General features: G+C 66.5%; 324 protein-coding genes, 4 tRNA genes and 1 pseudogene (1 of these 329 running past the window's edge). 150 read left to right on the forward strand and 179 right to left on the reverse strand.

The genetic code is table 11. From position 1 onward, the window contains the following. The 6 genes in view from ABCN56_RS17055 to ABCN56_RS17080 are tightly spaced (at most 19 nt apart) and all read right to left on the reverse strand, a layout consistent with a single transcriptional unit that may run on beyond the window. On the reverse strand, positions 1–460 hold the 5' end (the start) of the coding sequence (locus ABCN56_RS17055) for an acetyl/propionyl/methylcrotonyl-CoA carboxylase subunit alpha (protein WP_343082037.1). 1,481 nt of this gene lie to the left of the window's left edge; only the first 460 of its 1,941 coding nucleotides appear in the window; its start codon is at positions 458–460; its stop codon lies beyond the left edge, outside the window. Next, positions 442–993, reverse strand: a complete 552-nt coding sequence (locus ABCN56_RS17060) for an O-acetyl-ADP-ribose deacetylase (protein WP_343082038.1) — start codon at positions 991–993, stop codon at positions 442–444. The genes ABCN56_RS17055 and ABCN56_RS17060 overlap by 19 nt, the downstream gene beginning before the upstream one ends. A 19-nt stretch (positions 994–1,012) precedes the next feature. Then, a complete protein-coding gene (locus ABCN56_RS17065) occupies positions 1,013–1,570 on the reverse strand; it encodes a thermonuclease family protein (RefSeq protein ID WP_343082039.1) in 558 nt (185 codons plus the stop codon). Between the two features lie 3 nt (positions 1,571–1,573). Next, positions 1,574–3,178, reverse strand: coding sequence for a carboxyl transferase domain-containing protein (locus tag ABCN56_RS17070; protein WP_343082040.1), 1,605 nt, complete (start codon positions 3,176–3,178; stop codon positions 1,574–1,576). An 11-nt stretch (positions 3,179–3,189) separates the two neighbouring features. Next, positions 3,190–3,630, reverse strand: coding sequence for a lysozyme inhibitor LprI family protein (locus ABCN56_RS17075; RefSeq protein ID WP_343082041.1), 441 nt, complete (start codon positions 3,628–3,630; stop codon positions 3,190–3,192). Further along, positions 3,627–4,790 carry an isovaleryl-CoA dehydrogenase gene (locus ABCN56_RS17080; RefSeq protein ID WP_343082042.1) on the reverse strand — a complete coding sequence of 388 codons (1,164 nt, stop codon included), beginning with the start codon at positions 4,788–4,790 and terminating at the stop codon, positions 3,627–3,629. The genes ABCN56_RS17075 and ABCN56_RS17080 overlap by 4 nt, the downstream gene beginning before the upstream one ends. Positions 4,791–5,069: 279 nt before the next feature. On the opposite strand from ABCN56_RS17080, the gene ABCN56_RS17085 reads away from it, so the two are divergent. Then, a complete protein-coding gene (locus tag ABCN56_RS17085) occupies positions 5,070–5,813 on the forward strand; it encodes a DsbA family protein (RefSeq protein ID WP_343082043.1) in 744 nt (247 codons plus the stop codon). 73 nt (positions 5,814–5,886) lie between these two features. Then, positions 5,887–6,633, forward strand: coding sequence for an SDR family NAD(P)-dependent oxidoreductase (locus ABCN56_RS17090; protein WP_343082044.1), 747 nt, complete (start codon positions 5,887–5,889; stop codon positions 6,631–6,633). A gap of 4 nt (positions 6,634–6,637) precedes the next feature. On the opposite strand, the gene ABCN56_RS17095 is transcribed toward ABCN56_RS17090, so the two are convergent. From ABCN56_RS17095 to ABCN56_RS17110, 4 genes are all read right to left on the reverse strand, one after another. Further along, positions 6,638–7,723, reverse strand: coding sequence for a CaiB/BaiF CoA transferase family protein (locus tag ABCN56_RS17095; protein WP_343082045.1), 1,086 nt, complete (start codon positions 7,721–7,723; stop codon positions 6,638–6,640). Further along, on the reverse strand, positions 7,720–9,534 hold the full coding sequence (locus tag ABCN56_RS17100; RefSeq protein WP_343082046.1) for an ABC-F family ATP-binding cassette domain-containing protein: 1,815 nt from the start codon (positions 9,532–9,534) through the stop codon (positions 7,720–7,722). The genes ABCN56_RS17095 and ABCN56_RS17100 overlap by 4 nt, the downstream gene beginning before the upstream one ends. Before the next feature lie 113 nt (positions 9,535–9,647). Continuing rightward, entirely contained in the window at positions 9,648–10,439 is a 792-nt protein-coding gene (locus tag ABCN56_RS17105; protein ID WP_343082352.1) for a GNAT family N-acetyltransferase, read from the reverse strand. Between the two features lie 43 nt (positions 10,440–10,482). After that, positions 10,483–10,938, reverse strand: a complete 456-nt coding sequence (locus ABCN56_RS17110) for an outer membrane protein assembly factor BamE (protein WP_343082047.1) — start codon at positions 10,936–10,938, stop codon at positions 10,483–10,485. A 108-nt stretch (positions 10,939–11,046) separates the two neighbouring features. On the opposite strand from ABCN56_RS17110, the gene ABCN56_RS17115 reads away from it, so the two are divergent. The 9 genes from ABCN56_RS17115 to ABCN56_RS17155 all read left to right on the forward strand — a co-directional run bounded on the left by ABCN56_RS17115 (position 11,047) and on the right by ABCN56_RS17155 (position 17,397). Beyond that, positions 11,047–11,595 carry a YceD family protein gene (locus ABCN56_RS17115; RefSeq protein ID WP_343082048.1) on the forward strand — a complete coding sequence of 183 codons (549 nt, stop codon included), beginning with the start codon at positions 11,047–11,049 and terminating at the stop codon, positions 11,593–11,595. Positions 11,596–11,762: 167 nt separating this feature from the next. Next, entirely contained in the window at positions 11,763–11,969 is a 207-nt protein-coding gene (gene rpmF / locus ABCN56_RS17120) for a 50S ribosomal protein L32 (protein WP_343082049.1), read from the forward strand. 68 nt (positions 11,970–12,037) lie between these two features. Beyond that, positions 12,038–13,114: a phosphate acyltransferase PlsX gene (gene plsX / locus ABCN56_RS17125; RefSeq protein WP_343082050.1), complete on the forward strand. Its 1,077-nt coding sequence runs from the start codon at positions 12,038–12,040 to the stop codon at positions 13,112–13,114. After that, positions 13,111–14,085, forward strand: coding sequence for a beta-ketoacyl-ACP synthase III (locus ABCN56_RS17130; protein WP_343082051.1), 975 nt, complete (start codon positions 13,111–13,113; stop codon positions 14,083–14,085). The genes plsX and ABCN56_RS17130 overlap by 4 nt, the downstream gene beginning before the upstream one ends. Before the next feature lie 126 nt (positions 14,086–14,211). Continuing rightward, positions 14,212–14,514 (forward strand): integration host factor subunit alpha, encoded by a 303-nt coding sequence (gene ihfA, locus ABCN56_RS17135; protein ID WP_343082052.1) that lies wholly within the window; start codon positions 14,212–14,214, stop codon positions 14,512–14,514. Positions 14,515–14,525: 11 nt separating this feature from the next. Continuing rightward, entirely contained in the window at positions 14,526–15,218 is a 693-nt protein-coding gene (locus ABCN56_RS17140) for a MerR family transcriptional regulator (RefSeq protein WP_343082053.1), read from the forward strand. A 67-nt stretch (positions 15,219–15,285) separates the two neighbouring features. Then, positions 15,286–15,363, forward strand: a tRNA-Pro gene (locus ABCN56_RS17145). Positions 15,364–15,425: 62 nt separating this feature from the next. Beyond that, positions 15,426–16,502, forward strand: a complete 1,077-nt coding sequence (locus tag ABCN56_RS17150) for a 2'-deoxycytidine 5'-triphosphate deaminase (protein ID WP_343082054.1) — start codon at positions 15,426–15,428, stop codon at positions 16,500–16,502. An 85-nt stretch (positions 16,503–16,587) separates the two neighbouring features. Beyond that, positions 16,588–17,397 carry a GNAT family N-acetyltransferase gene (locus ABCN56_RS17155; protein WP_343082055.1) on the forward strand — a complete coding sequence of 270 codons (810 nt, stop codon included), beginning with the start codon at positions 16,588–16,590 and terminating at the stop codon, positions 17,395–17,397. Between the two features lie 9 nt (positions 17,398–17,406). Here ABCN56_RS17155 and ABCN56_RS17160 read toward each other — a convergent pair whose 3' ends face one another. The 8 genes from ABCN56_RS17160 to ABCN56_RS17195 all read right to left on the reverse strand — a co-directional run bounded on the left by ABCN56_RS17160 (position 17,407) and on the right by ABCN56_RS17195 (position 26,135). After that, positions 17,407–17,628 (reverse strand): hypothetical protein, encoded by a 222-nt coding sequence (locus tag ABCN56_RS17160; protein WP_343082056.1) that lies wholly within the window; start codon positions 17,626–17,628, stop codon positions 17,407–17,409. A gap of 25 nt (positions 17,629–17,653) precedes the next feature. Next, positions 17,654–18,253, reverse strand: coding sequence for an SMC-Scp complex subunit ScpB (gene scpB, locus ABCN56_RS17165; RefSeq protein ID WP_343082353.1), 600 nt, complete (start codon positions 18,251–18,253; stop codon positions 17,654–17,656). Positions 18,254–18,291: 38 nt separating this feature from the next. Then, positions 18,292–19,080 carry a segregation and condensation protein A gene (locus tag ABCN56_RS17170; RefSeq protein ID WP_343082057.1) on the reverse strand — a complete coding sequence of 263 codons (789 nt, stop codon included), beginning with the start codon at positions 19,078–19,080 and terminating at the stop codon, positions 18,292–18,294. Beyond that, positions 19,073–20,101, reverse strand: coding sequence for a glycoside hydrolase family 3 N-terminal domain-containing protein (locus ABCN56_RS17175; RefSeq protein ID WP_343082058.1), 1,029 nt, complete (start codon positions 20,099–20,101; stop codon positions 19,073–19,075). The genes ABCN56_RS17170 and ABCN56_RS17175 overlap by 8 nt, the downstream gene beginning before the upstream one ends. Continuing rightward, a complete protein-coding gene (locus tag ABCN56_RS17180) occupies positions 20,101–21,126 on the reverse strand; it encodes an SPOR domain-containing protein (RefSeq protein ID WP_343082059.1) in 1,026 nt (341 codons plus the stop codon). The genes ABCN56_RS17175 and ABCN56_RS17180 overlap by 1 nt, the downstream gene beginning before the upstream one ends. 79 nt (positions 21,127–21,205) lie before the next feature. Next, positions 21,206–22,951 (reverse strand): arginine--tRNA ligase, encoded by a 1,746-nt coding sequence (argS, locus tag ABCN56_RS17185; RefSeq protein WP_343082060.1) that lies wholly within the window; start codon positions 22,949–22,951, stop codon positions 21,206–21,208. Between the two features lie 50 nt (positions 22,952–23,001). Then, positions 23,002–24,855, reverse strand: coding sequence for a cation:proton antiporter (locus ABCN56_RS17190; protein WP_343082061.1), 1,854 nt, complete (start codon positions 24,853–24,855; stop codon positions 23,002–23,004). A 128-nt stretch (positions 24,856–24,983) separates the two neighbouring features. Beyond that, the gene (locus ABCN56_RS17195) at positions 24,984–26,135 is read right to left on the reverse strand and encodes a deoxyguanosinetriphosphate triphosphohydrolase (protein ID WP_343082062.1); all 1,152 of its coding nucleotides are present in this window, start codon (positions 26,133–26,135) and stop codon (positions 24,984–24,986) included. An 83-nt stretch (positions 26,136–26,218) separates the two neighbouring features. Here ABCN56_RS17195 and ABCN56_RS17200 point away from each other — a divergent pair, with 83 nt between their 5' ends. Together ABCN56_RS17200 and xth are read left to right on the forward strand one after the other, a co-directional pair. Continuing rightward, positions 26,219–26,545 carry a HesB/IscA family protein gene (locus ABCN56_RS17200; RefSeq protein ID WP_343082354.1) on the forward strand — a complete coding sequence of 109 codons (327 nt, stop codon included), beginning with the start codon at positions 26,219–26,221 and terminating at the stop codon, positions 26,543–26,545. Between the two features lie 423 nt (positions 26,546–26,968). Continuing rightward, positions 26,969–27,748 carry an exodeoxyribonuclease III gene (gene xth / locus ABCN56_RS17205; RefSeq protein WP_343082063.1) on the forward strand — a complete coding sequence of 260 codons (780 nt, stop codon included), beginning with the start codon at positions 26,969–26,971 and terminating at the stop codon, positions 27,746–27,748. Between the two features lie 47 nt (positions 27,749–27,795). On the opposite strand, the gene ABCN56_RS17210 is transcribed toward xth, so the two are convergent. After that, positions 27,796–28,965 (reverse strand): FAD-dependent monooxygenase, encoded by a 1,170-nt coding sequence (locus tag ABCN56_RS17210; protein ID WP_343082064.1) that lies wholly within the window; start codon positions 28,963–28,965, stop codon positions 27,796–27,798. Between the two features lie 78 nt (positions 28,966–29,043). Then, positions 29,044–29,466, reverse strand: coding sequence for an RNA polymerase-binding protein DksA (gene dksA / locus ABCN56_RS17215; RefSeq protein WP_343082065.1), 423 nt, complete (start codon positions 29,464–29,466; stop codon positions 29,044–29,046). Between the two features lie 181 nt (positions 29,467–29,647). Between dksA and ABCN56_RS17220 the strand changes: the two genes are divergently transcribed. The 8 genes from ABCN56_RS17220 (at position 29,648) to ABCN56_RS17255 (ending at position 35,509) form a co-directional block, all read left to right on the forward strand. Next, positions 29,648–30,487, forward strand: coding sequence for an AAA family ATPase (locus tag ABCN56_RS17220; RefSeq protein ID WP_343082066.1), 840 nt, complete (start codon positions 29,648–29,650; stop codon positions 30,485–30,487). A 72-nt stretch (positions 30,488–30,559) separates the two neighbouring features. After that, entirely contained in the window at positions 30,560–31,015 is a 456-nt protein-coding gene (locus ABCN56_RS17225; protein WP_343082067.1) for a GNAT family N-acetyltransferase, read from the forward strand. Continuing rightward, positions 31,015–32,397: a DUF2927 domain-containing protein gene (locus ABCN56_RS17230; protein ID WP_425466126.1), complete on the forward strand. Its 1,383-nt coding sequence runs from the start codon at positions 31,015–31,017 to the stop codon at positions 32,395–32,397. The genes ABCN56_RS17225 and ABCN56_RS17230 overlap by 1 nt, the downstream gene beginning before the upstream one ends. Beyond that, on the forward strand, positions 32,394–32,558 hold the full coding sequence (locus tag ABCN56_RS17235) for a hypothetical protein (protein ID WP_343082069.1): 165 nt from the start codon (positions 32,394–32,396) through the stop codon (positions 32,556–32,558). The genes ABCN56_RS17230 and ABCN56_RS17235 overlap by 4 nt, the downstream gene beginning before the upstream one ends. A gap of 4 nt (positions 32,559–32,562) precedes the next feature. After that, positions 32,563–33,744, forward strand: a complete 1,182-nt coding sequence (locus tag ABCN56_RS17240; protein WP_343082070.1) for a vWA domain-containing protein — start codon at positions 32,563–32,565, stop codon at positions 33,742–33,744. Next, positions 33,741–34,097: a hypothetical protein gene (locus tag ABCN56_RS17245; protein ID WP_343082071.1), complete on the forward strand. Its 357-nt coding sequence runs from the start codon at positions 33,741–33,743 to the stop codon at positions 34,095–34,097. The genes ABCN56_RS17240 and ABCN56_RS17245 overlap by 4 nt, the downstream gene beginning before the upstream one ends. Continuing rightward, complete coding sequence (locus tag ABCN56_RS17250) at positions 34,094–34,708, forward strand: DedA family protein (RefSeq protein ID WP_343082072.1); 615 nt, start codon at positions 34,094–34,096, stop codon at positions 34,706–34,708. The genes ABCN56_RS17245 and ABCN56_RS17250 overlap by 4 nt, the downstream gene beginning before the upstream one ends. Before the next feature lie 111 nt (positions 34,709–34,819). After that, entirely contained in the window at positions 34,820–35,509 is a 690-nt protein-coding gene (locus tag ABCN56_RS17255) for a M48 family metallopeptidase (protein ID WP_343082073.1), read from the forward strand. Between the two features lie 19 nt (positions 35,510–35,528). On the opposite strand, the gene ABCN56_RS17260 is transcribed toward ABCN56_RS17255, so the two are convergent. The 3 genes from ABCN56_RS17260 to ABCN56_RS17270 form a co-directional block, all read right to left on the reverse strand. Continuing rightward, the gene (locus ABCN56_RS17260; RefSeq protein ID WP_343082074.1) at positions 35,529–36,071 is read right to left on the reverse strand and encodes an RSP_2648 family PIN domain-containing protein; all 543 of its coding nucleotides are present in this window, start codon (positions 36,069–36,071) and stop codon (positions 35,529–35,531) included. Beyond that, positions 36,071–37,270 carry an RSP_2647 family RNA methyltransferase gene (locus ABCN56_RS17265; protein WP_343082075.1) on the reverse strand — a complete coding sequence of 400 codons (1,200 nt, stop codon included), beginning with the start codon at positions 37,268–37,270 and terminating at the stop codon, positions 36,071–36,073. Before ABCN56_RS17265 ends, ABCN56_RS17260 begins: the two co-directional genes overlap by 1 nt. A gap of 104 nt (positions 37,271–37,374) precedes the next feature. Next, on the reverse strand, positions 37,375–37,554 hold the full coding sequence (locus ABCN56_RS17270; protein WP_343082076.1) for an RSP_7527 family protein: 180 nt from the start codon (positions 37,552–37,554) through the stop codon (positions 37,375–37,377). A 189-nt stretch (positions 37,555–37,743) separates the two neighbouring features. Between ABCN56_RS17270 and edd the strand changes: the two genes are divergently transcribed. Then, positions 37,744–39,549, forward strand: coding sequence for a phosphogluconate dehydratase (edd, locus tag ABCN56_RS17275; RefSeq protein ID WP_343082077.1), 1,806 nt, complete (start codon positions 37,744–37,746; stop codon positions 39,547–39,549). Between the two features lie 102 nt (positions 39,550–39,651). Further along, positions 39,652–40,290: a bifunctional 4-hydroxy-2-oxoglutarate aldolase/2-dehydro-3-deoxy-phosphogluconate aldolase gene (gene eda / locus ABCN56_RS17280; protein ID WP_343082078.1), complete on the forward strand. Its 639-nt coding sequence runs from the start codon at positions 39,652–39,654 to the stop codon at positions 40,288–40,290. 9 nt (positions 40,291–40,299) lie between these two features. Here the strand turns inward: eda and ABCN56_RS17285 are convergent, their stop codons facing one another. Further along, a complete protein-coding gene (locus ABCN56_RS17285) occupies positions 40,300–40,575 on the reverse strand; it encodes a hypothetical protein (protein ID WP_343082079.1) in 276 nt (91 codons plus the stop codon). A 34-nt stretch (positions 40,576–40,609) separates the two neighbouring features. Continuing rightward, a complete protein-coding gene (locus tag ABCN56_RS17290) occupies positions 40,610–43,402 on the reverse strand; it encodes a bifunctional [glutamate--ammonia ligase]-adenylyl-L-tyrosine phosphorylase/[glutamate--ammonia-ligase] adenylyltransferase (protein ID WP_343082080.1) in 2,793 nt (930 codons plus the stop codon). A gap of 147 nt (positions 43,403–43,549) precedes the next feature. On the opposite strand from ABCN56_RS17290, the gene ABCN56_RS17295 reads away from it, so the two are divergent. The 6 genes from ABCN56_RS17295 to ABCN56_RS17320 all read left to right on the forward strand — a co-directional run bounded on the left by ABCN56_RS17295 (position 43,550) and on the right by ABCN56_RS17320 (position 47,383). Further along, positions 43,550–44,020 carry a YbaK/EbsC family protein gene (locus ABCN56_RS17295; RefSeq protein WP_343082081.1) on the forward strand — a complete coding sequence of 157 codons (471 nt, stop codon included), beginning with the start codon at positions 43,550–43,552 and terminating at the stop codon, positions 44,018–44,020. Positions 44,021–44,164: 144 nt separating this feature from the next. Further along, on the forward strand, positions 44,165–44,587 hold the full coding sequence (locus ABCN56_RS17300) for a DUF2852 domain-containing protein (protein ID WP_343082082.1): 423 nt from the start codon (positions 44,165–44,167) through the stop codon (positions 44,585–44,587). A gap of 65 nt (positions 44,588–44,652) precedes the next feature. Continuing rightward, positions 44,653–45,105, forward strand: a complete 453-nt coding sequence (locus tag ABCN56_RS17305; RefSeq protein WP_343082083.1) for an RDD family protein — start codon at positions 44,653–44,655, stop codon at positions 45,103–45,105. Positions 45,106–45,201: 96 nt separating this feature from the next. Continuing rightward, positions 45,202–46,038, forward strand: coding sequence for an arginyltransferase (locus ABCN56_RS17310; RefSeq protein ID WP_343082084.1), 837 nt, complete (start codon positions 45,202–45,204; stop codon positions 46,036–46,038). Between the two features lie 75 nt (positions 46,039–46,113). Beyond that, the gene (locus tag ABCN56_RS17315; protein ID WP_343082085.1) at positions 46,114–46,791 is read left to right on the forward strand and encodes an SDR family oxidoreductase; all 678 of its coding nucleotides are present in this window, start codon (positions 46,114–46,116) and stop codon (positions 46,789–46,791) included. A 148-nt stretch (positions 46,792–46,939) separates the two neighbouring features. Continuing rightward, positions 46,940–47,383, forward strand: coding sequence for a hypothetical protein (locus ABCN56_RS17320; protein ID WP_343082086.1), 444 nt, complete (start codon positions 46,940–46,942; stop codon positions 47,381–47,383). A gap of 383 nt (positions 47,384–47,766) precedes the next feature. On the opposite strand, the gene ABCN56_RS17325 is transcribed toward ABCN56_RS17320, so the two are convergent. The 3 genes from ABCN56_RS17325 to ABCN56_RS17335 all read right to left on the reverse strand — a co-directional run bounded on the left by ABCN56_RS17325 (position 47,767) and on the right by ABCN56_RS17335 (position 52,247). Beyond that, entirely contained in the window at positions 47,767–50,124 is a 2,358-nt protein-coding gene (locus ABCN56_RS17325; RefSeq protein WP_343082087.1) for a TRAP transporter large permease, read from the reverse strand. Between the two features lie 14 nt (positions 50,125–50,138). Further along, positions 50,139–51,059: a TRAP transporter small permease subunit gene (locus ABCN56_RS17330; protein WP_343082088.1), complete on the reverse strand. Its 921-nt coding sequence runs from the start codon at positions 51,057–51,059 to the stop codon at positions 50,139–50,141. 102 nt (positions 51,060–51,161) lie between these two features. Then, positions 51,162–52,247 carry a TRAP transporter substrate-binding protein gene (locus ABCN56_RS17335; RefSeq protein ID WP_343082089.1) on the reverse strand — a complete coding sequence of 362 codons (1,086 nt, stop codon included), beginning with the start codon at positions 52,245–52,247 and terminating at the stop codon, positions 51,162–51,164. Positions 52,248–52,535: 288 nt separating this feature from the next. Here ABCN56_RS17335 and ABCN56_RS17340 point away from each other — a divergent pair, with 288 nt between their 5' ends. Next, positions 52,536–53,444, forward strand: a complete 909-nt coding sequence (locus tag ABCN56_RS17340; protein WP_343082090.1) for a calcium/sodium antiporter — start codon at positions 52,536–52,538, stop codon at positions 53,442–53,444. 19 nt (positions 53,445–53,463) lie between these two features. On the opposite strand, the gene ABCN56_RS17345 is transcribed toward ABCN56_RS17340, so the two are convergent. After that, positions 53,464–54,048 carry a hypothetical protein gene (locus ABCN56_RS17345; protein ID WP_343082091.1) on the reverse strand — a complete coding sequence of 195 codons (585 nt, stop codon included), beginning with the start codon at positions 54,046–54,048 and terminating at the stop codon, positions 53,464–53,466. Between the two features lie 557 nt (positions 54,049–54,605). Here ABCN56_RS17345 and ABCN56_RS17350 point away from each other — a divergent pair. Next, the gene (locus tag ABCN56_RS17350) at positions 54,606–56,351 is read left to right on the forward strand and encodes an acetolactate synthase 3 large subunit (RefSeq protein ID WP_343082092.1); all 1,746 of its coding nucleotides are present in this window, start codon (positions 54,606–54,608) and stop codon (positions 56,349–56,351) included. A 60-nt stretch (positions 56,352–56,411) separates the two neighbouring features. Beyond that, a complete protein-coding gene (gene ilvN, locus ABCN56_RS17355; protein WP_343082093.1) occupies positions 56,412–56,972 on the forward strand; it encodes an acetolactate synthase small subunit in 561 nt (186 codons plus the stop codon). Between the two features lie 60 nt (positions 56,973–57,032). Here the strand turns inward: ilvN and ABCN56_RS17360 are convergent, their stop codons facing one another. The 8 genes from ABCN56_RS17360 to pdxH form a co-directional block, all read right to left on the reverse strand. After that, entirely contained in the window at positions 57,033–57,269 is a 237-nt protein-coding gene (locus ABCN56_RS17360; protein ID WP_343082094.1) for an EF-hand domain-containing protein, read from the reverse strand. A 262-nt stretch (positions 57,270–57,531) separates the two neighbouring features. Beyond that, complete coding sequence (locus ABCN56_RS17365) at positions 57,532–57,768, reverse strand: EF-hand domain-containing protein (RefSeq protein ID WP_343082095.1); 237 nt, start codon at positions 57,766–57,768, stop codon at positions 57,532–57,534. A gap of 218 nt (positions 57,769–57,986) precedes the next feature. Beyond that, a complete protein-coding gene (locus ABCN56_RS17370) occupies positions 57,987–58,223 on the reverse strand; it encodes an EF-hand domain-containing protein (RefSeq protein ID WP_343082096.1) in 237 nt (78 codons plus the stop codon). Between the two features lie 324 nt (positions 58,224–58,547). Next, positions 58,548–62,237, reverse strand: a complete 3,690-nt coding sequence (locus ABCN56_RS17375; protein ID WP_343082097.1) for a vitamin B12-dependent ribonucleotide reductase — start codon at positions 62,235–62,237, stop codon at positions 58,548–58,550. A gap of 654 nt (positions 62,238–62,891) precedes the next feature. Further along, a tRNA-Pro gene (locus tag ABCN56_RS17380) sits at positions 62,892–62,968 on the reverse strand. Positions 62,969–63,010: 42 nt separating this feature from the next. After that, a complete protein-coding gene (locus ABCN56_RS17385) occupies positions 63,011–63,472 on the reverse strand; it encodes a DUF192 domain-containing protein (protein ID WP_343082098.1) in 462 nt (153 codons plus the stop codon). Continuing rightward, complete coding sequence (locus tag ABCN56_RS17390) at positions 63,472–64,005, reverse strand: cold-shock protein (RefSeq protein WP_343082099.1); 534 nt, start codon at positions 64,003–64,005, stop codon at positions 63,472–63,474. Before ABCN56_RS17390 ends, ABCN56_RS17385 begins: the two co-directional genes overlap by 1 nt. Before the next feature lie 125 nt (positions 64,006–64,130). Continuing rightward, a complete protein-coding gene (gene pdxH / locus ABCN56_RS17395; protein WP_343082100.1) occupies positions 64,131–64,736 on the reverse strand; it encodes a pyridoxamine 5'-phosphate oxidase in 606 nt (201 codons plus the stop codon). A gap of 136 nt (positions 64,737–64,872) precedes the next feature. Here pdxH and fabI point away from each other — a divergent pair, with 136 nt between their 5' ends. The 6 genes from fabI (at position 64,873) to trpE (ending at position 71,389) form a co-directional block, all read left to right on the forward strand. Continuing rightward, a complete protein-coding gene (fabI, locus tag ABCN56_RS17400; RefSeq protein ID WP_343082101.1) occupies positions 64,873–65,712 on the forward strand; it encodes an enoyl-ACP reductase FabI in 840 nt (279 codons plus the stop codon). Continuing rightward, positions 65,709–66,212: a xanthine phosphoribosyltransferase gene (gene gpt, locus ABCN56_RS17405; RefSeq protein WP_343082102.1), complete on the forward strand. Its 504-nt coding sequence runs from the start codon at positions 65,709–65,711 to the stop codon at positions 66,210–66,212. Before fabI ends, gpt begins: the two co-directional genes overlap by 4 nt. Continuing rightward, positions 66,184–66,723: a DUF2127 domain-containing protein gene (locus tag ABCN56_RS17410; protein ID WP_343082103.1), complete on the forward strand. Its 540-nt coding sequence runs from the start codon at positions 66,184–66,186 to the stop codon at positions 66,721–66,723. The genes gpt and ABCN56_RS17410 overlap by 29 nt, the downstream gene beginning before the upstream one ends. A gap of 62 nt (positions 66,724–66,785) precedes the next feature. Continuing rightward, entirely contained in the window at positions 66,786–67,964 is a 1,179-nt protein-coding gene (locus ABCN56_RS17415; RefSeq protein WP_343082104.1) for an aminotransferase, read from the forward strand. A gap of 63 nt (positions 67,965–68,027) precedes the next feature. Continuing rightward, positions 68,028–69,869, forward strand: coding sequence for a peptidylprolyl isomerase (locus tag ABCN56_RS17420; protein WP_343082105.1), 1,842 nt, complete (start codon positions 68,028–68,030; stop codon positions 69,867–69,869). Positions 69,870–69,877: 8 nt separating this feature from the next. Continuing rightward, positions 69,878–71,389 carry an anthranilate synthase component I gene (trpE, locus tag ABCN56_RS17425; RefSeq protein ID WP_343082106.1) on the forward strand — a complete coding sequence of 504 codons (1,512 nt, stop codon included), beginning with the start codon at positions 69,878–69,880 and terminating at the stop codon, positions 71,387–71,389. Between the two features lie 85 nt (positions 71,390–71,474). On the opposite strand, the gene ABCN56_RS17430 is transcribed toward trpE, so the two are convergent. Then, positions 71,475–73,169: a divergent polysaccharide deacetylase family protein gene (locus tag ABCN56_RS17430; protein ID WP_343082107.1), complete on the reverse strand. Its 1,695-nt coding sequence runs from the start codon at positions 73,167–73,169 to the stop codon at positions 71,475–71,477. A 156-nt stretch (positions 73,170–73,325) separates the two neighbouring features. Between ABCN56_RS17430 and ABCN56_RS17435 the strand changes: the two genes are divergently transcribed. The 6 genes from ABCN56_RS17435 to lexA all read left to right on the forward strand — a co-directional run bounded on the left by ABCN56_RS17435 (position 73,326) and on the right by lexA (position 78,305). Then, positions 73,326–73,919, forward strand: coding sequence for an aminodeoxychorismate/anthranilate synthase component II (locus ABCN56_RS17435; protein ID WP_343082108.1), 594 nt, complete (start codon positions 73,326–73,328; stop codon positions 73,917–73,919). Continuing rightward, on the forward strand, positions 73,916–74,932 hold the full coding sequence (gene trpD, locus ABCN56_RS17440) for an anthranilate phosphoribosyltransferase (RefSeq protein ID WP_343082109.1): 1,017 nt from the start codon (positions 73,916–73,918) through the stop codon (positions 74,930–74,932). The genes ABCN56_RS17435 and trpD overlap by 4 nt, the downstream gene beginning before the upstream one ends. Positions 74,933–75,047: 115 nt before the next feature. Then, positions 75,048–75,854 (forward strand): indole-3-glycerol phosphate synthase TrpC, encoded by an 807-nt coding sequence (gene trpC, locus ABCN56_RS17445; RefSeq protein ID WP_343082110.1) that lies wholly within the window; start codon positions 75,048–75,050, stop codon positions 75,852–75,854. Then, complete coding sequence (gene moaC / locus ABCN56_RS17450) at positions 75,854–76,327, forward strand: cyclic pyranopterin monophosphate synthase MoaC (protein ID WP_343082111.1); 474 nt, start codon at positions 75,854–75,856, stop codon at positions 76,325–76,327. The genes trpC and moaC overlap by 1 nt, the downstream gene beginning before the upstream one ends. Before the next feature lie 10 nt (positions 76,328–76,337). After that, positions 76,338–77,522, forward strand: coding sequence for a molybdopterin molybdotransferase MoeA (locus ABCN56_RS17455; protein WP_343082112.1), 1,185 nt, complete (start codon positions 76,338–76,340; stop codon positions 77,520–77,522). A gap of 96 nt (positions 77,523–77,618) precedes the next feature. Continuing rightward, a complete protein-coding gene (gene lexA, locus ABCN56_RS17460; RefSeq protein ID WP_343082113.1) occupies positions 77,619–78,305 on the forward strand; it encodes a transcriptional repressor LexA in 687 nt (228 codons plus the stop codon). A 66-nt stretch (positions 78,306–78,371) separates the two neighbouring features. On the opposite strand, the gene ABCN56_RS17465 is transcribed toward lexA, so the two are convergent. Then, positions 78,372–80,474 carry a ComEC/Rec2 family competence protein gene (locus ABCN56_RS17465; protein WP_343082114.1) on the reverse strand — a complete coding sequence of 701 codons (2,103 nt, stop codon included), beginning with the start codon at positions 80,472–80,474 and terminating at the stop codon, positions 78,372–78,374. Between the two features lie 79 nt (positions 80,475–80,553). Here ABCN56_RS17465 and gltX point away from each other — a divergent pair, with 79 nt between their 5' ends. Then, complete coding sequence (gene gltX, locus ABCN56_RS17470) at positions 80,554–81,954, forward strand: glutamate--tRNA ligase (RefSeq protein ID WP_343082115.1); 1,401 nt, start codon at positions 80,554–80,556, stop codon at positions 81,952–81,954. Positions 81,955–82,031: 77 nt separating this feature from the next. Further along, the gene (gene gltA, locus ABCN56_RS17475; RefSeq protein ID WP_343082116.1) at positions 82,032–83,336 is read left to right on the forward strand and encodes a citrate synthase; all 1,305 of its coding nucleotides are present in this window, start codon (positions 82,032–82,034) and stop codon (positions 83,334–83,336) included. 120 nt (positions 83,337–83,456) lie between these two features. Here gltA and ABCN56_RS17480 read toward each other — a convergent pair whose 3' ends face one another. From ABCN56_RS17480 to epmA, 13 genes are all read right to left on the reverse strand, one after another. Continuing rightward, positions 83,457–84,233 (reverse strand): enoyl-CoA hydratase-related protein, encoded by a 777-nt coding sequence (locus ABCN56_RS17480; RefSeq protein WP_343082117.1) that lies wholly within the window; start codon positions 84,231–84,233, stop codon positions 83,457–83,459. Positions 84,234–84,303: 70 nt separating this feature from the next. Then, the gene (locus ABCN56_RS17485) at positions 84,304–84,756 is read right to left on the reverse strand and encodes a cytochrome c-type biogenesis protein (RefSeq protein WP_343082118.1); all 453 of its coding nucleotides are present in this window, start codon (positions 84,754–84,756) and stop codon (positions 84,304–84,306) included. A 5-nt stretch (positions 84,757–84,761) separates the two neighbouring features. After that, positions 84,762–86,720 carry a heme lyase CcmF/NrfE family subunit gene (locus ABCN56_RS17490; protein WP_343082119.1) on the reverse strand — a complete coding sequence of 653 codons (1,959 nt, stop codon included), beginning with the start codon at positions 86,718–86,720 and terminating at the stop codon, positions 84,762–84,764. Between the two features lie 168 nt (positions 86,721–86,888). Further along, positions 86,889–87,377 carry a holin family protein gene (locus ABCN56_RS17495; protein ID WP_343082120.1) on the reverse strand — a complete coding sequence of 163 codons (489 nt, stop codon included), beginning with the start codon at positions 87,375–87,377 and terminating at the stop codon, positions 86,889–86,891. After that, positions 87,368–87,979, reverse strand: coding sequence for a holin-associated N-acetylmuramidase (locus ABCN56_RS17500; RefSeq protein WP_343082121.1), 612 nt, complete (start codon positions 87,977–87,979; stop codon positions 87,368–87,370). The genes ABCN56_RS17495 and ABCN56_RS17500 overlap by 10 nt, the downstream gene beginning before the upstream one ends. Positions 87,980–88,025: 46 nt before the next feature. After that, a complete protein-coding gene (gene ccmE, locus ABCN56_RS17505) occupies positions 88,026–88,484 on the reverse strand; it encodes a cytochrome c maturation protein CcmE (protein WP_343082122.1) in 459 nt (152 codons plus the stop codon). A gap of 7 nt (positions 88,485–88,491) precedes the next feature. Then, positions 88,492–89,520, reverse strand: a complete 1,029-nt coding sequence (gene argC / locus ABCN56_RS17510) for an N-acetyl-gamma-glutamyl-phosphate reductase (protein WP_343082123.1) — start codon at positions 89,518–89,520, stop codon at positions 88,492–88,494. Positions 89,521–89,772: 252 nt separating this feature from the next. Then, positions 89,773–91,149, reverse strand: a complete 1,377-nt coding sequence (locus tag ABCN56_RS17515) for a TRAP transporter large permease (protein ID WP_343082124.1) — start codon at positions 91,147–91,149, stop codon at positions 89,773–89,775. A 3-nt stretch (positions 91,150–91,152) separates the two neighbouring features. Continuing rightward, positions 91,153–91,779, reverse strand: coding sequence for a TRAP transporter small permease (locus ABCN56_RS17520; protein WP_343082125.1), 627 nt, complete (start codon positions 91,777–91,779; stop codon positions 91,153–91,155). A gap of 87 nt (positions 91,780–91,866) precedes the next feature. Beyond that, entirely contained in the window at positions 91,867–92,871 is a 1,005-nt protein-coding gene (locus ABCN56_RS17525) for a DctP family TRAP transporter solute-binding subunit (protein WP_343082126.1), read from the reverse strand. Between the two features lie 211 nt (positions 92,872–93,082). Further along, positions 93,083–94,414 carry a sigma-54-dependent transcriptional regulator gene (locus tag ABCN56_RS17530; RefSeq protein WP_343082127.1) on the reverse strand — a complete coding sequence of 444 codons (1,332 nt, stop codon included), beginning with the start codon at positions 94,412–94,414 and terminating at the stop codon, positions 93,083–93,085. After that, the gene (locus ABCN56_RS17535) at positions 94,411–96,279 is read right to left on the reverse strand and encodes an ATP-binding protein (RefSeq protein ID WP_343082128.1); all 1,869 of its coding nucleotides are present in this window, start codon (positions 96,277–96,279) and stop codon (positions 94,411–94,413) included. Before ABCN56_RS17535 ends, ABCN56_RS17530 begins: the two co-directional genes overlap by 4 nt. A gap of 93 nt (positions 96,280–96,372) precedes the next feature. Next, positions 96,373–97,422, reverse strand: coding sequence for an EF-P lysine aminoacylase EpmA (gene epmA / locus ABCN56_RS17540; RefSeq protein WP_343082129.1), 1,050 nt, complete (start codon positions 97,420–97,422; stop codon positions 96,373–96,375). A 105-nt stretch (positions 97,423–97,527) separates the two neighbouring features. Here epmA and efp point away from each other — a divergent pair, with 105 nt between their 5' ends. Continuing rightward, a complete protein-coding gene (gene efp / locus ABCN56_RS17545; RefSeq protein ID WP_343082130.1) occupies positions 97,528–98,094 on the forward strand; it encodes an elongation factor P in 567 nt (188 codons plus the stop codon). 132 nt (positions 98,095–98,226) lie between these two features. Here efp and ABCN56_RS17550 read toward each other — a convergent pair whose 3' ends face one another. The 5 genes from ABCN56_RS17550 to ABCN56_RS17570 all read right to left on the reverse strand — a co-directional run bounded on the left by ABCN56_RS17550 (position 98,227) and on the right by ABCN56_RS17570 (position 104,776). Then, complete coding sequence (locus ABCN56_RS17550; protein ID WP_343082131.1) at positions 98,227–98,439, reverse strand: hypothetical protein; 213 nt, start codon at positions 98,437–98,439, stop codon at positions 98,227–98,229. 349 nt (positions 98,440–98,788) lie between these two features. After that, the gene (locus ABCN56_RS17555) at positions 98,789–99,571 is read right to left on the reverse strand and encodes a DUF1684 domain-containing protein (RefSeq protein WP_343082132.1); all 783 of its coding nucleotides are present in this window, start codon (positions 99,569–99,571) and stop codon (positions 98,789–98,791) included. A gap of 12 nt (positions 99,572–99,583) precedes the next feature. Beyond that, a complete protein-coding gene (gene murI, locus ABCN56_RS17560) occupies positions 99,584–100,396 on the reverse strand; it encodes a glutamate racemase (protein ID WP_343082133.1) in 813 nt (270 codons plus the stop codon). A gap of 20 nt (positions 100,397–100,416) precedes the next feature. Beyond that, positions 100,417–101,289, reverse strand: a complete 873-nt coding sequence (locus ABCN56_RS17565) for a lysophospholipid acyltransferase family protein (RefSeq protein WP_343082134.1) — start codon at positions 101,287–101,289, stop codon at positions 100,417–100,419. 91 nt (positions 101,290–101,380) lie between these two features. Next, positions 101,381–104,776, reverse strand: a complete 3,396-nt coding sequence (locus tag ABCN56_RS17570) for an indolepyruvate ferredoxin oxidoreductase family protein (RefSeq protein ID WP_343082135.1) — start codon at positions 104,774–104,776, stop codon at positions 101,381–101,383. A 156-nt stretch (positions 104,777–104,932) separates the two neighbouring features. Between ABCN56_RS17570 and ABCN56_RS17575 the strand changes: the two genes are divergently transcribed. The 4 genes from ABCN56_RS17575 to grxD all read left to right on the forward strand — a co-directional run bounded on the left by ABCN56_RS17575 (position 104,933) and on the right by grxD (position 109,025). Then, complete coding sequence (locus ABCN56_RS17575) at positions 104,933–105,844, forward strand: LysR family transcriptional regulator (RefSeq protein WP_343082136.1); 912 nt, start codon at positions 104,933–104,935, stop codon at positions 105,842–105,844. 250 nt (positions 105,845–106,094) lie between these two features. Beyond that, complete coding sequence (purL, locus tag ABCN56_RS17580) at positions 106,095–108,254, forward strand: phosphoribosylformylglycinamidine synthase subunit PurL (protein WP_343082137.1); 2,160 nt, start codon at positions 106,095–106,097, stop codon at positions 108,252–108,254. A 140-nt stretch (positions 108,255–108,394) separates the two neighbouring features. Continuing rightward, positions 108,395–108,637: a BolA family protein gene (locus ABCN56_RS17585; protein ID WP_343082138.1), complete on the forward strand. Its 243-nt coding sequence runs from the start codon at positions 108,395–108,397 to the stop codon at positions 108,635–108,637. A 28-nt stretch (positions 108,638–108,665) separates the two neighbouring features. Further along, a complete protein-coding gene (gene grxD / locus ABCN56_RS17590) occupies positions 108,666–109,025 on the forward strand; it encodes a Grx4 family monothiol glutaredoxin (RefSeq protein WP_343082139.1) in 360 nt (119 codons plus the stop codon). Positions 109,026–109,119: 94 nt separating this feature from the next. On the opposite strand, the gene ABCN56_RS17595 is transcribed toward grxD, so the two are convergent. Both ABCN56_RS17595 and ABCN56_RS17600 read right to left on the reverse strand, forming a co-directional pair. Then, positions 109,120–109,494, reverse strand: a complete 375-nt coding sequence (locus ABCN56_RS17595; protein WP_343082140.1) for a cell division protein ZapA — start codon at positions 109,492–109,494, stop codon at positions 109,120–109,122. Beyond that, a complete protein-coding gene (locus ABCN56_RS17600) occupies positions 109,487–110,014 on the reverse strand; it encodes a hypothetical protein (RefSeq protein WP_343082141.1) in 528 nt (175 codons plus the stop codon). Before ABCN56_RS17600 ends, ABCN56_RS17595 begins: the two co-directional genes overlap by 8 nt. A gap of 238 nt (positions 110,015–110,252) precedes the next feature. Between ABCN56_RS17600 and tkt the strand changes: the two genes are divergently transcribed. Beyond that, on the forward strand, positions 110,253–112,271 hold the full coding sequence (gene tkt, locus ABCN56_RS17605) for a transketolase (protein WP_343082355.1): 2,019 nt from the start codon (positions 110,253–110,255) through the stop codon (positions 112,269–112,271). 9 nt (positions 112,272–112,280) lie between these two features. Here tkt and ABCN56_RS17610 read toward each other — a convergent pair whose 3' ends face one another. After that, positions 112,281–113,240, reverse strand: coding sequence for a DUF808 domain-containing protein (locus ABCN56_RS17610; RefSeq protein ID WP_343082142.1), 960 nt, complete (start codon positions 113,238–113,240; stop codon positions 112,281–112,283). Positions 113,241–113,334: 94 nt separating this feature from the next. Then, positions 113,335–113,763, reverse strand: a complete 429-nt coding sequence (locus ABCN56_RS17615; protein ID WP_343082143.1) for a DUF2267 domain-containing protein — start codon at positions 113,761–113,763, stop codon at positions 113,335–113,337. Between the two features lie 157 nt (positions 113,764–113,920). On the opposite strand from ABCN56_RS17615, the gene ABCN56_RS17620 reads away from it, so the two are divergent. From ABCN56_RS17620 to gap (ABCN56_RS17635), 4 genes are all read left to right on the forward strand, one after another. Continuing rightward, positions 113,921–114,472, forward strand: a complete 552-nt coding sequence (locus ABCN56_RS17620) for an HPF/RaiA family ribosome-associated protein (RefSeq protein ID WP_343082144.1) — start codon at positions 113,921–113,923, stop codon at positions 114,470–114,472. 175 nt (positions 114,473–114,647) lie between these two features. Next, positions 114,648–115,652 carry a type I glyceraldehyde-3-phosphate dehydrogenase gene (gene gap / locus ABCN56_RS17625; protein ID WP_343082145.1) on the forward strand — a complete coding sequence of 335 codons (1,005 nt, stop codon included), beginning with the start codon at positions 114,648–114,650 and terminating at the stop codon, positions 115,650–115,652. Between the two features lie 30 nt (positions 115,653–115,682). Further along, entirely contained in the window at positions 115,683–115,826 is a 144-nt protein-coding gene (locus ABCN56_RS17630; RefSeq protein WP_343082146.1) for a hypothetical protein, read from the forward strand. A gap of 102 nt (positions 115,827–115,928) precedes the next feature. Then, positions 115,929–116,930 carry a type I glyceraldehyde-3-phosphate dehydrogenase gene (gap, locus tag ABCN56_RS17635; RefSeq protein ID WP_343082147.1) on the forward strand — a complete coding sequence of 334 codons (1,002 nt, stop codon included), beginning with the start codon at positions 115,929–115,931 and terminating at the stop codon, positions 116,928–116,930. Positions 116,931–117,045: 115 nt separating this feature from the next. Here the strand turns inward: gap (ABCN56_RS17635) and coaD are convergent, their stop codons facing one another. From coaD to ABCN56_RS17650, 3 genes are all read right to left on the reverse strand, one after another. Continuing rightward, positions 117,046–117,546: a pantetheine-phosphate adenylyltransferase gene (coaD, locus tag ABCN56_RS17640; RefSeq protein ID WP_343082148.1), complete on the reverse strand. Its 501-nt coding sequence runs from the start codon at positions 117,544–117,546 to the stop codon at positions 117,046–117,048. Positions 117,547–117,617: 71 nt separating this feature from the next. Then, the gene (locus tag ABCN56_RS17645) at positions 117,618–118,052 is read right to left on the reverse strand and encodes a CBS domain-containing protein (protein WP_343082149.1); all 435 of its coding nucleotides are present in this window, start codon (positions 118,050–118,052) and stop codon (positions 117,618–117,620) included. A 57-nt stretch (positions 118,053–118,109) separates the two neighbouring features. Next, positions 118,110–119,006 (reverse strand): LysR family transcriptional regulator, encoded by an 897-nt coding sequence (locus tag ABCN56_RS17650; protein WP_343082150.1) that lies wholly within the window; start codon positions 119,004–119,006, stop codon positions 118,110–118,112. Between the two features lie 102 nt (positions 119,007–119,108). On the opposite strand from ABCN56_RS17650, the gene ABCN56_RS17655 reads away from it, so the two are divergent. Further along, the gene (locus ABCN56_RS17655) at positions 119,109–120,608 is read left to right on the forward strand and encodes a CoA-acylating methylmalonate-semialdehyde dehydrogenase (RefSeq protein ID WP_343082151.1); all 1,500 of its coding nucleotides are present in this window, start codon (positions 119,109–119,111) and stop codon (positions 120,606–120,608) included. A 12-nt stretch (positions 120,609–120,620) separates the two neighbouring features. Here the strand turns inward: ABCN56_RS17655 and ABCN56_RS17660 are convergent, their stop codons facing one another. Next, positions 120,621–121,076, reverse strand: coding sequence for a YkgJ family cysteine cluster protein (locus ABCN56_RS17660; RefSeq protein WP_343082152.1), 456 nt, complete (start codon positions 121,074–121,076; stop codon positions 120,621–120,623). 162 nt (positions 121,077–121,238) lie between these two features. Between ABCN56_RS17660 and ABCN56_RS17665 the strand changes: the two genes are divergently transcribed. The 7 genes from ABCN56_RS17665 (at position 121,239) to ABCN56_RS17695 (ending at position 127,045) form a co-directional block, all read left to right on the forward strand. Continuing rightward, on the forward strand, positions 121,239–122,372 hold the full coding sequence (locus ABCN56_RS17665) for a carboxylate-amine ligase (RefSeq protein ID WP_343082153.1): 1,134 nt from the start codon (positions 121,239–121,241) through the stop codon (positions 122,370–122,372). Between the two features lie 69 nt (positions 122,373–122,441). Further along, entirely contained in the window at positions 122,442–123,587 is a 1,146-nt protein-coding gene (locus tag ABCN56_RS17670; RefSeq protein ID WP_343082154.1) for an acyl-CoA dehydrogenase family protein, read from the forward strand. Then, positions 123,587–124,633, forward strand: a complete 1,047-nt coding sequence (locus ABCN56_RS17675) for an enoyl-CoA hydratase/isomerase family protein (protein WP_343082155.1) — start codon at positions 123,587–123,589, stop codon at positions 124,631–124,633. Before ABCN56_RS17670 ends, ABCN56_RS17675 begins: the two co-directional genes overlap by 1 nt. Continuing rightward, a complete protein-coding gene (mmsB, locus tag ABCN56_RS17680; protein WP_343082156.1) occupies positions 124,630–125,502 on the forward strand; it encodes a 3-hydroxyisobutyrate dehydrogenase in 873 nt (290 codons plus the stop codon). Before ABCN56_RS17675 ends, mmsB begins: the two co-directional genes overlap by 4 nt. 80 nt (positions 125,503–125,582) lie before the next feature. Beyond that, positions 125,583–126,044 (forward strand): excinuclease ABC subunit A, encoded by a 462-nt coding sequence (locus tag ABCN56_RS17685; protein ID WP_343082157.1) that lies wholly within the window; start codon positions 125,583–125,585, stop codon positions 126,042–126,044. A 29-nt stretch (positions 126,045–126,073) separates the two neighbouring features. After that, positions 126,074–126,745 carry a Crp/Fnr family transcriptional regulator gene (locus tag ABCN56_RS17690; RefSeq protein WP_343082356.1) on the forward strand — a complete coding sequence of 224 codons (672 nt, stop codon included), beginning with the start codon at positions 126,074–126,076 and terminating at the stop codon, positions 126,743–126,745. Between the two features lie 90 nt (positions 126,746–126,835). Next, entirely contained in the window at positions 126,836–127,045 is a 210-nt protein-coding gene (locus ABCN56_RS17695; protein ID WP_343082158.1) for a YgaP family membrane protein, read from the forward strand. A gap of 82 nt (positions 127,046–127,127) precedes the next feature. Here ABCN56_RS17695 and ABCN56_RS17700 read toward each other — a convergent pair whose 3' ends face one another. Next, positions 127,128–128,057 (reverse strand): patatin-like phospholipase family protein, encoded by a 930-nt coding sequence (locus tag ABCN56_RS17700; protein ID WP_343082159.1) that lies wholly within the window; start codon positions 128,055–128,057, stop codon positions 127,128–127,130. After that, a complete protein-coding gene (gene uvrA, locus ABCN56_RS17705; protein ID WP_343082160.1) occupies positions 128,054–130,912 on the reverse strand; it encodes an excinuclease ABC subunit UvrA in 2,859 nt (952 codons plus the stop codon). Before uvrA ends, ABCN56_RS17700 begins: the two co-directional genes overlap by 4 nt. A 619-nt stretch (positions 130,913–131,531) precedes the next feature. On the opposite strand from uvrA, the gene ABCN56_RS17710 reads away from it, so the two are divergent. Continuing rightward, positions 131,532–131,924 (forward strand): rhodanese-like domain-containing protein, encoded by a 393-nt coding sequence (locus ABCN56_RS17710; RefSeq protein ID WP_343082161.1) that lies wholly within the window; start codon positions 131,532–131,534, stop codon positions 131,922–131,924. A gap of 73 nt (positions 131,925–131,997) precedes the next feature. Here ABCN56_RS17710 and lpdA read toward each other — a convergent pair whose 3' ends face one another. From lpdA to ABCN56_RS17735, 5 genes are all read right to left on the reverse strand, one after another. Continuing rightward, positions 131,998–133,392 carry a dihydrolipoyl dehydrogenase gene (lpdA, locus tag ABCN56_RS17715; protein WP_343082162.1) on the reverse strand — a complete coding sequence of 465 codons (1,395 nt, stop codon included), beginning with the start codon at positions 133,390–133,392 and terminating at the stop codon, positions 131,998–132,000. Positions 133,393–133,493: 101 nt separating this feature from the next. Further along, complete coding sequence (locus tag ABCN56_RS17720) at positions 133,494–134,078, reverse strand: DUF924 family protein (RefSeq protein WP_343082163.1); 585 nt, start codon at positions 134,076–134,078, stop codon at positions 133,494–133,496. 66 nt (positions 134,079–134,144) lie between these two features. Next, a complete protein-coding gene (locus ABCN56_RS17725) occupies positions 134,145–135,428 on the reverse strand; it encodes an MFS transporter (protein WP_343082164.1) in 1,284 nt (427 codons plus the stop codon). Positions 135,429–135,519: 91 nt separating this feature from the next. Then, entirely contained in the window at positions 135,520–136,569 is a 1,050-nt protein-coding gene (gene queA, locus ABCN56_RS17730; RefSeq protein ID WP_343082165.1) for a tRNA preQ1(34) S-adenosylmethionine ribosyltransferase-isomerase QueA, read from the reverse strand. Further along, the gene (locus tag ABCN56_RS17735; protein WP_343082166.1) at positions 136,566–139,844 is read right to left on the reverse strand and encodes an AsmA-like C-terminal region-containing protein; all 3,279 of its coding nucleotides are present in this window, start codon (positions 139,842–139,844) and stop codon (positions 136,566–136,568) included. The genes queA and ABCN56_RS17735 overlap by 4 nt, the downstream gene beginning before the upstream one ends. A gap of 101 nt (positions 139,845–139,945) precedes the next feature. On the opposite strand from ABCN56_RS17735, the gene ABCN56_RS17740 reads away from it, so the two are divergent. The 4 genes from ABCN56_RS17740 (at position 139,946) to ABCN56_RS17755 (ending at position 143,246) form a co-directional block, all read left to right on the forward strand. After that, a complete protein-coding gene (locus tag ABCN56_RS17740) occupies positions 139,946–140,407 on the forward strand; it encodes a peroxiredoxin (RefSeq protein WP_343082167.1) in 462 nt (153 codons plus the stop codon). Continuing rightward, positions 140,404–141,228, forward strand: coding sequence for a ferritin-like domain-containing protein (locus ABCN56_RS17745; protein WP_343082168.1), 825 nt, complete (start codon positions 140,404–140,406; stop codon positions 141,226–141,228). The genes ABCN56_RS17740 and ABCN56_RS17745 overlap by 4 nt, the downstream gene beginning before the upstream one ends. Before the next feature lie 187 nt (positions 141,229–141,415). Further along, a complete protein-coding gene (locus ABCN56_RS17750) occupies positions 141,416–142,744 on the forward strand; it encodes a DUF5930 domain-containing protein (protein ID WP_343082357.1) in 1,329 nt (442 codons plus the stop codon). After that, positions 142,734–143,246 carry a bactofilin family protein gene (locus tag ABCN56_RS17755; RefSeq protein WP_343082169.1) on the forward strand — a complete coding sequence of 171 codons (513 nt, stop codon included), beginning with the start codon at positions 142,734–142,736 and terminating at the stop codon, positions 143,244–143,246. The genes ABCN56_RS17750 and ABCN56_RS17755 overlap by 11 nt, the downstream gene beginning before the upstream one ends. Positions 143,247–143,326: 80 nt before the next feature. On the opposite strand, the gene ABCN56_RS17760 is transcribed toward ABCN56_RS17755, so the two are convergent. The 6 genes from ABCN56_RS17760 to ABCN56_RS17785 form a co-directional block, all read right to left on the reverse strand. Continuing rightward, positions 143,327–144,112, reverse strand: coding sequence for a DUF2189 domain-containing protein (locus ABCN56_RS17760; protein WP_343082170.1), 786 nt, complete (start codon positions 144,110–144,112; stop codon positions 143,327–143,329). 77 nt (positions 144,113–144,189) lie between these two features. After that, a complete protein-coding gene (gene prfB, locus ABCN56_RS17765; protein ID WP_343082171.1) occupies positions 144,190–145,317 on the reverse strand; it encodes a peptide chain release factor 2 in 1,128 nt (375 codons plus the stop codon). 140 nt (positions 145,318–145,457) lie between these two features. Continuing rightward, the gene (locus tag ABCN56_RS17770) at positions 145,458–148,007 is read right to left on the reverse strand and encodes a penicillin-binding protein 1A (protein WP_343082172.1); all 2,550 of its coding nucleotides are present in this window, start codon (positions 148,005–148,007) and stop codon (positions 145,458–145,460) included. A 96-nt stretch (positions 148,008–148,103) separates the two neighbouring features. Then, on the reverse strand, positions 148,104–149,315 hold the full coding sequence (locus ABCN56_RS17775; RefSeq protein WP_343082173.1) for an N-acetylmuramoyl-L-alanine amidase: 1,212 nt from the start codon (positions 149,313–149,315) through the stop codon (positions 148,104–148,106). A 60-nt stretch (positions 149,316–149,375) separates the two neighbouring features. Next, complete coding sequence (locus ABCN56_RS17780; RefSeq protein ID WP_343082174.1) at positions 149,376–150,581, reverse strand: DegT/DnrJ/EryC1/StrS family aminotransferase; 1,206 nt, start codon at positions 150,579–150,581, stop codon at positions 149,376–149,378. Positions 150,582–150,630: 49 nt separating this feature from the next. Continuing rightward, positions 150,631–151,299: an HAD-IA family hydrolase gene (locus ABCN56_RS17785; protein ID WP_343082175.1), complete on the reverse strand. Its 669-nt coding sequence runs from the start codon at positions 151,297–151,299 to the stop codon at positions 150,631–150,633. Between the two features lie 127 nt (positions 151,300–151,426). Between ABCN56_RS17785 and glmU the strand changes: the two genes are divergently transcribed. From glmU to ABCN56_RS17800, 3 genes are read left to right on the forward strand one after another with little or no spacing between them, the layout of a single operon-like run. After that, the gene (gene glmU, locus ABCN56_RS17790; RefSeq protein ID WP_343082176.1) at positions 151,427–152,776 is read left to right on the forward strand and encodes a bifunctional UDP-N-acetylglucosamine diphosphorylase/glucosamine-1-phosphate N-acetyltransferase GlmU; all 1,350 of its coding nucleotides are present in this window, start codon (positions 151,427–151,429) and stop codon (positions 152,774–152,776) included. Then, positions 152,777–154,591, forward strand: coding sequence for a glutamine--fructose-6-phosphate transaminase (isomerizing) (glmS, locus tag ABCN56_RS17795; RefSeq protein ID WP_343082177.1), 1,815 nt, complete (start codon positions 152,777–152,779; stop codon positions 154,589–154,591). After that, complete coding sequence (locus ABCN56_RS17800; protein ID WP_343082178.1) at positions 154,588–155,265, forward strand: DNA alkylation repair protein; 678 nt, start codon at positions 154,588–154,590, stop codon at positions 155,263–155,265. The genes glmS and ABCN56_RS17800 overlap by 4 nt, the downstream gene beginning before the upstream one ends. Before the next feature lie 5 nt (positions 155,266–155,270). Here ABCN56_RS17800 and ABCN56_RS17805 read toward each other — a convergent pair whose 3' ends face one another. Beyond that, entirely contained in the window at positions 155,271–156,884 is a 1,614-nt protein-coding gene (locus ABCN56_RS17805) for an AMP-binding protein (RefSeq protein WP_343082179.1), read from the reverse strand. A gap of 98 nt (positions 156,885–156,982) precedes the next feature. Here ABCN56_RS17805 and moaA point away from each other — a divergent pair, with 98 nt between their 5' ends. Continuing rightward, entirely contained in the window at positions 156,983–157,984 is a 1,002-nt protein-coding gene (gene moaA / locus ABCN56_RS17810) for a GTP 3',8-cyclase MoaA (protein ID WP_343082180.1), read from the forward strand. Between the two features lie 13 nt (positions 157,985–157,997). On the opposite strand, the gene ABCN56_RS17815 is transcribed toward moaA, so the two are convergent. The 4 genes from ABCN56_RS17815 to argE form a co-directional block, all read right to left on the reverse strand. Further along, positions 157,998–158,738, reverse strand: coding sequence for a glutamine amidotransferase (locus ABCN56_RS17815; RefSeq protein WP_343082181.1), 741 nt, complete (start codon positions 158,736–158,738; stop codon positions 157,998–158,000). Positions 158,739–158,751: 13 nt separating this feature from the next. Beyond that, positions 158,752–159,918, reverse strand: coding sequence for a M20 aminoacylase family protein (locus ABCN56_RS17820; protein WP_343082182.1), 1,167 nt, complete (start codon positions 159,916–159,918; stop codon positions 158,752–158,754). A gap of 91 nt (positions 159,919–160,009) precedes the next feature. Beyond that, positions 160,010–161,350 carry an NAD(P)/FAD-dependent oxidoreductase gene (locus ABCN56_RS17825; RefSeq protein WP_343082183.1) on the reverse strand — a complete coding sequence of 447 codons (1,341 nt, stop codon included), beginning with the start codon at positions 161,348–161,350 and terminating at the stop codon, positions 160,010–160,012. 43 nt (positions 161,351–161,393) lie between these two features. Further along, a complete protein-coding gene (gene argE / locus ABCN56_RS17830; protein ID WP_343082184.1) occupies positions 161,394–162,557 on the reverse strand; it encodes an acetylornithine deacetylase in 1,164 nt (387 codons plus the stop codon). A gap of 212 nt (positions 162,558–162,769) precedes the next feature. Here argE and ABCN56_RS17835 point away from each other — a divergent pair, with 212 nt between their 5' ends. The 6 genes from ABCN56_RS17835 (at position 162,770) to ABCN56_RS17860 (ending at position 169,902) form a co-directional block, all read left to right on the forward strand. After that, on the forward strand, positions 162,770–163,774 hold the full coding sequence (locus ABCN56_RS17835) for an ABC transporter ATP-binding protein (protein WP_343082185.1): 1,005 nt from the start codon (positions 162,770–162,772) through the stop codon (positions 163,772–163,774). Then, positions 163,767–164,837, forward strand: coding sequence for an ABC transporter ATP-binding protein (locus tag ABCN56_RS17840; protein ID WP_343082186.1), 1,071 nt, complete (start codon positions 163,767–163,769; stop codon positions 164,835–164,837). The genes ABCN56_RS17835 and ABCN56_RS17840 overlap by 8 nt, the downstream gene beginning before the upstream one ends. A 1-nt stretch (position 164,838) precedes the next feature. Further along, positions 164,839–166,539 (forward strand): peptide ABC transporter substrate-binding protein, encoded by a 1,701-nt coding sequence (locus tag ABCN56_RS17845; protein ID WP_343082187.1) that lies wholly within the window; start codon positions 164,839–164,841, stop codon positions 166,537–166,539. Positions 166,540–166,613: 74 nt separating this feature from the next. Then, positions 166,614–167,621 (forward strand): ABC transporter permease, encoded by a 1,008-nt coding sequence (locus ABCN56_RS17850; RefSeq protein WP_343082188.1) that lies wholly within the window; start codon positions 166,614–166,616, stop codon positions 167,619–167,621. Beyond that, positions 167,614–168,534 (forward strand): ABC transporter permease, encoded by a 921-nt coding sequence (locus tag ABCN56_RS17855; RefSeq protein ID WP_343082189.1) that lies wholly within the window; start codon positions 167,614–167,616, stop codon positions 168,532–168,534. Before ABCN56_RS17850 ends, ABCN56_RS17855 begins: the two co-directional genes overlap by 8 nt. Positions 168,535–168,834: 300 nt before the next feature. Next, complete coding sequence (locus tag ABCN56_RS17860) at positions 168,835–169,902, forward strand: YeeE/YedE family protein (protein ID WP_343082190.1); 1,068 nt, start codon at positions 168,835–168,837, stop codon at positions 169,900–169,902. On the opposite strand, the gene ABCN56_RS17865 is transcribed toward ABCN56_RS17860, so the two are convergent. The 5 genes from ABCN56_RS17865 to ABCN56_RS17885 all read right to left on the reverse strand — a co-directional run bounded on the left by ABCN56_RS17865 (position 169,850) and on the right by ABCN56_RS17885 (position 176,037). After that, a complete protein-coding gene (locus ABCN56_RS17865) occupies positions 169,850–171,133 on the reverse strand; it encodes a DUF3422 family protein (RefSeq protein WP_343082191.1) in 1,284 nt (427 codons plus the stop codon). The genes ABCN56_RS17860 and ABCN56_RS17865 overlap by 53 nt on opposite strands. A gap of 110 nt (positions 171,134–171,243) precedes the next feature. Continuing rightward, positions 171,244–172,407: an MFS transporter gene (locus ABCN56_RS17870; RefSeq protein ID WP_343082192.1), complete on the reverse strand. Its 1,164-nt coding sequence runs from the start codon at positions 172,405–172,407 to the stop codon at positions 171,244–171,246. 61 nt (positions 172,408–172,468) lie between these two features. Beyond that, the gene (locus ABCN56_RS17875; RefSeq protein ID WP_343082193.1) at positions 172,469–173,902 is read right to left on the reverse strand and encodes an NAD(P)(+) transhydrogenase (Re/Si-specific) subunit beta; all 1,434 of its coding nucleotides are present in this window, start codon (positions 173,900–173,902) and stop codon (positions 172,469–172,471) included. A gap of 13 nt (positions 173,903–173,915) precedes the next feature. Next, positions 173,916–175,490 carry a Re/Si-specific NAD(P)(+) transhydrogenase subunit alpha gene (locus tag ABCN56_RS17880; protein WP_343082194.1) on the reverse strand — a complete coding sequence of 525 codons (1,575 nt, stop codon included), beginning with the start codon at positions 175,488–175,490 and terminating at the stop codon, positions 173,916–173,918. Between the two features lie 109 nt (positions 175,491–175,599). Further along, a complete protein-coding gene (locus tag ABCN56_RS17885) occupies positions 175,600–176,037 on the reverse strand; it encodes a methyltransferase family protein (protein ID WP_343082195.1) in 438 nt (145 codons plus the stop codon). Between the two features lie 142 nt (positions 176,038–176,179). On the opposite strand from ABCN56_RS17885, the gene kynU reads away from it, so the two are divergent. Then, complete coding sequence (kynU, locus tag ABCN56_RS17890; RefSeq protein ID WP_343082196.1) at positions 176,180–177,373, forward strand: kynureninase; 1,194 nt, start codon at positions 176,180–176,182, stop codon at positions 177,371–177,373. Positions 177,374–177,383: 10 nt separating this feature from the next. Here kynU and ABCN56_RS17895 read toward each other — a convergent pair whose 3' ends face one another. The 8 genes from ABCN56_RS17895 to ABCN56_RS17930 all read right to left on the reverse strand — a co-directional run bounded on the left by ABCN56_RS17895 (position 177,384) and on the right by ABCN56_RS17930 (position 184,526). Then, positions 177,384–178,904, reverse strand: a complete 1,521-nt coding sequence (locus ABCN56_RS17895) for a trimethylamine methyltransferase family protein (RefSeq protein WP_343082197.1) — start codon at positions 178,902–178,904, stop codon at positions 177,384–177,386. Positions 178,905–178,977: 73 nt separating this feature from the next. Next, entirely contained in the window at positions 178,978–179,664 is a 687-nt protein-coding gene (locus tag ABCN56_RS17900) for a D-lyxose/D-mannose family sugar isomerase (RefSeq protein ID WP_343082198.1), read from the reverse strand. Between the two features lie 30 nt (positions 179,665–179,694). After that, entirely contained in the window at positions 179,695–180,234 is a 540-nt protein-coding gene (locus tag ABCN56_RS17905; protein ID WP_343082199.1) for a flavodoxin domain-containing protein, read from the reverse strand. Between the two features lie 100 nt (positions 180,235–180,334). After that, positions 180,335–180,754: a c-type cytochrome gene (locus ABCN56_RS17910; RefSeq protein WP_343082200.1), complete on the reverse strand. Its 420-nt coding sequence runs from the start codon at positions 180,752–180,754 to the stop codon at positions 180,335–180,337. A 25-nt stretch (positions 180,755–180,779) separates the two neighbouring features. After that, a complete protein-coding gene (locus ABCN56_RS17915; protein ID WP_343082201.1) occupies positions 180,780–181,556 on the reverse strand; it encodes a gamma-glutamyl-gamma-aminobutyrate hydrolase family protein in 777 nt (258 codons plus the stop codon). 96 nt (positions 181,557–181,652) lie between these two features. Next, a complete protein-coding gene (locus tag ABCN56_RS17920; protein ID WP_343082202.1) occupies positions 181,653–182,081 on the reverse strand; it encodes a GlcG/HbpS family heme-binding protein in 429 nt (142 codons plus the stop codon). 31 nt (positions 182,082–182,112) lie between these two features. Further along, entirely contained in the window at positions 182,113–184,275 is a 2,163-nt protein-coding gene (locus ABCN56_RS17925) for a malate synthase G (protein WP_343082203.1), read from the reverse strand. A gap of 77 nt (positions 184,276–184,352) precedes the next feature. Further along, positions 184,353–184,526: a DUF2256 domain-containing protein gene (locus ABCN56_RS17930; RefSeq protein ID WP_343082204.1), complete on the reverse strand. Its 174-nt coding sequence runs from the start codon at positions 184,524–184,526 to the stop codon at positions 184,353–184,355. 102 nt (positions 184,527–184,628) lie between these two features. Here ABCN56_RS17930 and pepN point away from each other — a divergent pair, with 102 nt between their 5' ends. The 3 genes from pepN to ABCN56_RS17945 all read left to right on the forward strand — a co-directional run bounded on the left by pepN (position 184,629) and on the right by ABCN56_RS17945 (position 189,454). Next, positions 184,629–187,205 carry an aminopeptidase N gene (gene pepN / locus ABCN56_RS17935; protein ID WP_343082205.1) on the forward strand — a complete coding sequence of 859 codons (2,577 nt, stop codon included), beginning with the start codon at positions 184,629–184,631 and terminating at the stop codon, positions 187,203–187,205. 189 nt (positions 187,206–187,394) lie between these two features. Next, on the forward strand, positions 187,395–187,643 hold the full coding sequence (locus tag ABCN56_RS17940; protein WP_343082206.1) for a hypothetical protein: 249 nt from the start codon (positions 187,395–187,397) through the stop codon (positions 187,641–187,643). Positions 187,644–187,645: 2 nt separating this feature from the next. After that, a complete protein-coding gene (locus ABCN56_RS17945; RefSeq protein WP_343082207.1) occupies positions 187,646–189,454 on the forward strand; it encodes a methyl-accepting chemotaxis protein in 1,809 nt (602 codons plus the stop codon). Between the two features lie 39 nt (positions 189,455–189,493). Here ABCN56_RS17945 and ABCN56_RS17950 read toward each other — a convergent pair whose 3' ends face one another. After that, positions 189,494–190,105, reverse strand: coding sequence for a transglycosylase SLT domain-containing protein (locus ABCN56_RS17950; protein WP_343082208.1), 612 nt, complete (start codon positions 190,103–190,105; stop codon positions 189,494–189,496). A 206-nt stretch (positions 190,106–190,311) separates the two neighbouring features. Between ABCN56_RS17950 and gatB the strand changes: the two genes are divergently transcribed. Together gatB and ABCN56_RS17960 are read left to right on the forward strand one after the other, a co-directional pair. Next, positions 190,312–191,826: an Asp-tRNA(Asn)/Glu-tRNA(Gln) amidotransferase subunit GatB gene (gene gatB / locus ABCN56_RS17955; RefSeq protein ID WP_343082209.1), complete on the forward strand. Its 1,515-nt coding sequence runs from the start codon at positions 190,312–190,314 to the stop codon at positions 191,824–191,826. Between the two features lie 153 nt (positions 191,827–191,979). Beyond that, positions 191,980–192,372, forward strand: a complete 393-nt coding sequence (locus ABCN56_RS17960) for a DUF4177 domain-containing protein (RefSeq protein WP_343082210.1) — start codon at positions 191,980–191,982, stop codon at positions 192,370–192,372. 2 nt (positions 192,373–192,374) lie between these two features. Here ABCN56_RS17960 and ABCN56_RS17965 read toward each other — a convergent pair whose 3' ends face one another. Continuing rightward, positions 192,375–192,629: a BolA family protein gene (locus tag ABCN56_RS17965; protein WP_343082211.1), complete on the reverse strand. Its 255-nt coding sequence runs from the start codon at positions 192,627–192,629 to the stop codon at positions 192,375–192,377. A gap of 84 nt (positions 192,630–192,713) precedes the next feature. Between ABCN56_RS17965 and ABCN56_RS17970 the strand changes: the two genes are divergently transcribed. The 5 genes from ABCN56_RS17970 to ABCN56_RS17990 all read left to right on the forward strand — a co-directional run bounded on the left by ABCN56_RS17970 (position 192,714) and on the right by ABCN56_RS17990 (position 198,722). Further along, positions 192,714–193,346, forward strand: a complete 633-nt coding sequence (locus ABCN56_RS17970) for a DnaJ domain-containing protein (protein ID WP_343082212.1) — start codon at positions 192,714–192,716, stop codon at positions 193,344–193,346. A gap of 151 nt (positions 193,347–193,497) precedes the next feature. Then, positions 193,498–194,484 carry a cobaltochelatase subunit CobS gene (cobS, locus tag ABCN56_RS17975; RefSeq protein ID WP_343082213.1) on the forward strand — a complete coding sequence of 329 codons (987 nt, stop codon included), beginning with the start codon at positions 193,498–193,500 and terminating at the stop codon, positions 194,482–194,484. A 70-nt stretch (positions 194,485–194,554) separates the two neighbouring features. Continuing rightward, positions 194,555–196,426: a cobaltochelatase subunit CobT gene (cobT, locus tag ABCN56_RS17980; RefSeq protein ID WP_343082214.1), complete on the forward strand. Its 1,872-nt coding sequence runs from the start codon at positions 194,555–194,557 to the stop codon at positions 196,424–196,426. Between the two features lie 106 nt (positions 196,427–196,532). After that, positions 196,533–198,341, forward strand: coding sequence for an aminopeptidase P family protein (locus ABCN56_RS17985; RefSeq protein WP_343082215.1), 1,809 nt, complete (start codon positions 196,533–196,535; stop codon positions 198,339–198,341). 39 nt (positions 198,342–198,380) lie between these two features. Beyond that, a complete protein-coding gene (locus ABCN56_RS17990) occupies positions 198,381–198,722 on the forward strand; it encodes a DUF427 domain-containing protein (protein ID WP_343082216.1) in 342 nt (113 codons plus the stop codon). A 21-nt stretch (positions 198,723–198,743) separates the two neighbouring features. Here the strand turns inward: ABCN56_RS17990 and ABCN56_RS17995 are convergent, their stop codons facing one another. Continuing rightward, complete coding sequence (locus ABCN56_RS17995; RefSeq protein ID WP_425466119.1) at positions 198,744–200,429, reverse strand: chloride channel protein; 1,686 nt, start codon at positions 200,427–200,429, stop codon at positions 198,744–198,746. A gap of 91 nt (positions 200,430–200,520) precedes the next feature. On the opposite strand from ABCN56_RS17995, the gene ABCN56_RS18000 reads away from it, so the two are divergent. Then, positions 200,521–201,894, forward strand: coding sequence for an FAD-binding oxidoreductase (locus ABCN56_RS18000; RefSeq protein ID WP_343082217.1), 1,374 nt, complete (start codon positions 200,521–200,523; stop codon positions 201,892–201,894). Then, entirely contained in the window at positions 201,894–202,280 is a 387-nt protein-coding gene (locus ABCN56_RS18005) for an SgcJ/EcaC family oxidoreductase (RefSeq protein WP_343082218.1), read from the forward strand. The genes ABCN56_RS18000 and ABCN56_RS18005 overlap by 1 nt, the downstream gene beginning before the upstream one ends. 7 nt (positions 202,281–202,287) lie before the next feature. Here the strand turns inward: ABCN56_RS18005 and recN are convergent, their stop codons facing one another. From recN to ftsW, 14 genes are all read right to left on the reverse strand, one after another. After that, entirely contained in the window at positions 202,288–203,937 is a 1,650-nt protein-coding gene (gene recN, locus ABCN56_RS18010; RefSeq protein WP_343082219.1) for a DNA repair protein RecN, read from the reverse strand. A 16-nt stretch (positions 203,938–203,953) separates the two neighbouring features. Continuing rightward, a complete protein-coding gene (locus ABCN56_RS18015; RefSeq protein ID WP_343082220.1) occupies positions 203,954–204,796 on the reverse strand; it encodes an outer membrane protein assembly factor BamD in 843 nt (280 codons plus the stop codon). Between the two features lie 113 nt (positions 204,797–204,909). Next, a complete protein-coding gene (gene lpxC / locus ABCN56_RS18020; protein ID WP_343082221.1) occupies positions 204,910–205,830 on the reverse strand; it encodes a UDP-3-O-acyl-N-acetylglucosamine deacetylase in 921 nt (306 codons plus the stop codon). Positions 205,831–206,069: 239 nt separating this feature from the next. After that, complete coding sequence (gene ftsZ / locus ABCN56_RS18025; protein ID WP_343082222.1) at positions 206,070–207,662, reverse strand: cell division protein FtsZ; 1,593 nt, start codon at positions 207,660–207,662, stop codon at positions 206,070–206,072. Positions 207,663–207,856: 194 nt separating this feature from the next. Next, the gene (gene ftsA / locus ABCN56_RS18030; protein WP_343082223.1) at positions 207,857–209,188 is read right to left on the reverse strand and encodes a cell division protein FtsA; all 1,332 of its coding nucleotides are present in this window, start codon (positions 209,186–209,188) and stop codon (positions 207,857–207,859) included. After that, positions 209,185–210,153, reverse strand: coding sequence for a cell division protein FtsQ/DivIB (locus ABCN56_RS18035; RefSeq protein WP_343082224.1), 969 nt, complete (start codon positions 210,151–210,153; stop codon positions 209,185–209,187). The genes ftsA and ABCN56_RS18035 overlap by 4 nt, the downstream gene beginning before the upstream one ends. Next, positions 210,141–211,031 carry a D-alanine--D-alanine ligase gene (locus tag ABCN56_RS18040; protein WP_425466120.1) on the reverse strand — a complete coding sequence of 297 codons (891 nt, stop codon included), beginning with the start codon at positions 211,029–211,031 and terminating at the stop codon, positions 210,141–210,143. Before ABCN56_RS18040 ends, ABCN56_RS18035 begins: the two co-directional genes overlap by 13 nt. A gap of 72 nt (positions 211,032–211,103) precedes the next feature. Then, positions 211,104–212,027, reverse strand: a complete 924-nt coding sequence (gene murB, locus ABCN56_RS18045) for a UDP-N-acetylmuramate dehydrogenase (RefSeq protein ID WP_343082226.1) — start codon at positions 212,025–212,027, stop codon at positions 211,104–211,106. Next, positions 212,024–212,293 carry a DUF2484 family protein gene (locus ABCN56_RS18050; protein ID WP_343082227.1) on the reverse strand — a complete coding sequence of 90 codons (270 nt, stop codon included), beginning with the start codon at positions 212,291–212,293 and terminating at the stop codon, positions 212,024–212,026. Before ABCN56_RS18050 ends, murB begins: the two co-directional genes overlap by 4 nt. Next, on the reverse strand, positions 212,290–212,559 hold the full coding sequence (locus ABCN56_RS18055) for a DUF2484 family protein (protein WP_343082228.1): 270 nt from the start codon (positions 212,557–212,559) through the stop codon (positions 212,290–212,292). Before ABCN56_RS18055 ends, ABCN56_RS18050 begins: the two co-directional genes overlap by 4 nt. Further along, on the reverse strand, positions 212,556–213,746 hold the full coding sequence (locus ABCN56_RS18060; protein ID WP_343082229.1) for an APC family permease: 1,191 nt from the start codon (positions 213,744–213,746) through the stop codon (positions 212,556–212,558). The genes ABCN56_RS18055 and ABCN56_RS18060 overlap by 4 nt, the downstream gene beginning before the upstream one ends. A gap of 4 nt (positions 213,747–213,750) precedes the next feature. After that, positions 213,751–215,160: a UDP-N-acetylmuramate--L-alanine ligase gene (murC, locus tag ABCN56_RS18065; RefSeq protein ID WP_343082230.1), complete on the reverse strand. Its 1,410-nt coding sequence runs from the start codon at positions 215,158–215,160 to the stop codon at positions 213,751–213,753. Next, entirely contained in the window at positions 215,157–216,260 is a 1,104-nt protein-coding gene (locus ABCN56_RS18070; protein ID WP_343082231.1) for a UDP-N-acetylglucosamine--N-acetylmuramyl-(pentapeptide) pyrophosphoryl-undecaprenol N-acetylglucosamine transferase, read from the reverse strand. Before ABCN56_RS18070 ends, murC begins: the two co-directional genes overlap by 4 nt. After that, positions 216,260–217,426, reverse strand: coding sequence for a putative lipid II flippase FtsW (ftsW, locus tag ABCN56_RS18075; protein WP_343082232.1), 1,167 nt, complete (start codon positions 217,424–217,426; stop codon positions 216,260–216,262). The genes ABCN56_RS18070 and ftsW overlap by 1 nt, the downstream gene beginning before the upstream one ends. A 257-nt stretch (positions 217,427–217,683) precedes the next feature. Between ftsW and ABCN56_RS18080 the strand changes: the two genes are divergently transcribed. Beyond that, entirely contained in the window at positions 217,684–218,874 is a 1,191-nt protein-coding gene (locus ABCN56_RS18080) for a serine hydrolase domain-containing protein (RefSeq protein ID WP_343082233.1), read from the forward strand. Positions 218,875–218,903: 29 nt separating this feature from the next. On the opposite strand, the gene ABCN56_RS18085 is transcribed toward ABCN56_RS18080, so the two are convergent. The 10 genes from ABCN56_RS18085 to ABCN56_RS18130 all read right to left on the reverse strand — a co-directional run bounded on the left by ABCN56_RS18085 (position 218,904) and on the right by ABCN56_RS18130 (position 230,735). Then, complete coding sequence (locus ABCN56_RS18085; protein WP_343082234.1) at positions 218,904–219,749, reverse strand: DUF6544 family protein; 846 nt, start codon at positions 219,747–219,749, stop codon at positions 218,904–218,906. 94 nt (positions 219,750–219,843) lie between these two features. Beyond that, entirely contained in the window at positions 219,844–221,256 is a 1,413-nt protein-coding gene (murD, locus tag ABCN56_RS18090; RefSeq protein WP_343082235.1) for a UDP-N-acetylmuramoyl-L-alanine--D-glutamate ligase, read from the reverse strand. Between the two features lie 60 nt (positions 221,257–221,316). Further along, a complete protein-coding gene (gene mraY, locus ABCN56_RS18095) occupies positions 221,317–222,399 on the reverse strand; it encodes a phospho-N-acetylmuramoyl-pentapeptide-transferase (RefSeq protein ID WP_343082236.1) in 1,083 nt (360 codons plus the stop codon). Beyond that, positions 222,400–223,863 (reverse strand): UDP-N-acetylmuramoyl-tripeptide--D-alanyl-D-alanine ligase, encoded by a 1,464-nt coding sequence (locus tag ABCN56_RS18100; RefSeq protein ID WP_343082237.1) that lies wholly within the window; start codon positions 223,861–223,863, stop codon positions 222,400–222,402. Next, complete coding sequence (locus ABCN56_RS18105; RefSeq protein ID WP_343082238.1) at positions 223,860–225,365, reverse strand: UDP-N-acetylmuramoyl-L-alanyl-D-glutamate--2,6-diaminopimelate ligase; 1,506 nt, start codon at positions 225,363–225,365, stop codon at positions 223,860–223,862. Before ABCN56_RS18105 ends, ABCN56_RS18100 begins: the two co-directional genes overlap by 4 nt. Positions 225,366–225,408: 43 nt before the next feature. Next, entirely contained in the window at positions 225,409–227,193 is a 1,785-nt protein-coding gene (locus ABCN56_RS18110; RefSeq protein ID WP_343082239.1) for a peptidoglycan D,D-transpeptidase FtsI family protein, read from the reverse strand. After that, complete coding sequence (gene ftsL / locus ABCN56_RS18115) at positions 227,190–227,534, reverse strand: cell division protein FtsL (RefSeq protein ID WP_343082240.1); 345 nt, start codon at positions 227,532–227,534, stop codon at positions 227,190–227,192. The genes ABCN56_RS18110 and ftsL overlap by 4 nt, the downstream gene beginning before the upstream one ends. A gap of 4 nt (positions 227,535–227,538) precedes the next feature. After that, positions 227,539–228,540, reverse strand: coding sequence for a 16S rRNA (cytosine(1402)-N(4))-methyltransferase RsmH (gene rsmH, locus ABCN56_RS18120; protein WP_343082241.1), 1,002 nt, complete (start codon positions 228,538–228,540; stop codon positions 227,539–227,541). Between the two features lie 3 nt (positions 228,541–228,543). Then, the gene (gene mraZ / locus ABCN56_RS18125) at positions 228,544–229,047 is read right to left on the reverse strand and encodes a division/cell wall cluster transcriptional repressor MraZ (protein ID WP_425466121.1); all 504 of its coding nucleotides are present in this window, start codon (positions 229,045–229,047) and stop codon (positions 228,544–228,546) included. A gap of 617 nt (positions 229,048–229,664) precedes the next feature. Beyond that, positions 229,665–230,735, reverse strand: coding sequence for an Mrp/NBP35 family ATP-binding protein (locus ABCN56_RS18130; protein WP_343082243.1), 1,071 nt, complete (start codon positions 230,733–230,735; stop codon positions 229,665–229,667). Between the two features lie 245 nt (positions 230,736–230,980). On the opposite strand from ABCN56_RS18130, the gene ABCN56_RS18135 reads away from it, so the two are divergent. Continuing rightward, positions 230,981–231,196, forward strand: coding sequence for a DUF1127 domain-containing protein (locus tag ABCN56_RS18135; protein WP_343082244.1), 216 nt, complete (start codon positions 230,981–230,983; stop codon positions 231,194–231,196). 492 nt (positions 231,197–231,688) lie between these two features. On the opposite strand, the gene ABCN56_RS18140 is transcribed toward ABCN56_RS18135, so the two are convergent. Next, entirely contained in the window at positions 231,689–234,055 is a 2,367-nt protein-coding gene (locus ABCN56_RS18140) for an ATP-dependent helicase (RefSeq protein WP_343082245.1), read from the reverse strand. 235 nt (positions 234,056–234,290) lie between these two features. Between ABCN56_RS18140 and ABCN56_RS18145 the strand changes: the two genes are divergently transcribed. From ABCN56_RS18145 to ABCN56_RS18180, 8 genes are all read left to right on the forward strand, one after another. Next, complete coding sequence (locus ABCN56_RS18145) at positions 234,291–237,731, forward strand: pyruvate carboxylase (protein ID WP_343082246.1); 3,441 nt, start codon at positions 234,291–234,293, stop codon at positions 237,729–237,731. A 563-nt stretch (positions 237,732–238,294) separates the two neighbouring features. Continuing rightward, positions 238,295–238,369 (forward strand) — tRNA-Gly (locus ABCN56_RS18150). Positions 238,370–238,676: 307 nt separating this feature from the next. Further along, complete coding sequence (gene hisB, locus ABCN56_RS18155; RefSeq protein WP_343082247.1) at positions 238,677–239,264, forward strand: imidazoleglycerol-phosphate dehydratase HisB; 588 nt, start codon at positions 238,677–238,679, stop codon at positions 239,262–239,264. Beyond that, positions 239,261–239,905: an imidazole glycerol phosphate synthase subunit HisH gene (gene hisH, locus ABCN56_RS18160; protein WP_343082248.1), complete on the forward strand. Its 645-nt coding sequence runs from the start codon at positions 239,261–239,263 to the stop codon at positions 239,903–239,905. Before hisB ends, hisH begins: the two co-directional genes overlap by 4 nt. Then, on the forward strand, positions 239,902–240,579 hold the full coding sequence (locus tag ABCN56_RS18165; protein ID WP_343082249.1) for a Dph6-related ATP pyrophosphatase: 678 nt from the start codon (positions 239,902–239,904) through the stop codon (positions 240,577–240,579). Before hisH ends, ABCN56_RS18165 begins: the two co-directional genes overlap by 4 nt. Before the next feature lie 174 nt (positions 240,580–240,753). Continuing rightward, positions 240,754–241,473 carry a 1-(5-phosphoribosyl)-5-[(5-phosphoribosylamino)methylideneamino]imidazole-4-carboxamide isomerase gene (hisA, locus tag ABCN56_RS18170; RefSeq protein ID WP_343082250.1) on the forward strand — a complete coding sequence of 240 codons (720 nt, stop codon included), beginning with the start codon at positions 240,754–240,756 and terminating at the stop codon, positions 241,471–241,473. A gap of 3 nt (positions 241,474–241,476) precedes the next feature. Next, the gene (gene hisF / locus ABCN56_RS18175; RefSeq protein ID WP_343082251.1) at positions 241,477–242,238 is read left to right on the forward strand and encodes an imidazole glycerol phosphate synthase subunit HisF; all 762 of its coding nucleotides are present in this window, start codon (positions 241,477–241,479) and stop codon (positions 242,236–242,238) included. Then, positions 242,235–242,552, forward strand: coding sequence for a phosphoribosyl-ATP diphosphatase (locus ABCN56_RS18180; RefSeq protein ID WP_343082252.1), 318 nt, complete (start codon positions 242,235–242,237; stop codon positions 242,550–242,552). The genes hisF and ABCN56_RS18180 overlap by 4 nt, the downstream gene beginning before the upstream one ends. 24 nt (positions 242,553–242,576) lie before the next feature. Here ABCN56_RS18180 and ABCN56_RS18185 read toward each other — a convergent pair whose 3' ends face one another. The 3 genes from ABCN56_RS18185 to rlmB form a co-directional block, all read right to left on the reverse strand. Then, positions 242,577–243,053: a CoA-binding protein gene (locus ABCN56_RS18185; protein ID WP_343082253.1), complete on the reverse strand. Its 477-nt coding sequence runs from the start codon at positions 243,051–243,053 to the stop codon at positions 242,577–242,579. 169 nt (positions 243,054–243,222) lie between these two features. Next, positions 243,223–243,684, reverse strand: a complete 462-nt coding sequence (locus ABCN56_RS18190) for a YHS domain-containing (seleno)protein (RefSeq protein ID WP_343082254.1) — start codon at positions 243,682–243,684, stop codon at positions 243,223–243,225. A gap of 94 nt (positions 243,685–243,778) precedes the next feature. Further along, on the reverse strand, positions 243,779–244,561 hold the full coding sequence (rlmB, locus tag ABCN56_RS18195; protein WP_343082255.1) for a 23S rRNA (guanosine(2251)-2'-O)-methyltransferase RlmB: 783 nt from the start codon (positions 244,559–244,561) through the stop codon (positions 243,779–243,781). 136 nt (positions 244,562–244,697) lie between these two features. Between rlmB and ABCN56_RS18200 the strand changes: the two genes are divergently transcribed. The 5 genes from ABCN56_RS18200 to ABCN56_RS18220 all read left to right on the forward strand — a co-directional run bounded on the left by ABCN56_RS18200 (position 244,698) and on the right by ABCN56_RS18220 (position 249,861). Then, positions 244,698–244,781 (forward strand) — tRNA-Tyr (locus tag ABCN56_RS18200). 91 nt (positions 244,782–244,872) lie between these two features. Beyond that, entirely contained in the window at positions 244,873–245,742 is an 870-nt protein-coding gene (locus ABCN56_RS18205; protein ID WP_343082256.1) for a tellurite resistance TerB family protein, read from the forward strand. A 61-nt stretch (positions 245,743–245,803) separates the two neighbouring features. Beyond that, complete coding sequence (locus ABCN56_RS18210) at positions 245,804–246,805, forward strand: hypothetical protein (RefSeq protein ID WP_343082257.1); 1,002 nt, start codon at positions 245,804–245,806, stop codon at positions 246,803–246,805. Further along, positions 246,793–248,394, forward strand: coding sequence for a hypothetical protein (locus ABCN56_RS18215; protein WP_343082258.1), 1,602 nt, complete (start codon positions 246,793–246,795; stop codon positions 248,392–248,394). Before ABCN56_RS18210 ends, ABCN56_RS18215 begins: the two co-directional genes overlap by 13 nt. A 90-nt stretch (positions 248,395–248,484) precedes the next feature. Next, the gene (locus ABCN56_RS18220; RefSeq protein WP_343082259.1) at positions 248,485–249,861 is read left to right on the forward strand and encodes a trypsin-like peptidase domain-containing protein; all 1,377 of its coding nucleotides are present in this window, start codon (positions 248,485–248,487) and stop codon (positions 249,859–249,861) included. Between the two features lie 7 nt (positions 249,862–249,868). Here ABCN56_RS18220 and ABCN56_RS18225 read toward each other — a convergent pair whose 3' ends face one another. Next, the gene (locus tag ABCN56_RS18225; RefSeq protein ID WP_425466122.1) at positions 249,869–252,064 is read right to left on the reverse strand and encodes a primosomal protein N'; all 2,196 of its coding nucleotides are present in this window, start codon (positions 252,062–252,064) and stop codon (positions 249,869–249,871) included. An 84-nt stretch (positions 252,065–252,148) separates the two neighbouring features. Between ABCN56_RS18225 and fsa the strand changes: the two genes are divergently transcribed. The 4 genes from fsa to ABCN56_RS18245 are packed head-to-tail and all read left to right on the forward strand — an operon-like array spanning position 252,149 to position 255,217. Further along, positions 252,149–252,802: a fructose-6-phosphate aldolase gene (gene fsa, locus ABCN56_RS18230; RefSeq protein WP_343082260.1), complete on the forward strand. Its 654-nt coding sequence runs from the start codon at positions 252,149–252,151 to the stop codon at positions 252,800–252,802. A 52-nt stretch (positions 252,803–252,854) separates the two neighbouring features. Continuing rightward, on the forward strand, positions 252,855–253,553 hold the full coding sequence (locus tag ABCN56_RS18235; RefSeq protein ID WP_343082261.1) for a DUF484 family protein: 699 nt from the start codon (positions 252,855–252,857) through the stop codon (positions 253,551–253,553). Next, complete coding sequence (locus tag ABCN56_RS18240) at positions 253,550–254,479, forward strand: tyrosine recombinase XerC (protein WP_343082262.1); 930 nt, start codon at positions 253,550–253,552, stop codon at positions 254,477–254,479. The genes ABCN56_RS18235 and ABCN56_RS18240 overlap by 4 nt, the downstream gene beginning before the upstream one ends. A 39-nt stretch (positions 254,480–254,518) precedes the next feature. Next, positions 254,519–255,217 (forward strand): CDP-alcohol phosphatidyltransferase family protein, encoded by a 699-nt coding sequence (locus tag ABCN56_RS18245; protein WP_343082263.1) that lies wholly within the window; start codon positions 254,519–254,521, stop codon positions 255,215–255,217. Here ABCN56_RS18245 and ABCN56_RS18250 read toward each other — a convergent pair. From ABCN56_RS18250 to ileS, 3 genes are all read right to left on the reverse strand, one after another. Beyond that, positions 255,214–256,050: an EamA family transporter gene (locus ABCN56_RS18250; RefSeq protein WP_343082264.1), complete on the reverse strand. Its 837-nt coding sequence runs from the start codon at positions 256,048–256,050 to the stop codon at positions 255,214–255,216. The genes ABCN56_RS18245 and ABCN56_RS18250 overlap by 4 nt on opposite strands. A 115-nt stretch (positions 256,051–256,165) precedes the next feature. Further along, positions 256,166–256,621 carry a methylated-DNA--[protein]-cysteine S-methyltransferase gene (locus ABCN56_RS18255; RefSeq protein WP_343082265.1) on the reverse strand — a complete coding sequence of 152 codons (456 nt, stop codon included), beginning with the start codon at positions 256,619–256,621 and terminating at the stop codon, positions 256,166–256,168. Continuing rightward, positions 256,618–259,521: an isoleucine--tRNA ligase gene (gene ileS / locus ABCN56_RS18260; RefSeq protein WP_343082266.1), complete on the reverse strand. Its 2,904-nt coding sequence runs from the start codon at positions 259,519–259,521 to the stop codon at positions 256,618–256,620. Before ileS ends, ABCN56_RS18255 begins: the two co-directional genes overlap by 4 nt. Positions 259,522–259,772: 251 nt before the next feature. Between ileS and ABCN56_RS18265 the strand changes: the two genes are divergently transcribed. Next, on the forward strand, positions 259,773–260,177 hold the full coding sequence (locus ABCN56_RS18265; protein ID WP_343082267.1) for a group III truncated hemoglobin: 405 nt from the start codon (positions 259,773–259,775) through the stop codon (positions 260,175–260,177). A gap of 9 nt (positions 260,178–260,186) precedes the next feature. On the opposite strand, the gene ABCN56_RS18270 is transcribed toward ABCN56_RS18265, so the two are convergent. The 3 genes from ABCN56_RS18270 to ABCN56_RS18280 form a co-directional block, all read right to left on the reverse strand. After that, on the reverse strand, positions 260,187–262,937 hold the full coding sequence (locus tag ABCN56_RS18270) for a DUF2339 domain-containing protein (protein ID WP_343082268.1): 2,751 nt from the start codon (positions 262,935–262,937) through the stop codon (positions 260,187–260,189). A gap of 79 nt (positions 262,938–263,016) precedes the next feature. Next, entirely contained in the window at positions 263,017–264,015 is a 999-nt protein-coding gene (locus ABCN56_RS18275) for a YcjF family protein (RefSeq protein WP_343082269.1), read from the reverse strand. Positions 264,016–264,068: 53 nt separating this feature from the next. Next, entirely contained in the window at positions 264,069–265,481 is a 1,413-nt protein-coding gene (locus tag ABCN56_RS18280) for a YcjX family GTP-binding protein (RefSeq protein ID WP_343082270.1), read from the reverse strand. A 94-nt stretch (positions 265,482–265,575) separates the two neighbouring features. On the opposite strand from ABCN56_RS18280, the gene truA reads away from it, so the two are divergent. Continuing rightward, on the forward strand, positions 265,576–266,343 hold the full coding sequence (gene truA / locus ABCN56_RS18285) for a tRNA pseudouridine(38-40) synthase TruA (protein WP_343082271.1): 768 nt from the start codon (positions 265,576–265,578) through the stop codon (positions 266,341–266,343). Positions 266,344–266,348: 5 nt separating this feature from the next. Here truA and ABCN56_RS18290 read toward each other — a convergent pair whose 3' ends face one another. The 9 genes from ABCN56_RS18290 to ABCN56_RS18330 form a co-directional block, all read right to left on the reverse strand. After that, the gene (locus ABCN56_RS18290) at positions 266,349–268,427 is read right to left on the reverse strand and encodes a 3'-5' exonuclease (protein ID WP_343082272.1); all 2,079 of its coding nucleotides are present in this window, start codon (positions 268,425–268,427) and stop codon (positions 266,349–266,351) included. Beyond that, positions 268,427–268,840 carry a response regulator transcription factor gene (locus ABCN56_RS18295; RefSeq protein ID WP_343082273.1) on the reverse strand — a complete coding sequence of 138 codons (414 nt, stop codon included), beginning with the start codon at positions 268,838–268,840 and terminating at the stop codon, positions 268,427–268,429. The genes ABCN56_RS18290 and ABCN56_RS18295 overlap by 1 nt, the downstream gene beginning before the upstream one ends. Positions 268,841–268,843: 3 nt before the next feature. Further along, complete coding sequence (locus tag ABCN56_RS18300; RefSeq protein ID WP_343082274.1) at positions 268,844–269,365, reverse strand: hypothetical protein; 522 nt, start codon at positions 269,363–269,365, stop codon at positions 268,844–268,846. 13 nt (positions 269,366–269,378) lie between these two features. Beyond that, entirely contained in the window at positions 269,379–271,202 is a 1,824-nt protein-coding gene (locus ABCN56_RS18305; protein ID WP_343082275.1) for a DUF294 nucleotidyltransferase-like domain-containing protein, read from the reverse strand. A 68-nt stretch (positions 271,203–271,270) separates the two neighbouring features. Next, the gene (locus tag ABCN56_RS18310; protein ID WP_343082276.1) at positions 271,271–273,055 is read right to left on the reverse strand and encodes a sodium:solute symporter family protein; all 1,785 of its coding nucleotides are present in this window, start codon (positions 273,053–273,055) and stop codon (positions 271,271–271,273) included. An 18-nt stretch (positions 273,056–273,073) separates the two neighbouring features. Further along, positions 273,074–273,331 carry a DUF4212 domain-containing protein gene (locus ABCN56_RS18315; protein WP_343082277.1) on the reverse strand — a complete coding sequence of 86 codons (258 nt, stop codon included), beginning with the start codon at positions 273,329–273,331 and terminating at the stop codon, positions 273,074–273,076. 69 nt (positions 273,332–273,400) lie between these two features. Beyond that, positions 273,401–274,084 (reverse strand): adenylate kinase, encoded by a 684-nt coding sequence (locus ABCN56_RS18320; protein ID WP_343082278.1) that lies wholly within the window; start codon positions 274,082–274,084, stop codon positions 273,401–273,403. A gap of 5 nt (positions 274,085–274,089) precedes the next feature. Next, positions 274,090–276,063 carry an acetate--CoA ligase gene (acs, locus tag ABCN56_RS18325; protein WP_425466123.1) on the reverse strand — a complete coding sequence of 658 codons (1,974 nt, stop codon included), beginning with the start codon at positions 276,061–276,063 and terminating at the stop codon, positions 274,090–274,092. 359 nt (positions 276,064–276,422) lie between these two features. Beyond that, positions 276,423–278,093 (reverse strand): SulP family inorganic anion transporter, encoded by a 1,671-nt coding sequence (locus tag ABCN56_RS18330; protein WP_343082279.1) that lies wholly within the window; start codon positions 278,091–278,093, stop codon positions 276,423–276,425. Positions 278,094–278,167: 74 nt separating this feature from the next. Here ABCN56_RS18330 and ABCN56_RS18335 point away from each other — a divergent pair, with 74 nt between their 5' ends. Then, a complete protein-coding gene (locus ABCN56_RS18335) occupies positions 278,168–278,659 on the forward strand; it encodes a HugZ family pyridoxamine 5'-phosphate oxidase (protein WP_343082280.1) in 492 nt (163 codons plus the stop codon). A gap of 57 nt (positions 278,660–278,716) precedes the next feature. Here ABCN56_RS18335 and ABCN56_RS18340 read toward each other — a convergent pair whose 3' ends face one another. Together ABCN56_RS18340 and ABCN56_RS18345 are read right to left on the reverse strand one after the other, a co-directional pair. Next, positions 278,717–281,014 (reverse strand): glycosyl hydrolase family 28-related protein, encoded by a 2,298-nt coding sequence (locus ABCN56_RS18340; RefSeq protein ID WP_343082281.1) that lies wholly within the window; start codon positions 281,012–281,014, stop codon positions 278,717–278,719. 185 nt (positions 281,015–281,199) lie between these two features. Further along, the gene (locus ABCN56_RS18345) at positions 281,200–281,583 is read right to left on the reverse strand and encodes a DUF4864 domain-containing protein (protein WP_343082282.1); all 384 of its coding nucleotides are present in this window, start codon (positions 281,581–281,583) and stop codon (positions 281,200–281,202) included. Between the two features lie 126 nt (positions 281,584–281,709). Here ABCN56_RS18345 and ABCN56_RS18350 point away from each other — a divergent pair, with 126 nt between their 5' ends. Beyond that, the gene (locus tag ABCN56_RS18350) at positions 281,710–282,573 is read left to right on the forward strand and encodes a CHAD domain-containing protein (RefSeq protein WP_343082283.1); all 864 of its coding nucleotides are present in this window, start codon (positions 281,710–281,712) and stop codon (positions 282,571–282,573) included. A 129-nt stretch (positions 282,574–282,702) separates the two neighbouring features. After that, complete coding sequence (gene lgt / locus ABCN56_RS18355) at positions 282,703–283,623, forward strand: prolipoprotein diacylglyceryl transferase (RefSeq protein ID WP_343082284.1); 921 nt, start codon at positions 282,703–282,705, stop codon at positions 283,621–283,623. Between the two features lie 8 nt (positions 283,624–283,631). Here the strand turns inward: lgt and ABCN56_RS18360 are convergent, their stop codons facing one another. Then, complete coding sequence (locus tag ABCN56_RS18360) at positions 283,632–285,215, reverse strand: lysine--tRNA ligase (protein ID WP_343082285.1); 1,584 nt, start codon at positions 285,213–285,215, stop codon at positions 283,632–283,634. A 117-nt stretch (positions 285,216–285,332) separates the two neighbouring features. Between ABCN56_RS18360 and ABCN56_RS18365 the strand changes: the two genes are divergently transcribed. Continuing rightward, positions 285,333–285,755: a tellurite resistance TerB family protein gene (locus ABCN56_RS18365; RefSeq protein ID WP_343082286.1), complete on the forward strand. Its 423-nt coding sequence runs from the start codon at positions 285,333–285,335 to the stop codon at positions 285,753–285,755. 45 nt (positions 285,756–285,800) lie between these two features. On the opposite strand, the gene dacB is transcribed toward ABCN56_RS18365, so the two are convergent. Next, positions 285,801–287,285 (reverse strand): D-alanyl-D-alanine carboxypeptidase/D-alanyl-D-alanine endopeptidase, encoded by a 1,485-nt coding sequence (dacB, locus tag ABCN56_RS18370; RefSeq protein ID WP_343082287.1) that lies wholly within the window; start codon positions 287,283–287,285, stop codon positions 285,801–285,803. Between the two features lie 47 nt (positions 287,286–287,332). After that, positions 287,333–287,944 (reverse strand): nicotinate-nucleotide adenylyltransferase, encoded by a 612-nt coding sequence (locus ABCN56_RS18375; RefSeq protein WP_343082288.1) that lies wholly within the window; start codon positions 287,942–287,944, stop codon positions 287,333–287,335. A 128-nt stretch (positions 287,945–288,072) separates the two neighbouring features. Here ABCN56_RS18375 and ettA point away from each other — a divergent pair, with 128 nt between their 5' ends. Beyond that, a complete protein-coding gene (gene ettA / locus ABCN56_RS18380; protein WP_343082289.1) occupies positions 288,073–289,728 on the forward strand; it encodes an energy-dependent translational throttle protein EttA in 1,656 nt (551 codons plus the stop codon). Between the two features lie 908 nt (positions 289,729–290,636). Continuing rightward, a complete protein-coding gene (locus ABCN56_RS18385; protein ID WP_343082290.1) occupies positions 290,637–290,972 on the forward strand; it encodes a DUF4342 domain-containing protein in 336 nt (111 codons plus the stop codon). A gap of 86 nt (positions 290,973–291,058) precedes the next feature. Here ABCN56_RS18385 and ABCN56_RS18390 read toward each other — a convergent pair whose 3' ends face one another. Beyond that, complete coding sequence (locus ABCN56_RS18390; protein ID WP_343082291.1) at positions 291,059–291,349, reverse strand: hypothetical protein; 291 nt, start codon at positions 291,347–291,349, stop codon at positions 291,059–291,061. Positions 291,350–291,499: 150 nt separating this feature from the next. Between ABCN56_RS18390 and ABCN56_RS18395 the strand changes: the two genes are divergently transcribed. After that, positions 291,500–291,886 carry a DUF302 domain-containing protein gene (locus ABCN56_RS18395; protein ID WP_343082292.1) on the forward strand — a complete coding sequence of 129 codons (387 nt, stop codon included), beginning with the start codon at positions 291,500–291,502 and terminating at the stop codon, positions 291,884–291,886. 102 nt (positions 291,887–291,988) lie between these two features. Here ABCN56_RS18395 and ABCN56_RS18400 read toward each other — a convergent pair whose 3' ends face one another. Next, positions 291,989–293,512 (reverse strand): UxaA family hydrolase, encoded by a 1,524-nt coding sequence (locus tag ABCN56_RS18400; protein ID WP_343082293.1) that lies wholly within the window; start codon positions 293,510–293,512, stop codon positions 291,989–291,991. 226 nt (positions 293,513–293,738) lie between these two features. Here ABCN56_RS18400 and ABCN56_RS18405 point away from each other — a divergent pair, with 226 nt between their 5' ends. Next, positions 293,739–294,635 carry a sugar kinase gene (locus ABCN56_RS18405; RefSeq protein ID WP_343082294.1) on the forward strand — a complete coding sequence of 299 codons (897 nt, stop codon included), beginning with the start codon at positions 293,739–293,741 and terminating at the stop codon, positions 294,633–294,635. A gap of 99 nt (positions 294,636–294,734) precedes the next feature. Here ABCN56_RS18405 and ABCN56_RS18410 read toward each other — a convergent pair whose 3' ends face one another. The 5 genes from ABCN56_RS18410 to ABCN56_RS18430 form a co-directional block, all read right to left on the reverse strand. Further along, positions 294,735–295,856 carry a fumarylacetoacetate hydrolase family protein gene (locus ABCN56_RS18410; protein ID WP_343082295.1) on the reverse strand — a complete coding sequence of 374 codons (1,122 nt, stop codon included), beginning with the start codon at positions 295,854–295,856 and terminating at the stop codon, positions 294,735–294,737. Between the two features lie 133 nt (positions 295,857–295,989). Continuing rightward, positions 295,990–296,916, reverse strand: a complete 927-nt coding sequence (locus ABCN56_RS18415; RefSeq protein ID WP_343082296.1) for a ribokinase — start codon at positions 296,914–296,916, stop codon at positions 295,990–295,992. Positions 296,917–296,925: 9 nt separating this feature from the next. Continuing rightward, entirely contained in the window at positions 296,926–297,378 is a 453-nt protein-coding gene (locus ABCN56_RS18420; protein ID WP_343082297.1) for an RbsD/FucU family protein, read from the reverse strand. A gap of 11 nt (positions 297,379–297,389) precedes the next feature. Beyond that, a complete protein-coding gene (locus ABCN56_RS18425; protein ID WP_343082298.1) occupies positions 297,390–298,031 on the reverse strand; it encodes an SGNH/GDSL hydrolase family protein in 642 nt (213 codons plus the stop codon). 9 nt (positions 298,032–298,040) lie between these two features. After that, positions 298,041–299,105, reverse strand: a complete 1,065-nt coding sequence (locus ABCN56_RS18430; protein WP_343082299.1) for an ABC transporter ATP-binding protein — start codon at positions 299,103–299,105, stop codon at positions 298,041–298,043. A gap of 206 nt (positions 299,106–299,311) precedes the next feature. Between ABCN56_RS18430 and ABCN56_RS18435 the strand changes: the two genes are divergently transcribed. From ABCN56_RS18435 to ABCN56_RS18445, 3 genes are all read left to right on the forward strand, one after another. Then, positions 299,312–300,955: an extracellular solute-binding protein gene (locus tag ABCN56_RS18435; protein ID WP_343082300.1), complete on the forward strand. Its 1,644-nt coding sequence runs from the start codon at positions 299,312–299,314 to the stop codon at positions 300,953–300,955. A 91-nt stretch (positions 300,956–301,046) separates the two neighbouring features. Next, on the forward strand, positions 301,047–302,153 hold the full coding sequence (locus ABCN56_RS18440; protein WP_343082301.1) for a carbohydrate ABC transporter permease: 1,107 nt from the start codon (positions 301,047–301,049) through the stop codon (positions 302,151–302,153). Between the two features lies 1 nt (position 302,154). Continuing rightward, on the forward strand, positions 302,155–303,087 hold the full coding sequence (locus ABCN56_RS18445) for a carbohydrate ABC transporter permease (RefSeq protein ID WP_343082302.1): 933 nt from the start codon (positions 302,155–302,157) through the stop codon (positions 303,085–303,087). Positions 303,088–303,115: 28 nt separating this feature from the next. On the opposite strand, the gene ABCN56_RS18450 is transcribed toward ABCN56_RS18445, so the two are convergent. Genes ABCN56_RS18450 through ABCN56_RS18465 form a run of 4 tightly spaced genes read right to left on the reverse strand, consistent with a single transcriptional unit; the run spans position 303,116 to position 307,051 of the window. Next, a complete protein-coding gene (locus tag ABCN56_RS18450) occupies positions 303,116–303,670 on the reverse strand; it encodes a phosphoheptose isomerase family protein (protein WP_343082303.1) in 555 nt (184 codons plus the stop codon). Then, entirely contained in the window at positions 303,667–305,163 is a 1,497-nt protein-coding gene (locus ABCN56_RS18455) for an FGGY-family carbohydrate kinase (RefSeq protein WP_343082304.1), read from the reverse strand. The genes ABCN56_RS18450 and ABCN56_RS18455 overlap by 4 nt, the downstream gene beginning before the upstream one ends. After that, positions 305,160–306,245, reverse strand: coding sequence for a M42 family metallopeptidase (locus tag ABCN56_RS18460; RefSeq protein ID WP_343082305.1), 1,086 nt, complete (start codon positions 306,243–306,245; stop codon positions 305,160–305,162). Before ABCN56_RS18460 ends, ABCN56_RS18455 begins: the two co-directional genes overlap by 4 nt. Then, positions 306,242–307,051, reverse strand: a complete 810-nt coding sequence (locus tag ABCN56_RS18465; protein WP_343082306.1) for a BtpA/SgcQ family protein — start codon at positions 307,049–307,051, stop codon at positions 306,242–306,244. Before ABCN56_RS18465 ends, ABCN56_RS18460 begins: the two co-directional genes overlap by 4 nt. Positions 307,052–307,153: 102 nt before the next feature. Here ABCN56_RS18465 and ABCN56_RS18470 point away from each other — a divergent pair, with 102 nt between their 5' ends. Both ABCN56_RS18470 and ABCN56_RS18475 read left to right on the forward strand, forming a co-directional pair. Further along, on the forward strand, positions 307,154–308,182 hold the full coding sequence (locus tag ABCN56_RS18470; RefSeq protein WP_343082307.1) for an aldo/keto reductase: 1,029 nt from the start codon (positions 307,154–307,156) through the stop codon (positions 308,180–308,182). Positions 308,183–308,191: 9 nt separating this feature from the next. Next, positions 308,192–309,028, forward strand: coding sequence for an amidohydrolase family protein (locus tag ABCN56_RS18475; protein ID WP_343082308.1), 837 nt, complete (start codon positions 308,192–308,194; stop codon positions 309,026–309,028). Between the two features lie 65 nt (positions 309,029–309,093). On the opposite strand, the gene ABCN56_RS18480 is transcribed toward ABCN56_RS18475, so the two are convergent. From ABCN56_RS18480 to ABCN56_RS18540, 13 genes are all read right to left on the reverse strand, one after another. Further along, positions 309,094–309,993 carry a PfkB family carbohydrate kinase gene (locus ABCN56_RS18480; RefSeq protein WP_343082309.1) on the reverse strand — a complete coding sequence of 300 codons (900 nt, stop codon included), beginning with the start codon at positions 309,991–309,993 and terminating at the stop codon, positions 309,094–309,096. Positions 309,994–310,037: 44 nt separating this feature from the next. Next, the gene (locus ABCN56_RS18485; RefSeq protein WP_343082310.1) at positions 310,038–311,030 is read right to left on the reverse strand and encodes a TIM barrel protein; all 993 of its coding nucleotides are present in this window, start codon (positions 311,028–311,030) and stop codon (positions 310,038–310,040) included. A gap of 22 nt (positions 311,031–311,052) precedes the next feature. Then, on the reverse strand, positions 311,053–311,787 hold the full coding sequence (locus ABCN56_RS18490; RefSeq protein ID WP_343082311.1) for a GntR family transcriptional regulator: 735 nt from the start codon (positions 311,785–311,787) through the stop codon (positions 311,053–311,055). 123 nt (positions 311,788–311,910) lie between these two features. Continuing rightward, the gene (locus ABCN56_RS18495; RefSeq protein WP_343082312.1) at positions 311,911–312,066 is read right to left on the reverse strand and encodes a hypothetical protein; all 156 of its coding nucleotides are present in this window, start codon (positions 312,064–312,066) and stop codon (positions 311,911–311,913) included. A 2-nt stretch (positions 312,067–312,068) separates the two neighbouring features. Then, the gene (locus ABCN56_RS18500) at positions 312,069–313,421 is read right to left on the reverse strand and encodes an amidase (protein WP_343082313.1); all 1,353 of its coding nucleotides are present in this window, start codon (positions 313,419–313,421) and stop codon (positions 312,069–312,071) included. 4 nt (positions 313,422–313,425) lie between these two features. Continuing rightward, positions 313,426–314,844, reverse strand: coding sequence for a TRAP transporter large permease (locus ABCN56_RS18505; protein ID WP_343082314.1), 1,419 nt, complete (start codon positions 314,842–314,844; stop codon positions 313,426–313,428). Positions 314,845–314,889: 45 nt separating this feature from the next. Continuing rightward, positions 314,890–315,462 (reverse strand): TRAP transporter small permease subunit, encoded by a 573-nt coding sequence (locus ABCN56_RS18510; protein WP_343082315.1) that lies wholly within the window; start codon positions 315,460–315,462, stop codon positions 314,890–314,892. 75 nt (positions 315,463–315,537) lie between these two features. Further along, positions 315,538–316,677 carry a TRAP transporter substrate-binding protein gene (locus ABCN56_RS18515; protein ID WP_343082316.1) on the reverse strand — a complete coding sequence of 380 codons (1,140 nt, stop codon included), beginning with the start codon at positions 316,675–316,677 and terminating at the stop codon, positions 315,538–315,540. Positions 316,678–316,873: 196 nt separating this feature from the next. Further along, complete coding sequence (locus ABCN56_RS18520) at positions 316,874–317,941, reverse strand: SH3 domain-containing protein (RefSeq protein ID WP_343082317.1); 1,068 nt, start codon at positions 317,939–317,941, stop codon at positions 316,874–316,876. A gap of 145 nt (positions 317,942–318,086) precedes the next feature. Further along, a complete protein-coding gene (locus tag ABCN56_RS18525; protein ID WP_343082318.1) occupies positions 318,087–319,160 on the reverse strand; it encodes a saccharopine dehydrogenase family protein in 1,074 nt (357 codons plus the stop codon). Between the two features lie 188 nt (positions 319,161–319,348). Continuing rightward, on the reverse strand, positions 319,349–320,854 hold the full coding sequence (gene amaB, locus ABCN56_RS18530; protein WP_343082319.1) for an L-piperidine-6-carboxylate dehydrogenase: 1,506 nt from the start codon (positions 320,852–320,854) through the stop codon (positions 319,349–319,351). 169 nt (positions 320,855–321,023) lie between these two features. Next, positions 321,024–321,569, reverse strand: a complete 546-nt coding sequence (gene thpR, locus ABCN56_RS18535; protein WP_343082320.1) for an RNA 2',3'-cyclic phosphodiesterase — start codon at positions 321,567–321,569, stop codon at positions 321,024–321,026. A gap of 156 nt (positions 321,570–321,725) precedes the next feature. Further along, positions 321,726–322,244, reverse strand: a complete 519-nt coding sequence (locus ABCN56_RS18540) for a DUF2478 domain-containing protein (protein ID WP_343082321.1) — start codon at positions 322,242–322,244, stop codon at positions 321,726–321,728. Positions 322,245–322,317: 73 nt separating this feature from the next. Here ABCN56_RS18540 and ABCN56_RS18545 point away from each other — a divergent pair, with 73 nt between their 5' ends. The 5 genes from ABCN56_RS18545 to ABCN56_RS18565 are packed head-to-tail and all read left to right on the forward strand — an operon-like array spanning position 322,318 to position 326,464. Continuing rightward, the gene (locus ABCN56_RS18545) at positions 322,318–323,190 is read left to right on the forward strand and encodes a formate dehydrogenase accessory sulfurtransferase FdhD (protein WP_343082322.1); all 873 of its coding nucleotides are present in this window, start codon (positions 322,318–322,320) and stop codon (positions 323,188–323,190) included. Further along, the gene (gene mobA, locus ABCN56_RS18550; protein ID WP_343082323.1) at positions 323,183–323,812 is read left to right on the forward strand and encodes a molybdenum cofactor guanylyltransferase MobA; all 630 of its coding nucleotides are present in this window, start codon (positions 323,183–323,185) and stop codon (positions 323,810–323,812) included. Before ABCN56_RS18545 ends, mobA begins: the two co-directional genes overlap by 8 nt. After that, the gene (gene mobB, locus ABCN56_RS18555) at positions 323,809–324,300 is read left to right on the forward strand and encodes a molybdopterin-guanine dinucleotide biosynthesis protein B (protein ID WP_343082324.1); all 492 of its coding nucleotides are present in this window, start codon (positions 323,809–323,811) and stop codon (positions 324,298–324,300) included. The genes mobA and mobB overlap by 4 nt, the downstream gene beginning before the upstream one ends. Continuing rightward, positions 324,297–325,208, forward strand: a complete 912-nt coding sequence (locus tag ABCN56_RS18560) for a molybdopterin guanine dinucleotide synthesis (protein ID WP_343082325.1) — start codon at positions 324,297–324,299, stop codon at positions 325,206–325,208. The genes mobB and ABCN56_RS18560 overlap by 4 nt, the downstream gene beginning before the upstream one ends. After that, entirely contained in the window at positions 325,202–326,464 is a 1,263-nt protein-coding gene (locus ABCN56_RS18565) for a molybdopterin-binding protein (RefSeq protein ID WP_343082326.1), read from the forward strand. The genes ABCN56_RS18560 and ABCN56_RS18565 overlap by 7 nt, the downstream gene beginning before the upstream one ends. A 4-nt stretch (positions 326,465–326,468) precedes the next feature. Here the strand turns inward: ABCN56_RS18565 and ABCN56_RS18570 are convergent, their stop codons facing one another. Then, the gene (locus ABCN56_RS18570) at positions 326,469–326,696 is read right to left on the reverse strand and encodes a sulfurtransferase TusA family protein (protein WP_343082327.1); all 228 of its coding nucleotides are present in this window, start codon (positions 326,694–326,696) and stop codon (positions 326,469–326,471) included. 185 nt (positions 326,697–326,881) lie between these two features. Here ABCN56_RS18570 and ABCN56_RS18575 point away from each other — a divergent pair, with 185 nt between their 5' ends. From ABCN56_RS18575 to iolE, 3 genes are all read left to right on the forward strand, one after another. Beyond that, positions 326,882–328,567 carry an NAD(P)H-dependent oxidoreductase subunit E gene (locus ABCN56_RS18575; RefSeq protein WP_343082328.1) on the forward strand — a complete coding sequence of 562 codons (1,686 nt, stop codon included), beginning with the start codon at positions 326,882–326,884 and terminating at the stop codon, positions 328,565–328,567. A gap of 1 nt (position 328,568) precedes the next feature. Continuing rightward, a complete protein-coding gene (fdhF, locus tag ABCN56_RS18580; protein WP_343082329.1) occupies positions 328,569–331,352 on the forward strand; it encodes a formate dehydrogenase subunit alpha in 2,784 nt (927 codons plus the stop codon). 450 nt (positions 331,353–331,802) lie between these two features. Beyond that, positions 331,803–332,705, forward strand: coding sequence for a myo-inosose-2 dehydratase (gene iolE / locus ABCN56_RS18585; protein ID WP_343082330.1), 903 nt, complete (start codon positions 331,803–331,805; stop codon positions 332,703–332,705). A gap of 78 nt (positions 332,706–332,783) precedes the next feature. Here iolE and ABCN56_RS18590 read toward each other — a convergent pair whose 3' ends face one another. Further along, complete coding sequence (locus tag ABCN56_RS18590; protein WP_343082331.1) at positions 332,784–333,680, reverse strand: MurR/RpiR family transcriptional regulator; 897 nt, start codon at positions 333,678–333,680, stop codon at positions 332,784–332,786. Between the two features lie 321 nt (positions 333,681–334,001). Here ABCN56_RS18590 and xylB point away from each other — a divergent pair, with 321 nt between their 5' ends. From xylB to ABCN56_RS18610, 5 genes are all read left to right on the forward strand, one after another. After that, positions 334,002–335,438, forward strand: coding sequence for a xylulokinase (gene xylB, locus ABCN56_RS18595; protein WP_343082332.1), 1,437 nt, complete (start codon positions 334,002–334,004; stop codon positions 335,436–335,438). After that, positions 335,435–336,739 carry a xylose isomerase gene (gene xylA, locus ABCN56_RS18600; protein WP_343082333.1) on the forward strand — a complete coding sequence of 435 codons (1,305 nt, stop codon included), beginning with the start codon at positions 335,435–335,437 and terminating at the stop codon, positions 336,737–336,739. Before xylB ends, xylA begins: the two co-directional genes overlap by 4 nt. 279 nt (positions 336,740–337,018) lie before the next feature. Next, the gene (locus tag ABCN56_RS18605; protein ID WP_343082334.1) at positions 337,019–338,032 is read left to right on the forward strand and encodes an acyltransferase family protein; all 1,014 of its coding nucleotides are present in this window, start codon (positions 337,019–337,021) and stop codon (positions 338,030–338,032) included. Between the two features lie 160 nt (positions 338,033–338,192). Beyond that, entirely contained in the window at positions 338,193–338,375 is a 183-nt protein-coding gene (locus tag ABCN56_RS19705) for an FAD-linked oxidase C-terminal domain-containing protein (protein WP_425466124.1), read from the forward strand. Continuing rightward, positions 338,372–339,163, forward strand: coding sequence for an HpcH/HpaI aldolase family protein (locus tag ABCN56_RS18610; RefSeq protein WP_343082335.1), 792 nt, complete (start codon positions 338,372–338,374; stop codon positions 339,161–339,163). The genes ABCN56_RS19705 and ABCN56_RS18610 overlap by 4 nt, the downstream gene beginning before the upstream one ends. 114 nt (positions 339,164–339,277) lie before the next feature. Here the strand turns inward: ABCN56_RS18610 and ABCN56_RS18615 are convergent, their stop codons facing one another. The 5 genes from ABCN56_RS18615 to ABCN56_RS18635 form a co-directional block, all read right to left on the reverse strand. Continuing rightward, complete coding sequence (locus ABCN56_RS18615) at positions 339,278–339,907, reverse strand: ABC-type transport auxiliary lipoprotein family protein (protein ID WP_343082336.1); 630 nt, start codon at positions 339,905–339,907, stop codon at positions 339,278–339,280. A gap of 8 nt (positions 339,908–339,915) precedes the next feature. Beyond that, positions 339,916–341,655, reverse strand: a complete 1,740-nt coding sequence (locus ABCN56_RS18620) for an MlaD family protein (RefSeq protein ID WP_343082337.1) — start codon at positions 341,653–341,655, stop codon at positions 339,916–339,918. A gap of 9 nt (positions 341,656–341,664) precedes the next feature. After that, positions 341,665–342,450 carry an ABC transporter ATP-binding protein gene (locus tag ABCN56_RS18625; RefSeq protein ID WP_343082338.1) on the reverse strand — a complete coding sequence of 262 codons (786 nt, stop codon included), beginning with the start codon at positions 342,448–342,450 and terminating at the stop codon, positions 341,665–341,667. Between the two features lie 2 nt (positions 342,451–342,452). Then, positions 342,453–343,586 carry an MlaE family lipid ABC transporter permease subunit gene (locus tag ABCN56_RS18630; protein ID WP_425466127.1) on the reverse strand — a complete coding sequence of 378 codons (1,134 nt, stop codon included), beginning with the start codon at positions 343,584–343,586 and terminating at the stop codon, positions 342,453–342,455. A gap of 417 nt (positions 343,587–344,003) precedes the next feature. Beyond that, positions 344,004–347,561 carry an amino acid adenylation domain-containing protein gene (locus tag ABCN56_RS18635; protein WP_343082340.1) on the reverse strand — a complete coding sequence of 1,186 codons (3,558 nt, stop codon included), beginning with the start codon at positions 347,559–347,561 and terminating at the stop codon, positions 344,004–344,006. Between the two features lie 466 nt (positions 347,562–348,027). Here ABCN56_RS18635 and rpoN point away from each other — a divergent pair, with 466 nt between their 5' ends. From rpoN to ABCN56_RS18690, 11 genes and pseudogenes are all read left to right on the forward strand, one after another. Beyond that, positions 348,028–349,311 (forward strand): RNA polymerase factor sigma-54, encoded by a 1,284-nt coding sequence (rpoN, locus tag ABCN56_RS18640; protein WP_343082361.1) that lies wholly within the window; start codon positions 348,028–348,030, stop codon positions 349,309–349,311. Between the two features lie 250 nt (positions 349,312–349,561). Then, complete coding sequence (locus ABCN56_RS18645) at positions 349,562–351,100, forward strand: ABC transporter substrate-binding protein (protein ID WP_343082341.1); 1,539 nt, start codon at positions 349,562–349,564, stop codon at positions 351,098–351,100. 28 nt (positions 351,101–351,128) lie between these two features. Further along, positions 351,129–352,136 carry an ABC transporter permease gene (locus ABCN56_RS18650; RefSeq protein WP_343082342.1) on the forward strand — a complete coding sequence of 336 codons (1,008 nt, stop codon included), beginning with the start codon at positions 351,129–351,131 and terminating at the stop codon, positions 352,134–352,136. Then, positions 352,133–353,023, forward strand: a complete 891-nt coding sequence (locus ABCN56_RS18655) for an ABC transporter permease (protein WP_343082343.1) — start codon at positions 352,133–352,135, stop codon at positions 353,021–353,023. The genes ABCN56_RS18650 and ABCN56_RS18655 overlap by 4 nt, the downstream gene beginning before the upstream one ends. After that, positions 353,020–354,015 (forward strand): ABC transporter ATP-binding protein, encoded by a 996-nt coding sequence (locus tag ABCN56_RS18660; RefSeq protein WP_343082344.1) that lies wholly within the window; start codon positions 353,020–353,022, stop codon positions 354,013–354,015. Before ABCN56_RS18655 ends, ABCN56_RS18660 begins: the two co-directional genes overlap by 4 nt. After that, a complete protein-coding gene (locus tag ABCN56_RS18665) occupies positions 354,012–355,031 on the forward strand; it encodes an ABC transporter ATP-binding protein (protein ID WP_343082345.1) in 1,020 nt (339 codons plus the stop codon). Before ABCN56_RS18660 ends, ABCN56_RS18665 begins: the two co-directional genes overlap by 4 nt. Beyond that, the gene (locus ABCN56_RS18670) at positions 355,028–356,119 is read left to right on the forward strand and encodes a C45 family autoproteolytic acyltransferase/hydrolase (RefSeq protein WP_343082346.1); all 1,092 of its coding nucleotides are present in this window, start codon (positions 355,028–355,030) and stop codon (positions 356,117–356,119) included. The genes ABCN56_RS18665 and ABCN56_RS18670 overlap by 4 nt, the downstream gene beginning before the upstream one ends. A 26-nt stretch (positions 356,120–356,145) precedes the next feature. Continuing rightward, on the forward strand, positions 356,146–357,117 hold the full coding sequence (locus tag ABCN56_RS18675) for a sigma-54 interaction domain-containing protein (protein ID WP_343082347.1): 972 nt from the start codon (positions 356,146–356,148) through the stop codon (positions 357,115–357,117). Positions 357,118–357,285: 168 nt separating this feature from the next. Then, positions 357,286–358,644, forward strand: a complete 1,359-nt coding sequence (locus ABCN56_RS18680; RefSeq protein ID WP_343082348.1) for an acyclic terpene utilization AtuA family protein — start codon at positions 357,286–357,288, stop codon at positions 358,642–358,644. Between the two features lie 7 nt (positions 358,645–358,651). Next, positions 358,652–358,981 carry a DUF4387 domain-containing protein gene (locus ABCN56_RS18685; protein WP_343082349.1) on the forward strand — a complete coding sequence of 110 codons (330 nt, stop codon included), beginning with the start codon at positions 358,652–358,654 and terminating at the stop codon, positions 358,979–358,981. A 9-nt stretch (positions 358,982–358,990) separates the two neighbouring features. Next, a pseudogene (locus ABCN56_RS18690) lies at positions 358,991–359,120 on the forward strand (acyl-CoA dehydrogenase); the annotation flags it as partial.

Consider the following 359,120-nt stretch of genomic DNA (forward strand, 5'->3'; position numbering starts at 1 on the left):
GGTAGCCGATCGCGTCCGCCGCCCCGGAAAGGTGCTCCGGGTCCTGGTTCGCGCCGTGATAGCCCGGCACGACTGGGACGCCCGCCTTCTCCATCAGGGCCTTGGCCGCGTCCTTGAGGCCCATCGCCCGGATCGCCGGAGCCGATGGCCCGATGAACACGAGCCCCGCCGCCTCGACCGCCTCGACGAACTCCGGGTTCTCCGACAGGAAGCCATAGCCCGGATGGATCGCCTCGGCCCCCGTTTCACGCGCCGCCGCGATGATGGCGTCGGCCTTCAGATAGCTGTCGGCCGGTGCCGCGCCGCCGATATGCACCGCCTCGTCGGCCTCCGCCACGTGCCGCGCCGCGCGGTCCGCGTCGGAATAGACGGCCACGGTCGCCACACCCATCCGGCGGGCGGTGTCGATCACCCGGCAGGCGATCTCGCCCCGGTTCGCGATCAGGATCTTGTGGAACATGCTACGCCCAGTTTCTTCGCTGCATCGAGGATGTGGCGCACAGCCGCGTCGCTGAACGCCACGAGGATCACTTCAGAGACGTCGGACCTGGACGCGAGAGCCTTCGACACGGTCCGGACCGCGATCTCAGCAGCCCGGTCGGCCGGAAAGCCGTAGACTCCGGTCGAGATCGCGGGGAAGGCGATCGTCCGGCAGCCGAGGTCTTCGGCAAGCGCGAGAGAATTCCGGTAGCAGGAGGCGAGAAGCGCCTCCTCGCCCCTGCCGCCCCCGTGCCAGACCGGTCCGACCGTGTGGATGACGTGCCGCGCCGGAAGGTCGTAGCCCTTCGTCGCCTTGGCCTCCCCCGTCTCGCAGCCGCCAAGCGTCCGGCATTCCGCCAGAAGCTCCGGCCCCGCCGCGCGGTGGATCGCGCCGTCCACGCCACCCCCGCCAAGAAGGGTCTTGTTCGCCGCGTTGACGATGGCGTCGACGTCGAGCGTCGTGATGTCGCCCTTCCAGACGGCGATGCCCTTTGCCGCTTCCGTTTCGCTCATGCCTCCGCCTCCCCTCCCGTCACGCGCACCATGACGACCGCCGCCCGCCGCCATAGGCACGGGCGTTCCCGCCGTCTATCATGGTCTGGCGCACATCCCGGCCATCGACGTAGAGGCCCACCAGTGCCCGCCCGTAGCGGTCGGTTCCCGTCCGCACTGTGCGCACCTCATCCGCGGTCCAGAGAGCCCAGCGCAGCTGCCATTTCGCCTGCCAGGCCCGCCAGAGTTCCGACGGGCAGGACGGGCTGAAGAGTTCAGGCGTATCGAATCCGGTAAGACGCGCGCGCTCCGCGCCCCTCGTCGGGCACCAGAGGCTCACCGTGTCGCCGTCGATCACCTGGACGACGCGGCAATTGTCAGCGTCATCGACGGACGGACGCGCAATGCCCCTGACGGCGTCCGCCAGCGACGGAAGCGCCACGAGCCCAGCTGCGGCAGCGACAATGACGAGCCGGAGACGCGCCGCCGGGTCCGCGATCCTCCGACGGCTGCGCATCGGCGGAAGCCCCAAGTTCCTGCGCTGCGGGCGCCGGTAGTCACGGCCGAAACGCACCACGCTGTTCCTGCGACGCACCATCGCTCACATCCTGAAGACGCCGAAACGCGTCTCGGCTATGGGCGCGTTCAGCGCCGCGCTCAGGGACAGCGCCAGCACCTCGCGGGTCCTCCTCGGGTCGATGATCCCGTCGTCCCAAAGCCGCGCGGAGGCATAGAGCGGATCGGACTGGCGCTCGAACATCTCGATCGTCGGGCGCTTGAACTCGGCCTCCTCCTCGGCGCTCCAGCTGCCGCCCGCGCGTTCGATGCCCTCGCGCTTCACGGTCGCGAGCACGCCTGCCGCCTGCTCGCCGCCCATGACGGAGATCCGGGAATTGGGCCAGGTCCAGAGGAAGCGCGGCGAGTAGGCCCGCCCCGCCATGCCGTAGTTCCCCGCTCCGAACGAGCCGCCGACGATCATCGTGACCTTCGGCACCGAGGTCGTGGCGACGGCCGTCACCATTTTCGCCCCGTGCCGCGCGATGCCCTCGTTCTCGTATTTCCGGCCGACCATGAAGCCCGTGATGTTCTGCAGGAACACCAGGGGAATGCCGCGCTGAGAGCACAGCTCGACGAAATGCGCCCCCTTCACGGCGGCCTCGGAGAACAGGACCCCATTGTTGGCGACGATCCCCACCGGGCACCCCATCACATGGGCGAAGCCCGTCACCAGCGTTTCGCCGAAGCGCGGCTTGAACTCGTCGAAGCGCGAACCGTCCACGACGCGCGCGATCACCTCGCGGATGTCGTAAGGCGTGCGCAGGTCGGCCGGGACGACGCCGAGAATCTCCTCGGGGTCATAGGCCGGGTCCTCCGGGCTCGCCCAGACCACCGTCTCGGGCTTCCGGCGGTTCAGCGACCCGACCGCGCGCCGTGCCAGCGCCAGCGCATGCGCGTCGTCCTCGGCAAGGTAATCCGCAACGCCCGACAGCCGCGTATGCACGTCCCCGCCGCCGAGATCCTCGGCCGAAACGACCTCCCCCGTCGCGGCCTTCACCAAGGGCGGGCCGGCGAGGAAGATGGTGCCCTGTTCCTTCACGATGATCGTGACGTCCGACATGGCAGGCACGTAGGCCCCGCCCGCCGTGCAAGAGCCCATCACCACCGCGATCTGGGGGATTCCCTTCGCGCTCATCCGCGCCTGATTGTAGAAGATGCGCCCGAAATGGTCGCGGTCGGGGAAGACCTCATCCTGGTTCGGCAGGTTCGCGCCCCCCGAGTCCACCAGATAGACGCAGGGCAAATGGCATTCTTCCGCGATCTCCTGCGCGCGGAGATGCTTCTTCACCGTCATCGGGTAGTAGGTCCCGCCCTTCACGGTCGCGTCATTGCAGACGACCATGACCTCCTGCCCCATCACGCGGCCGACCCCGGCGATCAGCCCCGCGCAGGGGGCCGCGTGGTCGTACATCGCGTGCGCCGCCGTCGCGCCCACCTCGAGGAACGGCGAACCGGGATCGAGGAGGTTTGCCACACGCTCCCGCGGCGGCATCTTCCCGCGTGCGACGTGCCGCGCGAGGGCCTTCTCGCCCCCTCCGGCCGACGCGAGCGCCGCGGCCTCGGCCACGCGCGCAAGGGCCGCCTCGTGCGCGGCGCGGTTGGCACGAAAGGCATCCGACGTCGGAAGCGCCTGGGAAATCAGTTTCATCGCCGCCCTCCTCAGGACAGGGTCAGGAACAAGTCGACCGCGCGCCCCGCGGTCAGGTCGCGCCGGCAGCGCCACAGGATCGCGTTCCGCAGCTCGGGATCGACCCGAAGCCGCGCGGGCGCTGCGCATTCCTCCTCGCGCCGCGCAAGCCAGTCCCGCTGCTCCGCCTCCGCTTCGGGGGTGCGTTCGACATCGGTCCAGAGCCGGTCCACCAGTTCCTGCCAGCCGTGATATTCCCCCTCCAGGCACGCCGGCACTGCAATCGCCGGTGCAGCGTCGGTCGCGGCAAGACAGGCCCGCGTTTCCCGGCCGAGGCAACGGGCGAGCATCTCGGCCCGGCCAAAGCCCTTCGATACCTGCAGACAGATCTCCACCCGGTCGGCCATCCCGGCCGCCAGCGCCGGGGGCGCAGCAATGAGCGCGGCGGCGGCCAGATGCAGCCCTCGCCTCACCCCATGGCCCCCATGAGCTCACGCCCCACGAGCATGCGCCGGATCTCGGAGGTGCCCGCGCCGATCTCCATGAGCTTGGCGTCCCGGAAGAGGCGCGAGACCGTGGAGTCGTTCAGGAATCCGGCGCCGCCCAGCGCCTGCACCGCCTGGTGCGCCTGCACCATCGCCTGTTCCGAACAATACAGCACGCAGGCCGCCGCGTCCTGGCGCGTCACCTCGCCCCGGTCGCAGGCCTTCGCCACCTCGTAGACATAGGCCCGCGCGGTGTTCATCGCCGTGTACATGTCGGCGATCTTGCCCTGCATCAGCTGGAAATTCCCGATCGGCTGCCCGAACTGCCTGCGTTCGGCCACGTATGGCATCACCTCGTCGAGACAGGCCGCCATGATCCCCGTGCCGATCCCCGACAGCACCACGCGTTCATAGTCGAGCCCCGACATCAGGACCCGGACACCCCGGCCTTCTTCTCCCAGGACGTTTTCGAACGGAACCTCGCAGTCCTCGAAGATCAGCTCGCCCGTGTTCGATCCCCGCATCCCGAGCTTGTCGAAATGCGGCCCCTGCCGGAACCCCTTGAAGCCCTTCTCGACCAGGAAGGCGGTGATCCCCTTCGATCCCGCCTCCGGGTCGGTCTTGGCATAGACCACCAGCGTGTCGGCATCCGGCCCGTTGGTGATCCAGTATTTCGAGCCGTTCAGAACGTAGTACCCGTTCCGCTTCTCGGCCCGCAGCCTCATCCCCACGACGTCCGATCCGGCGCCCGTCTCGGACATGGCCAACGCACCGACATGTTCGCCGGAAATCAGCTTCGGCAGGTACTTCGCCTTCTGTGCGTCGTTGCCGTTTAGCTTGATCTGGTTCACGCAGAGGTTCGAGTGCGCACCGTAGGACAGCGAGACCGAGGCCGAGGCCCGCGCGATCTCCTCCGTCGCGACGACATGGGCAAGATAGCCCATGCCCGCGCCGCCCAGCCCCTCCGGCACGGTGATGCCCAGAAGCCCGAGATCCCCCATCTCGCGCCACAGTTCGTGCGGGAAGACGTTGTCCCGGTCGATCCCGGCGGCAAGCGGTTTCAGCCGCTCCTGCGCCCAGCGGTGCACGTGGTCGCGCAGCGCCTCGACATCCTCGCCCAGATCGAACCTCATCGATGCGGTGAACATCTCCGTCTCCGATTTATTGAACGTTTGTTCATTTAATGCGGCAGGAAACGAGTCGCGTCAAGCGAAACGCGCGCCAGGGCCCGGAGTTCACAATCCGGGGATCGGCACCGCACTGCCTTGAAGGCGATCCGGACGCTTCCCTATTCTCCCGACCGATACTGACTGGGTGAATATCCCCGAGGCAGGCGGGCCTTGCACCTGCCCCGCCGCTCGGCGATGGTCGCCCGTCATCCGAACACCCAAGGCGCGTGCGCCAATAGCCACAGGACCGATCAACGCATGAAACCCGCAGCCCTCGGCCTCGCCGCCCTCCTCCTCGCCACGCCGGCGCTGGCCTTCGACCCCGCCGCGATGAGCGAATCCGAACGCGAGGCGTTCCGCGCGGAGGTCCGCGCCTACCTGCTCGAGAACCCGGAGGTTCTGATGGAGGCGATTTCCGCGCTCGAGGCGAAGCAGGCCGAGGCGCAAATCGCAGAGGATGCGAACCTCATTCTCGCCAATGCCGCCGATATCTACGACGACGGCTGGAGCTGGGTCGGCGGCAACCCGGAGGGCAACATCACGATCGTCGAGTTCGTCGACTACCGCTGCGGCTACTGCAGGAAGGCGCACCCGGACGTACAGGCGCTGGTCGATGGCGACGACGACATCCGCTACGTCATCAAGGAATTCCCGATCCTCGGCGACCAGTCCGTGATCGCGTCCCGTTTCGCGATCGCGACGCTCCGCGTTGCGGGCGAGGATGCCTACAAGAAGGTCCACGACGGCTTTTACGAAGACTTCCGCGGCGACGTCACCGTCGACACGCTTAGTGCCTTCGCCGAAGACCTCGGCCTCGACACGGATGCGATCCTTGCCGCGATGGACGCGCCCGAAGTGACTAAGATCATCGAAGAAAACCACCTCCTCGCGCAGCGGCTGAAGATCTCGGGCACGCCCACCTTCGTCCTCGGCGACCAGATGGTGCGCGGCTACGTGCCGCTCGACGCGATGCAGTCCATCGTCGCCGAGGTTCGTGGCTGACGCCTGAGAAGGCTGGACAGCGGCCTCCCCTAAGGGCTAGCTCAGCGCGTGCAGTACGCGAGGGGAGGCGCATATGGACCTGAACGAAACGGCCGCGATCGTCACCGGCGGCGCCTCCGGACTGGGCGCCGCGACGGCCCGCGCGCTGCGCGACGCGGGCGCTCTTGTCACCATCTTCGACCGGGACGAGGTGCGGGGCACCGCCTACGCGGCCAAGATCGGCGCCGATTTCGCCCAGGTCGACGTGACCAACGAAACCTCCGTCGCGTCCGCCATCTCGGCCGCCGTCGCGCGGATGGGCCGCATCAACGCGCTCGTGAACTGCGCCGGCATCGCCACGGCGGAACGCACGCTCGGCCGCCACGGGCCGCACACGCTCGAAACCTTCCGCCGCACGATCGACGTGAACCTCGTCGGCAGCTTCAACGTGATCCGCCTCGCCGCCGCCGAGATGGCGAAGAACGAGGGGGAGGAGAAAGGCGTGATCGTCAACACGGCCTCCGTCGCCGCGTTCGATGGCCAGAAGGGTCAGGCTGCCTATGCCGCCTCCAAGGCCGGGATCGCCGGGATGACGCTTCCGTTGGCGCGCGACCTCGCCAGCATGGGGATCCGCGTCTGCGCGATCGCGCCGGGGATCTTCCGGACGCCGATGCTCGAAAGCCTTTCGGATGAGGTCCAGGCGGCCCTGGCCGCTGACGTGACATTCCCGCACCGTCTCGGCGACCCTTCCGAATACGCGGCACTCGCCCGCTTCATCCTCGAATGCGGCTATCTGAATGGCGAGGTGATCCGCCTCGACGGCGCGCTCCGGATGCGCTGAGCCGTCACGCGCCCCAGCGGGCGAGAACTTCCGCCGGGTCCAGCGGCTCGACTTGCGAGGCCCCGGCGATCGTGCCGGGCGTCCGCGACAGGCGCGGCGCGGGGGCTGGCTGGACCATACCCTGGTGCTCCACATAGGTCCCGCGCGCCGCGTTGTGCGGATGCGTCGGCGCCTCGGCGATGGTCAGGACCGGCGCCGCGCAGGCGTCGCTCCCGTCGAAGACCGCCGTCCATTCATCCCGTGTCCGCACGGCGAAGCGTTGTGCCAACATGTCCCGCAGTGCCGGCCAGTTCGCCCGGTCAGCGCGGTCAGGCAATGCCGCCGGATCCAGACCGAGGCGTGACAGGAGTTCCGCCCAGAACTGCTGCTCGATCGCGCCGACGGCCATGTGCCCCCCGCACTTGCAGCGATAGACCGCGTAATAGGGTGCCGCTCCGTCGAGGATGTTGGACTCGCGCCGGTCCTGCCACTGCCCGGCCGCCGCCATCCCCCGGATCATCGCCATCAGGTGCGCGACCCCGTCGGTGATCGCGGCATCGACCACCTGCCCCTTCCCCGACCGCTGCGCCTCCAGCATGCCGCAGACGATGCCGAAGGCGAGGAATATGCCCCCGCCACCGAAATCGCCGAGAAGGTTCAGGGGCGCGACCGGCGTCTCCTCCGGCCCGATGGCGTGGAGCGCGCCTGTCAGCGCGATATAGCCGATGTCATGCCCTGCGGTCTTCGCCAGCGGCCCCTCCTGCCCCCAGCCAGTCATCCGGCCGTAGACAAGTCGCGGGTTCCCGGGGAAATCCTCGGGGCCGAACCCCAACCGCTCCATCGCGCCGGGCCGCATCCCCTCGATCAGCGCGTCGGCCTTCAGGATCAGCCGGCGCGCGACCTCGCGTCCTTCCGGCGCCTTCAGGTCCAGTTCGATGAAGCCTCGCCCCCGGTTCAGGATGTCGTAGTCGAGGCCCAGGAGGTGCCGCGCGCCGGGCCTCGCGATGCGGATGACCTCGGCCCCCATGTCCGCAAGCGTCATCGCCGCGAACGGTGTGGGGCCGAGCCCCGCGATTTCGACGACCCTGAGCCCCGCCAGCGGCCCGTTCATACGGCCGACTTCTCTTCGAGCGTCAGCCATTCCTCCTCCGCCGAGGCCAGAGCCGTCTGCCGCTCCGCGAGCGCCTCCGACGCCTTGCGGAACTTCTCCGGCGCCTTGGCGTAAAGCTCCGGATCGGACAGGAATTCTCCGAGCTTCGCGATCTCGGCCTCCAGTCTTTCGATCACACCGGGCAACGCCTCAAGGCGATGTTTCTCCGTGAACGTAAGCCCTTGTGCCGGTTTCTTCACATCGCGCGCGAACTCCGGCTTCGCTGCCGGCGCAGGCTTCGATGGCTTCTCCGGTTCCGCCCGCTCGCCCCGCTGCGCCCGGTAGTCGCTCCAGCCGCCGGCGTAGACGACTGCGCGCCCATCGCCTTCCATCGCAACCGTCGTCGTCGCAACTCGGTCGATGAAGTCCCGGTCGTGGCTGACCAGAAGCACGGTGCCTTCGTATTCGCCGAGGAGGTCCTGAAGGAGGTCCAGCGTCTCCACGTCCAGGTCGTTCGTCGGTTCGTCGAGAACAAGGAGGTTCGACTGCCGCGCCATGATCCGCGCGAGAAGCAGCCGCGCCCGCTCCCCGCCCGACAGCGATCCGACCGGCGCCCGCGCCTGCGCCTCGTCGAAGAGGAAATCCTTGAGGTAGGCCACGACGTGGCGTGGCTGGCCGCGCACCATGACCTGGTCCGACCGCCCCGAAACTCGCATCGAGGGGTCGTTCACGAGCCCGTCCCACAATGTCACTTCCGGGTTGAGCGTGGCACGCGCCTGATCGAAGACCGCGATCTCCAGGTTGGTGCCATGCCGCACCGTTCCAGTATCCGGCTCGATCTCTCCGGTCAGCATCTTCAGAAGCGTCGTCTTGCCGACGCCGTTCGGCCCGACGAAGGCCACGCGGTCACCGCGAAGCACCCGGAAGGAGAAGTCCTTCAGGATCAGCTTACCGTCGTAAGTCTTTGAAATACCGTTTGCTTCGATAACAAGCTTGCCGGAGGCCGGCCCCGCGTCCAGCGCCATTTCCGCCGTGCCCTGACGGCGGATCATCGCCGCGCGCTCGGCCCTGAGGGCCTGCAAAGCCCGTACACGCCCCTGGTTCCGCTTCCGCCGCGCGCTGATCCCTTCGACGGCCCAGCGGGCCTCGGCCTTGATCTTGCGCTCAAGCTTGTGGCGCGCGTCGTCCTCCTCGGCCCAGACCGTTTCGCGCCAGTCCTCGAAGCTCTCGAATCCCCTCTCCTGCCGCCGCACGACGCCCCGGTCGATCCAGAGCGTCGCCCGCGTCAGCGCGCGCAGGAAGGCGCGGTCGTGGCTGATGATGACATAGGCCGCCCGCGTGGACTTGAGCTGCTCCTCCAGCCAGCCGATCGCCTCGACGTCGAGGTGGTTCGTTGGCTCGTCGAGGAGCATCAGCTCCGGCGCCTCCGCGAGGAGCTTGGCCAGGGCCGCACGCCGCCTTTCGCCGCCCGAGGCCGTGGAGATCGGGGCCGAGGGGTCGAATTTCAGCCCTTCGGCCACCTGCGCGACACGGAACTCCTGCCCCTGCGGCAGGCCGGACGCGGCATAGTCGCCGAGCGTCTCGAACCGGCCCATGTCGGGCTCCTGCTCCATGTAGCCCACCGTCACGCCCGGCGGCACGACGCGCGTTCCCGCGTCGGGTTCGACGAGCCCCGCCATCACCTTCATCAGGGTGGACTTGCCGGAACCGTTCCGCCCCACCAGGGCGACACGGTCACCGCCCTGGATCACGAGGTCCAGACCCTCGAAAACGGGATTGCCCCCGAAGGTCAGGAAAAGTCCGGAAAGCTGAAGAAGTGGTGCGCGGGCCATGTGCGCGGAGCTACAGGGGCCAGCGCGGGCGGTCAATGGGGAGCCGCCGTCCGGTCGGGCTTCGAAGGAGCCCGACACCGTTGCCCTCACAAGCGAGCGCGACGCCAGCGGAATCAGGCGCGAATGCCGCCGCCCCGTGCCATCGCGGGCCCCGTCCCCGCTATTGCCCGCAACGCCCGCGCGCGCCCCGAAGGCACGGCCCTGATCTCAAGCCCCGTGAAGACATGCAGGGTCGCCATTTCCGTGTCCACCACCGCGTGGTCCGATACCCAGCCGCCCATCGTCAGGTATGTCCTGAGGAGCGGCGGCATGGCCTTCAGGGCGCGCTTGAGGTCCGGCCGGCGCCCACTCAGGTTGCGCGCGAAACGCACGACGTCCGGCGCCTTGACGCGCGGCAGCCAGCGCCTCGGCCCAAGATGGCGTTCCTTCAGCATCGCGAAGGCATCGACATAGACTTCGGCCTCCGTCCCGGCGAAGGACGAGCAGCCGAACAGCATCTCAATCCCCTCCTCGTCCACGAATCGCGTCGTAGCCGCCCAGGCCACACGAAGGATGTCGGGGTCGTGCCAATCGGGATGCAGGCAGAAGCGCCCCATCTCCGCCATCGGTCCGTCGAAGTCCAGAAGGCCGGAGAGATCGTAATATTGCGCCGCGTAGCTCCGCCCGATCTCCGCCCCGCGGGCCAGCGGCAGGAGCCGGAAGCAGGCGACCAGGGCGCCGGAGCGCGTCTCCTCGATCAGGACATGTCGGCAGAGCGGATCGAACGCGTCGGCATCCAAGCCGTCACGCCCGGCGGCCCCGTTGCCGGCCCGGAATGCGAGCCACCGCAAACGCTGGGCGCGCGCGATGTCCTCAGCGCCTTCCGCGAAGCGCGCGCCGAAACGGCAATTGTCGTATTCTCGCACCACCTGCACCCTTCGGCCGAAACCGCGACCCGCGCGGACGCCATCAGTCCAGGAACTGGCCGGCCGTGAAGTTGCCGATGTTGCCAAGCAGCTGACGGATGAAGCTGACGCCCTTGACGTTGCTGTCCGTCACCCGGCGCGACAGGACGACGACCTGCCCGGCCTCGAGACCGAAGCGCTCCACGTTCTCGACGACGCCCTCTTCGTCGAAGCTGATCGCGACGACCTCGCGGGTGATCTCCTCCGGCGGACGCCAGCCCGAGTGCTTCCAGCGGCTGCCGACGTAATACCATCCGGAAGTGTTCAGCACACCGGCCGAAGACGGCCGTCCGACCTTCTGGGCGACGCTTTCTCGATTGTCCTCGCCGACGACGACCAGCGCGAGGTCATCGTCCAGCGGTACGTATCCATGATTCCGGTAGGTCGCCGAGCACGCGGCCAGCAGGCCGAGCAGAAGCGCGATAGCGCCGAGGCGAATCCCGGAGAAGTACCTGCCCATGTCGTCCTCTTGCCTTGCTGGCTTTAGCCTCTTATCCGGCTTACAACATGCGCGTGCCATGCTTCAAGGAAGTAAACGCGCGGCACCATCGGCCGAAGGAGGACAGAATTGAGCCCCGGCACGCCCTACACCCATCCGATACGGACCTCTGAACTCTCTGGAAGAAAGCCGCAGAGGTTCTCGCTTTCTCCGGGCGCGGACGCCCGGCAGACCATTGCCGCCGAACTCGGCATCGATGCCGTCCGCAAGCTGACGTTCACGGGCGAACTCCGCCCGATGGGCCGGCACGACTGGGTTCTCGAAGCCGACCTCGGCGCGACGGTAGTGCAGCCCTGCGTCGTCACGCTTGCCCCCGTCACCACGCGGATCGACGACCGGGTGACCCGTCGCTACCTGTCCGAGATGCCCGAGCCCACGGGCGACGAGGTGGAGATGCCGGAGGACGAAACATCCGAGCAGCTTCCCGCGGTGATCGACCTCGGCGAGGTCATGGTAGAGGCTTTGGCACTCGCACTGCCGCTTTACCCGCGCGCGGAGGGGGCGGAGCTTTCCCAGACCGAGGCCGCCCCGCCGGGTGCCGAACCGATCGACGAATCCGCGCGCCGGCCCTTCGCGGGGCTCGCCGACCTCATGAAGAAGCAGCGCGACGAGGACTGAAAACCAAGAGCTTGGGAAGTGGCACAAAAGGACTTGCGCCCGCAAAGAATATGGCTATGTTCCCGGCCTCATTCACGCGGTGGCTTCGCACCCGGTGCCTTCTGGGCATGAGCGGCGAAACCCCAGGAAATTCAGGGCCTTGGCCCTCATAACCCCGAGGTTGAGACATGGCTGTCCCTCAGAACCGAGTCACGCGGTCCCGCCGCAACATGCGCCGTGCGCACGACGCTCTCGTCGCTTCGAACCCGGCAGAATGCCCGAATTGCGGCGAGCTGAAGCGCCCGCACCACGTCTGTGGCGCGTGCGGCCACTATGACGACCGTGAAGTCGTCGCGCAGGCCGCCGAGATCGACCTGGACGAAGACGCGGCATAACGCCCGTCTGCCCGGCCCGCGGCATGTCCTCTACGCTTGCTCAAGGCAGCAGGGACGACACCTCGCGGATGCAGGGGCCGATAACTCTTTCGATCGACGCCATGGGTGGCGATCGCGGGCCGGCGGCTGTTGCCGCCGGCATTATTGCGTCCGCAGCCGAGCTTCCTGATCTCCGGTTCGTCGTTCACGGGCCGGAAGCCGAGTTGTCGCGCCTTCTCGGGCGTCGAGGCGATATCGGCTCGCGCTGCGAGATCCGGCATTGCGACCGCGTCGTGACCATGGACGACAAGCCAAGCCAGGTCATGCGCCATGGCGAAGGCACCTCGATGTGGTCCGCGATCGAAAGCGTCCGGAACGGCGAGGCGCAGGCCGTGGTTTCCTGTGGAAACACGGGCGCGCTCATGGCGCTGTCGATGATCCGGCTCAGGAAACTTCCCGGCGTCAACCGTCCGGCGATCGCCTGCCTCTGGCCGTCGCGCAATCCCGCGGGCTTCAACGTGATGCTTGACGTGGGCGCCGACATCAAGGCCGACCCGAGGGACCTTTTGACCTACGCCATGATGGGGGCTTCCTATGCCCGCAACGGGCTCGGGCTGAACCGCCCCCGCATCGGCCTCCTGAACGTCGGGACCGAAGAGCACAAGGGCCGGTCGGAACTGCGCGAGGCGCAGGAGCTGATCGCCGCCGCGACGGAAGCCGGACAGTTCGACTACGTCGGCTTCGTGGAGGGCAGCGACCTCCCCTCCGCCCGCGTGGACGTGATCGTGACCGACGGGTTCACCGGCAACATCGCGCTCAAGACCGGGGAAGGCACGGCGAAGCTGATCGGGGATTTCCTCAAGGAAGCCTTTGCCGCCACCCCCCTGTCGCGCATCGCGTCGCTTCTTGCGCTGACCTCGCTGAAGCGTCTTCAGCGCCGTATCGATCCGCGCCGGGTCAACGGGGGCGTGTTCCTCGGCCTGAACGGCACGGTGGTCAAATCGCATGGCTCCGCCGACGCCACCGGCGTCGCGGCAGCCATCAAACTGGGATATCAACTCGCGCAGTCGAACTTCGGCGAACGTCTTGCCGCGCGGGTTGCCTCTGCCGGTCTCGCGGGGCAGGATGCCGCCGAGGGTGGAGCGAACAACGGGACTTCCGAATGACTATCCGTGCCGTGGTCCGGGGCGTCGGGCATTATCTGCCTGAACGCGTGGTGCCGAATGCCTGGTTCGAGGAGCGAGTGGACACCACCGACGAATGGATCGTGACCCGCACCGGCATCGAGCGGCGCCACTTCGCCGCGGAAAACGAAGCGACCTCCGATCTCGCCGTGAAGGCGGCTGAGGCGGCGCTGAAGGACGCGGGTATCGGGGCAGAGGGCGTTGACGCCATCATCGTCGCTACCTCGACTCCGGATTTCACCTTCCCCTCGGTCGCGACGATGGTTCAGGGCCGACTCGGACTGACCCACGGGTTCGCTTTCGACATGCAGGCCGTCTGCGCGGGCTTCGTCTATGCGCTGGCCAACGCGAACGCATTGATCGTTTCGGGCCAGGCTGGGCGCGTGCTGGTGATCGGGGCCGAAACCTTCAGCCGGATCCTCGACTTCGAGGATCGTGGGACCTGCGTGCTCTTCGGCGACGGCGCGGGCGCGGTGGTTCTGGAAGCGGATGAGGCGGCCGGCACGACCTCCGACCGCGGGATCCTCGCCACCGACCTGCATTCGGACGGGCGCCACCGGGAACTTCTCTATGTTGACGGCGGCGTTTCGACGACGGGCACGTCCGGGCGCCTGCGCATGCAGGGCAACGCGGTGTTCCGTCACGCGGTCGAGAAGCTCGCGAACACTGCGCACACGGCGCTGGACAAGGCGGGGCTGTCGGGCGCGGACGTGGACTGGATCGTCCCGCACCAGGCCAATCTCCGGATCATCACCGCCACGGCGCAGCGCATGCAGGTGCCGATGGAGAAGGTCGTCGTCACGGTTCAGGACCATGGCAACACCTCGGCGGCCTCCATCCCGCTGGCCCTTTCGGTCGGCAAGGAACGCGGCCAGATCAAGACCGGCGACCTGATCGTGACGGAGGCGATCGGCGGCGGTCTCGCATGGGGTTCCGTCGTTCTTCGCTGGTAACGCGCGCCGCTTGGCCGGACCCTTCAGCGCGCCGGCGCGGGTCCGCCTTCAAGAACCGGTTCCAAGCCGTTGATATTGACTCGGAAATTCAAACGCCTCATCCTTCCTGCAACAGTGGGGGTAAAGATGAGCGAGAAGACTCTGACGCGTATGGACCTGAGCGAGGCCGTCTTCCGCGAGGTAGGCCTGTCCCGGAACGAATCCGCGCAACTCGTGGAAAGGGTGCTCCAGCACATGTCGGATGCGCTGGCCGAGGGAGAAACCGTCAAGATCTCGTCCTTCGGCACGTTCTCGGTTCGCGAAAAGGCCGCGCGTGTGGGTCGCAACCCGAAGACGGGTGAGGAAGTGCCGATCAGCCCGCGGCGTGTGCTGACGTTCCGGCCATCGCATCTGATGAAGGATCGCGTCGCAGCGGGCAACAAATCCTGAGGCTCGCCGACGTGGTGCAAAAGGACGGAGCCCAGAAATCCGCGGAAGCGTTCCGGACGATCAGCGAGGTCTCGGAACTCATCGACACCCCGGCACATGTCCTCCGTTTCTGGGAGAGCCGGTTTCCCCAGGTGAAGCCGATCAAGCGCGCGGGTGGCCGTCGCTACTACCGCCCCGCGGATATCTCGCTACTCGATGGCATTCGCAAACTCCTGCACGAGGATGGAATCACCATCCGTGGCGTGCAGAAGATCCTTAAGGAAAAGGGCGCCCGGTACGTCGCCGACCTTTCCCAGATAGAAGAGACGCTCGCAGCCGAGGCCGAAGAGGCGCCCGAGCGCGAACCCGCCGAAGCGGCGGTGGAGGCCCGCGCCAGCGCGCCTGAGGCCCCTGCGGAAGCGGCCTCTCCTTCCGAACTTTCTCCGCCGGTGGAGGAAGAATCCTTGGCGCCGGAACCGGCCGTGGCGGAACCGGCCGGAGTGTCATCTGCGGCCCCCACGAAGGAACCCGAAACGGCTGCGGACGTGCCCGCCCCCGTGCCAGAATCGGTCACCGCCAGTCCGGAGGCGCCGCTTTCGGTCCGCCTGCGCGCGATCCCGGTGCCCGTGCTCATGACCCGGCAATCGGATCTGGAGCCGCTGCACAAGCGGTTGAACGCCCTACATGCAAGGCTTGTCGCGGCTCAGTCGCGCGCCGGGGACTGACAGGCCGCGACGCCATGCGTTTTGTCGCTTGCCCCCGCCGGTCCAATCGCTCTATATGCCCCCGTGTCGGGCCGTGGCGCAGCCTGGTTAGCGCGTCCGTCTGGGGGGCGGAAGGTCGCGAGTTCGAATCTCGCCGGCCCGACCATCACCGAAACGCCCGCCCCTTTTCCGGGGCGGGCGTTCGTCTTTGAGGGGGCGGTTCAGACCATGACAGGGGTTCTTCCCGACAGCGCGCTGAAAGCGATGATCGCGGGCGGGGCCATCGCGTCCGACGAACCCGTGACGTCTGAACAGATCCAGCCCGCAAGCCTCGACCTTCGCCTCGGCACGACGGCGATCCGCGTCCGCGCCTCCTTCCTTGCGGGCCAGGGCCGCAGCGTGCGCGATCGGCTTTCGGAATTCGAGATGCATCGCGTGGACCTGACCCGGGGCGCCGTCCTGGAAAAGGGCTGCGTCTATGTCGTGCCCCTGATGGAGAGCCTCGCCCTTCCGAAGGGCGTGAGCGCCGTCGCGAACGCCAAGAGCTCGACCGGGCGGCTCGACCTCCTGACTCGGACCATCACCGATGGCGGCGTGGAGTTCGACCGCATCCCCGAGAGCTACCAGGGCCCGCTCTACGCCGAGATCTGCCCGCGCTCCTTCTCGGTCCTCGTCCGCCCCGGGATGCGGCTCAACCAGATCCGGTTCCGGCAGGGTCAGGCCGTGCTGTCCGATTCCGCGCTCGCCGCTCTCCATGCGGAGGAACGGCTTGTATCGGGCGATGCACTGATTTCCGAGGGGCTCGGGTTTTCCGTGGACCTCAAGCCCGAGGGCACCGACCTCGTCGGCTACCGCGCGAAGCCGCACACCGGCGTGATCGACCTCGACCGGATCGGGCAATACGACCCGACCGAGTTCTGGGAGGAAATCCGCACCCACGAGGGGCGCATCATCCTGGACCCGGGAGCCTTCTACATCCTCGTCTCGCGCGAGGCGGTGACGATCCCCCCCGACTACGCGGCGGAGATGGCGCCCTACCTCGCGATGGTCGGTGAATTCCGTGTCCATTACGCGGGTTTCTTCGACCCGGGCTTCGGGCACAGCACGGCGGGTGGCGCAGGCTCGCGCGGGGTGCTGGAGGTCCGCTGCCACGAGGCTCCGTTCGTCCTGGAACACGGGCAGGTCGTCGGGCGGCTCGTCTACGAACGGATGTCCTCGCGCCCCGACCGGCTTTACGGCGCGGGGATCGCGTCCAACTACCAGGGCCAGGGCCTCAAGCTGTCGAAGCACTTCCGGTCGTTCTGACCGCAGCACTCCATTCCGAATCGAATTGTGTCTCCGGGCGGCGAGAATCGTCGTATCATTCCGGTCCGGACCCGGGGAGGACACCATGGTGTTGGGCGGCGATGCGGACGGGCTTGGTGCGGACATGGTCGCCGCGATGGATTCGAACATGTCGGCCTACTGGTCAGCCTACGGCAGGTCCGGCGGCTGCACGCTGCTCGAGGCGCCGGGCATCGTGGCCTATGCCACTTCGGTGCCGCACCCGCTTTTCAACGGCGCGATCGTAAGCCGGGAACCCGGCCCGGAACTCGACGCGGCACGGACGCAGCTTGGGGAGAAGATCGCCCGCGATGGAACGCCGGCGCTGTGGTGGATCGGACCGGCTGCGCAAGAGGAAGGAACTGGCGAGAGGCTCGCGTCGAAGGGCCTCGCCGAAGCCGGAACGGTACCGGCGATGACCGCCCGTATCGACGACCTGCCAGCTGCGGCCGTTCCGGAAAGACTCCGGATCGACGCCGCGTCGACCCCACCGCAGCGGGCCCTGTGGGGCCGGATCGCCGCGGTCGGCACCGGCTTTCCGGGTGCGGCCGCAGAGGCGCTCGCCGATGTCGAAGAGGGGATCCCGGACACCGCGCTGGCGGGACAGACACGGTTCACCGGCTACCTGGACGGCAAGCCCGTGGCGACATCGTCGCTGGTGCTTTCTCACGGGCTCGCGGGGGTCTACGCGGTTGCGACCCTGCCGGAGGCGCGTCGCCGCGGCATCGGCGCGGCGATGACGCTTCACGCCCTGCAAGCCGCGAAGGCCGCGGGCGCGCAGGTCGCCGTGCTTCAGTCTTCCTCGATGGGTCGGCCGATCTACGAACGGATGGGCTTCACCCGGCGTTTCGACTACCGGATCTTCCAGCAGACCTGAGCCCGGCCATCACCGGCCCAGGCGTCGGGTGATCTTTGCCGCCTGGCGCGCGCGTTTGGCCGTCTCGCGAGCGGCGCGGGAGGCGTTGGTGCCCTGCTTGGCGGCCTGCCCGCCACTGGACCTGCCCTTTCCGGACCCGGCCACCTTTGCCATCCCCGCATCGATCCCGCGATTGACGAGGTTCCGCGTGACCCGGCGCACGATCATGTTGATCAACTGGTTGATATTCATTCCGTTCTCCCGGCCCCTCGAGCCATCAATCCTCGAACAACTCGCTCTGCCCGGCTTGATCCTCGGCCTCGGGCTCCTCCTCGCGGCTTCCGGCGCCCGGCAGCGGTCGGCTGTCCAGCAGACCGGCGGCGCGGAGTTCCTTGAGGCCCGGAAGATCGCGGGCGCTTTCCAGACCGAAGTGGTCGAGGAAATTCTGTGTGACGACATACGTGACCGGCCGGCCGGGCGTCATCCGGCGGCGTCCGAAACGGATCCAGTCGAGCTCCAGCAGCTGGTCCACGGTCCCACGGCTGACGGCGACGCCGCGGATCTCCTCGATCTCGGCGCGGGTCACCGGCTGGTGATAGGCGATGATCGCCAGCGTCTCGATCGCGGCCCGCGACAGCTTGCGGGTCTCGACGGTTTCCTTCTGCATCAGGAACCCGAGGTCCGGCGCCGTCCGCATCGCCCAGGCATCGCCGACCTTGACGACACGGACCCCCCTGCCCTCGTAGCGCTTGCGCAGGTAGACGAGCGCCTCCGCCGGGTCGGAGCCATGCGGCATCCGGGATTCAAGCTCGGCCACCGTCACCGGATCGGCGGAGGCGAAGAGGATCGCCTCGACCATCCGTTCCTGTTCGGCCATCGGCGGGGCTTCGAACAGGCTTTGTTCCTTAAGATCGGTCACGAGTGCTTCCGTCTGATCGAGATCGGGGCGAAGGTCTCGGACTGTCTTAGCTCGATTTGCCCCTGCTTGGCGAGTTCCAGCGACGCCGCGAAGGTCGCCGCCGTGGCGGACCGGCGACGGGTGGGATCGCTCTCCCAGCCCTCGGGGAGGTAGCTGGAAAGCTCCGTCCAGTCGCCAGCGAAGCCGATGAGCCCGCGCATGCGGTCAAGCGCCTGTTCCAGGGTGAAGACATGGGTCCGGTCGAAGGCGTAGGGACGGAACTCGTCGCGCGTACGGATGCGGGCATAGGCCTGCATGAGGTCAAGAAGCGTCGCGGTGTACTGAACGCGGCGGAAGCGCGTCACGTCTTCCGGGATGCCACGGACGAAGAAATCGCGCCCCTTCTGGTCGCGCGCCATGAGCCGAGCCGCGGCCTCGCGCATCGCCTGAAGCCGTTCCAGCTGGAATGCGAGATGCGCGGCGAGGTCCTCACCGGAAGGTCCCTGGTCGGCAGGGTCCGGAGGCAGGAGAAGGCGCGACTTGAGGAACGCGAGCCAGGCGGCCATGACGAGGTAGTCCGCGGCCAGCTCGATCCTGAGCGCACGCGCGCGTTCGACGAAGACCAGGTATTGTTCGGCCAGCTGCAGGACCGATATCTTCCTGAGGTCTACCTTCTGCGTCCGCGACAGCGTCAGCAGGAGGTCGAGCGGCCCTTCGAAGCCGTCGACATCGACGATCAGGGCCTCGGCGGCGAGCCGCTCCGAAACCGGTGTGACGGTGCTGCCCTGCCCGGATTCGTCAACCATTGCACGGTCCCTTCAGAAGCCTCTCAAATTCGGCCTCCAGAAGGGCGGTGTCAATGGCATCCGGCTGCCTGCGGCACGCAAGCGCCGCTTCGGCGCGTGCCCGCGCGTCCGGCGAAAGCGAACCGGCCGCGGCTACGGCCATTTCCATCTCGGCCATCTTGCCGTTGCAGTGCAGGACGGCGTCGCAACCGGCGGCGATGGAGGCCGCAGCGCGATCGGCGATGTCCCCCGCGAGAGCCTGCATGGAAATGTCGTCCGTCATCAGGAAACCCTTGAACCCGATCTCCTCCCTGATGAGCCGGACCATGCGGGGTGAGGTCGTCGCGGGGTTGTCGGGATCGAAGGCGGTGAAGACGATATGCGCCGTCATCGCCAGTGGCAGGTCAGCGAGCGCCGCGAAGGGAACGAAGTCGGTGGCGAAAAGCTCGGCCGCATCTGCAGTGACGGTCGGAAGCTGGTGATGGCTGTCGACCTGGGCCCTGCCGTGCCCCGGCATGTGCTTCACGACGGGCAGGACGCCCCCGGCCAGAAGCCCGTCAGCCGATGCGCGTGCCGCTTCGGTCACGGCCTCGGCGGTCTCGCCGAAACAGCGGTTTCGCAGGAACGGGTGCGTCAGGGGGCCGGCGACATCGGCCGTCGGCGCGCAGTTCGCGTCGATCCCGACGGCGCGGAGCTCCTCGGCGATCTGCCGGTAACGCAGCCAGAGCCCTCGCGCCGCCATCCCCGAAGGGCTCGCAAGAACCTGGTCGAGAGGCGGCAGCCACTCCCGCCAGTGTGGCGCGCGCATCCGCTGCACGCGGCCGCCCTCCTGATCGATCAGCACCGGAGCGTCCCGGCCGACGGCCTCGCGCAGGTCGGATGTCAGGCGCGAGAGCTGCGAGGGGTTTTCGACGTTTCGGGCGAACAGAATGAAGCCGAAGGGGTCCGAGGCGCGGAAGAACGCGGCCTCATCGGGCGACAGAACCGGTCCCTCGCATCCGAGGATCGCGGCGGTCGTTCCCGCCCCGACTTTCCCGTCCATCAGCGCACCTGGGTCGCGATACAGGCCGCATCCTCGGCGAGGAGCGCGGCGCAGAAGCGGCGCGCGTCGGCCATCTCCGGGAAACCTTCGACGCGGAGCCTGAAGAAGCGGCGTCCGCCCGTCTCCGTTTCCTGGATCACCCTGCCCTTGCCTTCCATGAGCGCCCCGAAGCGCACCGAAATCCGTTCCCACTCCCGCTTGGCGGTTTCGGGATCGTCATAGGCGCCGAGCTGGACGAGTATCGTTCCCAACGGAAGGCTTTCGGGATCGACCGCGCGGACGCCGGCCTCTGCCTCCGGCGCGAGGGCGAGCGCAATGGCGGCCCCGACCGCTTCCGGCGCGACCCTGCGCGGGGCCGTCGCCGGCCGGGTCATGGGACGCGGCGAACGGGAAACGCCCGGCACGTCGGCGGCTATGATCTCAAGTTGGGCGGCCACCTCGGGCGCACCTTCGACGGCCTCGGCCTCTGCGGGCGCGACGGCGAGCGGTTCGGCCGCATTCGCCATTTCCTCCGCCAGGGCAATGGCGCGCTCGGCGGGGTCGGCACCGGGTTCAAGCGTCTCGGCCAGGCTTGCGGGCTGGGTGGTCTCCGGTTCTGCCAGGGCTGCATCCGCAGCCTCCGCAGTCGGCTCGACAGGAGCCGCAGCCCGTGCCACGGGGCGAAGCTCGGCCATCGGCAAGGCTTCTTCTCCGAGGTCGTCAGGCCTTGGCGCCAGCACCAGCCTGTCGGCCGGCGCCTCGGCCGTGCCCTCCGCCGCAACGGCGTTCACCGCGAGGCCGGTGTGGCGCGCGAGTTCCCCGCCCGGGTCCTCGGGCGCAATCCGAGCCGGCCCCTCAAGCGCGCGAATGACCGGGACCCCGGCGACGTCGCGCACCGCGAGTTTGTATCCCCACACCGCGAGTCCGGCGACCAGAGCGAAGGAGGTCGCGGCCCCTGCGATGTTGACGATCCTGGAAACGTTCAGCTGCCCCGCGGTCTCAGGGCCACGAAACTCCGAGTAGTCCCGGAAGGTGTTGTCCGCCATGCTCGCCTCACCGCGGCTTCGGGCGCACGGGCGCCCCTGCCGTCTCTTGCCTGTGCTGCCCGGCTGGCGGCGCTTGTGTTCAGCGCATTTCTTCCGCCGGGGTCACGCCAAGGATACCAAGACCGGCGGAAATAACAACGCCTGCGGCCCGCGCGAGCGCGATTTTCGCTTGGCTCATCGCGGGATCGCCCTCTTGGAGGAACCGCAGCGACGGGTCCTCGTTGCCCCGGTTCCAATGGGCGTGAAGTTCGCTCGCAAGTTCGTAGAGGTAGAAGGACACCCTGTGCGGCTCGTGCGCCTTCGCGGCGATTTCCACGAGACGCGGCCATTCGGCGATCTTCTTCGCGAGCGCGATCTCCGACGGATGCGAAATCCGCGAAAGATCGGCCCCTGCCAGAACCGTGTCGCCAGCCTCGATACCCGCCTCGGTCGCCTTGCGGATGACCGAACAGACGCGCGCATGGGCGTACTGGACGTAGAAGACCGGGTTGTCCTTCGACTGCTCGAGCACCTTGTCGAAGTCGAAGTCGAGCGGAGCGTCGTTCTTGCGCGTCAACATCACGAAGCGCGTCACGTCCGGCCCCGCCTGCTCCACCACGTCGCGGAGCGTCACGAATGTGCCAGCCCGCTTCGACATCTTGAACGGCTCGCCGTTCTTCCAGAGCTTCACGAGCTGGATGAGCTTGATGTCGAGCGGCACCTTGCCGTTCGACAGCGCGGCCACCGCCGCCTTCATCCGCTTCACGTAGCCGCCGTGGTCCGCACCCAGAACGTCGATCAGCTGATCGAAGCCGCGCGCGATCTTGTCGTAGTGATAGGCGATGTCGGGGGCGAAGTAGGTCCAGCTGCCGTCCGACTTCTTCACCGGACGGTCGACGTCGTCGCCATGCACGGTGGAACGGAACAGCGTCTGCTCGCGCGGCTCCCAATCCTCGGGCGTCTTGCCCTTCGGAGGCTCCAGCACGCCCTCGTAGATCAGCTCCATCTCGCGCAGACGCTCGAGCGCCGCCTCGATCTTGCCCGTTCCGTAGAGCGCCTTTTCGGAGGAGTAGACATCCATCTTCACGCCGAGAACGGCCAGATCCTCGCGGATCATCTCCATCATCGCGTCGGTGGCGAAGTCCCGCACCTTGGCGAGCCACTCTGCTTCCGGCTTGTTGAGAAGGCTGTCGCCGTATTTCTCCTTCAGCGCCTCGCCCACGGGGATGAGGTAGTCGCCGGGATAGAGCCCCTCGGCGATCTCGGGCGAGAGGCCATGCGCCTCCCGGTAGCGCTCGTAGGCGGAGCGCGCCAGCACGTCGACCTGCGCGCCGCCGTCGTTGATGTAGTATTCCCGCGTCACCGTGTAACCGGCGAAGTCGAGAAGCGAGGAAAGCGCGTCGCCGAACACCGCGCCCCGCGTATGGCCCACGTGCATCGGGCCGGTGGGGTTGGCGCTCACGAACTCGACGTTGATCTTCTGGCCCTGCCCGATGTCCGAGCGCCCGAAATCCTTGCCGCCGGCCAGCGCCGCCTTCAGCACGCCTTGCCAGACGTTCGCCGAAAGGCGCAGGTTCAGGAAACCCGGTCCGGCCGGTTCCGCGACGTCGATGCGCGGGTCGGCGGAAAGCTTCGCGGCCAGCGCCTCTGCGATCGCGCGGGGCTGCTGGCCTGCGGGCTTCGCAAGCACCATCGCTGCGTTCGTGGCCATGTCGCCATGCGCTGCGTCGCGCGGCGGCTCGACCGCGACGGCGGCCATGTCGAGACCTTGGGGCAGGACGCCTTCGGCCTGCAATTGGCCAAGGCTATCGATCACGAGGCTACGGATTTCGGCGAAAAGGTTCATTTTCGGGGTCCTGTCTGACCCGCGCGGTCTGCCAGAGCCCGGGCGCGGCGTCAATGCCGCCCCTTCCCGTCCCCATTCGAAGACGTCGCGTCCTCTATCACGGTCCCGGGCGGAAGCAGCGAAATGAGCCGCATTCCCGGAGCGAACTTCGGCAGCTTGTCCTCTCGCACGAAAGAGAATTCTCCCTTCTCGCTGAGCCGCCCGAGAAGGATCGCCCCCGGCCGTTTTTCGCGCCAGTCCTCATAGCCGAATTCCTCGGTCAGCCGGGTGACGCGGAAGACCCAGCCCTCGGTCATCAGCGCCTCGAACTCGGAATGCGTCCGGCCACTGCCGAAGCTGCGGCCGCCAAGCTGGGTGGGAAGCGCGTGCCGGGCCTTCCCCTCCTTCGCCCGCGCAATCTGCCAGACCTTCGCACGGCCGAATTCGGGCGCGAGGTCGGTGGCGACGAGCGTGTTGTAGGCATCGTTGTCGGAAGCCGCGATCAGCGTCTCGTAGTGCAGGTGCTCGACCGACTGTTCCGCCGCCTCGCCGAGGATGTCGCCGTAGAAGGTCGGAACACCGGCCGCACGCGCGCGGTAAAGCCGGCCATGGTTGGGATCGGTCACGAGGACGGGCACCTTCGCGCTCTTCAGTGCCTCGGCGAGCCCGGTGGTGAAGCGGGATCCACCGACGAGCAGGACGCCCGGCACGTCCGCGCCCGCGAGCCCCAGGAAGCGCGCGAACGGCGCGAGCGAGAAGCCGTGCAGCACGACCGTGGCGGTCACGAGCGCGAATGCGAGCGGGCCGAGAAGCGCCCCGTCCTCGATCCCGAGGCCGGCAAGGCGCTCCCCGAAAAGGCCCGCGACGGCGACGAGCACGACGCCGCGTGGCCCGGTCAGCGAGATCAACAGCTTCTCCCGGAAGGGCAGCCCGGTTCCGATCAGCGAAATCAGCACCGTGAACGGGCGGGCGATCAGCACGACGAGCGCGACAAAGACGACCGCACGCCAGGTCAATAGATCGAGCGACGCCGGGTCAAGCGAGGCCGCGAGCAGGATGAAGACGCCCGAGACGAGCAGGACGGAGGCATGTTCCTTGAACCGGCGCAGTTCCTCGTACGAGGCGAGGTCCGCGTTGGCGATCACGAGCCCCATGACCGTGACGGCCAGAAGGCCGCTTTCGTGCAGCACCGCATCCGCGAGCGCGAAGGTCAGAAGGAGGATCGCGAAAAGGACGGGCACCTTCATGTATTCGGGGACCCGTCCCCGCCCGAAGGCGCGCGCCGTGCCATAGCCGGCAGCGAAGCCCAGGACAGTCGCGAAGCCGATGCCGATCGCGAGTTCCGAGGCCGCGGCGCCGAACTTGACGCCTGAATGGAAGACGAGCACGAATTCGAAGGCGAGGACCGCGGCAAGCGCGCCCAGCGCGTCGTTGACGATGGCCTCCCACTGCAGAAGCGCGGCCGGCCTTCGGCCAAGCCGCGCATGACGCAGCATCGGCGCGATGACCGTCGGGCCGGTGACGATCAGGATCCCACCGAAGACCGTCGACGCCTCCCAGGAGAGCCCCGCGCCGAAGCGCAGCGCGAGCGTGGAAAGAAGCCAGCCGAGCGGCGCCCCGATCACGACGAGCCTTCGGACCCCTGCCCGCGCGTCACCCAGCTTGTGCAGGTCGAGCGTCAGGCCGCCCTCGAACAGGATCACCGCGACCGCGAGCGAGATCAGGGGCCCGACGATCGGGCCGATGTCGCGCGACGGGATGAAGATGCCCGTCACCGGACCGGCGATCAGGCCCGCGGCGAGCATCAGGACGATCGCCGGCAGACGCAGCCGCCACGCGAGCCACTGGCTGCCGACGCCAAGGGCGCCCACGAATGCGAAGGCGAGCGCTGGGCTCAGGCCCCCGACCGTTTCCTCAATCGCCATCCCGTCCCTCTTTCCGCGTACGCTGTCCGCCGGCGGCACCCCGCGGCGTTTTTCCTATTCTTGCAGAAGGCGCGGGATCGCCAAGGCCTGAAAAACCCCTTTTCGCCATTCGGCGATCCGGCGGCCGCTCACTCCTCCGCCGGGCCGAAAATCCGCTCGTGCTCCTGGATCGCGAAACGGTCGGTCATCCCCGCCACGTAATCGAGCACGACGCGCGCAAGCTCGGTCTCGTTCCTGGCGGCGGCGATGTCGTCCTGCCAGTCGGATGGAAGAAGGGAGGGATCCTTCAGGAACAGCGGGAACAGGTCGTTAACCATCCGCGTGACGCGCTTGCGCTCCCTCACTACGGAGGGTGCGCGGTACATCCGCGTGAACAGGAAAGACTTGATCGCCTTGAGGTTCTGATAAAGCGGCTTGGAGAAGCGGATGATCGGCCCCTCCATCTCGCGGATTTCCTGCGCGCTCTGCGGCTTCGATGTCGCCAGGCGCGTTTCGGCCACCGCGATCACGTCCTCCACCATGACCCCGAAGACACGCCTGAGCGCCTCGTGCCGACGCCGCATCGGCTCGAGCCCGGGGTAGAGCCGGTCGACCTCGGCGAAGGCGGGGCCGGTCACAGGAAGCTCCATCAGGTCGTCTTCCGTGAACAGCCCTGCGCGGAGCCCGTCATGAAGGTCGTGGTGATTGTATGCGACATCGTCGGCGACAGCGGCCACCTGCGCTTCGGCGCTTGCGTGGGTGTGGAGTTCGAGATCGTAAAGCTCGTTGAATTCCGCCAGAGCGTAGGGAAGCTCGCCCGTAACCGGGCCGTTGTGTTTGGCGATGCCTTCGAGGGTCTCCCACGTCAGGTTCAGCCCGTCGAAATCGGCGTAGTGGCGTTCAAGCCGCGTGACGATCCGGATGGCCTGCGCGTTGTGGTCGAAGCCGCCATAGGGAGCCATGAGCGCCGCCAGCGCGTCCTCACCGGTATGGCCGAAGGGCGGATGGCCAAGGTCGTGGGCAAGCGCCACGGCCTCCGCAAGTTCCACGTTGAGGCCAAGCGCCCCGGCGATCGTGCGCGCGACCTGCGCGACCTCGATCGTGTGGGTCAGACGCGTCCGGTAGTAATCGCCCTCGTGTTCGACGAAGACCTGCGTCTTGTGCTTCAGACGCCGGAACGCCGAGGAATGGATGATGCGGTCGCGGTCCCTCTGGAAAGGCGACCGGAACGTGGACATGGCTTCGGGATAAAGGCGCCCGCGACTTTCTTCGGGTTTGCAGGCAAAAGGAGCAAGTGTCATCTTGGGAATTCTTGTCGGGCCGGTTCGCCGATCATATATTCGGGAAACCCAAGGAATGATATGGCGAAATCCCGATGGAAGCTCTGAACCTTCCTCCCCGTGCGACCCCCCGCGCCTTCGCGCGCCTGGCCGAGATCAACGCCGCTCAGGGCGAAGAGAAGGCGCTGCGCGTCGCGGTCGAGGGTGGAGGCTGTTCGGGGTTCCAGTACGACATCCGGCTCGACGATCCCGCGCCGGACGATCTGGTCCTGGAGGGAGACGGGCAGAAGATTCTGATCGACCCCGTCTCGCTGCCGTTCCTGTCGAATGCCGTGATCGATTTCACCGAGGAACTGATCGGCGCGCGATTCGTGATCGAGAACCCGAACGCTACGAGTTCTTGCGGCTGCGGGACGTCGTTCTCGATCTGACCGCGCTCAGTGGCCGCATAAGAAGCAGCGCGGCGGATTTCGGTCTGGAATCATCCGGGCGCGCCGCCAATTCCTCCATTGCCGCGACTTCTGCGGCGAAGGTTTCGCGGAAGTCCTCGATTCCCAGCTTCTCGTGAGTCTGCTGTCTGCGCGGACGCCAGTCCCGGCTCTGGCGTCTGAAGAACGCGAACCACATGCCCTATCCCCCTTACGGGCGCCCGGATGGAACCGAACGCCTTCAAATTCCAATCTCCAGCACCCCGACGCTATGGGCCAATTCGGGCAAAAATGCGCAATTCGATTGACCACTCTGCGCAAGGTCTCCGGCCTGATCCCGGGCGATGAGGCGAAGACGGGGCGAGCCAACTGCTTGTGCGCGCTGGCGCCTGCGGCCAAGATGCGGCCGCACAGCGGAGGCCGGACATGAAGATCGCGACGTTCAACATCAACGGGATCAAGGCCCGGATCGAGGCCCTTCTCGACTGGCTGAAAGAGGCGGAGCCCGATGTCGTGGCGTTGCAGGAAATCAAGTCCGTGGACGAAGGCTTTCCGCGCGAGCCGATCGAGGACCTCGGCTACCGCGTCGAGACGCATGGGCAGAAAGGCTTCAACGGCGTCGCGATCCTGTCGAAGCTTCCGCTCGAGGACATCCGGCGCGGACTGCCAGGCGACGATGAGGACGAGCAGGCCCGCTGGATCGAGGCCACCGTCATCGGACGCCGTGCCGTCCGCCTGTGCGGCCTCTACCTGCCGAATGGCAATCCGGCACCGGGGCCGAAATACGACTACAAGCTTGCCTGGATGAAGCGCATGAAGGCGCGCGCTGAAGAGCTTCTGAAGCTCGAGGAGCCCTTCATCATGGCCGGCGACTACAACGTCATCCCACAGCGTGAGGACGCGGCCAAGCCCGAAGCCTGGGAGAAGGACGCGCTGTTCCTGCCCGAAACGCGCGAGGCCTTCCGCCGGATCGTCAACCTCGGCCTGACCGACGCCTTCCGCGCCCTGCACCCGGAGGCCGGGCACTACAGTTTCTGGGACTATCAGGCCGCGGCCTGGGAACGGAACAACGGCATCCTGATCGACCATCTCCTGCTGTCGCCGCAGGCTGCCGATCTGCTGAAGTCGGCGGGCATCGACAAGGACACGCGCGGTCGCGACAGGCCCTCCGACCACGTTCCTGTCTGGATTGAACTCGACGCCTGATCGCCTGATGCGCCGGCGCGGCTCAGGCCCGCGCCGGGCTGAACGGGTCAGATGGCGGTCGCGTCGTACCCGTAGAGCCAGTCGAACCGGCCCAGCATCGCTGCCGGGCGCAGGGCGGCAATGGCTCGCAACCCGAGATGCGCGATGTCGCGCTTCATGCCGGTGAGGTGGTAGTTGCGCGCATTCGCGTTCGCCGCCTCGACGATGCGGCGGACGCGCGCCTCGCGTGCCAGCTGGTAGGCGGCCAGTCCCGCCGCTTCCTCGTCATGCCTGGCCAGACAGGCCGAAAGAACCCAAGCGTCCTCCAGCGCCATGTTCGCACCCTGCGCGAGGAACGGCAGCGTCGGATGGGCCGCGTCGCCCAGGATCACGGCGCCCTGCCCGTGCCAGCGGCGCGCCACCGGGTGACGGAAAAGCCCCCAGAGCCAGGGCTCGTCCACCCGCGCCAGCCAGTCGCGCACTTCGGGGACGAAATTCTCGAAGGCGAGACGCAGGGCCAGCGGGTCATCGCGCAGCCGCCAGCTTTCCTCGACCCAGTTGCGCCGCTCCTCGACGGCGACGATGTTGCGCAGCGTCCCGCCGCGCAGCGGATAGGTGACGAGGTGCCGCCCGGGCCCCATGTAGACGCGCGCCTCCGGGTCGCCCCCCGGTTTCTCCGGCAGCGTCGCGCGCCAGGCGACCTGGTGGGTGAAGAACGGCGCGACCGGACCGTTGAGAGCCGCCCGCGTCCTGGAATGAAGCCCGTCCGCCCCGATAAGAAGTCCCGTCCGGATCTCTGTCCCCGCTTCCGTCACGAGCCGCGGCTTGTCACCGCCGAGGGCCACCTCCGCGATCTTCTGGCCAAGCCGGATTTCCACCCCGGCCTCACGCGCACCGTCCGCGAGGAGCGCGATCAGATCGGCCCGGTGGACGAAGCGGTATTCCTGCCCCGGCCGCAATTCGGCGAGGTCGATCCGCAGGACCTTCGAGCCGGTTTCGCCGTCGAGAAGCTGCACCGCCTTCGCACGAAGCCCCGCTCCACTCAGGCTGTCACCGAGGCCAAGAGATCGAAGCACGCGCGCGCCGTTCGGCGTGATCTGCAGGCCGGCGCCAATATCGGTCAGGGTGTCCGCCTGCTCGAGGACCGTGACGGCCGCCCCCCGAAGCGCGAGGGCCCGCGCCACGGCAAGGCCCGCAACGCCAGCGCCCAGAACAGTCACTTCGCGGCCGATCAGCATTCTTCCGTCTCCACACGAAAACACCGGAGCCATAAGGCCCCGGTGCCAAGAAGTCTCGCGCTTTCTATCACCCGAACGTCAGTCGTCGCGGTGAACCCGTTCGCGACGCTCGTGCTTTTCCTGCGCCTCGAGCGTCATGGTCGCGATCGGACGCGCGTCCAGCCGCCTGAGCGAGATCGGTTCCCCGGTCATCTCGCAATATCCGTATTCGCCGTTGTCGATCCGCCGCAGCGCAGAATCGATCTTGGCGACCAGCTTGCGCTGGCGGTCCCGGGTCCTCAGTTCGAGCGCCCGGTCGGTTTCCTCGCTCGCCCGGTCCGCAAGGTCCGGAACGTTACGGGCCGAATCCTGCAAACCTTCGATCGTCTCGGCGCTCTGCTCGAGAAGTTCGTGCTTCCAGGTGATCAGTTTTCGGCGGAAATACTCCAGCTGACGCTCGTTCATGAACGGCTCGTCCTCGGCCGGACGATAGTCGTCAGGAAGAAAAATCTCGGGTTTCACCACTGCTCCCTCCACTTCACCGGATGCCGGGTGTTGGTCGCCGACGTCCTCCGGTACGCCTCGGCCGGGTCATTAACCCATGCGCACGGGGATGTCACTAGGTGATGCCAACTCCTTGCGGCCATTTGATGGCAGAAGTAGGCTCTGCTGCAAAATCCGCCGTCAGACCATCGGAATTCCTATGAAATTCAGCTCTACGCAAAGCTATGTCGCCGCGCCCGATCTCGCGGTCGCGGTGAATGCCGCGGTGGCTCTCGAACGGCCGCTCCTCGTCAAGGGGGAGCCCGGAACGGGCAAAACCGAACTCGCGCGGGAGGTAGCTGAGTCGCTCGGCCTGCCTCTCGTGGAATGGCACGTAAAATCGACGACCAAGGCATCCCAGGGGCTTTACGAATATGACGCTGTCAGCCGGCTCAGGGACAGTCAGCTCGGCGACGAGCGGGTGCACGACGTCAGGAATTACATCCGAAAGGGCAAGCTCTGGCAGGCATTCGAGGCCGACGGAAAGGTCGTCCTCCTGATCGACGAGATCGACAAGGCGGATATCGAGTTTCCGAACGACCTCCTTCAGGAACTCGACCGGATGGAGTTCCACGTCTACGAGACCGGGGAAACGATCAGGGCGCGGCAGAGGCCGATCGTCATCATCACATCGAACAACGAGAAGGAACTGCCCGACGCCTTCCTGCGGCGCTGTTTCTTCCACTACATCCGGTTTCCGGACCCCGAGACGATGAAGGCGATCGTCGACGTCCATTTTCCGGGCGTCAAGGAAGCGCTTCTTACCACAGCGCTCACCCAGTTCTACGAACTGCGCGAGACGCCCGGGCTGAAGAAGAAGCCCTCCACATCCGAAGTCCTCGACTGGCTGAAGCTCATCCTCGCCGAGGATCTCGGGCCGGAGGACCTGAAGCGCGACGGCAAGAACCTGCTGCCCAGACTGCACGGCGCTCTGCTGAAGAACGAACAGGATGTGCATCTCTTCGAGCGGCTCGCCTTCATGGCCCGAGCGGGTCGCTAGGACGACAGGTGCCGGCGCTGGCCTCAGGGCCCGGCGCGCACTAATTCAGGATTTCCACCGGAGGACCAAGCCATGCGCCCCGACGACCTGACGATCCGCCCGCTCGCCCAGGACGACGAACACGACTGGCGCAGGCTCTGGACGGCATATCTCGATTTCTACAAGACACGTGTGCCGGAGGAGGTCTACCGCACCACCTTCGCCCGGTTGCTCAGCGGTGACCCGTGGGAGTTCAACGGCCTCGTCGCCGAACAGGGCGGCAAGCTCGTCGGCCTCGCGCACTACCTGTTCCACCGCACCTGCTGGAAGCTCGAAAACGTCTGCTATCTGCAGGACCTCTTCTGCGATCCCGAGCGGCGCGGCCGCGGCATCGGGCGCTCTCTGATCGAGGCCGTCTATGCGGAGGCCGACAAGCACGGCGCGCCCGGTGTCTGGTGGCTGACACAAGAACACAACTACATGGGCCGGATGCTCTACGACAAGGTGGGGGTGAAGACCCCGTTCATCCGCTACAGCAGGCACGAATGATGCGCAGCGTCGCCGCGCTTTGCCTCGCGATCGCGCTTTCGGCCTGCGGCGCTCCGCCTTCCGGCCCCGAGGCCGCGCGGCGCGTCCCCACGGCAACGGACCTGCTGCCGCTTCCGCCGATGAAGACCTTCGGCGCGCCCCGCGTGAATGCGCCCATGGCCTCCAACACGGCGATCACGCGGGATTTCCTCGAACTCGCGTTCCAGATGGAGAGCGGCCGCCGCCTTCCGATCCTGACCCGCTTCGAGGGCCCGATCACACTTCGCGTCACCGGCACCGTTCCCGCCGTCGCGCGGGCCGATGTCGCCCGGCTCATCGGCCGGCTGCGGAACGAGGCCGGGATCGACGTGACCCAGGTCCCGTCCGACCGGGCGGCGTCGATCACCGTCGAGTTCCTCCCGCGCAAGCGGATGCAGGCGCTCGTGCCGCAGGCTGCTTGCTTCGTCGTGCCGCGCCTGACCTCCTGGGACGAATACCGCAGAAGCCGCCGGGGCCCGGCGGTTGACTGGACGACGCTTGAAACACGGACACGCGCCGCCGTCTTCGTCCCCTCGGACACGCCGCCGCAAGAGATCCGCGACTGCCTGCACGAGGAAATCGCCCAGGCTCTCGGCCCCCTGAACGACCTCTACCGCCTGCCCGATTCCGTCTTCAACGACGACAATTTCCACAACGTGCTGACCGGGTTCGACATGTTGATCCTGCGCGCCTACTACGCGCCGGAACTGTCCTCGGGCATGAGCATGGAAGAGGTCGCGATGCGGCTGCCCGGGATACTCTCGCGGATCAATCCGCGCGGCGGCAGGGCCGGCTACGCTCCCCCGGAGCCGACGCCCCACGCCTTCGTGGAGGCGATCGAGACGGCACTTGGCCCCCACGCGGGCGCCTCCCGCCGCAAGTCGGCCGCCCTGAAGGCCGTGGCCATCGCCGAGGCGGAAGGCTGGCACGACGCCCGCGCGGGTTTCGCGTGGTTCGCACTTGGCCGGCTGTCGCTCGGAAGCCGCCTCGACACCGCGCTCGAGGCTTTCCTGAAGGCACGTCGGATCTACGGATCGGGTTCCGGCATGGAGGTGCAAGCCGCCCATGTAGACATGCAGCTTGCCGCCTTCGCCCTGTCCGCCGGACATGCCGAAGACGCGGAGGCGATCACGCTCCGCGCCCTTCCGGCGGTCGCGGATGCGGAAAACGCCGCGCTTCTCGCCACGCTCATGCTGATCCGGGCAGAGGCACTTGAAGCGCAGGGCCGCGCATCCGAAGCACGCGCGGTAAGGCTGGACGCCCTCGGCTGGGCGCGCTACGGCTTCGGCGGCGAGGCCGACATCCGTCGCCGCGTTTCCGAGATCGCTGCGCTTTCCCCTGCCAACCGAACGAGGGTTCCATGATCGTCATTGCCGGGTTCATTCTGGGCGCACTCTGGGGCGGGTTTCTCGCCCGCCGCCGCAAGGGCAGGACGCTCGACATCCTGCAATACGCGACCGCCTTCGCGATCCTCGGCGCGATCCTCGGCCTTTTCGCAACCGTCTTCATAGACAGGCTCGCCTGATCCCATGTTCCTTCCCTTCTTCGCGACACTCAGGAAGACCGGCGTCCCGGTCTCCCTGCGCGAATTCCTGTCGTTCCTGGAAGGGCTGAATGCGGGACTCGTGACCTACGACGTGGAGGGCTTCTACCACCTCGCGCGCACCGCGATGGTGAAGGACGAACGCCACCTCGACCGCTTCGACCGGGCCTTTGCCGAGTCTTTCAAGGGGCTCGAGGAAATCGGCGCGGAACAGGTCCTCGAGGCCATCGAGCTGCCGGGAGAATGGCTCGCCAAGCTCGCCGAACGCCACCTGACTCCGGAGGAACGCGCCGAGATCGAGGCCCTCGGCGGGTTCGACAAGTTGATGGAGACGCTGCGCAAGCGGCTGGAGGAGCAGAAGGGGCGGCACCAGGGCGGATCGAAATGGATCGGAACGGCAGGCACCTCGCCCTTCGGCGCCTATGGCTACAACCCGGAAGGCGTGCGCATCGGCCAGGACAGGTCGCGCAACCAGCGCGCCGTGAAGGTCTGGGACCGGCGCGACTTCCGCGACTTCGACGACCAGGTGGAACTCGGTACCCGCAACATCAAGGTTGCGCTGAAGCGGCTCCGCCGCTGGGCGCGGCAGGGAGCGGCGGAGGAACTGGACCTCGACGGCACGATTCGCGCGACGGCGGAGCACGGCTACCTCGACGTGCAGACCCGCCCCGAGCGGCGGAATGCCGTGAAGGTTCTCCTGTTCCTCGACGTGGGCGGCTCGATGGACGGGCATGTCCGCGTCGTGGAGGAGCTCTTCTCCGCGGCCCGCGCGGAGTTCCGTCACCTGGAACATTACTACTTCCACAACTGCCTTTACGAAGGCGTCTGGCGCGACAATCGCCGCCGCTGGGACCAGCAGACGCCGACCTGGGAAGTGCTCAGGACCTACGGCTCCGACTACAAGTGCATCTTCGTGGGCGACGCGTCGATGTCGCCCTATGAGGTCGCGATGCCCGGCGGCGCGAACGAGCACTGGAACGCCGAGGCCGGGCAGGTCTGGCTGCACCGCGCCCGGGAACAGTGGCCCGCAAACGTCTGGCTTAACCCCCTGCCCCAGCGGCACTGGCAGTATACCCAGTCCGTCGGCATGATCCGGGACATCTTCGACGGACGCATGTTTCCCCTTACGCTCGAAGGGATCGGGCGCGCGATGAAGGAGCTGTCATGACCGCCATCGCCCGTCTCTGGCGCGACCATCGCCCCGCGCTCGTGGCCTTCGTGCTGGCCGTGGCGATCTCGTTGTTCTTCGCCGGCCGCTTCATCGCCTTCACGATCTATTGGTCCGATCCGGCGCATCATGAAATCCGGCCCGAAGGCTGGATGACGCCGGGATACCTTGCCCGCAGCTGGGATCTGCCGCGCGAAACGGTCGCGGAGGCGCTCGGTGCGACGCCGCAGCCGGGCAAGCCGCAGACCCTCGCCGATATCGCGAAGGAGCGCGGGCAGAGCCTCGACGAATTCCTTGCCGAGGTGGCCGCCATGCTCGCGGAACTCCAGGCCGCCGAGGGTGACGGTTCATGACCGACTGGCTCCTCGCACTGGTTCCCACCTGGGGGCTCTGGCTGCTTGCGGCCACGACCTTCCTGTCCTGTCTCGCGCTTCCCGTCCCCTCCTCGCTGATCATGCTGACCGCCGGCGGGTTCGTGGCTTCGGGCGACCTCGTTCTCTGGCAGGTCGCCGGGGCGGCCTACGTCGGCGCCATTCTCGGCGACAATGCGGGCTTCTTCCTCGGCCGCCGCGGAGGCGCGGGGCTTCTGGAGAAGCTCAAGCGGAACCCGAAGCGAGCGGGCCTCATCGCGCGGGCCGAAACGCAGATGCAGCTGAAGGGCCGCATCGCAGTCTTCCTCACGCGGTGGCTTCTCAGCCCGCTCGGCCCCTGGGTGAACATCGCGGGCGGTGCGGCGGGCTTTCCCTGGCGGCGTTTCATCCTGCCGGAAGCCGCCGGAGAGGCCGTCTGGGTCACCGCCTACGTCGGCATGGGGTTCGCCTTCGCCGGCAACATCGAGGCGGCGAACGACCTTATCGGCTCGGCGCTCGGCTTTCTCGGTGCGTTCGGCGCGGCCTTGGCGCTTGGCTTCTGGCTTCGCGCGGCAATCCGACAGGGGCGCCGGGCGAACCACGGCGCTGCCTGACGCCCGCGTCCCTGCCGCTCATGTGAAAGTGACCCGCGATTATCGCCGTCAGGAGATCTGAATTTCCGTCCGGGGAGTAACTCTCGCTCCAAGTCAGCCTATATTGGTCTCATGCTGAAGCTCACGCCTCTTATCCTTGCGATCTTGTACGGCCTCGTCATGTGGCGCTTCTCGGCCTGGCGGCTGGGCAAGGAACTCGACGCGCGTTCGGCTCCTCTGGCCGACCCCGCGCTCGCGCCGGTCATTGCCCGGATGGCCCGCGCGCTCGACCTCCAGCGGATCCCGGTCCACATCTACGAGGTCGCGCCGGTGAACGGCCTTGCCGCGCCCGACGGGCGCATCTTCATCACGCGCGGCTTCTACGAGAAATTCCGCGCGGGCGAGATCAGCGCCGAGGAAATGGCGAGCGTCGTCGCGCATGAGCTTGGACATGTGGCGCTGGGGCACGCGCGCCGAAGGATGATCGACTTTTCCGGCCAGAACGCCGTGCGGGTGGCACTGATGACGGTTCTCGGACGGTTCCTGCCGGGGATCGGCCCCTACCTTGCGAACCTCATCACCTCGCTCGTCGCGGCGCGGCTGTCACGGGGCGACGAATACGAGGCGGACGCCTATGCTTCGGCGTTGCTCATCAAGGCCGGGATAGGCACCGAGCCGCAGAAATCCCTGTTCCGGAAGCTCGACCTGCTCACCGGCCGGATCGGCGCGGGCCCGCCCGCCTGGCTCATGAGCCACCCGAAGACCGAGGAGCGCATCGCCGCGATCGAGACGAACGAAACGAAGTGGCGCCTGGGCGAATGAGCCCGCGCAGGGCGACAGGCTAGCCCGCCAGCGCCTTGCCGAGACGCGGCAGCCGCGCACGTTTCAGAAGCGGGCGCAGGGGCTGGGGCTCGCCCGAAAGCCGCTCGGCCTTGGCGCGGACCGCCTCCACCACCCGGCCCACGGTTTCGGGATGGTCGGACCAGAGTTCCCACAGGAACCCGTCCGGATCGCGCCGGTCGAGCCCCTCGATGGAAAGCGTGCCGCGCGGGAAATCGGCGCGGTTGAAGGTGATGATCGCATCCGCCCCGCCGGCGATGGCAGCCGCAAGCACGTGGATGTCATTCTTGTCGGGCAGATGCAGCCGCGCCTCCAGCCCCTCGTGGCGCGGCACGGAAGCCTTCGGGAACTCGGCTCGGACGACCGCGACCTCTCCCCGCGCCTGCGCCTCCGCCGCCGGACCGAAGCGCGCGGCGGCCCGCGCCCATTCCTCGAGGATCCGGTCGGACCAAAGCGGCGTGTAGAGCCCCTCGCGCGCGACGCCCAGAAGGATCTCCCTCAGGACCGTCGGGTAGAGAACGCAGGCGTCCAGAAGCGCCTTCATCAGTCCAGCCGGAAGAACAGCGCCTTCAGATAGCCCGTCTCGGCCAGCTGCGGCAGCTGCGGATGGTCAGGACCCGCGAAGCCCGTGTGCAGAAGCTGCCCGCGCCGCCCGCCCTTGCCGATGCCACGCGCGGAGGCGTTGCGGAAGGCCGTGAGGTCCGCCGCATGCGAACAGGAGCAGAGTCCGAGGTAGCCGCCGGGCGCCACGAGCTGCGCCGAAAGGCGCGCAACGCGTTCGTAGGCGCGGAGGCCTGCTTCCAGCGCCGGTTTCGAGGGCGCGAAGGCCGGCGGATCGCAGATCACGACGTCGAAGCGTTCTCCCTCGGCCGCCAGCGTCTCCATCACAGCGAAGGCGTCACCCTGCCGCGTCGCAAGACGCTCCGCGACGCCCGAAGCCTCGGCCCCCTTCTCGGCAAGCGCCAAGGCGGCGGCAGACCCGTCCACCGCCAGCGCGCTCTCCGCCCCGGCCGCAAGCGCGGCGAGCCCGAAGCCGCCCACATGCGAAAAGACGTCCAGCACCCGCGCGCCCCGTGCCAGCCGCGCGGCAAAGGCGTGGTTTTCCCGCTGGTCGAAGAAGAGGCCCGTCTTCTGACCCCCGATAAGGTCGGCCAGGTAGATCGCGCCGTTCATCCGAACTGGCACCGGCCCGACAACATCCCCCGTCAGCACCACCGTCTCTTCCGGCAGCCCCTCCAGCGTCCGGGCGCGGCCCGTTCCGTTCTTCACGATGTGTTCGACACCGGTCACTTCGGCCAGCGCCACGGCAAGCTCGTGCACATGCGCCTCGGCCCAGGCGGCGTTCGGCTGGATCACCGCCGTGTCGCCGAACCGGTCGATAACGACCCCCGGAAGCCCGTCGGCCTCGGCATGGACAAGCCGGTAGAAGGGAGCGTCGTAAAGCCGCTCGCGCAGCGCCAGCGCGCGACCGATCCGTTGGGCCAGCCAGTCGCGGCTGACCTCGGCCTCCGCGTCGCGTTCCATGACCCGCGCGAAAATCTTGGATGATGGGTTGACGGTCACGAGCGCGAGCGGACGGCGGTCCGCGTCCTCGAGACGCGCGAACGTGCCTGGGCGCAGCGCCATGGTGCGCCGGTCGCTGACGATCTCGTCGGCATAGACCCAGGGGAAGCCGTGCCGGATCGCCCTGGCCTCGGCCTTGGGCCGAAGTCGGACGGTGGGGATTGTCTTTGTGTCAGTCATACGCGCGCCGGGCGATCAAGGGATTTACAGTCCCTCTAGTGCTTTCGCCCGGCAATCGGAAGGGGCTAACCCGTTTCCGGCAAGGCCCGCAGGACCTTTATCGGTCAGGAAGCCTGAGTTGCCCCGCCCACGTTTCGCGCTTTCGAGCCGAAGACCCGCTTGATCATCGCGGCGAAGGCCACGACCATTTCGCGAGCGGCTTCCGCGCGCAGGCGGCGCGCCGCAAGTTCGATTTCCGAAAAGTCGATCTGCTCTGCAGCAGGGATATGGTTCAACTTGGTCATTGCCAAATTCCTTCAGTATTTCAGTGTCCAGAGACAAAATGGGGCAGCATTACTGACTTTACTACGGACATCTCCGAATTGCCGCCATGCGACATGATCATGGCTTCCGCGCGACGGAGTGATTTGCGTTGTTAGCGCTAACACACTATGATATGCGCGGCCTCAACGACAGTTGGCAGCGGAGTTTCCATGAACCTCGACCCCAGAATCGCCGAAGTCACCGACAGGGTTCGCGCCCGCTCCTCTGCGGCGCGCTCCGCCTATCTCGACCGGATCCGGCGCGCGGGAGAGGCCGGCCCAGCCAGGGCGCACCTCGCCTGCGGCAACCAGGCCCATGCCTATGCCGCCATGGGAGAGGACAAGCCGGCGCTGGCGGCGGGGCGGGCCCCGAACATCGGGATCGTCACCGCCTACAACGACATGCTGTCCGCGCACCAGCCCTACGAACGCTATCCGGACATGATCCGCGCGGCGGCGCGCCGGGTCGGCGCCACGGCCCAGGTGGCGGGCGGCGTGCCGGCAATGTGCGACGGCGTGACTCAAGGCCAGCCGGGGATGGAACTGAGCCTGTTTTCCCGCGACGTCATCGCGCTCGCCGCGGGTGTGGCGATGAGCCATAACACCTTCGACGCAGCGGTCTACCTCGGCATCTGCGACAAGATCGTGCCGGGGCTCGTCATCGCCGCGGCGACCTTCGGTCACGTACCCGCCGTGTTCATCCCGGCCGGCCCAATGACGAGCGGCCTGCCGAACGATCAGAAGGCCAAGGTCCGTCAGCAGTTCGCGGCCGGAGAGGTCGGGCGCGACAAGCTCATGGAGGCCGAGATGGCCTCCTACCATGGCCCGGGCACCTGCACCTTCTACGGCACGGCGAACACGAACCAGATGCTGATGGAGTTCATGGGCCTCCACCTTCCCGGAGCGAGCTTCGTGAACCCCGGCACGCCGCTGCGCGACGCGCTGACGGTGGCCGGCGTCGAACGGGCGGCCGCGATCACCGCGCTCGGTAACGATTACCGCCCGGCGGGCGAGATCCTCGACGAACGCGCCTTCGTGAACGGCATCGTCGGGCTGATGGCCACGGGGGGATCGACGAACCTCGTGCTGCACCTCCCGGCGATGGCGCGGGCGGCGGGGATCATCCTCGACCTCGACGATTTCGCCGACCTGTCCGAGACCGTGCCTCTCATGGCGAAGGTCTACCCGAACGGGCTTGCCGACGTGAACCATTTCCACGCCGCGGGCGGTCTCGGCTTCATGATCGGGGAACTCCTCGACGCGGGTCTGCTGCACGGCGACGCGCGGACGGTCGCGGGCGACGGCCTCGACCGCTACCGTCGGGAGCCGAAGCTGATCGAGGGGCGCCTCGTCTGGCAGGACGGCGCGGGCAAGACGCTGAACGACCGCATCCTCCGCCCGGCGAAGGACCCTTTCCAGGCGACGGGCGGGCTCAGGCAACTCGTCGGCAACCTCGGGCGTGGCGTCATGAAGGTATCCGCCGTTGCGCCCGAGCATCGCGTCGTCGAGGCCCCTGCCCGCGTCTTCCATGACCAGGCCGATGTCAGGGCCGCCTTCCAGCGCGGCGAGTTCACATCGGATACCGTGGTCGTCGTTCGCTTCCAGGGCCCGAAGGCCAACGGCATGCCGGAGCTTCACTCGCTCACCCCGACGCTCGCGGTGCTGCAGGATCGCGGGCTGAAGGTCGCGCTGGTGACGGACGGCCGCATGTCCGGTGCCTCGGGGAAGGTTCCGGCGGCGATCCATGTCTCCCCGGAGGCCGCAGATGCGGGTCCGCTGGCCCGGCTGCGCGATGGCGACCGCGTCCGGGTGGATGCGGCCAGGGGAACGATCGACGTTCTCGAACCAGACTTCGACGCCCGGCCCGCCGCGACCGCCGATCTCAGCGGGAACAAGGTCGGCATTGGCCGGGAATTGTTCGAAGCGTTCCGCCGGAACGTCGGCCCGGCGACCGAGGGCGCGGCCGTCGTGGTCTGAATGCCCGGCTTGCGCCTGTCCGCCCGCCTCGCCATCTTTGCCAAGTCATGCCCGAACGGGGCTTTCGAACCCTGCCCATGAATTCCGCCAGAGGATGATCCGATGACCCCTGCCGAACAAAGCCGCCGCGCCGCCGAGGTCTGCATGCTGGCCCCGGTCGTTCCGGTGCTCGTGATCGAAGACCCTGAACATGCCCTCCCACTCGCCAGGGCGCTCGTCGCCGGCGGGCTGCCGGCCTTGGAGGTGACGTTGCGCACGCCCGCCGCGATCGACGCGATCCGGGCGATGTCGGAAGTGCCCGGCGGCGTCGTCGGCGCCGGCACGCTGCTCACACCCGCCGACGTGAAGGCGGCGAAGGCGGCAGGTGCGAAGTTCGGCGTCTCTCCCGGCGCGACCGAGCGGCTTCTGGATGCCTGCGAGGACGAGGGTCTGGCACTTCTTCCGGGGGCGGCGACAGCGACGGAGGTGATGGTCCTTCTCGAGAAGGGCTACACCGTCCAGAAATTCTTCCCGGCGGAGGCTTCCGGCGGCGCGCCCGCGCTGAAGGCGATCGGCGCGCCGATCCCGCAGGTGCGCTTCTGCCCGACGGGCGGCGTGACGCTCGCCAATGCAAGGGAATACCTGTCGCTGTCGAACACGCTCTGCGTCGGCGGCAGTTGGGTTGCCCCGAAGGAACGGCTTGTCAAAGGCGACTGGGCCGGGATCGAGGCACTTGCGCGCGAGGCCGCGGCGCTCAGCTGAGGAGCGTCTTCAGCCCTGCTGGCGGAACCGGGCGGCGCGCCCGCCCCTCCGGCGCGCTTCCGGGATCTCATCGAGGCCCCGGCGCAGCGTATCCGTCATCGGATGCGCATCCTTGCCCGCGCCATAATGGTCCAGAAGCAGGGTGATAGCCGCTCGCGTATCGGTGCCGGGTGGAATGCTCAGAGCCCAGTCAAGGAAGATCGAGCGGCATTCCGGCGCGCTGATCCCCTCGATCGCATAGCTTTCGCGGATGAGTCCTTTCGGATCCGCCTGTTTCAGCTCCATCCCCGCATCTCCCGGCGCCCTCCGAGCTTCGTCCTCACCTATCGTCGGGAACCGTCGCGTCAAGCACGGATGCGACGATTTTCTCGGCGATCGCGGTTTCCGACCGCAATCTCGCCGCGAGCGACTCCAGATCCGGCTCTCCTGCCTCGCGCAGGAGGAAGGCGCGCCCTCCCTCACCGATCTGCTCCATATCGAGCGGCCGGTCGGTGAGAAGCCGCCCCCCCGCCTGCAGGCGCCAGAGGAAGCGGTAGGCCCTCGCGAGCGCCTCGCCTTCCTCCTTCGTGACATATCCCTCGCGCGGGCCGATCCGAAGCTGCGGTTCCACCCGGCGCGCGGAGTCACCGGCGCGAAGCGCGAAGCTTTGGGCCAGAAGCTCGATGTCCTGAAGTCGGCCCGGGCCGATCTTGGCTTCCCATTCCCCGTCCGGCGCCTTGGCGGTGAAGATCCGCACCCGCATCTCGGCAACGTCGGGAAGGACCTTCTCCGCCCCGCCCTTCGCGCGCAGGATGGAGAGCCGCACTTCGTCGACCTCGGCGCCCAGTTCGGCCTCACCGGCGATCGGCCGGGCGCGCGTCAGCGCGAGGTGTTCCCAGGTCCAGGCCTCTTCCATCTGGTAGGACCGGAACGCGTCGAGCGACGTCGCGACAGGCCCCTGACGCCCCGAAGGACGCAGGCGCATGTCCACCTCGTAGAGCCTCCCCTCGGCCATCGGCGCGCTGATCGCCGTGACCAGGGCCTGGGTGAGACGCGCATAGTATGTCCGTGCCGCGAGCGGGCGCCGACCATCCGAGTTTTCCACGCCCGCCGGGTCATAGATCACGATCAGGTCGAGGTCGGAAGCCGCGTTGAGCCGCTGTGCGCCAAGGCTTCCCATTCCCACCACGGCGGCACCGCGCCCGGGCGGCGCGCCGTGCTTGCGGGCGAATTCTTCCAGGCAGGGCTTCCAGATCGACGCGACGCAGGCCTCCGCCAGATCGGCGTAGTTCCGGCCCGCCTCCACCGCGTCGATCAGGCCCCGCAGATGGTGGACGCCGATCCGGAAATGCCATTCCTTGGCCCAGCGCCGCGCCGCGTCGAGCTTCTTCTCGTAGTCCGGGATCTCGTCCAGAACCGCGTCGAGAGAGGCCCGCAGCGCGGGAACGCCCGGCCAGGGGGCGAAGAAATCCCCCCCGATCACGGCATCCAGGACGCCGGCATTCCGCGACAGGTAGGACGCCAGCGCGGGTGCCGTGGCGCAGATGTCGACGATCAGGTCGATGAGTTGCGGGTTCGCGTCGAAGAGCGAGAAGAGCTGCACGCCGGCAGGAAGCCCCGCGAGGAAGCCGTCGAACTGCCTGAGCGCCTCGATCTCGTTCGCCGCGCGCGACAGGCGGCGCAGGATTTCCGGCTCCACCCGCTTGAAGACCTCGACGGCGCGTGCGGAACGGAGCGCGGGATATCCCCGCCAGCCCTCTACAATCTCGCGCGCGGCCGCGCTCATCTCTGGGCGTGCGCGTGTCTCACCGGGCGCGAAGAAGCCCTCGGTCAACTCCGCCACCCGTCCGAGCCGCTCCCTGAGCCTCGCGCGGAGAGCGTGGGTGTCCCCCTCGCCCATCATGCGCGCGAGGCGGTCGAAACCCTCGGCGTCCGTGGGCAAGGCGTGCGTCTGGGCGTCCGCGACCATCTGCACGCGATGCTCCACCTCCCGATGTGCACGGTAGTGTTCGCTGAGTTCCTCCGCGACCTCCCCGGGAACCCAGCCCTTTTCCGAAAGCGCCACGAGCCCCGGCACGGTGCCGCGCTGGCGCAGGTCCGGGTCCCGCCCGCCCGCGATCAGCTGCCGCGTCTGGGTGAAGAATTCGATCTCCCGGATCCCCCCCACGCCCAGCTTCATGTCGTGCCCCTCGAGCACGATCGGCCCGGCAAGCCCCTTGTGTTCACGGATTCTCAGCCGCATGTCGTGGGCGTCCTGGATCGCCGCGAAGTCCAGGTGACGGCGCCAGACGAAAGGCGTGAGCGTGGCCAGGAACCGTTCACCCGCCGAGATATCGCCCGCGCAGGCACGCGCCTTGATGTAGGCCGCCCGCTCCCACGTGCGCCCGACGCTTTCGTAGTAGTGCTCGGCCGCCTCCATCCCGATGCAGACCGGCGTGACCGCGGCATCGGGACGCAGTCGCAGATCGGTGCGGAAGACGTAGCCCTCCGCCGTCAGGTCCGACAGCATCGCCGTCATCTTCCGCGTGGCGCGGATGAAGGACGAGCGCGCCTCCATGACTTCGGCGGGCTCGAATCGCGTTTCGTCGAAGAGGCAGATCAGGTCGATGTCGGAGGAGTAGTTGAGTTCCCCGGCCCCCATCTTGCCCATGGCGATCGCGACCATGCCGCCTGCGGTTGCCGCATCTTCGGGCGCCGCGCCCGGCAACTTCCCGCGCCGGATCTCCTCGCCGACGAGCGCGCGCAGCGATAGGTGCACGGCCAGATCGGCGAACCGCGTCAGCGCGCCCGTCACCTCTTCCAGCGGCCAGGCACCGCCGAGGTCGGCCAACCCCGCGATCAGGGCCACGCGGCGCTTCGCCCGCCGGAGCGCGTCAGCAAGAGCGTCCGGCGCGACCTCCGCGAGACCAGAGAGCGCGGATTCGAGCGCCGCTTCCGGATCTCCGGCAAGCGCGCCCTCAAGCCAGCCGGCTTCCTTCGCTATAAGGCCGCCAAGATAGGGGCTGCACCCGGCTGCGCCCTCGACCAGCGCCAGAATCTCCGGCGGAAGTCCTGGAAACAGCGCACGGGCCTCCGCTCCACGCTCAGGTTCATAGGGGATCGGACAACGTGTAAGGCGTGCGGCAAAGTTCATTCGGCGGACACTACAGTTCCGGCTTCAGCCGTCAATCCGGGAAATCAGGCGGTTAGCAGAAGGGAAACCAGGATCGAAGCATTGAAGTTTCCCGCGCGGCGTGGACTTCTTGACTTGGTGGCAATGAATTGAGGTAAGGGGCCCAGAATGTCGAAAAGTATCGATCGGGTCAAAACGGCGCTGGAAGCCGCCGGCATCACAGCGGAAGTCCTGGAAATGGGGGCCGAGACACGGACGGCGGAACAGGCCGCCGCGGCGGCGGGCTGCGCGCTCGACCAGATCGTGAAGTCGATCATCTTCAGGGGAGAGACCTCCGGCCACGTCATCCTCTTCCTGACCGCCGGCGGGAACCGGGTCGACCCCGCGCGTGCAAGTGCCGTCGCTGGCCAACCGCTCGGTAAGGCGGACGCCAACCTTGTCCGGGCGGAAACCGGCTTCGCCATCGGCGGGGTCGCGCCCGTCGGCCACCTGACCCGCATCCGCGCCTTCCTCGACCCGAGGCTGATGGAGTTCGACCATGTATGGGCCGCCGCAGGCACTCCCCGGCACATCTTCGCCATCTCACCGGCCGATCTGCTCCGGATCACGGGCGCGGAACTCGCCGAGTTCACGGCGTAAGCCATTGTCGGCTTGATGGTTTTTCGAAGGATGTAAAAAACCTTCACATTGACCCTTGACGCAGGGCCGTTCCGTTCCGATCTTTGCAATGTGAATAGATTTCACATCAAGGCTGTCCAACGGTTGACACGAAAGGGAACGCCCATGTCCACCATCGCCGCCTGGCCCGCCCAGGCAGAATCCTGGCTAGACGAACGCGGCAAGGCCGCCTGGATCGCCGCGGCGGTCCTTGGCCTGATCGTCTTCTGGCCCATTGGCCTGGCCATTCTCGCCTACATGATCTGGAGCAAGCGCATGTTCTCGAAACCTTGCGGCTACCGCCGTCATGCCCGCAACACCGCCTATCAGCACGGCTTCCGTTCCTCCGGAAACTCGGCCTTCGACGCCTACAAGGCCGACACGCTCGACCGCCTTCAGCGCGAGCAGGAGGAGTTCGAGGCCTTCCTGAAGCGGCTTCGGGAGTCGAAAGACAAGGCGGAATTCGATCAGTATATGGAAGAACGCGCCCGCACCGCCCGCGATGCGGACACCGGGAAGGATGAAACCAGCGCTCCTGGCGCCTACTGATCCGGGCAATGCGAACCTCGGGCGGCCCTCGCGGGGCCGCCCTCGCCTGCGAGGAAAGGACAAGGATGATTTACGAACATTCCCATCCCGGTCTGCCCGACCCTTTCACCCAGGCGGAATTCTACGCGGACGTCCCGCTCAAACGGCTTCTGGCCTGGGTCGTCGATACGATCCTGATCCTCCTGCTTGCCATCCTCTTCCTCCCCTTCACGGCCTTCACGGCTCTCTTCTTCTTTCCCCTCTTCTACGTGACGATCGGCTTCGTCTACCGCGCGGCCAGCATCACCAGATGGTCGGCGACGCCCGGCATGCTGCTTTTCGCCATCGAGCTCCGCACCTCGGAGGGCGATCGCTTCGACACCCCGTATGCGGTCCTCCATACGCTCGGGTACACGGTCTCGCTCAGCTTCGTGTTGCCGCAGGTCGTTTCGGTCTTCCTGATGCTCACGACGCCACGGGCACAGGGGCTGACCGATCTCGTGCTCCAGACGGCGGCGATCAATCGCCCGCGCTCCTGAGTGGCCAAGGTACACTGAAGAAACAATTGTATTCCCGGCTTGGCGGAACGGCGAAGCCTTGCTAACGTCGCTCGGAATGCCCATGTCCGCGGTCCTATGCGCCATACGCTACCGATAGCGCCCCAGTTCTATGTGACGGCACCGCAACCCTGCCCCTATCTCGACGGGCGGGCGGAACGGAAGCTGTTCACTGCGCTTCAGGGAGAACCCGCGCCAAGGCTGAACGACGCGCTGTCCAAGCAGGGCTTCAGACGGTCCCAGAACGTGCTCTACCGGCCCTCCTGCGCCGAGTGCACGGCCTGCCTTTCGGCCCGTATCAGGGTCGCGGATTTCCAGCCTTCCCGAAGCCAGCGGCGGACGCTGAAACGCAATGCGCACCTGCGGCGCGAGGCGACGAGTCCCTGGGCGACGGAGGAGCAGTACGCTCTGTTTCGGCGGTACCTCGACAGCCGCCATGCGGACGGCGGAATGGCGGACATGGACGTGTTCGAGTTCGCCGCGATGATCGAGGAGACGCCGGTCAAGAGCCGCGTGGTCGAGTACTCCCTGCCCCCGGAGCGGAGCGAGCGGCGGCGGGAACTCAAGGCGGTCTGCCTGACCGACGTGCTCGATGACGGGCTGTCGATGGTCTACAGCTTCTACGACCCCGATCAGGCGTCGGACAGCCTCGGGACCTATATCATCCTCGATCACGTGGAACTGGCCCGCAGTTCCGGTCTCCCCTACGTCTATCTCGGCTACTGGGTGCCCGGGAGCCGGAAGATGGGCTACAAGTCCAATTTCAACGCGCTCGAGATCTACAAGGGCGGCCGCTGGCAGGATATCGGGGAACCGGAGGACCACAGCGCCGAGACCCATCCGCTGTCGGTCGACCCCATCGCCGAACAGGTCGCCCGGATCGAGCTTCCCGACACGCGGTTGAGCAAGGTCTGACGGGCCACGAAGCCTGTCGGGGCGACGAGATTGCCAGACTGCCCGTAACGGCAAGGGTGGAGCAGTGTCATTTCCATGAAACGGGCAATCGTCACAGGTGGTGCCGGGCTGATCGGCGCGGGCATTTGCAGGGCTCTCGCGACCGAGGGATGGGAGGTCGCGTCCTTCGACCTCCGGGAGGGTCCGGAAGGGGCGCGGCACATCCGCTGCGATGTCGGTGACGAGGCTTCGGTAGCAGCGGGCTTCGGGACACTCGGATGGGAAGGGCTGGACCTTCTCGTCAACAACGCCGGAATCGCCGGCGCAGCGGCCCGGCCCGTGACCGAGCTTTCGCTGGCCGACTGGCGGCGCGTCCTGGACAGCCACCTGACCGGGGCTTTCCTGATGACCCGAGCAGCGGCGCCACTGATGCGCGAGGGCGGCAGCATCATCAACATGGCCTCCACCCGCGCATTCATGTCCGAGCCCGACACGGAAGCCTATTCCGCCGCGAAAGGCGGGATCGTCGCGCTGACCCATGCCTTGGCGATCAGTCTTGGCCCGCGGGTCCGCGTCAACGCGATTGCGCCGGGCTGGATATCGGGCGCTGACGACCTGCGCCCAGAGGACCACGAACAGCATCCCGTCGGGCGCGTCGGGCGTGCCGAGGACGTGGCCGGGGCCGTGCTCTACCTCGCCGGCGCGGGTTTCATGACCGGACAGGTGCTGGTTCTCGACGGCGGCATGACGCGGAAGATGATCTACGCGGAATGAGAACGGCACTGCGGGGCTACCAGCAGAGCGGCCACGCTTTGACCTGCGTCATCGTCCGGCGTCCTGAAAGATCCGACACTTTTTCGGGCAAGGCCGACGGACAAGGCGTCTGCCGGCTGACGGTGGTCGCGGCCGGGAGGTGATGTTCATGCAGGATTCCGAGGTGTCGAATGTGTCTCTCCGCCCGCTCTGGATCGCGATCCTGCTGAACCTGATCTGGGTGAACCTTTCCGGCGTCATCCGCGCCTTCGCCTTCGTGATGCCGATGATGCGCTCTGCCCTGCCGACGGTTCCGGACGTCGTGCCGATGAACCTCAACCTCTTCCTTGCCTGGGGGGCATGGGAACTGATCCCGATCCTCTCGGTCAGCATCATTTCCTGGCTCATGATGATCCGGTTCGGCGCATCCACAGGGATCGCGCTGGCGGCGGGCACGGTGACCTGGATCCTCGTCTACGCCAACCTCTGGTCGGCCCTCTACCTCATGAACCTTGCGACCCTGCCGGTGACCGGCGTCGCGCTGGCCCTGTCCTGGCTCGAGATGGCGGTGGCGGCCTTCCTGGTGCGGTGGTCCGCGATCCGGTATTCCTGACTGCCAACAGCGAAACGATCGTTTCCCTTTTGGAAACACCCGGACTGCTCTTGTCGGGCAACAGGCATTCGCCCGAAGCGATCCGCGCCAAGAAAGCCAGCAATCGGCAACAGCTATCTGCCATTCAGTCAACGGGAGGGGCCGGAGACTGTTTCCGACCTGGAAATGTCAGGACGCCTCACGATGTCCGGGATGCCTTCGCACATCCTTCGGGTCGAGAGGCGGAAACCCCTCACCAATAGCTGCGCCTTCTCGGACATCCGGTCTTCCGCAGCTGCTGGAAACGTCCGAGCGACAAAGCATCGAAACGGGACGACCCAGGCCCCCATCGTCCGAACGACCTTTATGTCGCGGGAGGCTCTCAGGCCCCCCGCGACGCTGCATCAGTTATTCGGCAGAAGATCCGGAACGATCGTCACGACCGCAGGGAATAGCCACAGAAGCGCCAGCGCAACGACCTGGATGATGACGAATGGAATGACGCCCCGGTAGATGTGGCCCGTCGTGACGCTCGCCGGCGCAACGCCGCGCAGGTAGAACAGCGCGAAACCGAAGGGCGGCGTCAGGAAGGACGTCTGGAGGTTCACCGTGATCATGATCGTGACCCAGCTGGGGTCGAAGGTGCCGCCATAGATCACCGGACCGACGATCGGCACGACGATGTAGATGATCTCCAGGAAGTCGAGCACGAAGCCCAGAATGAACAGAACGAGCATCACGATCAGGAAGGCTGCCCATTCCTGCTCGAACGACCGCAGGAAGCTCTGGATGTAGTGCTCGCCGCCGAAGGAGATCAGGACGAGGTTCAGAAGCTGCGAGCCGATGAGGATGGTGAAGACCATCGAGGTGACTTTCGCGGTCTCACGCACGACGGGCGCCAGGACCGACGTGCGGAACAGCACCCAGCAGCCGAAAAGGATGCCGAAGATCGCGAAGTGGTAGGCCGCCTGCGCGATCAGGAAGGCTATCCAGTCCTCGAAGGGCACGACCTCGCGGTTCACGCGGAGGTCGAAGTTGATGCCGAATAGGATCATGATGACAATGGCGAAGGACGCCATGAGGATGATCCGGCCGGACCGGCCTTCGTCGTGGAGCTTGCGGTAGGCCGCGAGGAGGATCGCGCCACCGGCACCCAGCGCCGCGGCCGGCGTCGGGTTCGTGATCCCGCCAAGGATCGAACCCAGCACCGCGACGATCAGGACGAGCGGCGGGAATACCACCTTCACGAGGTCGTTGTGCGACATGCTTTCGACCGCGTAGCGGCAGCCGTAGAGCGTGATGGCGACCGGGATCGCCAGGATCAGGAACGCCGCGCCTGAGGTCGTGGTCGGCGCGATGAAGGCCGCGTCGGCAAGAAGGCCGAGCGCAACGCCCGCCGCGCCTACCATCAGGGGTCGCGTGTCCGCCGAGGGGGACACGCCCCGCGCCGTGGTCAGGACGAGGCCGAGGAGCACGAAGAGGATCGCGACGCCGGTGCCGATCGGGGCCGCATTCGCGATCATTTCGGCGCGGGCGGCCTCCATCTCCTCTGGCGTGCGCTTCACGCTCTGCTCGAGCCCGCCGGCCTCGTCGATCGCGGCCTGCTGGGCGACGGCTTGATCCCACTTCTCCTGTCCGTGCAGCTCGATCATCGAGGCCTTGCACTGCTCGGAGACATTTGTCCTGAGAGCCGCGGCCTGCCCCACGTCCGTGAAGGTATCGACGGTCGTCGACTGGTTGCCGATGATATTCACCTGCGCCAGAAGCAGCGCGCCGCCGATAAGGCCAACCGGCGCGGCGAGGAACCAGAGAAGCGCGTCGTTGCGGGTGACTATGTCGTCACCGGTATGCTCCAGCGCGACGGGCGGGGCCTTGTCCGGATTGAGAAGAGCATAGCCGAAGGCATAGGCCGCATAGAGAAAGGCGAGCATCACCCCCGGAAGGAGCGCGGCCTGGAACAGCGTGCCGACGGAGAGAACCGCCGCCTCACCGAGATAGGTCAGCGCGTCCGAGCAGCCGGCCGCCCCGGCGCGGATCTCCTGGCCAGCGGCGTAGAGGTCGCCCGCGAGCGTACCCAGAAGCACGATGACGATGGAGGGCGGGATGATCTGCCCGAGTGTTCCCGAGGCAGCGATGACGCCGGTCGCGAGCTCTGGCGAGTAGTTGCTCCTGAGCATCGTCGGCAATGACAGGAGGCCCATAGTCACCACCGTCGCGCCGACGATCCCGGTTGATGCCGCGAGGAAGGCACCCACGACCACGACCGAAACGGCCAGACCGCCTGGCAATGGCCCGAACACGCGGGCCATCGTCGTCAACAGGTCGTTCGCGATCTTCGATCGTTCGAGCGTGATGCCCATCATCACGAACATCAGCACCGCGAGCAGCGTTTCGATCGACTGACCGGCGAAGACGCGCTCGTTCATCCGGTTGACGATGAAGGCGAGGTTGCGGTCCATCGCCTGTTCCCAGCCGCCGGGGAAGATGTGCTCGGTCAGCCGTGGAAGGTCAGGATACGTGAACTTCGATATCTCGATCTCGGGCACGCCTTCGGCCCTGAGTGCCTGGTATTCCGCCGATCCCGAGTCCACGTATTCGTGCACCAGGAGCTCCGCGCCATCCAGAGCGGCGAGGATCCCGAAGGAAATGACCGCCGCGCCACCAAGAGCGAAGGCCACCGGAAAGCCCGACATGATGCCCGCGAAGAGGCAGAGAAAAACGATGATCAGACCGATCTCGACGCCGTCAAGTCCGAGGAACATGCTTCATCCGCCCCTTAATGCGTGCCTTCGTAGGCTTCTTCGCCCTGCCCGAGCGTGTCCTTGTCGTGGTATTTGCCTTCGCTTTCCGGCCCTTCGATGTATTCCAGAAGGCTCCTGTAGAAGAACGCGACGCCGTGTAGGAAGACGAGCGCGATGTAGGACAGGATCAGCACCTTGAAGAGGAAGTAGGCGTCGAAGCCGTTGGGCGAAAAGCCGATCGTCTCGATGTTCCAGCGCAGGGCGCGGGCCTTCAGGAGAAGCTTGTCGAGCGTGTCGGTGGCCGAGGTGTTCGGCACGATCATGATCCGCCAGAAGAAGAACCAGGCGTAGAGCCAGGTGAGCACCGCGACCGGCAGCATGAAGAAGACCGAGCCGATCATGTCGACCAGCTTTTTCCGGTGATACCGCATGCCCGAATAGAACAGGTCCACCCGCACATGGCCGCCTTGCACGAAGGTGTAGGAGACGCAGAGCGCGACGATCATGGCGTTGTAGAGCTTCAGTTCTTCCGACCACCAGGAGAGGTCTTTCGAGAACCCGTAACCGAAAGGCGCGAGCTCGATCGAGGCGACGCGGAAGATTCGCTGAAGGAAGACGATGAGTATCTGCTGGAGGACCATGATGAGGCCCACCCAGGCGACCGTCCGCCCGGTGAAATTCGCGAAGGCTTCGAGCCCGCGCACCACGCCCCACAGGATCGCGCGGCGCCACAGGCCCACGGCCGTCAGGATCAGGAGCGCGGTGAAGATGACGAAGAAGAACTCGACCGAGGCACCGTAATAGACGAGGTGCATCAGCGATTGCTTCGCCTCATCCGTCGTGAGCCCGGGATCGGCCAGCCAGCCCAGCCAGCTTGCCGGATGCGTCAGGGCATGGAACAGGTTGCCGAAAGACGCAAAGATATTGCCGAAGAACCACTGGATACCCTCGAGCATCGCCTCCCCCTGCGAAGCTGCGGGCGCTTGCCGCCCGTTCGGTTTGGGCGGCCCCCGGGGAAGACCCCCGGGAGCCTCCGGTTTCAGCTCGGCCGGTCAGCCTCAGCCGAGCACGCGGTCACGCTGACGCGTGTAGGCGCCGTCGGAGAGCTTGAGCCAGTTCGACGAGGACTTCATCGATGCGATGTAGCTGTCGTAGACGCGCTTGTAGATCTCGTCGCCCATGTTCTCGTCGTGGACTTCCTGCGAAGCCTTGCCGAACGCATCCCAGACGGTGTCGGGGAATTCCAGCGTCTTCACGCCCGCTGCCTGGAGCCGCGCCAGCGCGGCCGAGTTGTTCGACAGGAACTGCGCGAGGTTGTTCTGGTGCGCTTCGGCCGAAGCGATCTCGTAGATCTTCTGCTGGGCCGGCGTCAGGCTGTCGAAGACCTCGCGGTTCATCGCCAGCGACAGGCCCGCACCCGGCTCGTGGAAGCCCGCGGTGTAGTAGAACTTCGTGATCTCCTGGAAGCCGGCCTTCTCGTCGGCCCAGGGGCCGATCCACTCGGTCCCGTCGATCGCGCCGGACGACAGCGCCTGGTACACTTCGCCGCCGGGCAGGTTCTGCACCGAGGCGCCGAGCTTCCCGAGCGCCTTGCCGCCAAGGCCGGGCATCCGGAACTTGAGGCCGTTGAAGTCCTCCGGACCCGCGATTTCCTTGCGGAACCAGCCGCCCGCCTGGGCGCCCGTGTTGCCGGCGAGGAACGACTTCAGCCCGAAGATCTGGCCGAGCTCGTCATGGAATTCCATCCCGCCGCCGTAGTAGTACCAGTTCACCAGTTCCTGCGCGGTCATGCCCATCGGAACCGAGGTGAAGAAGGCGTAGGCCGGGTGCTGGCCGACGAAGTAATAGTCGGCGCCGTGATACATGTCGGCCTGGCCCGAGGTCACCGCGTCGAACACCTCGAAGGCGCCGACGAGTTCGCCCGCGGCCTTCAGGTCCACGGTGAGTTGGCCATCCGTCATCGCCGTGATCGTGTCGGCGCAGCGCTGCGCGGCGTCATGCACGCCCGCGAGGCCCCGCGACCAGGTCGTCACGAGCGTCAGAGTGCGTTTTCCCTGAGCGTAGACCGGAGCGGCAAGCGTCGAAGCTGCGGCCGCTGCGGTGCCGCCAAGCGCGGCTTTCGTCAGGAATGAACGACGGTCCATAGGTCTCCTCCCAAAGTTGATCGCCCGCCCTTGTTGGCCAGGCGGCTCGTTGCAAGTGCGCCGAGACTAGCGGGAGGTTTCGGCGGTGGGAATACTTACTTAAGGGCAACTGCGAGAAAGCGCGGATTTGCCGCGGCGAAAAACCTCGGCACCCGGTGCCCGCCGGGCTCCGAACGAGGAGATCCCCTGCGACGCGCCCGAAAGAAATGCGGGCAGATTCCCGCCCCCCTCTTGCAAAGCGACCGGCGCCGCCGATCTAACGGAGGAAGTCCGCAACGGGAGGCAATCTTGGTCTATCTGGTGTTCGGGGCGGGGCTGCTCGCCCTGTTCTTTGGCGGCGAATTCCTGGTCCGTGGCGCGGTCGGAATCGCGCGGCGGTACCATGTGCCGCCCCTCGTGATCGGGCTGACCATCGTCGGCTTCGGCACCTCGATGCCGGAGCTTCTGGTTTCCCTTCAGGCCGCGCTCGCGGGGACACCGGCGATCGCCGTGGGCAACGTCCTGGGTTCGAACATCGCCAACATCCTCTTGATTCTCGGCCTCTCGTCGCTGATCGCGCCGGTAGGGATGCGCCTTGGCGATCTGCCGCGGGATTTCGCCGTGATGATCGGGGCGGCGCTTCTTCTGTGGGCGCTGATGTGGGGAGGTCTTTTAACGCGCGTCGAGGGATTTCTCCTGCTCGCCGGGCTCGTGGCCTATCTGGCGCTCTGCCTGCGCGACAAAGCCGAGCCGGAGCCGGAGGGCGCCCATGTGCCGCCCCTCCTGCAATCGCTGCTAGCCGCGCTTGGCGGGCTCGCCACGCTCATGCTGGGCGCGAAATTCCTCGTGTCCAGCGCGACCGAGATCGCGCGCGACTACGGGATCAGCGAGGCGGTCATCGGCCTCACCATCGTCGCCGTCGGCACATCGCTGCCGGAACTGGCCACGAGCCTCGTCGCTGCATTTCGGCGCCAGGCCGACATCGCCGTGGGCAACATCCTGGGATCGAACATCTTCAACATCCTCGGCATCCTCGGCGCGACCGCAGCCGTGACGCCGGTGCCGATCGACCCGCGTTTCGTCGGCCTCGATATGGGGCTCGTCCTTGCCGCGTCGATCGCGCTCCTGGCGCTCGCGGCGGCTGCCGGGCGCATCGGACGGCGCGCGGGGGGCGGGCTTCTCATCGCCTATGGCAGCTATCTCGCGCTGATGGGCTAGCCGGCCTTCCCGGCCCTAGTCAGGCCTCGCTCCAGGGGTGGACGTGCACGTCGCGCCCGGAATGGCCCTTAATGATCTCGACGGCGATCTTCTCGCGCTCGTGGTCGGCCACACGGACCCAAAGGAGGATGCCGCCGTGCTCGATCTGCGTGGCGTAGTAGTCCTTGTGGTGCCTGCCCACGCGCCGGGCGAGGATCGAGCCGATCACCGCGCCGGGCGCGCCGCCGATCGCGATGCCGGCGACCGAGCCTGCCAGTGTCGCGACGGGCGCGAGCGCGGCCATGGCGGCCATCGCGATGTAGGAGCCGAGGAAGAAGAAGCCGCCGGCGATGGCGCCTTCCAGTTCGCCGATCGCCTCTTCCGAAACGAAGGCCGTCCGGGGGGCCTCGGGATCATCCTGCAACTCGGCCGATCGCCAGAAGCGCTTGCCGAACTTCTTGTCGACCGTTTCCTGGCTTGCGAGCACGCTGATGTCATAGCGGCTGAATCCCGCAATCAGCAGATCGTACATGGCTGCCTGGAACGACTCGAAATTGTCGAAGATGCCGACGGCCTCCGGTTCCGCGATGTAGTGGTCGGGCTTCGTGGTTCGAAATCCTGTCATTGTCTCCTCCTGTGTCGCGCCTCCATCCCGAGGCGACATCGTGAACTTGACCGCGCGGAAGGCTAGCCGCACCCCGCCAGCGGGCACATGATCTCCGTCAAGCCGGAAGAAGTCCGCAATGCGTTCCACCGGGAGAGCCTCCACCCGCCCCGAGGGCAGGCAAATGCGGCGAAACCAAAGGCGTCCGGAGCGCCGAAAACGGCCGCCTCCCGGGCCCGAAACCGGCCTGACGGCGAAAACCGCACCGATCTGGTTCAAAAACGGCAAGCTCGTTTCGCGAAATGTCGCCCGAACGGCGCACCGCGCAACTTTATGGCTGAAAAAATGCACTGTGCGACACTTTATGCAGGCTTTTCGCGGTTGACGCCCCCTTTTGCCCCGCCTAATGTCCGCCGCGCAGCAGCGAAAGGGCTCGGGTGAACATGGATCCCATCCTTGTAGTCGTAGGGACGTGGCGCATGGGCCGGTGACGGTAGACCATCAGGTTCCCCCCATGCGCCCCCGACCAAGCTCGGGGGCTTTTTGTTGCAGCTGGATTGAGAAGAGAGAGGCAGACGATGTCACGGACGATGACCGGCGCGAAGATGGTGGTTCAGGCGCTGAGGGATCACGGTGTGGAAGTGGTCTTCGGCTATCCGGGCGGCGCGGTGCTGCCGATCTATGACGAGATCTTCCAGCAGAACGAGATCCGCCACATCCTCGTGCGCCACGAACAGGGCGCGGTCCACATGGCCGAGGGCTATGCCCGCTCGACCGGGAAGCCGGGCGTCGTGCTGGTGACCTCCGGGCCGGGCGCAACGAACGCCGTCACGGGCCTGACGGACGCGCTGCTGGACTCGATCCCGCTCATCGTGCTGACGGGCCAGGTTCCCACCTTCATGATCGGCACCGACGGGTTCCAGGAGGCCGACACGGTCGGCATCACGCGCCCCTGCACCAAGCACAACTGGCTGGTGAAGGAGACGGACCGCCTGGGCGAGACCCTGCACCAGGCCTTCCACATCGCGACCTCGGGGCGGCCGGGGCCGGTGCTGATCGACATCCCGAAGGACGTCCAGTTCGCCACGGGCAAATACGTCGCCCCGAAGGAGGCGCGCATCAGCCACTACCAGCCCAAGGTCAAGGGCGACCTCGCCGCGATCACCGAACTCGTCGAGATGATCGAGACCGCCGAGCGGCCGATCTTCTACACGGGCGGCGGTGTCATCAACTCGGGTCCCGCCGCGAGCCAGCTCATGCGCGAGCTTGTCGACGCGACGGGTTTCCCGATCACGTCGACGCTCATGGGTCTCGGCGCCTACCCGGCTTCAGGCAAGTCCTGGCTCGGCATGCTCGGGATGCACGGGCTCTACGAGGCGAACCTCGCGATGCATGGCTGCGACGTCATGATCAACCTCGGCGCGCGGTTCGATGACCGGATCACCGGCCGGATCGCGGATTTCAGCCCGCATTCGCGAAAGGCCCATGTCGACATCGACCCCTCGTCGATCAACAAGGTCATCCATGTCGACGTGCCGATCGTCGGCGACATCGCGCATGTTCTCGAGGACGTGCTCAAGGTCTGGAAGTCACGCGGCCGCAAGGTCAACCGCGAGGCGCTGGCCAGGTGGTGGAAGCAGATCGACGAGTGGAAGGCGAAGAACTGCCTCGCCTACCGGAACTCCGACAAGACCATCAAGCCGCAATACGCGCTCCAGCGTCTCGAGGCGCTGACCAAGGGCATGGACCGCTACATCACCACGGAAGTGGGCCAGCACCAGATGTGGGCGGCGCAGTTCCTGGGCTTCGAGGATCCGAACCGCTGGATGACCTCGGGCGGTCTGGGGACGATGGGCTACGGGCTCCCGGCCTCGATCGGGGTGCAGATCGCGCATCCGGAATCGCTCGTCATCAACGTCGCCGGCGAGGCGTCATGGCTGATGAACATGCAGGAGATGGGGACCGCCGTTCAGTTCCGCGCGCCCGTGAAGCAGTTCATCCTGAACAACGAGCGGCTCGGAATGGTGCGCCAGTGGCAGCAGCTTCTGCATGGCGAGCGGTATTCGCATTCCTGGTCCGAGGCCCTGCCCGACTTCGTGAAGCTCGCCGAGGCGTTCGGCTGCAAGGGCATCATCTGCAACAACCCGGCCGATCTCGACGACGCCATCATGGAGATGATCTCCTACGACGGACCGGTGATCTTCGATTGCGTCGTGGAGAAGCACGAGAACTGCTTCCCCATGATCCCATCGGGCAGGCCGCATAACGAGATGCTGCTTGCGGCCGATGCAGAGGCCTTCACCGGCGGCGCGGTGCTGGTTTGACGCGAAGAAAGGGGGGCTTTCCGAGGCCCCCCGGACGAAATTCTGACCAAGGTGAATGACATGTCGGCACTGAAGATCAAGAAGGGCGCGTCCAGCCATTCGGCCTACGACCTGCGCGACCCCCACGCGCAGCCGATCGAGACCCATACGCTCGCCGTGCTCGTCGACAACGAGGCGGGTGTGCTTGCGCGCGTGATCGGGCTCTTTTCCGGGCGCGGCTATAACATTGACAGCCTGACCGTGGCAGAGGTGGACCACAAGGGCCACCGGAGCCGCATCACCATCGTCACCACCGGGACGCCTTTCGTGATCGAGCAGATCAAGGCGCAGCTCGGCCGGATGGTGCCGGTGCATGACGTGCACGACCTGACTGTCGAAGGCCGCGCGGTGGAGCGCGAGCTTGCGCTCTTCAAGGTTTCCGGGACCGGAGACAAGCGGGTCGAGGCGCTGCGGCTCGCGGACATCTTCCGGGCGAACGTGGTGGACTCGACGCTGGAAAGCTTCGTGTTCGAGATCACCGGGACTTCGGAGAAGATCGATGCCTTCGCGGAACTGATGCGCCCCCTGGGGCTCTGCGACGTCGCGAGGACGGGCGTCGCGGCACTGGCCCGCGGGGCCTGAGGCGAAGACACGAAGGGCCCCGGAATTCCGGGGCCCTTCTTCCTCGCGGGTCTGTCCCCGTCAGCCGGGAAGCGTGCCGGCCTCGACTGCGGCCTGCAATTCGTCGGCGTCCACTGAACCGTCCGCGTTCGCGTCGATGGCCGCGAAGGTCTCTTCCGTCAGGTCCGGATAGGCCGCCAGCATCTCCTCCATCGAGTAGACGCCATCGCCATCAGCGTCGGCGACCATGGTCTGGGCCTGCGCCTGGGCTGCGGCAATGGCCACGACGGCGCCAAGGGTCAGAGCGAACTCCTTCATTTCATGCTCCCTTCTTGTCGGGCTCTTCCGCCCGGGGATACGTGGCAGGAACGCCACGAGAGGGAGACTGGGAGCATTCCGCCTCAACCACAACGGGAGCCGATCCAGCGTGGGTGAAAACCGCGGAGGCCCGCCGAGGGCTCGGCGGCGGACAGCCCAAGGATCGGCGGCGGTCTGCCGGTCGTGGCCTGGGAGAGCGGCACGAATACAAAAAGGGCCCCGGAAACCCGGGGCCCCTCGCCGAAGCGGGATCGTTGGCTTGTCAGCCGGCGATCGTGCCAGCCTCGACGGCGGCCTGCAGCTCGTCGGCGTCCACGGAACCGTCCGCGTTCGCGTCGATGGCGGCGAAGGTCTCTTCCGTGAGGTCCGGATAAGCGGCCACCAGCTCTTCCATCGAGTAGACGCCGTTGCCGTCCGTATCGGTGACGACGGTTTCGGCATTGGCCTGAGCCGCGGCGACGGCCAGGATGGCGCCGAGGGTCAGAACGAGCTTCTTCATTTGCACATACTCCGTATGCATTGGGCATTTTCGCCCTTGATTCAGTGGCATAAGCGCCACCGGTCGGGTATGTGCTACGCCGTTGCGGCGACCGCAAGGCCCCATTTTCTGCACGTGCGAAACGGCCTTCCGAGATCGGCAAAACTCCGCCGAGGACATGAAAACGGCCCCGGTTTGCCCCCGGGGCCTTCCCGCTGCCGTCGAAGGCAGATCGTCGATCAGGCCTCGATCAGGCCCTGCTCGCGCGCAGCCTGGAGTTCGTCCGCGTCGATGGAACCCGACCCGTCCACGTCCATCGTGGTGAAGGTTTCCTCGGTGAGATCCGGGTAGGCCGCGACGAGTTCCTCCATGGAGTAGACGCTATCGCCATCGGTGTCTTCCACCATCGTCTGGGCCGAGGCAGCGCCGGCCCCAAGTGCGCACAGGGCGGCAAAGGCAAGGATTCTGGTTTTCATCTGTCTTCTCCTCTTGCGCGGGGCAGATCCGCGCCATGAAGGCTTTCGCCCTTGAAGAAACGCGTATCGGGAGCCGCCCTGTTATTCAATATCAGCGCTCAGTCCGGCGCGGAACTTGCCTGTTATCCGATATCAACGCTCCTTCCGAACCATAACCCATTGTGGTTCCGAAAGAAAATAAGGGGGGCCCGAGGCCCCCCAAGTTTCGTTGTCCAGGCTCATCATTCATACCGCCCGGTTTCTGCCTGCGGCCTGAACAACGTCGGGGGCGAGCGCACCCGCCCCGGAACCCTCCCCCCGCCTGCGCCGGCGGGCGGCTGGATTTCAGCTACACCCGGAGGTCGCCCCGCAGGTGTTGCACTTCATGCAGGTGCCGTTGCGCACCAGCGTGTAGTTCCCGCACTCGCCGCAGGGGTCACCCTCGTAGCCCTGCATCTTGGCCTTGGCGCGGGCATCGAGGCTGACCGTGCCGCTGGCGAGGGCAGTGCTGCTGCCGGCGGCCACCGACGGCACGGCTTCCGGAACCAGCGTCGAGAGCGTCGCGACCGGGTCGGCGGCACCGGACAGCGCCGTCGCTCCCATGCCGCCCTGCAGCACCACGAGTTCCTGCGGCAGGCGCTTGCGGAGGTAGCCGGTCGAGGAAATCTGCTTCAGAACCTCGAGCGACTTCGACGCGGCACTTTCCGAAGGCTCCGCGATGTTGCGCTTGCCCTCGCCCACGCCGCCGCCGAGATCGTCGAAGGCCGCGCCCTGGGGCTTCACATGCGCAAGGTCGGTGCGGTCGAGATAGCTGACCGCCAGTTCGCGGAAGATGTAATCCAGGATCGACGTCGCGTTCTTGATCGAGTCGTTCCCCTGCACCATCCCTGCGGGCTCGAACTTGGTGAAGGTGAAGGCTTCCACGAACTCCTCCAGCGGCACGCCGTACTGGAGGCCGACGGAGACGGCGATGGCGAAGTTGTTCATCATCGCCCGGAAGCCCGCGCCTTCCTTGTGCATGTCGATGAAGATTTCGCCCAGCGTGCCGTCCTTGTATTCGCCGGTCCGCAGGTAGACCTTGTGACCGCCGACGATCGCCTTCTGGGTATAGCCCTTGCGGCGCTCCGGAAGCTTCTCGCGGTGCGAGCGGACGATCTCCTTGACCACGACCTTCTCGACGATCTTTTCGGCGAGCGTCACGGCCTTTTCCTGGGCCGAACCCGAGGCGAGGATTTCCTCCGCCTCCTCGTCGTCCTCGACGAGGGCCGCGGCCAGAGGCTGCGACAGCTTCGAACCGTCGCGGTAGAGCGCGTTGGCCTTGATGCCGAGCGACCACGACAGTTCGTAGGCGCTGAGGCAATCCTCGATCGAGGCCGAGTTCGGCATGTTGATCGTCTTGGAAATGGCGCCGGAGATGAAGCTCTGCGCCGCCGCCATCATGCGGATGTGGCTGTCAACCGAAAGGAACCGCTTGCCCTTTTTGCCGCAGGGGTTGGCGCAGTCGAAGACCTCGTAGTGCTCGGGCTTCAGGTGCGGGGCCCCTTCGAGGGTCATCGTGCCGCAGACATGGTCGTTGGCGGCGTCGATCTGTGCACGGGTGAAGCCGAGGTGACGGAGGAGGTCGAAGCCCGGGTCCATCAGCTTCTCGGCCGGGATGCCGAGGGTCTTCTTGCAGAACTCGTCTCCAAGCGTCCACTGGTTGAACACGAAGCGGATGTCGAAGGCAGAAGGCAGCGCCTTTTCGATCTTGTCGATCTCGGCCTGGCCGAAGCCGTGGCCGATCAGCGCCGTGTGGTTGATGCCTTGAGCGTTGCCCAGCGTGCCGTGACCGACAGCATAAGCGATGATCTCCTCGATCTCGGCGCCGCTGTAGCCGAGCGTCTCGAGCGCGGCCGGGACAGAGCGGTTGATGATCTTGAAGTAGCCGCCGCCCGCGAGCTTCTTGAACTTCACCAGCGCGAAGTCGGGCTCGATGCCGGTCGTGTCGCAATCCATGACGAGGCCGATCGTGCCCGTGGGGGCGATGACGGTCGACTGCGCGTTCCGGAAGCCATTCTTCTCACCGAGCTCGAGCGCCTCGTCCCAGGCTGATTTCGCCAGGGCGACAAGGGACTGGTCGGGGCAGTTGGCATGGTCGAGCGCCACGGGGTTGACCGCTAGCCCCTCGTAGCCATCCGTCTTTCCGTAAGCGGCGCGGCGGTGGTTGCGGATGACGCGCAGCATGTGGTCGCGGTTCCGCTCGAAGCCCGAGAAGGGACCAAGCTCGCCCGCGATCTCGGCCGAGGTCGCGTAGGAGACACCGGTCATAACGGCGGTCAGCGCACCGCAAAGCGCCCTGCCCTCCGGGCTGTCATAGCCGAGGCCCATGTTCATCAGCAGCCCGCCGATATTGGCGTAGCCGAGGCCAAGGGTCCGGAAGTCGTAGGAAAGCTGCGCGATCTCCTTCGACGGGAACTGCGCCATCATCACGCTGATTTCCAGCGTCAGCGTCCAGATCCGCGTGGCGTGCACATAGCCTTCGGCGTCGAACTTGCCGTTCTTGTAGAAGGTCAGCAGGTTCATCGACGCGAGGTTGCAGGCCGTGTCGTCGAGGAACATGTATTCCGAGCAGGGGTTGGAGCCCCGGATCGGGCCGTCGGTCGGGCAGGTGTGCCAGGAGTTGACGGTGTCGTGGAACTGGATGCCCGGGTCAGCGCAGGCCCAGGCGGCGTGGCCGATCTGGTCCCAGAGCTCGCGTGCCTTGACGGTCTTCGCGACCTTGCCGTCGGTGCGGCGGATCAGCTCCCAGTCGGCGTCGTCGCGAACGGCCTTGAGGAACGCATCCGTGACCCGGACCGAGTTGTTGGAGTTCTGGCCCGAAACGGTGATGTAGGCTTCACTGTCCCAATCGGTATCGTAGGTCGGGAATTCGATCGAGGAATAGCCCTGACGCGCGTATTGCAGGACGCGGTTGATGTAGGTTTCCGGGATCGAGAGCTTCTTGGCGGCCTTGATCGCCACCTTCAGGCTGTCGTTCTTCGCCGGGTCCGTCGCGTCCTCCTCGGCGCCGTCCCAGGCGCGGATCGCCGCGAAGATCTCGTTCAGGCCCTTTTCATGGGCCTTGGAGCCGGCGACGAGAGAGGCAACCTTCTGTTCCTCGATGACCTTCCAGTTGATGAAGTCCTCGATATCGGGGTGATCCATGTCGCAGATCACCATCTTGGCCGCGCGGCGCGTGGTGCCGCCCGACTTGATCGCACCGGCCGCGCGGTCGCCGATCTTGAGGAAGCCCATGAGGCCCGACGACTTGCCGCCGCCCGAGAGCGCCTCGCCCTCGCCGCGGAGCGAGGAGAAGTTCGTGCCAGTGCCCGAGCCGTACTTGAACAGGCGTGCCTCGCGGACCCAGAGGTCCATGATCCCGCCCTCGTTCACGAGGTCGTCCGACACGGACTGGATGAAGCACGCATGCGGCTGCGGGTGCTCATAGGCCGAATCGGACTTCGTGAGCTTGCCGGTCTTGTAGTCGACGTAGAAATGGCCCTGCGAGGGACCATCGATCCCGTAGGCCCAGTGCAGGCCCGTGTTGAACCACTGCGGCGAGTTCGGCGCGCCCATCTGGCGGGCAAGCATGTAGCGCATTTCGTCGTAATAGGCGCTGGCGTCTTCCTCGGTGGAGAAATAGCCGCCCTTCCAGCCCCAGTAGGCCCAGGCGCCCGCGAGGCGGTCGAAGACCTGCTTCGCCGAGCTCTCGCCCATCGAACGCTTGTCGGCGGGAAGCTTCGCAAGCGCGTCTTCGTCAGCGACCGAACGCCAGAGGAATTCCGGCACGCCCTTCTCGCGCACTTTCTTCAGCCGCGCGGGCACGCCGGCCTTGCGGAAGTATTTCTGGGCAATGACGTCCGAGGCGACCTGGCTCCAGCCCTTCGGAACTTCCACCGCGTCATTGCGGAAAACGATCTTGCCGTCGGGATTGCGGATTTCCGAAACGGTCGTGGTGAATTCGATATCCGAATAGGCGTTCTGCCCGGCGGCGGTAAATTTGCGTTCGATTTTCATTTCTGCCCCGTCTGTCGCTTCCCTGCGGCCGGGGGTTGTTGAACTCACCCCTTCACCGCTCTTGGCGCCGGTCCTTTGAAACAGGAAAGACAAGTCACCCCACCGCTGCCCGCCTTCGGGCAGCGCCGTGGTCACGCACTGTGGCGGACCCTGGTCTGCGGTTATTCTTGCCCTCCCGGTCGCCACTATATCTGGTGGCTTCCTGACCGGCTCGCACAAACTGACGTAGGATCAGCACCTGGGTCAACAGTAAATTTTGCCCGCCACAACGGATAATTCTGTTGACCTCGAAGCGCGGCCCGACCCCACGCCCGAACTCCATGATTCATTCACAGGCCGAGGCCCCGCGAAGGCCCGGCGGATTTTCCCAGCAAGAAAAGGGTCTTGCCGCGGGCTATTCAGACAATGCCTGAATTTCGTCCACAGATGGCCAGGGAAGACCGGGACGGACCGGCCGGACACGGCTGAAGCGCGACGGTTTCAGGCTAGAAGATTCGATGGTGCGCGACGATTGCGCTCTCGGGGAAGTCTCGGCGCCAACCGATCCTGCTTCGAAGGCGACGAAGCCCCCCGTTTCCGGGGAAATCCCGACAGGGCGAGAGCCGGGGACGCACAAGATGTGGATGCCCGTGCCGCAAAGATGATTCGGAAGGATGGTCGGGGCGGCGAGATTCGAACTCACGACCTACGGTACCCAAAACCGTCGCGCTACCAGGCTGCGCTACGCCCCGACTGCGACCTCTCTAGCCAATGCGGAAGCGGAAGGGAAGAACTCAGCCGCAGGGCCAGGCCGACAGAGCCTGATCCACCGCAGGGTGTCGCATCACGGCACCGGGCGCGATGCCGATGCGGGCAGCGAGCCCGCCGTTGATCTCGAGCACGTAGCGGATCGGTCCGCCCGAAGGGATCGGGGTGCGGTCGAGCGGCCGGGCGTTCTCGTGCACGCGGGTCACGCGCCCGGTTTCGTCGATGAAGATCATGTCGAGCGGGATGAGCGTGTTTTCCATCCAGAAGGCCGCTTCCTGCGTGCGTTCGTAGACGAAGAGCATTCCAGCAGAGGCCGCGAGCGCTTCGCGGTGCATGAGCCCCTGGGCACGCTCGCCCTCGTCATCGGCGACCTCGACCGTGAATCGGGCTTGGCCGCCATCCCAGCGGAATTCCACCAGATCATCGCGGCAATCCGCGGACGCAGCAGCCCCGGCCATCGCAAGCCAAAGGACTGCGGCCCGGATCATCAGTGACGATCGCGCAAGGCGGTTTCCCAAGACGCCACCTGCGCGGCCATCCGCCCCCGTTTGCCCTCGATAACCCGCAGGCAGACCGCCTCGCCGGGTTGCAGGTCGGCAAATCCCGAACGGCGCAGCACCTCGATGTGGATGAAAACGTCCTCGGGGCGCCCGAAGACGTTGCCGAAGCCAAAGCCTTTTGCCTTGTCGAACCACTTCACGCGCGCCGGTTCCAGGGGAAGCGCCGCGATCTCCTCCGCGTCGCTGTCGCTCAGATCCTCGATCGGAGGGCCGACCTCGCTCTCCGGCGGAAGGATTTCATTCACCTCGACGGCCTGGGCACCACGGGCGGTTTGTTGAACCATGACCGTGATACGCGCCCCGTCTGCCACCGAGCTTTGTCCGAAGTTACGAAGTACGTTCGCGTGCAAAAGGATATCAGGGCCGCCGTCGTCGGCGACTATGAACCCGAAGCCTTTCGCCGGATCAAACCACTTAACCCGGCCCACGACCCGGCGCTGGTCCAGCCGATCTTCTGACATGGCGTCCTTTGTGTTCTGCTCACCTCAATTCATTTGAGTTCTCATGAGCGACAGCCGCGTTTCAAGCAAAAATGTCCGGTATTCCGGACTAAATGCGACATTGTGTCTTTCACGATGCGTGAAATTCACGGATTGAGCCGATCAATATTCCACGATGCGCCGGGCGTATCCCTCTTCCACCGGAATCGGTCGTGCAGCCGGAAGGCGCCATCCGCCCAGAACTCTATCTCGACCGGGTGAATCCTGATCCCGCCCCAGAAAGGCGGGCGCTTCGGCGCGGTGCCGTGAGTCGCCGTGATCTTCGCAACCTCGGCCATCAGAGCGGTGCGCGAGGCCAAAGGCTCCGACTGGCGCGAAGCCCAGGCACCGAGGCGGCTCTTGAGGCTGCGGGAGGAGAAATACTCGTCTGCCTGCGCACCCTCCTCCCGGGTCGTGATCCCGCGCACCCGGATCTGGCGGCGCAGGCTTTTCCAGTGCATGACGAAGGCGGCCTTGCCCGAACCTTCGATCTCGCGCCCCTTGGCCGACCCGTAATTCGTGAAGAAGACGAAGGCGTCCGCCTCGATCTCCTTCAGGAGCACCATCCGGGCATTCGGCAGGCCGTCGGCATCCACCGTGGCAAGCGCGATCGCGTTCGGATCGTTCGGCTCGGTCTTCTCCGCTTCGGCGAGCCAATCCCTCGCGATCTGGAAAGGGTCATCACCCGCGAAAATTCCGCTCCGGTCCGCCATTGCATCCTCCTGCGCACTGTCCTCACACGCACCTTTCGGGTGCCCGAACTCCAACCTAGCGCTGTCCTGCCCTTGATGCAGGTGGGAACTTCGCCTAATGGTCGCCTTCGAGGAACGTATAGGGCGGGGGGAAGGGATGCCAACGCAACTGATGGCAGGCAAGCGCGGCCTCATCATGGGCCTGGCGAATGACAAGTCCATCGCCTGGGGGATCGCGAAAGCCTGCGCGGACGCCGGGGCGGAACTTGCCTTCTCCTACCAGGGCGAAGCGCTGAAGAAACGGGTCGAGCCGCTGGCGGCCTCGATCGGCGTCACCGAACTCGTGGAATGCGACGTGGCGAACGAGGGCAGCCTCGACGCGCTCTTCGCGCATCTGCAAAAGGTCTGGGGCAAACTCGACTTCGTGGTCCACGCGATCGGCTTCTCGGACAAGAACGAGCTTCGCGGCCGCTACGTCGACACGAGCCCCGAGAACTTCCGCATGACGATGGACATCTCGGTCTATTCGTTCACGGCCGTATGCCGCCGCGCGGCGGACATGATGCCGGACGGCGGCTCGCTTCTGACGCTGACCTACTACGGCGCAGAACGCGTGATGCCGCATTACAACGTCATGGGCGTGGCCAAGGCCGCGCTTGAGGCGAGCGTGCGCTACATCGCGGAGGACCTCGGCAAGGTCGGGATTCGCTGCAACGCGATCTCGGCCGGGCCGATCAAGACGCTGGCGGCCTCGGGCATCGGGGATTTCCGCTACATCCTGAAATGGAACGAACTGAACTCTCCCCTGCGCCGCAACGTGAGCCAGGACGAGGTCGGCAAATCCGCGCTTTACCTCCTGTCCGACCTCGGCTCCGGCGTGACGGGCGAGACGCATCACGTCGACTCGGGCTATCATATCGTCGGCATGAAGGCCGTGGATGCGCCGGACATCGACGTGACCACCGGACGGAACAACAACCGCGAGGACGCCCAGTGACGGATCGGCTGCCGCACGAGAAAGGCTTTCACGTATCCTGGGACCAGCTTCACCGAGATGCGCGGGCGCTTGCGTGGCGGCTGGACGGACAGGGCCCTGACGACGGAGCCTGGCGGGCGGTCGTGGCGATCACGCGCGGCGGCATGGCGCCGGCCATGATCGTAAGCCGAGAACTCGATATCCGGGTCGTCGATACGATCAGCGTGAAAAGCTACAATCACCAGATGCAGACCGAGGCGCGGGTCATCAAGGCACCGCAACCCGATATTATGGGCGACGGGACCGGGGTCCTGGTCGTCGATGACCTCGTTGACACGGGCAAGACGCTGGAACTCGTGCGCAAGCTCTATCCCAAGGCGCATTTCGCGACGGTTTACGCCAAGCCCAAGGGCAAGCCGATGGTGAACACCTACGTCACCGAGGTGAGCCAGGACACCTGGATCTTCTTCCCGTGGGACATGGCGCTGCAGTATGTCGAACCATACCGCGGCAAGGACTGAAGAACGGGAAGAACCCGAGCCGCCGCGCAAGCGGCGGAACCGTGTCCTGCATGAAGTTTTCGAACTAAGCATCGGCCTGAAGGCGCTTTTCGCCGCGTCCGAACTGATTTCCGGGATCGGGATATACCTGATTCCGTCCGGCTGGGTTCTGTCGGCTGCGCGGTGGCTGACCGCCAAGGAACTGATCGAGGATCCGACCGACCGGCTGGCCCAGTGGCTTCTGGGGCTGGCACAGCACTTCTCGATCGCCACGCAGGACTTCTGGGCGGCCTACCTCGTCGGGCACGCGGCGGTGAAACTTGCCGTCGTGGCGGGGCTGCTGCTCAGGATCCGCTGGGCCTACCCGGCCTCGATCTGGGTCCTTGTCGGCTTCATCGTCTGTCAGGCCGATCGATGGTTTCAGGACCAGTCCGTCACGATGATCCTCCTGTCGATTTTCGATCTGGTCGTGATCTGGCTGATCTGGCACGAATACAGGGAAATGAAGGCGAAGGCCGGTCCAGAGACGTGACACCCTTCCTTGCGGGGCCGCGTCTTGGCCCGAAGCACCGGCCGCGTGAGGAGAGCCGAGCGATGACCCTGCCCCTGAACCCCGCGATGGCGGCGACCGATCCGCCGCCGGTGCCGGAAGCGCGCCGCTGGCTCGAGGGCGTCACCTTCCCGCCGGGGCGCCCCCTCATCAACGTGAGCCAAGCCGCGCCGGTCGACCCGCCGCCCGAGGCGCTGCGGCAGGCGATTGCAGAGGCGTCTCTGAACGATCCCACCGCTCACCTCTACGGGCCGGTGCTCGGGATGCCGGAACTGAGGGAACAGATCGCGCGGGAATGGACCGAAGCCTACGGCGGGAGGATCGCCGCGGCAGAGGTCGCGATCACCCAGGGCTGCAACCAGGCATTCTGCGCGACGATGGCCACGATCGCCGGACCGGGAGATGAGGTCATCCTGCCAACGCCTTGGTATTTCAACCATAAAATGTGGCTGGACATGCAGGGCATCAAGACTGTCCCGCTGGCGAGCGGCGCCGGCCTGATCCCCGATCCCGAGGCGGCGATGCCGCTGATCAATGCGCGGACGAAGGCCATCGTTCTGGTCACACCGAACAACCCCGGCGGTGTGGAGTATCCGGCCGAAGTCGTGCAGGCCTTCTTCGACCTTGCCATCCAGCGGGGCATCGCGCTGATCGTCGACGAGACCTACCGCGACTTCGACGGGCGCAGCGAGGCGCCGCACGACCTCTTTGCGGACCCGGACTGGCGCGGGACGCTGATCCAGCTTTATTCCTTTTCCAAAGCCTACAGGCTGACCGGGCACAGGGTCGGCGCGATGATCGCCGACCGCGCCCGCCTGGCCGAGGTCGAGAAGTTCCAGGACACCGTGGCGATCTGCCCGAGCCAGCTGGGGCAGCACGCCGCACTCTGGGGGATGCGCAACCTCGGCGAATGGCTCAAGGGCGAACGGGAGGAGATCCTGCGGCGCCGCGCGGCAATCGAGGCCGGGCTTAAGAAGCTCGAAGGTTGGCGCCTTCTGGGTTGCGGCGCGTATTTCGCCTATGTGGAGCATCCTTTCGAAATGCCGTCCGACCAGTTGGCGCGGCGTCTCGTGGCGGAAGCGGGGGTCCTGATGCTGCCCGGAACGATGTTCAACCCGCCCGATGACCCCGCCGGCGGACGCGAGCTTCGCATCGCTTTCGCCAATATCGGCGTCGAGGAAATCGGCACTCTCATGGACCGGCTTCGGGCCGTCCGCTTCTGAGCCTTGCCCCTCCAAAGCTGAGCGCATAAACAGCGATCCGATAGAAAGGCCGGGGAGGTCCGCATGGCGAAGTCGAAAAAGGGCGCGAACACGGTAGTCTATGCGCTTCTTGCGCTTTTGATCCTCGGCCTCGGCGGCTTCGGCGTCCAGAATTTCGGCGGCAGCATCCGCTCGATCGCGAGCGTGGGCGACCAGGAGATCACGGTCAACGATTATGCCCGCGCCCTGAACCGCGAGATGCAGGCGCTATCGCAGCAGATCGGTCAGCCGGCGAACATGGCCGTGCTTCAGGCGATGGGCCGCGACGCCGCCGTGCGCGGGTCGCTGATCGCAGCCGCCGCGATGGACAACGAGGCGACCCGGATCGGCATTTCCGTCGGTGACGAGGCCGTGCGGCAGCAGATCGTGACGGCGCGTGAGTTCCAAGGCCTGACCGGCGAATTCGACCGCGATGCCTATGCCTTCGCGCTGCGGCAAGAGGGGCTGAGCGAGAGGGAATTCGAACAGAAGCTCCGTGGCGAAGCCTCGCGGATGATCCTGCAGGGAGCCGTCGTCGGCGGCGTTGCCGCGCCGGAGGCATATGGCGCGACGCTCACCGCCTGGGCCACGGAAACGCGCGACTTCACGGAGGCCGAACTGACCGCGGCCGATCTGCCCGAGCCCCTGCCCGAACCGACCGACGAGGAACTTCAGGCGCATTACGAAGCCAACATCGACGCCTTCACGAGCCTCGAGACGCGCGCCATCACCTATGTCTGGCTGAAACCCGAAGCGCTTCTGGACGAGGTCACGGTCGAGGAAGACGCGATCAAGGCCGCCTACGAGGCACGCAAGGCCGAGTTCTCGACGCCAGAGCGGCGGCTGGTCGAGCGGCTGGTGTTCCCCTCGCAGGAAGAGGCGGAGGCCGCAAAGACGCGGATCGACGCCGGGGAAGCGACCTTCACGGACGTCGTGACCGAACGCGGGCTCACGCTCGCGGACATCGACATGGGCGAGGTGAGCGAAGCGGAACTTGGCGCTGCGGGCGCGGCTGTCTTCGCCCTGACGGAGCCGGGCCTCGTAGGGCCTGTCGGGACCGACCTCGGACCGGCCCTGTTCTCGATGAACGCGATCCTCTCCGCGCAGGAAACGACCTACGAGGAGGCTCGCGAGGACCTCGAGGCGGAACTCGCGCTCGACCGGGCGCGCAGGCTCGTTCTCGAACGTTCGGCCCCGATCGAGGACGAACTGGCGGGCGGCGCCACACTTGAGGAGATCGCGAAGGAACCCGGCATGGAGTTCGGGACCGTCGAGTTCGACGCCACGGTCGAAGACGGGATCGCCGGCTACAAGGCATTCCGCGAGGCGGCGCTGGCGGCGGAGGTCGGCGATTACCCCGATCTGGCAGAACTCGAGGATGGCGGCGTCTTCTCGCTGCGGCTTGACGAGATCCGCGCCCCTGCCCCGATCCCGCTGGACAAGATCCGCGACGACGTCGTGGCATCGTGGAAGGCGGTCGAGACACAGAAGCGGCTCGTGGCGCTGGCCGAGGACTACCTTGCCCAGTTGCAGAACGGCGCGACTCTCGAAGGCCTGGGCCTTGTCGTGTCGCAGCACACGGACGCCGGGCGCGATACGTTCATCGCCGGTCTGACGCCCCAGTTCATCTCGAGGGTTTTCGAAACCGAAGAAGGCGCGCATGCAGTGGTCGACGCGAACGGAGTCCACCTGATCCGCGTCGACGCGGTCAGGCAATCCGACGCGGCCGACGCGGACGTGGCGGCGCTCCGCGCCTCTATCGACCAGCAGGTCCGTCAGTCGATCGCCAACGACATCTACGCCGGATATGTGATGGCGCTTCAGGCGGAAGCGGGCATATCGCTCAATCCCACGGCTGTCGAAGCCGTCCATGCGCAGATGCGCTGAGGCACGAAATGGCGCTGATCCCGAGTTTCGAGGACTTCGAGGCCGGCTGGGAAGCCGGGCGCAACCAGTTGGTCTACACACGGCTTGCGGCGGACCTCGATACGCCCGTGTCGCTGATGCTGAAGCTGGGCGAGGCGTCGAAGAACACCTTCATGCTGGAAAGCGTCACGGGCGGCGAAGTCCGCGGGCGCTATTCGGTCGTCGGCATGAAACCCGACCTGATATGGGACTGCCACGGCACCCAGAGCCGGATCAACCGGCAGGCCCGGTTCGACGACGCGGCTTTCGAACCCCTGCCCGGCCATCCGCTGGAGACGCTTCGCGCGCTGATCGCGGAGAGCAGGATCGAGATGCCCGAGGGGCTGCCGGCAATTTCGGCCGGGCTGTTCGGTTATCTCGGCTATGACATGATCCGCCTCGTGGAACGTCTGCCGGACGTGAACCCCGACCCGATCGGCGTCCCGGACGCGGTGCTGATGCGGCCTTCGGTGGTGGCAGTTCTTGACGGGGTCAAGGGCGAGGTGACCGTGGTGTCGCCCGCTTGGGTCACCTCTGGCCTGACGGCCCGCGCGGCCTACGCCCAGGCGGCCGAGCGTGTGATGGACGCGGTGCGCGACCTCGACCGCCAGGTGACGGGCGCGGCCCGGTCGTTGGGCGAAGCGGCGGAGATGGGCGAACCCGTCTCGAACTTCACCAAGGACGGCTACAAGGCCGCCGTCGAGAAGGCCAAGGAATACATCCGCGCGGGCGACATCTTCCAGGTGGTTCCGTCGCAACGCTGGACGGCGGACTTCCCGCTGCCGCCCTTCGCGCTTTACCGGTCGCTCCGGCGGACCAACCCCTCGCCCTTCATGACCTTCTACAATTTCGGCGAGTTCCAGATCGTGGGCGCCTCGCCCGAGATCCTTGTGCGCCTGAGGGGCGGCGAGGTCACGATCCGGCCGATCGCCGGGACGCGCCCCCGTGGACGGACGCCGGAGGAGGATCGCGAGAACGAGGTGGATCTTCTCGCTGACGAGAAGGAGCGCGCGGAGCACCTGATGCTGCTCGACCTCGGGCGGAACGACGTCGGGCGCGTGGCGAAGGTCGGAACCGTGCGGCCGACGGAGAAGTTCATCATCGAACGCTACAGCCACGTGATGCACATCGTCTCCAACGTGGTGGGCGAGATCGAGGAGGGCGAGGACGCGCTTTCGGCGCTTCTCGCCGGCCTGCCTGCCGGGACGGTGTCCGGCGCGCCGAAAGTCCGCGCGATGGAGATCATCGACGAACTCGAGCCCGAGAAGCGCGGGATCTATGGCGGCGGCGTCGGCTACTTCGCGGCGAACGGCGAGATGGACATGTGCATCGCGCTGAGGACGGCCGTCGTGAAAGGCGGCAAGCTCTACGTCCAGGCCGGCGGCGGCGTCGTCTATGACAGCGATCCCGAGGCCGAGTGGCAGGAAACCGTCAACAAGTCGCGCGCGCTGGTCGCGGCTGCTCGTGACGCAGGGCTCTTCCACGGCAGCGGAAACGGCTGACCATCCAGAGACGAAGTCGGAAAAAGCGCCCGCGGTCGAATCCGGCCCGCGGGCGCATTGCTTTGGAGTCGGTAAGGAAGCCCGGTCAGCCTTCCGGCTGCGCCGACCTCACGACCGCCGAGACCGGCGCCAACGCCACCGACCCGCCGGAGCCGAGTGCCCAGGCCGTGATCGACGCGACGGTCGTGGGATAGCTGTGCGCTACGAGTACGGCGCTTCCAGACACCGCGGCGTCGAAGGCTGCGCGGTCGAGAGACCGGCGAATCGTGATGTCGTCCTCGCCCGCCTCGTCCAGAACACGGACGACCTCCGCATGCGGAAGGGCTGCCGCCGCTGCAAGCTGATCAGCCGCGTTGAGGCCCTTGTCGTAGGTGATGAGGCCGAGGCCCGCCGCCTGGAGGATCGCGACCACCTGCTGCGACAAACGGCGATCGTTCTGGAACACGGCTTCCGGCAGGTCGATGACCGCCATCGCCTGCGGCAGAACCGCGAGGTTGTTCTGGAACGTGACCTCTACATCCTTGGGCGCGGCGCCTGCCGGAATTCCCGTGGCCAGCATCGCGACTTCGAAGCCCGCGGCGCGGTATGTCTCCGCCGCCTCGGTTGCATCGGGGCGAAGCGGGTCGATTGCGACGGTGACAGTGAACGGAAGTTCGGCGAGAGCGGCGGCATCGAGGCCACCCGCCTCCGAGCCGGAATCAATCAGAACGATGCCGAGAAGCGGCTTGCTTTCGGGATTCTCGAATGCAGCGGCATTGCGCTCGAAGGCAGTGCCTTCCGGCGCGTCCTCTGTCGCCGCGGCCTCCGCCGCGGACTCCTCGACGCCGATGCTCGGCAGACGGTTCACGCGAACGCCGGGCAGCGCCCGTCCGCCGTCGGCGGCTTCCGCTGCCGGCACCTCCGCCCCGTCGTCGATCGTTGGCAACTGGTTGACGCGAACACCGGCTATGTCACCGAAGCCGGGTTGGGGCGGCTGCGCGGTCTTTATCGCATCTTCGTTCACCTCGCCCGTGGGGGGCGCACTGTCGGCGGCGTCCGGCGCGGGCTGCTCCGCCGCTTCGGCGGAAGCCGCCTTTGCGGGGGCCGCCTCGACCGTTCCGGCAGACTCGGGCTGCCCGGTGGCGGCCGCGGTCGGCGCGTCGGCGACCTCTCCGACGGAGGGAGCTTCGGCGGGCTTCACGGAGGATTCGGCCCCGACAGGCTGGGTGACGTCCCCTGCGGCGGAAGCGACGCGGTCGGCATCCGAAGCCGCGGGCTTCTTGGCTTCAGAGTCGGCCACGGCGGCTGGCGCCGATTCCGGCTGAGTCGCCTTCAGCGTGTCGGGCGTCGGCGCGGCAGCGGGAGCCGTCTGCGACGCGACCTCGGCCGCGTCTTCCGCTTCAGCCGCTGCTTCCGGCTCGGCGGCGCCGGCCACCTCGGCCGCAGCCCCCGCGGCCGTTTCCGGCGCGGGTTCGGAGGCCGTTTCGGGCGCGGGCGCGGCGGCGGATTCGGGTTCAGGCTGAGCCGCGGCGTCCGGGGCTACCCCCGTCGCAGTCTCGGTCTGGACCGCGGCCTCGGGCGCCACTTCCGGTGCTGCCTCAGGTTGAGGCTCGGCCACGGTTTTCTCTTCCACCGGCGCTTCGGCCTTGGGCTCGACGCTTTCCGCCGGCAAGGGTCTCGCCTTGGGCGGCGGTCCCGAGAACGGCGCGCCCGGGGGCGGGATCATGAGCGACATGCCCGCCAGGAAGAGCGTCGAAAAGATGACGCCCCATAGAACTCCGAAGAAGATGCCCCTGCCCACAGTGACCTCCGCCTGTCCTGCGCCCGCGCCGATACCCTGCTATATCGGTGCTGCTTCTGCCCTTTGTCCGCTTGTCACCCTTGACCCCGGCGCGCGGCTCTGACCATGTATAACCCGACTTGAAAAGGGGTTCACCCTAAAAGACGCAAGGCTACCATGCTGCTGCTCATCGATAACTACGACAGTTTCACCTACAACCTCGTGCACTACCTGGGCGAGCTGGGCGCTGACGTGGTCGTTCGCCGCAATGACGCACTGGACGTTCAGGCGGCCATGGCCATGCGGCCGGAGGCAATCGTGCTGTCGCCGGGCCCCTGCGATCCGGACCAGGCGGGCATCTGCCTCGCGCTCACAGAGGCGGCCGCCGAAACAAGGACACCGCTCCTTGGTGTCTGCCTCGGGCACCAGACCATCGGCCAGGCCTTCGGTGGGCATGTCGTGCGCTGCCACGAGATCGTGCACGGCAAGATGGGCGCGATACACCATTTCGCTCAGGGCGTCTTCAAGGGCCTGCCCTCGCCCTTCCTCGCGACGCGGTACCATTCACTGGTCGTCGAGCGCGCCACCCTGCCCGACTGCCTGGAAGTCACCGCATGGCTCGAGGACGGGACCATCATGGGCCTGCGGCACCGCGAGTTGCCGATCGAGGGGGTGCAGTTCCACCCCGAATCGATCGCCTCCGAACATGGGCACCAGATGTTGCTGAATTTCCTTGAAAGCTCCGGCGTGAGCCTGAGGCAGGCGGCATGAGCGCCGAGATCCGGCCGCTGATCGGGCTGGCCGCCGACCGGCCGCTGACGCGGGAAGAAGCCGAAGTCGCCTTCGAGGCTCTCTTCGAGGGCGCCGCGACGCCCTCGCAGATGGGCGGGTTCCTGATGGCGCTGCGGACGCGCGGGGAGACGGTCGAGGAAATCGCGGCTGCCGCGTCGGTGATGCGAGCCAAGTGCAACAAGGTGCGGGCCCCCTCGGGTGCGATGGACATCGTGGGCACGGGCGGCGACGGGCGGGGAACGCTCAATATCTCTACCGCGACGGCCTTCGTCGTAGCGGGAGCAGGCGTGCCCGTGGCCAAGCACGGCAACCGGAATCTCTCGTCGAAATCCGGCGCGGCCGACGCGCTGACGCAGATGGGCGTCAACGTGATGGTCGGCGCGGACGTCGTGGAACGCGCGCTCTCCGAGGTGGGGATCGCCTTCATGATGGCGCCAATGCACCACCCCGCGATCCGGCACGTGATGCCGACACGGGCCGAACTTGGGACGCGGACGGTGTTCAACCTGCTCGGCCCACTGACGAACCCAGCGGGAGTGAAGCGGCAGCTGACCGGGGCATTTTCCCGCGCGTGGATCCGGCCGATGGCGGAAGTTCTGGGCGCGCTCGGCTCCGAGGCGGCCTGGCTCGTCCACGGGGGCGACGGAACGGACGAGCTGTCGATCGCCGGCGTAAGCTGGGTGGCGGCCCTGGAAGCCGGGAAGGTGCGCGAATTCGAGGTGCATCCTGAGGAGGCGGGGCTGCCCGTCCATCCGTTCGAGGCGATCCTCGGCGGCGAACCCGAAGAGAACGCAGCGGCCTTCAGGGCACTTCTGGCCGGAGAGAAGGGCGCCTATCGCGATGCCGTTCTTTTCAATGCGGCGGCGGCATTCGTTGTCGCGGGGAAGGCCGGGACTCTGAAGGATGGAGCGCAGCTGGCCGCGGAAAGCATCGACTCCGGCGCGGCGCGGGAGAAAGTGGAGGCGCTTGCTCGGATCACCTCGGCGGGCTGAGGTGCGGCAGCGCGCAACGTGCCGACCACAATAGTCGTGCCAGGATTGACGCAAGAGTCGTTGCGAACCGCTCGCGGGCGCTTTTCCCGGGTCCGGGGGACAGGTAAGAGAGGCCATGGATATTCTCGACAAGATCAAGGCTTACAAGCTGGAGGAGATCGCGGCAGCCAAGGCGGCGCGGCCTCTGGCGGAGGTAGAGGCGGCGGCCCGCGAAACGGACGCGCCTCGCGGTTTCTACCAGGCACTCTCCGACGCGGCGCGGACCGGCTACGGCCTGATCGCGGAAATAAAGAAGGCGAGCCCGTCGAAGGGCCTGATCCGGGCGGATTTCGACCCGGTCGCGCTTGCGAAGGCCTACGAAGCCGGCGGCGCGGCCTGCCTTTCGGTGCTGACAGACGGGCCGTCTTTCCAGGGCGCGCCGGAATACCTCACCGCGGCGCGGGCGGCCGTGTCGCTGCCCTGCCTGCGGAAGGATTTCCTTTACGACACCTACCAGGTCGCCGAAGCGCGGGCTTGGGGTGCGGATTGCATCCTGATCATCATGGCAAGCGTATCCGACGCGCAGGCGGCGGAGCTCGAGGCGGCGGCGGAAGCCTGGGGAATGGACGCGCTTCTCGAGGTCCACGACGAGGCGGAGCTTGAGCGCGCGACGCTGCTGAAGAGCCCGATGGTCGGAATAAACAACCGTAATCTCAAGACCTTCGAGGTCACTCTTGAGACGACGAAACGGCTGGCGAAGCTGGTGCCCGAGGGGCGCATGATCGTCGCAGAGAGCGGGATATTCACGCCGGACGACCTCGCGGACCTAGCGCGGTACGGGGCTCGGGCCTTCCTCATCGGGGAAAGCCTGATGCGTCAGGACGACGTGGAAGCCGCGACGCGGGCGCTCCTCGCCTCGCCGCCCCGGATGGGAGGAGTGTGATGTCGCTGACGCATTTCGACGACAAGGGGCGGGCCCACATGGTCGATGTCGGCGACAAGGCCGTGACCGACCGCGTCGCCGTGGCCGAGGGGCGCGTCGTCATGTTGCCCGAGACGCTCGCGCACGTGCTGGAAGGCACGGCGAAGAAGGGTGACGTCCTGGGCGTCGCGCGGATCGCCGGGATCATGGCGGCGAAGCGAACATCTGACCTGATTCCGCTCTGCCATCCCCTGCCGATCACGAAAGTGGCGATGGAGCTAATTCCCGATCCCGACCTGCCGGGCGTGCGGATAGAGGCCACGGTGAAGACCTCCGGCCAGACCGGGGTCGAGATGGAGGCACTGACCGCCGTCTCCGTCGCCGCGCTGACGGTCTACGACATGCTCAAGGCCGTGGAGAAGTCCATGCGCATCGAGGGCGTCCGCGTGATCCTGAAAGATGGCGGAAAATCCGGTCGTTACGAGGCGGAATGAAGGTGATCGCATGATCTCCGTCGAAGAGGCTCTGGCGAGGGTTCTGGCGCTTGCGGCGCCTGTCCCGGCGGAAACCGTGCCGTTGAGGAAGGCCGCCGGCCGGGTCCTGCGGGCGAACGCGACGGCTCGCAGGGACCAGCCGCCCTTCTCGGCCTCTGCGATGGATGGTTATGCGATCCGCGAGACGGACCATGTCGCGGGCGCGAAGCTCCGGGTGATCGGCGAGGCGGCGGCGGGGCACGGGTTCCCTGGCCAGGTCGGCCAGGGCGAGGCGGTGCGGATTTCCACCGGCGCGCCGATTCCGGACGGGGCGGAACGGGTCGTCCTCCAGGAGGACGCGCCACGCGAAGGGGATGTCATCCTCCTTGGCGAAGCCCTTGAGAAGGAAACGCATATCCGTCCGCTGGGCCAGGATTTCCGGGCCGGAGATGGCATGTCCGCGCCACGCCGCCTCAGGGCCGTCGACCTTGCCCTTCTCGCTGCGATGAACGTACCGGAAGTGACGGTCGCGCGCCGCCCGGTGGTGGCGATGATCGCGACCGGGGATGAACTCGTGATGCCGGGGGAGGAACCGGGGCCCGACCAGATCATCGCCTCGAACTCCTTCGCGCTCGCCGCGATGGCGGAAGCGGAAGGCGCCGAGGTCCGCATGTTGCCGATCGCCCGCGACACCGAGGAAAGCCTCCGATTCACGCTTGCGCTGGCCGAGGGCGCGGACCTCGTCGTGACGATGGGCGGCGCCTCGGTAGGGGATCATGACCTCGTCGGCGCGGTCGCCGGGATGATGGGACTGGAGAGGTCCTTCTACAAGATCGCCATGCGGCCCGGGAAACCGCTGATGGCCGGCCGGCTGGGTGACGCCGCGCTTCTCGGACTTCCCGGAAACCCTGTTTCGTCAATTGTTTGCGGGCATCTCTTCATGTTGCCGATGCTGAGGGCGATGCTGGGCCTTCCCGAAGTGCATGCACCGCGCCTGCGCGCCCGCCTCGCCGCCGATCTGCCGGCGAACGGACCGCGTGAGCACTACATGCGTGCAAGGCTGGAACCCGCCGGGGGGCTTCCCCTGATCCGGACCTTTGCGAACCAGGATTCCTCGCTGCTCGGGGTCCTCTCGCAGGCCGACGCGCTTCTTGTTCGCGCTGCGGCGGAAGGGCCGAGACAGGAAGGGGAAGAGGTAGACTACATCGCACTCTGAGCCTGAGATCGTTGACACAAAACGGGAACGGGTCTAGAACATCCATTGAACACGGACGAGGCTCGCCAGACGAGGCCCCAATCGAGGGATGTGAGCATGCTGACCCGCAAACAGTTGGAACTTCTTGATTTCATCCAGAAACGAATGGCGCGTGATGGCGTGCCGCCGTCATTCGACGAGATGAAGGACGCTCTCGACCTGCGGTCGAAGTCGGGCATCCACCGGCTGATCACGGCGCTGGAGGAACGCGGCTTCATCAGGCGGCTCGCGCACAGGGCGCGCGCGATCGAAATCGTGAAGCTTCCCGAAGCGATGGAGAAGCCCTCCTTCCGGCCCCGCGTGATCGAGGGCGACCGGCCCGCAACGCCGAAAGGCGCCATGACGGTCGAATCCGTCGGCGCCATGGAACTCCCGGTGATGGGGCGGATCGCGGCGGGCGTACCGATCGAAGCCATTTCCGAGGTTTCGCACCATGTGGCGGTTCCCGGCACGATGCTGTCGGGCCGCGGTCAGCACTATGCGCTTGAGGTGAAGGGCGATTCGATGATCGATGCCGGGATCAACGACGGCGATATCGTCGTGATCCGTGAACAGACGACAGCCGACAACGGGGATATCGTCGTCGCGCTCGTCGAGGGGCAGGAGGCGACGCTGAAGAAGTTCCGCCGCGCAAACGGAATGATCGCGCTCGAAGCCGCGAACCCGGCCTACGAAACGCGGCTTCTTCGTGAGGATCAGGTGAAGGTGCAGGGCCGTCTCGTCGGCCTGATCCGGAGCTACTGAGCGCCCGCGGGGCCGGGGCACGGGCGGACACCCCGCGCGCCGCCAAAGGGATCGCCGTTTCAGCCTTCACTCGGCTGGCCGCGACAGTGCCAGCCTTTTCCCGGCGCCCCGCTCGGGACGCTGATTCCACAGCCTCTCCCCCGCCACTTCCCGCGCCGTCTCGACGGCAATTCCCTGTGGCCCCTCCCGAACCGCGAGCGCGCCGGTTTCGCCGAGGCGGGCCGCATCGTAGAGGTCACATGTCACCGTTCCGCCGGACCAGATCCCGGCAAGGATCACGACCGTCCCCTTCACACATGCAGCCTGGGCAGCTTCAGGCGCGGCCTTGCCCGTGAAGTGGAAAACTGGCGTTGCGCCGATGGTCGCGGTCAAGGCGCCCTTCGTGCCGAAGAGGCCAGAACGGACATAGGCCGACTCCTGCGGGGAGAGATCACCATCATCCTCAAGCCAGCTTTTCGCAACGAAGCCCGCACCCTTCGGTTTGGACAGTGCCCTGCCCTCCTCCGTCATGAGCCCGATCAGCTCTCCGTCGGCGGAAACCAATAGCGCCGGGCGATCCTCAACGCTCCACGTGGCGAGAGCCGCCAGAACCGCTACCGCACCGCCCGTCCGAACAGCCCGACGCGCGAGAAGCGCCGCGAGGGCACCTAGCCCCATCAACGGCAGCGCCTCGGGCGGCGGCGCAGGGACGGCGAAGACGGCTCCCTCCAGTCCCGCGACCCAGTGGGCGGTCGCAAGGATGCCACGGCATCCCAGGTCAAGCGCCCAGAGTGCCGGCGCCTCCAGCCCCAGCGGGGCGAGAAGCGCCGCGACGACGCCCGCCGGCATGACGACAAACCCGGTGAGAGGGACGGCTACGAGGTTGGCGAGGAGGCCGTATTCGGCGACCCGGTTGAAATGGGCGGCGGCGATTGGCGCCGTAGCCAATCCGGCGACGAAGGAAGACAGAAGGAGCGTCGCGACCGGCACCAAGGCTTTCGGCACGCGGGCCTGCCATCGGCCCGCGAGACCGAAGACTGCAACCAGCGCGGTGGTCGCTCCGAAAGACATCTGGAAGCCGGGCTCTATAAGGCTTTCGGGCTCCGCCGCCAGGATCAGCACCGCGGCGATGGCAACAGAGCGCAGCGTCATCGCGCGGCGGTCAAGCAAGACCGCGAACAGCATCACCGCAACCATGAGGAAGGCGCGGATCGTCGCGACGTTCATGCCGGAAAGCGCGAGGTAAAAGGCTGCGGCGAGAAGCGCGACGGCGGCCGAGATCTTCTTGACGTTCATCCGAAGTGCGACTGGCGGCACAAGCGACAGCCCGTGGCGCAGCGCCATGAAGACGAAGCCGGTCAGAAGCCCCATGTGCAGGCCCGAGATCGAGATCAGGTGCGAGAGGTTCGACCCCCGCATCGCGTCGTTGGTCGCGGCCGCGATCCCCGAGCGGTCGCCCGTCATCAGCGCGGCGGCGAGCGCGCCCGACTGCCCCTCGATACGCTCCCGGATGGACGCTGACAGGCGCATCCGAAGACGGTGAATGCCCAGCCCCCCGGCACCCTCCCCGGCAGGTTTCAGAGCGAGCACGGGGGACCGCGTGTATCCCACGGCCCCAAGCCGGGCGAACCAGGCAAGACGCTGGAAATCGAACCCGCCAGGCTCCACCGGCCCTTCGGGAGGCGAGAGATGGCCGGAAAGGATCACGCGCAGTCCGGGTTCGGGTGCCACGAAGCCCTGTTTGCCGTGCAGCGCCACGCGGACGAGGGCCGGCGTGCGATCCGGGGCCACGCGCTCCAGCACGACATCGTCGAGCGTCAGTCGCGTCTCGTCAGAGAAGGAGCGATCGATGGCGACGATCCGTCCCTCGATCGAGCCGTAGTAACGAAAGTCGAGCACCGGCGCGGCGACGGAATTGGCCCGGTGGCCGGCCAACAGGAAGCCCGCCGCGACGAGCATCAACGCGGCGCCGGGGATTTGCCAGCGTTCCGCCCCGCGCCGCCAGAGCATGAGCCCGGCGAGCGCCAGCGCACCCGCGCTCAGGTAGGCGACAGGGCCGGGTTCGACACGAAGCGCGAACCAGGGGCCGATGCCGAGCGACAGGAAAACCGGCACCCACGGGAAAAGCTGCCCCCGCTCCGCCGCGAGCGCCCCGAACGGGTCGGCCAGAGGTCCCAGGAACCGCCGCACCCTTGTCTCGTCGCCTCCCTTTCCCTAAGACCCTGAGGTAATCCTTGCTAATCGTGGTTTCCGAAAGGTTAACGTGCCCATGCCGGCTGAAATCGTCACCCGTTTTGCGCCCTCGCCCACGGGCTATCTCCACATCGGAGGTGCGCGCACGGCACTCTTCAACTGGCTCTACGCCCGAGGGCGGGGGGGCAAGTTCCTGCTGCGGATCGAAGATACCGACCGAGAGCGATCCACCCCCGAGGCGACAGAGGCCATCCTGAAGGGCCTGAAGTGGCTCGGGATCGACTGGGATGGCGACTGGGTCAGCCAGTTCGAACGGCGCGACCGCCACGCCGAAGTGGCGCGCGAGATGCTGGCGAGGGGCGGGGCCTACAAGTGCTTCTGTACGCCCGCCGAGATCGAGGCGGCGCGCGAGGCGGCGCGGGCCGAGGGGCGTTCGACCCTGTTCCAGAGCCCTTGGCGGGACGCCGATCCCGCGAGTCATCCCGACGCGCCGTTCGTGATCCGCCTGAAGGCCCCGCGCGAGGGCGAGACAGTGATCGAGGACGCCGTGCAGGGAACGGTGCGTTTCCGTAACGACCAACTCGATGACATGGTCTGTTTACGTTCCGATGGTACCCCAACCTACATGCTTGCCGTCGTCGTCGATGACCACGACATGGGCGTGACCCATGTGATCCGGGGAGACGACCACCTGAACAACGCAGCCCGCCAGGCGCAGGTCTATCGCGCGATGGGCTGGGAAGAACCCGTCTGGGCGCATATCCCGCTGATCCACGGGCCCGACGGCAAGAAGCTGTCGAAACGGCACGGGGCGGTTGGGCTCGAAGCCTACCAGGCGCTGGGATACCCGGCCGCAGGGATGCGGAACTACCTGACGCGACTCGGCTGGGCGCATGGCGATGCCGAGTTCTTCACCGACGAACAGGCAAGGGAATGGTTCGACCTGAAGGGAATCGGGCGCGCGCCGGCGCGGCTTGACTTCAAGAAGCTCGAAAACATCTGCGGCCAGCACATCGCGGCGATGGCCGACGCGGACCTCGTCGAGGAAATCGCGGCCTACCTTGAGGCCGCCGAACGCCCCGCCCTTTCGCAGTCGCAGAAAGACGGGCTCCTGCGCGCCATGCCGCACTTGAAGGAACGCTCCAAGACATTCCCGGAACTCATTGAAAAAGCGCACTTCGTACTGGCGGCGCGCCCGATCGTCCCAGACGAAAAGGCGGGCGAGGCACTTACTCCGGTATCCCGTGGTATACTGAGAGAATTGACGCCGCAGCTGCAAAATGCTAGCTGGCAACGAGAAGAGATCGAACAGGCGGTGGCCAGGGTCGCGGAGGCTCACGGGATGGGCCTTGGCAAGATCGCGGCACCCCTGCGCGCAGCGATCGCGGGCCGGACCGTGACGCCCAGCGTCTTCGACATGATGCTTGTCATCGGGCGGGAGGAAACCATCGCCCGATTGACGGATGCGGCGGCCTGAGGCCCGGCGGCCCGGCCGATGTGTGCAACGCGCGGCGCGGCCCTGTCCGCAGCCGTCGCCAACGGAGAGGGACTGCCATGTCTGACGTGTCTGAGACTGCGAAGACTGCGACATTGACCATCGGAAACCGGTCGCTGGAGCTGCCGGTGCTGTCGCCCACCGTGGGACCAGACGTGATCGACATCCGCAAGCTCTATGCCGATGGCAACGTCTTCACCTACGACCCCGGATTCACCTCCACGGCCTCCTGCGATTCGACGATCACCTTCATCGACGGCGACGAGGGCGAGCTTCTCTATCGCGGCTACCCGATCGAGCAACTGGCCGAGAAGTCGCACTTCCTCGAGGTCTGCTATCTCCTCCTTTACGGCGAACTGCCGAACGCCGAGCAGATGGTGGATTTCGAGACGCGCGTGACGCGTCACACGATGGTGCACGAACAGATGCACTATTTCTTCCGCGGGTTCCGCCGCGACGCGCACCCGATGGCGACGATGGTGGGCGTGGTCGGCGCGATGTCGGCCTTCTATCACGACTCCACCGACATCTCGGACCCCTGGCAGCGGGAGGTCGCGGCGATCCGCATGATCGCCAAGATCCCGACGATCGCGGCGATGGCCTACAAGTACTCGATCGGCCAGCCCTTCGTGTATCCGAAGAACTCGCTCGATTACGCCGGGAACTTCCTGCACATGTGCTTTGCCGTGCCGTGCGAGGATTACGTGGTTGACCCGATCCTCGCGAAGGCGATGGACCGGATCATGATGCTGCACGCCGACCACGAGCAGAACGCCTCGACCTCGACGGTGCGTCTGGCGGGCTCCTCGGGCGCCAACCCGTTCGCGTGCATCGCGGCCGGCATCGCCTGCCTCTGGGGCCCGGCGCATGGTGGCGCGAACCAGGCTTGCCTTGAGATGCTCCGCGAGATCGGGACGGTCGACCGGATCCCGGAATTCATCAAGCGCGCCAAGGACAAGAACGACAGCTTCCGCCTCATGGGCTTCGGCCACCGGGTCTACAAGAACTTCGACCCGCGCGCGAAGGTGATGAAGCAGTCGGCGGACGAAGTTCTGGGCCTTCTTGGGATCGAAGACAACGAAACGCTGAAGGTCGCGAAGGAACTGGAGCGGATCGCGCTCGAGGACGACTACTTCGTCGAGAAGAAGCTTTACCCGAACGTCGACTTCTATTCGGGTATCATCCTCGAGGCGATGGGTTTCCCGACCTCGATGTTCACGCCGATCTTCGCCGTGTCGCGCACCGTGGGCTGGATCGCCCAGTGGAAGGAAATGCTCAGCGATCCGACGCAGAAGATCGGCCGCCCGCGCCAGCGCTACGTCGGCGAGCCGCAGCGCGACTACGTGGACGTCGAAGGCCGCTGAAACGGCGGCATACCGGATACGAAAGGGCCGCCATGAAGGCGGCCCTTTTTTCGTCCGTCATGCCCGCCATTCTTCCGGCCTCAGAAGGCGCACCACCGCACGCCCGCGCGGCGCCCCCGCTCAGCGCCCCTCGAAAACGGGCTTCCGCTTCTCGAGAAATGCGAGGACACCCTCCTTGAAGTCGCGCGTCCGACCGCAGTCTCCCTGAAGCTTCGCCTCCAGCGCCAGCTGTTCGTCGAGATCCCGCGAGAACGTGCCCCGGAGCGCCGTCTTGATCGCCCGGTAGGCAACGGTCGGACCCACGGCGAGCGTTTCCGCGCGGGCGCGCCAATGTGCCGGGAAGACGTCATCGGAGACGCATTCCCAGATCATGCCCCAGTCGGCTGCCTGCCTGGCCGTGATCTTTTCGGCGAAAAGCGCCGCGCCCATCGCCTTTGCGAAGCCCATCTGGCGCGGCAGCCAGTAGCTGCCGCCCGCGTCGGGCATGAGGCCGATGCGCGTGAAGGCCTGGATGAAGGAGGCGCCTTCGGCGGCGATCACGACGTCCGCAGCGAGGGCGAGGTTGGCCCCTGCCCCGGCCGCGACGCCGTTGACGGCCGCGATCGTCGGGATCTGGCAACCGTAGATCGCGCGCAACATCGGTTCATATTCGTCCCGGAGCGTCCGCTCGAGGTCGATCTCGGCCACGTTGGCGCGGTCGCCGAGGTCCTGGCCGGAGCAGAAGGCGCGGCCCTCGCCGGTCAGCACGAGAACCCGTGCCGAGGCTTCTGCGGCCTTCACCGCATGCGTGACCTCGGCCCGCATCTGGGTGTTGAGCGCATTCATCACCTCGGGCCGGTTCAGCGTCATGACCGCCAGACCGTCCGTTTCCGCGTAGGTGATCGTCTGATAATCCATGGCGCCCCTCCCAGTGCTCAGCCGGCGTCAGAATAGCCGCAATGGCCTGTGGGGAAAGGGGAACGGCGCGTCACTCCTTCAGAATTTCGGCGAGCCGCGCCTTTTCCTCGGTCGACAGACCCTCGGCATCCGGTTCCGGGGCACGGCGGCGGGAACGGACATAGGCCGCGGCCCCGGCGAGGGCTACAAGCAGCATCGCGGGCCCCGCGATCCAGAGGATGAGGTTCGCGCCGGTCGCCGGAGGCTCCAGAAGCACGTACTCGCCATAGCGAGACACGATGAACTGAACGGCCTCCTCATCGCTGTCCCCTTCCAGGAGCCGCTCGCGGACAAGGAGACGGAGGTCACGGGCAAGGCTCGCGTTGGAATCGTCGATGTTCTCGTTCCGGCAGACGAGGCAGCGGAGACCTTGCGATATCTCCCGCGCGCGCGCTTCGAGCGCGGGGTCGTCGAGCATCTCGTCGGGCTGCACGGCAAGGGCCGGCGCGGCCACGAGCATGAGGATGAGGAGAAGACGCTTCATCCCGGTCACTCCGCAGGCGTGGCGGCAAGCGCCGCCCGGCGCGCGCCCGCTGCAACGCGGTAGCGGCGGTCGGAAAGGCTCAGGAACCCGCCGAGCGCCATGATGATCGCCCCGGACCAGATCCAGTTCGCGAAGGGCTTGATGTAGGTCCTGACGGCCCAGCCGCCGCCTTCCTGCGGGTCGCCGATGACGAGGTAGACGTCGCGGAAGACGCCATTGTCGATCGCCGCCTCCGTTGTCGGCATGGCGGCGACGGGATAGAGGCGTTTTTCCGGGTGGAGCGTGGAAACAAGCTGGCCGTCCTTCTCAACCCGCATCGTGGCGGTGGTGGAGAGGAAGTTCGGCCCCTCGACCCGCTCGACCTTCTCCAGCGTGATCTCGTAACCGCCGACGCTGAAGGGCTCGCCCTCGCGGGCCACGCGGATGTCCTCGACCTGCCAGGCCATGAGGCCCGCGATCCCGAAGATGGTGATGCCCAGCCCGGCATGGGCCGTTGCCTTGCCCCAGTCGGCGCGCGGCAGGCGGCCGAGGCGCGGAAGCTTCCGCCCGGCACGGAGCCAGAGTTCGGCGGCCGAGCCGGCGACGAGCCAGGTGCCGAGGCCAAGGCCCAGGGGGCCAAGCGAGGACCGCCCCGTCTGCACCGCATAGGCGAGCGCCGTCAGGGCCAGCGCGAGGAACAGGGCCGGATAGAGAGGCTTCATGGCCTTCGCCAGGTTGCCGCGTTTCCAGGGCAGGACCGCGCCAATCGGCAGCACCAGCGCCAGGACGACCATGAAGGGGGTGAACGCCTTTTCGAAGAAAGGCGCACCGACGGAAAGCTTCCGGTCCCAGAGCATCTCGGCCACGAGCGGCCAGATCGTGCCGGTGAAGACGACGAAGGCCGCAACGGCGAGCAGGACGTTGTTGAGGACGAGCGCGGATTCCCGGCTGACCAGACCGAAGACGCCCTTGGCCTGCATCGCGCCCGCCCGCGCGGCGTAAAGGGTAAGCGCACCGCCCACGAAAACGGCGAGGATCGCGAGGATGAAGACCCCGCGCTCGGGGTCGTTGGCGAAGGCGTGCACCGAGGTGATGACGCCGGAGCGGACGATGAAGGTGCCGATCAGCGAGAAGCCAAAAGCGAGGATAGCCAGCAGGATGGTCCAGGATTTCAGCGCCTCGCGCTTTTCCACCACGATGGCGGAATGGAGGAGCGCGGCAGCGATGAGCCAAGGCATGAAGGAGGCGTTCTCCACCGGGTCCCAGAACCAGAAACCGCCCCAGCCGAGTTCGTAATAGGCCCACCAGGAGCCCAGCGCGATGCCGATGGTGAGGAAGACCCAGGCGGCGAGCGTCCAGGGCCGCACCCAGCGCGCCCAGGCGGCGTCCACGCGCCCCTCGATCAGCGCGGCCACGGCGAAGGAGAATGCCATCGAGAGGCCGACATAGCCGAGGTAGAGGAAGGGCGGGTGGAAGGCGAGGCCTGGGTCCTGGAGGAGCGGGTTCAGGTCCTCTCCGTCGAAGGGCGGAACGGCAAGACGCAGGAAGGGATTCGAGGTGAAGAGGATGAAGGCGAGGAAGGCCGCGCCGATCATCGCCTGTATCGACAGGACACGGGCGCGGAGCCGCGGCGGCAGCGCACCGCCGAACCACGCGGCCGAGGCCCCGAAGAGTGCGAGAATGAGAACCCAGAGCAGCATCGAGCCCTCGTGGTTCCCCCAGACGCCCGTGATCTTGTAGAGCATCGGCTTCGCCGTATGCGAGTTGAGCGTGACGAGACGAAGCGAGAAGTCCGAGGTCACGAAGGCCCAGGTGATCGCCACGAAGGAAAACGCGATCAGAAGGAACTGCGCCGTCGCGGCAGGTTCCCCCACGGCCATCCAGCCGCGCCACCCCTTGTGCGCGCCGACAAGTGGAACGATCGCCTGCACGAGCGCGACGGCGAGGGCGAGGATCAGCGTGAGGTGGCCGAGTTCGGTAAACATGCGCGGGACAATAGGAGTTTCCGCGGGCCGATCCAATGGGGATGCGCGCGCATGTCGCGGGGATTTGACCGAACCTGCCCCCGGAGGGCCCAGCGGCATGTCTAAGCCCCCGCCGCCGGCCGGGCCGTCGGTTCCAGCGAGCGATACTTCCGGGCCGAAAAGCCGGAATCAATCACCTCTCGAACTGCGCCACTCCGCGAGGGCGGGGTTGCCGTCCTCCGGGGCAGGCTGGCCCGGGGGCGGCGGTAGCGGGGCTTGGCTCTGGGCGCGGAAGTAATGCGCCTCCCGCGCGCCGAAATAGAAGCCGACAATCGCGCCGAGAAGCCACCAGAGCGGTTCGGGCACATAGGCGAGGCCAACCATTCGCTCCGCGAAGCTGATCGGGTCGACCATCGCGTATACGAAGAGGCCGAGAGTGCCGAGGGCGAGCATCGGGCGCGGGAGGCGGTTCAGGCCGTTGACGAAGCGGTCGAAGAGGCCGGGACGGATGTACTGGAACTCCGCCCCATGTTCGTCCAGCGCGGCCATGTAGGCCTCGTGGTTCTTCTCCATCCGCTTCGTCGCATTCGGCGTGAAGACCTCTGCTATGCCAGTGACGGCGTTGCCGAGGGCGGTAGTGGCCGCCGGGCCGCCGAGGATCTGCGGGATCACGCCCATGCCGCGACCCTCCGGCGGTGGGCGAGATCGGAAAGGTGGAACCGTGGCGAGATGAACTCCTCGGCCCGCGTTATCCAGCCGCCCTTCCCTCCGTCCCGGCGGCGAGCGTACTTGCGGCTCTGCGGGCGCGCGTCAGCGAGGGCGTAGTAGTAGTTGCGCCGGGCGATTCCGTAGGCGTCGGCTATGTGCTCCGGCGCGGCCTCTGCTGCAGCCTGGGCCGCCGCTATGGTCTGCGGGCCGATGACGCCATCCACCACGACGTCCCGGCCCATGTCGACCAGGAGCCTTTGCAGCACGCGGACTGCGTTCGGGCCCGTGTTAACGTACATGTCGAAGACCGAGGGCCGGATGCTCTCGGGCAGCTCGGCGATGCGCGGGCGGCGGAAGTAATGCTCGACGAAGATTTCCTCGGCCTGTTCCCGCGAGAGGCGGCGGACATCGGCCTCGCTCACCTTACCGTCGCCCGTGAGGTCGAGCCCGAGGCGGCGCATCGTTCCGATCGTAACGCCGTACTTGGTGGCGCCGCCCGGATCGTCCGGGTCGTTCACGTAGCCGCCCTCGCGGGCGACGATCTCTCTGGCGATGTCGGTGACGGATCTCATGCGGCTTCCCCTCGGCTGACGCGCGGGGGAAGCTCACATCAAATGGTTAATTCGTCGCAGCCTGTGCGTTCGGATCCTCGTAGACGCCCTGTTCCTTGAGGGCGTCGATCACTTCCTTCGGCATGTAGGTTTCGTCATGCTTGGCGAGGATCTCGCGCGCGACGAAGGTGCCGTCCTCCATCACGCCGGTCCCGATCATGCCCTGCCCTTCGGCGAAGAGGTCGGGAAGGACGCCGGTGAAGGTGACGGGAATGACCGCGCCCCCATCGGTGACGCGGAAGCTGACGGTCTCGCCTTGCCCACGGACAATCGAGCCTTCCTCGACAAGACCGCCGAGGCGGAAGACTTCGCCCGGCGCGGGCGGGGTCTCGACGACCTGGCTCGGCGCGCGGAAGAAGTTGATGCCGTCCCGCATCGCGTAACCGATCACCGCGGTCGACAGCGCGAGCGCAAGCGCCGCGACGACGATCACCTGGATCCGGCGTTTCTTCTTGAGATTCTTCATGCTCTCCTCACGGGAACACTGGCGCGAGCATGAGCCCCGCCGTCTCCTCCACCCCCAGCATCAGGTTCGCGTTCTGGATCGCCTGTCCCGAGGACCCCTTGGCGAGGTTGTCGAGCGCGGCGATCACGACGGCGCGGCCGGGGAGGCGGTCGCCGACCACGCCGATATGAACGTAGTTGGAGCCTGCGATGTGTCTTGTCGAGGGGAGTGCGCCGAAAGGTAGCACCCTGAGGAACGGTTCCGCCGCATACCTGTCGGCCAGCGCCTTGTGGACCTGCGCCGGCTCGCCCCGAACGTAGACGGTGGCGAGGATGCCCCGGTTAAAGGGCATCAGGTGGGGCGTGAACTGGACGCGGACGGGCCGGCCGGCGGCCTTGGAGAATTCCTGATCGAACTCGCCGAGGTGACGGTGGGTGCCGGCCGCTGAATAGGCGTGCGTGCCGCCGGAAAGCTCGGCGTGAAGGAGGTTTTCCTTCAGCGACCGCCCTGCCCCGCTGACGCCGGCCTTGAGGTCGATCACGATCTCGTCGAGGTCGATGACCCCCGCCTCGATCAGCGGGCGGATCGCATACTGGCCGGTCGCGGCGTTGCAGCCGGTGCCGGCGACGAGCCGGGCGTTGCGGATGTCGTCGCGGTAGAACTCGGTCAGGCCGTAGACGGCCTCCTTCTGAAGCTCCACGGCGGCATGGGGCTTGCCGTACCACTTCTCGTAGTCGGCCGGGTCCCGCAGACGGAAGTCGGCGGAAAGGTCGACGATCTTGAGGTTGCGCGGCAGTTCCGAAATCACGGCCTGAGAGGTCGCATGAGGAAGCGCGCAGAAGGCGAGGTCCACGCCGGAAAAATCCATGTCCTCGATCTTTTCGAGGAGCGGCAGGTCGAGATGCCCGAGATGGGGAAAGACCTCGGCCATGGGAAGGCCGGCCTTCCGCTCGCCGGACAGGCCGACGATCTGCATCGAAGGATGGGTGGCGATCAGGCGGACGAGCTCGGCGCCCGTATAGCCAGAGGCTCCGAGAATGGCGATCTTTTGGGTCATGGGCCTGCCCCCCTGAAGAAATGACGCGGACTGTTTGGAGAAGCTTCTGGCGCGATGCAAGGGGGAACGCGAGTGGCCGCTGCGGGCACCAAGGGCGAAATGGGTGCTACTTGCCTGTTATGAATGACTTTTCATCGTTCCGGAAATGAAAAGCCGGTACCGCGATCTGTTTCCGTCGCTGTCGAAAACAGTTGGGGCCCGCCGTGGAAGCGGGCCCCGCCATTTCTTCAGCAATCATGCGTGGCCGCGCCACTACTTGATGATGATCTCCGGCCCCATGAACGTCGTCGGCAGCCAGGTGGAGATCCCCGGGACATAGGTCACGATGATCAGGAAGGCGAAGAGGATCGCGAGCCAGGGCAGTGCGGCCCGGACCACCGCCATCACCGACATGTTCGCGACGCTCGAGGTTACGAAGAGGTTCAGGCCCACGGGTGGCGTGATCATCCCGATCTCCATGTTCACGACCATGATGATCCCGAGGTGGATCGGATCGATGCCGAGCTCGATCGCGATGGGGAACACCAGCGGCGCGACGATCACGACAAGGCCCGAGGGTTCCATGAACTGGCCGCCGATCAAAAGGATCACGTTGACGGCGATCAGGAACGTGACCGGGCCGAAGCCTGCGTCGAGAAGCGCAGCCGTGATGGTCTGCGGGATCTGTTCGTCAGTCAGGACGTGCTTCAGGATCAGCGCGTTCGCGATGATGAACATGAGCATGATCGTGACCTTGCCCGACTCGAAGAGCGCCCTGCGCGCGTCCCGGTGGACGAAGGCCGTGAGAAGAGCCCAGGGCCTCGAGATCAGCGAAAGGTTCCGCACGCCTTCCGGATCGTGGAGCGGCCCCATGTCCCGGTAGACGAAGTTCGCGATCAGGAAGGCGTAGACCGCCGCGACGGCCGCCGCCTCGGTCGGGGTGAAGACGCCGCCGTAGATCCCGCCGAGAATGATGACGATCAGGAACAGCCCCCAGCCCGCGTCGCGGGCGGCGGCGAAGACCTCGCCCCAGCCGGCCCAGGGCTGCGCGGGAAGGTTGCGAAGACGGGCGACCACGTAGATGCCGACCATCAGCATGAGCCCGGCGAGAAGGCCCGGGATCACGCCCGCAAGGAACATGCGTCCGACCGAGACGTCGACGGCGGCGGCATAGACCACCATGACGATCGAGGGCGGGATGAGGATGCCGAGCGTGCCCGCATTGCAGATCACGCCGGCTGCGAAATCCTTGGAATAGCCGACCTGCCGCATACCCGCGATGCAGATCGAGCCGATGGCGACCACGGTCGCGGGCGACGATCCCGAAAGTGCCGCGAACATCATGCAGGCGAAGACCGCCGCCATGGCGAGGCCGCCGCGGAAGTGACCGACGACGGAAATCGCGAAGCGGATGATCCGCTTGGCGACGCCCCCCGTCGACATGAAGGTCGAGGCGAGGATGAAGAATGGGATCGCGAGCAGCGTGTAGTGGCCTGCGAAGGCGTTGAAGAGCTGCTGGGCGATCGACGCGAGCGACGTTTCCGAAAACGCCAGCATGAAGACGATCGACGAAAGGCCGAGGCTCACCGCGATCGGAACGCCGATCAGCATCAGGCCGATGACCATCAGGAACAGGAAGAGGATATCCATGGATCAGTTCTCCCGATCCGCCGAACCGGCGGCTTCTTCGACCATGTCTTCGGCCTCGTGGCTGGCGATCAGAAGCTCGGCATGACCGATCCAGACCCTCAACGCCGCCTGGACGAAGCGGAACATCAGAAGCGCCATGCCGATCGGCAGCGCCGCGTAGGGAATGAAGCGGGGCAGCTTCTCGTAGGGCTCGCCCTCGTTCAGGATCGGCTCGATGAAGCGGAGCCAGTCGGGCATGCGGATGTCGTTGACCTCGTACCAGGCCTGCTTGCCCACGAAGGGCGCCCAGTAGTTCCACGACCCGACAAGCAGCAGGACCGCGTAGAGGATGCAGACCCCCGCGGCGACAAGCGTCAGCCACCTGCGCGGCCCGCGCGGCAAGGCGCGCGCGACGACGTCGATACCGAGGTGGCCGTGTATCTTCACGACGTAGGACGCGCCGAGAAGAACGAGCCACGAAAAGAGGAAAACGGTCGCCTCGAGCGCCCAGAGCAGGTTGGCGTTGAAGACGTAGCGGGCGATGACGTTGGCGAAGGTGATGAGCGTCATCAGACCCAGAAGGACCGCGATCAGCGTCTCCTCGATCTCGTTGACTAAGCGCCCGATCGCCGTTCTGGCATTGGCAGACATTCGGGTTCCCTCCCTCTGGCCGGCCCCAAGCGGGTGCGGCGATGCGGATGCCGGCCCGCCCGTGCGAAACGGGCGGCCGGTTCGGGATTAGTTCGTGGCGTTGTAGGTGACGGCGGTGTCGATGACGTCCTGACCGATCTCGTCAGCGAACTTGGCCCAGACCGGCTTCATCGCCTCGACCCATTCGGCGCGCTGCTCGGCCGTCAGGGAGCGCACGACGGCGCCGGTGGCGACGACCGCTGCCTTGGCTTCTTCCTCGACCTGGACGACCGCGGCGTTACGCTCGGAGGTCACTTCGTCCATGATCGTCTTGAGCTGGCCGCGCACGTCCTCCGGCAGGCCTTCCCACCAGTCGTTAGACACCACGACCATGTAGTCGAGCACGCCGTGGTTCGTTTCGGTGATGCCGTCCTGAACCTCGAAGTACTTCTGGCCGTAGGTGTTCGACCAGGTGTTTTCCTGCCCATCGACGACGCCCGTCTGGAGCGCGCCGTAAACCTCGGAGAAGGCCATCTTCTGCGGGTTCGCGCCGATCGCCTCGAACTGCGCCTGGAGCACGTCGGACGGCTGGATGCGGAACTTCAGGCCCGCCGCGTCACCCGGCACGAGGAGCGGCTTGTTGGCCGAAAGCTGCTTCATCCCCGAATGCCAGTAGGCGAGGCCGAGAAGGCCCTTGCGCTGCATCGAGGTCAGAAGCGCCTGACCGTCCTCGGACAGCTGGTAGCGGTCGACGGCACCGATGTCCTCGAAGACGAAGGGCAGGTCGAAGAGGCGGAATTTCTTCGTGAAGGTCTCGAACTTCGACAGCGACGGGGCGGCCATCTGCACGTCGCCGAGGAGCATCGCCTCGAGAACCTTGTCGTCATCGTAGAGGGTCGAGTTCGGGTAGACCTCGACGCAGGCCTTGCCGTTCATCTCCTCATTCACGCGGTCGGCGAAGAGCTGGGCCGCGATGCCCTTGGGGTGCTTGTCCGCGTTGGTGACGTGGGCGAACTTGATCAGGATCTCGCCGTCGTCGCAGGCGGCGAAGGCCGAACCGGCCGTCAGGGCGAGAAGGCTCGCCGCGGCGGCGAGGGCATGGCGAATACGCATTCGGGGTTCCTCCTATTTGTTGCGTCCCGGTCCGGTCGGTCCGGAAGCTGCCGCTAGAGCGACGGCTGGGAGGGAGGAAGCCGCATGGACCCAGGGCCATGCAATCCGCTCATGGCGGCTATGCGAAGGAAATCGGCAAGCGGGACCGCCGATGTTTCCGTTTCCACCCATCGCCGTTCCCGTGACGTGTGGAAATCGGAACACCCGTCCCTCAACCCTCGAAGTCCTCACGCCTGAGCCGGTGCTTCTGCATCTTCTCGTAGAGCGTCTTGCGCGACAGGCCGAGCGATTCGTAGGTCGCCTTGAGGTTCCCGTCATGGGCCGCAAGGGCCGCGGCGATGACGCTCTTTTCGAAGCGGTCGACCTGCTCGGCGAGGCTCAGCGCGGGACCGGCGGCCGAATACGCGTCGGTTTCGATGCCGAGCACGTATCGGTCCGCCGCGTTCTTCAGTTCGCGCAGGTTTCCGGGCCAGTCCCTTGTCGCGATCTCCAGAAGCCTTTCCGGCGGCACGGCAATCGAGGGGCGTCCAAATCGCTCCGCCGCTTCGGAGACGAAATGCTGGAACAGGCGCGGGATATCCTCCGCCCGGTCGCGCAAGGCGGGAAGCCGCAGGGTGACGGGGTTGAGGCGATAGAGCAGGTCGTCGCGGAACTGCCCCTGCTGGACGAGGGTTTCCAAGCTGTCCTTTGCGGAGGCGAAGAACCGCACGTCCAGGTCGACCTTCTCGCTCGTTCCGAGCGGCTCGATTGCGCGGTCTTCCAGCATCCGCAACAGCTTGACCTGAAGCGATGGCGGGGCCGATCCGATCGCGTCGAGATAGACCGTCCCGCCGCGAGCATGTTCCAGACGTCCCGTTCGCGCCCGCATCGCGCCCGGAAAGGCGCCGGCCACATGGCCGAAAAGCTCCGTCTCGATCATCGCCCCGGGAAGCGCCGCGAGGTTGATCGTGACGAAGGGCTTGTCGCGCCGGTCCGAAAGCTGGTGGATCGAGCGGGCGACGAGTTCCTTGCCCGATCCCGTATCGCCGACGATCAGCACGTCAAGATCGGTCGCGGCAACGGCACGGATCTTGCGGCGCAGTTCCACCAACGCGGGCGCGCGCCCGAGGACCACCGCCTCGAGCGGGTCATCCGCCTGCCCCGCCTCGCGCAGGCTACGAAGCTCCATCACGAGTTCGCGCTTCTCGGCGGCGCGTTCGATCGCCTGAACGAGGCGGTCGGTCGCGAAGGGCTTCTCGATGAAATCGTAGGCTCCCTTGCCGAGCGCCTCCACCGCCAGTGGCACGTCGCCGTGACCGGTGATGAGAACTACCGGCTGATCGGCATCGACCGCCAGTGCCGCCTCCAGAAACTGGATCCCGTCCATGCGCGGCATGCGGATGTCAGACACGACGACACCCGGAAAGTCGCGGGCCAACGCCTCCAGCGCCCTGTCGGCGCGGGCGAAGGCCGTGACCTCGTAGCCCCTGAGTTCCAGGGATTGCTGGACCGAGCGACGGATGTCCTCCTCGTCGTCGATCAGGATGACCTGCCGGCGCGTCATTCGGCCGCCTCCTGCCCCCCGGCCTCTGCCGCCCTGAGCCGCAGAGTGAACCGCGCGCCGCCCTCCTCGCGGTTCTCCGCCCGGATCGTTCCGCCGAAGTCCTTTATGATGTTGTAGCTGATCGAAAGGCCGAGCCCGATCCCTTTGCCAACCTCCTTCGTGGTGAAGAACGGATCGAAGATGCGGGGCAAGGCATCCTCCGCGATTCCAGTTCCGTTGTCCTCGACCACGACCCCGACGTCGGCGCCGCGGCACGTCGCCCTTATGGAGATTACCGGATCGCGGTCCGGGGGCGTGGCATCAAGCGCGTTGCCGATCAGGTTCATGAACACGTGCTGCAGGCGGACCTGCCCGCCGAGCACCTTGATCCCGGTTTCGGTCGGCACCACGACGCTGGCCCCGGCCCTCTCGATCCGGCCCTCGAGAAGAGACAGCGTCTCCTCCAGCGCGGCGTCCAGCGACACGGGCTCGACCGTGTCCTGCGAGCGGCGCGCGAAACGCGTGAGGTGCTTCGACAGCTGCCCCATACGGTCGGTCAGCCTGAGTACGCGCGACAGGTTCTCGCTGGCCTGCGGCCCCGCCCCGGCATCCACGAAGGCTATTGCGTTTTCGGCATAGGCCCGGATGGCCATCAGCGGCTGGTTGAATTCGTGGCTGAGGGCTGCCGACATCTGCCCCAGCGCGGCGAGCTTGCCGGCCTGGATCAGTTCGGTCTGCGTCCGCCGCAGGCTTTCTTCCGCCGCCTTCCGTTCCGCGACCTCCTCCTGCAACTTGACGTTGGCATGGCTCAGTTCGCTGGTCCGTTCCTCGACGCGGCGTTCGAGCACGGCCTGCGCACGCTCGCGGTCGCGGAGCCGTTCCAGGAGCCGCCGTCGCCGTTGCACCATCATGGCGACGCCCATGCCAGCGGAGATCGCAAGGGCGGCGGCGAGCATCGTATAGGTCCAGAGCTCGGCGCGAAGCGGCGCGGTATCCATGAGCAGATGCAGGTTCCATTGCTCGACGGGCATCGTCCGGCTGAGATGCAGGAACTCCGTCTCCGGCGCCTGGGCGCGATCGGCGGGCGCGACGACGATTTCATAGTCTTCGCCTTCGGGCGCTTCCCTCACGGCGATCGGCGCCGGAGCGATTGCCGAGAGGTCGAATTGCTGTGCCGCCGAGATTCGCCGCCGGTCGGCGGCAGACATGGGCGTCAGCGTTTTCAGGACCAAGAGAGGGTTCCCGGCAAGTATGATCACGCCGGCCGCGTCCGTGACGAATATCTGGCCGCGGCTCTGCCGGAAATCCTGTTCCAGCCCCTCGACGGCGACCTTCGTCACGACGACCCCGATGATCGTTCCGCCATCGCGCACCGGCGAGGCGAAGTAGTAGCCCCGCACCCCGGAGGTGGTGCCCAATCCGAAGAACCGCCCGAGACGACCGTCTCTCGCCTCCGCGAAGTAGGGACGGAAGGAAAAGTTCTTGCCGACGAAGCTGGTCTTCTCGGCCCAGTTCGACGCCGCGATCGTTCGCCCGTCGATTCTCATGACATAGGTATCGGCCGTTCCCGACGCCGCGTTCCAGATCTCCAAGTCGCGGTTCAGCCCGTCGATGAGGTCCGGGTTCGACGGGTTGCGCAGCGCTTCGACGACAGCGGGATGGCGTGCATAGATCGGCGTGAGCGCGCGGAAGCGGTCGAGCCAGCCGCTGGTCATCTCGGAATAGAGAGTGAGAGAGCCCTGACCCTCGCGGGCATAATCGGCGCGCAGCTTCCGTGTCAGTTCCGCGTGACCGAGATACCCGACGGAGAAAAGGACACACAGCACGAGCCCGGCGAGCAGGAGCTTGCTCCCCCAGCTTCTGCCCCGAGCCCCGACTTCGGTCATTATCGCCTCTCTCAACCTGCGCGACAGGCTATGTCACGGCGGCAGCCCTCAGCAAGTGCGCCGCCGCGGCCGGAAACATCGCGGACGCGCGCCCTACCCCACCGGAGCCCAGATCACGTCGTCGATCCGTGGCGCGCATGTCGCAAGCATAACGAGCCGGTCGAACCCCATCGCGATGCCGCTTGCGGGCGGCATGTGCGCCAGAGCGGCCAGAAAGTCCTCGTCGATCGGGTAACGCTCGCCATAGACGCGCTCCTTCTCGGCCATCTCGGCCTCGAAACGCCGGCGCTGCTCGGCCGGGTTCGTCAACTCGCCGAAGCCGTTGGCGAGCTCCACCCCGCAGGCGTAGACCTCGAACCGTTCCGCAAGGCGCGGGTCGGAGGGCACCGGGCGGGCGAGCGCGGCCTCGGCGGCGGGATAGCGATCCAGAACGGTCATCCGGCCCATGCCGAGGTTCGGCTCCACCTTCTCGACCAGCACGCGCGACAACATGTCGGACCAGGTGTCGTCCGTCGCATGACGGATACCGGCTCGGGCGAGTTCGGCGGCAAGCGCCTCGGCCGACGTCGTTCCATCCGGGGCGATCGAGGCGAGAAGGTCGATGCCGGCGTAGCGGGAGAATGCCTCCGCCACGCTCAGGCGCTCGGGCTCGGCGGAGGGGTCGCAGGTCCGGTCGCGGAACCGCAGCTCCCGCGCGCCGGCGGCTTCGGCCGCGAGCCGCAGGAAGGCCGCGCAGTCGTCCATGAGCACGTCGTAGGGCTCACCCACGCGATACCATTCGAGCATGGTGAATTCCGGCGAATGCAGTGCCCCCCGCTCCCGGTTGCGCCAGACATGGGAAAAGGCATGGATGCGCGTCTCGCCGGCCGCGAGGAGCTTCTTCATCGCAAACTCGGGCGAGGTGTGCAGATACATCCGCCGCGGCTGCCCGTCATTGCCGATGGCGTCCGTGCCGAAAGCATGAAGATGCGCCTCGTTGCCCGGCGAAACCTGTAGCGCGGCGGGATCGACTTCGGTGAAGCCCTCGGCGGCAAGCCAGGATCGCAGCCCCGCCTGTATGCGGTTGCGCGCGAGAAGCAGCGGCCTGCGGTCGGCATGGCGCGACGGGGTCCACCAGGGAGACGCGGGTTCGGGGCTTGTCAAGGGTTGCGCCTTTCGGCTGGAGATTTTCGGGAACATGCGCTAGGAGCGGCGGCGAAGTGCCGCGTCCCTTACGACGCGGGCGCCAGAGAGACAAGGAAGAGACCCGTGAAAGTCATTGCTTCGAGCCTTCGCAAAGGCAACGTCGTCGACATCGACGGCAGGCTCTACGTCGTTCTTACCGCCCAGAACTTTCACCCCGGCAAGGGCACGCCGGTCACGCAGGTCGACCTGCGGCGGATCTCGGACGGCGTGAAGGTTTCGGAACGCTGGCGGACCACCGAGCAGGTGGAAAAGGCGCATGTGGACGAACGCTCCTACGACTACCTCTACGAGGACGGCGAAGGCTACCACTTCATGGAGCCCGAGACCTACGAACAGCTGACCGTCTCGCCCGACGTGATCGGCGACCAGAAGGTCTATCTTCAGGAAGGCATGCGCGTTTTCCTGCGGACGCATGAAGGCGTCGCGATCGCCATCGAACTGCCGCAGAAGATCACGGTACAGATCACCGAAACGGAGCCGGTCGTGAAGGGCCAGACGGCGTCCTCGTCCTACAAGCCCGCAATAACCGATATCGGGGTCCGGGTCATGGTGCCGCCGCATATCGACGCCGGCACGCGGATCGTTATCAACACGGAAGACAATTCCTACGTCGAGCGTTCGAAGGACTGAACAACAGTCCCGGCGCCAAGAGGCTCTAGCGGCCGTCCCTTGGGGGCGGCCGTTGCCTTTCCGGCCCTGTGCCGCGATCGGCCCGCCCCCCCCAAGGATGGCGGCGCAATGGCGCTGCTCGGATCGCCCCGGTCAGCCGGTGCCGGCCTGCCGGGCGTATTCCTCGGCGTCGAACCAGCCGCGCGAAGCCTTCACCTTGAGATCGTCGCCAAGATCCCATTCCTCCCACCCGTGGACCTTCAGCGGATTGCCCGTTTGCGAGTGATGGCCAGTTAAGGTCCAGATATAGACGGCATGCGATCCCGCGCAGCGTATCTCGTCGCAGACGAGCGAAAGGCCAGGCACGTCCGCGTAAACCCGGCGGCCATTTCCGCGATTCCGGACCGGCTCTTCCAAGGCTCCCCACGATTGATAACGATCTCACCGTCGGCAGCATAGAAAGACGCCTCCGCATCGGCGGATTTCGAGTTCCAGGCGGCCGTGTAGTCCTGTGCCATGGTCGCGACGGCTTTCGGATCGATTGTCATTGCGAACCCTCCATTTCCTCCTGACGTGACGTCAGCGTCAGGCATGCACGGTCGTCTGTCCAACGTCGTGGCGTCGGTCTCACCCGACACCGGGCGCCGGAACGCCATGCGCGAACGCCAGGACCGCTGCCTTGGGGGACGAAGCTCGGCTCCGGAATTGGTCGAGATCAGGGTTTCAGTTCGCCTGCCCTTACCGGGAATGGCAGTATGTTCTGCGGCGGCGGCAGCGGGCAGACGGCGAGGTCTGTGAAGGCGCAGGGCGGGTTGTGCGCCTTGTTGAAGTCGAGCGTGATCTTTCCGCCGCCGATGTCCTCGCCGATCAGGAAACGCGCCGCGCCGTAGGTGTCCTTCCCTGACGTTGCATCGCGGATCACGAACATCGGCTTGCCGCCCTTCCAGTGGGTCGGGATGAGTGTCACGCGCTGGCCCTCATGCAGGAAGCTGGCGGAATGGGTCAGTTGCACCTTCTCGCTGCGACCGTCGACGAGGGCCACGTCGGCCATCGCGGGCTTGTCGAGTTCGATCCAGTCGGCGCGGATGACCCAGGCGGGATCGTGCGGGAAATGCCGGAGCCCCGCGAAGCTTACGCGGGCCCGCGACAGCAAGTCCCGCACCCTGAGCGCCGGGTGGCCTTCGACCCGATGGATTTCGAGCAGGACCGAGTCCACGACAAGCCGCGGCGGCGCATCCGGCCGGGGGCCGAAATCCTCCTCCTCGCCACCGGGAAGCCGGAATGAGGCCACGCCAGCGCGCGTGAGGATCAGGGTGCCGAGATGGGCCGGACCCGCGGAGATGCGAAGATCGTTCTCCGGACCGGTTCCGACGCTGTGCCTGCCCGGCGTGATCTCGATCCGGTCGGTGAGGTTGAGCCAGCCGTCATCCGCCTTGAGCGCCGCGAGCCGGGCGGCGCGCCAGTCTTCCAGGGCAGCGGACCAGGCGTCGGCGTCCATCGCGGCGCCCCGCTACGCGCTCTCGAACTCGATCCGGCGCCGCAGGAACTGCGTCGCCTTCGAGGAAACGCTTTTCGGGTTGCCCGTGGTCAGGAACCTTGTCTCCGTTCCCGACCCGATGAAATCGGGATGGCGGTGGAGGTAGTCGGCAAGGCTTTCCGCGACGAGATTCGCCTGGGAATAGACCTTTACCCCCTCGCCCAGCGCCTCCTGGAAGGCGCGCGCCATCAGCGGGTAGTGCGTGCAGCCGAGAACCGCGGCCTCGGGGTTCGGCATCCGGCGCAGGAGCGCCTCGACATGGGACCGGACGAGCGCCTCGGCCAGGATCTCGTCTCCCTGCTCGATCGCGTCGACGACGCCACCGCAAGGCTGCGCCTCGACGTCGACGCCGATGGCGCGGAAGGCCAGCTCGCGCTGGAAGGCGCGGGAGGCCACTGTGGCGGGCGTCGCGAACAGCGCCACGTGCTTCACCGCGACCTCGCGCGGCGGGGAGTTGTCGCCCCATTGCCGTTCGGTGAGCGCCTCGATCAGGGGCACGAAGACCCCGAGAACACGCTTGCCCTTCGGCACCCAGGTTTCCTGCATCCGGCGAAGCGCGGCGGCCGAGGCCGTGTTGCAGGCGAGGATCACGAGATCGCAGCCCTCCTGCCAGAGCCGTTCGACGCCCGCGCAGGTCAGGTTGAAGATGTCCTCGGCGTCACGCACGCCATAGGGCGCGTGCGCATTGTCGCCATAGTAGACGAAGGCCACGTCGGGCAGCCGCTTCGAAACCGCGTCGAAGACCGTCAGACCGCCCAGCCCCGAATCGAAAACACCGACTGCCATGCCTGCCTCACCCTCTGGGGTTATGCCCTGTATTTCGCCTCGAACTCGTAGCCGTGACCGAGGTTCGCCAGAGGCTTCGGGCTCAACTCATAAGTCGCCTGGCGCAGGAAATCCATCATCGCCTTGGAATCGGACCGAAGCGGGTCGATCTGGGCGCGCGGGATCGGTTCGCCCACCACGACGCGGACGGGCTCGTCCACGCGCGCGCGGAACTCCTTTATGAGAAGCGCGAGGCGGAGCGTCTGGTGCATATGGCTCGCAAGCTGGAAGAGGCGCGAGTTGTGGCCCTCGAAGAAGACCGGAACCACCGTCGCCTCGGACTTCGCGATCATCTTCGCGGTGAAGTTGCGCCACACCGGGTCCAACGGGCGGCCGAAGGGCCGTGCCGAGGTCGAAACCGTGCCGCCCGGGAAGATGCCGATGGCACCACCCTTGCCGAGATAGTCGAGCGCGGCCGCGCGGGTTTCGAGGTTCTGGCGCACCGCTTCCTTCGTCTCGTCGAAAGAGATTGGAAGGATGATCCGGTCGAGTTCCTCGGCGCGGCGGAAGATGCGGTGGGCGACGATGCGGAAATCGCCGCGGACCTGGCTGAGGATGTTACCCATCATCAGCCCGTCGAGGATGCCGTAGGGATGGTTCGCGACAAGAACCAGCGGCCCCGTCGTCGGGATGTTCGCAAGGCTGCCGCCGACGACGTCGAGTGTCAGGCCGTAGCGCCCGGCGATGACCTCCCAGAAGTCCCGGCCCAGCGCGACTTCGTCCTCGTAGCCCTTCGCACGGCGGATGAGGCCGATGCGGCCCGTGGCGTTTTCCAGAACGCGAATGACGGCGCGCCCGCCACGCGAGCGGGCGGACGAAGCGTAACTGATCTCTCGGGCTACCTGGCGTTGCATCTTGGCGCGCCCCTTACTCCTGCTCGATGGCACAATCCAGCGGAGTTTTCGCGCAGGATGGTGACGGCGGCATGACAAGGTTGCCGCGACGTTATTCCGCCGCTTGTTGCAGGGGCGCCCCGCCCGCGCGGAAGGTCGCAAGAAGCTCCTCCCGCCGCTTGGCGGCAGCCTTTTCCGAAAAGGCTTTCACCGGCCCAAACCCCCGGATCTCGAGCGGAAGGCGGGCAAGAGCCAGCGCCGCCTCGGCCCGGTCAGGGGTCAGTTCCTTGAAGACCTCCGCCATGTCGGATTCGTATTCCGCGATCAGGCGGCGTTCCATCCGGCGTTCGGCGCTGCGACCGAAGGGATCGAACGCCGTGCCGCGCAGGCCCTTCATCAAGGCGAGAAGGCGGAAGACCGGCAGTATCCAGGCGCCGTATTCACGCTTCCTCGGGCGGCCGTCCGCACCCTTCCCCGCGAAGAGCGGCGGGGCGAGGTGATAGCTCACCCTGAAGTCGCCCCCGAATTCCGCCCGCGCCTTTTCGGCCGTCTCCAGATGCAGCCGCGCGACCTCGTATTCGTCCTTGTAGGCGAGAAGCTTGTGATAGCCCTCCGCGACGGCCTCTTTCAGTTGTTCCGGCGCGGAGGCGACGAAGGCGCGGTAGCGGCCCGCCAGGGACACGCCCTGATAGTCTTCGAGATGCCGCGCGCGGAAGTCGATCTTTTCTTGCAGCGTCAGTGGCTTTTCGACGTCTGCCGAGGTGATTTTCGTGACCTCTTCGGGGTGTTCAGCCGCCCAGCGCCCGATCTCGAAGGCGCGCAGGTTGCCCTTGACGGCGGTCCCGTTCAACTCGATCGCGCGGGTGATCGCGTCGTGGCCGAGAGGAATAAGGCCTTTCTGCCAGGCGGCTCCGACGACGAGCATGTTCGAGTAGATCGAATCTCCGAGAAGCCGCCGGGCAAGGTCCGAAGCGTCGAAGAAACTGACGCGGTCCTTCAGCCGCGCCTGAAGCGCAAGCTGCAGCTGGTCGGTCGGAATGCGGAATTCGCGGTGCCGAGTGAAGTCGCCGGTCATGATCTCATGCGCGTTCACGACGGCCGCGGTTCGGCCCTGGCGCATGAGGCCAAGCGTCTTGGTGCCGGCCGTCACGACGAGATCGCCGCCGATCACGCAGTCCGCCTCGCCCACCGCGACGCGGATCGCGCTGATATCGGAGGGTTTTTCGGCAAGCCGCAGGTGAATATGGACGGCACCGCCCTTCTGGGCGAGGCCCGCCATCTCCATCATGCCGGCGCCCTTGCCCTCCACATGCGCGGCCATTGCGAGAACCGCGCCCACGGTGACGACGCCCGTTCCGCCGACGCCCGTGATGACGACGTTATGCGTGCCCCGGATCGCGGGAACCGTGGGCTCGGGCAGATGAGGAAGGTCGAGGTCCTGCACGGCGGCCTTCTTCAACTCCGCCCCCTTCAGCGTGACGAAGGACGGGCAGAAGCCTTTCAGGCAGGTGAAGTCCTTGTTGCAGGAGGATTGATCTATGGCGCGCTTGCGGCCGAGTTCGGCTTCCACCGGCACGATGGAAACGCAGTTAGACTGCACACCGCAGTCACCGCAGCCCTCGCAGATGTCGGTGTTGATGAAGACGCGCCGGTCGGGGTCCGGGAAGGTCCCGCGCTTGCGGCGGCGGCGCTTTTCCGCGGCGCAGGTCTGGACGTAAACGATGGCCGATACGCCCTTGATCTGCCGGTACTTCTCCTGAACGGACGGAAGCTCGTCACGGGTGAATTTCTCGATGCCCTGCGGGAAGGCGGAAAGCTCGATCTCCTCCTTCGGGTCATAGACGAGGGCGAGGTGCTTCACGCCGAAGGCCAGAAGCTCGCGGCAGATCTGTTCTGCGGTCAGGCCGCCGTCGTTCTTCTGCCCGCCGGTCATTGCGACGGCGTCGTTGTAGAGGATCTTGTAGGTGATGTTCGTGCCGGCGGCGAGCGCGGCGCGGATCGCCTGAAGGCCCGAATGGTTGTAGGTCCCGTCGCCGAGGTTCTGGAACACATGGTCGCGGTTCGAGAACGGCGCCTCGCCGATCCAGTTCGCACCCTCGCCACCCATGTGCGTGAACCCGAGGGTGGAACGGTCCATCCACTGGACCATGTAGTGGCAGCCGATCCCCGCATAGGCGCGGGAACCCTTCGGCACCTTGGTCGAGGTGTTGTGAGGGCAGCCCGAGCAGAACCAGGGAAGCCGGGCCGCGAGTTCGGGGGCGTTGTCGGCCTTGCGCGCCTCTTCAATTGCCTGCAGCCCGGCCTTGACGCGTTCGGTGCCGCGCCCTTCCTCGATCAGGATGTGGCCGAGCTTCTCGGCTATCAGCATCGGGTCGAGGGCGAAGCGGGTCGGAAAGAGTTCCTCGCCGTCCTTCTTCCAGCCGTAGACGCGCCGGCCGCGGCGGTCGTCGAAGATCGCCTCCTTCACCTGCACCTCGATCAGCTTGCGCTTCTCCTCGACCACGACGATCAGGTCGAGCCCCTCCGCCCAGTCATGGAAGCTCTGCATGTCGAGAGGCCAGGTCTGGCCAACCTTGTAGGTCGTGATGCCCAGCCTTTCGGCCTCGTTCCCATCGATGCCGAGCAGGGTGAGGGCATGCGTGAGGTCGAGCCAGTTCTTCCCGGCGGCGACGAAGCCGATCTTCGCGCCGGACTTGCCCCAGACACGGCGGTCGATGCGGTTCGCGCGGGCGAAAGCCTCGGCGGCGAAGCGCTTGTAGTCGATCATCCGCGCTTCCTGCGCGACCGGCGTATCACTGAGGCGGATATTCAGGCCGCCGTCCGGCATGCGGAATTCGGGCGTGACGAATTTCATCCGGTGCGGGTCACCGTCGACGACGGCCGTCGCCTCGACCGTGTCCTTCATCGTCTTGAGACCGACCCAGACGCCCGCGAAGCGGCTGAGCGCCCAGCCGTAAAGGCCGAAATCCAGGATCTCCTGCACGCCCGCCGGCGAGACGACGGGCATGTACGCATCGACCATCGCCCAATCGGACTGATGGAGCGTGGTGGAGGACTCGCCGGTGTGGTCGTCGCCCATCGCCATGAGGACGCCGCCGTTGGGCGAACTGCCGGCCATGTTGGCGTGCCGCATCACATCGCCGGAGCGGTCCACCCCCGGCCCCTTGCCGTACCAAAGCGCGAAGACGCCATCGAATTTTCCCTCCCCCCGGAGCTCCGCCTGCTGGGTCCCCCAGATCTGGGTCGCCGCGAGGTCTTCGTTCAGGCCGGGCTGGAACCGGATGTCGGCGGCGGCGAGTTCCTTCTTCGCGCGCGACATCTGCATGTCGACCGCCCCAAGAGGCGATCCGCGGTAACCCGTCACGTAGCCAGCCGTATCGAGTCCCGCCGCCTTGTCGCGCGCCTTCTGCATCAGCATCAGCCGGACGAGCGCCTGAGTTCCGTTCAGAAGCACTGGCGACTTCGAAAGGTCAAAACGGTCGGAAAGAGTGATATCCTGCCTGCTCATTCAGCACCTCCCCAGCGAAACGAGCGCATCTTGATGTTAGGTCAAAAAAGCTGACCTACAAAACGAAAAATCCGTGAAATACTTTTTTGTTACGTCCGTCTGGCCTATGTAAGGAAACTTCGAAAAGCGGACGAAAGCAGACAGAAAGCAAGCGATATGGACTGGGACAAGCTGCGAATCTTTCATGCGGTGGCGGACGCGGGCAGCCTCACGCATGCCGGCGACGCGCTGCACCTTTCGCAGTCGGCGGTCAGCCGGCAGATCCGGGCGCTGGAAGAAAGCCTGAACACGACGCTTTTCCACCGCCATGCACGGGGACTGATTCTGACCGAGCAGGGCGAGCTTCTGTTCGAGGCCACGCAGGCGATGAACAAGCGGCTTGAGGCGGCCGCGGCGCGGATCCGGGACACCGAGGAAGAGGTGTTCGGCGAGTTGCGCGTCACCACGACCACGGGCTTCGGCACGCTCTGGCTCGCACCGCGGCTCCCGAAGCTTTACGAGCGCTATCCGAATCTCAAGCTTGACCTGATGCTGGAAGAGCGCGTGCTGGACCTGCCGATGCGGGAAGCGGACGTGGCGATCCGGATGAAGGAACCCTCGCAGGCGGACCTGATCCGGCGGCGGCTGATGAACATCCGCATGCGTCTTTACGCGACGCCGAAATACATTTCCGAGCACGGAATGCCGGAGACGATCGAGGACATCGCGAACCACCGCCTGATCGCCCAGCACGCGGGGACGCCGCAAGTCGCGGCCGGCGCCTCTCTGGTGGCACGGCTTCTGGGGCTGAACATCGCCTCCACTCTGACCGTCAACAACTACTTCGGTGTGCTGCAAGGCGTGGCGAACCATCTCGGCATCGGGGTACTGCCAGATTACCTGACCGCTGACTTCCCGGACCTCATCCGCGTCCTCCCGGACGTCGAATCCGTCGAGGTGCCCGTGTTCCTCGCCTATCCGGAAGAACTGCGCCACTCCAAGCGCGTTGCGGCCTTCCGCGACTTCGTCACCGAGGAGATCATCGCCTACCGCCGGCGGCAGCACGAAGAGGATGCAATCTCCGGTTGACCTGAGGTATGTATGCAACGCATGTCGGCTATGTTGCACTTGCGGCATTTATTTCCTTGAACCGTGCGCATACTGCCCATAAATCGGGCTTGAAGGTGATGGTTGAGGCAACTCTCATCACCTTCTACCTCCCTGTTGGACTTTGGCCGAGCTTTGCTCGGCCTTTTTTTTCGCCAGACTCGCGGCGGTCGGCCCTTTCCCCTCGGCGGGGCATCTTCTATGAGAGGCCCGACTCTGAGCGGGGGCCCAAATGGAAGAGCCGAAGATCACCGACGACCTGATCGCCGCGCACGGGCTGAAGCCCGACGAATATCAGCGCATACTGGACATCATCGGACGGGAGCCGACGTTCACGGAACTCGGCATCTTCTCGGCGATGTGGAACGAGCATTGCTCCTACAAGTCCTCGAAGAAATGGTTGCGTACGCTGCATACCACGGGGCCGCAGGTGATCTGCGGACCGGGGGAAAACGCGGGCGTCGTGGATATCGGCGACGGGCTCGCCGTCATCTTCAAGATGGAGAGCCACAACCACCCCTCCTACATCGAACCGCACCAGGGCGCCGCGACCGGCGTGGGCGGCATCCTGCGCGACGTCTTCACGATGGGTGCGCGCCCGATCGCCGCGATGGACGCGCTGTCGTTCGGCGAGCCGTCGCATCCGAAGACCGCGCATCTGGTCAAGGGCGTCGTCGAGGGCATCGGCGGCTACGGCAACTGCTTCGGCGTTCCGAACGTGGGCGGCGAAGTCCGGTTCCACCGCGCCTACAACGGCAACTGCCTCGTGAACGCCTTTGCGGCGGGGCTCGCGGAGGCCGACAAGATCTTCTACTCTGCGGCCTCCGGCGTCGGGATGCCCGTCGTCTACCTCGGGGCCAAGACCGGCCGCGACGGCGTCGGCGGGGCGACAATGGCCTCGGCCGAGTTCGACGACACGATAGAGGAAAAGCGCCCGACCGTTCAGGTTGGCGACCCCTTCACCGAAAAGCGCCTTCTCGAAGCCTGCCTCGAGCTCATGGCATCCGACTCGGTCATCTCGATCCAGGACATGGGCGCGGCCGGCCTGACCTGTTCGGCCGTCGAGATGGGCGACAAGGGCAACCTCGGGATCCGGCTCGACCTCGACCGCGTGCCTTGCCGCGAGAAGGGCATGACCGCCTACGAGATGATGCTTTCGGAAAGCCAGGAGCGGATGCTCATGGTGCTGAAGCCGGAGAAAGAGACCGAGGCGCGCGCGATCTTCGAGAAATGGGACCTCGATTTCGCCGTCGTGGGCGAGACGATCGCCGAAGACCGCTTCCTCATCCTCCATGGCAACGCGGTGAAGGCCGACCTGCCGCTCAAGGCGCTGTCCGGCAACGCGCCGGAATACGACCGCCCCTGGGTGGAGACGCCGGCCGCCGCGCCGCTCGAGAACCCGCCGCATATCGACCCCATCGCCGGGCTCACAGCGCTGATCTCGTCGCCCAACTACGCCCACAAGGCATGGGTCTGGGAACAGTACGACACGATGGTCATGGCCGACACGGTCCGCATGCCGGGTCTCGGGGCGGGCATCGTGCGCGTTCACGGGACCGAGAAGGCGCTCGCCTTCACGTCCGACGTGACGCCGCGCTACGTCAAGGCCAACCCGTTCGAGGGCGGCAAGCAGGCCGTCGCGGAAGCCTGGCGGAACCTGACCGCGACGGGCGCGCTGCCCTTGGCCGCGACCGACAACCTCAACTTCGGCAACCCCGAGAAGCCCGAGATCATGGGCCAGTTCGTCGGCGCCGTCAAAGGCATCGGCGAGGCCTGCCGGGCGCTCGACTTCCCGATCGTCTCGGGCAACGTGTCGCTTTACAACGAAACCGACGGCAAGGGCATCCTGCCGACGCCGACGATCGGCGCGGTGGGGCTTCTCTCCTCGCTCGACGAGATCATCGCGGGGCTCCCGGTCGACGGCGACCTGGCCTTCGTGATCGGCGAGACGAACGGCCACCTCGGCCAATCGGCGCTTCTCGTCGAAGCCTTCGGACGCGAAGACGGCGATGCGCCGCATGTCGATCTCGCCGTGGAACGCCGGAACGGCGAGTTCCTGCGCGCCAACCGCAAGCTCGTCCGGGCGGCGACCGACCTCGCCGACGGCGGACTCGCGCTCGCGGCCTTCGAGATGGCCGAGGCGGCTGGCATCGGGGTGACGCTCGCTTCGGGCGACGCCGGCCAGCTCTTCGGCGAGGATCAGGCGCGCTACCTCGTGGCGATCGAACCGGGTGAGGCGATGTCCTTCCGGGCCGCGGCAAGCGCCGCGGGCGTGCCGGTCGCCGAAGTCGGCCGCTTCGGCGGCGATACGGTGGCGATGGGCGCGGCTTCGGCTCCTCTGGCGGAACTTTCGGCGATCTACCGCACCGCTTTCGCGGCCGCGATTTCCTGATCGACCGCCCAAAGACCCAGACAACCCGGCCGCGGCACCTCGGAATCGCCGCGGCGGGCCCAGCATGACGGAGCCACCTTGCGGCCCCGCGCGGCGGGTCCTACATTTCGAAGCAAGGTAAGAACGGCAGGGAACGCCCCATGGCAATGGAAGCCCAAGACATCGAAAACCTCATCCGCGACGCCTTCCCCGAGGCGAAGATCACCATCACCGATCTGGCGGGCGACGGGAACCACTTCGCCGCCGAAGTGATCGACGAAAGCTTCCGTGGGCTGAACCGCGTCCAGCAGCAGCGCGCCGTTTATGCCGCGTTGAAGGGCAAGATGGATGGCAAGAATGGCGAGCTTCATGCGCTCGCCCTGACCACGAAGGCGCCTGACTGAGGCGCCCCCCAAGAAGAGGATCAAGGACATGAGCGCGATCGACCAGATCCGTGAGACCGTCGAGAACAACGATGTTGTGCTTTACATGAAAGGCACCAAGATGATGCCGCAGTGCGGATTCTCCTCCCGCGTGGCGGGCGTCCTGAATTTCATGGGCGTCGACTATGTCGACGTCAACGTGCTGGCCGATGACGCGGTCCGCCAGGGGATCAAGGAGTTCTCCGACTGGCCGACGATCCCGCAGCTCTACGTCAAGGGTGAGTTCGTCGGCGGCTGCGACATCGTCACCGAGATGACGCTCTCGGGCGAGCTCGACCAGCTGTTCGACAACAAGGGCGTCACCTACAACAAGGAAGCCGCCGACCAGATCCGCGCCGCCAACGCCTGAGACGGATCACTCCTTCACCGTATCGCCGCGGCCGCGCCCTGTGCGCGGCCGTCTGCGTTGCAGGGGCCTTGGGCGCGCCGGAAAGACGCGAATATCAGTCCTCGTCGACGGTCTCGACCCTCGCCGCCAGCGCCTCGACGCGTTCCGCCATTTCGGCCAGAAGCGACAGCGCCCTGGCGGTCTCTTCTCCGCTGTCCGTATCCGGTTGGGCGGACGCGAGCTTCGCCTCGACCGCCTCCGCCCGCGCCTTTGCGGCGCGAAGCTGATCCTCCAGCGCCGCGGTCTTGTCGGCCAGCATCAGCCCCGCCATCAGAAGCATCCGGGATTCCGGCATCCGGCCGATATTCGAGACGAGCCCGCTCGCTTCGTTATCTAGCATCTTGGCGGCGGCGTGCAGGAAGTGCTCTTCCCCGTCCTGGCAGGCGACATCGAATTCACGTCCGCCGATGGAGATCTTGACCTCAGGCATCATTGGCCTCCTCTCCCGCCTCCGCCTTGTCCATGACCGGCCCAAGCGCGCTGAGTATAGCGTCGAGTTCGGCGATTTCGGCCGCGCGGGCGGCCCGGAGCGCGTCGAATTCGGCCTTCAGCGAGGCGTTGAGCAATTCAGGATCCGACACGCCCGCCTCTGCCGCCTCACGAAGAACCCGGTTCGTGTCGGCGAGTTCCGCGGCGACCCGCTTGTGCCGCTCAAGCTCCACGGCCGCGGCATCGGCATCGCGCTTGAGGTCCGTGATCTGCCGCTGGAGCCCGGCGATGGCGCGTTCCTGCTTCCTGCGGACCGCGCGGATGCGTTCGATCAACTGGTTGTTCGAGTCGCGCTCCGTGGCCAGTGCCGCGCGCAGGCTCTCCAACTCCGCTGCGACCTCCGGGTCGATGCCGGCCTCGAACGCCGGTTCGGCGACCTCCGCTGCCCGCGCCTCGAGTCCTTTCCCGATCCGGTCAAGCGCGGCCGCGATCCGCCTCTGGTATTCGGCGAGTTCGCTCATCCTGCCTGTTCCCCCTGTCGCCCGTTCATTGCCGGGCCGAGACTTCATGATGCTGCGGGCGCCTCTGCCCGAAGCGAATCGGATTTTTCCGACCTTCGTTCAATCTTAACCGAATCCGCCCGGTGCATGAGCCCCCTTTTCGCCCAATGACTTGGGGCCCGCGCTTGCTATTGTGCTTGGGCCTGCTATCAGAAGCCTCGCGAAACGCCACCGTGCCTTAAGACGAAGGATGACTGCATTGGATATCGCCACGCTCCGCGACAAGCACGCGCACCACTGGAACATGGCCGCTGCGCTTCGGGTTCTTGCCATGGATGCGGTCCAGGCCGCGAATTCGGGCCATCCCGGGATGCCGATGGGCATGGCGGACGTGGCAACCGTGCTCTTCACGAAACACCTGAAGTTCGACGCCTCGACGCCCGACTGGGCCGACCGGGACCGGTTCATCCTGTCGGCGGGCCACGGCTCGATGCTCCTCTACGCCCTTCTGCACCTGACGGGCTACGAGGACATGACGATCGACCAGCTCCGGAACTTCCGTCAGTGGGGCGCGATCACGGCAGGTCACCCCGAATACGGGCACGCGAAGGGGATCGAGACCACGACCGGTCCGCTCGGCCAGGGCATCGCGAACGCGGTCGGCTTCGCCATGGCCGAAGAAGCGCTCCGCGCCCGCTTCGGCGCGGGCGTCGCCGATCACCACACCTGGGTGATCGCGGGTGACGGCTGCCTGATGGAGGGCATCAGCCACGAGGCGATCGGCCTTGCCGGCATGCAGAAGCTGTCGAAGCTGATCGTGCTCTGGGACAACAACAACATCTCGATCGATGGCAAGGTGAGCCTTTCGGACATCACCGACCAGCGCGCGCGCTTCGCCGCCGCGGGCTGGCGCGTCCTGGCCTGCGACGGCCATGACCCGGTCGAGATCGAGCACGCGATGAACGAGGCGAAGGACTCCGACCGCCCGGTTCTGATCGACTGCAAGACGCATATCGGCTTCGGCAGCCCGAAGAAGCAGGACTCCGCATCGGCCCACGGTTCGCCGCTCGGCCCCGACGAGATCGCGAAGGTGCGCGAAATCTACGGCTGGAACTACCCGCCCTTCGAGATCCCGGCGGAGATCCGCACCGCCTGGGCCGAAGCCGGCAAGCGCGGCGTCGCCGCGCGCCACGTCTGGGAAGGCAACCTTGCCCGTCTTTCCTCGACCAAGCGCGAAGAGTTCGAGCGCCGCATGGCAGGCGACACGCCGAAGAAGCTCGCCACGACGATCCGCGCGCTGAAGAAACAGGCGACCGAAGCCAAGCACAAGGTCGCGACGCGGAAAGCCTCCGAGATGGTGCTCGAGGTCGTGAACCCTGTCATGCCCGAGACGATCGGCGGATCGGCCGACCTGACCGGATCGAACAACACCAAGACCGCTGATCTCGGCATCTTCAACCCGGACAACCGCAGGGGCCGCTACGTCCACTACGGCATCCGCGAGCACGGCATGGCCGCGGCGATGAACGGCATCGCGCTGCACGGGGGCTTCCGCCCCTATGGCGGGACGTTCCTCGTCTTCACCGACTACGCGCGCGGCGCCGTGCGCCTGTCGGCGCTGATGGGCATTCCGGTCACCTACGTGATGACGCATGACTCCATCGGCCTCGGCGAGGATGGCCCCACCCACCAGCCGGTCGAGCATCTGGCCATGTGCCGTGCGACGCCGAACACCTACACCTTCCGCCCGGCAGACGTGGTCGAGACGGCCGAAGCCTGGGAACTGGCGCTGACCTCGAAGCGGACGCCGTCCGTTCTGGCGCTGTCGCGTCAGAACCTGCCGCTCGTCCGTGACAAGCACACGACGAAAAACCTCTCGGCACAGGGCGCCTACGTGCTCCGCGAGGCCGAGGGCAAGCGGAAGGCCATCCTTCTGGCGACCGGCTCCGAGGTGGAAGTGGCGCTGAAGGCACGCGATCTTCTGCAGGCCGAGGGCATCGGCACCCGCGTCGTTTCCGTGCCCTGCATGGAACTCTTCGCCGCGCAGGAAGAGGCCTATCGCAAGAAGGTCCTGCCCGCGGGTCCGGTGCGCGTTGCCGTCGAGGCCGCAGTTCGCCAGCCCTGGGACCGCTGGCTGCTCGGCGAGCGCGGGCGCGAGGCGAAGGCCGGTTTCGTCGGCATGGACAGCTTCGGCGCCTCGGCCCCGGCAGAGCGGCTCTACGAGGAATTCGGCATCACCGCCGAAGCCGTGGCCGCGAAGGTCAAATCGCTGCTCTGAGCAGCCCGCTCAGTGCGACTTGCCCGGCCTGACGAGCCCCGCGAGGGGCTCGATCAGGTATTTGACGACAGGGATCAGCAGGAAACCGAGGGCGAGGCCGAAGAAGCCGTCCAGCCCCGCGGTGACGATCCAGGCGGCGGCCCCCGCAATCGCGGGGACCGCATGCGCCGCTGCCTCGGCCGCGTGGTGGATCCAGGCATAGGGCGCATGCCAGCCAAGCTCATCAAGCCCATGAAGCACGATGGAACCGCCGACCCACAGCATGGCGGCCGTTCCGACCGTGCTGATGAACGTCATGACCGAAGGCATGCCGTTGACGATCCTGAGACCCAGAGCCCGCGTCGCGGCGAGGCGCCCGGTCTGGTGCATCCTCAGACCCATGTCATCCGCCTTCACCAGCACCGCCACGCTGCCATAGACGAGCAGCGTGATCCCGACCGCGACGGCGGCAAGAACCACCCCCTCGATCCAGAGACTGTCCGCCTCGATCGCGGCCAGCGAGATCGTCATGATCTCTGCTGAAAGGATGAAGTCGGTCTTGATCGCCCCGGCGACGCGCTCCCGTTCCAGATGCGCGGCGTCGATCGTTTCCGGGGCGTGATGTTCGTCGCTTTTCGGGTAGAGGACGTGCAACACCTTCTCGGCCCCTTCGAAGCACAGATAGGCCCCGCCGATCATCAGGAGAGGCATCAGGACCCAAGGCGCGAAGGCGTTCAGAAGCATCGCGGCCGGCAAGAGGATGACGAGCTTGTTGTAGAGCGAGCCGCGCGCAATCTTGGCGACGATGGGGATTTCGCGGACCGCCGGAAGGCCGGTCACGTATTTCGGCGTCACCGCCGCGTCGTCGACGACGACGCCGGCGGCCTTCGCGCCGACCTTGGCGGCCTGCCCGGCCACGTCATCGACCTGCGCCGCCGCGAGTTTCGCAAGCGCCGCCACGTCGTCGAGAAGCGCCAGAAGTCCGCTCATCGATTCATTCCCTGCCCTGTCTGCCTTTCGTCAGGGTAAGGCCCTCGCCCGCGGACGCAAGACGGGTCTGCGGGCGGATGACGGCGATGGCCGATCAGGCGTCGAAGAGCGCGCGGATCTCCTTGGTGAAGGCCTCGCGGACGTCCTTCATCTCACCGGCCGAGATATGCGCGTCGAGCACGTCGATCACCGCGCCGATCGCGTGCGGCGCGTCACCCAGCGGATCCGTTTCGAAGGATTTCTGGATCCGGTCCTCGAAAGCCTTGGCCGTCCGCATTTTCACTGGGTTCCGCGACGGGTTCCAGCCTTCATAGTAGATCCCGCGGATCAGGGTCGGCAACTGAGCACCCAGATCAGCAGCCTCATCGACCGTCAGGTGATCGCGGATCGCGTGAAGGACCGCGCGCATCAACCGATAGCCTCGCTGTTTGTCGTCCCAGCCGGTGCGGTAATCGACTTCGTTCAACCAGACATTGGCCGTCTGCACGGCTTCGTCGATGATCTTCAGCCCCAGAGCGCTCATTTCCCTCCTCCTTCGGATTGACCGATCCTCGAGGGAGCCAAGCACGAAGGGGAAGAGGCTGCATTGACCTGCGTCATGCCCCGCTTGACGCAGATCATGGAGCGAGCCGTCGCGGCGAGGCAGGCTTCCATCAAGAGCAATGATGAAGGAGCGCCCCATGGAAACCGAACCCCAGATCACCTTCCGCGGCCTCGACCATTCGGATGCGGCGGAAGGAATCATCCGCGAGAAGATCGACAAGCTCGAAAGGTTCCACGACAGGATCACCTCGTGCCGGGTGACTGTCGAGAAGACGACGCGGCAGGGGCACAAGGGGCACCTGTTCTATGTCGCGCTCGACATCGAGGTTCCAGGGGGCTCGGTGCATGTCAGCGGCAAGCCGGGTGACCAGAATGCGCATGAGGACCTGAACGTGGCGATCCGCGACAGCTTCAACGCGGCGCAGCGGCAGCTTCAGGACCATGTCCGAAAGTCCGGCCCGGTTCACGTCAAGAGCCACCCCGAAAAGCACCACGGCCAGGTGGTGCGCCTGTTCCCGGATGAGGGCTACGGGTTCATCAAGACTCCCGGCGGACTCGAGGTCTATTTCCAGCGTGACAGCGTCGTTCGCGAGGACTGGGAGAGGATCGATTACCTGAGCGAAGTCGAGTTCAGCCTGATGGACGGCGAGAAGGGTCCCTTCGCCGTCAACGTCTCGATGCGGGCCTGACCGCAGCACACCGGCCGCAGACTTGCGGCCGGTGTTTCCGCTAACAGCGGATGTTTTCGCTAACATCCTGAAAAAGCGTCGTTTTCGTACTTTTCCGGCGAGCCCTGCGCGTGTAGGAAAAAATGAGGATCCGCGCGATTGGCCCCGCGCGGTCGGAGAGCGAAGGAGTACGCGCATGACCGTCACCATCGGGATCAACGGCTTCGGCCGCATCGGGCGCTGCACGCTGGCGCATATCGCCGAAGCGTCGCGCAACGACGTCCAGGTCGTGAAGATCAACGCGACCGGCCCGATCGAGACGAACGCGCATCTCCTGAAGTACGACAGCGTCCACGGCCGCTTCGGTGGAGAGGTCCGCGTGACCGGCAACACGCTCGACCTCGGGCGCGGCCCGATCGAGGTGATGTCGAGCTACGATCCCGAGACGCTCGACTGGGAAGGCTGCGACGTGGTGCTGGAATGCACGGGCGTCTTCAACGATCGGGCGAAGGCAGCCGTCCACCTCGGGCGCGGCGCGAAGCGGGTGCTCGTCTCCGCCCCGGCGAAGAATGCCGACAAAACCGTGGTCTACGGCGTGAACCACCGCCAGCTGACCGCTGAGCACCACGTCGTTTCCAACGGCTCCTGCACGACGAACTGCCTCGCGCCGCTCGCGAAGGTCCTGAACGACGCCATCGGGATCGAGCGCGGGATCATGACGACGATCCATTCCTACACCGGCGATCAGCCGACGCTCGACCGCCGCCACAAGGACCTCTACCGCGCCCGCGCCGCCGCGATGGCCATGGTTCCGACCTCGACCGGCGCCGCGAAGGCGATTGGCGAGGTTCTGCCGGAACTCGCGGGCAAGCTGGATGGCACCGCGATGCGCGTGCCGACGCCGAACGTCTCGGCCGTTGACCTGACCTTCGAAGCCGGCAAGTCCGTGACCGTCGCCGACGTGAACGAGATCGTGCGCGAAGCGGCCGCTGGCTACATGGGCATGGTGATGGCCTACGACCCCGAGCCGAAGGTGTCGATCGACTTCAACCACACGCCCTATTCGTCTATCTTCGCCCCTGACCAGACCAAGGTCGTGGGCGGGCGCACCGTTCGGGTGCTCGCCTGGTATGACAACGAGTGGGGTTTCTCCTGCCGCATGGCCGACGTGGCCGGCGCGATGGGGCGGCTCCTGCACTGAGAGGAGCCTTGGGGTTTCGCGGCCCCGCCCATGACCAATCGGATCGCCATATGGATCGTCGCGCTCGTCGCGGCGATCTTTCTTTTGGACTACTTCCTGCTCGGCTGGGGGCTGCTTCTCGTCCTCGGCCGAATCCTCGACCGTCTCGTGGAGTGGCTCGCCTTCTGGCGCTGAGCGCGCTAGTCTCTGTTGACCTTTGACGCAAAATTTGGATGTTAGCGATAACATCGCCCCGGGGCCTCTCCGGGGCTCAGTCATTTGACACAGGAGGCCATCATGGCAGTGAGGGTTGCGATCAATGGATTCGGACGCATCGGCCGCAACGTCCTGCGCGGGATCGTGGAGTCGGGGCGCAAGGACATCGAGGTCGTCGCGATCAACGACCTCGGCCCGGTGGAGACGAACGCGCATCTCCTGCGTTTCGACTCCGTGCACGGCCGCTTCCCCGGCGAAGTGAAGACGACGGAAACGACGATCGACGTGGGGCGCGGACCCATCGAAGTGTCGGCGATCCGAAACCCCGCCGAACTGCCGTGGAAGCACATCGACGTCGTGATGGAATGCACCGGCATCTTCACCGACAAGGAGAAGGCGCAGGTCCACCTTGAAAACGGATCCTCGCGGGTCCTGGTCTCGGCGCCGTCCAAGGGGGCGGACAAGACCATCGTCTACGGCGTGAACCACGGCACGCTGACGAAGGACGACCTCATCGTCTCGAACGCCTCCTGCACGACGAACTGCCTCTCGCCCGTGGCCAAGGTGCTGAACGACGCTATCGGCATCACCAAGGGCTTCATGACGACGATCCACAGCTACACCGGTGACCAGCCGACGCTCGACACCTATCACAGGGACCTCTACCGCGCCCGCGCGGCGGCGCTGTCAATGATCCCGACCTCGACGGGCGCCGCGAAGGCCGTGGGCCTCGTCCTGCCGGAACTCAACGGCAAGCTCGACGGCGTGGCGATCCGCGTGCCGACGCCCAACGTTTCCGTCGTGGACCTCGTATTCGAAGCGGCGCGCGACACGACCGTCGAAGAGATCAACGAGGCGATCGTCACGGCATCGAAGGGCAAGCTCAAGGGGGTCCTTGGCTATACCGACCAGCCGAACGTGTCGATGGACTTCAACCATGACCCGCATTCATCGATCTTCCACCTCGACCAGACCAAGGTCATGGAAGGCCGCATGTGCCGGATCCTCACTTGGTACGACAACGAATGGGGCTTTTCGAACCGGATGTCGGATACCGCCGTTGCGATCGGCAAGCTGATCTGAGCACCCCGACGTTCACGCGAAAAAGGCCCCGGCGTGTGTCGCACCGGGGCTTTTTCTTTGGCACTCAGGATATTGAAGCGCGGCCTTCGCCCGCCAAAACAGAGGGAACGCCGGCCTACGACCCGCGCCCGTATTTCGCTGCCAGCTTTTTCGCGACAGAGGGCGTGACGAACTTGGACACGTCACCACCGAGCCGCGCGATTTCCTTCACGAGCTTCGCCGCGATCGCTTGGCGGCGGGCGTCGGCCATCAGGAACACCGTCTCAATGGAGGCATCCAGCGCGCGGTTCATGCCGACCATCTGGAATTCATATTCGAAATCGGCGACCGCGCGCAGGCCACGCACGATCACCGTCGCGCCCACGTCGCGCGCGCAGTCGATGAGCAGGTTCTCGAACGGGTGCACCACGATTTCGCAGCCGCTGCGCCGGGCGATCTCGGAACACTCCGATTCGACCATCGCCACCCGCTCGTCGAGCGAGAACAGCGGTCCCTTGTCGCGGTTGATCGCCACGCCGATGACCAGCCTGTCAACCAGCGACGTGGCCCGTTCGATGATATCGGTGTGACCCAGCGTTATCGGGTCGAATGTGCCGGGATACAGGCCGATGCGCATGATATTCCTCCCCGCGCCGGGTACAGCTGCGCGCTCACGCAACAATATTGCGCGGGTGAATGCAAGGGGCCTCAGCTGCCCATGATCATGCCGGTCAGGGCTTCCTTCTCCATCGACAGTTCCGAAAGCCGCGCCTTGACCACGTCGCCGATCGAGATGAGGCCGACCATCTCACCGTCCTTGACTACCGGCATGTGGCGGAAACGCCCTTCCGTCATCTTCGTCAACACGTCATCGGCCATGTCGTCGGTGTGGCAGCCCACGACATGCTTCGTCATCAGATCGTCCACGAGCCCGATAAGGCAGCCGGACCCGCTTCTTGCCAGCTCACGCACGATGTCGCGCTCGGAGAGGATGCCATCGACCGTCTTGCCGTCGGCAGAGATCACGACCGCGCCGATCCGCCGGCCGGAGAGCACCGCCGCCGCCTCCGCGATCGTGGAGCCGGGCTTCACGGTCACGACCTCGGCTGCCGGTTTGGAGTTGAGAATCTGCTGCACCAGCATGTTGGTCCTCCTGCTCTGACCTATTCCCCTCAAGGGTCTGACGCGTCGATGTTTCTGTCAAGTCAAGGCTTCGAGCCGCGCGACCTCGGCCCGAATCCCCTGGGCCAAAACCGCGGCAAAACGGTTCAGCCGGTCGAGGCGCCGGTCATCCGCGTGGCGGATCAGGTAGAAGGCCCGGGTGAGGGAAATCTTCTCCGGGAGGATCTTTTCGAGTTCCGGCGCGAAGGGCAGCGCGAAGTCGTGGACGATTCCCACCCCTGCCCCGGCACGCAGCCAGTTCAGCTGCACCGGAACGGAGTTCGAGGCGAGCGGCACGGCTGTCACGCCGATCTCGGACAAGTAGTCGAGTTCCTTGTCGAAAATCATGTCGGGAATATAGCCGACCATCCGATGGCCCTTCAGGTCCGCCTGCGCTGTAATCGGCGGCGTCCGTGCGAGGTAGTCGCGGTGCGCGGCGAGGTGGAGGTGATAGTCCGTGATCTTCTGGACCGACAGGCGGCCCGTCTGCGGGGGCGAGACGGCGATTGCCATGTCGGCCTCGCGCTTCGAAAGGTTGAAGACGCGGGGCAGCGCGACGATCTGGAGTTCGAGCCCCGGATTCTCGTCGCAGATCGCCGCGCAGACCTGCGGCAGCAGGTAGTTCGCGCAGCCGTCCGGTGCGCCGACCCTGAGCTGCCCGGTGAGTTGGCCCGCGTCGCTGCCCATCTCCTCCGCCGCCCCGGCAAAGGCCTGTTCGGCGCGCGTCGCGTGCGGCAGGAGCCGGCTTCCGGCATCGGTCAGCGCGTAGCCTTGCGGCGACCGGGCGAAGAGCTTGGCGCCCAGCGCCTCTTCAAGGCGAGAGATCCGGCGCCCGACGGTCGCGGGATCGAGTTTCAGCGCCGAGCCCGCGCCGGAAAGGCTTTCGGCCCTTGCAACGGCAAGGAAGATTCGCAGGTCGTCCCAGTCGGCATCCATCTTCGTACCTGCATTACTGCAAAACCCTTTTGGGAAACTGCCCCTTTTTCCGGCAATATTGCAAGACTATGGTGGCGCCGGATCAATTCTCGGGAGGATGCCATGGAAGAACTTGGCCACTGGATCAACGGCAAGCGCGTGAAGGGCACGTCGGGCCGTTTCGCAGACGTCTACAACCCGGCGACGGGCGAAGTTCAGGCGAAAGTCGCGCTCGCCTCGAAGGCGGAACTCGATTCGGCCGTCGCCGAGGCAGCAAAGGCGCAGGCGCAGTGGGCTGCCACCAACCCGCAGCGCCGCGCGCGCGTGATGATGAAGTTTGCCGACCTCATCAACCGCGACATGGAAAAGCTGGCCGAGGCCGTGAGCCGCGAGCATGGCAAGACGATCCCCGACGCCAAGGGCGATGTGCAGCGTGGTCTCGAGGTCGTCGAGGTCTGCATGGGCGCGCCGCACATGCTGAAGGGCGAGTACATGGATTCCGGCGGCCCCGGCATCGACCTCTACTCGATGCGCCAGCCGCTGGGCGTGGTCGCAGGCATCACGCCGTTCAACTTCCCGGCCATGATTCCGCTCTGGAAGATGGCTCCGGCGCTTGCCGCTGGCAACGCGATGATCCTGAAACCCTCCGAGCGCACTCCCTCCACCTCGCTGATGCTGGCCGAGCTCCTCCAGGAAGCTGGCCTGCCCGATGGCGTGCTGCAGGTTGTGAACGGTGACAAGGAATCGGTCGACGCGATCCTCGACAACGATACGATTCAGGCGGTTGGCTTCGTCGGTTCCACCCCGATCGCGCAATACATCTACGGCCGCGCCGCCACGAACGGCAAGCGCGCCCAGTGCTTCGGCGGTGCCAAGAACCACATGATCATCATGCCGGACGCCGACATGGACAAGGCTGCCGACGCGCTGATCGGCGCGGGCTACGGCGCGGCGGGCGAACGCTGCATGGCGATCTCGGTCGCGGTGCCGGTGGGCGACAAGACCGCCGACGCGCTGATCGAGCGGCTCGTCCCGCGCATCGAGAAGCTGAAGGTCGGCCCCTACACCGCCGGCGACGACGTGGACTACGGCCCGCTGGTCACCGCCCAGGCGATGGAGCGGGTCAAGGGCCTCATCACCTCGGGCGTCGAGCAGGGCGCGACGCTTCTTGCCGACGGCCGTGACTTCAAGCTCCAGGGTTACGAAAACGGCTTCTTCGTTGGCCCGACGCTCTTCGACAACGTCGAGACCAACATGGATATCTACAAGCAGGAGATCTTCGGCCCGGTGCTGTCGATGGTGCGGCGCAAGACCTACGAGGACGCGCTGAACCTGGTGATCGACAACGAATACGGCAACGGCACCTCGATCTTTACCGCCGACGGCGATACCGCGCGCGACTTCGCGAGCCGCGTGAACGTCGGCATGGTGGGAATCAACTTCCCGATCCCGGTGCCGCTCTCGTACTTCACCTTCGGCGGCTGGAAGAAATCGGCCTTCGGCGATCTCAACCAGTACGGCCCCGACGCCTTCCGCTTCTACACCAAGACCAAGACCGTCACGGCGCGCTGGTTCTCGGGCATCAAGGAAGGCGGCGAGTTCCACTTCAAGGCGATGGACTGACGCCGCGCCGCCTCAGGCGCGCGGACGCGAGCGAGGCGGCTTCGAAGCGATCACATGGGCCGGGGGCAGATCTGCCTCCGGCCCTTTCCGTTCGGACGGGGCGTCGATCGCCGACACGAGGATGGTGGACGTTTCCGACAGGGGCACCGGCGCTGGCGTCCGCATCGCCTCGGCGAGATGGCCGCGATGCTGGCGCGCCTTGAGGCATTCGAAGCTGCCCGCGCGGAAGGCGCGACAGGCTTCCGGGCGCACTTCGTAGATCCCGCAGACAAGGCGCGCGTCGGGCGTGCGGGTCAGCTGGGCGCAGTGCCCGCCACACATCCGCAAGAAGCGGCGTCCGTCGATTTCAGAAGTCGCGTCGAGCGGGATGGCCCTGCCCCGGTCTTCCGGCAAGAGGGCCACGTAGCGGTCATGGGTGCCGAAACAGCAGGCGCCGCAGGTCGTGCAGTCGATATCTGAGAGGGACAATCATTGAACCCAGGGTCCACGCCGGCAGGGACAGCACGGCGCCCCCCACGATGCGCTGGCCGGTCATCTATGCCTGCGTCCGAGCCGCCGCAAGCCCCCTGCCCGCTTGCCGAAACACGCCTTCGATGGTCAACTTCCTCACGCCGCGCATGAGGAGGGCCGATGCACGAACCCGATCCCAGCTTCACCATCGGCATCGAGGAGGAATACCTTCTCGTGGATGCCGAAACGCTCGACCTGACCGAGGCGCCGTCGGCGCTGATGGACGCGTGCAAGGATGACCTCGAAGGCCAGGTGAGTCCCGAGTTCCTGCAGTGCCAGATCGAGGTCGGCACGAGCGTCCAGCCCGATATCGGTGCGGCGCGGGAGGACCTGCGGCGGCTGCGCCGAACGGTCGCGCACCACGCGAACAAGCACGGACTCATGCCGATCGCCGTTTCCTGCCACCCCTTCGCCGACTGGAAGCGGCAGCACCACACCGACAAACAGCGCTACAACGAACTGTCGAAGTCTCTCGCCGGCGTCGCGCGCCGGATGCTGATCTGCGGGATGCACGTCCATGTCGGCATCCCGGGTCCCGAGATGCGGATCGACCTGATGAACCAACTTTCGTATTTCCTGCCGCACATGCTGGCGATGTCGGCCTCCTCGCCCTTCTGGCAGGGGGAAGACACCGGGCTCGCCTCCTATCGGCTCACGATCTTCGACAACCTGCCGCGCACGGGGCTGCCGCCGCGCTTTTCAAGCTGGGCAGAATATGACCGGACGCTGCGCACGCTCGTCGATCTAGGCGTGATCGAGGACGGAACGAAGATCTGGTGGGACCTGCGCCCCTCCGCCCGGTTCCCGACGATCGAGGCGCGGATCTGCGATGTCTCGCCCCGGCTGGAGATGACGCTGTCGCTCGCCGCAGCGCTCCAGAGCCTGACCCGGATGCTGTGGCGGCTGTCGCGCAAGAACCAGCGTTGGCGCATCTATGACGGGTTCCTCTTGTCCGAGAATCGCTGGAGGGCGCAGCGATATGGCATCTCGGAAGGGATGATCGACTTCGGCAGTTCGGAGATCGTGCCCTTCGCAAGACTTCTCGACGAACTGATCGAGCTTGTGGCCGACGATGCCGAGGCGCTTGGCTGCACCGCAGAGGTGGAGGCGCTGAAGGACCACGTCGCGAACGGCACGAGCGCGGATCGCCAACGCCGCGTCTTCGCCGACGCACGGGCCGCGGGTGCCGACCGGGACGAGGCGTTCCGTGCCGTGGTGCGCCATCTTGCCGAGGAGTTTCACGCCGACCTCTGAGGGGCTGCAAAAGTTCCGCAACAATCGGTAATTAAACAGGTGTTCAATTCAGGCGAAGGGAGGCGCAGGATGGATTTCGCACTGTCGGAGGAACAGCAGGCGATCTTCGATATGTCGCGCGCCTTCGGGGCGGAACATATCGCGCCGTTCGCCCGCGAGTGGGAGCGGGCGGGCACAATCCCGAAGGAGCTTTGGCCCAAGGTCGCGGAACTCGGCCTCGGCGGCATCTACGTGTCGGAAGCGCATGGTGGCTCGGGGCTTTCGCGGCTCGACGCGACGCTGGTCTTCGAGGCGCTGGCGATGGCCTGCCCGGCCGTCGGATCGTTCCTGTCGATCCACAACATGTGCGCGGGCATGATCGACAAGTTCGGATCGGAGGATCTGAAGGCGCGCTACCTTCCGGCGATGTGCACGATGGAGAAGGTCTTTTCCTACTGCCTGACCGAGCCCGGATCCGGCTCCGACGCCGCGGCACTCAGAACGCGGGCGACGAAGACGAACGAGGGCTATCGTCTGACCGGCACGAAGGCCTTCATCTCGGGCGGCGGCTATTCGGATGCCTATGTCGTCATGTGCCGAACCGGCGAGGACGGGCCAAAGGGGATCTCGGCCCTGATCGTCGAGGACGGGGCGGAGGGGCTTACGTTCGGAGGACTCGAGGACAAGATGGGCTGGCGCGCGCAGCCAACGGCACAGGTGCAGTTCGACGACTGCCTCGTGCCTCCCGACAACCTGATCGGCGAGGAGGGCAAGGGGTTTTCCTACGCGATGGCCGGGCTTGATGGCGGACGACTGAACATCGCGGCCTCGGCGCTCGGTGGCGCGCAGGCGGCGCTGGACGCCACGCTTGCCTACATGGGCGAACGGAAGGCCTTCGGCCGGACCATCGACCAGTTCCAGGCGCTCCAGTTCCGGCTGGCCGAGATGGAAGTGAAGCTGCAATCGTCCCGGGTGTTCCTGCGGCAGGCGGCGTGGAAGCTCGACAACAAGTCCCCGGACGCGACGAAGTTCTGCGCCATGGCGAAGATGTATGTTACCGATGCCGCCTTCGAGGTGGCCAACAACTGCCTGCAGCTGCACGGTGGCTACGGCTATCTTGCCGACTACGGGATCGAGAAGATCGTGCGCGACCTGCGTGTGCACCAGATCCTCGAGGGCACGAACGAGATCATGCGGCTCATCGTGTCGCGCACGATGCTGGCGGAGCGGGACTGATGACGGATATCGTCACGAGGAAAGACGGCGTCGCCGGCCGGATCACGCTGACCCGGCCCAAGGCGCTGAACGCGCTGAACCACGAAATGTGCCTCGAGATCGAGGCAGCGCTCGACGCGTGGCGGGAGGATGAGGACGTCAGGCTCATCGTCATCGACGCGGAAGGCGAACGCGCCTTCTGCGCAGGCGGCGACATCGCGGCAATGTACGCCGCCGGAAAGGCCGGCGATTTCGAAAGCCCCCGGACCTTCTGGCGCGACGAATACCGGATGAACGCCAAGATGGCAGAGTTCCCGAGGCCGGTCGTCGCGTTCATGCAGGGCTTCGTCATGGGTGGAGGCGTAGGCGTCGGTTGCCACGCGAGCCACCGGGTCGTCGGGGAAAGTTCACAGGTCGCCATGCCGGAATCGGGGATCGGCCTCATCCCCGACGTCGGCGGCTCGCTTCTGCTCGCACAAGCCCCGGGACGTCTGGGAGAATACCTCGCCGTGACCGGCGCGCGGATGAACGCGGCGGATGCGATCCTCACTGGTTTCGCGGACTACTTCGTGCCGGAGGCGGACTGGGAAGCGTTGAAGGCGGCGCTGGTGGCGGACGGCGATCTCGGCCGGATAGACGCGGCGGCGCAGACTGCGCCGGAGGGCAAGCTCCCCGGGTTCAGGGAAACGATCGACCGGACTTTCGCGGGCGACACGCTGGGCGACATCGTGCGGGCGCTTCGCCACGAGGGCGGGGAGTTCGCGGAAGGCGCGCTGAAGATCATCGGTCGGAACTCGCCCCTGTCGATGGCCTGCGGCGTGGAGCTCGTCCACCGGCTCCGGGGCACGAACTCGATCCGCCGTTCACTGGAACTGGAATACCGATTCACGGCGCGGGCGATGGAACATGGCGACTTCCTCGAAGGCGTTCGGGCCCAGATCATCGACAAGGACCGCAACCCGCGCTGGAAACACGAAGGGCCGGAGGTCTTGCCGGCGGTCGACGTTGCACGGATGTTGATGCCACTCGGGGACGCCGGGCTGAAATTTGAGGAGGAAGTCGGATGAAGGTGGGTTTCATTGGTCTTGGCAACATGGGCGCGCCGATGGCGGCGAACCTCGTCAAGGCCGGGCATGACGTGACAGGCTACGACGTCCATGCGCCGATGCCCGAAGGCGTCGTCGGTGCGATCTCCGCCGCTGGCGCCGTAAAGGGGGCCGAGGTGGTCATCACCATGCTCCCGAATGGCGCTATCCTGCGCGATGTCGCGGCCGAACTGATCCCGGCCATGGAAAAAGGTGCGGTCCTTTGCGACTGCTCGACCGTGGACGTCGCCTCCGCCCGCGCAGTGGCGGAACAGGCGGCCGCGGCCGGTCTCATGGCGCTCGACGCGCCGGTGTCGGGTGGCGTTGGCGGGGCGGCGGCCGGAACGCTCACCTTCATGGCGGGCGGGCCCGAGGCGGCTTTCGAAACGGTGAAGCCGCTTTTCGACGTGATGGGCAGGAAGGCCGTGCACTGCGGAGGTGCGGGCGCAGGCCAGGCCGCCAAGATCTGCAACAACATGATCCTCGGCGTCACGATGATCGCCACCTGCGAGGCCTTCGCGCTGGCCGACAAGCTGGGGCTCGACCGGCAGAAGATGTTCGACGTAGTCTCCACCTCCTCGGGGCAGAGCTGGTCGATGAACACCTATTGCCCCGCGCCGGGAGTGGGGCCGCAGTCGCCTGCCGACAACGACTACAAGCCCGGCTTCGCTGCGGAACTGATGCTGAAGGACCTGCGGCTTTCGCAGGAGGCGGCCGAAGGCGCGGATGCCGACACGCCCATGGGCGCGCTTGCCGCGCTGCTTTATGAGCGTTTCGTCGAGGACGAGGGCGGCCGGGGCCTCGATTTCTCGGCCATGCTGCCAAGGTTCGAGAAGCGCGGACGAGGCTGATTTCCGCCGGAACACGATTTCTTGCGCGCAGGCGCCCCGAGGCTCGACTATAGTGCCACGGAAGTCTGCCGGAGTACGTGATGACGAGAACCGTTCTTCTGTCCGCCGTGGCGCTTGCCACCCTCGTCGCGGCCGCGCCCGTCGAAGCGAAACAATTCTGCCCGCCGGGGCTCGCCAAGAAGTCGCCCGCCTGCATCCCGCCGGGTCAGGCGAAGAAGATGCATCGCTACGACGACCGCCGTGACGACGACGACCGCCACCATTATCGCTACGGCGACCGTTACGACGACCACGACGACGGCTACCGGCACGACCGTTATTACGACGAAGGCGGCTATCGGGACGGCGGCCGCTTCATCCGCATCGGCGACAGCATCTATGACCGGGATTACCACCTGATCACGCGCCCGGGGCTCTACGGCCTCGAGCCGCCGCGGGATGGCTGGGGATACTACATCGTGGACGGGAACCTCCTTCGGGTCGATCAGGACACCTACGAGGTTCTGGACCTGATCCGGGCGGTCGACGCGATCCTGGACTGAGGAGCCGGAGAACCGCCCTGCCCAACGACATCTCCCAACAGCGCCGGACTGGTTGGAGCGGCGAGGCCCAAGGCCTCGAGGCGCTCGACGCCGAGGCGCGGGCGCGGCTTGACCGGCTCACCCCGGTCTCTGTGCCGCGGGGAACGGCGCTTTTCCATCCCGGCGAATCCGCCAAGGGATTCGTCGTCGTGCTCGACGGCCGGATAGAGGTCTTCCTCACGGGTCCATCCGGTCGAGACATCCTTCTCTACGCGGTTGAACCGGGTGGCTCATGCGTTCAGACGACGCTGGGCCTTCTGGGCGGCGAGGACTACTCCGGCGAGGCGGTGACGACGACGGACAGCCGCCTTGTCCTCATACCCAAGCCGGATTTCCTGGCGCTGATGGACCAGTCCCCGGCCTTCCGGGGCTTCGTCTTCTCGGCCTTTGCCAAGCGCATGCAGAACATGATGCACGTGCTGGAGCGCGTGGCCTTCCAACGGGTCGAGAGCCGCCTCGCCCAGGCGCTTCTGGACCGCGCCGCCGGGGACGCCGTGCAGGCGACGCATCAGGAGCTTGCCACCGCAATCGGGTCCGCACGCGAAGTGGTATCGCGCCGACTGGAATCCTTCGTCCGCTCAGGCTGGGTCACGACCGAACGCGGCGTCGTCCGGATCCTCGATGCCCCTGCTCTGCACCGGCTCGCAGCCGTGGCCGACTAATGTGACGAGGTCACAGACAGGGTCCGTTTCCTGATGCAATCTGACCGTGCAGATGCCGGGATATCCCCGGGGCAAGGACAGGAGGAAACAATGTTCAAGACCAATGTCGGCGGCGCGGACCGCATCATCCGCATCGTCGTGGGTATCGCGCTTCTCGTCTGGTTCTTCATGGATCAGGGAACGGGGTTCTGGCACTACGCCAAGCTCATCGGCATCGTGCCGCTGCTGACGGGCCTCATGTCCAGCTGCCCGCTCTACTCGATCCTCGGGGTCTCGACCTGCTCCACGAAACAGGCGTGAGGCGGAAAGCCCGACACGGTGACGCGGAAGCCTCTGGCGGAGGCTTCCGTTCCTGACGGCGCGGGCCCCGCCCATGCCGCGTTTATTTGTCCTTGAGCCCGCAGACTGTGCGGATTGCCTCGGTCTGGATTTCCACCATTCGCCGCCCCTCTTCGATGGCCTCCTTCGCGCGGAAGAGTTCCAGCATGGTCAGGTCGCGGATATCGGCGTTCAGGAGGATGTGAGGCGGTTCGCCCGCGAGCCGCGCGCGGCGGATCTGATCGCTCATGACGTCGATCGCCGCGGCAATGACCGAAAGGTAGTTCGGACATTTCGGGGTCGGCTTTTCCTCCGGCTCCTCCTCGCCAAGTCCCAGCACTTCCTGGAGGGGCTGCGGCAGTACGGAAGCCAGCGTCGGACCGGCAATCGTGTCGATGAAGGGAGCGCGAGGCGGAGACGGCCGCCAGATGCGGCCGTCGGGGCGAGCGTTGGGATTGGCGGCAATGATGATGTCCGCCCCCTGCGCGCGCGCGGCCGAAACCGGCACCGGATTGGTCAGCCCACCATCCAGGAGCCATCGCCCCTCGTGCGGATGCGGGCTGAAGACGCCGGGAACGGCCACTGAGGCGCGGACCGCCGAATGGGTGGAACCCTTGTCGATCCAGACTTCGCGCCCGCTCTCCATGTCGGTCGCGATGGCGACGAATGGCTTCGACATGTCTTCGAACCGATCGGGGACCCCGATCTCGCCGAGGACGTTGGCGATCTCGCGGCCCTCGACAAGGCCGCCGCTGGTCAGCTTCACGTCGACGAGGCCCACGAACCTGCGGCGGTTGAGCGACAGAGCCCAGTCTTCAAGCTGATCGAGCCTGCCCGCAGCCCAAGCCGCCGCCACGAGCGCGCCCATCGAGCAGCCGGCGACCATGTCCGGCTCTACACCCAGTTCCGCGAGCCCGCGAAGAACCCCGATATGACACCAGCCCCTCGCGCCACCTGCCCCAAGGGCAAGACCGATGCGGGGCCGGTCCGTCATTCCGCGGCGACCCTGCGCGGGGCGAGCATCGGGCGGAGATAGCGGCCGGTATGGCTCCGCTCCACCGTCGCCACGTCCTCGGGGGTCCCCGTCGCGACGATCTCTCCGCCGCCGTCGCCACCCTCGGGGCCGATGTCGATGATCCAGTCGGCGGTCTTGATGACGTCCAGGTTGTGTTCGATGACCACTACGGTGTTGCCCTGCTCGACGAGCTCATGCAGCACTTCCATCAGTTTTCGAACATCTTCGAAGTGAAGACCGGTCGTGGGCTCATCCAGAATATACAGAGTCCGACCTGTCGACCGGCGCGCCAGTTCCTTCGACAGCTTCACCCGCTGCGCCTCGCCGCCCGAAAGCGTGGTCGCCTGCTGCCCGACCTTGATGTAGCCGAGGCCGACCTGCATCAGCGCGTCCATCTTCTCGCGGATCGCGGGGACGGCGCGGAAGAATTCCTGCGCGTCCTCGACCGTCATCTCCAGGACATCGGCGATGCTCTTGCCCTTGAACTTGATCTCAAGCGTTTCGCGGTTGTAGCGGTGGCCCTTGCAGGTCTCGCAGGTGACATAGACGTCGGGCAGGAAGTGCATCTCGATCTTGATGACACCGTCGCCCTGGCAGGCCTCGCAACGCCCGCCCTTCACGTTGAACGAAAACCGCCCCGGCTTGTAGCCGCGCGCCTTGGCCTCCGGCAGGCCCGCGAACCAGTCGCGAATCGGGGTGAAGGCGCCCGTGTAGGTCGCGGGGTTCGACCGCGGCGTGCGGCCGATCGGGCGCTGGTCGATGTCGATGACCTTGTCGAGATGTTCGAGGCCCTTGACCGTCTCGCAGGGCGCGGGCGTCTGGCGCGCGCCGTTGAGGCGCATGGAGGCAGTCTTGAACAGTGTCTCGATCGTCAGCGTCGACTTGCCGCCGCCGGAAACGCCGGTGACGCAGACGAACTTGCCGAGCGGAAAATCGGCCGTGACGTTCTTCAGGTTGTTCCCCGTCGCGCCCACGACGCGAAGGGTCTTTCCGTTACCCTCGCGACGGGCGCGGGGCACAGGTATTTCCCTGCCGCCGGAAAGGTATTGCCCGGTAAGGCTGGCCGGGTCGGCGGCGATCTCTTCGGGCGTGCCCTGGGCGACGACGCGGCCCCCGTGGACGCCAGCGCCGGGACCAATGTCGAAGACATAGTCGGCGGCGCGGATCGCCTCTTCGTCGTGCTCGACGACGAGGACGGAGTTGCCCTGGTCGCGCAGGTTCTTGAGCGTGCCGAGAAGCCGGTCGTTGTCGCGCTGGTGCAGGCCGATGGAGGGCTCGTCCAGCACGTAAAGAACACCCGTCAGCCCCGACCCGATCTGGGAGGCAAGCCGGATGCGCTGGCTCTCCCCGCCCGACAGCGTGCCAGCGGAGCGTGACAGCGTCAGGTAGTCGAGCCCCACGTTCACGAGGAACCCGAGACGCTCGCGGATCTCCTTCAGGATCGCGCGGGCGATCTCGTTCTTCTGCCCCGAAAGTGCGGCCGGGACGGAGTCGATCCAGCCGAAAGCCTCCTTGATCGACATCTCGACGACTTGGCCAACATGCAGCCCGCCGATCTTCACGGCGAGCGCCTCGGGCTTCAATCGGTAGCCGCCGCAGGCGCCGCAGGGGCGATTGTTCTGGTAACGCTCGAATTCCTCGCGCACCCAGGCGCTGTCGGTTTCGCGGTAGCGGCGTTCCATGTTTGGGATCACGCCTTCGAAGGTGCGGCTGACCTGGTAGACGCGTCCGCCCTCGTCGAAGCGGAACTCGATCTCTTCGTCGCCGGAGCCATAGAGGAAAAGCTGCCGCGCCTGTTCCGGCAGATCCTTCCATGGCTTGCGCGCATCGAAGCCATAGTGCTTGGCCAGCGCATCGATCGTCTGGATGAAATAGGGCGTCCTGGTTTTCGACCAGGGTGCGATCGCGCCGTCCTTGAGCTTCAGCGTGACGTCCGGGACGACGAGGCGTTCATCGAAGAACAACTCAACCCCGAGGCCGTCGCAGGCCGGACAGGCGCCATAGGGTGCGTTGAACGAAAAGAGCCGCGGCTCGATTTCCGGGATCGTGAAGCCCGACACGGGACAGGCGAAGCGTTCCGAGAAGGTGATGCGCTCATGCTCGTCCCCCTCCCTCAACACCTCGAGGATGGCGATGCCGTCGGCAAGATCGAGCGCGGTGCGAAAACTGTCGGCCAACCGCGTTTCCAGCCCCTCACGCACGACGATGCGGTCCACGACCACGTCGATGTCATGCCGGAACTTCTTGTCGAGTTCGGGCGGCGTATCGAGTTCGTAGAACTCGCCGTCCACCTTGACCCGCTGGAAACCCTGCTTGCGGAGTTCGAGGAATTCCTTCCGGTATTCGCCCTTCCGGTCCCGCACGATCGGCGCGAGGAGATAGGCGCGCGTCCCCTCCTCCATCGCCATGACGCGGTCGACCATGTCCTGAACCTGCTGCGCCTCGATCGGCAGACCCGTCGCGGGGCTGTAGGGCGTCCCGACGCGCGCGAAGAGAAGGCGAAGATAGTCGTAGATCTCCGTCACGGTGCCGACGGTCGAACGCGGGTTCTTCGACGTCGTCTTCTGCTCGATCGAGATCGCGGGGCTGAGGCCCGAGATGTGGTCCACATCCGGCTTGCCCATCATGTCGAGGAATTGGCGCGCGTAGGCGGAAAGGCTTTCGACGTAGCGGCGCTGGCCTTCCGCATAGATCGTGTCGAACGCAAGCGAGGACTTGCCGGACCCGGACAGACCGGTGATGACGACCAGCTTGTCGCGCGGGATGTCAAGGTCAACGGATTTGAGGTTGTGCTCGCGCGCGCCGCGAACCTCGATATGTGTGAGATTGGCCATCCGTGCCCCCGGGTCCGAGATGAAAAGGAAATAGTCGATGGCGGGATCGTTTCCAACCTAAAAATCAGAACGAACGGCGAACGTCGGTCACAAGCCCGGCAAAAGAAAGGGCCGCCGGGTAGAAGGTCCCCTGCGCCGGCCTGCGCCGATCAGGCGACGCTGAGACGCTGAGACGCTCGGCGGTCAAGACCTGATCCGGGACCGGCAAGTGAGGCGTGCGATCGGCGTTCCGACCCGTCGCAAGCGTGGGCCTATCGATCGAAGGCGCGAGCGTCGAGACTACTTCCTGCTTAGGTTGCCCGACTGGCGGGCCGAAGTCCACTTGCGTCGCCAGCACGGCGCCCGAAAGGCCGCCGCAAAGGACGGCTGCCAGCGCGACTTTCGCCTGAATATTCAATCCTCCAGACCCCAGTCGCGCACCAGATTGCGATGCATCGGGTTGAAGAGCCCAAGCGGGCGCGGTGACAGCCGACCGACGATGAGTTAGAGCCACCGTGACAGGCAAAAAATCGGCCAAAAGGGATTTCCCTCTTTACACATTCTCGTTTTTGAATATTTTTTGCGCGAAGCGCTTGATCCCGCCTCGGCGCCACCCACATGATTTCCAACACACGCTTCCATGAGCGAGAGGAACACAGAGAACATGTTTTCTTTCCTGAACCGCGGCGCAGGCCCCCGCGTTGAACGCATTGCAGCCAACGAGGCCGTCGCACGCTCCGCCGCCGGCGAGATCATCATCATCGACGTGCGCGAACAGGCCGAGGTCGCGGCCTCGGGCAAGGCGCAGGGCGCGCTCCACGTGCCGCTGATGACGCTCGCCATGCGCTGCGATCCCCGCAGCCCCGAATGCCTTCCAGAACTCGACCCCGCGAAGCCGGTCGCGCTCTACTGCGCGAGCGGAGGGCGGAGCCATCGCGCCGGCGAGATGCTCATCTCGATGGGCTATGCCGAGGTCTACAACATCGGCGGCCTCTACGACTGGCACGCCGCCGGCGGCGCGATCACGCGCTGACGGGAACGAGATCGGGGGCCCGAGGCCCCCGTGCCTGTAACGAGTATGCGGGCGGGGACTTCCCCGCCCCTTTTCATATGTGCAGCGCGCGACCGTAGGCGTCGAGCACGGCTTCGTGCATCATCTCGGACAGTGTCGGGTGCGGGAAGACCGTGTTCATCAGGTCCTCTTCCGTCGTCTCGAGAGCACGGCCGACGACGTAGCCCTGGATCAGCTCGGTGACTTCCGCGCCGACCATGTGCGCGCCCAGAAGCTCACCGGTCTTGGCGTCGAAGACGGTCTTGATCATGCCCTCGGCTTCGCCCAGCGCGATCGCCTTGCCGTTGCCTATGAAGGGGAAGCGGCCGACCTTGACCTCGTAACCCGCTTCCTTCGCCTTCGCCTCCGTCAGGCCGACGCTGGCGACCTGCGGGTGGCAGTAGGTGCAGCCCGCGATGGAGTTCGGCTTGATCGGGTGCGGGTGCTTTCCGGCGACAAGCTCCGCGACCATCACGCCTTCATGGCTCGCCTTGTGCGCAAGCCAGGGCGCGCCGGCGATGTCGCCGATCGCGTAAAGTCCCTCGACGCCGGTGCGGCAGTATTCGTCCGTCACGACATGGGTGCGGTCGATCTTCACGCCCAGGCCTTCCAGCCCGAGGTTTTCGACATTGCCGACGATGCCGACCGCCGAGATAACCGTGTCGAACTCCATCGTCTCGGTCTTGCCGCTGGCCTCGATATGCGCGGTCACCTTGCCGGCCGCGCGGTCGAGCTTCTTGACCGTGGATTTCTCCATGATCTTCATGCCCTGCTTGACGAACTGCTTCTTCGCGAAGGCGGAAATCTCCGCGTCCTCGACCGGAAGGACGCGGTCCATGACCTCGACCACCGTCGTGTCGGCGCCGAGCGTGTTGAAGAAGGAGGCGAATTCGATGCCGATGGCGCCCGAGCCGATGACGAGAAGTTTCTTCGGCATCCGCTTCGGCATCAGCGCGTGCTTGTAGGTCCAGACGAGATCCCCGTCCGCCTCGAGCCCCGGCAGCTCGCGCGCCCTTGCGCCCGTGGCCAGCACGATGGCCTTGGATTCCAGGTCCTCGGCACCCTTGTCGGTCTTCACGCTGACCTTGCCCTTCGCGGGCAGCGTGGCGGTGCCCATGAAGACGGTGATCTTGTTCTTCTTCATCAGGTGGCCGATGCCGCCCGACAGCTGTTTCGCGACGCCGCGCGACCGCTGCACCACGGCGTCGAGGTCGAAGCCGATCCCGTCGGCCTTCAGCCCGAAATCCTTCGCGCGGTGCATGAGGTGGAAGACCTCGGCCGACCGCAGGAGCGCCTTCGTCGGGATGCAGCCCCAGTTCAGGCAGATGCCGCCTAGATGCTCCCGCTCGACGATGGCGACGTTCAGTCCCAGCTGCGCGCCACGGATCGCGGCTACGTAGCCGCCCGGTCCCGCGCCGATCACGATCATGTCGAAGCTCTTCGCCGCCATCTTCCCCTCCGCCTGAAAAGTAGTTTGGCCTTAAACTATTTCAGACCTCCGATCAATGCAGAGCAGAGCCACCCTCCTATGCGCCAGACGCATAGCCTAGATCAGGCAGTTTCCGCCTGCAACTCGCGCACGATTTCGGGATAACCTCCACTCTCGATGAACTCCGCCTCGGCCTCGGAATTCGCGCGTCCGAGCGCGGCATTGCGGAAGGGGAACCGGCTGTAGCGGCGAATGATTTCACGGTGCGCGCGGGCGTGAAGCAGGTTGCCCGCGCCCTTTTCCGGCATCCTGTCGTGAAACAGGCAGATCGCGCGATCCTGGTCCGCGAGGCATTCCGAATGGACGAAGGGCATGTAGAAGAACTGCCGTTCCGGCTCCGGCACCGCTCGGTCCCAGTCGCGGAAGATCGCGTCGGCGGCGGCGGCGCGAGCGCGCCCGTCGGTCGCAAAGGCATCGGGCCGGCCACGGAACATGTTGCGCGGGAACTGGTCGGCGAGGATCAGATAGCCAAGCGCTCCCTCAGGCGAAACCCGCCAGGTCTCAAGCTCGCCATTTCGCAGGGCTTCCCAGCTTTCACCGAAACGCTCGCGGATCTTTGCGTCCAGAGCCTCATCAACTTCATACCAACCGGAGGGGCCAACCTCCTCCAGCCAGAAGCGAACGATACCTTCAGGGGTAGTCGGCATGGGCACCTCCCTTGCGCCTCATCCCCCACTCTCCATGAAAAGACTGACAAATTTGGCGCGCTTTGCCTAGGGGGTATTGTTCCCTTCGCCTTCCTTCTCCGATGCGGCGGCTTCCGCCGCTTCCTCGTGCGCCGCTTCCATCGCCACTTCGACGGCAAGCGGCGTAGCGGTGGGCGAAAGGACCGCGAAGGCCCCGGCATCGGCCACTGCAGGGGCCGCACGACGCGTCATCCGCCAGCCCGCATAGGCCGCCAGAGCCGCCAGGAGAAGGCCCATGAACAGGAAGAAGCCCGGCGGACCGACCCGGGTCATGACCCAGCCCGTGATCATGGGGCCGGAAATCGCGCCGAGACCGTTGATGAACATCAGACCGGCCGAGGCCGCCGCCATGTCGGAACTGTCGAGATAGTCGTTCACATAGGCGAGCAGGAGCGAGTAGAGCGGGTTCGAGATGCCGCCGACGAATACCGCGACCACGAGGAGCAGGTAGAAGCCCGGGTCGAAGATCACCGCGAAGGCCATGACCAAAGCGCCAAGGACCGAAAGGCCGAGGATCAGCTGACGGCGGTCGATCCGGTCGGAGGCCCAGCCGATCGGGTACTGGAACAGCAGTCCGCCGATGTAGATGGCCGCGACGAACATCGAGATCTGGCGCACCGTGAGCCCCACCTCCGTTCCCCAGACCGAAGCCATGCCGAACTGGGCGGAAAAGACGCCGCCCAGAAGGAACATGCCGATGCAGCCGAGCGGCGACGCATGGTAAAGGCGCACGAAGCTCAATGGCTTCGTCAGTTCGAAAGCCGGGGCCTGTCCCGCCGTCAGCAGGATTGGCGTGAAGGCCACCGAGACGAGCACGGAGGGGATGATGAAGAGGATGAATCCCGAGGGATCGCCAAGGTTCAGAAGCGCCTGCGCGGCAATGATCCCGATCATCTGCATGATCATGTAGAGCGACAGCGCCTGGCCCCGCGTCTCGTTCGTGGAGGCGTTGTTGAGCCAGCTTTCGGCCGTGATGTAGACGCCCGAGAAGGAGAAGCCGATCACCACGCGCATCGCCGCCCAGGCCATCCAGTCGGGTGCCGCGGCGAAAAGGATGAGAACGGCCGAGATGAGCGATCCGAGCGCGGCGAAGACCCTCACGTGACCCACGCGACGGATCATTTCCGGCGTCAGCCGCGATCCGAACAGGAAGCCCAGGAAATAGCAGGCCATGACGACGGACATCTGGAAAGTAGAGAATCCCTCGATCCCGCCACGGATACCGAGCAGCGTGCCCTGCACGCCGTTTCCGAGCATCAGAAGCATCATTCCGAGGAGAAGCGCCCAGGAATTTCTGAGAACCGTTAGCATCTTGGCCCCTGTATTTTCTTGGTATTCTCTATAGCCGTGAAGTCGTCCGGGCGCGACCCCCATGCGCGACAATGCGGGGCCCGGAAACGCCTTACGGGATCAGGAGGGATGCGTCCCCGTAGGAGAAGAACCGGTATCTCTCGTCGACCGCGTGCCGGTAGATGCGCATGATCCGCTCCCGCCCCATCAGCGCAGAGACGAGCATGAGAAGCGTCGATTTCGGCAGATGGAAGTTGGTCATCAGCGCGTCCGTCACCCGGAACCGGTAGCCGGGATAGATGAAGATGTCCGTCGCGCCCTCCCAAGGCTGCATCGTGCCGTCCTGCGCCGCGGCGCTTTCGATGAGCCTGAGCGCCGTGGTCCCGACCGGGATGATCCTGCCGCCCATCGCGCGCGTCGCGTTGATTTCGGCGGCGGCCGCCTCCGTCACCTCGCCCCACTCGGCGTGCATCCGATGCGTCGTGACGTCCTCGACCTTCACCGGAAGGAAGGTCCCCGCACCCACGTGCAAAGTGACCTCGGTGAATGTCACGCCCTTCGCCCGCAGCGCCGCGAGGAGCGGCTCGTCGAAGTGAAGGGAGGCTGTCGGGGCAGCGACGGCGCCCGAGCGGCGGGCGAAGACGGTCTGGTAGTCTTCGCGGTCGGCCTCATCCGGCGCGCGCAGCGCGGCGATGTAGGGCGGTAGCGGCATGGCGCCGGCCTCTGACAGGGCAGCGTCGAAGTCCTCGCCGGAGAGATTGAAGCGCAGCGCGCACTGGCCCTCCGCGATCTCGGCGACTTCGGCCGAGAGTTTGGGCGAGAAGGTCACCGTCTCGCCCTCCTTCAGTTTCCTGAGCGGCTTCGCGAGCGCAGACCAGGTGCCGTCCGCTTGCGGCTCGAGAAGCGTCACCTCGACGGCGGCGGCAACTTCCCCCTGCCCCGTGGTGCGCCGCCTCGTGCCCGACAGGCGTGCAGGGATGACCTTGGTGTTGTTCAGGATCAGCCGGTCCCCCGCGCGCAGGACGTCGACGAGGTCGCGGACGTGGAGGTCGCGGATGCGGTCGCCCTCGGCCACGAGAAGGCGCGCGGACGACCGCGGCCGCGCCGGGCGCGTGGCGATCAGGCCCTCGGGGAGGTCGAAATCGAAATCGGAAAGTTTCATTGGCTGACCTTGGGAATCGGGCGGCGGAAGATTTCGCGGAAGAAGCCGGGCGTCAGGATCGAGAGCGGGTTCACGCTGACCTTCGGGGCGTCCGCCGACCCCGTGAGGCGGTAGTTGAAACCGAAGAGCCCCTCGCCCGGCTTGGACACGACCTGCCCCAGCGCGTTGACGATGTAAACGGGAGAGATGACGCCCTGCATGTCCATCTGCTTGCCGGCGATGTCGTAGACGCCCGCCATCGTGACGCCGAGCGAGGCGCCGACCGCGCGTCCGCTCTGAAGTTCGACCGCGTGCGGATGGAGGCGGAAACGGCCCGCCACGTCCGTGAAGAAGATGCCCTCTCCTCCGAGTTGCTCGAGAAGTCCCACGACGCTCAGGGCCCCAAGAAGCTCCGCGAGGACAGGCGCGTCCCGCACGCGGATGTCCTGGATGACGACCCGGCCATCGTAGATTCCCGCCTCTCCGACCGGGTCGAGGGCAAGGTCCATCGTGCCGCCGCGGCCGCGCGCGAAGATTCCGGCGGCCCGGAATGCTTCGCCGGCATCGTCGGAGTGGACGCGGAAGGCGCTCCTGCCGCCTTGCGCAGGAGAAACCGTGCCGGCGACCGGTGCTTCGCCGTTCACGCGTCCCTGGAAATTGCCCCTGAGGCCACCCCCGGTATCGAACTCGCCGCGAAACCCGGTAAGCCTTATTCCTTCGCTGATCTGGAGCGCGTCGAGTGCCACGCGAAGCGGCGTTCCGCCGCCGCTGCCGCCCTGCCCGCCCGATCCCTTGCCAAGGTTCGCGCGCCTCATGTCGGCGGTGCCGCCCGTAACGGCAACGGCTGGGCTGCGGCCGGCGCCGCGCCCCCTCAGATCGACAGAGCCCCGGAACCAGCCCAAATCCACGCGCGTGAACCGCGCAAGGTCGAGCCCGCTGCCCTCGTTCAGGCTGATGCTGCCTTCGGCCGACAGACCGGGAGCCGAAAGCCGCACGGCATCGATCTTCGGCGGGGCGCCGAGCGCACCGGAAATCTCCAGGGCTCCCGTCTGCCGGATCGGCTTCGACCAGCCGATTTGGGGAAGGGACAGACGGAGCCCGTTCAGATCGGATGTCAGCCGGAATCGCGGGGGCGCATCCGGGACTGTCTCGATCTCGATTTCTCCAGGCCCCTGTCCGGTCACGGAACCTTCGGGAAGACCGACATTGAAGGCGTCGAGGAAGACCGGGCCAAGCTCCACCGTGCCATCGACCCGGCTCCTGCCCTTCTGGTCCGGGCCGAATCCCTGCGTCCAGGTTCCGCGGAACGGGACGCCCGAGACGGTTCCGGGACCGGAGATCGACATCCCCGCAGGCGTCGCGACGAGGTCCAGCGCCTCCGCCGCGATCACGCGCCCGGGCACGATCCGATCCGACGTCACATCGGTCAGGCGGGCGGTCACGTCATAGCCGACCTCGTCAGGCGGGACCTTGTCCTTGAGCGGAAGGCTCAGCCTCGTTTCAGACCGGGCATGGCCATCCGCAATCTCGACGTCGCGGCCAGCCTTGGTCAGGAACTGGAATGGCGGCTCGTCGAGAAGCGACAGCGCAGCGGTGATCGTGCTGTCGGTCCTGAGCGTGATTTCCGCGGGCGCGGGCTTGATCCGGACGTCGGGTACCCGCAGGACCGAACCCGCCATGTCCACCTCTCCGCCATTCGGCGCGGTCAGGTGGCCCCGATCGAGCACGAGCGTATAGGCGTTGTCCTCGATCGTCGCATATCCTTCGCCGTCCTGGATCGGCGGAAGCGTCCGCAGCACGCGGACCTCGGCCCCCCGGTATTCGTAGCCCAGGGAGAACCGCGGCTCGACGCCCGGGGCGAGGCGCGCCGCCGTCCTGACATCGAAGAGTTCGCCTGTCGTCACGTTCTCGGCGATCCAGGAGCGCGTCTTCGGCACGAGGGCGAGTGGCCAGAGCGCCAGCAGCCGGTCATGGGTGATCGCGTTCACGTCGGCGTCGAACGCCGCGGTCCAGCCTTCGGGGCCCGCCGCGACATCGCCCGACACGACGATCCTTCGCTCTTCGTCAACGAGCGCCAACTGGCCGATGCGAAGCGCGAACGGGTCGAGCACCAGCTTGAGATCGACCGCGCCCTGCGAAAATCGGACCGGCGACTGGAACAGCCCTTCGGGATCGGCCTGAAGGTCGGCGATCCGCACCTGCGCGACGAGGGCTTCGGGAAAACCCGCTTCCATGCCCTCAAGCCAGGCCTTGCCATCCGCCCTGGCCCGAAGTGCCCGGCCATCCAGCGTGATCTCGGAAAAGTCCAGCTGCGCCGTGGCCGGTGTATAGGCAAGCTGCACCTTGGCCTGATCGAAAGGCACGGGCTTTGCCGCCTCGGTCGGACGAAGCGCGCCTGCGCCGATCTCGAGCGTTGCCTGCAACTGCGCGACTGCGCCGAATTCGTCGATTCCCGAACGGAAGGAGCCCGAGATCGGCGCGTCCAGCGCGCCGAGCCATGCCAGTGCCGGGGATTGCGCAGCGAGATCGGCCGCCGAAACATTGGAGACGCGCGCGCCGAAACGCGCCGCCTTTGAGCGTTTCATCGCCGTGAAATCGAGTTCCGCAGACGCCGGCCGGGTTCCGATCCCCGCCAGCATGAAGCCGAGGTCGAGGGCGACCTCCTGCGCATCCTGGGTGAGCGTTGCCCGCCCGTCGGACACGCGCCAGACCTTGCCCGTGCGCGCGTCGTCGAGGGTGATGTTGACCTTCTCGGCATCTATCAGCTCGATCCCTTTCAGGATCGGTTGCGCGAAGGTCCGGTCGATCGCGTCAAGCACTTCGGGAAGCGACCCATAGGCGAATTCGAACCCCGCGCCCTCCCCGAAGGACAGTCCGAGCGATCCGTTAACGTCCCGGGCCAGCGTTATGTTCGCTTCCGACAGGCGGATGCGCCTCGGCTCGAGCTTGCCACGCAGGACAGGTTGCGGCTTGAGCGTGACGCGCAGTTCCGGCAGTTCGGCAAGCCGCGCTCCGGTGGCCGTGAAAAGCTCGAGCCCCTTCATGCGGACGCGCGGGACATATCTTTCGTCCACGACCAGTTCGACGGAGTCGAGCGTCATCCGACCCTGCCCCGCGATCACCGCGTTTGCGCGCGCCTCGATCCTGTCGACAAGCCAGTCCGGCGCGGGAAGCGGCCGGCCCGTAAGGCCCAACACCGCGAGGACCGCGAGGAAGCCGATGAGGGCCACGCTCATCAGCAGCCAGAGGCCAAACCGCCCCCGACGCCGCCGCCGCCCTTCGTCCGTTTCGCTCATATGCCTCTGCCCGCCGCCCGTGTTGCGAGCGTTCCCTTTATCTTTGCGGCTTGCGGATTAAAACACAAAGCGCAGACCACTGAGAGAGGGATCACAGGAACATGATAGAAGCAGGCGCGACCGCACCGGATTTCACCCTTCCCCGCGACGGCGGCGGCGAGATCACGCTCTCGGGCCTCCGGCCGAAGAAGGTGGTCCTATACTTCTACCCGAAGGACGACACCTCGGGCTGCACGACCGAGGCCCTGGATTTCACGCGCCTCAGGGAAGACTTCGCCGCGGCCGACACCGTCATCGTCGGTCTTTCCAAGGACAGCGTGAAATCGCACGACAAGTTCTGCCAGAAGCACGGCCTCGGCGTCATCCTCGCCTCGGACGAGAACGGCGACACCTGCGAACGCTACGGCGTGTGGGGCGAGAAAAGCATGTATGGCCGCAAGTATATGGGGATCGAGCGGACGACCGTTCTGATCGGCGGCGACGGCAAGGTGCTCAGGGTCTGGCCGAAGGTGAAGGTCGCGGGCCACGCGGAGGAAGTCCTCGAAGCGGCTCGGTCGGCATGACGATATCCATCGCCGAACGGGCGGTCGAAGTCCTCACCACCGCCAACGGGCGCGAGAAGGCGCGCCTGTCGCGCCAGCACGCCATCGCCTGGTTCGAAGCGCGCGAGGCGGGTGAGCCGTTGCCCATCGGCACGGCCCAGCCGCCGAACCGCCCGGCCCGGCCGGACCGCCCGGAGCTTTTGCCGCCGCGCGACGTGCCGCGGCGGCGTCCGGGATCGGAGGCGGGCCGGATCGCGCTTCTGCACGCGCTCGCCCATATCGAGCTGAACGCCGTGGACCTGCACTGGGACATCGTCGCGCGCTTCGCCCAAGTGCCGATGCCTCTGGGATTCTATGACGACTGGGTGAAGGCGGCGGACGAGGAGGCCAAGCACTTCAACCTGATCTGCGACTGCCTGGAAGCCATGGGAAGCCACTATGGCGCCCTGCCCGCGCATGCCGGCATGTGGCGCGCGGCGGAGGACACGGCGAACGACCTCATGGGCCGACTCGCGGTCGTTCCGATGGTCCTCGAGGCGCGTGGGCTCGACGTGACGCCAGGCATGATCGAGATCTTCCGCAAGGCGGGCGCCGATCAGGCGGTGGCGGCACTCGAAGTGATCTATGCGGAGGAAGTCGGTCACGTGGCCTATGGCTCCAAGTGGTTCCACTTCCTGTGCGGGCGAGAGAACGCGGACCCGAAAGACGTCTTCCACGCGCTCGTGCGGCAGTATTTCCACGGGGCGCTGAAGCCGCCCTTCAACGAGGAAAAGCGGGCCGAGGCCGGGATTCCGCCTGATTTCTACTGGCCCCTGGCTGACGGCGCCGAAGCCGCCGAATGACCTTCGGCCGCCTTCGGGATCGGCGGGATTTTGCCCAAATGGCGCTTCCCCGCCGGTCCCGCCGGACTCGCCTCCCAAAACTGTTGCGACAAGTAAGCTCACTTGTTAACCCGACGCTGCGTTCCCCCGGCTGGGGTCCCATTCGGGATTGGGGGGGTGGGGATGTCAAAAAAACGGGACAATGGGTTTGCGGACACGGGTCATCAACCGATTGAACGCGGCGCTTGAGCGCTTCCTGCCGGAACAACGGCTGTTTCTCAGGACCGATACGGAAACACGTTTCATCCGGCTAAGGCCGGGTGTGCAGGCACTGGTGCTGGGCGGCTCCGCCCTCGTCATTGGCTGGACGATCATCGCCACGGCGGTGCTGCTGATGGACTCGATCGGGTCCGGCAACGCCCGCGAACAGGCTCGCCGCGAGCTTGCGATCTACGAGACGCGCATCGATGCGCTGTCGCGTGAACGCGACGCCCGCGCGGAAGAGGCGGCGGCGGCGCAGGAACGTTTCTCCGTGGCGCTGGAGCAGGTTTCGGCGATGCAGTCCGCGCTTCTCGCCTCCGAGGAACGGCGGCGTGAACTCGAGACCGGAATTGGCGTCATCCAGACCACGCTGCGCCGGACGATGACCGAGCGCGACGAGGCGCTTTCGCAGGTCGAAACGCTCTCCGCCTCGCTGAACGGCAACAATGGCACCGGCTCCGATGTGGACCGGGCCGAGGACGTGGCTGCCACGCTGGACTTCCTCACCGCCGCCCTCGGACGAACGGCAGCCGAGCGTGACGCGATGGAGAAGGTCGCCGACTCCGCCATCGAAGAAGCCGACAGGATCGCCCTCGACAAGAAGCTGATGGAAGAAGAGCACGACCGCATCTTCACCCAGCTCGAGGACGCCGTGACGGTTTCCATGGCGCCGCTCGACAAGATGTTCACGGCGGCTGGCCTCGACCCCGACAAGCTTCTCGCCCAGGTTCGGCGCGGCTACTCTGGGCAAGGCGGGCCACTGATGCCGCTCTCCTTCTCCACCAAGGGCAACCCGACCGCCGTGCATTCCGAAAGCGCGTCGCGCGCCGCCGCGATCCTCGACGGCCTCGACAAGATGAACATGTACCGGATCGCGGTCGACAAGACGCCATTCGCCATGCCGCTCAAGACGCCCTACCGCTTCACGTCCGGCTTCGGACAGCGCTGGGGCCGGATGCACGCCGGCGTTGATCTTGCGGGCTCCCACGGTTCGCCGGTCTATTCCACGGCCGACGGCGTGGTCACGCACGCGGACTGGCTGTCGGGCTATGGCAGGCTCGTCAAGATCAAGCACGAGTTCGGGGTCGAGACCCGCTATGGGCATCTGTCCGAAATTCACGTGAAGGTCGGCCAAAGGGTCTCGCGCGGAGACCTGATAGGTGATATGGGGAACACTGGCCGGTCCACCGGGACGCATCTGCACTACGAAGTGCGCGTGGACGGCTCGGCGGTCAATCCGATGACGTATATCAAGGCGGGGAAGAATGTTTTCTAAGAGCAGGATCAACGAGCCGGGGCCGAAACAGCCGGTCGAGGCCGAGAAGCCGAAAGCGCCCGAAGCCGCTCCGGTTTCGAAGCCCGCATCCGCGGAAATGGCCGCCACCGCGCCGAAGGCAAAGCCGCCGGCATCTGTCCTTTCTTCCGACCTGACCGTCGTGGGCAACCTCAAGACCAGTGGCGACATTCAGGTCGAAGGCACCGTCGAGGGTGACATCCGCGCTCACCTCCTGACCGTTGGCGAAGGCGCCACGATCAAGGGCGAGATCGTCGCGGACGACATCGTCGTGAACGGCCGCGTCGTCGGCCGCGTGCGCGGGCTGAAGGTGCGGCTCACCTCCACCGCGCGGGTCGAGGGCGACATCATCCACAAGACGATCGCCATCGAATCGGGCGCGCATTTCGAAGGCTCCGTGCAGCGTCAGGACGACCCGCTGTCGACCTCGGGCGCTCAGCCCCGCCCCGCCGCCCCGGCGAAGCCGGCCGTCGCGGCGGACTGATCTGGTCGAAGACCTTTCGGGCCGAACCAAACGAAAAGGGCGCCGCGACGGCGCCCTTTGTCATTTCGTGCATGCCGAATTCAGTCTTCGTCGCCAAGGAGCTTGCGATACATGTGCCAGGTCGCGTGCCCGAGCACCGGCAACGCGACAAACACGCCAAGGAACATCGGCAGCATTCCGACGAACAGGATCACCGCGATGGTTATGCCCCAGACAGCCATCGGCACGACATTGGCCGTCACGGCTCGCACCGAAACGATCATGGCCGTCACGAAGTCGACCTCCCGCTCCAGAAGAAGCGGCAGACCGGCGACCGTGATGGAGAACAGAACCGCCGCGAACCCCGCGCCCACGATCGTCCCCACCAGCAGCATGATCGGACCGTTGCCCTGAAACAGAATGGCGGGCGACGAGCTGATGTTGGTCAGTGCCGACAGGCCCATGAAGAGGGCGAAGATCGTGTGGGCGACAAAGACCCAGAACATGAACATCAGGAGGATCACCATCGCCATCGACGGGATCTGTCGGTCCTTCTGGGAAAAGACCACGCCGAGGACCTTGGGCCATTCCAGGACCTGGCCCGCCTCGATCCTGCGGCTGACCTCGTAGAGGCCGACGGCCGCGAACGGCGCAAGGATCGGGAAGCCCACGATGAATGGCATGAGCCACCACTCCTCCCCCGCGGCCGAGTAGACCTGCCAGAGGACGATTCCGCCCGCAACGTAGAAGGTCGCGAAGAATATCCCGAAGGCCGGAGCCCTCAGGAAATCCGCGAGCCCGGCCCTGAGCACGGGCCCGATATCCGAAATAGAAACCGTCCTTATTCCCGGCAGCGGCGACGGGCCGCCCTGAGACACGTCTTCCATCAATTTTCCTCCTCCCTCACGCAAGGAGAAGGCTAGCAAAGGATGTTAGCGCCGCGCAACGGACTCGATGGCGTGTCTCAGCCTGTGGCGTTCGCCTCCGCGCGGCTCTTGCCGGCAACGTCGAGCGCAAGCGTCGCGGCCATGAACGCGTCCAGATCTCCGTCGAGCACGCCCTGGGTGTCGGAGGTTTCGACCCCGGTGCGAAGGTCCTTCACCATCTGGTAAGGCTGGAGCACGTAGGACCGGATCTGGTTGCCCCAGCCCGCCTCGCCCTTGGCCTCGTGCGCCTCGGCTATTGCGGCGTTGCGCTTGTCGAGCTCCATCTGGTAGAGCCGCGCCTTCAGCGCGTTCATCGCGATCTCGCGGTTCTGGTGCTGCGACTTCAGGGACGAGGTCACGACGATCCCGGTGGGAAGGTGGGTGATCCGCACCGCCGAGTCGGTCTTGTTGACGTGCTGACCGCCCGCGCCAGAGGAACGGAACGTGTCGAGGCGGATGTCCTTGTCGGCGACCTCGATCTCGATGTTCTCGTCGACCACGGGATAGACCCAGACCGAGCAGAAGGAGGTGTGGCGCCGCGCCGCGCTGTCATAGGGCGAGATGCGCACCAGCCGGTGCACGCCCGATTCCGACTTGAGCCAGCCATAGGCGTTGTGGCCCGAAATCTTGTAGGCGGCGGACTTGATCCCAGCCTCTTCGCCCGGGCTCTCGCTGATCAGCTCGACCTTGTAGCCCTTCTTCTCGGCCCAGCGGACATACATCCGCGCGAGCATCGAGGCCCAGTCGCAGCTTTCCGTTCCGCCCGCGCCCGCGTTGATCTCGAGGAAAGTGTCGTTGCCGTCCGCCTCGCCGTCGAGAAGCGCCTCGATCTCCTTGGTCGCGGCCTCCTCGGCAAGCGTCTTGAGCGCCGCCTCGGCATCGGCCACGATCTCGGCGTCCTCCTCGGCCTCGCCCAGTTCGATCAGGTCGACGTTGTCGCCGAGCTCGCGTTCGATCCGGCGGTAGGTGTCGAGGGCGTCCATCAGGGTCTGGCGTTCCCGCATCAGCTTCTGCGCGCGCGCCGGGTCCGACCAGAGGTCGCCGTCCTCGATCATCGCGTTGAATTCCTCCAGCCGGTGCGGCGCGGTCTCCAGATCGAGCCGCTGGCCGAGGAGCTTCAGCGATTTCCGGATCGCCTCGACGGTATTCTGGGTTTCGGCGCGCATGGGCCAGCCTTCCAACTTTTCGGTTCAGTGGGGGGTGATAGCCGCTTCACCCTTCCTCGGCAAGCCGCCGACGGGGCGCGAGCGCAGCGGACCGGCAGGAAGAGGGGGCAGGCAGAAGGCGCAAGGCCCCCTGCCCCGGTTCAGTAAAGGCCGCCCGAGCTGACGGTGCCGAAGTCAGCCTTCTTCGGGATGACCTTCTTCTCGCCCGTCGAGGTAACGACGGCCGTCTCGGCGTCGTCGGTTTCACCCTGGGCGAAGAGCGGCAAGTTCTGGCCCATGCCGAAGCCGCCGTCGACCATCGCGCCAAGGCCGAAGATCGGAACGAAGTCGTCGCGGAAATACTCGGCCACCACGAAATCGCCCATGGCGTCATCCGGCAGGCGTTCCCCGGTGAAGCGGTTGATCTTGATGAAGTGGCCGCCCGGCGGAACCTTGAACTTGCCGCCACCGTATTTCTTGATCGCCTCTTCCATGAAGCTCTGGAACACCGGAGCGCAGGTGCCACCGCCCGAGGCACGGCCGAGCGAACGCGGCTGGTCATAGCCGATGTAGCATCCCGCCACGATGTTCGACGAGAACCCGACGAACCACACGTCCTTGGCGTCGTTGGTCGTCCCCGTCTTGCCGGCGATCGGCACCGGAAGGTTCAAACCACGTGCCGTCCCGCGCTGGACAACGCCCTCCATCATCGAGGTGAGCTGGTAGGCCGTTATCGCGTCCATGACGCGCTCGCGGTTCGACGTGATGAGCGGCGCCACGCCGGGATCGAGGCTCGCCAGCCGGCAATCCTCGCACGTCCGCTGATCGTGGCGGTAGACGGTGCGCCCCCAGCGGTCCTGCACGCGGTCCACCAGCGTCGGCTCCACCCGCTCGCCACCGTTGGCGAACATCGCGTAGGCCGCGACCATCTTGAACAGCGTCGTCTCCTGGCTGCCTAGCGCGTTGGCGAGGAAGGGCTTCATCGGGCTGTAGACGCCGAACCTTTCCGCGTAGACCGCGACCGTCTGCATGCCGATTTCCTGCGCGACCCGCACGGTCATCAGGTTCCGGCTCTGCTCGATCCCGGTCCTGAGGGGCGCCGGGCCGTAGAACTTGTTCGACGCGTTCTTGGGCCGCCAGAGGCCCTGCGGCGTGTCCACCTCGATCGGGGCGTCGACGACGATGGTCGCCGGGCTAAAGCCGGAATCGAGTGCCGCCGCGTAGACGAAGGGCTTGAAGGACGAGCCCGGCTGGCGCTGCGCCTGGGTGGCGCGGTTGAAGACCGAAGATTGGTAGGAGAAGCCGCCCTGCATGGCCAGAACGCGGCCGTTGTGGACGTCCATCGCCATGAATGCGCCCTGGATCTCCGGAACCTGGCGGAGCGACCAGCGGATGAAGGAGCCGTCTTCGTCCGAGGTGACGGCCCGCACCAGGACCACGTCGCCCACGGACAGAAGGTCACTCGCCCGCTTCGCCTTCGGTCCGAGCCGGCCGTCGGCCTGACGCTTGCGCGCCCACTGCACGTCCTTCGCCTGGATCCAGTGGCCGTCCTCGTCGTCCTCGATCCCCTCGATGCCGATCCGGGCGTCGTTCTCGCCGAGCTTCAGGACCACGGCCGGATACCAGCCCGCGATGTCGCGCGGCACCTTCAGGGCTGCCAGGGCGGCGCGCCAGGCTTCCTCGGATTCAAGCTGCTCCGCCGGGATCGTCTTCCGCGTCCCGCGCCAGATGCCGAGATTACGGTCGTAATTCTCCAGCGCCTCGCGCAGCGCGGCCGCGGCAACCACCTGCATGTCGGGGTCGATGGTGGCGCGGATCGAAAGCCCTCCGCCGAAGAATTCCTCTTCGCCGAAGCTCGCCGAAAGCTGGCGGCGGATCTCGTCCGTGAAATAGTCGCGCGGCGGCAGGCTGTCCTTGAACGCCGGGAAGTCGCCATTCTGGACGGAGCGCAGCGGCAAGTCCTTCTCGGCGACATAGGTCGCCTCGTCGATATGGCCGTTTTGCCACATCTCGCGCAGCACGTAGTTGCGCCGCTCCGTGACCCGCTCCTTCGCGGTGACGGGGTGATACTTGCTCGGCGCCTGCGGCATCGCGGCGAGCATCGCCGCCTCGTGCGGGGCAAGTTCCCCGAGGGTCTTGTTGAAATAGGTCTGCGCCGCTGCGGCGACGCCGTAGGAGTTCTGGCCGAGGAAGATCTCGTTGAGGTACAGTTCGAGGATCTTGTCCTTGGTAAGCGTCTCCTCCAGACGCGTGGCGAGGATCAGCTCCTTGATCTTCCGTTCGATCTTGCGGTCGCCGGACAGGAGGAAGTTCTTCATCACCTGCTGGGTGATCGTCGAGGCGCCGCGCACGTTCTGGCCGCGCGTCTTGACCGCCTCGACCACCGCCGCCGCGATGCCGCGCGCGTCATAGCCCTTGTGGAGGTAGAAGTTCTTGTCCTCGGCCGAGATGAAGGCCCACTTGACGATGTCAGGGACTTCCTCGATCGGCGTGAAGATCCGCCGTTCGACCGCGAATTCGTCCATCATCCGGCCTTCGCCCGAATAGATGCGGCTGATGGTCTTCGGCGTGTAGTTCGCAAGCTGCTCGTGCGAGGGCAGGTCGCGGGAATACATCCAGAAGATGCCGCCCACCGTCAGCGCGGCGAAAACCGCGCCGATCGTGAGCCAGCTGAAGATGGAGCCGAAGAAGGAGAGAACGAAACGGATCAAGCAGCACCCCCTGCAAATCTGCCGCCGTATATACATGGGGCACGGCCGGGTCAAAACAACTTGGCGTCAGGGATCGGGCACGGCGGGAAGCCGCCGTCACTGCCTCAGAAGCGCCGCCTCCGCCGCATCCTCGACCGCCCATTCGCGGATCGCGGCAAGGATCGCCCCCTGCATCCGCGCCCGCCAGCCCGCATCCGTGAGCCGGGCAAGATCGTCGGGCGACGACAGGAACCCGAGTTCGACCAGGAGCGACGGGAAGTCCGGCGCCTTCAGAACAGAGAATGCCGCCGACTGCAGCGGATGGCGGTGCATCTTGATCTCGGCGGCGTCGAAGGACTTCACAAGCGCGTTGGCGAGGCGGTCGGCACGCGGTCCGGTCTCGGCCCGCGCGAGGTCCATGAGAACCGTGGCCACGAGGTCGTCCTGGCCGGAAAGGTCGACACCGGCAAGAAGATCGCCTCGGTCATGACGTTCGGCCAGGAGCGCGGCAGCGGTATCCGAAGCCTCTTCGCTGAGCTTGTAGACCGTCGCCCCGACCGCCTGACCTTCGGCAAGCGCGTCCGCATGAAGCGAGAGGAACAGATCCGCGCCTGCCGCGCGGGCAAGGCTGATCCTTGTCTCGAGGGGCACGAAGTGATCCGCCTCGCGCGTCAGCACCGGAGCCATCCCGGCCGCCTTCAGCATTTCGGCGAGTTCGCGCGCGAATACGAGCGTGAGGTCCGCCTCGTTCAAGTGGCCCGCCTCCGCGCCCGGGTCGATCCCCCCGTGGCCGGGGTCGAGGACCACGACGAGCGGCCCCTGCCCCGTCTGCCTGCGCTTGGGCGCGGCGACTTCCGCAGGTCGCGGCAGATCCCAGTTGGCGTCCGCCGGCTCGCCGACCAGCCGGGCGAATTCCTCCTTGCCGGTCTGCACGAGACGGATGCGCACCTCGGCCATCGCGGCATCGATTTCCGCCCGCTCGATCGCGTGGGGTCCGTCGAGCTCCGCCACCATCCGCGACCATCCCGGACGGAACGCGCCCCAGCGCAGTGCCGTAACGGCCCTCGAAGCCTCAAGAGCCTCCGGAGGAATCGAACCGAACTCCACCTCGCGGAAGTCCGCCACGAGCCTCGGGGGATCGGCCAGAAGCATCGCCCTGAAGGGTACGGCGCGGTCGAGCGTCAGCACGATCTCTACCCCGCCTCCCTCGTCGTGAACCGTCGAGCGCGCGGGATCGAGCCGCGCGTGCTGGGGCGCCTCTTCGGCGAGGGCCCAGGTTGCGAAGAACAGCGCGGCGAAGACCGCGGCGAATGTTTTCAGTAGCGACATGAGGCCTGCTCGTTTTTCGCCCAACATAGCGAAACCAATGACCGGGCGAAACCCGCCCTCCTACGCGACAGCGCGCGCCTGCCAGACCGTCGACACCTCCGCGCGGATGATCCTCGCGATCAGCGTGCAGTCTTCCTCGGTGAAGGTCAGCGGCAGCCGCATGTCGAGAAGGCCGGCAAGCACGCGGTCCGTTTGCGGAAGCCGCTGCTGCGGCGCATAGCGCCAGTGGTCGTAGCGGGAGGTGAAGGCCAGGGGCTCCTCCGCGCCGAACCACTTGAGTTCCACGCCGCGGTTGGCGCAACGGTCGAGAACCTCGCGCACTGCCTCCCCGTTCCAGTCGGGCAGGAGGAACTGGATCGAGGACCCGACATAGCTTTCCTCCGGCGGGCGCGGAACAATCCGCAGGCCGGGGGTGCCGGCAAGCCCGGCCTCGACGGCACGGTAAAGCGCGTTCCACCGTTCCCGCTGCGCCGCGAAATCCGCGAGCTGAGGCCGCAGGATCGCGGCACGGAGGTTGTCCATGCGCCCCGATACGTTCGGCGTGACGTATTTCACCCGCTCGAAAACCTCCGCCGATGGCGCTGCGCGGTGTCGCGTGTAGAGCATGTAGCTGCCCGAAAGGAGGATCGCACGGGCCGCCAGATCCTCGTCGTCGGTGACCAGAAGCCCGCCCTCGCCCGAGTTGATGTGCTTGTAGGTCTGCGTCGAATAGCAGCCAACGACCCCGTGCCGCCCCGACGGCACGCCGCGCCACGCCGCCCCCATCGTATGGGCGCAATCCTCGACCACCGCGATGCCGCGGGTGCGGCAGATCTCCATCAGCCGGTCCATGTCGCAGAGATGGCCGCGCATATGCGACAGCATCAGCACCTTGGCCCCGGTCGCCTCTGCCTTTGCCTCGAGGTCGTCGAGGTCGATCACCAGATCCTCGGTCACCTCGACGAAATGCGGAACCGCGCCGACCGCGGCGATGGCCCCGGGAACCGGCGCGAGCGTGAAGGCGTTGGTCAGGACCGGGTCGCCCGGCTGAACCTCGAGCGCGCGCAGCGCGCAACCCAGCGCGTAGCCGCCGGAGGCGACCGCCAGGCAATACTTCGCACCGGTGAAGGCCGCGAATTCCTCCTCCAGAAGCGCGGTTTCAGCCACCTCGCCGGGCGCGACGTTGTAACGGTGCAGCCGCCCATGGCGCAGCACGGCCATCGCCGCCTCGATACCGGCCTCCGGAATCGGTTCCTGCTGCGTGAAACTGCGCGTGAATCTTTCCACCCTGTCCTCCATCCCTGCGCCGCGATCGTGCAAGTCTCAGCTGCGTGCGTCAATCGTCGCCCAGAAGCCGCGCGGCAAGTGCCGGAAGCTCGTCGAAATGCTTCAGCAGAGCCTCGGGCGACATGCGCGCCACGCCCTCCCCCTCCGGCCCGAAGGTCACGAGAGCGACCGGAACGCCGGCGGCTTTCGCCGTCTTCCGGTCGGTATCGGTGTCCCCCACGAGCATCGAGCGCGCGACGATGCCGCCGGCCCGCTCGACCGCCGCGAAATACGGCGCGGGATCGGGCTTGCGCACGGGCAGCGTGTCGGCTCCGACGAGGGAGCCGAAAAGGTCCCGGACCCCGAGGCGCGTCAGAAGCAACTCCGCCAGGCCCTCGGGCTTGTTGGTGCAGATGCCGACGGCGAAACCCTCCGCCTTCAGCATCCCGACCGCCTCGACCGCGCCGGGATAGAGGCGCGTGTTGCGGTCGATGTCCGCCTCGTAGGCGGCGAGAAGGTGCGGGTACTCGACGTCCACGTCCGCCTCGCTCCACTCCCCCAGCCGCGAGAAGCCGAGCCTGAGCATCGCGCGCCCGCCGTGGAACGCCGTCAGAGCGTCCCCGGCCGGGTCCAGGATGGCACCATGCCCGAGCCGCAGGAAACAGGAATTGGCCGCCGCAATGAGGTCGGCCGACGTATCGGCCAGCGTGCCGTCAAGATCGAGGATCACCGTTCGCATCGTTTTCCCTTCATGAGCCGAGCGGGAGACTGTAACCTCGGGAAATCAAGCGTGAAGCCCCCGCCACTTGCGGCCCTGACCCGCATGGGTAAAACGGGCGGGAGCAGAAGAAAAGGCCGCAACATACATGTCCACCGCACTGATCATCCTCGCCGCCGGTCTTGGCACGCGGATGAATTCCGATCAGCCCAAGGTTCTGCACCGCCTCGCGGGCGCGCCCCTTCTCGTTCACGCGATGACGGCGGGCGCCGTGCTGGAGCCCGAAAGGGTGATCGTGGTCGCCGGTCACGGAGCGGAGACGGTCGCCAAGGTCGCGCGTGAGCACGACGAAAACGCCCGGATCGTCGTGCAGGAGGAACAGCTTGGCACGGCCCACGCTGTCCGTTGCGCGTTGCCGGAGCTGGATGGCTTCAAAGGGCGCGTGATCGTGCTTTACGGCGACACGCCCTTCATCCGCCCCGAGACGCTCGAGGGCCTCGCGGCGGCGGAGGCCGCGGTGACGGTGCTTGGCTTCACGGCCGGGGACCCGGCCCGCTATGGCCGGCTCATCGTGAATGGCGGCGCGCTCGACCGGATCGTGGAATTCAAGGACGCGACCGACGAAGAGCGCGCGATCACGCTCTGCAACAGCGGGGTTATCTCGGCCGACGCCGGGCTTCTGGCGGAACTGGTTTCCGCGGTCGGCAACGACAACGCATCCGGCGAATACTACCTGACCGACATCGTCGCCGCCGCCCGCGCTCGCGGTCTTTCCGCCGCGGTCGTGACCTGCCCCGAGGCCGAGACGATGGGGGTGAACACCCGCGCCGACCTCGCCCAGGCGGAGGCCGTCTTCCAGGCCCGCGCCCGCGCCGAAGCGATGGAGAACGGCGTCACGCTGACCGCACCGGAAACCGTCTTCTTCGCCTACGACACCGTCATTGGCCGTGACACGGTCATCGGGCCGAATGTCGTCTTCGGCCCCGGCACGACCGTCGAGTCCGGCGCCCGGATCGAAGCCTTCTGCCATCTGGAAGGCTGCCACATCTCGCGCGGCGCATCCGTCGGCCCCTTTGCCCGCCTCCGCCCCGGCGCGGAACTGGCCGAGGACGTCCACGTCGGCAACTTCGTCGAAATCAAGAACGCGATCCTCGACGAAGGCGTGAAGGTCGGCCACCTGACCTATCTCGGCGACGCCCACGTGGGCGAGCACACGAACATCGGGGCGGGCACCGTGACCTGCAACTACGACGGCGTCATGAAGCACCATACCGAGATCGGGGCCAATGCCTTCATCGGCTCGGACACGATGCTGGTGGCGCCGGTGACGGTCGGCGACGGCGCCATGACCGCCTCGGGCTCCGTCATCACGCGCAACGTCGCGCCGGGCGCGCTTGCGATCGAAAGGTCTCGACAGGAGCATATCGAGGGCTTTGCCTCGCGCTTCCGCGAAAAACTTCGCGCCGAGAAGGCGCGCAAGACAAAAGAGGTTCAGTAAATGTGTGGCATTGTTGGCGTTCTCGGAAAGCATGAAGCGGCCCCCGTCCTCCTCGAGGCGCTGAAGCGGCTCGAATACCGGGGCTATGACTCGGCGGGCATCGCGACCGTCCACAAGGGCCAGCTCGATCGCCGCCGCGCGGTCGGCAAGCTCATGAACCTCTCTGACCTCCTCGTGCACGAGCCCTTGGCCGGGAAGGCCGGGATCGGCCACACCCGCTGGGCCACCCACGGCGCGGCGACCGAAAGGAACGCGCATCCGCACCGCTCCGGCCCTGTCGCCGTCGTGCATAACGGCATCATCGAGAACTTCCGCGAACTGCGCGAGGAACTGACCGCCAAGGGCCTTGCGCCCGAGACCGATACGGATACCGAAACCGTCGCCATCCTCGCCCGCCACTACATGGACGAGGGCATGCCCCCGCGCGAGGCAGCCGCCGCCACGCTGAAGCGTCTCGAGGGCGCCTTCGCGCTCTGCTTCCTTTTCGACGGGGAAGAGGACCTTATCGTCGCCGCCCGCAAGGGCTCCCCCCTCGCCATCGGCCACGGCGAGGGCGAGATGTTCGTGGGCTCCGACGCCATCGCGCTCGCCCCGCTCACGGATCGGATCACCTATCTCGAAGAGGGCGACTATGCCTTCGTCACGCGCGACGGCGCCGAGATCTTCGATGAAGAAGGCCGGCGCGCGAACCGCGAAGTGACGCAGATCAAGATGGACTCGGCGCGGATCGAAAAGGCCGGGTACAAGCACTTCATGGCGAAGGAAATCGCCGAGCAGCCCGTCGTGATGGCCGACGCGCTCGCGGCCTACGTCAAGTCCGGCGTACTCGAACTCCCCGAAGCGGTCGATTTCCGCGAGGTGGACCGCCTCACCTTCGTCGCCTGCGGCACCGCCTACTATGCCTGCCTCGTTGGGAAATACTGGTTCGAGGAGCTGGCCGGACTTCCCGTTGACGTCGATATCGCGTCGGAATTCCGTTACCGCGAACCGCCGATGTCACCGAAATCCGTCGCGGTCTTCGTCAGCCAGTCGGGCGAAACGGCCGACACGCTCGCCGCGCTCCGCTTCTGCCGCGACAAGGTGGCCAGGATCGTCTCGGTCGTGAACGTCGTCACGTCCTCGATCGCACGCGAAAGCGACCTGGCGCTGCCGATCCGCGCAGGCGTCGAAATCGGCGTCGCCTCCACCAAGGCTTTCACCGGGCAGCTTCTGGTTCTTGCGCTGATGGCGCTGAAGGCGGCGGGCGACAAGGGGCGGATGACCGATGCCGAAATCTCGCAGAGGCTCGATGAACTGGCGACGCTGCCCGGTCTCATGAACCAGGCATTGTCGCGGTCGAACCAGATATCGGAGATCGCCAAGGAGCTTTCTGAAACACGCGACGTCCTTTTCCTCGGGCGCGGCAGGATGTTCCCGCTCGCGCTCGAAGGCGCGCTGAAGCTCAAGGAAATCAGCTACATCCATGCCGAAGGCTATGCCTCGGGCGAACTCAAGCACGGCCCGATCGCGCTCATCGACGCGCATGTTCCGGTCGTGGTCATGGCCCCGCATGACAAGCTCTTCGACAAGACGGTGTCGAACATGCACGAGGTCATGGCCCGTCACGGCCGGGTTCTCCTGATCACCGACGCCAAGGGCGCGGCGGCGGCGAAGGCCGGCACATGGAAGACGCTGACGCTGCCGGAGGTACCGGAACTCTTCGCGCCGATCCTCTACGCCATCCCGGCTCAGCTTCTCGCCTACCACACCGCTGTCGCCAAGGGTACGGACGTGGACCAGCCCCGCAACCTCGCGAAGTCGGTGACGGTGGAATGACGCCGGAAGCTGCGCTCGCGGAGCTCCGCGCGCTCGCGGACCCCGAGCGTGCCGCCGGTGCCGCTGACTATCACAAGGCGAAGCGGGAATACCTCGGCGTTCGGGTTCCGGAGATCGACCGGCTGGCGAAAGCTTGGCGCGCGGACCTCGACGTCGCGGGGCGCGTGGCGCTGGCGGATGCGCTTTGGCGCACCGACATCCACGAAGCGCGTATCGCGGCGGCGAAGCTCCTGACGCAGGCGCGGATCAGGGATGACGACGCCGTCTGGCACGTCCTCGTCTCCTGGCTTCCCGATTTCGATGCCTGGGCGATCGCCGATCACGCGATGATGGCCGCGCAAAGGCGGCTGACCGCAGACCCCTCGCGTATCGACGAGGTGGAAACCTGGACCCGTTCGCCCTCGCTCTGGACGCGCCGGGCTGCCCTTGTCGTCACGCTGCCCTGGACGAAGCAGAACCACCCGAAGCCCGCCGATCTGGCCATACGCGATCGGGTCCTCGGCTGGGCGGCGGGCTATGCCGACGATCCGGAGTGGTTCATCCAGAAAGCAGTGGCCTGGTGGCTCAGGGACCTTTCGAAACACGACGCGCCGCGGGTCCGCGCATGGCTGGCGGAGCACGGGGCGAAGCTCAAGCCCTTCGCCCGGAAGGAAGCCGCGAAATACCTCCGCTGACGCCGTCAGCCGTCCCTGAGTTCCCGCCGCATGATCTTGCCGGTCGCGGTCATCGGCAGGCTGTCCCGCCTCTCGACGAAGCGCGGCGCGACATGCGGGCTGACGCGGGCCTTCACCCGCTCGATCAGCCGGGCCTCCGTCCCCTCCCAGGTCGCTCCCTCTCGGAGCACCACGAAGGCTTTCACCGCCTCGCCCCTGACCGGGTCCGGCACCCCGACGCAGGCGGCCATCACCACGTCCGGATCGCCGGTCAGGCAGTTTTCGATCTCGGACGGTCCGATCCGGTATCCGGCCGACGAAATGATGTCGTCATCCCGCGCGACGTAGGTGTAATAGCCCTCCGCGTCGCGAGTGCCGAGGTCGCCCGTCCGCATCCAGTCGCCGGTGAACTTCTCCGCGGTCTTTTCCGGCTTGCCGAGGTAGCCGAGGAACATCACCGGTGTCCCCCGCTTGACCGCGATCTCGCCGATCGTCCCGTCGGGCACGGGCCGCCCTTCCCCGTCGATCACCGCCATCTCGACGCCGGGAACGGCCTTGCCCATCGCACCGGGCCGAACCTCCATCAGGTCTGCCGCAGTGCAGACGACGAGGTTGCATTCGGTCTGGCCGTAAATCTCGTTGATCGGCGCGCCGAGCGCGGTCCTGCCCCATTCCAGCATCTCGGCCCCGAGGCTTTCGCCACCCGATGAAACCGAGCGGACACGAAGGCCCTTTGGAACCGTCGCCTGCCGCATCAGCTTCAGCGCCGTGGGTGGCAGGAACAGGTTCCGGACCTCGTGGGTCGCGATCAGCCGGAACGCCTCGTCTGGGTCGAACTTGCGCATCCGCCGCGCCACGAGCGGGACGCCGTAGTGGAGGCAGGGCATCGCCATGTCCATGAGCCCACCGATCCAGGCCCAGTCGGCGGGCGTCCAGCCGCAGTCGCCGGGCTGAGGGAAGAAGCCGTGGGACAGCTCGATATTGGGCAGGTGCCCCAGAAGAAAGCGATGCGCGTGCAGGACGCCCTTGGGCGGGCCGGTGGTGCCGCTCGTGTAGATCAGGACCGCCGCATCGTCGGCCGACGTTTCCACGGGATCTATCGAAGGCGACGCCGACGCGATTTCGACCCAGAAGTCGCGGATGGGCGCCTTCGCCCCGTCCGTCGCATAGACCTCGGCCAGATCGGGCAAGTCTCCCCGGATCGCGTCGAGCTTGTCGAGGCTTGCCCCGTCCGTCACCACGATCCGCGCGGCGCTGTCGGCCAGGCGATAGGCGAGCGCATCGGGTCCGAACAGCGTGAACAGCGGAAGCGCAACCGCGCCAAGCTTCATCGCCGCGAAATGGGTGATGAGCACCGCCACGCCCTGCGGCAGAAGGACGCCCACGCGGTCCCCTTGGCGAAGCCCCCGCGCGGCGAATGAGTTCGCCAGCCTGTCGGACGCCTCCTTCAACTCGCCGTAGGTCCAGCGCCGGACATCCCCCCCTTCCCCCAGATCGATCAGGGCGACCCTGCCCGGAAAGGCCGAGGCCCAGCTGTCGCAGCAGCGTTCGGCGATGTTGAAGCGGTCGGGAACATGCCATCGGAAGGACGCGCGCAGCGTCTCCCAGTCCTCCCCCACTCGCATCAGGCGCCGATCCATGGCGCGGAGCCTATCCGGGCGCCATGAGGCGATCAACTGGCCTTGACCGCTCCGGAATCCGCTTGCCGCCGACCGTGTGCGCACCTACCTTTCGCGCGATGGAACGCCTGATTGACCCCTTTGCCCGCCCGATCTCATATCTGCGTGTCTCGGTGACGGACCGCTGTGATTTCCGCTGCACCTATTGCATGGCGGAACACATGACCTTCCTCCCAAAGAAAGACCTGCTGACGCTAGAGGAGCTCGACCGTCTTTCCTCCACGTTCATCAGGATGGGTGTCGAAAAGCTCAGGATCACGGGCGGCGAGCCGCTCGTACGGCGCGACATCATGCAATATTTCCGCGCCATGTCGCGACATCTCGAATCCGGCGCGCTTCGGGAACTGACGCTGACCACCAACGGATCGCAGCTTGCCCGCTTCGCCGATCAGCTGGCGGATTGCGGCATCCGCCGGGTCAACGTGTCTCTCGATACGCTCGACCCGGACAAGTTCCGCGAAATCACTCGCTGGGGCCGGCTCGACCAGGTGCTGGAGGGCGTCCGCGCCGCGACCCGCGCCGGCATGCGGGTGAAGATCAATACCGTCGCGCTGAAGGGCTTCAACGAGGACGAACTCTTCACCCTTCTCGACTGGTGCGCGGCGGAGGACCACGACCTCACCTTCATCGAGGTGATGCCGATGGGCGAGATGGGCGAGGAAATGCGCCTCGACCAGTACTGGCCGCTGAAGGACCTGCGCGGCCGCCTCGCCGAGCGTTTCACTCTGACCGACCTCGCGGAAAGGACGGGCGGCCCCGCCCGCTACGTGCGGATCGAGGAGACCGGCCAGAAGGTCGGTTTCATCACGCCCCTCACCCACAATTTCTGCGAAAGCTGCAACCGCGTTCGAGTGACCTGCACCGGCGAGCTATTCATGTGCCTCGGCCAGGAAGACATGGCCGACCTCCGCGCGCCGCTCCGGGCGAGCCCCGATGACGCCCTTCTGGAAGAGGCGATCCGCGCCGCGATCGCGCGGAAGCCCAAGGGCCATGATTTCGACTACTCGCGCCAGACCGTGCGCGGTCAGGTCAGCCGCCACATGAGCCACACGGGCGGCTGAGGCGTCCGCGAGTTCAGCCCGAGGCGTATCGTTCCGCGAACCGCGCGAGGATGCGTTCGGGCACCGTCACGTCGGCGGCACGGCAGAGCGCGATGAGCCCGTCCGCCTCCTCCGGCGGGAAATAGCCCTTGTTGCGGTAGATGTGGATGCGCGTTTCGAACCCGGCGGCGTCGGCCTCGGGGTGGAACTGCGTGGCGTAGACGTTCCGGCCGTGCCGAATCATCTGGAACGGGCAGGCATCGGACGCGAGCAGGTGTACGGAGCCCCTCGGCAGAGCCTGAACCGCCTCCTTGTGGCCGACGAAGGCGTCGAACTCCTCCGGCAGGCCGGACAGGAGCGGATCGCCCGCGCCTTCGGCCGTCAGGCGGCAACGGCTCGTGCCGACGGGTTCGCCGTAGCGGTCCTTGGCCACCCGCGCGCCAAGGTGGTGCGCGAGGACGCCGATCCCGTAGCAGCACCCGAGGAACGGGATGTCCGCCCGCGTGATCTCCGGCATCAGGCCGAGGATCGCCGCCTCGATCCGGGCCTCCACCGGCGGCTTCGCCTCCGGCGGGTCGCTCACGCAGCCCGGCCCGCCCCCGACGATGACGCCGGAATAGGCCGCAAGGTCTAGATCGTCGGGCAACCCTTCAAGGTCGAGCCGGACGCGCCGCACGTCGCCCGCCGAAAGACCTCCCTTCGCCAGGAAGGCCGCGAATTCGTCGTCCGCCGCCTCCGTCTCGGGGCGGAGCTGAAGGATCAGGAAGGGTCTCACCGCGCAGCAATCCTCAGGCGGCGGGCATCCGAGACTCGACCATCCCGGCGTACCAGCTTGATCCGAACGGGATCGCGTTGTCGTCGAAGTTGTAGGCCGGGTGATGGACCATCGCGGTGTCGCCGTTTCCGAGGAAGATGTAGGCACCGGGCCGCTCGTTCAGCATGAAAGAGAAATCCTCCGCCCCCATCAGCGGCGGGGTATCGGTATCGACCTGCCCCGAAACCTCGCGCGCCACCTCGGCGGCGTATTCGGTGTTTTCCGACGCGTTCATCGTGACCGGGTAGCCGTGCTGGTACTTCACCTCGGCCGTCGCGCCATGGGCCAGCGCCGTGCCTTCGGCGATCTGCTTGATCCGCGCCTCGACGAAATCCTGCACCTTGTGGTCCATGGTCCGGACGGTTCCCCTGAGAAGCACCGTCTGCGGGATGACGTTGTGCGCCTCGGTCTCGGTCCGGAAGGTGCAGACGGAAACCACGACCTGCTTCAGCGGATCGACATTGCGCGAGGCGATCGACTGCAGCGCGATGACGATATGCGCCGCCACCAGCGTCGTGTCGATGCAGTCGTGCGGTTTCGCGGCGTGGCCGCCCTTCCCCGTCACCGTGATCTCGAACTGATCGGCCGCGGCCATCATGGCGCCGGGTCGGATCGCGAAATGACCGACCGGAATCCCGGGCATGTTGTGCATGCCGTACACCTCCTGGATGCCGAAACGCTCGATCATCCCGTCCCGGACCATCTCGCGCCCGCCGCCGCCACCTTCCTCGGCGGGCTGGAAGATCACGACCGCGGTGCCGTCGAAATTCCGCGTCTCGGCCAGGTATTTCGCGGCGCCCAGCAGCATCGCTGTATGCCCGTCATGGCCGCAGGCATGCATCTTTCCGGGCGTCTTCGAAGAATAGGCGACCCCTGTCGCCTCATGGATCGGCAGGGCGTCCATGTCGGCGCGCAAACCGATAACGCGCCCCTTCGTATCGGTCTTGCCCTTGATGACGCCGACGACGCCGGTCCGCCCGATGCCTTCCACGACCTCGTCGCACCCGAATTCTCGCAGGAGCACGGCCACCTTGCCGGCCGTGCGGTGAACGTCGAAGAGAAGCTCGGGATGCTCGTGGAAATCACGCCGCCAGGCAGTGATCTCCGGCAACAGCTCGGCAAATCGGTTCTTCACGGGCATGTAGGTCTCTCCATGTCGGAATGCGTCTCCGGCCCTCTCCCGGTCCGGTCATGGCCAATAACCTGTTACAATCCCCGGGCGCCGGCAAGGCTCAGAGCGATGGTCCGAGGTCGATTTTTGACCCATCGGTAAAACGTGACAGCCTGAATCGCGAAAGATCGTGGCCCGGCGCGCGGCCCTCCACGAGGTCGGCGACGACCCGGCCGAATCCCGGACCGATCCCGAAGCCGTGGCCCGACATGCCGGTGGCGATGGTCAGGCCGGGGAGCGTGGCGACATGGTCCACGACCGGCACCGTGTCCGGCATCACGTCGATCATGCCCGCCCAGGCTGCGGCGATCCCGGGCCGCCCGAGCGAGGGGAAAGTCTCGCCGAAACGCGACCGCACGTCATCAAGGAACCGCATGTTCGGCGGCGGGTCGAGAACGCGGCACCTTTCGAAGGGGCTTTCGCGATCCGCATCCCAGTGGCGCGGCGTTCCCCATGCATCGGGGTAACCCTTCGGCGCCAGAGCCCGGAAGCGGGTCGAACGCCGGTCGCGCCTCAGTTGCGGGAGATAAAGGCCGAAATGCCGCAACGCATCCGGCCCGGTCCAGAACTCATGCGCGCCGCCCGGCGCAATTGAATAGCCGCCGTCGAGCCTTCGGCGGAAGGCAAAATGCCCATCGGCCGCGTTCCCCGCGAAGACCTGCGGCAGGGGTACGGTCGCCGCGACCGTCGCCCGAACCGAGAGTTGCGGCAGGTCCACCCCGTGCACACGGGCCAGAAGCGACGACCACGCGCCGCCCGCCAGCACCACGCGATCGGCCCGAATCCGCCCCGCCTCAGTCACCACGCCGGCGACCCGCCCGCTGGCGACGTCGATCCCCCGGACCGCGCAGTGCTCACGGATCACGGCCCCGGCCCGGGCCGCCGCTCTCGCAAGTGCGGGGACGGCCACCCAAGGCTCCGCCCGCGCGTCGGAAGCGGTCCATAGACCGCCCTTCCAGTCCGCCGCGTGCCGCAGCATGGCGGCGACTTCGCCTCGCGACAGCATCCGCGTGTCGAGGCCGTGTTCCCGCGCGTGCGGCAGCCACGCCTCGAACCCCTCGAGGTCCTTCGCGGCATTGGCGAGGTAGAGAACACCCTCCTGACGGAGCCCGATGTCCTCGCCGATTGCCCTCTGCAACCGCCGCCATAGAGACAGCGCCTCAATCATGATCGGCAGTTCGGCCGGGTCCCTACCCTGTTGACGCACCCAGCCCCAGTTGCGCGAGGACTGTTCGCCCGCGATCCGCCCCTTTTCGCAGAGCACCACCCTGACGCCGCGCAGGGCCAGGAAATAGGTTGTCATCACCCCGATGATCCCGCCGCCGATCACGAGGACGTCGGCCGCATCCGGCAAGGGCCCGTCATGTTCCGACGTCCAGGGGCCGGTAAAGGGGAAGGTCACGACGCAACTCCCACTTGCTCCGGAACGCAGGGACGCCTGCGCGTCACGCGCAGAGGTCCCCCACGAGACGCTCCATGAAGTTCCATCCCGCCTCGAATTGCTCCACGGTGATGTACTCGTCCGCCTGGTGCGCCTGCGCGATGTCCCCCGGACCGCAGACAACGGTGGAGAAGCCCGCGGCCTGGAAATGGCCCGCCTCCGTGCCGTAGCTGACGACGTGGCGCCCCGTATCGCCCGTCAGGCGCCGCGCGAGCGCCTCCGCCGCCCCTCCCTCCTCGGGAACGAGCGGCGGCGCAGTGAAGTAGCGGTCGAGCGTCATGCCCGCCTCGGGCCGCACCGCCTTCATGTCTGCCTCCACCTCGGCAACCCTTTCCTCGAAACGGCGCACCCAGCTTTCGAGATCCTCGCCCGGCACGACCCGGAACTCGAACAGGAAGTCGCAGTCCCCGGCCGTGATGTTGTGCGCCGTTCCGCCCCGGATCTTGCCGACGTGCAGGCTCGTCCAGGGCGGATCGAAGAGAGTGGCGAGCGGTGTCGGAGGCTTCGTCCGATTCCTGGCGTTCATCGCGTTCGCCCAGTCGACGATCCGCGCCGCCTCCATGATCGCGTTGACGCCGCGGTGGAGGATCGACGAATGCACTTCGAAGCCTTTCACATGCACCCGGAACCCCGCGCTGCCCTTGTGGCCGGTCACGACGCTCATCGACGAAGGCTCGCCCACGATCACCGCCCCGGCCTTCGGCAGCCCCGCCACCATCGAGGCGATCATGTCCGCGCAGCCGACAAGGCCCAGTTCCTCGTCATAGGACAGCGCGATCTGAAGCGGGCGCTTGACCCCGCGCTGTTTCGCCAGCGCCATCGCGGCGAGCGCGAGCGCGTCGAAGCCCTTCATGTCCACCGCGCCACGACCAAAGAGCTTCCCGTCGCGCTCCGTCAGCGTCCAGGGATCGGACGTCCAGTCCTGCCCGTCCACTGGCACCACGTCAGTGTGACCCGACAGGATCACGCCGCCCTCCACCTCCGGCCCCGTGGAGGCGTAGATCGCGGCCTTCGTCCCCTCGGCATTCGGAATCCGGACGGACGAGATGCCGAGTGCGGAAAGATAGTCCTCCACCCAGTCCACCAGTGGGAGGTTCGTGTCCCGGCTGACCGTCGGAAATGCCACGAGGGTTTCCAGAATCTGCCGGGGTGAGAGCGGGATTGGCATGGTTGCCTCGCGTCCTGTAGGCCAAGGTGAGCCTCGCTCCGCCGCGACCGGCGGTCAAGACCGCGCCATCCGCGGGCTGATGACGCTGCGGCAATACGATGAAAGGATATTGCCGCATGAAAAAAAATCTTTAACACTTGGTCCAAATTTCCGGAACGCGAGTTCGGAAGATAATAATAACATAATAAAAACAACCGACTGGGGAGCCTTTCATGCCCGATGGGGCGCAGCCCGTCCTCGCCGTGCAGGACCTGAAAACCGTATTCAGGACGCGCGGCGGCGAGGTCCACGCGGTCAATTCGGTGAGCTTCGACCTTCGGCCCGGCGAGTTGCTGGGAGTGGTCGGGGAGTCCGGCTCGGGCAAGTCGGTCACGATGATGTCGCTCATCGGCCTCCTGCCCTCTCCCCCGGCCGACGTTCGCGGCGGGACGGTGATGTTCGACGGGCAGGATCTTCTGAAATGTTCCGAGGAAGACCTGCGCTCGGTGCGCGGTGCCCGCATCGGCTTCATCTTCCAGGACCCGATGACCTCGCTGAACCCGGTCTTCTCCGTCGGCTACCAGTTGATGGAACCCCTGCGGAAGCATATGGGGATGGACAAGGCGAAGGCGCGCAGGCGCGCGCAGGAGCTTCTGGAACTGGTCGGCATCCCGGACGCCGAGCGCCGCCTCAAGGACTTTCCGCACCAGTTCTCCGGGGGGATGCGCCAGCGGGTGATGATCGCGATCGCGCTGGCCTGCGACCCGAAAGTGCTGATCGCGGACGAGCCCACGACCGCTCTCGACGTGACGATCCAGGCGCAGATCCTCGAACTCGTCCGCGACCTCCGGGAAAAACTCGGGATGGCGATCGTCTGGATCACCCACGATCTCGGCGTGATCGCCGGGATCGCGGACCGGGTCATGGTCATGTATGGCGGCCAGGTGGTCGAGCAGGCCCCCGTGAAGGAACTCTTCGCCAATCCGCGCCACCCCTACACGCGCGCGCTCCTCAAGACGATCCCGAGCGTCCGGGGCGAGCGCGATGCGAAGCTGAACGTGATCGAGGGCCAACCGCCGATCCTGATGGCCGAACCCGTGGCCTGCCCCTTCCGGCGCCGTTGCAGCCATGCCTTCGAGCATTGCGAACGTGAGAACCCGCAGCGCTACGCCGTCGGTCCCGGCCATGACGCGGCCTGCTTCTGGGACTTCGACAAGGGAGGCCCGCGCGATGTTTGACACGGCCGCGCCCCGCAAGCGCCTCGTCGAGGTCCGGAACCTCAAGATGTATTTCCCGATCACCTCGGGCATCTTCCGGCGCAAGGTCGGCGACGTGAAGGCGGTCGATAACGTCAGTTTCGACATCTACGAAGGCGAAACCCTGGGCCTCGTCGGGGAGTCAGGCTGCGGGAAGTCGACTTGCGGCCGTGCCATTCTGCGGCTCTACGAACCGACTTCCGGCTCGATCAAGGTCGACGGTCGGGAAATCGCGCAGGCGGGCTTCGATTCCATCCGCGCGATGCGGCCCACGATGCAGATGGTCTTTCAGGACCCCCAGGCGAGCCTGAACCCGCGCATGACTGTCGCCGCGATCATCGGCGAACCGCTGGATGAACACACGAAACTCTCCAAGGCCGAGAAGCTCGGACGGATCTACGACCTGATGGATGCGGTCGGCCTCAACCGCAACTTCGCCAACCGCTATCCGCACGAATTCTCGGGCGGCCAGCGACAGAGGATCGGGATCGCCCGCGCCCTCGCCCTGCATCCGAAGTTCATCGTCTGCGACGAACCGATCGCGGCGCTCGATGTCTCGATCCAGGCGCAGGTCGTGAACCTCCTCGAAGAGCTTCAGGACCGTCTGGGGCTCACCTACCTCTTCATCAGCCACGACCTTTCGATGGTGCGCCACATCGCGGACCGGGTCGCGGTCATGTACCTCGGCCAGATCGCCGAGCTTGCGAAGCGCGACGAGCTCTACACAAAGCCGCTTCACCCTTACACGCAGGCGCTCTTGTCCGCCGTGCCCGAACCCGACCCGCAGCATGAGGCGACACGGCGGCGCATCATCCTGAAGGGCGACGTGCCCTCGCCGGCAAATCCTCCCCTGGGCTGCAATTTCTGCACGCGCTGCCCGAAGGTCATGCCCGTATGTCGCGAGGTCGAACCTGATTTCCGCGAGGTGGAGCCGGGGCGCTTCGTCGCCTGCCACCTCCATTCCGAACAACAAGAGACCGCGGGGCAAACCGAGGCAACCGAGGCGAAGAGCACAAAAGACCCTCGCATCCAACAAGGAGAGTGAAATGCGACTGAAGACAGCCCTCATGGGCGCAGCCGCCACCGTCTTGACGGCCTCCGCGGCAATGGCCGAGCGCGGCGCCGACGGCCATGTCAACATCATCTACTGGCAGGCCCCATCGATCTTGAACCCCTACCTCTCGTCGGGCACGAAGGACGTGGAATCGGCCTCGCTCGTCCTCGAACCGCTCGCCGGCTTCAACGAAAAGGGCGAACTCTTCCCGCGCCTTGCCACGGAGGTCCCCACGCTCGAAAACGGCGGCGTGTCGGATGACCTGACGACGATCACCTGGAAGCTGAAGGAGGGCCTCGTCTGGTCCGACGGCTCGCCGGTGACTGCTGCCGACGTCATCTTCTCCTATGAGTACTGCACCCATCCCGAGGGTGGCTGCTCGCAGGCGGCCCGCTACGAGGGCATCCAGTCCGTCGAGGCGCTCGACGACCTGACGGTGAAGGTCACCTTCACCGCTCCGAAGCCGAACCCCTACAACGCCTTCGTCGGCTCCACCTCCCCGATCATCCAGAAGGCGCAGTTCGAGAACTGCCTCGGCGCCGCCGCGCAGCAGTGCACGGACGCCAACTTCGGCCCGATCGGCACCGGTCCCTTCGTCGTCACCGAGTTCCGCCCGAATGACGTGATCCAGTTCGAGGCGAACCAGAACTACCGCGATCCGGCGAAGCCCGCCTTCGCGACCGTCACCTTCAAGGGCGGCGGCGACGCCGCGGCGGCGGGCCGCGCCGTGCTGGAGACGGGTGAATTCGACTACGCCTGGAACCTCCAGCTCGCCCCTGACGTCATCGCCGGCATGGCGGCCGCAGGCAAGGGCACGGTCATCAACGCCTTCGGAACGCTCGTCGAGCGGATCGAGATGAACATGACCGACCCGTCGCCGAACCTGCCGGAAGGCGAGCGTTCGACCGTCAAGCACCCGCATCCGATCCTTTCGGACATCCGCGTGCGCAAGGCGCTGTCGATGGCGATCGACCGCAACCTGCTCGTGGAAATCGGCTATGGCAGCGCCGGCCGGGCTACCTGCAACCTCGTGCCCGCGCCCGAGATGTTCGCTTCGGACAACACGGAATGCCTGACGCAGGACATCGAAGGCGCCAAGGCGCTTCTCGACGAGGCGGGCTGGGTCCCCGGATCCGACGGCGTGCGCACGAAGGACGGGATGCGCCTGTCGCTCCTCTACCAGACCTCCACGAACGCGGTCCGTCAGGACTTCCAGGCGATCATCAAGCAATGGTGGTCGGAAATCGGCGTCGAAACCGAGCTGAAGAACATCGACGCCTCGGTGTATTTCGGCGGCGATCCGGGCTCGCCGGACACGTTCCAGAAGTTCTACGCGGACGTGGAAATGTACGCCAACAACTTCGATGGCACCGATCCCGAGCCCTACCTGGCGCAGTATCTCTGCGACAAGATCCCGGGGCCGGACAACGCCTGGCAGGGTGAGAACATCAACCGCTACTGCGACCCGGAATATGACGCGCTCGTTGCCGAACTCGCCAAGACCGGCGAGATCTCGAAGCGCGCCGAGATCGCGAAGAAGCTCAACGAGATGCTGACCAAGGACAGCTACATCGTTGTCCCGCTCGTCGATCGCGGCCGGAACTCGGCGCATTCCAACACGCTCGGCGGCGTTGTCCTCAACACTTGGGACAGCGAGCTTTGGAACACGTCCGATTGGCACCGCATCAAGTGATGTGAACTCGCGGGGCGGGCCTACGCGCCCGCCCCGCCCTTTCGCCGACCAGAGACTGCTGAACAGGGGCGCCGATGCTAACCTATACACTGCGAAGGCTGCTGATCGCGATCCCGACGCTGCTGTTCATCAGTTTCGTCATCTTCATGCTGCTGGACCTCGCCCCCGGCGATCCGCTCGCGGACCAGCCGCTGACGATCCCGCCCGAGGTACGCGAGAAGATGCGCGCTGCGCTCGGCCTCGATCAGCCCGCATGGGTGCGCTACCTCCTGTGGCTCAAGCAGTTCTTCTGGACCGAGCCGCTTTACATCATCGACGGAATCTTCGGCACCGAGTTCGCCTTCGACCAGCAGCGCATCATCTCCTGGCAGTTCCGCGCCCCTGCGATGGACGTGATCTGGCAGAGGATGCCGCAGACGCTCTGGGTCGTGGGCCTCGCTTACGTAGTCGGCGTGATCATCGCGCTGCCGATCGGCATCATCTCGGCCTACCGGCAGTATTCCTGGTTCGACCAGATCGGCACCTTCGTCGCCATGATCGGCTTCTCGGTGCCGACCTTCTTCACCGGCGTCGTGCTGATCATCGTCTTCGCGGTGAACCTGGGATGGTTCCCATCGATCTACGACACGACGCTAAAGATCACGGATTGGGAGAGTTTCACCCAGCAGATCCGGCAGATGGTGATGCCGGTCGCGGTGCTCGCGCTGTTCAACGCGAGCCAGATCAGCCGCTTCATGCGCTCGTCGATGCTGGACAATCTCGGGCAGGACTACGTGCGAACCGCCCGTGCAAAGGGGATGTCCGAAGGCACAGTGGTGCTGAAGCACGTTCTGCGGAACTCGCTCATCCCGGTCGTCACGGTGATCGCTCTTGGCGTGCCGACGATCTTCGGCGGCGCGATCATCACCGAGCAGGTGTTCAAGGTAAACGGCCTCGGGCAGCTTCTGATCACCGCGATCTACGCCAATGACCTGCCGATGGTTCAGACGCTGACCTTCATCTTCGCCGTGCTGATCGTGCTCTTCAACCTGATCGCCGACGTCCTCTACGGCGTCCTGGACCCGAGGATCCGCTATGACTGACGTCGCACCCAGGAAAGTCGAGGAAGCCTTCCGTCCGCCGCGTAACCAGTGGTGGGACGTCTGGGACCAGTTCAAGACGCACAAGGGCGCGCTTATGGGCCTCGCCGTCTTCGCGCTGATCCTGATCACGGTGCTCATCGGACCCTTCATATGGTCGATGGACCCGACATTCCCGAACCTCCGGGAGAGGAACCAGGGGATGAGCCTCGCCCATCCTCTCGGCACGGACCAACTCGGCCGCGACCTCTTCGCGCGGCTGATGGCGGGCGGCAAGGTCTCGATCGCGGTTGGGATGACGGCGATGCTCCTGTCGCTGTTCCTCGGCACGCTCGTGGGCGTTCTCGCCGGCTACTTCCGCAGGATGGACGGCCTTCTCATGCGGATGACGGACCTGTTCCTCGCGCTTCCGCTCCTGCCGCTCCTTCTGCTCATGGTCACGCTCTTCCGCGAGCCCCTGTCGCAACGCTTCGGGCCAGAGACGGGGACCTTCTTCCTCATCGTCTTCGCCATCGGGGTAACGAGCTGGATGCACACGGCGCGCATCGTCCGGGGCGAGGTGCTGACGCTCAAGGAACGGGAATACGTCCTTGCAGCGAAGTCGATCGGCACGCCGTCGCGCCGGATGATCACGCGGCACATCCTTCCGAACGTCATGTCGCCGATCATGGTCTCTGCCACGCTCGGCATCGCCAACGCGATAATCACGGAATCGGCGCTGTCCTTCCTGGGTCTCGGCTTTCCGCCGGACTTCCCCACCTGGGGGCGGCTCCTGTTCGACGCCGTCGACCAGATGCAGCTTTATCCGATGCGGGTAATCCTGCCGGGCGTCGCGATCTCGCTGACCGTGCTGTCGGTGAACTACGTGGGCGACGGCCTTCGTGACGCGCTCGACCCGCGGATCCGCGGACGCTGAGGCGCGGTCGATTCGGTGCCTCCGGTCACCCGTTTGGCGGCCGGAGCGTCAGGTTGCTTGACCCTATGATGGAAGGCCCCGGGCGGACAGTCCTGCGTAATAAGAACGCCGTCACGCTTGCCGCGGCTGCCACGGGCATACCGTCGCGCTTCGAGGGATAACCGGGCCGGGCGTCTGTATTTCAACGCGCGATCCGGAACATTTTCCCGCCTCACGTCGCCATCGACGAGCCAGACATGCTTCCCAGAAGGACCTTGCGCCCCTATCCGGAATTAAATTCCGATATGCGGAGATTTTCAGATGTTCGAGACCCTTGGCTTAGACAGCCTCACCGCGCGCGATGCTGCGGTCATTTTCGGCCTTCTCCTCGGCCTCGCCTTCGGCGCGCTGGCCGAGGCCACGCGCTTCTGCCTGCGGCGGGGTCTCGTGGGTGAGCCGGGTGAACGCCGGGCGGCGCTCGGCGTCTGGCTCATGGCGCTGGCCGTTGCGGTTCTCGGCACGCAAGCTGCCGTCGCGGCCGACTGGATCGGCTTTGGCGAACACCGGTTCATGGCCGCCGATCTCCCGCTACTGGCGATCATCGCAGGCGGGCTGATGTTCGGGGCGGGTATGGTGCTGACGCGCGGCTGCGCCTCGCGGCTGACGGTTCTGGCGAGCTCGGGCAATCTGCGCGCTCTCACGGTTCTCGTCGTCTTCGCCATCGCGGCCCACGCAACGCTGAAAGGCCTTCTGGCGCCGCTCCGCACCGCGCTCGGCAGCTACACGGTGCCGCTGGGCGAGGCCACCTCTCTCGCTGCGCTGCCCGGCGGCGCCCTGCCCTGGGCCCTCGCCATCGCGGCGCTGGCTGGTGCATACGCGCTGCGGTCCGGCAACCGCCCTGCGCTGCTCGCGGGCGGCGCGCTGATCGGCGCGCTTGTGCCCATCGGCTGGGCCGGAACCGGCTTCGTGCTGTTCGACGAATTCGACCCGATCGCCTTCGAAAGCCTCTCCTTCACCTCGCCCGCGGCCGAGACGCTTTTCTGGACCATCGCTTCCAGTTCCATCCCTGCCGGGTTCGGCACCGGCCTTATTGGCGGAGTCGTCGCGGGCGCGGCGACGCTGGCGCTGATCTCCGGTCGCTTCCGCTGGCAGAGCTTCGCCACCCCGCGGGAAACCCTCCGTTACCTCGGCGGTGCCGCGCTGATGGGCGTTGGCGGCGTGCTCGCTGGCGGCTGCACCGTCGGTGCGGGCCTCGCAGGGGTGCCGACGCTGTCGCTCTCCGCCATCGTCGCGCTGGCGTCCATCGTCGCGGGCGCCCGCGCGGCGGACCGTGCGCTCAGTGCATCGACTTCCGGATCCGTCGCACCATCAGCCACACGCACAGCATGACGACGGGCACGAGGCCCGACGTCAGCGCCGCCTTCGACCAGTGAAGAGCCTCCGCGACCGGCAGAAGCAGATAGGTCGCGAGGCTCACGGCGTAGTAGCTGATAGCGACGACCGAGAGGCCCTCGACCGTGTGCTGGAGCCTCAGTTGCAGGTCGGCGCGGCGGTCCATGCTGGCAAGCAGCAGCTGGTTCTGCGCCGACCGTTCGACGTCGACCCGCGTGCGCAGAAGCTCGCCCGCCCGCTCCGCGCGTTCGGCCATCTGCTGAAGCCGGCTTTCCGCCGATTTCACCGTCCGCATCGCCGGGTCGTAGCGGCGCATCATGAATTCCGCGAAGGTCTGGCGCCCTTCGAACCGCGACTCGCGCAGGACCGCGATGCGCTGGTTGACGATGGCCTCGTAAGCCCCCGTTGCCCCGAAGCGGAATGAGTTCCGCACGGCGAGGCTTTCGAGCTCCGCCGAAATCGCGAGGAGTTCGTGCAGCGTCCCCTCCGCACTTCGCCCCTCGTCCGACATCGCGGTGACCAGCGCCGAAAGCTGCGGGTCGAGGGCGTTCAGCCTTTCGTTCAGTTCCCGCGCGCGCTCGAGCCCCAGCATCGACATCGCCCTGTAGGTCTCGATCTCGCAGAGGCGCTGCACGATCCGGCCGACCCTGCGCGCGCCAGTTCCGGGCTGCACGAAGACCGCGAAACGCATCTGGCCCGCTGCGTCGATACGGAAATCGCCCACCAGAACAGCGGCGCCGTCGAGGACCCAGGAACAGGCGACGCTTTCCGGCACGAACCAGTCCTCGATCCGGGACGAGATCGCGGCAAGGTTCTCGGGGAGGTATTCGACACGGATCAGCACGGCCGCGATACGTTTGCCCGGCGCGTCGGTCAGCCAGTCCTTGGGAAAGACGTCCGCAAGATGCGGATCGAAGGGCCGCGACCCGACGCCTTCCGCGAAGGCCGAATAGGTCACGAACTCGGTATGGCTTTCCCATTTGAGATCGTGCTTGCCGATGGCCCCGGCGTAATGCGTGGCGCCAGCGTCCGGCTGCGGCGCCCCGTAATGGTCCAGAAGCGCGCGCAGATGTGCGCGATCCTTCGACCGGTCACGGTTGGCGGCGTCCATCGGCTCCTTGATCGCAACGTAGACGGCGTGGCAGGGCACGGTGAGAGAGGGGAAGGGCCGCGCGTGCAGCTCGTTCACGAGCGCATAGCGTTGCGGGTGGTCATGAGTTTGCGCCATGCACGGCTCCTGAAGGCAGGTCCCGCGGAAACTAGCGAAAGCCGCGCCCAAGGCAAAGGAAAACTTTTCAGTATTTTCAATCGCTTAACGGCATACCGCCGTATGCCGTGTCATTTCGCCCTTACGCCCATCCCGAGAAGGCCGAGCGCGGCTGCCCCGGCGCCCGCCAGGAACATGACCTCGGCACCGACTCCCGCCCAGATCGCGCCGGCGATGCCGTTTGCCACGAGAAGCGTCAGTCCGGTCACCAGGTTGAAGACGCCGAAAGCCGTGCCACGGAGACGCGCGGGGGCGTGCGCGGCCACCTCGGCGGCCAGAAGCCCCTGCGTCAGCCCCATGTGCAGGCCCCAGAGCGCGACCCCCGCCATCACGGTGCCCAGCCCGGGCGCGAGGGCCAGAACGATATGCGACAGGATCAGGACGGCGAAGCCCAGACGCAGCAGGAGGCCGCGCTTTCCCGGCTCGTCCGAGAGCGCCCCGAGCGGCCACGCGGAAAGGGAATAGACGACGTTCATCATCACCAGAACCAGCGGTGCCAGCGCGACCGGGAGGCCCGCGTCATTCGCCCGAAGGATAAGGAACGCCTCCGAAATCCGGGCCATTGTCATCACCGCGCCGACCGCGACGACGATCCAGAAGCGCCGCCCGAGCGCCGCGAGACTGTTTCGGTCAAGCCGCGGCTTCTTCCCCTCTGCGGGCGCCAGCGCCGGTTCCCGTACGCCGCGCACGAGGATGAGAACCGCCAGCGCCGCGGGGATCACCGCGACCGCGAATACGAGCCTGATGTCGCCGCCGGAGGCCCACAGGATAACCATCGCGGCAATCGGCCCTACGAAGGCCCCGACCGTATCGAGCGATTGCCTGAGCCCGTAGGCCGCCCCGCGGTGCGCCTCCTCCACGATGTCGGCGATCAGCGCGTCGCGGGGCGCCCCGCGGATGCCCTTGCCGACCCGGTCGGCGAAACGCGCGCCCATGACGAGCCACGGCGTTCCCGCCAGCGCGAAAAGGGGCTTCGTCGCGGCCGACAGACCATAGCCGAGGACAGCCAGCGGCTTCCGACGCCGGATCCGGTCCGACAGCGCGCCGGAGAAGACCTTGAGGATCTGCGCGGTCGCCTCCGCCACACCCTCGATCACGCCGAGGACAAGCGCCGAGGCGCCGAGCGTCGCCGTCAGGAACAGCGGCAGGAGACCGTGGATCATCTCGGAGGAGATGTCCATGAAGAGGCTCGTGAAGCCCAGCGCTATCACGCCCTTCGGCAGTTTGCTCGCCATTTCCGGCCCCCGAAAGCAAGAAGGCCCCGGCTTTCGCCGGGGCCTCCGTCAGAAGTATGGATCACTCGATCTTCGGCAGAAGATCGTCGATCGACTTCTTCGCGTCGCCGTAGAACATCCGCGTGTTCTCCTTGTAGAACAGCGGGTTCTCGATCCCGGAGTAGCCCGTGCCCTGGCCGCGCTTCGAGACGAAGACCTGCTTGGCCCTCCAGACTTCCAGAACCGGCATCCCGGCGATCGGGCTGTTCGGGTCTTCCTGCGCGGCGGGGTTCACGATGTCGTTCGCGCCGATCACGATGACGACGTCCGTGGTCGGGAAGTCCTCGTTGATCTCGTCCATTTCCAGAACGATGTCGTAGGGCACCTTGGCCTCGGCCAGAAGCACGTTCATGTGCCCGGGAAGGCGGCCCGCCACCGGGTGGATCGCGAAGCGGACTTCCTTGCCCTTGGCGCGGAGCTTCCGCGTCAGTTCCGACACCGACTGCTGGGCCTGCGCCACCGCCATGCCGTAACCCGGAACGATGATGACCGAATCCGCATCGTTCAGCGCCGCTGCGACGCCGTCGCCGTCGATGGCGATCTGTTCGCCCTCGATCGCCTGCGCCGGTCCCTGCGTGCTGCCGAAGCCGCCGAGGATCACCGATATGAACGACCGGTTCATCGCCTTGCACATGATGTAGCTCAGGATCGCACCCGAGGAGCCGACGAGCGCGCCGGTCACGATCAGAAGGTCATTGCCGAGGCTGAAACCGATCGCCGCCGCCGCCCAGCCGGAGTAGCTGTTCAGCATGGAGACCACGACCGGCATGTCCGCGCCGCCGATCCCCATGATCAGGTGGTAGCCGATGAAGAGTGCCGCCAGCGTCATCAGGAACAGCGGGAAGAATCCGCCGGTGTTGAAGTACCAGATCAGGCAGAGGACCGAGATCGCCGCCGCGCTGGCGTTCAGCATGTGACCGCCGGGCAGCTTCGTCGCCGCCGAGGTCACCTTGCCCGCGAGCTTGCCGAACGCCACCACGGAACCGGTGAAGGTCACCGCACCGATGAAGACGCCGAGGAACAGCTCGACCCGGAGAATGTTGACCTCGACCGCGCTCTTGTGAGCGAGGATCTCGGCAAAGCCCTCCAGCGCCTCCCTGGCGGCGGCGTCCATGCCCAGAACGCGGCCCAGCTCGAAATGGGCGTTGTACCCCACGAAGACCGCCGCGAGGCCGACGAGCGAGTGCATCGCGGCCACCAGCTGGGGCATCTCGGTCATCTGGACGCGCTTAGCGATGTAGAAGCCGATGATGCCGCCGCCCGCGATCAGTAGAATCGACAGCAGCCAGAGGCCGGAGCTCGGCCCGATCAGCGTGGCAAGCACCGCCAGCGCCATGCCGACGATCCCGTACCAGACCGCACGCTTGGCACTTTCCTGCCCCGAGAGGCCACCAAGGCTCAGGATGAACAGAACAGCCGCGACGACGTAGGCGGCAGTCGTGAAACCGAATTCCATCTACCCGGCCTCCTTACGATTTCTGGAACATGGCGAGCATGCGCCGGGTTACGAGGAATCCGCCAAAGATGTTGATCCCGGCCATGAAGATCGACAGGGCTGCCAGGAGGATCACCAGGAACGAGCCTGATCCGATCTGCATCAATGCGCCGAGAATGATGATCGACGAGATGGCATTGGTGATCGCCATGAGCGGCGTGTGCAGGGAATGGCTGACGTTCCAGATCACCTGGAAGCCCACGAAGACCGCCAGGACGAACACGATGAAGTGCTGCATGAAGCTTGCAGGCGCATAGGCCCCCACCAACAGCAACAGCGCACCGCCCACGCCCAGAAGCGTCACCTGGCTCCGGGTCTGCTGCCGGAACTGCGCGAGCTCCTGCGCCCGCTTCTCCTCCACCGTGAGTTCCTTGGCCTTCTCGCGGGGCTTCGCTGCCGCGATCGCCTGAACCTTGGGCGGCGGCGGCGGATAGGTGATCTCGCCCTGGTGCGTCACCGTGGCGCCGCGGATCACGTCGTCTTCCATGTTGTGGACGATCACGCCCTCTTTCTTGGGCGTGAGGTCGGTCATCATGTGACGGATGTTGGTGGAGTAGAGCGTCGAGGACTGCGAGGCCATGCGGCTCGGGAAGTCCGTGTAGCCGACGATCGTCACGCCGTTGTCGGTCACGACCTTCTCATCCGGCACGGTCAGGTCGCAGTTGCCGCCCCGCTCGGCGGCGAGATCGACGACGACGGAACCGGGTTTCATCGCCTCGACCATATCCTTGAGCCACAGCTTCGGCGCGTCGCGGCCCGGGATCAGCGCGGTCGTGATGACGATGTCCACTTCAGGCGCGAGTTCCCGGAACTTCTCGAGCTGCTTTTCACGGAACTCGGGGCTCGACGGTGCGGCGTAACCGCCGGTCGCCGCGCCGTCCTGGGTCTTGTCCTCGAAATCGAGGTAGACGAACTCGGCGCCCATGGATTCGATCTGCTCGGCCACTTCGGGCCGCACGTCGAAGGCGTAGACGATGGCGCCAAGCGAGGTCGCCGCGCCGATCGCGGCAAGACCCGCGACGCCCGCGCCCACGATCAGCACCTTCGCCGGTGGTACCTTGCCCGCAGCCGTCACCTGGCCGGTGAAGAAGCGGCCGAAGTTGGCGCCGGCCTCGATGACCGCGCGGTAGCCCGCGATGTTCGCCATGGAGGACAGCGCGTCCATCTTCTGCGCGCGGGAAATGCGCGGCACCATGTCCATCGCGATGACGCTCGCGCCCTGCTTCTGGCAGGTTTCCAGAAGCTCCTTGTTCTGCGCCGGGTAGAAGAAAGAGATGAGGGTCTGGCCTTCTTTCAGGCGCTTCGCCTCCGTCGTTGACGGCGGGCGGACCTTGGCGACCACGTCGGCTTCCTTGAAGAGAGAGGCCGCCGTCTTCACGACCGTTACGCCTGCGGCTTCATAGGCGGCGTCGGAAAAGCCTGCCTTCTCCCCTGCCCCGGACTCGATCACGCATTCATGCCCCAGCTTCTGCAACTGGACTGCGCTGTCGGGTGTCATCGCCACCCGGTTCTCGCCTTCAAGTATTTCCTTCGGTGCCCCGATCTTCACTGTCTCTCCCCTTTGCGACGGGATGGCATTGCGTCGCGACGTCATAGCATCGCGCAAGTTTGCTTCACAAGCAAAAGCACGGGCGAAACATGCGGCCCTTTTTCACGCCTCAGATCCAGCGCCTCGTCTGGGCGGCGTAGGCGTCGAAACCGGCGCCAAAGGCGGCCCGCAAACGTGCTTCCTCACCGAGGATGAAGCGGTGCTGGATCGTGAAGATGAAGATCGGCACCAGAGGCACCGCAAGTGCCGCATCCCAGATCAGCGCAAGCCCGGCGAGCACCAGCGCGTCGCCGAGGTAGATCGGGTTCCGCGACAGGCGGAAAACACCTCCGGTGACGAGCGCCTTAGGATCGCGGTGCGGGATGACCGTTGTGCGGGCGCGGAACATCTGCCAGGCGGCGGCCGCCATGAGGATGATCCCAAGCGCGACCAACGCGTAGCCGACGACATCCCCGGCCAGCCCGAAGAGCGGCCACGGCATTGCCTTCGTCAGCACCCAGGCCAGAATCCCAAAGCCGGCAAGCCAGACTGGCGGCCAGTCGAACATTCGCATTCGCTCTCCCCTGGTTCCCCTATTCCCCTCGACGGACGCTACACCCCGATACGGCCGCCCGCCAGCGCATAAGGACGCGCGTTCTTGACCCCGGGCCCGGGCCGAGTCACTCCTGAGGCGACATGGAGGACCCGACATGACGGATTTCGCCGCCACCCGCGCGATGTTCCACATCCCCGAAGGCATCACCTATCTCGACGGCAATTCCTTGGGGCCGATGGTGAGGACCGCGCCGGCCCGCGTTGCACGCACGGTCGAGGCGGAGTGGGGCGAAATGCTCATCACCGGCTGGAACAAGGCTGGCTGGATGGACCAGCCTTCGCGCGTCGGAGACCGGATCGCCCGCCTGATCGGCGCAGAGCCCGGAACGGTCGTGATGGGCGACACGCTGTCGATCAAGGTCTACCAGGCGCTGGCAGCCGCCGTGGACCTCAACCCCGGCCGAAAGGTGATCCTGTCCGACACCGGGAACTTCCCCTCCGACCTCTACATTGCGGACGGCCTCGTCCACACGCTCGGCGAGGGCTACACCGTCCGCACCGTCGCGCCGGACGAGGTGGAGGCCGCACTTGATTCAGACACCGCAGTCCTCATGCTCACCGAGGTGGACTACCGCACGGGGCGCAAGCACGACATGCGGCGCCTGACGACAGAGGCACACCGCGCGGGCGCCCTGACGGTCTGGGACCTCGCCCATTCGGCGGGCGCGCTGCCGGTGGACGTCGCCGGCGCAGGTGCCGATTTCGCGGTCGGATGCACCTACAAGTATCTCAACTCCGGCCCCGGTGGCCCGGCGTTCATCTACGTCGCGCCCCGCCACGCCGAAGCCGCGCGCCCGGCTCTTTCCGGCTGGCTCGGCCACGAGGTGCCTTTCGCCTTCCATCCGGACTACCGCCCCGGCCGAGGCATCGAGCGGATGCGCGTGGGCACGCCGCCCGTCCTGCAACTCGCCGCACTGGAAGCGGCGCTCGACGTCTGGGACATCGCCGACATCGTCGACGTCCGGTCCCGGTCGATCGAACTCACCGAAGCCTTCATCCAGGGGGTCGAGGCGAAATGCCCGACACTGACGCTCGCCTCCCCCCGCGATCCGCGGGCGCGCGGCAGCCAGGTCTCGTTCCAGCACCCCGAGGGCTACGCGATCATGCAGGCCCTCATCGCGAATGGCGTGATAGGCGACTTTCGCGCCCCCTACATCCTGCGCTTCGGCTTCACGCCCCTCTACATCGGCATGGAGGACGTCGACCGCGCCGTGGCGACGCTTGCCGAGATCATGGCGAAATCGCTCTGGGACCGGCCGGAATACAGGGCGCGCGCAAGGGTGACGTGACCGGCGCCGCTCACGATGACGGCGCCGCCCCGCCCTCCGCGATGCGGCGGGAAGCGAAGGCCCGGGCCGAATCCAACCCTTCCTCCACGCCCTTGGCCGGGGTGAAGCTGGCGAGCCTCTCCTTCCAGATCCGTGTCGCCCGTTCGTCCGCGCGGAGGCTTCCCGCTTCCGTCCATTGGCCGAAGTTCGACCAGTCGGCGACCAGCGGTTCGTAGAAAGCCGTCCGGTAGCGCGACATCGTGTGTTCGGAGCCGAAGAAGTGCCCACCCGGGGGAACGGAAGCGATCGCCTCGAAGGCGAGGTCCTCAGGATCCGCCCCGGGAACGGTGCAAAGTTCCGCGAGGCTCTGCAGAACCTCCAGGTCGGTGATGAATTTCTCGTATCCGAAGGTCAGCCCGCCTTCGAGCCAGCCCGCCGCATGGATCGTGACCGTAGCCCCGGCCATCATTGCCGCCATCGTCGCGAGCGTGGTTTCCGTCGCCCCCTGCGCGTCGGCCATGTTCGCGGCCGCCCCGGAAGAGCCGCGCCAGGGAAGTCCGATGTGCCGCGCGAGCTGGCCTGAAGCGAGCGTCGCCAGCATGTGCTCGGGCGTCCCGAAGGCCGGCGCGCCCGATTTCATCGCGACGTTCGAGGCGAATGCGCCGTAAAGGACCGGCGCACCGGCGCGCGCGAGCTGCGCCAGCGTGATGCCGGCAAGGGCCTCGGCATGTTGCAGCGAAAGCGCACCGGCGAGCGTCACGGGCGCCATCGCTCCCATCAGGCAGAAAGGCGTGATCATCGTCACCTGGCCGGCGCGCGCGAAGTCGATGATCCCTTCGGCCATCGGCGCATCGAGGATGCGCGGAGAATTCGTGTTGATGACCGTGAAGCATTGCGGATCTGCCGCGAAATCCGCCCCCGTCCGGGAAGCCATCGCCAGCATCTCGAACGCCTCGGTCACCTGCGCGCGACCCCGTGCGTAGATGAACGGAACCTTGGTCGACGTCTCAAGCTGGATGAGCGTCGTGTCGTAGTGCCTTCGAACAACCGGGGAATCCTGCGGCTCCACCGCCGCCGCCATGAGGTGGATCGCGTCGAAGCCATCGATCAGCCGCATGATCTCGCGGAAGTCTTCCAGCCGGCCGGGCCGCCGGCCCCGTTCCCGGTCATGGGCCTGCGGACAACCGGCTCCTGCGTGGAACACCATCGCGCCCGGCTCCAGAAGGACGTCCCGCGCGGGATCACGCGCCCGCAACCTGATGCTGCGCGGAGCGGAGGCGAGCGCCGCCTCGACGATCTCGCGCCCGATGCGGACGAGGCCGGTGTCCTTGTCGACCGACGCCCCGGCCGCCCGGTAAAGCGCGCGCGCCTCCGGCAGAAGCACCACGAGGCCAAGTTCCTCGAGGATTTTCAGGGCATTGCCGTGGATTGCCGCGATGGCGTCGTCGGAGAATACACGTTGTGGCGCGAAGGGATGCCTCAGCCCGTGGTAGCGCCGCGCCCGCTCTCCGCCTCCGCGCGTCTCCCTCGCCCGTCGTCCGCCGTCCCTCATCGGTGTCCTCCGCCTGCCGGAACCCTTCGACGTGTGAACGATAGCCCGCAGGGTATTGTCGAAACTTGGTTTTCTACGACAGCCAGGTGTCGTAGTCGGACACCAGAAGATGCTTTGGCCTCACGTCCTCGTTGATGTCGGCGAACCGTCCGATCTCCGTCACGAAGACGTTGTCCGTCAGGTCGTCGTTCACGGTGGAGACCTCCCCGATGAGCACGTCGCCGCCCTCGCCCCAGAATGCGTGCCAGTCCCCAGGCATCAGCGTCACGCTTTCGCCCGGTTTGAGCAGCAGCACCTCGCCCGGGCCGAAGGGCCGTTCGATCCCGTCGCAGCGCACCACGCCGCCCCGGTCCTCCGCGAACCGGCCCTGGTCGTCCGAGCCGTTGAGCTTCACCGCAAGCGTCGCGCCGCCGCGGTTGATGATGTCCTCGGCCTTGATGACATGCGTGTGGCAGGGGCTCAGCTGGTCCTGCCGCGAGATCAGGAGCTTTTCCGCATAGCACATCCCTCCGCCCCGCTTCAGGTCCTCAAGGCTGCCGTTCCTCAGCGTGAACAGGAAAAGCCCGAGCTTGTCGAAATCCCCCTGGCCATAGTCGGTGATGTCCCAGCCCATCCGCGCCTCGATCACCCGCCGCGCCACGTCGCGCCTTGTCCTGAATTCGTCCGGCGTCCAGTAGGCGAAGGGCGGCAGGACGAAGCCGAAGGAGCGAATGAACTCATCCGCGGCATCCATGATCTCGTTCACGCGCGACCGTTTCATCGCCACCTCCCCATCGCCCAGCGGGCCGCCTCAGCCCCGCTTCAGGCCTGCCACCCACTCGTCCAGAAGCGCGCCCAGCGCGTCCCAGTCGGTGTATTCCTTGTCCACGCCGGCCTTCACGGTCTGGTCCTTCTGCGACGCGATCCAGCGCATCGCCCAGGACTTGAAGAAATCGTATTCGCTGAACCGGAAGGCGCCCGCCACATGCGCGACCTTGCCGGGCGTCCAGCCCGTGTTCTTCACGAAGCGCGCGATGCAATCGTCGAGCCCGGCCCAGTCCTCGTTGTAGTCTCCCGCCGCCGAGAGCGACACCGACAGGAACAGCGTCCGCGCCCCGGCCAGCGCCTTGGCGTTGTCTTCGGCGAAGGCCACAAGCGCTTTCTGGAAGTCGCCGGCATGGATCGACCCGGCGAGGATCACGCCGTCGAAACGCCCCAGGTCCACACCCTCCGCATCCTCTGCCTGAAGCAGCTCGACGGCATGGCCCGCATCGGCCAGCCGGTCTGCGGCGAAGCGCGCGACCTTGCGGGTCTGACCCTCGGTCGTTCCATAGACGATCAGGAGTTTCATCGACTTTCCTTCCGGATATGGTCGCGCGTGCCTTCCTTCGCGGAAGCATCGACGCTTCCATACCGCTCCGCAAGTCCGGCGCTGGAAACCCAAAAGAATTTCAGAAGATGCCGTTCGCCTTCTGAAGCGTGCGCACATAGGCAATGATCGCCGCCACTTCGACCTCGGTTATCCCCTCGACCGGAGGCATGTCGCCAAAGTCCCAGTGATGGGCACGCGCGCCGTTCCGCGCCGCCAGAAGAAAGGCGATGTCGCCGTGATGGCCCGGCTCGTAGATCTTGTGCACGAGGGGCGGCCCCTTTCCCTCTATGCCCCCTGCGGCCTCGCCGTGGCAGGCGGCGCATTTCTCGGCAAAAGCACGCGCACCGATCTCCGCCGAACCTTCGAGTTCGGGCACCGTGACCTGCACGATCGCCGCGCCGCCGACCGTCTCGGGTTCCGGCGGCAGCATCTGCCAGAGTCCGACGCCCAGAAGAGCGGCAAGACCGGCAAGTGCTCCTGCGATGATGGGTTTCCGCATGCCGCCTTTCCTTCGCGCGCCGTTCTCAGGCCGTCTTGAGTTGCGCCCGCCGGTTGCGGCCGGACCAGGCATGGACCGCCGCGCCGAAGGCTTCGAACAGCGGACGCGACACGGGATCGGAGGCCGCTTGCCATTCCGGGTGCCACTGGACCGCGAGAGTGAAGCCGGGCGCATCCTTGACATAGATCGCCTCGGGCGTCCCGTCCTCGGCCTCGCCTTCGATCTCGATGCGCTTTCCCGGAGTCTTGATCCCCTGCCCGTGCAGGGAATTCGTCATGACCTCGGTCGCCCCGAAGACTCGGTGGAACACGCCGCCCTCCTTCAGCCTGACCTTGTGACGGAGCGCGAACTTCTCTTCCAGCGTCCCTTCGGGAGGCATCCGGTGGTTCATCCGGCCCGGCAGATCGCGGATCTCGGGATAAAGCGTCCCGCCCATGGCCACGTTCACCTCCTGAAAGCCCCGGCACACGCCCAGGAAAGGCTGGCCGCGCTCCACGCAGGCGCGGACGAGGGGCAGAGTGATCGCGTCCCGGCTGCGGTCGAAGGCCCCATGCGCCTCCGTCGGCGCCTCGCCGTATTCCTCCGGATGGACGTTCGGCCGGCCTCCGGTCAGGAGGAACCCGTCGCAGGTCTCCAGAAGTTCGGCCACCGACAGAAGCCGCGGATCGGCCGGGATCATCAGCGGCAGGCACTCCGAGACTTCGGAGACCGCCTCGCTGTTCATATGACCGGTCGCGTGGGCAGGATAGGAATCGTTCAGAAGTGCCGGATTGCCTATGATGCCGACTATGGGTCGTGCCATACCATTCCCCGCTCGCTACCTTCCTCCCTGTTACAGAAGGATAGGCGCGGGCAGCGCGAAGGAAAAGCCCCGAGCGTGGCCCGAACGTTCAGTATCTCAGGTTTCGGCGACGTAGCCCGCCGCCTCGATCCCTGCCGCCGCCGCCGCCGCGTCGTTCTCCGAAGTGTCGCCCGTGACGCCCACCGCGCCGATGACGTTGCCGCGGGAGTCCTTCACCAGCACCCCGCCCGGCACCGGCACGACCTTGCCGCCGTAAAGCCCGTTCATCGCCGCCATGAAATAGGCCTGGCCCTCGGCCCGCTCGCGCTGCGCGAAGCCGCCGATCCCCAGCATGATCGAGCCGTAGGCCTTGCCGTTGGCGATGTCGAAACGGCCCGGCGAGGCGCCGTCCTCGCGCTCGAAGGCCTTCACGTGCCCGCCCGAGTCGAGAACGATGACGGCAAGCGGCTTCATCCCCGCCTCCCGGCCCTTGGCGAGCGCCGCCTTCACGATCGTCCGCGCCTTCCTCAGCGTGATCTCCGCCATCATCCTCTCCGTTGCTTGGGTTCGGTCAAGTTCAGCCCTGCGCGGTCTTCAGTTCCAGACGGCGACGATGCAGAACCGGCTCGGTATAGCCCGAGGGCTGGACCCGGCCCTCGAAGACGAGGTCGCAGGCCGCCTTGAAGGCGATGCCGTCGAAACCCGGCGCCATCGGCCGGTAGAGCGGATCGTCCGCGTTCTGCCGGTCCACCACGGCCGCCATCTTCTTCATCGCTTCCATGACGCGGTCGCGGCTTACGACCCCGTGGTGCAGCCAGTTCGCCAGCGCCTGCGAGGAGATCCGGCAGGTCGCACGGTCTTCCATAAGGCCGACGTCGTGGATGTCAGGCACCTTGGAACAGCCGACGCCCTGGTCGACCCAGCGCACGACGTAGCCAAGAATGCCCTGCGCGTTGTTCTCGATCTCGGCGGCGATTTCCGCGTCGGACCAGTTCACGCCGCCCGCAAGCGGGACAGTGAGCAAGTCGTCGAGCCGTGCCGGCCGGTTCATCGCCGCGATCTCACGCTGGCGCGCGAAGACGTCGACGCGGTGGTAATGCGTCGCGTGCAGCGTGGCCGCCGTCGGTGACGGTACCCATGCGGTATTCGCCCCCGCCTTCGGATGACCGATCTTCTGATCCAGCATGTCCGCCATGAGGTCCGGCGCGGCCCACATGCCCTTGCCGATCTGGGCCTTCCCAGACAGGCCGCAGGCCAGCCCGATGTCGACGTTCCGGTCCTCGTAGGCCGAAATCCACTTCTGGGATTTCATGTCGCCCTTCCGGACCATCGGCCCGGCTTCCATCGAGGTGTGGATCTCGTCCCCGGTCCGGTCGAGGAAGCCGGTGTTGATGAAGGCCACCCGGTGCTTCGCCGCGCGGATGCATTCCTTGAGGTTGACCGAAGTGCGCCGTTCTTCGTCCATGATGCCGAGCTTGACGGTGTACTGCGGCAGGCCCAGCGCCGCCTCGACCCGGGTGAAGATCTCGTCGGCGAAGGCGACTTCCTCGGGCCCATGCATCTTGGGCTTCACCACGTAGACCGAACCCTTGACCGAATTCCGGATACCGTGCGGCTTCTTCAGGTCGTGGATTGCGATTGCCGTCGTCACCATCGCGTCCATCAGCCCCTCGCCGATCTCGCGCCCCTCGGCGTCGAGGATCGCGGGAGTCGTCATCAGGTGGCCGACGTTACGCACGAGCATCAGCGCCCGGCCCTTCAGACGCACAGGCTTTCCGTCCGCGCCGGTGAACTCCAGGTCCGGGTTGAGTGCGCGGGTGAGCGTCTTGCCGCCCTTCTCGAAGGTCTCGGAAAGGTCGCCCTTCATCAGGCCAAGCCAGTTCGAATAGGCTTGGACCTTGTCCTCGGCGTCGACCGTCGCGACCGAATCCTCGCAGTCCATGATCGAAGAGACTGCCGCCTCCAGCAACACATCCGCGATCCCCGCCGCGTCGGATTTCCCGATTGGCGTCCCGCGATCGACCTTGACGATGATGTGAAGGCCGTGATGCGCGAACAGGAACTGTTCCGCGCCGTTCTCCGCCGCGGCATGGCCCGCATAGGCGGGCGGATGCGCCAGCGTCGCCGCCCCTCTGGCCGTGCGGAGCGACAGCGCGCCCGCCTCGGCCGAGATTCCGGTCACCTCCGCCCACTTCGAATTTTCGAGTGGCAACGCGGCGTCGAGAAACTCCCGCGCCCAGGCGATCACGCGCGCGCCGCGGGCCGGATCATAGCCGCCGCCCTTCGGCGCATCGCCCAGCGCGTCCGTCCCGTAGAGCGCGTCGTAAAGCGAGCCCCAGCGCGCGTTCGCCGCGTTCAGCGCGTAGCGTGCGTTGGTGATCGGCACGACGAGCTGCGGCCCGGCGATCTCTGCGATCTCCGGGTCCACGTTGGCCGTCTCAATGGAGAAATCGGGCCCCTCGGGGAGGACATATCCGATCTCTCGCAGGAATTCCGTGTAGGCCTCCGCGTCATGCGGCCTGCCTTTCCGCTCGACATGCCAGGCGTCGATTGTCGCCTGGATCTGGTCACGCTTCGCCAGAAGCTGGCGGTTCTTCGGGCCGAGGTCCCGAACGATCGCGGAGAAGCCTTTCCAGAATTCGTCCGCCGCAACGCCGGTCCCGTGAAGCGCAGCGTTCTCGATGAACTCCGCCAGCCTGGCGTCGACCTGAAGTCCGTGTTTCTCGACCCGTCCGGCCATGTGTCCCTCCGTCAAACGACTTTACCGGCGATTAGCCGATTTCCCTGGGCCGGACAAGCTCTGAGCCGCTTAATTGGTCAGTTTTTCTGACCGCCCAGGCGGGCGCGGAGCCCCCGGCAGCGGTCGGAGCAGTATCGGACCTCGTTCCAGACCCGAGCCCATTTCCGCCGCCATGCGAATGGGCGGCCGCAGGCGGCACAGGTCTTCCGGGGCAGATCCGCCTTCTTCACGCCTTTCGGCATCGCGACCATCCTCGATGCAGCGGACTGCGCTCGGTCCCGGTTGAACCCGCCGCGGCGCCGACCTATCCCTTCTGCGAACGCGATCTAGCGCCCGACAAGCCGGAGAACAGAGTGACCAAGCCGACCCCCGCTCCCGTCCGCCTCGCGGACTACGCTCCCTACCCGTTCCGCGTCGAGGAAACGCGCCTCGTGTTCCACCTCGCCCCGAAGGCGACGCGCGTCACCTCGCGCCTTTCGCTGGCGCCGAACCCGGAACGCCAGGGGGGGCACGATCTGCGTCTGGACGGCGAACAGCTGACGCTTCTGCGGGCCACCATCGACGGCACCGAGCTTGCTCCATCCGAATACGCCCTGACTGAAACCGCCCTGACGATCCCGGCGGCGCGCCTCCCCTCCGGTCCCTTCACCTTCGAAGCCGAAGTGGAGATCGCGCCCGAGGAGAACACCGCGCTCGAAGGGCTATACATGTCGCGCGGCATGTACTGCACCCAGTGCGAGGCCGAAGGCTTCCGCCGCATCACCTATTACCCCGACCGCCCGGACGTGATGGCCCCCTTCACCGTGCGGATCGAAAGCACGCTTCCGGTGCTCCTCTCCAACGGCAACCCCGTCTCGCAGGGCGATGGCTGGGCCGAATGGGCCGACCCCTGGCCCAAGCCCTCCTACCTCTTCGCACTCGTCGCGGGCGACCTCGTCACCACGCCCGGCACTTTCGTCACGCGTTCGGGCCGGCAGGTGGACCTCAACATCTGGACCCGCCCCGGCGACGAGACCCGCACCGCCTTCGCGCTCGAATCCCTGCGCCGGGCGATGAAATGGGACGAGGACGCCTATGGCCGCGAATACGACCTCGACGTTTTCAACATCGTGGCCGTCGACGACTTCAACATGGGGGCGATGGAGAACAAGGGCCTCAACATCTTCAACTCCAAATGGGTGCTCGCCTCTCCCGAAACCGCGACGGACTCGGATTTCGAGCGGATCGAGGGCATCATCGCGCACGAATACTTCCACAACTGGACCGGCAACCGGATCACATGCCGCGACTGGTTCCAGCTGTGCCTGAAGGAGGGCCTAACGGTCTTCCGCGACCAGGAATTCACCGCCGACATGCGCTCGGCACCCGTGAAACGGATCGACGACGTCCTGACGCTGCGCGCGCGCCAGTTCCGCGAGGACATGGGGCCCTTGGCGCATCCGGTCCGGCCCGCCTCCTACGTCGAGATCAACAACTTCTACACCGCGACGGTCTACGAGAAGGGTGCCGAGGTCATCGGCATGCTGAAGCGCCTCGTCGGCGCAGATGGATACCGAAAGGCGCTCGACCTCTATTTCGAACGCCATGACGGGCAGGCGGCGACAATCGAGGACTGGCTGACGGTGTTCGAGGACGCCACGGGGCGCGACCTCACCCAGTTCAAGCGCTGGTACACCGACGCAGGCACGCCCCGCCTGAAGGTCATGGACGACTTCAAGGATGGCACCTACACCCTTCACTTTGAACAGGAAACCGCGCCGACGCCCGGCCAGGACGAGAAATCGCCGCGCGTGATCCCGATCGCGGTCGGGCTCATCAACCCCAATGGGGACGAGGTGCAGCCCACGACCGTCCTGGAGATGACGCAGGCGCGTCAGAGCTTCAGCTTCGAAGGGCTTGCCGCGCGGCCCGTGCCTTCGATCCTGCGGGGCTTTTCCGCGCCCGTGGTCCTCGAACGGTCCGCGAGCCCGGAAGAGCGCGCCTTCCTCCTCGCGCATGACACGGACCCGTTCAACAAGTGGGAAGCGGGCCGGACGCTGGCGAAGAACGTGCTGACCCGGATGATAACGGATGGAGCAGCGCCGGGGCCCGATTATCTCTCGGCGCTCGAACGCGTCGCGCGCGACGAGAGCCTCGACCCGGCCTTCCGCGCGCTCTGCCTGCGGCTGCCGTCCGAAGACGACATGGCCCAGACGCTCCACGATGCCGGGATCGTGCCAGACCCCGACAGGATCCACGACCGGACGGAGAAACTCCGCCGCGCGCTCGCCCACAGGCTGGAACCGGTTCTCCCGGGCCTCTACGCCGAAATGCAGGTACCCGGTCCCTACTCTCCGGATGCCCGCGCCTCCGGCCGCCGGGCGCTGCGCCTCGCCTGCCTTTCGCTTCTGACGCGCCTCGACGGCGGGGCGGCGGCGGCGCTTCTGTTCCGCACGACCGGCAACATGACCGAGGCGACGGGCGCCCTGACCTGCCTTCTCGATGCCGGACGGGGCGAGGAGGAAGTCGCGGCCTTCTACCAGCGCTGGAAGGGCGACCGCCTCGTCATGGACAAGTGGTTCATGCTCCAGGTTCTCCACGCCGCGCCCGAGGCTGCGGCGACGACGGCGCGGAGGCTGACCGAGCATCCGGACTTCGACTGGAAGAACCCCAACCGGTTCCGCGCCGTCATGGGCGCGCTGTCGGCGAACCATGCGGGCTTCCACGACCCGACGGGCGCATCCTACGAACTGCTCGCGGACTGGCTCGTACGCCTCGATCCCATGAACCCGCAGACGGCCGCACGGATGTCCACGGCATTCGAGACATGGACCCGCTACGACGCCGACCGCCGCGACCTCGCGAAGGGAGAGCTTCTGCGGATGCGTGAAACGCAGGGGCTCAGCCGCGATCTCGGCGAGATGCTCGACCGACTTCTTTTCGCGGGCTGATATCGCCAGATCGGCCCGCGCCCCACACGGCGGCGCGGGTCCACCTTCCGGGAATCCGGGGCAAGCCCGAAGATCGGCTGCGCGCGTAAATCATTCCGCAACACCTGATCGGCCAGAACTGCACGGGCGGCAGCTTCAAGGTCCCCGATGCACCAGATTTCGATAGTCCTTTCGCTCGTGCTTGCAGTGATGGCGGGACCGGCTGCGATCTTCGCGGCGCCACCCCGGCCGGGTGAGCCGGTTCTTGTCCTCTTTTCGCCGTTCCGGGATGTCGACGCGCTGCTGGCGCGGGCGGGTGCGAGCCGTATCGGCCCTTTGCATGCGCCCCTTGCAGTGCTGGCCGCCGGCCCGGGGATGGACCTTGCCGACCGGCTTCTGGCCTCTGGCGCACTCGCGGTTTCCGACGGCTCCACCCTCGCTCAACTCTGCGGAGTCTGACCATGCCTCCTGTCTCCGAGACCCTCTCGCAGGCCCGCTCCCGCGCCGCGCGACTCATCACCCATGCAAGCTGGGCTTCGCTGCCGGTGATCGGGACTTCCGCCTGGTATGCCGGCGGCCCCCTGACGATCGCCCTCGCCATCTCGCTCGCCTTCGCCGTGCTGGGAGAGATCGGCTTTCGCCAGGGTGGCCGGATTCAGCGCACCATGGCCGTGCAGAGCATCGTCGGCCAGCCGATCGCGCTCGTCGCCGCCTTCGCGGGCCATCCGTGGCAGATGGACATGCACATGGCCTTCTTCGCCGCGCTCAGCGCGGCCGTGGCGGTGACAGGCGTTCAGGCCCTCGTCGTCGGCACCTTGATGATCGCGCTTCATCACCTCTCGCTGACCGTGCTCGCTCCCTGGCTCGTCTACCCGTCACCCGACCTCATGGGGAACGTCCAGCGCACTCTGATCCACGCCCTTGCCGTGCTCATCGAGGCCGGCGTGCTTTACTCCGCGATCCGCAGCCGCCTTGCGATGGATCGGGATGGAATGGCGGCACAGGCCCGGATAGCCGCGGCGCTCGCCTCGGCCGAGGAGGCGCGGAACGCCACGGCGGCAGCCCTGAGGGAGGCAGAGGCCGCCCGCGCCCAGGCCGAATCCGAAACCGAGCGTGCGATGGCGGCGGACAAGGCCGCGCGCGCGCTGGAGGAAGAAGGCGCCGCACGACGGAGGGAAATGATGGAAACGCTGGAACGGGAATTCTCGGCGCTGGTCGAAAAGGGCGTTTCGGGGGACCTGACCGGCAGGATCACCGCGTCCTTCGGCGATCCCGTGCTGACGCGGCTCGCTGAAAGCCTGAACACGTTCTTCGCGGAACTCGAGAACGTGATCGACGGCGTCGCGGAGCACATGGCGGCGCTTGCGCGGGGCGAGATCGGCTCCACTCTGTCGCGCCCACGGCGGGGCCGTTTCGAGGAACTCAGGATTTCCGTGAACAGGACGGCGGCCGAGCAGAGGCGGGTGATAGAGGCCATCCAGCGATCGATCGGAAACTCGCTCGATGCGGCAGTGCGGATCGAACGCACGGCCGGCGCCGTTGCCCGCCAATCGGAGACCGCCGCGGCCGCGCTGAGGCAGACGGCATCGACCGTTTCCGGGCTTTCGCAGGTCGTCGCGACGAATACCCGGCTGATCCGCGGCGCGGAACGCTCCGTCACCGAGATGTCCGATCGGTCGCGCTTCGGCACCGAGAAGGTGGAAAGCGCCATCGCGGCGGTGCACGCGATCGAGGATTCCAGCCGCAAGATCAGTCAGATCAGCGAGATGATCGATACCCTTGCCTTCCAGACGAACCTTCTTGCGCTCAATTCCGGCGTGGAGGCCGCGCGGGCCGGCGAAGCGGGCAAGGGATTCTCCGTGGTCGCGTCCGAGGTGCGCAACCTCGCCCAGCGATCGACCGAGGCTGCACGCAACATCGCCCGGTTGATCGAGGAAAGCACGAGGAGCGTGACGAATGGTGTCCGGATGGTTGGCGAGACGGGCGAAGTGCTGGCCGCGATCGCGGATGCCATGGGAACGTTCTCCGCCGATGTCGGTGCCGTCGCGCATTCGGGCCGCGAGCAGGAGGCTGGCATCCAGGAGGTGAACCGTGCGATCGCCCAGATGGAAAGGTTTGCCGTCGATCAGGCCCGCGAGGCGGACAAGGCCCTTGTCTCCGCCCAGGCCGTGAAGGAGGAGATCGCGTCACTTTCGGAAATCGTGGCTCGCTATTCCGCAGCGCCTGTGCCAGTCCCCCAAGGCCCCGGGCCCCGGCGCAATGCTGCCTGAGGCGGCCAGACTACGGATCGCGTGACCGGCTGCGGGCCCCTAGCGGCAGTAGCCCTGAGTCCGTGTGAAGGCGGCGATCTCCTCGCGCTTTTCGGCGTTCCTGAGAGGCATCCAATCCCGGGCAAGCCCGCGCCAGCCGCCGCCCCCATCAGTCACGATTGCGCCATCCCGCCCGACCTGGGTCGCGGCGATCCGCACTCCGCAGCTGAGATTCGTTGCGCCGTCATAAAGCGCTTCGGCCCCGGACACGTCGCAACCGTGCAGTTGCGCGGTGGCCGGCGCGATCTGGAGAAGTCCGAGCCAGCGCCCGCCGCCTCCGCGGGCGGAGGGGTTCCAGCCGCTTTCATACCTTGCGACCGCCGAAAGGAGCCCTGCCCAGAACGCCTCGCGTTGGGGCTGGTCCGCCTCGCTGTAGCCGGGGCAGAACGTGTCGATGTCGGCCGGCACGGTCGAAGCAAGCACCGCCCCCTCTGCCTCCAGCGCTTCCAGCGTTGCCTGTGTCCAGTCCGACGCCTCCGGCCGGTGATCCCATCCCATCCGCGGCAGGAACGAGGACGATCCCACCGTCGCTTCGGGTTCCTGCGTGACGCAGGCCGACAGAAGAAACGCAGAGGAAATGGCGAGGAGCGTGCGGACGGTAGCGCGGTGCATCCGGGTCCCTGCGGGCGAAACCGCCCCTGAGCGGACGGCGGGCGCATCCTCAGCCGAATCCCGGCGAGCTGGCAACGATCGTCGCAGCCGCCGCGACTTCATCGGCGGAGTCCCGCTTGCCAGGGCAGACAAGTCGACGTCCCCGGCCCTCTTGCCCCGCCCCGCCCCCTGCCCTAGAACCTGCGCGACCAGTCAGGACCGGACCCATGCTCGACCATCTCGCCTTCACCCCGCCCAAACCCAAGGTCATCCACGGCGCGAAAAGCGACTGGGAACTGGTGATCGGCCTTGAAGTGCATGCCCAGGTCGCCTCGAACGCCAAGCTGTTCTCGGGCGCCTCGACGACCTTCGGCGCGGAACCGAACTCCAACGTGAGCTTCGTCGACGCCGCCATGCCGGGCATGCTGCCCGTCATCAACGAATACTGCGTCGCGCAGGCCGTTCGCACGGGCCTTGGCCTCCGAGCTAAGATCAACCTGGTTTCGGCCTTCGACCGGAAGAACTATTTCTATCCGGACCTGCCGCAGGGCTACCAGATATCGCAGCTCTACCACCCGATCGTGGGCGAGGGCGAGGTGATCGTGGACATGGGCCCCGGCATCGCCCGCCGCGTCCGGATCGAGCGCATCCACCTCGAGCAGGACGCCGGCAAGTCGATCCACGACATGGACCCCGCGCTGTCCTTTGTCGACCTCAACCGCACTGGCGTCGCGCTGATGGAGATCGTCTCCCGCCCCGACATCCGCGGGCCGGAGGAAGCGGCGGCCTATGTCGGCAAGCTGCGCCAGATCATGCGCTACCTCGGCACCTGCGACGGCAACATGCAGATGGGGAACCTCCGCGCCGACGTGAACGTGTCGATCTGCCAGCCGGGCGCCTACGAGAAATTCCAGGAAACCGGCGACCATTCGCATCTTGGTACGCGCTGCGAGATCAAGAACATGAACTCGATGCGCTTCATCCAGCAGGCGATCGAATACGAGGCGCGCCGCCAGATCGCCATCGTCGAGGATGGCGGAAAGGTCGTTCAGGAAACCCGCCTCTACGATCCCGACAAGGGCGAGACGCGGTCCATGCGCTCCAAGGAAGAGGCGCATGATTACCGCTACTTCCCCGATCCCGACCTTCTGCCGCTCGAGATCGAGCAGGCCTGGGTGGACGAGATCGCGTCCTCGCTCCCCGAGCTTCCGGACGCCAAGAAGGCGCGCTTCGTGCAAAGCTACGGCATGACCGAATACGATGCGGACGTGCTGACCGCCGAGGCCGAGAACGCCGCGTTCTTCGAAGAGGTTGCCAAGGGTCGCGACGGCAAGCAGGCCGCGAACTGGGTCATCAACGAACTCTTCGGCCGCCTCAACAAGGAAGGCCACATGATCGACGAGAGCCCCGTCTCCGCCGCGCAGCTTGGCGGCGTGCTCGACCTGATCGCGAAAGGCGACATCTCCGGCAAGATCGCCAAGGACGTGTTCGAGATCCTCTGGACCGAGGGCGGCGACCCGGCCGAGATAGTGGAGAAGCGCGGGCTTCGGCAGGTGACGGACACCGCCGCGATCGAGGCCGCCGTGGATGCGGTGATCGCCGCGAACCCGGAACAGGTCGAGAAGGCTAAACAGAACCCGAAGCTCGCGGGATGGTTCGTGGGCCAGGTCCTGAAGGCCACCGGCGGCAAGGCGAACCCCGCCGCCGTCAATGCTCTCGTGGCGCAGAAGCTCGGCCTCTGAGGTCCGGGCTCCGGCCCTTTGAGTGCCGGACGGCCGTTCATCGCGCGAAGTTTATCCGCGCGCAGGCGATACACCGCCTGCCGCGACCATATCTCCGTGACTCCAATGGAAAAAACGGGTAGGAAATCCGGCGAGCCAAGCCGAGGACCGCTGATGCAGAAATTCGAGTACAAGGCCGTTCCCGCCCCCATGCGTGGCGAGAAGGCGCGCGGCGTGAAGACCACGGCCGACCGTTTCGCCCATGCGCTGACGCTGGCGATGAACGAGATGGCCCGCGACGGCTGGGAATACCTTCGCGCCGACACCCTGCCTTGCGAGGAGCGCACCGGGCTTACCGGCCGCTCGACGAGCTTCCAGCACGTGCTCGTCTTCCGCAGACCCTTCGAGGAGGCCGCTGAGGCCGAGGCCGCGGAGCGCCCCCTGCTTCTTCCGCAGATGCGGAGCCGCTCGACCGAGGGCACGGCTCCCCGGCTCGCTGGCGATGCCGGCGAGGGCTCGGCACCGAAACTCGGCCCGGCGGGCGGGCGGGGAATGGCCGCCGGCTGAAGTCAGCCGATATCCAGAGCCAACGCGTGAATCCGGCCCGTGATTTCGGGTCCCAGCGCCTTGTGCACGGCGCGGTGCCTTTCCACGCGGCTCAAGTCCTTGAAAGCGCTGGCGCGGATCGTGACGCGGAAATGGCTCTCGCCGCCTTCTCGGTAGCCCGCATGGCCCCGGTGTCGCTCGCTCTCGTCCACGACCTCCAGCCGCTCGGGCGCGAAAGCCTCGTCCAGAGCCTTGCGGATTTCCTCTGCCATCCCCATTTTTCGCCCCCTACCCCTTCCAACTACGGGCGAAAAGCCTAAACTCGGCAACCCGAGTCGGAAAGGCAGGTTTCGGAAGGACGCATGAACAGGAACGACCCATTCGGATTCGACATTTCGGCCAAGACCGACAAGGCGCGACGCCAGAAGGGCCGGCGCGGGATGTCGGGTGCCTTCGAGACGTCGACACGGGAGTGCGACCATGCGGGATGCACCGAGGCCGGGCAATATCGCGCGCCGAAGTCGCCCGACAACCTGGACGACTACTACTGGTTCTGCCGGGACCACGTGCGCGAGTACAATCTGAAATGGAACTTCTTCCAGGGCACGACCGAGGAGGAGTTCCAGGATTTCATTGACAAGGACCGCGTCTGGGGCCGGCCCACGAAGCCCTTCGGCAAGAAGGGCGAGGAAGACCGCGCATGGTCGCGGCTGGGTGTGGACGACCCGTTGCAGATCCTCGGCGCGAACGGGACGCAGAACCCCGGCAAGAGTTCCGGCGTCACCCGGAAACTGCCGCCGACCGAACGCAAGGCCATCGAGATCCTCGAGGCGCGCGACCATTGGACGCGCACGGAGATCCGCAAGCAGTACAAGAGCCTCGTGAAGGATCTGCACCCCGACATGAACGGCGGCGACCGCTCGGACGAGGACCGGCTGCAGGAGGTCGTCTGGGCCTGGGACCAGATCAAGGACAGCCGCAATTTCCGCGACTGAACGGCGCCTCGCGCGCCCGGCGACGGGCGCGGACCCGGGGATGGCCAGGGAGGTTGCAGGGCCGTCGATTTCGGCCCTTCCCCTTGCGCCTGTCCCATATATGCTCCATCTAGCTTTGATTGACGCGCGCCCCTTCGGGGCAGTTTGACGAATGGCGGACACGATGCTCGACACCAATCAGAAACCCACCGAAGAAATCTCTGTCCGGGAGGTCTTCGGCATCGACACGGACATGAAGGTGAAGGGCTTCGCCGAGCGTAGCGATCGTGTGCCGGACATCGACCCGACCTACAAGTTCGACCCCGACACGACGCTGGCGATCCTCGCGGGCTTTGCCTACAACCGCCGGGTCATGATCCAGGGCTATCACGGCACCGGGAAATCGACCCACATCGAACAGGTCGCGGCGCATCTGAACTGGCCCTGCGTGCGGGTGAACCTCGACAGCCACATCAGCCGGATCGACCTGATCGGCAAGGACGCGATCAAGCTCCGCGACGGCAAGCAGGTGACCGAGTTCCACGAGGGCATCCTGCCCTGGGCGCTCCGGAACCCGACCGCCATCGTCTTCGACGAATACGACGCTGGCCGCCCCGACGTCATGTTCGTAATCCAGCGCGTCCTGGAACACGACGGCAAGCTCACGCTTCTGGACCAGAACGAGATCATCACACCCCACCCCGCCTTCCGCCTCTTCGCGACGGCGAACACCGTGGGCCTCGGCGACACGACGGGCCTCTATCATGGCGTCCAGCAGATCAACCAGGCGCAGATGGACCGCTGGTCCATCGTCGCGACGCTGAACTATCTCAGCCATGACGCCGAGGCGACGATCGTTCTGGCGAAGAACCCGCACTACAACAACGAGAAGGGCCGCAAGACCATCAACCAGATGGTCACCGTCGCGGACCTGACGCGGACGGCCTTCATGAACGGCGACCTGTCCACGGTCATGAGCCCCCGAACGGTCATCACCTGGGCCCAGAATGCCGAGATATTCCGCAGCGTGGGCTACGCCTTCCGGCTGACCTTCCTCAACAAGTGCGACGAACTCGAGCGCCAGACCGTCGCCGAGTTCTACCAGCGCTGCTTCGACGAGGAACTGCCGGAGAGCGCGGCGAGCCAGAGCATCCGGTGATGGCGGACCGCTCGTTCCCAAGCGCCGTGACGCGGCGCGGACGGAGGGGCGAGCGTTCCGGATGGCAGCGATGACCAAACCCAGCGACAACCCCGCGGAACCATTCAAGAAGGCGCTCGCCGAAGCGACCAAGACGCTCGCCGACGACCCGGAGCTTTCCGTCTCCTACTCCGTCGACCCGCCGGGCATGACGGCCGAGACGATGCGCCTGCCGCAGGTGTCCCGCCGCATGACGCGGGAAGAGGTGCTGATCGCGCGAGGGACGGCTGATGCCTTCGCGCTTCGCCATCGGCACCACGACGCGAAGATCGCGCAGAAATACGCCCCTAAGGGCCAGATGGCGCGCGACCTCTACGAGGCGATGGAAGCCGCCCGCTGCGAGGCGGTCGGCGCTCGTGACATGCCCGGAACGCTCGGCAACATCGACGCCAAGATCGCGAACGAGGCTGAACGGCGCGGCTATTCGCAGATCCGCTCGACGCAGGACGCGCCGCTGGCTCAGGCCGCGGGCTACCTCGTGCGCCATCTCGCCACCGGCCGCCCGCTGCCCGGCGGCGCGGCGAATGTCATGGACCTTTGGCGGCCCTTCATCGAGGAGCAGGCCGGCGGCACGCTGGAGAACCTCGACGATGCTCTCGCCGACCAGGCGGCCTTCGCGCGCCTCGCGCGGCAGGTGATCGCGGATCTCGGCTATGGCGACCAGCTTGGCGATGACCCCGACGCCCAGGACGAGGACGAGGGAGACAGCGAGCAGGCCGAGGAAGAACAGGAATCGGGCGACAGCCAGCAGCGCGAGGAAGAGCAGGAGGACGCCGAAGCCTCGCCCGAGCGCAGCCAGGAAGAGCAGCAGGACAGCTCGCAGGCCCAGGTGGCGCTCGACGACCTGGCCGATCTCGAAGAAGCCGAGGAAGCCGAGCTTCCCGAGGGAGAAGCGCCGCTCGAACCGCCGCCCCCCGCCCCGCATTCCGAGGCGGACCCGGCCTACAAGGTCTTCGCGACCGATTTCGACGAGGAAATCCGGGCTGAGGACCTTGCCGAGCCGGCCGAACTCGAACGTCTGCGCGCCTATCTCGACCAGCAGCTCGAACCCTTGAAGGGCGCGGTGTCGCGGCTGGCGAACAAGCTCCAGCGCCGTCTCCAGGCGCAGCAGAACCGCAGCTGGGAATTCGACCGCGAGGAAGGGATCCTCGACGCGGGCCGCCTTGCGCGCGTCGTCGCGAACCCGACGACGCCTCTTTCGTTCAAGGTCGAGAAGGACACGGACTTCCGCGACACGGTGGTGACGCTTCTGCTCGACAACTCGGGCTCGATGCGTGGGCGCCCGATCTCCATCGCCGCGGTCTGCGCGGACGTTCTCGCCCGCACGCTTGAACGCTGCGACGTGAAGGTCGAGATCCTCGGTTTCACGACCCGTGCCTGGAAGGGCGGGCAGTCGCGCGAGCGCTGGCTCAGTTCCGGCCGCCCGCAGCAGCCGGGTCGCCTCAACGACCTGCGCCACATCATCTACAAGGGCGCCGACGCTCCCTGGCGGCGGTCGCGCGAGAACCTCGGCCTGATGATGAAGGAAGGGCTCCTGAAGGAAAACATCGACGGCGAGGCGCTGGAATGGGCACACCGCCGGATGCTGATGCGCCGCGAGGCGCGGAAGATCCTGATGGTGATCTCGGACGGGGCGCCGGTGGACGACTCGACGCTTTCCGTCAATCCGGCGAACTACCTCGAAAAGCACCTCCGCGACGTGATCTCGATGGTTGAGCGCAGGAAGCTCGTCGAGCTGATCGCCATTGGCATCGGCCACGACGTGACGCGCTATTACCAGCGCGCGGTGACGATCACCGATGCGGAGCAGCTGGCCGGCGCGATGACCGAACAGCTTGCCTCGCTCTTCGATACCGACCCGCGCGCGCGCGCGCGTTTCGTGGGCATCAAGAAGGCGAGCTGACCGAGGTTGAGCGGTCGCCGCAGGCGCCGCTTGCCCCGCCCGAAGTAGACTTGCTAGGAATGTCGCGCGGACCCCGGTCCGGGCCCATTCCCTTGGAAAGTCACCGATGTTTCAGACCTTCGAAACCACCGCCCGGCCGGAGCAGGGCCCCCCGCGTCTCGCAAGGCTCCGCGCCGCGCTGGAGGAAGCGGATCTCGACGGGTTCGTGATCCCGCGTGCCGACGCACATCAGGGCGAATACGTCGCGCCACACGACGAGCGCCTCGCCTGGCTCACCGGCTTCACCGGTTCGGCGGGCTTCTGCATCGTCCTTCCGGGGAAAGCCGGGGTCTTCATCGACGGCCGTTACCGCACGCAGGTCAAGGCGCAGGTGGACCTTGCGCATTTCACGCCCGTTCCCTGGCCCGATGTGAAGCCCGGACCCTGGCTGAAGGAAGAACTGCCGAAGGGCGGAAGGGTCGGCTTCGATCCCTGGCTTCACACCCGAAAGGAAATCCACGAAATCGAGAAGTCGCTCGATGGAACGGGGATCACGCTCTCGCCGACGAGGAACTTCGTCGACGCGATCTGGGCGCATCAGCCCGACCCGCCGCTTGGCCCGGTTGCGATCCACCCGATCGAATTCGCGGGCGAGGAAAGCGCCTCCAAGCGGGCTCGGCTCGCTGAAGGTCTGCGCGCCGCAGGCCAGCGCGCCGTCGTGCTGACGCTGCCGGATTCGATTTCGTGGCTGCTGAACATCCGCGGCGCTGACGTGCGTCGGAACCCGGTCGTCCACGCCTTCGCGATCCTCTTCGACACCGGCCACCTCACGCTCTTCATCGCGCCGGAAAAGCTTTCGGACGCCGTCCGCGCCCACCTCGGCAGGGAGGTGACGATCCGCCCGCCGCTGGCGTTCGAACCCGCCCTGCGCGGCCTGACCGGCCCCGTGCGCGTCGACGAGGGGAGCGCCCCCCTGCAGGTCGCGCGCGAGTTCGAAGAGGCCGGGATCGAGATCCAGTGGGACGAAGATCCCTGCCTTCTGCCCAAGGCCAGGAAGAATGCGGCCGAGATCGCCGGCAGCGTCGAGGCGCATCTTCGCGATGCGGCCGCGATGGTCGAGTTCCTCGCCTGGTTCGACGACCGCGCGCCGAAGGGGGGGCTGAGCGAGATCGAGGTCGTGACCGAACTCGAGAACTTCCGCCGCGCCTCGAACGCGCTGCGTGACATCAGCTTCGAGACGATCTGCGGTTCGGGCCCAAACGGCGCGATCATGCATTACCGCGTCACGGAGGATACCAGCCGCGAACTCGCGCCGGGCGAGATCGTTGTCATCGATTCCGGCGCCCAGTACCTCGACGGCACGACGGACATCACGCGGACGGTGGCCGTCGGCACCCCCTCGCCCGAGCACGTCACCTGCTTCACCCGCGTTCTCAAGGGCATGATCGCCATTTCCCGCCTCCGCTGGCCCAAGGGCCTCGCGGGCCGCGATCTGGACCCGTTCGCGCGCCACGCGCTCTGGCTCGCGGGTCAGGATTTCGACCACGGCACGGGCCACGGCGTCGGGGCGTATCTTTCGGTCCACGAAGGGCCGCAGCGCCTTTCACGCGTTTCGCACGTGCCGCTTGAACCCGGCATGATCCTGTCGAACGAACCCGGCTATTACCGGGAAGGAGCATTCGGTATAAGGATCGAGAACCTTGTCGTCGTCGAGGAGGCGCCCGATCTCCCGGGCGGCGATGCGCATCGCAAGATGTATGCCTTCCGCACGCTGACCCACGTGCCGATAGACCGCCGCCTGATCGATCCGGCGGCGCTTTCGGAGGAGGAACGCGTGTGGCTCAACGACTACCACGCCGGGGTCTTCGAACGGATCGCCCCGCGTGTGACCGAAGCGGCGCGAGCATGGCTCGCCGAAGCCACAGCCGCGATCTGAAGCGCGGCAGCAACATTGAACGTAACGAGGGAGAAACGGATGCTCGACGAAATCAGGATACAGAAGTCCCAAGGCACCTGGGTCGTCCGCGCGGGCGGCGCGGTGCTTGCCGAAACGGCGGCGGGGCTCGAACTGTCCGAGCCCGGAAAGGCTCCCGCCATCTACTTCCCGCAATCGGACGTGGCGATGGCCTTCGTCGAGCGTTCCGCCACCCGCAAGGAGAGCCCGGAGGCGGGTGAGGCGAGCTATTTCACGATCGTCACCGAAAGCGGCGACATTCCCGACGCCGCCTGGACCTACGAGACGCCGAAACCGGGCTTCGAGGCGCTCGCGGGCTGCCTGACATTCGATCCCGAAAAGGTCGTGGTCGAGCGTCTCTGACCTCTGCGAACGGCGGCGACCTCAGGAATGCTCCTCCGCCGCCGTTTCGGCCAGCGCCCGGTTGTAGGCCCTGAGCGCATCGACATGGAACAGGGCGCCGAGCAGTTCCGGCGCCTCGCCCTCGCCCTTCACCCGGATCACCGGCAAGTAATCGGCACCCGTCCGGTCGAAGAGCGGCATCGCCGCTTCGAGCGTCCGCGTGTCGCCGATGAAGGTCCCTTCCTCGATCAGTTCCCAGCAACGCTCCTCCGGTGCCGCGCGCTCGGCGTCCTTGGAACGCATGGCGCGGGTAACGCGGACCGTCGACAACAGGTAAGCCTGCGGCCCCGCTGCGAGACGGATCCCGCGCCGTTCAATCTGCGTGAGGAAGAAGGACCGGTCCACCAGCCGCGACGCGAGGGCGGTGGAAAGCGATACGGCCGTCATGACCGCAAGGCCCGTCTGCCAGTCGCCGGTCAGTTCGAACACGATGAGCGTCGTCGAAATCGGCGCGCCGAGCACCGCCGCCGCGACCGCCCCCATCCCGGCGAGCGCGTAGAGCGTGGGGGAACCCGACATCTCGGGCACGATCGCCGTGGCGATCAGACCGAAGGAAAGCCCGGTAAGCGAACCGAGGACGAGCGCGGGCGAAAACATTCCGCCGCCCATCCTGCCCCCCAGCGTCACCGCCACGGCGAACGCCTTCACGATCGCGAAGACAACCGCCTCGCGCAGCAGAAGCCCCCCGGTCAGCGCCGAGGAGGTCGTTTCGTAACCCACGCCGATAATGTGCGGGAACGGGATCGCAATCGCCCCAAGGATGGCACCGGCAAGCGTCGGACGCAGCCAGCGCGGCATGCCGGTGCGTGACTGAACCAGGTTCCCGAAATCGTCGGCAAGGAATACCGCCCGCATCAGCGCCACCGCCGCGAGGCCCGAAACGATGCCAAGGATCAGGAAAGCCGGGAGTTCCGCGTAAAAGGCAAGGTCCCCTGCCCGCGTCAGCGTGAACTCCGTCACGCCGCCGAATTCCATCCGGTTGATGACGGTCCCCGCGACAGATGCGATGGCGATCGGCGCGAAAGCGTGGACGGCGAAGTGTCTCAGCACCACCTCCAGCGCGAAGATCGCGCCCGCGATCGGCGCGTTGAAGCTTGCCGACACGGCGGCGGCCACCGCGCAGCCCAGCAGGTCCCTGCCCGTCACCCCGCTCGCGTTGATCCGGTTGGAGACCCAGGAAGAGATCACGGCGGCCAGGTGCACGACCGGTCCTTCCCGACCCGACGACCCGCCCGTGGACAGCGTGATGAGCGAAGCCAGGGCCGAGGCGAGACCCGCCCGCTTCTCCACGCGCCCGTCATTCAGGGCCGCGCCCTGGATCACGTCCGCGACGGCCCTGACGCGCGCGTCCGGCGTGAACCTGTCGAGGATCAGCCCCACCACGAGACCGCCGAGGATCGGGATCGTGAGCACCCACCACCACGGCAGCGTCTTGGCAAAAGAGGCAAGCCGCACGTCGTCCGTGCCATAGACCGCCGTCTGGATCCAGGAAATCCCAAGCCGGAAGCCCAGTGCAGCGAACCCGGCCGCGACCCCGATCAGGAGAGCCATGAACCAGAACTGCGCCTGGTTCGGCCCCTCCCGGCGCATCACGGCAAGCCCACGCGCTATATGCGCACGCGCCTCGGCAAGGGCCTGCGCGATCGGGGATGCGTCGTTTTCCGCCATCGGGCTCCGCATGGATGGTCGGGCAGTGTTCTGGGGCTTCCCCGGACCGCCCGCCTGGCCTAGGGTCCCCGCGTCACGAAGGAGAACGACAATGCCGATCCCCGAAGCATTACAGGAGCTTCACTCCCTCTTAGGCAATAGGCTCTCGCGCTCCAAGCCCGATCTCGCCGCCCACAGCGCGAATGAAAGCTACTTCGACCTGACTCCCCCTGATGCCGTAGCCTTCCCAGAGTCGACCGCCGAGGTCGCCGAGATCGTGAAGGTCTGCGCCCGCCACGGCTGCCCGGTCGTCCCCTGGGGCGCCGGCACCTCGCTCGAAGGCCACGCGCTCGCCGTCCGCGGCGGGGTGAGCCTCGACATGTCCCGCATGAACGGCATCCTCGCCATCCATCCCGAGGACATGCAAGCCGTGGTCCAGCCCGGCATCACGCGCGAGGCACTGAATACCGAATTGCGCGCCACGGGCCTCATGTTCCCCGTCGACCCCGGCGCGAACGCCAGCATCGGCGGCATGGCCGCGACGCGCGCCTCCGGCACGACCGCGGTCCGCTACGGCACGATGCGCGACAACGTCCTCGCGCTCGAGGTCGTTCTCGCCGACGGGCGCGTGATCCGCACCGGCAGCCGCGCGGCCAAGTCCTCCTCCGGTTACGACCTCACGGGACTCTTTCTCGGCTCCGAAGGCACTCTCGGCATCATCACCGAGCTCACGCTCCGCCTGCATGGCCAGCCCGAGGCGGTTTCCGCCGCAACCTGCGCCTTCGCCGATTTCGCACATGCCGTGGACACGGTGATTGCCACGATCCAGTCCGGTATCCCGATGGCGCGGATCGAGTTCATGGACGAGGCGGTGGCGCGCGCCTTCAACGCGCAGTCCGGCGCTTCCATGCCGGAAATGCCGCATCTCATGGTGGAATTCCACGGCTCCCCCGCCGCCGTCGCCGAACAGGCGGAACGGTTTGGCGAAATCGTTGCCGAAATGGGCGGGGCAGAGTTCCAGTGGGCGACGACGACCGAAGCGCGCAGCGCGCTCTGGAAGATGCGCCACCACGCCTACTGGTCCTGCCTCGCGCTTCGGCCCGGCGCGATGGGGCTCGTCACCGATATCTGCGTGCCGATCTCGCGCCTCGCCGAAGCGGTCCGTGGAACCCGCGCAGACATCGACGCCTCCGGGCTCCAGGGTCCGATCCTTGGCCACGTGGGCGATGGCAATTTCCACGCGATCCTTCTGGTCGAGCGCGGCAACGCCGGCGAACTGGCCATCGCAAAGGCGCTCGCCGAGCGGATGGCGGACCGGGCGCTCCGCATGGGCGGCACGATCACCGGCGAACACGGCGTGGGCATGGGCAAGCGCGGCCTGATGCGGGCCGAACACGGAGACGCCTGGGACGTTATGGCCGCCCTGAAGGCGACGCTCGACCCTGCCGGAATCCTCAACCCCGGAAAGATCGTGGGGGGCAACTGATGCTGTCTCAGCCAGAGGGCTTCGCCCGCGCCTTTGCAGAGGCCTGGTCCGCCCGCGACGCAGAGGCGATTGCCGCACTCTTCGCCCCCGATGGCGACTTCCTGACCCTCACCGGCGCCTGGGCGGAAGGGCGCGAGGCCATCGCCCGCACCCTCGCCGCCGAGTTCAAGGGCGCCTTCGCGCGCACGAAGCTCGTGACGGGTCGGATGAAACTGCGGCCGCTCGGCCCGCATGCCGCTGTGGCGATGCAGCGCTTCGTACTGTCCGGTCTCCTGGATGCCCAGGGGCGGGATGTCGGGCGTCATGGCGCGGTTCTCACGGCGACGCTTCTGGCGGGGAAGGACGGCTGGCTGGTCGCCGCGGCGAGTTTCTCGGCCGAGGGCTGACCAAGGACTAGCCGGCGAGAAGATCCTGCGCCGCCTGTCGGGCGGCCTCCGTCACGGACTCGCCCGACAGCATCCGCGCGACCTCGTCCACCCGCTCCTCGGGCGCGAGGGGCACGACCGTCGAGGTCGTCGTCCCGCCTGAAACGCTTTTCTGCACGCGCCAGTGATGCGCGCCCCGTGCCGCGACCTGAGGCGAGTGGGTGACGACCAGCACCTGCGCGCTTTCCGCCAGCCGGGCAAGGCGCCGCCCCACCGCGTCCGCAGTCGCGCCACCCACGCCCCTGTCGATCTCGTCAAAGATCATGGTCGTCACATCCGCCCCGCGCGCGAGGCAGACCTTGAGCGCCAGCAGAAAGCGGGAGAGTTCCCCGCCCGAGGCGATCCGGCTCAGGGGACCGGGAATCGCGCCGGGATTTGTCGCGATGGTGAAAGCCACCGCGTCCTTGCCATCCTGCCCCGCCTCGCCCTCGCCGACCTCCGTCACGAACAGGGCCCGGTCGAGCTTCAGTGGCGGAAGCTCCACCGCCATGGCGGCATCGAGCCGTCCTGCGGCCTCGCGCCTGAGCTGCGACAGCTTGGCGGCGGCCGCCTCGTACTCGGCCGCGGCTTCCGCGATCTCGGCATGCAAGGCGTCGATCTCGGCCGCGCCGCCGTCTATCGCGTCGAGTTTTCTGCGCAGGTCTCCAGCAAGTTCGCCAAGTTCGTCCGGCATGACCGAATGCTTCCGCGCGAGCCCGCGGATCGCGAAAAGCCGGTCCGCCACGATTTCAAGCCGTCTCGGATCGAAGGTCAGCGCCTCGAGGCAATTCTCCACGCCCTGCGTGGCCTCACCGAGTTCCGTGATCGCCCGACCGAGCGCCGCGATCGGTTCGTCGAGCCGGCCCTCGGCCTTCTCCGCCGCGCCGTCGAGCCAGCGCGCCGCATCGGCCATCAGCCCTTCGGCGCCCTCCGGCCCAAGCGCCTGCAAGGCACGCGCAATGTCCTCCCGGATACGCTCCGCGCCCTGCATCAGCCGCCGTTCGGTATCCAGCTCGGCCTCTTCGCCGGGTTTCGGGTCGAGTTCCTCAAGTTCCGCGACGGCATGGCGCAGGAACTCCTCCTCGGCCGCCGCCTTTCCGAGCGCCTCCTCGGCGGCCTCTAGAAGCCGCCGCTTTCCGCCAAGCCGCGCCCATGCCGCGCGGGTCGCCGCCAAGGCACCTTCCGCGCCCGCAAAGGCATCCAGAAGCGCCCGGTGGCCGCGCGGGTTCAGGAGACCGCGATCATCCTGCTGGCCGTGAAGTTCGACCAGCGTTTCGCCCAGGGTTCGAAGGACGTCGGCCGAGGTGCGGCGGTCATTCACGTAGGCGCTCTTGCGTCCATCGGCCGTCATGACGCGGCGCAGGATCAGTTCGTCGCCCCCGTCGAGCCCGGCGACCTCCAGCACGGCCTGTGCCGGATGGCCTTCCGGCAGGTCGAAGACCGCCGTTACCTCGCCCTGGGCCGCCCCTGTCCGCACCGTCTCCGCGCGGCCCCGCCATCCGAGGACGAGGCCGAGGCAGTCCAGCAGGATCGATTTCCCCGCCCCGGTCTCGCCAGTGAGCACGTTCAGGCCCGGCTGGAACTCCAGTTCCAGCCGGTCGATGATCAGCATGTCGCGAATATCGAGGCTGCGGAGCATCGCCCCTCCCGATGCCTCAGAGCCACTCGCCCCGCACCATCTGGCGGTAGACCTTGCGCAGCCAGCTGTCGCCCGTGGCCTCGGGACGCAGCCCCCTGCCCGTCAGAAGCGCGTAGCTGTCCTGATACCACTCCGTGGACTGGAAGTTGTGGCCAAGGATCGCGCCGGCGGTCTGCGCCTCGTCGTTCAGGCCAAGCGACAGGTAGGCCTCCACCAGCCGGTGCAGCGCCTCGGGCGTGTGCGACGTCGTCTGGAATTCCTCGACCACGACGCGGAAACGGTTGATCGCCGCCGTCCAGTGGCCACGCTTCAGGTAGTAGCGGCCGATTTCCATCTCCTTCGCGGCGAGATGGTCGAAGGCAAGGTCGAACTTTAGGATCGCCGACTTTGCGTATTCGCTGTCGGGATACTGCTCGATCACCACGCGGAGCGCCTGAAGCGCCTGGAAGGTCACACCCTGGTCGCGCCCGACGTCGTCGATCTGGTCGTAGTAGGACAGCGCCAGAAGATACTGCGCGTAGGCCGCGTCTTCGTCACCCGGGTAGAAGTCGATGTAACGCTGTGCGGAGGCGCGGCTGTTCTCGTAGTCGCGATCCTTGTGGTAGGCGAACGCCTGCATGATCAGCGCGCGCTTGGCCCATTCCGAATAGGGATAGAGCCTTTCGACCTCGCCGAAATAGCGGGCCGCGTCCGCGCCCTTGCGCGAATTCTCGAGTTCCCACTCGCCGCGCTGATAAATCTCTTCGGCCGTGAAGTTCTCGAGCGCCGGTTCCTGGTTGGCGTTGTCACCACATGCCGCCAGCGTCAGGAGCAGCACGAGGCCACCGACCTGCCCAGCCGTTCTTATGCCCCTTGCCATGCCTCTATCCCGCTCCAATTTCCACCAGGGCGCGCATTGCTCCCGGCCCCGTTCAGAGGTTTCGTAGCACAGAAAAATCGGCTGCGCAAAACGGCTTTCGCTTGTCGGTGCGGTCAGGCGACGGCGGCCATGCCCGTGCGGCCAAGGCCCGCCCCCGGCAACCTGTCGCGCATTGCCTCGCCGCATTCGACGATCTCGTAGGCGGAAGGCCGGGCGAAAAGAGCGCGCAGAAGCTTGTTCGTCAGCGCGTGGCCCGCGCGGATCCCGGTGTAGCGGCCAAGGATCGGCAGGCCCGCCAGCGCAAGGTCACCCAGCGCGTCGAGCATCTTGTGGCGCACCGCCTCGTCGGCATGGCGCAGGCCCGAAGGCGAAAGCACCTTGTCGCCCTCCACGACCACCGCGTTGTCGTAGGTTCCGCCAAGCGCGAGCCCGTTGGCGCGCATCGCGGCGACGTCCGCCTGGCGGCAGAAGGTCCGGCTGTCGGCCAGTTCGTGGACGAAGGTGCCGTTTGCCATCACCAGGCGCTTTTCCTGCCGTCCGATCGCGGCGTCGGTGAATTCGATGCGGAAATCGATCTCGAAGATGTCCGAGGGCTCGAGTCGCGCCACCGCCTCGCCCTCGCTGACTTCGACCGTTTCGAGAATCCGGAACGCGCGCACCGGCGCGTCGAGTTCCCGCAGGCCCTTGGCGAGAATGCCGGCCACGAAGGGGGCGGAGGATCCGTCGAGGATCGGAACTTCGGGTCCATCGATTTCCACGAGAGCATTGTGAATCCCGCAGCCGGCAAGCGCGGCCATCACATGCTCGATCGTCGAGACGCTTGCATCCGGGCCATTGGAAACCAGCGTGCAGAGGCGCGAGTCCGACACCGCGTCCCAGCGCGCAGGCACCATCGAATCGCCGCGGTCGATATCCGTCCGGCGGAACCAGATGCCGTAGTTCGCAGAGGCAGGGCTGATCGTCATCCGCGCGCGCTCGCCCGAATGCAGGCCCACGCCCGTGAACGTCACGCTATTTCTGATCGTCGTCTGCAAGCTGCCACCTCAACTAGGCTCCGGGCCTGGTTGGGCCCCGGCTCCGGCAGCACAGGGGTTAACCAGCGCCCGGGAAAAGCTCAACTCACTCTTTGTAACCATATGAAACATTGCCCTCCAAGGCCGGCGGCAATCTGCCGAAACGCCGAACCTTCATGGGAAACCATTGATTTCAATAAGAAAAGGGGGCGGCCGGAACCGCCCCCTCGGATCAAGTTGTGACCGATCAACGGTCTTGTTCAGTTGGCCTGACGGCGCAGGAAGGCCGGGATCTCGATCCGTTCCTGTTCCGGATCCTGCTCCGGCTCGTCGTCGTAGGCCGAGGTCACGCGCGGCTGCTGACGCAGCGGCTGAAGCCGTTCGTGGCGGCCATCGTCCGAGCCATGGCCGGTCATCCGGTTGATGAGCGAGTTGATGCCGAAACGCGGCTTCTCTGGCGCCGGAGCCGGACGGGCCGGAGCCTGCTGTGCCGCCGGGGCAGCGCGCTGCGCGTTCGGGGTCTTGTTGATCGCCGCCTGAAGGCGCGCCAGCGCCTCGGGCGAAGGCGTTCCGGGCGCACGCGGGCGGGGCGCCACGAAGCCAGCCGCGTCTTCCTCGACATGCATTTCGCGGGCAGCGGGTTCCGGCCGGTACGCGGGCGCGGGAACCTCGCCCTCGTCCTCGGCCTCGGCGGCCGCCTCGGCAAGAGCCTGGGCCGGTTCGAAGCCTTCGAACAGGGAAGGCTCCTCTTCCCGGAGCCTCTCGGCGGCGGGCGCCGGAGCGGCGGGGGGCGCGACCGGAGCGGCAGGCGCGGCCGCAGCCGGCGCAGCCGCCGGGAGCGGATCGGCCATGCGGCGGCGCGCGACCGGCGCTTCCGCGACGATCTCGGACGCGTCGATCCCGGTCGCGACGACCGAAACCCGCATCAGGCCCTCCATCGCCTCGTCCAGCGTCGAGCCGACGATGATGTTGGCGTCCGGGTCCACTTCCTCGCGGATACGGTTCGCGGCCTCGTCGAGTTCAAACAGCGTCAGGTCGTAACCGCCAGTGATGTTGATGAGAACGCCCTTGGCGCCGCGCAGGCTGATCTCGTCCAGAAGCGGGTTGGCGATCGCCTTCTCCGCCGCCTGGATCGCGCGATCCTCGCCAGAGGCTTCGCCCGTGCCCATCATGGCCTTGCCCATCTCGTCCATCACCGAGCGGACGTCGGCGAAGTCGAGGTTGATGAGACCCGGACGCACCATGAGGTCCGTCACGCCCTTTACGCCCTGGTAGAGCACGTCGTCGGCCATCGCGAAGGCTTCGGTGAAGGTCGTCTTCTCGTTCGCGAGGCGAAAGAGGTTCTGGTTCGGAATGACGATCAGCGTGTCGACGACCTTCTGGAGCGCCTCGATCCCCATGTCGGCCTGTCGCATCCGCTTGCCGCCCTCGAACTGGAACGGCTTCGTGACGACGCCGACCGTGAGGACGCCAAGCTCGCGTGCGGCCTGAGCGATGATCGGCGCCGCGCCGGTGCCGGTGCCGCCCCCCATGCCGGCCGTGATGAAGCACATGTGCGCGCCCGCGAGATGGTCGACGATCTCTTCGATCGTCTCCTCCGCGGCCGCCGCGCCGACCGTCGGACGGGCGCCGGCGCCAAGACCTTCGGTGACCTTCACGCCCATCTGGATGCGGGAGTTCGCCTTGCTCTGCTGAAGGGCCTGGGCGTCGGTGTTGGCGACGACGAATTCGACGCCCTCGAGGTTCTTGTCGATCATGTTGTTGACGGCGTTGCCGCCTGCGCCGCCGACGCCGAAAACGGTGATCCGCGGCTTGAGTTCTTCCCGGTCGCTCATCATCAGGTTCAAAGTCATTACTATGTCCGCCTGTTTATATGTTCCGCCTGCTGCGCACGCCGTACCGGAGCGCCACTCATTTCCGACCCCGTTCCGTGAAACTTACTGATTCCGCCCTGCGAGGTCACGAAAAAAACACCCGGAACCCACAAAATCTGGGGCAATTTTGTCGGCCTTCAGCGTGATTTCGCCGATTTCGCAACATGCTGCGGTTACCAGTTGTCCCTGAACCATTTGACCGCTCTTCTCAGCGACCGGGCCGGGTATCTCTCGGCCGGAATCTCGAAATCCCACCACTCATCCTGCGGATGCGCGGCGAAGAGGCACAGGCCCACGGCGGCGGCGAAGGCCGGGCCCGTCGCAGCCTGCGGCAGCCCCTGCACGCGAAGCGGCCGGCCGAGCCGCACCTGCTGCCCCATGATCCGGCTCGCGAGCCCGTCGAGACCGGGGATCTGGCTGGCCCCGCCCGTCAGCACGATCTGCTGGCCCGGCAGGCTCTCGAAGCCGGCCGCCTCGAGCCGCGCCCGCGCCTCTTCGAGGATCTCCTCGACCCTCGGGCGCATGATGCCGATGAGCTCTGTCCGGCTTACCTTGCGCCGGTCCTTTTCCCAGTCGCCGCAGTCCGCGCCGATCTCGATCATCTCGCGGTCGTCCATCCCCGTGGCCTGCACGCCGCCGTTCAGTGTCTTGATGCGTTCCGCCGTCGCCATCGGGACCTGCAGGCCCTTCGAGATGTCCGAGGTGACATGGTCCCCGCCCATCCGCACGGCGTCGGCGTAGATCATGTGCTTCTTCATGAAGATCGAGATGCCGGTGGACCCGCCGCCGAGATCGATGCAGGCCGAGCCGAGTTCCTGCTCGTCCTCGACAAGGCTCGCGATACCGGCCGCGTAGGCCGACGAGGCGACGCCCGCGAGTTCGAGGTCGCAGCGCTTGATGCAGTAGATGAGATTGCGGATCGCGGCTTCCTCGACCGTCAGGAGGTGCATGTCCACCGCCAGCCGGTTGCCGATCTGGCCTCGCGGATCGCCAAGGCCGGACCGGTGATCCAGAGCGAAGTTCACGGGCTGCGCGTGCAGCACCTCCCGCCCCTCGCCAAAGTCCGGGACGTCGCAGGCCGCAAGCACGCGGGCCACGTCCTGTTCACTGACCGGCGCCTCGCTGAGCTCGATCTCTCCGGCAAGGCCGTAGCTTCTGGGCCGAGCGCCGGCGAAACAGGCGATGACGTGGTCCACGCGCACGTTGGCCATCTTCTGTGCCGCCTGCACGGCGGTGCGGATCGCGCGCTCCGTCTCGCCCATCGCGTCGATCTCGCCGAAGCGGACGCCGCGCGAACGGGTCGTCGCCGCGCCAATCACGCGGAAAGAGGACTGCCCGGCCATCGAGCCCAGCCCATCCTCGCGGAATTGTTCCGGCCCGTCGAAGCGCAGGATCAGACAGGCGATCTTCGACGATCCAACGTCCAGGATCGCGATCACGCCGCGCTGCATTGCGGCCTTGCGCATCGCGCGCATAGCGCGCTGGGACTGGTAGAGATCCTTCATTCCGCTGCCACCTCGGTCTCGTTGCCGCCCTGTTCGTTTCCTTTGAGTGCGCCCTCCGCAAGGCGGATCGTCGGGCGATGTTCATTGCGCATGTCGACGACGGTGATGTCGCGCGCGAGCATCTCCTCGGCCTGATCCAGAGCGATCACCCGTTCGAGGGCACGCACAGCGCCCTCCTCGGGCAGGAGGATGCGCTGGTCGCGGTTCAGCACCAGGTCCCAGCGCCGTTCGCCGACGCGGACGAGCCCCCGCACTCGACCGATCACCGGCTTCGCGGCGGCGAGCAGCGCGAGCGCCTCGGGTACGGCCTTGTCGGCGCCCGCACCCGCCAGGAGCGGCAGGTCGGCGCGCGCCTCGCGGTCCAGAAGCGTCGCGACCCGGTGTCCCGTTCCGTCGACGAGGTCGAGCCGCCCCTGCGTGCGCCAGATCGCGGCGGGCACCCGCTCGGTCACGTCCACCTGCAGGATTCCGCCCGGCCGAACGCGGACCTGGGCCCGGGCGACGGCATCGATGTCGCTCACCACCTGGCGGAGAGCCTCGAGGTCGAGATCAAAGGAGGAGACCGGCAGGTTCACCGGCATCATCGCGCGGATCGCCTCCGCGACCTCCGGCGCCGCGCCATCGACCGCCATCATGGTCACCATGAACTCCGGGCGCTCCTGCACTTCCCGCTTCATCTCGGCGAAGCGGTCGACGAAGGCGTCCCTGCGGACCTCGTCCGAGAACCAGATTCCGACGGAAAGCGTCACGACGAACGCCGGCAGGCCCACGCGCAGCGCCGTCCGGAAAACGGGCGTGAGCCACAGCCGCTGCATGCGGTAGGCGATGCGGCTCGGCGCGGGGTCACGCGGCCCGTCGGCGTCGTGTTTCTGAGGCCGCACCCGGCGCGGGAAGACCGGCGCCCGCTTCTCGCGGGGCTCGGGGGCGGATGGCGGATAACGGCGCTCGGCGATCAGCGGTTGCATGACGCATCCTCCACGATCCAGCGGCAGAGCTCGGGGAACGAAATACCCACATGCGCCGCCTGTTCGGGCGAGAGCGAGGTCGGCGTCATTCCCGGCTGCGTGTTCGTCTCCAGAAGGACGAGCCCCGCCAGCCCGCGCGCCTCGTCCCAGCGGAAATCGGTGCGGCTGAGGCCCCGGCAGCCCAGAACCTCGTGCGCGCGCCGCGCGTAATCGAGGCAGGCTTCTGCGATCTCTTCCGGGATCTCCGCCGGCAGAACGTGGCGCGATCCCCCGGGCATGTATTTTGCAGCGTAGTCGTACCAACCTTCGGTGATGATCTCGGTGACGCAGAGCGCGCGGTCGCCCATCACGCTGACGGTCAGTTCCCGCCCCGGCGCGTAGGTTTCGACCATCACGATCTCCGGCATCTCGGCCGACAGTTTCGGCGGCGTGTTCGCCCCTTCGCCGACGATGTAGACCCCGACGGAGGACCCCTCGTTGTTGGGCTTCACGACATAGGGCGGCGGCAGCACGTGCTGCGCCATCACCTCGGCCTTGCTGGCAAGACGGCTTTCCACCACCGGCAACCCGGCTGTCCGGTAGGCGTCCTTCGACCGCGTCTTGTCCATTGCCATCGCGGAGGCCAGAACGCCCGAATGGGTGTAGGGGATGCCAAGCCACTCCAGCATTCCCTGGACGCAGCCATCCTCACCCCAGCGACCGTGGAGCGCGTTGAAACAGACATCGGGGGAAATTTCGGTAAGACGTGCCGACAGGTCGCGGCCCGCATCGACCTCGACCACCTCGAAACCCGCCTCCCGCAGGGCCCGGGCGCACTCGCGCCCCGAGACGAGCGACACCTCCCGCTCGGCCGAGAGTCCGCCCATCAGTACCGCCACCTTGGGGGCTGTCCTGCTCGACACACCCGCCACGTTCGCCTCACAGGGCCTTTAGGCCCTTCTATTTGTTATCTAATCTGCCGCCGGTTCGCCGACGCGCATGATTTCCCACTCTAACGATATTCCCGAGTTCTGCAAAACCCTTTTTCGAACTTCCTCGCCAAGCCCTTCGAGATCGGCGGCCGTGGCGCCGCCCGCGTTGATGAGAAAATTCGAATGCTTTTCAGACATCTGCGCGCCGCCAAGCCTGGCGCCCCGCATTCCCGCGTCGTCGATGAGCTTCCAGGCCTTGAGTTCGTGCGTGTCGTCCTCCCGACCCGTCGAGGAGAAGCCCGCCGGATTGCGGAAGGTGGAGCCGGCCGACCGCTCCTTCGTGGGCTGCGAGGCGTCACGCCGAGCGAGTTGCTCGGCCATCCTGGCTTCAAGCGCCGCCGGGTCGCCGCGCTCGCCCTCGAATGTCGCCTCGATGATCACCATACCATCGGGAACGTCCGTCTGCCGGTAGCGGAAATTCAGGTCCTCGGCGGTCAGCGTCACGACGCGGCCGTCCCGCGCCACCGCCTTGGCGGAGACGAAGTGATCGGCGACATAGGTGCCGTAGCAGCCGGCATTCATCCGAACCGCACCGCCGATCGCGCCCGGAATGGTCCGGAGGAACGTCAGGTCCACGCCCGCCTCGGCCGCGCGCCGCGCCACATGCGCGTCGAGTGCTGCGGCGCCGGCAGTCACGCGGTTCCCCTCCACGGTGATCGCGTTGAACCCGCGACCCAGCCGGATCACGACCGCGCGGATGCCGCCATCGCGAACGATCAGGTTGGAACCGACCCCCATGGGGAAGACGGGCACGGCGGGATCGAGCGCGGCAAGGAACTGCGAGAGGTCCTCGGTATCTACCGGCTGGAACAGCCAGTCCGCCGGCCCCCCGACCCTGAGCCATGTAAGATCCGCCAGCGGCCTGTCGGCCGTCAGCGTTCCGCGAACCTCGGGCAACTTCATTCCCGGCTCTCCCGGGGCTCACGCCGCACGGTCCGGGCGGCCCAGCGGCCGAGATACACGACCGGCCAGCGCAGCATCGACATGCCCGCGGCGAGGACCAGGAGGCCGACGGCGGGTCCGTTCTCGTAGGTCACCCAGCCGACGATGGGCACCCCGACCGCGATCAGCACATAGGCCGCGCGCCAGTGATGGTCCCGCGAGGGCAACATCGCGATGATGTTCGCAGCGATGGCCCATAGCGCGGCGAAGGCGAGCGAAAGAGTCATTCCGTGCGCCCCTCCCCCGGGCGGCGGACGGGCAGGCCCAAAGCCTTCCGCCCCAGATAGGTCAACGGGTTACGGAACATGGAAAGAAAACCGACAAAGGCCAGTAGCGCGATCCATACCCCATAGTCCAGCCCGAGCCAGACGATCAGCACGGGAGCCAGGATCAGGAGCATAAGCCCAGGCGGATACTGCAGGCGCATGGGCAGAAGCGCGGTGATCGTCGCCGCGAGCACCCAGAGGCAGGAGGCCACAAGTGATGCGTTCATCTCCATCCTCCCAAAGATGCTCCGAGCGCTGCGAGCGAGGCGATGAGCCCCGCCCAGGGCACGAGGACCGGAACCGAGAAATGCCCCGCGGGCGCTTTCCGCTTCAACCCGATCAGCGCCAGATTGACGATGGCGAAGACCACCAGCAGCGCCTGGGACGTGAACTCCGCAAGCACGGCGACAGGAAGGGTCAAGGCGGCGGCCGTCAGCGCCACGCCAATGACGATCGTTCCGAAGACCGGCGTACCGAACTCCGCATGGGTCTTCCGGAACACCGCGTAGCCCGGCGACCGCTTGCCCAACCCATAAAGGACGCGCGATGCCATGACGATCTGCGCGAGCACCCCGTTCAGCGCCGCCGCGACGGCGACAAGCGACAGGAAGGCCGCGCTCCGCCCCGTCGCCATCTCCCAGACGAGGGCGAGCGGGCGCTCGCTCACTGCCAGCACGTCGCGCGGCACGGCGCGGACGGCGGCGAGAGACACGAGCGCGTAGAGAAGCGCGGTGATCGCCAGGGACAGCAGGATCGCCCGCGGCATGTCGCGCATCGGGCGCCTGGCCTCCTCCGCCATGTTCACGATGTCGTCGAAGCCGATGAAGGCGAAGATCGCGAAGATCGTGGCGGCGATGATGCCGTTCCATTCAGGCGCCGGCGGGGCGAGCCATTCCGTCACCGGCTCGGCGGTGAAGCCGGCCCAGCTGACGACGAGAAGCCCGCAGACCTCGACCACGGTCAGCGCCGCCGCGAAGGCGAGGCTTTCCAGGACGCCCGCGATCGCGATCAGCGTCAGCGCCGCGCCCAGCCCGATCACCGCCCAGACGAAGGGCATCGGGACGACGGAGATCAGGTAGCCGACCCCGCCCCTGAGCACTGCCGCCGCCGCGACCGTGCCCGCGGCGATGTTGACCCATCCGACGAAGATCGCGAGCCAGTGCTGGTTGAGCCCGATCTCGACATAGGAGGAATCTCCCGCCGCCTCGGGGATTCGCGACGAGAGTTCGGAAAATGTCAGCGCCGTCGGAACCACGACGATGGCGGCCAGAAGGAACGAAACGGCAGCCCACACGCCCGCCTGGCCGGCGACCACGCCGACGAGGACGTAAATCCCCGCCCCGACCATGATCCCCACGCCATAAGCAGTCAGAAGCCCCAGGCCCAGCCGTTGTCTGAGACCCTCGGCAACCACGCCCCTAGCCCTTCGCGAGCCGGTCTGGCAGCGCGTTCGCCCAGGCCGAAATCGTGCCGGCGCCAAGACAGACGACCATGTCGCCCGGACGCGCCTGTTCGCGCACGAGCCTAGCGAGGTCCTCTTCGCTCAGGATGGCACGGGCGTGGCGGTGACCATGCGCGATGAGCCCGGCGACGAGGTCGTCGCGCGTCGCACCCGGAATTGGGTCCTCTCCCGCGGCATAGACCTCGGCGATGCCGACCACGTCCGCCTCGTTGAAGCAGGTGCAGAAATCGTCGAAGAGGCTCGACAGGCGCGTGTAGCGGTGCGGCTGGTGCACCGCGATGACCCGGCCCTTCGTCGCCTGCCGCGCCGCTTTCAGGACTGCTGCGATCTCGACCGGGTGGTGGCCGTAATCGTCGATGATGGTCACGCCGCCCAGCACTTCGCCAACCTTGGTGAAGCGGCGGTTCACGCCGCCGAAGTTCGCCAGCGCCTCGCGGATCTCGTCCTTCTTCATTCCCAGATGCCGCGCGACCGCCACCGCGGCGAGCGCGTTCGAAACGTTGTGGTCGCCGGGCATCGGCAGGGTGCAGCCTTCGATCACCGCGTCCTCGCCTTCGCCCTGAAGCGCCACGTCGAAATGCGCGGTGCCGTTTTCATAGCTCAGGTTCACCGCCCTGACGTCGGCCTGCGCATTGAAGCCGAAGGTGACGATCCGCCGGTCCGTCACCCTGCCCACGAGCGCCTGAACTTCCGCATGGTCGGTGCAGCAGACGGCGAGACCGTAGAAGGGGATGTTCGAAACGAAGTCGAAGAAGCCCTTACGAAGCGCTTCGAACGAACCCCAGTGCTCCATGTGCTCGGGGTCGATATTCGTGACGATCGCGATCGTCGCCGGAAGGCGGTTGAAGGAGCCGTCGGACTCGTCCGCTTCGACGACCATCCACTCGCCTGCGCCCGCCCGCGCGTTCGAGCCGTAGGCATGGATGATGCCGCCGTTGATGACCGTGGGATCGAACCCGCCCTTGTCGAGAAGCGTCGCGACCATCGTCGTCGTCGTCGTCTTGCCATGCGTCCCGGCGACCGCGATGTTCGACTTCAGGCGCATGAGTTCGGCCAGCATCTCGGCCCGGCGAACCACCGGCAGCTTGCGGCGCCGCGCTTCCTCCAGTTCCGGGTTGCCCTTCTTGATGGCCGAGGAAATGACCACGACCGCCGCGTCGCCGATATTCTCGGCCCGCTGGCCCTCGAAAAAGGCCGCGCCGAGCTTTTCCAGCCGATCGGTGATCTTCGACGCCTTCGCGTCCGAACCCTGCACGCGATAGCCGAGCGTGATCAGCACCTCGGCGATCCCGGACATGCCGATGCCGCCGATGCCCACGAAGTGGATGGGTCCGAGTTCGCCGGGAAGTTTCGTCGCCGCGTTCATGTCGTCTCTTTCGGTTTGGCCAGGCCCTCGACCAGTGCCACGAGCTTCTCCGTCGCGTCCGGTATGCCATAGGCAAGGGCGGAGGCAGCCATATGCGCGGCCGCGCCCGGGTTTTCAAGGACCGTCGCGATCTGGGTGGCCAGCGCGGCGGGGCGCGCCTCGCTCTCGGACATGAGGATCGCCGCCCCCGCCTCGACCAGCGCGCGGGCGTTCGCCGTCTGGTGGTCGCCGGCCGCGGCCGCGTAGGGAATGAGGATCGCGGGGCGCCCGATCACCGTCAGGTCCGCGATCGTCGACGCGCCCGCCCGCGCGATGACGAGCTGCGCCTCGGAAAACCGCCGGGGCACGTCGGTGAAGAAGCTCTTCACTTCTGCCGGAACGCCCGCCGCCGCGTAGGCGGCGACGACCCGCTCGATGTCCTCTTCCCGCGCCTGGTGCGCGATGCGCATGCGTGTCCGCAGGCCTTCGGGCAAGGCGGCCACGGCGCCCGGCACGACGTCGGACAGGATCCGGGCACCCTGGCTGCCGCCGATCACAACGATGCTCATCGGGTAGTCGCCCGGCGGGATGTAGGGCGCGGCCGCCCGCTCGAGCACCGCTCCGCGGACGGGGTTGCCGGTGTGCCGCCCTTCCACGCCCTCGGGCAGGTCGGTGGGCCAGGTGCCGCAGGCGAAGGCTCCCACGCGGCGCGCGAAGACCCGGTTGACCCGCCCCATGACGCCGTTCTGCTCGTGGATGGCGCGCGGCACGCGCAAGACGTAGGCCGCCGAAAGGGCGGGGATCGTCGGATAGCCTCCGAAGCCCACGACGACGGCGGGCTTGTCCTTCAACATCCCGAGGATCGCGGCGAGGACGCCGCCCGCGATCCGGAACGGCGCGAGGAGCTTCGCCAGCGGCCCGCCCCGCGCGAGGGTCGCGGATGCCACCTTCTCCACCTTCACGACATGAGGGAACGCACCGGAATACCGCGCGCCGCGCGCGTCGGTGGAAAGCTTCACGCGCCAGCCCCGCCGCACCATCGCCTCGGCTAGGGCCTGCGCAGGGAACATGTGCCCCCCGGTGCCTCCGGCGGCGATCAGGAGAAGCCGTTGCCTGGCCATCACCGGCCCCGCTTGAGAAGGATGTCGCCGATCTGGCCCTGAGGCCGCGTCCGCGTGAAGGCGAGCAGCATCCCGACCGCGAGCCCGCTCGCGATCACCGACGAGCCGCCGTAGCTGACGAAGGGCAGCGTCATTCCCTTAGCAGGCAGAAGCCGCACGGCGACGCCCATGTTGATCATGGCCTGCACGCCGAAGGAGCAGGCGAGCCCAGCGCCGGCAAGCCGGATGAACGGATCGCGTTCCCGCATCAGCCGATAGAGCGAACGGACGACGATCGTCGCGTAGAGCGCGATGATGATGAGGACCAGGACGAGCCCGTATTCCTCCGCCGCCACGGCGATGATGAAGTCGGTATGCGCGTCCGGCAGGGACCACTTGACCTGCCCCTCGCCCACGCCGACCCCGAAGAAGCCGCCTTCCTGGATCGCGTTCGTGGCGTAGCCGATCTGGGTGCGCGGGTCGATCTCCGGCGACAGGAACCCGTCGATCCGGCGCGCGAAATGCTCGGAATTCTCATAGGCGACAACGCCGCCGGCCACCACGAGCGCAGCGATGACAGTCAGCAGAAGGAAGGGCGCACCCGCGACGAAATAGATCACGCCCCAGGAAAACAGGACCAGCGCCGCCTGCCCGAAGTCCGGCTGAAGCGCCAGCATGAGCGCGACGATCAGCGCGACGACGAAGGAATAGAGCTTGCCGGGCGGCCCGCCGATTTCCTGGCTCGCCGCCATGAACCACGCCGCGAGCACGACGAAACCCGGCTTGAGGAACTCCGACGGCTGGACCGATCCGAAGCCCAGCGAATACCAGCGCACCGCGCCCTTGCCGAAATCCGTGCCGAAGAACGGCAGGAAGACGACCGCGACGAAAGAGACGGCAAAGCCCATGACCCCGAGGCGCCGTACCAGGCCGGGCGACATCATGGAGGTCACGAACATCGCGACGAGCGCGACTAGGCCGAAGAACACCTGCCGTTCCACGTAATAGAAGGGATCGAGCCCGTTCTTTTCCGCCAGCGGCGGCGAAGCCGCGAGCCCAAGGAGAAGACCGATACCGAACAGCCCAAGCAGGCAGGACATCGTAAGCTTGTCGATTGTCCGCCACCACCGTGGAAGAACCGGCTCGCCAGCCCGCATGGGCATGGTGCCATAGACCATCTCAGTCATGGGATACCGCCTTACTGCCTCGCACCGCCCGTTTCCCGGGTCTGGTCAGAACTGTAACCCCAAATCCCCTGTCGCGCTAGGGGCTGGTGCCGCCAATTCCCCCGCAAAGGACGGATATCGCTTGGATTCGCCCCAGACGGCGGATCGGTGCCGACCAGATCACGGCGACCCAGGCCCACGCCGGGCAGTGACGAAATGGCCGGAAGGGTGCCGCCGTGCTATGCAACTTCACGCAACCCGGTGAAAGGACGCATCCCATGGCCGGCCCCGCACGCTTCGAAATCCAGGGCCAGGTGAGCCCCGAATTCGAACCCGTCCGCCTGGCTTTCGAAGATAACTTCGCACGCCGCGGCGAGCTTGGGGGAGCCGTCTGCGTCTACCGGCACGGCGACTGCGTCGTGGACCTTTGGGGCGGCATCCGCGACGCCGAGACGGGCGCACCCTGGGAGAAGGACACCATGGTCCTCGTCTTCTCCGCGACGAAGGGCCTGGCGGCGATGACGATCGCGCTGGCCCATTCGCGGGGCTGGCTCGATTACGAGGCGCGGGTGGCGGATTACTGGCCGGAATTCGCCCGGAATGGCAAGGAGGCCGTGACCGTCCGGCAACTCCTCTCGCACCAGGCGGGGCTTCATGCCTTCGCGGGCAAGGTCGGACGGGAGGAGATCGCCGACCTCGACCGCCTCGCCGCGATCATGGCGGAGGAGCGGCCGGAGTGGGAGCCGGGCACGCGCAACGCCTACCACGCGATCACGCTCGGCTTCTACGAAGGCGAGCTTCTTCGCCGCATCGACCCCGGGCACCGCAGCCTCGGGCGGTTCTTCCAGGAGGAAATCGCCGATCCCCTGGGGCTGGAGTTCTACATCCGTTTGCCGGAAGACATTCCCGACGCGCGCCTCGCCCGGCTCAGGATGCCGGGGATCGTCCGCTCGCTTCTCGGGCTGCCTCTTCCGACGCTTGTGAAGGCCCTCACCCCCGGCTCCGCCTTCGCCCGCGCCTTCATGTCGAACCCGGGCACGGTCGTGCCGCTGGACGAAAGCCGCATCTACGCCCGCGAACTCGAGGTGCCCTCTGGCGGCGGCGTCGGCACCGCGCGTGCCATCGCGCGCGCCTACGGCGTCTTCGCCACCGGCGGCAAGGAACTCGGCCTCAGGCCCGAAACCCTCGCGGCGCTCGAAGCGCCCGCTGAACCGCCGTCACGCGGAGCGTTCGACGAAGTGATGCGCGACGAGGCGCACTATTCGCTGGGCTTCATGAAACCCATGCCCGGCTTCGACTTCGGCCACGAAGGAGCCTTCGGCGCCCCCGGCGCGGGCGGTTCCATGGGATACGCGGACGCCGCGACCGGGCTGGGCTATGGCTATGTCACCAACCGCATGGGCACCGGGATCACCGCCGATCCGCGCGATGTCGCCCTCCGCGCGGCGATAGCTTCGGTCACCGGCTGAGCGCGGCCGCGCCCTGCCGCCTCTGTTACCTAGTCAGCCGGCTCGGGAAAGCGGACCCCCGTCACGTCGACGACGAAGAAGGGGAAGTATTCGTCGGTTCCCCACATGTTTCCGGCCTCGACATGCGTGGGAAGGCGGAAGCCGCCGAAGGACTGGAAATTCGACAGCTGGCCGCCAAAGGGCTGCAGGCGGTAAGCCTTTTCCGGGTTGGCGTTGCTCCACCGCTGGAACGCGACCTGCGTGGGTTTTCCATCCGTGTCGACCGTCACGTCGACCGCCTGCCGGAGCCCGTCGTGTTCCACCGTGACGCGGGCGCTGTCGGGGCCGAGCGGTTCCCAGCGCACGCCCGGGCCGGGCAGGACCGCAGCCGGCGTCCAGAACACGGCCTCGGCGACATAGCGGCCGAAGGCCGAGCTCCGGTGGTCCGCAGTGCCGCCGATCCGCGCGACGGGAACGAGGCCGGCCAGCCAGAACCGCGTCCACTTGCCGGAGTCGGAGCCGCCGAGCGGCATCGGCCCGCCCTTCGTCTCCATCGCCCAGACGAAACCCCAGGGCGCCGCCAGCACCTGGCGGGCGGTCATGTCCATGTAGCCGGGATCGGCCTTGGTCCCCATCCCGAACCGCCCCTCCATCTCGATCTCCGCCACCGTGCGGAGCGGCGTGCCGGGCTCGATCGCGTAAAGGAAGAAGCGCTTTGCGGGCTCCGGAAGGTCGCGCACCATCCCGGCATCGAAAAGCGGTGGCTGCGGCGGCTGGAGAGAGATGAGCCGCGCCATCTCGGCGCGGTCAGCGCGGTGATCAAGCTGGCGCCAGAACGCGAGGCCCGCGAGGAGTGCGAGGGCGAATATGCCCAAAAGGACGAATACGGTTCTCATGTTGCCCTGCATGATTGCCATGCGGCAGATCTAACGGCGGCGCGGGCGACGCGCCTTGCTCAAGGTCAAATCCGGGTGCCGTGCGGAACCGCCCTCAGCCATCCTCGCCGCCAATGAGCGCCCGGACTCGGGCGGCGAAATCCTCGCCCCGTTTCTCGAAATTCGCGTACTGGTCGAAGGAGGCCGCCGCAGGCGCCAGAAGCACAACCTCCCCCGGCTCCGCCTCTTCGGCCGCGCGCGCGACGGCGCGTTCCATCGTCTCGCAGATCTCGTGTGGCGTTCCGCCGAGTTCCAGCGCGAAGTCCCGCGCCGAGTGGCCGATCAGGTAGGCCTTCACCACGGAGCCGAGATGGGGCTGCAGGCCAGCGATGCCGCCTTCCTTGCCGAGCCCGCCCGCGATCCAGCGGATCCGCTTGAACGCCTGCAATGCCTTCGCCGCGCTGTCCACGTTGGTTGCCTTCGAGTCGTTCACGAAACGGACGCCGTCCCTCTCGCCCACCGTCTGCGATCGATGCGGCAGGCCCTCGAAGGAATGGAATGCCCCCTCGATCAGCTTCGGCGCGACGCCCAGCGCCCGCACCGCCGCATAGGCCGCGCAGGCGTTCTGATGGTTGTGCTCTCCGGGCAGACCCTTCACCTCGCGCAGGTCGATCGAGGCGACCTGCCGCCCCTTCCGCCATTCCGCGAGGAACCCCTTCCGCGCGAAGACCGACCAGCCGTAATCCCCGAGCTTGTGGCTGGAGGAAATCCGGATCACCCGGTCATCCCCCGGCCCCTGCGAGAGTTGATTGGCGAGGAATGCGCCCTCGAATTCATCGACGCCGATGACCGCCCGGTCCGGCCCGCCCTCGGCGAAGAGCCGGCGCTTGGCAGCGAAGTAGCCGCCAAGCCCGCCGTGCCGGTCGAGGTGATCGGGCGAGAGGTTGGTGAAGACGGCGATGTCGGGGGTCAGCGCGCGGGCGAGTTCGGTCTGATAGCTCGACAACTCGATGACGACCACCTCGCCGTCATGCGCGGGATCGATGTCCAGAACGCCGCGGCCGATGTTCCCGGCCATCTGTGTCGGCCGCCCCGCGACCTTGAGGATATGATGGATCAGCGCCGTCGTCGTCGATTTGCCGTTCGATCCCGTGACCGCGACGACGCGCGGAACCTGGTCGAACGAGTCCCAGTCCCGGGTGGCGAAAGACCGGAAGAACAGGCCAATGTCGTTGTCCACCGGAACTCCGGCCGCGACGGCGGCGGCGATGACCGGGTTGGGCTTCGGGTAGAGATGCGGGATGCCCGGCGAGACGATCAGCGCCGCGACCCCCTCCCACGCCCCGTTCCGCGTGAGATCATGGCAGGCGAAGCCCTGCGCCTCGGCATTGGCCCGCGCCTCGGGGCTGTCGTCCCACAGAAGCGCCTCGGCGCCGCCACCGGCGAGCGCCCGGGCCGTGGCGAGGCCGGAACGGCCCAAGCCCAGCACCGCGACCCTCTGCCCCTCGTATCCCCTGACCGGAATCATTTCCCGCCCCCGGCTGCACCAGTTTCAAAAACGTCGGCGGGGCTGACCACCCCCCGGCCCTCACCGCACCTTGAGCGTCGCGAGCCCGATGAGCGCGAGGATCAGCGAGATAATCCAGAACCGGATCACGATCTGCGGCTCGGCCCAACCCTTCTTCTCGAAGTGGTGGTGGATCGGCGCCATCAGGAAGACCCGCCGCCCAGTGCGCTTGAAATAGGCCACCTGGATGATCACCGAAAGCGCCTCGACCACGAACAGCCCGCCAACGATCGCCAGAACGATCTCGTGCTTCGTCACCACCGCGATGGCGCCAAGCGCGCCGCCAAGCGCGAGGGAGCCAGTATCCCCCATGAACACCGCCGCAGGCGGCGCGTTGTACCACAGGAACCCGAGCCCGCCGCCGATGAGCGCCGCGGCGAAGATCAAAAGTTCGCTCGTGCCCGGCACGTAGTGGACATCGAGGTAGTTGGCGAAGACCGAGTTGCCGACGAAATAGGCGATGATCCCCAGCGCCCCAGCCGCGATCATCACCGGCATGATGGCAAGCCCGTCGAGCCCGTCGGTCAGGTTGACCGCGTTCGCCGCGCCTACGATCACGATCATCGAGAAAGGCACGAAGAAGAGGCTCAGGTTGATGAGCACGTCCTTGAAGAACGGAAGCGCCAGCTGGTTCGTCAACTCGTCCGGGTGCACCCAGGCCGCGATCGCCGCCGCGACGGCGGCCAGTGCCAGTCCGACGAGGAACCGGACGCGCGAAGAGACGCCCTTCGTCGACTGCTTCGTGACCTTCGCGTAGTCGTCGGCGAAGCCGATGAGCCCGAACCCGCAGGTCACGCCCAGAACGATCCAGACATAGGCGTTCGTCAGCTGCGCCCAGAGAAGCGTACTGACGAGCAGCGAGGACAGGATCAGGAGCCCACCCATCGTCGGCGTGCCGGCCTTCGCGAAATGGCCCTGCGGCCCGTCATCGCGGATCGGCTGGCCCTTGCCCTGCTTGCGCCTCAGAAGGTTGATGAGCGGCGGCCCGAAGAAAAGGCCGACGATGAGCGCAGTGAAGAACGCCCCGCCCGCACGGAACGTCACGTACTGGAAGAGGTTGAAGAAACCCCCGCCATCCGACAGGTTCTTCAGCCAATAGAGCATTCACTCCACCCCGCGCATTTCACCGGCGCCCACCTGCCCCAGTTTGCGGATCGCGTCAACGACGAGGCTGACTTTCGATCCCTTCGATCCCTTGACCAGCACAACATCGCCCGCGTCGGCGATGTGATGCGCCCGTTCGGCCAGGGCCGTCGCGGTTTCATGCCATTCGCCGCGACGGGACTGCGGCAGCGCCTCCCAGAGCGCGCGCATCCTCGGGCCGACGCAGTGCACCGTATGGATACGCGACATCATCGGATGCGCCGCGATCGCCGCGTGCAGGGTCGCCTCGTCCGGGCCGAGTTCCAGCATGTCACCCAGAACTGCGATCCGGCGGCCCTCGCGGACGCGGCCCACGCCGTCCTGCGTCTCGGCAGCGCCGAGGACATCGAGCGCGGCGGCCATCGAGGCGGGGTTTGCATTATAGGCATCGTCTATCAACTCGATCGCGAGGTGATCCTCCACGACGTCGAGCACGATCCTCTCCCGCGCGCCGCGGCCGGCGGGCGGGACCCATTCTCCGAGGTCGCAGGCGGCGACGACGGGATCGGCCCCGAGCGCCTCCGCAACGGCGATCACGCCAAGCGCATTCATGGCGAAATGCCGCCCTGCGGTACGAACCTTGAACAGGATCGGCTGGCCGCCATTCTCGCGGCGGACCGCTCGCACGACAGTCGTATCGCGCGAAAGCTGCACATCGCTCAGGCGGTAATCCGCATCGGCCGCCCCTGTCCCGCCGAATGTCAGCACCCGTCCCGCATGGCGCGCCGCAGCCTCGGCGAGGATCGGACTCACGCCAAGGTCGGCCGGGTAGACAGCGATGCCGCCGGGTTCCAGTCCCTCGAAGATCGCGGCCTTTTCACGCGCGATCGCCTCCAGGCTGTCGAAGGCCTCCAGATGCGCCGGCGCGACCGTGGTGATCAACGCCACGTGCGGGCGCGCCTGCCGCGCAAGCGGCGCGATCTCACCCGGATGGTTCATGCCGATCTCGATCACGGCAAAATCGGCGTCGCGCGGCAACCGGGCGAGGGTCAGCGGCACGCCCCAATGGTTGTTGAAGCTTGCCTCGGCGGCATGGACCGAACCCTGAGCCGAAAGGACCGCCCGCAGCATCTCCTTGGTCGAGGTCTTCCCGACCGAACCCGTGACACCCACGACGCGCGCCCTTGCCCGCGCCCGTCCGGCGCGGCCCAAGTTCTCTAGCCCCTTCAGGACGTCCGGCACGATCAGGAGCGGATCATCCTCGGTGCAGCCCTCAGGCATGCGCGACACCAGTGCCGCCGCGGCGCCTTTCCTGAGCGCGTCGGCCACGAAATCGTGCCCGTCCCGGGCGTCCTTCAGCGCCACGAACAGGTCGCCGGCCGCCAGCGCGCGGCTGTCGATCGACACGCCCGTCACGGCGAAATCCCGCGTCGCGCGCCCTCCGGTCGCCGCGACGGCCTCCGCCGAAGTCCACAGAACGCTCATATCCGGCCCTCCAGCGCGGCCACGGCGACGCTCGCCTGTTCGGCATCGTCGAATGGATAGACATCGGTGCCGATGGTCTGGCCTGTCTCGTGTCCCTTGCCGGCGATCAGCAGCGCGTCCCCCGGCCCCAGCGCATCGACGCCACGAAGGATCGCCTCGGCCCGGTCGCCCACTTCGGTCGCCTCCGGGCAGGCCGCGAGGATTTCGGCGCGGATCGCGGCGGGGTCCTCGCTTCTCGGGTTGTCGTCGGTCACGAAGACGACGTCGGCATGTTCCGCCGCAGCACGGCCCATCAGCGGACGCTTGCCCCGGTCACGGTCGCCGCCCGCGCCGAGAACGACGACGATCCGGCCAAGGACGTGCGGGCGCAGCGCCTGAAGGGCTGTGGCGACCGCGTCGGGCGTATGGGCGTAGTCCACGAACACCGCCGCGCCATTGTCGCGCGTGGCAGCAAGCTGCATCCGCCCCCGCACCGTCGCAAGCTGCGGCAGCGTGGCGAAAACCGCCTCTGGCTCTTCGCCGCCAGCGATCGCGAGCCCCGCCGCGGCAAGCACGTTGGCGGCCTGGAAACCGCCGATGAGGTTCAGCCGCACGAGGTGCGGCGCACCCTGCCAGGAAAAGCGCAGATCCTGCCCGGTCGCATCGAAACGCTGGCCAAGGATGCGCAGGTCGGCCGCGTCCGTCTGCCCGACGCCGATGATCCGCTGTCCGCGGGCGCGGGCGATCCCGGCCATGTCCGCTCCGCGCGGATCATCGAGGTTGATCACCGCCACGCCGTCTTCGGGAAGGACGCGGGCAAAGAGCCCCGCCTTCGCATCGAAATATTCGTCGAAGCTCGCGTGGTAATCGAGATGGTCCTGCGTGAAGTTCGTGAACGCCGCCGCCGCAAGCCGCACGCCGTCGAGCCTGCGTTGCGCGAGCCCGTGAGAGGAGGCTTCCATCGCCGCGTGCGTCACCCCGGCCGCCGCCATCCGCGCGAGAAGCCGATGAAGCGTGATGGGTTCCGGCGTCGTATGCCCGGAAGGCGCGGTGAAGGCGCCCTCGACGCCCGTGGTGCCGATATTGGCGGCGAGAAGCCCCAGATGGGTCCAGATCTGGCGCGTGAACGTCGCGACCGAAGTCTTGCCGTTGGTGCCGGTGACCGCGACCATCGTCTCGGGCTGCGCCTCGAACCAGAGAGCCGCCGCAAAGGAAAGCGCCTGGCGCGGGTCCTCGGCAATGACCAGGGCGGCGTTCGATCCGGCAAGTTCGGCCCGTGCAATGTCCGCTCCGGTCCGGTCGGTCAGGATGGCGCCAGCCCCCATGCGCAGCGCATACTGGATGAACTCCGCCCCGTGCACCTTGGTGCCCGGCAGGGCCGCGAAAAGATGGCCCGGTTTGACCTGGCGGCTGTCCACGGAAAGCCCGGTGACGCGCGCCTCGCGCCCCTGAAGGGCAGTCAGGCCGAGATCCGCCAGCGACTTGACCGCTGCCGCCCCGTCCTCGTTGGCGACGCTGCCCATATCTCGTGCCCTCCGCCGCTTGTGCGGCCACCCGTTGCGCCCCTTAGTTGCGGACGAGTGTTACTCCAATCTCCTGCTCGGGTTCAACCACCGGCCGGAGCCCCAGAAGCGGAGCCGCCCGGCGGATGATCTCCGCCGCGACCGGGACCGCGGTCCAGCCCGCTGTCCGGCGAGGCTCCGTCCCCGATGTTTCCACTGGTTCGTCAAGGGTTACGACGAGAACATATGCTGGATCATGCGCTGGAAAGACGCTGGCGAAGGTCGCGATCACCTTGTCGTCATAGTAGCCCCCGCCGGTCGGCTTGGGCTTGTCCGCCGTGCCCGTCTTGCCCGCGACCGCATAGCCTGAGACGTCCCCGAAGCTCGCCGTGCCCCGCGTCACGACCGCGCGCAGCATCGAAAGGACCTCGGCCGCCGTATCGCCCGAAAGCACGCGCAGTCCGGTCGCGGCGGTGTCCCGCTTCAGGATCGTCGGCGACACCTTGACCCCGCCATTGGCGATCGTCGCGTAGGCCGTCGCCAGATGGAGCGGGCTGGCCGAAAGGCCGTGACCGTAGGAGATCGTCATGGTGGAGATGTCGCTCCATTTCGGCGGCAGGAGCGGCTTGCCCGTCGGCGCCTCGACCAGTTCGATGGACGTCGGCTCGAAGAAGCCGAGGGACTTCAGGAAGGTCTGCTGCCTTTCCGGGCCGATCTCGGTCGCGATGCGCGCGGTGCCGATGTTCGACGACTTCACGATCACGTCGGTGACGGAGAGGCGCGGGCCGTAGTTGTGGAAATCGCTGATACGGAACCGGCCCCAGCGCAGGGGTCCCTGCGTGTCGACCATCGACGCAGGCTGCACGAGGTCGAGTTCCAGCGCCTGGGCGATCGCGAAGATCTTGAAGGTGGACCCGAGTTCATAGACGCCCTGAACCGCCCGGTTGAACAGCGGGCTTTCGCTGGCCAGCCCCTTCGCCGGAGGGGCCGGACGGGTGTTCGGGTCGAAATCCGGCAGCGAGACCATCGCGATCACCTCGCCGGTCCTCACGTCCATCAGGACAGCCGCCGCGCCCTTCGCATCCATGAGCTTCATGCCGCCATAGAGGACTTCCTCGACCGCGGCCTGCACCGACAGGTCGAGCGAAAGCTGAAGCGGGTGACCGCCGTTCGCGGGATCGCGAAGCCAGGCGTCGAATGTCTTCTCGACGCCCGCGACGCCGATTACCTCGGCCGAGCGCACGCCTTCGCGGCCGAAGCTCGCGCCGCCAAGGACATGCGCGGCAAGCTTGCCGTTCGGATAGAGCCGCATCTCGCGCGGGCCGAACAGGAGCCCCGGATCGCCGATGTCATGCACGGCCTGCATCTGCTCGGGCGAGAGTTTCTTCTTTATCCACAGGAACTTGCGCTTCCCGGTGAACTCCTCGACCAGATCGGCTTCGTCGAGATCCGGGAAGATCGCGGCCAGTTCCTTCGCCACCCTCTCGGGATCGACCATCATCTGCGGCTGCGCATAGAGGGAATGTGTGGCCAGGTTGGTGGCCAGCACCCTGCCCTCGCGGTCCACGATGTCTGCGCGCTGCGCGATGATCGAGGCGCCGGTCACGGCGGCGCGGGGCTCCACCGGCTCCGCGGCCGATAGCATGCCCATCCTGCCACCCACCACGGCGAAAGCCGCGAAGAAGAATACACCCAGGATCAGGAGCCGCCCCTCGGCGCGCACCCGCATCTTGTCGCGCATCAGTTCGTGCCGCAGGCGGCGGTTTTCGCGTTCGATCGCGTCGGGGTTCTCGCCCTTCTCTCGGGCCCGAAGGATCCGGGCGAGCGGGCGCAGCGGGGTGCGGATCATGGGCGCGTCTCCTCGGCGATGGTCTCGACGGGATCGGTGATCGGCGGAAGGTCCGGCATGGGGTAGGCCACGGCCGAGACCGAGCCGAACTGCTCCGGCATCAGCGGCATCAGCCCGAGGCGGTCATAGTTGATCGCGGCGAGTTCGCGAAGTCGCTCGGGCCGGTTCAGATAGGCCCATTCGGCCCGGAGAACACCGAGGGAATCGCGTAGTCCCGCGATTTCCCGTTGCAGGTCCTCGACCTCGGACAGGGCGGCCTGGGTGCGGTAGTTCTCGCGATAGGCCCAGACGGCGAGCCCCATGACGGAAAGGGCGGTCAGCACGAACAACAGCGAACGCATCGTCTCAACCTCCTGTCAGGGCGGGCTTCGGAAGCCCCATCGCGGCGCGCGAAACGGGCTCGGGGGGCGCGGAGGTGCGCACGCCAACGCGAAGCTTCGCGGAACGCGCGCGGGGATTGCGGGCAACTTCCTCCTCGTCCGGGCCGATGGCGCGGCGGGTTTTCAGGGTGAAGGCGGGTTCGGCCTGAGCGCGCGCGGGGGCATGGCGGCTGCCTTGCCCCTCGGCGCCGGACCGAAGCTGGAAGAACCGCTTCACGATGCGGTCCTCCAGTGAATGGAAGGTGACGACAGCAAGGTGCCCGCCGGGCTTCAGCGCGCGCTCGGCGGCCTGGAGCCCCTCGGCCAGCTGTCCGAATTCGTCGTTCACGGCAATGCGGATCGCCTGGAAGCTGCGGGTCGCGGGGTGGCTCTGCCCCGGCTTCGGGCGCGGCAGGCAGCGTTCGACCACGGCGGCGAGTTGCCGGGTGGTGGCAAAGGGTTCGGTCTGCCGTCCGGCCACGATCGCGCGGGCGATGCGGCGGGCGGCGCGCTCCTCGCCATAGTGAAAGAGAATGTCGGCCAGGTCCGCCTCCGACGCGGAGTTGACGATGTCCGCAGCGGTGGGCCCGGTGTCGCCCATCCGCATGTCGAGGGGCCCTTCCTTCTGGAAAGAAAAGCCCCGCTCGGCCTGGTCGAGCTGCATGGAGGACACGCCGAGGTCCAGCACCACGCCGTCGAGCGGCTCGCCCGCCAGTTCGTCCATTTCGGAGAACGTGCCCTCGACCAGCCGCAGCCGGTCGCCGAAGTCGCCGGCCCAGGACTGGGCCATGCGGAAAACGGACGGATCGCGGTCCACGCCGATGACCCTCTCCGCGCCCGCCTCAAGCAGCGCGCGCGTGTAGCCGCCCGCGCCGAAGGTTCCGTCCAGCCACACGCCTTCGACCGGGGCCACGGCCTCGATCAGCGGCCCGATCAGAACGGGGATGTGCGGGTCTTGCCTGTCGGTCGTGGCGGCGGCAGCGGCCATGGCCTAACCCCTCGGCCTTGCCGGCAGGAGGCTTCTCGGGTCGAAATCGTCGGGATAAGCCTCGGCCAGCTTCCGCGCGCGGCTGCCGGCGGTTTCTGCGTATGTCTCGGGTTTCCAGATCTTGAAATAGTCGCCGGCCGAGATGAAGAAGGCCTCGCCTTCGAGGCCGATCTTCTCGCGAAGCTTCTGCGGCAGGACGAGCCGGCCGTCATCGTCGATCGTCGTCTCGATCGACTGGCCGTGCATGAGTTCCTCGAGCCAGAGCCGTTCGGGCGAGCCGCGCTGCATGTCTTCGATCTGTTCGTCGATCTCCTCGATCGCCTTCATCGTGTAGACTTCGAGCCAGTCCTGACGATCGTCGCCGTAGACGATCACGATGTTGGGGCGGAGACCTTCCTTCCATTCGGGGTCCGAGGCTTCGATGACACGGCGAAACGCGGCAGGGATGGATACCCTGCCCTTGGCGTCCACCCTGAACGTCTCCGACCCTCTGAACCTGCGTGCCAAAGGCCCGCACTCCTTGCGCCTGTCCCGTTCCCGCCCGGAAACCGGGCCCTTGAGACGACAACGGCGGATCGGGCTGCTGCCACTGCCCAATCCGCCGCCCTCGTCCCATCTCTGGGTTCGTCCGGTCCAGCGGGCCACCTGGGGGGATGTCTGCTCGCCCGCGCGCCGGATCTCTCGTTTTCGGTGGAAAGCGGGTGCCTGTATGAAACCTGCTTTTGCCTTGTTGGGGTCTTGCCGCCCCGTCCTTTCGGCCCGTTTTCCTACCGTGACTTAGGGATGACATGGGAATTCATGGGAAGCAACAGTTTTCTTGGCCGATTCTCAATTCCCCTGAAGCAGGAAGATCAAGGAAATCAAAGATTGAAGCGCGGATTCCGGCTGCAGTCTCAGAACATTGAGCCCTGCGAGATTAAAGGCACAACATATAGATATTCCCATGGAAAACGGAATTTCCCATGAAATCCCAAATTGATCCGGCACCAGAGCCCTCAGCGGGCACCTTCAATGTCCAGACGGCTAGATTTCACGGCAGAATCCGGACGATCCACCCGTAGGTGATTCGTTTCTTGCGCCAGATTCCGGGTTTTTCCCGTGAGTTCCCGTGGCCAGCCCGCGGGTCAGGCCATGCCGCCTGCGACAAGCCGCGCGGCAAGCCGCGCATATGCCTCGGCCACCGGACCCTCGCCCGCGGCGATGGGGGTTCCCGAGTCCCCCGCCTGGCGCACTTCGAGCGCGAGCGGGATCTCCCCGAGGAACGGCACGCCGAGCGCCTCCGCCTCGGCGCGCACGCCACCGTGACCGAAGATATGCGCCTCGTGCTTGCAGTTCGGACAGATATAGGACGACATGTTTTCGACGAGGCCGAGGACCGGCGTCTTCATCTTGGAGAACATGTCGATCGCGCGCCGCGCATCGATCAGCGCCACGTCCTGCGGCGTGGACACCACGATCGCACCCGTCAGATGCGCGCGCTGGCCGAGCGTCAGCTGTACGTCGCCCGTGCCCGGCGGCAGGTCCACGATCAGAACGTCGAGGTCACCCCAGGCGACCTGGGTAAGAAGCTGCTGAAGCGCGCCCATGAGCATCGGCCCGCGCCAGATGACGGCCTCGCCTTCCTTCAGAAGCAGTCCGAGCGACATCATGGTGACGCCATGAGCCTTCAGGGGAATGATGGTCTTGCCGTCCGGCGAGGCAGGTCGTTCCGAGACACCCATCATCCGCGGCTGGGACGGGCCATAGATGTCGGCATCAAGCAGACCGACCCGCCGCCCCTGCCGCGCCAGCGCCACGGCAAGGTTCGAGGCGAGCGTCGATTTGCCGACCCCACCCTTGCCCGAGGCCACGGCGATGATCCGGTCGATCCCGGCGATCTTCTCCGGCCCCGCCTGCGGCGTCGGGTGGCCGCCGATCTTGAGGTTCGGCGGCTGAGGCTTCTGCGCCGGACCATGCGCGGTCAGAACGGCGGAGACATTGGTGACGCCGGGCAGACGCCGCACGGCGGCCTCCGCTGCGGCGCGGACCGGTTCCATCCCGCGGGCGGTTTCCGGTGTCGCCGTCTCGATGACGAACCGGACCGCGTCCGATTCAACGGCCAAGGCACGGATCATGTCGCGTGAGACCAGATTCCCGCCATCGGGCAGGGAAATCCGCTCCAGCGCCGCTACGACCTCGTCCTTCGTGACCGACATGATCCAACCTCCGACTGATTTCGCGGCAAGATCGTCAGGTTCGGAGCAAAGGACAAGGGCCGGGACCCAACTTGCCGGATATTTGAGCAGTAACACCCTCGGAGAAGCCAAAAATAGGTCAGAACGGGTTATGCAGTTGCTGCATGGCAGCAATGTCGCATCATGCGTTGTGCAGTCGCAGCATTCGAACCATGTTGGGTCCAACAGCGCAGATAGCGCTATCGAACAAGACTGAGGCAACGAACATGGCACTCGCACACGACATTCGCATCGCTGACGGCGGCATCTTCCAGCGACTCGCGGCCGTCGCCCGGGAAATTCAGGAGACGCGCCAGCGTCGTCGGGTGTTCAAGCAGACGCTCCGTGAACTGAACCAACTGTCGAACCGTGAACTCGCGGATCTCGGCATTGCCCGTTCGATGATCACCCGCGTGGCCCACGAAGCCGCGTACGGAAAGTAAGTTTCCCTTCCTGGCCCCCTCCTCCTCCCCGGGGTCCGGAAATCGGCGGTCCTGCTCCTCCTCCTCCCTGAGCAGGACCGCCAGAAACAAGGGTCCCGAGGACCCGACGGCAAGCGACGCCCCGACCTCCTCCCCGAGGGCATCGTGACGAAGAGCGGCGGCTCCCTCCTCCTCCCTGGAGCCGCCGCATCTTCCGGAAGCCGGGGCCGGCATGGCCCGAACAGGATACGGATCCGCCCCTCCTCCTCCCTGGGCGGCCCGTAGCGAAGGTGGGTGACGGCGCCTCCTCCCTGAGCCGTCACCCCCATTCGCCCGGATACGAAGGCCCTTCCTCCTCCCTGGGCTGACGTTGCAGACGGCGGTGCCACCTCCTCCCGGCGCCGCCGTTTTTTCTTGCCTGCCGGAAACCCGCGGCGGCCCTTTGCGGGCCACGCCTTTCCTCTCGCCTGCGCGCCTTCGCGCTCCGGCTCGGCGATTGCCCTGATTGGAGGGTCAGAACGGGATGTCGTCGGCCTGGTCCGCGGGCAGCACATAGCCCGCAACGACGTGCTTCACGCCGGCCTTGTCGAAGGACACTTCCAGCTTGTCGCCCTCGATCGCCTCGACCGTGCCATAGCCGAACTTCTTGTGGAAGACCCGGTCGCCCTCGGTGAAGGCCGAAACCGCGTCGAGGTCGATGACCACGTTGCGCGACTCGCGCGGCTGCGCGAGCGGGCGGGACCCCGCGCGGTCCTGCATCCGCTTCCAGCCCGGCGAATTGTAGGCATTGGCGGATGCCGCACGGTCCTCGAGGGTGCTTTCGCGGGGCGCGGCGCCAAATCCGCCACCAAGGCCGCCGCCGTAGAGGCCGGGGGCGGTCAGCACCTCGACATGGGAGGCGGGAAGCTCGTCGATGAAACGCGAGGGAAGCGCGGATTGCCACTGGCCGTAGACCCGTCGGTTGCCGGCGAACGAGATCGTGCAAAGCCGCTCGGCGCGTGTGATGCCGACGTAGGCCAGGCGGCGTTCCTCCTCGAGACCCTTCAGGCCGGATTCGTCCATGGAACGCTGAGAGGGGAACAACCCGTCCTCCCAGCCCGGCAGGAAAACGGCCGGGAATTCCAGCCCCTTGGCGGCATGAAGCGTCATGATGTTGACCTTCTCGGCCGCGTCCTCCTGTTCGTTGTCCATGATCAGCGCGACGTGTTCGAGGAACCCTTGCAGGTTCTCGAACTGCTCGAGCGCCTTCACGAGTTCCTTGAGGTTCTCGAGCCTACCCGGCGCCTCGGGCGTCTTGTCGTTCTGCCACATCTCGGTGTAGCCGGATTCGTCAAGGATCTGCTCGGCAAGCTCGACGTGGTTCGTCCCGTCCTGCCGCGTCAAGCGGTGCCAGCGATCCACGTTCTCGACGAAGAGCCTCAGCTGCCCCCCGCCCTTGCCGGAAATCTTGCCGGAGGACACGACGTAGCGCGCGGCTTCCAGAAGGTTCGTGCCGTCCTCCCTTGCCTGCGTCTGGATCGTCTGCTGGGCCTTGTCGCCGAGGCCGCGTTTCGGCGTGTTGACGATCCGTTCGAAGGCGAGATCGTCCTCGGGGCTGACGGCGAGGCGGAAATAGGCCATCGCGTCGCGGATCTCCAAACGCTCGTAGAAGCGGGGCCCGCCGATCACCCGGTAGGGCAGGCCGATCGTGAGGAAGCGGTCCTCGAAGGCGCGCATCTGGTGCGACGCGCGGACGAGGATTGCCTGATCGTCGAGCGAGACCGGCTCCATTCCACGCGTGCCGCGTTGCAGGGCCTCCATCTCCTCCCCGATCCAGCGCGCCTCCTCCTCGCCGTCCCAGTGGCCGATGAGGCGGACCTTCTCGCCCGCCTCGGCCTCGGTCCAGAGCGTCTTGCCGAGGCGTCCGGCATTCGCGGTGATGAGGCCGGACGCGGCGGCGAGGATATGAGGCGTGGAGCGGTAGTTTTGTTCGAGGCGCACGACCTTGGCGCCGGGGAAATCCTTTTCGAACCGCAGGATGTTGCCGACCTCGGCGCCGCGCCAGCCGTAGATCGACTGGTCGTCGTCACCGACGCAGCAGATGTTCTTGTGCCCGCCCGCAAGAAGCCGCAACCAGAGATACTGGGCGACGTTCGTGTCCTGGTACTCGTCCACGAGGATGTAGCGGAACCAGCGCTGGTATTGCGACAGGACGTCGGGATGCGCCTGGAAGATCGTGACCATGTGCAGGAGGAGGTCGCCGAAATCCACCGCGTTCAGCGCCTTCAGGCGCTGCTGGTAGGCTGCGTAAAGCTCCGTCCCCATGTGGTTGAAGGCGGAGGCTTCGGCGGTTGGCACCTTTTCGGGCGTCCAGGCGCGGTTCTTCCAGTGGTCGATGAATCCCGCGAGTTGCCGGGCCGGCCAGCGTTTCTCGTCGATGTTCGCTGCCGCGATGAGCTGCTTCAGGAGCCGGATCTGGTCGTCCGTATCGAGGATCGTGAAATTCGACTTCAGCCCGACAAGTTCGGCATGGCGGCGCAGGAGCTTCACGCAGATCGCATGGAAGGTGCCGAGCCACGGCATCCCCTCCACCGCCTCGCCCAGAAGCCGCCCCACGCGATCCTTCATCTCGCGCGCGGCCTTGTTGGTGAAGGTCACGGCAAGGATCTCGTTCGGGCGCGCGCGACCGGTCACAAGAAGATGCGCGATTCTCGCCGTCAGCGCGCGCGTCTTGCCGGTGCCGGCGCCCGCGAGCATCAGCACGGGGCCGTCGAGCGCCTCGACCGCCTCGCGTTGCGCGGGATTGAGCCCGTCGAGATAGGGCGCGGGCCGGGCCGCCATGGCGCGCCGGCTCAGAGGCAGATCGGCCGCGAATGCATCAGGATCGTCAAAGGTGCTCATGGCGTCAATCTAGCCTTTGTCGCGATGGAGTTAAAGAATTGTTCGCATATTGTTCCTCACCCAGCGTGCCCCGTGCCACCTTCGCGCCAGGGGCGGATCCGGATGCCATCGCGGCGCGCGATTCACCCTTGGACGGGAGCCTTCCGCTTCGCGAATTTGTCACATAGCGTCGCCCGCGCTCTTGCGCCGCATCGCAGCGCGAGTAAGGTTCGCGCCACCTTTCGGGGAGGGGCAGATGCCGGAATTCAAGAAGATCCTTGTCGCCAACCGTGGCGAGATCGCCATCCGCGTGATGCGGGCCGCCAACGAGCTTGGCAAGAAGACGGTCGCCGTCTTCGCGGAAGAGGACAAACTCGGCCTGCACCGCTTCAAGGCGGACGAGGCCTACAGGATCGGCGCCGGGCTCGGCCCCGTGGCGGCCTACCTGTCGATCCCCGAGATCATCCGCGTCGCGAAGGAGTCGGGCGCGGACGCGATTCACCCCGGCTACGGCCTTCTGTCCGAGAACCCCGAGTTCGTCGAGGCCTGCGACAAGGCCGGCATCACCTTCATCGGGCCGAAGGCCGAAACCATGCGCGCGCTTGGCGACAAGGCCTCGGCGCGCCGGGTCGCGATCGAGGCGGGTGTGCCGGTGATCCCGGCGACCGAGGTGCTTGGGGACGACATGGACGAGGTGCGCCGCCAGGCGGCCGAGATCGGCTATCCCCTGATGCTCAAGGCCTCGTGGGGCGGCGGCGGTCGCGGTATGCGGCCGATCCAAGGCCCCGACGAGCTGGCCGAGAAGGTGCGCGAAGGCCGCCGCGAGGCCGAAGCCGCCTTCGGCAACGGCGAGGGCTACCTGGAAAAGATGATCCTGCGCGCGCGTCACGTCGAGGTGCAGATCCTCGGCGACAAGCACGGCGAGATCTATCACCTCTACGAACGTGACTGCACCGTCCAGCGGCGGAACCAGAAGGTCGTGGAGCGCGCGCCCGCGCCCTACCTGACCCCGGCGCAGCGCGAGGAGATTTGCGAGCTTGGCCGCCGGATCTGCGCGCATGTGAACTACGAATGCGCGGGAACGGTCGAGTTCCTGATGGATATGGACACCGAGAAGTTCTACTTCATCGAGGTGAACCCGCGCGTCCAGGTCGAGCACACCGTCACCGAGGAAGTGACGGGGATCGACATCGTCCAGGCCCAGATCAAGATCGCCGAGGGCAAGACGCTTGCCGAGGCGACGGGCGTCGCATCGCAGGACGGGGTCCGCCTTTCGGGCCATGCGCTCCAGTGCCGCGTCACGACCGAGGACCCGCAGAACAACTTCATCCCGGACTATGGCCGGATCACTGCCTACCGGTCGGCGACCGGCATGGGCATCCGCCTCGACGGCGGCACGGCCTATGCCGGCGGTGTCATCACCCGCTACTACGACTCGCTTCTCGTGAAGGTCACCGCCTGGGCGCAGACGCCGCAGCAGGCGATCGCGCGGATGGACCGCGCCCTGCGTGAGTTCCGGATCCGGGGCGTCTCGACGAACATCGCGTTCGTGGAGAACCTGCTGAAGCACCCGACCTTCCTGGACAACACCTACACCACCAAGTTCATCGACACGACGCCCGAGCTATTCGCCTTCCGCAAGCGCCGCGACCGGGCGACGAAGATCCTCACCTACATCGCCGACATCACGGTGAACGGGCACCCCGAAACGGTCGGCCGCCCGAAGCCCCCGGCAGATGCGCGCAAGCCCCGCGCCCCCGAGCTTCGCGCCGAGCCCGCCAAGGGCACCCGCAACCTTCTGGAAGAGAAGGGCCCGCAGGCCGTCGCCGACTGGATGGCCGCGCAGAAGAAGGTGCTGATCACCGACACGACGATGCGTGACGGGCACCAGTCGCTTCTGGCCACGCGAATGCGCTCGATTGACATGGTCAACATCGCGCCCGCCTATGCCGCGCACCTGCCCGAACTCTTCTCGGTCGAGTGCTGGGGCGGCGCCACGTTCGACGTGGCCTACCGCTTCCTCCAGGAGTGCCCCTGGCAGCGCCTGCGCGACCTCCGGGCGCGAATGCCGAACCTGATGACGCAGATGCTGCTTCGCGCGTCCAACGGCGTCGGCTACACGAACTACCCCGACAACGTCGTGCAGGAGTTCGTGCGGCAGGCCGCGACGACGGGGGTCGACGTGTTCCGCGTCTTCGACTCGCTCAACTGGGTCGAGAACATGCGCGTCGCCATGGATGCGGTCGTGGAGAACGACAAGGTCTGCGAAGGCGCGATCTGCTACACGGGCGACATCCTGAACCCGGACCGCGCGAAGTACGACCTCAAGTACTACGTCGAGATGGGCAAGGCGCTGAAGGCTGCCGGCGCCCACGTTCTCGGCCTGAAGGACATGGCGGGCCTTCTGAAGCCCGCCGCGGCGCGCGCCCTGTTCAAGGCACTCAAGGAAGAAGTCGGCCTGCCGATCCACTTCCACACGCACGACACCTCCGGCATCGCTGGCGCAACGATCCTCGCCGCTTGCGAAGCGGGTGTGGACGCTGTCGACGCCGCGATGGACGCGTTCTCGGGCGGCACCTCGCAGCCCTGCCTCGGCTCCATCGTCGAGGCGCTGCGCCACACCGAACGCGACACCGGCCTCGACGTGCAGGCCATCCGCGAGATCTCGAACTACTGGGAAGCGGTGCGCCACCAGTATGCCGCGTTCGAGGCCGGGCTCGAGGCGCCCGCCTCCGAGGTCTACCTGCACGAAATGCCGGGCGGTCAGTTCACCAACCTCAAGGCGCAGGCGCGCTCGCTCGGCCTCGAGGAGCGCTGGCACGCGGTCGCGCAGGCATATGCGGACGCCAACCAGATGTTCGGCGACATCGTGAAGGTCACGCCCTCCTCGAAGGTCGTGGGCGACATGGCGCTGATGATGGTCGCGCAGGGGATGACCCGCGATCAGGTCGAGGATCCGAATACGGACGTGGCGTTCCCCGACTCCGTCGTCGACATGATGAAGGGCAACCTCGGTCAACCGCCCGGAGGCTGGCCGAAGGGCATTCAGGCCAAGGTCCTGAAGGGCGAAAAGCCGATGACCGACCGCCCCGGCAAGCATCTGCCGCCGGTGGATCTTGAAACGGTCCGCGCGCAGGTCTCGAAGGAGCTAGAAGGCTTCAAGGTCGATGACGAGGACCTGAACGGCTACCTCATGTATCCGAAGGTCTTCCTCGACTACATGGGCCGCCACCGAACCTACGGCCCCGTGCGGACGCTCCCGACAAAGACCTTCTTCTACGGGATGGAACCGGGCGAGGAGATCACCGCCGAGATCGATCCCGGCAAGACGCTGGAGATCCGGCTCCAGACGGTCGGCGACACGACCGAGGACGGCGACGTCCGCGTGTTCTTCGAGCTGAACGGCCAGCCCCGGGTGATCCGGGTGCCGAACCGCCTCGTCAAGTCGGCGGCGACACAGCGGCCGAAGGCAGACCCGACCAACGCGAACCACATCGGCTCGCCGATGCCGGGGGTCCTGGCCTCCCTCGCCGTGTCCGTTGGCCAGAAGGTGAACCCGGGCGACCTTATCTTGACCATCGAGGCGATGAAGATGGAAACCGGCATCCATGCCGAAAGAGCCGCCACCGTGAAGGCCGTTCATGCCCAGCCAGGAGCCCAGATCGACGCCAAGGACCTTCTGGTCGAACTGGAATAAGAGAACGGCACTCGAAGATCGGCCGCCCTCCGGGGCGGCCGTCTGATTCAAAGGGGGGCCTGTCAGCTTCCCCAGACCGCCGGTGACCGGAAGGTCCCCCCCTATCGCGCGGCCAGATATTCCGGCTGGCCGGGCACCAGTCCTCCGGACATATATGTTGCGGATCGGCTTGCCGGGGACGATTCGATCCTCTCGCCACACGATTCGGCCACCTGAGGCACCAGGTTCGCCGACGCCGAGGCGAAGTCCGGCGCGAATCCACCGCTACGGGCTCCATCCCGGCCGCCGCACGTGACGGGCCGCTCCCGAGGCGAAAGTCCGGACCCGCCCCGCCCCTCACGACCGGCCTTTCGCGTGCCTCGGAAAGGGTCCATTTCCACGCGGCGTGCGCCTCCTCCCGCGCTGCACTCTTGTTTTCAAGGACGCTCCTCAAGCTGACGTTCCGGCGCCATCACCGGCGGAAAGCCCGTGGAACGCTAAGACGAAAACTTTTCTTCGTTACCCCCGATTTTCCCCTTGCAGCCGCCCGCGCGGCTTTATAAATCCTGCCCCACGAAAACGGTGCGGGCGTAGCTCAGGGGTAGAGCATAACCTTGCCAAGGTTAGGGTCGTGAGTTCGAATCTCATCGCCCGCTCCAATTTCGCTCCTTTTGGAGACAAACGAAAATGGGTCCCTAGCGGGGCCCGTTTCGCTTTTTGCCGGCCCCCTTTTTCCAAGCCGGGTCGAGGCCGCTCTCCCAGCATACGATCGGCACTCGAGGTGGGCTTAGCGGTCACGAAGGGTCCGACCGGGACAAAACGCAGCGATCAAGGCCACCCGAACAGAGCATTCAGCGCAGACTGGCGATGGGGAGGTCGAATGACTGAACGCGCATTGGGCGCGGAGCCCTTCCCATGCCCCCGCCCCGCCCCTATAAGGCCGCGAGAACCATTCCGGAGGCTCTGATGCGCAAGGTCAGCCTGACCCGAAAGACGGCCGAAACCGAGATTGCGGTCGAGGTGAACCTCGACGGCACCGGTGCCTATGAGAACAGCACAGGCGTCGGCTTTTTCGACCACATGCTGGACCAACTGGCGCGGCACTCGATGATCGACCTGAAGGTCACGGCCAAGGGCGACCTGCATATCGACGACCACCACACCGTCGAGGATACCGGCATCACGATCGGGAAGGCGCTGACCGAGGCGCTCGGCGACAAGCGCGGCATCCGCCGTTACGGCCATTTCCGTCTTGCGATGGACGACACGCAGGTAGCCTCGGCGCTCGACCTGTCGGGCCGGCCCTACCTCGTCTGGAACGTCGCCTTTCCGACCGGGAAGATCGGGACCTTCGACACCGAACTCGTGCGCGAGTTCTTCCAGGCGCTGTCGACGCATGGCGGGATCACGCTGCACGTCGACCTGATCCACGGGTTGAACAGCCACCACATCGCCGAGGCGGCGTTCAAGTCGGTCGCCCGATCGCTCCGCGAGGCGGTGGAGACCGACCCGCGCGCGGCGGGCGCGCTTCCTTCGACCAAGGGGGCCCTGTGAGCGGGCTGACCGTCCTCGTCGATTACGAGGCGGGCAACCTCCACTCGGCCGAAAAGGCGTTTCAGCGTATGGCGGCCGAAACCGGGGCCGGAACGGTGCTCGTCTCCGCACGGCCCGAGGACGTGGCCCGCGCCGACCGCATCGTGCTGCCGGGCGACGGGGCCTTCCCCGCGTGCAAACGCGAACTCGTGGCCAAGACCGGCCTCGTCGAGGCGCTGACCGAGGCGGTTGAGGACAGGGGCAGGCCCTTCCTCGGAATCTGCGTCGGCATGCAGCTTCTGGCGACCTGGGGGCGGGAATACGAGGACACGCCGGGCCTTGACTGGATCGGCGGTGAGGTCGTGCGCATTACGCCTGCCGACCCCGCGCTCAAGGTGCCGCACATGGGCTGGAACGATCTGATCATCGACCGGGCCCACCCGGTGCTCGACGGGATCGAGACGGGCGATCACGCGTATTTCGTGCATTCCTACCAGTTCCGCGTGACCGACCATGCCGATCTTGTCGCCCATTGCGATTATGCCGGCGACATCACCGCGATCGTCGGGAAGGGCAACGTGATCGGCACGCAGTTCCACCCGGAGAAGAGCCAGAAGACGGGACTCCGGCTCATCGCGAACTTCCTTTCGTGGCAGCCGTGAGCCCGCCCCGCGCCGTCCTCAGCTGGTCCTCGGGAAAGGACTGCGCCTTCGCGCTCGTCGAGGCCCGCCGGCTTGGCCTTGCCGACGTGGTGGCGATCCTGACCACGACCAACGAAGCCTTCGACCGGGTCGCGATGCACGGCACGCGGAACGCTCTGCTGCGTGCGCAGAGCGCGGCGCTCGGGCTGCCAGTCATCGAAGTGCCGCTGCCCTGGCCCTGCTCGAACGAGGAATACGAGGCGCGGATGGCCGCCGCGATGGAGAAGGTGGCAGCGCTCGGCGTCCGCCACATGGTCTTCGGCGATCTCTTTCTCGAGGACGTGCGCGCCTACCGGGAGGCGAAGCTCGCGCCCCTTGGCGTCGAGGCGATCTTTCCGCTCTGGGGCCGCAATACCGGAGACCTGGCGCGCGAGATGATCGCGGCGGGCGTCGACGCGCGTCTGGTGACGGTGGACCCGCGCCACCTCGACGCGAGCTTCGCCGGCCGGAAATTCGACGCGGCCCTTCTCGCCGATCTTCCGGACGCCGTGGACCCCTGCGGAGAGCGGGGCGAGTTTCACACTGCCGTCGTGGCCGGGCCGATGTTTTCCGCCCCTATCCCCGTACGCAATGGCGAGGTCGTCACCCGTGACGGCTTCGTCTTTGCCGACCTGATCCCCGAAGGCGACGCCTGATCCGATCGCGGCGCGGGTTTCCCGCGCCATTCCCCTTTGGGTCGCCCCCTGCCGGAACGGGCGCGCTGCGGGTGTCCGGCCGGGATATCTCCGGCCAGGTGAATATGCGTCAGGTCGCTTTGCATTCGCCGCGCCGCTGTGGCAAGAGGCGCGCGACAGAGCAAGGAAACCGGCATGATCCTCTACCCCGCGATCGACCTCAAGGATGGCAAGTGCGTCCGCCTTCTCCGGGGCGACATGGACAAGGCCACGGTCTTTGGCGAGGACCCGGCCGCGCAGGCGGCGGCGTTCGTCTCTGCCGGCTGCGAATGGCTGCACCTCGTCGACCTGAACGGCGCCTTCGCAGGGGAGCCCGTGAATGGCGCGGCGGTCGAGGCGATCCTCGCCCGCGTCTCCGTTCCCTGCCAGCTTGGCGGCGGCATCCGAGACATGGCGACGATCGAAACCTGGCTTTCGAAGGGCCTCGCCCGCGTCATCCTCGGCACGGTCGCGGTCGAGAATCCCGACCTCGTCCGCGAAGCCGCCCGCGCCTTCCCGGGCAAGGTCGCCGTCGGGATCGACGCCCGCGCCGGACGCGTCGCGACAAGGGGATGGGCCGAAGAGACCGAGGTCATGGCGACGGACCTCGCGAAGAGCTATGAGGACGCCGGGGTCGCCGCGATCATCTACACAGACATCGACCGCGACGGCGCGATGGGTGGCCCGAACGTCGAGGCGACCGCCGCGCTGGCCCGCGCCGTTACGATCCCGGTCATCGCTTCGGGCGGCGTCTCGTCGATCCGCGACCTGCTGGCGCTTCGGGAGACCGGTGTCATCGCGGGCGCGATCTCTGGCCGTGCGCTCTATGACGGCGCGATCGACCTTGCCGAGGCGCTCGCCGTCCTGAAAGGCTAGGCCATGCTCAAGACACGCATCATTCCCTGCCTCGACGTCGCCGACGGGCGCGTGGTGAAGGGCGTGAACTTCGTCAATCTCATCGACGCGGGCGACCCGGTGGAGGCCGCCAAGGCCTATGACGCGGCGGGCGCGGACGAGCTTTGCTTCCTCGACATCCACGCGACGCACGAAAACCGCGGCACGATGTACGACCTCGTCACCCGCACGGCGGAACAGTGCTACATCCCGCTGACAGTTGGCGGCGGTGTCCGGACGCAGGACGACGTGCGCGCGCTCCTTCTCGCGGGGGCGGACAAGGTGAGCTTCAACTCCGCCGCGGTCGCCGACCCGGACGTGGTCGCGCGCTCCGCCGACCGCTTCGGGTCGCAGTGCATCGTCGTGGCGATCGACGCGAAGACCGTCGAGCCCGGCCGGTGGGAGATCTTCACCCACGGCGGCCGCCGCCCGACCGGCGTCGACGCGGTTGAATTCGCCCGGACTGTCGCCGCCAAGGGCGCGGGAGAGATCCTGCTGACCTCGATGGACCGTGACGGCACACGGTCCGGTTTCAACCTGCCGCTCACCCGCGCGGTGGCCGACGCAGTGGACATCCCGGTGATCGCCTCGGGCGGGGTCGGCACGCTTGACCACCTCGTCGAGGGCGTCAGGGAAGGCCATGCGAGCGCCGTGCTCGCCGCCTCGATCTTCCACTTCGGCGAATACACGATCCGCGAGGCCAAGGAACACATGGCCGCCGCCGGCATCCCGATGAGGCTCACATGACGACGCTCGAACGACTTGCCGCCGTTATCGAGGCGCGAAAGGGCGCGGACCCGGAAAGCTCCTGGACGGCGAAGCTCCTGTCCAAGGGACCCGAGAAGGCGGCCGAGAAATTCGGCGAGGAAGCCATCGAGGCCATTATCGAGGCCGTGAAGGGCGACCGCGCGCGTCTTGCCGCCGAGGCGGCGGACGTCCTGTATCACCTTCTCGTCATGCTCGCGGCGCGCGACGTCGCGCTCGCGGATGTGTTCGCGGAACTCGAGCGGCGCGAGGGCCGGTCGGGGATCGACGAGAAAGCGGCCCGTCCCGACAAGTAGGGCGCAGGTGCTGGACGGCGGCCTCTAAAGACGCGACGAAATGACGCCGGTCGCGAAGCCGCCCATTCGCAGTTCTCCGAAGAGCCGCTGGTACTCGATTTTCGGGCAACGGTTCTGCACGACCCGAATCCCCCTAGCCTCGGCCTTTTCGGCGGCCTCAGGGTTCTCGACCCCGATCTGCATCCAGATCGTGCGGAGGCCGGGAAAATGCTCCAGAGCCTCGTCCACGATCGGCGGCACGGCTTCGGACCGGCGGAAGATGTCGACCATGTCCACCTTCATGTCCTTCGGAATCGAGGCGAGATCCCGGTAGACAGTCCGGCCGAGGATCTCGTGCCCCTCGTGACCCGGATTGACGGGAATCACGGTGAAGCCCTTGAGGCTCAGATATCGCGCGACGTAGTAGGACGGCCGCACCGGATTGGGCGACACGCCGACGACGGCAATCACCTTCGTCGTGTTCAGAATCTCGCGCAGGAAGGCATCGGAATAGGTTTGCATGACCGACGATTGCCAGAAAAAAGCGCCCGATCCAAGAGGATGGGCGCCAGTGCGGAACGAGGGACAGTGAAGTGAAGCATGCAGTTCCGATGCCATGCTCCAACACATCATGTAGTTTGCCTGAAATGCCGTTAAAGGGGCGGTCGCGACGTCGTGATGGGAAAGCCCGTCAGCGCCCCGCCAGTTCCTTCCAGTTCGCGTCGGCGCGCGCGATGTAACTGGCGAGGTCCTGCATGAACGCGTTGCGTCCACCGCCCGAAGCGATGAGGTAGAGCCGCCCTTCGTGAATCACGAAGACCGTCGGATCCGACGCCGAGACGGAGCCTTCCGCTGCAGAAACGGCGCAAAAACCGCCGTATTGTGGCGCGTAGGCGCCGGGGTTCATCTCGAACGCCTCCATCGCCTCGGCAGAGGAGAAGTACCACATCGCGCCGCGCCACTTCAGGACATGGCTTTCGTCACCCTCGACGGCCCGGCCCTCCTGGAAATAGGCCACCGGGTCGAACCCGTCGAGAGCGATGCCGCCGGGCGCGAACACCTCCCTCGGGTCCGCGTGAACCGGTCGGTGGAGCGCACCGAAAAGAATGAGCGCGGCGGCAGTGATGAGGAAGGCGCGACGTTTCAGGGTCATGATCTGGCTCGGCATCTTTGCATCGCAAGATGGCACTGTCTGCCCTTCAGGAAAACCCGCCTCCCGCAAGCGTGAAGCTCCGTGCGCGCCCGTGTCACCGGGTCGCTGCAGCATAGAGCGCGACCGCGGCCGCGTTCGACACGTTCAGCGATCCGAAAGCCCCCGACGCCGGAATGCGCGCGAGGACGTCGCAGGTTTCACGGGTCTTCTCGCGAAGCCCGGGCCCCTCCGCACCGAGGACGAGCCCCACCGGCCGCCCTTCCGCGGCCACCAGCGCTTCGCCAAGCGTCGCCTCTGCCTCGCCGTCGAGCCCGACGAGATGAAAGCCCATGGCCTTCAGGCGTTCCATCGCATCGGAAAGGTTCCCTACGCGGAGGTAGGGCTGGCGTTCCAACGCGCCACTCGCGGTCTTGGCGAGAGCCCCGGTCTCGGGCGCCGAATGGCGCGCGGGGGCGATGACTGCGCGGGCGCCGAAGACCTCGGCCGAACGGAGAATCGCTCCGACGTTATGCGGGTCCGTCACCCGGTCGAGCAGGACGACGAGGGGGTTTCCCTCGCCGGCCGCGCAGATATCCTCGATCCGCCCCCAATTCAGCTGCTTCACCTCGAGCGCCGCGCCCTGGTGAACGCTCTCCGGCGGCAGCGGCACGGCCTTGTCGAAAACGCGGGGATCGGTGATCTCGGGCTCCAGCCCCGACTGCGCTATGGCTTCGCCCAGACGGTCGGCCGCGTTTTTCGTGAGGACGAGCCGCAGCTTTTCGCGGGCCGGGTTGAGGCAGGCGTCGCGCACGGCGTGAAGTCCGAAAAGCCACACCGTTTCGGCCGCAGCCGCGCGGCGCGCGCGTTCCTTCTCGATCACCCAGGCGGGTTTTTTCATCGGCCACAGTCCCCAGTTTGCAAGGCGGGCGGACAATGCGCCGCCCCGGCGGTCGAAGCAAGGCCACTTGGACCGCTCAGGCCGGATTTTCCGCCTTGACGCTCCATGGGGCCTTCGCTATCCAGCCCTCCACGTCGGGCGACGTGCTGCAAGGTGCGGCAGCGGACTGTAACTCCGCCGGGGAGACCCATGCCTGGTTCGATTCCAGGGTCGCCCACCACTCCCCCCCTCCAATCAAGGCATCTTGCAGGCGTCAGATACGCCCGTCCGCGGGTCTTGCGCGCAAGGCCGCCCTCGCCCACATCGCAATCATGCCCGATTCCATGCCCACACGACCGACCTCAGAAGGCCCGAAGCCCGACTGGTTCGACAGCGTGGAGGGAATCGTCGCCGATCCCCTGCGCTTCAAGGCGCGGCTCGGCATCGGCGAGCGCGCCTATGCTTCGCTGAGACTGCGAAACGCCGCGTTCGAAGCCTGGGACGTGGCCGGGGTCGCGGCGACCGGCGCAGCGGTCGCCAAATCCTCCGCCGTGGCTTCGGCCTTCTTCGCGTCTGGCGGTTTCTGGGCCTGGCTTGGCCTCGGCGGAGCGGCCGTCACGCCCTTGGGCTGGGTCGTGGCCGCCGGCGTCGTATCGGGCGGCGCCTGGTTCGGGATCACCCGCTTCCTGAAATCGCGCGAGAAGGGCCGCGTGACCGTGATTCCCCATTTCATCTCGACACCGCTCGATGTGCTGGCTCTCGGCCTCTTCGACCTCCTCGCACCGCTCGCGCTGAGGCTCGCCCGGGCCGACGGCCCACCATCCGAGGCGGAGCGAGCCGCGATCACGGCCTATTTCACGCGCGGATGGGGCTACGACGCCGCTTTCGTCGCCGAGGGTCTCGACTGGACCGAATCGCATCTTGCCGGGCACTCGACGGCGCGCCTCGCCCGCGACCTCGCGCGCTTCAAGCGCGAGAACCCCGACTGCGACGCCGCCGCGATGTCGGCCGACATTCTCGATTTCCTGCGAACGGTCGCGGAGGCCGATGGCCCACTTACCCGCGCCGAGACCCGCGCGCTTGAGAGGATCGACCGCGCATTTGCCGCCGAGGGCGGCAATCGTCTCAGCCGCGGCGCCCGCACTGTCGCGGTGCGGCTCGGGAAACTCGTCGCCCGACCTTTCCGCGCGAAAGGCCGCTGATGCTTTCGCGCGCGGCATGTGGCGCATATAGTGGGCCGAAAAGCGGGCAGGCAGGACAGGAATGGCGGACAGAAAGCCCGACGGGCAGGCATTCAACATCTTCTGCATCGCCCAATCCGGGCGCCTGCAGTACGAGGCGCTGATCCTTGCCGCGTCCTTTCGCGCGACGAACGAAGGTTTCGCGGGCCGCCTGATCGTGGGCGAACCGCAGCCGGGCCCGCAGTGGAACGGCGACCCTCGAATCTCGGCCCCGGTTCGCGCGCTTCTCGAAGGCTTCGGCGCGGAAATCGCTCCGATCGAGAACCGGCATTTCGGGCAGTCCTATCCGCACGGGAACAAGATCGAAGGGCTTTTCGCGCTGCCTGAGGGTGAACCCTTCCTGTTCCTCGACAGCGACACGGTCATCACCGGCCCCCTCGCCTCGGTCGGGTTCGACTTCGCCCGGCCCTCGGCCTCGATGCGGCGCGAAGGAACCTGGCCCGAACCACAGCTCTACGGCCCGGGCTACGCGGGCATATGGAAATCCCTCTACGACCGCTTCGGCCTCGATTTCGAAAGCTCTCTGGACCTTTCGAAGCCCGACGAGTTCTGGGAACGCTACCTCTATTTCAACGCCGGCTGGTTCTTCTACCGATGCCCGCGCGTCTTCGGCGAAAGGTTCCGGGATTACGCGCTCTCGATCCGCGATGACCCGCCCGAGGAACTCGCCTGTCAGAGCCTCGATCCCTGGCTCGACCAGGTCGCGCTGCCGCTCGTCATCCACTCGCTGGGCGGCGGACGGCCGGGCCCCGAACTCTCCGGCCTCGACGGCGACGTCACCTGCCACTACCGCACTCTGCCGCTTCTCTATGCGCGGGAGAGCGATAAGGTCGTGGCGCTTCTGGAGGAGATCGTGGCACCCAACAGGCTGAAGAAGGTGCTGAAGGAATGGGAGGCGGCAAGGAGGCTTGTCTACCAGCGCAAGGGCGCCACGCTGCGCGGGATGTTCGACCGGAGCGACCTTCCGCGGCGGGAATACATCATTCGCAACAAGATCAAGCGCGAGGGGCTATGGCTGAGGTGAGCGGGGCGGAGCCCGCCGGCAGGAACAGGACCCAGGGGCTTGTTGCCGGCCTTTCCCAAGGCAGGTTGGTGATCTGGCTGATCGCCCTTCTCGTCTTAGCCACGGCAATCCTCAACGCGGTCAAGTTCTCCGGCCACTTCCACGACGACGCGTTCATCTCGCTGCGCTACGCGCGCCATCTCGCGGAACTCGGCGAACTTGCGTGGAACCCCGGCGAGCCGGTGGAAGGCTACACCAACCCCCTGCACGTCGTGATGTCCGCCGCCCTGATCCGTATCGGTTTCGACGGCATGGCGGCCGTGCACCTGATCAACGGCGCCGCCGTTCTCGCCCTCTGGGCGCTCGTGTGGGCGCTCACCTCCGGCCTTCCCACGGCTGCGCGGCTCGCGGGGCTGTCGGCGGCCGTTTGCACACCGGTTCTCGCCTGGGCCTGGGGCGGGCTCGAGGCGGTGCCCGCGGCGGCCTTTGTCGCCGGCGGCTTCCTCGCGGCGATCCGCGCCACCGGTCCCCGCGACCGGCTCGCGCTCTCCGCCCTCGCGTCCTTCCTCTTCGGCCTCGCCTACCTTACCCGGCCCGACGCCCTGATGATGAACCTCGCCACCGGCATCGCCGTTCTGGCCGTTTCCGGCCTGCCTCTGGGTCGGCGGATGCTTCATTTCGTGACATTGGGAAGCATCTCGGGCCTCATGCTGCTTCTCCACGTCGCCGTTCGGCTCACGGTCTACGGGCTCTGGCTGCCGCTGACCTTCTACGCCAAGGTCGGCGTGGATCCGCTCGAGCGTCTGGAGGCCGGCGCGATCTATCTCGGACTTGGAATGATCGAACTGCCGGCCATCGCTCTCGTCATTGCGCTGGCTCTGGCGTTGCGGGGCGGGACCGCCGAGCCCGAACACGACGGGGCGCGACGCCTCGCGCGGATGTCGATGTTCACGCTCGCGCTGTTCCTGGCCTACATCGTCTGGTCGGGCGGAGATCATATGTACTTCGCCCGGATTCTCGTCCCGACCGTTCCCGTCCTCGCGCTGGCGACCGCGGCGAACATCGCGCGTCTGCCCCGTCCGGCACTCGGCGCCACGGCGTTGCTGCTCGCCGTTCTCGGGGCCGGCCAAGCTGCCGTGCGCCCTTTTGCAGCCGCTGACGATGCCGCCGCCATCGGGGCAGTCGTCGGCAAGTATCTCGCCGCGAACTATCCACCCGGAACCACGATCGCCCTCGCCACGGCCGGATCGACACCGTATTTCGCTGACATGCACCGCTACATCGACACGCTCGGGCTCAACGATCCGGTCATCGCCTTGCGCGACCCGGTTCCAATCCTGACAGAATTCCAGAAGTCACCAGGCCACGGAAAAGGCGACGGCGCCTATGTCTTGTCGCGCAAGCCGGACGTCATCATCCTTGGCCTCGCGGCCGGACCCCTTGGCCCGGATCCGGTTTTCCTGACCGACGCCGAGCTCGCGGCGAACCCGGAATTCGCACGCTGCTACGAGGAAAGGAAGGTCGAGTTGGAGCCACCGTTCGACGTTCCGCTTGACGCGCCCTCCATCCGCAAGCCCATTTCCTTCATTCGCCACGAAAGAGTATGCTGAGCTGATCCACGCACCGCGTTGGGCGGAAGACCGAAATACCCCTCGCCCGACCCGGCTCTGGATTGGACCCGCCCAAACGAAGGCAGCCCAATGCACCGCCCTGCCCTCCTCGCGATCCTCGTTCTCCTTGCCGCCCCCCTCGCCGCCGAGACCCGAGCGCCCGGTTCCGCCGACGAGATTCAGCTTTCCTTCGCGCCGGTGGTGAAGACCGCCGCGCCCGCCGTGGTCAACATATACGCCACCCGCATCGTCGCCCGCCGCGTGAGCCCCTTCGCCGACGATCCGTTCTTTTCCCAGTTCTTCGGCTTCGGCGAGACAGTGCCGCGCGTCCAGAACTCGCTTGGTTCCGGCGTGATCCTGTCGCCCGACGGCATCGTGGTGTCGAACTACCATGTCGTGGGCGATGCCGAAGAAATCCGGGTCGTCCTTTCGGACAAGCGTGAATTCGATGCCCGCGTGCTTCTTGCGGACGCAGATACGGACCTCGCGGTCATCGCTCTGGAGAACGCGAGCGATCTTCCCGCGCTCGGGTTCGCGGATTCGGACGCGGTGGAGGTCGGCGACCTCGTGTTGGCGATCGGAAACCCCTTCGGCGTCGGCCAGACGGTGACGAGCGGCATAGTCTCGGGCCTCGCGCGGTCCGGTGGCGGGCTCGGCCGCGGGCGGGGCTACTTCATCCAGACCGACGCGGCGATCAATCCGGGGAATTCGGGCGGAGCTCTCGTGGACATGCATGGCCGTCTCGTCGGGATCAACACCTCGATCCTCACCCGTTCCGGCGGGTCGGAGGGGATCGGCTTCGCGATCCCCGCGAACCTCGTGCGCCAATACGTCGAGGCCGCCGAGGCCGGGGCGAGCGGACTTCCCCGCCCCTGGGCCGGGATCGAGGTGCAGCCTGTGGACGCGGGCCTTGCCGAAGCCCTTGGCCTGCCCCTTCCCACAGGGGCCGCGATCAGGACGATCCACCCTGACAGCCCCTTCGCCGCGGCCGGACTCGGCGTTGGCGACGTCATCACCGCGATCGGAGGGCTTCCGGTCGACGGGCCGCAAGAACTGGATTTCCGGCTCGCGACACTGGGCATCGGAGCGGAGGCCGCAGTGAGCTACTGGCACGACGGGCGCGAGGAAACGGCGACGATCCGCCTCGCCGCGGCGCCCGAGGCTGATGCGCCGATCAGGTTGTCGGGGGCGACGATCTTCAACGGCCTGGAAATCGCCAGCCTGTCCCCCGTGCTGATCGATCGCCTCGACCTTCCGCTTCTCACGGAAGGAGTCGTCGTGACCGATGTGGAAGGCCTCGCGCAACGCACCGGCCTCCGCCCCGGGGATATTCTCGTCGCGCTCAATGGGCGCGCGATCGGGACGCCGGCGGACATGGCCGACATTGTCTCGGACCCGCAACGCGTCTGGCAGATCGAATTCATCCGCGGCGGCCAGAGGGCCGTGATCCGGATCGGCGGCTTCTGAAACCGGTTCAGTAGAAGGTCTGCGGATCGATATCGATCGACATCCTCAGGTTCGCCGGCGGCTTCAACTGTCCGGCCCATTCCGCGAGAGCGGCTTGCAGGGGCGCGGACTTGTCAGCCTTCACCAGAAGCCGCACCCGGTGCCGCCCCCTGACACGCGCGATCGGCGCGGGGGCCGGGCCAAAGACCTCCGCGCCGATCCGGCGCAGGGGCGCATCGCGGCGGGCAAGTTCCGACCCGAACTCGAAAACCGCCTGAAGGTCCGGCGAGGACAGCACGACCCCGGCCAGCCGCCCGTACGGCGGAACGCCCGCGCGCTGACGCTCGGCGGCCTCGGCCCGCCAGAACGCCTCCTCGTCGCCGCCGAGGATCGCCCGGATCACCGGATGCTCCGGCTGGCATGTCTGGAGAAGCGCGAGCCCCTTCCTCTCCGCCCGCCCGGCACGGCCCGCGACCTGACGCATCAGCTGGAACGTCCGTTCCGCCGCCCGCAGGTCCGAGCCTTGCAGGCCGAGATCCGCGTCGATCACGCCGACAAGCGTGAGCATCGGAAAGTTGTGCCCCTTCGCCACGAGCTGCGTGCCGATGATGATATCCGCCCCGCCAGCCGCGATCTCGGCAATCTTTTCCTTCAGAGCGCGCGCCGAGGCGAAAAGGTCCGAGGACAGGACCGCGACCCGCGCCTCCGGGAACCGCGCCGCCACCTCTTCCGCCAGCCGTTCCACACCCGGCCCCACGGGCGCGAGCCGCCCCTCCGCCCCGCAGGACGGGCACGCCACCGGCATCGGCTTCGTCGCGCCGCATTGGTGGCAGACGAGGCGCTTCTGGAACCGGTGTTCCACCATCCGCGCGTCGCAATCGTCGCAACCGATCTGGTGACCACAGGCGCGGCAGATCGTGACGGGTGCGTAGCCCCGCCGGTTGAGGAACAGAAGCGCCTGCTCCCCCGCCTTGATCCGCGCCTCCACCGCGCGCGCAAGCGTGGGCGAGATCCAGTGATTGGGTTCCATCCGCTCCGCCCGCATGTCGATCGCCCGCATCTCGGGCAATTCGGCCACCCCGAAGCGCGAGGTCAGGTCGATGCGCGCATACTTCCCCGCCTCGGCGTTCGCCCAGGTCTCAAGGCACGGCGTCGCCGAGGACAGGACAACCTGCGCGTCGCAGAGTGAGGCGCGCAGGACCGCCATGTCCCGCGCATTGTAGAGTGCCCCGTCCTCCTGCTTGTAGGAGGTGTCGTGCTCCTCGTCGACGACGATGAGGCCAAGGTCGCAGAAGGGCAGGAACAGCGCGGACCGCGCTCCCACGACGAGTTGCAGGCCGCCCTCGCCCGCCATTCGCCAGACCCGCCGCCGCTCGGTCGAGGTCACGCCGGAATGCCATTCGGCGGGCCGTGCGCCGAACCGGGCCTCGACGCGCGTCAGGAACTCCGCCGTAAGCGCGATTTCGGGCAAGAGGACCAGCGCCTGCCGTCCCCGCCTCAGGCATTCCGCCACCGCCTCGAGGTAGACCTCCGTCTTGCCCGACCCGGTCACGCCCTTCAGAAGTGTCGTGCCGTAGGTCTCCGCCTCGATGCCCTCGCACAGGCTTTCGGCGGCTTTGGCCTGATCCTCGGCCAACGGCTTCCCCGGCAGCTCGGGGTCGAGATGCGGATAGGGAAGGTCGCGCGGGCTTTCCTCCTCGATGACGGCGCCTTGCGCCACGAGGCCCTTCACGACACTCGTCGAAACGCCCGCCGCCCCGGCAAGTTCGCCGAGTGTCAGGGCCGCGCCGCCGAATTCCTCCAGCGTCTCGAGAACGCGCACCCGCGCGTCCGTCATCCGGTCGGGCATTCCGCCCCCGCGACGATAGACTTTGCGCATCCCGGGTCCCTCGCCCAGCCCCGGCGCGCGGGTGGCGAGGCGCAGCATGATGTTCATGGGCGTCAGCGTGTAGGTGCCTGCGCGCGTCAGAAAGGCGCGCATCTCCCCGCGCAGCGGCGCCGCGTCGAGGACGCGCGTGACGGGGCGAATCTTTGCCGGATCGAAGCTCCCCTCACCCGGCCCCCAGACGACACCGAGGACCCGGCGCGGCCCAAGGGGAACCTCGACGAAAGCACCCAGTGCGCAGCCGCCCTCCGGCGCGCGATAGTCCAGAAGCCGGTCGAGCGGCTCCGTCGTCAGAACCGCGACGAGTTCGCCCTCGGAGAAATGCTCCTCTCCGATCACGATAGGGCCTTCAGGGGTTCCGGGCGCCCCCGCCTTGGGTTAAAAACTGCACGCACCAGATTTACCCTGCGAAGGAACGCGCCCATGAAATTCTTCGTCGATACCGCCGACACCGCCGCCATCCGCGAGCTTGCCGATCTCGGCATGGTCGATGGCGTCACCACGAACCCCTCGCTGATCATGAAGGCGGGCCGCGACATCCTCGAGGTCACGAAAGAGATCTGCGACATGATCGAGGGCCCTGTCTCGGCCGAGGTCGTGGCCACCGAGGCCAAGGCCATGATTTCCGAAGGTAAGAAGCTCGCCAAGATCGCCCCCAATATCGCGGTCAAAGTGCCCCTGACCTGGGATGGCCTGACCGCCTGCAAGGCTTTGACATCCGAAGGCCACATGGTCAACGTGACGCTCTGCTTCTCGGCCGCACAGGCGATCCTCGCGGCAAAAGCCGGAGCCACGTTCGTGTCGCCGTTCCTCGGCCGGCTCGACGACATCAACCTCGATGGCGTCCAGTTGATCGAGGATATCCGCACGATCTACGACAACTACGATTTCAAGACGGAAATCCTCGCCGCCTCGATCCGTTCGGTCAACCACATCACCGACGTCGCGCGCATCGGCGCGGACGTGGCGACTGTGCCGCCGGCGGTGCTCAAGGCCATGGTCGCGCATCCGCTGACCGACAAGGGCCTCGACGCCTTCCTGAAGGATTGGGCAAAGACCGGGCAGAAAATACTGTAACGACACCGCGCATCTTCGTGTATAGTCACGAAAAAACTGCGTGAGGTGAATGATGTCGAGCAATGAGGCCGCAGCCGACAAGCTGCGCGAGGCAATCCTCGCGCGGCCGGAAGTCATCCTCGAAGACCGTGACGTGATGCGGGCCCTCGTCGGCGCGAACGACCGCGCGATGGGGGACAACGTTGTCGACATGCGCGGCCTGGCGATGGAGCGACTGGAGGCTCGTCTCGACCGGCTGGAGGACGTGCACCGCACGGTCCTCGCGGCGGCCTACGAAAACCTCGCGGGGATGAACCAGATCCACCGGGCGGTTCTGCGGCTCCTGGAGCCCAGGGACTTCACGGCCTTCCTGACCGATCTCGGCGGCGAAGTCGCCGAGATCCTGCGCGTCGACAGTGTTCGGCTCGTTCTGGAAAGCAACCTTTCCGGCGAGGCTCCGCGCCACGCCGGCCTCGAAGAGGTCCTCGTCGTGGCGGACGCGGGCTTCGTCGGGTCCTACATCGCCCGCGCGCAGGACAACCACCGGACGGTGGTTCTGCGCAAGAGCACGGGCGACGCCGAGGCGCTTTTCGGGAACGGCGCGATCGCGTCGGAGGCTCTCATGCCGATCGACCTCGGTCCCGGCAGGCTCCCTGCCCTGCTCGCCATGGGGTCGGAGGAGCCGAACAAGTTCGCGCCCGGACAGGCCACCGACCTCCTCGCCTTCTTCGCCGCCGTGTTCGAACGCGCTTTGCGGCGCTGGCTGGAATGACCGCAGGGTTTTCCCCCGCGGCGGCCGAAGCGCTCGCATCCTGGCTGGACCACCTGTGCGCGCTCGACGGGCGGTCGGAGAACACGCTCCGGGCCTATCAGGCCGACGTATCGGGTTTCCTCGCATTTCTTTCGGGCCATCACGGAGAAAGCCTGGGCCTCGCCCGCCTCGCCCGGCTTACGCAATCCGACCTGCGCGCGTTCATGGCCCATGAACGCGCCCGGGGCGTGTCCGCGCGCACCCTGGCGCGCGAGGTTTCGGCCGTGAAGACATTTTTCCGCTGGCTGTCGGAGCGCGAGGGATTCGACGCGACACCGGTCTTGGCCGCCCGCAGTCCGAAATTCAGCCGCAAGCTGCCGCGACCGCTGTCGGAGGACGCGGCAAGGGCAATGATCGGCACCGTGGGAGACACGGCGCGCGAAGACTGGATCGCAGCGCGGGACACGGCCGTCGTGACGCTTCTCTACGGCTCCGGCCTCCGGATTTCCGAGGCGCTTGGCCTTACGGGCACGATGGCCGACCTGCCCGAAACGCTGCGAATCCGCGGCAAGGGCGGCAAGGAGCGGCTTGTCCCCGTCCTGCCGGCCGCGCGCTCCGCCGTGGCGGAGTATGTCCGGCACTGCCCCTATCCGGTGGCGGAGGAGCCCGCGCTTCCCCTGTTCCGCGGCGCGCGCGGAGGCGCGCTCAACCCTCGCCTCGTACAGAAGGCAACCGAGCAGGCGCGGCTTGCGCTCGGCCTGCCAGCAACGGCAACGCCGCACGCGATGCGCCACAGTTTCGCTACGCATCTCCTCGCCGCGGGGGGCGACCTCCGCGCGATCCAGGAACTTCTTGGCCACGCCTCCCTGTCCACGACGCAGGCTTATACGGCAGTCGATGCCGCGCGCCTGATGGAGGTCTACGAAAAGGCGCATCCGCGCGCCTGAGACATTGCGCCGCAACGGCTTTTCCGCCAAGAAGGGCCAATGAACGCGCGCTTCAAAGCCCTTTTTGTCCACCTCCTCACCGCGAGTGGAGCGGTCTTCGCCATGCTGGCGATGCTCGCCGCCGTGGAGGAACGCTGGAGCCTGATGTTTCTTTGGCTGCTCGTGGCGCTGATCGTGGACGGCATGGACGGCCCTCTGGCCCGCCGCTACCACGTGAAGAAGAACTGGCCGACCTATGACGGGGACCTTCTGGACCTCATCATCGACTACCTGACCTATGTCTTCATTCCGGCCTACGCGCTGTTCAAGTCGGGGCTGCTGCCCGGCTGGACCGGCTGGTTCGCGATCATCGTCATCACCTACGGCTCGGTGATCTACTTCGCGGACACGCGGATGAAGACCAAGGACTATTCCTTCGCGGGCTTCCCCGCCTGCTGGAACATGGTCGTTCTCGTGCTCTTCGGGCTGAAGCCGAATTTCTGGGTCATGCTGGCGGTGGTCACCCTTCTCGCGGCGGCCATGTTCACGAACCTGAAGTTCATCCATCCCGTCCGCACCGGGCGATGGCACCAGCTCAACCTCGCCACGGCTTTCGCCTGGACGGGTTTCGCCGGCTGGGCCGTCTACGTCGACTTCGACGCGCAGAGCTGGGCGCACTGGGGACTTCTGCTGACCTCGCTGTACCTGCTCCTCGCCGGCATCGCGCAGCAGATAATCCCGGAACGCGAAGCGGCCTAGAGGCGCGTCAGGACCACTCCGGCGACGATGAGGCCGACCGAGGCGGCTTTCCCGGGCGTCATTCGTTCCCGAAAGATCAGCCAGCCGATCAGCACCGCGAAGAGGATCGACGTTTCGCGCAGCGCCGCGACGAGCGCGATCGGGGCCAACGTCATCGCCCAGACCGCGACCCAATAGGACCCGTAGGAGGCAAGCGCGGCGACGCCGCCCGTGCCCCACGCCCGCCAGCCCCGTGGGATCGCGGCCGAACCGCGGACCACAAGCATAAACAACGTAAGGCCGATCCCATCGAGGAGGAACATCCAGCCCACGAAGGCTGTCGCGTCACCGAGGCTCCGGGCGCCGAGGCCGTCCACCACCGTGTAACCGGCCGTCGCAAGAGCGGAGCCGAGGGCGAAGGGCAGAAGCTTTAGCGACTCGCCCGAGGTCCAGACGCCGCGCGCGAGCATAAGGATGCCGCCGCCCAGCGTGACGATGCCTGCGACTTCGGCCGCCGCGAGGCTTTCGCCAAGGACCGCGCTGCCGACGACGAGCACGACGAGCGGCGCTGTTCCGCGCGCCAGCGGGTAGACCCGGCTCAGGTCGCCATGCTCGTAGGCGAAGGTGAGGAAGACCTTGTAGGCCGTGTGGATGAGGCCCGATGACAGGAGCCAGAGCCAGACCTCTCCCGAGGGGAAGGGCCGCGTCAGCGCGATCAGAAATCCGACCCCGCCCTGCACGACCGACAGGACCACCATCGCGCCCACCCGCGACGCGCCGATCCGGACAAGCGCGTTCCACGTCGCGTGCAGAAGAGCCGCGCCAAGGACGGCCAGAAGTACCGGTATCGTCATGTCCGTCCCCGCTCCGCCCAAAGGCGTAGCCGGAGCGCAAGTGGCGGGCAAGGGGAGCGGGCCAGCGGCGCGGAGCCTCCGGCGGGAAAATCCGTGGTCAGAAGAGAGGGAGGCTTCAGATCAGAAGCCCGGCGGCGCCTTCGAGTTTCAGAAGCGCGATCTTCGTCTCGATGCCGCCCGGCGCCGAGAACCCGCCAAGGCCGTCGGCCCCCAGGACGCGGTGGCACGGGATGATGATCGGGATCGGATTGGCGCCGCAGGCCTGCCCGATCGCCTGCGCGGATACGCCGAGGTCCCGGGCGAGTTCGCCATAGCTGCGCGTTTCGCCGTATGGGATGGCAAGAAGCGCCTCGAGGAAGCGCGCGCGGGCCCCCTCGCCGATTGCCAGGGGCAGATCGAAGCCACGGAGGCGTCCCGAAAGGTAAGCGTCCAGTTGGCGGCCGGCTTCGTTCAGAAGCGGGGACGCCGCGCCCTCTGCCTCCCCGCCGAAGGACAGGCGCGTGATCGCGCCCGCCTCCTCGGTCAGGACCAGCCGCCCGAGCGGCCCGTCGAAGGCCGCCCGCGCCGTCACCCCAGGACGTCGTTGCAGCGGTGGCAGGTACCCGGGTGCTTGTGGCGCCCAACATCCGGCAGGATCTTCCAGCAGCGCTGGCACTTCTCGCCATCCGCCCTTTCGAAGACCACGCCGACGCCCGGCACTTCCGGCAGGCGGAACGCCTCGTTCGGTTCCGGGTCGCCGGTCAGGATCAGAGCCGAGGTGATGCAGATGTCGGCGAAATCCACCGAGCGCAGCGCCGCGAGCGTATCCTTGTCCTCGACATGGACGACCGGCGCGGCCTCGAGGCTCGCCCCGATGACCTTGGCCGCGCGCTGAACCTCCAGCGCCGCGGTCACGACCCGGCGGACGCGGCGCACGGCTTCCCACTTCTTCGCAAGAGGCTCGTCCAGCCAGTCGGCGGGCGTCGCCGGCATGTCCTGCAGGTGGACTGACTCCTCTTCGCCCGGGAAGCGGGCGAGCCAGACGTCCTCCATCGTGAAAACGAGGATCGGCGCAAGCCAGGTCACGAGCCGGTGGAACAGGATGTCCAGAACCGTCCGGGCCGCGCGGCGGCGCAGGGTGTCCGCCCCGTCGCAATAGAGCGCGTCCTTGCGGATGTCGAAATAGACCGCCGACAGGTCCACCGTGCAGAAGGTGAACAGCGTCTGGAACACGCCCTGGAAGTCGTAGCTGGCGTAGCCCTTCCGCACGACATGGTCGAGTTCCGCGAGCCGGTGCAGGACCCAGCGTTCCAGTTCCGGCATTTCCGCCGGCGCGAGCTTCTCCTCTTCGCTGAACCCGGCGAGGTTGCCGAGAAGGAAGCGCATCGTGTTGCGAAGACGGCGGTAGCTGTCAGCGGTGCCCTTCAGGATTTCCGGCCCGATCCGCAGGTCCACGGTGTAGTCCGACTGCGCCACCCAGAGGCGGAGGATGTCGGCGCCGTATTCCTTCACCACCGCCTCGGGCGCGACCGTGTTGCCCAGCGACTTGGACATCTTCATGCCCTTCTCGTCGAGCGTGAAGCCGTGCGTCAGGACGCCACGGTAAGGCGCGCGCCCCTTGGTGCCGCAGGCCTGCAACATCGAGGAGTGGAACCAGCCGCGATGCTGGTCGGTCCCTTCGAGGTAGAGGTCGGCGAGCCCGTCCTCGGTCCCGTCCGTCCGGTCGCGCAGCACGAAAGCATGCGTCGAACCGGAATCGAACCAGACGTCGAGCACGTCGAAGACCTGTTCAAATTGCGACGGGTCGTGCAGGTCCGCGAGGATCTTTTCCTTGAATCCTTGCACATACCACACATCCGCGCCCTCGGCCTCGAACGCCTCGACAATCCGTGCATTCACGGCCGGATCACGCAGCAGGAAGCCCTCGTCACCGGGCTTCGCCCCCTTCCGGGTGAAGCAGGTCAGCGGCACGCCCCAGGCCCTCTGGCGCGACAGGACCCAGTCGGGCCGCGCCTCGATCATGGAATAGAGGCGGTTGCGCCCGGTCTGCGGCGTCCATTTCACGAGCTTGTCGATGGAGGTCAGCGCACGCTCGCGGATCGTCGTGCCGTGCTCTCCCATTCCGTCGTCCAGCGTCTTGTCGATGGACACGAACCATTGCGGCGTGTTGCGGTAGATGACAGGCGCCTTGGAGCGCCAGCTGTGCGGGTACGAGTGCTTGAGCCGCCCCCGCGCGATCAGCGCGCCGGTCTCGATCAGCTTCTCGATCACCGTCTTGTTGGCGTCACCTTCCTTGCCGTTCGGCCGGATGATCTGCCGCCCGCCGAAGAACGGCAGGTCGGGCCGGAACGAACCATCTTCCAGCACGTTGTAGGTCATCTGAAGCCCGTGCTTCAGGCCGATCTGGTAGTCGTCGTCACCGTGGCTCGGGGCGGTGTGCACGAAGCCCGTGCCCGCGTCGTCGGTCACGTGATCGCCCGGCAGGACGGGAACGTCGTAGTCCCACTCGCCCTCCGCACCTTCCGCGCCGCGGAACGGATGGGCGCAGACCAGCGCCGAAAGCTCCTCGGCCGAGACGTCACGCAGCCGCCGGAACATCCCGGTCTCGAGCCGCGCCTGGACCAGAACGTTCTCGGCCAGCGCGTCGGCAAGGACGTATCGGTCACCGATCCGCGCCCAGCATTCCTCGGGACGGCCCGTGACCTCGTAGAGTCCGTAGGAGATTTCCGGCCCGAAGCAGACGGCCCGGTTCTGCGGAATGGTCCAGGGCGTCGTCGTCCAGATGACGACCTTGCCGCCTTCCATGTCCTTCGGCGCGCCCGCGACAATGTTGAACTTCACCCAGATCGTCGGGCTTTCCTTGTCGTGGTATTCGACCTCGGCCTCGGCCAGGGCGGTCTTCTCGACGGGCGACCACATCACCGGCTTCGAGCCCTGGTACAGCGAACCGTTCATGAGGAACTTCATGAACTCCTCGGCGATCACCGCCTCGGCGTGATAGTCCATCGTGAGGTAGGGATCGTCCCAGTTGCCGGTGATGCCGAGCCGCTTGAACTCCTCGCGCTGGACGCCGATCCAGCCCTCGGCGAACTTCCGGCATTCCTGCCGGAAGGCGACGACGTCCACCTCATCCTTGTTGCGGCCCTTGGATCGGTACTGCTCTTCGATCTTCCACTCGATCGGCAGGCCGTGGCAGTCCCAGCCGGGAACGTAGCGGGCGTTCTTGCCCATCATCTGCTGGGACCGCACCACCATGTCCTTCAGGATCTTGTTCAGCGCGTGGCCGATGTGCAGGTGCCCGTTCGCGTAGGGAGGGCCGTCATGCAGCGTGAAGGGCTCGCGACCGGTCTTTTCCCTGAGCTTGTCGTAGACCCCGATCCGTTCCCAGCGGGCGAGCCACTCGGGCTCGCGCGTCGGAAGGCCCGCGCGCATCGGGAAATCGGTTTCGGGAAGGAAGACGGTATCGCGGTAGTCGGGCGTGTCGGCGCACATCGGATCGGTGTCCTTGCGTAATCGGTCGGGGAGTTCTTGGCCTTGGCGGCGCGAAGGGTCAAGCGCCTTAACCCGGCAGCTCCGAAATCAGAGCGCCGGGCCCGTAATTCGAGCGATGATCGCTGATACGCAAGCCATGTTCGGGGCTTATAGGCGCGTGCCCCGCCGCCGTAAAGTGGCCCCTGCGGCGCGCTGCCTTCTTGCAGCCAGCCAAAGGCGCGCAGAGTATGCGCGCGAAGGAGCACCCGACGATGACCATGCCGCCCCGTTTCCCGATCACGGCCACCGAAATCGACACCGTCGTGGCGGAGTTCTACGCCGCGATCCGCCGGCATCCGGGCCTTGGTCCCGTGTTCGCGGCGCATGTCACCGACTGGCCCGAGCACGAAGCGAAGATCGCGCGCTTCTGGCGGAACGCGATCCTGTTCGAGAAGTCGTATGACGGCAATCCTCTCACCGTGCATCGCGACGCGGGCAACGTTCGGCCAGGCATGTTCGATCCCTGGCTCGCACTCTTCGATGCGGTCCTCAGACGCAACCTCGCCCCCGAGACCGCCGCAGCCTGGTCGGAACTCGCCCACCGGATCGGCCGCGGCCTGCGCTACGGCGTGGTCGAGAAGGCGACCTTCGCCGACGGAGTCCCCAAGCTCCGCTGAGCCGGCGCGTCACTCCTCCCCCTTCGCCTGCCGCCCCGCCGCCCAGCGGTTGAGCCAGGCAAGTCCAGCCAGCGCAAGCCCGAGGAGAAGGAAGGAGAACACGCGGGTCAGCCCGGTCAGCCCCGAAGCGTCGATCAGGAACACCTTGCCGATCGTCAGCGCGATCACCGTCATGGCAAGCCGCCTGAGCCCCCGCGACCGCCGCGCGATTGCCTGGTAGAGCAGAGCCGAACCCACGGCCATCATCGCGAGGGTATAGCTGTAAAGCTCCGCCTGGGTCGTGCCCTGCACCGACAGAAGATCCCCGCGCCAGAAGCGCCGGATTTCCAGCCCGCCATAGAGCGCGAGCAACCCGACGCCCGCCCCCGTGAGCATCCGCCGTATCCAACGCCGCACATGCGGCATCTGCGCGAGCGGCAGAATGAGCATCAGGCCCGGAAGCGCATAGGCGACCGCGAGCGTGTCGAGGACCAGCGGCCCGTCGACGTAGTCGCCGCTCAAGAGAGGGTTCGCGGGTAAGACCGCCAGGGTCAGGGGGGCAAGCGCGAGCAAGGCAGCGACGGCCGCCAGGATGCCCCGGACGATCCGCATGGCTCCATCGAGTTGCAGGCGGTACAACTGCACCAGCATCACCACGATCCAGGGCATGGCCTGAAGGCTCAGCGCCCAGTGCTGGAACATGTCCAGAAGGCCCGTCCAGTTTTCGATCCAGCGCGTGATCAGCACATTCGCGAAGAGCGCGGCGGAACCAGCGAGCCCGGATTCGAGGAAGACCCGCGCGCCCGTCCGTACACGCCCCTTCAGAAGCCAGAGCGCTGCAGCCATCGCGGCGATCGCCCCCCCGAAGGAGGCCCAGGTTTCCCACAAGACCGCATCCAGCGCCCAGCCGATACCCGGGTCGACAACCAGCCGCCAGCCGAGCGTCACGACACCGGCCTGGATGAAGATCCCCATCTCCGGCAGCCGGAACCGCCGGTCGAGCGCGGCCGCCACGACCAGGAGCGCCGACAGCGCCAGCGTCAGTGCGCCCTTCGTCGTGACCAGGAACAGCGCGAGCGCGATCAGCGACAGCGCCGAAAGCGTCGCATAGGCCGCGCGGCGGTGATCCTCGCCATCAGCACGGGCGAAACGCTCCGCCAGGACGACCATCACCGCCGCAAGCGCTATGACGTGGAGCGCCCAGGGGTAGTCCCCCATGACGGCCCCCGGCACCCAGAACAATTCCAGGATCACTGCCGCGACCGGGGCGACCAGCGCCGCGCCCGCTCCCCAATGCGCGCGGTATTCCCGCTCGCCGAAGCTTCTCCAGGCGGCTGCCAGAGAGACGAGCGCGGCAATCGCGAGAAGCAGGCTCGCGGTCGCCGGGGCCGAGGTTTCCGGCGGGCGAAGGTCTATCGCCTGCCAGACATAATCCCGCGACAGCGGCCCGCGCCCCATGCCTTCCTGCCACAGCCGCGCGAGGAACGCCCCGGCCGGCAGGATCGCGAGGTCCGACAGCGCGCGGGCGCCGTCGGCCCAGAGCGTCAGCGCAAGGGCGAGCGCGGCAAGGCAGAGGAAGACCAGGATGCTTTCCTCCGCGGTCATCGTCTGCTGCATAAGCAGCGCCGCCGAACTCACCGCCACAGCCCCGCCCGCCAGCCGGGTCGGGAATTCGGGCCAGCCGTCCTCCGGTTTGAAGAAGGCCTCCGACAGCATCCGCCCCTGGTGGCGCGGGATCAGGTTCAGTGGTGGCACCGCGATCGCCATCAGCGCCAGCACAGTCAGCGTCAGCGCATGCCATCCGCCCCCGCCGATCCCGGTCCAGGTCACCCAGGTTCCGCCGAAGCCGAGGATCAGCGCGAGGACCGACACCCAGGCCCAGCGCCGCACCGCGTCGACGGAAAGCCCGATGAAGGCCAGGACGGCGTAGTAGATGTACATCCAGTAAGGTGTCTCGGCCTCTCCGCCCACGATGAAGGGCGATACGGCCGCGCCAAGAAGCCCGAAGGCCGCGAGGAACGGCCCATAGAACCAGCCCAGAACGATCGCCAGCGCCGCGATGAGCCCGAGGCCCGTCAAAGCGGGGCCCGCGCCGATCAGGTCATATAGCTGCCGCGCGGCGAGGATGCCCGCGAACATCGATACGAGCCCCGCGCCCGAGAATGTCGATGGCAGATAGGCCGTGGCCGCCTGCTCCGTATCGCCCCAGCGGCGGCGGATCACCTCCCCGGCGATGATAAGAACCGCGCCGAAACCCAGCGCCAGGAGCACCCGGGCGGGAGGCGGCAGATAGCCCTTCTCCACCCCGTATTGCACAAGGAATATCCCGGCGAGTGCGAGCGAGATCGCCGAAACGGTGAAGACCCAGTTTTCCTTGAGCCAGCGCCCGAAAGCCAAGGCCCGGTCGGAGCGCACCACGATCGGGCCCTCCTCGGGCGGTCTTGCGAACTCCTCGGGAGCCTCCGGCTCTCGCGGACCCGAAACCTGTTCCAGACCTGCAACGAGCTCTTCCTCGACGACCGCTTCGGCCGGCATTTCCGCCTCTTCCGGGGCGGCAACCTCGGTCACTTCGGCGGGTTTCGGGGCTTCCTCGGCCTTGGGCCGGTCCCAAGGCAAAGCCGCGCGCTCTTCGCCCGGAGCGGCGGATTTGCGCAGCTTCGCTACCTGCGCCTCCAGCGCCTCCATCCGCGCCCGCAGGCGGACCTGACCGACGATCAGCGCGACAACTGCCACCGGAACCGCCAGCACGGCGAGCCCGATCAAGACCAATAACCCTTCCATCCGGCTCTCCCCGGCCGTTTCCCGGGCTCAGTCTTGCCGCTTCGGGGTCCCCTGTGAAGTCCGGTTTTCCGCGCCTTGCCTAGTCCCGCGTTCCGAAGAGCCCCGAGAGCGCGCGTTTGACAAGAGAAGTGACTGTCGGGCGCGCAGCCTTGAGATAGGGCAATGGACGGCAGACCTCGATCGCCGCGACGCCGACCCGTGCAGTCAGGGCCCCGTTCACGACGCCCTCGCCGAAGCGGCGAGATATCTTCGACAGAAGGCCCCCGCCGGCGACCGATTGGATCAGGTCATCCCCCACGGCGACTGCGCCGGTGGCCACGAGATGCGTGAGCACGCCCCGCGCTACGCGCCAGCTGCCGAGCGTTCCCGCCCTGCCGCCGTAGATTTCCGCGATGCGCCGGATCATCCTGAGGTTCGCCGTCAGCGCGGCGGCGACATCCGCCAGCGCCAGGGGCACCACGGCCGTCACCGTCGCCACCATCCGAGCGGCCGCCTCGACCTCCGCCCGCGCCGCCGCGTCCAGGGGCGCCAGAAGCTCCGCCTCCGTCAGGACGAGCATCGCCTCGGCGTCGAAGGCGTCATCCCGCCGCTCGGCGAGCCGCGCCCTGCCCCATTCCGTCTCGGGCCGCGCGGCATAGAGCGCGGACAGCCGCGCCGCCACGTGGCGCGCTGCCTGCAGGTCGGAAGCGGCAAGCGCCCGTTCCGCTTCCTTGCGCATCCGGTCGAGCCGCTTCAGCCGCGCGAAGCCCGCGAGTTCCCTGAGCGACAAAAGCAGCGCCGCGAGAACGAAGAGTGCCAGAAGCCCCGCCGCAACGGCCCCCAGAACCGGGTTGCGCTCCAGCAGGCCGGTCACGAAATCCCAGGCGGCGACGCCCGCGACGAAGGACACGAGCGCCGCGGCCGCTGTCCAGAAGAAGCGCCCCAGCCGCGAGCCCCGTCGGGCAACGGCACGCGCCGCCATCTTCATCGCGCGCCCCTCCGGGGGCCCCGCTTCGTCGGGCACGGCGGGGGCGGTGGCGGGCGTGATCTCGCCAGCCTCCTCCATTTCGATCAGCACCGGGCCTTTCACCTTGGCCATCATTCAGGCTCCTCGCCGTTCCATTCGCATGTTCGCCCGCCCTCGCGCACCGCTCACAGCCTGTCTCCGATCAGGAACTCGGCCGCCTTGTCGAGCCGGATATGTGGCGGCCCCTCGCCCGGCTTCAGCGTCAGCTTCGCCGGCGCAAAGGTCATTGCCGCGAAGTCGGCATCGAGCCAACGCTCCGCTCCGGCCCGCGCGCGCGACAGGATCACCGCGGGGTCCTCCGGCAATTCGCCGGGATAGAAGGCCGCGCGCTTCCCGTCGGTCAGCGTGCCGCGGACGCATGGCAGTATCTCGCCCCCATGCGCCACTTCCTCCTCGACCGTGGCGCGCAAGGCGGCGATGGACATCGCCGCAGTTCTGGCGCCCGCGAAATCCGCCCGGTCCCGCGCCTCGCGAAGCATCGCCTCCATGATCGCCGTCAGGCGCGGATGCTGCGTGTGGTGCAAGTGATCGGCCTTGGTGGCCGCGAAAAGGATACGCTCGACCCGCCGCCCGCCGAGAAGCCCGGAAAGCCACCCGGCCCTGCCGGGCCGGAAGGCCGACAGGATCTCGGCCATCGCGCGGCGCATGTCCTCGACCGCGCGCGGACCCGAATGGATCGCGCCCAGCGCGTCGACCAGCACGACCTGACGGTCGATCCGCGCGAAGTGGTCGCGGAAGAAGGGCCGGATCACGCGCGACTTGTAGGATTCGAAGCGCCGCTCCATCTCGCGCCAGAGGCTCGACCGGCTGGCCTCCGCCGGCCGCCGCAGGGGCGCGAAAGTCAGGACGGGCGAGCCGGCCAACTCTCCGGGCAACAGGAACCGCCCCGGCGTGCAATCCCACCAGCCCGATTCCCGCGACTGGACAAGATGCGCGGCGAAGACCTCGGCGAGCCGCTTCGCCACGGGTTCGTCAAGCTGCGCAGCCGCGTCCGTCGCCGAGGCGAGCGCAAGGTAATCCGCCGCGCCAGGCCGCCCCTCGATCCGGCCCAGCACCTCCGCCGACCACGCCTCGTAACTCTTGTCCATGAGGCCGAGGTCCAGAAGCCACTCGCCGGGATAATCCACGATATCCAGGTGCACCGTCTGCGGGCCCCGAAGCGTGCCCAGCATCCCCCCGTGCTGCACCCGGAACGAGAGCCTCAGTTCGCTGACCGCCCGCGTGCTCTCCGGCCAGTACGGCTCGGGCCCCGTGAGGGCCGAGAGATGCGACTCGAAGTCGAAGCGTGGCACCGTCGGGTCGGGTTGTGGCCGCAGGTAAGCGGCCCGGATCGCGCCGGTCGCCGCCGCGTGAAGCTGCGGCATCCGCCCCCGGTTCATGAGGTTCGCGACGAGCGAGGTGATGAAGACGGTCTTGCCCGCACGCGACAGACCGGTCACCCCAAGCCGTATCACCGGCTCGAAGAGGGCTTCCGACACAGAGGCGCCAAGGTTTTCCACCTGCCGCGCCAGCCCGTCCGCGATATCGCCTATACCCAATGCCCGCCCCTCGCTTTCGCCCCAAGATAGGCGCGCCGATTGGCCAAGTGTAGGGGCGATGGACACAGGCCGCGCTCCGGGCTAGGGGGAAGCCATGCCCCGTTACGCGCTCAAGATCGAATATGACGGCACGCCCTTCGCGGGCTGGCAGCGTCAGGCCGACCGTCACTCCGTTCAGGAGGCGGTGGAAATGGCCTTGAAGAAGCTCGAGGCCGACGCGCCAGGGATCGGGGCGGCGGGGCGCACGGATGCGGGCGTTCATGCCACGGGCCAGGTAGCGCATTGCGACCTGAAGAAGGACTGGGACCCGTTCCGCCTGTCCGAGGCGCTGAACTTCCACCTGAAACCGGACCCCGTCGCCATTCTCGCCGCCGCCCAGGTACCCGAGGATTTCCACGCCCGTTTCTCGGCGAACGAACGGCGCTATCTTTTCCGCGTCGTCAATCGCCGCGCGCCCCTTGTCCTCGAACGGCACCGGGCGTGGCAGGTCCTGAACCCGCTCGACGCGGACCGGATGCGCGCCGCCGCCGCGGAACTCGTGGGCCATCACGACTTCACGACGTTCCGGTCGTCGATCTGCCAGGCCGCTTCGCCGGTGAAGACCCTCGACGAGATCTCGATCGAAGAAGTCCCGATCCCGCATGGCGTCGAATTCCGCTTCCGTCTCCGCGCCCGGAGCTTCCTGCACAACCAGGTCCGGTCTATCGTGGGCACGCTGGAGCGTGCCGGCGCGGGCAGCTGGGCGCCCGAAGACGTTCGGGTCGCGCTCGAGGCCCGGGACCGCGCGGCCTGCGGACCCGTCGCGCCGCCACATGGTCTCTATCTTACCGCGGTCGGCTACCCGAGCGATCCCTTCGCCTGACCGCCTCAGGCGTTCAGGTCCTTCAGAAGGCGCCCGTGCCGGCGCACTTCCGACAGCACGTCGCCGAAGGTGTTGAGCCCCCGCGCCTTCAGCATCGGCAGAAGCCGCAGGAACGCGTCAGCCGTGGCCACCGTGTCGCCGAGCGCGGTGTGGCGGGCCTCTTCCGGTATGGTGATGCCAAGCCGGTGCGTCAGCGCGTCGAGGCTGTGCCCCTCAAGCTGACCGAAGACCACGGCCGACAGAAGCACCGTGTCGAGGATCGGATGATCGAACCGCGCCCCGATCGTGCCCTCGTGGCGGCGCAGGAACTCCATGTCGAAGGGCGCATTGTGGGCGATCAGGACGGAACCTTCGGCGAAGCGGTGAAACTGCCGGCCGGCAACGTCGATCGTCGGCGCCTCCGCGACCATCGACGCGGTGATGCCGTGAACTTCCGTAGAGGAAGGCGGGATCGGGCGGCCCGGGTTCACCAGCGTGTCGAAGACCTCGCGCTCGACGCGCCTTGCGTTGACGATCCGGACGGCGGCGAGTTGCACGATCTCGTCGCCCTCCGATGGCAGGAGCCCCGTCGTCTCGGTGTCGAAGACGACATAGGTGAGATCCTCCAGCTTCGCCTCCGCGATCTCGGCGTAGCGTGCCTTGGCCAGAAGCTCGAAATCGTAGACGACGGTCCGCGGGATCGGCGGCGGCCGGCGATGGTCGCGGCGCGCCTCGCGCAGAGGCAGGCGCAGCCGGGCGCGCCCGTCGGGCAGCTTCTCCGGCCAGCATTCGGTCGCGTGCGTGAAGAGCACCGAGCGCCCGGTGACGTCCGCCACACCGACCTCCAACGGCTCGCCGAGCCAGGTTTCGAGGCGACCGATCCCGACCGGCGTGCCCTGCCAGGCCAGGTCGATGACCGCACCCGCACCGTCTTCCGAAATCGCCAGTTCGAATTTCCGGGCGACGCCCTCGCGGGCGAGCCGCGCGGCGAGGTCCGAAAGGAGCGCGACGAGGCCGAAGGCGTCGCAGCGCAGGATCAACTTTTCCGCCTCGGTGCGCGCCGAAAGCTCCGATGCCTCGAGACGTGCGCGGACGGCCTCGGCAAGGTCGGCGGCGCGGGTCAGCGACAGCGGCCACCAGCCGCTGCGACTTTCGTCGTATCGCTTGCCGAGTTCCGTGATCGCGCGAGAAAGCGAGGCCACCTCCTGCGCCATCGCCGTCCGCAGCGCCGGATCCTGGGTGACGCCCCCATTCTCCGTCATCACGCCCGTGACGGTCTGCAGGTTGGCCGCCGGACGCCGCACCCGGTCGAGAACCTCGGCCAGAAGCGACTCGCGCTGCGCATGTGCCGCAAGATCCGCCGTGACGTCGCGGAGCGTCAGGACATAGCCCGGCTTCTCCCCCTCGGCTTCCAGAAGACGCATCCGCGCCGCCAGAACGCGCGCCTCGGCCACGGTCGCGCAGGTCAGGTCCGAGGCGGCGTCGGGGTCGTCGGTTTCCAGAAGGCGCTCGTAGGCGTGCAGGATTGGGGCCTTGCGCAGGAAGTCGAACACGCGCCGATCGAGCCCGGGCGCCGCGCCGGCGCCCAGCAGATCCATCGCATGCCCGTTGTAGAAGACAAGCTGATGGTCCTGCGAACAGAGGAGCACACCGACCGGCACATCGGACAGAAGCGCCTCGAGACGCTCCTTCTCTGCCGCGAGCCGCGTCGTCTCTCGTGCCACGGCCTCGGCCAGCGCGTTCCGGGTCTCGGACAGCGTCAGTGTCACCGCCTCGGCCGCCGGCGCCAGATCGCCAAGGTATCTCGCGGGCTTCGTGTCGAGTTCGCCCTCGATCGGGGCGTGGGCGCGGGCGCGCAGGCTGCCCGACAGACGTTCGATGGCGCGCGCCACGTTCTCGTCGAACAGGAACCAGATCCCGGCGACCAGCCCGAGGATCAGGAACCCCGCCGCCACGCCCGCGGTCATGAAGGCCGATAGCGCCTCCGGCTCTCCGAGTTGCCTGAAACCAAGCCAGAGGCCCAGGGCCACCGCGACAACCGTCCCCGCAGCCAGCGCCGCGAAGAACAGGAGTATCCTCAGGCGCAGGCTCAAACGGGTAAGCATCAGCTGCCTGCCCCCTCGGCCGCACTGGCCTCCCCGCCGAGAAGACGGCGCACCTCGGTACGCAACTCCTTGAGTTCGAAGGGCTTCGCTATGAAACCATCCGCCCCGAGAGCGAGCCCCTTCCGCCTTTCCACCGCGGAGCCACGGGCCGTCATCATCAGGATCTTCACGTCGTCCAGCGCCCTGTCCATCCGGACTTCCTGGCAGATCTCGTAGCCCGACACCTCGGGCAGCATCACGTCCAGGAGGACGAGATCGGGATGCATGGCGCGTATCTTCGTCATCGCCTCGGCGCCCGAGGCGATGCGTTCATGCGCGTAACCCTCGCGCGTCATGAGGTAGTCGAGAGCGATGGCAATGTTGTCCTCGTCCTCGACGATCAACACGCTATGTGGTTTCCCGCCGTCGGCCATGTCTCATCCTCCGTCGCAGGCCGCCTTCAGATATGGGTCGTCCGGGCCAACCGCCTGCCAATCGGCGCCGATCAGCTGGCCGTCCTCCCCGAGTTCCGCCCCCTCGACCAAGGGCGCCATCCGCCCTTCGCCGCAGTCGAACGCCACCTTGACGCCCTGCGTCGCCGCCCACCGCTGCATCCCCACGAGGTTCACCACGCGCAGGTCCGGATCGGCGGTCGAGCGCAGCATGCCGATCTTGTCCACTGCCAGGAAACGCAGCGTGATCGGGGCGACATAGGTCCAGGGCCGGTAGAGCATCCTCTCCTTCGGCGCCGCTACGATGATGACCTCCGGCGGCAACTGCGCGCGGACAGTCGGGAACCAGGTGTATTCCCGGTAGATCGTGAAGGCGATCATCGTGGCGCCGGCCGCGACCGGAAGAACCCATTTCGGGAAGATCCGCCCCAACAGGCGGTTGAGGAGCATCACGACCCCCGCGGCGGCGAAGCCCGCCGCGAAGGTTCCGATGAAATCGATCAGCACGTGCTCCGCCCCTTCATGTCAGTGCGCCTTTGTTGTGTCCCACCGCAGACTGCATCGTGCGCACGACGACGAAGGCGTCCCGAAGGTGGCTGCGTTCGAAATCCGACAGGTCGGACGGGGCGAGAAAGTTGTCCGGCTTCCGTCCCGACCGCACGAGCGTCGCCTGGTTTTCCAGCCGCATGGAGGCGATCAGGTCGAAGGCTTCCACGAGGTCCCGCGCCCCGGAATGGGAAATCACCCCCGCCTCTCCGGCCGCGAGGAGCCGCGCGCGCGTGTTCACCGCCGGGATCCGCCCCATCAGCGCATATACCCGGCCGAGGTCGACGACGGGCACGACGCCGTTGTGCTTCATGTCGATGTGGTGGCGATGCTCGCCCGACCGGATCGTGGCGAAACCGCGGATGAGGCCGAGAGGCGGCGTATGCTTCAGCGAGTTCGCGACCATGTGCGCGACGAAGATCGAGTTCTTCGACGCCTCGGCGAGCGTCTCTTCCTGCAGATCCCTGTAAAGACGGGCCGCGCCGCCGATCGGCCTCAGGTCGAACATGACCGAGGCCAACATCTGCGCCTCAGGATTGGGCGTCGCGATCCAGCGCCGGAAATAATCCCGCCAGACCGAGACTCGCTGCCGCCAGCGCTCGTTCGTCGCCATCATGTCGCCGGGGCAATAGACATAACCGCAGGCGTGAAGCCCGTCCGAGACGATCTTGGCCAGCTTCGCGAAATACTCCATGTCGGCGTCCGAAGCGCCGTCGTCGATCATCATGCAGTTGTCCTGGTCGGAAACGCCGGACTGTTCCTGCCGCCCCTGACTGCCGCAGGCGAGCCAGAGATAGGGCGCGGGCGCCGGTCCCAGTTCATCCTCGGCCATCTGCAGAAGGCGGCGCGTCACCGCGTCGGCGATGTCGGTGATGAGCCGCGTCACCACTTCATGCGCATGGTTGCCGCCGATCAGCTGGACCAGCAGTTGCGGGATACGGGCCGTGACCGCCGCCATTTCCTCCACGCTCTCCGCGCTCGCCACGTCGCGGATCAGAACCGCCGAGCTCACGGCCTGGAAGCGCGTGAGGTCGGTCTGCGTGACCATGCCGACGAGCCGCTCGCCCTCCACGATCGGCAGGTGACCGATCCCACGCTCGAGCATGAGGTGCAGGATGTCCGACCCGAGCGCGTCAGGCGTGAGCGAAACCGGATCGGCTGTCATGACCTGCGACACCGGCACCGCCGGACTGCGTCCTTCGGCAAGCACGCGGTTGGACAGATCCCGGATCGTGACGATCCCGCGCAGCTTGCCATCCTCGGTCACCCCCAGGCTCGACACCTTCGTGTCTCGCATGATCTTCGCGGCCTCGGCGACCGACGTGGCCGGCTCGCAGGTCACCGGACGCCGCGCGATAAGTTCGGAGACCTTCAGCGTCGCGAGCTGTGGATCCCGGCCTTCCGCCGAACGGCCGCGATTGAAGAACCGCTCGAACGCCGGGAACTGCGCGAGAAGCCTTTGGAACTCGGCCTTGGGGAGTGTCAGCAGAACGCTGTCTTCGGTCGTGCGTGCCGTGGTCACGGCAAGCCCGTCCCGCATGAGCCCACGCTCACCGAAGGTGTTGCGCGGCGCAAGAAGCGATACGAGCGCGCCGTTGCGGTCAACGACCTCGACGCCACCCCGCTTGATCAGGAACAGCCCCTCAAGTGCGTCTCCGAGGCTGTAGACCAGGGTCCCGGCGGGATACTCCCTGCGGATGAAGGAACCGGCGACACGCGCCAGCTCGTCCTTCGGCAGGCTGTCATAGGGATGAACCGCTTCGAGGAAGGCTTGGATCGTACGAACGGCGTCGTCCATGTTGTCCTCGTCTGGTCAGGGGATGGCGCGCCCCCGGTTGTGGGGACGCGCCGGGTTTCATGTCAGGCTCAGTGGCCGGTCGCCGCGCCCGCACCCTTCGGGATACGGATCGACTCGACGAGGTCCTGGATCTCTTCCGGCGGCTCTTCGGTGGCGTTCGACACCACGTAGGCCACGGCGAAGTTGATCAGAGCCCCGACCGCGCCGAACGAGGTCGACTTGATCGACAGCAGCAGCGGGTCGCTGTCGCTGAAGCTGTTGGTATCGGGGATGAAGAACCAGCCCTTGTGCAGGAAGATGTAGACGACCGTCACCAGAAGACCGGCCAGCATGCCCGCGATCGCACCCTTGTTGTTGATGCGCTTCGAGAAGATGCCGAGCAGGATCGCCGGGAACAGCGACGCAGCCGCGATACCGAAGGCCAGAGCCACCGTCTGGGCCGCGAAGCCCGGCGGGTTGAGGCCGAGGTAGGTCGCAACGGCGATGGCGATCGCCATCGCGATCCGCGCGGCCATCAGTTCGCCCCGCTCCGAGATGTTCGGATTGACGGCGCCCTTGATGAGGTCGTGCGAGATCGCCGACGAGATCGCCAGCAGCAGGCCCGCTGCCGTCGACAGAGCGGCGGCAAGACCGCCGGCGGCGACGAGAGCGAGAACCCAGCCCGGCAGACCGGCGATTTCCGGGTTCGCAAGAACCAGGATGTCGCGGTTGAAGGTGGTCAGCTCGTTGCCCTGCCAGCCACGCTCGGTCGCGAGAGCCTGCATGTCGGCGCTGGCGTCGTTGTAGTACTGGATCTGACCGTCGCCGTTCTTGTCCTCGAACTTCAGAAGACCGGTGACTTCCCAGTTACGCACCCACGACAACTCGTCCTTCGTCTGGATGTCTTCCAGCGACACGGCTTCACCCGAAACGCCGTTCGGCCACATCGTGGTCATGATGTTCAGACGCGCCATCGCACCCACGGCCGGAGCCGTCAGGTAGAGGATCGCGATGAACACCAGCGCCCAGCCGGCCGAGGAACGGGCATCCGCCACTCTCGGCACGGTGAAGAAGCGCACGATAACGTGCGGCAGGCCGGCCGTACCGATCATCAGCGACATCGTGAACAGGAACATGTTCAGCGTCGTGTCGTTGCGCTCGGTGTAGGCGTTGAAGCCCAGGTCCTTCAGCGTGGCTTCCAGCGTCTGCAGAAGCGGCTGGCCGGTTGCGCCGTGCTCCGAGAACAGGCCGAGGCCCGGGATCGGGTTGCCGGTGAGCTGCAGCGAGATGAAGACGGCCGGGATCGTGTAGGCCGTGATCAGCACGATGTACTGGGCGACCTGGGTGTAGGTGATGCCCTTCATGCCGCCGAGAACGGCGTAGACGAACACGATCGCCGCGCCGATGTAGAGGCCGGTGTCGTTCGACACTTCGAGGAAGCGCGAGAAGGCGACGCCAACGCCCGTCATCTGGCCGATAACGTAGGTCACCGAGGCGACGATGAGGCAGACGACCGCCACCATCCGCGCCGTGTTCGAATAGAACCGGTCGCCGATGAATTCCGGCACGGTGAACTTGCCGAACTTGCGCAGGTAGGGCGCAAGCAGCATCGCCAGCAGAACGTAGCCGCCGGTCCAGCCCATCAGGTAGGCCGAGGAGTCGTAACCGCCGAAGGCGATCAGGCCCGCCATCGAGATGAACGAAGCCGCCGACATCCAGTCGGCGCCTGTGGCCATGCCGTTCATGACCGGGTGAACACCGCGGCCAGCGGCGTAGAACTCGCTCGTGGAACCCGCGCGGGCCCAGATCGCGATGCCGATGTACAGCGCGAAGGTCGCGCCGACCACCAGCAGGTTGAGGGTATACTGATCCATGTCCCCGTTCCCTTTCGCTTATTCTTCCACGCCGTGTTCACGGTCGAGTTTGTTCATGCGCGCGGCATAGACAAAGATCAGGACCAGGAACACGAGAATGGAGCCCTGCTGGGCAAACCAGAAGCCAAGATCGGTGCCGCCGACCCCGATGCCCGAAAGCATCGGACGAAGCAGGATGCCGAACCCGAACGATGCAATGAACCAGATCACCAGACTGATCGTGATGAGCCGGATATTCGCCGCCCAGTAGGCGTTGTTTGAGGATTTGTCCGCCATTTGCGTTACTCCCTGAGTTTCCTCCTACCGACGCCCCCCGGGGTCTTCTCCGGGGGATGCCGGCCTCCCTTAGGCCGAGACGCGCCCGACGATGGATCCGAGCGCCGAGGCTATTGTGTCAATGGAACCCATTGCGTCAACAGACTCGAGCACGCCCATCATCTTGTAGTGCGCGATCAGCGGAGCCGTCTGGGCGTGGTAGGCTTCAAGCCGTGCACGCACCGTCTCGGCCGTGTCGTCGGCGCGGCGCGTGAACGCCGTGCCGCCGCATTTGTCGCAGACCCCCGCCTTGGCGGGCTGCTTGAATTCGTCGTGGTAGCCTTCGCCGCAGCCGGCGCAGGTGTAGCGACCGGAAACCCGGCCGACCATCGCCTCGTCGTCGACCTCCAGAGAGATCGCCGCCGTCACCCTCTGCCCGGCCTCGGCCAGAAGCGCGTCAAGCGCCTCGGCCTGGGCCCGGGTCCGCGGGAACCCATCGAGGATGACGCCGCGCGCCACGTCCGGATCGCCGAGGCGGTCCTTGAGCACCTCCAGCACGATCTCGTCACTGACGAGCCCGCCCGCCTCCATCACGGCCTTGGCCGCGAGCCCTGCCGGCGTGCCCGCCGCGACGGCGGCACGCAGAAGGTCTCCGGTCGAAAGCTGGACGAGGCCGAAGCGCTCTTGCAGCATGCGCGCCTGCGTGCCCTTCCCGGCGCCCGGAGGCCCGAGAAGGATCAGAACGGCCGTGGAGTTCTGCATTCCTCCGCTCATGCCGCTCAACTCCGGTTCATCCGGTTTTCGATGAGATCATCGACAACGGAGGGATCGGCAAGCGTCGAAGTGTCGCCGAGAGAGCCGAAGTCGTTCTCCGCGATCTTCCTGAGAATCCGGCGCATGATCTTGCCCGAACGGGTCTTGGGCAGGCCCGGCGCCCACTGGATGAGGTCGGGCGAGGCGATGGGACCGATCTCGGTCCGCACCCACTTGACGAGTTCCTTGCGAAGATCGTCGGAAGGCTCGACGCCGTTCATCAGCGTGACGTAGGCGTAGATGCCCTGGCCCTTGATCTCGTGCGGGTAGCCGACGACGGCGGCCTCTGCCACCTTCTCATGCGCGACGAGCGCGCTCTCGACCTCGGCCGTGCCCATGCGGTGGCCCGAGACGTTGATGACGTCATCGACCCGGCCGGTGATCCAGTAGTAGCCATCCTCGTCCCGGCGGCAGCCGTCGCCCGAGAAGTAGTAGCCCTTGTATTGCTGGAAGTAGGTCTCCTGAAACCGCTGGTGATCGCCCCAGACGGTCCTCATCTGGCCCGGCCAGCTGTCCGCGATGCAGAGCACGCCCTCGGCCGGATTGCCCTCGACAAGCTTCCCGCTTTCGGCTTCCAGGACCACGGGCTTGACCCCGAAGAACGGCAGCGTCGCGGAGCCCGGCTTCGTCGGCGTCGCGCCCGGAAGCGGCGTGATCAGGTGGCCGCCCGTCTCGGTCTGCCACCAGGTGTCGACGATCGGGCACTTGCCCTTGCCGACGACGCGGTCGTACCAGGCCCAGGCCTCGGGGTTGATCGGCTCGCCGACCGAACCGAGCAGCTTCAGCGACGACAGGTCATGCTTGGTCACCCATTCGTCGCCCTGCCCCATCAGCGCGCGGATAGCGGTGGGCGCGGTGTAGAACTGGTTGACCTTGTGCTTGGCGCAGACCTCCCAGAAGCGGCCAGCGTCCGGGTAGGTCGGAACGCCTTCGAACATCAGCGTCGTGGCGCCATTCGCGAGCGGGCCATAGACGATGTAGCTGTGCCCGGTGACCCAGCCGACGTCCGCCGTGCACCAGAAGATGTCGCCGTCGTGGTAATCGAACGTGTACTGGTGCGTCATCGAGGCGTAGACGAGGTAGCCGCCCGACGTATGAACCACGCCCTTCGGCTTGCCGGTCGAACCCGAGGTGTAGAGGATGAACAGCGGGTCCTCCGCCCCCATTTCCTCGGGCGCGCACTCGGTGCTAGCCGTTTCCATCAGAGCGAGGACGTCGACGTCGCGGCCGTCGACCCAGGTCGTCTGGTCGCCCGTGTGCTTCACGACAAGGCATTTCACATGGTCGTCGCAGTGCAGGAGAGCCGCGTCTGTGTTCGACTTCAGAGGCGTCCGCCGCCCGCCGCGGGGCGCGGTGTCGGCGGTGATGACGGCCTTCGCTTCGCTGTCGTTGATCCGGTTCGCCAGCGCGTCCGGCGAGAAGCCCGCGAAGACGATCGAATGGATCGCGCCGATCCGCGCGCAGGCGAGCATCGCGTAGGCCGCCTCGGGGATCATCGGCAGGTAGATCACCACCCGGTCGCCCTTGCCCACGCCCTCGGCCTTGAAAACGTTGGCCATGCGGCAGACCTGGTCATGCAGCTCCTGGTAGGTGATATGCTTGGCCGGAGTCTTGGGATCGTCCGGCTCCCAGATGATCGCGGTCTGCTGGCCGCGCGTCTTGAGGTGCCGGTCGACGCAGTTGGCGGCGACATTGAGCGTGCCGTCCTCGAACCACTTGATGTCCACCTGGCCGAAGTTGAAGTTCGTGTTCTTCACCTTGGTGTAGGGCTTGATCCAGTCGATCCGCTTGCCCTCCCGACCCCAGAACGACTCCGGGTTTTCCACCGATTCGGCGTACATCGCCTTGTAAGCGCCGGCATCGGCATGTGCGTCTTCGAACCCCGCCGGGATCGCGCGCATCGCCGTGGCGTCGGTTGCGGACTGAGCTTGCTGAGACATCTGGCATCCTCCGTGACAATCCGGCGCCGCCCGGGCCGTGCGGCGCATCGACCCGCGGTCAGCAACCGCAAGCCCCCTTATCTCGGGCGGAGTGTAAACTAACTCTCGATTCTTTTGTAACCCATTTTCTACATTGCGTTTTTTTGTAAATTTATTCACTGAAAATCCGAACTGCGTGTAAATTGTTTCCATTGCGCCGAAAAAATGCGCAGAATTTTCAATGTCTTGTTTGTTCACGGATTGGTGAGAATTTGGGCGCCTTTCGTGATCACAGTCACCGACGGCCAAACTCGTCGCCGAAAGGCAAAATCCGCCCGCAAAGGGGCGGCACATCGTTAGCGCATGACATTTACGCAGCGTCAGCCTTGATTCGTTGCCTTCCCCCGCGCCTCGGCGAGCGCGCCCGCGACGTCGGGAAGAAACCGCACCTTCGGCTCCCTCACGCCTTGCGCCCAGAGCATTCGCCTCACGTCCGGAGAAGCCGCCGTCAGGTACAGCCGTCCGCCCTTTCTCGCCATCTTCTGCGCCAGGAGGCCGAGCGACCTTGCACCGGTCGAATCCATCAGCGGCACCTCGGACAGATCCACGACGAAATTCCGCGGCCGCCCCGCGATCCGGTCAAGGACCGAGCCCACCGTCGCCGCCGCGCCGAAGAAGAACGCGCCCCGGATATGGTAGACGAGCACGTCGGGATCCGTCGCTTCAGAAAGCTCCTCCACCGCTTCCCCCGCCGGTTCCAGCCGCGCCGCCTCCGACATCCGGCGGATGAAGACGAGCCCGCCAAGGGCGAAGCCGACGACGATCCCCTCTGTGAGGTCGCGGAAGATCACGAGGAGGAAGGTCGCGAGAAGCACCATCGCGTCGCCCTTCGAGGCGCGCAACAGGGCCCAGAACTCCTCCTTCTCCGCCATGCCCCAGGCGACCACAGCAAGGAGTCCGGCAAGCGCGGCGAGCGGGATGTTGCCGGCCAGGGGCGCCGCCACGACCATGAAGGCCAGGACGAAGAGTGCGTGCAGCATTCCCGAAATCGGTCCGCGGCTTCCGGCGCGCACGTTCGTCGCCGTACGCGCGATGGTCCCGGTGACGCAGATCCCGCCGAACAGCGCGGATCCGGCGTTCGCCACGCCCTGCGCCACCAATTCCGCGTTCGAACGGTGCTGCGCCCCTGTCATTCCGTCCGCGACGATTGCTGACAGAAGCGACTCGATCGCGCCCAGAAGCGCGAAGCTCACCGCGTAGGGTATGGCCTCTGCCAAGGCCGCGCCGGAAAGGGTCGGTAGCGCCGGCGCGGGCGGCAGGCGAGGCAGTTCTCCGAACCGCGTCCCGATCGTCTCGACATCGAGCCCGAGCCCCGCCGTCGCGATCGAGGCAACGGCGACCGCGATCAGAAGGCTCGGCCATCCGGGGCGGAGCCGCTTGATCCCTTCGATCATCGCGATCGTCCCGAAGGCTATCGCAACCGCCGCCCCCGAAACCGAGCCCCGCGCGTCCCAGAGCGCGGCTAGCTTCGGCAGAAGCGCGGCCGGTTCCGGCCCCGGAAGCGTCAGGCCGAAAAGCTCCTTCACCTGGCTTGACAGGATTATGACCGCGATACCCGCAGTGAAGCCGACGACCACGGGATAGGGGATGAACTTGATGTAGCCGCCGAGGCGCAACACTCCGATCGCCATCAGGAGGAACCCCGAGAGGAACGTCGCGAGGACAAGACCGGAGACTCCAATATCGGCGACGCAGGCGGCGATCAGCACGATGAACGCCCCGGCCGGCCCTCCGATCTGGTGGCGCGACCCGCCCAGCGCCGAGACGAGGAAGCCCCCGACGATCGCGGTGTAGAGTCCCCGCTCCGGCCCGACGCCGGAGGCGATCGCGATCGCCATCGACAGTGGCAGCGCCACGATTGCGACCGTGAGCCCCGCGAGAGCGTCCGCGCGCAACGACGCGCGCCCGTAGCCTTCGCGAAGGACGGTGACGATCTTCGGCACATATTCTTCGCCGGGGCGCAGCCGCCCGGCCCGGCTTGCAGTGGTCATGTCACCACGCTACCCATTTCGGCGTAGACTGCTTGCCCCAACAGGGGCTTGTCAAGCGACGGAAACCGGGCGGAATGGCCGAGAAGCGCAATCCGATCAACGAAACTGACGACGAGGCGCGCGCGCTGGCGCGGCGACTCATCGACGAGGCGCGAACCGGCGCACTCGCGGTTCTGCATCCGGACACCGGTGCGCCCTTCGTCAGCCGGGTCGCCGTCGGGACCGACGCGGACGGAGCGCCTGTCACGCTGATCTCGGCGCTCGCGGTCCACACGCGCGCCCTGCGCTCCGATACGCGCGCGGCGCTCCTCCTCGGCGAGCCGGGACTGAAGGGCGATCCCCTCACGCACCCGCGCATCACGCTAAGCGTGACCGCGCAGTTCCTCGACCCGGCTGACCCGGACCGCGAGGCGCTGCGCGCGCGCTGGCTGGAAACACACCCGAAATCGCAGCTCTACGTCGACTTCCCCGACTTCGCCTTCGTCCGCCTCCAGGTCTCGGGCGCGGCGCTCAACGGTGGTTTCGGCAAGGCCTATGAGCTCACGCCGGCCGAGTTGATGCCCTGATAAACGACAAAGGGCGCGCCCGGAAGCGCGCCCGCCTTCGCCGGACCCCCCCGGGGCTCAGTTCGGATTGTCCACCCGCACCCGGACCTTGACCTTGCCCTTGGAGCTGTTGGCCCAGTTCAGCTTGACGTCCTGCTTCGCCGCGCCCTGCTCGACCGTTACATAAGGCATGTCCGAACGCCGTTCGTTCGAAGGGCCGGTAATCATGCCCTCGGCCACGATGCTTTCCACGTTCCGCGCCCAGCCGCCGAAGGGCAGGTAGGGGCCCGCGCCGATCGTCCAGGTCGTCGCCGCGGTTTCCTGCACGTGTTCCAGATAGACGGGGCTTTCCGTGCTCTGCGACACGCCGTTGAAGCTGTTGCCCTCGAAGTGGATGTTCTTCATCCGAGAGAAGTCGAGGCCAGCGACGGACGTGTCCACCTTCTCCACGCGGTCGATCGAACCCTGGAGCGACTTGAAGACGTTGCCGGTGACGTAAAGGCCGTGGATGAAGTGCCCCTGCCCGTAGGGCTTCACGACGATCCAGCTGAACCAAGGGGCAACGTCGCTCGCCGTGAAGATGTTGCCCGTGAGCGTGAGGCCCCCGAACGAATACTGCGAACCGAGCGCCGGGTCGGCCTCGTATTCGTTCGTCCACTCGATGAAGTTGTTGTCGATGTAGTTGCCGGTGATCGTCGTCTTGACGTTCGTCTCGGTCAGCACCAGCCCCGCGACGCGCAGCCCGTCCACCTCCTCGTCGCCCTGAAACCAGTGGTTTCCGACGAAAACGTGCCCGTTGCCGTTGACGATCCCGGTCGTGCCGAAACGCATGAAGCGATTGTCGCGGATCTTGGCGTCGTTCGCGTTGATGTTGAACGCGATCGAGGACCGGTCCTGCGCACGAAGGCCCATCTCGCTCGAGATGAACTGGCAGCGGTCGATGTGCAGGTCCTGGCAGCCCCGCCCGATCGAGGTCACGCCCCGATCCCTCGGCTTGATGATGTAGCAGTCGCGCAACTGGAACATGTCGCCCTGCCGGGCCAGCATGATCCCGCTCGCGTATCCGTTGCACTGGATCTCGACGTCGTCGAGGTTGAAGCGGTCGAGTTCCTGGAAGCCCGAGAAGTCCAGCACGTACTTGAACCGCGTGAACGTGAACACCTGCGTCCCCGACCCGCCATAGAGCGGCTGGCTAAGGGTGAGCGTCCCGGCGCTCACGTTCCTTTCCTTCACGTAGATCTCTCGGCCTACGCCGTTGCCCTGCACGAGCGATCCGACCGGGACATTCGCCACGTTCACGACGCCGGTGAGCGTGGTCTGGTTCGACGTGTTGTAGCTCGCCTGCGAGGTCACGACGTCGGGCGTCCAGGCCGGACCATCGATGACGTGGAAGGCGCCGTCGCGGATCACGCGCCGGATCTGGAACACATCCTTGTTCGCGACCGCCGCCTGCATGTCGATGGGTTCGCTCAGTTCGATCCGCCGGCCCTTCAGGTCCAGCGCGTCGTGGTCCGAGTAGTTCAGAAGCGACTGGAACGCCTTCTTGAAGCCCTGGACCTCGTCGCCGAAAGCCGCGGCATAGGTCGGAAGGTCGAAGTTGCGCGTCAGGCTCAGCCGCTTGTCCACCGGCATCGTCACCGTGCCCTCGAAGCGCGTCTCGGCCTCCATCGACACGTTGTTGCCGAGGAAGTAGACGCCCTTCGACACCAGCACCGACCGGCTCGAGGCCACCGCGGCGGCGTCGGCGGCTTCGAAGGCCGCGCTGTCGTCCGTCACGCCGTCGCCCTTCGCGCCGTAGTCGCGCACGTCCACCCAGTCCATCAGGTCGCGGAGATAGGCGCTGGTGACGTCCTCGATGACGATGTCCTCGATCCGCACGGTGCCGCCATCGGCCCCCATCAGGTCGAGACCGAAATGGCCGTAGAGGACGTCACTCGTCCAGACCATGTCCACGCCGCCGCGCGCGCCCGTGCCGACGATCGCCGTCACCGTCACGACCTCGCCATAGGAAGTCAGCGCGACCGAGGGCCCCACCTCCAGAAGCCCCGAAACGTGCTGCCCGCCCGCGCCGCCTGCCCAGCCCGCGATGCGGACCGAGGGCAGGTTGCCGCTCATCGCCTTCACCTTCGCGCTCACGCGGAGGTAGCAGCCTGGCAGGATCGACGTCTCGCCCATGTAGCGCAGCTTCTGCACCGACTGGGTCTTCATCATTTCGAGGCAGCCGCCGAAATCCTGATCCGCCGGCACGAGCGCAGCATTCGCCGCCCCCGCATACGTGGCCGAGCCCGGGGTTCCGTCCCCGCTGGACCACACGTCAAGCCCCTCAGCGAATGCGGGCGGCATCAGCATGAGCCCGTCGGTAATAGCCTTGTTCATCGAGCAATCCCTTGCTTCACCAGTGTCTCGCCAGCCCATGCCGCAGCCACGGATCGCCCGCGCGTACGGGCACGCTGCCCGCGATCCGGATGGCTCAAGATGGGAAATCGCCGGATGTCTCCGCCCCGACGGCGGCAAGTCCTAGCAGGAACTCGTTAAGGGTCGTTAACCGTGCCGCGCGCTTCTCAGACGCCGAAATCCGTGGATTTCACCGGGAAGACACCGTTGATCTGCCAACCGGCCTCCGACTCGACCATCTCGTAGTCGAAGAAGAACACTTCGCCGGCCCGATCCGCTACCCGAACGCGTTGATAGAGGAACCCGCGCTCCTCGCGCAGGCCGAGGAACTCGACGTCGCCCGGCGCCCAGATCATCGGGTAGCCGTTACGGACCATCACGCCGAAGTTCCGCGGTGTCTGGAAGATGCCCTTGATCGCGGGGCTCGCGAAGGTGAAAGCCGTCGCCTCGTCCTGCGCCCGGAACGCATCGAACTGCGCCCCGATCACGCCACGGATCGCGTCGGCAGGTGGCTCGGCCCGCAGCCCCGCTGCCGAAGCACCGACAAGCATCAATGTCCCCAGAACCAGCGCCGGTAGCCGCATGAGCACACCCGTTTCAAGAAACTGTTACATTGAGCATCTAGCTTCCCCTCCGCGCCGGGCAAGCATCGCGCCCACGTCCAAAGACTGGAGATCATGGCCTACCGCTTCCAGAGCTCCGACAAGACCGTGCAGAAGGCGCTGCGCCGCATCGCGCTCGACCGCATCGACACCTCTCTTTCGGCTCTCGCGAAACGCGAGCTTCCGCGTGCCGCGCTCGTCCACGAACTGCGCAAGAACATCAAGAAGCTGCGCGGCCTGATCCGCCTTGTGCGCCCCGTCTTCCCTGAATACCGGGACGAGAACGCCGCCTTTCGGGACGCCGGACGCGCGCTTTCCACGCTTCGCGACAGCGACGTCCTCGCCGCGACTTTCGACAAGCTCGCCCAGACCGCGGAACTCGACGCCGCGCTGCGCGACCGCCTCCGTGGAGCCCTCGTCTCCGGCCCGGCGGGCATGCCGCCCGACCCGGACGCCGCCCTCGCCGCACACCACGAGGCGCTCGAAAGGTTCCGCCGCCGGGCCCGTGGCTGGAAGATCAAGGAAGACGGCTTCGACGCGCTCGAAGGAGGGCTCGGCGAAACTTGGGCCCGCGCGCACCAGACCATGAAGGCGGCATCGCGTGAACCGACTGGACTTGCCCTTCATGAATGGCGCAAGCGGGTGAAGGACCACTGGTACCACGCGCGGCTTCTGACGCCGATCTGGCCGGAAATGATGGACGTCCACGCCGATGCCGCCGGAACCCTCGGCGAAGCCTTGGGCGACGCCCGCGACCTGGCCCTTCTGTGCGAGGCGCTCACGCCCCTGGAAGACGCAGATGATGTGATAAGCCTCGCGCGCCTGCGCGAGGACAGGCTCCTCACCGATGCGAGATACATCGCGCGCAGACTTCTTTCCGAACACACCGACAGTCTTACCGACCGCTGGCGCGGCTGGTGGAAGGAATGGCACAAGTGAGACCAGGGGGCGTCAGCGTCGGCCGCTGACCTGCGCCGCGCAGCTCCGCCCGATTGCGCTGGATCAATCTGCCCTTGCGCAAAAAGGGGTTAAGCTTCCCGCAGGAAGTTAGGGGGGCGAGCTGCCGAAATGTTGGTCCACGACTTCGACCCGGAGATCGTCACCGCGCGCTCGCTGTCGCTCTACTGGTACGGAGCGGTCTACACGCTGGGCTTTCTCGGCTTCCTCACCTGGTTCGCCATGCGGCGCAACAGGCTCGGGCTCAGCGGCGCCGAAGTCCTCGACCTCTGCATCCTTCTTGCCGCGCTGATCCTCGTCGGCGGGCGCCTATTCGACATCCTCGTCTACGAGTTCGACTACTACCGCGAAAACCCCCGTCACATGATCGACTGGTGGCGCGGCGGCATGGCGTCACACGGCGTCCTCCTCGGCGCACTCGCCGCCGTCGTCGTCTTCTCGGTCGCGCACAGGAAACCCGCTCTCGTAATCCTCGACGAAATGGTCGTTCCCGGCGTCTTCCTCCTTGCCGTGGGGCGGCTCGGGAACTTCATCGAGGGGGGCGTGGTCGGCGGTGTTACCGCGCTGCCCTGGGGCGTCCTCTATCCGGATCTCGAAGGTCCGCGCCACCCAGTCGCACTGTATGAGAGCGTCAAGAACTTCGCGATACTCCCGATCCTTGCCCTGTCGCTCCGCCGCTGGCCGGCAGGCACGGGCGTGACGCTATCGCTCTTCGTGTTCCTCTACGCCGCGCTGCGCTTTGCGGTCGACCAGCTCCGCGACTACGAGGCGACATGGCTCGGCATTGGCACCGGGCAATGGTTCAACCTGGGGATGGCGGCCGCCGGGCTTTTTCTGCTGGCCCTATTCCGCATCCGGCCGCTCTCGCCCCCAAGGCCCTTCCCGGCACGCCCTCACGCGCCGGGCTTTCTTCGTATCGCCTTGATGGCGTTCCTGATCGCCTACCCGCTCGGCATTCCGACGAGTTGGACGCTCGCGAACATCGAGGAGATGCGGAGGGAAAGGCTCGAAAACCCGGCCGAGGCGAACTGACGCGCGCGTCAGGCCGCCTGAAGCTCGCCCTTCAGCCCCTTCTCGATCAGCCTCACCGTCTCATCGACGCCGTAGAGCGCGATGAAGCCGCCAAAGCGCGGCCCCTGGCTCGCGCCCAGAAGGACCTCGTAGAGCGCAGTGAACCAATCGCGTAGCGGCTCGAAGCCATGCTCCTTGCCGACCGCGAAGACAAGGCTCTGTAGCTCCTCGGCGTCGAGCCCGCCCTGCCAGGACTGAAGCCGCGCCTTGAGGTCCTCCATCGCCGCCCGCTCCTTCTCGGTGGGCTCGCGGAAGGTGCGCGTGGGCGCGACGAAGTCGCGGAAGTAGCGCACCGCGAACTCCGCCGCCTCGTCGAGTTGCGGATGCGTCTCGGGGCTCGCCTCGGGTGCATAGCGCTTGATGAAGCCCCAAAGCCCGGTCTTGTCCGTCGCCCCGGCGACGCTCGCAAGGTTCAGGAGCATCGCGAACGGGACGACCATGTCCGACTGCGGCGGGTTGCCGTTGTGGATGTGCCAGACGGGGTTCGCGAGTTTCTGGTCGATTTCCTGATCGGGGAAGGCGCGAAGCTGCTGGTGATACTCGTCCACGGCCTTTGGGATCACGTCCCACCACAGCCGCTTCGCCGTCTTCGGCTTCTGGAACATGAAATAGGACAGGCTTTCCGTCGAGGCATAGGTCAGCCACTCGTCGATCGTGAGCCCGTTGCCCTTCGACTTCGAGATCTTCTCGCCCTTCTCGTCGAGGAAGAGCTCGTAGGTGAAATGTTCCGGCGCCCGGCCGCCAAGGACCCGGCAGATCCCGTCATAGATCGGCGTGTTGGTCGAATGGTCCTTGCCGTACATCTCGAAATCGACGTCCAGCGCGGCCCAGCGCGCCCCGAAATCGGGCTTCCACTGCAGCTTCACCTGCCCGCCCGTCACCGGCAGCGTCCATTCCTTGCCGTCCTCGTCGTCGAAGGTGATCGTGCCGTCCTTGGCGTTCACCTCCTTCATCGGGACGTAAAGAACGCGGCCCGTCTCGGGATGGATCGGCAGGAAGCAGGAATAGGTCTGCTGCCGCTCCTCCCTGAGAGACGCCAGCATGATCTCCATGATGGCGTCGTATTTCTCGCAGGCGCGCAGCAGGATCTCGTCGAACTGGCCAGACCTGTAGAATTCCGTCGCGCTGACGAACTCGTATTCGAACCCGAAGGTATCGAGGAAACGGCGCAGCATCGCGTTGTTGTGGTGCCCGAAGCTTTCGTACTGCCCGAACGGATCCGGCACCGAGGTCAAGGGCCGTTGCAGGTTCGCCTTCAGCATTTCCTGCTGGGGCACGTTGTCCGGCACCTTCCGCATCCCGTCCATGTCGTCCGAGAAACAGATGAGCCGCGTGGGGATGTCCGAGATGATCTCGAACGCCCGGCGGATCATCGTCGTGCGCGCCACCTCGCCGAAGGTGCCGATATGCGGAAGGCCCGAGGGGCCGTAGCCCGTCTCGAACAGCACGTAGCCCTTCTCCGGCGGCGCCTTCTCGTACCGTTTGAGCACCCGCCGCGCCTCTTCGAAAGGCCAGGCTTTGGACCGCATCGCAGCGTCGCGGAGGCTCGTCATCTTTAACACCCTTGGCTTGCATCGCGGCAACGATAAGGCCGCAAAGCCCGCTACCTATTGAACGGGGGCGATATCGTCAATAATTTGCCAGCCGAAGCCAGTTTCAAAGGTAAGACCTTGCCCAAGACCCTTCCCAACTTCAGCGCCCAGGACGCGCTCGTCGCGATCATGGTCACCGTCTCCGTCTCCGACGAGTCGATCCGCACTTCGGAACTCGTCGCCATCGAGCGGCAGGTGAACCACCTGCCCGTCTTCGCCAATTACGACGCCGACGCGATGCGCGTGGTCGCCCAGACAGTCTATAAGCTGATGGAGGAGGAGGACGGGCTCGACACGCTGTTCGCCATGGTGCGGGACGCGCTGCCGGAACGCCTCTGGGAAACCGCCTATGCGCTTGCCTGCGACGTGGCCGCTGCCGACGGCACGCTTGGCCAGGCGGAGTTGAGGCTTCTCGAGGAAGTCCGGCACGAGCTGGAGATTGACCGCCTCCACGCGGCCGCGATCGAGCGCGCCGCACGCGCGCGCCACCTGACGCTCTGAAACGGCGGTCGCACAGGGGTATCCCCGTCAGCGAATTCCGGCCCGTCAGCCGTGGACGGCGCCCCAGCGTTCGATCAACTGCTGCTGTAGCCGCCTCGAGCGCCGGATCCATTCCCTGCCGCCCTGCGGCCGCTCGCGTTCCGCGTTAGGGATCCGATCGCGCCGCGCCACGTCGCCCGAGAATATCGCGAAAACCATGTCGGCTCCCGACGGCGCCGTCATCCATCCGGCGAGCGCCGAGACGAAATTCAGCGTTCCGGTCTTCGCCTCCACGCGCAGGGGATGGTTACGGATCACCCGGTCCGCCTCGTCGCGCATCGTGAAATCCTTCATCAGGCCGCGCAACCCCGCCGCCGGTCCAAGGCGCACAAGCGCGCCGACCATCTCCCCGGCGCTGATCCTGCTGTCTCCGCCAAGCCCCGAATGGTCCACGAAGCGCGCCGACCTGGCTCCCGCGCGGTCCTTCAGCCACTCCGTCATCAACCGGCCGGAACCGGCATGGCTCGCCAGCCCCCCCCGACGGGCCGAGGCGGTCATACCCACCGCCTCGGCCGTGATGTTCGTCGAGTAACGCATCATCTCGGTCAGAAGTGGGCGCAGCGAGTCGCTGTTGTGTTCAACGATCACCGTGCCGCCGGGAAGATCGCGCACGATTTCCGGGTTGCCCAGCGGCACGCCCTGAGCCCGCGCGAGCGTCTGGAACACGTCGGCCGCGTAGAGCTCGGGCCGACGCACCGGCAGCCAGCGGCTCCCGGCCTTGTTCAGGGCGCGGGACGCAACGGTCCACTCCTCCACTCTGCCCTTGTCGGAATAGGTGTAGATCGGCAGCGCCCGCTCCTTCACGGCGATCTTCGCGGTATAGGCCCGCGGCAGGAACCGCTCGCCACGGGCATCCATACCCACGTCGTAGCCACCCTTCACCCGCTTCCACTCGAAATGGACGCGGTTGAAGTTCAGGTTCAGCCCCGATACCGCAGGGTTGTAGCCGACGTGATCCGGCTGGGCCGGATCGATCTCGTGGGTGTAGGGCAACGCGCCACCCCAGACTAGGAACCGCCCGGATACGCCGGTCACCCCGGCCCGCCTGAGTGCCGCCGCCATGTCGCCCAGCGTGTCCGTCGACAGGGTCGGGTCACCGCCGCCGGCCAGCACGAGATCCCCGGAAATGACTCCACCCCGGATCGGACCCGTGGCGATCAGCCGTGTCCCGAACCGGTAGTCGCCTCCCAGATGCTCCAGCGCGTAGAGGGAGGTGATGGCCTTGGTGACGGAAGCGGGCGGCATCGGCGTGTCCGCGCTCACGGACTCGAGGATGCGCCCCGTCTTCGCATCGGCAACCACGAAGCCGACATTCCCCCCGAGTTTAGCAGCCGCGATGAGGTCCTGCGACGAGGCGACACGCAGGGCCTCCGCCGGAACGATCTGGGCGCGGGGCACGGGACGCGGTGAGCTCAGCGGCGCGCCCAGGGCCTGGCCGGCGACCCCCGCCGCCAGCCCGCCGAGCACCGCCCTCCGCGTCAGCCTCGTCATGGCTTCTCCCCCTTGGCGCGGATGCTAACTCGCCCGGCGTCGGCCGTTCAACCCTCGCGCTGCCATTGTCCGCGCGCGCGGATGTCGGTGGACGAGGTCTTCACCATCGGCACGTTCACGAAGCACCAGCAGGGCGGCTCGGCGCGGGCAAGATGCCTCGCCGCGTCGGCGCGCAGCCGGTAGCGCGCGTAGACGTCTGCCGCCTTCGCCGCCCTCGCCGCGCCCCGCGTCTCTGGCCGGGCGATGACGCCCACGGGAACCGTCTCCATGATCCACTGCCAGTCCTGCCACTTGTGGAGTTGCGCGAGGTTGTCGGCCCCCATCAGCCATACAAATTGGACCCCGGGGTAAAGCGCGATGAGGCGCCGCAGCGTCGCCGCCGTGTAGCGCGTGCCCATTCGCGCCTCGATGTCGGTGATCTCGACGCGCGGATGGCGCATCACTTCCCGCGCCCGCTCCATCCGCCGCGCAAGCGTCGCCGGCCCCTCCGCCTTCAGCGGATTCCCCGGACTCACGAGCCACCAGACCCGGTCCAGTCCGAACCGCTTCAGGGCCTCGCGCGTGATGTGTGCATGCCCGTCATGCGCCGGGTCGAAGGACCCGCCGAGAAGGCCGATGGTCATCCCCGCCCGTGCCACAGGCAGCCCTGTCCGGTCCACGCGCTTCCTCCCGCCCCGAAACCGAGTTTCCACATATCCCGCCGCGGCCCGAAGCGCCAAGCACCGATTGCCCTTTTCGCGCGCCTTGACTAAGTGAAGGGCTCCACTTCGCCCGGAGGACACACGACATGGCATCCTATCAATACGTCTACCACATGGACGGCGTCTCGAAGACGATCCCGGGCGGCAAGAAGCTTTTCGAGAACATCCGCCTCAGCTTCCTTCCCGGCGTCAAGATCGGCGTCGTGGGCGTCAACGGCGCGGGTAAGTCCACGCTTCTGCGGATCATGGCCGGGATCGACAAGGACTTCACCGGCGAGGCCTGGGCCGCGAAGGGCGCCCGCGTGGGCTACCTGCCACAGGAGCCCGAGCTCGATCCCACTCTCTCGGTCCGCGGCAACGTCATGGAAGGCGTGAAGGCCAAGCAGGCCAAGCTCGACCGCTACAACGAGCTTGCCATGAACTACTCCGACGAGACTGCCGAGGAGATGGCGAAGCTCCAGGACGAGATCGACGCCGAGAATCTCTGGGACCTCGACAGCCAGGTGGACGTCGCGATGGAGGCGCTGCGCTGCCCGCCGGACGACGCGCAGGTCGACTCTCTTTCGGGCGGTGAAAAGCGCCGGGTGGCACTCTGCAAGCTTCTCCTCGAAGCGCCCGACATGCTCCTCCTGGACGAACCGACCAACCACCTCGACGCCGAGACGATCGCCTGGCTCCAGAAGCACCTGATCGAGTACCAGGGCACGATCCTCTGCGTCACCCACGACCGCTATTTCCTCGACGACATCACCGGCTGGATCCTGGAACTCGACCGCGGCCGGGGCATCCCGTACGAGGGCAACTACTCCTCCTGGCTTGAACAGAAGGCGAAGCGCCTCGAACAGGAAGCGCGCGAGGACAAGGCCCGCCAGAAGACGCTGGAACGCGAACTCGAATGGATCCGCGCGGGCGCCAAGGCCCGCCAGGCCAAGCAGAAGGCGCGTATCAACGCCTACGAGGAACTCGCCAGCCAGTCCGAGCGCGACAAGATGACCCGCGCCCAGATCATCATCCCGAACGGTCCGCGCCTTGGCGGCAAGGTGATCGAGGTCGAGGGGCTGAAGAAGCACATGGGCGACAAGCTCCTGGTCGAAAACCTCTCCTTCTCGCTTCCGCCGGGCGGCATCGTCGGCGTGATCGGCCCGAACGGCGCCGGCAAGACGACGCTCTTCCGCATGCTGACCGGGCAGGAGAAACCCGATTCCGGCGAGATCAGCTACGGCGACACGGTGAAACTCGCCTATGTCGACCAGTCGCGCGACGCGCTAGACCCGAACAAGACCGTGTGGGAGGAAGTCTCCGGCGGCGCCGAACTGATCGAGCTTGGCGACGCGACGATGAACTCCCGCGCCTACTGCTCGGCCTTCAACTTCAAGGGCGGCGACCAGCAGAAGAAGGTCGGGCTCCTGTCGGGCGGCGAACGCAACCGCGTCCACATGGCCAAGCTCCTGAAATCGGGCGGCAACGTGCTGCTGCTCGACGAGCCGACCAACGACCTCGACGTCGAGACGCTGCAGGCGCTCGAGGCCGCGCTCGACGACTTCGCCGGCTGCGCCGTCATCATCTCGCACGACCGCTTCTTCCTCGACCGCCTCTGCACCCACATCCTCGCCTTCGAGGGCGAGGCCCATGTCGAATGGTTCGAAGGCAACTTCGAGGCCTACGAGGAAGACAAGATCCGCCGCCTGGGGCCGGACAGCGTCGAACCGAAGCGGGTGAAGTACAAGAAGTTCACGAGGTAAAGCGCTGCTTCGGGCATGCCGAAGCGAGAACGGCTAAGTGAACCTTTCTCACCGCGGCAGGCCCGTTCACTACGGGCCGGCCGCGCATCAACTAAGACATGAAGTTTCTTGTTAAAGAGAATTGAATTTTCTGGACAAAACTAGGTTCGGCTGTGAAATAACAATTTTCGAGTGACTCGATTTAATAGCAGAGGGACGTCCAGGTGGGTCGGTTTTTTCTTGCATTGTGCGTAACATTGTTAACCGCATGCGCCTCTCAAGTTCTTCAAAGCTATGTTGGGAAACCTATTAATGAACCGATATTGGACTATGGGCCTCCTACCAACATATTAGAATTGGGATCTGGAAAACGGGCGTATCAGTGGGCACGTACAAATAGCGGTGTAGTCCCGATAACGTCACCGACCACTACGAATATCTACGGAAGCGGCGGGTACGCAACGGCCTACACCACCACGACCACATATGTACCGTATTCCAATCAGTGTGTGTACACTCTTACGGCAACTCGGAGTGGGGACGACTGGATAGTTGACGGCTTTCGCAAGCCCTCACTCGACTGCGAATAAGCTATCGACATAGGTGATCCCCTCAAATCATCGCCCAATCCCTGAACCTCCACGCCACTGGCGGGCGCGGGCCGGGGTTGGGCTGCGGGGCGGTCTTGCGGCTCTGGCGGGTCATGGCGGGGCTCCTTGAGGGCTTCGGGTGGCTCAGAGGCGAAAGCCTCGCCCCCGGATGACACCAACCTCAGCCACGGACGTTTCCGTCTGACCTCGCCCGATGTTTCAATTGTTCCTGTCACCGGATGGCGGCCGCGCCCGTCGCGCCCGCCTTAACGCAGGTCAACGCGCGAATGCCGCCGCCGCCGCATCATGCCCGGATCCACCTTCACCGGAGGCATTCCCATGACCGAACCCGACACCAAGACCGGCAAGGCCGATACCGAGGCGGAAGAGGCCGCGTCCGAGAAGAAGCGCAGCTGGACCGAGGAGATCGAGGTCGCGGGCACCGAACTCGTCGACCGCGTCAAGAAGCTCGCAGCCGAAGGTCAGGTCCGCCGCATCCGCATCACCGAGCCGGACGGCGACCTCGTGCTCGAGATCCCGCTGACCATCGGCGCGGTCGCCGGCGGGGCGCTCGTGCTGGCCGCGCCGCTGCTGGCGGCGATCGGAGCGCTCGCGGCCTTCGTCACCAAGGTCAAGATCGAGGTCATCCGCGAGGAAGAGAAGCCGAAGGACTGACCGTCGGGGCCGAAGCGCCCGCGAACCGCTTGCTCTGAGAAAGACGAAGGCCGCCCCCGCGGGCGGCCTCCGCCGTTCGGCTCTCCTCAGGCCGAGGCGACGACCTCGCCCTTCATCTCGCCGGTCATCGTCGTGTCGAGGTCAGACGCCGCCCGCCCCCGCAGGCCCGCGATCTTTTCGGCCGCCTTGTCGCGCGTCGCCTCGTCGGGATAGACGGCGATGACCGCCATGGTGTCCGGGCCGGTCTGCACGGACATCGCCTGCGTCGCGCCGAAGGTCCTGACCGTCGGCATGAATTTCTCCCGCAGGGCCGTGATCGCTGCGTCCACGCCCTTGCCGCCATTCATCTTCCACGTGGAAATCGTCACGTAAGACATAATACCCCCCTTTTTCAGAAATGCGCGGCACCCACCGGCCCGCCGCGGCATGATAGCACAGATCGCCCCGTTCCCTCAGCGCGCCGCTTCCGGCGGCTTGTATGGAGCCGTCCGGAGCCCCATTGTCGAGGGAACCGAACGGAGGATCACATGAGCTACACCATCGACCGCACCATCACCGGCGCTTCCTTCGAAGAGGTGGATGCCCGCACCCGCGCCGCGCTCCAGTCGAAGGGTTTTGGCGTCCTCACCGAGATCGACGTGAAGGCGACGATGAAGAAGAAGATCGACAAGGACATGCCCGGCTACCGCATCCTCGGCGCCTGCAACCCGAACATGGCCTGGCAGGCGATCGGGATGGAGCCGAAGGTGGGCGCGATGCTTCCCTGCAACGTCATCCTGCGCGAGACGGACGAGGGCGTCGAAGTCTCCGCCATCGACCCCGTCGCCTCCATGGCCGCGATCGAAAACGAGGAACTCGGCTCCGTCGCCGGCCAGGTCCGCGACATGCTGAAGGCGGTCGTCGAAGCGATCTGACGCGGGGCCACACGGCCTCCGGCGCACGTCCAGGAAACCGCGCAAGCCGCGCCGGTAGCCTTTCTCGGGGCTACCGGGTCTTGCGAGACTGGTGATCCGCGCTCACATCACCGCGCCGACCTGCCACGGCACGAACTCGTTGTCGCCCAGGCCCAAGGCTTCCGACTTCGACCTCTCCCCCGAGGCGACCCTCAGGATCGCTTGCAGAATCTCCCGCCCCTTGGCCTCGACGCTGACGCCGCCAGACAGGATATCGCCGGCGTTGATGTCCATGTCGTCCGGCATCGACCGGAACAGCGGGTCGTTCGTCGCCACCTTGATCGTCGGCGCCGGCTTCGAGCCGAAGGCCGAGCCTCGGCCGGTCGTGAAGACCACGATCTGCGCGCCTCCCGCGATCTGGCCCGTGGCCGCGACCGGATCGTAACCGGGCGTGTCCATGAAGACGAAGCCCGGCTCCGTCACCTTCTCGGCGTAGTCGTAGTAGGCCGTGAGCGGGGTCGAGCCGCCCTTGGCGGCAGCACCCAACGATTTCTCCAGGATGGTCGTCAGCCCTCCCAGCTTGTTGCCGGGTGAGGGGTTGTTGTCCATGCTTCCGCCATTGATGGCCGTGTAGTTTTCCCACCAGCGGATGCACTCGATCAGCTGTTCCGCGACCTCGGGCGAGGCCGCACGACGAAGAAGCAGTTGCTCCGCCCCGTAGATCTCCGGCGTCTCCGACAGGATCGCCGTGCCGCCGAGGCCGACCAGCAGATCCGATGCCGCGCCCAGCGCGGGGTTGGCCGTGATCCCTGAATACCCATCCGAACCGCCGCATTGCAGCGCGACCTTCAGTTCCGAGGCAGGAACCGTTTCGCGGTGGACGCGATTCACCTCCGGCAGAAGCTCGGCGACCTGCTTCTTGATCGCCTCGATGGTCGCGCGCGTCCCGCCTGTCTCCTGGATGGTCAGGCCGTGGAACCGCGTCGGTGCCTCTGCACCGTAGACGGATTTCATCCGCGCGACCTGCATGACCTCGCAGCCGAGCCCGACGAAGACAGCGGCCCCCACGTTCGGATGTGTCGCATGACCCCAGAGCACGCGCTGAAGGATGTCGAACCCCCGGCCCTCCGACGCCATGCCGCAGCCGGTGCCGTGCGCGAAGGCCACCACCCCGTCAACGTTCGGGTATGCATCCAGCATTCCCGAGGTCTCGATCTCGAAGGCGGCGCGGCGGATCACGGTGGCCGAACAGTTCACGGTGGCGCAAAGGGCGACGTAGTTGCGGGTGCCGACGCTCCCATCCGGGCGCCGGTAGCCCTGGAAGGTCATCGGCTCGACCTTCGGGATCGCCGCGCGGGCCGCTTCGAGGTCGGCCCCCACCTTGTAGTCCTGGTCGTGCTCGCCGAAGGCGCAGTTGTGGACGTGGACGTGATCGCCGGGTTGGATGTCGACCGTGGCCTGACCGATGATCTGGCCGAATTTCACGACGGAGGCGCCTTTCGCAATCGCGGCCCGCGCGATCTTGTGGCCGCCTGCCACCGGCTTTTCCAGCGGCGTCCCGGTGCCGAGCGGCTGCGAGCCTGCCGCCGCGCGCTCGGTCAGGATCGCCACGTTGTCTGAAGGATTGAGGACAATGAGTTCCGCCATAGCACACCCCCTCTGCGCCGCGCGATGCGGCTCCGCCCGCTACGGGCCCGACCGGATGGCGGGCCTTCCGGATGCCTAGCGCGCGGCGGGGGGCGAGGCAACTCCCGCATGGCTCTCCGGATAACGGCGAGTTTCGGCGGAAACCTTGACGAAGCGCCCCGATGCGTGTGGAGAGTGCTGTTGAACAGGCCCGTCCCTGCGGGTCGCCAAGATCGGAGAATAGCCCATGCAGCGCCGGTTCGTCTCTGTTGGGGAATGCATGGTCGAGATGGCCCCGACCGGAACGGCGGGCACATTCGCGATGGGCTTCGCCGGCGATACGTTCAACACCGCCTGGTATGCGCGCCGCGCGTTGCCCGACGATTGGCGGGTGGACTATGTCTCCTGCGTCGGAACGGACCCGGTTTCGGACCGCATGCTGGCCTTCATGGAACACGGGGGGGTCGGCACGACCCACGTGGCGCGCATTCCCGATCGCACGGTCGGCCTTTACCTCATCGAACTCTCGGACGGCGAACGGAGCTTCGTCTACTGGCGCGGGCAAAGCGCCGCGCGGCTTCTGGCGCGGGATCCGGCACGGCTCGACGCGGCGCTCGATGGCGCGGGGCTCGTCTATTTCTCCGGCATCACCCTCGCGATCCTCGACGCGAGGGACCGCGCGGTGCTGCTCGAAGCCTTGGACCGTGGCCGGGCGGCAGGAGCGCAAGTCGCCTTCGACCCGAACCTCCGGCCGCGGCTCTGGCCGGACCTCGACGCGATGCGGGCGGCCGTGACGAAAGCCGCGGCGCATGCCGATATCGTTCTGCCCTCTTTCGATGACGAGGCCGCGGTTTTCGGAGACGCCTCTCCCGAAGCGACGGCACGGCGCTACGCCGCCGGAGGGGCGAAACTCGTGGTGGTCAAGAACGGACCGGGGGAAATGCTGACGCTCGATGCGGGTACGGTCGCGGTTCATGCACCCGAACGCGTGGCCCGGGTCGAGGACACGACAGCGGCAGGGGACAGTTTCAACGCGGGCTTCCTGGCTGCTCGTCTGGGCGGGGCGAGCCTCGCCAACACGGTCCGGGAAGGGGCGCGGACCGCCGCGCGCGTGATCGGGGCGCGGGGCGCGCTCGTAGGATGAAGCGAAAAGGACAGGCGGATCTTCATGCAAGAAGATCCGCCCAAGCACCTGATTGCAGTAATCTTCCCCCGGCGACCCGCCTCCCTCGCGGGTGCCGCGTCACAAGAGCCCGCGATCGGCGAGGTTGCGCATCAGCGCGGCGGTGCCGAAGGTCCATTCCGGGCACTCTGTCGAAAGTGCCACTTCGTTCCTCAGCTCACCCAGATCCCTGGCCGAAATCGTGACGACATCCCCGATGTGGTGGGTGAATCCCTGCCCTTTCCCGTCACGGTCCTGAACCGGGGCGAACATCGTGCCGAGGTAAAGCATCGCGCCGTCGGGATACTGATGGTGCCTGCCCAACATCTGCTTCACGAGGTCGGCGGGGTCGCGGCTGATCTCGCTCATTGAACTCCTGCCATCCAGGACGAAGCCGTCTTTCCCCTCGACGCGCAGCTCGACTTCGGCGCGGCGAACGTCGTCAAGCGTGAAGCTATCGTCGAACAGTCGGATGAAGGGGCCGACCGAGGCCGAGGCGTTGTTGTCCTTCGCCTTGCCGAGAAGAAGCGCGGAGCGGCCTTCCACGTCCCGAAGGTTCACGTCGTTGCCGAGCGTGGCGCCGAGGATGCGGCCCGCCGAGGAGACGGCGAGAACGACTTCGGGCTCGGGATTGTTCCAACGGCTCACCGGGTGCAGGCCCACTTTCGCGCCATGCCCCACGGCCGCCATCGGCAGGCACTTGGTGAAAACCTCTGCATCCGGGCCGATACCGACTTCGAGGTATTGCGACCATAGCCCTTCGGAGATCAGCGCGGCCTTCGCGCGCTGCGCAGCCTCCGATCCGGGGACGAGACCGGAAAGGGATGCCCCGATAGCCGCGCCGATCCGCTCCCGGATCGCCTCGGCCTTGGCCGCGTCGCCCGCAGCGCGCTCTTCAATCACGCGTTCGACCATCGAGCGGGCGAAGGTGACACCGCAGGCCTTCACGGCCTGCAGGTCGCAGGGCGCAAGAAGACGCGCGCCCTTCCCGGCGAGAATGTCGTCGAGGCGACCGACGGTGTTTCCCTCGGCCGCCAGGACATGCCCGGCGGGATCGGCAAGTTCCAGGACGTCACGCACGGTCGGCGCGGTGCGGGAGGTGATGTCCATCACGTCACCGTTCCGCAGCGTGATGACCGAGGGACCGACCCCCGGCACTTCCGCACGACCGAGCCAAAGGCCTTTCTCATAGCGTTGTGGCATGGTTCCCTCCCAACTTCTCTTTCACTTTTCGAACATTCTTTCCGCGGTTACGTCGCCCGATCCGCTGGTTGCCTCACAAATCGAACATTCCGCGAAGCTGCAGGCAGGTGACAGGCCGTGGAGCGACGGGCGGTCATTCCCCATCGGCCAGCAGCGCTTCGATCTCCGCAAGCGAGGGCATCGACGGGGCGGTACCGGGGCGCGTGACGGAAATGCCGGCAGTGGCGCAGCCGAACCTCACGGCGTCGATGGGATCGGCACCGCGCGCAAGCGCCGCCGCGAAGCCGCCATTGAATGCGTCACCCGCACCTGTCGTCTCCACTACCTTCCCGGCGGTAATCGCGGGCACATGCACGGTCTGATGCGCGTCGCGGTAAAAAGCGCCCTTTTCCCCAAGCGTGATGATCGCGGCGCCGACGCCCTGCGCGAGAAGCGCGTCAGCGGCGCGGGCGGCATCCTCGACGGTCTTGACCTCGATCCCGGTGATGCCCTCCGCCTCGGATTCGTTCGGTGTGATGAAATCGCAGAGCGCGAGCATCTCGGGCGGGATCTCGGCCGCCGGAGCCGGGTTCAGGATTGTCCGGGCGCCACCGGCACGCGCGATTTCCAGCGCCCTGTGTGCCGCCGGCATCGGTTGTTCCAGCTGCGTGATGAAGACCCCCGCCCCGCCGATGAGCCCCGCGCGCTCCTCGACATCCGAAACGGAAATGCGGCCCGCAGCACCGGGCGAGATGATGATCGCGTTGTTGCCGGTCGCATCCTCGATGAAGATGTAGGCGGCACCAGTGTAGCTGTCCGGGTCTTCGGTGACCTCCGGATTGACACCGGCCCTGGCCCAGGTCGCTCGCGCCATGTCGGCGAAGGGATCGCGGCCGAGGCGGGTGATGAAATGCACCCTTCCACCCGCCATCGCGGCAGCGACGGACTGGTTCGAACCCTTGCCGCCCGGGCCAAGCACGAAGGAGTTCCCGAGGATCGTCTCTCCCATCCTCGGCTGACGCTCGGCACGGTAGGCGGTGTCGGCGACGAAGACGCCGAGGATCACGATGGTGTCGCGCATATCCACTCCTTACGCGTCGGGCGGGATCACGCCCTTGCGGAACATGAAGCAGCCGTAGAAGCGGCGCTCGCCAGTCTGGATGACGGCATAGGCCTCGCGGGCGAAGTCGTAGAAGGCGAAACGCTCGATCGAGATCATCGGGCGTGGCTCGCCCTCGGCCTTGTCGATCACGGCCTGAACCTCGGCCTGGACGGGCGGAACCTCGTCCGGCTTGTCCACGACCTCCATCCGGCCCGCGAAATCCTCGACGAAAGTGTCGAGGGGAAGGACCGAAAGAATCGCCTCGGCCGCCTCGGCGGAGGTGAGGTTGTCCATCCTCAGCAGATCGCCGTAGACGGTCTGTCGCGCGATGGAATCGGCGGGGAAGTTCGTGTCGGCGACGATCACCACATCGCCGTGGCCCATCGCGCGGAGCGCATAAAGCACCTCGGCGTTGAGGCGCGGGTCGATCCCTTTCAGCATCTCTTCCTCCTTCAGAGCTTCATGTCGAAGACGGCGCGCGCCATCGCCTCGCCCAGCGCGACGTGGGACGCGGCATCGTAGTGAATTCCGTCGAGCGGACCTGCGGCGATGATCTGCCCAGCGTCGAGGAACGCGACGCCCGCGTGGCGCGCGGCGGCGGCATATTCGGCGCCGAAGGCGAGCGACTTTTCGGCAGCGCCGGCGAACATCCCGGCCAGCGCGCCGGCCTCCTTCGCCGGCGGCGGCGCCACCATCAATACGGCCGGCGGACGGCCCTCCGGCCCGGCGTCCGAGGCGCGAATGAAGGCGGCGAGTTTCTCGGCCGAGCGGGCGATGTCGTTCGCGGTGACCGAGAAGCGCGCCTTCAGATCGTTGGTGCCGAGTTTCAGGATCACCAGGTCGATCGGCGCGTGGCTTTCGAGGATGGCGGGAAGGACGGCGAGCCCGTTCTTGTGCGACCCTTCCAGCGGATCGTTGTGAACCGTGGTCCGGCCGGGATGGCCTTCCTCGATCACCTGCCAGTCGGGACCGAGCTCGGAAGCCATGACACGGGGCCAGCGTTCCTTCGGACCGAAGCGGAGCTTCTGGTCGAGGTCAGGCATGGGGACCGTCCCGTAGGTGTTCGAGTCGCCGTAGCAGAGGATCGTCTTCATTCGTGTCTCCTATGAGATCCGCGCCCGGCTCTGCCGATCGAAAAGATGCACATGTTCCGGCGCGGATGCGAGCCGGACCTCCTGCCCCGGCGAAAGACGCTGCCGTTCCCGAAGAAGCGTCACGACTTCCCGCCCGTCCGCGCGGACGACGAGATGGGTCTCGGATCCGGTAGGCTCGACGACGGCGATCGTTCCCGGAAGCCCGTCACCCGAGATCTGGAGGTGTTCGGGCCGGATGCCCGCAACGACCTCGCGCCCCTCCTCAAGCCCTTCGCGGTCGGTCACGGGCAGGCGAGCGCCGGGAACCTCGACGACGACGGCGCCGTCCCCGCGCCGGACTACGCCGTCGAGCATGTTCATCGACGGGCTGCCGATGAAACCCGCGACGAAAGTGTTCGCCGGTGCATCGTAGACATCGAGAGGCGTGCCCACCTGCTCGATATTGCCTCCCTGCATGACGACGATCCTGTCGGCCATCGTCATCGCCTCGATCTGGTCATGGGTGACGTAGATCGTGGTGGTCTTGAGCCTCTGGTGCAGTTCGCGGATCTCGGTGCGCATCTGGACGCGCAGCTTGGCGTCGAGGTTCGACAGGGGTTCGTCGAACAGGAACACCTGCGGATCGCGCACGATGGCGCGGCCCATCGCGACGCGCTGGCGCTGGCCACCCGAGAGGGCGCGCGGGTAACGGTCGAGATAGGGCGTCAGACCCAGTATCTCGGCCGCGCGTTCGACCCGGCCTGCGATCTCGGCCTTGTCCATGCCGCGCATGCGCAGCGAGAAGCCCATGTTCTTGGCGACCGTCTTGTGTGGGTAGAGCGCGTAGTTCTGGAAGACCATCGCGATGTCGCGGTCGGCCGGCGGCAGGTTGTTCACGATCCGATCACCGATGCGGATCGTGCCGCCGGTCACGCCTTCGAGCCCAGCGACCATCCTCAGGAGTGTGGACTTGCCGCAGCCGGAGGGGCCGACAAGCACCACGAATTCGCCGTCGTTGATATCCACGTCTATCCCGTGGAGCACCTCCAGCGCGCCGTAGGACTTGCGCAATCCGCTAATCCTGACCTCTGCCATCCCGTCCCCGCCGAAATCGCCCCCTTGAAAAAGAGGTAGCCGAGCCCGCGCGGCCTGTCCACGGCCTGACCATACTAACATGTTAGAATCTTGACTCGTGGGCACTTCGAGAGGATCGTGGACGGATTGAAGGGATGACGCCGGGGCATAGAGGCGAACACCCGACCCCGGTCTGCGCGAACTCGAAGCGACAGGGAGGATTTTACGTGAAGACTGAACTTTATGAATATGCCGTTCGCCAGAAACTGACGCGCCGCCGGCTGCTTCAGGGCGCCGCGAGCCTCGGCGCTGTTTCGGCATTCGGCGGCGTCGCCACCGGGGTTTCCGTCCGTCCGGCCTGGGCACAGGACAACCTGAGGGCCGAGATCCTGAAGATCCCCGGCGTTGGCATGGGATCGCCCACCGACGCCGACTGGCAGAAGGTCGGCGAACTGTGCCTCGGGCCAACGAAGGAGGTCGTCGCCGAGGGCGAATTCGCGGGCGTGGAACTCACCTTCATGGGGCTCAACAACCAGAACCTGCACAACTTCCTGTTCCGCGGGTTCCTGAAGCCCTGGGAAGCCTACACCGGCGCCAAGATCAACTGGATCGACCTCGCCCAGGCCGACTACAACCCGCGACTCCAGCAGTCGATCGCCACGGGCACCGTCGATTTCGACATCATCGAGATGGGTGCTCCCTTCGAGGGTGACACTGCCGGCAAGGGCCTACTGGACGAGATGCCGGACTGGGTGAAGCAGGTCATCGACATGGATGACTACGTGAACTACCTCAAGGCGCCGGTCGGGACTTGGGATGGCAAGACCTACCGCATCACCATCGACGGCGACTGCCACACCTTCGCCTACCGGAAAGACTATTTCGGCGAGGGATCGATCTCGGGCATGGCTGAGGCGCCGACCACCTGGCAGCAGGTGCAGGAGGCCACGCGCGCCGTCGCCGGCCAGAAGGACCCGCTGACCGGCCTCGACGCCTACGGCTACCTCGACCCGCTTAAGGGCTGGGGCGGCTTCGGCTTCTACTTCCTCGAGGATCGCGCTTCGGCCTATGCCAAGCACCCGGACGATCCCGCCTGGCTCTTCGATCCCGACACGATGAAGCCCAGGGTCAACAATCCCGCCTGGGTTCAGGCGATCCAGGACGTCATGGACACGATGTCGCTCCTGCCGCCCGACCAGATCAACGCCGACCCCGGCACGACCGCGTTCCAGCAGTTCCTGGCCGGGACGGGTTCGATGATCTGCTGGTGGGGGGACGTGGGATCGAACGCTCGGACCTCGGACACTTCGGTGGTGGGCGATGTCGTGGGCTTCTCGATCAACCCCGGTTCCGACCGCGTCTACAACTCCAGGACAGGCGAGTGGGAGACGCCCGACAGCCCGAACTTCGCGCCGAACATGGCCTACCTGGGCTGGGGCATCTACGTCACCAACCGCGTTTCGGGTGACGAGAAGAAGCGCAAGGCGGCGTGGTCTGCGGCGGCGCATCTGGGTGGCAAGGACATCTCGCTCTGGATGTCGGCCTACCCGTCGGGGTTCCAGCCCTACCGCAACTCCCACTTCAACTTCGACGAATGGGAAGCGGCGGGCTACGACCGCGCCTTCATCGAGGACTACCTCGGGTCGAACGCGGACAGCTACAACCACCCCAACGCCGCGATCGAGCCGAGGATCCCTGGCATCTTCCAGTACTACTCGGTGGCCGAGGACGAACTCGCCAAGGGCTTCGCCGGACAGTACGGATCGGCCCAGGAAACCGCGGACGCCATCGCCGCAGCCTGGGAGAAGATCACCGACCAGATCGGCCGGGACAGCCAGATCGCGCTCTACAAGGCGTCACTGGGCATGTGACGCGATGACATCGTCCGGGGCGCCACAATGCGCCCCGGACCCGCGAGGCAGGGAGTATCCGATGACGGCGGCGCAATCGGTGGCAATCTGAATGTCAGGCGAAGGTGATCACCTTCACATCGTCGCCGCCGACGACATCTCGGCTGCGCGCCGCAATTTCGGGCGCGCGCTCGTGTGGGGATCCGCAGGGCTCCTTCTTCTTGTCGCCGCGTTGCAGACGCTTGATTCCGCGGGGCAGATCGACCTTGGCTTCACGACCTGGCGACCCACGCTCTATGCCTACGTTCTCTGGGCCGTATGTCTTTGCGCGGGGCAGGTGATCGCGCGGGGCGAACACGGCAAACGGTCACTCTTCGTCTTGCCCGCCGCGCTGTTCGTCGTCTCGATGGTGGTGTTCCCGCTCATCTTCGGCGTCGCCATCGCGTTCTCGGACTGGAACCTGGCCTCGCCCGACGGCCGGAAATTCAACGGACTGGCGAATGTCCGGCAGATGTGGTCGGACCCGTTCTACTGGAACGCGCTGACGAATATGGTCTGGTACACGCTCGCGATCGCGGTGGAATACGCCATCGCCTTCGGGCTCGCGCTTCTTCTGAACGCCCAGATCCGGGCGAGGAAGTTCTTCCGCGTGGCGTTCCTCTTGCCGCTCATGCTGTCGCCGGTCGCCGTGTCCTGGATGATCGGCAAGTCGATGCTGGAGATCCGCTTCGGCCCTATAGCCCGTTTCGCGCGCTGGATCGGTTGGGAGAGCCCGTCGTTCTTCGGCTCGCCCGAAGTCGCTCGTGCGATGATCATGATGATGGATGCATGGACCTTCATACCCTTCATGATGATCATGATCCTCGCGGGCCTTCAGGCGATCCCAAGGGAGCTGCAGGAGGCCGCGAGGGTTGATGGAGCTTCGGCATGGAAGTCTTTCTGGGAACTTACTTTTCCGCTGATGCTGCCGGTTTCGATCACCGCGATCCTGATCCGGATCATCTTCAAGCTGAAGCTTGCGGACATCATCATCAACATCACCTCCGGCGGCCCCGGCGGTGCGACGGATTCCGTCACGAGCTTCATCTTCCGCGAATACCGCGACCGGTCGAACGTGGGTTACGGCACGCTTCTGGCGATGGTCTACCTCGTCCTGATCGTCATCGCGATGACGGTTCTGATGAAGCTCGCGGACCGGTGGATGCGGCCGAGGTATTGAGATGAGCGCGAGTTCCGGTTCAGGGCAGATCTTCCGCGACGGTGAGGTCGACCTCGCCTACCGGGCGAAATGGTGGACGAGCCGGATCGCGATCTACGCCATACTGCTTTTCTGGACGGTGATCTGCCTGTTCCCGATCTACTGGACGGCCACGACGAGCTTCAAGATGGCCCCCGACGTGATGCAGGGAAACATGGTGCCCTGGGTGGATTACCAGCCGAAGTGGCTCGGATGGAGGTCGCTCGGGCTGTCTCCCGACACGATCGGAGTGGAATCGACGGTCCGGGACGAATTCCTGAAGCGTTTCGCCAATTCCGCGATCACGGCGCTGGCCTCCTCGGCGCTTGCGGTCGCGCTGGGAAGCTGCGCGGCTTACGGGCTGTCGCGCTTCGACTACAAGTTCGGATTCATGCGGAACCCGGACATCTCCTTCTTCTTCCTGTCGCAGCTGATCCTGCCGCCGGTCGTGCTCGCCCTGCCCTTCCTCGTCCTCTACAAGTCGCTGGGGCTTCTGGACACGCGGATCGGGCTCATACTTCTCTACACGCTCACGGTGCTGCCCATCGTCATCTGGATCATGCGCGACCAGTTCGGGTCGATCCCGACGGAACTGGAGGAGGCCGCGCTGGTCGATGGCCTTTCGATCTGGGGCGCGTTCCTGACGATCATCCTGCCGATCGCCCTGCCGGGGATGGTCGCGGCCTTCATCCTGTCGCTTGTCCTGACGTGGAACGAGTATTTCTTCGCCGCACTGCTGACATCGACGAACGCGACGACGCTTCCCGTGATGGTCGCCTCGCAGACCGGCAGTCAGGGGATCAGCTGGTGGTCGATGGCGGCCCTTTCCTTCGCCGCGATCCTTCCGCTGATTGTCGTGGGCGTGCTCCTGGAGCGTTACATCATCAAGGGGATGGCCGCCGGTGCGGTGAAGTAGCGCGGCGGGCCCGGCCGGGGCCGATGGCTCACTCCAGGTTCGTGTGGCGCGCACGCATATCCTCGGGCGAGACGCCGAGCCTGCCGCGGAGATCTAGCACCATGATCTCGAAGAGAAGGAACATCGCGCCTTCGAAAAGCGACCCCATGGGCAGGATCGACGTTGCCGCCTCGCCCCGGTCGCTGGCCATTGTCTGGGCCGGGATCGTGAGAACCCGGGTGGCGAAGACGGCCGACGGCGTCCTGGGCTGGGCGGTCACGAACAGGACTTCGGCTCCTGCATCGCGGGCGATCCGCATGAGAGCGGTGACTGTCGGAAGCTCGCCTGGCCCGGCCGAGACGAGGAGGAGATCCCCCTTCCCCACCGGCGGCGCGGCCATGTCGCCCTGCATGGCGGCCCGCAGCCCGAGGTGATGGAGCCGCATGACAAGCCCGCGAAGCTGGAGCCCCTCGCGCCCGCACCCGTAGGCGACGATACGGCCGGCCGTGGCGATCATCTCGCATGCGGCGGCAATCTCATCGGGGTCGATGGCGTCGAGGACGATGCCGAGTTCGGAGAGTGCCAGGCCGAAGCGGGAAGTCATTCTCCCCCGTCCAGTTCTGCGGCGATGTCCTTCGTCTGCTCATAGAGCTTCCGGAACAGCGCATAGTGGCGAGCGTGGACCGGCGCGGGATCGGCGCTGACAGTGCGGAGCGCGGGGTTCCACGCACCGATGTCATCTGGCTTCGCTCGCCCGACGGCCACGGCCGCGAGGAAGGCATCGCCGTAGGAAGCCCCCAGCGTCTTTTCGCAGACGATCTGCGGAAGGCCCGTGAAATCCGAGGTCGCCTGAAGCCAGATCGGGTTCTTCGTCCCGCCACCCACCGCGAGGATTCGGGAAGGCGCGGCCCCTGCCTCCGCATAGGTTTCGGTCACATGGGCCGTGCCCATCGCGATTCCCTCGATCAGCGCGCGGTACATGTCGCCCCGATCATGTGTCAGGTTCAGGCCGAAGAAGGCACCCTTGGCCCGCGGGTCGTGGATCGGCGTCCGCTCCCCCGAGAAATACGGGAGAAGCAGGAGACCATTCGCCCCCGGCGGAGAGGCCGCGGCCTCCCTCGCGAGCGTGACGAAAGCCTCGCCGCGCGGCAGGTCGCGCGCGAAGGTGTCGCGGAACCAGTGCGTCAGCGTTCCGGACGTCGCCAGCCCCGCCATCGAGGCGTGCTGGCCGGGGAACAGCCAAGGCGCGTACCACAGGCGCGGATCGCGGACGCGGCTTTCCGTCAGCTGGATGATGAAGATGGTCGAGCCGTACATCAGCATCATGTCGCCCGCGCCCCGAACCCCCACGCTGACAGCCTCGGCCGCAGCGTCGATCGTGCCGCAGGTGACGGGCGTGCCCTCGGCGAGGCCGGTTTCCCTCGCGGCCCTGGCGGTGACGCGGCCCGCGATCTCGGTCGACCAGAGAAGGCGCGGAAGCTTCCCGAGATCGACAATGCCGGGCGCGAGATCCCGGGTCCAGTCGAGCGTTCCGACATCGTAGAGCGGCGAGAAGTTCGCCGCCGTGTAATGGTCGATGACGTATTCACCCGTTAGGCGCCAGGTCAGGTAGGAGGTGGAGGTGAGGATCTTCGCGGTCTCGGCGAAGACCTCGGGGTGGTTCCGCTTGAGCCAGAGGATCTTCGGGCCGACCGACTGCGAGGTGAGAGCGTTGCCGCAGCGGTCGAGGATCGTGTCCGCGCCGATCTGTGCGGTCAGGTCCTCGATCTCCCGCGTGGCGCGGGTATCGACTCCGTAGAGGACGCCGTTCATCAGGGGCCGCCCGCTCGCGTCCACGGGCAGCATGCAGGGACCGATCGCGGAAGCGGCGACGGCGGCTATGTCGTTCGGGTCGATGCCCGACCGGTCGAGGAGCGACTGGGTGATATGCACGAAATCGTGCCACCAGTCCTCGTCCGCGCGGTGTTCGGCCCAGCCGGGGCGCGGCACGATCATCTCGTGCGGGTGGCGCGCCTCGGCGATCACGCGGCCCTTGGCGTCCACCAGGACGCCCTTTGACTCGAAGGTGCCGATGTCGATGCCGAGGGTGCAGGTCATGTCGTTCGCGCAAGTGAGAAAGCGGGGGTGATGCGGGCGAGGGCCGCGTCGAGAAGTGTCGTCAGACTTTCAAGGTCGGCCGGGTCCACGACTTCGAGCGCCGAGTGCGAGTAGCGCATGGGGAAGCCCACATCGAGGCAGGCCACGCCCTCCGTCCCCTCGAACTGGATGTAGGAGGCGTCCGTCAGGACGCCCGTGTTGGCGCTGCGTTGGAGCGGCAACTTGGCAGCCTCTGCGGTCTCCTCGAAAAGCCGGACAAGCGCCGGGTGCGGGATCACGCCGTTGAGCGTGCCCCTTCCGTGGAAGGAGTAGAGCGAGATGCCCGCGCCGCCGCCCACACGCACGTCGCCCCGATGGGTCATGTCCGGCGTGTCGGTCGCCAGAAGCAGATCGATCTGGAGAGCGATATCAGGGTTCGCGGCACGCGCCGCCGGGAGGACGCCGCGAAGGTTGAACTCCTCCTGCACCGACCAGACAAGGTGGACGGTAGGACCAGCGGAGCGGCGCGCCAGCCGCTCGGCCAGCGCGAGGAGGACGGCGCAGCCTGCGCGGTCGTCGACCGAGGTGCCGGCGACGCGGCCCCCGGCCAGGTCGAGGACGCGCGGGAGGTAGGTCACCGGCGATCCGATCCTGACGCCCGCCGCCTCCGCCTCTGCGCGGGAGGAGAAACCCGCGTCGACGTAAAGATCGGCGTAGGGCACGACCCGGTATTTCTCTTCCGGCGTGGTCGCGTGGTGGCTCTTGTTCGCGATCACGCCGGGCAGGTCGCCACGGCCGGTGCAGATGAGAACCGCCTGCGCGGGCAGCGCGCGTTCCGGAACGCCGCCGAGACGCTCAAGACGGAGAAGGCCCGAGTCCTCGATCTTCCGCACGATAAAACCGAGCTGGTCCATATGGGTGAAGACCATGACCGTGGGCGCGCCCGCATCACCATCGATCGTTGCGTTGACATTGCCCAGACGGTCCGTGCGGTGCGCAAGCCCGAAACGGTCGAGATGCGCACGGATCGCCTCGGCCACGCGCTCCTCATGGCCGGCGAGGCCGGGGATCAGCATGAGTTCCCTGAGAACGTCGCGGATCATCGCCCCCTCGCCTTGCGCACTCGGTCCATGAAATCCTTCGCGCGGTCGGGATCGACCGGGTTCCACGTGTCGCCATCCACCTTCAGCGCCGACCCGACGATGCAACCGTCGGCAACCTTCAGGACGTCGGCGACGGTGACGTGCTTGACGCCGGTATTGGCCAGAACCGGCGTCGTCGGAAGGACCTTCTTCACCGCCTCGAGATCCGAAAGCGCCGCCGCCTCGCCGGTGATCTGGCCAGACACCAGAACCGCGTCCGGGATCGAGGAGAAGACCGCGGAGCGCGCCCTGTCGGGCAAGGGCCTCCGGTCGAGGCTGTCGGCGAATTCGGCCGAGACGTTGTAGAGCATGGCCACGTCCTTCGCGCCCAGCCGGTCGCGGTAGCGCATCGCGGCTCCGGCGTCGGGCGTCCATGGACCCATGTCGGAGGCATAGGTTCCCGTGAAGATCTCGCGCACGAAGGATGCGCCCGTCGCCGCGGCAAGCGCGACTGTCGACATCGGGTCCCACAGGACGTTGACGCCGAAGGGAACCGTGATCTCTGGCCGCAAACGGCCGATCACATAGGCCATCGTGGCGGTCGAGGCGGTGTCGACGCGGAATTCGTAGGGGCGGTCGTTCTCGTTTCCGAACATCACCGCATCGAAGCCGGCCGCCTGAAGCGCGCGAAGGTCGGCGCGGGCGCCCTCTACCAGCCCCTCGATCCCCCTCCCCGCGTCATGCAGCGGCGCCCCGGGAAGGGCGCCCAGATGGACCATCGCGATCACCGGCTTGCCGTCGCCGAAGACTTTCCCGAACCGCGTCACGCCCGCCTCCCTTACGCCGCCCGCGCGCCAACGAGCGTAGCGCGGAAAGGTTTGGTGCCCAAGGCAAAACATACTAGCATGTCAGTGGACCGGAGGGGGAACATGGTGATCGCGACGCGGCACTGGGACAGGCTGGGCAATGGCGGGCTGACTTTCACCGAACTCGGGCTCGGGACGGCGCCCCTGGCCAACCTATACCGTGCGATCGGCGATGCCGAAGCGGAGGCGGTCATGGACCTCGCCTGGGAGGGAGGCGTGCGCTACTTCGACACCGCGCCGCTCTACGGGCTGGGGCTGGCCGAGACGCGTCTCAACCGGTTTCTCAGGGGGAAGCCCCGGGACGAGTTCGTGCTGTCCACCAAGATCGGACGGATCCTGAAGGCGACGACGCCCGAGAAGCGCGACGGGTTCGGAAAGTGGTTCGACGTGCCGGCGCGGAAAGAGGTCTACGACTATTCCCACGACGCGGTGATGCGTTCGCTTGAATTCTCCCTCGAGCGGCTCGGGGTCGACCGGGTGGACATCCTTTATGCCCATGACCTCGACATCTTCAATCACGGCACGCAGGAGGCGCTGGACGCGCGGCTCAAGGAGTTCATGGAGGGCGGCTACCTGGCGCTCGAGAAGCTGCGCGACCAGGGCGTGATCCGCGCTTTCGGCGGCGGTATCAATGAATGGCAGCCCTGCCAGTGGCTCGCCGAACGGGGGGATTTCGACCTTTTCCTGCTCGCGGGCCGCTACACGCTTCTGGAGCAGGTGGCGCTGGAAACCTTCCTGCCACTCTGCGAGGCGAAGGGCATCGGGATCGTGATCGGCGGCCCTTACAACTCGGGGATCCTCGCAACCGGCGCGCGACCGGGCGCAATGTTTAACTACGACACCGCGCCAGCGGACGTCATGGCGCGGGTGGCGCGGATCGAGGCGGTCTGCGAACGACACGGCGTGCGGATGGTCGACGCGGCGTTCCGGTTTCCGCTGGGACACAAGGCCGTGGTGTCGGTGATCCCCGGCGGACAGGGCGTGGCGGAGATGCAATCGAATTTCGCGGCCGCGCGGGCAAAGATCCCGGCGGCGCTCTGGGAAGATCTGAGGGCGGAAGGGCTGCTGCGCACGGACGCGCCGGTGCCCTAGGGAGGCGACATGGAACAGATCGATGCGCATCAGCATTACTGGAACCCCGCTCGAGGGGACTACGACTGGATGCCGAAGGACGATCCGATTCTGGCGCGCCCCTATGGACCCGCCGACCTCGCCCCGCAGATAGCCGCCCACGGGGTCACGAAGACCGTTCTGGTGCAGGCCGCCGCGACGGTAAACGAGACGGAATACCTTCTCGGCATCGCGGACGCGACCGACCACGTGGCGGGTGTCGTCGGCTGGGTGGACTTCGAAAAGCCCAGCGATATCGAGCACCTGAAGCGGCTGGCGGAACACCCCAAGTTCAAGGGTGTCCGGCCGATGATCCAGGACATCCCCGATGACGACTGGATGCTGCGCGAGGACGTCCAGTGGGGGTTCAAGGCCGTCGCGGATCTCGGGCTCACCTTCGACGCGCTCGGCTTCCCGCGGCACCTGTTCAACTTCCTCGAGATCCTGAAGCGTTACCCGGAAATGCGGGTCGTCGTGGATCACTGCATGAAACCGCAGATCCGCGATCACTCGGACACGAATTTCACCTTCTGGGCCGAGGGCATGTCGCGCATCGCAGAGGAGACGCGGGCCTACTGCAAGTTCTCCGCACTGGTGACGGAGGCGCGCCCCGGCTGGACGGTCGAAGACCTTCGACCCTATGTCGAGCACGTCTTCCGCATCTTCGGGCCCGAGCGGATCATGTGGGGCTCCGACTGGCCGGTCTGCCGGTTGCGCTGCGAGTATTCGGACTGGCGCGCGGCGGCGGAGGAGCTTTGCTCTGGGCTCGCATCCGGGGACCGGGGGCGGGTCTTTGGCGGCACGGCGGCGGAGTTCTATTCGCTCTGAGATTCAATCCACGGGCGACCTGGCGGATCCTCCGGCGGGGACTCATTTGCCCGAAGAAGAGCGGTTCAGCCTCGTGCGGCAAGCGCCTCCGCGGCCTCGCGGGTGATGCCCGTCCTGTCCTCTGGTTGGGTCGAGACATAAAGCGCCGCGGCGGCTTCGGCGAAGAGCGCGGCGTCGGACAGTTCCGTGCCGGACGCGAGTTCGGCGGCGAGCGCCCCGGTGAAGGCGTCGCCCGCACCATGGGTCGTCACGACCGTCACGGGATAGGCGGAGGCCGCGAAGGGCGGGCCGTCTCGGCGGCAGCACAGAAGGCCCTCGGCGCCGAGCGTGACGATGACCGCGTCGGGTCCCTTGGCGAGGATCGCCTCGGCCGCTTCCTCTGGGGCGGTTGCCGGCAGGCCGGACAGGGCCGCCGCCTCCCCACGGTTGACGACGAGCACCGATGTCGCGGCAAGAAGCGCGGGCGGAAGCGGCCGCGCCGGCGCGGCGTTCAGGATCACCCGGGTGCCCTGGCGGGCGGCGACCTCGGCGGCGGCGAGGTTCACGACCTCCGGGATCTCGTTCTGAAGAACGAGGACTCGCGTGCCCTTTGGCGGAATGGCGGCGGCCGGGTCGATCCGCAGGTTCGCGCCGGACACGATGACGGCGCCATAGTCCCCCTTCTTGTCGGTGATCGCGACGCTCATTCCCGAGGCACCGGGAACCTGCGCGACCCGGCTGCGGTCAACGCCGACCTCGTCGAGCGCGGCAAGGAGGATGTCAGCGAAGCTGTCGGTGCCGACGGCTCCGGCCATCTCGGTCCGCGCGCCCATCCGGGCGGCCGCTACGGCCTGATTGCCGCCCTTGCCTCCGAAGACATAGCGGACCGCCTGCCCCACGAGGGTCTCGTCGAGCCGCGGCAGGCGCGGGGCATCGACCATCACGTCCAGATGCAGGGAACCGGCGACGAAGACATCAGCAGCCATGGGTCAACCCTTTCCTGGCCGGTTGCCGCTTCGGGATGTGAGGATCATGCACCACCTCCATAAAGGGCCCCGGCCACGATACGCTGGCTGGCCGCCGCATCCTGCCGGGCAAGCGCCTCCGCGAGCGCCGGGTCCCCGGCGAGACCGGCGGCGATCTGTCGAAGCCGTTCGGTCAGCTCGATATTGGCGCGCGCTTCGGCGATCGGGTCAAGCCCGCCCATGTCGGGAAAGGTATCGAAGTAGATGACGCCGTCATAGCCCGCACGTTCAAGTTCGACGAAGAGTTCCACCGTCTGAGCCGGGTGGACCGAGCCCGAGATGAGACCGTCGTCGCGTTTGCCGTAGCCGTCGTTCAGGTGGACGCCCAGAAGGCGGGAATGCCGTGCCGCAAGGCGCGCGGCGCGGGCCGGAATCTCTCCCGCGTAGAGGGAATGGGCGAAGTCGAGCGTGACGCCAAGGTTGGCGCTGCCCGCGTCGCGCAACGCCAGAAGCGTCGTGGCCATGTCGGGAAGAAGCGCGTATGCGCGCGGTTCGTTCGGCTTGTACTCGACCGCGATGGCGACATCAGGGTCGTGCGCGGCAACCTCGGTCAGGGCGGTCACCGTGTCATCCCACATTCGCGCGTAATCGCCCTGAAAGGAGTAATCCGTGCCGTCCTGCCCGAGCCAGAGCGTCATGAGACCCGCCCCCATCTCTGCTGCAGCGTCAATGCCTCGACGCGTGAGGTCGATCGCGGAGCGACGGATCTTCGGGTCCGGGTGCGTGAATGCTCCGAGTCGGAAGCCCGGGTCCGTGTAGTAGCGCATCGCGAGGCCGTTCACCGCCATGCCTTCATCGCCGAGAAGGCGGGCAAGCTCGGTCGCGGAATGGGCCGTGAAGTGATCGGGATAGTTCACGTCCGCCGCGTCCAGACCGCCGACCTTGCCGGCCGCGCGGATCATGTCGGCAACATTAGGTCTTTCAGGCTGTCCGGCCGCGAGTTTGAAGGCATTGAGGCGGGCGGCGTAGCGGGGGCGGTTCGGGCGGTCTTGTGACATGCGGTCTCCTCTCCCCCCGGGGTCAGTCTGGGCCGAACAGGTCCGGACGTTCGCGTTCAAGCGGGGCGATGTAGGTCATGAGCTGGCCGAGGTGCGCCCGCATCGCCTCGCGGGCGCGGGCCGCGTCGTGCACTTCCAGCGCCGAGACGATCGCGCGATGCTCCTCCAGTGTCGCGACGACGCGGCCGGGCACGGGCAGGATCAGGCGCCGGGCACGGTTCACATGGACCCATGCGGTCTCGGCCACCTGCGCCAGGCGACGATAACCGGTGAAGGCCAGGATCATCGCATGCATCTCGCCATCGACCTTGTAGAAGCCCGAGTAGTCGCCATCGGCCACCAGCGCCTCCTGAACGCGGAGATTGCGCCGGAGTTCGACAAGTTGTGCTTCGGTTATGGCGGGCGCGAGCGCCTCCACCGCAGCGAGTTCGATCGCCTCGCGCAGGAAGGCGCCTTCGCGGATCTCCTCCATCGAGAAGCGGGAGACGAACGTCCCGGCCTGGGGAATGACGTCGACAAGACCCTCCGAGGCCAGTCGCGCTATCGCTTCTGAAACGGGAGAACGGGAAACGCCGAGGCGCTCGCAGATGTCGCCCTTGCGCAGCACCTCACCGGGCCGGTACTCCAGCGCGAGGATCGCTTCGCGGAGTGACTGGTAGGTCTTCTGCGCCAGAGAGCCCGGGAACGCGTCAAGTGTCCGCAGCCGGTGGTCGCCGGTGTCTTTGGGCTCTGGTGGGCGCTGGCTCGGCACTGACATGCTAAAATGCTAGACGCAGGCCAAGCCCGTTTCAAGCAATCCTCACGGTACAGCCAGCGGCCCGCAAAGAGCGCGGGATCAGGTCTTGCTCCGCGGGCTTGCGGCGCAAACCCCGTCCTTGGCCTATTTCCGCTTGGGGCCGAAGAAATCCCACGCGACGAGAGCCACCGTCACCGCAATGACGGCGCCGAGGTCGAGGCGGGGGACCTTCCAGACGAGGATGCCGAGGAAGGCCGTGAGTATCGCGAAAGCGAAAATGGACATCAGGCGGTCGGTCATCGTCAGTCCTCCTGTCCGAGTGTTTCGACGTGGCGGGCAAGCCAGGCCGCAGTGCGCAGAAGCCGTGCGTCGTCGCCACGGCGGCCTACCAGCTGGGCGCCCATCGGCAACCCATTCCCGGCGGTGAATACAGGTATCGTCACGGCGGGCATGCCGCAAAGCGTGAAGACACCGTTGAAGATGGCGGAGCCCGTGGAGCCGAGTCCTTCGGGCGCAGGCCCCGTCGCGGCCGGGACGAGGATAGCGTCGGCGCGCGACAGTATCTCGTCGAAGGCGGCGCGGAAGATGCCGGGCCAGTCGAGCGCGGCGAGGTAGTCGCGCGCCGGGACGGCCCGGCCCTTTTCCATCGCGTCACGCGTCTCTTGCGAAAGCAGCTCCCAGCCGCGCTTCTCGTAGCCGTAGTAGCACTTCGCCATCTCGGCGAAGTTGATACGCTCCCGTATCGCGGCGGCATCGCCGAAGGCGCTGGGAAGCTCCGTTTCGAAGCATTGTTCCCCGAGTGCGCCCGCGAGTTCCTCCATCGCGAGTCGCATCTCGTCGTGCGCCTCATCGAAGCCCGGCAGGCGGACGAAGGCCAGCGTCGGGGCGACGGGTGGCTTCGACTTCGCCACATCGAGCAGACGCGGCGGCGCCAGGAGCTCGGTCGCAGGATCACCTTCGTCGTGGCCGAAGAGGACCTCGGCCAGCATCGCCGCATCTTCGGGCGTGCGGGCGAAGACCCCCACCGTGTCGAGGCTCGGCGATTGCTGCAGGATCCCGGTGCGGGGGATGCGGCCGAAGGTCGGTTTGAACCCCGTGACGCCACAGAAGGACGCCGGCCGGATCACCGAGCCGCCGGTCTGAGTGCCCACGGCAAGCGGCACCATGCCCGCCGCTACCGCCGCAGCGGAACCCTGCGAGGACCCGCCCGGCGTATGGGCGGGGTTTACGGGGTTCCGTGTCTTGCCGGGCGCGAGATACGCGAGTTCGGTCGTCACGGTCTTGCCCACGACGATCGCGCCCGCCGCCTTCAGCCGCGCGACGATCTCCGCGTCACGGTCCGGCACCCGGCCCTTGTCGAGCGCGGCGCCGTTCTCGGTCGGGATACCCTTGGTGTCGATCACGTCCTTCAGCGCGACGGGCAGCCCGTGCAACGGCCCGATCGGCGCGCCGGACATCCGCAGCCTGTCCAGGCGCTGCGCCTCGGCCATGACATGGTCGCCGTCGAGCCAGGCCCACGCCTGCACCTCGGGCTCTCGCGCGGCGATCTGGGCGAGGCAGGCCGAGGCGAGTTCGGTCGCCCTCAGAGCGCCATTCGCGATCCGGTCGCGCAATTCGACCGCAGAAAGGGCGAGGACCGGATATGGTCCTCTCATCTGCTTACTTGCCATAGATCATGTCCGGCAGCCCGAAGACGATGTTCGGATAGATGTAGACTATCGCCATCGAGATGAAGACCATGACCAGGAAGGGCATGACCCCGGAGAAGATCTGCGTCAGCTTCACCTCGGGCGGGGCGATGCCCTTGAGGTAATAGGCCGACATCGCCATTGGCGGGGTCAGGAACGACGTCTGCAGGTTCAGCGCCACGAGGATGCCGAAGAACAGCGGATCCACCCCGAAATGCGGCAGCAAGGGCAGGAAGATCGGCACGAAGATGATGATGATCTCCGACCATTCGAGCGGCCAGCCAAGAAGGAAGATGATGAGCTGCGCCACGAGCAGGAACTGCAGCGGCGTGATGTCGAGGCCCGTCACGAAGTCCGAAATGATCTGCTCGCCGCCGAGATAGGAGAAGACGGCGGAGAAGGTGTAGGAGCCGACGAAGAGCCAGCAGACCATCGCCGTCGTCCGGACCGTCAGGTAGACGCTTTCACGCAGCCGCTGGAAGGTCATGGCGCGGTAGAGAACGGCAAGAACCATCCCGCCCAGCGCGCCGATCGAGGCGGCTTCCGTGGGCGTTGCGAGGCCGAAGAGGATGGAGCCCAGAACCGCCAGGATCAGCACCGCGAGCGGGAAGAAGGAGGTAAGGAGCATCATGAAGAGCTCCCCCCTCGGAACATCGGGCACTTCCTCGCTCGTGGGCTTCGGAGCGACGGAGGGCTGGATCAGCGTGCGGCCGACCACGTAGACGAGGTAGAGGCCTACGAGCAGGAAGCCCGGCAGGAGAGCGCCCGCATAAAGCCGCACGATCGAGACGCCCGATGCCGCGGCATAGACGATCAGCATGATCGAGGGCGGGATCAGTATGCCGAGCGTGCCGCCGGCGCAGATGATGCCCGAGGCGAACGAGGGCTCATAACGGGCCTTCAGCATCTGCGGCAGCGCGAGTAGGCCCATCAGTGTCACGACCGCGCCGACGATGCCCGTAGCTGTCGCGAAGAGCGCACAGGTGATGAGCGCCGCGACGCCCATCGAACCGGGAACGTTCTTCGAAGCCACGTTGAGCGTGCCGAAAAGCCGATCGACGATGTTCGCCCGCTCGACGATGTACCCCATGAACAGGAACAGCGGAACGGCCGTCAGGACCTCGTTCGACATCACCGTGTAGGTCTGGTTGATGAAGAGGTCGAAAATCCGGTTGTTGAAGAAGCCTTCGACCCAGGTGCTCCAGGACGTCCAGGTGTCTGCATCCTCGCCGAGCCTGTTGAAGGCCCGCCACATGCGGTCCCCGTCGAAATAGGCGTAGTAGCCAAAGCCGATCCCCAGCGCCATCAGCGTGAAGGCAATCGGGAACCCAAGGAATACGAGCACGATGAAGATGCCGAGCATCATCAGGGCAACTTGCGGGTCGGTCACGCTGAATACTCCGTTCTTGAGCCGGATGGAGACGGGTGCGGGCGATTACTCGCCCGACTCGGCACGCTGTTTCATGAGAAGGGTTTCGGTCTCTTCCACGTCCTCTTCGGCCACGCGCCAGCGGCCTTCCTTGAGGCAGAGGATGCAGCGGAATATCTGCGCGATACCCTGGATGAAGAGAAGAAGTCCGGCGGCCACCATGACCGTCTTGAACTGGAAGATCGGAACGCCTGCGGGGCTGTTCACGCTGACCTCGCCATAGCCCCAGGAGCGCGAAGCGTATTTCCAGCCCGAAAGGATCAGGGCCGTGACACCCGGAAAGAAGAAGAAGAGGTAAAGGACGAGGTCCACCGCCGCCTGCGCGCGGGCTGGCCAGAGCCGGTAAAGGAAGTCGCCACGCACATGCCCCCCGCGGGAGAGCGTGTAGGCGCCGCCCATCATGAAGAGCGTGCCGTACATGATGAAGGAAACGTCCAGCGACCAGGGCGTGGGAGCATTGAAGATGTAACGGACGAGCACTTCGTAGCTCATCCCGAAAGTCATCAGGACGATGAGCCATCCGAAGGACTTGCCGAACCAGGCCGAAAGCCGGTCGGCAAAGGTTATAAAGGCGATCATCTCAACTGCCCCCTGGTTGCACGTCGCCCGGGGGCGGAAAACCGCCCCCGGACTGCATCATACTCGCTTGTTGCCTCAGAGCTTCAGCTTGCCCGGGAAGTAGTGGTCGTAGGCAAGCGCATAGTCGGGCGAGTTCATCAGTTCGTAGAACGTCACTCGCTCCACCCAGGCGCGCTGGCTGTCGAGCACCTTCTTCATGAAGGGATCTTCCTCCAACGTCGGGATCAGCTGGTCCCAGGCGCTCAGCTGGCCGGACAGAATGTCCTTCGAGGTCCGATGCACGGTCACGCCGCTCTCGTTCTGAAGCTTCTGCAGGTCAGCCGAATAGTTGTCGAGCGCGATCGCGGTGTTCGCGGTCGAGGCCGCCTCGACCGAATAGCGCAGGATCGCCTGGAGGTCCTCCGGCAGGTCCTCGACGAAGTCCCGGTTGAACAGGAATTCGAAGCTTTCGGAGGCCTGGTGGTAGGACGACAGGTAGTAGTTCTTGGCCACGTCCTGGGCGCCGAAGCGGCTGTCCGAGGACGGGTTGTTGAACTCGAACGCGTCGATGACGCCGCGCTCCATCGCAGGCACGATCTCGCCGCCCGGAAGCTGCGCGACCGACATGCCCATGGACTGCAGAAGGTCGGCGGCGAGGCCGACGGTGCGGTACTTGAAGCCCTGGAGATCGGACACGGTGTTCACTTCGCCCTTGAACCAGCCGAAGGGCTGGGCGGGCATCGGGAAGCCGAGATAGCCGATGACGTTGAGGCCCATGATGTCCTGGGTGAGCTCGCGGTAGAACTCCATCCCGCCGCCGGCGTAGAACCAGGCGAGCATCGTGTTGGCCGAACCGCCAAACACCGGGCCGGTGCCGAAGAGCGAGGCGGCCTTGTTCTTGCCGTACCAGTAGACGGGCACGGAATGCGCCGCGTCGAGGACACCGTCATTGACCGCGTCGAGCACCTGGAAGGCGCCCACGACCGCGCCCGAGGGCAGCAGGTCGACCTTGAGGCGGCCGCCGGACATGGCTTCGACCCGATCGGTGTACTGCTTGGCAAAGTCCATCCAGATGTCCGAGGCAGGCCAGGAGGTCTGCATCTTCATCACGATCGGCGCCTGGGCCAGCACGGCCGGCGCAGCGAGCGTCGAGGCGGCGGCAGCGGTGCCGCCGAGAGCGCCTTTGCGAAGGAACGAACGGCGCGACATCTGCGCCGGCGTATCTGATTTCGTCATGTTTTCCTCCCGTATGGTGCAGGTTACAATGAGCGACAAAGCGTCGTGCAAGCCTGATGTGGCAAAGTTTGCTTACCAATCTTCGCAATTCAAGGCCAAACTTGCCTCGAGACCACAGAAAAACGCCCTTCCTCCCCGACCACGCCAGAGAAGCACGGGGAAATAACAGAACTGCGGCATTCCGTCGCAGCCGGCGTCAGTTCGCCCAGGTGGTGTAACCGATCTTCATCGTCGTGCCGTCGTAGCCGTTCACGCGGAACTGCGAGATCCGGCCCTGGTTCGTGCGCACGCAGACATAGGTACCGACCGGCAGCGCCAGGAGCGGGATCTGCGACGACGTGAAGGTCTCGGCCGCACATCCGGCATAGCCGCGATTCGAGCCGTCGCCGCGCGCGAGCTGCGCCCCGTTCCTCGGCGCGATGAACTTCACCGCCGGATTGACCGCACGATACCAGATGTCGACGCCGGGGCCGCCGATCATGCCGTTGTCAAGGTTTGCCGTGTAGGTCTGCGGCAGGTCGAGATGCCCGGTGGATTGGGTGCTGGGGATCGTCGGCAGCGGCGTGGGCGTCGGCAAGGGTGTCGGCAGGGGAAGCGGCATCGGCAGTGGCGTCGGCGCTCCGGGCCAGGTTCCGGTGTAGACCGCGACCGACGACGCCCTCTCGTTGATGAAGGGCCCAAGGACCGGATCGTCGTTCACCACCGTGCGGCAATAGCCGCCGAGGTTCGTGTTCACGCAAAGCCGCGCCCGCGCCGCGCCCTCCAGCCGGACGGAAGAGATACGGTCGTTGAAGGTCGGATTGAGCGCGTTGAGCGTGCCGACGCCGATGCAGAAATGCTGGCCTTCGTAATTCGGGTTCACGTAGAAGCACGCCTGGTCGACGGGCGGCCCCGGTGGAAGCCCCGGAGGCACCCCGCCGTCACCGCAGACGATCGACAGCCTCGGCCCGTCCGCGCCGATCGTGAAGACGAGACGGCAGTCGGGCGCGGGAGCGCCATCGCCGGCTGGCGGCACCGTGGTGAGATAGCTCGAGCTGACCCAGCCGTCCGGCCCCGGGTGCTGGATATGGCACCAGCCATTTGCTTCGCATTCGGTGACGTCCACGACCTCGCCCGGCTCCAGCGTGTCGACTACGCCGTAGCTCGTTCCAGGGCCGGAGCGGACGTTGAGCCAGGTGGAGGACGCCGCCTCGATCGCGCGCGACGCGGCGGACGAGGCGAACACGAACAGTGCGGCAACGAGAACTGAACGCAGGCGGTGCATGGCAGATCCTCCCTTCGGGCTCGGCGCGCTCGCCCCGGCGGGCGCCTTGGGTCCGACGGATGCAAGCCTAGCGCGAAAACGGAGGCGCGGACTTGCTTCAGATCAAGACCTCGGCCGGGCCGGCCAAGCGGCCCCTGCCCCGATGTCAGACCCTTCCCCTGCCGCCCGCGAACAGCTGGCCGGTTCGCGTCTCCAGGTAGTCGCCAAAGGGGATTTCCTCCTGCTTCAGGAAACCCTTCGCGGGCAGCTTGCCGTCCCGCACCATTTCGATCACGGCGGCCACCGAGGCGGAGGTGGTCCAGGCGATTGCGGTGCGATGGCGGCCGGCGATCTCCATCGGGTAGTAGGCGCGGACGAACTCCTTCCGCAGCAGCTGCGGCCCCTGCCAGCCCTCGGCGGCGACGTGGAGGTAGACCACGTCCTCGTCCACCGGAGGCTTCGCGTGGGTAAGGATCTGCCCCGCCAACTCGCGCTTTTCCCGCATCAGAAGCTCGTGGAAGAAGAAGTTCATGAGCTGCACGTGGCCGGGATAGCGCATCGTCTTGTAGTCGATGTTCTCCACCCGCCCGGCGTAGGTTTCGCACATCGTGCCGAGCCCGCCCGACGTCGTGAAAGCCTCGAGCTTCACGCCGTCGACGTAGACCGTCTCGATCCATTCCATGGCCGAGACCATCTTGTGGACACCCTCCTCGATCACCTCGCAATCGTTGAGATACTCGTTCACGACGCCCTCGGGCGACCAGTTGAAGGCGTAGCCGAGAAGCCCGGTCGGGTGCTGCGGCAGCGCCCCGACGCGAAGCCGGATCGAACGCACCCGGTCGAAGCGCCCTGCCAGGTCGGCGCCGACGATACCGACGAGACCGGGCGCGAGGCCGCATTGCGGAGCCATGATCCCGGCCGAGGTTTCCGCGAGATGACGAATGTGCTTCGTCGTCGGCACATCCTCGGTCAGGTCGAAGTAGTGGATGCCGACCGCGCGCGCGGCCGTCGCCACGCCCTTGTTGAGCGCATAGGGCAGACAGGACAGCACCGCCTCGTAGGGCTCAAGGAGCGCGGAAAGCGCACCAGCGTCGCCCAGATCGGCCTGCCGCGTCGGGAATGGCGCCGCACGGGGCACCGCGTCGATCCCCGTCACCTCGAAGCCCGCCTCGGCCAGGAGTTCCGCCGCGAGATGGCCGACCTTGCCCAATCCCAGAACTGCGACCTTTTTGAACGACATGCCCGTTTACCTTTCTTCCGGTTCCTTTCCCGGCATCGCACCGGTTCGCCGCCACATTCGCCCGCTTCCGGGGCGATTTGTTCCGGCATTTCGGCGGGTTCGCGCACGGATCGCACAAAAGTGACGACCCGGCCGGTCAAACTGCCCGGCCGGGTCGCAAAAGGGTCATCGGCGAGGAGCCGTCCGGCTCAGATGTCGAACTTCACCCCTTGGGCAAGCGGCAACTTGGCCGAGTAGTTGATCGTGTTGGTCTGGCGGCGCATGTAGCCCTTCCAGGCGTCCGAACCCGACTCGCGCCCCCCGCCCGTCTCCTTCTCGCCGCCGAACGCGCCGCCGATCTCGGCCCCCGATGGGCCGATGTTGACGTTGGCGATGCCACAGTCGGAGCCGACGGCGGAAAGGAAGGTCTCCGCCTCGCGCAGGTTGAGCGTGAAGATGCAGGAGGAAAGGCCCTGCGGCACGTCGTTCTGAAGCGCCAGCGCCTCTTCGAGGGTGTCGTAGCCCATGACGTAGAGGATGGGCGCGAAGGTCTCCTCCTTCACCACCGCGGTCTGGGCGGGCATCTCGGCGATGGCTGGCTCGACATAGGCGCCACCCTGCGGGACGCCTTCCGCGACGACGCGTCCACCGTGGACCGTGCCGCCTTCGTCCTTCGCGCGTTCGAGAGCCGAGAGCATCCGGTCACGGGACGCGTGATCGACCAGCGGGCCAACGAGCGTCGTGCCCTTGCGGGGATCGCCGATGGGCAGGCTGCCGTAGGCCTTGACGAGGCGTTGGGTCAGTTCCTCGCGGATCGAGTTGTGCGCGATGAGACGGCGCAGCGAGGTGCAGCGCTGACCGGCTGTACCGACGGCCGAGAAGACGATCGCGCGCACCGCCATGTCGAGATCGGCCGAGGGCGCGACGATCATGGCGTTGTTGCCGCCGAGTTCGAGGATCGAACGGCCGAAGCGTTCGGCAACCTTCGGTCCGACGATCCGGCCCATGCGGGTCGAGCCGGTGGCGGAGACGATCGGCACGTCGCGCGAAGTCACCAGCGCCTCGCCGATCGCCGGGCCGCCGATCACAAGTTGCACGAGGCCCTCGGGCGCATCGCCGAAGCGGGCGATCGCGCGTTCCATGGCCTTCATCGTCGCCATCGCGGTCAGCGGCGTCTTCTCGGACGGCTTCCAGATCACCGGGTCGCCGCAGACGAGCGCGAGCGCCGCGTTCCAGGACCAGACCGCGACCGGGAAGTTGAAGGCCGAGATGACGGCGCAAGGCCCCATCGGATGCCAGCTTTCCATCATCCGGTGGCCCGGGCGCTCGGAGGCGATGGTGAGACCGTAGAGCTGGCGCGACAGGCCTACCGCGAAGTCGCAGATGTCGATCATCTCCTGCACCTCGCCCAGACCTTCGGAGACGATCTTGCCGACTTCGAGGGTCACGAGCGCACCGAGGTCATCCTTGGCCGAGCGCAATTCTTCGCCGAGGAGGCGGACGAGTTCGCCCCGGCGCGGCGCCGGCACCTCGCGCCAGGCCCGGAAGGCGGCCTGCGAGCGGGCGATGACGGCCGACATCTCCGCCGGGTCGGTTTCGTGGACCCGCGCTATTTCCGCCCCGTCGATGGGCGAATGCACGACGAGATTGCCGCCGGTGGTCGCAGCGGGATCAAGGCCGAGGGAGGCGAAGAGGGCGGTAAGGCTCGCGGTCATGGCTTCGTTCCTTTTCTGTGGTGGCGCGTCACGGCACAGCGCAGGTCCCGGCTGGACCGGCGCACGGAACCGGACTCGTCCGGGTGTTCGTCGCCTCCTTCATCCCGCGCCCTTGGGCCGGGATCAAGAGCTACGCGACGGCATTTCGGCCCAGCGTGAACGCAGAGGGTCAGCCGAGGGGATAGGTCGCCAGGATGTCGTGCACCGGACGGTCACGCCGGAGGGTCGAGCGGTACAGGTGGAACTCGCCCACGTGGAAGTCGGGAACCGTGAGCAGCGCCTCTCGCGCGGCCGTTTCGCGAGCCTCGTGGAGCGCCGCGCCATGCAGGCCTTCCCGGAAGCGGACGATGGTCAGGTGCGGACGGAACCTTTCGCGCGCAAGCTCCATCCCGGCCGCGCGCGCGGCGCGCCGCACCTTGTCGTGGAGGTCCTGAAGCCGGGGCTCGGGCGCCACGAGCGCGGCGAGGACGCGGGGCGACCGGCCACCGAAGAAGTCGAGCCCGGAAAGGCGGACGCGGAAAGGCTCCGCCCGGATCGAGGAAAGCGCGTGATGCAGTTCCTCAAGGTCGTCCTCGCGCTTCTCGCCGAGGAAGGCCAGCGTCACATGCAGGTTCTCGCGCGCGACGGCGCGGCCGATGCGCAAACGGTCCTGAAGCGCTTCAACGCCGTCGAGTGTTTCACCGGAGGGTTCGATGGCGACGAAGGCACGGATCATGGCGGCCCCTTTGCGGCTTCACCCGAAGGAGGTTAGGGGCGAGGACGACGAAGCGCCAGCCTCTGCCGGCACCACGGCATGGATGGCTTGCCGTTCAACTTCGCAGGGCCATGACGACGGGCGGGAACGCCCATACGATCAGGGCAAGTGCGGAAACTAGGCCGCGGCGCCCCGCCCCGCCGCCGCGCGCGCCCACGCGAGAAGGACGTCGGGATCGCCCGGAAGATTTTCCGCGAGGGGGCCGGCGAAGTCGAGGAATGCTTCGGTCTGGCCAGCCGTGACGGAGGTGAGCACCGGCAACCCGCGTTCGAGAGCCGCGGCGAAGACCGGGCGGAAGCCGCGACCGATCTCGGATTCCTGCTTGCCGAACTTGTTGATGATCACGAGGTCCACCGGGCCGTCGAGCGCCGCGATGACGAGGCCGACCGCACGCTCCAACCCCTGGGGATCCAGCCTGCAACCGGACGCGCCCCGTCCGAGATTCTGGCTGATGCGAACGGTCTCCGCGCCCGCGAGTATGTCGAGGAACATGTCGCAGCGAGGCGTGTCGGGCCGGTCGACATTGGATTGCACTGCACCCGCGATCCGGAATCCCTCGGCCCGGAGCTTCCCTGCCAAATCGTACAACAGCCGGTCGCCCGTGCCGCGTCCCTGCGCCGTTACGTAGCCAAGCATTGCCGCTTCCTGGCCCCCTTGCATGCGTCCACACCGGCATACAGTATATCCTGCACCCTAGGAAACCCTGCCGATGGCAACCAACTTCCCCATCCTTCCGAGACCGGACGATCCACGACTGACCCGACCCGTGGAGGGCGTCGACCAGACCGGCGCGCCCGCGCGGATTTCCGTCGTCGAAGAGCGGCCGCTGACCATCTTCCTGAATTCCCAGGAAATCGTGACGGCGATGACGATCGGGGACTACCCCGAATACCTGGCGCTCGGGTTCCTGCGGAACCAGGGGATGCTGCGCCCCGATGACGAGGTGACGGGCGTCGAGTTCGACGAGGAGATCGAGACGGTCGTCGTGCGCACCGCGCGTTCCACGAGCTACGAGGAGAAGGTGCGCAAGAAGACCCGCACCTCGGGCTGCGCGGTGGGAACCGTCTTCGGCGACATGATGGAAGGGCTCGAGGGCCTTACGCTGCCCAAGGCGGAGATCAGGACGAGCTGGCTCTATTCGCTGGCGAAGGAAATCAACATGACGCCCTCGCTCTACCTCGCGGCGGGGGCGATCCACGGAACGGTGCTCTGCCAGGAGGACCGGCCGCTCGTCTACATGGAGGACGTCGGGCGCCACAACGCGGTCGACAAGATCGCGGGCTGGATGTTCAGCGAGGGCGTGGGCGGGGCGGACAAGGTCCTCTACACGACCGGGCGGCTCACCTCGGAAATGGTTATCAAGACGGCGCTGATGGGGATTCCGGTCCTCGCCTCGCGGTCTGGTTTCACCGGCTGGGGCGTGGAGATCGCGCGGCAGGTCGGCCTGACGCTGATCGGGCGGATGCGTGGCCGGCGTTTCGTCTGCCTTTCGGGGGCTGAGCGGATCGACTGGGACGCGGACCCGCACTCGGTCGAAGAGGAAGACCGCCGCCACCGCAGGAAAGGTTCGGAGGATGACTGACGGCAAGGCAAAGCCGCTCGGCGTGATCCTCGCCGGCGGGCTCGCCACACGAATGGGCGGCGGGGACAAGGGGCTGAAACCTCTCGGCTCCGGGCGGCTCATCGACGAGGTGATCGCGCGCCTTCGCCCGCAATGTGCGAGCCTTGCACTGAACGCGAACGGGGACCCCGCGCGGTTCGCCGAACTTGGCCTGCCGGTGCTGCCCGATGGCTTGCCGGGCAATCTCGGCCCGCTCGCGGGCGTGCTCGCGGGGCTCGACTTCGCGGCGGAACGGGGTTTCAGCCACATCGTCACGGCGGCGGCCGATACGCCGTTCTTCCCGCGCGACCTCGTGGCTCGGCTGACCGAGGCGGCGGAGAAGGCTGGCGCGCCCATCGCGCTTGCCGCCACGCCGGGCGAACGCGGCCTGGACCGGCACCCGACCTTCGGGCTCTGGCCGGTCGCGCTGCGCGAGGACCTGCGACGGGCGCTCGTCGAGGGGCTGCGAAAGATCGTGCTCTGGACCGACGCGCATGGCGCCACCACGGCCGTGTTCCCGGTCGATCCGTTCGACCCGTTCTTCAATGTCAACACGCCGGAGGACCTGAAGGAGGCCGAGGCGCTTCTGGAGGCCGGCACATGAGGGTCTGGGGTGTCACGGGCTGGAAGAACTCGGGCAAGACGCACCTGACGGAGCGTCTGGTGGCCGAGATCACCGGGCGTGGCTTCACGGTCTCGACGATCAAGCACGCCCACCATGACACCGATATCGATCAGCCGGGCCGCGACAGCTACCGCCACCGGGAAGCCGGCGCGCGGGAGGTAATCGTCGCCTCCCCCGCCCGCTGGGCGCTGATGCACGAACTGAGAGGCGCGGGCGAGCCGCCGCTCGAAGACCTCATCGCGCGGCTCTCGCCGGTCGATCTGGTTCTCGTGGAGGGCTACAAGCGCGCGCCGCATCCGAAGATCGAGGCGCACCGCGTCGAGACCGGGCGCCCGCTTCTGGCGCCGGCAAACGCGAGCGTCTGCGCGGTGGCGTCGAACGGCCAGCCGGATGTTCCACTGCCGGTCTTCGACCTGGACGACACGGCGGCGATAGCGGATTTCATCCTGGCCGAGGTGGGCTTGTGAGTTTCGACACGATCATCGTGGTCGACTGGTCGGGCGGCAACGACCGAGGAACGAAGCCGAAGAAAGACGCGATCTGGGCGGCCCTTCTGCGCCGCGACAAGACGGAGCCGCCGCGCTATTTCCGGAACCGCCAGTTGGCAGTGGGATGGCTGCGCGAAACCTTCGAAGCCGAACTCGCCGCCGGGCGGCGCGTGTTCGCCGGCTTCGACTTTCCCTTTGGCTACCCCGACGGTTTTGCCGCCAGGGTAATGGGGCGCGCCGACCCGCTCGCGCTTTGGGACTGGTTCGCCACGGCGATCGAGGACGGTCCGCAGCGCAACAACCGCTTCGAGGTCGCCGGGCGCCTGAACGCGATGTTTCCGGGGACCGGTCCGTACTGGTTCAATTGCCTCAGGCAGGAGATCCCGGGGCTTCCCCGCCGCAAGACGGGCTGGGGCGGCCACGGTCTGGCGGAGCGGCGTATGTGCGAACGCGCCGCCCCGGGGGCGTTCGGCTGCTGGCAGATGGGGGGCGCGGGGGCCGTCGGCTCTCAGGTCATGACCGGCATGGCCGCGCTTTCCCGCCTTCGAGAACGATTCCCCGGCAAGATCGCCGTCTGGCCCTTTGAACCGCTCGACCGGCCGATCGCGCTCGTGGAGGTCTGGCCGTCGCTTTACGCGGAAGCCGTCTTGGCGGCGAGCGGGCCGGACGAGATCAGGGACGCCGCCCAGGTGCGCGTTCTCGCCGACATCATCGCAGGGCTCCGTGACGAGGGGACACTCGATCGGATCCTTGCGGATGTTCCGGACGACGTGCGTGCCGAGGAGGGTTGGATTTTCGGTCTTGCCTCCGATAGAACTGCGCGCGCCGGGGCGGAGCGGATCTTCGCTCCGCCGGAAAACGAACGCTGGGAAGAACTGGCATGCTGACCCCGCCCCGTCTCAGAAACGACTGCTTCGCGATGCCTCAGGGCGTCGCCTGGGTCCCGGTGGACGAGGCGCTGGCGAAGCTCCGCGCGGCGCTGGTCCGGGTCACGGGAACGGAGCGGATCTCGGCGTCCCGAGCTTCCGGCCGGGTACTGGCCGAGGCCGTCGTCGCACGGCGATCGAACCCGCCAACGCCGAATTCGGCGGTCGACGGCTACGGCTTCGCCCATTCCGCAACCGGTAAGGGCGTGCAGCGCCTGCCGCTTGTCGAGGGGCGCGCAGCGGCAGGGCAGCCCTATCGCGACAGCGTGCCCGAGGGCTCCGCGATTCGCATTCTCACCGGCGCGATTCTTCCCGAGGGCGTGGACACCGTCGTTCTGGAGGAGGACTGCGCCACCGACGGCACGACCGTCGCCTTCGATGGGCCAGTGAAGCGGGGAGCCAACACGCGGCCCGCGGGCGAGGACGTGGCGGAGGGCGAGGTGGCGCTGCCCGAGGGGCATCGGCTCGGCCCGGCGGACCTTGCGCTTCTCGCGGCGCTGGGCGTCAGTGAGGTGACGGTTCACCGCCCCCTGAGGGTTGCCGTCCTGTCCACGGGAGACGAGTTGATCCCGGATCCCGGCAGCCCGGCGGAGCCCCATCAGATCTATGACGCGAACCGGCCCATGCTTCTCGCGCTCGCCGCCCGCTGGGGATACGAACCCGTGGACCTGGGTCACTCCAGGGACGCCCCGGACGAGATCGCGGCGCGACTAGACGCGGGCGCCGACAGCGCCGACCTGATCCTGACCTCGGGGGGCGCATCGGCGGGGGACGAGGACCATGTCTCCCGCCTTCTGCGCGAGAAGGGGCAGCTGTCGTCCTGGCGGATCGCGATGAAGCCGGGACGGCCTCTGGCGCTCGCGATGTGGAACGGCGTCCCGGTAATGGGCCTGCCGGGCAACCCCGTCGCGGCCTTCGTCTGCGCGCTGATCTTCGCGCGGCCCGCGCTTTCGCTGCTTTCCGGAGAAGGCTGGACGGAACCGATGGCCTTGACCGTTCCGGCCGCATTCTCGAAGCGCAAGAAAGCGGGACGGCGCGAGTATCTGCGCGCGCGCCTCGACGCGGAGGGCCGTGCCGAGGTGTTCCGCTCCGAAGGCTCGGGGCTGATCTCCAGCCTGTCCTGGGCGACGGGAATCGTGGAACTCCCGGATGAGGCCGTGGACGTCGGGCCCGGCACGCCGGTCCGCTTCCTGCCCTACGCGGGCCTCGGGATCTGAACGACTAGACCCGGCGGATCAGGAAGACCTGCGCGCCCGCCTCCTCGGCCGAACCGAGAAGTTCGTGTCCGGATTCCGAGCAGAAATGCGGCACGTCGACGATGGCCGCGGGGTCGGTGGAAATGAGCCGCAGAACGTCGCCCGGCGCCATGCCCTGAAGCCGCTTTCGGGCTTTCAGCACCGGAAGCGGGCAGCGCAGCCCCGTCGCGTCGATTTCCTGATCCCAAGTCATGGCGGGACAGATATGCGGAACGCCGCTTACTGTCCATCGCGTGCGGAAACGGAATGACAGAATGCGCCGGGGAAACAGCGGCGATTCCGATGGGATTTTTCTGTCGGGCGATAGCTTCGGGGTATTGATCCGTAGCACCTCTCGCGCAATACGGTCGCGCGTCAGACGAAGGAAGGAATAGGGTCATGGCACTCGATCAGCGCGATGGAGTCTGGAAATCCGGCCGTGGACGCGGTCGGGCGACGCCGAAGGGCAGGCAGCTTGACGATGCCGCGCTGGTGGAGGTTCAGTCGCTGCTCGGCGACAGGCCGCGTCGCCGTGATCTGCTGATCGAGTTCCTGCACCTCATCCAGGACGAATACGGCCACCTCTCGGCCCCGCATATGCGGGCTCTGGCCGAGGAGACCGGCATGTCGATGGCCGAGATCTGGGAGGTCGCGACCTTCTATGCGCACTTCGACCCCGTGCGCGAAGGCGAGACCCCTCCCCCCGACCTCACGATCCGGGTCTGCGAATCGCTTTCCTGCGAACTCGCGGGTTCCGAGGCGCTGATCGCGGCGCTTGAGAAGGGTCATGACCCAGCCCGGATCCGGGTCCTGCGCGCGCCCTGTATGGGTCGCTGCGACACCGCCCCGGTTCTCGAGATCGGGCACCTGCACATCGACCACGCGACCCCCAAGAAGGTCGAGGCCGCGATCGAGGCCGGTGATTTCCACGCCGTGATCCCGGAATACGAGACGCTGGCGGCCTATCAGAAGGACGGCGGCTACCAGACCCTGGCCACGCTCCGGAAGGACGGCGACTGGCAGAAGGTTCAGGAAGAGGTGCTGAAGGCCGGCCTCCGCGGCCTTGGCGGCGCTGGCTTCCCCTCGGGCCGGAAATGGGGCTTCGTGCGCGCCAATCCGGGCCCCCGCTACCTCGCCGTCAACGGCGACGAGGGCGAACCGGGCACGTTCAAGGACCGCTTCTACCTAGAACGGCGGCCGCACCTGATGCTGGAAGGCATGCTGATTGCCGCCTGGGCGGTCGAGGCCGAGAAGTGCTTCATCTACATGCGCGACGAATACCCGGCGGTGCTCCACATCCTGCGGACCGAGATCGCGGCGCTGGAAGCGGCGGGCGTGGTCGAACCCGGCTACATCGACCTTCGCCGCGGCGCTGGCGCCTATATCTGCGGCGAGGAAAGCGCGATGATCGAGTCGATCGAAGGCAAGCGCGGCATCCCGCGCCACCGCCCGCCCTACGTCGCGCAGGTCGGCATCTTCGACCGCCCGACGCTCGTCCACAACGTCGAGACGCTGCACTGGATCGCGCGTATCTGCCGCGAGGGACCGGAGATCCTGTCCTCGACCGAGAAAAACGGCCGGAAGGGCCTGCGTTCCTACTCCGTCTCGGGCCGCGTGAAGAACCCGGGCGTCCACCTCCTGCCCGCGGGTTCGACGATCCGCGACGTGATCGAGGCGGCGGGCGGCATGGCAGAGGGGCACGAGTTCAAGGCCTACCAGCCGGGCGGACCGTCCTCGGGCCTCCTGCCGGCGTCGATGGATGAAATCCCGCTCGATTTCGACACGCTCCAGCCGCACGGCACCTTCATCGGATCGGCTGCCGTCGTGGTCCTGTCCGACAAGGATTCGGCCCGCGCCGCCGCGCTGAACATGCTGCGCTTCTTCGAATCCGAAAGCTGCGGGCAGTGCACGCCCTGCCGGGTCGGCTGCGAGAAGGCAGTGAAGCTCATGCAGGCTCCGAAATGGGACCGTGAGCTTCTGGACGAACTCTGCACGGTGATGGCCGACGCATCCATCTGCGGGCTTGGCCAGGCCGCGCCGAACCCGATCCGCCTTACAATGAAACACTTCGGGGATGAGGTGTAAGATGACCGAGACGATCAAGTTCACGCTCGACGGCCGCGAAGTCACCGCCAAGCGCGGCCAGACGATCTGGGACGTAGCCAAGGGCGGCGGGCTCATCATCCCGCATCTCTGCCATAAGCCGCAGCCGGGCTACCGCCCCGACGGCAACTGCCGCGCATGCGTCGTGGAGATCGAGGGCGAGCGGACGCTCGCTGCCTCGTGCATCCGCGAGCCCTTCGAGGGCATGGTCGTCCACACCACCTCAGAGCGCGCCAGGAAGGCTCGCGAGATGGTGATGGAGCTTCTGGTCGCCGACCAGCCTGCGCAGGAAAAGGCGCATGACCAGTCCTCCCACCTCTGGAAGATGGCCGAAGAGCAGGGCGTCAAGGAAAGCCGCTTCCCGGCACTCGAGCCCGATCACATCCCGCTTCTCGACGACAGCCACGTCGCGATGCGCGTCAACCTCGACGCCTGCATCCAGTGCGGTCTCTGCGTCCGCGCCTGCCGCGAAGTGCAGGTCAACGACGTGATCGGAATGGCGGGCCGTGGCCACGACGCCTACCCGACCTTCGACTTTGCCGACCCGATGGGCCAGTCGACCTGCGTCGCCTGCGGCGAATGCGTGCAGGCCTGCCCGACGGGCGCGCTGATGCCGGCGACGGTCGTGGACGATGCGCAGGTCGGCGACCGCGCCGACTTCGACGGCGAGGTGAAGTCCGTCTGCCCGTTCTGCGGCGTGGGCTGCCAGGTCTCCCTCAAGGTCAAGGACGGCCAGGTCAAATATGTCGAGGGCATCAACGGCCCCGCGAACGAGGGCCGTCTTTGCGTCAAAGGCCGCTTCGGCTTCGACTACATCCACCACCCGCACCGCCTGACGAAGCCCCTGATCCGCCGCGAGGACGCGCCCGCGAAAGGCCTGAACGTCGATCCGGCGAACTGGCAGGAGTTCTTCCGCGAGGCGTCCTGGGAAGAGGCCCTGAACGCGGCCGCCAACGGTCTCGCCACATTGCGTGAAAAGCACGGCGGCAGGTCGGTGGCCGGCTTCGGCTCGGCCAAGTGTTCGAACGAAGAGGCCTACCTCTTCCAGAAGCTGATCCGCCAGGGCTTCGGCCACAACAACGTCGACCACTGCACCCGTCTCTGCCACGCCTCTTCGGTCGCGGCGCTGATGGAGAACGTGGGCTCGGGCGCCGTGACCGCGACCTTCAACGAGATCGAGAACGCCGACGTGGCGATCGTGATCGGCTGCAACCCGATCGAGAACCACCCCGTCGCCGCGACCTACTTCAAGCAGTTCACGAAGCGCGGCGGCAAACTGATCGTCATGGACCCGCGCGGCGTCGGCCTGCGCCGTTTCGCGACGCACATGCTGAAGTTCCGCCCCGGCGCGGACGTGTCGATGCTCAACGCGATCATGCATGTGATCGTCGAGGAGGGTCTCTACGACCGCCAGTACATCGAGGCCTATACCGAGAACTGGGAAGCCGAGAAGGCGCATCTGGCGAACTTCGCGCCCGAGAAGATGGAAGCCATCTGCGGCATCCCCGCCGAAACGCTGCGCCAGGTCGCGCGCGACTTCGCGACCGCCAAGGCCGGGATGATCTTCTGGGGCATGGGCGTTTCCCAGCACATCCACGGCACCGACAACTCGCGCTGCCTGATCTCGCTCGCGCTGATGTGCGGCCATGTCGGCCGGCCGGGCGCGGGTCTGCACCCGCTGCGCGGTCAGAACAACGTGCAGGGCGCGTCCGACGCGGGTCTCATCCCGATGTTCCTGCCCGACTACCAGACCGTCACCGACGACTCGATCCGTTCGAAGTTCTCCGGCGTCTGGGGCACGGGCGACTTCTCGAACGAGAAGGGCCTGACCGTGACCGAGATCCTCGATGCGGTCCATCACGGCGACATCAAGGGCATGTACATCCTGGGTGAGAACCCGGCGATGTCCGACCCGGACCTCAACCACGCACGCGAAGCGCTGGCGATGCTCGAACACCTCGTCGTTCAGGACATCTTCCTGACCGAAACCGCGAACTTCGCCGACGTGATCCTGCCCGCCGCCGCCTTCTACGAGAAGTCGGGCACGGTGACGAACACCAACCGCCAGGTCCAGATCGGCCGTCCCGCCGTCCCGCCGCCCGGCGAGGCGCGCGAAGACTGGGCGATCACGGTGGAGCTTGCCAGGCGTCTCGGCCTCGGCTGGACCTACACGCATCCGCGCGAGGTCTTCGCCGAAATGAAGCTGACCATGAAGTCCCTGGACAACATCACCTGGGAGCGGCTGGAAAACGAGGGCGCCGTGACCTATCCGAGCCTCTCGCCCGAGGATCCCGGCCAGCCGATCGTGTTCGGCTCGGGCTTCCCGCGCGCAGGTGGCAGGGCGAAGTTCACGCCGGCGAGCGTGATCCCGCCCGCGGAGGTTCCGGATGCCGAGTACCCGATGATCCTGACCACGGGCCGGCAGCTCGAACACTGGCACACCGGCTCGATGACGCGCCGGTCCAAGGTGCTCGACGCGGTGGAACCGGAGGCGAACTGCTCGCTCCACCCGGCGACGCTGCGCAAGCTCGGCGTGGAGCCGGGCGGCCGCGTGCGGCTCCAGACCCGGCGCGGCGAGATCGTCTTGCTGGCGCGGGCCGACCGGGCCGTGGCCGAGGACATGGTCTTCGTTCCCTTCGCCTATGTCGAGGCAGCGGCCAACATCCTGACGAACCCCGCGCTCGACCCCTACGGGAAGATCCCGGAATTCAAGTTCGCGGCCGTGCGGATCACGGCCGAAGAGGAAGGCGCGGTCGCCGCGGAATAACGGCTTCTCGGCACGAAATCCGGGAAGCGGCCCTTGGCTGAAAGGGCCGCTTCCCCTCCCCCGACGGGTCGCAGACCCCGGGCCGGGGAAGACCGGACCCATCCCTCGCCAATCAATCGGGAACACGCTGCCACACGAAGGTCTCCAGTGCCTTCGCGTTCCGGCGGCTGACGAAGATCACCGAATCGCGGCGGCCGAAAATCGCGGCGAGCCTTCAGGTGACGATCGGACCCGGCGGCCGGCCATCCGCAAATCCATGCCGTCGCCGGGGGTCAACGCATGCCGCCGCAGCTATCGTCTTGTCCGGTGACCCCGCCCCCTGTAGTTGGGCGCAGGCGTCGACCACCGACACGTGGCCGCGCGCCGTGAGACGGATTGAGACCGCGTGCGAATGGCCCGCGCCCGGCAGGACGAAATCCACAGGAAACAACGTGTCGGAGTATGACCGCAATGCTGAAGGCCAAACTGGGGATTTCCCCGATTTGCTGGTGGAATGACGACCTCGTCGAACTGAGCGACGACGTGTCCCTGGAGGAATGCCTGCGACAGGCTTCGCTCGCGGGTTACACGGGCATGGAAACGGGCCGACGTTTCCCCATGAACTACGCCGAACTCGGGCCGATCCTCGCGAAACACGGGATCTCCGTCTGTGGTGGCTGGTTCTCGGGCACGATCCTCGAAGGCGACATCGAGGAGAACAAGGACCGCATCCGCGCCCAGATGGACCTCTTCATCGCGGCGAAGGCCCCCTGCATCGTCTATGGCGAGGTCGCAGGCTCGATCCAGGGCAATCGCACCGCGCCGCTGACCACCAAGCCGCGCCTTTCGGATGCCGAGATGAAGGCCTACGCCCGCCGGATGACAGAATTCGGCGAATGGTGCGCAGAGCAAGGCATGCCGCTCTCCTACCACCACCACATGGGCGCGGTCGTCCAGTTCGAGGACGAGATCGACGCCTTCATGAGCCATTCGGGCGAAGGCATCCCGCTTCTGTACGATGCCGGCCACCTCGCGTTCGCCGGTGGCGACGTCCTCGGCGTGATCGACCGTCACCACAAGCGCATCACCCATGTCCACACCAAGGACGTGCGCATGGAGGTCATCAGCGGCCTCGACCGGACGAAGGAAAGCTTCCTCGACGCAGTCATGAAGGGCGCCTTCACCGTTCCCGGCGACGGCTCGCTCGATTTCGAGACAATCGTGAAGCGCCTCGCCTCCCACGGATACGAAGGCTGGTTCGTCGTCGAGGCCGAACAGGACCCCAAGAAGTGCCCGCCGCTGGAATGGTCGACAAAGGGCAACGAGGAACTGCACCGGGTGATGGCGCTGGCCGGCTACGAGGTCGTGAACTGACCTGGACGGTGCCAGCGGCCCGATCCGAGCCGCACTCAGGATCCGGGGCGCGGGGAAAACCCTCGCGCCCCCTTTTCGTCAGGGGCTGGTCACGACCGGAATACGCGGGCTTTCCGTGTCCTTCTGCAACCGCGCTGCCAGCGCGACGGTAAGTGCCTGCGCGAGGCACATCGGCGCGGCGAGCGAGCGCGAGAAGGTGTATTCATGCTCGGGCACCGCGAAGAGCGCGCTCGCGTTCTTCGCAAGCGGCGACAGCGTGCTGTCGGTGATCGCCACGACCGGAACGCCCCTCGCCGCCGCTGCCTCCGCGACGTTCACCACCTCGGTCGCGTAGAACCGGAACGAGACGGCGAACAGCAGGTCATCCGGCCCCGCGAGCTTGCCGATATGCGTTGCCAGCCCTCCTCCCGGATCCAGCAGGACCGTTCGCTTCCCGAGCATCGTCAGCACGTAGCGAAGAAGCTCCACGACCGGGACGGAACGGAGTTGCCCGATCAGATAGATCGTCTCCGCCTTCTCCATCAGGTCCGCCGCGCGCGAGATCTGCTCGGCCGTGACATCCGAAAGAAGGTCGTGCAGCGACGTGAGGTCCCGCACCACGAGATCGCGCAGGAAGCCGAAATCGCTCTTGTCCTCCTTCTCGCCAAGCTCCTCCTCGAGCGCCTTGACGCGGGCATCGAACCCCGGCGCCGCCGTGGAGAGGCGACGCTGGAAGACCGTCTGAAGCTCCTTGAACCCCCGGAACCCCAGCGCCTGCGCGAAACGAACGAAACTCGAGGCGTGGATGCCGCATTTCTCGGCAATGGAGTTCACCGAAAGGACCGCGACATCGTTCGGGTTCTGCGTCAGGAACAGGGCGATCTTCTGGTAGGTCTTGCTCATGCCCTCGTAGCGGTCATGGATCAACCGGATCAGATCCTCATAGCTCCGTGGCGGGGTGTCGCCCTTTGTTTTTTCCGCCGCTTTCCTGCCCATCGACCCGCCTGTCCAATACCCGGTTCCAGAACCCGCTTCTGCCCCCTAATTCTTGCATCTGCAACGGGATATTCCAAACTGTCTTTTCTGCAACGCGAGGTTCGCCCCGGCGACGCACCCTGCCGAGCGGATCGGGGCACCGGTCGCGGACGCTTCAGACGCCTTCCCGATGGGCCAAGACTCTCCTAAGCTCAGGAGACGCGCGGCCCGGGGAGAGGGAGCGGAGAAGCTCGGGCGATCTGGGCGGCAACGCGACAGGGTGACAGAAATGGGAGGTCCCGGCACGATCCCTGCCGGGCAGGGCCCCCGGGAGGAAGCGTGGTGTTCATCGGACTGGATCTTGGCACGTCAGGGCTGAAGGGCGTTCTGGTCAACGACGCGCAGGAGGTCGTCGCCGACGCAACCGCGCAGCTTTCGGTCTCGCGACCGAAAGAGGGCTGGTCGGAGCAGGCACCCGCGGACTGGATCCGCGCCGCAGAGGAGGTGCTCTCGGCTCTGGCGCCCAACGGGCTTTCGGGCGTGAAGGGGATCGGGCTTTCGGGCCAGATGCATGGCGCGACGCTCCTCGACAAGTCCGACGAGGTCCTTCGCCCCTCGATCCTGTGGAACGACACACGGTCGTTCGCCGAGGCGGCCGAAATGGATGCCGATCCGCGTTTTCGCGCCGTCACCGGCAACATCGTCTTCCCGGGCTTCACCGCCCCGAAGCTTGCATGGGTGCGGGCGCACGAGCCCGAGGTCTTCGACCGCGTGGCGAAGGTATTGCTGCCCAAGGACTACCTCCGGCTGTGGCTCACCGGCGAGCATGTCGCCGAAATGTCCGACGCGGCCGGCACGAGTTGGCTCGATACCGGCGCGCGCGACTGGTCTGACGACCTCCTTTCCGCGACGTATCTGTCCCGGGGCCAGATGCCGCGGCTCGTCGAAGGGTCGGAGGCGTCCGGCAAGCTCCGGCAGGAATTGGCAGACCGCTTCGACCTCCCCAAAGGCGTCGTCGTCGCGGGCGGCGGCGGCGACAACGCTGCCTCGGGCATCGGCGTCGGGGTCGTGAAGGCCGGGCAGGCCTTCGTCTCGCTCGGCACGTCCGGGGTGCTCTTCGCCGCGAACGAGGGATACCACCCCGATCCCGAGACCGCCGTCCACACCTTCTGCCACGCGCTGCCGGGTACCTGGCACCAGATGGGCGTGATCCTGTCAGCGACCGACAGCCTGAACTGGTTCGCCCGCGCCCTGGACGCAGAGCCCGCCGCGCTGACGCGGAACTTGGGCCCCCTCTCCGCCCCCGGCAAGGCACGCTTCCTCCCCTATCTCGGCGGAGAACGCACGCCCCTGAACGACGCCGCCATCCGCGGCGCCTTCATCGGCCTCGAACACGTAACCGACCGTGCCGCGCTGACCCGTGCCGTCCTCGAAGGCGTCACCTTCGCGATCCGAGACTGCCGCGACGCGCTTGCCGCGACCGGCACGAAGATCGACCGACTTCTCGCCGTGGGCGGCGGGTCCCGCTCCGACTACTGGCTTTCCGCCATCGCGACCGCGCTCGGCACACCCGTCGACGTCCCGGAGGAAGGCGATTTCGGCGGCGCCTTCGGGGCCGCCCGGCTCGCCATCATGGCGGCGACCGGCGCCGGTGCCGAGATCGCGACGACCCCCGCCATCGCCCGAACCATCGACCCCGTCACGGCGCTCGCGGCCGCATTCGACGACGGCCACGCCCGCTATCGCGCCGCTGCCCAAGCCATCAAGGGACTGACATGACCGAATTCTTCAAAGGCATTCCGAAGATCCGCTACGAAGGCCCTGAATCCACCCACGAATTCGCCTTCCGCCACTACAACCCCGACGAGCTTGTCATGGGCAAGCGGCTGGAGGAGCACCTGCGCTTCGCGGTGGCGTGGTGGCACTCCTTCGCCTGGCAGGGCGGCGACCCGTTCGGCGGGCAGACCTTCGAACGGCCATGGTTCGGCGACACGATGGACCTCGCGAAGCTAAAGGCCGACACGGCGTTCGAGATGTTCGACATCCTCGGCGCGCCCTTCTTCTGCTTCCATGATGCCGACATCCGCCCCGAGGGCACGACCTTCGCGGAAACGCTCAGGAACCTCGACGAGATCGTCGACTACATCGAGGAGAAGATGGAGAAGTCCTCCACCAAGCTCCTCTGGGGCACGGCGAACCTCTTCACCCACCGCCGCTTCATGGCGGGCGCGGCGACGAACCCCGACCCCGACGTCTTCGCCTATGCCGCCGCGACTGTGAAGTCCTGCATCGACGCGACGATGCGGCTCGGTGGTGAGAACTACGTCCTCTGGGGTGGGCGCGAGGGCTACGAGACGCTTCTGAACACCGACCTCAAGGCCGAGCGCGAGCATGCTGGTCGGTTCCTGCAGATGGTCGTCGATTACAGGTACAAGATCGGGTTCGAAGGCACGATCCTGATCGAGCCGAAGCCGCAGGAACCTTCGAAGCATCAGTACGACTACGACGTGGCGACGGTCTATGGCTTCCTCAAGGACTTCGGGCTCGAGAACGAAGTGAAGGTCAACATCGAGCAGGGCCACGCGATTCTCGCCGGGCATTCCTTCGAACACGAACTCGCCCTCGCCGCCTCGCTCGGAATCTTCGGCTCGATCGACATGAACCGCAACGACTACCAGTCCGGCTGGGATACCGATCAGTTTCCCGACAACGTATTGGAAACGGCAAAGGCCTATTACGAGATCCTCCGCGCAGGCGGCTTCACAACGGGCGGCACGAACTTCGACGCGAAGCTCCGCCGGCAGTCGCTGGACCCCGAGGACCTGATCCTCGGCCATGTCGGCGCGATGGATGTCTGCGCCCGTGCCCTGAAAGCGGCCGCCGCCCTTCTGGAGGACGGTGCTCTCGAGAAAGCCCGCGCGGCGCGCTACGCCGGCTGGGACAGGCCCGAAGCGAAAGCGATGCTGAAGGACGGCACGCTCGAAAGCATCAGCGAGAGGGTGCTGGCAGAGAACATCACCCCCAAGCCCCGTTCAGGTCGCCAGGAACGCCTCGAAAACCTCTGGAACCGCTTCGTCTGACGCCTCAGGGGCGTCCCCACTCGTCAAGAGCGGGCCGGCTGCAGGTGCGCGCCTCAGCATCCGCACCAGCCGGCCGCGACCGTTCCGAGAGGGGGCGCCAGACACCGAAGGCATCGGAACGGCGATCGGCGCACCCGGAATGTTCAGAAGCGAGGGTGACCTTGAAGCCCGGAACCGATAGACTTCGCCACGACGTGCGACGGATTTGCCCAGACCAGGACGCGCCGCTGGGTTGGGCTCAGCGAAAGAGTGCAGTAACGAGAAACGGCAGGTCGACCGATGATCCCGAACATTCAAGTCCTCCGCGCCTTCGCCGCAATCATCGTGGTCATCTTTCATGCCGTGGACGAGCAGGCGCGCGTAGGCGGCAGTTCAGGGCAGTTGAGCTTCTTCCATCCCTGGGGCGCATCCGGAGTTGACATATTCTTCGTCATTTCCGGATTCATAATGGCCTTCGTCCAGGACAACGCTCCGCGCTCGCCCTTCCGATTTTTCGAAGCGCGTATAGTGCGCATCTTTCCGATGTACTTCATCGTGACCGTTGTCTGGGCATGCGCCACCTATTTCGCTCTGCGTTGGGAACTCGCCGACACCGACATCTCGATTTCGTACATCATCCTGTCGCTGGCCTTTCTGTCCCAGGCTCTGGGCTACGAGCACCCGTTCATCGTTCCCGGATGGACGCTCGAATTCGAAATGCTGTTCTATGCGATCTTCGCCCTGTCTCTCTTCTTCCGTCGACCGAAGAGCCTCCTGCTCGTGGCGATCTGCGCGCTCGCGTTCCTGTCCGGGCTGTCTCTCATCATCCTGGAATTCGCGTTTGGCGTGCTTGTCGCGCTTGCGTTCAAGAACGACACGTTCCGGAATCTGGCACCCTATCTCCTGCCAATCGGCATCCTCGGCTATGTGAGTTCTGCAATCTTCGAGTTGCCGGACCTGGGACGCAGCGATCTGGAGTCCGTGCTCTATTGGGGACTCCCCGGAACCCTCATCGTGCTGTCGTCCCTTTACGTACGTCAGTTGCAGGCAGGGTGGCTCATTCTCCTCGGAAACGCCTCCTACAGCATCTACCTGACGCACACCTGCACCATCAGCGTTGTGCGGGGCGTCTTCGATTTTTCGGACCTCGGCCCGATCAACGCGGACCTCTATGTCGTCCTTACCAGCCTGATCTGCATTGCCGTCGGGTTGGCAACCTACTGGCTCATCGAGCAGCCCGTGACGAATTACCTGAAGGTCAAATTGAAGACGCGCCGGCAGCGGACAGTGCTGGTTCATTCCCCTGGCGGGTGAGGGCGGAGGGCCGGTGCGCGAAGGGACGGCCCTGTCGCACAGGGCCAATTCGCCCGCCCCTTGCGTGACAAACCGACGGGACGGTGGACAGCACAGCTGGCGCTCTTACTTGGCGCGGCGAACGCGGCGACGGATCGGATTTCGCACCCCTTCGGAAAACGTGTCCGGATCTTGCACGAAAATCCGGACGGACAACGGGATCGGACTCCTTAATGGGCCACGAGTGAGCTATACGCGGAATCCTGAGGGGCATGCCCTGACGTGTCACGTCAAGGCGGCGTTCGGCCCGGCGAACGTTCTCAATCCGGGCAAGATCATCGATTGCACAGCAGGCGGCATATGAGAAACGGACTGAAGGCGAGGCTGGCCGAAGGTGGAATGATCGCGGCGGCCTGGGCGGAACTGGGTAACCCGGACGTTGCGGAAATCCTCGTGAGGCACGGATGGCGGACCATCGTCATCGACGGCGAGCACGGCCGGGGAGAGCTTGAGGACTGGGTCGCAGTGGCACGCGCCATAGAGGCGGCGGGCGGCGAGGTGATCCTTCGCCTGCCTGACGGGTCCGACACCATGATCAAGCGCGCGCTCGACCGGGGTTTCCGGTCCTTCATCGTGCCGATGGTCAACACCCGCGCGCAGGCCGAGGCGGTCGTGTCCTCGTTCCGCTACCCCAAGCGTGGCCGTCGAGGCTATGCCGCGCCGATCGTGCGGGGTTCCGATTGGGGAACGCGGCCCGACTACGCGCGCGAAGAAGCCCATGACGAACTGGTACTGATGCTGCAATGCGAGCATGTCGACGCGGTCGAGAACCTCGACGAGATCGCATCGGTGCCGGGGATCGACCTCATCTTCATCGGCCCCAACGACCTCGCGGCTTCTGCCGGGCATCTGGAGCGGATGGAGCATCCCGAGATTCAGGCACTGCTCAAGCGCGTCGAGGACACGGCCGCGCGGCACGGGATCGGCCTCGCAACCGTGCGCGGCGGCGGGCGGGACTGGGCGGACCTTGCCCGGCTGGGCTATCGCCTCGTGGCGGGCGTCAACGACATCTCGATGCTGATCGAAAGCGCGCGCCGCAGCCTCGCCGAACTTGAGGGCAGCGCGACCGGAGCGGCGCCGGAAGGATACTGAGCCGCCGGGCGTGGCAAACTCAAAGCTCTTTCCAGGAACGTGACCGCGGCCCTGCCGGCGGCCACGCGCACTCCCTCACCGAACGCTCACCGGGCCGCTCGTCGTCCGATGGCTCTACCCGGTCCGGACACCGCGCGTGTCGAGGACCCATTCCAGGATCCCCTGGATCGCGCGGCTCGCCGCGCGATCATAGGCATCGACGATACCCTCCGTGCTCGTGTCCGAAGACACGGCTGTCGCTTCGAAAGTCTGCGTGCCCAGGACCGTCGCATCCTCCTCGCGGACGAGACGGGCCGTCAGCCGGACCCTCACGGTTGCACTGTCCGTCTCCGGCACGATTTCCGCGTGGAATTCAGCCAGGTTGCTGACCAGCGCGAAATCACCATATGCGCCCAGCGGCTTGCGCCCGACGTAGCGGAAGGCGCCCGACCTCTCCAACCCGTCGACCAGCGCCGACTGGATCATGAGCGGGGCGTTCTCGATCCAGCGAGCGTCGGGAAGATACTGCACCTGCGTCGGCAGCGGGCGGACCAGGATGCGGTCCGTGTCGATGGCGCCGCTCGCGGTGGGAACCGCCACGATCATGTCCACGGACTGCGGCCGTCCGCGCGCCACGGGGCCTGCCGCCGGGGCACTGATCTCGTAGGCGTCAAGCGGCTTGGCCGCCCCGCCCAGCGCACCGAGCGCGGAGCAGCCACCCAGCAGGGTGGTCAACATGGCAGCCGTCAGGGCAGCGCGAAGCATGGCGGACCTCATCGTCTGAATTCGGGGGCGTCGCGGCCCAGGAAATACCGGGCCGGATCACGTTCAATCCGGCGGACAAGCTGGTCGAGGCTACCGATCAGCGTCTGCATCTCGCGTGCGAGACGGGTGTATTGCGGCAGCCCGTCGCGCGCGAAATCCTCCACCGGCGCCGCGGATGCCGCTACGGCGTCCTCGAACTGGGTGAGCGCGGAATTCGCGTGCTCGGCCGTTTCGCGCAGCTCTTGCGTGATGACCGGAAGGTCTTCCGACACCTGCGCCATCGCGGCGTCGAGCCTGTCGAGCGTTTCGCGCAGGGCGGTGGTGATCGCGTCCACGTCCTCCGTCATGATGCGGTCGGTCGAGGTGAAGGCGCGATCCGCCGCAGCCAGAGCCTTGTCCCCGGTCTCTATCGCGCTGTTGAGTTCCGTGAGCGTCTCGTTGGCGCGCGTGAACGTGTCGGTCGCGGCCGCGAGAGCGGTCGCCGCCTGGTCGGAGATGTCGTCGACCCGTCCGGCGGCGGACGAGAGATCGGCGCCGACCTCCTCGACCACGCGGGCGGCCGTCGCGGTCGCGGTGCGGATGTCCTCGACGATCGCGGGAAGGTCTTCCTCCGCGATGGTGGTCGCCGAGGCGATCACCCGATCGGCGTTCGCGATCATTGCCCGGGCATCCACGACGAGCTGCGCGCCCTCGCCTTCAAGCAGCGTCTCGAGGCTCTCGGATGCGCTGTCGAAGGAATCCAGCGCCTCGGTCATGCGCACGAGCATCTCGTCGGTCGCCTGCAACGTTCCTTCCGCCTCGGTGAGACGGGCGGAGGCCAGCGTCCCGGTCGTCCGGAACTCTTCGATCATCGCGCGGGCATCGGCGGTGACGAGGTCGAGTTGGCGGCGCACCTGTGCCGTCGTGTCGTTCAGGTCGGCGATCAGAAGGGGCAGCTGCTCCGCGATGAAGGTATCCGCGGAATCTAGCGCGCGCCGGCCGCTTTCCAGGGCCGCGTCGCCAGCGTCGAGCGTCGTTTCGGCACGGACCGCAAGGTTCGTCACCTCCTTCAGCGTCGTGTCCGCCGTTTCGAGCGCGGTCGTCGCCGCGGCGGAAATCTCTTCCAGCCTGCCAGAGAAGGCCGCGATCTGCTCGCTGGCAGTGGCGACCGTGCCCGTGACCGCGGAGAAATCGTCAAGGGCCTGTCCAAGATCCTCGGACGATGATTCCAGGTTCTCGAGAATGGCGGCGATCCGAGCCTGGTTCTCGTTTCCGAGAAGAGCGCTCACTTGACGCGTGACGGCAAGAACCTCCTCCACGATCTGCGGAGCGTCCTCGGTCAGCACCTGCAATGTCGATCGGGCCGAGGTGATCATCGGCACGGTCTCTGCGGAAACCTCTCTCAAGAACGGCTGGTCGGGATTGCCCGCGCTCAGGCCGACGAAGGCAACGCCGGTCACCCCCTGCGCCTCGACCGTGGCCACGGTCCCGGTCCGCACCGGCGTCTCCGCCGAAACCTCGATCCTTACCCGGATCAGGCCGGTATTGCCGGGAGCAAGGGACATGTCCACGACCTGGCCCACCGGGAAACCGCTGAAGCGTACCACCGAGGCGTTCGACAGGCCCGACACAGAAGGAAAGTCTATGTCGTAGTAGGCGAACTGCCGGTCGAGCTCGATCCGCGCGAACCAGAGGAAGAACGCAAGAATCCCCAGGAAGCCCGCAAGGGCGAAGCTTCCGATAAGGACGTAGTGGGCACGGGTTTCCATTTGTGCGGCCTAGCGCTTTGCGTCTTCTGGCGCAATTGCGGTCATTGCCGCACGCGCCCTCGGCCCGTGGAAATATTCGCGCACCCACGGGTGGTCCACGTCCAGCATGTCCTCCATGGTGCCGGTCACGAGCACCCTCTTCTCGGCCAGGACGGCAATCCGATCGCAGACGGCGTGCAGCGTATCGAGATCGTGGGTCACCAGGAAGACCGTGAGGCCCAGCGTCCTGCTCAGGTTGCGGATCAGGTCGTCGAAGGCGGCCGCGCCGATCGGGTCGAGGCCGGCGGTAGGCTCGTCGAGGAACACGACCTCCGGGTCAAGGGCGAGCGCCCGCGCGAGGCCCGCACGCTTGCGCATCCCGCCCGAGAGCTGAGAGGGGTATTTTTCGCCCGCGCCCCAGGGGAGACCCGCCATGGATATCTTCAGCCGGGCCAGCGCCTCCCGCACGTCGGGATCGAGTTCCTGGATCTTGCCGAGTGGCACCTCGACGTTCTCCCGGACCGTGAGGGACGAAAACAGCGCCCCGTCCTGGAACATCACGCCGATGCGCTCGCCCAGCGCCGCGAGCTTCTCTTCGCTCGCCTCGTGGACGTCGGTGCCCAGCACTCTCACTTGTCCCGCCGCCGGGCGCTGGAGGCCGGCAATGGTCCGGAGCAGCACCGACTTCCCGGTGCCCGAACCGCCCACGACACCGAGGACCTCGCCGCGGAAAACGTCGAGGTCGAGCCCGTCGTGAACGACGTTCTCCCCGAACTGGTTGCGGACGCCCCTGACCTCGATGACGGTTTCGGCCATCGTCAGACCCCGATCTGCGCGAAGAATATCGAAAACAGGGCGTCGATCACGATCACCGCGAAGATCGCGGCGACGACCGCGCTCGACGTCATCCGGCCGAGGGATTCGGCCGTCCCGCTGACGCGCAGACCCGCCTGGCAGCCGATGACCCCGATGATCGCCGCGAAGACCGGCGCCTTCACGAGTCCGACGAACACCTGTGACACGTCGGTGCCGTCGACGAGCCTCGTCCGGAACATCGCCGGTGATATCCCGAGTTCCACCCAGGACATGAGCGCCCCGCCGAGAAGGCCGGAGATGTTCGCGATGAGGCCAAGGATCGGCAGCATCAGCACGAGCGCGAGAACCCGCGGCACGATCAGCGCGGAGGCAGGGTCGATCCCGAGCGTGCGCATCGCGTCGATCTCCTCGCGCATCTTCATCGACCCGATTGCCGCCGTATAGGCCGAAGCCGTGCGGCCGGCGACGATGATCGCCGTGAGCAGGATCCCGAGTTCCCGCAGGATCGAGATCGCGATCAGGTCGACGACGAACACCTCTGCGCCGAACTGGCGCAGTTGCGTGGCCCCCTGGAAAGCGAGGACGACACCGATCAGGAAAGACAGCAGCGCCACGATCGGCACAGCGGCGAGGCCGGCCGCCTCGCAGTGGTGGACGAGCGCCGTCAACCGGAATTCACGCGGATGCACGACCGACCGGAACAGCCGGTGCAGGAACAGCCCGAGGATGCCCGTGGTTTCCGCCAGCGTGGCGAAGCCGGCGGATACGTTCCGGCCCAGGGCTTCGATCATCGGACTGATTCCGCGGGCGGGCTGCGGCTCGGGTTCCGGCCGGGGCAGCGCCTCGGTCACGGTGGCGAGAAGCTGCGTCGCTTCCTCGCTCGCCCCCGTCACGCTGACGCGCATCCCCGCCGCCTCGAGCCTTTGCCGTTTCAGCGCGATCGCCCAGGCGATGCTGGTATCTATCCAGTCTGCGTCCTGCAGATCCAGGACAAGGGGGCGGTCTTCGGCGATGTCCGACAGCACCCCCCTGACGCGCATCACGTCCCGAACCGCGAACCTGCCGCTCAGGGCCACACGATTGCCCTCGGCCTCCGCGATCGTCGTGATACGCCCCTCGGGCTGGCTTTCGATCATGGACATGGAGCGCCGACAGTTCCTCGTGCTTCCGAACGCCCGGGCAATTCATTACCGGACATGAAATTCATTACCGGACATGAAAGGCGCGGCCGTGGGGTGCGTCCATTTGGCAATGAAGCAGCGCCTCGGCACGCTATAGCATCTGATACTCGGCGGGGAAATCGGCAATGCCAAATGTGAAGGTCCCGGAACGATCTCAATGACTTGAAATGCGGGCGCCGCCGTTTTGCGCGGCAACCGGGCGCCCAGAATCGCGTGTGGGCCCGGCATCGGGCGAAAGGATACCGGCCGCGAGACTCCGGAAGCGGCCGCGGCGACGAGCCCGCGCAATCATCCTTAATGGCCTTCCGATGGAGCCGCCCCACGTCGCGTTCGGGCCAACCATGCCCGTGTGGCATTGGACCCGCCGGGAGTTCAGGAATCCGACCGGCCGCCTCCCGTGCCGACAAGCTGAACCGCAGCCAGGGCGCCGCCGTGGTTTTCCGGAGCGAACCCTGGCAACTGCAACGGCCTCGACTCCGGATCGACGGGGATGGCTTGGGCGAGAACGGCACCTTGGAAGCCCGGGTTGCGCATCCGATCCCAAACTGCGGCGCCCCTGAGGTCATACTTGCGCGCCTGCACGAGCGTGGCGCCGAGACGCAAGAGCCTTTCCCAGCAGGCCCTCACACAAACGCCCAGGATCACTGCGGCCGCGACCTGGATCGGCCACTGGGTTACGCCGAGGATCGATTCCATGCGGAAGATCACGGCGTAATTGACGATGTAGATGAACAGCGTCGACGAGGCGATGACGGTCAGCGGTTTCCGCAGGAGACGCGGCACGGAGATGCGGTTGACCCAGATCAGCAAGAGACCGGCACCGAAGAAGAAGGCATTGATCCTCAAGCGCGGCTCGCTGAAAATCGGCATTTCCGAGTAAGCGGCCGCGGCGACCAAGCCCAGCAAGGCCGTCGCGACAAGCTTTCGGCCGCGCGTGTCGGCCGAGAAGATCAGCATCCCCAGCGCCAGCATCCAGAACCACTTGAACGGCGCCACGCTCGTATGACCCACTTGCCCGTCCCACCAGCCGGACAATACCTGGGCAAAGGCGACCGCGAACCCGAACGCCGTCAGGGCGAGATCGAACGCGAACCCCGTCACCGGAACCCGGAAGGCCGGCCCAAGCCGCGGGCGCATGTGGAACCAGACCTTCGAAATCAGGGCCAGGATCACGAGGTTCGCCGCCAGGATATCTAGGAACCACAGCGTGAAATGCGGTGCGGCGCCGTTTTGAAAGAAGGTCCCTATCAGGACCAGTTCGGGGAACCAGAAGTAACCTTCCACGACCTGCCGCAGCCCGAGCCACAGCGCGGCAGGGATGGCGAACTTCAGGATCAGCTTCCAGACCGCGCTCGCGTCTCCGGTTTCCAGGATCGTCGGGCGCATGAACTTTGCGAAGGTCAAACCGGACACGACGAACAGGATCGACGTGGCCGCGAGGTTGGGGAACGCGGCCGTATGGCTCATCGCCACGAGAACGATGGCGATGCTTCGCAGGACGATCGGCATCTCGATCCCCACCCAGGATGCGGGGAGCCTACCGGGAGCGCCGTCCTGCCGGCCCAGGGCAAGGAGGTCCGACAGCGGCATCTTCTCCCAGCGCTGTGGCAAGCGGCCGATGCGTTTCTCGATCAGGATCGACACCTCGATATAGGACAAGGAGTCGCCGCCAAGATCGATGAAGGTCTTGCTCAGGTCCTTGACGGACGTATTCAGGGCGGCCCCGATCGCTTCCACAAAGGCCCGCGCGTCGGCGTCGAGCGCCGTCAGATCCGCGCGCTCCTCCCTCTCGGTGGCGGGTTCAAGCTGCATCGCGCCGATCGCCTTGCGGTCGAGCTTGCCGTTCGGAAGGTAAGGAAGGGCGTCCACGAAGAAGAAGCGCGACGGCACCATGGCTTCGTGCAACCCGCTGGCAAGACCGTCACGCAGGTCGCGCACGACCTCTGCCTGCCGTTGCTCCGGCACGTCCGCCTGCGGCACCACGAGGGCCACGAGGATCTTGCTGTCGTTCGCGCCGGGGCGCGTCGTGACCGCTGCATCCTTCACGCCGTCGAGCCCCGCGAGCATGCCCTCGATCTCGTTCGGTTCGATCCGCACGCCCCGGATCTTGATCTGCGAGTCGATGCGCCCGAAGATCTCGATCTTGCCATCCGAACGGTAACGGCCGAGATCGCCGGTGAAGTAGAGCCTGTCCTCCGGGTCGTCACGCAGCGGGTTGGGAACGAAGACGCTGCGGGTCAGCTCGTCGTTGTTCAGATAGCCCTTCGACCGGTAGGGCGTTCTGATCGTGATCTCGCCGGTTTCCCACAGGCCGCAGAGGTTGCGGCGGTCCCGCAGAATGACGACATCCGTGCCGGGTTGCGGCCGGCCGACCGGCTGCACCCCCGGCTCGATCCGGTCGAGCGGGTTGGCGAGCTTGGCCAGCGTGGTCTCGGTCGGGCCATAGAGATTGACGATCTTCAACTGCGGTGAGGCGGCCCGGCGCACGCGGTTCAGCAGCGTGTCGACGAGCGGTTCGCCAGCGAAGAAGACGTATCGCAGTCCGGCGAAAGGGGTCTCGTCGTCGAGCGCGCGCAGCCAGGCTTTCATCAGCGAGGGCACGGAATGGAGCGTGGTGATGCCTTCGGTCTCGATCCAGCGCAGCATCCGGACCGCGTCGAACAGCAGTTCGCGCGGTGGAATGTGCAGGCAGGCGCCGCTGGTCAGCGGATAGAGAATGTCGCGCAGCACCACGTCAAAGGACAGCGCCGTGAGTTGCGCGGCACGGTCGCCCGGCCCCAGCGGGAAGCTGTCGCGCTGCCAGGTCAGGAAATGGGCCAGGCCCAGGTGCGTGCCCAGAACGCCCTTCGGCGCACCCGTGCTGCCGCTGGTGAAGAATATGTAGGCGCTCGCGTCCTGCGGCAGGTCGGCGAGGATCTCCGCCGCCGACGGCGCCATTTCGGCGTATCGAGCAAGTTCGACCCGATCGGGCCAGTCGGCCCGGTGCAACGCGGCCGCGCCGCCGGCGTGAACGCCGCCGTTGCCGACCTCGATCACCAGCCGCGGCGCGGCGGCGGTTTCGATCATCTCCTGCCGGGCCTCCGGCAGGGCCCGGTCGATGATCGCGATTACCCCGCCAGCCGCGAGTACGCCCAGCATGCTGGCCACGGTTCCGAAGCTCGAAACACCGGCGATCGCGACGGTGTCGCCGGGGGTCAACCCGGCCGCGCGCAGTTCCGACGCGGTCATGCGAGCGGCAGCGGCAAGGTCGCGGTAGGTGTAGCGGCCCCAGCTCCCGACGATCGCGCACTGGTCACCCTGCCGCTCCGCGACGTCGAAGAACGTCGAGGGTACGGTGGGGAATGGTTGCGCGTCGAGCACCTGCGACAGGTCCGGCATCAGCCCGGACGAGAACGGTGTCAGCAACTCCAGCGCGCCGCAGGGCAGATCCGGATGCGCCCTCAGTGCCGCGAGGACTAGCCCGATCTTCTGCAGGAAGTCCACTGCCGTGGCCTGCGATATCCGGAACGGCTCGTAGGCCAGTGTCAACGTCACGCCCTCGTCGGTCGCGGCGACACACAGAACGGGCAACGGGCCGCCCTCAGTTCCCATGGCTTCGACGACCGTCAGTTTCGCCATCGGCAGGTCCGGAGCCGCCAGCGAGCGGCGCGGTTCGGGTATCGCGCGGAGCGGCGCCTCAGGATCAAACCGTGCAGCGAGGAACGACGTCACGGCACCGCCCGCGTCGGGTGCCATCCCGATCTGCAGGCCATCCCGGCCGGCCATGCGTGCCAGCACGAAAAGGGCGGCGAAACTGACCGCCTCGACCGGCGTGGTGAAGTGTGGAGCTATGGTCGGCGCGGGCAAATCAGTGCTTGCAGACCCGGGACCGGAACACGTGCCGCACAGACCGCGGTCGTGCGGGAAATCGACATACTCGTAATCGGACATCGTAGAACCTGAAACAAACTTCCGGCATGCTAAGCTGAGTCCGTAATCGATGCCAATATGGATATTTTGGACCTACGCGCGGCTCCGAACTGTGTCCGGCCCAATGTCGGCACGGACTCCCGTGCTCGAACCGTCCGCGACTGCATCGGGGCGGTCAGCCGCGGGTTTCCTCGCACGAGATCCGGCTCCTTTCTTCAGAAGGTTTTCCGCGAGATGTTCTGCTCCTGTCGGGAAGCGATGATCCTCGTCGATAGCTGGCGGAGGCACCACGGTGCCGAAAGCGCCACGGGACCCCGGCCGCAGACCTCGAGCCCCGAAACCTGATGCCGGTGGCGCAGAGGTCCGTCATTGATATACAATCATGCCGGACCAGCCAGAAAGGCTGGCAACCGGGACATGACCCGGAGGCTGAAACCTTGGCTTTCCGAACTGGGGGTGATTGAGCGTGGCCAGTTTCGGAGCATACGTGCTGCCGCAGACAAGGTCGTTGGGAATGACCCGTCAGCTCGGGCAGGCAATTAGCTTGTTGAAGTTCAGCAATCAGGAGCTCGCGTCCTTCATTGCGTTTCAAGAGGCGATAAATCCGTATCTGTCACTTCAATCGGCCGCGATCCCGCCCGAACGCCCGGCGGAAACCGGCGCGCCCTGGCAGACAGGCAGTTCCACCCAGGGATCCGTCGAGCGAATTGCGGGACCTGCCGCCGGCCTGCATGAACATGCGCGCAGAGAAATCTCTCTCGCCCTCAAATCGACTGCCGACCTCAGGATCGCGGAGTTCTTCGTCGAGGCTCTGGAACCTACGGGCTGGCTGGGCAGGTCGGTCGAGGAGATCGCTGCGGATGCGCAATGCGATATTGCCGAGGCGGAGGCCGTCCTCGCGCGGATCCAGCGGATCGATCCTCCCGGATTGTTTGCCCGATCCCTGGCCGAATGCCTGCGTCTACAGGCGGAGGACGCTGGCACCCTGACGCTGCAACTGTCCTGCGTGCTGGAAAACCTACCCATGCTGGCGCGGGGCGACATCGACGCGCTGGCGGAACTTTGCGGTTGCAGCAGGAAGGACGTCCTGGCGCATTTCGACACGATCCGCGGGCTCAACCCGAAGCCGGGAACGGCGTTCGACACCGATGCTCCGCGCGACGCGCCACCCGACCTCGTCGTCACGGAACAGGGGCGGGCATGGGAGGTCGAACTCAATCGCTCCACCCTGCCGACCCTGGCCGTGAACGAGGCATCCGGCCTGTCCGAGACCGATCGTCGAATGTTCGAGGCCGCGCATACGGTCGTGCGCGCCGTGGAGCGCAGGAACTATACGACACTCATGATCGCAACCGAGGTTGTCCGCAGGCAGTCCGCGTTCCTGCGGGAAGGACCGGCGGGGCTCAAGCCGCTCAGTTTTCGCGACATTGCCGAGGCCGTCGGGGTCCATGAAAGCACCGTGAGCCGGGTAACGGCCGGTCTGCGGGTCGCGGCACCGCGCGGACCCCTGGCGTTGCGTGACTTCTTCAGTACCGCGTTGCCGACCAGGTCTGATGATGACCCGGTCTCGGCCGCGGCCGTGCGCGCGCGGATCGCCGAACTGATCGAGGCCGAAGACCCGTTGCGCCCGATGACGGATTCCGCAATCGCCGCGCATTTCTCGGACCGCGGCATTCTTGTTGCGCGGCGAACCGTCGCGAAATACCGAGACGCGATGAAGATCGCCGGTTCCGCCGACCGCCGCAGGCGAGCCATTCTCCGGCGCAAATAGCGGGGCACCTGACGCGGTTCGAGGTGCTGCGCGCAAAACACCCTCACGGCGTGAAACGCACGCAAAGCCAGAACGAATTTGGGCGGCGGCGCCGACGACGGCCGCCCAAGGGATTGAAACCAAAATGTGTTTTCTGGAAATCTGCGACCTTCCGGAATTTGGCATGAGTTTTGCATGTAACATTACGTCCACAGAATTGGGCCACGCCGACAGAGACCCGTCGGCAAACGCTAACAGGGAGAGAACGAACATGAGAGCTTTCTCACGCGCCGCCTTGGCATCATCCGTAGTGTTCCTGATGGCCGTCCCGGCCGTCACGGCTGCGGAACTGACCGTCGGCTTCACTCTTGACGCCGACACGCTCGACCCCGCGAACCACCGCAAGCGGGAAACCGAGACGATCATCCGCAACATGTACGACGGCATCCTGACGCGCGACGCGAACATGAAGGTCGTGCCCGAAATCGCCGAGTCGATGACCCAGGTTTCCCCGACGGTCTACGACTTCAAGATCCGCTCCGGCATCAAGTTCCACGACGGCAGCGACCTGACCGCGGAAGACGTGAAGTTCACGATCGACCGCATCACCCAGGAAGGCGCAATGGGCGACGGCCAGACCAGCCCGCGCCAGAGCCTCATGGGCCCGGTGGAATCGGCCGAGGTCGTTGACGGCGACACGGTACGGATCACGCTCAAGGAGCCCTGGCCCATCCTCCCCGCCATGCTGCCTTTCCAGGAGGTCGTCTCCAAGGCCTTCGTCGAGCAGGTCGGAACCGAAGGCCTCGCCACGATGGTGAACGGCACCGGCCCGTTCAAGCTTGTCGAATGGCGCAAGGGCGACGCGATCATCATGGAGCGCTTCGACGACTACTACGGCGGCGCGACGGACATTGCGCCGGTCGGCAAGGCCTGCGTTGACCGCGTCATCTTCAAGGTCATCCCCGAAAGCGCGAGCCGCGTCGCGGCGCTTCTGGCCGGCGACGTGGACATCATCAACGAACTGCCGCCGTTCTCGGTCGAGCAGGTGAAGAACAATCCCGGCACGGACGTGATGACGGTGAACGGCACCCGCAGCTTCTTCATCGCGATGAACATGGAAGGCGAGTACTTCGACGACCCGAAGGTTCGGGAAGCCGCGGCGCACGCGATCGACAAGGACCTAATCATCGACAAGATCCTCGGCGGCAACGCGGTCCGGATCGAGGGCATCCTCTCGCCCGACGCCTTCGCAGCATCGCCGGACCTGAAGCGTTACGAATACGACCCCGAGCAGGCCAAGGCGTTGCTCGCCGAGGCCGGTTTCCCGGACGGGATCGACGTGACGATGGACGTGGAAGGCGCCTTCAAGGACACGGCGGAAGCCGTCGCCTCGCTGCTGACCAAGGCGGGCATCCGCACTACGGTCGCCGTTGGCGAGGGCGCACAGCTTTCGGACAAGTGGCGGACGAAGGGCGCGCCGAAATCGGGCGACATGTTCTTCACCAGCTGGGGCAACGGCTCGCTCGATCCCTATGACATCTTCACGCCGACGCACCGCACCAACGACCGCGGCAACTCCGCCGGCTACGCCAACCCCGAGGTCGACAAGCTTCTCGACGACGCGGCGGTTGAGCTCGACACCGCCAAGCGGGCCGAGATGTATCATCAGGCCGAGACGATCGTGAACGCCGATTTGCCGTACGTCTACCTGTGGGTTCCGCAGGACATCTACGGCGTCTCGAAGCGTCTGACCGGCTGGAAGCCCAGCGCCGACAGCCGCATCAACCTTCACGATGCCTGCGTCGAGTGACGCGACCACCTGAACCGGGAGGACGGACATGAGCATCGGCAAGCTGATTGAGCGACTGATACAGCTCGTGCCCGTTCTTCTCGGCGTCAGCCTCATCGTCTTCGTGATGATGACGCTGACGCCGGGCGACCCGGTCCAGATCATGATCGGCGACCAGGCGGTCACGCCCGAACAGGAAGCGGCCCTGCGCCGCGACCTCGGGCTCGACCGTCCGGTCATCGAACGCTTCTTCGTCTTCCTCGGAAATGCCGTCACGGGTGATTTCGGGCAGAGCTTCTACCACAAGCGCCCCGTCTTCGACGTCATCGCCGAACGCCTTCCCGCCACGATCGAGCTGAGCCTCATCGCCCTGATCGTGGCTCTCGTCACCTCGATCCCGCTGGGCGTGCTGGCCGCCATCCGCAAGAACTCGATCTTCGACCGGATCGCGACGGTGGGCTCGCTCCTCGGCGTGTCGCTGCCGGGCTTCTGGTTCGGTATCCTTCTCCTGATGCTGTTCGCGGTGCACCTGCACATCCTGCCGGTGTCGGGCCGCATCGGCTATTCGGCCGAGATCGCGCCGATCACGCATTTCCTTCTCATCGACACGCTGCTGCGCGGGCGCCCCGACGCCTTCCTCGACGCGCTGTCGCACATCATCCTGCCGGCGATCACGCTCGGGCTGCCGATGACGGCGATCCTGATGCGGGTGACACGCACCTCGATGCTTGAGGTCATGCGGCAGGATTACGTCACCTTCGCCGAGGCGAAAGGCCTGTCGCGCCGCCGCGTGCTGTTCCGCCACGCGCTGAAGAACGCGCTGATCCCCACGGTTTCGGTCGCCGCGATCGAAACGGGCAGCCTTCTTGGCGGCAACATGATCGTGGAAACGGTCTTCGGCTGGCCTGGCCTCGGCCGGCTCGTCGTGGAGAGCATCTTTCTCAGGAACTACCCGCTCGTCCAGGCGGCGGTGCTGTTCTACGCCGTGACCTACGTGCTGCTGAACTTCCTTGCCGACATTCTGTACACCGTCCTGAACCCGAGGGTGAAGCTGTGACACTCGCTGCCGACATGCCCGCCCGCGCGGAATCCATATTCCGCCAGAACCTGCGCAACTTCTCCCGCAACAAGCTGGCCGTGGGCAGCGCGATCGTCGTGGTGCTGTTCATCCTGATGGCGGTCTTCGCGCCCCTCGTCGCGCCGCACGACCCGAATGAGACCGACCTCTTCCGCCGCCTTCAGCCGCCGGGCTGGGTCGAGGGGGGAGAGTGGAGCTATCTCCTGGGATGCGACGCGCTCGGCCGCGATATCCTGTCGCGAATCATCTACGGCACGCGCATCTCGATCTTCATCGGCGCGGCGGTGATCCTTGTCGCCACGACGATCGGCATTCTCGCCGGGCTTGCCGCCGGCTACCTGCGCGGCTGGGTCGACGTGGCGATCTCGCGCCTCGTCGACATCCTCTTGGGCTTTCCCTACCTGATCTTCGCGATCGGCCTGATGGCGATGATGGGGCCCGGGCTCATCAACATCATCCTCGCGCTCGCCTACAAGGAATGGGTCATTCCCTGCCGGGTCGTCCGGGGCGAGACCCTCGTCACGCGGGAACTCGAGTATGTCGAGGCGGCGCGGGCTCTGGGTGCGTCGCGTGGGCACATCATGGCGAAGGAGATCCTTCCCAACATCCTGTCGCCGGTGATCGTGGTCGCGACGATCCGGATGGCGCACGTGATCATCCTGGAGGCCTCGCTGTCGTTCCTCGGGCTCGGGGTGCAGCCGCCGACGGCCTCCTGGGGCTCGATGGTCGCGGACGGCCGCGCCTTCATCCTGGAAGCGTGGTGGGTCTCGACCTTCCCGGGCCTCGCGATCCTTCTCCTCGTCCTCGCCATCAACGTCGCGAGCCAGGGCCTGCGCGACGCCTTCGACCCGAGGTTCCACGAATGAACGCGCCACTCCTTTCCGTGAAGGGTCTGAGGACCGTTTTCGACACCCGCGCCGGTCTCGTCTGTGCCGTGGACGGCGTGGACGTCGAGGTTCGGCGGGGCGAATGCCTCGGCGTCGTGGGCGAATCCGGCTCCGGCAAGAGCGTGACGTTCTCCTCCGTCATGGGGCTCGTGCGGTCCCCGGGCAGGATCGACGGCGGAGAGATTTCGTTCGACGGGCGCGACCTGCGAAAGCTTTCGCCGCGCGACATGCGCGCGGTTCGCGGCAAGGAAATCGCGATGACGATGCAGGACGCGCTGACCGCGCTGAACCCTGCCCTGACCGTCGGCGAACAGATCGCGGAAGTCCTCGAAGCGCACGACGAAACCCTGCCGGACGGACGCGGCGCCCGAAGCCGCGCGATCCGTGACCGGTCGATAGAAATCCTGTCCCTCGTCGGGATTCCGTCGGCGGAAAGCCGGCTGCGCCAGTATCCGCACGAATTCTCCGGCGGGATGCGGCAGCGGATCATGATCGCCATTGCCCTGGCCTGTCGGCCGAAGCTTCTGATCGCGGACGAACCGACGACGGCGCTCGACGTGACGATCCAGGCGCAGGTCCTCGAACTCATCACCGACATTCGCGAGAAGCTAGGCATGAGCGTGGTGCTGATCACCCACGACCTCGGCGTCGTGGCCGAGCATTGCGACCGGGTGATGGTGATGTATGCCGGGCAGGTCGTCGAGGAAGGGCCGACGAAGGATGTGATCGGCCAGCCGAAACACCCTTACACCCAGGGTCTTCTCGGCTCCATCCCGCGGCTTTCGCTGAGGGGGCAGCCGATACGCCCGATCGAGGGCCAGGTCCCGGACCTCATCAATCTGCCGCCGCAATGCCGGTTCTATTCCCGCTGCGCCGTCCGCAAGGATGTGTGCAAATCGCTCATCTCGATGCGCGAGGCGGGTCCTGCACATCGCGCACGCTGCGTCCGGGTCGGGGAGACGTCGAAATGACCAGCGGACCACTTCTTCAGGTCGAACACCTGACCAAGCACTACACCAGCCACCGCAGCCTCGGGCAGCGTCTGGCCGGGACGCCGCAGATCGTGGTGCGCGCCGTGAACGACGTGAGCCTTTCCGTCCAGCGCGGCGAGATCCTGGGCCTGATCGGAGAAAGCGGCTGCGGAAAGTCGACGCTCGGCCGCGCCATCCTGCGCCTGCACGAACCTACGTCGGGAAAGGTCGTCTTCGACGGCACCGACGTCACGGCGCTCGACGCGCACGCCATGAAGGCGATGCGGCGGCGCATGCAGATCATCTTCCAGGATCCCTACGCATCGCTCAATCCGCGCCGAACGGTGGCGGAAATCGTCGGGCTGCCGCTTCGCCTTCACGGGCTTGCGACGTCAGAGGACGAGGTGCGCGCCAAGGTGGGCGCGATGATCGAAAAGGTCGGGCTCAAGGCCAACCAGCTCGACCGCTATCCCCACCAGTTCTCCGGCGGGCAGCGCCAGCGGATCGGCATCGCCCGGGCCCTGATCTCGAACCCCGAATTCATCGTCTGCGACGAGCCCGTCTCGGCGCTCGACGTCTCCATCCAGGCGCAGATCATCGAGCTTTTGCAGGAACTGAAGCGTGAACTCGGGCTTACATACCTGTTCATTTCGCACGACATATCGGTGATCGGCTACCTCGCTGACCGCGTCGCGGTCATGTACCTGGGTGAAATCGTCGAAATGGGGCCGGTCGACGCCGTTCTTTCGCATCCCCGCCATCCCTACACGCAGAGCCTGATGTCCGCCGTGCCCGAAGTCGACGCGGTGGGTCACAAGACCAGGGTCCGGCTCAAGGGCGATCTGCCATCGCCTCTGAAGCCCCCGGCGGGCTGCAAGTTCCACACCCGCTGCCCGCTCGCGACCGACGCCTGCCGCACCACCGCGCCGAAGGTCGAGACCGTGGCGAAGGGACATGTCGCGGCCTGCCTCCGGCTTTCCGAAAACCTGTCGCTTCTCGAGGACGCGGAAACATGACCGAATTCGCCCCGGAACTTGCCCAGCCGCTTCTCCTGTCCGGGGATGCCCGGGCGCGCGGGCGCGGTCAGGCGGCGGAAGGGGATGCGGACCGCGTCCGCGCGGCCACCGTTGGCCGGGTCGAGACGGCGCGCGCCGAGGGGATGATCGACAGCGCGGCCGAGGACTACCTCGCCCGGCAGCGCGCATTCCACGCCGAACACGACCCTGAAGGGATGGCGGAGCTTTCGGGCATCGCCGAAGGCTTCGGCCTGTCCGAGGACGATCTGTTCGTGCACCTGCATCTCGGCACGCTGCGAGACCTGAAATCGGGCGCAAAGCTCGACGGCGACGGTTGCAGCGCCTGGGCCGCACCCGAGGGACCGGACGGACCGATCGTCGCGAAGAACAGGGACTATTCCGGGCTGCATCTCGGCATCCAGCGCGTAACGCTGCACAGCGGACCGGACGTGACGACCGGAGCGATGCTCTGCGTTGGCAGCCTTGGCAGCCCCGCCGCCTATTCGAGCGGGATGAACGCCAGGGGACTCATGCTCGCCGACACGCAGGTCGCGGTCCGGACGCATCGCGTGGGATGGCTGCGCTACTTCCTGATGACGCGCATCCTCGCCTCCTGCGGAACCGTCGCCGAGGCGCTGGCCCTGATCGCGAGCCGACCCCACGCCGGCGGCGGTACCCTGATCATGGCGGATGCGTCGGGCGACACGGCCGCCGTCGAACTCGGAGCCGCAGGCGCCGGCCTGACGCGCGGCGGAATTGTCTGGCGGACGAATCACTTCGTGCTGCCGGATCGCGCCGACGACACGCTCTTTCCTGACGGCGACCGGATCGCCGGCAACTCGCGGGAGCGCTTCGCCTATCTCGAACGCTCGCTGCCCGGCCTCTCGCCCGTGATTCCGGACGCGACGAAACTCATGTGCACGCATCGCGATTCCGGCCCCGCCGCCGCCCCGCTGTGCCAGCATGGGGAAACCGAGGCCAGCCAGACGCTTTCCACCGCGATTTATTCGTGTAGGTTTGGCTCGCTGACCTTCAGCCAAGGCAATCCCTGCGCCGGGAAATGGCAAACCTACCGGATGCCGTCCTGAGGCCGGGCGCCGCGACAGGACGGGAAATGGCTGCCTACAAGACCGAGCTTATCGGGAACCACCCGAGCATCCAGAACCTCAAGCGGCTGATCTCCCGTGTCGCGGCGAGCCCTGCCCCGACGGTTCTGATCTACGGCGAAACCGGTACCGGCAAGGGCCTCGTCGCGCGGATGATCCACAAGGAATCGCGCCGCGCGCAGAAGGAATTCGTCGACATCAATTGCGCCGCCATCCCGGCGAGCCTGCTGGAGTCGGAACTCTTCGGCCACGAGCGTGGGGCCTTCACCGGGGCGGTCGAGCGGAAACTCGGCCTGATCGAGGCCGCCAATCACGGAACGGTGTTTCTCGACGAGATCCGCGAGATGGATCTGACGCTTCAGGCGAAGCTTCTCAGCCTGCTCGACACGCGCCAGTTCCGCCGCGTCGGCGCCGTGAAGACGACCTCGGTCGACGTCCGCTTCATTGCCGCGACGAACAAGATACTCCTGTCCGAAGTGAAGGATGGCAACTTCCGCGAGGATCTCTATTACCGCCTTCAGGTCATCTCCCTGAACCTGCCCGCACTGCGCGATCGGGGCGACGACGTCCTGACACTGTCGTCGCACTTCATCGACCGTTACAACGCCATCTACAAGCGATCGATCCGCGGGCTTTCGGACGAGACCGCGGACATCTTCCTGCGCTACGGCTGGCCGGGCAACGTGCGCGAACTCGAAAACCTGCTGGAGCGGATCTTCATCCTCGAAGACGACGACGAGATCCTTCCGCGCCATCTGCCCGACCGCATCATCCGCACGGTCCGCGGCGGCGGTGCCGCGCGCACCGAGGCGGCGGAGGGCCCCGGCCCCGCCGGGTTCCACGAGGCGACGGCGGATTTTCAGCGCAAGCTCATCGCACGGGCCATGCTCGAAGCGGATGGCAATGTGCAATCGGCCGCGAACGCGCTGCGCATCAGCCGGCATGCGCTCCGCCACCAGATGAACAAGCTCGGCCTCTGACCAGCGTGAAAACCAAACTCGCCTTGCGTGAATTCGACGCGCCGCGTCGGGGCCAGACCCGCAGCATCACATAATTGATATAGTTATCAATTGCTTGCACAATCCCTCGATCTTGGCACGGGATGTGCATGTACGTGGGCAATCGACCTTTTGCCCTACGAGGTGCCCATGTCATCCCTGAAGATCATCTGTCCGAACGGACATCTTGGTTTCGCCCCGCTGAAAACCGGCAGCTTCCATCTGGGCGTGGACGCCGGACCGGATTTCATCGCGGCGGACTCCGGCAGCGATGACATCGGGCCGGTGCCCCTCGGCACCGACACCTGCGCAAGCCCCAAGGCATGGCAGGAGCACGACCTGGAAGAGATGCTCCTCGCAGCGCGCCGGATCGGGGTCCCGATGATGATCGGATCGGCCGGCGATACGGGCACCAACAGCCGCGTCGACATGTACGTCGACTCCATCCGCAAGATCGCCGCGAAGCACGAACTGCCGCCCTTCAAGATCGGCTGGTTCTATTCCGAGGTCGACAAGGAAACCGTTCGCGCGAAGATCCGGAGCGGGTCGGCGATCAAGGGGCTCGACGCGCGGGAGGATCTTTCCGAGCAAGAGCTCGACGCCACCGACCGCATCGTGGCGATGGCGGGCGTCCATCCCTTCCTGAAGCTGCTCGAAGAGGGCTGCGACGTGATCATCGGCGGGCGGTCGTCCGACAGCGCGATCTTCGCGGCGGCGGCCTTGTTCAAGGGCTATCCGGAGGCACAGTCCTACTATCTTGGCAAGGTGCTGGAATGCGCCTCGTTCTGCGCCGAACCCTACGGCGCGAAGGAAACCGTGATGGGCGAGATCACCGACGATTTCGTCGAGGTCACCGCGATGGCCCCGTTCCAGCGCTGCACCGTGGCCTCGGTCGCCGGGCACGCGATGTACGAACGCTCGAACCCGTTCCACGAATTCGTCGCCGGCGGCATGCTCGACATGACGGACTGCCACTACGACCAGGTCGCCGACAAGACGACCCGCGTCACCGGGATGGAATTCGTCCCGGCCCAGGATTTCCGCGTCAAGTTGGAAGGCTCCGGCAAGGTCGGCGAACGCTTCGTGGGGATGGCCGGCATCCGCGACCCCTACACGATCGCCCATGTCGACGAGGTCATCGCCTGGGCACGCGCGCAGACGGAGGAACGCTTCGGCAAGGAAGGCTGGGAACTGCATTACAACGTCTTCGGCCGGAACGGCGTCATGGGCGACATGGAGCCCCTGAAGGACAAGCCGGGCCACGAGCTCTGCGTCGTCGTCCAGGGCATCGCGCCGACACGCGAGATGGCCGAAGAGGTGACGATGACCGGCACCCGCCAGCTGTTCTACGCGCGCCTTCCCGACGTGAAGGGAACCGCGGGCGGCGTGTCCTTCGTTCTGGACGAGGTTCTGCACGCCAGCCCCGCCTACCGCTGGACGGTAAACCACACGATGGCCGTGGACGACCCGCTCGAACTCTTCCCCACCCACACCGCCATGATCGACTGAGGTTGCCATGAACACGCGCAAGACGCTGGCTGAACTGGCCAAGACCATCCGCTCCAAGAACGCTGGCACGGACAAGATCACTTTCGACATCATCTTCCGCGAGAAGGAGACCTACGAACTGGTCAAGCGCTCGCGGGCGCTCACGCGGGAAAGCGTCTGCAGTGTCCTGAACGTCGATCCGGCCCGGCTCACGGACTTCGTGGAATACGACCCGGCCTACGCGATCAAGTTCACCATCCTGCGCGAAAGGCCGAGCGGCAGCGCAGGGGACGGCGACATCTTCGGAGCCCAGCAATACGCACCCTTCCTCGACGTCGAAGTCGACATGACCGCCTGAGGCGAGCCGATGGCCCTGAAACCCAAGGACGCCCCTGATCTTTCGCGCTTTGACTGGGAGGACGCCTTCCGGCTGGAAGAGCAGTTGTCCGAGGACGAGCGGATGATGCGCGACGCGGCGCGAAGCTATGCGCGGGAGA

Origin of the sequence: Ostreiculturibacter nitratireducens (assembly GCF_032670585.1) — a bacterium.
Taxonomy (GTDB): domain Bacteria; phylum Pseudomonadota; class Alphaproteobacteria; order Rhodobacterales; family Rhodobacteraceae; genus Ostreiculturibacter; species Ostreiculturibacter nitratireducens.

Excerpts from the sequence above, each read along its gene's own strand:
- ABCN56_RS17060 (WP_343082038.1), bottom strand. The coding sequence starts at position 993 with ATGAGCGAAACGGAAGCGGCAAAGGGCATCGCCGTCTGGAAGGGCGAC.
- ABCN56_RS17065 (WP_343082039.1), bottom strand. The coding sequence starts at position 1,570 with ATGGTGCGTCGCAGGAACAGCGTGGTGCGTTTCGGCCGTGACTACCGG.
- ABCN56_RS17070 (WP_343082040.1), bottom strand. The coding sequence starts at position 3,178 with ATGAAACTGATTTCCCAGGCGCTTCCGACGTCGGATGCCTTTCGTGCC.
- ABCN56_RS17080 (WP_343082042.1), bottom strand. The coding sequence starts at position 4,790 with ATGTTCACCGCATCGATGAGGTTCGATCTGGGCGAGGATGTCGAGGCG.
- ABCN56_RS17085 (WP_343082043.1), top strand. The coding sequence starts at position 5,070 with ATGAAACCCGCAGCCCTCGGCCTCGCCGCCCTCCTCCTCGCCACGCCG.
- ABCN56_RS17090 (WP_343082044.1), top strand. The coding sequence starts at position 5,887 with ATGGACCTGAACGAAACGGCCGCGATCGTCACCGGCGGCGCCTCCGGA.
- ABCN56_RS17095 (WP_343082045.1), bottom strand. The coding sequence starts at position 7,723 with ATGAACGGGCCGCTGGCGGGGCTCAGGGTCGTCGAAATCGCGGGGCTC.
- ABCN56_RS17100 (WP_343082046.1), bottom strand. The coding sequence starts at position 9,534 with ATGGCCCGCGCACCACTTCTTCAGCTTTCCGGACTTTTCCTGACCTTC.
- ABCN56_RS17110 (WP_343082047.1), bottom strand. The coding sequence starts at position 10,938 with ATGGGCAGGTACTTCTCCGGGATTCGCCTCGGCGCTATCGCGCTTCTG.
- rpmF (WP_343082049.1), top strand. The coding sequence starts at position 11,763 with ATGGCTGTCCCTCAGAACCGAGTCACGCGGTCCCGCCGCAACATGCGC.
- plsX (WP_343082050.1), top strand. The coding sequence starts at position 12,038 with ATGCAGGGGCCGATAACTCTTTCGATCGACGCCATGGGTGGCGATCGC.
- ABCN56_RS17130 (WP_343082051.1), top strand. The coding sequence starts at position 13,111 with ATGACTATCCGTGCCGTGGTCCGGGGCGTCGGGCATTATCTGCCTGAA.
- ihfA (WP_343082052.1), top strand. The coding sequence starts at position 14,212 with ATGAGCGAGAAGACTCTGACGCGTATGGACCTGAGCGAGGCCGTCTTC.
- ABCN56_RS17150 (WP_343082054.1), top strand. The coding sequence starts at position 15,426 with ATGACAGGGGTTCTTCCCGACAGCGCGCTGAAAGCGATGATCGCGGGC.
- ABCN56_RS17155 (WP_343082055.1), top strand. The coding sequence starts at position 16,588 with ATGGTGTTGGGCGGCGATGCGGACGGGCTTGGTGCGGACATGGTCGCC.
- ABCN56_RS17160 (WP_343082056.1), bottom strand. The coding sequence starts at position 17,628 with ATGAATATCAACCAGTTGATCAACATGATCGTGCGCCGGGTCACGCGG.
- scpB (WP_343082353.1), bottom strand. The coding sequence starts at position 18,253 with ATGGCCGAACAGGAACGGATGGTCGAGGCGATCCTCTTCGCCTCCGCC.
- ABCN56_RS17170 (WP_343082057.1), bottom strand. The coding sequence starts at position 19,080 with ATGGTTGACGAATCCGGGCAGGGCAGCACCGTCACACCGGTTTCGGAG.
- ABCN56_RS17175 (WP_343082058.1), bottom strand. The coding sequence starts at position 20,101 with ATGGACGGGAAAGTCGGGGCGGGAACGACCGCCGCGATCCTCGGATGC.
- ABCN56_RS17180 (WP_343082059.1), bottom strand. The coding sequence starts at position 21,126 with ATGGCGGACAACACCTTCCGGGACTACTCGGAGTTTCGTGGCCCTGAG.
- argS (WP_343082060.1), bottom strand. The coding sequence starts at position 22,951 with ATGAACCTTTTCGCCGAAATCCGTAGCCTCGTGATCGATAGCCTTGGC.
- ABCN56_RS17190 (WP_343082061.1), bottom strand. The coding sequence starts at position 24,855 with ATGGCGATTGAGGAAACGGTCGGGGGCCTGAGCCCAGCGCTCGCCTTC.
- ABCN56_RS17195 (WP_343082062.1), bottom strand. The coding sequence starts at position 26,135 with ATGACACTTGCTCCTTTTGCCTGCAAACCCGAAGAAAGTCGCGGGCGC.
- xth (WP_343082063.1), top strand. The coding sequence starts at position 26,969 with ATGAAGATCGCGACGTTCAACATCAACGGGATCAAGGCCCGGATCGAG.
- ABCN56_RS17210 (WP_343082064.1), bottom strand. The coding sequence starts at position 28,965 with ATGCTGATCGGCCGCGAAGTGACTGTTCTGGGCGCTGGCGTTGCGGGC.
- ABCN56_RS17220 (WP_343082066.1), top strand. The coding sequence starts at position 29,648 with ATGAAATTCAGCTCTACGCAAAGCTATGTCGCCGCGCCCGATCTCGCG.
- ABCN56_RS17225 (WP_343082067.1), top strand. The coding sequence starts at position 30,560 with ATGCGCCCCGACGACCTGACGATCCGCCCGCTCGCCCAGGACGACGAA.
- ABCN56_RS17230 (WP_425466126.1), top strand. The coding sequence starts at position 31,015 with ATGCGCAGCGTCGCCGCGCTTTGCCTCGCGATCGCGCTTTCGGCCTGC.
- ABCN56_RS17235 (WP_343082069.1), top strand. The coding sequence starts at position 32,394 with ATGATCGTCATTGCCGGGTTCATTCTGGGCGCACTCTGGGGCGGGTTT.
- ABCN56_RS17240 (WP_343082070.1), top strand. The coding sequence starts at position 32,563 with ATGTTCCTTCCCTTCTTCGCGACACTCAGGAAGACCGGCGTCCCGGTC.
- ABCN56_RS17245 (WP_343082071.1), top strand. The coding sequence starts at position 33,741 with ATGACCGCCATCGCCCGTCTCTGGCGCGACCATCGCCCCGCGCTCGTG.
- ABCN56_RS17250 (WP_343082072.1), top strand. The coding sequence starts at position 34,094 with ATGACCGACTGGCTCCTCGCACTGGTTCCCACCTGGGGGCTCTGGCTG.
- ABCN56_RS17255 (WP_343082073.1), top strand. The coding sequence starts at position 34,820 with ATGCTGAAGCTCACGCCTCTTATCCTTGCGATCTTGTACGGCCTCGTC.
- ABCN56_RS17260 (WP_343082074.1), bottom strand. The coding sequence starts at position 36,071 with ATGAAGGCGCTTCTGGACGCCTGCGTTCTCTACCCGACGGTCCTGAGG.
- ABCN56_RS17265 (WP_343082075.1), bottom strand. The coding sequence starts at position 37,270 with ATGACTGACACAAAGACAATCCCCACCGTCCGACTTCGGCCCAAGGCC.
- ABCN56_RS17270 (WP_343082076.1), bottom strand. The coding sequence starts at position 37,554 with ATGACCAAGTTGAACCATATCCCTGCTGCAGAGCAGATCGACTTTTCG.
- edd (WP_343082077.1), top strand. The coding sequence starts at position 37,744 with ATGAACCTCGACCCCAGAATCGCCGAAGTCACCGACAGGGTTCGCGCC.
- eda (WP_343082078.1), top strand. The coding sequence starts at position 39,652 with ATGACCCCTGCCGAACAAAGCCGCCGCGCCGCCGAGGTCTGCATGCTG.
- ABCN56_RS17285 (WP_343082079.1), bottom strand. The coding sequence starts at position 40,575 with ATGGAGCTGAAACAGGCGGATCCGAAAGGACTCATCCGCGAAAGCTAT.
- ABCN56_RS17290 (WP_343082080.1), bottom strand. The coding sequence starts at position 43,402 with ATGAACTTTGCCGCACGCCTTACACGTTGTCCGATCCCCTATGAACCT.
- ABCN56_RS17295 (WP_343082081.1), top strand. The coding sequence starts at position 43,550 with ATGTCGAAAAGTATCGATCGGGTCAAAACGGCGCTGGAAGCCGCCGGC.
- ABCN56_RS17300 (WP_343082082.1), top strand. The coding sequence starts at position 44,165 with ATGTCCACCATCGCCGCCTGGCCCGCCCAGGCAGAATCCTGGCTAGAC.
- ABCN56_RS17305 (WP_343082083.1), top strand. The coding sequence starts at position 44,653 with ATGATTTACGAACATTCCCATCCCGGTCTGCCCGACCCTTTCACCCAG.
- ABCN56_RS17310 (WP_343082084.1), top strand. The coding sequence starts at position 45,202 with ATGCGCCATACGCTACCGATAGCGCCCCAGTTCTATGTGACGGCACCG.
- ABCN56_RS17315 (WP_343082085.1), top strand. The coding sequence starts at position 46,114 with ATGAAACGGGCAATCGTCACAGGTGGTGCCGGGCTGATCGGCGCGGGC.
- ABCN56_RS17320 (WP_343082086.1), top strand. The coding sequence starts at position 46,940 with ATGCAGGATTCCGAGGTGTCGAATGTGTCTCTCCGCCCGCTCTGGATC.
- ABCN56_RS17325 (WP_343082087.1), bottom strand. The coding sequence starts at position 50,124 with ATGTTCCTCGGACTTGACGGCGTCGAGATCGGTCTGATCATCGTTTTT.
- ABCN56_RS17330 (WP_343082088.1), bottom strand. The coding sequence starts at position 51,059 with ATGCTCGAGGGTATCCAGTGGTTCTTCGGCAATATCTTTGCGTCTTTC.
- ABCN56_RS17335 (WP_343082089.1), bottom strand. The coding sequence starts at position 52,247 with ATGGACCGTCGTTCATTCCTGACGAAAGCCGCGCTTGGCGGCACCGCA.
- ABCN56_RS17345 (WP_343082091.1), bottom strand. The coding sequence starts at position 54,048 with ATGACAGGATTTCGAACCACGAAGCCCGACCACTACATCGCGGAACCG.
- ABCN56_RS17350 (WP_343082092.1), top strand. The coding sequence starts at position 54,606 with ATGTCACGGACGATGACCGGCGCGAAGATGGTGGTTCAGGCGCTGAGG.
- ilvN (WP_343082093.1), top strand. The coding sequence starts at position 56,412 with ATGTCGGCACTGAAGATCAAGAAGGGCGCGTCCAGCCATTCGGCCTAC.
- ABCN56_RS17360 (WP_343082094.1), bottom strand. The coding sequence starts at position 57,269 with ATGAAGGAGTTCGCTCTGACCCTTGGCGCCGTCGTGGCCATTGCCGCA.
- ABCN56_RS17365 (WP_343082095.1), bottom strand. The coding sequence starts at position 57,768 with ATGAAGAAGCTCGTTCTGACCCTCGGCGCCATCCTGGCCGTCGCCGCG.
- ABCN56_RS17370 (WP_343082096.1), bottom strand. The coding sequence starts at position 58,223 with ATGAAAACCAGAATCCTTGCCTTTGCCGCCCTGTGCGCACTTGGGGCC.
- ABCN56_RS17375 (WP_343082097.1), bottom strand. The coding sequence starts at position 62,237 with ATGAAAATCGAACGCAAATTTACCGCCGCCGGGCAGAACGCCTATTCG.
- ABCN56_RS17385 (WP_343082098.1), bottom strand. The coding sequence starts at position 63,472 with ATGATCCGGGCCGCAGTCCTTTGGCTTGCGATGGCCGGGGCTGCTGCG.
- ABCN56_RS17390 (WP_343082099.1), bottom strand. The coding sequence starts at position 64,005 with ATGTCAGAAGATCGGCTGGACCAGCGCCGGGTCGTGGGCCGGGTTAAG.
- pdxH (WP_343082100.1), bottom strand. The coding sequence starts at position 64,736 with ATGGCGGACCGGAGCGGAATTTTCGCGGGTGATGACCCTTTCCAGATC.
- fabI (WP_343082101.1), top strand. The coding sequence starts at position 64,873 with ATGCCAACGCAACTGATGGCAGGCAAGCGCGGCCTCATCATGGGCCTG.
- ABCN56_RS17410 (WP_343082103.1), top strand. The coding sequence starts at position 66,184 with ATGTCGAACCATACCGCGGCAAGGACTGAAGAACGGGAAGAACCCGAG.
- ABCN56_RS17415 (WP_343082104.1), top strand. The coding sequence starts at position 66,786 with ATGACCCTGCCCCTGAACCCCGCGATGGCGGCGACCGATCCGCCGCCG.
- ABCN56_RS17420 (WP_343082105.1), top strand. The coding sequence starts at position 68,028 with ATGGCGAAGTCGAAAAAGGGCGCGAACACGGTAGTCTATGCGCTTCTT.
- trpE (WP_343082106.1), top strand. The coding sequence starts at position 69,878 with ATGGCGCTGATCCCGAGTTTCGAGGACTTCGAGGCCGGCTGGGAAGCC.
- ABCN56_RS17435 (WP_343082108.1), top strand. The coding sequence starts at position 73,326 with ATGCTGCTGCTCATCGATAACTACGACAGTTTCACCTACAACCTCGTG.
- trpD (WP_343082109.1), top strand. The coding sequence starts at position 73,916 with ATGAGCGCCGAGATCCGGCCGCTGATCGGGCTGGCCGCCGACCGGCCG.
- trpC (WP_343082110.1), top strand. The coding sequence starts at position 75,048 with ATGGATATTCTCGACAAGATCAAGGCTTACAAGCTGGAGGAGATCGCG.
- moaC (WP_343082111.1), top strand. The coding sequence starts at position 75,854 with ATGTCGCTGACGCATTTCGACGACAAGGGGCGGGCCCACATGGTCGAT.
- ABCN56_RS17455 (WP_343082112.1), top strand. The coding sequence starts at position 76,338 with ATGATCTCCGTCGAAGAGGCTCTGGCGAGGGTTCTGGCGCTTGCGGCG.
- lexA (WP_343082113.1), top strand. The coding sequence starts at position 77,619 with ATGCTGACCCGCAAACAGTTGGAACTTCTTGATTTCATCCAGAAACGA.
- gltX (WP_343082115.1), top strand. The coding sequence starts at position 80,554 with ATGCCGGCTGAAATCGTCACCCGTTTTGCGCCCTCGCCCACGGGCTAT.
- gltA (WP_343082116.1), top strand. The coding sequence starts at position 82,032 with ATGTCTGACGTGTCTGAGACTGCGAAGACTGCGACATTGACCATCGGA.
- ABCN56_RS17480 (WP_343082117.1), bottom strand. The coding sequence starts at position 84,233 with ATGGATTATCAGACGATCACCTACGCGGAAACGGACGGTCTGGCGGTC.
- ABCN56_RS17485 (WP_343082118.1), bottom strand. The coding sequence starts at position 84,756 with ATGAAGCGTCTTCTCCTCATCCTCATGCTCGTGGCCGCGCCGGCCCTT.
- ABCN56_RS17490 (WP_343082119.1), bottom strand. The coding sequence starts at position 86,720 with ATGTTTACCGAACTCGGCCACCTCACGCTGATCCTCGCCCTCGCCGTC.
- ABCN56_RS17495 (WP_343082120.1), bottom strand. The coding sequence starts at position 87,377 with ATGGGCGTGATCCCGCAGATCCTCGGCGGCCCGGCGGCCACTACCGCC.
- ABCN56_RS17500 (WP_343082121.1), bottom strand. The coding sequence starts at position 87,979 with ATGAGATCCGTCACCGACATCGCCAGAGAGATCGTCGCCCGCGAGGGC.
- ccmE (WP_343082122.1), bottom strand. The coding sequence starts at position 88,484 with ATGAAGAATCTCAAGAAGAAACGCCGGATCCAGGTGATCGTCGTCGCG.
- argC (WP_343082123.1), bottom strand. The coding sequence starts at position 89,520 with ATGACCCAAAAGATCGCCATTCTCGGAGCCTCTGGCTATACGGGCGCC.
- ABCN56_RS17515 (WP_343082124.1), bottom strand. The coding sequence starts at position 91,149 with ATGGATATCCTCTTCCTGTTCCTGATGGTCATCGGCCTGATGCTGATC.
- ABCN56_RS17520 (WP_343082125.1), bottom strand. The coding sequence starts at position 91,779 with ATGTCTGCCAATGCCAGAACGGCGATCGGGCGCTTAGTCAACGAGATC.
- ABCN56_RS17525 (WP_343082126.1), bottom strand. The coding sequence starts at position 92,871 with ATGCGTATTCGCCATGCCCTCGCCGCCGCGGCGAGCCTTCTCGCCCTG.
- ABCN56_RS17530 (WP_343082127.1), bottom strand. The coding sequence starts at position 94,414 with ATGACGCGCCGGCAGGTCATCCTGATCGACGACGAGGAGGACATCCGT.
- ABCN56_RS17535 (WP_343082128.1), bottom strand. The coding sequence starts at position 96,279 with ATGACCGAAGTCGGGGCTCGGGGCAGAAGCTGGGGGAGCAAGCTCCTG.
- ABCN56_RS17555 (WP_343082132.1), bottom strand. The coding sequence starts at position 99,571 with ATGGACGCCGACGCCTGGTCCGCTGCCCTGGAAGACTGGCGCGCCGCC.
- murI (WP_343082133.1), bottom strand. The coding sequence starts at position 100,396 with ATGGCAGTCGGTGTTTTCGATTCGGGGCTGGGCGGTCTGACGGTCTTC.
- ABCN56_RS17565 (WP_343082134.1), bottom strand. The coding sequence starts at position 101,289 with ATGCAACGCCAGGTAGCCCGAGAGATCAGTTACGCTTCGTCCGCCCGC.
- ABCN56_RS17570 (WP_343082135.1), bottom strand. The coding sequence starts at position 104,776 with ATGAGCAGGCAGGATATCACTCTTTCCGACCGTTTTGACCTTTCGAAG.
- ABCN56_RS17575 (WP_343082136.1), top strand. The coding sequence starts at position 104,933 with ATGGACTGGGACAAGCTGCGAATCTTTCATGCGGTGGCGGACGCGGGC.
- purL (WP_343082137.1), top strand. The coding sequence starts at position 106,095 with ATGGAAGAGCCGAAGATCACCGACGACCTGATCGCCGCGCACGGGCTG.
- ABCN56_RS17585 (WP_343082138.1), top strand. The coding sequence starts at position 108,395 with ATGGCAATGGAAGCCCAAGACATCGAAAACCTCATCCGCGACGCCTTC.
- grxD (WP_343082139.1), top strand. The coding sequence starts at position 108,666 with ATGAGCGCGATCGACCAGATCCGTGAGACCGTCGAGAACAACGATGTT.
- ABCN56_RS17595 (WP_343082140.1), bottom strand. The coding sequence starts at position 109,494 with ATGCCTGAGGTCAAGATCTCCATCGGCGGACGTGAATTCGATGTCGCC.
- ABCN56_RS17600 (WP_343082141.1), bottom strand. The coding sequence starts at position 110,014 with ATGAGCGAACTCGCCGAATACCAGAGGCGGATCGCGGCCGCGCTTGAC.
- ABCN56_RS17610 (WP_343082142.1), bottom strand. The coding sequence starts at position 113,240 with ATGAGCGGACTTCTGGCGCTTCTCGACGACGTGGCGGCGCTTGCGAAA.
- ABCN56_RS17615 (WP_343082143.1), bottom strand. The coding sequence starts at position 113,763 with ATGAGCGCTCTGGGGCTGAAGATCATCGACGAAGCCGTGCAGACGGCC.
- ABCN56_RS17620 (WP_343082144.1), top strand. The coding sequence starts at position 113,921 with ATGGAAACCGAACCCCAGATCACCTTCCGCGGCCTCGACCATTCGGAT.
- gap (WP_343082145.1), top strand. The coding sequence starts at position 114,648 with ATGACCGTCACCATCGGGATCAACGGCTTCGGCCGCATCGGGCGCTGC.
- ABCN56_RS17630 (WP_343082146.1), top strand. The coding sequence starts at position 115,683 with ATGACCAATCGGATCGCCATATGGATCGTCGCGCTCGTCGCGGCGATC.
- gap (WP_343082147.1), top strand. The coding sequence starts at position 115,929 with ATGGCAGTGAGGGTTGCGATCAATGGATTCGGACGCATCGGCCGCAAC.
- coaD (WP_343082148.1), bottom strand. The coding sequence starts at position 117,546 with ATGCGCATCGGCCTGTATCCCGGCACATTCGACCCGATAACGCTGGGT.
- ABCN56_RS17645 (WP_343082149.1), bottom strand. The coding sequence starts at position 118,052 with ATGCTGGTGCAGCAGATTCTCAACTCCAAACCGGCAGCCGAGGTCGTG.
- ABCN56_RS17650 (WP_343082150.1), bottom strand. The coding sequence starts at position 119,006 with ATGGATGCCGACTGGGACGACCTGCGAATCTTCCTTGCCGTTGCAAGG.
- ABCN56_RS17655 (WP_343082151.1), top strand. The coding sequence starts at position 119,109 with ATGGAAGAACTTGGCCACTGGATCAACGGCAAGCGCGTGAAGGGCACG.
- ABCN56_RS17665 (WP_343082153.1), top strand. The coding sequence starts at position 121,239 with ATGCACGAACCCGATCCCAGCTTCACCATCGGCATCGAGGAGGAATAC.
- ABCN56_RS17670 (WP_343082154.1), top strand. The coding sequence starts at position 122,442 with ATGGATTTCGCACTGTCGGAGGAACAGCAGGCGATCTTCGATATGTCG.
- ABCN56_RS17675 (WP_343082155.1), top strand. The coding sequence starts at position 123,587 with ATGACGGATATCGTCACGAGGAAAGACGGCGTCGCCGGCCGGATCACG.
- mmsB (WP_343082156.1), top strand. The coding sequence starts at position 124,630 with ATGAAGGTGGGTTTCATTGGTCTTGGCAACATGGGCGCGCCGATGGCG.
- ABCN56_RS17685 (WP_343082157.1), top strand. The coding sequence starts at position 125,583 with ATGACGAGAACCGTTCTTCTGTCCGCCGTGGCGCTTGCCACCCTCGTC.
- ABCN56_RS17695 (WP_343082158.1), top strand. The coding sequence starts at position 126,836 with ATGTTCAAGACCAATGTCGGCGGCGCGGACCGCATCATCCGCATCGTC.
- ABCN56_RS17700 (WP_343082159.1), bottom strand. The coding sequence starts at position 128,057 with ATGACGGACCGGCCCCGCATCGGTCTTGCCCTTGGGGCAGGTGGCGCG.
- uvrA (WP_343082160.1), bottom strand. The coding sequence starts at position 130,912 with ATGGCCAATCTCACACATATCGAGGTTCGCGGCGCGCGCGAGCACAAC.
- ABCN56_RS17710 (WP_343082161.1), top strand. The coding sequence starts at position 131,532 with ATGAGCGAGAGGAACACAGAGAACATGTTTTCTTTCCTGAACCGCGGC.
- lpdA (WP_343082162.1), bottom strand. The coding sequence starts at position 133,392 with ATGGCGGCGAAGAGCTTCGACATGATCGTGATCGGCGCGGGACCGGGC.
- ABCN56_RS17720 (WP_343082163.1), bottom strand. The coding sequence starts at position 134,078 with ATGCCGACTACCCCTGAAGGTATCGTTCGCTTCTGGCTGGAGGAGGTT.
- ABCN56_RS17725 (WP_343082164.1), bottom strand. The coding sequence starts at position 135,428 with ATGCTAACGGTTCTCAGAAATTCCTGGGCGCTTCTCCTCGGAATGATG.
- queA (WP_343082165.1), bottom strand. The coding sequence starts at position 136,569 with ATGAAACTTTCCGATTTCGATTTCGACCTCCCCGAGGGCCTGATCGCC.
- ABCN56_RS17735 (WP_343082166.1), bottom strand. The coding sequence starts at position 139,844 with ATGAGCGAAACGGACGAAGGGCGGCGGCGGCGTCGGGGGCGGTTTGGC.
- ABCN56_RS17740 (WP_343082167.1), top strand. The coding sequence starts at position 139,946 with ATGATAGAAGCAGGCGCGACCGCACCGGATTTCACCCTTCCCCGCGAC.
- ABCN56_RS17745 (WP_343082168.1), top strand. The coding sequence starts at position 140,404 with ATGACGATATCCATCGCCGAACGGGCGGTCGAAGTCCTCACCACCGCC.
- ABCN56_RS17755 (WP_343082169.1), top strand. The coding sequence starts at position 142,734 with ATGTTTTCTAAGAGCAGGATCAACGAGCCGGGGCCGAAACAGCCGGTC.
- ABCN56_RS17760 (WP_343082170.1), bottom strand. The coding sequence starts at position 144,112 with ATGGAAGACGTGTCTCAGGGCGGCCCGTCGCCGCTGCCGGGAATAAGG.
- prfB (WP_343082171.1), bottom strand. The coding sequence starts at position 145,317 with ATGCGCGCCGAAACCCAGAATACCGTCGAGGCGATCCGGAAATCGCTG.
- ABCN56_RS17775 (WP_343082173.1), bottom strand. The coding sequence starts at position 149,315 with ATGTCGCTACTGAAAACATTCGCCGCGGTCTTCGCCGCGCTGTTCTTC.
- ABCN56_RS17785 (WP_343082175.1), bottom strand. The coding sequence starts at position 151,299 with ATGCGAACGGTGATCCTCGATCTTGACGGCACGCTGGCCGATACGTCG.
- glmU (WP_343082176.1), top strand. The coding sequence starts at position 151,427 with ATGTCCACCGCACTGATCATCCTCGCCGCCGGTCTTGGCACGCGGATG.
- glmS (WP_343082177.1), top strand. The coding sequence starts at position 152,777 with ATGTGTGGCATTGTTGGCGTTCTCGGAAAGCATGAAGCGGCCCCCGTC.
- ABCN56_RS17800 (WP_343082178.1), top strand. The coding sequence starts at position 154,588 with ATGACGCCGGAAGCTGCGCTCGCGGAGCTCCGCGCGCTCGCGGACCCC.
- ABCN56_RS17805 (WP_343082179.1), bottom strand. The coding sequence starts at position 156,884 with ATGGATCGGCGCCTGATGCGAGTGGGGGAGGACTGGGAGACGCTGCGC.
- moaA (WP_343082180.1), top strand. The coding sequence starts at position 156,983 with ATGGAACGCCTGATTGACCCCTTTGCCCGCCCGATCTCATATCTGCGT.
- ABCN56_RS17820 (WP_343082182.1), bottom strand. The coding sequence starts at position 159,918 with ATGCCCGTGAAGAACCGATTTGCCGAGCTGTTGCCGGAGATCACTGCC.
- argE (WP_343082184.1), bottom strand. The coding sequence starts at position 162,557 with ATGCCAATCCCGCTCTCACCCCGGCAGATTCTGGAAACCCTCGTGGCA.
- ABCN56_RS17835 (WP_343082185.1), top strand. The coding sequence starts at position 162,770 with ATGCCCGATGGGGCGCAGCCCGTCCTCGCCGTGCAGGACCTGAAAACC.
- ABCN56_RS17840 (WP_343082186.1), top strand. The coding sequence starts at position 163,767 with ATGTTTGACACGGCCGCGCCCCGCAAGCGCCTCGTCGAGGTCCGGAAC.
- ABCN56_RS17845 (WP_343082187.1), top strand. The coding sequence starts at position 164,839 with ATGCGACTGAAGACAGCCCTCATGGGCGCAGCCGCCACCGTCTTGACG.
- ABCN56_RS17850 (WP_343082188.1), top strand. The coding sequence starts at position 166,614 with ATGCTAACCTATACACTGCGAAGGCTGCTGATCGCGATCCCGACGCTG.
- ABCN56_RS17855 (WP_343082189.1), top strand. The coding sequence starts at position 167,614 with ATGACTGACGTCGCACCCAGGAAAGTCGAGGAAGCCTTCCGTCCGCCG.
- ABCN56_RS17860 (WP_343082190.1), top strand. The coding sequence starts at position 168,835 with ATGTTCGAGACCCTTGGCTTAGACAGCCTCACCGCGCGCGATGCTGCG.
- ABCN56_RS17865 (WP_343082191.1), bottom strand. The coding sequence starts at position 171,133 with ATGGCGCAAACTCATGACCACCCGCAACGCTATGCGCTCGTGAACGAG.
- ABCN56_RS17870 (WP_343082192.1), bottom strand. The coding sequence starts at position 172,407 with ATGGCGAGCAAACTGCCGAAGGGCGTGATAGCGCTGGGCTTCACGAGC.
- ABCN56_RS17875 (WP_343082193.1), bottom strand. The coding sequence starts at position 173,902 with ATGGAATTCGGTTTCACGACTGCCGCCTACGTCGTCGCGGCTGTTCTG.
- ABCN56_RS17885 (WP_343082195.1), bottom strand. The coding sequence starts at position 176,037 with ATGTTCGACTGGCCGCCAGTCTGGCTTGCCGGCTTTGGGATTCTGGCC.
- kynU (WP_343082196.1), top strand. The coding sequence starts at position 176,180 with ATGACGGATTTCGCCGCCACCCGCGCGATGTTCCACATCCCCGAAGGC.
- ABCN56_RS17895 (WP_343082197.1), bottom strand. The coding sequence starts at position 178,904 with ATGAGGGACGGCGGACGACGGGCGAGGGAGACGCGCGGAGGCGGAGAG.
- ABCN56_RS17900 (WP_343082198.1), bottom strand. The coding sequence starts at position 179,664 with ATGAAACGGTCGCGCGTGAACGAGATCATGGATGCCGCGGATGAGTTC.
- ABCN56_RS17905 (WP_343082199.1), bottom strand. The coding sequence starts at position 180,234 with ATGAAACTCCTGATCGTCTATGGAACGACCGAGGGTCAGACCCGCAAG.
- ABCN56_RS17910 (WP_343082200.1), bottom strand. The coding sequence starts at position 180,754 with ATGCGGAAACCCATCATCGCAGGAGCACTTGCCGGTCTTGCCGCTCTT.
- ABCN56_RS17915 (WP_343082201.1), bottom strand. The coding sequence starts at position 181,556 with ATGGCACGACCCATAGTCGGCATCATAGGCAATCCGGCACTTCTGAAC.
- ABCN56_RS17920 (WP_343082202.1), bottom strand. The coding sequence starts at position 182,081 with ATGGCGGAGATCACGCTGAGGAAGGCGCGGACGATCGTGAAGGCGGCG.
- ABCN56_RS17925 (WP_343082203.1), bottom strand. The coding sequence starts at position 184,275 with ATGGCCGGACGGGTCGAGAAACACGGACTTCAGGTCGACGCCAGGCTG.
- ABCN56_RS17930 (WP_343082204.1), bottom strand. The coding sequence starts at position 184,526 with ATGGTCGCGATGCCGAAAGGCGTGAAGAAGGCGGATCTGCCCCGGAAG.
- ABCN56_RS17940 (WP_343082206.1), top strand. The coding sequence starts at position 187,395 with ATGGCGGGACCGGCTGCGATCTTCGCGGCGCCACCCCGGCCGGGTGAG.
- ABCN56_RS17945 (WP_343082207.1), top strand. The coding sequence starts at position 187,646 with ATGCCTCCTGTCTCCGAGACCCTCTCGCAGGCCCGCTCCCGCGCCGCG.
- ABCN56_RS17950 (WP_343082208.1), bottom strand. The coding sequence starts at position 190,105 with ATGCACCGCGCTACCGTCCGCACGCTCCTCGCCATTTCCTCTGCGTTT.
- gatB (WP_343082209.1), top strand. The coding sequence starts at position 190,312 with ATGCTCGACCATCTCGCCTTCACCCCGCCCAAACCCAAGGTCATCCAC.
- ABCN56_RS17960 (WP_343082210.1), top strand. The coding sequence starts at position 191,980 with ATGCAGAAATTCGAGTACAAGGCCGTTCCCGCCCCCATGCGTGGCGAG.
- ABCN56_RS17965 (WP_343082211.1), bottom strand. The coding sequence starts at position 192,629 with ATGGGGATGGCAGAGGAAATCCGCAAGGCTCTGGACGAGGCTTTCGCG.
- ABCN56_RS17970 (WP_343082212.1), top strand. The coding sequence starts at position 192,714 with ATGAACAGGAACGACCCATTCGGATTCGACATTTCGGCCAAGACCGAC.
- cobS (WP_343082213.1), top strand. The coding sequence starts at position 193,498 with ATGGCGGACACGATGCTCGACACCAATCAGAAACCCACCGAAGAAATC.
- cobT (WP_343082214.1), top strand. The coding sequence starts at position 194,555 with ATGACCAAACCCAGCGACAACCCCGCGGAACCATTCAAGAAGGCGCTC.
- ABCN56_RS17985 (WP_343082215.1), top strand. The coding sequence starts at position 196,533 with ATGTTTCAGACCTTCGAAACCACCGCCCGGCCGGAGCAGGGCCCCCCG.
- ABCN56_RS17990 (WP_343082216.1), top strand. The coding sequence starts at position 198,381 with ATGCTCGACGAAATCAGGATACAGAAGTCCCAAGGCACCTGGGTCGTC.
- ABCN56_RS17995 (WP_425466119.1), bottom strand. The coding sequence starts at position 200,429 with ATGGCGGAAAACGACGCATCCCCGATCGCGCAGGCCCTTGCCGAGGCG.
- ABCN56_RS18000 (WP_343082217.1), top strand. The coding sequence starts at position 200,521 with ATGCCGATCCCCGAAGCATTACAGGAGCTTCACTCCCTCTTAGGCAAT.
- ABCN56_RS18005 (WP_343082218.1), top strand. The coding sequence starts at position 201,894 with ATGCTGTCTCAGCCAGAGGGCTTCGCCCGCGCCTTTGCAGAGGCCTGG.
- recN (WP_343082219.1), bottom strand. The coding sequence starts at position 203,937 with ATGCTCCGCAGCCTCGATATTCGCGACATGCTGATCATCGACCGGCTG.
- ABCN56_RS18015 (WP_343082220.1), bottom strand. The coding sequence starts at position 204,796 with ATGGCAAGGGGCATAAGAACGGCTGGGCAGGTCGGTGGCCTCGTGCTG.
- ftsZ (WP_343082222.1), bottom strand. The coding sequence starts at position 207,662 with ATGACTTTGAACCTGATGATGAGCGACCGGGAAGAACTCAAGCCGCGG.
- ftsA (WP_343082223.1), bottom strand. The coding sequence starts at position 209,188 with ATGAAGGATCTCTACCAGTCCCAGCGCGCTATGCGCGCGATGCGCAAG.
- ABCN56_RS18035 (WP_343082224.1), bottom strand. The coding sequence starts at position 210,153 with ATGCAACCGCTGATCGCCGAGCGCCGTTATCCGCCATCCGCCCCCGAG.
- murB (WP_343082226.1), bottom strand. The coding sequence starts at position 212,027 with ATGAAGTTGCCCGAGGTTCGCGGAACGCTGACGGCCGACAGGCCGCTG.
- ABCN56_RS18050 (WP_343082227.1), bottom strand. The coding sequence starts at position 212,293 with ATGACTCTTTCGCTCGCCTTCGCCGCGCTATGGGCCATCGCTGCGAAC.
- ABCN56_RS18055 (WP_343082228.1), bottom strand. The coding sequence starts at position 212,559 with ATGAACGCATCACTTGTGGCCTCCTGCCTCTGGGTGCTCGCGGCGACG.
- murC (WP_343082230.1), bottom strand. The coding sequence starts at position 215,160 with ATGAACGCGGCGACGAAACTTCCCGGCGAACTCGGACCCATCCACTTC.
- ABCN56_RS18070 (WP_343082231.1), bottom strand. The coding sequence starts at position 216,260 with ATGGCCAGGCAACGGCTTCTCCTGATCGCCGCCGGAGGCACCGGGGGG.
- ftsW (WP_343082232.1), bottom strand. The coding sequence starts at position 217,426 with ATGACTGAGATGGTCTATGGCACCATGCCCATGCGGGCTGGCGAGCCG.
- ABCN56_RS18080 (WP_343082233.1), top strand. The coding sequence starts at position 217,684 with ATGGCCGGCCCCGCACGCTTCGAAATCCAGGGCCAGGTGAGCCCCGAA.
- ABCN56_RS18085 (WP_343082234.1), bottom strand. The coding sequence starts at position 219,749 with ATGAGAACCGTATTCGTCCTTTTGGGCATATTCGCCCTCGCACTCCTC.
- murD (WP_343082235.1), bottom strand. The coding sequence starts at position 221,256 with ATGATTCCGGTCAGGGGATACGAGGGGCAGAGGGTCGCGGTGCTGGGC.
- mraY (WP_343082236.1), bottom strand. The coding sequence starts at position 222,399 with ATGCTCTATTGGCTGAAGAACCTGTCGGATGGCGGGGGTTTCTTCAAC.
- ABCN56_RS18100 (WP_343082237.1), bottom strand. The coding sequence starts at position 223,863 with ATGAGCGTTCTGTGGACTTCGGCGGAGGCCGTCGCGGCGACCGGAGGG.
- ABCN56_RS18105 (WP_343082238.1), bottom strand. The coding sequence starts at position 225,365 with ATGGGCAGCGTCGCCAACGAGGACGGGGCGGCAGCGGTCAAGTCGCTG.
- ABCN56_RS18110 (WP_343082239.1), bottom strand. The coding sequence starts at position 227,193 with ATGATCCGCACCCCGCTGCGCCCGCTCGCCCGGATCCTTCGGGCCCGA.
- ftsL (WP_343082240.1), bottom strand. The coding sequence starts at position 227,534 with ATGCGTTCGCTGTTGTTCGTGCTGACCGCCCTTTCCGTCATGGGGCTC.
- rsmH (WP_343082241.1), bottom strand. The coding sequence starts at position 228,540 with ATGGCCGCTGCCGCCGCCACGACCGACAGGCAAGACCCGCACATCCCC.
- ABCN56_RS18130 (WP_343082243.1), bottom strand. The coding sequence starts at position 230,735 with ATGTCGGTCACGAAGGACGAGGTCGTAGCGGCGCTGGAGCGGATTTCC.
- ABCN56_RS18135 (WP_343082244.1), top strand. The coding sequence starts at position 230,981 with ATGGCACTCGCACACGACATTCGCATCGCTGACGGCGGCATCTTCCAG.
- ABCN56_RS18140 (WP_343082245.1), bottom strand. The coding sequence starts at position 234,055 with ATGAGCACCTTTGACGATCCTGATGCATTCGCGGCCGATCTGCCTCTG.
- ABCN56_RS18145 (WP_343082246.1), top strand. The coding sequence starts at position 234,291 with ATGCCGGAATTCAAGAAGATCCTTGTCGCCAACCGTGGCGAGATCGCC.
- hisB (WP_343082247.1), top strand. The coding sequence starts at position 238,677 with ATGCGCAAGGTCAGCCTGACCCGAAAGACGGCCGAAACCGAGATTGCG.
- hisA (WP_343082250.1), top strand. The coding sequence starts at position 240,754 with ATGATCCTCTACCCCGCGATCGACCTCAAGGATGGCAAGTGCGTCCGC.
- hisF (WP_343082251.1), top strand. The coding sequence starts at position 241,477 with ATGCTCAAGACACGCATCATTCCCTGCCTCGACGTCGCCGACGGGCGC.
- ABCN56_RS18180 (WP_343082252.1), top strand. The coding sequence starts at position 242,235 with ATGACGACGCTCGAACGACTTGCCGCCGTTATCGAGGCGCGAAAGGGC.
- ABCN56_RS18185 (WP_343082253.1), bottom strand. The coding sequence starts at position 243,053 with ATGCAAACCTATTCCGATGCCTTCCTGCGCGAGATTCTGAACACGACG.
- ABCN56_RS18190 (WP_343082254.1), bottom strand. The coding sequence starts at position 243,684 with ATGACCCTGAAACGTCGCGCCTTCCTCATCACTGCCGCCGCGCTCATT.
- rlmB (WP_343082255.1), bottom strand. The coding sequence starts at position 244,561 with ATGAAAAAACCCGCCTGGGTGATCGAGAAGGAACGCGCGCGCCGCGCG.
- ABCN56_RS18205 (WP_343082256.1), top strand. The coding sequence starts at position 244,873 with ATGCCCGATTCCATGCCCACACGACCGACCTCAGAAGGCCCGAAGCCC.
- ABCN56_RS18210 (WP_343082257.1), top strand. The coding sequence starts at position 245,804 with ATGGCGGACAGAAAGCCCGACGGGCAGGCATTCAACATCTTCTGCATC.
- ABCN56_RS18215 (WP_343082258.1), top strand. The coding sequence starts at position 246,793 with ATGGCTGAGGTGAGCGGGGCGGAGCCCGCCGGCAGGAACAGGACCCAG.
- ABCN56_RS18220 (WP_343082259.1), top strand. The coding sequence starts at position 248,485 with ATGCACCGCCCTGCCCTCCTCGCGATCCTCGTTCTCCTTGCCGCCCCC.
- fsa (WP_343082260.1), top strand. The coding sequence starts at position 252,149 with ATGAAATTCTTCGTCGATACCGCCGACACCGCCGCCATCCGCGAGCTT.
- ABCN56_RS18235 (WP_343082261.1), top strand. The coding sequence starts at position 252,855 with ATGTCGAGCAATGAGGCCGCAGCCGACAAGCTGCGCGAGGCAATCCTC.
- ABCN56_RS18240 (WP_343082262.1), top strand. The coding sequence starts at position 253,550 with ATGACCGCAGGGTTTTCCCCCGCGGCGGCCGAAGCGCTCGCATCCTGG.
- ABCN56_RS18245 (WP_343082263.1), top strand. The coding sequence starts at position 254,519 with ATGAACGCGCGCTTCAAAGCCCTTTTTGTCCACCTCCTCACCGCGAGT.
- ABCN56_RS18250 (WP_343082264.1), bottom strand. The coding sequence starts at position 256,050 with ATGACGATACCGGTACTTCTGGCCGTCCTTGGCGCGGCTCTTCTGCAC.
- ileS (WP_343082266.1), bottom strand. The coding sequence starts at position 259,521 with ATGTGCGCCGACACGCCCGACTACCGCGATACCGTCTTCCTTCCCGAA.
- ABCN56_RS18265 (WP_343082267.1), top strand. The coding sequence starts at position 259,773 with ATGACCATGCCGCCCCGTTTCCCGATCACGGCCACCGAAATCGACACC.
- ABCN56_RS18270 (WP_343082268.1), bottom strand. The coding sequence starts at position 262,937 with ATGGAAGGGTTATTGGTCTTGATCGGGCTCGCCGTGCTGGCGGTTCCG.
- ABCN56_RS18275 (WP_343082269.1), bottom strand. The coding sequence starts at position 264,015 with ATGGCCAAGGTGAAAGGCCCGGTGCTGATCGAAATGGAGGAGGCTGGC.
- truA (WP_343082271.1), top strand. The coding sequence starts at position 265,576 with ATGCCCCGTTACGCGCTCAAGATCGAATATGACGGCACGCCCTTCGCG.
- ABCN56_RS18290 (WP_343082272.1), bottom strand. The coding sequence starts at position 268,427 with ATGCTTACCCGTTTGAGCCTGCGCCTGAGGATACTCCTGTTCTTCGCG.
- ABCN56_RS18295 (WP_343082273.1), bottom strand. The coding sequence starts at position 268,840 with ATGGCCGACGGCGGGAAACCACATAGCGTGTTGATCGTCGAGGACGAG.
- ABCN56_RS18305 (WP_343082275.1), bottom strand. The coding sequence starts at position 271,202 with ATGGACGACGCCGTTCGTACGATCCAAGCCTTCCTCGAAGCGGTTCAT.
- ABCN56_RS18310 (WP_343082276.1), bottom strand. The coding sequence starts at position 273,055 with ATGGATCAGTATACCCTCAACCTGCTGGTGGTCGGCGCGACCTTCGCG.
- ABCN56_RS18315 (WP_343082277.1), bottom strand. The coding sequence starts at position 273,331 with ATGGCGGACAAATCCTCAAACAACGCCTACTGGGCGGCGAATATCCGG.
- ABCN56_RS18320 (WP_343082278.1), bottom strand. The coding sequence starts at position 274,084 with ATGAGCGGAGGAATGCAGAACTCCACGGCCGTTCTGATCCTTCTCGGG.
- acs (WP_425466123.1), bottom strand. The coding sequence starts at position 276,063 with ATGTCTCAGCAAGCTCAGTCCGCAACCGACGCCACGGCGATGCGCGCG.
- ABCN56_RS18330 (WP_343082279.1), bottom strand. The coding sequence starts at position 278,093 with ATGACCACTGCAAGCCGGGCCGGGCGGCTGCGCCCCGGCGAAGAATAT.
- ABCN56_RS18335 (WP_343082280.1), top strand. The coding sequence starts at position 278,168 with ATGGCCGAGAAGCGCAATCCGATCAACGAAACTGACGACGAGGCGCGC.
- ABCN56_RS18340 (WP_343082281.1), bottom strand. The coding sequence starts at position 281,014 with ATGAACAAGGCTATTACCGACGGGCTCATGCTGATGCCGCCCGCATTC.
- ABCN56_RS18345 (WP_343082282.1), bottom strand. The coding sequence starts at position 281,583 with ATGCTTGTCGGTGCTTCGGCAGCGGGGCTGCGGGCCGAGCCACCTGCC.
- ABCN56_RS18350 (WP_343082283.1), top strand. The coding sequence starts at position 281,710 with ATGGCCTACCGCTTCCAGAGCTCCGACAAGACCGTGCAGAAGGCGCTG.
- lgt (WP_343082284.1), top strand. The coding sequence starts at position 282,703 with ATGTTGGTCCACGACTTCGACCCGGAGATCGTCACCGCGCGCTCGCTG.
- ABCN56_RS18360 (WP_343082285.1), bottom strand. The coding sequence starts at position 285,215 with ATGACGAGCCTCCGCGACGCTGCGATGCGGTCCAAAGCCTGGCCTTTC.
- dacB (WP_343082287.1), bottom strand. The coding sequence starts at position 287,285 with ATGACGAGGCTGACGCGGAGGGCGGTGCTCGGCGGGCTGGCGGCGGGG.
- ettA (WP_343082289.1), top strand. The coding sequence starts at position 288,073 with ATGGCATCCTATCAATACGTCTACCACATGGACGGCGTCTCGAAGACG.
- ABCN56_RS18385 (WP_343082290.1), top strand. The coding sequence starts at position 290,637 with ATGACCGAACCCGACACCAAGACCGGCAAGGCCGATACCGAGGCGGAA.
- ABCN56_RS18390 (WP_343082291.1), bottom strand. The coding sequence starts at position 291,349 with ATGTCTTACGTGACGATTTCCACGTGGAAGATGAATGGCGGCAAGGGC.
- ABCN56_RS18395 (WP_343082292.1), top strand. The coding sequence starts at position 291,500 with ATGAGCTACACCATCGACCGCACCATCACCGGCGCTTCCTTCGAAGAG.
- ABCN56_RS18400 (WP_343082293.1), bottom strand. The coding sequence starts at position 293,512 with ATGGCGGAACTCATTGTCCTCAATCCTTCAGACAACGTGGCGATCCTG.
- ABCN56_RS18405 (WP_343082294.1), top strand. The coding sequence starts at position 293,739 with ATGCAGCGCCGGTTCGTCTCTGTTGGGGAATGCATGGTCGAGATGGCC.
- ABCN56_RS18410 (WP_343082295.1), bottom strand. The coding sequence starts at position 295,856 with ATGCCACAACGCTATGAGAAAGGCCTTTGGCTCGGTCGTGCGGAAGTG.
- ABCN56_RS18415 (WP_343082296.1), bottom strand. The coding sequence starts at position 296,916 with ATGCGCGACACCATCGTGATCCTCGGCGTCTTCGTCGCCGACACCGCC.
- ABCN56_RS18420 (WP_343082297.1), bottom strand. The coding sequence starts at position 297,378 with ATGCTGAAAGGGATCGACCCGCGCCTCAACGCCGAGGTGCTTTATGCG.
- ABCN56_RS18425 (WP_343082298.1), bottom strand. The coding sequence starts at position 298,031 with ATGAAGACGATCCTCTGCTACGGCGACTCGAACACCTACGGGACGGTC.
- ABCN56_RS18430 (WP_343082299.1), bottom strand. The coding sequence starts at position 299,105 with ATGGCAGAGGTCAGGATTAGCGGATTGCGCAAGTCCTACGGCGCGCTG.
- ABCN56_RS18440 (WP_343082301.1), top strand. The coding sequence starts at position 301,047 with ATGTCAGGCGAAGGTGATCACCTTCACATCGTCGCCGCCGACGACATC.
- ABCN56_RS18445 (WP_343082302.1), top strand. The coding sequence starts at position 302,155 with ATGAGCGCGAGTTCCGGTTCAGGGCAGATCTTCCGCGACGGTGAGGTC.
- ABCN56_RS18450 (WP_343082303.1), bottom strand. The coding sequence starts at position 303,670 with ATGACTTCCCGCTTCGGCCTGGCACTCTCCGAACTCGGCATCGTCCTC.
- ABCN56_RS18455 (WP_343082304.1), bottom strand. The coding sequence starts at position 305,163 with ATGACCTGCACCCTCGGCATCGACATCGGCACCTTCGAGTCAAAGGGC.
- ABCN56_RS18460 (WP_343082305.1), bottom strand. The coding sequence starts at position 306,245 with ATGATCCGCGACGTTCTCAGGGAACTCATGCTGATCCCCGGCCTCGCC.
- ABCN56_RS18470 (WP_343082307.1), top strand. The coding sequence starts at position 307,154 with ATGGTGATCGCGACGCGGCACTGGGACAGGCTGGGCAATGGCGGGCTG.
- ABCN56_RS18475 (WP_343082308.1), top strand. The coding sequence starts at position 308,192 with ATGGAACAGATCGATGCGCATCAGCATTACTGGAACCCCGCTCGAGGG.
- ABCN56_RS18480 (WP_343082309.1), bottom strand. The coding sequence starts at position 309,993 with ATGGCTGCTGATGTCTTCGTCGCCGGTTCCCTGCATCTGGACGTGATG.
- ABCN56_RS18485 (WP_343082310.1), bottom strand. The coding sequence starts at position 311,030 with ATGTCACAAGACCGCCCGAACCGCCCCCGCTACGCCGCCCGCCTCAAT.
- ABCN56_RS18490 (WP_343082311.1), bottom strand. The coding sequence starts at position 311,787 with ATGTCAGTGCCGAGCCAGCGCCCACCAGAGCCCAAAGACACCGGCGAC.
- ABCN56_RS18495 (WP_343082312.1), bottom strand. The coding sequence starts at position 312,066 with ATGACCGACCGCCTGATGTCCATTTTCGCTTTCGCGATACTCACGGCC.
- ABCN56_RS18500 (WP_343082313.1), bottom strand. The coding sequence starts at position 313,421 with ATGAGAGGACCATATCCGGTCCTCGCCCTTTCTGCGGTCGAATTGCGC.
- ABCN56_RS18510 (WP_343082315.1), bottom strand. The coding sequence starts at position 315,462 with ATGATCGCCTTTATAACCTTTGCCGACCGGCTTTCGGCCTGGTTCGGC.
- ABCN56_RS18515 (WP_343082316.1), bottom strand. The coding sequence starts at position 316,677 with ATGACGAAATCAGATACGCCGGCGCAGATGTCGCGCCGTTCGTTCCTT.
- ABCN56_RS18520 (WP_343082317.1), bottom strand. The coding sequence starts at position 317,941 with ATGCACCGCCTGCGTTCAGTTCTCGTTGCCGCACTGTTCGTGTTCGCC.
- ABCN56_RS18525 (WP_343082318.1), bottom strand. The coding sequence starts at position 319,160 with ATGTCGTTCAAAAAGGTCGCAGTTCTGGGATTGGGCAAGGTCGGCCAT.
- amaB (WP_343082319.1), bottom strand. The coding sequence starts at position 320,854 with ATGACCGCGAGCCTTACCGCCCTCTTCGCCTCCCTCGGCCTTGATCCC.
- thpR (WP_343082320.1), bottom strand. The coding sequence starts at position 321,569 with ATGATCCGTGCCTTCGTCGCCATCGAACCCTCCGGTGAAACACTCGAC.
- ABCN56_RS18540 (WP_343082321.1), bottom strand. The coding sequence starts at position 322,244 with ATGCTTGGCTACGTAACGGCGCAGGGACGCGGCACGGGCGACCGGCTG.
- ABCN56_RS18545 (WP_343082322.1), top strand. The coding sequence starts at position 322,318 with ATGGCAACCAACTTCCCCATCCTTCCGAGACCGGACGATCCACGACTG.
- mobA (WP_343082323.1), top strand. The coding sequence starts at position 323,183 with ATGACTGACGGCAAGGCAAAGCCGCTCGGCGTGATCCTCGCCGGCGGG.
- mobB (WP_343082324.1), top strand. The coding sequence starts at position 323,809 with ATGAGGGTCTGGGGTGTCACGGGCTGGAAGAACTCGGGCAAGACGCAC.
- ABCN56_RS18565 (WP_343082326.1), top strand. The coding sequence starts at position 325,202 with ATGCTGACCCCGCCCCGTCTCAGAAACGACTGCTTCGCGATGCCTCAG.
- ABCN56_RS18570 (WP_343082327.1), bottom strand. The coding sequence starts at position 326,696 with ATGACTTGGGATCAGGAAATCGACGCGACGGGGCTGCGCTGCCCGCTT.
- ABCN56_RS18575 (WP_343082328.1), top strand. The coding sequence starts at position 326,882 with ATGGCACTCGATCAGCGCGATGGAGTCTGGAAATCCGGCCGTGGACGC.
- fdhF (WP_343082329.1), top strand. The coding sequence starts at position 328,569 with ATGACCGAGACGATCAAGTTCACGCTCGACGGCCGCGAAGTCACCGCC.
- iolE (WP_343082330.1), top strand. The coding sequence starts at position 331,803 with ATGCTGAAGGCCAAACTGGGGATTTCCCCGATTTGCTGGTGGAATGAC.
- ABCN56_RS18590 (WP_343082331.1), bottom strand. The coding sequence starts at position 333,680 with ATGGGCAGGAAAGCGGCGGAAAAAACAAAGGGCGACACCCCGCCACGG.
- xylA (WP_343082333.1), top strand. The coding sequence starts at position 335,435 with ATGACCGAATTCTTCAAAGGCATTCCGAAGATCCGCTACGAAGGCCCT.
- ABCN56_RS18605 (WP_343082334.1), top strand. The coding sequence starts at position 337,019 with ATGATCCCGAACATTCAAGTCCTCCGCGCCTTCGCCGCAATCATCGTG.
- ABCN56_RS18610 (WP_343082335.1), top strand. The coding sequence starts at position 338,372 with ATGAGAAACGGACTGAAGGCGAGGCTGGCCGAAGGTGGAATGATCGCG.
- ABCN56_RS18615 (WP_343082336.1), bottom strand. The coding sequence starts at position 339,907 with ATGCTTCGCGCTGCCCTGACGGCTGCCATGTTGACCACCCTGCTGGGT.
- ABCN56_RS18620 (WP_343082337.1), bottom strand. The coding sequence starts at position 341,655 with ATGGAAACCCGTGCCCACTACGTCCTTATCGGAAGCTTCGCCCTTGCG.
- ABCN56_RS18625 (WP_343082338.1), bottom strand. The coding sequence starts at position 342,450 with ATGGCCGAAACCGTCATCGAGGTCAGGGGCGTCCGCAACCAGTTCGGG.
- ABCN56_RS18630 (WP_425466127.1), bottom strand. The coding sequence starts at position 343,586 with ATGATCGAAAGCCAGCCCGAGGGGCGTATCACGACGATCGCGGAGGCC.
- ABCN56_RS18635 (WP_343082340.1), bottom strand. The coding sequence starts at position 347,561 with ATGTCCGATTACGAGTATGTCGATTTCCCGCACGACCGCGGTCTGTGC.
- ABCN56_RS18645 (WP_343082341.1), top strand. The coding sequence starts at position 349,562 with ATGAGAGCTTTCTCACGCGCCGCCTTGGCATCATCCGTAGTGTTCCTG.
- ABCN56_RS18650 (WP_343082342.1), top strand. The coding sequence starts at position 351,129 with ATGAGCATCGGCAAGCTGATTGAGCGACTGATACAGCTCGTGCCCGTT.
- ABCN56_RS18660 (WP_343082344.1), top strand. The coding sequence starts at position 353,020 with ATGAACGCGCCACTCCTTTCCGTGAAGGGTCTGAGGACCGTTTTCGAC.
- ABCN56_RS18665 (WP_343082345.1), top strand. The coding sequence starts at position 354,012 with ATGACCAGCGGACCACTTCTTCAGGTCGAACACCTGACCAAGCACTAC.
- ABCN56_RS18670 (WP_343082346.1), top strand. The coding sequence starts at position 355,028 with ATGACCGAATTCGCCCCGGAACTTGCCCAGCCGCTTCTCCTGTCCGGG.
- ABCN56_RS18675 (WP_343082347.1), top strand. The coding sequence starts at position 356,146 with ATGGCTGCCTACAAGACCGAGCTTATCGGGAACCACCCGAGCATCCAG.
- ABCN56_RS18680 (WP_343082348.1), top strand. The coding sequence starts at position 357,286 with ATGTCATCCCTGAAGATCATCTGTCCGAACGGACATCTTGGTTTCGCC.
- ABCN56_RS18685 (WP_343082349.1), top strand. The coding sequence starts at position 358,652 with ATGAACACGCGCAAGACGCTGGCTGAACTGGCCAAGACCATCCGCTCC.